The 430,049-nt window shown below is 55.9% G+C and carries 320 protein-coding genes, 3 tRNA genes, 1 pseudogene and 2 riboswitches (1 of these 326 cut by a window edge); of the genes and pseudogenes, 149 read left to right on the top strand and 175 right to left on the bottom strand.

Features of this window, described 5'->3' with window-relative positions; all coding sequences use genetic code 11:
- Together OSO_RS0128135 and OSO_RS0128130 are read left to right on the top strand one after the other, a co-directional pair.
- A partial coding sequence (locus OSO_RS0128135; protein ID WP_157605742.1) for an integrase core domain-containing protein occupies positions 1-400 on the top strand: 400 nt, incomplete at its 5' end.
- A 69-nt stretch (positions 401-469) separates the two neighbouring features.
- Positions 470-1,588: a PDZ domain-containing protein gene (locus tag OSO_RS0128130; RefSeq protein ID WP_157605491.1), complete on the top strand. Its 1,119-nt coding sequence runs from the start codon at positions 470-472 to the stop codon at positions 1,586-1,588.
- Here the strand turns inward: OSO_RS0128130 and OSO_RS45450 are convergent.
- Positions 1,569-2,102 carry a GNAT family N-acetyltransferase gene (locus OSO_RS45450; protein ID WP_157605490.1) on the bottom strand — a complete coding sequence of 178 codons (534 nt, stop codon included), beginning with the start codon at positions 2,100-2,102 and terminating at the stop codon, positions 1,569-1,571. The two genes, OSO_RS0128130 and OSO_RS45450, sit on opposite strands and share 20 nt — an antisense overlap.
- Positions 2,103-2,675: 573 nt before the next feature.
- Between OSO_RS45450 and OSO_RS0128120 the strand changes: the two genes are divergently transcribed.
- The 7 genes from OSO_RS0128120 to OSO_RS0128080 all read left to right on the top strand — a co-directional run bounded on the left by OSO_RS0128120 (position 2,676) and on the right by OSO_RS0128080 (position 11,650).
- Positions 2,676-6,323 (top strand): AsmA family protein, encoded by a 3,648-nt coding sequence (locus OSO_RS0128120; protein WP_010586327.1) that lies wholly within the window; start codon positions 2,676-2,678, stop codon positions 6,321-6,323.
- Between the two features lie 353 nt (positions 6,324-6,676).
- Positions 6,677-7,183, top strand: coding sequence for a hypothetical protein (locus OSO_RS0128115; protein ID WP_029247566.1), 507 nt, complete (start codon positions 6,677-6,679; stop codon positions 7,181-7,183).
- Positions 7,184-7,828: 645 nt separating this feature from the next.
- Positions 7,829-8,185 carry a hypothetical protein gene (locus OSO_RS0128110; RefSeq protein WP_010586325.1) on the top strand — a complete coding sequence of 119 codons (357 nt, stop codon included), beginning with the start codon at positions 7,829-7,831 and terminating at the stop codon, positions 8,183-8,185.
- Between the two features lie 256 nt (positions 8,186-8,441).
- Positions 8,442-8,681: a DUF2934 domain-containing protein gene (locus tag OSO_RS45445; protein WP_010586324.1), complete on the top strand. Its 240-nt coding sequence runs from the start codon at positions 8,442-8,444 to the stop codon at positions 8,679-8,681.
- A gap of 1,126 nt (positions 8,682-9,807) precedes the next feature.
- Positions 9,808-10,374, top strand: a complete 567-nt coding sequence (locus tag OSO_RS0128090; protein WP_010586322.1) for a hypothetical protein — start codon at positions 9,808-9,810, stop codon at positions 10,372-10,374.
- A gap of 266 nt (positions 10,375-10,640) precedes the next feature.
- Positions 10,641-10,952 (top strand): hypothetical protein, encoded by a 312-nt coding sequence (locus tag OSO_RS0128085; protein WP_010586321.1) that lies wholly within the window; start codon positions 10,641-10,643, stop codon positions 10,950-10,952.
- Between the two features lie 11 nt (positions 10,953-10,963).
- Entirely contained in the window at positions 10,964-11,650 is a 687-nt protein-coding gene (locus tag OSO_RS0128080; RefSeq protein WP_010586320.1) for a hypothetical protein, read from the top strand.
- Between the two features lie 9 nt (positions 11,651-11,659).
- Here the strand turns inward: OSO_RS0128080 and OSO_RS0128075 are convergent, their stop codons facing one another.
- Positions 11,660-12,571, bottom strand: a complete 912-nt coding sequence (locus OSO_RS0128075; RefSeq protein WP_010586319.1) for a tyrosine-type recombinase/integrase — start codon at positions 12,569-12,571, stop codon at positions 11,660-11,662.
- A gap of 26 nt (positions 12,572-12,597) precedes the next feature.
- Here OSO_RS0128075 and OSO_RS0128070 point away from each other — a divergent pair, with 26 nt between their 5' ends.
- Complete coding sequence (locus OSO_RS0128070) at positions 12,598-12,864, top strand: hypothetical protein (RefSeq protein ID WP_010586318.1); 267 nt, start codon at positions 12,598-12,600, stop codon at positions 12,862-12,864.
- A 199-nt stretch (positions 12,865-13,063) separates the two neighbouring features.
- Here the strand turns inward: OSO_RS0128070 and OSO_RS0128060 are convergent, their stop codons facing one another.
- From OSO_RS0128060 to OSO_RS0127925, 26 genes are all read right to left on the bottom strand, one after another.
- A complete protein-coding gene (locus tag OSO_RS0128060) occupies positions 13,064-14,077 on the bottom strand; it encodes a hypothetical protein (protein ID WP_010586317.1) in 1,014 nt (337 codons plus the stop codon).
- 2 nt (positions 14,078-14,079) lie between these two features.
- Entirely contained in the window at positions 14,080-14,532 is a 453-nt protein-coding gene (locus OSO_RS0128055) for a hypothetical protein (RefSeq protein WP_010586316.1), read from the bottom strand.
- Positions 14,533-14,534: 2 nt separating this feature from the next.
- Positions 14,535-16,445: a hypothetical protein gene (locus tag OSO_RS0128050; RefSeq protein WP_010586315.1), complete on the bottom strand. Its 1,911-nt coding sequence runs from the start codon at positions 16,443-16,445 to the stop codon at positions 14,535-14,537.
- On the bottom strand, positions 16,446-18,833 hold the full coding sequence (locus OSO_RS0128045; protein ID WP_010586314.1) for a hypothetical protein: 2,388 nt from the start codon (positions 18,831-18,833) through the stop codon (positions 16,446-16,448).
- A gap of 103 nt (positions 18,834-18,936) precedes the next feature.
- Positions 18,937-19,386: a hypothetical protein gene (locus OSO_RS0128040; RefSeq protein WP_010586312.1), complete on the bottom strand. Its 450-nt coding sequence runs from the start codon at positions 19,384-19,386 to the stop codon at positions 18,937-18,939.
- Positions 19,386-19,853, bottom strand: a complete 468-nt coding sequence (locus OSO_RS0128035; RefSeq protein WP_010586311.1) for a phage virion morphogenesis protein — start codon at positions 19,851-19,853, stop codon at positions 19,386-19,388. Before OSO_RS0128035 ends, OSO_RS0128040 begins: the two co-directional genes overlap by 1 nt.
- A gap of 15 nt (positions 19,854-19,868) precedes the next feature.
- Positions 19,869-20,810 (bottom strand): phage tail tube protein, encoded by a 942-nt coding sequence (locus tag OSO_RS0128030; RefSeq protein WP_010586310.1) that lies wholly within the window; start codon positions 20,808-20,810, stop codon positions 19,869-19,871.
- Positions 20,811-20,864: 54 nt separating this feature from the next.
- Positions 20,865-21,815 carry a hypothetical protein gene (locus tag OSO_RS0128025; RefSeq protein WP_010586309.1) on the bottom strand — a complete coding sequence of 317 codons (951 nt, stop codon included), beginning with the start codon at positions 21,813-21,815 and terminating at the stop codon, positions 20,865-20,867.
- A gap of 1 nt (position 21,816) precedes the next feature.
- Positions 21,817-22,155: a hypothetical protein gene (locus OSO_RS0128020; RefSeq protein ID WP_010586308.1), complete on the bottom strand. Its 339-nt coding sequence runs from the start codon at positions 22,153-22,155 to the stop codon at positions 21,817-21,819.
- A 2-nt stretch (positions 22,156-22,157) separates the two neighbouring features.
- Positions 22,158-22,673 carry a hypothetical protein gene (locus tag OSO_RS0128015; protein ID WP_010586307.1) on the bottom strand — a complete coding sequence of 172 codons (516 nt, stop codon included), beginning with the start codon at positions 22,671-22,673 and terminating at the stop codon, positions 22,158-22,160.
- 94 nt (positions 22,674-22,767) lie between these two features.
- On the bottom strand, positions 22,768-23,202 hold the full coding sequence (locus OSO_RS0128005) for a thioredoxin family protein (RefSeq protein WP_010586306.1): 435 nt from the start codon (positions 23,200-23,202) through the stop codon (positions 22,768-22,770).
- 4 nt (positions 23,203-23,206) lie between these two features.
- Positions 23,207-23,398 carry a hypothetical protein gene (locus tag OSO_RS0128000; protein ID WP_040592668.1) on the bottom strand — a complete coding sequence of 64 codons (192 nt, stop codon included), beginning with the start codon at positions 23,396-23,398 and terminating at the stop codon, positions 23,207-23,209.
- A gap of 2 nt (positions 23,399-23,400) precedes the next feature.
- Positions 23,401-24,609, bottom strand: a complete 1,209-nt coding sequence (locus OSO_RS0127995) for a hypothetical protein (RefSeq protein ID WP_010586304.1) — start codon at positions 24,607-24,609, stop codon at positions 23,401-23,403.
- A gap of 42 nt (positions 24,610-24,651) precedes the next feature.
- Complete coding sequence (locus OSO_RS0127990) at positions 24,652-25,365, bottom strand: hypothetical protein (RefSeq protein ID WP_010586303.1); 714 nt, start codon at positions 25,363-25,365, stop codon at positions 24,652-24,654.
- An 11-nt stretch (positions 25,366-25,376) separates the two neighbouring features.
- Positions 25,377-27,599: a hypothetical protein gene (locus OSO_RS0127985; protein WP_010586302.1), complete on the bottom strand. Its 2,223-nt coding sequence runs from the start codon at positions 27,597-27,599 to the stop codon at positions 25,377-25,379.
- Between the two features lie 3 nt (positions 27,600-27,602).
- Positions 27,603-28,151, bottom strand: coding sequence for a hypothetical protein (locus OSO_RS0127980; protein WP_010586301.1), 549 nt, complete (start codon positions 28,149-28,151; stop codon positions 27,603-27,605).
- On the bottom strand, positions 28,148-28,540 hold the full coding sequence (locus OSO_RS0127975) for a hypothetical protein (RefSeq protein WP_010586300.1): 393 nt from the start codon (positions 28,538-28,540) through the stop codon (positions 28,148-28,150). Before OSO_RS0127975 ends, OSO_RS0127980 begins: the two co-directional genes overlap by 4 nt.
- Positions 28,541-28,563: 23 nt before the next feature.
- The gene (locus tag OSO_RS51025; RefSeq protein ID WP_193378350.1) at positions 28,564-28,710 is read right to left on the bottom strand and encodes a hypothetical protein; all 147 of its coding nucleotides are present in this window, start codon (positions 28,708-28,710) and stop codon (positions 28,564-28,566) included.
- A gap of 136 nt (positions 28,711-28,846) precedes the next feature.
- Positions 28,847-29,269, bottom strand: coding sequence for a hypothetical protein (locus OSO_RS0127965; protein ID WP_010586299.1), 423 nt, complete (start codon positions 29,267-29,269; stop codon positions 28,847-28,849).
- A gap of 97 nt (positions 29,270-29,366) precedes the next feature.
- Entirely contained in the window at positions 29,367-30,299 is a 933-nt protein-coding gene (locus OSO_RS0127960) for a major capsid protein (protein WP_010586298.1), read from the bottom strand.
- Positions 30,300-30,441: 142 nt separating this feature from the next.
- Positions 30,442-31,836 (bottom strand): hypothetical protein, encoded by a 1,395-nt coding sequence (locus tag OSO_RS51020; protein ID WP_010586297.1) that lies wholly within the window; start codon positions 31,834-31,836, stop codon positions 30,442-30,444.
- Positions 31,833-33,302, bottom strand: a complete 1,470-nt coding sequence (locus OSO_RS0127950) for a phage portal protein (protein ID WP_010586296.1) — start codon at positions 33,300-33,302, stop codon at positions 31,833-31,835. The genes OSO_RS51020 and OSO_RS0127950 overlap by 4 nt, the downstream gene beginning before the upstream one ends.
- Positions 33,302-33,502, bottom strand: a complete 201-nt coding sequence (locus OSO_RS0127945; protein ID WP_010586295.1) for a hypothetical protein — start codon at positions 33,500-33,502, stop codon at positions 33,302-33,304. Before OSO_RS0127945 ends, OSO_RS0127950 begins: the two co-directional genes overlap by 1 nt.
- 124 nt (positions 33,503-33,626) lie before the next feature.
- Positions 33,627-33,908, bottom strand: a complete 282-nt coding sequence (locus OSO_RS0127935; protein WP_010586294.1) for a hypothetical protein — start codon at positions 33,906-33,908, stop codon at positions 33,627-33,629.
- 14 nt (positions 33,909-33,922) lie between these two features.
- Positions 33,923-36,100, bottom strand: coding sequence for a terminase gpA endonuclease subunit (locus OSO_RS0127930; protein WP_010586293.1), 2,178 nt, complete (start codon positions 36,098-36,100; stop codon positions 33,923-33,925).
- Between the two features lie 31 nt (positions 36,101-36,131).
- Positions 36,132-36,773 (bottom strand): host-nuclease inhibitor Gam family protein, encoded by a 642-nt coding sequence (locus tag OSO_RS0127925; RefSeq protein ID WP_010586292.1) that lies wholly within the window; start codon positions 36,771-36,773, stop codon positions 36,132-36,134.
- Between the two features lie 276 nt (positions 36,774-37,049).
- Between OSO_RS0127925 and OSO_RS0127915 the strand changes: the two genes are divergently transcribed.
- Together OSO_RS0127915 and OSO_RS0127905 are read left to right on the top strand one after the other, a co-directional pair.
- Positions 37,050-37,235, top strand: coding sequence for a ribbon-helix-helix protein, CopG family (locus OSO_RS0127915; protein ID WP_010586291.1), 186 nt, complete (start codon positions 37,050-37,052; stop codon positions 37,233-37,235).
- A gap of 1,248 nt (positions 37,236-38,483) precedes the next feature.
- Positions 38,484-39,233, top strand: a complete 750-nt coding sequence (locus OSO_RS0127905; RefSeq protein WP_157605488.1) for a hypothetical protein — start codon at positions 38,484-38,486, stop codon at positions 39,231-39,233.
- Positions 39,234-39,429: 196 nt separating this feature from the next.
- Here OSO_RS0127905 and OSO_RS45435 read toward each other — a convergent pair whose 3' ends face one another.
- The 10 genes from OSO_RS45435 to OSO_RS0127840 form a co-directional block, all read right to left on the bottom strand.
- The gene (locus OSO_RS45435) at positions 39,430-41,397 is read right to left on the bottom strand and encodes a DNA cytosine methyltransferase (protein ID WP_050986204.1); all 1,968 of its coding nucleotides are present in this window, start codon (positions 41,395-41,397) and stop codon (positions 39,430-39,432) included.
- A gap of 115 nt (positions 41,398-41,512) precedes the next feature.
- On the bottom strand, positions 41,513-41,851 hold the full coding sequence (locus tag OSO_RS0127890; RefSeq protein ID WP_157605487.1) for a hypothetical protein: 339 nt from the start codon (positions 41,849-41,851) through the stop codon (positions 41,513-41,515).
- Positions 41,852-41,919: 68 nt separating this feature from the next.
- Entirely contained in the window at positions 41,920-42,819 is a 900-nt protein-coding gene (locus OSO_RS0127885; protein WP_010586286.1) for a hypothetical protein, read from the bottom strand.
- 65 nt (positions 42,820-42,884) lie between these two features.
- The gene (locus tag OSO_RS0127880; RefSeq protein WP_010586285.1) at positions 42,885-43,232 is read right to left on the bottom strand and encodes a hypothetical protein; all 348 of its coding nucleotides are present in this window, start codon (positions 43,230-43,232) and stop codon (positions 42,885-42,887) included.
- Positions 43,233-43,246: 14 nt separating this feature from the next.
- A complete protein-coding gene (locus tag OSO_RS0127875) occupies positions 43,247-44,296 on the bottom strand; it encodes a hypothetical protein (protein ID WP_010586284.1) in 1,050 nt (349 codons plus the stop codon).
- A gap of 224 nt (positions 44,297-44,520) precedes the next feature.
- Positions 44,521-44,739, bottom strand: a complete 219-nt coding sequence (locus OSO_RS0127865) for a carbon storage regulator (RefSeq protein ID WP_010586282.1) — start codon at positions 44,737-44,739, stop codon at positions 44,521-44,523.
- A 179-nt stretch (positions 44,740-44,918) separates the two neighbouring features.
- Positions 44,919-45,083, bottom strand: coding sequence for a hypothetical protein (locus OSO_RS51015; protein ID WP_157605486.1), 165 nt, complete (start codon positions 45,081-45,083; stop codon positions 44,919-44,921).
- A 162-nt stretch (positions 45,084-45,245) separates the two neighbouring features.
- Complete coding sequence (locus tag OSO_RS0127855) at positions 45,246-46,295, bottom strand: site-specific integrase (protein ID WP_157605485.1); 1,050 nt, start codon at positions 46,293-46,295, stop codon at positions 45,246-45,248.
- 321 nt (positions 46,296-46,616) lie between these two features.
- Positions 46,617-46,868: a helix-turn-helix transcriptional regulator gene (locus OSO_RS0127850; protein WP_010586280.1), complete on the bottom strand. Its 252-nt coding sequence runs from the start codon at positions 46,866-46,868 to the stop codon at positions 46,617-46,619.
- 379 nt (positions 46,869-47,247) lie between these two features.
- Positions 47,248-47,321: transfer RNA gene (locus OSO_RS0127840), tRNA-Asp, on the bottom strand.
- A gap of 299 nt (positions 47,322-47,620) precedes the next feature.
- Between OSO_RS0127840 and OSO_RS0127830 the strand changes: the two genes are divergently transcribed.
- On the top strand, positions 47,621-48,268 hold the full coding sequence (locus tag OSO_RS0127830) for an NAD(P)H-hydrate epimerase (RefSeq protein ID WP_157605484.1): 648 nt from the start codon (positions 47,621-47,623) through the stop codon (positions 48,266-48,268).
- A gap of 67 nt (positions 48,269-48,335) precedes the next feature.
- Here the strand turns inward: OSO_RS0127830 and fmt are convergent, their stop codons facing one another.
- Both fmt and def read right to left on the bottom strand, forming a co-directional pair.
- Positions 48,336-49,298 (bottom strand): methionyl-tRNA formyltransferase, encoded by a 963-nt coding sequence (gene fmt, locus OSO_RS0127825; protein WP_010586276.1) that lies wholly within the window; start codon positions 49,296-49,298, stop codon positions 48,336-48,338.
- An 86-nt stretch (positions 49,299-49,384) separates the two neighbouring features.
- Positions 49,385-49,984 (bottom strand): peptide deformylase, encoded by a 600-nt coding sequence (gene def / locus OSO_RS45430; RefSeq protein WP_010586275.1) that lies wholly within the window; start codon positions 49,982-49,984, stop codon positions 49,385-49,387.
- Positions 49,985-50,266: 282 nt separating this feature from the next.
- On the opposite strand from def, the gene OSO_RS0127815 reads away from it, so the two are divergent.
- Positions 50,267-52,072, top strand: a complete 1,806-nt coding sequence (locus tag OSO_RS0127815; protein ID WP_029247559.1) for an ABC-F family ATP-binding cassette domain-containing protein — start codon at positions 50,267-50,269, stop codon at positions 52,070-52,072.
- A gap of 103 nt (positions 52,073-52,175) precedes the next feature.
- On the opposite strand, the gene OSO_RS0127810 is transcribed toward OSO_RS0127815, so the two are convergent.
- From OSO_RS0127810 to murJ, 6 genes are all read right to left on the bottom strand, one after another.
- Positions 52,176-52,601 carry a YraN family protein gene (locus tag OSO_RS0127810; protein ID WP_010586273.1) on the bottom strand — a complete coding sequence of 142 codons (426 nt, stop codon included), beginning with the start codon at positions 52,599-52,601 and terminating at the stop codon, positions 52,176-52,178.
- Between the two features lie 128 nt (positions 52,602-52,729).
- Positions 52,730-53,146: a 50S ribosomal protein L19 gene (gene rplS, locus OSO_RS0127805; RefSeq protein ID WP_010586272.1), complete on the bottom strand. Its 417-nt coding sequence runs from the start codon at positions 53,144-53,146 to the stop codon at positions 52,730-52,732.
- 116 nt (positions 53,147-53,262) lie between these two features.
- Complete coding sequence (gene trmD / locus OSO_RS0127800; RefSeq protein ID WP_010586271.1) at positions 53,263-53,943, bottom strand: tRNA (guanosine(37)-N1)-methyltransferase TrmD; 681 nt, start codon at positions 53,941-53,943, stop codon at positions 53,263-53,265.
- Between the two features lie 144 nt (positions 53,944-54,087).
- On the bottom strand, positions 54,088-54,450 hold the full coding sequence (gene rpsP / locus OSO_RS0127795; RefSeq protein ID WP_010586270.1) for a 30S ribosomal protein S16: 363 nt from the start codon (positions 54,448-54,450) through the stop codon (positions 54,088-54,090).
- Positions 54,451-54,564: 114 nt separating this feature from the next.
- Positions 54,565-56,043: a signal recognition particle protein gene (ffh, locus tag OSO_RS0127790; protein WP_010586269.1), complete on the bottom strand. Its 1,479-nt coding sequence runs from the start codon at positions 56,041-56,043 to the stop codon at positions 54,565-54,567.
- Positions 56,044-56,228: 185 nt separating this feature from the next.
- Positions 56,229-57,845, bottom strand: a complete 1,617-nt coding sequence (gene murJ / locus OSO_RS0127785; RefSeq protein WP_157605483.1) for a murein biosynthesis integral membrane protein MurJ — start codon at positions 57,843-57,845, stop codon at positions 56,229-56,231.
- A 400-nt stretch (positions 57,846-58,245) separates the two neighbouring features.
- Between murJ and OSO_RS0127775 the strand changes: the two genes are divergently transcribed.
- Positions 58,246-59,856: an MFS transporter gene (locus OSO_RS0127775; protein ID WP_010586267.1), complete on the top strand. Its 1,611-nt coding sequence runs from the start codon at positions 58,246-58,248 to the stop codon at positions 59,854-59,856.
- Positions 59,857-59,931: 75 nt separating this feature from the next.
- Here the strand turns inward: OSO_RS0127775 and OSO_RS0127770 are convergent, their stop codons facing one another.
- On the bottom strand, positions 59,932-61,398 hold the full coding sequence (locus tag OSO_RS0127770) for a hypothetical protein (protein ID WP_010586266.1): 1,467 nt from the start codon (positions 61,396-61,398) through the stop codon (positions 59,932-59,934).
- Positions 61,399-61,676: 278 nt separating this feature from the next.
- Positions 61,677-63,245 (bottom strand): cysteine--tRNA ligase, encoded by a 1,569-nt coding sequence (cysS, locus tag OSO_RS0127765; RefSeq protein WP_010586265.1) that lies wholly within the window; start codon positions 63,243-63,245, stop codon positions 61,677-61,679.
- A gap of 304 nt (positions 63,246-63,549) precedes the next feature.
- Here cysS and OSO_RS0127760 point away from each other — a divergent pair, with 304 nt between their 5' ends.
- Positions 63,550-64,311, top strand: coding sequence for an ABC transporter ATP-binding protein (locus OSO_RS0127760; protein ID WP_010586264.1), 762 nt, complete (start codon positions 63,550-63,552; stop codon positions 64,309-64,311).
- Positions 64,312-64,315: 4 nt separating this feature from the next.
- Complete coding sequence (locus tag OSO_RS45425; protein WP_010586263.1) at positions 64,316-66,466, top strand: ABC transporter permease subunit/CPBP intramembrane protease; 2,151 nt, start codon at positions 64,316-64,318, stop codon at positions 66,464-66,466.
- A 178-nt stretch (positions 66,467-66,644) separates the two neighbouring features.
- Here OSO_RS45425 and OSO_RS0127750 read toward each other — a convergent pair whose 3' ends face one another.
- The 8 genes from OSO_RS0127750 to queC all read right to left on the bottom strand — a co-directional run bounded on the left by OSO_RS0127750 (position 66,645) and on the right by queC (position 76,849).
- Positions 66,645-67,646, bottom strand: coding sequence for an ABC transporter substrate-binding protein (locus OSO_RS0127750; protein WP_010586262.1), 1,002 nt, complete (start codon positions 67,644-67,646; stop codon positions 66,645-66,647).
- 295 nt (positions 67,647-67,941) lie between these two features.
- Positions 67,942-69,102: a prenyltransferase/squalene oxidase repeat-containing protein gene (locus OSO_RS0127740; protein WP_010586261.1), complete on the bottom strand. Its 1,161-nt coding sequence runs from the start codon at positions 69,100-69,102 to the stop codon at positions 67,942-67,944.
- The gene (locus OSO_RS0127735) at positions 69,102-69,494 is read right to left on the bottom strand and encodes a BlaI/MecI/CopY family transcriptional regulator (protein ID WP_010586260.1); all 393 of its coding nucleotides are present in this window, start codon (positions 69,492-69,494) and stop codon (positions 69,102-69,104) included. The genes OSO_RS0127740 and OSO_RS0127735 overlap by 1 nt, the downstream gene beginning before the upstream one ends.
- A gap of 337 nt (positions 69,495-69,831) precedes the next feature.
- A complete protein-coding gene (locus tag OSO_RS0127725; RefSeq protein ID WP_010586258.1) occupies positions 69,832-70,746 on the bottom strand; it encodes a BtuF-related (seleno)protein in 915 nt (304 codons plus the stop codon).
- Positions 70,747-70,808: 62 nt separating this feature from the next.
- Complete coding sequence (gene mtaB / locus OSO_RS45420; protein ID WP_237729344.1) at positions 70,809-72,233, bottom strand: tRNA (N(6)-L-threonylcarbamoyladenosine(37)-C(2))-methylthiotransferase MtaB; 1,425 nt, start codon at positions 72,231-72,233, stop codon at positions 70,809-70,811.
- Positions 72,175-73,725 (bottom strand): hypothetical protein, encoded by a 1,551-nt coding sequence (locus tag OSO_RS0127715; protein ID WP_010586256.1) that lies wholly within the window; start codon positions 73,723-73,725, stop codon positions 72,175-72,177. Before OSO_RS0127715 ends, mtaB begins: the two co-directional genes overlap by 59 nt.
- Positions 73,726-74,020: 295 nt before the next feature.
- On the bottom strand, positions 74,021-75,562 hold the full coding sequence (locus OSO_RS0127705; RefSeq protein ID WP_010586254.1) for a sialate O-acetylesterase: 1,542 nt from the start codon (positions 75,560-75,562) through the stop codon (positions 74,021-74,023).
- Between the two features lie 576 nt (positions 75,563-76,138).
- Entirely contained in the window at positions 76,139-76,849 is a 711-nt protein-coding gene (queC, locus tag OSO_RS0127700) for a 7-cyano-7-deazaguanine synthase QueC (protein WP_010586253.1), read from the bottom strand.
- A gap of 99 nt (positions 76,850-76,948) precedes the next feature.
- Between queC and OSO_RS0127695 the strand changes: the two genes are divergently transcribed.
- On the top strand, positions 76,949-78,199 hold the full coding sequence (locus OSO_RS0127695) for an LptF/LptG family permease (RefSeq protein ID WP_157605482.1): 1,251 nt from the start codon (positions 76,949-76,951) through the stop codon (positions 78,197-78,199).
- A gap of 220 nt (positions 78,200-78,419) precedes the next feature.
- Here the strand turns inward: OSO_RS0127695 and OSO_RS0127690 are convergent, their stop codons facing one another.
- The 3 genes from OSO_RS0127690 to OSO_RS48675 all read right to left on the bottom strand — a co-directional run bounded on the left by OSO_RS0127690 (position 78,420) and on the right by OSO_RS48675 (position 81,511).
- On the bottom strand, positions 78,420-78,908 hold the full coding sequence (locus OSO_RS0127690; RefSeq protein ID WP_010586251.1) for a YciE/YciF ferroxidase family protein: 489 nt from the start codon (positions 78,906-78,908) through the stop codon (positions 78,420-78,422).
- A gap of 565 nt (positions 78,909-79,473) precedes the next feature.
- Positions 79,474-80,637, bottom strand: coding sequence for a GTPase (locus OSO_RS0127680; protein ID WP_010586249.1), 1,164 nt, complete (start codon positions 80,635-80,637; stop codon positions 79,474-79,476).
- A gap of 13 nt (positions 80,638-80,650) precedes the next feature.
- The gene (locus tag OSO_RS48675; protein WP_157605481.1) at positions 80,651-81,511 is read right to left on the bottom strand and encodes a type III pantothenate kinase; all 861 of its coding nucleotides are present in this window, start codon (positions 81,509-81,511) and stop codon (positions 80,651-80,653) included.
- A gap of 371 nt (positions 81,512-81,882) precedes the next feature.
- On the opposite strand from OSO_RS48675, the gene OSO_RS0127665 reads away from it, so the two are divergent.
- Together OSO_RS0127665 and OSO_RS0127660 are read left to right on the top strand one after the other, a co-directional pair.
- The gene (locus tag OSO_RS0127665) at positions 81,883-82,662 is read left to right on the top strand and encodes an ABC transporter ATP-binding protein (protein ID WP_202799985.1); all 780 of its coding nucleotides are present in this window, start codon (positions 81,883-81,885) and stop codon (positions 82,660-82,662) included.
- Complete coding sequence (locus tag OSO_RS0127660) at positions 82,659-83,465, top strand: ABC transporter permease (RefSeq protein ID WP_157605480.1); 807 nt, start codon at positions 82,659-82,661, stop codon at positions 83,463-83,465. Before OSO_RS0127665 ends, OSO_RS0127660 begins: the two co-directional genes overlap by 4 nt.
- A gap of 69 nt (positions 83,466-83,534) precedes the next feature.
- Here the strand turns inward: OSO_RS0127660 and OSO_RS0127655 are convergent, their stop codons facing one another.
- The gene (locus tag OSO_RS0127655) at positions 83,535-85,373 is read right to left on the bottom strand and encodes a PQQ-binding-like beta-propeller repeat protein (protein ID WP_010586244.1); all 1,839 of its coding nucleotides are present in this window, start codon (positions 85,371-85,373) and stop codon (positions 83,535-83,537) included.
- Positions 85,374-85,477: 104 nt separating this feature from the next.
- On the opposite strand from OSO_RS0127655, the gene OSO_RS48670 reads away from it, so the two are divergent.
- Complete coding sequence (locus tag OSO_RS48670; RefSeq protein ID WP_010586243.1) at positions 85,478-85,936, top strand: MarR family winged helix-turn-helix transcriptional regulator; 459 nt, start codon at positions 85,478-85,480, stop codon at positions 85,934-85,936.
- A gap of 197 nt (positions 85,937-86,133) precedes the next feature.
- Positions 86,134-86,844 (top strand): class I SAM-dependent methyltransferase, encoded by a 711-nt coding sequence (locus OSO_RS0127645; RefSeq protein WP_010586242.1) that lies wholly within the window; start codon positions 86,134-86,136, stop codon positions 86,842-86,844.
- Positions 86,845-87,043: 199 nt separating this feature from the next.
- Here OSO_RS0127645 and OSO_RS0127640 read toward each other — a convergent pair whose 3' ends face one another.
- The 7 genes from OSO_RS0127640 to OSO_RS48665 form a co-directional block, all read right to left on the bottom strand.
- A complete protein-coding gene (locus OSO_RS0127640) occupies positions 87,044-88,291 on the bottom strand; it encodes a type II secretion system F family protein (protein ID WP_010586241.1) in 1,248 nt (415 codons plus the stop codon).
- Positions 88,292-88,384: 93 nt separating this feature from the next.
- A complete protein-coding gene (locus tag OSO_RS0127635; protein WP_010586240.1) occupies positions 88,385-89,239 on the bottom strand; it encodes a type II secretion system F family protein in 855 nt (284 codons plus the stop codon).
- A 74-nt stretch (positions 89,240-89,313) separates the two neighbouring features.
- Entirely contained in the window at positions 89,314-90,654 is a 1,341-nt protein-coding gene (locus OSO_RS45405) for a TadA family conjugal transfer-associated ATPase (protein ID WP_010586239.1), read from the bottom strand.
- Between the two features lie 73 nt (positions 90,655-90,727).
- The gene (locus tag OSO_RS0127625) at positions 90,728-92,038 is read right to left on the bottom strand and encodes a pilus assembly protein TadG-related protein (RefSeq protein WP_010586238.1); all 1,311 of its coding nucleotides are present in this window, start codon (positions 92,036-92,038) and stop codon (positions 90,728-90,730) included.
- 116 nt (positions 92,039-92,154) lie between these two features.
- Entirely contained in the window at positions 92,155-93,222 is a 1,068-nt protein-coding gene (cpaB, locus tag OSO_RS0127620; RefSeq protein ID WP_237729343.1) for a Flp pilus assembly protein CpaB, read from the bottom strand.
- 113 nt (positions 93,223-93,335) lie between these two features.
- Positions 93,336-93,755 (bottom strand): TadE/TadG family type IV pilus assembly protein, encoded by a 420-nt coding sequence (locus OSO_RS0127615; protein ID WP_010586236.1) that lies wholly within the window; start codon positions 93,753-93,755, stop codon positions 93,336-93,338.
- Between the two features lie 6 nt (positions 93,756-93,761).
- Entirely contained in the window at positions 93,762-94,418 is a 657-nt protein-coding gene (locus OSO_RS48665) for a prepilin peptidase (RefSeq protein ID WP_010586235.1), read from the bottom strand.
- Between the two features lie 344 nt (positions 94,419-94,762).
- Here OSO_RS48665 and OSO_RS0127600 point away from each other — a divergent pair, with 344 nt between their 5' ends.
- From OSO_RS0127600 to OSO_RS0127570, 6 genes are all read left to right on the top strand, one after another.
- Positions 94,763-95,530: an inositol monophosphatase family protein gene (locus OSO_RS0127600; RefSeq protein ID WP_010586233.1), complete on the top strand. Its 768-nt coding sequence runs from the start codon at positions 94,763-94,765 to the stop codon at positions 95,528-95,530.
- Between the two features lie 354 nt (positions 95,531-95,884).
- A complete protein-coding gene (locus OSO_RS0127590; RefSeq protein WP_157605478.1) occupies positions 95,885-99,340 on the top strand; it encodes a hypothetical protein in 3,456 nt (1,151 codons plus the stop codon).
- The gene (locus tag OSO_RS0127585) at positions 99,337-105,960 is read left to right on the top strand and encodes a hypothetical protein (RefSeq protein ID WP_010586231.1); all 6,624 of its coding nucleotides are present in this window, start codon (positions 99,337-99,339) and stop codon (positions 105,958-105,960) included. The genes OSO_RS0127590 and OSO_RS0127585 overlap by 4 nt, the downstream gene beginning before the upstream one ends.
- A gap of 112 nt (positions 105,961-106,072) precedes the next feature.
- Positions 106,073-107,137, top strand: coding sequence for an EF-P lysine aminoacylase EpmA (epmA, locus tag OSO_RS0127580; RefSeq protein ID WP_029247554.1), 1,065 nt, complete (start codon positions 106,073-106,075; stop codon positions 107,135-107,137).
- A 139-nt stretch (positions 107,138-107,276) separates the two neighbouring features.
- Positions 107,277-108,113 carry a 3-methyl-2-oxobutanoate hydroxymethyltransferase gene (gene panB / locus OSO_RS0127575; protein ID WP_010586229.1) on the top strand — a complete coding sequence of 279 codons (837 nt, stop codon included), beginning with the start codon at positions 107,277-107,279 and terminating at the stop codon, positions 108,111-108,113.
- 30 nt (positions 108,114-108,143) lie between these two features.
- Complete coding sequence (locus OSO_RS0127570; protein ID WP_157605477.1) at positions 108,144-109,382, top strand: aminotransferase class V-fold PLP-dependent enzyme; 1,239 nt, start codon at positions 108,144-108,146, stop codon at positions 109,380-109,382.
- Between the two features lie 116 nt (positions 109,383-109,498).
- Here OSO_RS0127570 and OSO_RS45395 read toward each other — a convergent pair whose 3' ends face one another.
- Together OSO_RS45395 and OSO_RS0127560 are read right to left on the bottom strand one after the other, a co-directional pair.
- The gene (locus OSO_RS45395; RefSeq protein ID WP_157605476.1) at positions 109,499-110,674 is read right to left on the bottom strand and encodes an amidohydrolase family protein; all 1,176 of its coding nucleotides are present in this window, start codon (positions 110,672-110,674) and stop codon (positions 109,499-109,501) included.
- A gap of 495 nt (positions 110,675-111,169) precedes the next feature.
- Positions 111,170-111,916, bottom strand: a complete 747-nt coding sequence (locus tag OSO_RS0127560) for an RraA family protein (protein ID WP_010586226.1) — start codon at positions 111,914-111,916, stop codon at positions 111,170-111,172.
- 541 nt (positions 111,917-112,457) lie between these two features.
- Here OSO_RS0127560 and OSO_RS0127550 point away from each other — a divergent pair.
- Positions 112,458-113,525: an alkene reductase gene (locus OSO_RS0127550; protein ID WP_010586225.1), complete on the top strand. Its 1,068-nt coding sequence runs from the start codon at positions 112,458-112,460 to the stop codon at positions 113,523-113,525.
- A gap of 66 nt (positions 113,526-113,591) precedes the next feature.
- Here OSO_RS0127550 and OSO_RS0127545 read toward each other — a convergent pair whose 3' ends face one another.
- Positions 113,592-114,245: a DNA-3-methyladenine glycosylase family protein gene (locus OSO_RS0127545; protein ID WP_010586224.1), complete on the bottom strand. Its 654-nt coding sequence runs from the start codon at positions 114,243-114,245 to the stop codon at positions 113,592-113,594.
- Positions 114,246-114,531: 286 nt separating this feature from the next.
- Between OSO_RS0127545 and OSO_RS0127540 the strand changes: the two genes are divergently transcribed.
- Together OSO_RS0127540 and OSO_RS0127535 are read left to right on the top strand one after the other, a co-directional pair.
- Positions 114,532-115,392 (top strand): DUF4349 domain-containing protein, encoded by an 861-nt coding sequence (locus OSO_RS0127540; RefSeq protein ID WP_010586223.1) that lies wholly within the window; start codon positions 114,532-114,534, stop codon positions 115,390-115,392.
- 165 nt (positions 115,393-115,557) lie between these two features.
- On the top strand, positions 115,558-118,656 hold the full coding sequence (locus tag OSO_RS0127535) for a PVC-type heme-binding CxxCH protein (protein WP_010586222.1): 3,099 nt from the start codon (positions 115,558-115,560) through the stop codon (positions 118,654-118,656).
- Positions 118,657-118,747: 91 nt separating this feature from the next.
- On the opposite strand, the gene OSO_RS0127530 is transcribed toward OSO_RS0127535, so the two are convergent.
- Positions 118,748-119,395, bottom strand: coding sequence for an NAD(P)H-dependent oxidoreductase (locus tag OSO_RS0127530; protein WP_010586221.1), 648 nt, complete (start codon positions 119,393-119,395; stop codon positions 118,748-118,750).
- 1,011 nt (positions 119,396-120,406) lie between these two features.
- On the opposite strand from OSO_RS0127530, the gene OSO_RS45385 reads away from it, so the two are divergent.
- On the top strand, positions 120,407-121,744 hold the full coding sequence (locus OSO_RS45385; protein WP_086013407.1) for a DEAD/DEAH box helicase: 1,338 nt from the start codon (positions 120,407-120,409) through the stop codon (positions 121,742-121,744).
- Between the two features lie 471 nt (positions 121,745-122,215).
- Positions 122,216-122,689, top strand: coding sequence for a cyanophycin metabolism-associated DUF1854 family protein (locus tag OSO_RS0127515; protein ID WP_010586219.1), 474 nt, complete (start codon positions 122,216-122,218; stop codon positions 122,687-122,689).
- 65 nt (positions 122,690-122,754) lie between these two features.
- Here the strand turns inward: OSO_RS0127515 and OSO_RS0127510 are convergent, their stop codons facing one another.
- Positions 122,755-123,348, bottom strand: coding sequence for a hypothetical protein (locus OSO_RS0127510; protein ID WP_010586218.1), 594 nt, complete (start codon positions 123,346-123,348; stop codon positions 122,755-122,757).
- Positions 123,349-123,488: 140 nt separating this feature from the next.
- Between OSO_RS0127510 and OSO_RS0127505 the strand changes: the two genes are divergently transcribed.
- Positions 123,489-124,151: an ABC transporter ATP-binding protein gene (locus OSO_RS0127505; protein ID WP_010586217.1), complete on the top strand. Its 663-nt coding sequence runs from the start codon at positions 123,489-123,491 to the stop codon at positions 124,149-124,151.
- A gap of 38 nt (positions 124,152-124,189) precedes the next feature.
- On the opposite strand, the gene OSO_RS45380 is transcribed toward OSO_RS0127505, so the two are convergent.
- Complete coding sequence (locus OSO_RS45380; protein WP_010586216.1) at positions 124,190-125,236, bottom strand: vWA domain-containing protein; 1,047 nt, start codon at positions 125,234-125,236, stop codon at positions 124,190-124,192.
- A 289-nt stretch (positions 125,237-125,525) separates the two neighbouring features.
- On the opposite strand from OSO_RS45380, the gene OSO_RS51635 reads away from it, so the two are divergent.
- Positions 125,526-126,479 (top strand): AhpC/TSA family protein, encoded by a 954-nt coding sequence (locus tag OSO_RS51635; RefSeq protein WP_010586215.1) that lies wholly within the window; start codon positions 125,526-125,528, stop codon positions 126,477-126,479.
- Here OSO_RS51635 and polX read toward each other — a convergent pair.
- On the bottom strand, positions 126,454-128,172 hold the full coding sequence (polX, locus tag OSO_RS0127485; protein ID WP_010586214.1) for a DNA polymerase/3'-5' exonuclease PolX: 1,719 nt from the start codon (positions 128,170-128,172) through the stop codon (positions 126,454-126,456). The two genes, OSO_RS51635 and polX, sit on opposite strands and share 26 nt — an antisense overlap.
- 195 nt (positions 128,173-128,367) lie before the next feature.
- On the bottom strand, positions 128,368-129,837 hold the full coding sequence (gene pyk / locus OSO_RS0127480) for a pyruvate kinase (protein WP_010586213.1): 1,470 nt from the start codon (positions 129,835-129,837) through the stop codon (positions 128,368-128,370).
- A gap of 387 nt (positions 129,838-130,224) precedes the next feature.
- On the opposite strand from pyk, the gene OSO_RS0127470 reads away from it, so the two are divergent.
- From OSO_RS0127470 to OSO_RS0127450, 5 genes are all read left to right on the top strand, one after another.
- Positions 130,225-130,962 (top strand): TetR/AcrR family transcriptional regulator, encoded by a 738-nt coding sequence (locus OSO_RS0127470; RefSeq protein WP_083842976.1) that lies wholly within the window; start codon positions 130,225-130,227, stop codon positions 130,960-130,962.
- A gap of 153 nt (positions 130,963-131,115) precedes the next feature.
- Entirely contained in the window at positions 131,116-132,255 is a 1,140-nt protein-coding gene (locus OSO_RS0127465) for an ABC transporter permease (protein ID WP_010586210.1), read from the top strand.
- A 5-nt stretch (positions 132,256-132,260) separates the two neighbouring features.
- Positions 132,261-133,031, top strand: a complete 771-nt coding sequence (locus OSO_RS0127460; RefSeq protein ID WP_010586209.1) for an ABC transporter ATP-binding protein — start codon at positions 132,261-132,263, stop codon at positions 133,029-133,031.
- A 78-nt stretch (positions 133,032-133,109) separates the two neighbouring features.
- The gene (locus OSO_RS45370) at positions 133,110-134,174 is read left to right on the top strand and encodes an HlyD family secretion protein (RefSeq protein WP_010586208.1); all 1,065 of its coding nucleotides are present in this window, start codon (positions 133,110-133,112) and stop codon (positions 134,172-134,174) included.
- A gap of 286 nt (positions 134,175-134,460) precedes the next feature.
- On the top strand, positions 134,461-138,138 hold the full coding sequence (locus OSO_RS0127450) for a tetratricopeptide repeat protein (RefSeq protein ID WP_010586207.1): 3,678 nt from the start codon (positions 134,461-134,463) through the stop codon (positions 138,136-138,138).
- Positions 138,139-138,218: 80 nt separating this feature from the next.
- Here OSO_RS0127450 and OSO_RS0127445 read toward each other — a convergent pair whose 3' ends face one another.
- The 3 genes from OSO_RS0127445 to gnd all read right to left on the bottom strand — a co-directional run bounded on the left by OSO_RS0127445 (position 138,219) and on the right by gnd (position 141,249).
- A complete protein-coding gene (locus OSO_RS0127445; protein WP_010586206.1) occupies positions 138,219-138,683 on the bottom strand; it encodes a hypothetical protein in 465 nt (154 codons plus the stop codon).
- Positions 138,684-138,790: 107 nt separating this feature from the next.
- A complete protein-coding gene (gene zwf / locus OSO_RS0127440; RefSeq protein ID WP_010586205.1) occupies positions 138,791-140,191 on the bottom strand; it encodes a glucose-6-phosphate dehydrogenase in 1,401 nt (466 codons plus the stop codon).
- Complete coding sequence (gnd, locus tag OSO_RS0127435) at positions 140,188-141,249, bottom strand: phosphogluconate dehydrogenase (NAD(+)-dependent, decarboxylating) (protein WP_010586204.1); 1,062 nt, start codon at positions 141,247-141,249, stop codon at positions 140,188-140,190. Before gnd ends, zwf begins: the two co-directional genes overlap by 4 nt.
- Before the next feature lie 431 nt (positions 141,250-141,680).
- On the opposite strand from gnd, the gene OSO_RS0127425 reads away from it, so the two are divergent.
- The 9 genes from OSO_RS0127425 (at position 141,681) to OSO_RS45360 (ending at position 151,638) form a co-directional block, all read left to right on the top strand.
- Positions 141,681-142,541, top strand: a complete 861-nt coding sequence (locus OSO_RS0127425; protein WP_010586202.1) for an ABC transporter ATP-binding protein — start codon at positions 141,681-141,683, stop codon at positions 142,539-142,541.
- 4 nt (positions 142,542-142,545) lie between these two features.
- Positions 142,546-143,340 carry an ABC transporter permease gene (locus tag OSO_RS0127420; RefSeq protein ID WP_010586201.1) on the top strand — a complete coding sequence of 265 codons (795 nt, stop codon included), beginning with the start codon at positions 142,546-142,548 and terminating at the stop codon, positions 143,338-143,340.
- A gap of 438 nt (positions 143,341-143,778) precedes the next feature.
- Complete coding sequence (locus tag OSO_RS48660; RefSeq protein ID WP_010586199.1) at positions 143,779-145,242, top strand: serine/threonine protein kinase; 1,464 nt, start codon at positions 143,779-143,781, stop codon at positions 145,240-145,242.
- 1,451 nt (positions 145,243-146,693) lie between these two features.
- Positions 146,694-147,149: a hypothetical protein gene (locus OSO_RS0127380; RefSeq protein ID WP_029247546.1), complete on the top strand. Its 456-nt coding sequence runs from the start codon at positions 146,694-146,696 to the stop codon at positions 147,147-147,149.
- A 540-nt stretch (positions 147,150-147,689) separates the two neighbouring features.
- Positions 147,690-147,763: transfer RNA gene (locus OSO_RS0127370), tRNA-Arg, on the top strand.
- Positions 147,764-147,958: 195 nt separating this feature from the next.
- A complete protein-coding gene (locus OSO_RS0127365; RefSeq protein WP_010586193.1) occupies positions 147,959-148,357 on the top strand; it encodes a GntR family transcriptional regulator in 399 nt (132 codons plus the stop codon).
- A complete protein-coding gene (locus OSO_RS0127360) occupies positions 148,350-149,228 on the top strand; it encodes an ABC transporter ATP-binding protein (RefSeq protein ID WP_010586192.1) in 879 nt (292 codons plus the stop codon). Before OSO_RS0127365 ends, OSO_RS0127360 begins: the two co-directional genes overlap by 8 nt.
- Before the next feature lie 154 nt (positions 149,229-149,382).
- Positions 149,383-150,657, top strand: coding sequence for a hypothetical protein (locus OSO_RS0127355; protein WP_202799983.1), 1,275 nt, complete (start codon positions 149,383-149,385; stop codon positions 150,655-150,657).
- 39 nt (positions 150,658-150,696) lie between these two features.
- Complete coding sequence (locus tag OSO_RS45360) at positions 150,697-151,638, top strand: tetratricopeptide repeat protein (RefSeq protein WP_010586190.1); 942 nt, start codon at positions 150,697-150,699, stop codon at positions 151,636-151,638.
- A gap of 253 nt (positions 151,639-151,891) precedes the next feature.
- On the opposite strand, the gene OSO_RS0127345 is transcribed toward OSO_RS45360, so the two are convergent.
- Both OSO_RS0127345 and OSO_RS0127340 read right to left on the bottom strand, forming a co-directional pair.
- Positions 151,892-153,187 (bottom strand): hypothetical protein, encoded by a 1,296-nt coding sequence (locus tag OSO_RS0127345; RefSeq protein WP_010586188.1) that lies wholly within the window; start codon positions 153,185-153,187, stop codon positions 151,892-151,894.
- Positions 153,188-153,239: 52 nt separating this feature from the next.
- Complete coding sequence (locus OSO_RS0127340) at positions 153,240-155,099, bottom strand: polymorphic toxin-type HINT domain-containing protein (RefSeq protein ID WP_010586187.1); 1,860 nt, start codon at positions 155,097-155,099, stop codon at positions 153,240-153,242.
- A gap of 390 nt (positions 155,100-155,489) precedes the next feature.
- Here OSO_RS0127340 and OSO_RS0127330 point away from each other — a divergent pair, with 390 nt between their 5' ends.
- Positions 155,490-156,581 (top strand): twin-arginine translocation signal domain-containing protein, encoded by a 1,092-nt coding sequence (locus OSO_RS0127330; protein WP_010586185.1) that lies wholly within the window; start codon positions 155,490-155,492, stop codon positions 156,579-156,581.
- A gap of 89 nt (positions 156,582-156,670) precedes the next feature.
- Here the strand turns inward: OSO_RS0127330 and OSO_RS0127325 are convergent, their stop codons facing one another.
- From OSO_RS0127325 to OSO_RS0127300, 4 genes are all read right to left on the bottom strand, one after another.
- On the bottom strand, positions 156,671-157,306 hold the full coding sequence (locus OSO_RS0127325; protein ID WP_029247543.1) for an HAD family hydrolase: 636 nt from the start codon (positions 157,304-157,306) through the stop codon (positions 156,671-156,673).
- A 205-nt stretch (positions 157,307-157,511) separates the two neighbouring features.
- Positions 157,512-157,844 carry a hypothetical protein gene (locus tag OSO_RS0127320; protein WP_010586183.1) on the bottom strand — a complete coding sequence of 111 codons (333 nt, stop codon included), beginning with the start codon at positions 157,842-157,844 and terminating at the stop codon, positions 157,512-157,514.
- Positions 157,845-158,132: 288 nt separating this feature from the next.
- Positions 158,133-158,678: a hypothetical protein gene (locus OSO_RS0127310; RefSeq protein ID WP_010586182.1), complete on the bottom strand. Its 546-nt coding sequence runs from the start codon at positions 158,676-158,678 to the stop codon at positions 158,133-158,135.
- A gap of 512 nt (positions 158,679-159,190) precedes the next feature.
- Complete coding sequence (locus OSO_RS0127300) at positions 159,191-160,432, bottom strand: DUF1349 domain-containing protein (RefSeq protein ID WP_157605475.1); 1,242 nt, start codon at positions 160,430-160,432, stop codon at positions 159,191-159,193.
- Positions 160,433-160,976: 544 nt separating this feature from the next.
- On the opposite strand from OSO_RS0127300, the gene OSO_RS0127290 reads away from it, so the two are divergent.
- Positions 160,977-162,404 carry a heparan-alpha-glucosaminide N-acetyltransferase domain-containing protein gene (locus OSO_RS0127290; protein WP_029247540.1) on the top strand — a complete coding sequence of 476 codons (1,428 nt, stop codon included), beginning with the start codon at positions 160,977-160,979 and terminating at the stop codon, positions 162,402-162,404.
- Positions 162,405-162,467: 63 nt separating this feature from the next.
- On the opposite strand, the gene OSO_RS0127285 is transcribed toward OSO_RS0127290, so the two are convergent.
- From OSO_RS0127285 to OSO_RS0127270, 4 genes are all read right to left on the bottom strand, one after another.
- Complete coding sequence (locus tag OSO_RS0127285; RefSeq protein WP_157605474.1) at positions 162,468-164,522, bottom strand: prolyl oligopeptidase family serine peptidase; 2,055 nt, start codon at positions 164,520-164,522, stop codon at positions 162,468-162,470.
- Positions 164,523-164,671: 149 nt separating this feature from the next.
- On the bottom strand, positions 164,672-166,129 hold the full coding sequence (locus OSO_RS0127280; RefSeq protein ID WP_010586178.1) for a DUF1501 domain-containing protein: 1,458 nt from the start codon (positions 166,127-166,129) through the stop codon (positions 164,672-164,674).
- Between the two features lie 54 nt (positions 166,130-166,183).
- A complete protein-coding gene (locus OSO_RS0127275) occupies positions 166,184-169,609 on the bottom strand; it encodes a DUF1553 domain-containing protein (protein ID WP_010586177.1) in 3,426 nt (1,141 codons plus the stop codon).
- A gap of 1 nt (position 169,610) precedes the next feature.
- Positions 169,611-170,525 (bottom strand): GntR family transcriptional regulator, encoded by a 915-nt coding sequence (locus tag OSO_RS0127270; RefSeq protein ID WP_010586176.1) that lies wholly within the window; start codon positions 170,523-170,525, stop codon positions 169,611-169,613.
- 487 nt (positions 170,526-171,012) lie between these two features.
- On the opposite strand from OSO_RS0127270, the gene OSO_RS48655 reads away from it, so the two are divergent.
- From OSO_RS48655 to OSO_RS0127245, 4 genes are all read left to right on the top strand, one after another.
- A complete protein-coding gene (locus OSO_RS48655; protein ID WP_157605473.1) occupies positions 171,013-171,414 on the top strand; it encodes a carboxypeptidase regulatory-like domain-containing protein in 402 nt (133 codons plus the stop codon).
- A gap of 78 nt (positions 171,415-171,492) precedes the next feature.
- A complete protein-coding gene (locus OSO_RS0127255) occupies positions 171,493-172,494 on the top strand; it encodes a DUF1559 domain-containing protein (protein WP_010586174.1) in 1,002 nt (333 codons plus the stop codon).
- A gap of 89 nt (positions 172,495-172,583) precedes the next feature.
- The gene (locus tag OSO_RS0127250) at positions 172,584-174,044 is read left to right on the top strand and encodes a sulfatase family protein (RefSeq protein WP_010586173.1); all 1,461 of its coding nucleotides are present in this window, start codon (positions 172,584-172,586) and stop codon (positions 174,042-174,044) included.
- Between the two features lie 236 nt (positions 174,045-174,280).
- The gene (locus OSO_RS0127245; RefSeq protein WP_010586172.1) at positions 174,281-175,693 is read left to right on the top strand and encodes a sulfatase family protein; all 1,413 of its coding nucleotides are present in this window, start codon (positions 174,281-174,283) and stop codon (positions 175,691-175,693) included.
- A 195-nt stretch (positions 175,694-175,888) separates the two neighbouring features.
- Here OSO_RS0127245 and OSO_RS45350 read toward each other — a convergent pair whose 3' ends face one another.
- Positions 175,889-176,404 carry a hypothetical protein gene (locus OSO_RS45350; protein ID WP_010586171.1) on the bottom strand — a complete coding sequence of 172 codons (516 nt, stop codon included), beginning with the start codon at positions 176,402-176,404 and terminating at the stop codon, positions 175,889-175,891.
- 409 nt (positions 176,405-176,813) lie between these two features.
- On the opposite strand from OSO_RS45350, the gene OSO_RS52335 reads away from it, so the two are divergent.
- Positions 176,814-176,939: a hypothetical protein gene (locus OSO_RS52335; protein WP_261340396.1), complete on the top strand. Its 126-nt coding sequence runs from the start codon at positions 176,814-176,816 to the stop codon at positions 176,937-176,939.
- Positions 176,940-177,399: 460 nt separating this feature from the next.
- On the opposite strand, the gene OSO_RS0127230 is transcribed toward OSO_RS52335, so the two are convergent.
- Together OSO_RS0127230 and OSO_RS0127225 are read right to left on the bottom strand one after the other, a co-directional pair.
- Positions 177,400-178,095: a hypothetical protein gene (locus tag OSO_RS0127230; RefSeq protein ID WP_010586169.1), complete on the bottom strand. Its 696-nt coding sequence runs from the start codon at positions 178,093-178,095 to the stop codon at positions 177,400-177,402.
- The gene (locus OSO_RS0127225) at positions 178,092-180,284 is read right to left on the bottom strand and encodes an alkyl/aryl-sulfatase (RefSeq protein WP_010586168.1); all 2,193 of its coding nucleotides are present in this window, start codon (positions 180,282-180,284) and stop codon (positions 178,092-178,094) included. The genes OSO_RS0127230 and OSO_RS0127225 overlap by 4 nt, the downstream gene beginning before the upstream one ends.
- A 495-nt stretch (positions 180,285-180,779) precedes the next feature.
- Here OSO_RS0127225 and OSO_RS0127220 point away from each other — a divergent pair, with 495 nt between their 5' ends.
- The 4 genes and pseudogenes from OSO_RS0127220 to OSO_RS52700 all read left to right on the top strand — a co-directional run.
- Positions 180,780-182,225: a polysaccharide pyruvyl transferase family protein gene (locus OSO_RS0127220; RefSeq protein WP_010586167.1), complete on the top strand. Its 1,446-nt coding sequence runs from the start codon at positions 180,780-180,782 to the stop codon at positions 182,223-182,225.
- Between the two features lie 452 nt (positions 182,226-182,677).
- On the top strand, positions 182,678-185,431 hold the full coding sequence (gene ppc / locus OSO_RS0127205) for a phosphoenolpyruvate carboxylase (RefSeq protein WP_010586166.1): 2,754 nt from the start codon (positions 182,678-182,680) through the stop codon (positions 185,429-185,431).
- A 105-nt stretch (positions 185,432-185,536) separates the two neighbouring features.
- The gene (locus tag OSO_RS0127200) at positions 185,537-185,935 is read left to right on the top strand and encodes a helix-turn-helix domain-containing protein (RefSeq protein WP_010586165.1); all 399 of its coding nucleotides are present in this window, start codon (positions 185,537-185,539) and stop codon (positions 185,933-185,935) included.
- Between the two features lie 93 nt (positions 185,936-186,028).
- Positions 186,029-186,493, top strand: a pseudogene (locus OSO_RS52700) (DUF4262 domain-containing protein); the annotation flags it as partial.
- Between the two features lie 94 nt (positions 186,494-186,587).
- On the opposite strand, the gene OSO_RS52115 reads toward OSO_RS52700, so the two are convergent.
- On the bottom strand, positions 186,588-186,815 hold the full coding sequence (locus OSO_RS52115) for a hypothetical protein (RefSeq protein WP_237729342.1): 228 nt from the start codon (positions 186,813-186,815) through the stop codon (positions 186,588-186,590).
- 385 nt (positions 186,816-187,200) lie between these two features.
- On the opposite strand from OSO_RS52115, the gene OSO_RS48650 reads away from it, so the two are divergent.
- Together OSO_RS48650 and OSO_RS0127180 are read left to right on the top strand one after the other, a co-directional pair.
- Positions 187,201-188,316: a sensor histidine kinase gene (locus OSO_RS48650; protein ID WP_010586163.1), complete on the top strand. Its 1,116-nt coding sequence runs from the start codon at positions 187,201-187,203 to the stop codon at positions 188,314-188,316.
- 43 nt (positions 188,317-188,359) lie between these two features.
- Positions 188,360-190,546, top strand: coding sequence for a response regulator (locus OSO_RS0127180; protein ID WP_010586162.1), 2,187 nt, complete (start codon positions 188,360-188,362; stop codon positions 190,544-190,546).
- A gap of 77 nt (positions 190,547-190,623) precedes the next feature.
- On the opposite strand, the gene OSO_RS0127175 is transcribed toward OSO_RS0127180, so the two are convergent.
- The gene (locus tag OSO_RS0127175) at positions 190,624-191,061 is read right to left on the bottom strand and encodes a hypothetical protein (protein WP_010586161.1); all 438 of its coding nucleotides are present in this window, start codon (positions 191,059-191,061) and stop codon (positions 190,624-190,626) included.
- Between the two features lie 527 nt (positions 191,062-191,588).
- Between OSO_RS0127175 and OSO_RS0127165 the strand changes: the two genes are divergently transcribed.
- On the top strand, positions 191,589-191,831 hold the full coding sequence (locus OSO_RS0127165; RefSeq protein ID WP_157605472.1) for a hypothetical protein: 243 nt from the start codon (positions 191,589-191,591) through the stop codon (positions 191,829-191,831).
- A 163-nt stretch (positions 191,832-191,994) separates the two neighbouring features.
- Here the strand turns inward: OSO_RS0127165 and OSO_RS52330 are convergent, their stop codons facing one another.
- Positions 191,995-192,822, bottom strand: coding sequence for a hypothetical protein (locus tag OSO_RS52330; protein WP_157605471.1), 828 nt, complete (start codon positions 192,820-192,822; stop codon positions 191,995-191,997).
- A 703-nt stretch (positions 192,823-193,525) separates the two neighbouring features.
- On the opposite strand from OSO_RS52330, the gene OSO_RS0127145 reads away from it, so the two are divergent.
- From OSO_RS0127145 to OSO_RS0127130, 4 genes are all read left to right on the top strand, one after another.
- Entirely contained in the window at positions 193,526-195,688 is a 2,163-nt protein-coding gene (locus OSO_RS0127145) for a WD40 repeat domain-containing protein (protein ID WP_010586157.1), read from the top strand.
- Positions 195,689-195,819: 131 nt separating this feature from the next.
- Positions 195,820-197,403, top strand: coding sequence for a DUF1549 and DUF1553 domain-containing protein (locus OSO_RS0127140; RefSeq protein WP_010586156.1), 1,584 nt, complete (start codon positions 195,820-195,822; stop codon positions 197,401-197,403).
- 66 nt (positions 197,404-197,469) lie between these two features.
- A complete protein-coding gene (locus OSO_RS0127135; RefSeq protein WP_010586155.1) occupies positions 197,470-198,840 on the top strand; it encodes a DUF1501 domain-containing protein in 1,371 nt (456 codons plus the stop codon).
- A complete protein-coding gene (locus OSO_RS0127130) occupies positions 198,837-200,603 on the top strand; it encodes a hypothetical protein (RefSeq protein WP_010586154.1) in 1,767 nt (588 codons plus the stop codon). The genes OSO_RS0127135 and OSO_RS0127130 overlap by 4 nt, the downstream gene beginning before the upstream one ends.
- A gap of 132 nt (positions 200,604-200,735) precedes the next feature.
- On the opposite strand, the gene OSO_RS45340 is transcribed toward OSO_RS0127130, so the two are convergent.
- The 4 genes from OSO_RS45340 to OSO_RS0127100 form a co-directional block, all read right to left on the bottom strand.
- A complete protein-coding gene (locus OSO_RS45340) occupies positions 200,736-202,145 on the bottom strand; it encodes a DUF1501 domain-containing protein (protein ID WP_010586153.1) in 1,410 nt (469 codons plus the stop codon).
- 352 nt (positions 202,146-202,497) lie between these two features.
- Complete coding sequence (locus OSO_RS0127115; RefSeq protein WP_157605470.1) at positions 202,498-202,977, bottom strand: hypothetical protein; 480 nt, start codon at positions 202,975-202,977, stop codon at positions 202,498-202,500.
- A 9-nt stretch (positions 202,978-202,986) separates the two neighbouring features.
- Entirely contained in the window at positions 202,987-204,033 is a 1,047-nt protein-coding gene (locus tag OSO_RS48645) for a DUF1559 family PulG-like putative transporter (RefSeq protein ID WP_010586151.1), read from the bottom strand.
- A 957-nt stretch (positions 204,034-204,990) separates the two neighbouring features.
- Entirely contained in the window at positions 204,991-205,926 is a 936-nt protein-coding gene (locus tag OSO_RS0127100; RefSeq protein ID WP_010586150.1) for a LysR family transcriptional regulator, read from the bottom strand.
- Between the two features lie 346 nt (positions 205,927-206,272).
- On the opposite strand from OSO_RS0127100, the gene OSO_RS45330 reads away from it, so the two are divergent.
- The 4 genes from OSO_RS45330 to OSO_RS0127070 are packed head-to-tail and all read left to right on the top strand — an operon-like array spanning position 206,273 to position 211,001.
- Positions 206,273-207,223: a phosphotriesterase family protein gene (locus OSO_RS45330; RefSeq protein ID WP_010586149.1), complete on the top strand. Its 951-nt coding sequence runs from the start codon at positions 206,273-206,275 to the stop codon at positions 207,221-207,223.
- Positions 207,189-208,424 (top strand): aminotransferase class V-fold PLP-dependent enzyme, encoded by a 1,236-nt coding sequence (locus OSO_RS45325; RefSeq protein WP_237729341.1) that lies wholly within the window; start codon positions 207,189-207,191, stop codon positions 208,422-208,424. Before OSO_RS45330 ends, OSO_RS45325 begins: the two co-directional genes overlap by 35 nt.
- Positions 208,421-209,608, top strand: a complete 1,188-nt coding sequence (locus OSO_RS0127075) for an amidohydrolase family protein (protein ID WP_010586147.1) — start codon at positions 208,421-208,423, stop codon at positions 209,606-209,608. Before OSO_RS45325 ends, OSO_RS0127075 begins: the two co-directional genes overlap by 4 nt.
- A complete protein-coding gene (locus OSO_RS0127070; RefSeq protein WP_010586146.1) occupies positions 209,601-211,001 on the top strand; it encodes an MFS transporter in 1,401 nt (466 codons plus the stop codon). The genes OSO_RS0127075 and OSO_RS0127070 overlap by 8 nt, the downstream gene beginning before the upstream one ends.
- A gap of 55 nt (positions 211,002-211,056) precedes the next feature.
- Here the strand turns inward: OSO_RS0127070 and OSO_RS0127065 are convergent, their stop codons facing one another.
- Positions 211,057-211,941 carry an Fpg/Nei family DNA glycosylase gene (locus OSO_RS0127065; protein ID WP_010586145.1) on the bottom strand — a complete coding sequence of 295 codons (885 nt, stop codon included), beginning with the start codon at positions 211,939-211,941 and terminating at the stop codon, positions 211,057-211,059.
- 1,180 nt (positions 211,942-213,121) lie between these two features.
- Between OSO_RS0127065 and OSO_RS0127050 the strand changes: the two genes are divergently transcribed.
- From OSO_RS0127050 to OSO_RS0127010, 8 genes are all read left to right on the top strand, one after another.
- Entirely contained in the window at positions 213,122-214,180 is a 1,059-nt protein-coding gene (locus tag OSO_RS0127050; RefSeq protein ID WP_010586142.1) for a DUF1559 domain-containing protein, read from the top strand.
- A gap of 45 nt (positions 214,181-214,225) precedes the next feature.
- A complete protein-coding gene (locus OSO_RS48640) occupies positions 214,226-214,759 on the top strand; it encodes a hypothetical protein (RefSeq protein ID WP_010586141.1) in 534 nt (177 codons plus the stop codon).
- 226 nt (positions 214,760-214,985) lie between these two features.
- Positions 214,986-215,774: an IclR family transcriptional regulator gene (locus tag OSO_RS0127035; protein ID WP_010586140.1), complete on the top strand. Its 789-nt coding sequence runs from the start codon at positions 214,986-214,988 to the stop codon at positions 215,772-215,774.
- Positions 215,775-215,828: 54 nt separating this feature from the next.
- Complete coding sequence (locus OSO_RS0127030; protein WP_010586139.1) at positions 215,829-219,908, top strand: DUF1553 domain-containing protein; 4,080 nt, start codon at positions 215,829-215,831, stop codon at positions 219,906-219,908.
- A 68-nt stretch (positions 219,909-219,976) separates the two neighbouring features.
- A complete protein-coding gene (locus tag OSO_RS0127025) occupies positions 219,977-221,431 on the top strand; it encodes a DUF1501 domain-containing protein (RefSeq protein ID WP_010586138.1) in 1,455 nt (484 codons plus the stop codon).
- Between the two features lie 442 nt (positions 221,432-221,873).
- Positions 221,874-222,929, top strand: a complete 1,056-nt coding sequence (locus OSO_RS0127020; protein WP_157605469.1) for a GNAT family N-acetyltransferase — start codon at positions 221,874-221,876, stop codon at positions 222,927-222,929.
- Between the two features lie 9 nt (positions 222,930-222,938).
- A complete protein-coding gene (locus tag OSO_RS0127015; protein ID WP_010586136.1) occupies positions 222,939-224,642 on the top strand; it encodes a GH3 auxin-responsive promoter family protein in 1,704 nt (567 codons plus the stop codon).
- A 116-nt stretch (positions 224,643-224,758) separates the two neighbouring features.
- Entirely contained in the window at positions 224,759-225,952 is a 1,194-nt protein-coding gene (locus OSO_RS0127010; RefSeq protein ID WP_010586135.1) for a phosphatidylglycerol lysyltransferase domain-containing protein, read from the top strand.
- 38 nt (positions 225,953-225,990) lie between these two features.
- Here the strand turns inward: OSO_RS0127010 and OSO_RS0127005 are convergent, their stop codons facing one another.
- A complete protein-coding gene (locus tag OSO_RS0127005) occupies positions 225,991-226,371 on the bottom strand; it encodes a response regulator (protein ID WP_010586134.1) in 381 nt (126 codons plus the stop codon).
- A 317-nt stretch (positions 226,372-226,688) separates the two neighbouring features.
- On the opposite strand from OSO_RS0127005, the gene OSO_RS48635 reads away from it, so the two are divergent.
- Complete coding sequence (locus tag OSO_RS48635) at positions 226,689-227,264, top strand: GNAT family N-acetyltransferase (RefSeq protein WP_010586133.1); 576 nt, start codon at positions 226,689-226,691, stop codon at positions 227,262-227,264.
- A 298-nt stretch (positions 227,265-227,562) separates the two neighbouring features.
- Here the strand turns inward: OSO_RS48635 and OSO_RS0126995 are convergent, their stop codons facing one another.
- From OSO_RS0126995 to OSO_RS0126955, 8 genes are all read right to left on the bottom strand, one after another.
- A complete protein-coding gene (locus OSO_RS0126995; RefSeq protein ID WP_029247524.1) occupies positions 227,563-228,624 on the bottom strand; it encodes a DUF1559 domain-containing protein in 1,062 nt (353 codons plus the stop codon).
- 429 nt (positions 228,625-229,053) lie between these two features.
- Positions 229,054-229,515 (bottom strand): hypothetical protein, encoded by a 462-nt coding sequence (locus OSO_RS48630; protein ID WP_010586131.1) that lies wholly within the window; start codon positions 229,513-229,515, stop codon positions 229,054-229,056.
- Between the two features lie 991 nt (positions 229,516-230,506).
- Complete coding sequence (locus OSO_RS0126980) at positions 230,507-231,559, bottom strand: DUF1559 family PulG-like putative transporter (RefSeq protein ID WP_010586129.1); 1,053 nt, start codon at positions 231,557-231,559, stop codon at positions 230,507-230,509.
- A gap of 117 nt (positions 231,560-231,676) precedes the next feature.
- Entirely contained in the window at positions 231,677-232,105 is a 429-nt protein-coding gene (locus tag OSO_RS45305; RefSeq protein WP_010586128.1) for a hypothetical protein, read from the bottom strand.
- A 585-nt stretch (positions 232,106-232,690) separates the two neighbouring features.
- Positions 232,691-233,371, bottom strand: coding sequence for a cytochrome c (locus OSO_RS0126970; protein WP_029247522.1), 681 nt, complete (start codon positions 233,369-233,371; stop codon positions 232,691-232,693).
- 90 nt (positions 233,372-233,461) lie between these two features.
- Positions 233,462-234,841 (bottom strand): magnesium transporter, encoded by a 1,380-nt coding sequence (gene mgtE, locus OSO_RS0126965; RefSeq protein ID WP_010586126.1) that lies wholly within the window; start codon positions 234,839-234,841, stop codon positions 233,462-233,464.
- 39 nt (positions 234,842-234,880) lie between these two features.
- The gene (locus tag OSO_RS45300; RefSeq protein WP_010586125.1) at positions 234,881-236,089 is read right to left on the bottom strand and encodes a molybdopterin molybdotransferase MoeA; all 1,209 of its coding nucleotides are present in this window, start codon (positions 236,087-236,089) and stop codon (positions 234,881-234,883) included.
- Positions 236,090-236,266: 177 nt separating this feature from the next.
- Complete coding sequence (locus OSO_RS0126955) at positions 236,267-238,597, bottom strand: serine/threonine protein kinase (RefSeq protein WP_010586124.1); 2,331 nt, start codon at positions 238,595-238,597, stop codon at positions 236,267-236,269.
- 318 nt (positions 238,598-238,915) lie between these two features.
- On the opposite strand from OSO_RS0126955, the gene OSO_RS0126945 reads away from it, so the two are divergent.
- Entirely contained in the window at positions 238,916-239,134 is a 219-nt protein-coding gene (locus OSO_RS0126945; protein WP_010586122.1) for a hypothetical protein, read from the top strand.
- Between the two features lie 184 nt (positions 239,135-239,318).
- On the opposite strand, the gene poxB is transcribed toward OSO_RS0126945, so the two are convergent.
- On the bottom strand, positions 239,319-241,040 hold the full coding sequence (gene poxB / locus OSO_RS0126935; RefSeq protein ID WP_010586121.1) for a ubiquinone-dependent pyruvate dehydrogenase: 1,722 nt from the start codon (positions 241,038-241,040) through the stop codon (positions 239,319-239,321).
- A gap of 639 nt (positions 241,041-241,679) precedes the next feature.
- On the opposite strand from poxB, the gene OSO_RS0126925 reads away from it, so the two are divergent.
- The 4 genes from OSO_RS0126925 (at position 241,680) to ligD (ending at position 246,340) form a co-directional block, all read left to right on the top strand.
- Positions 241,680-242,132, top strand: a complete 453-nt coding sequence (locus tag OSO_RS0126925; protein WP_010586120.1) for a general stress protein — start codon at positions 241,680-241,682, stop codon at positions 242,130-242,132.
- Positions 242,133-242,181: 49 nt separating this feature from the next.
- Positions 242,182-242,334, top strand: a complete 153-nt coding sequence (locus tag OSO_RS51525; RefSeq protein WP_010586119.1) for a hypothetical protein — start codon at positions 242,182-242,184, stop codon at positions 242,332-242,334.
- A 317-nt stretch (positions 242,335-242,651) separates the two neighbouring features.
- On the top strand, positions 242,652-243,413 hold the full coding sequence (locus tag OSO_RS0126910) for a hypothetical protein (protein ID WP_010586117.1): 762 nt from the start codon (positions 242,652-242,654) through the stop codon (positions 243,411-243,413).
- Positions 243,414-243,595: 182 nt separating this feature from the next.
- Positions 243,596-246,340, top strand: coding sequence for a DNA ligase D (ligD, locus tag OSO_RS0126900; protein ID WP_010586116.1), 2,745 nt, complete (start codon positions 243,596-243,598; stop codon positions 246,338-246,340).
- 170 nt (positions 246,341-246,510) lie between these two features.
- On the opposite strand, the gene OSO_RS0126895 is transcribed toward ligD, so the two are convergent.
- Positions 246,511-246,834 (bottom strand): hypothetical protein, encoded by a 324-nt coding sequence (locus OSO_RS0126895; RefSeq protein WP_010586115.1) that lies wholly within the window; start codon positions 246,832-246,834, stop codon positions 246,511-246,513.
- A 259-nt stretch (positions 246,835-247,093) separates the two neighbouring features.
- On the opposite strand from OSO_RS0126895, the gene OSO_RS51005 reads away from it, so the two are divergent.
- The 4 genes from OSO_RS51005 (at position 247,094) to OSO_RS0126860 (ending at position 250,427) form a co-directional block, all read left to right on the top strand.
- Positions 247,094-247,255, top strand: coding sequence for a hypothetical protein (locus tag OSO_RS51005; RefSeq protein WP_157605468.1), 162 nt, complete (start codon positions 247,094-247,096; stop codon positions 247,253-247,255).
- A 447-nt stretch (positions 247,256-247,702) separates the two neighbouring features.
- Positions 247,703-248,005, top strand: coding sequence for a hypothetical protein (locus tag OSO_RS0126880; RefSeq protein ID WP_010586113.1), 303 nt, complete (start codon positions 247,703-247,705; stop codon positions 248,003-248,005).
- Between the two features lie 579 nt (positions 248,006-248,584).
- Positions 248,585-248,998 (top strand): hypothetical protein, encoded by a 414-nt coding sequence (locus OSO_RS0126865; RefSeq protein ID WP_010586111.1) that lies wholly within the window; start codon positions 248,585-248,587, stop codon positions 248,996-248,998.
- 316 nt (positions 248,999-249,314) lie between these two features.
- Complete coding sequence (locus tag OSO_RS0126860) at positions 249,315-250,427, top strand: type III polyketide synthase (protein ID WP_029247519.1); 1,113 nt, start codon at positions 249,315-249,317, stop codon at positions 250,425-250,427.
- 171 nt (positions 250,428-250,598) lie between these two features.
- On the opposite strand, the gene OSO_RS0126855 is transcribed toward OSO_RS0126860, so the two are convergent.
- On the bottom strand, positions 250,599-252,128 hold the full coding sequence (locus OSO_RS0126855) for an ABC transporter permease (RefSeq protein ID WP_010586109.1): 1,530 nt from the start codon (positions 252,126-252,128) through the stop codon (positions 250,599-250,601).
- A gap of 469 nt (positions 252,129-252,597) precedes the next feature.
- Here OSO_RS0126855 and msrA point away from each other — a divergent pair, with 469 nt between their 5' ends.
- From msrA to OSO_RS0126835, 4 genes are all read left to right on the top strand, one after another.
- The gene (gene msrA / locus OSO_RS0126850) at positions 252,598-253,404 is read left to right on the top strand and encodes a peptide-methionine (S)-S-oxide reductase MsrA (RefSeq protein ID WP_010586108.1); all 807 of its coding nucleotides are present in this window, start codon (positions 252,598-252,600) and stop codon (positions 253,402-253,404) included.
- Positions 253,405-253,534: 130 nt separating this feature from the next.
- Positions 253,535-256,192, top strand: coding sequence for a tetratricopeptide repeat protein (locus tag OSO_RS45290; RefSeq protein WP_162130565.1), 2,658 nt, complete (start codon positions 253,535-253,537; stop codon positions 256,190-256,192).
- Positions 256,193-256,236: 44 nt separating this feature from the next.
- A complete protein-coding gene (locus OSO_RS0126840; RefSeq protein WP_029247518.1) occupies positions 256,237-257,091 on the top strand; it encodes a DUF4159 domain-containing protein in 855 nt (284 codons plus the stop codon).
- A 121-nt stretch (positions 257,092-257,212) separates the two neighbouring features.
- The gene (locus OSO_RS0126835; protein WP_010586105.1) at positions 257,213-258,226 is read left to right on the top strand and encodes an AAA family ATPase; all 1,014 of its coding nucleotides are present in this window, start codon (positions 257,213-257,215) and stop codon (positions 258,224-258,226) included.
- Positions 258,227-258,480: 254 nt separating this feature from the next.
- On the opposite strand, the gene OSO_RS0126830 is transcribed toward OSO_RS0126835, so the two are convergent.
- From OSO_RS0126830 to OSO_RS0126810, 4 genes are all read right to left on the bottom strand, one after another.
- On the bottom strand, positions 258,481-259,164 hold the full coding sequence (locus OSO_RS0126830; protein WP_040592649.1) for a hypothetical protein: 684 nt from the start codon (positions 259,162-259,164) through the stop codon (positions 258,481-258,483).
- 73 nt (positions 259,165-259,237) lie between these two features.
- On the bottom strand, positions 259,238-259,930 hold the full coding sequence (locus OSO_RS0126825) for a hypothetical protein (RefSeq protein ID WP_010586103.1): 693 nt from the start codon (positions 259,928-259,930) through the stop codon (positions 259,238-259,240).
- Positions 259,931-259,961: 31 nt separating this feature from the next.
- Positions 259,962-260,378 (bottom strand): DUF2752 domain-containing protein, encoded by a 417-nt coding sequence (locus OSO_RS45285; protein ID WP_202799982.1) that lies wholly within the window; start codon positions 260,376-260,378, stop codon positions 259,962-259,964.
- Between the two features lie 243 nt (positions 260,379-260,621).
- Positions 260,622-261,407, bottom strand: coding sequence for a DUF695 domain-containing protein (locus OSO_RS0126810; RefSeq protein WP_010586101.1), 786 nt, complete (start codon positions 261,405-261,407; stop codon positions 260,622-260,624).
- Between the two features lie 452 nt (positions 261,408-261,859).
- On the opposite strand from OSO_RS0126810, the gene OSO_RS0126805 reads away from it, so the two are divergent.
- Positions 261,860-264,727, top strand: coding sequence for an MMPL family transporter (locus OSO_RS0126805; protein ID WP_010586100.1), 2,868 nt, complete (start codon positions 261,860-261,862; stop codon positions 264,725-264,727).
- A gap of 8 nt (positions 264,728-264,735) precedes the next feature.
- On the opposite strand, the gene OSO_RS0126800 is transcribed toward OSO_RS0126805, so the two are convergent.
- On the bottom strand, positions 264,736-266,337 hold the full coding sequence (locus OSO_RS0126800) for a Y-family DNA polymerase (protein ID WP_157605467.1): 1,602 nt from the start codon (positions 266,335-266,337) through the stop codon (positions 264,736-264,738).
- Complete coding sequence (locus OSO_RS48625; RefSeq protein WP_010586098.1) at positions 266,264-267,064, bottom strand: ImuA family protein; 801 nt, start codon at positions 267,062-267,064, stop codon at positions 266,264-266,266. Before OSO_RS48625 ends, OSO_RS0126800 begins: the two co-directional genes overlap by 74 nt.
- 681 nt (positions 267,065-267,745) lie before the next feature.
- Here OSO_RS48625 and OSO_RS0126790 point away from each other — a divergent pair.
- The 6 genes from OSO_RS0126790 (at position 267,746) to OSO_RS0126765 (ending at position 274,210) form a co-directional block, all read left to right on the top strand.
- Positions 267,746-269,107, top strand: coding sequence for an aspartate aminotransferase family protein (locus OSO_RS0126790; RefSeq protein WP_010586097.1), 1,362 nt, complete (start codon positions 267,746-267,748; stop codon positions 269,105-269,107).
- A gap of 66 nt (positions 269,108-269,173) precedes the next feature.
- On the top strand, positions 269,174-270,301 hold the full coding sequence (locus OSO_RS0126785) for a hypothetical protein (RefSeq protein ID WP_010586096.1): 1,128 nt from the start codon (positions 269,174-269,176) through the stop codon (positions 270,299-270,301).
- 477 nt (positions 270,302-270,778) lie between these two features.
- Positions 270,779-271,675, top strand: a complete 897-nt coding sequence (locus OSO_RS45275) for a DUF6754 domain-containing protein (protein WP_010586095.1) — start codon at positions 270,779-270,781, stop codon at positions 271,673-271,675.
- A complete protein-coding gene (locus OSO_RS0126775; RefSeq protein WP_237729339.1) occupies positions 271,672-272,385 on the top strand; it encodes a hypothetical protein in 714 nt (237 codons plus the stop codon). Before OSO_RS45275 ends, OSO_RS0126775 begins: the two co-directional genes overlap by 4 nt.
- Complete coding sequence (locus OSO_RS0126770) at positions 272,382-273,266, top strand: hypothetical protein (protein ID WP_010586093.1); 885 nt, start codon at positions 272,382-272,384, stop codon at positions 273,264-273,266. Before OSO_RS0126775 ends, OSO_RS0126770 begins: the two co-directional genes overlap by 4 nt.
- Positions 273,263-274,210, top strand: coding sequence for a hypothetical protein (locus OSO_RS0126765; protein WP_010586092.1), 948 nt, complete (start codon positions 273,263-273,265; stop codon positions 274,208-274,210). Before OSO_RS0126770 ends, OSO_RS0126765 begins: the two co-directional genes overlap by 4 nt.
- 112 nt (positions 274,211-274,322) lie before the next feature.
- On the opposite strand, the gene OSO_RS51000 is transcribed toward OSO_RS0126765, so the two are convergent.
- On the bottom strand, positions 274,323-279,659 hold the full coding sequence (locus tag OSO_RS51000; protein WP_157605466.1) for an ELWxxDGT repeat protein: 5,337 nt from the start codon (positions 279,657-279,659) through the stop codon (positions 274,323-274,325).
- Between the two features lie 461 nt (positions 279,660-280,120).
- On the opposite strand from OSO_RS51000, the gene OSO_RS49515 reads away from it, so the two are divergent.
- Positions 280,121-282,982 carry a TIGR03032 family protein gene (locus OSO_RS49515; protein ID WP_010586090.1) on the top strand — a complete coding sequence of 954 codons (2,862 nt, stop codon included), beginning with the start codon at positions 280,121-280,123 and terminating at the stop codon, positions 282,980-282,982.
- 229 nt (positions 282,983-283,211) lie between these two features.
- Here the strand turns inward: OSO_RS49515 and kdsA are convergent, their stop codons facing one another.
- The 3 genes from kdsA to OSO_RS0126735 all read right to left on the bottom strand — a co-directional run bounded on the left by kdsA (position 283,212) and on the right by OSO_RS0126735 (position 285,577).
- Positions 283,212-284,069, bottom strand: a complete 858-nt coding sequence (kdsA, locus tag OSO_RS0126745) for a 3-deoxy-8-phosphooctulonate synthase (protein ID WP_010586089.1) — start codon at positions 284,067-284,069, stop codon at positions 283,212-283,214.
- A gap of 40 nt (positions 284,070-284,109) precedes the next feature.
- Positions 284,110-284,892 (bottom strand): glutamine amidotransferase, encoded by a 783-nt coding sequence (locus tag OSO_RS0126740; protein WP_010586088.1) that lies wholly within the window; start codon positions 284,890-284,892, stop codon positions 284,110-284,112.
- Between the two features lie 61 nt (positions 284,893-284,953).
- Positions 284,954-285,577, bottom strand: a complete 624-nt coding sequence (locus OSO_RS0126735; RefSeq protein WP_010586087.1) for an HAD family hydrolase — start codon at positions 285,575-285,577, stop codon at positions 284,954-284,956.
- A gap of 192 nt (positions 285,578-285,769) precedes the next feature.
- Between OSO_RS0126735 and OSO_RS0126730 the strand changes: the two genes are divergently transcribed.
- Positions 285,770-286,276 carry an ACT domain-containing protein gene (locus OSO_RS0126730; protein ID WP_010586086.1) on the top strand — a complete coding sequence of 169 codons (507 nt, stop codon included), beginning with the start codon at positions 285,770-285,772 and terminating at the stop codon, positions 286,274-286,276.
- A 44-nt stretch (positions 286,277-286,320) separates the two neighbouring features.
- On the opposite strand, the gene OSO_RS0126725 is transcribed toward OSO_RS0126730, so the two are convergent.
- Positions 286,321-286,554: a hypothetical protein gene (locus OSO_RS0126725; protein WP_010586085.1), complete on the bottom strand. Its 234-nt coding sequence runs from the start codon at positions 286,552-286,554 to the stop codon at positions 286,321-286,323.
- A 410-nt stretch (positions 286,555-286,964) separates the two neighbouring features.
- On the opposite strand from OSO_RS0126725, the gene OSO_RS0126715 reads away from it, so the two are divergent.
- From OSO_RS0126715 to OSO_RS0126680, 6 genes are all read left to right on the top strand, one after another.
- A complete protein-coding gene (locus OSO_RS0126715) occupies positions 286,965-288,626 on the top strand; it encodes a S41 family peptidase (RefSeq protein WP_010586083.1) in 1,662 nt (553 codons plus the stop codon).
- Complete coding sequence (locus tag OSO_RS0126710; protein ID WP_010586082.1) at positions 288,623-289,522, top strand: hypothetical protein; 900 nt, start codon at positions 288,623-288,625, stop codon at positions 289,520-289,522. The genes OSO_RS0126715 and OSO_RS0126710 overlap by 4 nt, the downstream gene beginning before the upstream one ends.
- Positions 289,523-290,177: 655 nt before the next feature.
- Complete coding sequence (gene cphA / locus OSO_RS0126700; RefSeq protein ID WP_010586081.1) at positions 290,178-292,790, top strand: cyanophycin synthetase; 2,613 nt, start codon at positions 290,178-290,180, stop codon at positions 292,788-292,790.
- Positions 292,791-293,207: 417 nt separating this feature from the next.
- Positions 293,208-295,841, top strand: coding sequence for a cyanophycin synthetase (gene cphA / locus OSO_RS0126695; protein ID WP_010586080.1), 2,634 nt, complete (start codon positions 293,208-293,210; stop codon positions 295,839-295,841).
- A 455-nt stretch (positions 295,842-296,296) separates the two neighbouring features.
- Positions 296,297-296,971, top strand: coding sequence for an LpoB-related protein (locus OSO_RS0126685; RefSeq protein ID WP_010586079.1), 675 nt, complete (start codon positions 296,297-296,299; stop codon positions 296,969-296,971).
- A 37-nt stretch (positions 296,972-297,008) separates the two neighbouring features.
- Complete coding sequence (locus OSO_RS0126680) at positions 297,009-298,472, top strand: COG3014 family protein (RefSeq protein ID WP_202799981.1); 1,464 nt, start codon at positions 297,009-297,011, stop codon at positions 298,470-298,472.
- 153 nt (positions 298,473-298,625) lie between these two features.
- On the opposite strand, the gene OSO_RS48615 is transcribed toward OSO_RS0126680, so the two are convergent.
- Together OSO_RS48615 and OSO_RS0126670 are read right to left on the bottom strand one after the other, a co-directional pair.
- Positions 298,626-300,335: an ABC transporter permease gene (locus OSO_RS48615; protein ID WP_010586077.1), complete on the bottom strand. Its 1,710-nt coding sequence runs from the start codon at positions 300,333-300,335 to the stop codon at positions 298,626-298,628.
- Positions 300,336-300,684: 349 nt separating this feature from the next.
- On the bottom strand, positions 300,685-301,917 hold the full coding sequence (locus OSO_RS0126670) for a substrate-binding domain-containing protein (protein ID WP_157605465.1): 1,233 nt from the start codon (positions 301,915-301,917) through the stop codon (positions 300,685-300,687).
- Positions 301,918-302,051: 134 nt separating this feature from the next.
- Here OSO_RS0126670 and OSO_RS0126665 point away from each other — a divergent pair, with 134 nt between their 5' ends.
- The 18 genes from OSO_RS0126665 (at position 302,052) to OSO_RS0126570 (ending at position 331,908) form a co-directional block, all read left to right on the top strand.
- A complete protein-coding gene (locus OSO_RS0126665; RefSeq protein ID WP_063710420.1) occupies positions 302,052-303,215 on the top strand; it encodes an acyltransferase family protein in 1,164 nt (387 codons plus the stop codon).
- Between the two features lie 354 nt (positions 303,216-303,569).
- Positions 303,570-304,055, top strand: a complete 486-nt coding sequence (locus OSO_RS0126660; RefSeq protein WP_010586073.1) for a MarR family winged helix-turn-helix transcriptional regulator — start codon at positions 303,570-303,572, stop codon at positions 304,053-304,055.
- A gap of 112 nt (positions 304,056-304,167) precedes the next feature.
- Entirely contained in the window at positions 304,168-305,418 is a 1,251-nt protein-coding gene (locus OSO_RS0126655) for an NAD(P)/FAD-dependent oxidoreductase (RefSeq protein WP_010586072.1), read from the top strand.
- Positions 305,419-305,636: 218 nt separating this feature from the next.
- On the top strand, positions 305,637-307,049 hold the full coding sequence (pabB, locus tag OSO_RS0126650) for an aminodeoxychorismate synthase component I (protein WP_010586071.1): 1,413 nt from the start codon (positions 305,637-305,639) through the stop codon (positions 307,047-307,049).
- 73 nt (positions 307,050-307,122) lie between these two features.
- On the top strand, positions 307,123-307,776 hold the full coding sequence (locus tag OSO_RS45250) for an anthranilate synthase component II (RefSeq protein ID WP_083843035.1): 654 nt from the start codon (positions 307,123-307,125) through the stop codon (positions 307,774-307,776).
- 213 nt (positions 307,777-307,989) lie between these two features.
- Positions 307,990-308,154 carry a hypothetical protein gene (locus OSO_RS50995; protein ID WP_157605464.1) on the top strand — a complete coding sequence of 55 codons (165 nt, stop codon included), beginning with the start codon at positions 307,990-307,992 and terminating at the stop codon, positions 308,152-308,154.
- Between the two features lie 767 nt (positions 308,155-308,921).
- Positions 308,922-310,622, top strand: coding sequence for a PfaD family polyunsaturated fatty acid/polyketide biosynthesis protein (locus OSO_RS0126625; RefSeq protein ID WP_010586068.1), 1,701 nt, complete (start codon positions 308,922-308,924; stop codon positions 310,620-310,622).
- Position 310,623: 1 nt separating this feature from the next.
- Entirely contained in the window at positions 310,624-318,324 is a 7,701-nt protein-coding gene (locus OSO_RS0126620; RefSeq protein ID WP_010586067.1) for a type I polyketide synthase, read from the top strand.
- Between the two features lie 139 nt (positions 318,325-318,463).
- Positions 318,464-319,564: a 3-keto-disaccharide hydrolase gene (locus tag OSO_RS45240; RefSeq protein ID WP_157605463.1), complete on the top strand. Its 1,101-nt coding sequence runs from the start codon at positions 318,464-318,466 to the stop codon at positions 319,562-319,564.
- 246 nt (positions 319,565-319,810) lie between these two features.
- Positions 319,811-320,050: riboswitch (cobalamin riboswitch) on the top strand.
- Between the two features lie 247 nt (positions 320,051-320,297).
- Entirely contained in the window at positions 320,298-323,120 is a 2,823-nt protein-coding gene (locus OSO_RS0126610; protein ID WP_010586065.1) for a ribonucleoside-diphosphate reductase subunit alpha, read from the top strand.
- Positions 323,121-323,218: 98 nt separating this feature from the next.
- Positions 323,219-324,289, top strand: coding sequence for a ribonucleotide-diphosphate reductase subunit beta (locus OSO_RS0126605; protein WP_010586064.1), 1,071 nt, complete (start codon positions 323,219-323,221; stop codon positions 324,287-324,289).
- A 72-nt stretch (positions 324,290-324,361) separates the two neighbouring features.
- Positions 324,362-324,581, top strand: a riboswitch (cobalamin riboswitch).
- Positions 324,582-324,840: 259 nt separating this feature from the next.
- The gene (locus OSO_RS45235; RefSeq protein ID WP_010586063.1) at positions 324,841-325,938 is read left to right on the top strand and encodes a DUF1559 family PulG-like putative transporter; all 1,098 of its coding nucleotides are present in this window, start codon (positions 324,841-324,843) and stop codon (positions 325,936-325,938) included.
- A gap of 144 nt (positions 325,939-326,082) precedes the next feature.
- Entirely contained in the window at positions 326,083-327,576 is a 1,494-nt protein-coding gene (locus OSO_RS50065; protein WP_162130564.1) for a flagellar biosynthetic protein FliO, read from the top strand.
- A gap of 116 nt (positions 327,577-327,692) precedes the next feature.
- A complete protein-coding gene (locus tag OSO_RS0126590) occupies positions 327,693-327,959 on the top strand; it encodes a flagellar biosynthetic protein FliQ (protein ID WP_010586061.1) in 267 nt (88 codons plus the stop codon).
- Between the two features lie 123 nt (positions 327,960-328,082).
- Positions 328,083-328,955, top strand: a complete 873-nt coding sequence (locus OSO_RS0126585; protein WP_010586060.1) for a flagellar biosynthetic protein FliR — start codon at positions 328,083-328,085, stop codon at positions 328,953-328,955.
- Between the two features lie 233 nt (positions 328,956-329,188).
- The gene (locus OSO_RS0126580; RefSeq protein ID WP_010586059.1) at positions 329,189-330,247 is read left to right on the top strand and encodes a Gfo/Idh/MocA family protein; all 1,059 of its coding nucleotides are present in this window, start codon (positions 329,189-329,191) and stop codon (positions 330,245-330,247) included.
- 10 nt (positions 330,248-330,257) lie between these two features.
- Positions 330,258-330,881, top strand: coding sequence for a DUF7691 family protein (locus tag OSO_RS0126575; protein ID WP_010586058.1), 624 nt, complete (start codon positions 330,258-330,260; stop codon positions 330,879-330,881).
- Between the two features lie 46 nt (positions 330,882-330,927).
- Entirely contained in the window at positions 330,928-331,908 is a 981-nt protein-coding gene (locus tag OSO_RS0126570) for an amidohydrolase family protein (protein ID WP_010586057.1), read from the top strand.
- A gap of 174 nt (positions 331,909-332,082) precedes the next feature.
- On the opposite strand, the gene OSO_RS0126565 is transcribed toward OSO_RS0126570, so the two are convergent.
- Entirely contained in the window at positions 332,083-332,874 is a 792-nt protein-coding gene (locus tag OSO_RS0126565; RefSeq protein WP_010586056.1) for an SDR family oxidoreductase, read from the bottom strand.
- Between the two features lie 15 nt (positions 332,875-332,889).
- Positions 332,890-333,813, bottom strand: a complete 924-nt coding sequence (locus tag OSO_RS0126560) for a DUF6807 domain-containing protein (protein ID WP_010586055.1) — start codon at positions 333,811-333,813, stop codon at positions 332,890-332,892.
- 393 nt (positions 333,814-334,206) lie between these two features.
- Here OSO_RS0126560 and OSO_RS0126550 point away from each other — a divergent pair, with 393 nt between their 5' ends.
- Entirely contained in the window at positions 334,207-335,319 is a 1,113-nt protein-coding gene (locus tag OSO_RS0126550; protein WP_010586053.1) for an FtsW/RodA/SpoVE family cell cycle protein, read from the top strand.
- A gap of 184 nt (positions 335,320-335,503) precedes the next feature.
- On the opposite strand, the gene OSO_RS0126545 is transcribed toward OSO_RS0126550, so the two are convergent.
- Positions 335,504-335,821: an HU family DNA-binding protein gene (locus tag OSO_RS0126545; protein ID WP_010586052.1), complete on the bottom strand. Its 318-nt coding sequence runs from the start codon at positions 335,819-335,821 to the stop codon at positions 335,504-335,506.
- A 421-nt stretch (positions 335,822-336,242) separates the two neighbouring features.
- Between OSO_RS0126545 and OSO_RS0126540 the strand changes: the two genes are divergently transcribed.
- Positions 336,243-336,953 carry a hypothetical protein gene (locus tag OSO_RS0126540; RefSeq protein ID WP_010586051.1) on the top strand — a complete coding sequence of 237 codons (711 nt, stop codon included), beginning with the start codon at positions 336,243-336,245 and terminating at the stop codon, positions 336,951-336,953.
- A gap of 265 nt (positions 336,954-337,218) precedes the next feature.
- On the opposite strand, the gene OSO_RS0126535 is transcribed toward OSO_RS0126540, so the two are convergent.
- From OSO_RS0126535 to OSO_RS0126500, 6 genes are all read right to left on the bottom strand, one after another.
- Positions 337,219-337,815, bottom strand: a complete 597-nt coding sequence (locus OSO_RS0126535) for a thioredoxin family protein (protein ID WP_010586050.1) — start codon at positions 337,813-337,815, stop codon at positions 337,219-337,221.
- 103 nt (positions 337,816-337,918) lie between these two features.
- Positions 337,919-339,253, bottom strand: a complete 1,335-nt coding sequence (locus tag OSO_RS0126530; RefSeq protein ID WP_010586049.1) for a hemolysin family protein — start codon at positions 339,251-339,253, stop codon at positions 337,919-337,921.
- Between the two features lie 7 nt (positions 339,254-339,260).
- Positions 339,261-339,773 carry an rRNA maturation RNase YbeY gene (gene ybeY, locus OSO_RS45225; RefSeq protein ID WP_010586048.1) on the bottom strand — a complete coding sequence of 171 codons (513 nt, stop codon included), beginning with the start codon at positions 339,771-339,773 and terminating at the stop codon, positions 339,261-339,263.
- Positions 339,774-339,890: 117 nt separating this feature from the next.
- Positions 339,891-342,185, bottom strand: coding sequence for a polysaccharide biosynthesis tyrosine autokinase (locus OSO_RS0126520; RefSeq protein WP_010586047.1), 2,295 nt, complete (start codon positions 342,183-342,185; stop codon positions 339,891-339,893).
- A gap of 240 nt (positions 342,186-342,425) precedes the next feature.
- The gene (locus tag OSO_RS0126510; RefSeq protein WP_162130563.1) at positions 342,426-343,544 is read right to left on the bottom strand and encodes a polysaccharide biosynthesis/export family protein; all 1,119 of its coding nucleotides are present in this window, start codon (positions 343,542-343,544) and stop codon (positions 342,426-342,428) included.
- Positions 343,545-343,991: 447 nt separating this feature from the next.
- Positions 343,992-346,070, bottom strand: coding sequence for an alpha/beta hydrolase family protein (locus OSO_RS0126500; RefSeq protein ID WP_237729338.1), 2,079 nt, complete (start codon positions 346,068-346,070; stop codon positions 343,992-343,994).
- 264 nt (positions 346,071-346,334) lie between these two features.
- Here OSO_RS0126500 and OSO_RS0126495 point away from each other — a divergent pair, with 264 nt between their 5' ends.
- Positions 346,335-346,733, top strand: coding sequence for a BlaI/MecI/CopY family transcriptional regulator (locus OSO_RS0126495; RefSeq protein WP_010586044.1), 399 nt, complete (start codon positions 346,335-346,337; stop codon positions 346,731-346,733).
- Between the two features lie 50 nt (positions 346,734-346,783).
- Positions 346,784-349,027 carry a M56 family metallopeptidase gene (locus OSO_RS0126490; protein ID WP_010586043.1) on the top strand — a complete coding sequence of 748 codons (2,244 nt, stop codon included), beginning with the start codon at positions 346,784-346,786 and terminating at the stop codon, positions 349,025-349,027.
- A gap of 294 nt (positions 349,028-349,321) precedes the next feature.
- Here OSO_RS0126490 and OSO_RS0126485 read toward each other — a convergent pair whose 3' ends face one another.
- From OSO_RS0126485 to OSO_RS0126435, 10 genes are all read right to left on the bottom strand, one after another.
- The gene (locus OSO_RS0126485; RefSeq protein ID WP_010586042.1) at positions 349,322-351,229 is read right to left on the bottom strand and encodes a hypothetical protein; all 1,908 of its coding nucleotides are present in this window, start codon (positions 351,227-351,229) and stop codon (positions 349,322-349,324) included.
- Between the two features lie 194 nt (positions 351,230-351,423).
- A complete protein-coding gene (locus OSO_RS0126480) occupies positions 351,424-352,089 on the bottom strand; it encodes an HAD family hydrolase (RefSeq protein ID WP_010586041.1) in 666 nt (221 codons plus the stop codon).
- Positions 352,090-352,206: 117 nt separating this feature from the next.
- Positions 352,207-352,977 carry an HpcH/HpaI aldolase family protein gene (locus OSO_RS0126475; RefSeq protein ID WP_010586040.1) on the bottom strand — a complete coding sequence of 257 codons (771 nt, stop codon included), beginning with the start codon at positions 352,975-352,977 and terminating at the stop codon, positions 352,207-352,209.
- A gap of 107 nt (positions 352,978-353,084) precedes the next feature.
- Positions 353,085-354,974, bottom strand: coding sequence for a nitrate/nitrite transporter (locus OSO_RS48600; protein ID WP_010586039.1), 1,890 nt, complete (start codon positions 354,972-354,974; stop codon positions 353,085-353,087).
- Between the two features lie 125 nt (positions 354,975-355,099).
- Complete coding sequence (locus OSO_RS0126465; RefSeq protein ID WP_010586038.1) at positions 355,100-355,630, bottom strand: hypothetical protein; 531 nt, start codon at positions 355,628-355,630, stop codon at positions 355,100-355,102.
- Positions 355,631-355,750: 120 nt separating this feature from the next.
- Positions 355,751-357,112, bottom strand: coding sequence for an ABC transporter permease (locus tag OSO_RS0126460; RefSeq protein ID WP_010586037.1), 1,362 nt, complete (start codon positions 357,110-357,112; stop codon positions 355,751-355,753).
- Positions 357,113-357,400: 288 nt separating this feature from the next.
- Positions 357,401-358,717, bottom strand: a complete 1,317-nt coding sequence (locus OSO_RS0126455) for a mandelate racemase/muconate lactonizing enzyme family protein (RefSeq protein WP_010586036.1) — start codon at positions 358,715-358,717, stop codon at positions 357,401-357,403.
- 242 nt (positions 358,718-358,959) lie between these two features.
- Positions 358,960-359,463 (bottom strand): Rieske (2Fe-2S) protein, encoded by a 504-nt coding sequence (locus tag OSO_RS0126450; RefSeq protein WP_010586035.1) that lies wholly within the window; start codon positions 359,461-359,463, stop codon positions 358,960-358,962.
- A 6-nt stretch (positions 359,464-359,469) separates the two neighbouring features.
- Positions 359,470-361,008: a ribonuclease Y gene (gene rny, locus OSO_RS0126445; protein WP_010586034.1), complete on the bottom strand. Its 1,539-nt coding sequence runs from the start codon at positions 361,006-361,008 to the stop codon at positions 359,470-359,472.
- A gap of 150 nt (positions 361,009-361,158) precedes the next feature.
- The gene (locus tag OSO_RS0126435; protein WP_010586033.1) at positions 361,159-361,434 is read right to left on the bottom strand and encodes a hypothetical protein; all 276 of its coding nucleotides are present in this window, start codon (positions 361,432-361,434) and stop codon (positions 361,159-361,161) included.
- 160 nt (positions 361,435-361,594) lie between these two features.
- On the opposite strand from OSO_RS0126435, the gene OSO_RS0126425 reads away from it, so the two are divergent.
- Both OSO_RS0126425 and OSO_RS48595 read left to right on the top strand, forming a co-directional pair.
- Positions 361,595-361,801: a hypothetical protein gene (locus OSO_RS0126425; RefSeq protein ID WP_157605461.1), complete on the top strand. Its 207-nt coding sequence runs from the start codon at positions 361,595-361,597 to the stop codon at positions 361,799-361,801.
- 344 nt (positions 361,802-362,145) lie between these two features.
- On the top strand, positions 362,146-363,162 hold the full coding sequence (locus tag OSO_RS48595; RefSeq protein WP_157605460.1) for a hypothetical protein: 1,017 nt from the start codon (positions 362,146-362,148) through the stop codon (positions 363,160-363,162).
- 21 nt (positions 363,163-363,183) lie between these two features.
- On the opposite strand, the gene OSO_RS0126410 is transcribed toward OSO_RS48595, so the two are convergent.
- The 9 genes from OSO_RS0126410 to OSO_RS0126365 all read right to left on the bottom strand — a co-directional run bounded on the left by OSO_RS0126410 (position 363,184) and on the right by OSO_RS0126365 (position 375,423).
- Positions 363,184-366,339, bottom strand: a complete 3,156-nt coding sequence (locus tag OSO_RS0126410) for a PSD1 and planctomycete cytochrome C domain-containing protein (protein ID WP_010586030.1) — start codon at positions 366,337-366,339, stop codon at positions 363,184-363,186.
- A 69-nt stretch (positions 366,340-366,408) separates the two neighbouring features.
- Positions 366,409-368,148: a type II secretion system minor pseudopilin gene (locus OSO_RS48590; RefSeq protein WP_010586029.1), complete on the bottom strand. Its 1,740-nt coding sequence runs from the start codon at positions 368,146-368,148 to the stop codon at positions 366,409-366,411.
- Positions 368,145-369,095, bottom strand: a complete 951-nt coding sequence (locus OSO_RS0126400) for a prepilin-type N-terminal cleavage/methylation domain-containing protein (RefSeq protein ID WP_010586028.1) — start codon at positions 369,093-369,095, stop codon at positions 368,145-368,147. Before OSO_RS0126400 ends, OSO_RS48590 begins: the two co-directional genes overlap by 4 nt.
- Complete coding sequence (locus OSO_RS0126395; protein ID WP_010586027.1) at positions 369,092-369,529, bottom strand: type IV pilus modification PilV family protein; 438 nt, start codon at positions 369,527-369,529, stop codon at positions 369,092-369,094. Before OSO_RS0126395 ends, OSO_RS0126400 begins: the two co-directional genes overlap by 4 nt.
- Positions 369,526-370,146, bottom strand: coding sequence for a prepilin-type N-terminal cleavage/methylation domain-containing protein (locus tag OSO_RS0126390; protein ID WP_010586026.1), 621 nt, complete (start codon positions 370,144-370,146; stop codon positions 369,526-369,528). The genes OSO_RS0126395 and OSO_RS0126390 overlap by 4 nt, the downstream gene beginning before the upstream one ends.
- A gap of 9 nt (positions 370,147-370,155) precedes the next feature.
- Complete coding sequence (sppA, locus tag OSO_RS0126385; protein WP_157605459.1) at positions 370,156-371,955, bottom strand: signal peptide peptidase SppA; 1,800 nt, start codon at positions 371,953-371,955, stop codon at positions 370,156-370,158.
- A gap of 299 nt (positions 371,956-372,254) precedes the next feature.
- Complete coding sequence (locus tag OSO_RS0126375) at positions 372,255-373,544, bottom strand: beta-ketoacyl-[acyl-carrier-protein] synthase family protein (protein ID WP_010586024.1); 1,290 nt, start codon at positions 373,542-373,544, stop codon at positions 372,255-372,257.
- A gap of 165 nt (positions 373,545-373,709) precedes the next feature.
- Positions 373,710-374,945: a beta-ketoacyl-ACP synthase II gene (gene fabF, locus OSO_RS0126370; RefSeq protein WP_010586023.1), complete on the bottom strand. Its 1,236-nt coding sequence runs from the start codon at positions 374,943-374,945 to the stop codon at positions 373,710-373,712.
- Positions 374,946-374,973: 28 nt separating this feature from the next.
- A complete protein-coding gene (locus tag OSO_RS0126365; protein ID WP_029247509.1) occupies positions 374,974-375,423 on the bottom strand; it encodes a MarR family winged helix-turn-helix transcriptional regulator in 450 nt (149 codons plus the stop codon).
- A gap of 358 nt (positions 375,424-375,781) precedes the next feature.
- Between OSO_RS0126365 and OSO_RS48585 the strand changes: the two genes are divergently transcribed.
- Positions 375,782-376,714, top strand: coding sequence for a GGDEF domain-containing protein (locus tag OSO_RS48585; protein ID WP_010586021.1), 933 nt, complete (start codon positions 375,782-375,784; stop codon positions 376,712-376,714).
- Positions 376,715-376,738: 24 nt separating this feature from the next.
- On the opposite strand, the gene OSO_RS0126355 is transcribed toward OSO_RS48585, so the two are convergent.
- Positions 376,739-377,479, bottom strand: a complete 741-nt coding sequence (locus OSO_RS0126355) for a DUF899 domain-containing protein (RefSeq protein WP_010586020.1) — start codon at positions 377,477-377,479, stop codon at positions 376,739-376,741.
- A gap of 42 nt (positions 377,480-377,521) precedes the next feature.
- Positions 377,522-377,749, bottom strand: coding sequence for a hypothetical protein (locus OSO_RS45200; RefSeq protein WP_010586019.1), 228 nt, complete (start codon positions 377,747-377,749; stop codon positions 377,522-377,524).
- A 616-nt stretch (positions 377,750-378,365) separates the two neighbouring features.
- On the opposite strand from OSO_RS45200, the gene OSO_RS0126335 reads away from it, so the two are divergent.
- Complete coding sequence (locus tag OSO_RS0126335) at positions 378,366-381,113, top strand: DUF1553 domain-containing protein (protein ID WP_029247508.1); 2,748 nt, start codon at positions 378,366-378,368, stop codon at positions 381,111-381,113.
- A gap of 31 nt (positions 381,114-381,144) precedes the next feature.
- Positions 381,145-382,635, top strand: a complete 1,491-nt coding sequence (locus tag OSO_RS0126330) for a DUF1501 domain-containing protein (protein ID WP_010586016.1) — start codon at positions 381,145-381,147, stop codon at positions 382,633-382,635.
- Positions 382,636-382,642: 7 nt separating this feature from the next.
- On the opposite strand, the gene OSO_RS0126325 is transcribed toward OSO_RS0126330, so the two are convergent.
- On the bottom strand, positions 382,643-383,920 hold the full coding sequence (locus tag OSO_RS0126325) for an LssY C-terminal domain-containing protein (protein ID WP_010586015.1): 1,278 nt from the start codon (positions 383,918-383,920) through the stop codon (positions 382,643-382,645).
- Positions 383,921-384,122: 202 nt separating this feature from the next.
- On the opposite strand from OSO_RS0126325, the gene OSO_RS0126320 reads away from it, so the two are divergent.
- The gene (locus tag OSO_RS0126320; RefSeq protein WP_010586014.1) at positions 384,123-385,751 is read left to right on the top strand and encodes a tetratricopeptide repeat protein; all 1,629 of its coding nucleotides are present in this window, start codon (positions 384,123-384,125) and stop codon (positions 385,749-385,751) included.
- A gap of 120 nt (positions 385,752-385,871) precedes the next feature.
- On the opposite strand, the gene OSO_RS0126310 is transcribed toward OSO_RS0126320, so the two are convergent.
- From OSO_RS0126310 to OSO_RS0126285, 5 genes are all read right to left on the bottom strand, one after another.
- Positions 385,872-387,326 (bottom strand): DUF1501 domain-containing protein, encoded by a 1,455-nt coding sequence (locus OSO_RS0126310; RefSeq protein WP_010586013.1) that lies wholly within the window; start codon positions 387,324-387,326, stop codon positions 385,872-385,874.
- Positions 387,327-387,458: 132 nt separating this feature from the next.
- The gene (locus tag OSO_RS0126305) at positions 387,459-388,754 is read right to left on the bottom strand and encodes a PP2C family protein-serine/threonine phosphatase (protein WP_010586012.1); all 1,296 of its coding nucleotides are present in this window, start codon (positions 388,752-388,754) and stop codon (positions 387,459-387,461) included.
- A gap of 455 nt (positions 388,755-389,209) precedes the next feature.
- Entirely contained in the window at positions 389,210-390,340 is a 1,131-nt protein-coding gene (locus OSO_RS0126295; RefSeq protein WP_010586011.1) for a hypothetical protein, read from the bottom strand.
- A 69-nt stretch (positions 390,341-390,409) separates the two neighbouring features.
- Positions 390,410-390,856 carry a type II secretion system protein gene (locus tag OSO_RS0126290; RefSeq protein ID WP_010586010.1) on the bottom strand — a complete coding sequence of 149 codons (447 nt, stop codon included), beginning with the start codon at positions 390,854-390,856 and terminating at the stop codon, positions 390,410-390,412.
- A gap of 218 nt (positions 390,857-391,074) precedes the next feature.
- Entirely contained in the window at positions 391,075-392,307 is a 1,233-nt protein-coding gene (locus OSO_RS0126285) for a BamB-related PQQ repeat family beta-propellar protein (protein WP_010586009.1), read from the bottom strand.
- A 358-nt stretch (positions 392,308-392,665) separates the two neighbouring features.
- Here OSO_RS0126285 and accD point away from each other — a divergent pair, with 358 nt between their 5' ends.
- The 3 genes from accD (at position 392,666) to OSO_RS48580 (ending at position 395,824) form a co-directional block, all read left to right on the top strand.
- Positions 392,666-393,535, top strand: a complete 870-nt coding sequence (gene accD, locus OSO_RS0126280) for an acetyl-CoA carboxylase, carboxyltransferase subunit beta (protein WP_157605705.1) — start codon at positions 392,666-392,668, stop codon at positions 393,533-393,535.
- 32 nt (positions 393,536-393,567) lie between these two features.
- The gene (locus OSO_RS0126275; protein ID WP_237729337.1) at positions 393,568-394,485 is read left to right on the top strand and encodes a serine/threonine protein kinase; all 918 of its coding nucleotides are present in this window, start codon (positions 393,568-393,570) and stop codon (positions 394,483-394,485) included.
- Positions 394,486-395,305: 820 nt separating this feature from the next.
- Positions 395,306-395,824 (top strand): DUF2721 domain-containing protein, encoded by a 519-nt coding sequence (locus tag OSO_RS48580; protein ID WP_010586006.1) that lies wholly within the window; start codon positions 395,306-395,308, stop codon positions 395,822-395,824.
- Positions 395,825-395,992: 168 nt separating this feature from the next.
- On the opposite strand, the gene OSO_RS0126255 is transcribed toward OSO_RS48580, so the two are convergent.
- Positions 395,993-396,709, bottom strand: coding sequence for a M48 family metallopeptidase (locus tag OSO_RS0126255; RefSeq protein WP_029247500.1), 717 nt, complete (start codon positions 396,707-396,709; stop codon positions 395,993-395,995).
- Between the two features lie 414 nt (positions 396,710-397,123).
- Between OSO_RS0126255 and OSO_RS0126245 the strand changes: the two genes are divergently transcribed.
- On the top strand, positions 397,124-397,786 hold the full coding sequence (locus OSO_RS0126245) for a hypothetical protein (RefSeq protein WP_029247498.1): 663 nt from the start codon (positions 397,124-397,126) through the stop codon (positions 397,784-397,786).
- A gap of 242 nt (positions 397,787-398,028) precedes the next feature.
- Positions 398,029-398,871 carry a sugar phosphate isomerase/epimerase family protein gene (locus tag OSO_RS0126240; protein ID WP_029247497.1) on the top strand — a complete coding sequence of 281 codons (843 nt, stop codon included), beginning with the start codon at positions 398,029-398,031 and terminating at the stop codon, positions 398,869-398,871.
- A gap of 75 nt (positions 398,872-398,946) precedes the next feature.
- On the opposite strand, the gene OSO_RS0126235 is transcribed toward OSO_RS0126240, so the two are convergent.
- The 8 genes from OSO_RS0126235 to OSO_RS45185 form a co-directional block, all read right to left on the bottom strand.
- Positions 398,947-400,272, bottom strand: coding sequence for an ABC transporter ATP-binding protein (locus OSO_RS0126235; protein WP_010586002.1), 1,326 nt, complete (start codon positions 400,270-400,272; stop codon positions 398,947-398,949).
- Positions 400,273-400,591: 319 nt separating this feature from the next.
- Entirely contained in the window at positions 400,592-401,707 is a 1,116-nt protein-coding gene (locus OSO_RS0126225) for a Gfo/Idh/MocA family protein (RefSeq protein WP_010586001.1), read from the bottom strand.
- A gap of 122 nt (positions 401,708-401,829) precedes the next feature.
- Positions 401,830-403,188 carry a dihydrolipoamide acetyltransferase family protein gene (locus OSO_RS45190; RefSeq protein ID WP_010586000.1) on the bottom strand — a complete coding sequence of 453 codons (1,359 nt, stop codon included), beginning with the start codon at positions 403,186-403,188 and terminating at the stop codon, positions 401,830-401,832.
- 81 nt (positions 403,189-403,269) lie between these two features.
- Entirely contained in the window at positions 403,270-405,267 is a 1,998-nt protein-coding gene (locus OSO_RS0126215) for an alpha-ketoacid dehydrogenase subunit alpha/beta (protein WP_040593243.1), read from the bottom strand.
- Positions 405,268-405,400: 133 nt separating this feature from the next.
- Positions 405,401-406,204: an SDR family NAD(P)-dependent oxidoreductase gene (locus OSO_RS0126210; RefSeq protein ID WP_010585998.1), complete on the bottom strand. Its 804-nt coding sequence runs from the start codon at positions 406,202-406,204 to the stop codon at positions 405,401-405,403.
- Positions 406,205-406,304: 100 nt separating this feature from the next.
- Entirely contained in the window at positions 406,305-407,906 is a 1,602-nt protein-coding gene (locus OSO_RS0126205; protein WP_010585997.1) for an Nramp family divalent metal transporter, read from the bottom strand.
- 38 nt (positions 407,907-407,944) lie between these two features.
- Entirely contained in the window at positions 407,945-409,006 is a 1,062-nt protein-coding gene (locus OSO_RS0126200; protein ID WP_157605458.1) for an Ldh family oxidoreductase, read from the bottom strand.
- Between the two features lie 138 nt (positions 409,007-409,144).
- Positions 409,145-410,122, bottom strand: coding sequence for a C-terminal binding protein (locus tag OSO_RS45185; protein ID WP_010585995.1), 978 nt, complete (start codon positions 410,120-410,122; stop codon positions 409,145-409,147).
- A 171-nt stretch (positions 410,123-410,293) separates the two neighbouring features.
- On the opposite strand from OSO_RS45185, the gene OSO_RS0126180 reads away from it, so the two are divergent.
- Positions 410,294-411,706 carry a hypothetical protein gene (locus tag OSO_RS0126180; RefSeq protein WP_040592638.1) on the top strand — a complete coding sequence of 471 codons (1,413 nt, stop codon included), beginning with the start codon at positions 410,294-410,296 and terminating at the stop codon, positions 411,704-411,706.
- Between the two features lie 20 nt (positions 411,707-411,726).
- Here OSO_RS0126180 and OSO_RS0126175 read toward each other — a convergent pair whose 3' ends face one another.
- Entirely contained in the window at positions 411,727-413,442 is a 1,716-nt protein-coding gene (locus OSO_RS0126175; RefSeq protein ID WP_029247493.1) for a hybrid sensor histidine kinase/response regulator, read from the bottom strand.
- A gap of 585 nt (positions 413,443-414,027) precedes the next feature.
- Here OSO_RS0126175 and gmd point away from each other — a divergent pair.
- Positions 414,028-415,059: a GDP-mannose 4,6-dehydratase gene (gene gmd, locus OSO_RS0126165; protein WP_029247492.1), complete on the top strand. Its 1,032-nt coding sequence runs from the start codon at positions 414,028-414,030 to the stop codon at positions 415,057-415,059.
- A 275-nt stretch (positions 415,060-415,334) separates the two neighbouring features.
- On the opposite strand, the gene OSO_RS0126160 is transcribed toward gmd, so the two are convergent.
- Positions 415,335-417,011, bottom strand: coding sequence for a HEAT repeat domain-containing protein (locus tag OSO_RS0126160; protein WP_010585991.1), 1,677 nt, complete (start codon positions 417,009-417,011; stop codon positions 415,335-415,337).
- 299 nt (positions 417,012-417,310) lie between these two features.
- Between OSO_RS0126160 and OSO_RS0126155 the strand changes: the two genes are divergently transcribed.
- From OSO_RS0126155 to OSO_RS0126130, 5 genes are all read left to right on the top strand, one after another.
- Positions 417,311-417,544, top strand: coding sequence for a hypothetical protein (locus OSO_RS0126155; RefSeq protein WP_010585990.1), 234 nt, complete (start codon positions 417,311-417,313; stop codon positions 417,542-417,544).
- Positions 417,545-417,755: 211 nt separating this feature from the next.
- Complete coding sequence (locus OSO_RS0126150; RefSeq protein WP_010585989.1) at positions 417,756-418,751, top strand: Gfo/Idh/MocA family protein; 996 nt, start codon at positions 417,756-417,758, stop codon at positions 418,749-418,751.
- A gap of 516 nt (positions 418,752-419,267) precedes the next feature.
- Entirely contained in the window at positions 419,268-420,446 is a 1,179-nt protein-coding gene (locus tag OSO_RS0126140) for a TGL-type protein-glutamine gamma-glutamyltransferase (protein WP_010585988.1), read from the top strand.
- Between the two features lie 105 nt (positions 420,447-420,551).
- A tRNA-Val gene (locus OSO_RS0126135) sits at positions 420,552-420,624 on the top strand.
- Positions 420,625-420,714: 90 nt separating this feature from the next.
- Positions 420,715-420,981 (top strand): hypothetical protein, encoded by a 267-nt coding sequence (locus OSO_RS0126130; RefSeq protein ID WP_010585987.1) that lies wholly within the window; start codon positions 420,715-420,717, stop codon positions 420,979-420,981.
- A 35-nt stretch (positions 420,982-421,016) separates the two neighbouring features.
- Here the strand turns inward: OSO_RS0126130 and OSO_RS52695 are convergent, their stop codons facing one another.
- The gene (locus OSO_RS52695) at positions 421,017-421,280 is read right to left on the bottom strand and encodes a winged helix-turn-helix transcriptional regulator (protein WP_157605457.1); all 264 of its coding nucleotides are present in this window, start codon (positions 421,278-421,280) and stop codon (positions 421,017-421,019) included.
- A 225-nt stretch (positions 421,281-421,505) separates the two neighbouring features.
- Between OSO_RS52695 and OSO_RS0126115 the strand changes: the two genes are divergently transcribed.
- Positions 421,506-422,363 carry an endonuclease/exonuclease/phosphatase family protein gene (locus tag OSO_RS0126115; protein ID WP_010585984.1) on the top strand — a complete coding sequence of 286 codons (858 nt, stop codon included), beginning with the start codon at positions 421,506-421,508 and terminating at the stop codon, positions 422,361-422,363.
- A gap of 52 nt (positions 422,364-422,415) precedes the next feature.
- On the opposite strand, the gene OSO_RS0126110 is transcribed toward OSO_RS0126115, so the two are convergent.
- From OSO_RS0126110 to OSO_RS0126100, 3 genes are all read right to left on the bottom strand, one after another.
- A complete protein-coding gene (locus OSO_RS0126110) occupies positions 422,416-423,054 on the bottom strand; it encodes a DsbA family oxidoreductase (RefSeq protein WP_010585983.1) in 639 nt (212 codons plus the stop codon).
- A gap of 512 nt (positions 423,055-423,566) precedes the next feature.
- The gene (locus OSO_RS0126105; protein ID WP_010585982.1) at positions 423,567-424,862 is read right to left on the bottom strand and encodes an ATP-grasp domain-containing protein; all 1,296 of its coding nucleotides are present in this window, start codon (positions 424,860-424,862) and stop codon (positions 423,567-423,569) included.
- A 440-nt stretch (positions 424,863-425,302) separates the two neighbouring features.
- Positions 425,303-430,049 carry the 3' portion of a hypothetical protein gene (locus tag OSO_RS0126100; RefSeq protein ID WP_010585981.1) on the bottom strand. Its footprint extends 1,685 nt past the window's final position, so 4,747 of the gene's 6,432 nt are visible here — the last part of the coding sequence; its start codon lies beyond the right edge, outside the window — the gene reads right to left on this strand; its stop codon occupies positions 425,303-425,305.

The raw sequence follows: 430,049 nt of genomic DNA, 5'->3' as shown, positions 1-430,049 counted from the left end.
CAGCCGGTACGTGCTGGCTTGGCAATTGTCCAACAGCATGGATGTGGAGTTCTGTATGGAAGCTCTCGACGAAGCGTTGAAGTATGGTCGTCCCGAGATCTTCAACACGGACCAAGGATCGCAATTTACGAGTCACGAATTTACCAAGCGACTCGAACAGGAGTCGATCGCCATCAGCATGGATGGGAAAGGGCGAGCGATTGACAACGTGATGATCGAACGACTTTGGCGAACCGTGAAATACGAGAACATCTACCTCAAGGAATACGTGACAGGAGCCGATTGTCATGAAGGATTGAAGGCGTACTTCCAGTACTATCGCCACGAGCGACCTCACCAGGGTTTGGCCAACCGCACTCCCTGGCAAGCCTATCAAATCCCTCGCTCCAGACCCCGGTGAAGACCATCTAAGAATTGGCTCCCGGTGGTCCGAAAAACGGGGTCCACTTCACAGGTCCGGATTCACGAGTTGCAATCGCGACTCAGTGCTCTTGAACAACAAATCGATCGGCGACAACTTCAGCGTCAGCCGATTATTGAACGCCGTATGGGGGTGTTGTTGGAAGACGATGGTACGGACTGGAATTTTGAAGTGTCGAAGGATTCAGGATTGGATCGCGGTCAGGCTCAACGAGGGGTGCAGTCCAGTGACGATGTTGTCATTGAAAAACGCGACAGTACGAACAGGGCAGCACTCGAATCCCTTGATCCTGATCAAGAATCTGAAGCACTCACACAGAGGAACTATCTCGGCAAAGGGTTACGCAAGAGCGATTTCAGCGAACCGACTCGCGAACTTGCTGAGGCGGCGACACCCGACGAGTTGGCGTCCAAGGTGTTACGTGCTCGAGAGGAGTTGATCGAGGCCGAATCCCAGGTCGCTCTCAGCGCCGCGGGGAAACTTCCAAATGCGACATTGGATGTCACCAGAGCCCGCAGGGATCATGCACGACGCCGAGTTGCCATCGTCGAAGGCGCCTTCAATTCACGGGTGCGAGAGTCCCTATTGCAGTTCGACAGTGCGACCGAAAATGTGAAGGGTACTGAGGACAGGGTTATCCTCAACAAACAAATGTTTAGTAACGCGCGCATTCCGTACAAAGATGTCCTGGATGCTGAGGCTCTAGTTCAATCGCAGAAGCTGAGTCTGCTAGGGGCGAAGACCCAGCGGGATCTGTATAAAGAAATCAGCGAGCAACTCTTCCCTCGTGACACACCATCGACGATGAATCGATTGCCGACATCTGACTCTCCGACATGGGGCATGACGTTAAAACCCATTTCGGCGACTCAGGATGAGATGAAAGCGATCGTCAAAAATTCCAAGTATCGGGGTGGCATGCTCATTGTGGATGTTCAGGAAAAGTCGCCTGCCGCGCAGAACGGGATCCGAGCCGGCGACATCCTGGTCGGTCTGGAGAAATGGGAAACGATAAGTGACGCGAGCGTTCAATGGATCGTTAGTAACCTCAAGAGGCAGACCATTTTGCCCGACGCCTCAACTGAGGTCAAAGTATTCTTAATTCGGGGGCATGAGACGGTCGTTACGAACCTTCCCATGTTACCACTCATTCGAGCGTCTCGATGACGAGTAACCTTGAATAGTGCGTTTCGTCGGCGAGTGTTCCGCGAATTGTCGTGGCGTTTCGATAAATGCCTGTTTGCTCGAATCCCAAATTGTGCAGCAAACGGATTGAACGATCGTTTCGTGGATCAACGGTCGCGATGCAGCGTGTGACGGCGTACTGCTCACGGAGCTCTCGAATCATCTCGGTCACGGCTTCTTGTGCATACCCGTGTCCCCAATAGTTGCTGAACAGGATGTAGGCGATCGCTGCTGAACGATCTTTGCGGACGGTCGCTTGTATCACACCGACATAATCGTCGGACTCTGATAATTTCAGCGCCCAGTTCAGCCAGATCTCTTGACCATCTGGCGACAGACGTTGCGCCCATCTCTCATAACGTTTCCGTAGCGATTCAACGGACTCGGGTGGCCCGTCGTCGATGAACTGATAGAGCGCGTGGTCGCGCAGTCCTTCAAATAGGACGGACGCATGGCCCGGTTCGATCGCTTCTAGGGTCAGCCGTGTCGTTCGCAACGAATGGTTTCCTCGTTTTGGGCGTTTCTCCACGTTCCCAACCTGCTCCTCGTGGCCAAGCCCCCCGCTTGGGCGATGCTTCCTACGCATTCGTAATGTGTTCGAGCGTCCCAGGCCACTTTCTTGTGCAACAGAAAACAACGCGAGAGACGTTCCCAAGCGGGAGCTTGGGAACGAGAAACGTAAATAGCGGAAGCTTGGGAACGAGAGGGAAAAACGGAAGGCCGCAGATGCAAGAAACCGCGATGATCACGAATGAACATCGCGGCTTCAAGGTGTTCGGCAAGACATCGGGATTGCGACGGTGGAGTCGCAGGCGAATAGGGCGGGATCCAGTAGTGTCTAGCACTCACTGTTGAATCGATCCGAGCCCTCGCAAAAGGTTTGGCACCTCCGACGGAATCGTATGACGTCCGCCGAACGAGAGGGGTTATAAGTTCGGTTCGAAATGTTCACAAGACCGGCATCACCACGAAATCTGCTGTCGACCGATTTCAGCAGAATGGCATACTATTCGCCCTTCTGCGGCTTCTCTGGAAGCATGGATGATTCCTCTAGTTCGACCGGAAGATCATGGCCGATCCCGTTACGACATCACACACGCAAGAATCGCAATCAAAGCTCGCAAAACCTGGGAAACGTAAAGGTGGTCGCTGGTTGCGGCGAGGGATGTTTCTTGGAGCGGTCCTGGGGGGCCTTGTCTGGTTTGCGCCGGTGATTGTCGCCAAGACTCAATTGCGGCATCAGTTGCCGAAACTCTTGTTCCCGGCCTACCCGGGCGAGATCGAGTTTGGCGAATTGTCACTGCTCTGGACGACGCCGGTTCTCATCAAAGATGTGAAGATCAATGATGACGAAGGCCACCCCCTGCTCTCTGCGGCACAATTCTCGACAAGTGATCCCTTGTGGAAAATCGTAACGCAGTCCGGAAACCTGGGGACGTTCAAGCTGCTCGATCCGGTCGTGTCTTTGGAGATTGGCGACCGTGACTCCAACTTGGAACGTGTCATACGAAAATATGCTGAGAACACGACGGCTGCATCACACTCCCCTGATTTCGCGATCGAAATTGAAAACGGGACGATTCAATTCGTCCACCAAGCCTCAAATCGACACTCAACAATCGAAAATATTTCACTGCAATTGGCGTTGAAACGCGGTGCAATCGAGGAATTGGATCTCGCCATCGGTCAGCCACCTGTCGCGGGCAGCGAAGACGCCGCGCGTGCGAACTGGCTGGCGGCACGATATGGACTTTCGTCGGCGGATGAGGAACCTGCCTCAGGAACTCGAAAGGCCAAGCGGGCCGAATTTCGCGCATCGCGCTGGAAATTGGATCAACTTGCGCTGTTGCTTGCGCGGATCGATCCCAACTCGGACTTGAATGGTGAATTGAACGCGGATGCTACGTTCGCGTTCACGATGACGGATCTGGGGCCCGAGTGGGACTGGAGCGGTACGACGGGTATTGATCGTCTTGTCGTGTCGAGCGAGCAAATGCTGCGACGTGACAAGCTCTCATTGGAGACGGTGCGGGTTGCTGGCCGTGCGGTGGCGACATCAGGGCGTCTGGCCATGCACGAACTGAAGTTGACCACGGATGTGGGAGAGCTCGCGGCAACAGGCGATGTGCCACTCGAAGTCCAATGGCAGAAGTCCCCTACAGAGATTCTGCAATCGCTTTTGAGTGATGAGGACTATCATCTCGACGGTCGCATTGATCTGAAAAAACTTTCCGCATTGTTGCCGCAAACACTGCGGATTCGCCACGATTCCGAGATCACCGCTGGTGAAGTCACGCTGCAACTGGTCGGTGTCAATGCCGAAGGTGTTCGGCGTTGGTCTGGTATTGCGGGGGTGACTGGACTTCGGGCGCTCAATCGCGGCCAGACGATTTCCTGGGACAAGCCACTTCAGGCGCGCGTCAATGCCCATCGCGACGGGAAAGCGATCATCGTCGATCTTGTCGACTGCAAGTCCGATTTCCTGCAGATTTCCGGTAAGGGGACGCTTGATGATGCGCGTTTCGCCGCGACAGGGGATCTCTCGAAACTACTTGAGAATCTGGAACGGTTCGTGGATCTCGGGCTCGAACAGCTCTCCGGTCAGATGCAGGCGAATGGTGAACTGCGGCGGCAATCGGACGATCAAGTCGTCCTGACTTCAAAAGTCGTGCTGAACAATTTTGCTTATGTTGTTTCACAAAATAATGTGTGGCGGGAACAACATTTGGAGCTGACCATTTCGGCAGTGGGGAAAACCGAGTCCGGACCCATGCTGGCGAAGATCGAATCAGGTGAAGTGCATCTTCAGAGTGCCGGGGACAACCTGGCGATTGTGTTGATGCAACCCGTCGATCTGAAGTCGGCAATGTCCACTTATGTGGTGAATGTCGCACTCAAGGGGAATCTGGCGTCCTGGCAAAGCCGATTGCGGCCGGTGTTGGCGAATGATCAGTGGAGACTCGCCGGTGGCGTTGATCTCGCAGCGGGGTTGGCGATCGGATCGGAGTCGGTCGATGTCGGCAATTTCACGCTGGGGCTTCAAAAACTGGAAGCAGCGGGGCCCGCCTGGCTGATCCAGGAACCTGATCTGAAGGTCCTTGCCACAGGCCGCTGGGATCGTCGTTCACAGACATGGACGTCACCCAAGCTGTCGGCTTCGGGAAATGTCCTGAACGTCGATCTGACGGATTTTGAATACGGGGTGGGGGCGAACGGTCCTTCCAGGCTGTCGGGGCAAGCCAAGTATCGAGCAGATCTTGCACAGATTTCCGCCTGGAAGAATCAGGCAATTCCCAATCCTACGACCTATCTGATTGGTTCGTTGAGCGGGACGGCTTCGCTGACACGACAAGACAAGGTGATGCGCGGCAACGTGGATGCTCAAGTTGAGAAATTTATCGTGGCAGGACCGGGAGTCGGCACGAATGGGCAGCCGCAATGGGTGGCGCTGTGGAAAGAACCGGTCGTCCAGTTCAGTGGTCAGGGTGTCTACGACGAGTCGCGGGATCAATTGAGTTTTGAAACCAGTCGTTGTGGTGTCGAAAGTCTTTCACTTTCTGCGAAAGGGAGTTTGGAAGGATGCGCGACGACCCAACGAATCGATCTGGCAGGTGAACTGTCCTACGACTGGGATCAATTGACCAAACGGTTCGGTCCGCAACTGTCGCAACAGGTTCAATTGACTGGAAAGGACCATCGTCCATTCACACTCAATGGTTCGCTGACGCAACTTTTCGCGCGACCTGTCGCGTCGACGTCGTCTGTTCCGGCAGCGACCGTTTCGTTTCAGCCTGGTTCACAATTGGCTGGAGTCACTGCGAATGGTGAGGGAAGTCTCAATGGTCAGTTCGGGTTTGGATGGGCGACGGCCAACGTTTATGGGTTTGCCATGGGGCCAGCCGACGTGTCGGCACAGTGTCAGAATGGTATCTGCCGTTTCTCGCCCCTGGATCTGGTGGTGAATGATGGTAAGTTGCACTTGGCTCCGGTGATCAGCATTGGTCAGGCTCCGATGTTGCTGACACTTCCTCCGGGAAAGATCATTGATCAGATCAATCTGACTCCCGAGTTGTGCCACAATGGATTGAAGTATGCCGCACCCATTTTGGCGGATGCGACTCAAGTGGATGGGAAGCTGTCACTCGATGCACAATCGGTGTCTTTGCCGCTTTCGAGCCCCGCCACCGGATCAGCGAGCGGGGTGTTGACGATCCATCGAGCTCAATCGCGGCCGGGACCTTTGGGATTACAGATCACATCGGGAATTGAACAACTGAAGTCGCTCATTTCGCGCAAAGCATCCGCTGATCCCAATCGCGAGCAGGTGTGGATTGAAATGTCGGAACAACAAATTCCGATCCGGCTTGAACAGGGGCGCGTCTACCACCAGGGAATGACGTTCATGATCAAAGATGTGATGATTCGGACGAGTGGTTCGGTGGGGATTGATAGTTCATTGAATCTTGTTGCCGAAGTTCCCGTTCGGGAAGAATGGCTGGGGAACAACAAGGTCTTGGCTGGGCTAAAAGGAAAGACGATTCAAATTCCCATCGCGGGAACGTCATCTCGACCACAGATCGATCCGGCTTTCTTCGCCAATTTCGCACAGCAAATTGGTGGATCGGCGCTCGAAGGGCTCTTGCAGGACAAAGTGGGCGGAGATCTCAACAATGTCATCAACAATGGACTCGACAAACTGTTGCGTGGCAAAAAATGAAATACAACATTCTTAAGAATGTATAATAGATGCATTTCATGCGGTTCGAGTTACGATTGTGGTAACCGTTCACAGCCCGAAGAGTGGGTCGCAGGCACATTCTTCCCGGTTCGATTGGAATCGATAGTGCTTCGACTCGAGTCATGCATCCCTTTACCGCAAGAAAATGAGCCGGTCCCCGGCCTGTGAACGGTGACACGATTGTGTCCCAGTATACGTTGCTTTGCGAGGACAAACTGGGCTCTCGGACATTGCGGTTGCGTCCTATTTTCTCAGTATTTCAGGGCTATTCAACCAGCTGCTGGTATTCAACTGTCTTCAGGTTCACTGGCCGTCTATCGGTCGAGAGAGTCATGATGTACTTTGCAGATTCCGAACTGATCAACTTGTTTCATCGAACCTGGCAGTCTGGCGAGTCGATGAATTGCTGCTTGTCGCAGTTCGTGGCCGCGTCACAATCACGCGCGGCAGGCTGCTGGCGGCTGAACGAGGGGTTTCTGAAGCTGGTGGGGTTCGGTTGGGCGGATGATATGCCACCTGAGGTGAGTGAGGGGTTTCAAAATGCAACACAGTATGTGTCGATTGCACAGTTGGGGCTAGGAATTGTGAAAGCTGCGGTTTCTCAAAGTCCAGCAATTGGTCGTCTGGATGCCAGCGCGACCGGATTGGCGAGCTCTGCAACGTGGATCGAACGGTTTGGAGCGAGAACTTCGTTGGCTGTTCCCATTTTGGCGTCTACCACACATGACGTTTTGGGTGTGCTTGCCGTTTCAACAGCGGTAGAGATCCAGAAAAATGATGGATATTGGAAGTCCTTGATTCTGCTCGCAAATGAGCTTGGGGCGATAACGGTTCATTGAATAGGCATATTGTATTGACGCAACGTGCGACTGCGCGATTGCGACATCATGCACTTCGCGGCCCCACGCACACGTCGACTTTCGGTGAAGCAACGCAATCTTAAAGCTCTATCAAAAGGCTTTTTTGTGTCGTGTCTCACATTCATCCCCATGACGAGTGGCACGGCGTATTCTGTACTGACCTTGCCGTTCGTACTGCCTGCGGGACTCTCTTGGGCCATTGATTCCTGAGGTGTGGTCATCACAGCAGGTTTTTCCGTGGTGCGGAAGCAGGTTGATCGATTCGAGAGTCTTGGCACAGACAATTGCTTGGTCTCTTCGAGGTAATCAATAGGGTTTTCGGGGCGACGCCGCTTGTTCGAAGTGCGTTGCAGGCCGCGATGGTGGGTGGATTGGCTGCATCAGCCACATTCGCTATTGCCAAATGAATCGGATCGTGACATTTTGCCTGATGTGTTGTGTTCTGCGCTAATTGGCCAGCGGGGATTGCAAGCGTGAATAGAGTGACAAGTCCTAGTATTTATTGTTTTTTTGAAGTTGAGTGTTTTGTCTTACGCTTTCCTTGTAGACGTATTGCTTTCAAGACCAGATACTAGTTCTGTGTCAATAGTCATTCTTGTCAGGTTTTTTTCGAGAGGTAATTGCATGGCCAAAAAGAAAGGTGCCCGAAGTTCAGATCGTACGGACCCGATGCACAACAAGAGTCTGGCGATTCGCACGGTGCTTGAGCAGCTTCCCAGCGGAAAGGCTTCTGACGTTGCCGATGCTGTTAAGACTCAGTTCGGGCACGATGTCAGCAAGAATATGATCTACATGATCAAGACCAAGCTGAACATGGCCGCCGATGGGCGCGTTAAGAAGCTGCCAAAGAAGTCTGGTGCTTCGGGGCTGACTTCAGCGGCATCTTGGGTCGATGCAATCAAGCTGGCTCGACAGTTGTTGAACGCTGCAGGCGATCTGCCAAACGCCACGGCTTTGTTGAAGGCACTTGCGGACAAGTAATTCTTGTTTGCAGTGTGTCGTCGACACAAGCAATTCCGATCGAAGCGTGAGTTCGCGTCACTTTTTCAGGGGCGCGAACTCGCTTCGTTTTGATCGCCGTTGACGGGGTATCGGTGGAATGTTTTTTTAACGCATTTGGCTCGCAATCGGGATTCTTGTTGATATTTCGCTGGGATTTGAGGGACACTTGATCGAGCTTGTGATGTGCACCGTGTGGTGGATGATCGATTTGGGAACTTGTCTGGAGGAATGACAAATGGCCAGCGAATCTATCGAGAATGCGGTGCGTGAGTTGGCTTACGCCAAATGGGAACAGGCTGGGCGACCGGCTGGGGACGGAGTCGACTATTGGCTTGAGGCCGAGTCCGAGATCTGTCAGGCCTCCGTTACTTCCCCGAAGATCTCTTCGACGCGAGGAAGTCGAAGCGAGGCCGCGGCCGCTTCACCGCCGCTGAAACTTGCGAAGCCTGCTGGTGGAGCTCGACGAGCGAGTTGAATCGCTTCCGTCCTGTGCCAAGTTGCGGATGCTGGCGTCAATTCACATGTGTCACGGTGAAGGTGCGCAAATCACGGACTTGGGGCAACTGAGCCTTGGCAGTCCCGGCTTCCATTACTTGCACAGGCCGCTGATTTGCCAATCAGCGGCAGCGTACGAGGTTCGTGTGGTGGTGATGGCTCGAAGTGCCGATTGGTAATTTGTCTGTTATTGACGAGTTTGGCTGTCAGTCCCACCAGCGATAAAGACCTCGTGATTGTGGTACTGACTGATTGTTTGTACCTGTGTTGATTGGATCGCATTGTGGGGAGTGCGGCGAAAGAAGTGTTTCATAGTGTCGCAGACAATATGACTTGATTTTGTGGTCGGGGTATTGAGTATCGTGAAATGCGAGGCGTGAGCGTGGTCATACACATCTTAATGTGCATCGTGATGTCGGTTTCTCGTTGAAACTGCATAGTTTCGTTTGAGGCAACGCGAAGTACGATACGTTGTGTTTCTTGTCGAAGAGCTCCAGGTTGCGAGCTCGGTTTGCTTCGATGTGAAGTGCGGGTTCTGTTTGAGGTTTTTGAGTTGCGTCGTGGTGATTCTGTGATATTCGCATGTGTCGCGGTCCAAAGCATGCTGCTCCACGGCGATTTCGTTTGATGAATCCGAAAGGTGAAGTGATTGGCCGTTCGGTGCTCTGCGGGATTAGTCAGCGTCACACTGTCTATCGCCAGAGATGGGCTTAGTCACATCTTGAAATAACAGGAGTCGGTGGTTCAGGACAGAATTGAAAACGCCGTAAACGGCGACCTGCCTGCCCTGCTTATTCCAGCAGACCGTTAGCAGTCGATTGAACTGATGGGGGCGGGCAGCTTGCCATTCACGATGCCACCGCGTTTCTTCGTCTGGGTGAAGCCAGTTCCCGTTACTTGAATGGGCGGCTGGGTGATTCGAAGCCGGCCTGGTCGGCGGATAATCGTCAAATTGATGAAAAGCAAAAATCCGCAACCAAGTTGTGACTCGGATGCGGACTTTTGAAAGCAAGCTGCGAATGTGAAGCGAGGTCGACGGGGCTCGAACCCGCAACCACCGGATCGACAGTCCGGTGTATCGCCTTTATCTGCAATGAGTTACGGACATGTCAGATATGACGGCAGCAGCTGGCAATCGCGCAAGTCAGATTGTTCCAGATCCCATTGCCCTGGCCGTGGAATCTGGAACTTTGAACGCCAAACTGGCGGCCAGATCGACCGTGGAATCGGCGACCATGGCGCTGACGGTCGGTCGGAAGGTGCTACTCAAGATCCCATGCTTGCGAGGGGGAGCCCCTGAAGCGTCCACGCATTCAGGCCAGTGGGTCGACGTCTGGTCGCGGCCCGCTCGCGCTCGGTTTCGGCGGCTAGACTGCGTAACCCCTACAACCGCGAAAGTCGTGGCTGATCGCCTTTCGACGATGTTCTTGGAAGCGTACCTTCCACTGTTCGAAAACGAATCAGTTTTGTGGATACGTATCTGTCGAACGGTGTGTACAGGCAATCAGGTCGAAAGGTTCGACGGTCTGGTCTGGCGATCGTTGGCGCAACACCTGGGCAACCTCCATGCGGAACAAGTCATTCAGGAAATGATCGCGGAAAACCCGACCCTGATCAGAGTCGCGAACAACGACGTCGTGGCGGATGCGAACGAAATCCCGCCGCCCTTGTGAAGTCGCGAACGTCCGTTTAGCGTGCCCGCCGGCTGGCGAAAGAAAGAAAGGGAGTTGAACACTCTGTCCCCCCTGCATTGGGGCGCCGCAAGCACTTTCTGAAAAAGAACCTACCTACCCCCCGCTCCTCTGAGCATCGTCTTCAAAAGACCATTTCACTCCACTAGTTGACACACTTCGTATTATCTGGGTAATATGACGTTATCCAGGTAACGTCGTGTTGCCGCACAAGTGTTGAAGTGAAAGGTCTCCGAACGAGGTGTTGCATGAACATTCCATCCTTAACCCATCTGCAGTACGCGGTACTTTGTTCGCTGATGGAAGGGACTTGCAGTGGGAAAGAGCTCCGAGAATTACTGGCGAAAGGAGGGGCAAGTCAGTCACGACCCGCCTTCTATCAACTGATGGCCCGGTTGGAGGAAGCTGGATTCGTGGGCGGGAAGCCCGTTCAGAAAATCGTTGAAGGAATCACGGTTACTGAGCGTCAATACAAGATTACGGCGCCAGGAAAGCGGGCCGTGAGCGAGACCAAAGCGTTTTATGTTTCTGATCTAGGATTTAGAGCGGCGTTTGCGTGAGGGAGCCGACCATGAATGTCAATAAGTGTGACTCTGAAGATGTCGACGGAGAAGTGTTTACCGACTTAGGTTCCGAAGTGAAGCAGCAGTTGGAAGAGTTGAAGCGGTTGGAAACGTCGCCTCGAATGCGGACGCGAATCCTAGCAACAATTGCAAGAAAATATATTGGGATATTGGAAGCGATTGGGTACGGCGAAACTTGGACCTCCAAGGCCTACTTGGCATTGATCGTTACGATTTTCTTCGTATCAATGGCAGGTTTGATGTTTCGTATTTCAGTTCCCCACAGGCCGTGGTTTTCAGCCGGACAGATCGTGACGGGGACACTTCTGTTGTCGTGGGGGAGGTGGTGGCAAATACTTGCTAGACTTCGTCTTAGAGTGAAACCATCTGAATACCTCATCTGCGACGGCTTCGAAGAAGGAATGCGATTACTTGGCTACGTTCTCCCAAAGAAAACGAGAACAGAGTGCTTCACCCCGAGCATCGAAGAGATCGTCGAAGAGTGGGCGCATGCTCGCGTGCTGGTTAGAGGCCGGTGGACTTACGTGCTTTGCCATGCGACTTTCATCGCACGGTCAGTGTGGCTGATCCTAATCTGCTATTGCCTGCATTTCAAAAGCCTCCTTGGCCTGATCGTTGGTGCAAATGTCGTTTCCTACTTCTCGACTATCTGCAACTGGATGACGCGAAAATGAACTCTCGTTCTAAAACAGCAAAACGGCAGCACGAAAGTCGACTTCGCTGGCGCGGCCATCATGGATCAGCATCAGTCGATCGCCGATCTGATTCCGCAGCGACTCGAGCCAACCCGGTTCAGGCATGGAACGCCGCCCGGATGTAACAACGTTTTTTACGCTTTGCCCCCAGGCCCTGCCCCGCATCGCATCCAGTGCCGAAGCCGGGTTGATCTGCTGTAGATACGTGTTGGTTGTGGCAACGCTGCCGTGTCCGAGAATCGTCTTGATGTCCAGAACGTTGACGCCTTCAGCCATCAACTCGCTGGCCATTGTGTGCCGCATACCATGAGCGTGAACACGTTTTGCGATCCCGCCTTTCGCGCCACGGCGTGTGAACATCGCCCGTATTTGGCGAGAGTTGATCGGCCCGCCCTGCCTTGTGCAGAACAACGGCGACGCATCAGTGATTGGCCACGTCGATCGTAACGTCATCCATTCGACGACCTGCGCCCATGCGCCCGGATCCATCGCGACGACCCGAGATTTGTCCCCTTTGCCGTGGTGCACCCTGATCGAACCGCGTTCGACGTCAATATCCTTCGGCATCAATGCGAGCATCTCGGCACAACGCAGGCCCGATCGATAGGCCAGCACGATCAGAGCTCGATCGCGAATCGCCGTTTCTGACTTATTGCCAGCGTTCAAGAGTCGATCGACTTCATCACCGACCAAGACGTCGTGGTCGTGCGAGGCCCCCTTGTTCTGTCCACCTCGATTAGAAAGCGGTCGCGTGATCGCGTCCGCAATGTTGGCATCAGGCTTGATCCGTTTGAGCCGACCGAGAAGCGTTTGGACGGGCGTTCCGAGCTCCGCGGCCCACTCGTTTAGGCTTTGCGTTTTTCTGTTCGCGGATACAACGTCTGAAGGTTTGTAGGCCATCCTTGGCCCCTTTCGGAAAAAGCAAAATGGAATTTGTCGAATTTGTGAATCAGTTTTTCCCTGAAGCGGGTTTCAAAGGGATCAGCCCTTTCGATTTCACTTTGCCAGTGAAACCGCTCCAACGCATCCGTTACCCGCGAGGGCGCATCTACTTCGATGTCTGGCTTGCCGTCATCATTGAGGATGTGTGGATGCGGATCTTCCTGGATCTGAATCCGCGTCGCCTGACTCACGATCCTGCCATCGTGAATCGACCTGGCTGCCAAGAGGAATCCCAAGTTGATCGAACGTAGCGACGAGACGTCGCAACTTCTCGTCCGTCAACTTTGCTGGCGTGGTCGGGTTGGCTACGTTCGAAAGCGGGAATTGGCCTGTCAGCTGAGCAAGTCGAAAGAACTCACGTCTTGAGAGCATGTTTGAACCCTTCCTTGGGCTTCAGTACCGCTAATCGCTGTTAGCGGTACTGCTTTTCGCGTTCCGGTACTCGTTTTCTCATCGCGTCGTCGATCCAGCAATCCACAAATACCCGTCATCTGCGATCGCGATCCCATAGATACCCTGAGATCCCGCCGCCCCATAACGCTTTGCCCATATCACACTCCCAGATGGACCCGTCTTAAAGAACGTGACAAATGACGGTGATGACGTTGAGAACGTTGTGCAGCCGAAGTAGTAATTCGAGCTTGAGTCGCTACAGCAAGACAACGGGGTAAAAAACGTTGCTCCCAAGGGGGCTGTCAAGTTCCACGATTTTGTGAGCCCAGTGCCTCCAGTCGCCCACACTGCGGGGACAGGGCTAGCAGACCCGACACCGCAATATCCACCCGGACCGAAGTGCATTGTCAGCGCTGTATATGGTGCGGTTGAAATCGCTGCTCCGGTTGTTCCTGATCGCAACTGAACAGTACCGCCAGAGTTGTTAATCCAGTTGCCAGTCGAATCAATCGCCTCGACGCGAATAATTCCTGCGGCTGTGGTTGTCCAGATGTCTGCTCCCGTTGCCGTATCGATCGAGCGAATTTCGGTTATGGAACTCACTTGACTCATGCAAACAATGCACTGGGAGCCGTACACGCAAACGCTGTCGATTCCGTTTCCGGCGGGGTAAACGGGGAACGAACGGCTCCAAACAGTGCTCCCATCTGCGGGGTCGATACCCCTGAGTTCATAGGCCGGACTACTGACGACTTGCATTGCGGCAACGATGATATGACTGACGTTGTCATAGCCGAACGTGACTGTATCAACGCCTGCGGGCGTGATTACTTGATCGACGTACCACTTGGTGTACCCCGCAAATGGTTCGATCCTGCAAAGGCAGGTGCGCGGAGTGTCCTGGATCAGCGCGAGCATGTCTCCGCTGCCGTCTTCCACGGGAATCAACCTGTACACCGTCTGGTTACCAAGCGATTGGGGAAACGGGTAAAGATACTTGATCCAATCGTAATTGCCCGTCACGGGGTCAACACGAGCAATGTTGTACCAAAGCGCGGAATTCGCTGGCATCGTTATCGACTCACCCAGGTGATGCGGTACTCGGTGTTTCCCTGCGCCGTCACGATTTTGCGGAACTGGACGTAGGTTCCAATCACGACGGCAAGATTTGTGTCGCGATTGGTGATCGTGAAGACATTCCCAGTTGGGGCATAATTTCCGGACACGCCTTCGTCATACTCAGCCACAGTGCAAGTTGAATACGATGTCCATGGAGTACCTGAGCGAATCAGATTCGACGTCGTTTCCCCCTCGTAGATCTTCCCGCCGCCGCCGCCCCCACCGCCGCTTCCATAACCCGGGTAGCCAAGCAGCGGATTCGCAGGATCGTTGCCAAACGTTTCACCGACGGACTGTTGGCTCATCTGCCTCCAAAGTCGCTCAATGTCAGTGCGGCTGACTCGCGTTCGAGTGTCGAGTTCTTTCGCAAACCCGATCAGGCCCGTCGGGCGGAATGGAATCGCCATGGTTAGTGCCCTTCCGATCGTTGCGCGTTTCCGGCGTCGTCGACGTAGACGTACGGGTCGTAAGTAGTGACGGAATCCAATTCGCTGACCGTGTCGCCTTTGTACGTCTGGAACGTCCGGTATCCGTACGTCGTGATCGGTCGACCCGCAAATTGCGAGTACGTGTACTGAGTACACGATTTGATCCGCAGCCGTTCACGCAGTTGCGCGGGATCTTGTCCGTACAAATCGAGCCAGTTTCCATTGAACGTGATGGCCGTTGTCGGCTGATCGCCGAACGTGTATTCCACGTCGGTCACGACCGCAAACATTGCTTCCCAGCCTGTCGTCGAACCTTCCGCGTCGACGATGTTGACCTGTTTTCCGAGACGGCAAAACGAGTAATCGCATCCCGCCAGCACAACATTCCCGACGTACATCACATCCTTGCGCGTCTCAAGCAAGTACTCCGCAAGCTTCGTGAATGCCGCCCGCCGTGCAGTCGATGTCACGGGGACGCCGAGTTCGCGGCCGATCGCCAGCGACTCGTCATACAGTCGATACTCTTTCTCGATCCCCAATTCAGAATAGGCGGTACCGGAATAGCCGGTCGCGGGCGAACGCACTTCGAGTGGCGTGACGTAGGGGGCCCAAATCAGTTTGAACGCGTTCGGGGGAAATCGCGTTTGGGTCGAACCCGGGACGACCGATTGACCTCGCATGTCTGTCGCGGTGGTGAAAGGAACGACGCCCCCTTGGAACGCAACGATGCCATTTAAGTAATCGAACCAGACTCCGCCAGCGGCTTGCCACGTCGCGCCCATGTCCCACGACAGAAGGAACACGGGCACACGCGTCGCATTGCTGTAATCACCGACGGGCAATTGCACCCAATCGGCGAGCATCCTTGCCCCCGATCGATACTGAGGATCGTGGATCTGGAACGCGGTGTAACATTGGGCCGTGTGCATGCCTCCCGAATCTGAATAATTCTCGATGAAGACGGGCATACCGAGCGGCTGAAGATTCCCGGACCCGAGCGAACCAAGCGTCGCATCCCAATAGAAAAAGCCGGTCCCGAGACTTGGCGGCCCATAGATCTTGACGGCCGTGTAACAGTCTTCGTAACTCGGCGTGATTTCCAGTCCGATGACAGGATGTTCGTTCACAACACCGAGTCCGTCGGGCAAGCCAGAATCGTTCAGCTTCAAATTGACAAAAGGTGTCACGCCGGGATTGTTGAGGCGGTGAAATCGCAGCAACTTTTCCCCGGGGTGAAAAAACGCCCGAAATCGTGGTTCGTGCCGATAGACCTGTTCAATCGCCGCGCGAATCGTCACCGATTCCCACACCACTTTTTCTTGCGGGATGAAATCCATCGGGATTAGGTCTGCCGGGGCGTAACCGATCGAACCGTCGGTCGCATCAAGATAGGTGAGCGGTTCGAAACAATAGTCCAGCAAGCCGGCGAGCATTTCGCCGACGGTCGAATTCTGTGCGACCGAGTACGCGTAGTCCTCATCGCCAGAATTTTTGGCGTTGATGACCATGCGCGGCACGGACCCAATCGCGGGATTGTTTGCCCCCGCGTCGTACGGCAGGTTCATGACCGTGACGCTTTTCGCGGCCTCGTATGTGGGATCGAACGCCACATACTCGACTTCATTCGAGTGCGATCCCGGTCCAACCTGCATGACCAATCCAAAGAACAGCGGGTTCGTGTTGGTGAGGCCCGCGCCGGCGTCATCCCACAAACGCACCCACGCGTATTGCGGAATCGGCGCGGATTGCTCGGGAGCATCCATTGACCACGCGAATCGTGATGCGGACTGATACGACATCAGGACCGAATGCAGCTTGACCCCGTTCGTGTCCATGTCGACGTCGTTCCACACACCGAACCGACCGACGCGATACTGAAGAAACACGGTCATTTAGTTCAAACTCCCGACCTGGCTGGCGGTGGATTGGGTCGTTTTCGCGGACTGTGATTTGAGCCCCTTCGAAAACGAAATGATCTGCTGCATGGTCGCGTCGGCGTTGTCGATCGACTGTTGCTGATTGGCCAGCGTTTTCAGCATCTCGACCATCGCTTTCGTTTGGTCGTCAGACAACTTTCCTTGCTTCTGCAGGGTGATCAGGTTTTCCTGAGCCACCTTGTTTTGAGCCCCCGCGACTTCATTCTCTTTGAGATTTCCGGACTCGAAATCATTCATCGCGGATTTGCGAGCGATCTTCGCGGCTCGATCTTGATTGCGGTCGAACTGACGCATGGCGCCCTTGTCGCCCGCTTCGCCCTTCAGGAATAGTTGTTCGTCCTTGATCCCCTGTGCGTTCATGGCCGCTTCGGCCCGCTGGTCTTGGATCGCCTTCAAAACCTTTTTGGGATCGGCCGCTTGCATGACCTTCTGAGCGTCGAACGTCTTTTCGGTCAGCGCCTTGACCTTCGCGATCCGTTCCTCTTCCGCGCGGTACTTTGCGAGCTCGGCGTCCTTGAACTTGTTCGCATCCGCTTCAATCATTTCCCGCTGAAACTTGCCGGTTTCGTCGATACGTTGCTTACGTCGATCGAACAAGACTTTGTCACGATCTGCGAGCAGCTTCGATTCTGCCATCGCTCGTTCATGCGCCGTGCCGCCGGTCTTTTCGTTCTTCTCCCGTTCGCGGTCGATGGCATCGAGTTTGCGCTGAGCTTCGGTGTCGATCTGTTTCAGCTTATCGGTGTGCATCTCTTTGGCGAACGATTTGTCCATCGCCGCTTGCTGCGCTTTGATCTGCGATTCCTTGGAACCGCCCAGCTTCATCCGCGCCGCCACCAGTTCCTTTTCGATCTCGAGCTGTTCCTTTGCTCGGGCGATCTGGTTTTCGTGCTTCTGATCCTGTAGGGCGAATCCGATGGCGCGGCCCATCTCGTTAAAATTCGCGACGCGCTTGCGTTCAACTTCCAAGAGCTTTGTTGATGCGATCGACTGTTCGTCGCTCATCCGCATCTCTTCGGTATAGACCGACTTCTTTTGCTCGTGTGCCTTTCTGGCCGCGTCTGCCACCTGTTTTTCAACGGTGACGCGACGATCGGCCAACCAGTTCAATCGCTGAAGAAACGATTTGGACAACTCTTCGTCGAGCTTCCCGGCTTGAGCCGCGGCGACCATCTTGTCACGGGTCGCCTGAATTTCGTCGTCGATGCCTTTGACAGACTTAATTGAGTTCAGTCGTTCCGATTCAGCGCGGGACTCGGCTTTTTGTTGCAGTTCCTGATTGATCGATCGAATCGCGGCGAACCCGCTGGCCTCTTTCTTTCGTTGCTCCTCGAGCTTCGCATGCGTCTCTTTGAGTTCACGCACGACGGCGATTTCGTCCTTGTACCCCTGATAAGTCGATCCGGTCATCTGCGCGAAGTAGGCCCGCATTTCGATGACGCCATCGTTATAGGCTTGGTTCAGATGACCGATATTCTCGATCATGATGTCCGTGCGCATCGTGAAGTCTTTGTCGAAGGCCTCCTTTAGACCGAACGAGAAATCAAACCAGGGCCCTTCCATGAATGACCCGATTGCTTCTCCCGCTTCGCCGATGTCTCGGGACACCGATTTCGAGAAGTTGCCCATTGCGCCATTCACGCGATCGAGGTTTGTCTCAATCTTCGTCGTACCATCCGCGAGGGTGACCATTCTCGCGCCTGTCCGCGCGAGGATCATTTCATAGCCCTTCCACCCGATCGTCGCGCCAAGAATGAATGGGCCTGCGCCGGTCGCGGCATTGATGGCCGCTTTGCCAGCGATCTCGGCGGACTTGCCCAACAGACCGTAGCCGATTGTCTGGTCTGCGATCGCGGCCGATCCCGCAATCATTGCGGCCCGATTGCGATTCAGTGCGCCGCCAAGTTGCTCGTGACTCGTCGCGGCTTGGCCGACAGATACCGCATTTGCAGCGGCCGAACGCCCGGACGCAATCAGGTATGTCGCCATGCCACCGAGTGCGACCGTACCACCCACCGCCCACCGAATGAGCGACGCGCCTTCCTTCACCAACAACTGTTCCATGTAGGCTTGGGTGTTCACGACCGCCAACGTGATCGACTCGAACGCCTTCACGCCAGCCACCGAGATATCACCAAAGACGCGGACGGACGTTGCCGACAGTTCGGAATAGTCCCGCTTCTGCTGCTGCACGATGATCGTTTGCCGCTGCTGAATTTCGGCGAATCGCTCCGCGCTCTTCGCGGTGACGATGGTTGTTTCGCCGACTTTCTTTAAGGCGGTATCAATCGCGGTCAGGCCATCGGTGATCTGGTCATCGAGGGTCAATGTCAGCGCGGGCATTTTCCGACCTTCTCTTTCATCAGTTCATGCACGGCCAACAACTGATCAAGATGTTGACCGGGGAGCGCTAACAACTGGTCCACCGTGCCGCCGATCGTCTGGCTTAAGTCTGCGACGGTGGCTCGGTAGAGGTATTCGCGGACGACGGGGTGACTTGTGCCGCCGGCTGCGATGCGCCCCACGGCGCGGCGGGCTCCCCCAACGCGGCCTCATCGGTGAAGTAGAGCGGTGCCAGGATGTCCTTGAGTTGTTCCACCACAGACGGATGTTTCGACATCACGCGTTGAAGCATCTCGTGAGAGAACGGAATCGGCTTGCCGTCGGTACCGGTGATTCCAATCCAGTCCACGATACGTCGACAACGTCTCATGAATTGATCGCGGTATGCAGCTGCGTGACGCGCGCCGTTTGCTTTGACCATCTCGTACAGAATGCCTTCATCGGTCAATCGCTCGTCAGCCGAAGGCGGCTCAAGACACACATCAAATGACCCACCAGGCACATTGATCGTACGAATAACGTTTGGAACCACAGCGTCGGAGAATTGAAACATCAGTCTTTTCCATCCTTGATTTGTCGGTAAAAGTATTGAATCACCACGTAGTCCAACGCATTCCGCCAGACACGAGGAAGAACCGTTGGAATCAGTCGCCGCCGGATGTTGAACCAGTGTGCATGCGGAGCGTCGTAAGCGACGCGCACGCTGTCAGCCGCTGTGAAGTAAGTCAGGCTGGCTTGCATGCGGCCTGTCAGAACCCCCTGCACCGTCGGTGGGGCTCGCAGAAGTCCCCGTCGAGCAAGCGCCTCGCGCCGAGCGACGGTCGAGGCCTTCGGGGCTGGCCACTTTCGCCCGCTGAAACCCGTTCGCCCACGCGACAAATTGTCGAAGTAGATGCGGGCCAGTCCGACAAGCTTGCTTCCGCATTGATCGAGAATGACAGGCGTCGCGGCGGACAAATCCGAGCGAATCGAATTAATCCACGCGCGACCACCTGCGTTAGAAAAACGGACCGTAAGCACGGCAACCCCTTGCGATCACGCTTCCGTCCACGTCATCGTCGAACTCGGCGACGCCGTATCTGGTTTGAGCACGTTCCACGTGAGCGGATTCTCGATCACTCCGACGCCGCCGCTTTCATCCGAATCAACAAACGACAGCCGCGGGAACGCGACCGTACACACTGTAAAGTCGGTACCTGGGCCACCCGTGCCGTTGTGCAACCCCTTTAAGACGAGCTCTCCGGGGAGTTCTGTCATCTCCAAATCGTTTCGGAGCACGTCGAACGAATTGTCGCTTTTCAGAGGAGTGATCGAGAACGATTCGACCCAACCGGCTTTCGGACAAGACGTCGGCACTTTCGAGTTTTGATAGACCGGCGCAACACTGCGTTGCACCGACCACTGGAACGAACTGAACGGCATGACCGTGCCGTCGAGTTTGAATGAACAGTCTTCCCACAGGAAATCGACGAGTTGGTGTCGATCGTTCGGGGGAGTGCTGGTTTGACCGGACAGAATGGTTTCCGTCTTGCCGATCAGTTCTAGCGTCAACTTGATGCCGGCCTCAGAACCTGCGAGCGTCGCTTGGTTCACGCGAAGTCCCGCGTGCTGTTTGTCGTCGTCGTGAGACGTGTAGACCCACTGTGCGGACTTTGATCGCGGCGCCTTGCTCTCGTGATCGGTAAACCCCCATTCGAGCATTGCTTGTGCGAGCGAGGTCAACAGGCCCGTCGGCTTCCAGCCGTACAGCGATGTGACCAGATTGCCCGCCGGATGGCCGGACACATTCCGCGAGTACTTCCGCTGCATGAGACCGGCACGCGGTTGCCCCGCCAAGTTCTTCGGCTTGAAGCGGACCGTGTAGTCATCACACGGGGTATCGACCCAAACCGGCGAGCCCGGCAGTGTGGCCCACGATGATTCGACGGCGAGCCGTAAGAATCGTTGAGCGCCAATCAGGATGTTTGGTTCCGTCATTTGAATTGAATCCTTTCAAAATGCCGCTTCGCTCCGCGAAACGTTGTCGAACAACTAAGCGTTGTACGGGGTGGAAATGCCGGTAATGACAAAACCGCAAGTCAGCTTTAGTGCCTTCACTTGGCCGGAACGACCGAGCTCGATCGAGTCGAGATTGATCGGCGAATTTTTTTCGGGAAATCGCCCGCAAGCGCGTCGGACGTATTCGACGTTCTGTCCCTCGGGCTTGCATTGCCAGATCGCACGTACGATCTGAGACGCGCGGTATTCGGCCAAACTGGTCTGATGCGGCGGGAACCAGGCCGTAACGTTGATCATCGCCGGCCAGTCTTGAGCCAGGTTCGTCAAATGCCGCGGTGACGTCGGGCCCCATGTGACAGCGATTGCCGGAAACTCGAATTCAGCGGGATCATGCAACGCTAGTTCGTCGAGGTCCGCATCGTCACGAAATGCACGCGTCCATGTGGTTTCGTCCCACTCGGACCAGTTTTCGAGAGCGTCCCACACGGCGCGGCGAATCTTGGTCAGGATCGTTGTCGGCGTCGTGTCGTCCTGTACGATCGGCGACACACGACGCAGGACGTCGCAATCGAGCACGATCTTCGAAGTGTACAATCCAGGCGAAACGGCAGACGCGATGTCAAAGGGATGCAACGTCACGAGCTGATCGACACGGGCAGTTTCACTGTGATAGTTCGCCAGCGCGTCGAGAAGTACTTCTTCGAGCGCGTGGTTCTCATTGAGTTGCGTTTGGTCTTGTTTCGGCATCCGGCGACGGATCGTCACCGGGATTAGGTACTGATCGAGAATCGTCGCAGTCGTGCGGCCGAGTCGCTGCGAGGACTCAAAGCCAATCACAATTTCGGGGTCAACAGACTTCGCGGGCAAGTCCGACACGTCAACGTCCGCAATGCGCACCGTGTACTGCAACGGGCGATCGTTCGCGGGAATCGCCTCGAGCATCGCCTTCAGTCCGGTCTGCAACGTCGTTACGGCCGCTGTCATGTCATTCCTCGATTGTGTGGATCCGGTACGCGGTCGAGTCCTGCCCGTACCATCGCACGGGCGATTGCTTTGCGTCGGGATATCCGACAGTAAAGACGGATCCGTTTTGCAAAGTGATCACGTCGCCGGCTGCCGGCTTGCCGATGGCTCCCGTCTGTTCGACGGTCATCATGAAATCTGACACCGTGAACTTCGTCATCGTGCCATCTTGGCCGATCACTTGACCGCTGCTGATCCCGCGCAATGCGCGAGTCCGTACAACGGTTGATCCGCGAGTCAGCGTGACGTCAACGCCGCGCTGACCTTGGAGACACAACAAGTGATCGGCGGATGAAAACATAACTAAGCGGCCTTTTTGGGAGTCCACTTGCGAACGGGTTTCGGCTGTTCGGCAACCGGTTCGACGGAAGGTTCTTCCGTCACCAATTCGGCGGTTTCTTCGATCATCTGTTCGTCCGTGACGACATCGACGGACGATTCCGCTTGCTCAGACACAGCGCTGGTCACTTCGACGGTTTGTTCATCAGTCGTCGAAACCGATTTGGTATCGGTCATTTCCGGTACCGGCTCAGGCTCGATCGTCGGTGCGCTTTGTGATACCGACTCGACGTCGCTGGTTGCTTCTCCTGCAGGCTCGCCAGTCTGTTCGACGGCTTGGGTTGCTTCGCCCGGGGCGATCGTTTCCGACTTGTCGAGGCCCTGCTCTGCCCGCATCTGTAGCCAACGTTTGTGCAAGAAATCGCCAGCCTTCTCGATCGTTTCCAGATCGAAGAACGGGGCGAGATATTCAAGCACTTCGAGCGCATGCCCGGCATTCTTCACGGCCGCTGTGATCAGTCGGCAAATGTGCGGAATCATGGGGATCCTTCCACCATCAAAGAAAACACAAGTGCGACCGCGACGACCGCGACCGCCAAGAGAAATCCCGCTTCGGCCAGCGCGGCCAAGCGGTTCACGGTTTCGCCCTTTCCGTGTTGATTGCGGTTGCCAAAGCGTCGGGTGTGATCCGGCCTTGAATGCGTTTCACTTCCTTGCCGTTGCGGCGAATGATTGTGCAAGGGATCGAATGCACGCCCACGGCGGCGAACGTGGCATCATCCTTTTGGATCAGCACGTGAGCCGACTTCGCGTCCGTCGCGTTCGCTCTCTTTACGATCCACCCGTCGGGCGGTAGTTCGCGTTCGACATCGGCAACGTAACCACGACAAGGCCCACACCACTCGGCGCTGTAGATCGTGGCTTGCACCGTTTCGTTTCCGCCGGCACCGATCATGATGTTGACCGATCCGGATGAACTGTTCGAGCGGTTCAGTCCACACAAAGCGATCCCGAAGGCGACGGCGATCCCGATCAGGACTTGAGTACAGGCTTGGCGAACAGAATGCATCGAGTCACCTACGAAACACAAACTTGAAGAACTGCAAGCACAACCACGCGACGATCACGAAGACGAGCACCACGACGAGGCCGAATCCGAGATACACCAGATTCGGAATCATGCCGATGAATCCCCAGATCGAAACTACCGGGGTGAACACCCATCCGAGAAATGACGCGACCGGACGCGGTCGCGTTTCTCGCACTTTCAACCGTTCGGCGTGGGCGCGTTCCCGCTCGAGGCGGGCGCTCTCCAATCTCGCCCGCTGCTCTGCGGTGCGTAGTTCACGCTCTGCGGCGTGGTCATGACTTGGCCCTGCGTCGGGTGCAACAGTTGGGCGGTCATCATCTCGAGGCCTGCGCCGGTCGCGCCTGTGCGTCCGGCCAATAACCTTGGTATGAAGATCCCCGCCATGATCCCCATCAGGACCAGCGCTACCATCAACCCCAAGCGGTCCAGCGACACGGCCGATAGCATGCCGTTCGCTGGATTGGTGGGGTTTACTGGCACGACACATTCCGGGGGCGCACACACGCTCGGCGGGTCGATCGCGGCCGGCGGATGCTCTTTCTGATACATCAGCCACTTCATCCGGACGATATCCATACTCGTTTCGCCCGGTCCGGTGACGATCGGCAGAATGAATTCGGGCGTTGCACCCGGGCACGCCGCTTGAATCTGTTCGATCGTCAACGTCTTCGGTTTGGCGGGTGGCCACTCAAAAGGCAAGTTCGCTTCCGGTTGCACGTTGAATGGCTGTGCATTGAACGGCGGCGCCGGTGCGAACTGCGGTTGTGGTTGGACGGGTTGGACATTGAACGGCGGAGCAACGCCGACGGCATGTTTCACGCCGACCTGATTCACGCTTTCCAGTTTGTCGACATAGTTCAGCACCGCTTCGCGCAGCTTGTCGGCAAGGTCGCGGCCCGTCAGTTGCCCGTGGATGATTTTGACGATCGTCTTCGGCGGGCCAAATTGACCCGACAAAGGCGGCTGCAGCACGATCGCCGGTACGCCAGCTTTGTTTACCGCAGGAATGACTGACTCGAGCCAATCACGTTGAGTTTGATCGGCAATCGATCGGACGTGGTAATGAGTCGTCGACGTCGCCGGGTTTCCAGCGTTGACCCAATGCCGCATATCGGGATCGCGTTCGACCGTTTGTCGCATGATTTCCGACGATCGCTCGCCGGGACGCACGATTAACGTAATGAACCATTTACCAGAGTCGTCGGCGGGCGGAGCAAGAGCGGCGGCTCGCAATCCAGATCGGACGGTTCCTGTTTCTTCAACGTGATTGCCTCGTCGAGCGACTTCGTGCGTCGACACCTCGGGGACGTCTCGCGGTCCCTCTGCGTGGCCGCGAATGCTGACCAGGGCGAATGCCGCCACAAAAAAGAGAATCGTTTTCCACATACCATCATCCTTGAAAAAAGTGTCTTCATTGCCCGGCGGAAATCATTTCCACCAGGGGCGAAACTCCGGCGGGGGCGAACTCGGTTTTTGCAGGATCACGCACCATGGGCCGCTCTCGGCGTGCAACTGGCGAAACTGTCGATCCGGATATCGATCGACCTTGTGAGTCGAATTGTTGTTGCAGACGAACCACTCGCCCGTGTTCGGGTCGCGGCCGTACAACGTTTGAAAATGAGCAGTCCCCGCACCGATCGCGGCGAATCGTCCCGTTTTGGCCGCCCACACCATCCATGGAATTGTCTCGTCGATCGAGTTGCCCGTTACAGACCAGGCTTTGATTCCGCGTTGATCGCAATACTGCTCGACGCGGCTTGGCCACGATCCCCCCCGCACCGCTGGCCCGTAGGGCGAATCCCAAAGTAGAGATGCGGCGTTCGGATCATTGCAATGGATACCTGTCATACCGATGCTGCATTGAACGCAAGACCCGTCCGGGTTCTTGAACCACGCCCTCGTCTCGGGACTCAACTGCATCATCTGAATCGGCTCGGCGCCCCGAGCGTTTGCACACCAAGCCAGACCGATCATCAGGGCAAGCATCGCCGCAACCTGTCCAACGGGCGGACGCGTCGGGGGTGCAACCGACAACACGGCGTCGCCCGGACCTGCAGGACGATAGACGACAGTTAGTCGATCGAGCTTACGACCGAACCGCCACAACATGACCGCAACCAGACACAACATCAGAAAATCCACGGCGACTCCTTTCAACACTCACACAACTTGCTTGGAACAACAATCAGCGTTCCCCGCAGGCCTTCGGGCGTAATCCTTCGCCCGGCAGCCAGGTAGAACGCGATCCAGAATTCACCCTCGGCCGTCGTTTGCAGTCGTGACGTCTGTTCGGATGTCGGCGTGAATTGCACGGTCCGGGTATTGCCCGTCGGAACGGTGGCGGTACCGGTGAACACAACCGTTCGCCGCTTCGGCGCATTCATCACGCACACGAGCGAGGCGACCGCCCCCGTTAGGTCCGGCAAACCTGTGCCATCGAAATCGAATTCGATTGCCCGCCCATCGATCGCCGCATAGTCGTCGCCGACTGTAAGACAAACGTCGATCGAGCCATCGTCGCCGCCAAAGACCGGGCCACGAACGCGGATCACGACCGCCGACAACGTCGATTTCATCGCGGCCAAGGCACCGTCACTAAACCCGCTGACTGTCACTGCACCGGATTCATCGCCGCCGATCGCCGCAATGATTTCATTCTTTGCGTCGTCGATCTCGATCGGGATCGCATCGACGGATGTCTGCACGGTCTGCACTCCGCCCCAAACCTGAGTCAACTTGCTCTGAATCCATGCACCGATCGAACCGACGACGTTCGCCGCAGAGTCTGCAAGCGACCACACTGCATTCGCGTTGTCTACGGCACTCGGGATCGCTGCTACGATCGCCGTACGGTTGGCTGTTGCGTTCGCCTCAGATGCTGGGTCGGCGGGCAGATTGACGACTTTCGCGTAAATGTTGCTCAGGGTCGTGATCGCGTCGTAATCCACAACACTCAGCCCGAAATCAGTGCGACGTGACGAGCCTGCAGCGGTACCCACCGCCAACAAGCCAAGACCTTCCGACGGAGCATTCGAAGCAATTGCAATCGTGAACTTGTAGACCCCAAGACTGTCACGGACTGGAGACGACAGATACGACGATCGACTTGTTCCGGCCGCGTTGATCAGAGACAGCGTCGGCAGAGCATCCATATCGATCAGATGGCCTTCCGCGTCGCGGACCGTTAGCACGAACGGATATACGGCTGAGCCAGATGATGGAATTTCCAGCAGTGGGCTGCCCGACAGGTTCGCCAGGGCGGACAGATTGTTGAGGTTGTTAACCGCTGACAGAATCGACGCCAGCTTCGTCGAGTTCGCGTCGATCTCTGTGCGGATTGCACTCGCAGATGGCAGCGCTGAGACGGCAGTACTCGTCGCGAGTCCGGCCTGAATCTTCGTCACAGCATCCGCCTTCAGCGATGCAGCATTGATCGCATCGGTGGCGATGTCCCCGGCCGCAATCGACGCGGGGAACTTCAGGGCAGACAGTTTGGGCTGGTAATTCGAAAGTACAGTTGGCCCGTATCCGACAAGATCCGGCACGCCCGTCGCGGTTCCATTCGGGGTGTAAACGCTATCGGGACCGGCTCCGCTCGCTGTCGTCCAATATGCCGATCCAAGCGTTCCCGGAACTGCGGAAATCACCCATCGGTCATTCGGCAGGTCATACCAAAGTCGCTGTAGTCCGCTGGCGTTCAAGTAGGACGCGCGATTTAGGTAGGCGCTATAGATCGTCCACGCTCCATTAGTCGCTGGCACCGTCGTCGCCGTCGAGATGAAATTCGATGCTCCAAGCAGCAATCGACCCTCAACATTGAATTGCTGAGCAGACATGACGCCCGTCGCCATTGATGCGGTGTAGGTATCGAGGTAACCGGCATTCGTGGTTGTGACGTTGTTGCCGTTCGCTTGGCGAACGTCAGACCTGACGATGCCACCCGCAAAGTTGAGTTGCCCCGTACCTGTACCTGACGACAGCAGAACGCTGGTGCAAATGTCGCGACCAGACTGGTTCACGCCGCCGATCTGTGTGGCATTGGCAACGACCGGTCCCGTGTCGATCACAGGCGCGACGAGGTTCTTACCGGTCGCATATCCGAAGATCCGGACCCGTCGTCCGGCAACGCTAATCGCCGCCGTGGGAAGGTCGAGCCGGTACACGCCGTTGCCGCGTTCCTTCAGACCGCCCGCTGACCAGGCCGTTGTTTCTGCTGCAAGGTCAGACAGCGAGATGGACGTTTTCGCGTTCGCCCCACCTACCGAGTAATAGACGTTCGGCATCGTCGCCGCGACCAGGCCCGTCACGGGAATTCCGGCATCGTCGTAAATTTCGATGTCGATCGAGGGATTCGTATCGGTGGATTGAACAAGCATGAATCAGGCCTCCAACATCATACGACGACGACGCAGCAACTTTGCAGACGCGGACGCGGTCGAGTAGGTCACAGTCACTTGTGCCGCGTACAGATAGACCAGGCCACCCACCAGGCCGCCGTCTCGCATCGTGAGCATCAGCCGGGCGCCATCCCACGCAGATTTTCCTGTCGCGCCTGTCACATTCGGCGTGAAAGTGAATGTGGTTGTTGTCGTCGTGTCGGTAACCGTTGCGGATGCGGTCAACGCGGTCGCCTCATCCGCCTGAACGAGCTGGCACGCAATCCACGCGCACGAGTTGGATTTGCTGTTGTCGCGGCGAACACGAATCGAGATCGAAACGCTGGTAGCGGCGACGAAGTCCCCAGGCATGTCACCCAACAAAAAGAACAACGGTTTCCCGCCGGAATCAGTGTTCGTGATGTAGTTCGAATCGTTGGGACTGCCCGTACCTTCTGAAACTGTCGCGTAGAGATTGGTCGTGCCGCCCGCCTGATCGCTGAAGCCGGTCTTCGTTCCGTCCCCGTTCGGGTAAACAGTCGCCGCGCTCATGGCTTCACCTCCAAGCCCAGCCATTTGAGGACGACAGAGGTTTGACCGAGCACGACACAAAACAGCCGTTTCACCACTTCGGGATCGCTGTCAATCGAGAATGCTCGATCGCCACCCCAGGACAAATTCTCAAGACGAAAGGCCTCGGCAACCATTTCAACTTGATGTGTGTATGCGTCCCTCGAGCAGAAAATGTGAGTGACTTCGTCAGATCCGATCGGACCCAGGTTGATGTCGAGCATTCGGTTCAACGTGTCGCCGCTGGCCTGTTCGACTGTCGTCATGTGGCGCAATGCAAGCCGCCTTGCTGGCTCCGCATACGCGACTGGGCAAATCGTGTTGATCACGACCGGAAACACCTCGCGCCCCGACGCATCGAATGCACGCATCAATACTGGCCTTTCACGGACTTCTATTTCACCGAGACGTTGAGACCGTGCGACTGACCGAAAGCGATTACGTACTTCGCAGCAAGTTCTTGAACTTCGGCACTGGCCCGTTCGGCAGCCTCTTGAGCGGCGATTGCCCGGGCCTTTGCCGCGTCGAGTTCCTTCAACATTTCTTCCATCGTTCGAGCCTTCAAAATGAAGTGAAATAAACAGACCGGCCGAGCCCGCCGCCTTGTAGACTCGCGTGAATTCTCGGCCGGTCACTGGACCGCGTTGACAGTCCTTGTCAGCACCTGACCGACACGGTCAGAACAGCATTTTCAGAGTCGCATTAACCGATGACGCATCTCCAGCCGCACTCTTTGCACCACGCAAGCCGACGTACCTTTGCACGTCGGTCGGCAGTGCGAACCGCTTCGTCTGGCCCTGTGCACCGGCACCGCCGGCGCCGGTTTGGATCATGATGTTGTCATAAAGAACCGTCGCGCTCTGAATGACTCCGTTCACGTCCACGGTTGCACCGGTCACAACAGACCATTTGAGCGTCGCGGCATCTCCGAGCATGCCCGTCGTGACTGCCGGCGCGGTCGCTAGGAAATCCACCGGGGCAGCGAAATCGCCCGTCGTATTCTGTCCCAGATCAAGACCGGGGGTCGTGACCGTTGCCGCGCTGGCTGGCAACGGAGTCGACACGGAAAGTTGAGCATCTTCCAGCAAACGTCGCTGCATGATGTCGTTCCTTAAAAAATGTACTCACTCTTAAAACGTGCGGCCCACGCCACAGAGGCCGAACGGGTTTCAATCAAGCACGATCGACGAATGACGATCAGACAGCGGTTTCGGTGAAAGTCAGAGACTGGGTCGCGGCGATCGGAATCCCTTCGATATCAGTCGGTCGCGGCGCGGGTGAACCGGTCGCGTTAAACGTGGTTCGGCTGGCTCGGAGTTGGCCGAGCAGCTTCTTCGGCATGAACAAGACGTCCGGCTGAACGTCCATTGCTTCGATCAACGCGTACAGAAGCGCATCGGTGAGCGGCTTTGCGGCCGAGACGTTCTTGATTCGCCCGATCGACCGGACCGAACCGACTTGCACACCTGGGTAGGCGAGCATGTCTTGAACGTAGGCTTTCATTGGTTTTCCGTTTCGGTAGACCGTCTCTACGGTCTTGTCCGGAATGTCCAATGCACCATTCTGTCCCCAAATCCACTGAACATCGCCCGGTCCAAATTTGACCGCCCAAACCGAACCACAGGCGTTACCGGTTCCGGTCGCGTCGATGGTGTAGGTATCGCTCACAGAGTCGATCAGGCCGGGGTGACCCTTCTGATCGCCGCCACTGTTCCGACCATAATAGAACTGATATCCGAGTGTTTGATTGGTGGCTTCATAGATGGCAATCGCTTCATCGGCGATGAAAGCGTCTGGTCCATCTTCTGCACGATCAGCGACCGCTTTGTCGGCTTCCCACCGCGGATTCATAATGAACGTTTCGACGGTGCGGTTTTCATACTTACCGGCGTCAACGTTCGTACCTTCGTTCGCATTTCGGAACCCAACAGTCGGGTTCTTGATGCGGACGAGTGTCTCGTAAGAAATCCCCTTGATGGTGCGGACCTGACCGACTCCGGGGATCGTCGAACCGTCCATGTTCTTGCCCGAAATTTCGGGCATCAGCTTCGACGTTTCCTGAATCAGCGGAACGGCTCGATCGCGGCCGTTGCGCTTTGCCATGTCCAACAGGGTTGGGTAATTCGGCATCGTGAAGGCTCCTTTCAAGAGCCTCCGTCGCGGTTAAAACAACTCAGTGTTTACGATGATTCGCTCGCGGGGATGGCCGGGGGCGGCTTGCAATCCGCTGATCCCGGCTGACTCCCGCGACGGAGTGTCACACAACAAGCACTTACGCAGACTTTGAGGAATTCGCCTTCGCGAACGCCTCGCGGGGGTCGTAGATTTCCCCCTCCTGTTCGCTGCCGGAAGCCGCTCGGAATGGCTTGTCGCTCTTCTGATCGGCGACACGGCTGTTCAACGGCTCAATACCGCTGGCGGCGAATGCGTCGAGCTTTTGCTTCATCGCATCGCGTTCAGCGGTCAACGCCGTGATGTGCAGTCCTTGAGCAGCTTCGAAACTGACAGCGTCGAGGAAGTACTTCGAACCGGCCTCATGGCCGAATGCTTTGCAGAACTTGGCCAGTTCCTTTTTCGTCGGGTCAGACTGCTTGGTTTCTTTCGAGTCCTTGCCGTCCTCGTCGTCCGATTCTTCCATCGGTTCTTCGTCGTCGACGGGTTCGTCATCGGCCTTCGTTTCGTCATCGTCGTCGGGTTCGGCGTCCCCTTCTGGTGGCTTGCCTTCGGGCTTTGCGTCCCCGGGCTTGGATTCATCCGGTTTCTTTTCGTCCTTTGGATCTTCCACCGCCGACAGCTTCTTTCCCTTCCCCTTCACGGATGGCATCGTGCCTTCTCCTTCTGAGTCGGCTTCGCCGACGGTCAACCCGGCGCGTGCCAGGTACTTCGAAACGAAACTCTTGACGCGGTCCGGATGCACATCGGCACCCAGCGCCGAGAGCGCAGGCAACTCGGTCGATCGACCGAGCACGAAATCGAGCAATCGGACACCGTCCTGCAGGAACGCGTGTTCGCGATGGAACAAACCATTCGGATTCGCGGCGGGCTCGTCGACGACGTCCGCGGCGGACAATTGACTGATCCGGGCGTGACGATAGTTCTCAACGTTGAGCGGATCCGGCGACACAAACTGAGAACGAGTTTCGACGACGTTGCCGTCTTCGTCTGTGAGCTCGGTTTCCTGCATGTTCTCGGCGCGGAACAGTTCTTCCGCTTCCCAGTCATGCTGAAACACGATCGAGGTCCCGAAGTTCGCGGGGTCTTCTTCCGCGAGCGTCATCACATAATCGGCGAGGTTGCCATCGGGCGCGGCGTGTGCGGCGCCGTAGAAATGCAGGTCACCGTAGACCTGATCACCGAGCAGCTTCAGATTCTCAATCGTCCCGAGCGCTTTGCCCATTCCATCGTTGCACAAATCGGGATGCATGAAACGAGACTTCAGCAGCCGTGGACCGTCAGTCGGCGACAAATCAACGATTTGTTGCAACATGACGTTGTCGACCCACATGCAGTGCCCGAGCGCTTCCCCTCGCGAGCACAGCGACACGCCATAGATCACGCCGGCGGAATACCGACCGCCTTCACGGTCGATGCGCGACGACGCAGACTTGTCGGTCGACTTCTCGAATCGATCGACCTTCGGAGCGTTCTTGAGCGCGGCCTTTTTCATGCTGGCTGGCCTCCATTCTGCTGTGCGGACGACATATCGACCGGCATGAACTGCATCACTTTCGGATCCAACTGGATGCCGTTCTTCTTCAGGAAGTCTTGTTGTTCCTTCAGCCGCAACATGTCCCGGTACCAGTCGCCGCCCGTGCGCTCGAGGTACACGTCTTCCCACGTCTTCAGACCGGCCTGAATGGCCTGAATGTCCGCATTGATTTCCTGACTTGGATTCCAGTACGGCGTGCCCGCATGCGTCCACCGGAACGGGATCCGCTTGATGTCACCATTTGCTGGCAGCCGCAAACGGCCTTGTGCGATCCACTGCGTGATCTTCCACAAAGTGATCGGTCGTAACACGTTGTGCACGAGGTTTTGCCGCTTCGTCTTGCACGATTCCAAGTACATCGTGAGAGCGGCCTTCTGGCCAAAAAAGTTGGTCAGCGACTCGTCATAGAAGCAAAGCGGAATGTCCAACGCCTTCAATGCAAAACCGATTGCCGATTTGAAGAATTCGAAGGTCTGTGTCGAAGGCGAATCGTCTGTCAGGAATTTGGCGTCTTCCCCGGGCTCAAGTTCCAGCTTGAATGGCCCCTTTCCGAACTCCACGTCATACCGGGGTTCCGACTCACACGATTCACCGGTTTCATCATCGCTATCGTCGCCGAAATCGCTGGGCGCTCCGCGTTCGATCCCGTCGAGCGATTTACTCGAGATGATCATCGCGAACGCCGTACGGAGTTTGGCGGTTGCTTTGGTCAAACCAGCCCACTCGTAGGTATCAATGAAATCATTCATTCCGGCGGCCACCAGGCCGATACCACGGACCTGATCAGCGCGTTCGTTCGGAAAATAGTTGTGAAGGATGACGGACGCCGCGGGAATGATCTGCGGATTTGAATAGCCGCCCCAAGGGTTGCGGTCCCAAATCTTGTAACCCGTCGCCCGGCCATTCTTATTCATCACAACGCCGTGCACTTCGCGGCCGTCGGCGGAGACACCGAGTTCACTGGCCAGACGATCGGATTCAATCTGTTGAATCGTGCCATCTGCGATCGGGCACAAAAGATGATCACCGTCGAGAGCGGCGCGGGCTTCCGTCATTCGCACGATACGAGGAAACGTGTGACGTCCGGTGATGTCGCACAGGTTTTTGTCACACGACCACTCTTCCATCAAGTCTTGCAACTCGTAGTCGAAGGTCGTTTTCGTCTGACAACTGAACGTGTGACGCGCGACGAAGTCCAGATGTTTGCCAATCGCCCATCGAGCGATCGCAAAATTCCGCATCATGTCCCGCGCTTGTGAAACAAGCTGGCGTCGCTGAGACGTGAAGAGTTCGACGTCTTCTGAACGGGTCGTCGGGTTTGCCTGTCGCCGTCGCGTCGTGTCTTCAACGGCGTCATACCCGAATGACGATTGTTGACTGGATTGGTTCCAGCCCACGTTCAAAGATGTCCCCGCGAAATCCATCAAAACAACCTCGAAATGTTGATGGATGTGAGCCGCCGCTTTCGCAGCCGCTGGTTGTCGTCTTCGCGGATCAACTGATTGAGTTCGGAGCGCAACGCGTCGAGGTCATATGTGAACGTCGTGCCGTCAACGGTCGACGAAGTCAGACCAGACTGCAGGACTTTCCGAATCTCTTTGATCCGCTGAGAGTTGTCAGCCATTTACTGGAGACCTGGCAGTGAAGATCGGTCGCGTTCGCCGCAGGACGAATTTTCGATGCGGCGCAACGCGACCAGCGAGAGCGGATACTCGCGATGCCAGTTCAATCCGATCGTTCTCCGAAAATCATTCGGAACGATTCTCGAACGATCGATCGCGGCGCCATTGGTTGCACTTCAAACAACGACAGCCACGCCACACGACATGCGTGTACGGTTTCCCGTCGTGCTCGCCGACGATGGCTTGCTCGTTCTTGTCCACATAAGGCCCGCGTTCGGTCGATCCACAGGACGGGCACTTGCTCGGCGGTGCGTCCGCCTGCAGATACTCGCGATTCGGTGCGCCTTCAGGACGTCCGACTTTCTTCGTTTCGGATGTCGGCATGCTGGACGTGGCTTTCTTGGCCATGATGGAGAATCCCTTCACATACTGAGGTAAGTCGCCTTCTTCGTGCGACGTGGTTTTCGTTTCACAACCGTTTTCAGCCCGGCATCCCGTAGCGACACACCGCCAGCGACGTCGGCAAGCACGCAACACCCGACCGCGCCGTCAAACCATTCGTTATCCGGCCGATTCGGTTTCTCGTCCCAAAAGTCCATCGATCGACCACTCTTCTCATGCTTGAGCCGCGTGAACGATTCCGATGTCTGATGCACGCCGAACGTCGAATGCGTGTGGGCGTCCGTTCCCCACAGATAGAGAGCGCCCGGTTCGTCGGGTCGGTAGTCCTCTCCAAGTTTCGCGTTATAGGGCGATGCCGCCCGCCAGCGATTCATGAGGAACGTTTTCCAACTGTTCGTATCGATCCACGTAATGGATCCGCCCGGCGTCTTGCGGTCGCGCTTTTCGATCCAGTTGAGTCCGCGGCGAAGTTCGGTCTTTGGGTCGACCGGACGTTCGTTCAATGGCACGTCGGCGGGACGTAAGCCGATACCCATCGAACAACGCAAGATCGTCCGCCAGCGACGTGACGAAACGACCCAATTGCGGATTGGGCCAGATGAATCTCCGTCGGCCGCGTCCACAAATGCGTGTGTGATCTTGTAAACCCGCTTGTCAGAGTCCAGCCATTCGCGGCCGAGTACTTCATCACACAAATCCGACAGGCCTGCCCGCCATCGCGGTTCGCGATTGTTGTATTCGGCGTACTTGTCGGCCAGCTTGATTCGTAGGGACTTTTTGCTTGTGTCACGCGTGCCTTGGTCGGGCCATGCGCCGTAGTCGATCACGTATCCCGTGTAACTGGACGTCCATGCCGTGACGACGTACCAGAACGATTCGTCCTGAGTGTCGATGTACGCGGTCAGCGCGCGGACATTAGGCGGCACTTCGCGATGAGCCAGACCCGAGAGCTTGTGAATGACGTCGCCCGCTCTCAGTTGATCGGCCTCATTCCCTTCCGCCAGCGGTTCAGACTGGCATTCGCAGGCGAACACTTCCTGACCGTCGTCGATCAGATAGTTGTACGCATGTTGAATTGCGGAGTGTTCGTTTTCAGGGTCATAGCAACTGGCCCACGATACTTTGCAACCGGCATCCATCGCTTTCCGGTTCGCGAGATAGAACGCATTCGCCGCGGCGTGTGCTCGTTCTTGGTCATCAGGGTCAGACGGATCAAATGTGCGACGCAATCGGGCGTATTCCCCAAGCCACAGCGTTTCGTGAGCGGTTGCCCAATCTTTGACCATCTTGACCGTTTCACCCTGCCACCCGGGATACTGCAGCGGATCCCGTAAACGATCCATCAAGTCATTGCGCTCAATGATCGTGCCGTTGACCACGCAAGCGATGGTGGAAGAATGCCCGGCCAATTTCAAAATCGACTTGCTCAGGATCTTCAGTCGCTTTTTAACCTGATTCGGCGAAGCGGCTGAAGCGTCGGTCTGAAGATCGTCGCAAATCACCAAATCGGGACGCTGTTGTTTCTTTCCGCGTTTGCCGATGCCGCGAATCTGCGACGTGACCCCTCGCGTGACCACTGACGCACCGCTCGCAATGCTCCCCTCAATGGTGGGAAATACGATTCGATCTTTGGTCCAGCGAAGTCCGGTGAGTTTGCCTTGGTACGTCTGCGAAGCGCAACGCTGAACTTTTCCCTCGATCGCCTCAATCGCTTGGCAGACTTCAGGGAAGTCCTCGGCCAGCAATTCATTACCTTCAAGTTCGGCTTTGATCGCGTCCAAAAGTTCTTTACCGGCATCACGCGACGCACCGACGAGCACGATCAGGCGGCGGTACCCGTACAACATGGCCCAGAGACAGGAATTGACCGAAATCGTAGTCTTGGCAAAACCTCGATAGACCAAGTTGAATGACCGTCCACCGGTCCGGATGGCTCGTTCAAGTCGCCGGATGACGCGCTTATGGTCGTCTGAGAACGGTGATAGGCCAGTCGTTTCCGGAAAGTAGACTGCCAAAAACTTGGCCAGCGATTTCTTACAGGCTGCCTTCCGTTTTGGATCCGCGACCGGTTCCAGTTCGCCCAGTTCGGCCTTTTTCTTGAAGTTCTCACGTGAGCGGGCCGCACATTGGTCGCTGTGACGTTGGGCGGCATCACGATCATCGCCACCGGGGGCGGCGGCGGTCTTCTTTTTGGCCATCCGTGGCCCCTGAATTGGAGTTGAGCGGCGACTACTCTGCCGAAACGATCGTTTTCGCGGGCTTAATGACCGCGTCGTCGTACGCATCGCGAATGATCAGGCCGAGTTCTTCGACCGTCGCCCGTTCGATCCGCTTTTCCTCGATCGCCGCGTTGATCGCAGCCAGATCGAGTTTCACTTCGATCGAAATCCAGTCCTTGGCCTGACCACCGAGTTCGCTTTGCTTCCGAGTGAGCAATCCGTTCGCGGCCGTGACAATGCCGGTCTTCTCGTCGATCGCGTCTAAGACCTTGGCCGCACTCGTTTCCTTGCCGACCATGACGACGCGCGGTTGCTGACGTAGTCCGAGCGTGCCGTGCAGTCGATCGACCGACTTTTTCTTGCCCTTGAAGTGAGACGCGATGTGTTTCGTGACCCACTTCGTCAACGGGCCCGTCAGAGTGGCGACGCGGTCCGCAAACGAGACTGTGACCGTCTGTTCGGGATCATCGGCGTACAGCGTGACGACCTTTTTCGCGTCGTACTCGTCTTTCAGTGCGTCGATTTTCTGTTTGGTGATCGCGTCCAATCTGGCTTGCTCATTCTGAAGCCAGGACAGTTCCGCCAATGCCAGATCGGCGTCGTCGATCGATTTGACGGAAATTTCCGATCCAAGATCTGTCGGGCGCGGCATAGGATCAACCCTGAACGAGGTTACGCCGGCGAGCGATCAAACGTCGTTTCTTCTGGGATCGACCGCGAAGCAACTGCCGTTTCTTCCGGACAGATCGTGCGTTCAATTCAGCGAAAAGCGACGAGAGCCAATGCATATCGGGCTTCCATGCCGGACAAGGAAAAGACAGAATCACCGCGTTCCTTCCATGGCTCGCGGTGACTCTCGGGTGGCGTCGACGCGGCATCAGACGTGCCGCGCAAAAGATTTGTCAAGAGCCTACGAAGGGAATCGAGCATGAGCCATTACCGCAAGGCGAGCGGTTTCGTCCATCGTGTGACCGTCGAAATCCCCCTGAAGGAATTCAAGCGACTTGAGCAACGAGCACGCGCCGAAGGGAAATCGATCAGCCAGTGTGCCTACGAACAACTCGGCCCCTGGCTCAAGACTCTACCGACCCAACCGCCGGCGGAAGCCGCCTGACATTTTGCGACGCATCGAGAGCAAGTTGGGCCGACGCTACTTTGGCGGCCTCTGCTGCATGCTCGCCTCCCCCTTCATTCTCGGGGGGGGTGTGGATCGCCAACTACGCGATCGATTTGATCGAGAATCGATCGCGAGGATCGGACATTCGCGCTCGCAGTGATCATTCCCACGCTCGAAGATTGTCAGTTCCGACGTATTCAATGAGCGGTGTCTGAATCAATACAATGGCGTTTGAAAGCGGAGCGCGTTGGCAGATGTAACGCGTTCCGTCAGGGTGCCTTATAGAAGCAGACAAGCAGATAAAACGAAAAAGCGGGGGGGGTGGGAGTTGAACCCCTTCGGGGCAAGCCGCGTCCTCCGGCGATTTTTAAGGCCGCTGTGCCTGCGAAGCACGGAACCCCCCGTCGCCTAGAACTCAGGGTTTATGCCCGGCACCACACACGAAAGCGAAACGGAAGTCCGTCTCGTCGTTTGATCATCTTGCCACTACGCCAATGGCGCACCGTCTGACAACTGATCCATCGCCAGCAACGGTTGACTGGCTTCTTCACCTTGCTATCCATTGTCCGTTCTCCATAGGCCGTGAAAACACGGCATTGAAAGAGCGGAACCGAAGCGTTATCCTCGCCTTTGACAAGTTGAGGGACTTCGGTTCCATCCCGTGACGACTCCGGTCGTCACGGTTGACGGTTATCAGTACCACCTGATTCCCGTCGAATCTGCGATCGCAAATGGTCGCCTTGCCCTGCCGGGGCGTTTGGATGCTATGCCGCGTCCCCGGCAGGACTGCTCTCCTCGCCACCACGCTGACGACCAGTTTCGCAGTGGCTCTCTGCTCTTCTCATGTACCACCTCCAGCTTTCTGTCGCTCACGATAGCGTCGTCGCACACACCACTCAATATCGCAATGCATGTTTTTTGAAATAAACGATAAAATACATGCTTGCGTCCTGGCTGTTGCGTGATAGTATCAATGCGTCGTTGTGTGGCATGTAATACGAATAGGAGATGACCGTGGACAATTCGGGGTCTGCTGATGCAGGTGTAAAAAGCAAGGGTGGAGCGGAAAAGGGCCGTCAGAAGCATCGCAGCCCCAATTATCCGCTATTTGACTTGGGAAAAGCCGTCCAACTTACGAAGGTGCTCTACGATGCGGACAAGACGCACAAAGTGCCAATCTTGGTTGCACACGAACGGTGGGGGTACACACGCGGTGGAACCGCTGGTAATCAGGCCGTAGCGGCAGTGAAGTCGTATGGGCTAATCAGTGTTGAGGGAAACGGGGACAGCCGCCAAATTGCTGTCTCAGATTCTGGACGGCGTATTGTCCTGAACGCTGCCGATCGTCCTGAACTTCTGAAGATAGCGGCGACTTCGCCCCCACTATTTGCGAGCCTGTGGAGCCGATATCACGGTAATGGGCTTCCGAGCACTGATGTTCTTCGCCATCATTTGATATTCGATCGTAATTTCAATGAAGACTTTGTCGATAACGCTGTTGACCGATTCATCTCGACAGTGGCCTTTGCGCAGCTCGAAGCAGGGGATACTATTGAGGGTGGAAATTCCGGCGTTGAGCATGAAATCAAAGTCGGCGATGTCGTGCAGTGGACGTCCAATGGCACAGACCAATTTAATCCACCGAAGAAGGTTGTTGGGTTCGATGAAAGCGGCGAATGGGCTTTTTTCGAAGACGGCAAATCTGGTGTTCCTGTGAGTGAATTGACGCTTTCGAATCCTCCCCAGAGCGGTGAAATTCCGCCATTGTCTTCACCCGGAGGGCGTCCATCTCCCCCAAACAATCCATTTCTTAAGCCATCACTACCAGAAATCAGCGACAAACCAGGATTCGTGACTGCGAATTATCCTCTCGATGAAGGATCTGCCACGCTTCAGTTGCCTGAAACTCTCAGCAAAGACAGTTTTCGTGATCTTGAATATTGGATTACGGGCATTCTGAATCGAGCTAAGCGCAAAGCCGGGATTGACGATTAACTTCCCTGCCGAAGAACTGACACAGAGCAACCCCGGATTAATGTCGGGGTTTGTTCATTTAGTGCGAGTTCACCCCACGGGTACGCATCACGTAGCGTCCGACGGAAGGCCTTCATGTCGCTCAATCCGACGCGGGCAATCACTTCAGCGATGATCGGACTCGCTTCATCCCGCCAAGTGAATCGTTCTGACATAGTTACACCCCCGCAAATTCAAGTTGCCGTGTTTTCTTGACGGAAACACCGGTTTCCACAAGCCATGCACAATTCGCGCTCACCAAAGCGGCGGCAACTTGGGGGCAGACGCTGTTGCCGCACATGCGGACTTGAGCATCCTTCGGCAAAGGTCGCACAGTTCCGCGACGGTTCGCCGCCGGAACGTCGATCTTGTAGGAATCGGGAAACCCTTGAGCTCGAAACAACTCGCGGGCGGTTAGCATTCGCATCCCGATATCAACGATTTCGTACTCGACTTCGTCCACCTTCACCACGCCCAAACGGTCGACGGTCGGAATGGTATGCACTGGTTGGTGACAGGCCTGATGCTGCCCGCCTTCCGAGTAATACTTCAGCAAGAACGCTTTGACGCAAGCATGATGCTGCCCACCAGCGACAACCGTCTTGAGCGGTGTTTCCGGTCGCCCTTCTCCGCCGCGCGTGTTGCTCGTGTAGGAATGACTGAGGAACGCCGCTTCGACGATTTGTTGTTGCGTGCCCCGCCCCGTGATCGTCGACAATGGCGTGTCGGCTCGGTGACCGATGACGCCCGTATTGTGTTGGGCCAAAAACGCCTGAACGACTGAGGTTTTGCCCTGCCCGGCTGGCATGACCGTCGGAACGGGACTTGTCACCGAACAACCGACGGATTTACCGAATTCACGGGAGAGAACCGGGGCGATGACCGCGTTTTGATCTTTTCGGCTGGCCGTGAGCGTATGCAACGGCTCGGACGCGGAGCGGTTCAAGCCGCCTTGCTGCGCATAAGTCATGACGGGAGCGACGAACCCAAATCGGTTTTGCGTGTCGGGTGTTCTGAGCGGTTCGCTCATCTCGATCGAACGGGAAGTACTGCCGTCAACTTTCTGGCCGTGATACGCGGTCAAGTACGGCGCAACCACACATTTGTCGTTTGAACCGGTGACCGTCCTTAAAGGCGTGTCCGCGTTCCACACGTTTGGACCGCGACCGGTCGTCGTGCTGTGTGCTGGTGAAGCGACAAACGGGGCGACCAACGCATCGCCTTTGCTGCCGGTGACAGTCGACATGGGATGGTCGAGGCCACGGCCGCGAAACCAGTCACCGCCATGATTGCAACACACGATGAACGGTCGAGGGTTGTCGATCACATATCGCTTCAAGCCGGCCGCGATGCGTTTCAGCGTGTTTTCTGCAAGGGGGCGTTTCACTCCGATCGCTTTGCCAACCTCGGACGACATGAAAATCGACGGGCACGACAAATCCCAATCAATGATTTCCGCAGCGGTTCGCCACGGCAGCAGTTTTCCAGAGACGACATCGGGCGTGCCGGGTTTACCATGCGTCGGGTTTGGCCAAACGATCTGTTGACCATCACAACGGGCGACGACGAACAGTCGCTTTCGAATGGTTGGTGATCCGAAGTCACAAGCCCGCAGTTCACGCCATTCGACGCGGTATCCAAGCCGCTCGAGCGAACGCACCCATTTCTTAAACGTCTTGCCACGACGCGCCGGGCAAGGAACGTCACCCCGCGGCGTTTTCACCAGCGGGCCCCATTGAGCAAACTCTTCGACGTTTTCCAGCATGATCACGCGCGGTCTGGTGGCTTTTGCCCAGTTGACGACAACCCACGCGAGGCCGCGAGATTTCTTACCCGCTTCGCGGATCGGTTTGCCGCCACGCGCTTTCGAATGGTGTGTGCAATCAGGGGAAAACCAAGCTAATCCGACCGGCTTGCCGCGTACGACAACCTGCGGATCCACTTCGAACACGTCTGTCGCGTAGTGTCTCGTGAATGGATGATTTGCCGCGTGCATGGCCAATGCTTCGGGGTCGTGATTGATCGCGACGTCGGGGGATCGATTGACCGCCATTTCAATGCCGGTCGAGGCCCCGCCGCCCCCAGCAAAGTTGTCAACGATCATCCATCGTTTGGAATGTAGGTGATTGACATGTAGCTTTCGCATCGATGACCCTGTCGAGCTTTCACAAAGGCCAGGGCGTCGCATCCTGCGTTACCCTGGCTATCAAGAACGAGCGCACCCAATACGCTCGGGGATCTTTCTGTGGATTCCATTTGGGTCACACGACGGCGACCATGTCCCCGAATTTGCCGAGTTTCAATGTTGTGCAAGACTTCACGACAAGGTTCGACTCATCACGGAACTCCTCACCATCAAACCGAAGATTGACAGCCCGGTTTTCTGCGACCTCTTCAGGTTCGAACCCAATTGCCTTGTCAGCAAATGCCACAGTGCGACAACCGTAGCCTTCCTCGTTTTGATTTGATCGCTCGAACGTGACTTCTTCCAACTCCACGCGTTTGTATGCCTTCGCATTCTCGGCTGGCTCGTCGGATTTGCGGATCAACCAACGATAAGGACTCGATCGGTCACGGTAGTTCGCAGAAACAACAAACATGATTTCTCCAAATGAGCAGACAATGAACACGCCCGAAACGATTCCGAAGCGATTGATATGGGACGCCGTCACGGAGTTCCGTAGAACACTGGAACGACTTTCGGCAATTCGACAGGCGCAAGCCCTTCGCCGGTTGGATCCGGCAAAGCGATCGTGCGAGAGTTGAGCGACGTTCGCAGCAAATCACCGAGATTCGACATCTCGCGGTCCAGTGCGTCTTCGATCTGGTTCGCCATGGGCAACAGCGCGAGTCGTCCGTTCGTCGGGTCCGTTTCCAGCTTGCAAACGATGGCTTGTCGACCTTGCAAAGCGGGGTCGGTAAAGAGTCGCATTCGCAAGACGACTTCTTCGGGAATCTGGATGTCGTCTAACGACTTCACTTCGGCGATGACGTCGCGTCCCAGCGATTCACGGTTTCTGGCGACCTGCGAAGCGACGCGGGTACCGCTGTCGAACTGCAAGCGTGTCAGAGCTTTCACCAGCGAATCCAGTGTCTTGTCATCAATGCAATCGGAGAGATTGATACGCAGCAACGACACGAATGCTTTATGTGGCAACCACGCCGAATCAGGTGACTCCGCGTACTTTTTCACAATTTTCAACTGCGGCGACTCGGACAAATTCACGAGTGCAGTCCCGCCCAACGTGAATCGCAAATTGTCTTCAACCAATCGCACGATCACGTTTTTCGCGTTGTAGTACACAACCGGATCCGCCTCCCATTTTCCGATCGCATGCTGCACGAACACCGGAATTTGATCGACCGACAGCAACTGGGAACTCCGTGGTGTTCTCCCTGGCTCAAATACTTCATACGTCGAATCCGGCTTCACGATGAACAACCGTTTGTCAGGATCGCCGGGGATATTGACAACATCGATCGAACCTTTTGCCTCTCGTGAGGACTCGACGAGGTCCTTGATTTGCTCGAATGTACGGGAGGGGATGTGTAATTCTGAAGTTTGCAATTCAAAAATCCTTTCGAAACCATTTGGACAATTGGAGGTGAAACAACGTCGTTTAACCTCAGCGACTATTCGTCGTGGTCATCAAGCAGCGATTGCTGGTCGATCGAGTCCGGAAAGTCCTGATTGAACTTGAAGCCGTTCATGTCGGCTTTCATTTGATAAGGCGTCGTCCGGAAAACGGGGATCTTCGCCTTGCACTCGACTTCGATGTTCGCGTGCGTGAATTCGCCGTGAGAATTCACGATGGGAGCCGCCGAGATTTCGAGAATGACTTTCCGCTTCGTCGTGTCATGCGGTCGATTCACGCAGTCCTGTGAGATGCGTTGCAACTGGTTTCGAATCAACACACCAAGTTCGCCATCGCCAAGGGCATGCAAACTTTCGAGATTCAAACCAATCAGTCGTACGGACATGAAAAACACTCCTTTCAACTTGTCGATTCATTGCTTCGAACCGTATGTAAAAACTCCAATACAATGCGGCGAACCTCTGGCGCTCGGTCCGTATGTTTCCATGTCGGATAAGCGCGTAGCCGATCGCGAACGTGGTCTGGAAAGCGATACCGATCGATCATCGCGGCAGTCGTCAACTCGTTGAGTTCTGGACCGAATTCGAGTTCGAGTTGACGTAACCGACGATCGCGCGTCCGCGAATCGTCGGAAGATTTCGACGTCGACGTCGCTGGATGAACCGGACCGTGATCGGGTTGCATCCAGAAACGTCGATCGTCGGGGGATTGCCCTGGCCGCAGATTGATCAGCCGTCGCCGAATCTTTCCAGCCTTCCAGAGCTTGGACTCGCTGGCGTACCGCAGTACGCCCAGCACGAGACCGGGGTCGACTTGGTTGTCCTTGAGACTCCGTAGAGGCTCAGAGGTTTCTCCAATGCCGATTTCCAACATCGCCTCCCCCACCGCCTGCCAGTCATCTTTGGGGGTGGGGGAGGGTTTTGATTTGGGTTCAGGAATGGGAACAGGGATAGGGATAGTAGAGAGCGGCTCTTGAGCGTCGACTGAACGGCTTTCGGGCGGTTCTTCAGCGGCCTTTGAGCGGGATTTGGACGGCTCTTGAGAGGTACTTGAGCGGCTCTTGAGCGGTTTTTCCGTCCAAGTTTGCTTGTGTTCGAACCATGAGGGATACGTTACCCACGCATAGATTGGCGAAAAGTTGTTCTTCTGTTCCCAGTGGAGCCACCCCTTCTCAACACACTTTCTTACGGTGTCTCTCAGGGCATCTTTCTGCAAACCAACACGCTCGATCAGAACCGATTGACGAAACCACGGGGCGCGTCGATATCTGGCCTTGTCTTCCGTCAACACAATGACGGTGAGCAGCCAACACGCGGCCGGTCCGAGTTCGACCGCCAGCGCTTCCCGTTCGATATCCCGCACAAAGTCATTCGCGAAAAACGGATCGCGAGTCGGATAAGACGCACCGAAGTCGAGACTTTGCGCGTGTTGGTCTTTTGATTGAGTCATGGAATCCGTTCCACTTGGAAGTATGTGTCAGAATGGAATCCAGCGGTCGGCGCAGTCTTTCGAACAGAAACTCAGACCGATTTCGATATCGTGCTCGTCGTTCCATTCGCGGTTGACGTTGTCCGTACGGAATCGCCGCAAAAACAAGAAAAGGCGTCCGCACTCAGTGCAGCGGTATCCAAACACCGAACAGATCAAAGTGTGAAGAAAGCCTCGGACCATGATCAAACCCCCGCCAGTGCCGAGAACGCGTCGGGGTCTGTACCGTCGAACGGGATTTCAATTTCCTTTTCCATCGCGGGTAATTCTTCGCGACGAATGTGCCAGTCGGCGGGGGCGGAAATTCCCAATCGCACCGAACCGGGGCCGATACGTACCACGCGAACGACAACGAGTTCGTTCACGATGATCGCTTCGCTAGTCTTCCGTGAGAGAACAAGCATGACATCCTTCCTTGAATGATCAGAGTGAAAACAAACGGATCGGACGCCTCTTCGGTTCGCTGGGAAACCACGTCCGATCCGCCCGGCGACAACAAGTCGTCGGAATGAGGGGAACGAGGCCCGGGTGTCTCACGCCCGAGCCTCGTCTGTCCAATCACGTGACTGGACAAGCTGCACGCTCACTGATCGATCGAATCGCCACGGTTTTCGGGGATCTCACGCAACGAACACGAATGCAAACCGGACATGACGATCACGCTAATAATTAGCATCGCCAAGCCAATCACGATTTCGTTCAGCACTTCGATCCGTACGAGCAACTGCTCCGTCATCCCGTGAAACATCGTGGCATCCTTTATTGCAGACGCGGCCGGGCCGTGCTTAAGAGCCCGGCCGCGTCCCAACGACAACAAGCCGTCGGGAAGTGATTCAAAAGTCCGGTCGGAAGTCCTATAAACCGACCGGACGTCCGCACGACAACGAGTCGAGCGGAAGGGATTCATTGATCACACCATGGCAGCGAGGTTCAACATGCCCTCGCGAAATGCTTGCGGTTGCGGCAGTCCGTAGACCGCTTCGAAAATTCTCTCTGACGGGTTGTCGTAATGGCCGAACACACCCGGTTCCAAATGCCCCGACAACCAATAGCCAGCCTGCCACACGACCGTGTTATGGCGCGTGACGGAGGTTTTTCTCATACTCTCGAACGTGCCGGACACGCCAGCCGCTGCAGTGATCCGCCGCCATGTTGAGTAGAACGCCGCTCCTTTGTTGAACCCGGGGAACAACAGTTCGGACGCGGACGTTCCCCGCACGGGACGTCGCAGGATGTCGTCAAGATGCCGAGCCGCGCATTCGTTGAGCGGGATCCGGTGAAGCTTTCCAGTTTTCTTGGCAACGAATACAAGCGAGCCGTATTGAAAGTTCTCGTCGTCTTCTTTCAGCCGCACGGCCGACTTCGGCAATGCAAACATGTCCCACGTTCGCGGCGCCGAGTTGAGCGCTAACGCGAGCGCCAGCCGCCACAGTCGGGGCTCATTCATGGGCGTGGTTCGAGCGAACTTTGAAGGCTGACGGCACGCGTCGACCTTCAGGTACAACTTACTCAGATCGTGCGGACTAAAAACGAATGGCAGTTTCTTCTGCACAGTCAGGGATTTCGGCCACTGGAAAAACGGCATCGCGCCGAGACCACCGAGATTCATTCGATCGGCGGGCCAGCACGGCGACATGATCACGTGCAAATCACGCATGATTCGATTGACGGTGGAATGTGAACGCTTTCCGGCCTTCTTTTTCTTCCCACGTCTAAACGGCGTGGACATCAACTTGTCGCGAAAATCACGAATCGTTTGCCGTCCAATCGTTCCGACGGGCGGGTTGTCAGTCAGATCGTTCCACAGATTGATCGTCGACCGGTATTCCAGCATCGTGTTTTCCGCTACCGGTTCCATGTCGGGAACGACCCGTGAATTCCAGATCTGTTCAAGAGTCAAATCGCTCAGCATTCTTGTATGCACTCCCGGTATCTGTTTTCCGCGCGAGGGGACTCGCATCGTGTTAGCCTCCGGGCTTTCATCCACTTCGACCACCCTCGGTGATCGCTCGTTCCTTCGTTACTGTTTCGTAATATTCAGTCGTCTCTCGCTCAGCATGAAAAGACGCGATGCCTAGACTTAAGGTCGATTGCGTGACAGACAAAGCGACTGTGTCGGACAAAACGGACATTACGATTCACTGCCGAAATGAGGCCGGGCGCTTTCGATCTAGCGGGCCTGCAGAAACGAAAAACGCCCGGCCTGTCTCACAGGTCGGGCGTCATGGAGCAACCGCCGTCAATGTGTGACGGCAGCAGTGTAAGGTCGACTTTACAGTTGTCAAGTCGACATGACAGCGATTTTTTCTAGTTCGGCTTCGAACTGCTCTTCGCTGAAGAAAATTGCCATTGGGTCTAGGCCCAACGAAACGGCGAGTCGCTCGCACGTTTGGATCTTCGGTTCAGCATCTTTGTTCATGATCGTGTTGATCGAAACACGGCTGATTCCCGCGAGGTTTGCGAGCTCATGCTGCTTGTATCCCATCGCTTCCAACCGCCGAAGATTCTTTCTGACGCGGTCTTCGATGATCATGTTATCCATTCCTTCAATATAGAACCTCGCGTCAATAACTCAACGCGAATCGCGTAGTCTTTTTCTGAGGCTCGAACCCAGCAGGCCAAGTTCGAAAGTTTTCGTCTACCTGCCGCGATGTTTGATGCGGTCTTGTTCTTGGTACCAATCACCACTAGGAGTCGGTCGCATGATCTTCGTCCCAAGCCACAAGAGCGCGAGCACGAACAGACCAGCGATCGTCCACTTGAGTCTGAACTCAATCACCTTCCACGTGAGCTTCGGAGCTTGTTTCGGAATGGGCGGCGGTGTCATGACTCGACGTCCAAAAGGGAAAGGTCCGCTACCGGATTGGGTATCCGGTAGCGGACCCAATAAAAGTCCCTAGGCATATGTGAAGCGAGGTCGACGGGGCTCGAACCCGCAACCACCGGATCGACAGTCCGGTACTCTAACCAATTGAGCTACGACCCCTCACTTATCATTTTCGACACCGGCACTGAGTGCGGCGGTGTGGACGGATTCTAACATGCGACTCCGTGTCGTCAAGTTTGTCGGGCCATGTTTCGTCGAACACTGACGCTGGGAATTTCATTACCGCTGGCAACTTCCAATTGTGCCATTTGTAGCGCAAAAATGGCCGAATTGACGTTTGAAATCATCCTGATGATCGCGCAATTGCGATCTTGGCGAAAGTGGAGCCCGGTCGTCGGGGCGACTTCTACTCTGAAAGAACCTCTGTAATGAAGAATCCCGGTGAGAAAATCGGTTCCATGACACGGAAACAGGTGCGTGCCGTTGATGAGCGCGCTATGAAAGAATTTGGCATGCTCGGGCTCGTCCTGATGGAAAATGCCGGTCGGAATTGTGCCGAACTTCTGATTTCGCTGGGAATTACAGGCCGCGTTGTTGTCTGCTGCGGGAAGGGAAACAACGGAGGTGATGGATTCGTAATTTCCCGGCATTTGGAGAATTCGGGGGTTGATGTGCGCGTACTGATGTGTGTGCCCCCGGAAACGCTCTCGGGCGACGCGGCTACGAATTTCCAGATCATTCAGCGTGCCGGGACACCCATCGTCGTTCCCCCCTTTGGCTGGCAGGCGGAATTAGCATCGGCAGAATGGATTGTCGACTCGTTGCTGGGAACAGGAACGCAAGGAGCCGTGCGCGAACCATTCGTTTCCGCGATCAACGCGATCAACGAAGCCCGTCGCAGGGTGCTGGCAGTCGACTTGCCGTCGGGACTCGACTGTGACACCGGACAGCCGCTCGGCTGTTGTGTTCGGGCGGAGCATACCGCGACATTTGTCGCGCGAAAGCGAGGATTTGATGCCGAACGGGCTTCGGATTGGACCGGATCCATCCACGTGCTCGATATCGGAGTGCCTCGCTTTTTGGTGGAACGAATCTCTTACGAGTGAATTTCTTCGCTGCCATTTGGCCGACGGAGATCGTCGTCAGGGGCAGTGCGAGAGTCTTGCCTCAGTCTTAACCTAAAGTGTCGCCAACTGACACTTTGCGGCCTCGCAGAAAATCTGCGGCCGGCATGGGACGTTTGCCGTCAGGTTGCAATGTCAGGAGTTGAACGGCGTTTTCACCGCAGCGAATAGTCAGTGTCTCTGGCGTGACGGCGATGACAGTTCCTGGTGGTGAATTTGTAGAATATGTCTCGGCGTCGCCTTGTGGGAGAACGGCCAGAATCTGCAGGCGCAGCGGAGGCTTTCCCGGCTGATGCAGGTGGCTGAACGGTCCGGGCCACGGTTGCATGCCGCGAACATGTCGCTCAACCTCGATCGCAGACTTTGTCCAGGGGATCAGTCCGTCTGATTTGGACAGTTTTCGGACATGTGTGGCCAGAGATTCGTCTTGGGAGACTCGTTCGACTGTCCCGGTCTCAATTTCATTGATCACACGTTGCGTCAATGGAATCGCCAGTTCCGCTAGACGTTGTTCAAGTTCGCCGGTTGTTTCATTGGATTTGACCGGGATGATGGCCTTGCCCAGCATGGGACCTGCATCCAGCTTTTGCACGATCTCGATGATCGTCACGCCCGCATCTTGGTCACCATTGAGCACCGCCGCGTGAATGGGTGTTGCCCCGCGATACTTTGGCAGCAACGAAGCATGAATGTTGATTGTGCCCAGGCGAGGAACGGCAAGAACCGCGTTTGAGAGGATTTGTCCGTAGGCCGCAACCACAAACAAGTCAGCCTGAGTTTGCTGAAGTGCTTGGACGCTTTCTGGAGTCTTAATGGAAACGGGCTGCAATACGCTTAATCCACGCGCGTTGGCAAGCTCCTTGAGTGGATTTAGATGTTGATGGTGGCCTCGGCCAGTGCGATCGGGTTGGGTGACCAGTCCCACGACTTCGTGTTCGTGCGAATCGCACAACGCTTGAAACGCAGGCAGCGCCAAGGGGCCCGTTCCCAGAAACAACAGACGCAGCGCCACGATGGACGTCCTTTGCTCATCGAGAGCGGTCAACGAGGGGATTCAATTGCGTGATGAAATCCTGCCTGGCGAAATCGCAATCTGCTTCAGGACTTTGAATTCTCGGAAGGCGGTTTGGGTTCGAGCTTCAGGAGTTCGCGTTTGATCAGTTCGTCGGAAGGGAATCGACCTTCTGACTGCCAGCGGCGAAACTGTGTTTCGAAATCACCGATGACCGGTTCCAGTTCCCGCCGCGCCGTCTCGGTCATCCGGTCAGTGAAGAGGATGCCATCCAGGTGATCGGTCTCATGTTGCACAGCCCGTGCGGCCAGATCATCGAGAGAGTATTCGATGCATTCGCCGTTCAAGTCAAACGCTTCGATGACGACTTTTGCGGCACGTTTTACGGGCCCATACATACCCGGGAAGCTCAGGCAGCCTTCTTCACCTTCCGTCGTTCCCTTGCGCTTCAGGATTTCCGGATTGATGAAGACAATTTCTTCGTCTTTTTCCTCGGGGTCGGCTGTTAGATTCAGGACGAACAGGCGATATGGCAATCCAACCTGGTTTGCGGCCAGTCCGATTCCTTTCGCCGTGTACATCAGACTGAACATTTCAGCCACGATGCGCCTCAAGTCATCGTTGATCTCGAGGATTGGCTTCGATTTCCAGCGCAAAGCCGGATGACAGTAGGGCAGGACTTCCATGGGGTTTCGGGCCAGATATTTCAAGAATAAAGAGTTTGTCGAATGATTATAGGGCGATGGCGAAGCATGGTCGAGCCACCTCGGAGGGTTGCGACGAACCTTGCTTGGGTCTATCGCGAATCCGGTTCGGTGATGCTGGCTAGCGAATCCCGATGTGAATGCCGTGCCGTGAAGCCACTTCTTGGCACGGATTTCGAGGTTCTCTCTTTTGTTTCGCAGGATTTCGCTAAGATTCGCCCTGATTGTGTTTTTCCGTTTCGTCGCCGCGAGGACCTGTTTCTGATGGCCGTGTTGTTGCAAATTAAGAATGCTACGAAAAGCTATGGCGATCAGGTGTTGCTCGACAACGCCGAAGCGACGCTCTCGGAAGATGTGAAAGTGGGATTTGTTGGTCGCAACGGAGCGGGAAAGAGTACCTTGCTTCGCATTTTGCTGGGCGAGGAAGAGCTCGACACGGGCGAAGTCTTCCGGCATCCCAAGTTGCGAATCGGCTATCTGCGACAGCATGACCCTTTCTTGCCGGGCGAAACGGCGCAAGAGTTTCTCATGCGCGACAGCGGGCAGCCCGATTGGAAGTGCGGGGAAGTTGCTGGTCAGTTTGAGCTGAAAGGCGATTACCTGGATGGTCCGATTGCCAAGCTTTCGGGGGGATGGCAGACACGCGTGAAGCTGGCCGCCCTGCTCTTGCACGAACCGAATCTGCTGTTGCTGGACGAACCAACAAACTTCCTCGACTTGCGAACCCAGATTCTGCTGGAGCACTTTCTGCGGAGCTATCGCGAAGGCTGCTTGATTGTGTCACACGATCGGGGCTTTCTGGGCGCAACGTGTACCCACACGTTGGATCTGTCGCGTGGCAAACTGACGATGTTTCCAGGAAAGATCGACGCATTCCTGGAGTATCAGCGTGAACAGCGCGAGATGACCGAACGCGCGAATTCGGCGGTTTTGGCCAAGCGAAAGCACCTGGAAACGTTTATCGCCAAGAACAAAGCCCGCGCCAGTACCGCCACACAAGCGCGTTCCAAGAGCAAGCAACTCGAACGGCTGGAAGTGGCAGAGATCGAGGTTGACGATCCGACGGCTCGTATTCGTGCTCCGCAGGTCGAACCCCGACAGGGGCCTGCTCTGCGAGCGATGAATCTGAGCATCGGGTATCCCGAACGGACCATTGCGAGTGGCATCGATCTCGAAATCGAACACGGTTCACGGGCCGCGATCGTGGGAGACAACGGCCAGGGGAAGACAACCTTCTTGCGGACGATCGTCGATTCATTGAAGCCCGTCACCGGCGAAGTGCGGTGGGGATATGGCTGCCAGTACGGTGTCTATGCCCAGCATGTTTACACCAGTTTGTCGGATAAGCAGACGGTGCTTGAGTATCTCGAGTCGAATGCGGCGAAGGGAACGAAAGCGCAGGAAATCTTGAGTGTCGCGGGGGCGCTATTGTTCCGGGACGACCATGTTCAAAAGAAGATCTCGGTCTTGTCTGGGGGTGAGAGAGCACGGTTGTGTATGGCCGGGTTGCTGCTGAGCCCATACAACATTTTGATCCTCGACGAACCCGGGAACCATCTGGATGTTGATACGGTTGAAGCGTTGGCCGAGTCGCTGGTGGCGTACAAAGGAACGGTGATTTTCACCAGCCACGATCGCCATTTCATGAAACGCGTGGCGACGAACATCATTGAAGTGCGCGACGGTCGTGTGAATAACTACGCCGGCAACTACGATGCGTACTTGTACTACGTCAACAAGGAAATTGATGACGGTGAGCGTGAAGAAGTGGCGCGCCGAGCGAAAGCGCCGCAGGCATCCAAGCCGACCGATACCGCAAAACCGGTGGCCGCAGTGAAGACGGCGCGACGGAATGAGCGGGAAATCCGCAAGGAGATTTCGACGATCGAAAAGACGATCGCTCGCCTGGACGATCAGAAGAAGCAATCGAATGCAAAATTGATGCAGTCGACTGATGCGAAGGAATCATTGCGGCTTCACAACGAAGTCGAATCGCTGGCGACGGAACTGGCCGCGGCCGAAGACCGCTGGTGTCAGTTGCAGGAGGAACTCGGCGAGGACCTGGTTTGACAGGGTTTTGCTGATGAGTTTTGCCACGATCTATGTTCCCACATGAGATCGTGGCAAAACATGAATCGAGACGTTGGCGATTCTCGCTCCGCGGATGCGACGTTCATGAGTACATCTGACCGAACCCGGTCGGTTCGAATGCATTCATGTAGTGTTGAATCTGAGGAGCATCGCCGTCTCTGGGCCAGATGACAGCGATCACATCGAACCGTGCGCGCCGATTCAGCCAGCGTTTTCGTTTTAGAAAGGCGAGCGCAGACCGCGTCATTCGGCCTTGCTTCGCGGTCGTGATGGCCTCGGTGGGATGCCCGAAGCCCGCTGAGGCGCGTGTTTTGACTTCCGCGAAGACGATTGTATCGCGGTCGATGGCGATCAGGTCAATCTCGCCATAACGCTCGCGCCATTGGCGATGCAGGATCTTGTAACCCAGATGCTCAAGAAATCTCGCGGCTTCGATTTCGCCGCGATTGCCCAATTCTTTTTTTGCACCGCGCGCGGCGCTCAGCAGCGTCGTAAACCAACCAAACATGGTGGCGGCGCCTTGGCGGGCTGATTCTTAGCAAACCTGTGGGGCAGTGGTTCGATCGGCAGGCATCAGAAGCTCAGAAAGGAACGGGCACGATGGCCCGTTCCTTGTGATCCACGAGTGCCAGCGAACTATTCTGCTGCGGCCGCACTGGCCTTCTTGGCCGACTTCGCGGCGCGAGCGGCTTCCTTTTCAGCGCGATCAACGCGTTCGACCAGCTTGGTAGCCTTACCGATACGGTCACGCAAGAAGAACAACTTCGCGCGTCGGACCTTACCGTGTCGTTTCACTTCGATCTTGGCGATCTTGGGTGAGTTGTATGGGAAGGTACGTTCTACACCTTCACCGGACACGATTCGGCGAACCGTGAATTTCTCACGTGTGCCACCACCGCGACGGGCAATCACGACACCGTTGAAAATCTGGATACGCTCTTTGTCGCCTTCCAGAATTCGCTGGTGCACTTCGACGGTGTCGCCGATTTCAAACGACAGCGGTTCTTTACGCAGATACTGGTCTTCAACCTGCTTAATTAATTGACGAATCATGATCTATCCCAATTCTTCGAAGCGAGTCGTCTCGCTATGTCAAATCTTGTTCGCCCGAAACAGGATCTCGGACGGGTGGGATTGGCCCCACACTGACTGATTTACTTCAGACTGTTTTATTGCATCAAGTCGCCGCGTTTCCGCTGAGTCCGTTCGAGACTTTGTTGATGCCGCCACTTGGCGATTTCGCCGTGATTGCCGCTCAGCAAAATCTCGGGAACTGACATTCCCCGAAACTCGCGTGGTCGCGTGTATTGTGGATATTCGAGCAGCCCGCTTTCACCGAACGAGTCGTACTTGCTGCTCGTCTCGTCTCCCAATACTCCAGGTACCAATCGAATGACTGTATCGATCACCATCATCGCAGGTACTTCACCACCGTTACAGATGAAATCACCTGCCGATACTTCCAGTGGTTTCAGCCCTAGATTGATCCGCTCATCAAATCCTTCGTAACGTCCGCACAGTAACAACAACCGAGGAAATGTTGCCAGTTCCTGTACCAGCGACTGGTCAAGCTTTCGTCCTTGCGGCGTCAGCATCACCAACTGGCCGGGTGTTTCAACCGCCGCTTGAACTGCTTCCACACAGTCGTAAACCGGGGGGCAGGCGATCAGCATGCCTGGTCCACCGCCATACGGTGTGTCGTCGACGGATTTGTGCTTGTCTGTGGCCCAATCCCGGATATTCCACAACTGCACGTCGACCCGCTGATTGTCGATTGCGAGCTTGAGCAGGCTTTGCTGCAGGTAGCTGTGAAACAGTTCTGGGAACAGGGTTAAGACATCGAAACGCATGATGACGCCAACGAAACCAACTCGCAGGGCGACAGCCTGACGATTTCGAACACGGAACGACTTACAACCGTCCGGCCTGACGAATCAGGACCGGCATCTCACTCCAACATTGCCGCTGGCAACCTTGGTTGAGGTCACCATTGGTCACTCGGCTGCTGCATCTTCAGCGGGGGCCGCTTCTCCGTCGGCAGCGGCTGGAGCCGGAGCTTCCTTGACCTTCGGAGCGAGCATTGGTGCAGGTGCGGCGGCCGTCGTGAAGCTGTTGGTCTTCACCTTCTTGACGAGCGTGGCAACGCGGTCCGACATGCTGGCGCCGACGGACACCCAGTACTCGACGCGTTCGAGGTTGACCTTCACGCGTTTCGACTTGTCTGCGACGGACGTGTCATACCAGCCAATCTCTTCGATGGCTTTACCTTCACGATGAACGCGCGAATCCATCACGCAAATTCGGTAGAACGGTCGATGCTTCCGTCCAATTTTCTTCATACGAATTCGAACTGCCACTCAATGCTCCTTTTTCGGATTAGAAGTCGTCGATTATCGGGATCGCTGACCTGGCCGATCGGATCGTTTCTCGCTGCATTTGCATGGATTGAGAAGCGATCGCGTCGAACAGGGTTAGCGGTTCTTTTTCTTCTGCTTCTTGGCGTCTTTGCGCGCCTTTTTTCGCTTTTCGTCCGCCAAATTCTGGTCCAATGGGCCGCGTTTCGAGCGTTCCTTGGCCATTTTGAATCCACCGGCCGGATTGCCCATTCCGCCCTGGGTGAGTTCGCGGACGGCTCGCATTTTGTCCATGACGCCCATGCCCGACATCTTCTGGGCCATGCCAGCCATGTTTTGAAAGTCTTTGAGAAGACGATTCACTTCAGAGGGCTCAGTGCCCGCTCCGCGTGCAATACGATGACGGCGGCTGCGGTCAATCTTATCGGGATGAGTTCGCTCATAGGGCGTCATCGAGCTGATCACCGCTTCGATCCGTCCCATGTCGGCATCGGCGTCGATGTCGGGGTTGGAAGCCAGAAGGCCGCCCAAGCCGGGGATCATCTTCATCAGATCCTTCAGCGATCCCATCTTGCGGATCATCTTCATCTGGTCGCGGAAATCTTCGAGCGTGAACTTTCCGGCCGCCATCTTCGCCTGTTGGCGAGCGACCTCGTCCTCGTCCATCTGCTCGGCGGCTTTCTCGAACAGGGTGACGATGTCTCCCATGCCGAGGATACGACCGGCCATCCGGTCCGGATGGAATGGTTCCAGCTTGTCGAGTTGTTCACCCATCCCGACAAACTTGATTGGAACTCCGGTGACTTCTTTGACGCTGATTGCCGCACCGCCGCGGGTGTCGCCGTCCAGCTTCGTCAGAATGACTCCGTCGAGTTCCAAAGCGTCATTGAAGGCTTTGGCGCTGTTGACGGCGTCCTGGCCAGTCATTGCGTCGCAAACGAGTAAGATCTGATCTGGTTGGACTTTGCGGTCGATCTGCTCCAGCTCGTTCATGAGCTGTGGATCAACGTGCAGACGTCCTGCCGTGTCGAAAATGATGACGTCGACGCCCGCTTGTTTGGCTGCGGCCAAGGCGTTTCCGCAAACTTTTAGCGGAGTTGTGCCAGCAGGAGGCTCACTGTAGACGGGAACGCCAAGCTGTTCACCGATCACTTTGAGTTGCTCGATCGCTGCGGGGCGCTGAAGGTCCGCTGCAACTAGCATTGGCTTCTTGTTTTGTTCCTTCAGCATCTTGGCAAGCTTGCCGCAGGTGGTGGTTTTACCACTTCCCTGCAGCCCGCACATCATGATCTTGCTGAGGCCATCTTTACGAAGATGAAGCGAATGATCCGTCGGCCCCATGAGGTCGACGAGCTGCTGATGAACGATCCCGACAATCTGCTGATCGGGCCGGAGCGACTTGAGAACCGCATCACCGATGGCCTGCTCTGTACATCGTTTGATGAACGTGGTGGCGACGTCGTAGTGGACATCGGCCTCGAGCAGTGCTTTACGGACCTGTGCCAACCCATCCCGAATATTGGCTTCGGTGAGTTTACCGCCGCGCCCCAATAGGGAAAGCGCAGACTTCAGGCCGCCAGTGATACCTTCAAACATTGTCGCAGTCTCGGGTTACGAAGATCCGGAGCGTGTGCAAGCACACGGCGTCGTGCAAACGACGATCCAGGCAATTCAGCCCAGGAGCCGGAACGGGCCCGGTATGATAATCGCAGTTATTGTTCTTCGCAACTTATGCGAGGAATTCACTTAAAAGTCTGATTGCGTGAGGCAAAAAATTGAATTCAATCCGCCGTAGCGGCCGGATCCGGTATTGATTTGTCGGCGTTTTTGGGGTGTCTTCCCGCGAGGATTTGCCAAGGTTCGTCGAGGCGAATCAGGCGTGCCATGATCAGAAAGCCGACCACACCCACCAGCAACGGAAGGCCAAGGCGAACGAACCGACCTGATCCAAAGTTGGTTCCATCGAGAACCGCAAACATCATCAGGCACAGAATGCTCATCACGCCCGTGGCAAATAGAGTTTTGACCCCAGTTCTGCCAATCTCTTGCCAATGCATTGGGCCGATTTTGAGCTGTAGGAGCCTGACGGTTGCCGCGCATTGCACGGCCGCGATAAGCGCCGTTGAAAATGCGAGCCCTTTGCCGCCGAAGGGCCAGATCAGCGTCAGGTCAAGAATCAAATTTCCCAGCATCGCGGCCATTCCGAGATACATCGGGGTCAATCGATCGCCGATGGCATAGAATCCGCGTTGTAGAATGAGTAGGCCACAATAGGCCCAGACGCCTGAACTGTAGGCGGCGATCATCGTTCCCGTTTGATGTGCCGCCTCGGCATCGAATCGGCCGTATTCAAAAAATGCCGTTGAGAGCGGATGAGCGATCAACATGAGTCCTGCACTTGCAGGCAGGCCGATTGCGAGCACCAGGCGAATTCCCAGCGAGAGGTCCGCGCGGAGCTTGTCGGTTTCACCGCGCTGGGCGTGGGAGGTCAAAAGCGGGAAAAGTACCGTCCCCAACGCCACGCCAAACACACCGAGCGGAAATTGATAGAGGCGTTGGCCGAGATATAAGGCGGTGGCGGTGCCTTCGGGTAAGGGGTAAGACGAGATATCGGAAAACCAGTTTGAGGCAGAGTGCGTTTCTGGGCGGGTGAACCCCCACGCGACAAAACTGTCGAGAACCGCGTTCAGTTGGGTGATCGAAAGTCCCAGGATGACTGGCAGCATCGTCATGGCAATTCTGCGAACGCTGCCCAAGGCCTCGCGCCAATCGCGACGATAGCCGAAACCGCTCGCAAATAGGATTGGGAGTGGAAAGAGAAGCTGCAGTCCTCCTCCGATGACGACGCAGGCCGCCGTCGCATAGATCCGACTGATTTCGTCGGACCACAAAGGCACGACTTTCCACATCGCGATCAACCAGACGAGGTTCAGGATGGAAGGAACGAGGGCGGGCCACAGAAAGCGGCCGAGTGCGTTCAGTACGGCTCCGACTTGCGCGGCGAGGCAAATCATCAGAACATATGGAAGCAGGTACGCCGTCAGGTTGCACAAAAGACGCGATTCAGGGCCTAGGTCGAAGCACTGGGTAATGGTCAGCAAGACTCCCTCTGCAACCAAGATCAAGGTGCAGAGGACCCCTGTCAGGCAGAAAAATACGGCCCAGGTGAGCCTTGCGGCCGAATCACGGCCGCGTTCGTGCAGTTCTTCCATAAACACGGGCAGAAATGCCGTTGTAAGAGCCCCTTCTCCGAGAAGCACGCGTGCGAGATTGGGCAGTCGAAAGGCGACCGTAAAGGCGTCCAGAAGGGGGCCAGCGCCAAAGATGGCACCCATCGCCTGGTCGCGAAGCAACCCAAGAATTCGGCTGACGATCGTGCACAGACTGACTAGTCGCACGTTCCGCGAAACATTCCGCAACGATTCGTTCAACGCGATTCCGTTCTGTTCGATTCCGTTCTGTTGATGTACAGCGATTTCCGATGGACGTCGAAACTTAGGCGAATCCACAAATCAATTCTACTGGAGCTTAAAGCCTGAAAAGTCACGATGATGAACTCGTCGCGAATAGGCCAACGAGACAGCGGACGATGCTCATAAATCTGTCGGAGCCGAATGGTTGTGCCACGATTTTGCATCCCAGTTTCCCTTGATCGCGGAATTGCGGACGGATGTCCAGACGCTTCAGTTCCTTCGTGCGGTGCGTCGGCAATCAGTTGCCTCTGCTGGAAACCGCTCCTCTCTTGTCTTACAGTCCTCCGTTCCGCTGTCCTGCTCGATCTGTGTCTGAGGGAATGCCGTGTCACGTAAGCCGCTGTTGATCATCTTTATCACTGTGTTCGTCGACCTGCTGGGGTTTGGGATTGTTCTACCCCTGTTGCCTCGATATGCCGAGCATTTTTTGCCTGCGGTCGAGCGCGTCCAGGACTCGACAGTGAGTGATGCGGGGGCGGCGACGGAGCCAGCCGCCACCGATACGGCCGTGGCGCATGGGGAATTCTCATTCACGGCGCATCGAAATCGACGTGCGGGGCTGATTCTCGGCTGTTTGATGGCATCGTTCTCGGCGATGCAGTTCTTGTTTGCGCCGCTGTGGGGAATGCTTTCCGATCGGATTGGGCGGCGGCCTGTGCTGCTCGTTGGTTTGGCGGGGTCGACGATCTTTTATGCTTTGTTTGCGCTGGTGACGCAGTGGGGGAATTCAGGGCCGATTCTGGGGCTGAGTCCACTCGTCTGGTTATTTGTGACGCGGATTGGTGCGGGGATCTCGGGGGCCACGATTCCGACGGCTCAAGCTTACATTGCCGATTGCACGGACGAATCGTCGCGTGGCAAGGGGATGGCGATTATCGGGGCGGCATTTGGGATTGGATTCACGTTTGGCCCCCTGCTCGGCTCGCTGTTTGTTCCTAATCAACTGAACGCCGCGCCAAGTCCCGCGCCGGGCTATGTTGCTGCGGTGCTATCTGGCCTCGCGTTCATTTTTGGTTTTACCTCGTTGCCCGAATCACGGAAGCTGGGTGTCACTGGCCATGCGTCGACGCATGGTTGGCTGAAAATTGGGGCGATGCCGCGTGTTCTTTCTCACCGTGTGCTCGGCCCCATTATTCTGGCGGTGTTCTTGACCACGTTCGCCTTCGCACAGTTCGAGACGACGCTGGCGATGCTGACCAAGCGATTAGGGGTCGACGATCGCGGCAATTTCTATGTATTCGCATACATCGGGCTGGTCCTAACGCTGGCGCAGGGGATTTTGGTGCGTCGCTTGATCCCACGATTGGGTGAGTACCGCATGGCGCTCGTTGGTGTTGTGTTGATGACCGTTGGGCTCTTGTTGATCAGTCAAACGGCCTATCGCGCACAGACACTTCGGCAGATTGGGGACCAGGTGGCGAGTTTCGATATCAAAGACGCAGTGGCGGTGTTTCGATCTGAACAGGCGAACTCGTCACGCACGGACCAGGAATTTCTAAGCGAGTTGGCTGCGTCCAAGGGCTGGACCTTGCCTACGTTGCCAGCCGGAACGGAATACAGAATCGATGCGAACAAACCTCAATTGATCGTTGCGGAACGTGGTTCGAACTCGTGGTCGCCGCTCTGGACACTGGTGTTTGTCCTGCCGGTGGTCGTAATTGGATTCTCGGCCACGACACCTGCGCTGCAGGCCATGCTTTCGCTGAGCAGCGGGAATGACGAACAGGGGGAGGTCTTAGGTGTGGGGCAAAGCATTTCGTCACTCGCGAGAATTGCGGGGCCCGTCGTCGGGATGACGTTGCAAGACCGCAATCTGGCGTTTCCCTATTGGGCTGCTGCGGGCCTGATGGCCATCGGGATTCTGATGGTGGCTCGTCTGAAGCAGGTCATACCCGCGCGAACGATACCCGCATCCCCTTCACAATCGACGCATTGATTGAAAGGGTGTGCCCAAGCGGGGCTGCATCAGGGGAACTTGAATGGAGGCCGACTGCGAATGCACATCTGACGCTCATTTGGGATTCAATTTTGTGTCCAGATCCGTCAAGGCATTCTTAATGTTCGTTTCAATGTCGCCCGGCTTGGCTTCGATCTTGTCTTTGGCCAGATCTTGCAGTTTCTTCGCGACGTAGTTGAGCTTTGCCTGATGCGGCTTCTTGTCTGTGATATCTTTCAATTCCGCGGCAACCGTCTTACCTGCTTTCTCAAGCACTTCTTTCACAGGAGCGAATTGATCTGGTTTACTGGCGCCGCTTCTTCGGACGTTGTTCAATTGATCGAACGCCCCTTGCAGGATTTTGAGCCGGTTCTGATCCGCGACGGTGCTTTCGGGAATCATCATCATTGCGAAGTAGATCAGCGCGACCACGCCTGCGATTCCACCAATTCCGATCCCGACTGGAATGAGCTTGGCGACCAGGTCATTGCCTCCTGAACTACCCTTCCCTTTCGCCATCGGTGGACGAAATGGAGTTGCCGGTCGTGCTGCGCTCGAACTGGGGGCGCTAAAACTTCCAGATGGCATTTGCGGCGCCGGGGCGGGCTTGGGCGACGAATCTGCCGGAGTTGGCTGGTCGGCAACTGCAGGTTTGGGAGGGGGCGTGACAGCTTTTGCTTCTGTCGATTTCGGTGTGGGATTTGTTGACTTTGATACAGACGGATCGTCCGCCGTTGGTTTTTGTTCTGCAGGGAAAAGGCCCGCGAGTTCACCGGCAGCCATATAGGGATCGCGACCGAAGCGAACTTCGTCGGTTTTTAGTAAGCGACCAGTTGCTGCCCATTCGACAACTTTCGCGAGTTCGATCGGACCATACTCGCGGTTTTCGATGCGACACCACCACCGATCTTCAATTTCTCGCGAACCTGAGTTAGCTGGGTTTTCTATTCCCCCGGCCGGGGCGACTTCGTTGTCGACGGTATTGATCTGTGCATCGCTGGGACCTGTCCTTAGGCCGCCAAGGACAACGTTTTCCCTGCTTTCAAACGGAAGGTGCGCCATTAGCGGGCCGATCGAACCGACGCGCCGCCAGATCCCCGCTTCCCCGAACCGCACTTCGTCATCGCGCGAGATGACCTGACTTTGGGCCATCTCAATAACTTTGGCCATATCAACGGGCCCGAAGACCTCGTTCTGAATCCGGCACCACCATTGATTGCCATCCGGTTTCGGGTTGACGACCGAGAAGCTTGCATCAGAACTTCGCGTCGGCTTTGAAGGTGTTTCCAGTACGGCGGTCGCGGCGGGGCTGCCTTCGAGACCCCCGCGGGCCTCGTGTTTCATTGTGGATGCGGCTCCAATTTCAAATGGCAGATGGGCCATGAGCGTGCCGATTGATCCGACGCGTCGCCATCCTCCCTTGATCCCAAATCGCACTTCGTCGTCGCGCGAAAGCGATTGTGCCTTGATCAGCTCGACAAGTTTCTCATGCGAAACGGGGCCGAAGTCGATGTCAAAGGTCCGGTAGTACCAGCCATCCATTTCAGCGAATCCCAAATCGACCTGATCAAATGAGGGGCGTCGCAGTCACCGAATGCCCCAGTGACCGCTTCCTCGAATGACAATGAACTCCAGTATCGCGTGACACAGCCCCCAATGAGACTAAATGTTGAGCGATGGGCTCCAGAATACGGGATTATTGGGGATTCGCAACGACATTTTGTACGGGATTCGTGTTGCACCGTGGTTGTGAATGTCGGTGCGATGGTCGCCAACCTGTCAGGACAGGTTGGCTTTACCCCGACCCGTGACGTCACCCCTTAGCCGCGACGCCACAGCGTCTGATCGGTACGGTCTTCAAGGGTAATCTTCAGCTCGTTCAGCTTGTTGCGGATCAGATCGGCAACAGGGAAATTCTTGTTCTTCCGGGCGTCAGCTCGGATTTGAATCACCAGTTGCATCAGGCCTTCGACCAGCCCATCGTCGGCCGAGGCCGCTTTCTGCTTCGGCGTGCGGAAGACACCAAGAATTGCTGCGAGCTCTTTCAGGATGGTGAGTCCATAGACGAGCGCCGAGATCTTTCCCTGATCATCCTTGTTGACGTCAAGCTTATTTTCACTAATGAACGAGTTCAGCGTTTTACGCAGTTCAAACAGGACGCCGACGGCGCCGCCTGTATTGAAGTCGTCGTCCATCGCCTCCAGATATCGCTCTCGGAGTTCACTGACTGCGTCACAGAAGTGCTTCGAGTCACCGCTGGGGGGAGCAACACTTTCGCTACGTCGAGTCGTCGTTTTCAGAGCGTAGAATGACTGACCCGTGATTCGTTCACAGGTTTCGAACAGGCGGTAGAAGCTATCCAGAGATTCACCTCTCTGGGCGATTTGCTCGTCGCTGAAATCGATTGGACTGCGATAGTGCGTCGCCAGCAGAAAGAATCGAATTGTTTCCGGGTCATGCTTGGCAAACAATTCTTTGACCGACGCCGCCCCCTTTGATCCCGCCAGTTTGTTGGCTTCCTGAGCTTCTTTCGCGGCGGTCAGATCGACGGATTTGTCTCCCTGCTTGTCGTGTCCGCCGCCGACCTTTCCTGCAGAGCCGCTGGATTGCATCAAACCGTTATGCATCCAGTAGCGGGCGAATGGCTTGCCCGTACAGCTTTCCGATTGGGCCAGTTCGTTCTCATGGTGTGGAAACATGAGATCCAGGCCGCCGCCATGGATATCAATGGAATCCCCCAGGATTTTCTTGGCCATTGCGGAACATTCGATGTGCCAGCCGGGGCGTCCGGGACCCCAGGGGCTGTCCCAGGCGGGTTCACCCGGTTTCGATCCCTTCCATAGTGCGAAATCGGCGGGATGACGTTTGCCAGAATGAGTCTCGGCGCGTGTTCCGGCGAGCAGTTGTTCCAGACTGCGGCCGCTGAGCTTGCCGTAGTCTTCGTCTTTCGTGCAGTTAAAGTAGACATCGCCTTCCAGGGGATATGCGTATCCCTTTTCGATCAGCGTGGCGATGATCTCTTGCATTTCCTTGATATGTTGTGTGGCGTAGGGAAAGTGGTCGATTCCGTCGACGCCCATCGTTGCAAGGTTGTCGAAGTAATCCTGTGTCATCTGCTTAGCGAGTGCTTCAACCGTGATTCCCTTTTCGTTGGCGCGGTTGATCAGCTTGTCGTCGACGTCGGTGATGTTGACCACCCAGGTCACTTTGTAGCCGCTATACGTCAAATAACGTTTGATGGTGTCGAAGATGACCGGGCCGACCATGTGGCCGATATGGGCGGGCTTGTAAACAGTCGGGCCGCACAGGTACATGCTGACTTTGCCGGGTTCGACCGTCTGGAAATCTTCTTTTTGGCGCGACAACGTGTTGTAGACGCGAAGTGGCATGACATGACATCCGTGTAGTGTGACAGTGATTTTGGGATGCTTCGGACGATTTCGCCTGGGCAAGTCGGGTGAAATCTAGGCTTTGTCGGGAATTGCGTAAAGGGGGCGATTGCCGATCCTGTCCCGGGTTGGTCAAACGCAAGCGATCGAGAACGCGTATAGACCTGTAATTGGCACGAAACTCGCCGTATTCGGCGATCAGACCAACCGACCGTTGGCGCAGGACGTTGCTGGATCGCGGCCTCGCCCGGGTGGCGTTATCATTTCTCGTACGTGACGTGTGCTCGCTTAATACGGACGCCCGATGATCATCGTTGACGAATTGACTCGCCATTTCAGCTCGGGCGGCAAGACTCTGGTGGCCGTGGACCGATTGTCGCTTTCGGTGAAATCGGGCGAGGTCTACGGATTGCTGGGACCGAACGGTGCCGGAAAAACGACGACGTTACGAATGATCTTGGGGTTACTTCAGCCAACCAGCGGCGATGCGGTGGTTGATGGATTTCGAGTCTCGCAGTTTCCCGATGAAGTGAAGCGGCGGATCGGGTTGGTGTCAGCGAGTGCCGGTTTGTATCAGTGGCTGACCCCCCGCGAGATGTTGCTGTTTTTCGCGGATCTGTACGGGATTGAACCGGCGGTCGCCCGAGAACGCCTGGCGTCGCTTGCCGAACTTCTCGATCTCAAGCGTTTCATCGATCAGCGCTGTGCGACGCTGAGCACTGGACAGAAGCAGCGGGTGACCCTGGCGCGAGCATTAATGCACGACCCACCGATCATGCTGTTGGATGAACCAACTCGGGGTCTGGATGTCGTGGGGACGCACGTGATCTTCCAATACATCAGTCATCTGCGATCGCAGGGCAAGTCTGTTGTGGTGTCGACACATCGTCTGGATGAGGCGTCGCAGATTTGTGATCGTATGGGGCTGCTCTATCGCGGTACGCTGCGACATGAAGGAACGTTTCCTGAATTGCAGCAGGAGACGGGATGCCAGACCTTGTTCGAGATGTTTCTGCAACTGATGAATCAACCAGCGACCGCGTCGCCAACCGTGACAAAGGGATAAGTGGATGAGCGGCGAGTCTGGTGTGACGCATCGCGTCGGTCCTTGGGCATCCCTGCGCTGGTGGCGGATGACGTTGAAGGAACTGCGTGAGATCCTGCGCGATCGGCGAACAATCTTGACGCTTGTCGGGATGCCGCTGCTGATCTATCCACTGCTGGGCGTCACCTTCCAAAAGCTGCTGGTGACGCAGGCGACCAGCAAGACCAAAACGGAATATCGAGTCGGCGTCGCGACGGTCCATGATGCAAGAATTCTGCGGCAGTTGTTCGAGCAGTCCAAGCCGCTAATCGCACGGCAAATGGGGTTCGAACACACCGAGGATTATGAGCCCAAGGGGACACCGGAAGACCCGATTTGGGAATTCATGGTGTCAGACAATCCCAATGCCGTTGTCGACGTCGATCAATTTGTGGCGGATCGTTCGAACGATCTGGGGGTTCGTCTCAAAGCGGGGCAAGATGATGGTCCTTATGAATTTGACCTCTCATACAGAGCCGGGTCTCCATTCAGTCTCGATGCACGCCGTGCATTTGAAGACCGACTGCGTTTACTGAGCGACAGGATTCTCTCGCGCAAACTGAGTTCGATTGACCCGTCCCTGGCGGTTCCGATTGCGTTTCAGTCTAAAACCGTGGCGTCGACTGATTCCGGTGTGCCGTTTTCGATGGCGACCTTGATCCCATTGATTCTGATCTTGATGACGGTCACAGGGGCCGTCTATCCAGCGATCGACCTGACGGCCGGTGAACGCGAACGAGGGACGCTTGAAGCGTTGATTTCGGCGCCCGTCCCCCGTCACGAACTTCTGTTTGCAAAGTATCTGGCCGTCTTGTCGGTGGCAATGCTGACCGCGATTGCGAATTTGACGTCAATGGTCGTCACCGCCTATGCCAACCGGATGGAAACACTGCTTTTCGGGCCTGGCGGTATCAACTTTCGGATGCTCGTGCTAATGCTGGGGCTGCTGGTGGTGTTTGCGGGTTTCTTTGCGGCAGTGATTTTGATCCTGACGAGTTTCGCACGCAGTTTCAAAGAAGCGCAGGCGTACCTGATTCCAGTCATGTTGGTTTCGCTGGCTCCCGGCGTGCTTTGCCTGCTACCTGGGATCGAGATGACCGGTTGGATGTCAGTCACTCCCTTGGTCAATATCGTGATCTTGGCTCGTGATATTGTTGACGGACGCGCTCAGGCCGTCTGGGTCGTGTCCGCTCTGCTGTCGACAGTCTTGTATTCGGCGGTGGCGCTCGCTATGGCCGCGAAAATCTTCGGCACCGATGCGGTCCTGTATGGCAGTGAGGGAAGCTGGTCGGATTTAGTGAGACGTCCGACGTCACGTCGATTCGCGGCAACGCTTTCTCAAGCGATGATTTGCCTGGCGGTCTTATTCCCCGCTTTCTTGATCTTGAGTGGGCTTCCAGGTCGATTGTCGGGAGATTCGGTAATTGGCCGGCTGGTTGGAAATGCGCTAATTACGATCGTGCTGTTTGCGTTCTTTCCAGTGGTGGTGTCGTACTGGAATTCTGTCGATCTGTTGAAAGGGTTCAACCTTCGCAAGGCAACTGTCGCGAGTTTTCTGGCGGCCTGCCTGTTCGGATTGTCGCTTTGGCCGTTCGCGATCGAATTGGCTCGCTTCCAGTCCACTTCGATTGAGCACAGCGAGGCCTTCAAAGAGCTGTTCGAGCGGGTGAGCGCGAGCTTGAACGCGGTCTCGTTGCCCATGAAATTGCTCGCACTCGCTTTGATTCCCGCGATCTGCGAAGAACTGTTCTTCCGAGGCTACCTGATGACGGCGCTCCGGACGGGGATGTCGACGGCGCTCGCCATCATTCTTTCGAGTTGTCTGTTTGGACTGTTTCACGTGATGGCAACGTTATCGTTCGAGCGGTTTGCGCCGACCTGTTTTCTGGGAATCGTTCTCGGTTGGGTCTGTTACCGGACCGGAAGTGTGATACCTGGCATGCTGTTGCACACGGTTCACAATTCCTTGATTCTGCTGATGCAGAACTATGTCAAAGAATTGTCCGCATGGGGAATTGGAACCGGAACAGAGCAGCATATTCCCGCGACATGGCTCGCGGGGGCCTCTGTCGCGGTGGGCATCGCGGTCACGATCCTGGTCCTTGGGACGCGAAAACCGGTTGCGATTCGCGTGTGAATTGCGGTAGGGAACCGACATCTCCGCCGCGTTGATAAGCATCGATTTTGATGCACTGAGACCGTTATTGTCGCGCGCTGTTTGCCCCTTTACCAGCTCTTCTGGTTCCGGTTTGGTTCTTCACAACCGTCGGAAAAACATGGACGGTGTTGACAGAGTGTCGGCCATGTCGGATCGATCATTTCGCGGTCAAGAACTTCAGTGAGAATGCGTCGTCCGCTTTCACACTATCGGGTTTGATCGAACCAATTTCGATCATCTGCGCGACCAGCGTCTGCCAGCGTTCGCCTGTCATTTCTCCAAGTCGATTTTCGTCGAAGCCATCGGGCAGGCAGACGGTTCGCAATGCCTGCACTCCGAAGGCGAGGATCTCAAGTCCCATGCCCTCATTTTGTTCGTGGATATACTTATTTGTTTCTTCAGGGGCAGACAGATATTTCTTCCAGCCTTTAATCGAGGCTCGCGTCATTTTGGCGACGAGATCGGGCTGTTGATCGATTAATTCACGCCGAGTCAGCAGGACGCTGGTGTAGGCATTGAATCCAAAATCCGACAGCATCAGGCAATGTGGATCACCCCCCTGCTTTTCCGCGAGGAATGGTTCGCTGAAGTTGTAGGCCTGCTGGCCGTAGTTCGGGTCATCCATGAATTGGGCAATTCCGCCTGGAAATGGCACGACTTGAATGTTGTCGAGATTCAATTTCTTCATCAAATACTGAGCGAACGGCTGGCCCTGATTCATCGCTAACGTGAACGGTTTGGCACTGGCCAATTCTTCGATTTTCGTGAGGCCGCTCTTCTTATGGACCATGATGCAGCGAGGGCTGTTCTGAAGGGGGCTCATCACACTGACGACGTCGGCTTGTTGAGCCCGGACCAGTAACAACTTGTCGGCATTGTCGACGCCGAATTCAATCTTGCCGGATGCGACGTCTGGGATCACGGGAACATTCGGTCCACCGGGGCGGATCGTGACCATCAACCCCTCTTCCGCGAAGTCGCCGTGCACCAGAGCGGCGTAGAAGCCACCATGTTCCGCTTCGGGGTACCAGTTCAGGGCCAGCGTCACAGGAACAAGTGCTTTATCTTTCGTCATGGGAGTTTTAGGCGAGTCACTCTCCGGCTGACATCCGATCGCAATCAGAAGCAACAGGCCCAACCAGTGACGGCAGCAGGTCATCGTGAATCCTTCGTCGGAAACGGGATGTAGGGTTCTCATGGTCGTCGAGCGCCCGACTTGTTGTCTTCCCACTGATCATAGCGGGCGTGGCCATCAAAACGAGAGACTACCGTGAAGTTGTTCGATCTCGATTTTGCGATTTTGACAATCAGATTTGCTTACGTGTCGATTCAGGGGCAGTGTGCCAGAAGCCTGTCGAAATCCGGGACGCATACTCATTGGCATGAGTTGCGACATGGAGACTCAGGAGTTGTGCAGAGCAATTTCCCGTTGATCGAACGGGATACTCTTCCAACTAACACTGGAAGAGTGGAATGGTTTCGCACGGAAATTGAAGGATATTGAGAGCCATCGCAGTCGCGTATTCGTCTCCGATGTTCGTATCGCGCCAACGTCCGTCATTAGACTGCCGTTCGAGCAGTTCTACGCGGGTTGCGGGAAACCAGCGGTTCCATGCTGCCGCCCCTTCCTGCCAAGCCGCATGAACTGCATAGAAGCGGCCATAGTAGTAATATTCGGCCTTGTCAGGCGGAGGCGTTGAAGTCGGGGATGCCAGGTAGGCACGTCCGTTTGCAAGGGCGGGATGATTGTGCAAGCCTGCAGCGCACAAGGCGACGACGGCGGCCGCGGAGCGAGGAAACAGTGACTCTGGTGGATCAATCAATCGATATCGAAACCCTCCATCCGCATTTTGACAGCGAAGCAGGAAATCCACACTTCGTTGGATCACATGACGTGGTACGAAGATTCCGGCCTGTCTTGCCGAAATCAGGGCCATCATCTGGCAGGTTGTAATGGAAACATCCGCATCGTCGGGAGAATCCGTATAGCACCAGGCGCCCTTGTCCGTCTGAACCGAGAGGATGAAGGAAGTGGCTCGTTTCAGTGCGTCGCGGACTTCGCGCCGACGGTCCATCCCGCATACCTGTCCCAAGTACATCGTGGCGAAACCATGGCCGTAAAGGGGGGCATGGGTTTTGATCTCTGCTTCGACGATGAACCCACTGGAATGTGCCATAGCGAGCAGATAGTCCGTACATTGCTTGACGTTGGAGCCGAATTTCCCACGTGTTCCGCCGTGAGCAAGAAACGCCATTCCGCTCAGGGCACAGACTCCGACATTACGTGCATAGGAATGGGGGCCACCGAAGCCGCCGTCTTGCATTTGATTCGCAGCCAGCCACTCGAGGCCGCGAATGATGGCCGACGTTGCGTCGGAGGGAACTTCACTGGCAGAAGCGTACGCGGTTGATTTTCCTTCGGCGAATGGTTTTTGCAGCCACGATTTCAGAAACCAGATCACGCTTGGCAATGTGGTCCGGCACATCAGGCGTCGGGTGAACTTCATCGTCTCGCTTTCGGAAACGGCGAACTCTGAGAGATGGTCGGAATGTGGGGCGACGAGTCCGCTACCGGCTCCATCGCCGACGGTCAAACGGTGCCAAACGGGCGACATTAGTTGTGCTGAACTACGTTTTGTGCCGCGTCAAGGAGATGGCGCAATGTATTCAACTGGTCTCGGTTGAGGTTTGCTTTGACAAGAGGTGACAAAAGGGGGGCGAGTGAACCTTTGCAGAATTTGTCTGCGGTGGCCTGTAGTCGGTGGCCGATCCATTCTTCTCGAGTCAGTTTTGGTTCAAATTCGAAGGGCCACGGTTTTCGATCTCGTTTGACATACTTTTTCATTTGAAGCCGCTCCAGCAGCTTTTGGACTGTGCCATAGTGGGCCACCTTGCCCGCGGGGTAAAGGGTGTCCGTGAGACCTCGAACAGTCATCCGGCCGTGTTGCCACAGTAATTTCATGACGGCGAGTTCGGCGTCAGTGATCTCGGGACGCTTGCGTGCCATTCAAGTCTTCCGCTGAAAATGAGTAAGAAGAAGCGGGGCGTCGTTCGGGGACTCGGCCGGCGCCAGGTCCATCGTCTTGGGGTTCCTGATATAGCGAATGCCGGACCGCCATCCATCATTCTCGCGCGTCATTGCATTCAAATGTTCATCGATCACGAATTGCCGGGATCGAAGTGAAATGCGTGACATTTGACCACACAGTCAGCCCAACCGAGTCGGTGAGATCTTCACCTTGTCTGGAGAAAAGTTAGCCACGGACGCTTGGCCAATGACGCGAGCGGTCCATGTCGCTCGGAGTGGCGGAACAATCTGTGCGTTTGAGCACTGAAGTCTGGTTCTAAGAAATCAGCCGCAGTGCCGGAGGGATTCCGATTGGGGCGGGATGAATATCGGGGTGCAGCGCATGTGCCAGCAGTTCGAGCGATTCAATCAATCGCGGCCCCGGTCTGCTGAAATAGGCATTTCCATCGATCACGTAGACCTGATTTGCTTTGACGGCGGGAATGTCATTCCAACCGGAAAATGTCCGGAGAATGTCGACATCAACCAGCGTTCTCGCGACGTTAAAGCCGCAACAGGCAATGACGATGACGTCTGGATTGGCCTGGATCACTTGGAGCCAATCGAGTGTCTGCGACGGGATCCCGGGCCGCCCCAGCTGCTCGTCGCCGCCTGCCAGACGCACGATTTCCGGCGACCAATGGCCACACGAGAAGGGAGGATCGATCCACTCGAGAATAACAACTTTCGGTCGGTGGGAAACGGTTTGGGATCGTGCTGCGACAGCGTCGATTCGAGACCGAAGTTGATCGACAATTTCGGTGGCTCGTTCGGGAATTCCAGCAACCGTGCCGACTTGAATCAGTGTCGAAAGGACCTCGTGGACGCTCATCGGCTCCAGATTCAACACGCGCGGATGCCCCGGAAGATTGCAGGCGGCGGCAGTCACTTCAGCTTCGGCGACAGCACAGACGTCGCACAGGGCCTGCGTGATGATCAGGTCGGGACGAAGTTGCTCGAGTACCGGGAGATTCAATGAGTAGAGCGCCCGATTGTTCTTTAAACGTTCACGGACGAGTTGATCGATCTCAAGGCTGGATGCGTCAGTTGGAATGAGTGTTTGAGTGACCTTCGGCAGGTCTCGTACATGTGGCGGATAGTCGCATTCGTGCGTGACTCCGACCAGGGATTTTTCGAGGCCGAGCTGGCAGATGATTTCGGTTGCGCTGGGGAGGAGTGAAACAATTCGCACGGATCACCTCGATCAGTTTTCGTTTCACGCCTGGCCTGCAAGAGCATTGCCTTCGGTGATATTCAGAGCAGGCATGTTGCAGGTGACCCGTGAATGCGGGCTTCGATTGCGCTGTTGTCGGCACTCTCGCGGGCGGCGTCCAGGAATTCTCGATCGGTTCGTGTGCCGCGCGCCCAGCAGATTGTACCAATGTCGGCGGCTGAGCCAGGCAATTCAACAGGGATATAGCGGCGATCTGTTCCACAGACCATGCCAGGTCGAGTCGACAAACTTTCGACCATGACTTCCAATCGCTGGCCCACAAACTTCCGGTAGTATTGTTCCGCCAATTCCCGTTCCAGCTGCTCTAGCCGCGTGATGCGTTCCTGACGGACTGTTCCGTGGACTTGGTCGGGGTATGTCGCGGCGGGAGTTCCCGTACGGGGGCTGAACGGGAAGATGTGCATCTTCATGAATTCGGCACGTCGACAGGTTTCAAGAGTTTCTTCAAACTCGGCCTCGGTCTCGCCCGGAAATCCGACAATGACATCGGTGGCAAAAGCGGGGATTTCAAGAAGCTCGCGCATGCGCGCCAGCTTGTCGAGAAAACTCTCGACCGAATAGCGGCGCCGCATCCGCTGTAAAACCGAATTCGAGCCGCTTTGCAACGCCGGATGAAACTGAGGGCATAAATGCTGGCAGTCTGCCGCGGCGGCAATAAAGGCGTCATCGACCTCTGCGGCTTCAATACTGGACAGCCGCATTCGCCAGTCGCCGGGAATTCGATCGAGTTGACGTAAGAGGTCCGGAAGTCGAAAGCGTGCTTGTCCCGAGCGGCCTCGGGATGTATCGACGCCGTAATGGCCGACATGGACACCCGTGATAATGATTTCTTTGTATCCATTGTGGATCAGCCGCCGGACTTCGGCTTCGATATCCTCAGCGGATCTGCTGCGCAGGCCGGGGCGAACTTGAGGGATGATGCAATACGTGCAGCGCAGGATGCAGCCGTCCTGCACTTTGACGTAAGCCCGCCGCCGACCCTCAAATCGACTGATGCCTGTGGGCATGTCGACGATGCCTTGGCGAGCCAGAATATCGGGAAGTTCGCGTTTGTCGGTCACGACTTCGAAGACGGACGGCAATCGCTGAATTGCCGCGGGATCGCGCGTTGCATAACAACCCATGACGAGGGTTCGCGTTCCAGGGTTGTGCTTCGCCAGTTGGCGTATGACTTGCCTTGAGCGCGAATCCGCGTTTGAGGTCACTGTGCAGGTGTTAACCACGCACAGATCGGCCGTTTCATCATCCTGGGCTTCACGAAAGCCATTTCGCTCGAGTGCCTCCAGAACGAGTTGTGTCTCATACTGGTTGACTTTGCAGCCGAGCGTCACGAGCCGGCACAGCTTTTCCCGGGCCATCGATTGATCGTGATCTTCCATCTGGCTTTTACCGCCGTCGTGAATCATCACGGCGATGTCCGTCACCGCGGCCGCGATGGTGGCCACGCGATTCGGTTGGCGGTGTGATGACCAGGTAGGAAATGGCCTCTTCCCAAGTGGGGATGCCTTCGTAGCTCACGGGCACGACCGCTTCTTCGGCTTCGTCCTCGACGTATTCCGATTCGTCGTCGTGGTGAAGTTCGACTTCGTCGTCTTCGTCATCATCGCTTGCATGTTCGTCGATCACCTCGGCGTCGTTGTCGGTGACTGCGGCTGATGCTGGCTCCGGACGGCGGCCGCGACGACGGCGACGACGGCGCGGACGTCGTGGTTCGCGTTCTTCTTCCTGGTCGTCATCCGAATTTTCGACTTCGACGGGCTCATCGTCCGAGTCAAAGGCGGCTTCTTCGTCATCCGATTCGGCGGTTTCTTCAAACTCTGCATCTCGTGCTGAGGTCGGTTCGGATGCGGCACGGCCGCGGCCACGGCGTCGACGACGACGACGGCGACGGGGGCGACCCCCTTCCCCATCGTCGGAACCTTCGCTCGTCGATTCTTCGGCTCCAAACGAGCCCTCTTCATTGGTTTCGTCTTCTCCGTCCTCGCCGAACAAGTCTCCTTCAAAATCGTCTTCGTCGTCGGAGAACTTTGCGGGAGCGGGTTTGCGGGCAGGAGCAGGACGCTCTTCACGCTTGCGCGGGGGTGGAGCTTGCTTGGAACGTGGTGTTTCTGCGAATTCTTCCACGCCTGTTCCGAACTCGTCGTCAAGACTTGCCGACGACTCACGTGTTCTGGGGCGTTCTGGCGACCGTTCTGGCCGTCGTTCCTCGTGCTTACGTTCAGCAGCGGGGCGCTCGACGACTGGAGGGCGATCCTGTTCCTGGCGGCGTGGGCGCGGAGGTTGTTCTGCTCGTGCCGGGCGTTCACGACGCGGTTCGTCCTGTGCAGGACGGGCCGGTCGAACTTCTTCGCTCGCGGCGCTTACTTCACGAGATGGCTCGGCATCTCGACGGCGTGGGCGCTCGGTGCGTTCAGGACGTTTTTCTTCCCGTCGGGGTGTTTCTTCTCGGCGTGCGGTCTCTTCTCGTCGAACGGGTTCTTCCCGTCGCGGTGGCTCGCTACGACGGGGAGGTTCTTCACGTCGGCTTCGTTCACCCGAGGACGATTCGCGACGCGACCGACCGCCGCGTGGTTCTTCTGCTCGTTGCGAAGCGGCGGGTTGCTTCGGGGTTTCGTCCCAGTTCCATGATTCCAGGATATCCCAGAATTCGTCGTGGTCTTCGTTTCCTGGAACCGACGTCTTCGACGGTTCGGCTTCTACTGCGACTTCGTCAGTCACAGAGTCCTGTGAGTCGTCATCGTCCTCTTCGAAACCGGCAGCCAATTCGCTTGGGTGCGATTTGGGTTCCGTCGGGGGGACGGATGATTTGACCGGGGCATCATCATCGGGCAGTTCGAAGTCATCGCCGTCATTGAACTGGATGCCGAACAAATCCGAGGCAATTTTGCCCCAAGAATCGTCGTCTGAACTGGAGCCGCGTTGAGATGGATTCGCCATAAGTACTTACTGACCGAACGAGTATTGAATTTCGGGTCACGTCTACCGACGCTCCGACATGAGTTTCTGACAGAACTATGGCGATTCATGATGTCTTCTGCAACAGTCATCCGCGACGGAATTTATGAGGCGTCATCGGTATCGCAGGTGTTTATCGGCGGGGCGTCATCGAATCGTGGGAAATCGACGGGGCCCTGGACGAAGAAAGGCATTCGCCGGAGTTGCCGCCGCCCGGTTCGCAGCGACGGCAGTGTGATCCGGCTGAACGCCTTTTGCTAAGAAACGCAGCAAAAAATCAGTTGGCGTTGATGGTTGCGCCCGGACGGCTGTCCGTTCGGAACGGGGTCAACGGCAAACCATTGGCTCCAAACATGTTGACGATGGGGTTGTCGGCCCAGCCGTAGCGGACTGCTGCCGGGCTGGTGACTTCGTCGCTCCAGACTTCGATCGTGTTGTCTTTTTGGATTGCAGCCTTGGCCCAGACGAACTTCCCATCTTCCGTGGCGATGGAGAATCCTCGCGGCTCTAGAACGTCAAACGGTCGCCAGCCACCTTCAATATGGTCAAAGGTCAGGACGATTTTGTTGTCTTTCTTTGCCATCGATTTGTACTGCGGGCTGTGGTAAGCGATTTTGACTCCGTAGTCTTTGGCGAGCGCCCAGCGAGCCAGGCGTCGTCCCACGTCGACCTTATTTTTGGGATGGATGTCTCGTCCTTCACCAATGTCGATGATGACCGCTTCACCAGTGTTGGGGAGTCGTGTCATGGTCATTGTCTGAGCTTCGCGCAATTCAGCCCATGAACTTTCGTCTGGCTGTGGTTTTTCAGGATAGAAATCGGCGAGTTGAACCCAATAGAACGGGAAGTCGCCCTGTTTCCATTCGTCACGCCAGCTCTTGATCATCAATGGGAACAAATCGCGGTACTGATAAGCACGCCCGGCATTTGATTCACCTTGGTACCAGATGGCTCCTTTAATTCCATAGCCGAGATGGGACTTGAGCACCCCATTGTAGATGTTTGCAGGACGATGGTTGCCACCCATCTGATTCGTCAAGCCTGTCAAGGCTTTCTTTTCTTCGTCAGTCAGCTGGTCGCCCTTCGCTGTCAGCTCTGCGAATTTCGTTTCCATCTGAACCCAGCGATCCATCATCGGTTTGAATTTGGGATCGGCATTCAGCGTGTCGCGGTTGATCCAAGCTTCGCACGCGGAACCACCCCAAGCGTTATTAATCATGCCAATCGGCACACCCAGGGTTTCGTAGAGCTGTCGCGCGAAGAAGTATCCCACAGCCGAGAAATCATCGACGGTTTCAGGGGTACAGACTTTCCAGCGGCGATCGTCGTGACTCCAGATCGGTGATTGAGTTCCAACCTGCGGGAAGTTAATCATGCGAATCTTGGGATACTTCGCTGCCAACTTTTCCAGATCGGGATCATTCGATTGTTTGACCGACCACTGCATATTCGACTGGCCGGAACAGACCCAGACTTCACCGACCAGGATGTCGGTGAATTTCACTTCGTTCTTGCCCTTTACGGTCAGTTCGTACGGACCCCCGACGGCCAGCGGTTCCAACATGACGTTCCAAGTGCCGTCGGCTGCCGCGGTGGCGCTGTGCGTTTGCTTGTCGACCGAGACGGTTACCGCCTCTCCCGCATCCGCCGTGCCCCAGACTTTGTTTTTCTGGCCCTGTTGCAGAACCATGTGGTCGCCGAAAACATTCGGCAGCTTCACATTCGCATAAACTGACTGACTCGCGAACAGCGTCACGAGTACGGCACCCAGCCACGCTCGCACCGACGTTAATGAACTCGTTGCAAATCCAGCATTCATTCTCTTCGTGCCTCCTTCACTGCATGATCAAAGCTGTTCTTTGCCCGTGATCAAAGCCGTTCTTCGATCCGAGTGACCAAACACGTAACACGCCGTTGATATGAAAACAACCGTGCTGTGAAAATCAGGCTGAATGAGTCGTAAGGAGTTGCCGCGACGGATCAATTGCCGACGAGGGGGCGACCGCTCCGCCGTCAAAATGGGCCGACTTGCAAGTATTGGCTAGAACAGCTTCCCTCGGCCGTACAAATCAGAGGAGTGAAAACGAAAAACCCCGGAGCCGAGTGACGCGGGTTCCGGGGATCGTGTTCACGAACCGCGCAGACAAGTGCCGCACGGGTGACCAGAGTCTTCGCGCTGGAGAGGGCGCTTGCGACTTCGCGACTGATATACCACCAACTAGATCGGTGATTTAATTTCGAGCCGTGAGGAAATTGGGGTGAGATTTCAGATTTCTCGCTCCAGCCATGGCTGGCAGAACGATCGCTCACGTTCGTGGTTCGTGAGGATTGCAATGCCGTAATGTCTTTTCATGAAGAAGAATACGTCAATGTTGTTCCACAGGTTGCCATGCGCCTACTGATCCGCGGCCGGTGCATAGGGGGCCGGATCCGTCAAGCCTGCGTCGGCAAAACCCTTTAGGCGGAGCTGGCAGGAATCGCAGTGTCCGCATCCCCTTCCTTGCCGATCCGGGTCGTAGCAACTATGAGTGAGTCCATAGTCGACACCCAGTTCGGTTCCATAACGCACGATATCCGCCTTGGAAAGGTCCATTAAGGGCGCATGAACTTTCCAATCTGCGGTTTTCTCGACACCTGATTTTGTTGCGAGATTCGCAAGCGATTCGAATGCCGCAATGAATTCGGGGCGACAATCAGGGTATCCACTGTAGTCGACAGCGTTTACGCCAATAAACAGGTCGGTTGCACTAAGGACTTCTGCCCACCCCAGTGCGATTGATAAGAAGATCGTGTTTCGAGCCGGGACATACGTGATTGGGATGCCATCGGTCATTTCGGTTTCGCTGCGATCCTTGGGAACGGCGATGTCGTCAGTCAGTGCAGAACCACCAAACGGGCGCATATCGATTGGAATGGTCACGTGGCGTTCGACCTCCGCGGCGGCACAGACGCGGCGGGCAGCCTCGAGTTCGAAGCGATGGCGCTGCCCGTAATCGAAGCTCAAGGCGAACAGGCGAAAACCTTCCTTTTTTGCGATTGCCAGGATTGTTGCCGAATCCAAGCCGCCACTGACGAGGACCACGGCCTTTTTCGCTTCTGCATTCATTGTCTTTTGCCTAAATTATCAAACGGGAATGACGTGCGGGTTCGTCGGGCAAGATCGGCTGCGGCGGACCTTTCCCCGCACAGGGAATCGTAATCCACCTTGACCCAATTCAGCGAGTTCACGTATACGACCGGGGCTTTTTACGATATTTCCGCGCGGATTGAATCTTACGATATGCGGCAACTCGAACGCTATGTGATGATGGAAGTGCTCCGCGTGTTCGGGGCCATGATTACCATTTCCACATTGTTGTTCGTGTTTGTGGGGGCGTTCAGCGAAGCGCAGAAGCTGGACTTGGGAATCTGGCAGGTTCTGCAGATCATTCCCTATGCCATCCCGAACCTGATGCCATACACGATCCCCGCCACGTTGTTGCTGACGGTCTGCGTGGTTTACGGGCGCATGGCGGGTGACAGCGAAATCATTGCCGCACGCGCGGCGGGGGTGCATATCTTCCACCTGATTTGGCCGTCACTCTTCGTTGCTGCGACGCTCAGCATTGGAACGCTAGTTCTGACGGACCAGGTCATACCATGGGCGTTCAGCAACATCGAGCGCGTGGTAGCCCTAGCGATGGAAGACATCTTCCTCGATAAGCTCCGAGCTCAGAATCACATCAGTGCGAAGGGCTTTGGCGTTACGATCAACGTGACAGGGGTTCGCGGGCGGAATCTGATCAATCCCACAATCCGTGTGGTACGCGGAGGAAAGGCAAGCACGGTTCAGGCGGACGAGGCCCACATTGAGTTTGATCTCAGGAATCAGTTGATTTGGCTGTCACTCCGCAAAATTCGAGGCAAGTTCGCGAAGAATATTCAGCTTAAATCGGAGTATGAACGCATTTCGTACGCATTGCCAAAACACGGAGGCAATTCGGGAAGTCGCGTCAAACGCACACGAGAACTGCTCGTCGCACTCGACGGCCAACACGAACGGCAGCGAATTGCCAAGCAGAAGCAAGCTGTCGAATCAGCCTTTGCACTGGCAAGAGGTGACTTTGAGGCCTTTAGCAGCACGAGCTTCAATGCCCATGAGCAGACCGCCAAATCCGCCGTGCATGAAATTCGAGGCTTGCGAACGGAGTACTACAATCGGTTCGCCATGTCTGTGAACTGTTTTTTCGTCGTATTATTGGGGACGCCATTCTCGATCTTGATGGCGAAGAAGCAGTTTCTGACGACATTTCTCTTTTGCTTCTTACCAATCCTGACGGTCTATTACCCGATTGCGATGATGACGCAGAATCTCTCAAAATCGGGCCAGCTTGATCCCAGTTGGTCGGCCTGGATGGCGAACGGCGCGTTGTTGGTCGCGGCGATCTATTACATGCATCGCGTCGTCAAAAACTAGCGACGCAATTCCTCTCTCCTGACAGGTTGATGCGTTCCCGTGCGAGCTCGTTGACCTGCCGAGAGTGCGTTTATCGACGCGCAAGATACGGGCGAAATTCTACTCGACATTCACTCTGGTGAACTCGAACCATCGCTTGGGATTGGGATTCGGGACGAGTTAAGAAAGAACAGTGCGCGTCCCTGCGCTCTGTTACATACGGTGAGAAGTTTTACCGGAGTCAAACCGCCGCGGCGTTGATGGACGATTCGGCGAGTTCTGTTAATTGACCGTCAGTTTCCTTCTCTTCAGCCAACGTCTGGGATAAGAGAGATGCTGCTTCGGTGTTGTGCATCAGTTGCGCCCAGGTGATGAGTGTTCCATAGGTCGCGATCTCGTAGTGCTCGACTTTCTGCGCCGCGGCGATCAGTGCCGCGTCTTTCACGTCGCACTCGCAGTCCATTTCGAGAATTTCCGAACCTTCTTTCACGAGTCCTTTCATGGCCTCACAGGTCTTGGCTCGGGCCGTTAGCCCAAGAGCTTCGAAGATCTGATGCAGGCGCAGGACGTGCGTCTTTGTTTGTTCGAGGTGGTTTTCAAAGCCCGTTCTGAGTTCTTCTGATGTCGCTCCTTTGGCCATTTTCGGAAGGGCTTTCACCAGTTGGTTTTCGGCACTAAGAATGTCACGCAGTTCATTCACGAACAGTTCATTGAGATTCGAAATGTGCATTGATCAGGTCCTTTAGTCGTGAGGGGATGTGGGATGAATTCACCGAGGGAGGACGCGAACACACTTCGGTGCCAGCAAGTCCTCGCGATGGCCGATTCCACAAGTCTGTACAGAGGGCTTGTTGATTCGAGCGTCTTTATCCGGCGTAACAGGCTGCATATCTTGAGCCAACCGCTCCGTCTCTGAGGCGGACGTTTCGCAAATCGTGATCGAATTCGATCAACGTTGGATTCGCGGAATTGGTCGCCGCAGTAATGTCGGTAGCCATACGCGAGTCCCCATGGTGCGAATCATCGAATACTGTCGCATGCGATCTTGAGCTTTGGCCAGCATGCGCCCTTATCAGCGATTCAAAACCGGGACGAAAAGAGAGCAGGCTGGATTTCGAGCCGCCATCCCAGGTCGGATGCTGATTGCTGACCAAGCATCCTTCAGCACCTTGGTACGAAACGGCGAGTCGTGCGTGAGACATGACGGTCTGTCGCGCATTCGCACCCGTCAGCAACGACCGCTCGCCTTCTCGATCCAAGTGGGTTTTCGTGACGAGCTTGGACGGCTCCAGCGATCATTCCGGTCTCGCACATGCTTTCGATGTGTCTCCAAATAGACGCTTGATCGAATTCAATTGGTCGTCGACCGAATTGCGAGCTCTCGCATCACGCAAATGATCGACTTGGCGAGCGGTGATTGGAATGGGTGTACCGCACGGGGGAGTGTTGGGAACGAGTCGCTGGACGAGTTCGTGCTGGAACTCTGCCAGCCCCTGCCCCGTGACGGAGGAAACTGGAAGGGAGTTCTTTGGCAGTTGATCGCCCCAGCGACTGGGCAAGTCTGCCTTATGGGCGACGATCAACGCAGTGGGCCATGTCGTCAGGATTCGAATATCGTCTGATGTGGGCTTTTGACTGAGATCGATCAGGACGATTTGGAGGTCGGCCTGGGCCAGATGCTGTCTCGCCATTTCGATTCCCGCCGCTTCAATTTCTCCAATCGCGTTCCGCATCCCGGCGGTATCCGCCAGCGTGACGGGCCAACCATCGAAAGCAGTCTCACCAGTCACAATGTCTCGCGTCGTACCTGGTTCGTCATAGACGATGGCGCGCTGGTAGCCCAGTAGGGCGTTGATCAGGCTCGATTTTCCCACATTGGGACGTCCTGTCAGGACCACGTTCCACGGGGTGGTGAGGTGCAATCCCAATGAAGACCAGTCAAGCAGAGCATCCAAATGACGATTCCGTCCTTCACGATCGCTGGCCTCCAGCTGCAATAATTTCGTGTAGGCGTTTCGTAACAGGCCGTTCGTTTGTTCAAGGACGATTTGGGTTGTGCGCCAGGTAGAAGTTCGACTGAGCGCCTCAAGCCCCTCGGCTTCCAGTAAATCCGTATGTTCGGCGAGTTGGTCGCGCCAGTCGACGATGGCGCATCCGACCGTCTTCAAGTCCTGAAGGATTCGTTCGACAGCGGCATCGCCACCGTGGCAGTGAATTTCGGTAATTTCCGTCGCAACACGGCAGACGACAAGCTCTTCGGTATCGCTCAGGCCCCATTGGCCGAACGCAATCTTACCAATCGGCTGGTTCTGCAGGGGCATCCCATTCGCCGCTTGAAAGAAGCGATCAATTGGCGAACAGCTCGTCGCATTCCACCGTGAGTTGTCTTGAAAGCGAATTGTCGCGACGGCACCGCGGCCGGCAGGTGTCAGGCGAGCTGCCGTCGGTTGTGAGGACATGTCTGGCATTCGATCAACCGCCCTTTTTCCACGCGGTAATCACCAACCCGTGCATACCCAGTGAAGGGACAAAGAGCAGACCTGGGAACTGAGGCGACAGAACGGGACCGCCACCGCCCGTGAGAATCATCCACGGAGCGTCGGCACGATCGATGGGTGTCTCGAAGTCTGGTCTCGAAAGGTGTTCATGCCGGCACGTTTGATAGACCAGTTCTCGAATCGCACCGACTTGTCCCCAGAAAAGCCCGTTTCGAATGGCTTCGCGGGTATTGCGTCCCGGGGTCACAGGCGGTTCGCCGCCGAGATCTTGGACCGGCAACTGGGGCAGAACTGCCGTATAATGATGTAAGGCTTTCGCCGACATTTCCAACCCCGGCAGAATCGCGCCACCGCGAAACACGCCATCGCGGCTGATGAAATTCAGCGTCGTCGCCGTGCCTGAATCGATCACAATCGTCGCCCGTGAGGCGGGACGAAGAACGTTCGCGGCGACCGCATTCAGCAGACGATCGATACCGACTTTCTCAGGAAAATCAACATCGACCTCGACGGGGATGGCCGCGCGATCTCGGACAATCAGCGGTGTTGGCAACGCGGATTGTGGCCATTCGCTCAGGACGCGTTCGATGGCTTGCGGATTTGAGCCAGCGATAACGGTTCCTTCTGGCTGCCAACTCGCGAGTGTCTTCCAAGGAATTTCATCACCAGCGGGAATGGCCAGAAAACGCTGACAATTCGGCCAGTCGCGTTTGGTGTCGACAATCCGGACGATGTCTTCGCCGATGCGGCGAAAGAACGAACAGCGCGCCGGCAAGAAGAAGCCAAACTTCAGGCGGCTGTTTCCGGCGTCAATGGCCAGCAGGGGACGGAGCATCAAGCGATTCCAACCGGGAATGAACGAAGGCAATGAGCGCGTGAGATCGTCGCCAGGTGAGCGAGATTTCCAGGGCACGAAACTCAGATTTTCACACGAAGTGGCCGAATGATAGCTTTCCAGCAAGGGACCTCAAAGACACTTTCCCGCGGGATCACATTCCCGGGAACGTTCCGGTCAGCGCGATTCGAAGATTCGAAGGGGAAATTTCCGCGTCCACTGTGGCCGAAAGTGAATGGGCCTTCAACAATGTGCACGCATCAGCGATGATTTTCTCTCCGCGGGGGGATGATTCCGTCGTTGGCTCATGCGGATTGCCATGTTCAGTTCCCGTTTTCGAATCGGGACTACTCTGCAGGAAGAGACTCGAAGTGCCTGACGAACCACCGATGTTCATCGAAGCTCGAGAGACATCGATGGCATTCGGTGCATTACGGCAGGCGCTCGCGGAGATCACCTGCGAAATCCGGCAGGGCGAGTTTGTCTCGCTGCTGGGCCCCTCTGGCTGTGGAAAGTCGACATTCCTGCGCCTCGTTGCGGGATTGATGCCTGCGACATCGGGGAAATTGACTGTCGGCGGCGAGGCACCCGAAGTGGCGCGGCGTAGTGCGTGTCGCGTGTCGTTCGTGTTCCAAGAGCCGAATTTGTTGCCTTGGCGAACCGTCGCGGACAATATTCGGTTGCCCCTCGAACTTCAGGGGCTGTCGCGACAATCGTACGCAGGGCGGATCGAGGAATCGCTACGTTTGATCGGACTGACAGCCGATGATGCGCGGAAACGACCTCGAAACCTGTCGGGCGGGATGCGGATGCGTGTCTCGCTGGCGCGAGCGCTCGTCATTCAGCCCGACCTGTTGTTGCTCGATGAACCGTTTGCCGCGCTGGATGACGTTTTGCGACAGCAATTGAATGAAGAGTTAGTTCGAATCTGGACGCAGCATCGTTGGACCGGGATGTTTGTGACGCACAACGTCACCGAGGCGGTGTTTCTTTCACAACGCGTGCTCGTCATGAGCAAGCGTCCGGGGACAATTGTCGCTGAAGTCCCCGTGCCGTTTGCGTATCCCCGGGAACCAGCGCTGCGGGCCGAACCAGGGTTCGCCCGGCTGTGTGGTGAGCTGAGTCAACGACTTCGTGAGGCTGCGGAATGACGACGTGCTCGAGATGGATGCGGCAACTGGCTCAGGCGGTTGTGCCGCCGCTAGTGGTCTTCGGAGTCGTCATCGCAATCTGGCAGGCCTGCATGGTCGGCTTTGCGATCAAGCCCTATTTGTTGCCGGCTCCATTGTCGGTAGCAAAGGCATTTCTCAATGACGCGCCACTGTTGGCGCGGGCCGTCATGTACACAGGCTCGGCCGCGGCGATCGGTTTCGCGGGGAGTCTGATCGTCGGAACGTTGATTGCGTTCGCCTTTTCGCAGTCGCCGACGCTGCGGGCCTGCGGCTATCCATACTTCATCTTCTTGCAGACCGTTCCGATTGTTGCCATTGCTCCCTTGATTGTTCGGTGGTGCGGCTATGGTTTTCAGAGCGTCGTGTTTGTGTCGTTTATTCTGGGCTTGTTTCCCATTCTGTCGAATGGCACCCAGGGTTTGTTGGATATCGATCCGGACCTGCTCGATCTGTTCCGATTGAACAACGCCTCACGCTGGCAGGTCTTAATGAAGTTGCGATTCCCGAGTGCCGTGCCGGGGATCCTTGCGGGAGCTCGCACCGCCAGCGGTCTGTCAGTCGTTGGATCGATCGTGGGCGAGTTCTTCGTGGGCTATGGATCAAAACAGTTTGGTCTCGGCTATTTGATCTATTCCACGAACGGGCAGTCGCAGCTCGATCGGCTGTTTGCCGCCGTGTTGACATCGACCTTGTTTGGGATTGCGATCTTTGGTTTCGTCAATCTGGTGAGTGTGACCATTCTTCGCGGCTGGTACGACGGCCCGGTCGAACACCGAAGTTAGTGGAGGGTGTGAGGACCGGGGCCGATTGTACGAGTCATTGACGGCGTCGAAGCATCGTGCTGCGACGCCTTATTTGGCTTCCTCGGTCGATGTGGCCGTTTCTTTTTCTGAGCGACCTGATTCACCTGAGAGCGAAGTGTTCAGCAGTGGCAGCTCAAGGCCCGCAATCTCTTCTGCGTTTCGAACAAACAACTTTCCGTGGGCCACTACGGGATGGTTCCACGTTTTTCCCTCGATCGCCTTGATCCGCACGAGTTCCTTGTGTTCTTCGGGGCGCGCTTCGACGAGGGCCACTTCACCCTGCTCGGTGAGAATCAGCAGCAACGCGTCGTCGGCCAACAGCAAGACTTGCCCATTTCCGTAACCGCGAGTTCGCCATTTCATCTTGCCGTCGGCCAGTCCAACGCACATGAAGATATTGTTGTCAAATCCATACAGGTAGTCGTTTCGGACCACAAAGTCGTTGTAGTAGGGCTTGATGACTTTGGATGTCCATTGCTCTTCCAACTTCCATTCCTCACCCTCGCGGTGCACCGACAAACGCCGCGTTCCGCCAGTCATTCCGGTCCCTAAGAGTACATCGGTGTCGTTCAAGATCGCAGGTTGAACGACACGCGCTTGCTCGACAGGCCAACGATGCTCCCACAGCACTTTGCCGCTTTCGGGTTCGTATGAGGCCAGGCCGACATCCGACGTGACCAACACCTGCTCCACCCCGCCCATCGTTGCGGGATGTGTTGAGCAATAGCTGTGGGAGCCATCTCCAGAAGTCCACGCCAATTCTCCAGAATCAAATTTGTAGGCCGCAACGCCTTTCCCTTCAGGACCGCCGGCGAAGACCGTGACCAGACCGTGAGAGACGAGCGGCGAGCCAGAGAATCCCCATTGCGGGGTTTTGGCCTTGGTGTCGGCGACAATATCTGCGGACCACAGTTTTTCGCCTGTCGCCGCATTCAGACAGTTGAGCCGCCCGGTTGCACCGAGCGCGAGGATACGACCTTCATGAAACGTTGGCGTGCCACGTGGACCCGCACCCGCCACAACTTCTTCGAATCGAGCCTTGTCACGATGAGCCCAGATCTCGTTGCCAGACTCGGTGTCGTAACACACGACGAATTCGTCATCACCTCGCTGTTCCTGCGTGAACAGGTGGTGCCCGATGACTGAGAATGAGGACCAGCCGGGGCCAATTCGATGACGCCAGAGCTCTTTCGGTGGCGTCTTGTCCCAGTCTGTGCGGATTCGGACACCCGTCAAACTTCCATCGCGACGGGGGCCGCGAAAACTCGGCCAATCCCCTTCTTTCAAAACAAGGTCAACGACGGCTGATGTCGTGCTTGATCCGGCGGGCTTGCTGGTCGACTTCAATTCCGACAGCAGTTTCGATTCTGGGGTTGGTGTCCAGCGCCAGTTGAATGCTGCGGCAAAACTGCCGTCCATCCCATCGACGCGAAGCATCGAGTAAACCGCTCCGCAACCGAGAAAGACGAGTAGCATCCCTGCGCGGCGCACCGGCCATGAAAGCTTCCACGAGACCAATAACCAAGTGACCCACAACGTTGCGACGACGGGGATGGCATAAAGGATCAATCCCATCACAGGGAAGTTCTTGCCAGCGATCAGGGACGTCCCGACACCTGTCAGAGCGAGGACCGCAATTCCGACAAGTCGGTCCGACCAACGCAATCGGCTGGCCAGTAACCACCAGAGCGCGAGCAAGAGCATTGCGGCGGCGGGGGCAACAATCAGACCAAAAAAGAATTTCGACGGGGCCGGTTCACCAACAGAGGCCCAGATACGGAGCGACCAAAGAGCGACAATTACCAAAACGCCGGGCCAAAGTCGCAATCGTCGGGTGGGAGAATCTCCGCTCGTTTTCGAATCGACTTGAATTGTCGTGTCGCTCATGGAACACTCCGTTAAATAGCTTTTGGAAATCCCCGCCACATACAGTACCGGTACAATATGTTCTGGTACTGTATGTGTCAAGATCGTTGGATTGTGTCGTCGACATGGTGACCCCGCAGGAACTTGCACCGCTGATGGCCGAATTCGGCAAAGCCTTTACCCGAAAAATCTTTTCGGAAATGGGCCGCGCCGGAACGACGCCTGCGCGCGCCAAGCTGTTGATGACGCTGCAATGCCATGGCGGATGCAAGATGACGGATATCAGTTCTCATCTTGAGGTGACGCCGCGCAGTGTGACGAAACTGGTCGATGGATTGGAAAACGAAGGTCTGGTCATACGCGAGCCGCATCCGCACGATCGACGGGCGACCATTATTCGACTCACGCCGGAAGGGGTATTGGTCAGCAAGGAAAGTATGCTGGCGAATAACGCGACTGTGACCGAACTCTTCGAGCAGCTTCCTCCTGTTGATCGTCAGCATATGGCACGGATTCTGCGCAAACTGATCGAGAAATTGGCCGGACCTGCCCAGGATGCGGACTCTGAAACGTGTCGCAAATGACGGCATGATTCCTGGCAATGTCATCGCAGTCACAGCAGGGCAGTGGGAAAACCATGAACCTCATTCCCGAGAGAGCTCTCACCTAAGTACTGGGCACCAGAGGGCCCATTTACGATGAAGACACCGTGGGAGCATGATTGATGCAATCGTATGTCTTCGGATCGGGAAACATCAGGCACAGGTAGTAGGAGTGAATCGTGAAATCTTCGGTCGATGAAATCCGGCAGCGATTCGATGCCGATGTCGAACGGTTTTCCAATTTAGAAACAGGCCAATCGGCCACGGTCGATGCGCCGCTGGCGATGCTGCTGGTCGCGCAGGTGGCGGCGGCGGTGTCACCAGAGGCGCGGCATGTCTTCGACGTGGGGTGCGGTGCTGGAAACTACACATTGCGATTGCTCGAACTGCTGCCGGGGTTGGACTGCACCTTGATCGACTTGAGTCGACCGATGCTGGATCGCGCGGCAGAACGTGTTGGGCAAAAGACTGCTGGTCGGGTGACGACACTTCAGAGTGACATTCGCACACTGGAGTTGGGTGATTCCAGTTGCGATCTGATTCTAGCCTCGGCCGTTCTGCACCACTTGCGAACGGATGAAGAATGGCAATCGGTCTTCGCGAAGTTTTATCGTGCCCTTCGGCCAGGCGGATCGATCTGGATTTTCGATCTGATCGAAAGTTCGATCGCTCCCGTGCAAACGCTGATGTGGAAACGCTATGGCGAATACTTGTCAAACTTCAAGGACGAGGCATATCGAGATCACGTCTTTAACTACATTGAACAAGAAGACACTCCACGGCCATTGATGTATCAACTGGATTTGCTGCGGGAGGTCGGGTTTGAGCACGTCGAGATTCTGCATAAAAACAGTTGCTTTGCGGCTTTTGGTGCGGCAAAGCGTGGTTAAAGCCAGGCGTGCGATGGCCCTGCTGCATCGGGCCATCACGGAACGCGTTTCGATGATGTCCGGAGACCCTGCGGGTCCCAAGTCATACGAGAATTCCGCATGGTTGCGTGAATCAGTAGGACGGTCGACGAGCTTCGCTGCACCCTTTTGGGTTGAAGCGAAGCGGCGTATTGGCCTGCGCTTTCACTTGCGACGAGCACTACTGTCCGGCGCTGGTTCGCTGTCCAGAACCGGGGTTTTGGCCTCGATTCCGTGTCGCGTTCATCCGCTGAACGACTTGCGATCCAGAATTCAGCGAATCCAGGCCGCCGCCATAGAAGAATCGCTGCAGTTCGTTGATCGCAGGGCCAAGAAGGAAGAGGTACACCGCGGGCATGAGGCACAGGACGGTAGGAAACAGCAGGCGGAAGGTTGCCCGATTGCCTTTTTCGTCCGCCTGTTGTCGCTGACTTTCGCGCATCGTGTCGCTGTAGGTTGTCAACGCTTGCGAAATGCTCGTTCCCATGCGTTCGGTCTGAATCAGCAGCGACGTGAGCGAGTGCACTTCGGGTAGATCGATCCGTCGGCTGAAGTTTTCCAAGGCGGTTTGCAGCGTGCTGATTTTCGCCTGGGCGTTGACGATTCCCAATTCCTGCGACAAAGCCGGGTAGACTGCGCGGAAATCGCGGCCGATGCGCTGTAATGAATCGGGCACGGTCAGCCCCTGTCCAACACACATGTTCAGCATGTCGAGCAGATCGGGCATTGCTCGTTCGATTTCGTGTTTTCGTTCTTTCGCCTTGGTGCGAACGTAGAGCGCCGGCAAGGCCCATGCCAGTGCGGGTGCCAGGACAAGGCAAGCCATCAGCCATGGTTCCAGTTGGGGCGGAGCAACCAGGAGCATCGCGAGGATCACGATGACACTCACGACCATTCCGACATATCGTGTTGCCGCCAGATTCTCGATGGCATGTGGATTGTAGAAGCCCGCAGATTGCAGATCTCTCCGCGCTTCTTCTTTTCGTTCAGGAGATTCGGGCAAGAGCGACGCGAAGGCCGGGTTCAGCCAGGTTCCAAAGGCGCGGTCGCTATCGTCCACGCCGGGAACCTCTTCAGGCAGCACGCGCGGCATCGGATTCTCATTACGGGCCAGCATGCCACGCGTTTCGAGCAATCGTCGATCGTTTCCGTAGCTTGATTCTCCGTTTCGTACGGGCGTGCTGACCTTTGATGCTGCAATCGATGCTGTGGACGCGGCATACGTGATTGGAGGAGGCGCGATTGCCGCCGCCATGGGAACGGTCACTGGAACTGCTTTCAGTTCCGCCACGTTCGTTCGCTGCAAGCCGTTTGCCTGGTTCTCGACCGAACTGCCACGTCGGTTTTTTCGCCACATGCGAAACAACATCCACACGACGATCACACCGCAGATCGCGTAAAACACAGCCAACGATTGAGAGGAAAACATAAGAAACTCCTGCCGTGATCCGGCGAGGTGGTTTTGCGAGTCAAAGGCGATACGCTTCGATCGAGATTCAGCGGCGCGCTGGCGTTCGGAAAATCAGGTTTGCTGGCTCGTTTTCAAAATTCTCATTACCCAAAGTGCGCCAATCAGTTCCAGAGTTACGGCGAGAATGGTGGCATTGCGGCCCCATGGCGATGACAAGAGTTCGTGCAAGTATGTTGGTTTGCGTGCAATGAAGAACGCCAGTACCGCGGGCGGAAGGACAATCATCAGGATTGCAGTGGCCCGGCTTGCCGCGGTGGCGGCTCGCAATCGTCCCAAGAATGACATGCGGTCGCGAACGGTTCGTGACAGGCGTTCCAGAACGGTCACCAGGTCGCCCCCTGTCTGCTGTTGGACCGTGAGCGTTGTGCACAACAGGCTGAGCGTCATCAGTCCCGTTCGATGCGGCAAATCGCGCAGGGCCTCTTTGAGTTGAACGCCCATCTTTAAACGACCAGCAGCCAACTTTAATTCATCGCCCAGTGGGGATGGAGTATCTGCTGACACTACTTCCAGGCTTTGTTCAACGCTACGACCCGTTTTGGCCGCTCGGGCGAGTTCTTCCAGCATGCTGGGGATTTGGCGCATCATCGTATCTTGGCGTCGCGTACGGACGATCATGGCCACGATGACCGGTAGGATGAACCCAACAATAGTTCCCAAGGCTGTCGTTAGCAGATTCTCATGGGCAACGAGGACGATTCCGCCCAAGGCGACGCCCGAGCAGAGGCACAGGGCCAGAAGGGCGGACGGGGCAATCGGCATGCCCGATTGCAGCATCAAATCGTCAAACCAACTGTTAATCTGATCGGCGGCGTCGTCGCCTCGTCCTGTGCCGTAGATCTCTTCATCTTTCAGAATGCCGGCGAACGGAAGCGGAGTCTTCAAGGTGTTGGTGTCTCGAGCCATGACGGCCATCCTCGTCAGCAGAAAGAATCGTTCAAATGTGTGACCGGTGACCGCATTGCGGCCTGGGTTTGAACCTAACGGGAGATTGGGCGATAGTCACGAGTCGAATTCAGTTCGCGAGCCGAGAACATCATTGATGGAACATCCTGTCCGCGAGTGGCCAGACGTTTCATCGCTTGTGGTTCGTATCCCGTTGCGTAGAACGCCCCGCGGGCGCGTCCGTTTGCGTCGATGCCCGCCATGCGGTAAACGAAGATATCTTCGATCTGATACGCACCTTCCTGGCATCCGCACAGTTCCGAGATACGCATCACTTTTCGCTCGCCGGTGCTCAGGCGCATGATGTGAATCAGGATCTGCACGGCAGAGGCAATATACTGACGCGCGACAAGTGTGGGCAATTCGACACCTGACAACGCGATCATCAACTCCATTCGATCGAGCGCATCGCGAGTGTCGTTGGCATGCACAGTGCTCATCGAGCCGTCATGGCCGGTGTTCATCGCCTGCAACATGTCGAGAACTTCGCCGCCACGTGCCTCGCCGACCAGGATGCGATCTGGCCGCATTCGCAGGCTATTTTTCAGCAAATCGCGTTGCGAAATTTCGCCCCGTCCTTCGACGTTGGGTGGACGTGTTTCCAAGGCGACGACGTCACGTTGCTGAAGCTGCAGTTCTGCCGTTTGTTCGATCGTCACGACGCGTTCGGTTTCGGGAATGAAACGACTCATGTTGTTCAGCATGGTCGTCTTACCGGCACCTGTACCACCGCTCACGACGATGTTCATTCGTCCGCGCACACAGGCCACCACAAAGTCGGCCATTTCCGGGGTCAATGTCCCCAGGCGGACCATATCTTCGAGTGCAATTCCCTTTTCTTTGAAGCGGCGAATTGAAACCGTGGGGCCCCGTAATGCGAGCGGCGGGATCACGGCGTTCAACCGTGAACCGTCGGGCAGTTTGGCATCAACCATCGGCGAGACTTCGTCGATGCGGCGACCGGCCCGACCCACCAGCCGTTGAATGAAGTGCAGCAAGTGCTCGTCATTCGCGAATCGCACGTCGGTTCGTTCGAGCAAACCGTTGCGTTCGATGAACACACTGTCAGGCCCGTTGATCAGGACGTCGCTGACGTCGGTGTCCTGCATCAATGATTCGATCGGACCGAAACCGTAGATTTCGTCCATGATCTCGCGAACCATGCCTTCGCGATCATCGGCTGTCAGATTGGCCGTTTCTTGCGCGCAAAGATGGCTGGCCAGGGCGCGCAGTTGTGCCCGCAACTCGCGCTCGGGCAACTGACCTGCTTTGGACAGATCGATCGCGTCAACCATCTGCCGATGCAGACGGGTTTTAAGTTGCTGAAAGGCCTGTCTCGGATCGACATCGGCGACTGCGGTCTGTTCGGTGAGCATGGGGCGTTCCGATAAAAAATGTCCGAGAGTCTCTGTCGCATGTGCTGCGAATTTCGAGGCGATGCGCTGGTGGTCAGTGTGTCAGACGAAGCTTGTAAATGTAGGGATTGGGGATCGCTCCCGAGGCCGACGTCGAACAATGATTCGTCAGGGCGTTTGCCGCACTATTGTTCAAGGCATTGGTGATACCCGCTGTCAAATCGTCGGAGGAACTATTGGACGAAGGATCATTGTTCTCGCTGGCAAGTATGGCGTTCCGCGACGTCATGACGGTTGGCTGGACGGTGACGTCGCATGAACCGTCATTGTGTTCCCGAACGGCCATCACACGAATGGCGACCAGTTCGGTACAGGTGGCAGTGACCATCGGCTGCTGACGCAGAGGAGTCGTGACCGTATACAAGAAGCAGATGCGGCATTTTCCGACCAGACTCTCAAAGCAACTGGTATGCGTGCCGTCGAGTTGGGGTGATGCCGTCAAGTCCAGAGTGGCCCCCTGCCCCAGCAGAATCTCACCATTGATCGAATCCAGATCATCTGCCATCAGTCCTTTTTTGAACTGCCGGGCAACATCGACATCATTCAATCCTGTACCCAGATCGACCATCAGGACATTCGCGTCAGTCGGATCGCCACCGAGGTACAATCCTCGTAGTGTGATTTCCTTGATTCCGTCGCCGAACTCCGAAATGGTGTGGGATTCGGAATCGAAGCTGTACTCGTCAACCCCTCGTTGCAAGTCGATCTGATCTTTCCAGGTGTCCGAGCGTTCGCCCGTGGGATCCAATTGCAAAATTGCGATGGGGAGCGCGGGAACGGGCGAACCCTTCAGCGGACGCAGTCCAATGACGTCGTTATTGACGGTCGCCTCGACACGGGCCGCGACGTCGCCGAAGGGAAGCCCCGAGGCACCCGAAACGAACAACGCGACCGGATTGTTGTTGGAACGGGTTCGCAGTGCTGTGACGACAACTGTATTCGGGTTGGCGGTCGACTCTTCAAAGCGAATTCCCGTGGCTTCGGCGACAAGATTGCCAAAGCGAATGTCGCCTTCGGGATCGGTATTCAGTGTCACCGGGGTGCCGCAGACGTAGTTCTGAGACGCGATCCATTCTGCCGACTGTCGCGCATTGTTCAGCCGCAGATCAACAGCGGTATTCGCCAGAAGCGAATCGTCGCTCGCCAGATCGCCCGCGGCGGCCAGTGCGGCAGCTTCCGCGGCAGACGTCAATTCCAGCTTGGCTGTTTCGAGCCAGATGCGATCCAGAATCAGGGCCAGACCCATCATGATCACGAGCAATGCGACTGCAACGGCGGGGGTGGTAAAACCGGCCCGCCGGTGTGATGAATGCATCATGTGATCGGGATGTCGCGTTCGGCGCATGTTTCGATTCATCGGACGTAGTACAAGTTGGAAACTTGCAGCAAGTTCATCGGACTGTCAGCCCGCAAGCATTCGCCGCGGGCTGACGGAAAAAAAAGGTCGGTACCATGCAGATTTCAATTTCGCGGCTGTAGCAATTGAGCTGTCGGTGCCGGGCGACCACTTGGTTGCACACTTGGCGGAGCAAACGTCTGGTGAACGGGTCGGTTTGGGACATCGTTCAAGGCGGGAGCGGGATTGGACGGAGCGGCGTTGTCTTGGGGGACTGCAGTCTGACTCCGAACCGGTGTGGTATTGTTGGGCAACTGATATTGCGGATTCTGGTTGGTGCTGGTTGGTGTTCGTGCCGCGCTGTCGACGTATCGGCCTCGGTCGTCGAAGCGGTTGGAAACCCGTCCACTGCCACGATAGATTTCGGTCGTGAACGGCTCGCGAAGCGGATCTGACTTTTCCAGACCCAGCAATTCAAACAAGGTGACTCGTTCCGAATTGGACAGGGCGAGACCACCGTTGCCTTTGCCGTTGGGATTGTAGGTCAATGTGATTTTGCCACGATCCTTAGCAAGGACGATGATGTTGGTTTGTGCGACGGTTAGCTCAAGCGTCACGTGATTGTTGCCACGATCAACTCGACCCTGGGCAAAGTTGCGATTGATGGCCAGCACCTTGACACCTTCGAACAACCGTAACGTCAGGCCACCTTGGTAGGTATTGTCGTTTCCAACTCCGGTCCCTTGGGCTGTATAGAGCACGTCGACGGTGTCGCCGGGCTTGATGATTCCATCGACAACGGCGACTCCATCACCCACTTCAACCGAGACGGCACGCATGCCAGGGCCGATGTCCAGCGGGGGCAGCTCACCAGGCTGATAAAGTTGTCCGGCCTTGATGGGGCTTGCGGCACGAATCGCTTCTTTCGCCACGCGACCGACGATGACTCGGTTGGCCAGCAGGACATCGGGTGTCAACTTGGTGCGGTCATAGCGGCCCATTCCCAGGTGATCTGTCGTGATGACCGTGCCCGGACTGATGTCGGTTACCGCCATCGGCACCTCGCGCAGGTTATTCACTGCGGGCTTCTCTTTCTGGGCAAACAGGGTTTTGACAAAGTATGTCGCCACCAGCAGCCCAATGATTCCGAACATGACAAATGTCACTAGCGTGGGGGTGATACTACGTTTCACAGGGCAATCTCCTGGCGCTGGTTGATGACGCGACATGGAAGCCGCGGTCGTTTCTTCAGCCGCCTGTTTTCAATCTTCGAATGGACTTCGGGTCAGCGACCTTTGTGGATTTGTTATTCCCGCACCATCCGTGTTTCTGAAAACAGATTCTGTCCGTTGAGGCCGAGTCCAATCGGCCACAAGAGGTCTGGCGAAGCGGCAGCCATGGGGACGGCGACAGAGACAGTGACGACATCACCGCTCCATTCACCGAAGTCCACCTGAACTTGCATTCCTTGCTGCAAGCGAGGAACCAGGACTCGGCGGACTTCCGCTTCGACGTCGGATTCTGTCGTTCCCGGCAGCGTGGCCTTGCGGGCCGCGGCCCGCGACGCTTCGACGATCAGGCTGCGCGAGTAAAACAGCATCATGAACTGAAACAACGCCAGCAGCAGCATGAACAGAATCGGCAACGTCAGCACCAGTTCCATGCTGAGCACGCCGCGTCGTCCACGCTGTCGTGAAGTCTGTCGTTGATATGCAGTTCGGATCATGGATCGTTAGCGCTCCGCCGCAGCATGTTGATTCTGATGTGCGGATTGTTGCGGTTGTCGTTCAGGCCCCAGTTGCCCACCTTTGATGATGCCGGCGGCATTAGTCAGCATGACCAGCCAGACCGCCATCGCGACCGGGATGGCAAACGGCAGCATGCGGCGTTTGCGTTTTTCCGTGATCGATTCTTTGGTGAAGACGGGTTTCCCCTTGGCATCGGTCTTTCCTGTTGCCAAGTGCTGCTTCTTAAAATTTTTCATTCCCATCGTTAGGGATTTGTACAGGGTGACAATGATGCCATCGATGACGACCATCACTAGGCTGGCGATGATCAGCCAGAAGGTCAGTTTGAACCCCAGCCAAGCGCCGAGCGCGCCCATCAACTTGACGTCGCCGCCCCCTCCACCGGCCACAATCCACAGCACAAAGTACAGGCCGAATCCCAGTCCAAACCCGAGCAACCCGTCGAGCAGGCCATGTGTGTCCATCAATCCGTTCCATGAGCCGAAGCCCCAGAACACCGTCTGATACACCAAGCCCATGACGAAGAATGGCAGCGTCAACTTGTTGGGAATCTTCCAGCGAAATGTGTCGGTGTATGCTGTGGCCAGGGTAAAACCCACCAGAGCGACGATGAAGACGATGTGTTGAACTGTCCAGAACATTGGAATCCTCGGCCGGATCGTAAGCGGCTAAGCCCTTTCGGATTTCGAAACATGGTGTATCGAAAACATAGCACGCATTTTCCGGTATTGCGGACGATGCCGTTTTGTTGCTTCTGGGTCAGTTTGCAGGCACTTTGCCAGATTTCTCGTGATCTGATCGCCATTCCGGATTGTGACGATCAGGCGAATCATGTGGGCTCAGGACGGACGTCTGACTCGGAGATCCAGTGGTCGGTTTGGCGTGGACTTGAGCAGTTTCGACGCCGATCCCATTCCCAATCTGGGACTCCGCAATTACAAATCGGATATCGGCAGATTTGACCGGGTAGTTTTTTGGAGGATTAATGCGCGATTACGTTCAAACTGCGGAAGAGGCCGCACGCCGGGCAGGACACGTACTTCGTGCGTGGTCGTCAAAATTCACCGTTCGAGAGAAAAGCCGATCGAATCTGGTCACCGAAGCAGACGAAGCGGCTCAAGCAGCCATTCACGACTTCATTCATGGGCGGTACCCCCACCATGGCTTTTGTGGGGAAGAAGGGTTGTCGGTGGCGGGCAACGACTCGACGTATCGCTGGGTCATTGATCCATTGGACGGAACCACGAATTACGTCCACGGCTTTCCGTATTACTCGGTGTCCATCGGGCTGGAATGTCGCGGAGAAATGATTGTCGGGGCCATCTTTGACCCGATCCACGACGAAATGTTTCTGGCGGTTCGCGGTGAGGGTGCGACGCTGAATCGTCGTCCGCTGAGGTGTTCGGCCATCAATCAGCTCGACCAGGCGTTGGTGATCGCCAGTCTGCCGGTAAACACCGATCGTCACGATGAAGCGGTTCGGCGTTTTTTGTCTGTTCTACCAGTTGCGCAGGCGGTACAACGCACTGGCTCAGCTGCATTGAATTTGGCGAATATTGCCGCGGGCCGTGTTGATGGATTCTGGTCGACAAGTCTGAAGCCCTGGGATATGGCGGCAGGAATTCTGCTTGTCGAAGAAGCTGGTGGTCGAATTTCGAAGATCGACGGATCTGCGTTTCAGCTCGAAGTTCCGAACCTGCTTGCTTCCAATGGTTTGGCGCTGCATGAGCAGCTTGTTGCCGCTCTCGTATGATTTGCCGCGGGCACCGTCGTGCCAGGAGTGTGATCAACCAGGTTCCCTGAGAGGTTCGTTGCCGACCTGCGCCCGATGACACGGACCACGCTGTTCAGATGTGTGCTGCAAAAACGGCGCATTTGCGACTGTGTGCAAAGATTCTGGTCAGCGAAGATTGGCGGGTTTTTGGGAAAAGAGGATGCGAAATCGCCTCATTTGAAGTAGAATTTGGGAGTGCACCTTTCCTCTCGGTCTAGCGTTCATATTCGGAACTTCGCCGAACCGTCGCGTGTCATCTACCGCACGCGCCAGCCGCTTCTTGCCCGGCGTTTTTCGTTTTCGGCAACGATTTCCCGGACAGGTTTTGAACAGATGCGGACACGCTCGACATTATCGTGGAAACAGCTCATCAGCTTGCAGTCAAGTCTGCTGCTCTTCGTTTGCGCAGGAACGGCCGTCTGGTCGCAAGAGAAGTTGGACAAGCCGACTGCGGTTGATTTAAAGTTGCATGAGGGGTCAAGTCCCAAACGTGAGGCCGCGTCGAGTTCTGATGGGGATCTTGAAGAGAGTTCGTTTCCCGCCGCAGTTCGCCACTATCTCCTTCGCAATAAGTTGAATGAACTGCTTGAGGTCAAACCGCAGCTTTACGAAGAGTTCCAGAAGTTCCAAAAAGAGATTCAAAATCGTTTTCAGGGGCCACAGGCGCCGACGATTTCGGAAGTCCAGATTGACGGAGTTGCCGACGAAGACCATGCCACGTTGAATGTCGCATTTACCGTTCGTCTGCATCAGGCGGAGCATTTCGAAAAAGTGCCCCTGTACTTCAATGAAGCGAGCCTGTTGAACTTCAATTATCGCGGTGATGGAGACGACGTTTCCGGTGGCAAGGACCCAAAGCTTGGTTACATGTGGTACTTCCGCGGTCGTGGCCCACATCGATTGGAACTGACGCTCAAGGTTCCTTTACAAAAGCCGCTACCAACGCGCCGGTTGCTTGTTTCGCTTCCCGCCAGTCCAATCTGCCGAATGCAGTTGCGACTCCCTTATTCCGATGTGACTGCGAGGGTTCATTCCGATCAGGCGGTCATGGAGATCAAACACCCCGAGAAGGCGAAGACGCTCATCGAAGCGTTCGGTCTGGGGACGGCACTGGACCTTACATGGCAGCCTGTTGTCGAAGTTCGGCCGACCGATGTGGTGCTTGAATCACAATCGACGATCCGCGCGCATATTGAGGCGGAGCAGGCTCAATTGCGTGTCGAGCAAAAGGTCACGTCACAGCAAGGAACGTTCGATCATGTCTCGATTCGGCTGCCAGCCGGTGCTGACGTCATTAAACTCGACGATTCGGAACGGCAGTCATATAAGGTTGATCCCGACAATCGCCAGCGGGTGACTGTCACGTTCAAAGAGAAAACCAGTTCGGCCACACTGGGATGGACCTTGCAACTGCCCGTTCGTCTGGGACGGGCATTGCCACTGGACGGTTTTTTTGTCGAAGGCGCCAGGAAGCAGGTCGGCAAGATCGGATTGTCGTTCGCCGATGGCATTCGTCCATCGGAAACACGCGATCCCTCTGTGACCAGTTTCAACGCCGGAGAATTCCCGACATCCATGGGGCCGGTATCCCGTGCCTATCAATTTCTCAGTCAGCCATTCAAGCTGTCTCCGACGATTGACGAAGTCAAAGCCTATTTCGAAGTTCGGCCGCAACTGGTGCTGACGGCCGCGGCGCAACACTTGACGCTCGATGCCCATTTTCGATTCCAGGTTGATCGCGACAGTATGAATGAAGCGGTCTTCAGTTGGCCCAACTATCGGTCGGAAGGATGGACCATCGAGGGCGTCGACGAACCGGGGGTTGTTGAAAATCATTCGATTGACGACAAGGGTGAAGACAAAGGCTTGATTACGGTGCGATTGGCCAAGTACCTGCGCGGGCGATTCTCGGTCCATCTTCGAGCGCGGCGTCAGTTCAAGGCGGGAGAAGACCTTGCATTTTCCTTGCCACGCCCCAAATTGGCATCGCATTTCTCGCCAACGACTTTAATTGTCTTAAACGCCGAGAACGTCGAGACGAACCTTAGTCCTCGCGGTGAAACAATCTATCATCCCTTGCCATCGTCCTTTTTTGATTCGCTTCCTGAGTCAGATCGTTTGCCCGAGTTGTATCGCGGAAGCAAACCCATGGCGTACCGAATCGATACCGACGATCAGCAGTTCGGCCTGCAGGTGATTCCTCAAAAGCAACGCATTCGGACCGAATCGTCGACGGAAGCGCGATGGCAAGACAACGAGTTCCGCATTGTTCAGGATATCAAGTACAACGTGTCGTACGAGCGGTTGTCTCAAGCGCGTCTGCTGGTCCCCTCCTCACTGGCCGTTGATCGGATCCATTTTTTCATTGAGGGTACCAAGGACGCGAAAGATGCCGAGGATGTCGGTGAAGATGTCGAATTGATCACGGAAGTGTTGCCCAAGGCGGATGGAACGCGGCAAGCGATTCAATTGAAACTTGGCGAAGCCCGGATTGGGCATTTCACGATCAAAGCACGGTTTGCGATTCCGTTTGTGAAGGATTCGGCAACCGATACGGATGCCATTGTTCGATTGCCGATTTTGGCAAGTGCTGATGCGCCATTCTTGCAGACGCGCGTTTCAATGACGCAATCAGATTGGTTCGATGCCGAGGCCACCAATCATGAAACCTGGCCGCAACAACATAAATATCAGGATGCCTGGCAGTGGATGGCCTACGGGGAACAGGGCGAGTTCGTTACAAAATTAAAACGTTCGACTCACGGCGACAATGAGGCGGGAAGCGTTTCGAAAGCCTTTATTCGTGTCATGCTTGGTGGAACTGGTAGCGCGGCCGTTCGGGCTCAGTACCATCTCACGACCCGTGCATCGTCGCTGACAATCCAATTGCCCGAATCGTCTGAACCCGCGACGTTCTACTGGGATCAGCGCAGACTGTCGGATTCTGCTGTGTCGCCATCAGGATCGGGGCTGTATCATGTGCAAATTCCCGAAGCAACGATGGGATCGACGTCTGGTGCACACCTGCTGGCGATTGAATATCAAGATCTAATTGGCGACAGGATGGGCTGGTCAGAACGGGTGGAAGTCCCTTCCCCGCAACTGCTGAATTGTTCCTGGTATCAAGTGATGTGGCAGGTCATCTTACCGGCCGGTCAGCATCTGTTGACGTATCCCTCTTCGGCGTCGCCCCTGTTTCGCTGGCAGCGAACCGGAATCGTCTGGAGTCGCGTGTCGGACTACGATTCCGAGTGGTTGCAACAATGGGTCGTGGCTGGTACGGGGGGGGCACCTCCTGAAAACGCTTTGATGACCGAAAATGTCGGTAATGCGTATGCCTTCAGTCAATTTGATGCCCCGCGAGCACTTGTCTTTCAGACACTCAGCAGTTCGATGGTGTTTTTCTTCGGAGCGGGGATTTCGCTGGCGGTCGGCTTTATCATGATCAAGCTGGTTGTGCTGCGACATGTTCTGAGTTTGTTGCTTTTAGGGTTAGTCGTCGCTTTGGTGGGATTGTGGTTTGCGGCCCCACTAGAATTGCTGCTTCAACCGATGATTGCGGGGCTGATTTTTCCCGCTGCCGCAATCTTTCTGGATGGTTGGACGCGTCGTCGGTTTGACAACGGTCTGGGGGCATTCGATGGCCAGGCGGATTTCCCACCGCTGCAGGCATTCGGAAGTCAAATCCTTGGTCGCCAATCTGATCCCAATGAATCGACGATGCATCGTCCCCTACCGCGCGACGGCGAATCGGGCGTGGTAGTGGAGTCGAGGAGTGGCATGTCATGAAGGGCCGTGACTGGATGAAGTCGACGGCCGTGATCTGTTGCATTGCCGTGCTCGGAGCTCTATCCGACTGGACTTGGGCGAAGCGCGCAACAGCCGCGGAGGGAGCCGTGCAGGCGGTCGAATTCGATCGCGTCGATTTCCCCGAAGATCACCCACCGCGTGAGATTGATCGGCTTGAGCAGATTCCTCGTCAGGAATTCGTCTCGTTGATTGATCGAATCAATGCGCGTGATCGCGGCCCGCGCCTGGCCTCTTTGAAATCCGCGTACTACGAAGCCACGCTCGTTAATGACACCTTGCGTGGCGGTGTGATGACCGCCTCGGTCCAGCGGTTGGGGGACAAGCCGACGTTACTCGAGTTGGGAATGTTCTCGTTTGCGCTGGCGGATCTGAAATGGCAGGATCGGGCGGCGATCTGGGGTTCATCCGAAGACGGGCGGACATGGGTGTTAACCGATGGGCGCCAGGATGAATTGCTCGGCGAATGGTCGGCGCGAGGACGAGTGATCCCCGGCGGACTCGACTTTGACCTGCAGCTTCCCGAGGCCACAATTTCGTTTCTCGATTTGCGTGTTCCTCGCGGTTACTCGGTCCATGCGCCGAAAGCCGACGTCATGCTGCTGTCGGATGCCGTCGGTGAAGAAACGCGCCTGTGGCGGATTCACTGCGGCAGTGATAGTCGTTGTCGGGTGACGTTCGTGGCGCAAGACGGAATTGAACCGGCGCGACGGGCCGTTATGGTCGAACATGACATGCAGGTCGTGGTTCGGGAAGAAGACTTACAGTTTAAACTCAAACTGCAGCTCGAAGCACTTGACGCACCGATTCAAGAGATCACGTTGCGCGTTCCAGCGGGCGTCGTGATTTACTCTGCGGTCTATGGCGTGGACACGCCCGTTCCATTGCAGCGATCCCCTGAGGCTGAGGACGACGGAAGGCTGAAAATTCGGCTGCCAGGGCCGCTCACCGACTTGAGGCGGACATTGCGAATCGATGGAATCGCGGCGCAAAAGGTGGGGCAGCCGACGACCTTCATGCCGCAGATCGTCGTCGAAGAAAGTACCTTCGACGGAGGGCAATTGCTGGTCAGTGTTCAGTCTCCGCTCCACGTTCGTTCGATTCGCGCACATGGGTACCGACAACGTACGAGTGATGCCGACAATTTGAAGTTTCAGCAACTGACACCGGATGCGCAGTTGATCCTCGAAGTTCACCGCACACCCGTTTCATTGACGGGGCAACTGCAAAGCATCTTAACCGCCGAGGATGATGCTTGGAGTTTGACGACGGACCTAATCTGGAATTCGCTGAATGGCGGCGGCTATCAAACGAGTTGTCTATTCCCCCCCGACTGGGAAGTGACCGATGTCACGTTGAATCGTTCGACATTGACCCCGCGGACGGCGGAGTCGGTTGACGAATCGGATCGGATCAGGACGGTGGCGCCGCTGAACTGGGAAGTGCAACCACACGAGGGCGGTGGTTCGGTTCTGGCGATCGAGTTCCTCGAAGTCATTCAGCCCGGTACGCCGCGATCGGTTCGAGTGGTGGCACGTCGACGGGCACCTGCTCAGGGCGACCGGGTCGCAATCCCCCTGCCCCGAATGCTGAACTGTGATGTTTCAGAAATGACCTTGGCGGTGGAGTATCCCAGTTCCATTACCGCCGATGTTTCGCCAGACAGTCGCTTGGAACGCATCGCGCAGCCGACCTCACTGTTGTTCACAATCCCTGCAGAAAAGCCGAACTACGAACGGCGTTGGTATCGCGGTGATTCGTTGGACGGTGTCGGGACGTTGCGTCTGGTTCCCCGGCTTCAGCCTATTCAGGTTCGCGCCGAGACGCTGATCGAAGCACTTCCGGCCGAATATCGTTTGAAATACTCGATCGCTTCCGAGCATGCCGAGACCCAGGCAGACAGGTTGTTGGTTTATCTGACAGAATCCGGCCCGGATATTCGCTGGATCTGGAAAGGTACGTCACCCGTTGAGTTGTCCGCGGTGCGTCACGCGAAATCGCAGCACGTCGATTGGAATTTGCCGTCGAATGGAGAACTGTGGGAAATCTATCTTCCCCGCGTCATCGGAAAAGGTGTCGCAATCGAAGGTACCGCGACCAGTCGCTGGCTCGAAAACAGTCATCCCGCTCTGCTCTTCATTCCTCAGTCACCCGAAAAGCAGACCGAGCTGAAGTTGACGCATCCCGATGGGTTTGAGCTGGCCTACGAGACCGATGGGTTGAAGCCGACAGGAGAACCTTTGACCTGGTCGTATACGACCCCGTATGTGGAATTTGAATTATCGCCGCGCAATCCCGAGCCATCGCGCGAATTTCCCCTGATGGTTTCGATGCAGCTCAGAACATTGATGTCCGCGGACGCCCATGGTTCAGATCTTTATCGAGCAAAGCTGCAGCTTGAGAACGGATCGGCTCGTGAATCATTAAAAATCAAGCTCGAAGCCGGTGCCGTTCTTCAAGATGTCATTGTCGGTGGCGTTCCGATGGCAACCACATTGCAAGGCGGCGAACTACTGATTCCAGGCTTGAACGCGGCGCGGCGTGAACTTGTGGAAGTGCATTATCGCGTTCCCGCCCGCGCGAACATGTTTCGCGAGCAGCGTCGGATCGTCGTTCCGCAGGTGTCAGCCCAGGTCCTGGGATTCTTCTGGGAGTTTGGGATCCCCCCGTCGACACGCCTGTTTACGGAGCCGACTGGCGTCAGGCTGTCGCGTAGCTTGCCACTTCCAACATGGAACGAACGCCTGTTCGGCCCATTGGGACGTTCCGGTTCCGAATCGATCTTTCAGCCATTTCAAGCGGATGCATGGTTGCAGCTTTGGCAACCCCGTCAGTTGCCTCATCCATTGGTGGGCGATGCGGAAGGAGGAATGACCATCCTGCATCAGGCCACGTCACCAGATGTTCCGACGGATTTGATCATTGAGCTCTGGCATGCCGAGCGAATTCAGCTTTTGGCTTGGATTTCTTTGGGCTTTTTCCTGCTGTTTGGAATCATCATCCGGATTCTCGGCTGGACCTATCGTGATCGCGTGGCGGCGTATGCGCTGGCGTTGTCTTTGGCCGCCGCATTTTCGGTCTCATCTCCGTTCGTCGGCTTCTTCGGTGGTGCGAACGCCGGGCTGTTGATTGCATTGTTAATTCCGTCTCAGATTCTTCGAAGAACTCCTGAAATCGACGACGTCACCGTCGAGTATCGCCACATCGCGGGTGATCCGTTGATTGCAATGATGTTTGGTGCCGTGACACTTTTGAGTATCGCGTCGCTTATCGCACAGCGTGTCGATGCTCAGGAGTTGACGATGGAAGATGAAATTGCGTCCCGGCGGCCTCGTGTTTACGTGCCACTCGATAGCATCGGACAGCCGTCAGAAGTGTCACGTGTTGTCTATGTTCCGCGCGATGCACTCGAGCGGTGGAAGGCTTTGGCTCGTACGAATCTCATTGAACCTCACTATCTGATTTCGTCGGCGCGCTATCAGATTTCTGGAACTTCGGAATCGAATCTCAGCGTGGTGGCCACGTTCCGGGTGCACTTACTCGAATCCAAGGACGAGACGGTGTCCGTCCTTTTGCCATTATCGGATGTGAGTCTTCCCGATGCCGAGTCGTGTCGCGTGAACGGGGTTCCTCATCCGCGAATCGGAATCGCACCAAATGGAAAAGGATATCTTGTCGAACTGACGCGTGAGCCCAAATCGGATTCAACGACGAAGGCGGGCGATCGTCTGGGGAATGATCCTGGGGTATCGACGTTCGAAATTCAGCTGCGCGCACGTAAGCCAAGGCCGTCACTGGATGCCATCGATTTGCGAATTCCTCCCGTGGCAAACAGCCAGCTTTCAATTCAATTTGCGGAAGCCAAAAATTACGTCGACGCAATTGGTGCGCGAGGCGTGCTGGAACGCGAATCCATGAATCGATCATTCGTGTTCGACCTGGGGGCAACCCCCAGCATGCAGGTTCGCTGGGGCGTGATGCCGCCGATCCGTCCCGCAGCGCGTCTGTCCGCGTCACTGTTGCAGTATCTTGAGCTCAATCCGGCTTATTCGGAACTCACGTTTCGAGCCGTGGTGATGGTGCGTGAGGGTTCAATTGATTCACTCGAGTTTGATTTGCCTCAGAATGCGATCGTTCGCAGGGTGCAGCTTCGATCGAATGATTTATTACGACACGATGTGATTGTCACGAAAGAAGGCCAGCGCCGATTGCGACTTGTCTTCGACGCGGCGCATCAGTTTCCGGTGACAGTGGATGGAGTGCTGATCCTGCCGCAGACCGATGCTCTCGCACAGACGCCGCTTCCAACATTCGGACTGGCACGGACGCGTTCTGCGGACTTTCAGTATGACCGCAGTTGGTGGGGCGTTTCGACGTCCGCCAATTTTCGTCTGGATGCCGCGAATCTCGAACCGAACGACGTCACGATGATCGCCCCTGATGCGTATCTCGACGCCTGGTCTGCGTCGGCCGATCCGCGGCATTCGGACTCCATCATTCCTCGACAGCCACAGTTTACGTTTGAACTGCGTGAAGCCTCGCGTCCCGCATTCACGCTCGCTCACTATTTGCCGAAGCGACGTGCCGTCCAGTGGAAGCAGACCGGGTATATCGGACGTCATCGGCTGGACTGGACGTTGGTGGGTGAGATTGAAACGACGCACGCTCCGACATTCCAAACGGTACTGCTTGTCGATCGTCGATTGAAAATCGAGAAAATTACGGTGACAGAAAACGATGCACTGCGTGAAAGTCGGTGGACCGAATCGCGCGGCGAGCCGTCACGCGTGGTTGTCTTTTTGAACGATCGCACGCAAGGAAAACAAACGATTACGCTGCGCGGCAGTGTGCCGCTGATTGCCGGAACCCCGATTACGCTGCCAGCGATTCGCGCCGAGGACTGCGAAAACATCAATTCGCGGCTGGTTCTCAAACGTGACCCAGAAGTGGATGTCAATTTCAAGCCGCCAGCGGAATGGAAAGAAGTGCCTGGCGAAGAATCGAGCGTCGGTACGGTGAAAAGTGATCTGCCTGTGCTGATGGGAAATTATCAAATTACCGATCCGGCGATCCGCGGTACCATTCAGACTTCATCGCGGCACTCGCGGTGTGCCTGTCGTTCGGCTGTGCTCCTGCAGCGAGTCGACGGTACGACCTGGCACCTCAAATATCGACTCGAAATGACTCCCGAGGGCGAGTCGCCTCTACGAATGGGACTCGTATTTCCCGCGAAATTTACGGACATCGATTCCGTCGCCGTTGGAAACGCGGAACCTGCCTGGCACGATGTCAAAGATGGAAATCGACAATTGGATTTGTTGCTCAACCGAACGGATGGCTCCGGTTCGGTTGTCGTCCAGTTTGAGACGACCTTGACAGAGCCAAAGACCCCGGATTGGGAACTGCCGTTGCCGACGCCGCTGTTTGGCAGCAAGCACGAGACGTATTTCGTGGCCGAACCCAGCTCAAGCTGGTTTCCCGCAGGGGGGCGAGAGATTTCCCTCCATCAAGTGCCGGAGTGGTCAACGGCGGTGTTTGGCGAACAACTTGGAGACACGGTGGCGTTCCAAATTGCTGATTCTGCACTCACAATTCAAAGAGAAGTTGTTAAATCGAATTCACGTGACCCGGTGGTGAGATTACTCGACCAACGAATGTGGTGGCACCGAGATGGGCATCGAAGGGGAATTACCCAGGCGTTCCTGTCGTCGTTGCGTGGCGATCTGCAGTTTCAGTTGCCCAGCGAAATGCGCATTACATCTGTGTTTCTTGACGACTATCCACTGGCACTGCCACCTACGCCGGCGGGATCGCTCACAATTCCGCTAACGGATGCCGGGGCGGAATCACTGCTGACGGTGACGTGGGTCGTCGAAGGCAATCCGGTGAGTACCGTCTCGACGTCGACGGAGCCTTTCCTGTGGCCCCTCAATGTTCGGATTGAGAAGAACTTGATTGCCATTGTGCCAGAAAATCCTTCGGTCCTCAGGGATCGTACTGGAGTTGTCGCCGCGAGTTCGCTCGATCAAGCGCTCGATCGGTTGGAAGTTTTGCTTGATCGTCACGATGCGCTCGGAGTTGATTCGCATGGGATGGCGACGAATCGAAGTTTGATCGATCAATTGCAGGCTCGCATCAAGTCACTCTTGACGGCTGAAGTTCGTCAAGCTGGCACGCGGGTCGAACGAAGGTTTGATCGCTGGAAGGACTTGGTTGAGCGAATCAATCTCCTTGAGCGTGTTCCGACCACGACAACAGTGAACTGGTCCGGGCGTCTGATTGATGGCTCGGTCTCAGAAAGTGATCGGTCAATTCGTGGATACGCGGAAGAAAATATTCCGATTGTGGTGTGGCAGTTTGATCGACGGATGGTTCAACGGATCGGGTCGTTCGCACTGGCGTTGTTGTTGATTCCGATCCTTCGACGTACGATTCGCATCGAATGGAGTTACTGGCTGCGTCAGCATACCGCGATCTCGTGGTTGCTACTGGCCGCCGTATGGTGGCTGTTCCTCACACCGAGTGTGCTGGGTTTGTGTTTGCTGCTCTTTTCCGTGGTGCGGGCGGCGACGCAGTATCATCCGACAAAGTCCGCAGCCTGAGCGTTTGCAGTCAGTGTGCAGCGTGCTCTTGGTGAATCGATCGGTCTCGCTCACAATTTCGCACTGCGTTGGATAACGAGCGGCGACAACGATGACAATGATGGATGTGCTCATGGATCAATGGCCGTCGCGAGGTGAGGGTTGGCCGACAGCCTCGATCACTGTTCTCAGGCAGCGGGCGAAATTGCTGGCTGCGATCCGCGAATTCTTCGATACTGCGGGTTACTTCGAAGTCGACACACCTCTCCTTTCCGCAGATATCGTCATTGATGCGTGGCTGGACCCATTTGTTGCTACCTGGATTCCCGATCCGACGAATTGGCGACGTGATGATCATTTGCGATTTCTACAGACATCACCCGAGTTCGCCATGAAACGACTGCTCGCGGCGGGGGCGGATTCGATCTATCAGTTGAGCAAAGTTTTTCGAAATGGCGAAATCGGCCAGCGCCACAACCCCGAATTTACCATGCTCGAATGGTATCGATGCGACGACGATCTGCCTTCATTGATGAAGACCACGGAAGCACTCGTCAAACATGTCTTCACGTGCAGTAAAGACTTAATGGGCGTTGATCACGAACGGCAAATTCCACGACAGATGGCCCGCGTCCTCAGTGTTACCCCTTTTCAACGGCTGACTTATGAAGATGCGTTCGTTCGATTTGCCGATTGCTCGGCCCTTGACGGTTCGATGGCAGAACTTCGTCAGATCGCAAGCAAACGTGGTCTTGTTCCGCCACCGGGGCTTCTTAACGAGGATCGAGACGGTTGGCTGAACTTTCTGCTCGCAGAATTGATCGAACCAAATCTCGGCCGTGACTGTCCCGTTTTCTTGACAAACTATCCTGGCAGTCAGGCCGCCCTGGCGCGGCTATCGGCCGATGGCCGGACGGCGGAGCGATTCGAACTTTATTTGGATGGAATTGAACTATGCAATGGCTATCACGAACTGACAGATCCCGTCGTCTTACGCGAACGAATGACTGAACAGTCAAGGCTTCGATCACAGGCGGGGTTTCGTCCGCTTCCCGAGACGAATCGCCTGCTTGTGGCGATGGAAGCGGGGCTGCCATCTTCCGCAGGAAATGCGCTGGGAGTCGATCGATTGATCATGCTGGCGCTTGGGAAAGAGCGACTGTCGGATGTTATTGCGTTTCCGTTCGAAATCGCCTGATGGCCTTCCGGACGGTGGTCAGAGATTGATCTCCGCAGATAGACTGCGGTTGGATATGACATGTGCAGCAGTTCTGCCCCAATGATCCAATTCACAAGGGCGATCTCAACTGCGTTTTAATCGACAGGATCTTGCCGGAATGACCGAACCGATGACCGCTCCCTCCAGCCCGAAACCTTCGTCCCCTGCCCCTATGTCGGTACCAAAGTTCATGGCCGCAAAAGGCCGTGACAAGAAATTGACGGTGCTGACCGCGTATGACTATCCATTCGCCCGCCTCTTTGATCAGGCCGGTGTGGATGCACTTCTCGTGGGCGATTCACTGGGAATGGTCGTTCAGGGCAAATCCACCACAATGCCAGTGACCTTGGATCAGATGATTTATCACGGTGAAATGGTTGCGCGTGCCGCGACGCGATCTTTGGTCATCGTCGATCTGCCGTTCATGTCGTACCAGGTCAGTCCCAAGCAGGCGATCAAGAATGCCGGTCGTGTGCTGAAAGAAACGGGTGCTGGCGCGATCAAAGTCGAAGGGGGTGTTCATTTGGCGGGCACGATACGGGCTTTGTCTGAAGCAGAATTGCCCGTCATGGCACATATCGGAATGAGACCTCAATCGGTTCGCAAGATGGGGGGAATGTCAAAAGTTCAGCGGGATGAAGCCTCCCTTCTGGCGGATGCGCATGCAGCGGAAGATGCCGGGGCGTTTGGAATCGTGCTGGAATTGATTCCTCGTGGAATCGCCGCGAAAATTACAAAAGAATTGTCGATTCCCACGATCGGTATCGGGGCCGGGCCAGATTGTGACGGACAAGTTCTGGTGAGTTACGACATGCTCGGTTTGACAGCCGATTTCAAACCTCGATTTCTGAAGCATTATGCCGAACTTCATTCCACCGTTGCCGACGCCACCGCGCGTTACATTGAAGAAGTACGCGACGGACAATATCCCGACGCCGCCCATTCGCACGAATAACGTCTGATTCATCACAATATGGTGGTTCGCTTGGACGACTCATTTCCCCCGCGTATGGCGTGGTCGATTCCTGATGACGTGGTATATCTGAATCACGGTTCGTTCGGTGCGACGCCAGTGGTTGTGCAAGAGGCGCGCGAAGACTGGTCGCGACGACTGGCGCGGCAGCCGATGGAATTCTTTCTGAAACAGATGGAGCCAGCTCTGGATGCCGCCGCCGCGGCCTTGGGAAAACTGATTCGCGCCGATCCGCGCGATCTGGTTCTGGTCGATAATGCCACCGTCGCCATGAATATTGTCGCCGAGAATATCGCCCTCGCTGCCGGGGACGAGGTCATTCTCAATGATCACGAGTATGGCGCTGTTGTACGGATCTGGAGGCAAAAGTGTGAAGAAGCTGGTGCGCGGCTGGTGATCGTCCGACTGGGTGACGTTTCCGGGGGCGATCCGGATTCATCCGAACCGGAATCGGTCCGAACGACCCGTCTGACTCAGGTCGAGGATATCGTCGAGCCGATTCTGAATGCGGTGACCGACCGAACCAGGTTGATCGTGGTCAGTCACGTCACATCGCCCTCGGCAATTCTTTTTCCCGTTGCAGAAATCTGTCGTCGCGCAAAGTCGCTTGGTGTTCCTGTGTGTGTTGACGGTCCTCACGCGATCGCCATGCAGGATGTCGATCTGCGTAAGATCGATTGTGATTTCTATTGCGCCAGTCTGCACAAATGGCTGAGTGCTCCCTTCGGATCGGGCTTCTTGTTTGTCCGTCGCGCGCGTCAATCGACGTTACGGGGACACATGACAAGTTGGGGCCGCAGTCTGGGAGGCTTTCCTGCTCGCTGGCAGGATCAATTGAATTGGCTTGGTACACGCGATCCGGCAGCACTCCTGGCGGTTCCCTCCGCGATTCAATTTCTGGAAAAGGTGGGGCTGGCCCAATTCCGAGAACGCACTCATGAACTCGCTCGAACAACTCGAGAGAAACTTGAGACGGTTCTCGGACAGCCAGCATGGATTCCAGACTCCCCAGAGTGGTACGGTTCGATGATTGCCGTGCCACTTTCCGCTCGCATCGCCAAGAAACGCAAACCAAATTCGATGCACCCGTTGCAGCGATCGTTGTGCGAGGAGTTTCAGATCGAAGTTCCCATCACGGAATGCCGTGGGACATCGCTAATGAGAGTCTCGTGTCATTTGTACAACACGCACGGTGAAATCGATCGATTGATGGCGGCGCTCGATGAGTTGATTCCGGCAAGCGATCGTTGAATCCGCTTGTTGAACGGTCTGTTGACACAACGGGGACTCGCTTCGGCCAGACTCAAAAACACCATCAGATCGTGAATAATGAGGTGCCAGTTGCGCCGCGATGTTTCAACAGGCGGCTAAGATCTGAACCGGTCGCGAATGTGTTCGGCCAGCCAAGCCCACTGTCCGGCGATCATCGTTCCACAGGGACGACTGTCCGCCGTGAAGAGTTCTTGGGTGGGATCTTGTATCGAGCCATTGTTCAATTCGATGAATGTCAAATCCGCACAATCCGGCACATTCGCTCCGAGCGCCCGGCGTCCTGCGTTCGAACCTAATTGTAACAAGTCGACGTGCGACTGTTCTGGATGCCGCGCGGCGAGAAATTGCAGTTCAGCGAAGAGGTTGAGATCAGGGTTCGAAGCGCGACTGTCGGTTCCGAGTGCGACTTGCCCACCCAGTTCCAATAGTCGTCGCCACGGATGGGGCGAATGCCCGAATGCGGCGTGCGTTCGGGGACAATAGACCAGCGTCATTTGCGGATGTTCCGCGATGTACTTCAGCTCCTCCTCGTCGAGATAGTTTCCATGTACGATCAGTGATCGAGGTGCTTGTGATAGTCGCCTGAGATAGTCAAGCGGGCGGCGTCCGCCTGGAAAGAACTCGGATTGCCAGAGTCCGAAGTCGGTCAGCATTTCGCGAAATTCGCCCGTGCCCTCGGCAAGTAACTCCAGTTCCGCTTGAGTCTCTGCCAGATGCATTGCGATCGTACAACCTGTCTCTTGCGCGAGTTGAACGGATCCGTCAACGAGATCCAGATGGGTACTGTACGGAGCATGTGGACTCAATCCCACAACTGGCGAACCCAGTCTTCTTCTCGTGTGAGATCGGGCGAGTTCCAGTTGCTGAGCAATTCGTTCGGGGGAGAGACCAAGTAGTTCTTGGAACACAGCGCCATGAAAAGCGTGGTGAGAAAAGTCCTCAACAGACCAACCGACGGTTGCGATCTCGCCCAGTTGCGTGGTGCCGGATTCAACGCTTTCGCGAATGCCTTCACGAATGGCATCGCCGACATCCGTCGGATTCTGCCGGCGATGCATAATCACTGCGCGAATCCAATCGGTGAATCGGCCTCCGGTAGAAATTGGGGTTCTGAGTGAGCTGAACTCCAAATGCGTATGTGCATTGACCAGGCCGCTCATGACGACCACATCTTGCAAGTGGATCGCATCGGCCGAGCGGCCTGCCGAGATGCTCTGCAGTCTTCCGTTCTCGATTCGCAAGGTCACATCGCGTCGTGGTTCACGACTCACAAACCAATCGACGTGATACGACCGATTAACCTTCACCTGGGAACCTCGCATGAGTCTCGAAATACATGTGTTTATGAGCGACGTTGGCGAGCCGAGCGCTAGCGCCTCCCGACTCGCCAAATATTCCCTTCGACTTGAGAGTTCCGACGGTTTGAAGCGTTACGAAGCGGGAGCTTTTGAAGTTGCGCAGTTTGCATGTCTCCCCCTCGTTGCCAAGCTCCCGCTTGGCAACGCCTCCTACACATCAGAAATGCGTATGTCGGTCCGAGGTCACTCTCCTGCACGACAGAAAATCGAATCGCAAGAAGCGTTACCAAGCGGGAGCTTGGTAACGAGGAAACAAGGAACGAGGAAATCGCAAATTGATCCAAACCCCAAACTGCGCAACTTCGAAAGCGGGAGCTTGAGATCGAGAAACATCGAAAACTTGCCGAAGCGTCTCGGGGACTTACACCATTCGATTCACGAAAAGTACTCTGCGCGTAACATCCGCGATCACTTTTGCGACGAATACTTTAGCTGCAATTGTTTGCTCAGATTATTGATGATATCACCGCACTCTTTGCGGGCCGCGTTGTACCCGGGGATGGTCACGTTATCACCCTTGAGATAGTCAAGAACGATCGCTTCGGCGCGAGCCACTTCGCGACAGACTTCGGGGACTTCCGTGGCGATGTCGTGAGGAACGGTCGTGACGCCGTTCAGATCGCCATGAAGTAAGTCCCCTGGATAAATAATCATTCCACCGACCGAGATCGGTGTGTTGATTGCCAGGATGTGACAGTATCCGTGTGCTGCGGCAGCGCCATTCGTGAATGCCGGGAAGCCAAGTGCTTCGACCTGCGCCAGGTCGCGTCCCGTTCCCGATGTAATCAATCCTTGTGCCCCGAACCGTTTGTAGGTCGTACACATCACTTCGCCGAAGGTTGCAGCTGCGGAGGGTTCATCCAGGTCTTGAAAGACGATGACAGGTGGTCCCGGAATTTCGGCGAGCGCGTCCAATTGGCTGCCGATACTGGCATACACATCGCCACCCCGTGGAGGTGCCATACTGCGGAATGTCGATGTCAGCGCATAGCCGACCATGGGCGGAAACGTGGGAAAGCAGGCCTTGATCGACGAATTCATGTATCCCGTGTTTCGGGGACGAATGTTCCACAATTCCACGGCATTGCAAATTGTTGGCGAATCGAACTGTCGCAGTTCATCCAATTGTTTGTTGGTCAGTCCCGAAGCGGTCATCAAGCCCCTTTCGATCATTGATTGTCTTGCCGATGCGTGGACGTTGCTCGTCTTACGCGGCCTCGCGCCGGCAGTCGCACGAAGCGGATAACGGCCGTCGAGTACGTTGCAGCGCATCGACGACGCGATCCGACAGAAGTTCCTCCGCTCGCGATGATAGCGAGACGGGTCCCGAATTCAGAGTTTGGCACCCTGACGATTTCATAAATCGGAATGGGGCGACAACTTCAACTGCTGAATTCGTGAGAAGCAAGCTTGCCTGGTTGTGAGGTGATCCCCTCTTTGCCGTCGTCAATCGAGATCGATCCTGCGTTATCCGCAAGTGCATTGAACGTAAGGCAGAGAAGCTCTTCCTGATCGGATCGAAGCAACGCCCGGGTTTGTCAGGTTTTAGGGACACTGCGACTTGCCCAACGACATGTGGGTCTATAATTCTGCACGGCCGATTCAAAAGGGCTGTCAGCGATTCATGGATCGCTGTTATTCAATCTCGGCGCGCTCATTTCAGCCAACACCGACTGCTGTTTTTTCAGAAAGTATCATGGCAAGCCTTTTTGACCCCATCAATATTGGTGAATTCCAGCTTCCGAATCGCATTGTCATGGCTCCGTTGACTCGAAACCGCTCGAGTGGTCCAGGGCGTGTTCCGAATGCCCTGATGCGCGAATACTATATTCAACGCGCAACCGCCGGATTGATTATCAGTGAAGCGACATCGGTTGCGCCGTCGGGTGTTGGGTACCCTCACACACCCGGTATCTGGTCCGCAGAGCAGGTTGAAGGTTGGCGTTCGGTCGTCGACGGCGTTCACGAGAATGGTGGGCGTATATTGCTTCAACTGTGGCACGTAGGTCGCATCTCGGACCCGAGCTACCACGGCGGCGCAGCACCCGTGGCGCCGAGTGCGATTGCGGCGAAAGGACATGTCAGCCTGTTGCGGCCGATGCGTCCCTATCCTGTACCTCGGGCTTTGTCCCTTGACGAGATTCCTTCCATTGTCGAAGCATTTCGTGTGGGTGCGCAAAACGCCAAGGCGGCGGGGTTCGATGGCGTCGAAATTCATGGAGCCAATGGCTATTTGCTCGACCAGTTCCTGCAAGATAGTACCAATCATCGGGCGGATCGATACGGAGGCTCGATTGAGAACCGGGCGCGGCTAATGCTTGAAGTTGTCGATGCGACAATTTCTGTTTGGGGAGCGGGCCGAGTCGGCCTTCACCTGGCACCGCGTTGTGACGCCCACGATATGGGCGATAGCAATCCAGCCGCGACGTTTGGCTATGTTATTCGCGAACTGAACCAGCGGAAGATCGCCTTTGTCTGTGCTCGCGAGTCTCTCGCTCCGCCTCGGCTTGGACCTGAGCTTCGCGCTGCATTCAACGGAGCTTACATTGCGAACGAGGGGCACAATCAGGAAACCGCCGAGAGAATCTTGGCAGCGGGTGAAGCGGATGCTGTTGCGTTCGGAAAATTGTTTATCGCGAACCCCGATCTTCCACGACGCCTCAAACAGCGCGGGCCGTTCAATACATGGAACAGCGATACGTTCTATGCACAGGGGCCGGAAGGTTATACCGACTATCCATCTCTGTCATCTGTGAATGCTTGAGACGACACGAAAAATCCTCGTCGGCCCTTGCTTGGGCGACGAGGATTTCGAGACGCAACAAGATGCTTAAACCGGATATTGGCTGGCATCCTTGGGTGCTGCGGCTTTGACATCCAAAAGTCGCCAGCAGTACCACGTCGCGACGCTCGAGTAAGGTTTCCATGCCGCGGCGATTTCGTGACTGCGTTGTTTGTTGGGAAGTTCATCCAGTTCGTACAACTCCTTGATCGACGAACGGATGATCAAATCATCGTGAGGGAATACATCCAGTCTTCCGAGCGAAAAGATCAAGAACATCTGAGCGGTCCAGCGTCCGATTCCTTTCACTTGAATCAATTGCTCGATTGCGTCTTCATCTGAGAGTCGACCGATGCGTTCCAGTCGCAATCGTCCCTCCAAGACGCACGTGGAAAGGTCACGCAAGTATGACACTTTCTGACGAGATAGTCCTGCCGAGCGAAGTTGATCCTCGGTCACGTTGATAATCGCTTCCGCCGAAAGGCGACCGGGCTTCAGCAGTTCATCGAGCCGCATGCGAATCGACCGGGCCGCCTTGGTTGAGATTTGCTGCGACAGGATCGACCGTACCAGCATCCCGAATCGATCGCGATTCAGTTTCAAGGTGAATGGCCCTGCCCTGTCGATCAGTGAATTCATGATCGGATCCGCGGACTTCAGATGGCGAATTGCCGCCTCAATTTTTTCGTTTGGAATCGACATTCAATATACCTCGTCAGAAATGACTGTATTGGAAAGAATAGCGAATTGACATGCGATGCTGAACGGTGACCCCGTGCTTCGAAGTTCTGGTTGGACTTCGATGATTGCGTGATCCGCGTCAATTCGGAATTCCTTCTTTTAAGAATCATCCCACGATCTACGACGTCATGTCGTATCCACTTGCGAAAGTGTTGTTTGTCCGATGCATCCACCTCATATTGGCGAGAGTGAGGTGTGGTTGTTTCGTGACACGTCGATTTCCTTCGTAGCGAGGAGGGCGAGCACTATGCGAGAGTTGCTGTTGCTTCTTATCTGGTGCGTGATAGGAGGACTTTGTCTCGGCTGTGCCAGCGGCGTTGAAGGGCCATCCGTCGCGGCACCGCCTCACGCTGCATTGGCGCAGGCTCCTGTTCCCGGTGACGTGGGAATGGCTGCGCCGGTCGTGCAGCGGAAGATCGTCTATACCAGTCGGATTGAGATTGTGGTTGAGAGTTTCACAGCGGCTCAGCAGAAGCTCACCGCATTGGTTGACGCAGTGCAGGTTCAAGGCGGATTTCTCGCGAATCAGGAACTCTCAGGCGTAAGTGCTATCAATCGGAGAGGTCTCTGGACGATTCGAGTGCCTCTCGCCCAATTCGATTCGTTTGTTGCCGAGTTGGAAAAACTGGGTGACGTCCAACGTCACTCGCGGGACGCTCAAGATGTCACGGAAGCATTTGCCGATTTGGAAGCTCGTCTAAGGAACAAGCAGGCGAGCGAACAGCGGTTGTTGAGTCACCTTGAAAAGTCTGCCGCGCTCAACGAGACGTTGGAATTGGAGCGCGAAATCAGCCGGGTGCGCGGCGAGATCGAGCAGATGCAAGGGCAGCTCAATGTGATGAAGAGTAAGACGGACTTGGCAACTGTCTCGGTGACCTTGATCGAGCGCCAAGTCGTCACTCCGCCAATGGCTCAGGGGCCATTCGCCACCAAGATTGTGAGAACGTTTCGCGACTCGTGTAGAATTCTGTACATTTTTTGCCAAGGCGTCTTGCTGGTGGTCGCCGCATTGCTTCCGTGGACACTCGTCGCAAGCTTTCTGGTGGCTCCGGTTTGGTTGATTCGAAAAAGTCGACTGATAGCGGCCCGAGGCAATGCCGCTCGCTGAACACCTTGTCCGCTTGGTATTTCCTCTATTGCGAGAGTTCTGATCGCCCGCAAACGATCATCCACGTTTTGTCCTCGTTTCCTCTTGGACTGAGGTGCAAGCGACGTGCGTCTACTCTACTATGACGAGACTCTACATCCGGGTTTATCGTCGAGGCTCTGAGTTATGCGCGAGTTGTTACGAACGGTTTGTGTCGTCGGTGTGTTGTTGGGGCAAGCCGCAGTTGTGTTTGGACAGGCCCCCAAGGCGCCATTGATTCCACATGCGCAGGACAAGCCGCCGAATGATCCTCGCGATCCCATGACCGCCGCGAAGATGATGACCGTTCCCGACGGTTTTTCCGTGGAGGTCGTTGCTGCCGAACCGGACATCGTCAACCCCGTCGCGATGGCGATCGACGAACGGGGGCGATTTTGGATCACGGAATCGCTGGAGTACCCACGACGTGAGCCCGGACCCGGACAAGATCGCATCAAAATTCTCGAAGACACTAACGGTGACGGAAAAGCGGACAAGTTCACGGTCTTCATGGAAGGGTTGAATATTCCGAGTGGAATCGCCGTGGGTCATGGCGGTGTGTGGGTCGCGAACGCACCCGATCTGTTGTTTGTTCAGGACACCGATGGCGATGGCAAGGCGGACCGGCAAGAGGTCGTGGTCACCGGATTCGGTCGCACAGACACGCACGAGCTGCCCAATTCATTGACTTGGGGGCCGGATGGCTGGCTCTATGGCTTGAACGGCGTCTTCAATCGATCGCATGTTCACTATTCAAAAACGAATCGCAACTATCAGGAAGGTCATGCGGGGTGGCCTTTGACCTGCGCCCTGTTCCGAATCCATCCCCGCACGCGTGAATTTCAAGTGTTTTGCGAAGGGACGAGCAACCCTTGGGGTGTTGCGTTCAACGATGACGGAGAAGCGTTTGTCTCTGCCTGTGTGATTGATCATTTGTGGCATCTGATTGAGTCGGCCTACTACCACCGTCAAGGCGGACCGTATCCTCCTTTCACGTGGAAGATGGAATCCATCGTCAAGCACAAGCATCAAAAGGCGGCTTATTGCGGCATTCACTATTTCGACAGCGACACCTATCCCGACGCTTATCGCGGCAAGCTGTATATGGGAAATATTCATGGCGGTTGTATCAATGTTGATCGCGTCGAGCAGCACGGTGCGACCTACCGCGGGTTTGGAGAACCAGATTTTTTGACGGCCAACGACGCCTGGTTCATGCCGGTCGTACAGAAGACCGGCCCCGATGGCAGCTTGTACGTTCTCGACTGGTACGACCGTTATCACTGTTATCAGGATGCCAATCGAGATCCGGCGGGGATTGATCGTCTGAAAGGGCGCTTGTACCGCGTTCGCTATGCCGAAACACCTCGCGTAGCAGCAGGCTTTGATTTGTCGAAGCAGTCGGATACGTCGCTGATTGATCTGCTCGGCGCCAAGAATGATTTCGTTCGTGATACCGCTCGCCGAGTATTGCAAGAGCGTGATTCGAAGGCGATTGGAAATGAATTGGTACGTCGACTGACGGGGCCAGACGCTCAAAACGTGACAAGGGAACACCGTCGCCGGATGTTTATCACGTTGGTGAGTCTGTCAGTCACACCTTCGTTCAAGCAAATGGGCTGGGCGTTCACCGACGCAGATCCCGCCATTCGAGTTTGGGCCCTTCGTCAGTTCCGCGACGACGAAAGTCCGTCTCGTGACTTGTTCATTTCTCACTTGGAAGAAATGCGTTGGGATCGCAGCAGTACGCGTGAACAAGCGCAGGCGGTGATCACGGCATCCCGGAGCGTGCGGACTGATCCCGAGCGGAAGAACGCATCACGTCATGAGCCGCTCGTGTCACAATTGTTTCGGCTTCAGCTTGGTGCCTTGGCGTCTGCACACGACGATCTGGCTCTCTCGCAAATTGTGTGGCAGAACATGCACCCGTTGCTGGAAGAGCATGGCGGTCAGTTCGTTGAGATCTTGAAAAAAGAGGGATCGAACCGGAACGTGGCCCTCGTGTCGATGATGCCCCGAATTGTCGACCGCTTGTTGGCTCGAAAACAATTTGATGCGCCCGCGATTGCGAGCGTGATTGATCTTCTCGTCGATTGGCAACCAGAGGCTGCCGCACAGTCACTTAGACAACTGGCAACGAAAGTGCAGAATCGCGAGGTCGCGGATGAACATCTGATGACACTGAGGGCTGCCCTCGCCCGTCGTCTCGACGCGATCCTTGATGGTCCAGACAGCTCGCCGATGCATTTTTCTGCGGTGGTCATGGCATCCAGCTGGAATGATCCGCGCGCTGTAACCGTCGCTCGGAAGCTGATCTTGGCCGAGACTTCTCCATTGGATCAACGACAGGCGGCAATGAGCTCGTTGGTCGTCGCGAACGATCCCGGGTTGCTGCAGTTGCTTCTTGCCGCATTTGACTCGCCATCGGCAAATCTGGAGCTCAAGTCCCAAATACTTGCCTCACTGAGCCGACTGAAGGACGAGCAAGTCGGTGATGTGATTCTCGGCCGTTACGAGAAGCTCGAGCCGGAACTTCAAACGCGGGCGATCGAACTGCTCACACAGCGTGCGGGATGGGCTAAGCAATTATTACGACTTGTTGAAGAGAATAAGCTGGCTTCGTCCATCATCAACGTCAACCAGGCGCGACGCCTGAAAGACCTCAATGACGATGAACTCACAACACTTTTGACAAAAAATTGGGGACAAGTGCGTGAAGGGCGTGATCCCGATCGCGAGAAGTACATCTCCAGCATGCGACAACGGATCAAGACGACGCCGGGAGACCCCTTTGCGGGTGAACGAGCATTCAAGAAAGTGTGCGCCCAGTGTCACAAGATCTATGGCGAAGGCGCTGAAGTCGGTCCGGATCTGACTTTGAATGGCCGAAACGATTTCACTCAATTGCTGTCGAACGTGTTCGATCCGAGCCTGGTGATCGGGGCCGGGTACCGGTCCTATACCGTTGTGACGAACGGTGGTCGGGTCTTGAATGGGCTGCTCGCCGAAGACAGTCCTCAACGAATCGTTCTGAAGGTTCAGGGGGGCAAGCAGGAAGTGATCTCGCGGGATGATATCGACGAATTGAAAGTCAGCGAAATTTCGTTGATGCCCGAGCAACTTGAGAAACAATTGACGCCAGAGGAAATCGTCGATCTCTTCACGTTCTTGTCGCTGGACAAGCATCCGTCCGATCCCTCGGGGCGCAAATTGTCTGGCTCTGGCGAAATTAAGCCGCGAAATTAGTGGCCCAGTCACGCTGTTTTGACAGGTTCGCGAGCAGACGTATTGGTCTGCTTGCGACGCACGTCTTCGACGTTTAATCAGATTTGGTGTTTCACGAGATTCGCTGGATGACGTCGTCGGTCCTGAAGCGGACCTTGGGCAGGTTGGCGTATTTGTCCGCATCGGATCGGAATCCAGCCGCCGCGACCACGCACGCGCTGTATCCCTGCGAAGTGAGATCCAGAATCTGATCGTATTTTTCGGGTTCGAAACCCTCGATTGGACAAACGTCGATGCCCATGAGGGCGGCGGTTGCCATGAAGAATCCGATTGCAATGTAGACCTGGCGCGCGGCCCATTCGTTGATGTCGATGGGGGGCTTCGACATGGTCCCGACCAGCATTTTGCGAAAACCTGCCAGTGAATCGACCGTGGTCCCGCGCACTTCCGCGATGCGGGCGATGTACGCGTCGATGTCGGTGACGCTCAAGTTCTTTCGGATGGCAAATACGACCAGGTGCGAGGCATCGACGATTTGGGCCTGATGCCAACTGGCAAGTTTGAGCTTCGCACGGACTTCGTGGTTTGTGATGACGACAAATTTCCAAGGCTGCAGCCCAAACGACGACGGGGTCAGAACAAGTGTCTGTTCCAGTGTCTGCCAATTCTCGTCCGAGATGATCTTTGCCGGGTCGAACATCTTGGTCGCGTATCGCCAGGCGAGTTGACGTTCGACGACGTCATTGGGCACAGGCTTCATATCAGCCGACTCCATTGAGGTCAGCGCGTATTTTCGTCACGCGCTGAAGATCTGAATTGTCTTCTGGTTACGGTCTATTTGGACCTGTTTGACCGGTTGAGTTCCCGGTGCGATGGCTGGAGAAAGCGATCGCACCGGGTTCTGCGGATCAAAATTCGACCGCAGAAGACTCGTTTTGACGCAATTCTCGATCAGATCATAGATTTCGGCGTCTAGACATCAAGCGGAAGGACAATCTTGTCGTAATTGTGCGCCACAGATACAACGGGCTTCCCGTCATCGGAATTCACTTTTCGATTTCCGACGCGGAATATTGATCGGCTTCCTCGTTCTAGATCACTTCCTGCATTTCCGAACGACGACAAATGCAGGTTTCGCGAATAGCTTCGTTTGGAATGTCGCTCCTTCCAAATTCACGTTGCCAAGGACACGCGAGGCGATCGTTTGTTTTTCAATTGATCAATAACCCCCTTCAACTGGTCAAATCGCTCAGTGATCAAACGATTTCTGCCGAAATCAGTCGTTCCCTCTGTACTCATTGCCATGGCTTGTTATACTTCGCTACTAAGAGCTTCAGGCTCTGTCATCCTTTGGACGAATGAATGTGCCATCGGATAAACACCTTTCAGGGTGCGGTGGGTTTCAATCTGGACGCGACTTGCGTCCGACACATCTCGTCCTGAACCCCGCGATCAAAGCGTTGGAAGAGGGTTTTCGCTGCTGGATGCCTGTTTGAGGCACTGGTAGAGAATCTCTGAATCGCGGGTTCCTCATCACGCGGCCTCATGCCGGCCTACGGCACGATGAATGGTCTCGGGACGGGTGTCGGTTCCATCGCGAAGTGAGTTCGTTTGCCTGACCAGGCTGTTTGTGTCTTAGTCGCGGCATGCGTCAGGTGCTGTCGGCAATAGGGCCGGACATCGTGAGCTCCTTCCGCTGGATTCGGTTCCGTTTCATCGACCTGGAAGTCGTGTTCGTTGGTTGCTTCCGACGGCCAGTTTGGAGTCTTTTTTGAGTTTTGCTGATCTCGGGCTTTGTGAGCCTATTGTCAATGCGGTCACGGCGGAAGGATACGAAAATCCAACCCCAATTCAGGCCCAGGCGATCCCCCATGTCATGCAGGGACGCGATTTGTTTGGTTGTGCTCAAACGGGTACAGGAAAGACGGCGGCGTTTTCATTGCCGATCATTCATCGTTTGATGGAAGCTGGCGTCCCATCCGCCAAGGCTCGTCGTCCCATTCGAGCATTAATTCTTGCTCCGACGCGAGAATTGGCGATTCAGATCGCCGATTGTATTCTGGCATACAGTCAAAAGACGCATATTCGTCACACGTTGGTGTTCGGTGGTGTCAGTCAGGTTCCTCAGGTTCGCGCCCTGCAACGCGGAGTCGACATCGTCATCGCCACCCCCGGTCGCCTGTGCGATCTGATGGGACAAGGACACGTCGATCTCAGTCATGTCGAAACGTTCGTGCTCGATGAAGCCGATCGAATGCTTGACATGGGGTTCATTCACGACATTCGACATATCGCCGAACGCGTCCCCAAGCAACGACAAACGTTGTTCTTTTCGGCGACGATGCCGCGAGAGATTCGTGAACTGTCATCGTCGCTGTTGCGCAATCCCGTCGCGGTTGAGATCACTCCGGTTGCGACGGCTGCAGAAACAGTTGAGCAAGCGATTTTCATCGTACCTCAATCGAACAAGCCGCGCCTGCTCCACACATTGCTGGCAGAGTCCGCGGTCACTCGATCGCTGGTTTTCACTCGGACCAAGCATGGGGCGGACAAGGTATTGCGCCACTTGATGCAGGCTGGAATTCGCGCCGATGCGATCCATGGTGGAAAGACCCAATCCAAGCGGCAACGCGCCCTGGCCGACTTCAAGGCGAACCGCTTGCGCGTGCTCGTCGCGACCGATATTGCCGCTCGCGGAATCGATGTCGACGGAATTTCGCATGTCATTAATTACGACATGCCCGTTGAAATTGAATCCTACGTGCATCGTATTGGTCGCACGGGACGAGCGGGTGCGACAGGAATCGCCTGGACATTCTGTGACCCTGCCGAACGCTCAAAGTTGCGCGCGATTGAACGTGCCATTCGGCAGCCGATCGAAATTCGAAAGCTGCCAACATTGATGGCGCCGCCAGCACCGACTGCGGTAAATCATGAATTCGAGACTCGTGAGCCGCATCGCCCTGCTCGTCCAACGAGCGGCAGCGCTGCGCCTCCCCGTCGGTCTCAGAACCAATCGGGTGAATCGATTCCGCAAACTGAGCGTCGTGCGTTCGGGCAGAATCGTCCTGGTGGATCGTCGAGACGTCGCAATTACAGCAGCCGCTAGTGGCATAGGTACTGTAGCGCCGACTGGTTTGCGAGCATCGCCCGCAAACTCGTTGGCCTGCTTGCAACGAATTGATCGTCGGGCATTTCAGGTTTGAAGATTCACTTGTGTGTTGTCGCGGCGGCGGCATGACAATGTACTGTCGATGAATTCGCGACGTTGCCTGAAATGGAAGCACGACCTCAAACTGGGGTCGTGCTTTTTTTGATCTCAATCGCTTTTGGATTTTGCTGCCGCCCTCTTTGTTAGAACTGCTAAGACTTGACGTGTGCCGTTGCCTGTCCGATGCTGGCGAAGCCCGCTTCAGTTGAACGATCGAGCTCGTGTACGTTGAAAAACAGAGGTGCTCGTCATCGATCGAAGGCGCTAATGTGGACATCTCGTCCGGCGGGGTGATCCTGAGTCCTGAATAATCGACGAACGAATTCTGGTCACTGTGGTGTTTTTGCTGTGACCACGTTGGAATTTGATATGACCGAATTGACTTCGCTGACGTTCAGCCACGATGCCTGGGGCCGCTTACTGATGACCTATGGGGATGGTCGCACTTGCTCCGGCGTTGAGCCGATCCGTTGCTTTCCAATCACTGATCCAGAAAGTTCAATCGCACTGGTCGATTCTGACGGACATGAACTTCTCACGTTGCCCACTCTGAATGCTCTCAATCCAACTGCCAGAAAAGTGTTGGAATTGGAACTTTCGGCACGCGATTTCGTTCCCGTTATTCGGCGTGTGATTTCGGCGAGCAATCCGAATCCGCCGTGTCGCTGGGTCGTTGAGACTGATCGCGGTGAAACGAGCTTTCAATTGGAGAGCGAGGACGACATTCGCAAGTTGGGTCCGCATCGCATCATGGTCGCAGACTCGAACGGAATTCGCTATTCGATCCCCGATACAAGGCAACTCGACTCTGCAACGCAACGAATCGTGCAGCGTTTGGTTTGAGACGCCGCAGCAAGTGGCCTTGGCGACGACGGTGCCGACAATTGCCGAGGGCACTGTGGCTCGAGCTAGTTGCTGGCATCCTCCGCAGCATTGGTTTTCGGCGTCTGATTGGCTCGCGAGGGCGGATCGGGTTGAAGAAGCTCTTCCTGATGCGTCAGTTCTCCGAGTTTTCGCAAGACGAGTCGGCGTTCACGCTCATACTTCGCCGCATCGTCCGGTTTTCTGGTTTTCGAATAAACGCTGAGTGCCCGCGCTTCTCGCTGTAGGGCATTCAGGACGCTGATCATCCGGTCGAGATACTCTGCGTCGTCACCGGAAACGTTCGTATCCTGCAAGCGGCGAAGCATTTTTTTCGGCGTGTCGAGACCGTTGATGGTCCCCTTCATCAGATCATCAATCTGCTTCTGATTGTAGATCTCTTTCGAGATCGAATCGGCAATGACGCCGATTAAGCCCAGCGTGCTTTGAATATGCCCGACTCCCAGGGCACCGATGACCTGCAGTTGGAGATTTCCTGCGATCGGGGGAAAACTGTTGTCGAGGGCTGGTTCGTCCAGAGTCGTATTTTCATCGGCACGAATTGCTGTCGTCAGGCAGGTTAAGGACGCTCCGGCCAGCAGAGCCATCAACGAACGGCGATCAAAGGAAGCGTTTGGCATGGTGAGTTTTAAGCGTCTCCAACGGCCTGACTCTGTCTATTTGAGCAAGGGAGGAATCAGACGGCCTCGAAGTCAGTCGACGTGCGTACGCGGCGGGACCATAATCCCACATCTGCTATCGACGTGGTTGGAGTCTGTTCATGATCGAGGTCAAGCATGTTTCCAAGGTTCATAGGCAAGGTCGTCTGGAAGTACCGGCTTTAACCGATATCTCGTGCCAGATTCCCACTGGTTCTTTCACATTCATTCTGGGCCCGTCGGGGAGCGGCAAAAGCACCCTGCTCTATCTGATGGGCGCACTCGATGAACCGACGAGCGGATCGATTGTTGTTGATGGCGTTTCGCTGCAAGGGATGAGCACGCGGGAGCGTGATCAATTTCGCCGTGAACAGGCCGGCTTTATCTTTCAAAGCTTCAATCTGCTCTCGAATTTGACCGCGCTGGAAAACGTGCTTGTACCGTTTTTGCCGAATGGGGTGATTGCGGGACAAAGGCGAAAGGCGGTCGATTTACTCGACCGCCTGGGTCTCGGTGCCCGGAGTGAACACCGCCCGAATCAGCTCTCTGGCGGCGAGCAGCAACGAGTGGCTATCGCGCGAGCCTTGTTGAAGCGACCTAAACTTGTGCTTGCCGACGAACCGACGGGCGAACTCGATTCAGCGAATTCGGTCGCGATCTTGAAAGACTTACGCGACCTGTGTCGCGAACAGCAGTCGACGGTCATTGTGGTGACGCACGAACACGAATACATCCAGCCGGGTGACCATCAAATTCGGATTCGAGACGGCCGAGTCATGGAATGACATCGAGCGGCCGATGACATTTCCGTACGTGCTCGGCGCTACTTCTGCCTTGTCCGATCGAACTTCGTGACGTCAAAGTATCGATACGTACCGCCATTCTGCCGCGAGAGCTTCCGCAAGAAGTTGCTGGGCGAGACCGCTTCCGAGACTTCTTGCCCAACGCCAAATTCGATGCAGTGAATTCGCGTCTTCTGCGCATTCATCTGCCGCAAATGTTCAAGCTCGCCGGGATGAATCGGCGGTTCCTGGGCATCGGTGAGAAAAAAAATCACTTCGGGCCGAAGCCGCAGTGCCATTTCAAGAGCCGGTACGTGTTGAGTCCCTGTTCCCGGTTGAATTCCCGCAATTTTCTGCCGTGCGATGGTCTTGTTGATTTCGGAGGCGTCATAGAGTTGCGGCTTGTGGGCATCACGCAGATTGAGCATGGACGGTTTGTCGTCGTAAAAAATAATCAGAAACTGCTGATTTGATTCGAGCGATTGCAGGCTTGAGATCAAGGCTGATTTCGCGACTTGCATCGAGCTGTGTGCCGTCATACTGCCGGATGCATCAATGACGAAGACAACCTTTGAACCCTGGTCCTTTGATCCCATGAATGCGGCGCCAGGTACACCACCGACGATGCCAGCCGCCGCGGGCCGCTGGCCGCCACCAGACGTGACGGGTTGCCGCGGATCGGTGACGGCCGCGCCCACTGGCAAATTCACACCGGGGCCAACTCGTTGTGGAGATTCCAACTTTGGCAGGGATGTCTCGATCGGTGGTTGTTCGGGTGTCGCGCGAACTGGCGCCAGTGAATCACTTGTTGCGGTGGCGGTGGTCTCGGCACTTTCGCCTTCCCGAAACTCGCCTGTCACAATCGCGTCGGGGTTGTCACCAACCTGCTTGATGACGATCCCCAGTTCACGCGTTTCCTCGTTCGTGAAACCGATTGGTGCGTGTTGACAACTCCGTAGAGTCACCATGAACGTCAGCAACAAGAGTCCATGTGACAAAAGAGAAAACAAACTTGGCAGCAAAATGACGTGCGGCAACCAGTCTGGTATCGTTGTTCGAGATCGCGAAGATGTTTTCGTCGGTGCCATGACGCCAGTTCCATTGGCAAATGAAGTTGAATCGACTCTAAGCCGCCCAGCCCAGCGGGTCAATTCGAGGTTGCACGGCCCAGATGTTCTGGCGTTTTGGATGGAAACGCAAACGGTTGTTTGCGTCATCGCAGCTTCACTTCATGCGGCGTGGTCACGCTGCCTCTGGTAACCCATCCTTGGCATCATCGCGAAAATCGTCACCACAACTACAATACGTTGGTAGACTCTTCTTTTCATTGCTTCCGTGCGTCTCAAAGTGAACGTCATGTCACGATCGTCTGAGTCCATGCCTTCTTGGGTCCCGACCCTGCTTAAACTTGCTGCGGTCTACAATTTGGCCTGGGGAACTTTCGTCGTCTTGTATCCTCGCCTGCCCTTCGATTGGTTGGGGCTGGACGTTCCTAACTATCCCTCGATCGTCCAGTGCCTGGGCATGGTGATCGGTGTGTATGGCATCGGCTATTGGATCGCCGCGCGCGATGCGGCGACGCACTGGCCGATCGTTTTGGTCGGCCTTCTGGGAAAAGTGTTTGGTCCGATCGGCTTTGTCTACACCGCTTTCCACGGGAATTTACCGTGGAGTATGGGGCTGACGATTCTGACAAACGATGTGGCTTGGTGGTTGCCGTTCTGTGCGATTCTGGTCCACGCCGCACGAATTGACGAAGCCCGATTGGCGCGAGAAACAGGTTTGTCGCTCGAACAAGCACTTCGGGCGGCGATTCTGCCGGATGGTCAAAGCGTATACGAACGGTCATTTCAGTCTCCCCTCCTGTTGGTGTGCGTTCGCCATCTTGGCTGCACATTCTGCCGCGAGATGCTGGCGGACCTGGGGCGTCAGCGAGATGACGTTATTCGAGCAGGATTAACCCCCGTTGTCGTCTCGATGGGAACCGTAGCTCAAGCCGCACCGATGTTGCTCGCGTATGGTCTTAACGACGTGGCACATCTCAGTGATCCGGAACGCCGCCTTTACCGCGCTCTGGAATTACCTTTTGGTTCGTTTGCTCAGCTTTTTGGTTGTAAGACGGTGTGGCGGGCGGTCGCAGAAGGTGTCGTGCTGCGGTTTGGATTTGGTCGCATGGTCGGAAATGGATTGCAATTGTCCGGAACGTTCGTTGTCCGGAATGGCATCATTGAACAGGCCCACCGTCACACATCGACGGCGGACCGTGCCGATTTCAAGAATCTGGCATGCGGTGTGACATCGGGGTCTATGAGGACCGGAGTCGTTTCTTGAATTCGGGCCATGACGCAGCATTGGCGACATCGGTTTTCGTCAGGCCAGCTCGGCGCGCCTGATCGACTCCATACTGCAAGACGCTGAAGCCGTTCGTACTATGAGAGTCCGTATCGATGATAATCGGAATTCCATGTGTTTTGGCTGCGGCCGCATGCACATCGTCCAGATCCAGTCGTTCGGGGCTGGCGTTGATCTCCAGCATCACGCCGTGATCCGCTGCGGCTTTGAAAAACGTCGTAAAATCGATGTCCGCGGGCTGTCGATTGGTAAGCATGCGACCGGTCGGATGGCCGATTGCGTGGACGTTTGGGTTACGGATCGCGTTTAGCAGTCGCAGCATGATCTGCTCGCGTGGTTGCTTTAAGCCATAGTGCAGGACGGCAATCACCCAGTCCGCTTCCGACAAGACCTCGTCATCCAGGTCAAGCGTCGCGTCTTCGAGAATGTCACATTCGATTCCGCACAGAATCTCGATCCCAGAAACTTCGTTGCGGACTTTTCGGATTTCGTCCCAATGTTGCCGCAGACGAGTCGCATCAAGCCCGTTGGCCATGCTGACTCGCTTCGAATGATCGGTGATGGCGATGTACTTGAGTCCGCGAGCACGCGCCGCTTCGGCCATCTCGCGGATCGTTCCCTTTCCGTCCGACGCCGTGGTATGCATGTGTAGATCGCCTTGAATGTCGGCAACTTCAATCAACTTCGGCAGTGTACCCGCTTCGGCCGCTTCGATTTCACCACGATTCTCACGGAGTTCCGGTGGGATGACCGGCAGGCCCACGGCGGCGTAGACGTCTTCTTCCGTCTTTCCCGCGACGTATTCGTCACCTCGGAAGACTCCGTATTCGTTGACCTTAAGACCGCGTTCGATGGCCCGCTTGCGGATGACAATGTTGTGCTCTTTGGAACCCGTGAAGTACTGCATCGCGGCCCCGTACGATTCGATGGGGACGACACGCAGATCGAGTTCGATCCCAGTGTGTAGTCGAACCCGTTCTTTGGTTTCGCCCCGTGCCAGCACTTTTTCAACCAGCGGATGCGCGGCCAAACGGTCCATGACCACTGTGGAATCGTCGGCAGTCGCGAGAATATCCAGATCGCCGCAAGTCTCTTTCCGACGGCGACACGAACCTGCCACAGAGACCTGGCTAACCGTCGGCAGTTGTTTTAGGTCTGCGACAATCTCGTCCGCGGATGCTCTGGCGACGCTGATCAGGAATCGCTTGCCTGCTTCCAGGGCGTGGGGCAGTCCTTCGAGAATCGATTTCTCGGTCTTCTTGCCGAACCCCTTCAGCTCTGCGACCTTCCCCGCCTCGCAGGCGATTTTCAATTGTTCGAGGGACGTAATCGTCAGTTCATGAAACAGCGCCGCGACTTTCTTCGGGCCAAGGCCGGGTATCCGCAGCATCTCTACGACACCGGCGGGGACCTGCTGCCTCAATTCTTCCAATTGTGGCAGTTGCCCCGTCTGGAGTACGACGGCGATTTTCGAAGCCAGATCTTTCCCAATTCCATCGAGAGTCTCGAGGCCTCCCCCAGGTGCCGCCACCAGTTCCGCGACTGACTGCGAGAGATTTTCCAGAGTTCTCGCTCCGTTACGATAAGCGCGAACACGAAATGAATTCGCGCCCTGGATCTCCAGCAGGTCCGCGACTTCGTTAAACAGAGCGGCAATGTGTTGGTTCTGCATGATTGTATGGCACGAATTTCGAGGGCTGTGCGTTGTGGAAAAGATACGGACGAATCTTAAATCCGAAAGACGCGCGAGGGAATCTTAAGGATCATTCCCGCCAGCCTGAATCTGACTGAATGCCATTCGGCAGCACGCACACTTCCCTTATTGCCGATCCTTTGGATACGTCTGATCTTAGACGTTGAAAGCAAGCTAAGGAATCACATGCACGAGCAGCATATCGTGCCATTCCAGTGTCCAGTCTGAGCTGCCGACGAGAACCAGTTTGCTGCCGGAATCCAGCATGTTGCGTTCGCGTCCTTTGCGCTCGACATAATCCAGCAATTCGCGTGGTGGCTTGGCAACGGCCAACGTTTCGATGGGTGTCACACCCCAGAACAGACACATGCGGCGTGCCACTTCCGGGCGATCAGTCAGTCCCATAATCGGAACGTGTGGCCGCTGCTTGGAAATTGCCATCGCGGTCTTGCCACCGCGTGTTGCTGCGACAATCAAATCGGCGTTTAAGTGCGCGACGGCCGTTCCCGCGCCGTGTGTCACTGCTTCTGTGATGGCGGTGGCCCGGGTTCGATTGCTGCGAGAATCGCTTTCAGGTTCGCGCGGTTGCAACATGCGTTCGGCTTCACGCGCGATGCGGCTCATCATCGCGACGGCTTCGACAGGATAGTCGCCCGCCGCGGTTTCCCCGGACAACATCACCGCGTCGGTTCCGTCGAGCACCGCATTAAAAACATCACTGGCTTCGGCTCGAGTCGGGATCTCACTCTTTTGCATCGAGTCCAGCATTTGCGTGGCCGTGATGACAGGCGTCCGATGCTCGTTACACATCCGGATAATCTGTTTTTGTAGGGCTGGGACTCGAAAAATATCGGCTTCGACACCCAGATCGCCGCGCGCCACCATCACGGCATCTGTTTCAATCACGATCTGTTCTAGCTGATTGATGGCCTCGGGCTTTTCGATTTTCGCGACAATCCATGGGGGTGTTGTCGTGGGGTGCGCTGCGATCAGCTTTTTCAGCAATCGGATATCTTCCGCACTGCGCACAAAACTCAGGCCGACATAATCCAATCCATGGTCGAGCACCCACTGCAGGTCCTGGCGGTCCTTCTCGGTGACACTAGGAGTACTCAGAATCGCACCTGGCAAATTCACTCCCTGTCGACTTCTCACCAGCCCCGGCTGGACGACCTCACAAACGACTCGGCCAGCTGCTACATCTTGTTCCACGACAAGCAAGGATACGGACCCGTCGGCGAGCAGAACTCGATCTCCAGGACGCAGGTCATCGATCAATTGTTCGTAGGTGCACGTGAATTGATCCTCATGCCCAGGGGCTTGCTTCCGGACGAATTCCACTCTTGATCCGTGTCGACATCTGACGCCCTCTGGTGGCAGCTCGCCCAAACGGATCTTTGGTCCCGCCAGATCCGCCAAGATGGCAATCGGCTGCTTCAATTCTTCCGAAACCTGACGGATCCATCCCACGACTTGGTCAAACCAGTCATACGTCCCATGAGCGAAATTCAGGCGGAAGACATCGACGCCGGCGAGGACCAGTTCAGTCAGTTTCTCATGAGAAGCGGAAGCCGGTCCGACAGTGGCCACAATCTTGGTTTTTACCAGCGGTCCTTCCGCATACTTACGTTGCCAGAGATCCATCTTGGATTGATCCTTTGCGAGATGTGGCCTAATGATCGGGCGCCTTCCGGTGGAAGTGTATCAGACAACCCGCGGTCGACAGAAACGAGGATTTTGCACATGGTAGAACTGTCGGCGAAGTAAGACATTCGCAGCTTGGACACCACCGATCCGCGTGTCGAAATTGACGTAAAATCTGATATGCGAATAGGTTCACCCGAGGCTTGATTTTGCCCTCGACCCACTGGCGTGTGAACTTGCGCCATCGTCACCCTTCTCCCGATGTTCATGCGATCAACGTGCTGCGACTTCGTGTGTCTGAATCTTCAACGACAAAATCTCAGGCGAAATCTGAACCAAAGACATATACTGTTTGACAAAATTCGACGAGTTGTCGATAATTGACGCATGGGTACGATGACGCGCAAACAACGTGAGGTTCGTGAACGGGAGCAGCTTCTGCTGCAGATTGCCCGGAAAATGTTGATTGAACAAGGCTATGCTGGCCTTAGCATGGATCAACTTGCCGAAGCGGCAGAGTATTCCAAAGGGACGATCTATCAACACTTTGAGTCGAAAGAGGATCTCGTTACGGCGCTGGCGATCGAAAGCATGGAGCGGCGGGTTGAGCTCTTCCTGCGCGCTGAGCAATTCGCGGGTCGACCACGTGAGCGGATGCTCGCGATTGGCGTTGCCGACGAGCTTTTCAGTCGGCTCGAGGTTCAACACTATCAGTCTGAGTTCATCATCAAATTAGCGAACTTGCGAGATCGGGCATCAACGCAGCGTCAGCAAGTTCTTGAACAGCTTGAGAATACTTGTTTTGGTTGTGTGGTTCGAATTGTCGAATCAGGAATCGAAAGTGGCGATCTGCCGCGTGTTACCAACGCCCGAGAGCTGGTTTATTCCGTTTTCACCATGGCACTTGGGACACATATGACGTCCCTTCATTTCTGTCCGATGCTGGCGGAGTTTCAGATTTCTGATCCGCAACGGGTGCTGCTGCAAGGAATTCATATCCTGCTCGACGGTTCCGAATGGCAGCCCAAACGATTGGAATGGGATTATGCGAAGACGTATCAGCGAATCCAACAAGAGATTTTCAGTCAGGAAGTGAGCAGTCTGACGACGAATGCCCCTCATTAGCGTCTTTTTTTTGCCTGAATTTGACGGAGCGTCGAAAAACGACGGTTGCCTGATTTGTGGTCAGGTTTGTTTGAATTGACGGCAACTGTGATAGACACCCGGTTTCAGCGTTGTGCATAGAGTGGGTTCAACAGGTTTCACGAGTACTCAGCGATGAACTGGCTTGCCTTGCGAATGCTGACAGGTGATCGCAGCAAATATTTGAGTCTGATACTGAGCATCACGTTTGCCACACTGCTGATGACACAGCAAGTCTCCATTTTCATGGGAATCGTGACGCGTTCGGCAAGTCAGATTGTGGATGTCCGAGATGCCGAAATGTGGGTCATGGACAACAAGGTTCGTTACATCGACGAAGCGCCGTATTTGCCAACCAACGACCTGCAACGTGTTCGTGGTGTGACAGGCGTGGAATGGGCCGTGCGATTTCACAAGAGCAACATGACCGCGCGGCTGGAAGATGGGAATTTTCGCAACATCATCATGATGGGCGTCGACGACGCTACGCTCGTGGGGGCACCCCGTCGCATGGTGACGGGTGATCTGGGCGACCTGCGCCTGCCGAATGCCGTTTTTATCGACAAGTCGGGCTATGAATACATGTGGCCTGGTGAGCCGTTCCGAATTGGTCGCGAGTTTCAAATCAACGACCGGCGTGTGATTCTGGCCGGTGTCTGCAAGGCCTCTGCTCCGTTCACGACTTTGCCGGTCCTGTATACGCGTTTTAGTGAAGTCGAGCGGTTCCTGCCGTCCAACCGCAACCTGATGAACTACATCCTTGTGAAACCCGCCGAGGACCGAGATCCACTTGATGTGTGCCGCGCGATCGATGCACAAACCGGCTTGATGGCATTGACGAATGATGGCTTCTTCTGGAAGACGATCGACTATTTCATGGGCTCGACAGGGATTCCGATCAACTTTGGAATCACAATCGCATTGGGATTTATCGTCGGGGCCGCTGTCGCAGGGCAGACGTTCTATCTGTTCACACTTGAGAATTTAAAACAGTTTGGGGCACTGAAAGCGATGGGGGTCACGAACGTCCGACTCATTGGCATGATCCTGTTGCAGGCCAGTGTCGTTAGCGGAATTGGCTATGGATTAGGCATGGGAATGACGGCGATCTTTTTTACGTTTACCAATCGAATTGCACCGATGGCGGGAATTCACATGACGACGGTCGCGGCGTCTGGGGTTGGTGCGGCGGTCCTGATCATCGTGCTGCTGACCAGCGTGTTTAGTCTGCGAAAAGTTCTGTTCCTCGAACCGGCCGTTGTCTTTAGGGGATAGATCGCATGACGGCATTGCAATCACTGACCGGACCGCCGACGCATCCAACAGAGACGTTGGCAGTCGCGTGCCGCCAGATCATTAAAGAGTTTGGCGTGGGCGACACCAAGACTGTGGCGTTGCGGGGTGTTGATCTCGATGTGCTGGCCGGGCAAATGACGTTGCTGGTGGGACAATCTGGTTGTGGAAAGACCACGCTGATTTCCATTGTCGCCGGGCTACTCAATGCGACCAGTGGCTCGTTAACCGTCCTGGGCAACGACATGATGCATCTGACAGGAACGCAGCTGGTCCAGTTCCGTCAGAAGAACATTGGCTTTGTGTTTCAACAATACAATTTGTTGCCAACGCTTTCCGCGGTGGAGAACGCGGCCGTACCACTGATCATTGCCGGGCAATCGCGGCGTGCGGCATTCGAAGCCGCCAAAGAGATTCTGTCGGCGGTCGGTCTCGGCAGCCGCATGCATTTGTATCCCAATCAACTGTCGGGGGGGCAGCAACAGCGGGTGGCGATCGCTCGAGCACTTGTCCACGAGCCTCGTCTGCTTGTCTGTGATGAACCCACAGCCGCGTTGGATGCGCAGTCCGGCCAGACGGTGATGGAACTTCTGCGACGTGTGGCTCTACAACCAGACCGGGCGGTGATTGTCGTGACACACGACAATCGCGTGTTTCGTTTCGGTGATCGAATTATCCACATGGACGACGGAGTGGTGACGAAAGTCGACATTCCAGATCGTGCTTCGGGTGGTGATCCCGAGTCGACGATGCACTGACATCGAAAGTGAATGGCCTCGTACGCGGTCTCAACGACAAAAAATCAGATCCAGATACTTCGCGACTGAAGGTGCCCGATGTTCAAAGTTTGTCGAAACTTCTTCCTTCCGATGCTGGCGCTGGGAATGTTCTTGTTCTCGCTTTACCACATCATGTTCGCCGCCGAAAAACTGCCCAAAGAAACGCCGATCGTCGAACCGCCACGACACTCGTTTACAGCGGGCATCTCGGGTACGGGGCTCGTGGAAGCACGCACGGAGAATATCGCATTGGGGACGGCTGTTGCCGGCGTGGTTCTGGAAGTGTGTGTGACCAACGATCAACTCGGGCAGCGTGTTTCAGCGGGAACTCCGCTGTTCCGAGTCGACGACCGCCATTTGCGAGCACAACTGCGAACGCAACAGGCCAATTTGCAACTGGCCGAAGCGCAGTTTCAACGGCTGCAGCAAATGCCTCGTCCAGAGGATATCCCGCCTAGCGAAGCGAAGGTCAAGGTGGCGGAAGCGAACCGGACGCGTTTAAAGGATCAACTCGATCGTGGCGAGCAACTGTTCGGCAAAAAGATCATGGCTGATGAAGAGTTCACGGCGCGCCGATTCACGTTCCTGGCGGCGGACCAGCAGTGGCAACAGGCTGTTGCAGAGGATGCCCTGCTGAAAGCCGGGGCATGGCAACAGGACAAAAATGTGTCGCACGCCTCCATTGAAACGGCGCGCGCGAGTGTCGCGAATCTCGAAACCGAAATCGAACGTTGCCTTGTCCGTGCTCCCGTCGACGGACAAATTCTGAAGATTGATGTCCGACCGGGTGAGTTTGTGAATGCCTCGGCAGCCAAGGCGTTAATTTTGCTCGGAGACCTTGACCGCCTTCGCGTTCGTGTTGATTTGGATGAGCGAGATATTTCGCGCTTCAAATCGGCGAGCCGTGCCAGTGCCACGCCCCGTGGCGCTACCGGAAATCGATTAAATTTGAGGTTTATTCGCGTCGAGCCCTATGTGATCCCCAAGAAGGCGTTTACGGGAGAGAACACCGAACGAATCGATACGCGAGTTCTGCAGGTGCTCTACGAGATCGACGACGACATTTCGGGCGTCTTCGTTGGTCAGCAGCTTGACGTCTCGATCGAGTACGAGACCAAATAGAATTGAATCCGAGTCCATTCGAACTTGCCAGGCTGCTGAATTGTGGCCTGCGAGAGTGATTGTCTCCGCAACGCAAGATATGATCCCTCTGGTTCGTCAGACAGCACGCGCTTGGCACCTAGGCTTTGGTCCTCGAAGGCTCCAACGCCTAGGCATGTTCGTTCTCGGGCGGCGGTCGACGATTCATCGCAAGCTGACGACATCGCTGTGGGATGGGTTCAGGATTCGTCAGCAATAGATTCGTCAATCAGTTCGCGAGCTGGGGCGAGTTCCAGGAGAGGGCCAAATGGAGTTCGCGCGGGTTCGACTTTTTCGATGTTGTCTCGCCCTGCTGTGGTCGATCGGGTTCAACCAAATCAGCCTCTTTGCTGATGAGAAAGCCGTAGCCACAGAACCCTCTGCCGCCGCGACTTCGACCGAGCCTGTTAAGGCAACGGACCACCGGATTGCCATCGTTCCATTCGATGCCGCGGGGGCTTCGATTGAAGGTCGTGCGTTGGGGGCCGCAATCAGCGACTTGCTTGCTGCGGATCTCTCGAAGGCGAGTACGGTTCGTTTCGTAAGCCGGGACGACGTCGACAAGTCAATCGTGACGGAAACACCGAATCCAGCCGACACCGCCGATCTGATGCTCACTGGAACAGTCCAAACGGAGGGGACGAAGCTTTCGTTGACCGCGCGGCTCGCCGTGGTAGGCGGCGGTGAGCAGATCGGCGAGTGGACGCTTGAAGGGTCAATCGATGACCTGTTTCGCCTGTGTGGTGAACTCGCACGCACGATTCTGGTCGATCGGGCCGTCGATTTCGCAAAGCAACGGCCACGTACTGAAGGTGAGACCGGATCGTCGCAAACTCTCGCCATCCTGCCGCTAGTGAATCGTTTTCCGCGCAAGCAGCCGGCAGACTTTGGTGCCAGACTGGCGGAGGTCATTCAGGGTGATCTGAGTGCCAGTTCCAGGATTTCACTGGTGGATCGTGATCGAGTAAATGTCTTGATGCCTGAGTTGGATCGGTCCGCGGCGGCGGATGCGGACCTCGAGACATTGATTCCACTTGGACGACAGCTTGGTGCTCAACGACTGCTTGTCGGGGCGTTTTGGCAACTCCAGAGCGAGGTCTGTATTCACATCCGATTGATCGATGCCAGCAACGGATCTGTGGTCGCTTGCCATAACTTCATTCAACCACGCGATCGTTTCGATGCGTTGAGAAGCGAGCTGGTGTCGCGTGTTCTGTCTGACATGGGGACGCAACCCGTCACCTCGACCGAGGACACTCTTGCCCCACAGGCGGTCGCTCGAACGCTGGAAGGAACCATTTGCCTCGCCGCGATTGTCCGTCTGGCGCGCCAGGGGAAGTCGAGCGAGGCGATTGATGTCTGTCAGCAAGCCCTCGCAATCGAACCTGGAAATCTTTGTTTTCATCGCGAACTCATTCCTCTGTTGCGGGCGGTCAACAAGGCCGAAGACGCGCTGCAGGCAGTTAGTGCGGCTGCGGCACGTCCCGAGTTTGCGATGGCATCAGAGTCGGATCGTAAGGCCATCATGGGCGGTGAACTGATTTCGCTATTCCGTCTACAGCGGTTTGCCGAAATGATTCCCGCCGCCGAGACGTACAAACGGTCCTTTCCTGATCCTCGCAGTGGAGACTTTGCGAATGCCTGGATCTGTACGGCACTCAACAGCCTGAAACGCGGTGACGAAATTGCCTCGTTCCTGGAAAAGAACGCGGCTGAAGAAACCGATCGTGCACATGACTGGGACAATTCGGCGTTGAAGAGGCTATATGCCTACTACCGTGATGATGCTCCCTTGCGACTTCGGACCCAATTGTTCACCCGTCGAATGCCATTTGACATCGAAGCGTCCAAAGCCCTCGCAAAAAAAGTGATGGCGATCTACGAGCGTGTGCTGACATCCGCAACGGGACATCAGGATGATGCGGCGAGTGATTGGGCCAAGCTGCTGATTCCTGATATTGCGACGACTTCGTATTTGGACAGCGCTGGGGTTTCGGTTCCGTTCTTGACGGTGGATCAGCAGATTGATGCCCTGCGTCGTGGGCTCCAAACATTCGGCTGGAACCCAGCAGCGGCATCAATCGGTCGATTTCGCTTGGCTCAATTGTTCGAGAGCACAAAAAAATGGGACGACGCGGTCTCGACCTACCGGCAATTGGCTCGAAGTTCGCAAGGTGCGGTCCTTTCGAATCTGCCGTCCACATGGGACTTGTCGACTGACGAACCAACATCATGGATCGATCGAAAAATCGAAGCCTACTATCGAGCTGCCAAGCTTCTTGATGAGTCTCTCGAACGTAAAGACGACGCGCGCGAAGCCTATCGGGAACTGGTTCGCGAAGTCGGCCTGGCGCATTTTGCCGGTCCCGATGCACTCGTTGCCATGAATCGATTGAAACTCACTCCCGAGTTTCCATCGAAGTGTGCGTTGATCTGGGGTGGCGAGACATCGGGCGTCCTTTCGTGGCAAAAGCGATTGGAGCCATTGGGGTTCAGCGTCCACACATTGCGAGATCTACGGGTCAATCCGCCTCAGCTGACTCCTTACTCTCTTGTCGTACTCAATCGTGCCGGAGACCTGCCCTACACGCCCCGGGAACTGTTGGCACTCCGATCATATGTGGCAGCGGGTGGTTCACTGCTTGTGATCGTTTCACCTGGCTGGGCACCATCGGCCTCCGGAATTCACAATCCACTTCTAGCGTTCTTCGGGATGGAATGTCAGGCCGAGTCTGTGATTGAGGCCATTTCTACGCGTCTTGCCGCGCATCCGATTGCGACCGGATTGACGCAAGTTATGGCGCGCAATGCCGTTCACATCCGGGCAAACGACGCCGCGACCGTTGTTCAGGCTCACGATCAGGTCGTATTGGCGGCGACGCCCTATCGATTTGGACGAGTCGTTGTGGCTTCATTTGGCCAATGGTACTTGCCAGACACGTCGATTCTGCCATCCGACTGGAAGAGTCTCGTGACCGCGGGACGAAAAGCAAATGTTCATCTCACCCCAGTCGAATTCGGTGATCGATTGGAGGTTCCTCTGCTTTCGAATGTCATTCGCTGGCTGACCCAAACGCAAAATCGCGATGCGAAGTTTGTCGCATGGCGTCGGTCGTGGGCTGAAGCTCAACTGACCGCTTGGCGTGCGCAGGCGCACGTCGAACCTGCGAGTATGCGGATTGTTCCCTGGGAAGAAATGCGTCCGGCACTTGAACGCGTCATCAAGAATGCCCCTGATTCGATGGCGAAAGAAGAGTCGCTCTGGATGGCAGCCGAAGCATTTCAGCAGATGGGATTTTATCACTTCGGAGAGAGCGGCGCAGAACCACGGCCGCCGTTGTCCTATCCGGCTTATGGTTACAATCCATTGAAGAAGACCCCGTTGCTTCCCGAAGCCAAGTACTACCAATTGTTGATTCAACAGTTTCCGCAAAGTCCCCTTCGACCCTATGCGGAATGGCGCTCTGCAGAGTGTCTTCGGCGCACCCGATTCGTGAGCGGTGCTCCCCAAGTAATCTCGACCGTTTCCGATGTCGAGACGCTCGTCTCGGAATATGAAAAGATTGATGCTCCAGCACGTTCGTATGCGCTAGCCTGGAAAAACTTGAGACTCGGGGCAATTGGGATCTCAACGGAAGACTATCAGGGAGCCATCCCCCGCTTTCAACACCTTGTCGATTCGATGTCGAACGGACCAGAGAAAACGATGGCCGTCCTGAACCTTGCGCTGTGCTATGAGAAACTGAATAATCCCACTGAAAGTCGTAGATTCTACGAATCTGTACTTCAGATGCCAGACATTCATTGGCGGCCGACGGCAGATTGGTTCATGCTCTGGGTTCCACTCACCACATACGCTGGCTATGTCCCGCCTGCATTCGGAGCTCGCGGCAACGCCTGGCAGTTGGCACGCGATGGGATCGCTCGTCTGAGCGACACAAAGTAAGCCTGATAGTTGTCGCTTTGAATTCGCACGTGGTGTTGTACGGACATTGGACACCACGCCAGAGCGATCCGTGACCTGACCTACTGGGGCCCCCTGCCGATTCCAGACATTAACCCGCTCTCGTTAGGGACATCGGCGGCGACAAGTATCGCGCGGTCGAATGAATTCACCGTCACAATCAGTTGGTACTTTTTGAAGAGACTCGGCCAGCGAAACATGAGTTCATGCTGGACTTCGGGAACTTCGTCTTCCAGAAACGTCAACGGCTTGAAATAGCGTATCTTCAGATTGCGGAACGTAATTCCGTCGATATGGTTTTCGATCTCGTCACGCGGAATTCCAATCCGCCTTCCAGAAGGAGATGGAGTTGCAATCGCTTGCTCCAAGCGGCTGAGCGACGATTGAAACAGGCGAAGCGAAGTCCATTCAATTGCGACGATGACCAACAGCACCGAAATTCCGGTCCAGACGATGATGCGCTCTCGCCGAGAACGCTTGCGAACAGGTTTGGCGTCTTCAACAGGTGGTACGTTCGCAGATTCCATCGCACGCTCTCCTGATTTTCTTTCAGTTGCCGTCTTTCACGCTGGGGAGTTCGGGACCACACTCCGCCAGCAGGATTCTTGATGTGACCGATTTCGAAACCTCATTGTCACGTTGCAGATGATGATGAAACTGGTTGGGGATCGGGATCGTGCCATCCGCCATCAGGGATGATCGTCGAAGTGGCTTCCGGTGGTCCCCAGGTATTTGGCTCATACTCGTGAAGCGGTGTCATATTGCCCAGGATTGGCTCGACAATCCGCCAGGATGACTCGACCGAATCCTGTCTGGCGAACAGCGCGGCATCGCCGAATGCGGCATCACCCAGCAGTCGATCGTAGGGGTCCATCTCATCCACGGCTTGATGTGTAGCTACCAGTTCGATCGCTTCCCCCTTCATGAGTTCACCCACCTTTTTCACTTTTGTACCCAAGGCGATGACCACCTGAGGACTGAGGCGAAATCGATAGTAGTTTGCGCGTAGCGACTCGGAGTCGTCCAGCATCGGATGGGGACGCCGCTTGAACCGAACCATCACTTCGGTCGTTGTCACCGGCAGGCACTTTCCAGCTCGCACGAAGAACGGTACGCCGTCCCAGCGTGCATTGTCGATCATGAAACGCACGGCGGCAAAGGTCTCGACTTGTGACGCCGGATTGACCCCTGGTTCATTGCGGTAGCCCTGAAATTGTCCGCGGACGATATCGGCTGGCTTGAGGGTTCGCACGGCTTCCAGAAGCTTTCCGCGGGCGTCACGTCGTGCCTCGTGATCCTGCGATACGGGGCACTCCATAGCCAGACAGGCGATGACTTGAAGCATATGATTCTGCACGACGTCTCGAATCGCCCCTGCTTCTTCGTAGAACTTGCCGCGACCTGCAACGCCGAAATTTTCGGCCATGGTGATCTGAACGCTTTCAATATTTCGCGAGTTCCAGGCTGCGTCGATCAGTGGATTGGCAAATCGGTAGTAGATCAGGTTTTGTACCGGCTCTTTCCCGAGATAATGGTCAATTCGAAAGATCGATTCTTCTGGAAAGTATTCGTGAAGAATCCGATTCAAATCCCTGGCCGATTCCAGATCGCGACCAAACGGTTTTTCGACGATGACTCGTGCCCCGTGAACGCAACCGGATTTGGCCAATCCCTCGGCGACGGTCCCAAACAGGCTGGGGGTGATCGCAAGATAGTTCAATGGTCGCTGTGCCGTTCCAAGTGCCGTGCGGATCTTCTGATATGTTTCCGGTTCACGATAATCGCCGCTGACATACTTCAGTTGCTGGCACATTGTTTCGTAGGTTGCGGAGTCGAACTGAGCGTGCTGCTCCAGGCTGTTGCGAGCGCGTGTTTTGAACTGATCAAGACTCAAGTTGTCGATTGCCACACCAATGATGGGAACGTGCATCCGTCCACGCCGTATCAGCGACTGCAGTGCGGGAAAGATTTTCTTGAAGGCGAGATCGCCTGTGGCACCAAAGAAAACAAAGGCATCCGAAACGAGCGCCGTCATTGAATGCCTCCGTGTTCAGGTTTCGGTTCGTCGGCTTTTTCGTGATGGCCGCCGAATTGGAATCGCAGGGCAGAAAGCAGCTTGTCAGCGAATCCGGCCTCGCCCCGTGAACTGAATCGCTCGAACAGCGCGGCGCTAAGGACCGGGATAGGCACTGCTTCATCGATCGCCGCTTGCACGGTCCACCGCCCTTCGCCTGAATCCGAGACTCGGCCGGCGAATTTTGAGAGGTCGGAATTCTCGAAGAGAGCGATGGCGGTCAAGTCGAGCAACCACGACGAAATCACACTGCCTCGTCGCCAGACTTCCGCGATATCCGCCAGGTTCAGGTCGTATTGGTAGTGTTCGGGATGCCGAAGTGGAGTTGTTTCGGCATCGGCCGTCACGGCTGTTTTACCCGCATTCGCGTGTCGCAAAATGTTCATTCCTTCGGCGTACGCGGCCATTAGTCCATATTCAATTCCGTTGTGAACCATCTTCACAAAGTGCCCGGCCCCATTCGGTCCGCAATGCAGGTATCCGCGCTCGGCTGTGCCCACGTTCGAATTTGGCGTTGCGACATGTTGCCGACTGGGTGTCCGTGGTGCTGCTTCGATTCCCGGCGCCAGTGTCGCAAACACGGGATCGAGATGTTGTATCACCGCCTGTTCGCCCCCAATCATCAGGCAATAGCCGCGATCGGCTCCCCATACCCCACCGCTGGTGCCCACGTCGACGTAGTGAATTCCCTTTGGCTTTAGCTCCGTCGCACGGCGGATATCATCGTGATAATACGAATTTCCTCCGTCGATCACGATATCTCCGGGACTGAGCAGTGGGACCAGGCCTGTGATTGTCGAATCAACGACGGCGGCGGGAACCATAAGCCAAATAGCGCGAGGGGACTTCAACTTTTGCACGAATTCACCGAGTGACGATCCTCCAACCGCGCCCTCTTGAACGAGTGGCTGTGAGGCCGCCGGATGAACGTCGTAGACGACACAGTGATGACCGGCTCGCAGCAGGCGACGCACCATGCTCGCCCCCATTCGTCCCAGTCCGATCATTCCGATTTCCACATTCTGTTCCTTGTTTTGGTCAACACGGAATCACTCGGTTGGTCGTTTCATACGATTCATTAGTACGGATGCGATTGGACAACAGACAGGTGTGATCAGCCCCACGATCAAAAAAGTAAGATCTCGTAAGCAATTCCTTTGCCAAGGTGGAAAGGCTGACAGAAATCAATCGATCGAAGGCATTGCCTTCGCAAGGCGGCGCACCGATTGCACACGGATCAGTGGTGCGGTAAACGCGCACTGACCGTTCATTGTCGGGTGTTTGCATACCGGAGACAACTGTTTGCACGGCGTTCATTGAGCGACGATCTTGGCAAAGTTCCTTCCAGTGTGATGATCGAAACCAGAGCATCAAAAAGAATGACACGGACCAGGATAACTTTTCAGATTAGCCTCATTTGGGGAGTTCTTTCGCTTTGAATCAACCCGAGATGAATCATTTTTCTCAAGGCAATCTTACGCAATTTACGGGCCCCCCGCAGCCTTCGATTGCCTCAACGGTCATTGAAACGCGGTCATTGACGAAGGCGTATGGCACATTGAAGGCGGTTGATGGCTTGTCGCTGTCGATCGAAGCGGGACGGATTTTCGGCTTGCTTGGCCCTAATGGCGCGGGCAAAAGCACGCTCATGAAAATGTTAGTCACCTTGCTGCCACCGACCAGCGGCTCCGCAACGATTGCGGGATGTGACTTGCTGAAACACCCCGCGCAGGTACGTCGCTCGATCGGATATGTTCCTCAGTTGCTCTCAGCCGACGCGATGCTGAGCGGTTATGAAAACCTTCTGATATTTGCGAAGTTGTATGACCTGCCGAAAGCGGACCGCGAGGCACGAATCGCCGATGCTTTGCAATCCGCCGACTTGCAGAACGTCGCGAGTCATCTTGTAAGCTCCTACTCTGGGGGGATGGTTCGACGCCTGGAAATCGTGACGGCGATGTTGCATCGTCCTAAGGTCTTGTTTCTGGATGAACCCTCCGTTGGACTCGATCCCGTCGCACGAAGTAGCGTCTGGCAACAGATTCGCGAACTTGTGGCGAACTATGGGACGACCGTTGTGCTCACCACACACTTCATGGACGAGGCCAATGCATTGTGTGACCGCATCGCGATCATGAGCATCGGAAAAATCAGAGCATTGGGATCCGTTGCGGAACTTAAGGCAGGTATGAATCGGCCTGATGCAACGTTGGATGAGATCTTCGCATATTACTCGCGTTCAACGGTCGAATCAGGAGAACGAATTCGTGACATCGCCAATACTCGTCGCGCCTCCGCTCGGCTCGGCTGATGACATGTCGCTGAGTACGATGACGTCGGTTGGCCAGTTTGTCCGCAAGACTCTGGCGATCGTTGGGATGGATCTAAGAAAGCTGCGCCGCGATCCCAGCGAGTTGCTGACGCGTGCCATCCAGCCAGCCCTGTGGCTGCTCGTGTTCGGCCAAGTCTTCACGCACGCGCGAGCCATCCCCACGGGCGACCTGCCTTATCAGGATTTTATGGCTCCAGGCATCCTCGCTCAAAGCGTGCTCTTCATCGCGATCTTTTTCGGAATTGCCGTAATTTGGGAACGTGACCTGGGGATTGTGCATAAGCTACTGGCGACCCCAACGCCGCGGGCGGCTTTAGTGTTGGGGAAAGGGCTGTCAGCGGGTGTCCGCGCCATTTCGCAGGCCGTGATTGTCTACTTTCTGGCCTGGATGCTGGGAATTCGATTGAACTGGAATCCATTTGCGATTGCGGGTGTGCTTCTGGTTGTTGTGTTGGGCGCGGCGTTGTTCTCGACGTTTTCCCTGACGATCGCCTGCCTCGTAAAAACGCGTGAGCGATTTATGGGGATTGGCCAGGTCTTAACCATGCCAATGTTCTTCGCAAGCAATGCAATCTATCCGATCGTCATGATGCCGCCCTGGTTGAAATTCATCGCGCATGGCAATCCTTTGACCTACGAAGTGGACGCACTTCGCGCATTGATGCTGGCGAACAGTCACAGTGAGTTTGGTCTCGGCCTCGACTTTGGCGTCCTGGTTGGCACGACCGTGCTGTTGACGCTGATCGGCGCGGCTCTCTATCCCCGCCTCGCATATTGACGGTTGCCTGTTCATGTGAATACGTATTTTGGGGTAGAGAAAAGGACCGTCAAGTTCCAAGCAGGCATTCGTTCGATCAGATGACACATGGGGGCAGCCCGTATTTGTTGGAAAACCGACAAGCAGAATCGAACAATGCGCGTCGAGGTCATGTCGATTTCCATGGTCATTGAGTGGATTCTCGTTGTGATAAAGCGATGAATGCAGATGCGTTTGCGCGAGATGTCAAGTCGGGTGATCGTTTCTTTGGACCTGCGGGCTTTTCTCACTCTCGTTTCGAGCCTCTTCGGCCCAGGCTTTGCTTCGTATAATTGTGTGATCAAGTCCAGATTCAGGCGGAGTGGGTTCTCGTATCTGGACATTTGTGAGTTGCAATTTCTCGGATTTCTGGCTCGGGGACCGAACTGAAATCTCATTGGCGGGCTGTGAGGCGGAACGATGGAAAAGCGTTGGGTTTGGCCATTCGAACTGCTCGATAAGATCGGTGAAGGCGGAATGGGCGAGGTTTACCGCGCCCGTTATGTGGGAAATAACCGCCGTGTCGCCGTGAAGCTTCTGCCACTGAATGCGGCGGAAAACAAGACTCTTCTAGCGCGGTTTGAACGCGAAATGGACGTTCTGAAGCAGCTCGATCATCCCAATATCGTGCGTTGCTTTGGTGGAACCTGCGAAAGCAAGCAGCAGTTTTATGCGATGGAACTTGTTGAAGGCGGCACCCTGTCGCAGTTGATTCATCTCAAAGGTCGCCTGTCCTGGGAAACGGCGGTTGACTATGCCATGCAGATGTGTGATGCACTACAGTACGCGCACAATCATGGTGTGATTCACCGCGACATCAAGCCGAGCAACTTCCTCGTATCGAAGACCGGGCATCTGAAACTGAGTGACTTCGGACTTATCACCGTGTCCACGGGACGCCGTCTGACCGCCACTGGTCGCACCTTGGGGACGGTCGAATACATGTCTCCAGAACAGATTCGCGGGAATCCCCTGTCGAATCGTTCAGATTTGTATGCGCTCGGCTGCGTCATCTATGAAATGTTGACCGGACAACCGCCATTTCTGGGTGACAACCAACCCGAAATTATGCACAAGCATTTGAAAGACCCTATTCCGCACGCGTCGCGGAAACATATCGAGATTCCACTGGAACTCGACACGTTGATCTGTGATTTGCTCGCCAAATCGGCTGAAGCGCGTCCTGAATCGGCTGATAGGGTCAAACAACGATTGCAGGACATCTTGCAGCCTGGGCGTCGTGTCGTTGCCGTCGAACCGACGTTGGTACCGACTCGTTCATCAATGCCCACGTCGGTCGTACCCCTGAAAGGCATGAAGGAAAGCAGTGATTCGATTTCCTTCCTGCCAGCGCCCAGCGACTCTCGTGCTCGTGCGGCATGGGAGTGGGGCTTAAGTATCGCCATGATGGTCTTTTGTTTGATTGGCTGGGGAGGCTGGAAAGCGTCCGAGTCGCGAATGCTCATCGCCGAAAACGCACTCGTTGAGCAGATGGCCCAACCTGATCCAACAGCGCAGCTCTTTGCCATCAACACACTCGCCAAGTTCAGCACACTGCACTCAGAAACGATTGCCAAACTGTATGCGGCCACCAAAGACGGTCCGGAAAACGTGAAAGTTGCCGCACTCGGAGCCCTTGCCCGCCATGCCAACGAAAGCCGCGGGATTCGCTGGGAAATCTACAAGCTGCAGCGTAATTCTGATGTCAGCTCGAATGTCCGCAATCAGGCCGAGCAAACATTCAACGTCCTTAACGAAGCCTCAGGCCGTTCTTTGCTCCAGTCGTTGATGAGTTGGGGAATCTATCTGGTGGTATTCTCCGCGATTGCAACCGGAGGCTGGTTCGTCTGGCAGCGCATTCGTGCCCAATTGGAATTTGCCTAATCGCTCCTGCTCTGTCGCGTCGATGGGGGCGAGTACAGTGCTGGCTGACTGACAGGTTGATGTCACCAAGCTATTCATCGACGGATGGATCGGGCGGCCTGCGACTCCTTCAACAACTCTGTTTTTCGTCGTCTCGGTTGTCGACGACAACGGCTGAAAGGCAGTCAGGTTTCGTGCTCGATCCATCGGTCCAGTTCTTCATAGAGGCATCATTTTGGAGCCGGATGTAGAAGTTCTTGAATCTCGTCCGTCAAGAGGATCAGAGGGACGGTCATCAAATGTTCGTTCGTTCCGCTCCAGCAGTGAACCAGGACATCGCAGGACAATGTGAACGATGGGGCGACCTCGATATTGGCGGTCCGCCTTCGCTGGACGAGCTTCCTCTTAACGGGGACTGTGGCAGCGATCTTTCTTGTGGCCAAATCGAGGACAACAAGCTCGATGTGCACGTTGTCAAATCATTTGAGCTTGTCCAAGTCAACTTCAAACTCGCGCCGAACATTCTGTTTGTCGACGGACGGAACCTTGTCGACCTTGATCGGGCGATTCGCGTCCTTGAATTTCTTCTGAGTTGCCCTTTCAGTGCTAAGGTTAGCAGCTAGCGCCACGGCCGCTATCTGCCGAAGCCGATTAATCAAATCACTTGTTGTGTAACAGGCGATTTCCAGTTCAGGGCATTCAATGTTCGTCGTTTCACGGGAACCGCGTTCGTTGCGCCGCGAATCCCTTGCTCATCGCCCTGTCGTTCGCCAGAATCTAGACAAACTGTCACGATTTCTCGTGAAGCAGAGCATGCGGAACAAGTGAAGACTCGATACCGAACGCCGGCATTTTCCACGACTGCTTGGCTCCTACTGGTCGAGCGGTCGTCCCGTTGACGCTGTTCTCCGCGTGGCTTCCTCTTTGCAGGCCAGGATCAGCGAAAGTCGCAGGATTCGATCCAAAATGAACTATTTTCAGCCTCTGCGACGGAAGCTCAGCGTGGCGATGTTACTCGTTGCGTGCGTGTTCTGGGGTGCATGGCTGACGAGTATGAGACAAGACGATTATCTCTACCTGTGTCCCTCAAGATCCAATCATATTGTGGTAAACTGTGGCGGGGTCGTGACTTGGATGGTTTGTTCGTACCCGACGCACGCTCAGGCAATTGCGCGTACCGATATGATCTTCAATCCGCCAAACAAAAAGTTATGGCTCGGGTGGATTGCGACCAAGCGATTCGGGGGGCCAAGGATTGTGTATTGGGACTCTGCGACTCAATCTTCGTGCTATCAGTTTGGCGATTTCGCGATCGTAGTTGCTTCCCTTCGCAAAAACGAACATGTGATCTCCGTGTCGATGCCCCATTGGTCAATTGTCCTCCCGTTGACGTTGATTTCCACCTGGTTCCTGTTCTCGAAGCCCCGCCAAGTTAGCAGGCCACAATCGCCCATTTCGGAGCCGGAATTTCAATGAGCGACTTCAAATCCTGGCGGAGAATGCTCGGCGTCGCGATGCTGGTAACGGCGTGTGTGTTTATGGCCGGCTGGGTGAGGAGCCTCACAGTTGTAGATGGAGTTAATTTTCGTCGCACCAACACGAATATTCATTTCATGGGCTCCAATCAAGGACGTTTGTCCTGGATACGGTTGCAGGAATCACATCCATTCGAGATTAGCGTCCCCAAATTCTATATGACTGGTGACGCGTTCTCGTACCACCCACTCGATAACGTTCAACAAATTGGATGGCACTGGAAGTCTTGCGGGTTTGAAGGCGGGGAAATCACTCTTCGTATCACTGGCTGGCGAAGGTCGTTTCTGCTCGTTCCTTACTGGTCAATCGTCGTTCCATTGATCGCAATCTCCGCGTGGCTGCTTCTCAGCAAGCCACGCGGAGATTGCGATATTCACGAACTCGCTTCGTAGCTGTTCACAGTCCGCCTCGCTTCGGATTCGACATTCTTCTTGCGTTTGGCGCGAAGTCCTTCCAAGTTGACGGCCCGACGCTCTTCATCAGTCCGCCAGTTTTCGAAATGATCGATCCGCTTGTCACGGATTTGCGTGCAATCGATGGAACGTTCGCGGCGGATGTTCCGCCGGAACGAGTTTCAATTCCTGATTCGACAGAAACGCAGGAAAGAGCTTTCGCATCGCCAGGTGTGGAGCATTCACTATTTTGGGGTGCGCCCGGCTTGCAGGGCGTGACCTTCGTGGAGATACTTCCGAAGTGCTGCATCTGGGGCAGTCCAGACGCCGAAATAGTGGACCCGACCGCAAATTTTTCGTTTGCCATTGGCCGTTACTTGCAGTGGTTTGTGGAAAATTCTCGCGGGGGCTCGTTGAGCTTGGTCTACTTTTCGGCCTCAGGCCAGTCCCCCGTGCTTAGCCGCGATACGTCGTCGAATGGTCGTTTTCGCGTTTTCGAAACGGCGTTCGGAGCGTGAAAACACGACAAAACGAGCAGAAGCGCCCGTAGCTCAGCTGGATAGAGCAACGGATTTCTAATCCGTCGGTCAGGGGTTCGAATCCCTTCGGGCGTAATCACTTACGACACTTCTCAGTGATTGCAGATCGATAGGCACATCGCCGGTCGGCGAATCTGTCCAAGTCGGTGAGCCCCATTTGGGGGGCGTTTTCTGAAATCTCAATTGTCTTCGGTTTGGGATCTCCTCGCGTCAATCAAAAAATAATCCCTGGGCTGGACTGCATATGTGTATTATAGTAGTAATGCACATATGCAGTCCAGCACGTCCAACTTCCAGGTAAGCATCTCCTCCGGCGTGCCGATTTATCGGCAGTTGATGGATCAGGTTCGCGCACTCGTCGCCAGTGGGCGGCTGGCGGAAGGGGACTTGCTCCCATCCGTGCGGCAGCTCGGCCAGGACCTGCAAATCAACCAGATGACCGTGTCCAAGGCCTATTCGCTGCTGGAGCGCGACGGGGTCGTCGAACGCGTGCGTGGGCACGGGATGCGCATCAACCAAAGATTGCCCAAGGGAACGGTCAAGGAACGGCAGGATGAGCTGCGGTCGCTGTTGGAGCAGGTGGCCGCGCAGGCGTATCAGTTGGCCCTGACACGGGAGCAAGTGCTGGCGGCCCTCGACCCTCTACTAAAGGAACGCGGCAATGAGTGAAACGATGCTCGACCTGCGCGGAGTTTCGAAAAGCTTCGGTCACAAGCCTGTGCTGAAAGAAGTCGATCTAAGCTTGTCGGCAGGCTCGGTCTTAGGCCTCGTGGGCAAGAATGGCTCCGGCAAGACGACGTTGCTCAAATGCGTGTTGGGCCTGCAACACCCTCAGCACGGCGACGTCCGTATCTTGGGCGAGCCGGCTTTGGAGCTCAGCGCTGCGGGCAAGGAACGGCTGGGCTACGTGCCGCAGAAAATTGACCTCTATCCTTGGATGAAGATCCGACAGATCACCGCCTACACGGGCGCTTTCTATCCCAGGTGGAACAAGGCATTGGTTGAACAGTTGCTGCGCGAATGGGAGCTGAACCCGGAAGACCTTGTCGGGCCGTTGTCGGTCGGCCAAACGCAAAAGCTTGCGATCATCTTAGCCCTCGGTCATGAGCCGGATCTGCTGGTCCTCGACGAGCCTGCTGCCAGCTTGGATCCCGTGGCGCGGCGGCAGTTTTTGGAAACGCTGCTCGGCATGGTCGGCGCGCGCACGGTGATCTTCTCAACGCACATTACCTCGGACTTGGAGCGTGTCGCCGACCGCGTCGCGGTCCTCAAGGACGGCAAGATCGTCTACAGCGGAGAACTGGATGCTCTCAAGGACAGCGTGAAGCGGCTACATGTTCAGTCGGCTGCGCCCTTGCCGGAAGGTACTTTCAGCGTGCCCGGCATGTTGAACGCGAAGGTAACCGGCAACCAGGCAGTGGTGAGCGTGCACGACTTTACGGCGGATTTGCCCGAACGAATCGGCCAACTGTGGTCGGCGTCCGTGGCGGTACAGGATCTCAATCTCGAGGATATTTTCCTGGAGCTGCATCATGAGTGATTACCTGAGGATCGCAAGAACCTACCTGTGCAAAACATCAGCGGCGGTGTGGTGCTTCATGTTCCTCTGCCTCTTAATGGTTTCAGCAATCGAGGGACTGCTCCCGCGCCACCAGTTCGGCATCTTTGGCGGCGTCCTTTCGAGAAAATCCTACATGGCAATGTTTGCGTACTTCAATGCTTGCCTCTTAGGTATCTATCTCAGAGACAACATCGCCCACCCGTGGGCATCCGTGCTGCCGAATTATCGCAAGAAGCATCTCCTGGTCACGACGCTCATCGCATTGTTGTTCCTTGGGATTCCGATGTTTTTGATGGAGCTTGTGGGGGCAAGCGACGTCGCGCCGACGAGCGTTGCTGTGATTTTCCTGACTTGCTTGGCAGCGGGATTGTGGACGCCGATCGTGGGTGTTTTGGCTTTCCCTTTTTTGGGCTTTGTCATGACGCCCTCTTCATCCTTCCCTCAGCTTGCGGATTTCCTCGCCGGGAGAACGCCAGTGACCTCTGCGGCATTGGTGTTCATTAGTCTGCTAGCGCTCTGGGCCTTCGCTTGGCGGCTGTTGGTGTTGAATGAAGAGATGGTTGAGTACGCGTTCTCTCGCTTGTATGGCGACCTTCTCCGCGGGCGAAGCGAAATTTTCCGGGGGAAGACGAAGACGATCGCTGACCATCTCGCTGCTTTGCCGGCTAATAAGCGAGGTGTCCTTCAGAATTTCGAGTCGTTTACCAACCTGAAGCAAATCGACAATCTCTCTGGGTACAGCGAGCGAAGCCTATCGGAACGTTTACAGTTATGGCGGCTTGGAACCGCTCCGACCCGTGTCTTCGCGTCCGTGGGGGGGATCATTTTGATCACGTTCATCTTCGTCGCGCCAATCGTGTTACTCCAGCCATTGGTGGGGGCGGAACTGAAAGCCAGGGACCCTGTGGTGGTCTTCTCAGTGCAGATCATGACGAATCCCTTCAATATCTATCTCTACTGGTACATGCGCCTTCATCGTCTAGGGTATGAATCCTTGCGGCCGCGAACGCGACCGGAATTCGTTCGAGAACTCGGCCTGGCATTCTTGTGGGACGTCATCCAATGCTGGCTCGGGGGCGTTCTGTTTATGGGAATCGCCGCGGCCATCTGGGTGCCGGAATTTCTGCAAGTCAAAAAAATGCTCCTGTTTGTCTTAGACACAGGGGTGGCTCAACTTTGTGCGTACGCCATGTACGCTATGATGGGAACCTGGTTGTTGAAACGAGGAATGATGGCAAGCGTTTCGTGGGCATTCTGCCCGTTCATCGCGATGACGATCTGGATGCTGTTCATCGTCGAGCCGATCGGCGTCGAGTTGAATATCGCGATCGCGTTGGTTCTGGCGACAGCGAGCGTGGCAACAATCGCGCGGGCTTATCGCCACTGGCTGCGGGCAGATTTGGATTAAGACTGTTGGTTGCGGACCAATCGGTCCATAGAGGAAATGATGGCAAAGAAACGCGACAGCAGAGACCTGCAAAAGATTGAAGCCGCTCTTGATGAAGAGATGTTTGCCTTGGCCGGAGAGCTGAGCCAACGGTACGTCGAAAAGTATCCGTCTGACGTTGAGGGACAGTGGCTTCGCGGATTGTCCCTTTATTTTCTGGGCCGCGGGAAAGATGCTGGCGAATGCATCAACGCGGCCCTGTCACAACTGTCTCTCGACTTCCGTGGTGCGGCGCTCACCTACCTTGCGCGAATCAGCCGGGACGCGGGCCATTTTGTGGAAGCCGAAGAGTTGTATTCCCAAGCAATCGAAGCGGCACCACAAGATGCAGGCAATTATGTCGAGCTTGCCTCGATGTTGTTGGCGTTCAATAAGGTTTTGGATGCGGAGGCGATTGCTCGACGAGGAATCGATGCAGAGGCTTCTCCCACCTCGGATTTGTACTTCTTTTTAGGCAGCTGTTTTCGGGCTCACGGAGATCTTGTTGGCTCTTACGATGCCTTTTGCCGAGTCCTCGACGAGTGTGATGACGAAGAGGCTGAGGCCGCGATGACGGACCTCGAGCAGGCCGCGGGGGTTCGAGGAATTGAGCTTCCTCAAATGGAAGAGCCGTCGGAGGCTGGTGAATGCGGTTCCGAGGACAACGCAGAGCATGAGCCTGGGCAGATGGTGGCGAATATTCAACAAGAGTTCTTCGTCAAAATCCTTTCTGGCGAGAAGAAGATTGAGTACCGACGTCATACCGACTACTGGCAAACTCGAATTGAAAATGCCGGAAAGCCTCCATTCCATTTGCGAATCATCAATGGAATGACCAAAGACGCGCCCGAGTTAACCGTCGTCGTGAATAAGGTTGTCATCAACCCGTGGGAGGCAGAATATGAGCTTCATCTGGGGGATGTCATCGATATCAGAAATTGGGAGCCGGACATCCAAGAATGAAGTGACGTGATTGTCTAGTTTTCGGCTCGCATTTGGACAAGACACATGTGACTCTTGGAGATTACGAACGACACAATGCGTCTGCATCGGTATTGGTCGTTGGATTCAACCGGGGCGTCTTTCAGCGGCGGTGCATCGGGAAACGATCTGGTTGTTTCCCGATATTTCATGCACGCTGATCATCCGAATGCCGAACCGGATGCAAATCAGGCGCGACTGTGGCGTTCACGAGCCCAGCCGGGAGATACGTGCGTCATTTGTCGTCAATCGTCACGCCGAATGATTTAAGGACCGAGTCCCGTTCGGCAAAAACGTCGAGGTCGACATAGGCACGTAACGACTTGGTTGTTTCAATTCGCTTTGGAATCGCCGGCGACTTGGATTCCGCATTCTCTTTTTTCAAAAGGTCTGCTTGTTTCAGCGATCGGGCCTTCTGTTCCTTAATCGCCGCCTCGTCTTTGACGAGCTCGCGTGTCGCTTGATTGTACTGGTCGTTAAGCTGACCATTTTGTTGCTGCAACTGTTTGGCATTCGATGATGTTTGCTGAACGAGATTGATGATTCTCATGTACTCGAGTTCGTAATTCATCCTCACATTTTGCATGAGAATCAGCGACTGATCTCTGGCGGCGTTCGAAGCTGGATTTCCCCTGCGTAATTGAAGGACGCTCATTTCTTGATCGAGTGCCATCATGGCAGACATGAGCGTCATCGCACGCCTTTCCAGGAACGAGTAATCCTTTTCTGATCTTTCCATCTGCTTCTTGAATTCGTCCGCTTGCTCGTCCAGTATTTCTTTCAGTTCCGCGGCAGACTTCTTCAATGCTTCTCGTTTTTTGTCCGCCGTTTCCAGGGATTTTTCTAGACGATCAAGCTTTTTCTGGCGTTGAAGTGCTTCTTTTTTCTTACCCCGTTCCTGAGTTTGACGAGCTTCCTGTTCGAGGTTCGCCTGACGGATGCTGACTTCCTCTTTACCCCCACGGTAGACGTCAATCGCATCCTCACTCAGGAGATCGATGAGTTGCTCTTCATATTGAGTCCATTTTTCGCGGCTAAGTGCCGATTCCGATGTCAGCTCGACCGCAGCCATAATCCGGCCGATCCAATAGAGTTCCTCATTCCGCATCAATGTGGTCAGATCGTCTGACTTTTCAACGAGCTTCACGAATTCCAAAAGATGCTCGTGGCCGGTGTCATATTCCTTCGCCAAAAAATGCGTCCAGACTAGTGCTCTCCAAGCAGGAAAATAAGCTGTTCCGGGCCGTTTGATCGCGGCGAGGAAATCGTCTTTCGCCTCTTTGTTCTTCATCTGTCTCAGAGAGATTAATCCGTGAGCATAGTCGACTCGACTGTCGCTGCCTGAGGCGTTACGAAGCGAATCGTACAGTCGCTGGCTCTCTTGAATCTCGCGTGGGCCTCGAACGAACCCAATCTGAAACATCTCTTGAACGCGCTGCGCAATGATCTTGTCGCTTGGCGCCGATGGCTCCGCGGCAACTGTCCGTAACGAACACAAAATCAGCAAAAAGAGGATTCTGTGACTTCTCATCTGTCTGTTCCATGCGACGCAACACGTCTCGTCTTTGGTAATGGCGAATTGTCTACCGGTTCGCCAAGCCTGGTACTTTGACATTGGTCAGGGTCGGAAACAAGACATCATGGCTCAAGACCATCGCTTTGCCAACAAAATACGTATGAAAATCGGCGACAACCAAATTGTAAACTGCTTCGACTCGGCCATGATCCTCGACACTGGAAATTCGTTGCATACCCGAGACTGTATGCATTGGCATCTTGGCTGCCAGATCCCGCATCTTGGTCCATCCTCCACCGCTGACCCAAAAGTGGTGACCGAGGCTCGCCACAATTGTGTCAGCGTCGACAGTGAACTGCTGGACTCGCGTTGGCTCGCGAACGGTTGTGAAGAGCACCGGTTTGTAACTCAGTTCACCTGAAACTACGTCTTTCGACAGAACTCGATCACCGGCGCGGATCTGCTCGATCGCCACAAGTCCTCGCTCGGTCCAGACTGGTGTGCCTGCGACCAGACAACTTAACTGGACCGACACTCGGCTAAACGAAGGAATATTCGGTCGTTCATCAACGATCTCGACATATTTTTCACGTGGGTGGGAGACGTCTGAGTACAGTGCCCACCATTTCCACCACTCCTTTGGATCGGAGGTCATTGACTCGTCCGTACAAGCCGAGAGGACTTTTCCGACTCGCTCATTCAAATCGTTCCGGTCATCGTTGATTTTTTCGGCCGCAAAGTCCAGATGATCTGTTTGCGCGGTCAACTCGGCGGCGACGATCAAATTCGATCTAGGGCTACCAACGCGTTGTCCTGTTCTGGTATCAAATCGACCTTCCAGGTTGGGGGAACCGATGCTGTAAACATCTTCGACATTCGAGGGGACGGAGATCGGAAACAGCCGTCGAATTCCGACACGCATTTTGTCATTGGTTTCTTCAACCCAAACATAGTCCCAATTCACGCTCAGATTGGGACCGGCCATAAACACTTCGTTCACGCTGGAAGGTGATGTTCGCCAACTCGATTCGACCTTTGTTCGGATTGGGAAAGACAACAGCATCAACAGATCGGGCGCGAATTCTGTTAGTTTGCGATCCTTGAGCAACTCGATAGCGGCTGTACGGACCGGCTTCCATGGAGAAAAGACGGCCTGCCCTGCCAGTGCACGTGACGCCTGATACTCGCGGATTTGACCGAGCATTTTCACGCCGTATTCGGCCAAAGTTTGTGTCGACAGGCAGAACGTGCTGACGATGGCCGGAACCGCTGTTGCCTGCGTAATCTCGGCCAATTGTTGTTCTGCCTGAGAACGCTGCTTTGGCGATCCTTCCAATTGTTGTACTAGCGATGCGAACTTCGAATCCCAACGTTTGTGTGACTGTTCGATCTCCGATTTGAGGTCGGCCGCTTCTCGCCGTTCATACTCGGAAACCCACGCTCCATCGATCTTTTTACAACCCAATCGTTCATAGACTGTATCCATGTTGACTGACCGGTCTCCGCCAGTCAGAACTCGCAAAAGATGAACTCGCTCTTGATCGATCAGTCCGTTTTTCCGACACCAGTTTGCCAGTCTCCACTGACCGTGCACCCGATCCGACAACTTGTCTCGTAATTGTCGATACTCTTCCAATTGCGACGCCTCATCGCCCGCGGCCATGCTCTCTTCATAGGGGAGCCATTGTTTTCTCGACTTGACGTATCCCGATTGCCACCATGCATCAATATCCGTCTGTGTGCTCAAGTTCAGTCCACCGCGACGGTCAACCAAGGAGTTCGTCTCCACGATTTCGGACTGCAATAACTCCTGAACTGCGTCCGTCGACGATGACTGTGGTTTGGCTTTGTTCGCTGCATGGACTGAGAATGTCAGAACGAATAGCGCAATGACAAGAAGTTCGCCGAAAATGACTGAATTCTTCATCTTAACTCCTTTCATTGCAATGTGTTTCGTTGATCAAGATGTGTTGTTTGTCGCACTGAATCACCGCTCGATAAAAGCGATACTGTACATGTTCCATCACGGTTTTGTTTCGAATGAGTTGCTCAACTGTGTGATTTCAGGGAAAGCGACTGTTTATGAAACGGTGTTTCGTCGACCGAATCAACAATGATTTTCTAGAGTTTTCACTCTAAGGTTTCTTAGCAGCCTGGTGAAATCACGGGACCTGGGTCCGCTCGGCCCGAAAATGCCATGTCATCGCAACAGTTCTCGACAGATTGCCGTCGTGGAAGTTCGCGGCATATCATCAAGCGATCGCGTTGATCTTGTTGTGTCACTCATTTATCCCGTTGTTCGCGGAAGGAACGTTTCATGTCTGACGCACTTGATCCCCAGCGCCGGGATTTTCTGAAGACTGCCAGTGCGGCCGCAGCGACTGCCATCACTTCGAATTTCTTTGTGCATGCGTCGGACAAGGCGGGGACAAAACCGGTTGTGATCGGTTCGGGGGAATTCACCTACGAATGCCATCACAACTGGGGTAAGGTTCCAGACCAGATCAAGTGGCATGCGACCCACGGCGTGGCGATTGACGCGGACGGACTGGTCTATGTCACGCATCGAGCACCCTTTGACTCGAACATTGATACGGTGGTGGTTTTCGAACCGAGTGGCAAGTTTGTGCGGTCGTTCGGGAAGCAGTGGAACTTTGGAGGGCACGGGATCGATATCCGCCGGGATGGCGGTGAAGAATTTCTGTACCTCGCGATTACCACTACGAAACCTCCTGCCGGGTTCAAACAGCGTCCGGGTTTGGTCACGAAAACGACGCTCAAAGGTGAAAAAGTCTGGGAGCTACCCTATCCCCAGGAATCGAATCGTTATGCGGCCCCAGAGAAATACAGTCCAACGAATATTGCGTTCGCACCGGATGGAGGGTTCTATGTTGCTGATGGATATGGCTCGGACTTCATACATCAATACGACAAAGATGTGAGATATGTTCGTTCATTCGGTGGGACTGGTGAGGAACCTGGCCAGTTTAAGACGCCGCACGGCATCTGGCTCGACGATCGCCCCGGTCGCGATCCACGGCTGCTTGTCGCCGATCGTGCCAATGCACGGCTGCAATATTTTTCGCTCGAAGGAAAACCGCTGAGCATTGTTGGCAACGTCAGCTTCCCCGCTCATTTTGACATTCGGGGAACGACGTTACTGATACCCGATTTGCACGCTCGTATTTCGATCTTCGACCAAGACAACAATGTCGCCGTCCATCTGGGTTACGATCCCCAATGGACCGAACAGGTCCTTGACGGTTTCCAGATGCGTGAACAGCCGGAACGTTGGGGAAATGGCAAGTTCATCCATCCGCACGACGCGTGCTTTGATTCTGCGGGGAACATCTACGTCGTCGAGTGGGTCAATACCGGACGAGTTTCTTTTCTGAAGAAAGTCGCCTGACGCTGTTCATTCGAGGTCGAGAATGTCGTCACGACGTCATGGCATTTTTGAACATTGGCGGAGGCAGTCCCCGTGATTTCAGGAGGCTGTCAAACCGATGCGCTCAGATGCGCATTGAGCTCGGAAAGATGACGAATGACTGTGACGTTGTCAGGAATTCGGTCGTCGACGTCATGGGGCTGAAACGCGATGACTTCCATCCCGGCCGCAATTCCCGCTTCGATTCCCGGAAGACTATCCTCAACAACCATGCACGTAGCAGGATTCACACCCATTGATTCGGCGGCATGCAGGAACAGACGTGGGTCTGGCTTCCATGCACCAACTTCATAACTGCTGAAAATGGCCGAGTGAAAGAAAGGGAGAAGACCCGTCAGTGACAGGCTCAACTCAGTCTTTTCACGCGGGCCGTTCGATGCAACGCAGTATTTGTGGCTCAAAGAGCGGACGAGTTCCAGTGCGCCATCAATGGGTTTGAGTTGCCGTTGGAACGCCGCCGTCATTCTCGAGCGGTATTCTGGGACGAATGTCGGGGGAAGTGTGGCACCGAGTCGTCGCTCAAGTTGCTTCACGCAGATATCCATCTTGGCACCACGGCAGATGGTGAGCGCTTCAGCGAGCGAGATCTTCAGCCCATGTTCCGCGACGTATGTGACCAGGATTTCGGTCGATAGCCGTTCGCTGTCGACCAGGGTTCCATCACAGTCGAAGATGATCGATTTCATGCCGTCGCGTCCGCCGTGCGTCTGTGAATCATTGGCACCATCCGACGATGCGGCTGTGCAAAAGGTTGAGATGAAATCGTAAATTGGCCGACTCATTTTGGGAACGAAACGTCGAATAAGAATGCGTCACACCGCCAAAAGAAGAAACGCGGCGTGCGGGCACGTCGCGTTTAAACTGTCCATGGGTGTCGAGTGACGCGGTTTGTCAGACTTTCGCAAACTCGACATGCTTCTTGAGCGCTTCGACTTTTGTGCAGGTGTGTTTATCGTTGGGTTTGGTGGTGAGTCGAACCTTCTCGCCCGCCTTCAGGTCTTCGGCCTTACATGCCGTGCCGTCACACGTGACTTTGGCATCCGCCGCGACGGTGTAAGAGTGTTCTTTTCCTTCGTGACAAGTCGTCACGAGCTTGTTTCCGTGAATACTGACGACGTTGCCATCGTGTGTATTCGAATAGGCTTCAGGCTTGCAGCCGATCGGAGCGGCGCCTTTTTTTTCGTCCATTTTCGTGATCGGAGGCGTCGGTTTCGAGTTATTCATGGGATTGCCTTTCCAGGCGAAATTGCTCGGACCATCAGACGAACGCAACTTGCGTTCGTCCTCGGTCAGTACTTGCGAGCTGACAAGGCATTGTGTCCGTGCTGCTGGATCGCGTCTGCGACCAAGACTCTTGTGTTCGGCACGCGATCGAACCCGTCAAACGTGAGACTCGGTACGCGCACTGTGCGGTACAGGAACTCTCGCATTATCGTTGCAGCGTCACGTGACGCTGATTGATGGACTGATCGCCACTTCCAAGCGAGGCCTGGCGCCGGCTGATTTGACACATTATCGCGCGGCAGCCTGTGCTTTGGATTCGACTCGCTTTGGTGGTTCGAGTCTAACGATTTTGAACATTCGCAACAGTTTTTTTGTTTCGTATTGAGCCGCCTCAACTTCGTGCCAAATGCGGCTGCAGCAATCGCCAATCACGATTCGGTCGGGGGCGTCCTTCGAACATGCATGTTCACACAAATTGCACTCTTCGTGTGTTTTGGCAAGATGTTTCTCGATCAATACGATCTGCTTCTGGACCTCGGTATCTTGATCATGATGCGTTTTGATTTTGGCGAGTGCAAAGTCGGCCGCCTTCAGATCCTTCCGGATCGCAGTGACCAGTTCTTTCGCATCTGCCGCCGAGATCGGCTCCGTCGCTTGGCTGTGGTAGTAAAGAATCTGAGCTTTTTCTTGTCCATGACGCTGATAGATAACTAGTTCGTGCCCTTGCATTGCCTCACCCAGCACTTTGATACGGCTGGGGCCTTGAGCCAGGGTCATCTGATTTGTCGCGGTGACAAACAATGTGGCGATCGCGATCGACTTGAGCGTGAGCATAAACATGAATTTCTGTTGAACGGATCAGAGAGGAAATCCGCTTACGGTATTGAACGCATTGAGATCATCCCGCACGCAGCATTTCGAATTCGATCCAGGTCTCTGAGTCCGCATGACGCTGCGAAGAGACGTTGAACGTGCAACTTCGGCTCCACAATCTCCTACGTGCCTCGACAAACTGCCGACTGAGCATCGGAATGTGCAAATACTGCCTGATTCAATGCGGCAATACTTTGAGAATCCGAGACGCGTGTGCGGATGCTGGATGACGATTCTGACAGACGCCGCGCTCACTGCCGATCAGAAGCGTTTCATTTTAGTGCCAACCGGTCGTTTGCTGGACAGCGAGGAGGCTCACGAATCAGGCGCGTGGTGATCCGACAGATAAGCGACTTGCCACTCGTTGTTCATCACGATGACATGAATCGGCCTGAGTTGAAGCATTCGCAAATCCCTTTGGAATGATTCAGACTTGAGGCTCGTCAGATTGGGAGTCCGCAGCCTTCGCGTTGCTAGTTCTTCGCGGATTTGTCCGGAGTCAGGTGTGCAGGGGCGATCAGGCGATCGGCGACGAGGGTGAACTGTTCGAAGGTGACAAGGAACAAGTCGTTAGAAGTGTTGAGACCTGCGAGGCCGAGGAAAAGTTCGTTGGGGAGATCGGTTTCGAAGGATTTGACGACGTCCCACTCGGTTCCCTCATGGCTGATTGAAACGGTCATTTCTTTTGATGTTCGAGTGAGCCTGAGCCAAAGGGTTTGACCGCGGATGAAGTCGGCAATCACCTTATCGTCTGCGAGATTGTGACCCTGATAGCGGCGATCTTTCCAATATTCCATGAGCGGGGCGTCACAGCGTAACAGCCCGTCGCCTCGCGACCAGTAGGCGTTTCGCTCGATTCGCAGATAGTGATCGTCGTTTTCCCAGATCAGGATGCCTGCCCCGTTGTACGCAACCGGTTGCTTCTGCGGCAATTTCCCGGGCACGAACTTGCCGACGATTTTTACTTGAGCCGTAAAATCGCCCGAGATTTGATTCAGTACGAATGGGGCGTTCAGCGGTTGTCCGGGAGCGAGATCGTGGCAGCCGGGAGGGACAGCCATCGTCAGCGTTTTGTCTTTGATATCGAACTCGCAGTCTCCATCAAGATCCGACACATTTCCCCATGGCGTGTACTGATCATCTTCTTTCTGACTGGTCACCAGTTCCAGCGATTTCACCGAGTGATTTTCGACCTTGGGGTTTTCCGCCGAATTATTTTCCCGACTGCGGTGCTGGACAATCAGCCGCGAAAGGCTTCCCGGCTTCGTCGCGAACTCGGCGTCGAATGTCGATGTCGGCCATTGATCGCCCTTCCCCACGACTGTGACCACCGAAAACTTTGCCGGCTCGATCGATTGACCTTGCGCGGTTGTCGCTTTCAAACGCACGGACGTCACGTCGAACCCCTCCAATCGAAATGTTATAGAGATGGTCACATGCGTGGTGTTCGCATCGCTGGGCGGAAGTGTCACGACGGACAGAGTGAATGGAAGATGTGACGAGCTGACCGAATAGGATTTCACTTCGCTGAGATAATCAAAGCTGATCCGTTCAGGGATGTTCGGAAACGCTTTGGAATTGTTGATCGCTTTGGTCTGGGGGACATCAGCCGCGAAAGAACCAGAGACAGAAAAGAATACGATCAATGCGGCCAATGCCCAGCACTGGCTGCCAATTCGAATGCGAGTACGGACAGGACTGTTCGGAATATGCATGCGAATCAATTCCTCGATTGCGAATTTGCTGAATTGAGCGTAGGCCTGATATTCACCGTAAATCAACGGGGGTAGTTTACCCGCCGAACAATAACACCACGAGGCGACACGATCGAAAATGAATCTCGAGTAACCGAAGCCAATGGGAATTGACCTTGGCAACGATGAAAACAGATCGATCTCGTTTCGCTCGGCCTTTGTCTCCATTTCAGTCACGGCGTTGCGCAATTGGTCTGGTCATTTCGGCTCACATTTCAACCTGTCTGTATGGAGGCAGAACTGTTCATTCCGGCAATGTTGTGCCGGTTGATTGACGGACGAAAATGGATTCAAGCGGTGGCGGCGGCCTGGAAGAGTTGATTGAATAGTGCAACTCCTCACTGATCTGGCCGGCTCTGGCGATGTTGTCAAACGAATGTTACTGCGCAATGACTTCGAAAATCCGTCCGATGATCGAAGGGCGCGCGTTGATACGCGATCGGACTCTGGTGTCACTCATTCGTGGACTTCGCGGGGCGAAAAGAGCAAAGGACAAACCTTGACTATGAATGTGACTTCGACTGCAGAGCCGCCGCGAACGATTGCCGGTACAGAGCGACTGGTCTCGCTCGATCAATTCCGCGGATATACCGTTGCGGGAATGATTCTCGTCAATTTCATCGGAAGTTTCGCGGTCGTCCATTCCATATTCAAACACAATAATAATTATTTCAGTTATGCGGATTCGATTATGCCCGGCTTTCACTTCGCCGTGGGATATTCGTATCGATTGACATTCCTGCGCAGGTTGTACACGGACGGAACAGGGCCGACCTATTTGCGATTTCTGCGTCGGAGCGTGTCGTTGATCCTGATCGCGATCCTATTTTTCGGCGCGGGTGGCGGATTTCCCGGAGGCTGGCAGCAGTTTTACAAAATGCCGACGACGTGGGACGTCACGTTTGCGTCTTTGGACGCCGCGCGCCGGGAAGCAGAGGAGCGTAAGAAGGCTGAACCTCGCGAGGAGATCGACCTTCAAGCGAATCCGATCGACGACAGCGACACAGCGATTGCTACGGATTTTTCCTCCACTTTCGCTGCGCAATGGCGTGTGTATCTCGCTCGCCTCTTGAAGTCGGAGATGTGGAACACATTTGCCATCATCGGTGCGACACAGCTACTCATCCTGCCAGTCATTGCCGCGGGGGCCAGGACACGTGTGGTCGCGGCCGTTCTATGCGGCCTGGGGCACATGACGTTGACGGCCTGGTTCAATTGGGGGTTCGTCTTGGGTAATCCCGACAATTGGATGGTCAGGCTCTGGAAAACGGGAGATGAATCCAGTTGGGACGGAGGCTTCTTCGGGCCTTTATGCTGGGCGGTCGCAATGCTCGCCGGAACGTTGGTGGCGGACCTGATGATGCAGGGGGAATCCGCTGGGCGGGTCGCTCGACGGATTCTGACTTATGGTTGCGGCTTGATGCTGTTTGCGTACGTCCTTTCGTGCGGAAGCCGTCTGTACGACGTAGAGTTTGATGTCCCCTCTGATCCTGTGTTGCCGAACGTTGCACTCTCGCCAATGTTGCCGAACTGGGACAGCCTCGGCCGCCGCCATATCTCGTCCCTGCTGACCGAGCCGCCGTTCGTTGCGCCACCTCCAGCGACCGAGCGACTCGATAATTACTGGATGATGAGTAAGCGACTTCCGACGCTTTCATTCATCCTGTTTGCGACGGGATTCTCGGCGGCCCTTTACGCCGTTTTCCTTGTTGTCTGTCAGGTCTGGCATTGGGAATGCAGTGTGTTCCGAACATTTGGGATGAACCCATTGGCGGCGTACGTCATTCACGAATTGATCGGTTTCCAGTTGCATCCGTTGGTTCCGAATGATTCGCCGCTTTGGTACTGCCTGATCGGGCTGACGGTCTACGGATTGGCCGTGTACCTTTGTGTTCGCAGTTTGGAAAAATCCAAGATCTATCTTCGAATCTGATCGGAACGGCGCGGTCGTTCCTTCGTCGTCCCGCCGATGATTTTTTAATTGAATCGAGGCGATTCATGGGCGTTCCGAAATGATCCAGTCTTCATCGAAAAAGCCGGAATCAAGCACCAATTCGGAAACCTGTGAGGCGGGAGCATTCGTCGGATTGTCGCCGAGTTTCAAGATGGCCCAGTCACCCAGGCGGGGAAAGACCATATAGCTGAAACGTAATTCGGAATCGTGATAAGTGTGCCCACTATTCAGGACGACGTAGCGGTCGACAGCGCCAGGTAATGGATTCGGGTGGATGAGTTGAACGCCATGGTCGCTTGCAGAATGAATCTGATTGCCAAGCTCGAGCGTGTCATGAGTCCAACGAATCGGCAGGTGCGGTAGAACCTTGCTGATCCAGGGATTGCTGCCTGGATCGCCGAAAAGGATCAGATTAGAACTCCGCACGTCCTCTTCCGTGACCTCGGTATCGGCTTTGATGGGAAGATCTCCGTGATCGTGACGCCGCCATTCGGACGTGAAGCGTTTGAGCTGCGCCTCGGCCCAGGCACTGGCTGCCGGGTTCCAAGGCGTTCCCGTTCCACGAACGCACAAAAACTTCCGTGAGAATGCGTCGTCGAGGGGGCCTTGAAGCTGCGGTCGTTTGCCGATCATCGGTGTCTCGCCGAGCACCCCTTGGTATCGCCATGTTCCCTGATGTTTTGCGATTACCAACGAGCGAATGGTGCCTGCGGGATTCGCGGGGAGACTAATTTTGACGTCACCAACGGTGATCGTCGCGGCCGCCGCCGTGACGGCGGGAGGGTGGATGGCGAACTTTGTAATGTTTTGCGGTTCTGCCACGCTAATGGAGCCGTCGTCATTCATGCGGGCGGTGATTTCGGCTCGTTGGTAGTGTTGCTCAAGGCCCAGCAGTTCAATCCAGTGACAACGGCTGAATTTTAGTGACCATGTGACGAAGCGAAGTTGCTTTGGAAAAGGATCGCGCCCCTTGGCCGCGTACTCTCCGATCAGGCGAAGTTGTTCCTCCATGATCTTCGGAGTCAGCCCGTGTCCCGCGCCGCGATCGACAAGGCCCACGAACGGAATGCCTTCTTTGGCAAACGCCTGTTCAATCAGTGTGTGGGATGAGTAATACGGATCCTGGTCTCCCATCGCCGCCACCACGGGGACCATCCCCGCGTTCGCGGTGTAGTCGATTGCGTCCACGAGATGCAGCGTCGTCTTCTGCCATGGTGTCAGCGGATCGAGACGCACGAAATGCTTCCAGGGGGAATTGGCAAATTCGATGGTGTCCACGGGACCCGCGCTGGGCCCAAGCGCCACATATCGATCAGGACGCTTCAGGCCAAGTTGCCAGGTGCCGACTCCGCCAAGTGACGACCCTCGTAGAACAATCCGCGATCGATCGATCGCATAGTCTCGGCACACCGCTTCGATCGCTTCGTCGACATCGGTTTCACCCTCGTATCGATAGGCGTTTTCGCCGAGCCGTCCCATGGGATGGAGCTCAATAAAGTTCTGCTCAGGAGCTCCCGCAATTCCGGTGTCACCACCGTCAAAGTTGGTGACAAACATCAGTTCGCCGACTCCGGTCGCGTTGGTGCTGCCGTGCAGGACGACGTCCAGCCGCAACGGTTTTGTGCGATCGTAGCCCGCAGGAAGAATCAGGCCATACGGCTGGACCGAGTCGTCAATGGAGGAGACATAACCGCGGACGCTGCGGCCGAGTTTCTCACACCAGGGATGTTGTCCGCCAGCGAGAGCGTCAACGCGTTCCTTCGACCGGCGAAGTCCGTTCTGCACAAGCTGTCGGTGCTTGGCGTCATTGATCGGACCGAAATCAAGGGCCCAGGTGACAGCCTTGACGAACAGTTGCGCATCCGCCCAGCGGTCAAGGCTCATGGCCGGTACGCGGCGCAACTCGGCCAGACGCGCCTGCAGGGGTTCAAGCTCGGCCAGGAACGCCTTCCGCTCGATTTCTGTGAGAGGGCCAGCGACGGTTGGAGCGTTGTCGGCGCCGTTCGCCTTTGGCAAAGGAATCGTCGTGGTGATGATCATGCACAAGACCAGAGCGACCAGTGCTGTGCGGAATGACGTCGAAGTCTGACTTGGCATTGGTTTGTCCAAAATGCGATCGAATGCTGGCGACGCGTGGCACGATTTGCGGCCAGGCTCGGATTGAATCACCAGAGACGAGAACGGCGGTGTCCGGCGCACGCCCCGCTCCGCGAAGGATCGCTGGCGGCCCAATTGGATGAATTCGTTCAGGCAATGATTTCGTTGATCGGATTGCCGTGATCGATGTCGAGCCGCTTCCGACCGGGGATTTCGAGCTCGCGTGAATCGAGACCCATCTGCTTCAGAATCGTGGCATGAATGTCGGTGACATAGTGGCGATGTTCGACAGCATGGAAACCAATTTCATCCGTCGCACCATGAACAATTCCGCCCTTAATTCCTCCGCCTGCCATCCAGACCGAGAAACCATACGGATGGTGATCGCGGCCATCGGCACCCTGCGAGGCGGGGGTTCTGCCGAATTCCGTCGCGAAGATCACGATCGTGGAATCGAGCAACCCGCGCTGTTTTAGATCCTTGAGCAATCCGGCGACGGGCTTATCGACCTGCTTGAACGTTTGGGTATGCATGGCCTTCAAGTTGCCATGAGCGTCCCAGGCGCCTGCTCCTCCCGCCCCATGTTGAACCTGGATGAAGCGCACACCGCGCTCAATCAGCCTTCGTGTTGCCAGCATCTGCGAGCCGAAGTCGCGCGTATCGGGCTCGTTGAGGCCATACAGCTCTTGTGTGGCCTGCGTTTCCGTATCGAACTTGAGAACCTCTGGGATGGAGGTCTGCATTCGAAAGGCGAGTTCATACGCTTTGATCCGCGCAGTGAGTGCGGGATCGTTTGGATACTCGACGCCCTTCAAACGATTGAGTCGTCCGGCGAGCTCGAAGCTCAGTTGCTGTTCATCAACATCCAGTCCGCTTGCCGGCTTGGCATAGTCGAGCGGGTTTCCGGGGTCGACGCGGATCGGAACGGCATCGTGCGCCGGGCCCAGATAATGGCCGTCTTTCGCATTCCAGTACTCGCGGTTTCCCATTGAGATGAATTGAGGAAGGTCGTCGTTGATCGAGCCCAGGCCGTAATGTACCCAAGCTCCCAGCGTGGGGAATTCGCCATCGAGCATATGGCGGCCGGAATGAAACTGCGTTTGGGCGCCATGGTTGTCGTCTGTCGTCCACATCGAGCGAACGACCGCAATGTCGTCGATGCAGCTACCCATGTGCGGCACCCAGTCGCTCAGCTCGATGCCAGACTGTCCGTATTTGCGAAATCCGACTTGCAAGGGATACAGCTTCTGCCGCAGTTCGACATTGAATGCGACTTCACGCCGTTTCAATCGTTCAGGATTTTGCGTGTCGGCGTACGGAGTCTCGCTGATCGACTTGTCGGCATATTTGGTGACTTCGGGCTTGGGGTCAAACGATTCCAGGTGCGACATCCCGCCGTTCATGAACAGCCAGACGACACTTTTGGCTTTCGGCGTGAAGTGCGGTTGACCCGTCGGAGGTTGCCAGAGAGGTGCGTCGTTCGCGCGTACAATTCCGTCTCGCGCAAGCATGGCACCAAGCGCCAGTCCGGTAAATCCCTGACCGAGATCCGCCAGGAACGTACGTCGGGAGCGGCCGAGGGGAAAGTGCGAGTGAGGGGTGATCATAGTGCGATCCAAACGTGAGGTTGGTTGATCAGCGGATGATTGTCGGAAGGCGCTTCATCGAATCGTGATGAAGTCGTTGAGGTTAATCAGAGTCTGCACGACAGTTGTGCGAGCGAGCGACTCGGGATTTGGGCGTTTCTTCGCACGTGCGAGTTCCGTCAAGCGACTGAGGATCTCGGACATTGTTGCCTGTTCCTCAGAAGTGGGTTCGACGGACAGAACGCTTAAGTAGGCCGAACGAATGAAATCGCCGTCAGAAGCATCAGGCTGTGCGTTCGCCAGCCGCTGAGAAATCTTCCCGGCCATCCTCGTGACGAATGAGCTGTTTTCAAGAGCGAGAGCTTGCTGCGGCACGATGCTTTCCGCGCGCCGGTAACAGTCCAGGACGCTGGCGTCGTCAAATGTGGAGAGAAACTTCTGGTGGTCATTGTGCGAATGGACAAAATATAGACTGCGTCGTCGTGAGGTTTCATCGTTGATCGCAATCGACGGACCACCCATCGACAAGTCCAGTTCTCCGGCGAGGAAGAGCAGGCTGTCACGCACGACCTGCGACTCCATCCGTACGGGATTCATGCGCCAATAGAAGCGGTTGTCGGAATCGGCGGCGAGCGTCGCGTCGCTGGCGTTGGCACTGGACGACGAGAGCCGATATGTCTCTGACAACACGATTAACCGATGGAGATGTTTCATGCTCCAGTTCTGCTCAACAAGTTCACTGGCGAGCCAATCAAGCAGTGCGGGATGTGTGGGCGGCGCGCCATTGCGACCAAAATCAAACACGGTGGCAACCAGGGGCTTGCCCATATGTCGTGTCCAGATGTGATTGACTGCAACACGCGCGGGAAGCGGATTGCGCGGGTCGGTCAGCCATTTGGCGAACGCTGCTCGACGTCCACTGCTGGACGCCGGAAAGGGTTTGTCGGCGTTTCGGTTCTGGTAATCTTCTTGAGTCTTCTTTGCGCCTGGTAGCGGCGTGTGCGTCTCTTTTGGCGTTTCCATCGCTTTGACCGCGGCTTCGAGAGTCGATTTGGCGGCCGTGAGCTTCTTCTCGGCTTCCTCCTTCTTGTCGGCGGGGGCCTGCAGTCGTGCCAGCTCCGCGCGACAGAACGCTTCATCCGCCCGTGAAGCCGCGAGGGAAAGCTCGGATTTGCTCGCGGCGAGGACCAGAGTCATTGTGGTATGCGAGTCAGAGATCGAATCGTTGCTCGATGTCACGCCGCTGGGTTGGCGATGACCATAGACGGCCTGGTCTGCAGTGGCACGCGCTTCGATTGATGCGAGTTGCATCTGGGCCGTGACATGTGCTTTCTTCGCAATGGACAAGGCAAGCTGCGCCTGGTCGACCGGCATCAGTACGGTGGTCGCTGTTGATTTTGCGTAGTCGGCATCCTCAATAAGTTTTGTTTCTGGCGGCAGTGGGTAGAGTTCAAATGAAAGGAACTCCGCTGCCGCGTCGAATGCGATCAATTCCATATGACCCGACTGACGGGACAGGTTTGAGGGCAAGCGAAATGCAATTGAATGTTGTCCATCGAAAGACATGTTCAGCAGCGTGCCTCGGACGCGCAACACGACGTCGTGTGGTTGATGGAGTTCCACTTTGCACGACTGGAATGCGTTCGGAGGATAGACGTATTCGCGGCCTTGCTTGAAAGCAATCTGCGATTTCGGTTGCCCCGTCACGGCGCTGACATAGGCGAGTAGTTCGTTTCCGGCATCCGTGACATCGCACGAGATTCCAACCGACTTCCAGGTTCCACCCGCACCCGGGATATACTTCAGCTTTGCTTCAAAATCGGTCGGCGGCAGTTGCTTCAATCGCAATGCGGCACGGGCTGGACCGGTTTGCGTCTGGACAAGCCGACCATTTTCGTAGGCCCAATTGCCCGCGAACTGCTCCCAAAGGTCGGGGCGTGGCGTGGAAAAGTTGTCGTGCAAGAGTGCGGGCGTTGACGCGTTAGAAGGCCTCAGCGCGTCGGCGATGCTCGCGTCCCGTTCCGCACTCGCTGCAAATTCAGACTCGCGAAGGCTCTGCTCGGCCGTTTCGACCGCGGAACGAGCGGTCGCAATCTGCTGATGGGCGGCATTTCGATGTGCCTGAACGACGAAGTCTCGCAGGCCGGGAAAGGGAGCTTCTGCCGGAAGCGAAATGGGTTCAATCGTGAGTTTCAATCGGTCTGACACCAGGATTGCAGGAACGGCGGGGGGGATCACGCGACTTTTATCGGGGTTGAGGTCGTTGCCACGGATGTGTAGATAGGTCGGCTCGTCCAGGTGGGCATCGAACGCACGCGGGATTCCGTCTTTCTCGTAGTCCATCTGGCCCGGAACCATTTCCGTGCGAATCTGGTACGGTTCGAAGATCGCACGCAGACTGTAGTAATCGACGTGTGAGAGCGGGTCGTACTTGTGATCGTGGCATTTCGCACAGTTGAGCGTCAGCCCGAGCATCGATTTCGATGTGTGTTCGACGGTCTCGTCCATCCAGGTGGTGCGATTGAAGATGAAGTACTGCCGTGCGAGATATCCCGTGGCGCGCAGCCGATCGAAGTCGTTCGGATACAGTTCGTCGGCGGCCAGCATTTCACGCAGCATCTGGTCATAAGGTTTATCTGCGTTCAAAGACTCGATGATCCAGTCACGCCAGTGCCAGATATGTTTCTGCGAGTTGCGAACTTCGGCACCCAGTCCCCACCAGTCGCTATAACGCCAGATATCCATCCAGTGTCGTCCCCATCGTTCACCATACTGGGGACTGTCGAGTAGGCGTGTCACGACCTTGTCATAGGCATCTGGAGATTGGTCCGCATTGAACGCGTCCAGTTCCGCGGTGGAGGGCGGTAGCCCGATCAAGTCGAGCGATACGCGCCGCAGCCAGACGCTCCGGCTCGCCTCGACCTGCGGAGCGATCCCGCGCTGGCGGTGTTCGACAGAGATCAACGCATCGATCGGGTTCATCAGCCATCGTGTTTGTTCTTCCGATGGATGCTCAAGCCGCGGAACTGCTGGGCGTACGACGGCCTTAAACGACCAGTGGTCGTGTGGATCGCGTTCCGGTTGTTCATCCGCGGCATGGGGGGCCTGTTGTGAGACCCAATTTCGAATGGCGGCGATTTGTTCCGGCTTTAGTGGCTCACCTTCGGGTGGCATTCGTTCTGATTCGTGTGGTGCCGAGACGCGCGTCAGGAGCAGGCTGGTCGACGGCTCACCGGGAGTGATCGCCGCACCAGAATCGCCACCCTTGATGGCCTGTGCGGCGGTGTCGAGCCTCAAGCCACCTTCTTGCTTCAGGACCCCATGGCACGAAACACAGCGCGCCGACAGGATCGGCTTAATCTTCTTCAAGTAGTCAACGGGTTCGTCCGCTCCGTATGCGATGCACGTCATCACGACAGGCAGGCAGAGCTTCAGAGTCGAGAGTGAAACGGATCGCAATCCGGTCCCCACTGGGCGGCAGGCAGTTGTCGGTTGACGCATTTCAGGCCGTTTCCTGATCGATCTCGGCCGGACGTGTCGCTTTGATTGCGGCAACCCGGCTGAGGATGGGGTGGTTATGGAGGATGTGATAGGACAGTGCTTTGCGGGCCGCCGTCCAGCGCCCCTCGATAAGTGCTGTCAGAATCTCACGGTGTTGGCGGATGGTCTCAACGGCGATGTCATATGCGTGGTCTTCCCACTGGAACATCAGACGAAAGTACCGCCCCTGACGTGCGAAGAAATCTCGGATATAGGTATTGCCAGCCGTGTTGATCAGGTACTGATGGAGTGACTCGTCAATTTGGGGGGCCGCATCGGGTGATGCGGGAAATGGGTTCGCATCCAGCATTCGCTGAAGTTCGTCGTTGACAAGCTTTGGGCGAGCCAGCTCTAAAGCCTTGAGCTCGAGCACCTCACGCACTTCGACGAATGCTTGCAGGTCATTCTGGCGAAACGGTCGCAGCCGCCACCCTCGTCGAGGGATGTGATCGAGCATTCCTTCGCCGGCCAGACGATGCAGGATGTTTCGAATGGCGGATCGGCTGATTTCATACTTTTCAGCCGTCACTTCTTCTCGCAGGTAGACCGCCCTTCCCTGCAGACTCAGCTGTACCAGATCGTTGGCGACGACTTCGAACGGATCTCGAGGTCGCGAGGGCGGTGTTGGCGGGCGAATCGCGTGCAACTCTTCAGGAGAAGAGCCTTGGGGCTGCCGAACGACGAGCCGACGGTTCGGCCCCTTCTCGAGTAGCCCTTCTTCGATCAGTTCTGCCAGGGCGGTTCGCACCGGCGTGAAACTGACGTCGTAGTGGGCGGCCAGCGAATCAATGGTCAGTGGAGCCGGCAATCCATGCCCGGACTTCAGCCGCGCCGCCAAGTCATCTTTGATGTAAGTTGCGATCAACATGAGCGGCATCGTATTTGTTCTCGTTGCCGAAATCAAATATTTTGTCAACAAAAACAAATTAATTGTCGTTGATGAGAATGACGCGTGGATCGCTTCGACGGGGATTGTGATGCGTGGCCAATCCGCTCGCGATTGATGAGCTGACTGAAGTTCCCTGTGCTGCCGGATCGTCTGCTTCTTGTGTAGAGTTGCAAATAAAAACGCGTTTTTATCGTGCTTTATTTGGAAATCAGTACTCCAGAATATTTTGAATATTGACAACCATCATTCGATAAATTAAATCACGACAAAAATGGTGATCTTTGTGGTGTGGCGGCTGCGTCTGGTGTGGCACTCGTCATTTGCCGCGCTTGATTCATTCCAACTCAAAGGCACTTATTCCTGCCACCGCTGAGGTGACGCCTGCGTCTCTCTTCGCCGTTTGGGTTTCAAGATTCCTCAATTTCAATGGGACGACATGTTTGTCAAATGCCGTTTTCGAACAATGACTGCGTCAATGATTGTGTTGTCCGTGCTTCTTTGCGGGTGTGGAGGAAACGCGAATCTCGCCTCGGTTTCCGGCCAGGTGTTGCTTGATGGCAAGCCGCTTCCCAAGGCGTTTCTGATCTTTACGCCGCAGGAGGGCAAGGGAGCGCCTGCATTCGGTAAGACTGACAATGATGGCCGGTATCAGCTGGTTTTCTCTGGCAGCTCCAAGGGGGCATGGATCGGCAAGAACCGGGTCACGATCAGCACTGCCGATGCGATTAGTCCCGAGAAGACGACCCCCGAAGTGGTGCCTGCCGCTTACAACGTGAAGTCCGATCTCTTCCGCACGGTTGAATCGGGCCGCAACACCTTTGATTTCGACTTGAAGGGGGACGGCCCCATCAAGGCCGAGAAGCCGTATACGGGCTGATTTGCGCTCATTCGTCCGTTGGCTTTCGACGATCCCTGATTCTCATTGACAAACGAAACGTTTTAAAAGGTTTTCAGAATGAGCATTTCGAATGGCATCCCGCTTTTCCTTTCGCCAGTACGGTCGTTGCCCCGTCGGCGGGGCTTTACCTTGATCGAGCTGCTGGTCGTGATCGCGATCATCGCGGTGCTCATTGCCCTACTCTTACCTGCAGTGCAACAGGCGCGCGAGGCGGCTCGACGGACGCAATGCAAGAACAATTTGAAGCAGATCGGATTGGCACTACATAACTATCACGACGCCCACAACCAATTTCCCCCCTCAATGATCTTCGAAACCGGACAACTGACGGCACGTGGCAATCGGGCCCAGAGGGCAAACGGATGGGCGTGGACATCGTTCATTCTGCCTTTTATTGATCAGGCTTCCCTTTACGGGCAGCTCGATTTCAATACGTCGCTGGTCACCGCCGCGAATCAGATTCCAATTGCCAGCAAGCTGCAGATTGCTGTTTGTCCCTCGGTTCCTCCGATCAATTACTGCGTCGTCGGTGCAATCAAGACTCCAGGAATCCTCGCGACGAACTATGTGGGCAACAGTGGTTCGTACTCATTGAGCGCCTACTACAACAGTTCGGACGCGCGAAGGAACGGCGTGTTTGTCGAAGATGCCAAGATTGGAATTCGCGACATTACCGATGGGACTTCGAATACGATTGCGGTTGGCGAAACGGTGTTCTGGGGGAATGGCGACACCGCGAATACCTTTTACTGGGATCCCAGTTGGTTCGGACGTGTTCAGGCAGCGATTCCGACGAGTGATTGCCCCGAATGTATTACCCGCAACGGATCGAATCGGATGAACCCACCCAGCATTGCCAGTGCCGTTGTCTTGCGAAATGCATTTTCCAGCAAGCATATCGGTGGGGCTCAATTTCTGCTGGCCGATGGATCAGTCCGGTTTATCAACGAGTCCATCAACACGACCTCGATCGATGACGAAACGCAACCGACCAGTGCATTAGGGGTCTATCAGTTGCTTTGCGGCAGGAACGATGGACAAGTTGTGGGTGAATTTTAATCTGCGGTTGATTGTACGGTCGGGCCGAGAGACGATTTGGCCGATGCTCTACTTGCGATTCAATTCGATTCTTATGGAAAGCTGTTGCGATGCGAATCCGCATACTGATGAGTTTCGTGGTGTTCTCTGCGGCGGAATTGGTGTGTGCGAATGAACCTGTTGTGACGAACGTCAAACCGGATACCGCGGGTGGCAAGCCGAATGTCTTGTTTGTGTTCACCGACGATCAAGCGGTCGACACAATTCGGGCCATGGGAAATTCAGAGATTCAGACGCCGAATTTTGATCGCCTGGTTCACTCCGGCACCACATTTACTCATTGCTACAACATGGGCAGTTGGTCACCGGCAGTTTGCGTCGCGAGTCGCTCAATGCTGCTCAGTGGCCGGTCTGTCTGGCGGGCACAGAAGATTTATGACACAGCAGAGCAGGAACGCGAAGCGGGGCGATGGTGGCCCAGTTATCTCAAGGGGGCGGGCTATCGCACATACCTGACCGGCAAGTGGCATGTGAAGGCGTCACCCGAGAAAAGTTTTGATGTGGTTCGTCATGTTCGCGGCGGCATGCCGAAAGAGCATCCCGATGGGTACAACCGTCCGCTGGCAGATCGAGTTGATCCCTGGTCGCCGTCCGACCCTCGCTTTGGCGGATTCTGGGAGGGTGGGCGGCATTGGAGTGAAATCGTCGCCGACGATGCTGTCGATTTTCTCCGCCAGGCCGCCGACGAGCCGGCACCATTCTTCATGTATGTCGCGTTTAATGCCCCGCATGACCCGCGGCAATCTCCGCGTGAATTTGTCGAGATGTATCCGCCGGAAAAGATCTCGCTGCCAGTCAATTTCCTGCCCGAATATCCGTTTAAGGATCTGATCGGGTGCGAACCAACATTGCGTGATGAAAAGCTCGCACCGTTTCCACGAACGGAACGGGCAATCCGCGTTCATCGTGCCGAATACTATGCCATCGTCTCGCACCTTGATCGTCAGATCGGACGTATCCTGGATGCGCTGAAGGCGTCGGGTAAAGAACAAAACACGTGGATCTTCTTCACGGCTGACCATGGTCTGGCGGTGGGGAGACATGGATTGGTCGGCAAACAAAACTTATACGAACACAGCGTTCGAGTGCCCTTCGTCGCAGTGGGGCCCAAAGCCGCTGCGGGCGAGCGGATTGACGCACCGATCTATTTGCAAGATGTCATGCCGACCGCGTTGGAATTGGCGGGTGTCGAAAAGCCAGCGCATGTCGAATTTCATAGTCTGGTTCCGCTTCTGGAAAAGCGACAGACGTCGTCGTCGTACGAGGCGATTTATGGTGCATACTTGGGGCTGCAGCGAATGATTGAAGCGGATGGCTACAAACTGATTGTCTATCCGAATGCGAAAACGCTCAGGCTTTACCACGTTGCAGACGATCCGTATGAGCTGAAAGATCTGGCTGGCGATCCTCAGTATCGTGTCCAAATCACGCGACTCGCCAAGGCGTTGCGAAAGGCCCAGCAGCAGACGGGCGATGCTCTATCGCTGGCGGGATTGCTGCCCGATGAATGAGTGACGTAAGTTCATGAATCAGACTTCATCGAAGGGCTGTTCTGGTCTGGACGTACCCACCTTGCCTCACTCTCCTCATTTCCAGTAGGTTTTTCTCGTTGCCAAGCTCCCCTCGATTGGCAACGCTTCGTACAAATTAGGAATGCGTACGTCGGTCCGAGACCACTTTCCTGCTCGACCGAAAATCGAATCGCGAGAGGCATTACCTGGCGGGAGCTTGGCAACGAGGAAATCAAATGAAGTTGCCGGTTGGAAACAATTCAATTTCATTGAAAGGTGAATGTTTGATGCGCGTGATCTGGCACCTCTTTCTTGCCCTCTTTTGCTTCACTGCCAGCGGATTGGCGAGTGCTGCCGACCAAGCGACGGGAAAGCCGAATGTCATCGTGATTCTGACCGACGATCAGGGGACGATCGACGCCAATTGTTTTGGTGCGAAAGATCTGGAAACCCCGCACATCGACGGTTTGGCCGCGCGGGGCGTACGGCTGACGCAGTTCTACGCGGCGGCACCGGTTTGTTCGCCATCCCGTGCCGGACTGCTGACGGGTCGCTATCCGGTGCGGGGCGGTGTTCCCGGTAACGTCAGCTCGACAGCGGGTGTTGCGGGAATGCCCACAACACAAGTCACGATGGCGGAAACCTTCAAGGCGGCCGGTTACGCAACGGCACACATTGGCAAATGGCACCTGGGCTATAGTGAAGATACCATGCCCTTGGCTCAAGGGTTTCAGACGTCCTTTGGGCATATGGGAGGTTGCATCGACAACTTCTCACACTTTTTCTACTGGCAGGGGCCGAACCGACACGATCTGCACAAGGATGGGCGCGAGGTGCAGCGACCGGGGCGTTTCTTTCCGGATCTGATGGTGGAGGAAGCGTCGCAATTTATCGGGACGAATCGCGAGCGGCCCTTCTTTGTCTATTTCGCCTTGAATGGTCCGCACTATCCGTATCAAGGTGATCCGCGGTGGCTCGAGCGATACAAAGATCTGCCCTACCCGCGAAACCTGTATGCGGCATTCGTATCGTCGATCGACGAGAGAATCGGCGGCTTGCTGAAGCGGGTTGACGAATTGGGACTGCGAGAAAAAACAATTGTCGTGTTTCAATCGGACCACGGTCATTCGACCGAAGAGCGAGCGCATCTTGGCGGCGGCAGCGCGGGAATCTACCGCGGTGCCAAGTTCAGTCTGTTCGAAGGAGGAATCCGGGTTCCCGCGATCATTTCGTGGCCAGGACGATTGCCGCAAGGCGAAGCCCGTTCGCAATTGGCTCATGGTTGTGATTGGTTGCCGACACTGGCGGCGCTCGCCGCTGTGCCGCTCGTCGAACCTGACATCGATGGCGTTAACCTGGTGCCAATTCTCAATTCCGCCGATGCGGCGACTCCGCATGGCCTTGTCCATTGGCACCTGTCGGACCTGGGTGAACAATGGGCCGTGCGGGACGGCGATTGGAAGTTGATCGGCAATGTGAAGGACAGCTCCGGTGGTGAGTTGAGTGCCGATGACAAGAAATTGTTTCTCGCCAATCTTTCCGAGGACCCCACCGAGCGTCGTAACCTGGCGGAACAGCATCCTGATCTCGTTTGCAAACTTCTTCAGGCGCACGAATCGTGGGCGGCAAGCAGTGTCCCGAAACGCTGAATGCTCGCGTGCAGGATCATGTGGGCCGATCTCGCAGCATAAGGCGATTGCAACTGCCGAATTCACGAATCGCCCGTCATCCTGCGTCCCTTGAACAAGGGGCGCAGGACCGGCAGGTACCCCACCCAGCGGCAAGTCTGGACAGACTTCATCCGCCGGGTGGGCCAGTACCGATTCGCATCGGATTCCGTTGGCCTATTTTGTGGATTTCGGTTCGTGCTTGTGATCGTGGCCTTGATGGGAGAGCTGGATCTTTGCCAGGTACGGTTTGTCATCGATCTTGAGCATCAACCGAGGATCGCTTCCTTTGCGATGAAGGTCGTGGACAAGCTCTTCGTCCTTCCGTGTGTACATCGACGATAGGCCGGGCGGATCCGTCTTTTGTGCCTTGGCTTTGAGTTTGAATGCCTCTGTTTTGCCGTCATGCTTCAGGGTCACCGTGATCTCCCTTGCGGGGATCGGAACGTAATTCTTGGCGGCACCATCCAGCAGGTAGATCGATACGGTGTGCGTTTTTTCGTCGAGCACGAACTCGGCGTGATATTCTTCCTCGCCCAGCTCAATCAGCGTCCCCTTGTGTGGTCCCACTTGGGCGTGACCGAGTTCGCCTCCGTTTGCGGGGGGCGAACCGAACATGTATGCCGCCAAGGCCAGAGTATAAATCGACGCAAGTAACAGGGCATCCAATGTCTGAACGGCTCGAAAATACATCGTTCTTCCTCGGTTTCTTCAGGTCGAGTCGAGGCGCAGTGACGCGGGGTCTCATCACAGGATGAAGACGAACAACGCGACGTCACGACGAGGCGCCAGAACTCCAGATGATCAAGTGCCCTCGCGCCGCGTGTTGCGGGGATTGGGCGTAAAATGGATCTGCACCACGGGCCGATATCGTGATCGGCCTACAGCAGGGCGAGGGACGAAGTGTCTAAATTCGATAGACGCAAATCGCCGATCGTTGTGGACATGACGAGAGCGGCGGACATGCGTCAACGCCGTGGCGACATCCTGTCGACAATTCGATCATCGCATTCCGGATGAGACCTGCGAATGAGTCGAGTGCGAAATCAAAGACCGCGACCGGCTGCGAGACTTCGGCACGCGGTGCCGAAACGAAGAAGACATGCGAGCCAATACAAAAGTGGTGCTGATGCGAATGATCGCAAGGACAGTCCTCTTGCTCTGGGCCGTGGTGTTCGTGGCTCTGGTGTTGAGGCAGTGCGGCGTGCTTGTGACCGCACGAGTGTAAATCGGCCTTGTCGTCACTTGGTATTGCGTCACATACGGGTTCTGTCGCGAAATGTTTCTGATGACATGCGTGCGGCTCGGTTCCGGTGCAGCAGCACATCAAGTGCTGCACAGCGAATACGACGAGCATCACCAATGAAATCAGCCGATTCAAAACAGCACTCCTGTGACGGTCGCGATGGTTTATGCCTGGACCATTTAGGCTGTCAACTCCAACACCTGATGCGCTCGTATTCGCAAGCACACGGTATACCAATCGGACATTGCAGGGTTTGACCTTCAATTCCGTTTCGCAATCAGTAAGTCACTGCCGCTCGTGACGTCAAAATGATCGTATGTGCCGTCGCTTGCGCCACACGGTCGCTGTTGTCTTGGACGTGAACCGGGCTCACGTTTTTGCGCGGAGCAAGACTTGTCACTGTCGAATTGAAGCGAGGCCTGAGCCCTCGTAGATCATGGGATTACAATGCGCCGAGTTTGAGATCGGGCTGATGACGCTTTTCGTTCGGCTCAGCCACTCCCCTTCGCCGTGCGTGATCATCTCGAAACACGAAGTTCGTCGGATTCGGAGTCGTGTGAATCGAGAAGAGGTGGTTGATCGCGATGATGCTGGACGTGTGTTTGAAGTCGACGGCCGCCCACTGCAACTGCTCGCACTTCGCCAGGCCGATTTCCCTGAGTTGGCAGAATCCCACCTTTGTCGTCATTAAGCGGATGTCCGCGGGACCGTTTCGAGGGTCGCTCGGTAGAATTTCTCCGGAACGGATATCGAGCCAGCAGGTGTCGTCGACATCAATGAAAACCAGCTCAAGGGTGCATCGTAGTGCGGGGTGCGGTTGTGCCGGTCGGGATTTGATCCACTGCGCCACCAGGTTTTGCGCCGAAACTTCGGCTAAAGCGACTTCGCGTGTCTGATCCATCCTGATCAATGGATTCAGGTCGAGTTCCCCCTGCTCGCCTGCCGTCTGCGTTGCCATTGCCACCTCGATTGCGGCAGGGTGATCGAACTCAAACGGGACTCGCGGAAGTCGCAGGCAGAAATCGCACGCGATCAAACGCCCGGTGAAGAACACAATGGCGAGGCAAGTGGCGAAGCCCCGATAACCCGATTGGGGCTGACGGCCGGTGGTCTCAATTCTCGCAGATGTGTTCGTCATAATGCTTCCTGCTGGGCCAGTTCGGCCGAGTTGACGACGATGTGAGGTCGCATAACATCAAACCAGGGTTCAAACTGTTCAATGGGTTGGAAGAACTCCATCAGCTTGCGGGGCTTTCCGTTGATCCGGGCCTCGCCGCTGAAGACTTGCCGAGCAAAGCTGCTGCGGCCGTCGAGAATTTCGTCGAACGCGGGACGAGTGACGCGTACCGTGCAATCGGCACTGGGATGCTGTCGACCCGCGAAGTGATTGAGGACACCGTGTTGAAGTGTGAGCAGATACTGTTCGTCAGTATCAGTGAACTTGAAGTTGATCGCCAAATTCGAATCTGCGGCAAGACCGCTATCAAGTCGTACTGCGAGCGAATCAAAGATCGCCTCCAGTGGTAAGGCAGCGATCGATTGCGTCGACGCGGTCGTCGTTGTTTCCGGAACGCGAATTCCTTCGCGTAACTCCTGGGCTCCTGTCAGATAGAAGTTCCGCCACGGGCCGCTTTCTGCCTGATAACCCAGCTGTTCGAGAGCATCTGCAAGGAGTTCGCGTGCCGGAAGATGTTCCGGTTCGGCGGAGACGGCATGGTCGAGGACCTGAGCGACCCAGCGATACTCTCCACGGTTGAACGACTCGCGGGCCTTCGCCACGACCTGATCGATGCCCCCCATGTAATCGAGATAATTGGCGCCGGCTTCTTTCGGTGGAAGGGGATGCAATCGCGCGGGGTGGCCATCAAACCAGCCGAGATAAAAATTCCATACCGCCTTGACGTTGTGATTGAGGCTGCCGTAGTAGCCGCGATTCGCCCAGTGCCGTTCGATCTCGGGGGGCAGTTGGATTTGCTCGGCGCATTCGAGCATATTGTGCCCGCTGTTTGCCAGGCGCAATGTCTGGTCGTGAATGAACTTGTACAAATCACGCTGGCTGCTGAGGTGGTTGACGATTTGCTCCTGGTCCCAGACCGGCCAATGGTGCGGTGCAAACAGGACATCGGTGCGATGGCCGAAAAGGTCGATCGTCTGCTGCAGATAGCTGGCCCAGGCTCGCGCATCACGAATCTTGGCACCCCGAAGTGTGTAGAGGTTGTGCATCGTATGCGTCGCATTCTCCGCTGGGCACAGACCTTTCAGCTCGTGGATATAGAGGTGCATCTCGGCGGGAGCCTCACTACCCGGGGTGAGCTGAAATTCGAACGTCAAACCGTCAATCACCCGCAATTCACCCGTGTGACTAATGCTGTCCGTTGGTTTGATCAAGGTGGTCGTGCCTGCGGACGTTCCCAGTCCCAATCCGTTACCGACGTCACCTTGCGGCCCTTTCGGCAGCAGGCTGCCGTACATGTATCCGGCTCGACGTTGCATGGCATTTCCTGCCAGGACGTTCTCACTGATGACCTCATCCAGGAAAAATTTTGGTGCGATGATGCTTACTTTGCCCGCGGCGAGTTCTTCGTCAGAGACGACGCCCGAGAGTCCGCCAAAATGGTCCGGGTGACAGTGCGTGATGATGACGCTGATCACCGGCAGGTGTGGCCGATGTGCGTAGTACAAATCGAGTGCCGCTTTTGCCGTTTCGCTGCTCAGCAGCGGGTCGATCACGATCAGGCCTGTCTCGCCTTCAATGAATGTGATGTTCGCGAGATCGAGCCCACGCACCTGGAAAATACGTTCGCTGACTTTGAACAGGCCACCGATTCCAAGGAGTTGAGCCTGCCGCCAAAGGCTCGGATTCACAGTATCGGGCGACGATTGTTCGGGCGATGCAATGGATCGCTCGTTCAGGTTCCAGATGATTCGGCCTTGTCCATCGTGTACGATGCCGTCGTTGGGCAGCGGTGCGATGAAACCGCGTCGTGCATCCTCGAAGTCCTGCTTGTCTGAGAAGTCGAGTCGTTCGGCAAGCTTCTGTTGAGCCTGTCGCGTGGCGGCGGTCGCGCCCTTGGGGCCTCGGGCGCGAGCGATCGAGGTTGCTGCAGTAACGGTTTGTAGTACCGTGTGATCCACCTTAGGGCTTTTGAAGAGTTGGTGCGTCGGTGGTTCGCAAGCGGAAATTGGCGATGTCGGGAAGGTGATGGCGGGGGATGTGAGCCTGTCTTCCGCACCTGTGTCGCGATGTTCGGTGGGGCCGAGTGTGACTCGCCCCACTGCAATCCCGATAAGCAGAAACAGCCAGGCGGCGTGACGTTGAACGATCATTTCAGTGCCAATCCGGAGAGTCGCTAGTCTGAGCGACGGCCTATAAATTAAACAACTATAAAATAGGTGATATAAATTCTTATCGTCGCAGCGAAGCGGGTATCGGGTGGAAAACCTGCTTCTTGAATGAAACAAGTTGGGAATTTCGGGCAAGGTCCGCTTTTCACCAGATACAACGTGTTTGCGTCCGGTTTCGCCGCCCCGTCACCCTGCATTTAGGTGGTGTATTGCCGTCTTTTCAGGGAAGTTCGCTACAATCGGCACCACCTTCGATTTAACGACGCCTGACGAAGTTTGTTCCAAGTAGAACTTCCCGCCGACGGTTCGCTGTCATCAAATTATCCTTGACTTAGTCGATCAGTCAAGTAATATTCACGACTCAATGGGTGTTTATTTTGGCGGCACGGTTGCTGAGTTGCCGCTCTACGCCTGCCGCCGTGGATCGCCTTATCCGCTCTCGCTTTCTGTCACTACGATTCAATCAACGGTTCGACCATGGCGATTTCAATCGATGATCTTTTCGCCGCCTGGATGGATCGGACGATTCGCCAGGCGCAGCGGCGGCCGCAACGTGACGAGACGTGTGGTCGGCTGGCTTCGGACAAGCTGCGACTGTTGTTCGCGGGTTATAACGGGACACGGAATACGGGCAGCGACGTCAGAGTCGAGGAAATGATTCGGCAAGTGCGCCATCTCTTCGGGGCAGATCGTGTCGACATCACCGTGTTTAGCTTCATTCGGAAGTACTCGCAGGGCTACTTTGCCGGTGTGCGTCAGGTCTCGCCCGAGACCTTGTTTCCTCGTTTTCTCGCCCGAGAAGTTCCTCGGTATCATGGTGTTCTGGCTTGTGAGGGGTCGACATTCAAAAGTCGATTTACCGACCTGCTGACCGTGATGTTTGTCGGAGCACTCGGGTTGGCGACGGCGCATGGCCGAATGTCCATTGCCTATGGAGCCGAGGCTGGTGTGATGAATGCATGGCCGAAGCGATTGACGGCGGACTACTGCAAAGAGTCGCTGATCCTGACGAGGAACGGAGAATCTCGGTCCGCCCTGGCCGAGTTGGGTGTGCCGAGCGAACTCGGAACGGATACCGCCTGGACGTTCTCACCTGCGCCCGACGCGTATGCCACCGACCAATTGCGAGAGGTTGGCTGGAACGGCGAACCGGTGCTCATGGTCTGTCCGGTGAATCCCTTCTGCTGGCCCGTAAAAGCATCGTTGCAGAAAGGTGTTCAGCGACTGTTTGGAGCGCATCGTGCCAGTCATTATGGCAGCGTTTTCTTTTTCAATTCCAATGAAGAGTCTGAGCGGCGATTTGAGTCGTATCTCACTTCTCTCGCCAATGCGATTGTACGCTTTCGTCAGCGACGATCCGTCTTCGTCGTCGTTGCGGCCAGTGAAGAGATCGATAATCCTGCGATGCGTCGCTTATCGGCGAAGTTGGGTGGCGCCCCGATGTTCAGTTCGTCGCAGTACAACATGTACCAACTGGTGAGCTTGTTTCGCGCTGCGGATTTCATGTTGTCGTCGCGATATCATGCGATTGTCACTTCGATGGCGGGGCATGTCGCATCAGCAGGCATCTCGATGGATGAACGAATCGTGAATCTTATGCGTGACCGTGGCCACGAAAAGTTGCTGCTGATGGTCGACGATCCCAATTTGGAAGACCGTTCTGTCGAGGTGCTCGACGAACTGTTTCAAAACGCAGACGCCATCGTGTCCGAGGCACGCCAGACGGTTGCGCGAAATCTTAAGGTCATGTCGAAGATGGGGCGCCGTCTTGTCGACTATGTTGTTGATCGACATCCCGCGTTCGAGCCCTCGTTGAGGTTTGATTCCTGGGAGAGCTACCTCTCTCCCTTAAGCCTTGAATTGCAGGTGCTGCTCAGCGAATGCGCGATCGAGCCTTGCGAAATGCAGACGATCGCTGAATAACGGTCGTTCGAAACGCGGACTCATTTCAACTTTCTTACTCTCCGATCTTGCCGCTGCGTGGTGAACCTCGCGATCTTCAATGAAGAATCCTTGCCTTAAACGCTAGATGGCGGGGCGTCGACGCGGTTTCGTCGGGCTTCGAGTCAGCGAGGGGACCGAGTCAGCGTGAGGAAATGGTGATTTTCGGAAGATTCACCCTGCCAAAAGTGCCTGTGGATCGTGCTGCAATCCGTTGCGCCAAACTTCGCCTTTCCGATTCTTTTGGAAGGCACGCTTGTTCGCGTGAACTCGCGTCGGTAGAAACGCGAAAAAAGATTCGTGTGTTTTAGTTCGTGAGATTCGTGGCGTTGCTCGTAAGTCCCATGGCCGAAGAGACCTTCGTGTCGAATCGATTGCCAAGATGTCGTGCCGCGATCCCTGCCCTGCTCTCTTCCTGATCAGATTGAACCGCCATGGAAACGCCGACATTGCAACAAGATATTGATTCGCTGATTGAACTTTTGGAGCAGATGCTGGTTGAGCAGTCCGGTCTGGAGCTTGTGAAACTGTTGCGGCAGATTCGTCAGTTGGCGCTTGAGCGTCGTGCTGGCGTTCGTGGTGCGGCCGAGCGGATGGCCGCACGAATTGCTGAGCTTCGCGAGGACCAACTCGCCGTTTGTGTGCGGGCTTTGATCATCCACTTTGACCTCGCCAATCTCTCTGAAGATCTGCATCGTGTTCAGGTCTTGCGTGATCGCGAGCGAACGGCTGGTGACCGACCGAGAGCCGAATCGATCGGTGCCGCAATTCAGGAGCTGAAAGCGAGCGGACTCGCGCCGGATGTGATTCAGCAGAAGTTGGATTGTTTGTCGATCGAACCCGTGTTTACGGCGCATCCAACGGAAGCGAAGCGGCGAACGACGCGACGGGTGTTGCGACATCTGCGTCAGACACTTCAGGCCGAACACCGTCCAGATTTGTTGCCGCGCGAGCGGATTGCGATGCTGGATACGATCCTGAGCGATCTGACATTGCTCTGGCAGGTTGACCCCATTCGACCTCAGCGCCCGACGGTGCTCAATGAAGTCGAACGCGGTCTCTTTTTCTTCGACGGGCTTTGGGAGATTGCGCCGCAGTTGCGCGATCAGATGCGGACGGCTCTCGTTCAGCAGTTTCCGCAACATGAATTCCGTGTTCCGGTGTTTATCAAGTTTGGCTCCTGGATCGGCGGCGATCGCGACGGCAATCCGTTTGTCACCCACGATGTGACGTTGCAAACGTTGAATCTTCTGCAACGAGCGGCGGTGCAACGTCACTTGGGCGTCTGCCGGAAACTGGAACAGTTGCTGGTCATGTCGAACCGGCAAGTTGACATCGAACCCGAATTTAAAGCGGCCATCGACCAGGCGCTCCAGCAATCCGCGTCGGCCAGATCGGCTGTTGAGTCGATCTCCGAACTCGAAATCTATCGGCGGTGGCTGAAGATCATCGAAGTCCGACTCGAAGCGACGCTGCGAACCTCGCTTGGGGACCAATCAGACGGTACGGCCTATCGGAATGGACCAGAACTGTTTCGTGACGTGTCTCTACTGACCGAGAGTGTTGTCGCCAACAAGGGCAAACGGATTGCCGTCTCGCATCTCAGCACCTGGCTCGACCAGATCGAAACGTTCGGGCTACAGTTCGCAGCTCTCGATATTCGCCAGGATTCCCGCGTCCACAACGACGTCTTGGCGGACGTGTTTCGGTTGACGGGCGTCTGCGACGACTATCTGGCGGCCGACGAAGCGGCACGCCAGGCGATGTTGCTCGAAGGCCCACAAGTCGGCGACGAGTTGCTGGCGGCGGCGTTGAGCGATCAGTCTCGAGAGACGTTGTCGCTATTCAAGTGTCTGGCCCAGATTTATCGGGACGAAGGCCACGATCGAATCGGCAGTCACATTATCAGTATGACGCATGAACCGAGTGATCTACTGGCTGTCCTGTGGTTCTGGCAATGGGGCTGGAACGCCACGTCGTCGAAGGGAACTCAACCAGCCCCCTATCTGCCGATCGTTCCGCTGTTCGAAACGATTCGCGATTTGCAGCGCGGCCCCGAGATCTTTGATCAGCTCTTGAACATTCCCGAATATGCCCGCTACATCGCCACCAAACCTGGTTCGACGCCGACACAAGTTGTGATGGTGGGTTACTCCGACAGCACAAAGGATGGAGGCTATCTTGCTGCCAGTTGGGGATTGTTTCGCGTGCAAGAGCAATTGGCCGAAGTGGCCCGGACGCACGGTGTGAGGCTAGTGGTGTTTCACGGTCGCGGGGGCGCCTTGGGACGAGGCGGCGGCCCTGCCGCACGAACGATTCTCTCGTTGCCACCCAAGTCGGTTGATGGAGCGATTCGCATGACCGAACAGGGGGAAGTGATCGCCGAACGGTACGACGATCCACAAATCGCGACGCGGCATCTGGAACAGGTGACATGGGCCACACTGCTGGTGTCAGGCCGCGAAACGGAACCAACCCCTCCGAAGTGGCTGACGCAATTGGATCAACTTGCAGAAAGTTCGTTCCGCAAGTATCGATCGCTGATCGACCATCCCGCGTTCCTGGCCTACTTCGATCAAGCAACGCCTATTACGCAAATCGAACGGTTGCCGCTCGGTTCCCGCCCTTCCCGTCGCCGCGAACGTCGCTCGCTTGCGGATCTTCGGGCGATTCCCTGGACGTTTGCGTGGACGCAAAGCCGACATTTCATTCCCGCATGGTTCGGCCTGGGTTCGGCCCTGGTCGAATATGTACATCAGGTGGGCGAAGATTGGTCGGAACTGCAGGCGATGTACGATCACTGGCCGATGTTTCAGGCAGTGATCGACAACGCCGAACTGGCACTCGCCAAGGCCGATCTCGGCATCGCCCGACGTTATGTGGACCTGGTGAAGGATGAGGAAGTTCAAGCGATCTGGCAGTTGATCGATGAGGAGTTCCAACAGACTCAGGCGGCAGTTCTGCTGATTACGCGTCAGTCGACGTTACTGGCCAGCACTCCCTGGTTGCAGCGGTCGATTCAAGAGCGAAATCCGTATGTGGATCCTCTAAATCTGATTCAGATCGAACTGATTCGAAGAATGCGTCTGGCGAGTGAACGGGGCCAGGACGCAGATGTCGCGCGGCAGGAAGAACTGGCCAGACTGACAATTCAGGGGGTCGCGGCGGGGCTTCGCACGACCGGTTAATGTATCCTGTCCGTTGTGCGTGCATCACTTGTGCGATGTTTGGAGTGGAGACTGTTCGCGCCATCGCGATGGACTGGCCTGCATCTGAATTGATCTGGAGTGCCTGTGAAATCCGCTTCGGCCGAGCAGCAAGGTTTGAAGATGAAAAAGTCTGTGAAATCACCTGTGGGCTCACCCAAGCCTTCGACGGCCTCAAAATCTATCACGGCCCGGAAACCCCTCGTGCTTCCAGACCCGACGAGTTGGACGTTCTTGACGAACCACACGCACGTACTGCTCAGCTTATTTCGGCAATCAGATCAGCGGTTACGTGATGTCGCGACTGCAGTCGGGATTACTGAACGGATGGTGCAGCGAATCGTCGCGGAACTGGTCGATGCAGGCTATCTCCAGATCACCAAAGAAGGGCGCTGCAACCGCTATACGGTGAACGCAAAGCTGCAACTGCGGCACCCTCTTGAAACACAACACACCATCGGCGAACTTCTTGCGATCCTCAATTAGGTGCGATCATTCCGATGCCATGCCGCGTCGATGTGATAAGGTCGGCTGATTTCGTGACAGCGCGTGATCAATCGCCAGCATTCATATTCTCACATGGCACGGCAAGACATATCTGATGTGAATCTGCGAATTTCTGGAGTAGACAAGGTGGTGCGTACCAAGAGTGACGATGCCACTGAGCAACGCGTCATCGACGACGTTCATCGTGTTGGTTGGCACGTTGTTGGGATTGAGGACCATTTCGAGGGCCCTGCCTTTGCCTACTCGATCGGAATGCAGCACACGCTGAATCATCCGGAAGTGATCGTGTTGGGGCTCAGAGACGTGGCAGCGATGATGAACATCATCAATGCGATCGGCGAAGAAGTCCGGAAAGGGAGTCGATTTCAAGACTGGCATGAGAGCGATCAAATCTTGGAAGGCTATTCCTGCATTTTCCGATCAGTTCCGACTGAGGTCTTCCCCGAATACTTTGGTTTTGCAATGTGGTTTTATCGGCCGGATTCATTTCAAGTTCTTCAATGCGTTTGGCCCGACAGTCAGCGTCAGTTTCCGTGGCAAGCAGGTTGTCATTCTGTCGTGCGGCAACGCCAGCCTCTCTTGACGCATCAAAGCGGATGGCCGTTTTCTGAAGGAAAGAATCGAGCCGTCTTCACGACAAATCGAGTTCTTGACGGCTCGCATCCCGTTTTGCATATTTGCCACGATCGCGATGGGGATTGGCAATTCTTGTGTGGTACTTCAACTTCGCCTGCGGATGGAAGAATAGCCACATTAGAAGAGATTCTTCACCGACATCCATCAATCGCAGCGCTGGCAAATCTTCCCGCGGGAAGTCAAGCGACGAGGGATTCGGCTTGTTCACCTTGGCGACGAGCATAAGCCACTTTAATGGTTTGTGGTCTTGTCAGACTGGGTTTAAACCGACGGCCAATCTTCTTGCCGTCCGCAAGGGCGACGATTGGATGTGTGCCCACAACTTAGAGCACACGTTGTCTTTCGACGAATGTTCGACGAGGCGATGAGTTGAGTACGGTTGAAGCCAAATTCGTCCCTCTGATTACAACTTCGTAATGGGCAGATTGCGCGATGGGTGAATTCGTCGTGAAGGAACATCTTCCTCGATCCTTCGGGATTGATTCGCTCCTAGAATGGAGTTTGTTCAACGCGCGTGAATGCGAATGGAATCAATCGCGGGACGCGAATCTGGCAGAATAGCGAGCGATGGTGCGTCGCCCGTTTTGGCCGAGCGTGCTAGGGATTGTATGAACTGGGCATTGGCGACCAGTGATGTGCCACGGCTGGGTACGGAAAATGTTCTGGCCTATGTCGGCGGCGTGCTCGGTGTCTGTGCCGCAGTCATTCTCACAGCCTTATTGTCCCCTTTACGAGCGACCCCGACGGTTCCCTTTACCGCCGCGATTGTTGCGACCGCCTGGCTGGGCGGTCGAGGTCCTGCTCTTGTGGCGACGCTCTTGTCAGCATTGGCCGTCGATTTCTTCTTTCTTCCTCCGGTGGGGTCTGTCTTTTCCAATATCTCGGCCGTGGTCTGCGATCTCAACTTCGTGATCATCGTGAGTCTGATCTGCAGTTTGCAGGAGAGTTACCAGAGGATCGCGCGTGAGTTGCGTGTGGCCAACGACAATCTGGGGATTCGTGTCCAAGAGCGGACGGCCGATCTGACCGCCACAAACGAGCGTCTGGTCTCGGAAATTGAACAGCGACGGCATGCAGAATCAGTCTTGCAGGACGCGCATGCAAAGTTGCGGATCTCGATGGAGGCGACCGAAACGGCATTAAGTGAGAAGGAAACGCTCTATCGAGAGCTGCAACACCGCGTCAAGAACAACCTTCAGGTGATCAGCAGTCTTCTCGGGTTTCAGATGAGTCGAATTCAGGATCAGGCCAGTCGTGAACTGTTTAAGGAATGCCAGCAGCGTGTTCGCGCCATCGCGCAGGTTCACGACAGACAGTTTCGAATGCCAGATCTGTCGTCGTTCCAGTTGGACCTTTACCTCACGGAACTCGTGCAGGCGCTGCTTCGATGCTATTCCCCCACGCTGGGTGACATCACCTCCAAAATCATCGTCGACAAAGTTGTGTTGGAGTCGGACAGCATCATCCCGTGTGCCCTGATCGTCAATGAGCTGGTTTGCAACGCACTGAAGTATGCCTTTCCCGACAGAAGATCGGGTGAGGTTCGTGTCGAACTCCGGAGTCGCGATGACCAGATTGAGCTGGTCGTCGCTGATGACGGCGTGGGAATTTCTGGCAAAGAAACCCTGGAAATGGCATCGGCAAGCAAATCGTGCAGGCTCTGGTTGATCAACTTTCCGGAACTTTGGAATGGGCAAATGGCCGTGGAATGTCCATCACGGTGACATTTCCCGAAGTCTTTCAAGAATGAAGTATGAGGAATGTCAAATGTCAAAAAGTCAAATCCTGGTGGTCGACGATGAACGAATCGTCGCGACGTGCATTCAGAACGAGTTGGAAGGCTTTGGTTATCAGGTTTCGGGAATTGCCTCGTCCGCGAAGGATGCGATTGAAAAGGCGGATCAGTTTCATCCCGATCTGGTGTTAATGGATATTCACCTGAAAGGGGATCGCGACGGAATCGACGCCGCTCGTGAGATCCACGCTCACTATGGCACTCCAATCGTCTACCTGTCGGCATTTGCCGACGCCGAGTCCGTCGCTCGGGCGGCGGACACTGGAGCATTTGGCTATCTCTTGAAGCCTTATGAAGGGCAGGAGTTGAAGACGACCATTGAGATGGCCCTGGCGATGCACCGCGCCGAGCAACGGCTGGCCGAGACCGAACGGTGGTTGGCAGCGACTCTTGAAGGTGTCGACGACGCGATCATCACCGCGGATGCCGATTGTCGAATCCACTTCATGAATCACGCGGCGTGCAATTTAACGGGCTGGGACAAGGACGAAGCGGCAGGAAAGTCGCTGTCGGACGTCTGCCATCTTGCGCGGCCGCATGGTCAATTCATACTCGAGGACGTGGCCAGTCAAGACCCTTGTGACTGGTGTGATGTTGCAATCGCGAAAGGCACTGACCTGATCGATCGAAGTGGGCAGCGCACTCCCGTGGAAGGCCGGATCGCGCCGATTTTCGATCCACACGGCGAATACCTTGGCACTGCACTGACCGTGAGAAGCATTGCGCCCCGACTTGAACTGGAACGGACTCAGCGCGAGGGCGAGGAAAATGTCCGCCAGTCACAAAAGCTAGAGGCGGTGCGACGTCTTGCCGGGGGGATGGCCCATCACCTCAATAATCTCGTGACCGTCATCCTGGGTAATACGTCATTGGCGATGACTCAATCCGCAGTTGAGTCGGAAGGTGCAGAGGCTCTCACGCGCGTCGAAGCCGCCAGTCACCGTGCTGCCGACATGATCCGCCGGCTCTTGCGATTTTCAGGAGAAGGCCATGGCAGGTTTCAGCAGGTTGATCTCAATACGTTGCTGTCAACGTTCCTGGTAGAAAGCAAGCAACTCTTCGATCCTTCGCTACGTGTCACTTGCAAGCCGACAATGGGTTTGTGGCCCGTTTCGGTGGATGAAGTCCAGGTCGGACAGGCTCTTGTGAACCTTTGTCTTGGCATTCAGGACTCGCTGCTTGACGGTGGCAGAATCGTCCTCGACTGCGAGAACCTGGCGCTGAAGGCTGACGATTCTGCCGAGCCTCAACGGATCGGTGAGGGGAACTTTGTCCGCGCGCGAATCGGCATGACGGGGCGTGGTTTGACGCAGGAAGTGTATGAGCGGCTCGCCGCACAACTCACCAGAGGCGGTTCGAGCCGACACGACGCTGGAATCGGCTTGGAATTTGTGACGGAAGTCATGGAACAACATCATGGCTGGGTTGAGTGCAGTCATAGTGTAGAAGCGGGAATCCAATTCGATTTGTATTTTCCGAGTTCGGGGCAGATTCCTGCGATGGAATCCACCACGGCCCTTCCACCGCGATCACGTGGCCTTAAGCCGACTGTCCTGTTGGCCGAGTCTGACGCGATGGTGCGTGCGTTGGGCCAGCAGATTCTGGAACGGCAGGGATATCAGGTTCTCTCCACCGACGACGGCATTCAGGCGGTGGAACTCTTTCGGAAGTCACCGGTGCAGGTCGATCTGGCGATCATCGATTTGAATCTTCCCCGAATCACGGGCGATGCCATTCTCGAACGGCTTGTCGATCTGGACCCGAACATCGAAATCTTTTTTTCATCCGGCTACTTCTCGGAAGACCATTACGAAAGCGGTGGGCACGTGCTAGGTGTCATTCGCAAGCCGTATTCTCGTCACGAACTCGTCTCACTGGTGCAACGCGCCCTGGCACGGCACTCAGCATGCGCGTTAGCGCATGGTCGGATTTCGAAAATCAGTCTGCCTGATGGAGCCGAACACCCCGAGACCGCTTGCGGAACAATTTCGACCTGCGATGGTCGCGAGGTCCATTTCCATGCCAACAGCCTGGTGGACTTGGCGCTGCACCGGTTGGAGCTGGGAAGCGAGGTCCGTTTTGAGGAAGAAATGACTGAACATGGCCCGCAGGCAAAATGCGTGCGACCGCTCGTAAAGAATGGGCATTTCTGCGAATAAGCGTTCTATATCGGAATCCGGGCACCGGTGCCCCTGCGCACTATCGTGGCGCGATGTGCCTGTTGCCGCGGATGCGGTTATTTCGACAGCAGCTGTTCCAGCGCAATCTCGACGTCCAATCGATCGACTTGTGCTCGTTCCAGCGCGCGATGTGACGGTTTGGTATTCGAGTGGAGCGCGGCCTCTTCGCGGCGGCGTGCTTCACTGAGCAAATGTTCGAGGGTCGCAATCCTGTCTCGGTCAGAGGCGCAAAGGTCGAGTTTCGCGTGGTAAAGTTCCATCTGGGCTGCATAAAGATCATCGGCCCCGACTTCTTTTTGGATGCGTAGCTTCTCAAGTTGATTCACGACTCGTTGCAGGATTTCGACTTTCTCCGTTCGCAGTTTCGTGAGTTTCGACTCTTTCGCCTCCGAAGCGCTGGCCTTCAGGGTGTCGATTGCATTCGTGCCGATGATTCCAGCGGTGATCAGCAGGCCTGCGAATAGACCCAAGGTTCCGACTCGTGCGATCGACATGGCGTGACTCCTTGGTAGTGACAATGCAGCGGGTTCGCTGTTTTCCGCGCCCATTGCGACGTGTTCACGAGCCCGATGTCTGACATTCAAAAACCGCGGTTCAATTTCAGTGTATTCTTCCTTGTTTTCGTCGTGTTCAGATTTGTGTTGAGGGAGGCTGGCTTCTTCGTAAGGATTGTGGCGACGTGATAGGGCGACGTGTGGCAATCAGGGCTGCGATTCGTGCGTCCCGTCTTGATCTCGTCGGTGATCACTCGACGCCGCTGCCGAGACCAATACGGGACAAACGCGGCGGATCGCACGGCTGTTCCCATCACCGCGGCACGTATGATCTGTCGGCCGTCCCACAAAATTCAAAAAATAACGATTTTGTAATCTCTTGCCCTTGTGGACAGGCGTAAGATTCCCACGTGGCCGGAGTGACTCCTTGCCGGCCGCGTCACGGTGCGCCGCGGGCTTTGGTTGCGTCTCATCTCCATTGCTCGCGGCGTTTTGCGCTTCGTTTTGAGAGGAATGAATTTATGATCATGGCCAATTCGAGAACGACACCGCACGACCTTCGCCCGGAGCGGGATGTCGATTCGAATCTCGCCTATTTGCCGACCGCCGAGCAGATTGCGGCAGAGTGTCGACGTATTCAGGCCGAGTGGTCGCTTGATGAAAAGCGAAAACGAACAGCGGGCGTCACGGCGGCTGACGACTGGGAAACACAGGGCCAACACGTCTTAATTGCGGAGCAGAATGACCGTATTGATCTCGAAATGCCCTGAAATCCAGATGCGAGAATTTCCGTCCGAACCCAATGGGTGCGAACTTACGGAAACGAAACGCGGCACCGAACCCGGTGGGGATCGGCGCCGCGTTTTCAATTTGGGCTCGAAGATCGGCAATCGCGCGGTTGCCGTCTGTTTTGACTCTGATCAGTCCGCTTGATCAGGTGCCTGGCGTTGGTGGCGCCGCTGGAGTTGGGGCGGTTGGAGCCTGAGGGGCCACTGGTGTTGGTGAGACCGCTGGGGGAGATGTCGTTTCGTTTGGAGGTGCTTGCGGCGTGGCTTGCGGAATCGGCGTGATTCCATCTGACGTCATCACATTCGACGTTGCGCCGCAACAATTCGCACTCGGTGCACAGCACGAAGGTGCGCATCCGTATGACAGGGTTGGAGCACAGCACTGAGTTGTGGCGTAAGCACCGCAGGCAGGACGTCGGGAATAGCAACCAGAGATCCGTGGAGCGCACGAGCCATAGGAGCCCCATCCCGATCCGCCGTAGTAGCCATTCAGATATCGCGACCCGTAGCCGCAACTATCGTAGTTCGTGGCGTACGACGGCAGGCAGGGGCGACGGTAACCCAGCAATCCACAACCCAAGCCGGAATAGCCTGTGTAGTAACTGGAGTTGTACGTGCAGGGATCGCAGCTCGACACACCTCCGCTGAAATTCCAGATCCGGTGTCGCGAAGTTCCATATGTGCCGCTGTAGCCGGAACCGTAGCCTGAATAACCTGAGTAGCCGCAGTTCGAAATCGTCGAGCAACCGGAATAGGTACCAATGACAAGCGGAGTTCGGCAGCCTGCCGAGCCCCCCCATGAGCTTGCACAGCCCAATTGAGCACCACAGGTGGGAGCAGGCTGACAGCATTGTCCAGCCGACTGAATCAGTCCGGTCTGGACTGGGTAGGCCGTTTGTGCCTGGGCGCGGCTGGGAGCGAAGCCGCAGGTCAACACGCCAACAGCAATCAGTGAACACAGCTTACGCAGCATAAGATTTAAACCCTTCAAATGTGACGAACCCCGCCAGTCAAAGATCCCCATCACGACCGCGATTCAGAGTTCTGCGGCCACTTCACCGGGAACAGTGGATGGGAGCATCCAGTCAAATCTAGTTCATGAGTGACGAACGGGATGCTAGCTTGCAGCTACGCAACCTATTTCGCGTATCTCCCCACGGTTCGCCAGTTTACAGGTCGTCTGGATGCGCGGGCAATCACGATTGTGCCGAATTTGCGACTTTTTACGATTCATCCGCCACAGACAGTGATCTCATCGCATGGGCTACGGTGCTTGATTGGATTGAGTGGGAGCAGGTGGAAGGTCCTGCCCTGTCCAATCGATGGCCGGGCAGGTGAACGGGCCGTTCTGGTTAAATCCATTAAACAGTTGAATTTGCCGACAACATTCGCGACACTGTCAGGCGGCATGTCTTTAATGATGTTGGGGATTTCTCAACGGATTCCACCGTCGTACATTCGAGGAACGATCGTGGTGGTGTTTGGCGAGAACGTGATGCCGTTGTCGCTCCCATTTTTTGTAAATCACGCGAGATGGCGTTGATCGTATTCGTCACTAGATCTTCGTGGATCTGTGGTGTGTGGCTCATTTTCAATGAGCATCTGAGTTCGTTAAGTCGTCAACTTCAGCCGAAACCGAATGCGGTGCAATTCTGCATGTGGGAGAGGAACAAGCAATGTCCTGGTCACTTGGAAGACGGGCCTGGTCGAAGGCGCGACGCGTTCTAGTGCCCTTCGCTGCGACGGGGTTTGTTTTTTTAGCGGTCGTGGCGGATGAATCGCTCCGTGCCGAAGAGACGACGGTCGCGTCCGAACGCAGCGCGATTCCTGGAATCGTGTCGGAACCGACTCCCCTGCCCGGTGGCCGACGTTGGCAGATGTACACGAAGAACCCGGGCGGAAGCGCTTCAAATGTGACCTGGAGTCCTGACGGTCGGTGGTTGGCGATCGCCAGCGGACCGATCGTTCGTCTGTATGATTTTCAACAGGACTCACCCGAGTTCAAAATCGTCCTGGCTGGTCATCACGATACGGTGACCGCCATCCGCTTCGATCAAAAAGGAGAGCGACTGGCGACGGCGTCGCTTGATGGAACGGTCCGACTGTGGAACGCCGACGGGCGAGAACAGTTTGTCTATCGTGATCACGAAGATGCTGTACAAGATGTGTCGTGGCACCCCGAAGGGAACCTGTTGGCTTCGGGCAGTTCCGATGGAACGTTGAGGATTTGGGCTACGGATGGAACGACGGTGGCGGTGTTACGCGAACACGAGGCGCCCGTGAACGCAGTGGCTTGGCATCCTGACGGAAAAACTCTCACATCCGGCTGTGAGAATAAGACCATTCGCTTTTGGAGTGATCAAGGTGTTCCCGGTCCAGTGGTCGAGGCACATGTGGGGCCCGTACGGTCTTTGGCTTGGAACGCGAACGGCTCGCAATTGCTCTCGTGTGATTTCGGGATTGAAGCCAGCAGCGACGGAGATTCCGATGTCGCGCACATGAAGGTCTGGGACAGGACCGGTGCACTTATTGACTCGGTACTAATTGATCAGCCGTTGTCGTATGTCTCCTGGAGTCCTGATGGGACACAGGCGGTGGCCGGAAGCTGGCGTTCAATCAAGCTCTGGAAAATTGGTGATCGTCAAGCCGTGTCGAGAGCGCCGACGCCGAACTTGAATGGAATCGTTCCCGTTGCCTGGCGCCCCTCGGGCGACATGATTGCTGCAGGCCCATTGATCGTTGATCCATTGGGGATGCCACTGCCGACGATGCCTTTGCGAGTCAACGGTCTGCACACCGTCAGCGTGAATGCCAACGGAACAGTCTTGGGGACGGGTGGTGCGAATCGTAATTTTGCGTTGTTCAGCAATGATGGTGAGCAACTTTACAGCTCCCCAGCGCTGTCAACGGTCACTTTTGGGATCACGGCTGCGATCTGCTGGAGCCCGGATGGGACAACGATGATCCCCGGATTGCGGTACTACCGAAATTTGCAGCGATACGATTTGAAAGGAACCCCGGTGGGTGACCCCATCGCACTGCCGGGTGACACCCGAGGTCTGGCTTGGTCTCGCGACGGAAAATTGGTGGCCTCGGGCGGTGATCAGAAAGTCGTTGCCCTGGTGAATCTCGAGACGGCGAAAGTCACGCAGATTGGCAGGCAAAATCATGGCATTACGAAGGTGCGGTTTACCCCGGATCAAACACAAATCTGCTCTGCAGGGTTTGATGGCTGTATCCGGTTCTGGTCGCTCGATGGCAAACCTCTGAAAGTTCTCGAAGCGATTTCCGCTCCGATTTGTGGCTTGTCATGGGCAGAAGACGGACAACTGATGGCCACCGGACATCAAGACAATACGATCCGTTTGTGGAATGCTGACGGCGAACTTCTCACTGTCGTGGGCGGACACGGCGGCCATGTCGAATCGGTCGAGTTCAGTCCTGATGGAACGCGACTTGCCTCAGGAAGCCGCGACAATTCGGTCCGGATTTGGAAGAGCGACGGGACGGCTTTTGCTTCCCTTCAAGGCCACCTGGGGGCCGTTTTCTGTGTTCAATGGACACCGGATGGAAAAGGAATCTATTCCTGTTCTGAAGATGGAACGGTTCGCCGGTGGAATGCCGAAACTGGCATCGCCGAGTGGCAGGTCTTGTTTGGCGAAGCATCCGGATATGTCACCGTGGATTCGCACGGTCGGGTGACAAAAGGAGATGAGAAAGTTCTTGAAGAGGACTTTGTGTTCTTCGCCGAAGACGACGAAAAGCGGTTGAAACGAACTGACTGGGCCGAAATTCGGACCGCCCTCCAATCTGATGAGAGTGCTTCAAGCGCTAATTGAAGCTGAGTGTTCCGCGAGCCTCACTTGTTTGTATCGTTTCAGGCCCGCGCACGATGACGAGACCCCCTGCCCTCTTGCGAAACGACAGGGCCGCACTGGCAGATCGCGGACGTTCCCAAGGAGACGATCGAATGACTCGAATCGCATTTCCACAATTCACCAGTGTGGTGTTCGCCTTGATCGGCTTGATGCTCGGCTCTTCCGACGTCGTTGGACAATCGGACCCCTCACTTACGCCAGGCAGCTCTGACGAACTGGCGTCAGTGATCGATCGAAGGATCGGTGATGTCTGGAAGCAGAATCAGGTTGAACCCGCGCCACTTGCCGATGACGCCGAATTCTTGCGGCGGACGTATCTGAACATCGTCGGGCGGATTCCATCCGTCAACGAGGCGCTCGTGTTCCTCGACAATCCATCACCGGGCAAGCGGCTGGCGCTTGTGGAACAATTACTGGATTCACCCGGCTACCTGTCGAATTTCACATCGATCTGGCGCGATATCATCATTCCTGAAGCAGGCAATTCGTCCGATCCATTCAATCAAAATGCGGGAAATGTCCGTCAGTTTGAAACCTGGCTGCGTGAACGCTTCGAACGGAATCATGGGCTTGACCGCATGGCACGCGAGGTGATCTCGGGCAATAACGAAGTTCCGAGTGAAGGAAACACGACCGCCTTCGTCCGTTTGAAAGAGTCCAAACCAGAGAATCTGGCGGCGGGGACGGCTCGAGCCTTTCTGGGCGTCAGGCTCGAGTGTGCCCAGTGCCATAATCATCCGTTCGCCAAATGGAAACGAGAAGACTTCTGGAAACTGGCGGCCTTCTACGGCGGTGTTCAAACGGGAGAGAGCGCTGCGTCGGGCCTGGGATCGCGAAAAATCAAGATCCCCGAACTCGATCAAGAAGTGACGGCGGCCTTTCTGGATGGCAACACGCCTGATTTCAAGGCGAATTCAAATGCCCGAGCGGCACTGGCGAAGTGGGTCACCACGACCGACAACAGTTACTTTGCAAAAACCTGCGTCAATCGGCTGTGGGGGCATTTCTTTGGAATGGGGATTGTCGACCCCATCGATGATTTCGATGAACGAAATCCCGCCAGTCATCCCGAACTGCTTGACGAAATAGCCCACGCGTTCATTGCGCATAAGTACGATCAGAAGTTTCTGATTCGTGCGATCACACGCAGTCAGCCCTACCAGCTCACCAGTCGACGGACACATCCTTCACAAGAAAATCCTCGATTTTTCGCGCGAATGCTGGTGAAAGGACTGACCAGTGATCAACTGTTCGATAGCCTGATTTGGGCGACCGGAAACGTCGAAGCCCAGCAAGATAATCCCAATTTCTTTCGAGTCGACGGTCAGCGACAGAAGTTTCGCGAACTGTTTGGACAACACGTGTCGGCCCCGGGCGAAGTACAGACCTCGATCCTGCAGGCGCTGTTGATGTTGAATGGTGTCTATGTCGACCAGGCCTCTTCGCCTGAACAGGGAAGAACGCTTTCGGCCATCATCGAATCTCCGTTCTTTAGCAACGAACAGCGATTGGAGATTCTGTTTGTCGCGGCCCTCGCACGCCCTCCTCGTCCGGTCGAATCCGCGACGTTGCTGAAGTATGTCGAAGACGAAAGTCAGGGTTACAACTGGAAGCAGGCGCTGGGGGATGTCTACTGGTCACTCCTAAACAGTAGCGAGTTTCTGTTGAACCATTGACGTTGATTTGACGAACAGAACTGACTGCCATTCGACCGATTCCTACTCTGCATCGAGGAACAAATCATGCCGTCATTGCTACGGAATCTGGCGGGACACGCGGTGTCCCGCCGCGATTGTCTCGCTGGCTTGGGCGCATTTCTCTCGGTGGGGGCATCGCGTTCCTGGTTGCCGCTGATGGCGCAGGACGCGGCGGCAAACCCGCAGCGAAAGCGATCGTGCATTCTGCTATGGATGAGTGGCGGTCCCAGCCAGATCGATACTTTTGATATGAAGCCCGAACATCCCAACGGGGGTGAGTTTAAAGAGATAGAGACCGCCGTACCGGGGATTCGTATCAGTGAACACTTGCCAAAGATCGCGGCGTGGACCAAGCGGATGGCGATTATCCGGTCGATGAGTACGCGCGAAGGTGATCATGGGCGAGCGACTCATCTCATTCACACTGGCTATGTGCCTCAAGGGCCGATCAACTATCCGACACTCGGTTCACTTTTGTCGAAAGAACTCGGTCAGGCATCGGCAGAACTTCCCAATTTTGTCAGTATTCTTCCTCAGCGATTTGCCAGCCCCGCGGCGTTTGGTCCAGGCTTTCTCGGTTCGAAATATGCCCCGATGACCGTGGGAAGCAATGCCTTCGTTGGCAACGGTGTTTCCTTGTCAGACTACGATCGCACGTTGCAGGTCGAGAACCTGCAGACGCCACGACATGTTTCCGTCGCGCAGCGTGACCGTCGGCTGCAATTGTTGCAAGGAGTCGAGCAGGCATTTCAAAACGACCGGCCCGAGGTTCCGATCGTCAGCCATGCCGCAGCTTATGAACAGGCCGTTCGATTGATGAAATCATCGGCAGTCGAAGCATTCGGATTTGGCGGTGAAACGGACGCGGTGCGTGAACGTTACGGAAAATCGTCGTTCGGACAAAGTTGCCTGCTGGCACGCCGACTGGTCGAGCGGGGCGTGCCGTTCGTCGATGTGACGCTGAGTGCCGTACAGGCCGACAACATGTTTGCCAATTGGGATTCGCACCAGAACAACTTCCGATCCGTGAAAGCACTGAGCGAGGTTCTCGACACCGGTTGGTCGGCACTGATGGAGGATCTCGAATCACGCGGACTGCTCGATTCCACATTGGTGGTCTGGATGGGCGAGTTTGGGCGGACACCCGTTGTGAATTCGATCGGTGGTCGTGACCATTTTCCGGCGGCATGGTCAACCGTGCTCTGTGGAGGCGGAATTCGCGGTGGGCAGGTTGTTGGCCGGACAACCGGCGACGGAATGAAAGTTCAGGATCGGCCCGTGACGGAAGCCGATCTCTTGGGCACGATTTGTCTGGCGCTCGGTCTTGATTCGGAAAAACAGAATATGTCCAACGTCGGCCGACCGATCCGGCTGGTTGATCCGAAAGCTTCGCCAATCAGGGAGGTCGTACTATGAACTGGACCCGTGCCATGACGTCGGTGCAAGCCGCGATTTTCCGTACGAACGCGAACTTACGGACACGAGAAATCTGTCTGCGAGCGATCGTCGGTTTGAGCGTTTTCTTCAGCTTGTTGATGACTGAAGGACATGGCGACGAACCCGTAGCGGTAGCCGCTGCCAACGTCGATGGGGCGGATGTGCAAGATATTTTGTTTTGCAGCCCACGTCGACCGTTTCTGATCCGCCTGCATCTTTCCGGGAATGGACAAGGATTTCGTCGAGCCCGACGGGATTGGGCAGAGGCTCAATTCGCGGTGTATGATGTGGATAAGAATGGAGTTCTTGAAGGCGACGAACTAAAACGAATTCCTTCGCCCGAAGCATTGCGTTTGGGGCGGGCCGTCGAATCCTCTAAGATCGCTCCTCCCGATTCTGATCCGGCGGACGGAAAAGTCACTCCCGCCGAATGCCGACGTTACTTGTTGGCGGCCAGCGGGACACCATTCTCAATCGCGACACAACCCAGCGGAGTTCAGGCCAATCTCTTCCCCAAGCTTGATAGTGATCAGGACGGAAAGCTGTCGCGCGAAGAAATCCTGGGGGCCGCTGCTAAGCTGCGTCGCTATGATCAGAATGAAGACGATGTCATCAGCGCGAACGAACTGCAGCAAAGTGTCGCCGATGAACAGGCGTTGACGCAGCAGAAACTTTCGGGCGTACTCGGAATGCTCGCGGTCGTCGATGCCTCAGATCATGGACTGGCCGCGTCGCGTCGGTTGCTCGAGTCATACGACAAAGCATCGCGTGATCCTGCCACCAAAACCTTTCGTAAAGACGAACGGTTGACGAAGAATGAGTTATTGATCGAGCCAGATCTGTTTGAACGAGCAGATCTGAATCATGATGGAAAGCTGGATCGAATCGAGCTGGGCCAACTATCCTTTGTCATGCCACCCAGTGTGGAGCTTGCGATTGAAGCGCCGTCGGCAGCGGGTGTGTTTCTGGTTTCGAACATGCGTCCCAGCGACCCGGCGCACGCGACGTCCATCTCTGTGACACAGGAAGTAAGTGGTCCGCTGCTGTTGGTCCTGAACGAAACGGCCTTCTCCCTGACGGCCACCAAACCGGCTGGTGATATCGAACAGGAGCTGCGCAGCACGTACAAGAATCAATTCAAGAATCTGGACCGGGATAAGAATGACTATCTTGATCTGGCCGAGATGAACCGATTTGGTTTTCAAGAGACCTTCTTCTCGCAAGCCGATGTGGACGGCGACGGGAAAGTGTTTGAGAAAGAGTACGAGGCACATATCGAGCGCGAGATCGAACTTTCCAAAACCGCGTTCGTGCTGGAAGTGGGCGGGGACGGACGAAGTCTATTTCGCTTGATCGATGCAGCCCCGGCTGATGGACGACTGACATTGAGAGAATTGGCCGATGCATCGGCGCGACTGAATCAGTGGGACGGCAATGGCGATGGAATGATCACGTTGACCGAACTTTCGATTGCCTTGAACGGAGTGTTTCGATCAGGCACGCCACGTGTCAGCGGACCCTTCGGAGTCGGTAGAACTCGGGTCGTTGAATCGATGGGGGGACCGCGGCGACAATCTACCGCATCCACCTCGCTTCCCGCATGGTTCATCAAAATGGATCGCAACAGCGATGGTGATTTATCACCCAACGAATTTCTCGGCCGCCGGGCGCTGTTCGATACGATCGACAAGGACGACGACGGACTGATCAGTGCCGAAGAGGCCACGGCCGTGCCAAAGTGAGCATCGGTTGGGATCGTAAAAAAAAGGGGGACTGGCTCTGTAATGCGCCTGTCCCCCTTCGTCTTTCAATACGCTGCCACATGAGAAAGTGCCGTGATTGTTCTTGGTGCGATAGCAGGGTGATCGCTCAGCTCAACGCAGTACCGCGGCGATCGGTTGCCCGTCACAGATCGTAAAGGGGCGGCCTTCGAGATCGTGGATTTCCTTGCTCGGATCAAGGCCACAGGCCTTACAAATGGTGGCGAGGTAATCACCCGGAGTAACGGGGTTGTCTTTTACATAAGCCGCCTGTTTGTCGCTTGATCCGTAAACTGTTCCCCCTTGGATGCCGCCGCCAGCCAGAACGCCCGAGTAACAGAACGGCCAGTGATCCCGGCCGTTGACGCCATTGATTTGCGGTGTGCGACCGAACTCGCCAATACAAGCGACCACCGTGTCTTCCAGTAGGCCGCTTTGAGAGAGATCACCGAGCAATGCCGCGAAGGCTTGGTCAAACGAAGGCAGGCAATACGGCGCCTTCAGCATGCCATAACCTGTTTCGCCATGCTCCAGGTCGTTCAGTCCGCCATGGGCGTCCCAGACGTTGTAGACTTTGGCTCGGGGGGTAATGAACATCCAGTTGACTGTGACCAGCCGCACTCCCGCTTCGACCAGGCGACGCGCCGTCAGGAAACTCTCACCGTATTCATTGCGGCCGTATAAATCGCGAATGGCTGGCGATTCGCGTTCGAGATTCAAGGCGTTCTTGACGGCGGTGGAATGCAGCAGCCGGTAGGCATCCTCGCGAACCCCGCTGTACGCATTCATTCCCGAGCTGTCTTGCATGGTGCGATCTTGTGATTCGAGCAGCCCCAGCAAGCTGTGCCGGGCCTGCAGGCGCGCTGCGGACATATCCCCCGGCAATGCGAGCGGCACTGTGGCAAGGTCGGCGTTTTCGCGTGGCCCGACTTCGACGTGATTATAAACCTGACCGAGTTCTACCGAATCGTGATTGGAACCCAGAAATCCGGCGTGCGTCCCGGCATAAAGTACGCCGTCATGCGCGACGGGACGGGGTATGCTGAAGCTGGCGGGGATCGGTGATTTCTGTCCCAGGTACGAAAACATCGATCCGATCGAAGGGAAATCCGTCCTGCGCCGCGCATTCCCTGGAAAGGTTCTGGGGGGAATCATGGCTCGGCCGGTCATCGCGTGATAGACCGAGATGCCGTGGTCTGTCGCGGTGTGATTCAGCGAGCGAATGATCGACAACTTGTCGGTGTGGGCGGCGATCTTCGTCATTTGATCGCTGAGCGTGATTCCAGGCACCGCCGTCTCAATGGTCTGAAACGGGCTGCGAACGCCTTGCGGCGCGTCTGGCTTCATGTCCCACATGTCCTGCTGTGGCTGTCCACCCCACATGAACAGAAAAATGCAGGAACGACCGGGCCGCGAAGAGGATTGAGACCCGGCGGCGCGCTGCTGTTGCAACAGATGGGGCAGTGTCAAAGCGCCCCCGGCCGCGGTTCCGAGTCGAATCATCGCGTCACGCCGGTGTAGCATGCAAAAATCCTTCGTTTCTGGTTGATTCCGTTGGTGCGGCGGAACTGGGCGTCTCAGTCCCGTGGCTTTGGGGCGACTTTTCGTCCGTCAGAATCGCCGCTGGACTGATGCGAAAGTCGTACCTCCACCGGTGTTTCTGGCGCAATCGTGTCCGTCGTTGTCGTCAAATAGTCGGGCTGTGTCCTGGTTGGGCAGGATCTTGTGTCATCGTACTCTCCTCAAAATCGTCATCCCATCAGTCTATCGTTGATTCAGGGATTCGGGAAATCGGCAATTGGAAGAGTTGCTTTCGACCAGTGCGAAAGCTGGGTGCCAAGATCTCGGCTGGAAAACGACTTATGATTCCCGATTGTCATCGTGGCGACGTGTTGGTGAGCTCAAAATTCAGTACGTTGCTGCCAGGATTGACTTGGCGCGACAGCGTGCTGGAATTGTTGAATTGCGGTGGCAAATACTGCTCGACAAGTTCCACAGATTTCAATGTTGGGTCAAACCGTTTCATCGCTTCGGTCGGTTCGGGCGTTTTTTTACCCGTCTTCCGAGTCGCCCGAATTTCGACTCGATTCGGGCCAACGATTGGCCCCTCTGTCGCCGATAGCGAGTATTGGCCGTCGCTGATTTTGGCGGGTACGGGCGGTTGATTCTTGCCGTTAACAGTGGCGGTTGGAATGAACAGCACGATCCCCTCGTCGACGGCTTTACCGTTCCAGGTGACCTCACCCTCGACGCTCGCGCGAGGGATTGGCTTTTCCACATTGCTGCAGCCAACACAGATGCTGAGGAACAGGATCGGTACCAGTCGTCGGCAATTCAATAACCTGAAGATAGACATTGTTTCCCTTTAGAATTCACCAGCAACTTGTCCGTCCGACTTGCCGCCGAGGTAGTTGTAGGTCTTGAAATCGATGTTGTTATTGAAGAATCGCACCGCACCGTCGGCCATCAGGAAGTGTGCTCCTCCGACGTGAAAGCTGCTGGCACCACAGTTTTTCAGATACGACAGACGCGAATCATTGGGAACGATATAGGTGCTGTTGATCTTCAGGCCGGTCGGAACCGCCGTGAAATACCCTGATGTGAAGATCCCCATCGACCGTTCGAGTTCACCGCGGCGCTCCACCAGCATGATCGTGTTACTACTGCCATCAGTGATGTTGGCAAAGCGAGTCACCACGGAACCGTTTTCACCAAAAATGCCCGGAACCTTTGCCGAGTTTCCACCGGGATACTGCGACGAACTGGCGAGCGCACAGAAACCGAAGACTCCAACACCCAGCAGATCCGAGCAGTCCTTGGGGGTTGGGTCACCGGGCGAGAAGGCCTCGATTTGGATCGGTCCGGCACATGGGGCATAGCACATAGGGCTGGTGCTCCAGATCTCGTCCACACCCGTGATGGCACCTGCTGTCACGTTGACGAATTTTCGCCCGTCGCTGCAGGCTTGTCCGCCGCTAAAAGGATTGCTGGGACAGGATTGAAACCCATACGACTTGTTGTTGAGCAGCGTGTAGTTGTTGCCCGCTCCGTTATTCGTTGCGAAATCGATCTGATTGTAGAGCGGTGCCTGGTCGATGAATGGCAGCAGAAATTCATTCCAGGAGTGTTCAACTCCAATCGGTGTCAAAAACGCTTCGCCACTGTAAGGGCCAGACCCGGAGTACGGGAAAGTCAGATAGGCATCGTGATAGTTGTGCAGTGCAAGTCCAAGTTGCTTCAACTTGTTCTTGCATTCGGTACGGCGAGCTGCTTCGCGTGCCTGCTGAACGGCGGGTAACAAAAGTGCGATCAAGACGGCAATGATTGCGATCACGACAAGCAGTTCGATGAGCGTAAAAGCTCGTTGTCGATTTTTGCGTGATTCCAATGTCGAGTGCAAAGTTGGCAGCATGCTGTTCTCCAGGGATAAAACTATTCAATACACAATCGCGCCCAAACAAGATGTGGGCGATGAAACTCGGAGATCACGGGGCACCAGAGAAATCAGTGAGTGCTGGCACGGCCATCTGAGGCTGAAGCCACTGAATTCAAACGGGCCACCAGTCCTAAAATAAGTCCGGGCGTGTCCCGAAAAGAGAGAGCGTTTCCCTCGTCGCATGTGACGGGGGGCACTCTATCAATTGGCTGTCGTGGTGAGAAAACGGCAATTGAGAGACCAGCTTTCGACGAAACCGAAACCTGCGGATTGGCGAAGGTATCGGTGAACGCCACACAATCCAACACGTGGTTCCCCTCGTTCCCCGCATTGATTCTCGTTACCAAGCTCGGCTTGGTAACGTTCCCGTAGTGAAGCTCCGCTTCCAATCTAACGACGACCTGTGATGCAAAACGCGTAGACGAAATATCCGCCTGGGGTTGCGGCGCAATGAGGGACCTTCGCTAATGACTTGAGTGAGTTTCACCCCTAACCGTTCACAGCCCAAAGAGAGGGGGGCAGGCACATTTTCCCGATTCAATTGGAATCCACAGTCCATCGAGGAGGGCACGCCTTCCCTTTACCGCGGGAAAATGAGTCAGTCCCCGGTCTGTGAACGGTTGCGTTTCACCCTGCTCGGTCGGGGCACTCCGACGGACGGATCGCGAAATGTGCTGCTCATTCGCGCACGGGACGTGCCATCGCCCACCCTTTGTTGAGGTTAAGATCATCGGGAGAAATCAGACTTAAACTAACATGCTGTTTTCATCGTCTATGCCAGCAACACCAACGTCGCCAATGGCTCCGGGCGAAGCGAAATGTGCGAACAAATTGCACACGTCGAATGCGTGAACGAAATTGGCAATTCAGAAGAATATGGATCTAGCAGATCGGAGGATGCTGCTTTCATCTCACATGGCAGGAATGCCTGGACTATTCGACGTCGGCAATGTCGAGCGACTTCCGCACGATCTCCTGAAAGTCGACGACACTTTTCGGAAGTTTGCCGTGCTTTCGGACCACCATCGCGATGACGAGCGGGACCTGAGATTCCTGAATCGGACGAAGATGAATGTTGGCCAGAGTCTTCGGCGGCACTTGGATGTGCATTAATCCCACACCAACACCCATTTCGACATATTGCTGGGTCGTGTCGAACATGGGGGCTTCCATGATGACCTGAAGACGACCGGCCAGATTGTGCCGGACCAGTAGACGATCAATCAGCCGACGAGTGATCGCCCCCGCGGCAGGTAAAATCACCGGGTATTCGACCAGGTCCGCCAGTTCGACCGTTTTCTTGCGAGCCAGCGGATGCTTCTGCGAGGTCAGTAGCTGCAGCGGCAGCTCCAGAATCGGTTCATAAAGCAGGACTTCGCTACGAGGTTCCTCTGGTTCGTAGGCACAGATTGCAATGTCGGCGGTCCGCTGTTCAACCGCCGAGACCAGATGCTGGGCGGTTGGCAATTGGATATTCAACTGGACTGTCGGGTATTTCGAAGTGAACTCGCGGATCGGTGCTGGCAGGTGAAAACGGAGCAGGTACTGTGACGATGCGATGACCAGATGCGGTGAGAGTTGTGCTCGGCCATCATCGAAAAGTCGCTTGAGAGAATCGATCGCCTCAATGTGAGGCTGAACGATATCGAGCAAGATCTGACCTTCCGGCGTCAGTTCGATCGATCGGCCCTTCCGATTCAGTAGAGAACACCCCAGCATGCGTTCCAAGGCGCGAAGCTGTTCCCACACGGTCGAGGCCGACAATCCCAGTTGTCGGGCGGCCACGGTGAAATTGCGCTCGCGGGCGGCCAGACAGAACCCGCGAAGCTGTGCCAGTTGCATGTCCTTATAGCGATAAGTTCGAGCCATATTGCGATTCGATCATCCACTGGTGATAGTCAATCGGGGTCGATGCGAAAACATCTTCGCGCGCGAAGGCCGATCATTCTAACCGCGGAAAACAGTCTCCTCCGAATGGAATCGAAACACCAGAGTTCGACCGCGTCGAATTCTCGTCTCTCGAATGTCGACCGCACGGTTTCGAGGTCAGTCAGTATAATCCGCCTCGCGTGGCACGTGTTCCGACGCAACGCCTCGCCCTAATCAGTCGACGATCATGCCCTCAACGATCTTGAGGGTTTGTCATAATCCGCTCACCACGCAAAAACCGAACGATTTCAACAGGCGCATAGACACAAAATCAAAGAGAGTCCAATTGAACAGCGATCCATCAACGCGTGAAGTCATTACTGTTCTGGGAACAATTCGTCCCGAAGAGATGGGAATCACGCAGACACACGAACACCTTTTTCTGGATGCGATGGACCACTACTTCGGCTACGAATACGTGGTCGACGACGAAGACATGATCGCACAAGAAGTCCAGGAATTCCTCAGCCGGGGCGGCAGGACCATTTGCGATGTGACGCTGGATGAGATCGGGCGCAATCCGCAGGCACTGGTCCGCCTGTCCAGACGCACGGGACTGAATGTTCTGATGGGTTGTGGCTGGTATCGCGATTTCGGATATCCCAAGATCGTCGAAGAACTGAACAGCAATCAACTGGCGGATGTGCTCGTCAAAGAGATCGAAGTCGGGGTCGGGGATACCGGCGTTCGAGCGGGATTCATTGGCGAGATTGGCACCGGCCGGCACTACATCAAACCTGCGGAAGAACGCGTGTTCCGGGCGTCGGCATTGGCCCAGGCCAGAACGGGTGTGGCGATTACAACGCATACGACGCGTTGGGGGACACTCGCCATGGAGCAAATTGCGATGCTCGAAGAATTCGGTGCCGATCTGTCACGTGTCATCATTGGTCATCTGGGCGATCGGATTGGCGTAAAGCATTGGCTTCCAATCGCCGAGAAAGGCGTCTATCTCGAAGTCGATAACATCGGATACCTCGACTATCAACCGGAATGGGTGCGGGCCGACAACGTTGCTGGTTTGGTGAAAGCGGGATTCGTTGATCGCGTGTTGCTCTCCGAAGATATCTGCACGCTGAAGCACCTGAAGTATTTGGGCGGAAAGGGTTATGGCTATCTGTTGGAAGTGTTTGTACCGATGCTGCGTGAACGCGGAATTACCGATGAACAGATCCATCAGATGCTCGTGACGAATCCCGCCCGTGTCTTCTCTCGAAAGCGCCCCCATGTCGCCTGAGGTCTATCAACGGTTCGGAATTCAGCCGATCATCAATGCCGTGGGCTACGCCACACGCGTCAGCGGCAGTTGTCCTCATCCCGACGTGATCGCCGCAATGGCGGCTGCGAGTGCTCAGTTTGTCGAGATCGATGATTTGCTGGCGGCGGCGAGCAAGCTGATTCAGCGCTGCACCACAGCCGAAGCGGGCATCGTCACGGCCGGCGCCGGGGCCGCGTTGACATTGGCAGCCGCTGCATGCCTGGTGGGAAATCGCCCTGAGCTCATGGACGAACTTCCGGACGTTTCAAACTGTCCGCGGAACGAGATCATTTTCCCCGAACCGGGGCCGTTCGACTACGATCATGCGCTTCGACTGTCGGGGGCTCGGTTGAGCTTGATCGACTATCGGGCGCCGGCGGCTCTCGCGCAGATTGAACGCGCGATCAATCCACGGACGGCGGCGATTGGTTATGTGTGGTATGGCGTCGAAGAATGTCCCAATCTTCGGTCACTCGTCGAGTTGGCCCATCGCAATGATCTGCCCGTCATCGTGGACGGCGCGTTCTCCATGCCGCCGGTTGAGAACCTGACGGCACTCAGCCGTTCAGGCGCCGACTTGATCGCGTATAGCGGTGGCAAGCATCTGGGGGGGCCTCAGGCATCGGGCATTTTGTGTGGTCGCGCTGACCTGATTCGCAGCGCCTGGGTGCAGATGGTTGATATGGATGTGCGGGCAGGTACGTGGTCGTTGCAGCACTGGATCGACAACGGATGGATTTCGCGCCCGCCGCGACACGGGATCGGCCGATCCATGAAGGTTAGCAAAGAGGCGATGATCGGATTGATGACGGCTTTGGAACGCTATTCCGAACGCGATCATGCTGCAGAACGTGCATCGTGGAATCAATCCATCTCGACGATTTACGAAGGTGTGCAAGGTCTGGGCGGTTTACAAATCACGAAGCTCGCGCAGGCGGCGAATGGGCAGCCATATCCCCTGCTCTGCATTGAATCGGGGCGAGGTCCCGACGGAATCTCGGTTCTCGAATTGATTCTCGCGCTTCGCTTGCGGCCACGAAAAATCTTGCTGGCCGAAGACGAACAATCCGCAGACCGTGCCTATTTGTATGCCCAATGCTTACTGCCCGGGGACGCAGACGAAATCGTCGCGGCCGTTCGTGCCATCGTTTCATCACATCGTAAGCGGTCCACTCCATGAAGAATTCTGGCTATCTGATCAAGAATGGTGAAGTGCACAATGGCCTGGGGGGACCTGCGGAACGAGTGGACATTCGTGTCACCGACGGGGTGATCTCCGAAATCAGTTCAAATCTTGCCCCGGCGGGAGACAAACTGATCGAGGCGGATGGTCTGATTGTCGCGCCGGGACTGATCGATCTGCATACCCATGTCTTCAGCGGAATTGGGCTCTATTCGGTTGATCCCGTTGATGCAGGGTTGCGAACGGGTGTCACGTCGATGCTCGATACGGGAACCGCCGGTTCGTTGACGTATCCGAACTTTGAGAGGTTCATTATTCGGCCAGCCGATGAAGATATCTACGCCTTGCTAAATATCTCAATGATCGGTGCGATCCAGGGGCACCCCGAGTTTCCCCCCTTTATGGGAGATCTCAACGATGGGCGGCATGCCGACGTCCCTTCGGCAGTGCAATGCGCACTAAAGTATCCCGATCGGATCGTCGGGATGAAAGTCCGTTTGACCTCGGGGTTGGCGAACTTCGAAGAGAAGAACGAACTGGCCGGGTTCCACGGCGTGTTTGCAGCTGCCGAGCAGCTCGGGCTGCCATGCATGATTCACCACGCGGCGTCGCGGATTCCGAATACGACGGTCCTGAAAGCACTGCGTGCCGGTGACACGTATACGCATCTCTATCATCCCCATCCCGATCATGCTTTTGATCCAGATGGGGCTCCAATTGAGGCCTTATTAGAGGCGCGTGCGCGCGGTGTGTTGTTCGATGTTGGTCACGGCCTGGGCGCATTCGTGTGGCGCGTCGCCGAACCGGCCTGTCAGAAATTCGGCTTCTGGCCAGATACGATCAGCACCGATATTCATCAATTCAATTTGAAGGCACCGGTGGTCGACTTGCCGACGACGATGAGCAAGTTCTTGTATCTGGGGATGCCGCTGGAACAGATCATTCGCGCATCGACATTTCTTCCAGCATCCGCAATGGGGAAACAGGATCGCCTGGGAAGCTTGCAAGCAGGGAAGCAAGCTGACATTGTGCTCTTGAAGCGACAACGCGGTGAATTTCCCTTGACAGATTCGGAATCACAAACGCGGATCGCGTCGGAACGATTGATCGCGGTGTCGGTTTGTAAACGCGGCAAATGGACGGCCTGTCAACCTGGAGCGAAGTATCCTGCATATGAGTGACGTCGAAGCCGAGGCGAAACGCGGCAGTTCGAAATTGGCCGAGTCCTTCGTTGATGCTCAACCCGCGGCTGCACGGTCGACAAGTGTGCGGATTCAATTGACGGGAATGCTGACCGTCATGGGCTGTCTGCTGTATCTCGACCGATATGCGGTGGGAATCGCGTCGGAACGGATTCGCGAAGATCTGCAGATGACTCAAACGCAGATGAGCTGGTTTCTGAGTCTGTTCTTTTGGTCGTATGCCTTATCGCAAGTTCCGGCGGGATGGTTGAGCGATCGGTTTGGTCCGCGAAAAATGCTGACGGCGTACATCCTGGGCTGGTCGCTCTTCACGGGAATGATTGGTGCCGCGACACAAGTCTGGCAAATCTTGCAGCTTCGATTCCTCTGCGGCGCGGCTCAGGCGGGAGCCTTTCCCGTCAGTAGTGGGCTGGTTCGAGCCTGGTTTCCCGTCGCGCGTCGGGGCGCGGCCAGTTCGATGGTGGCACTTGGTGGCCGCACGGGGGCGTGCCTCGCTCCAATCCTCACAGCCGCCTTGATGACGGCATACGCGGGAGAATGGCGTCCCGTGTTGATTGCGTACGGTACCGCGGGGATTGTGATCGCAATTGCCTTTGCCATCATCTGTCGAGATACGCCGCGACAACATCCCTGGTGTAACGAGGCCGAATGTGAACTGATCGAAGGGAGTGACAAGAATCACAGCCGATCGGCGCCAGCAGATCAACCTCCGTTTCCTTGGAGGGCCGTACTAACGACTGCCAGTTTGTGGGGGAACAGCCTGACACAGTTGTTCACGAACATTGGGTGGCTATTCGTTGTGACTTGGCTCCCGCGGTATCTGGAACGCGTGCACACAGTACCACTGAACGAACAAGCGCTGATGACCGCCGTTCCCACCTTGGCGGGGATTCTCGGGATGTTTTGCGGTGGCTGGTGGACAGATCGAATGGCGCGGCAATTTGGTCTGAAGTGGGGCCGTCGACTGCCGGTGATGATCACGCGGTTTATGGCCGCATGCGGGTATCTGATGTGTCTGTTCGTCGGGCTGGCTTCGACGCCCGATCCTCATTCTCGCTGGTTGCCGTGGGTGATCATTGTCGGTCTGAGCATGGCCACGTTCTGCTGTGATTTGGGGGTTCCCGCGCTCTGGGCGTATGCGCAGGATGTCGGCGGAAAGTTCACCGCATCGATCATGGGCTGGACCAACATGTTCGGCAATCTAGGAGCCGCGATCGCTCCGCTGATTTACAACGCGGTACTTGGCGAGACCCCAGCCCTGCAGGATTGGAACAATCTCTTCGCCGTGTGTGCGGGAATGTTCGTCCTGTCCGGGTGTGCCGCATTGGTGCTCGATTCAACGAAGCCGATCATGGCGGAAGCGTCTGCCTGATCGCGCACGGACCTCAAAGTCCGCGGTTGGCCCATCCCTCCGTTCAGTAGGAGAGCTAGTCCCATTCATCGATTGAACGCGGCCAGTCATTCTTCAGCAAACATGACAGAGATCGGTCGGCCAGGACTTGTCCGTCGGTTTGACAGCGAGCGCAATAGTTTGTTTCGTTGTCGGCATAGCGAATTCGCTGAACCGGCGCGTGGCAATCGGGACAGGGCTGTCCGAAGCAACCATGGACAGCCATCTCGGGATGGAATGCAGTGACTCCTTCGGGAAATTTGTCGCCGGTTTGTTGTCTGAGTCGTGCGATCCAGTCTTTCAACGTTTCACGAACGGCGACATACAAGCGTTGGACTTCGTCCGCCGTCAGCCTTTGTGTCAGTTTGATGGGCGACAATCGCGCGTGATGCAAGATTTCGTCAGAATAGGCGTTTCCGATCCCGCTGAATCGACGTGGGTCGGTCAGGCTTCGTTTAAGGGTGTGGTTGTCCTTGGTAAGAGCTTGTGCAAACTGCTTCGAAGTCATCTTCAGCACATCGATCCCGCCTGCGTCGAGTCTGTTGGCTGCGTCTTCTCCTGCGACGAGATGAATCGACGCCCGACGTTTAGAACCAGCCTCGGTCAGCGTGAGACTTCCATTCGTGAAGTCGAATGCGGCCAGTCCCATCTTACCGGGCAGCTTCGTGCCGACCGGCTTCCAGTGCAATCGCCCGGCAATCATCAAGTGCATGATCAACCAGAGATCTCCTTCGAACCCGATCACGATGCGTTTTCCCAGACGCTTCAGGTGAGTTGCTCGCTTGCCGATCAGTGATTCGATGGGTGGATCAACAGTGCGAAGCAGGAACGGATTGGCGATGCGTACCTGCTCCAGGCGCTGATCGTGCACCCGTGGCTGTAGGGCATCGAGATAGATCATGATATCAGGCAGTTCCGGCATGAGGTGGCTCCACGGCGTTGCATTGTTTATGAAGAAGTCCGCATGTGACTTCAAGCGCCTCGTACTGGTATCGGCCCTGCGAATCCCCGCGAAATCGAACAACAAAGATAAGGATCTCTACCGGTTATCGTTGGCAGGCTCTCCACGAATTCCTGTACAGGCTGCTGAATTCACCGGCACGGGTACCACTCATCGCTCTGTTCACGACTCATCAATGGGAATCGATCCATTTTGATCGGCAAGGGCTGACTCGGCTGCACGAGCCTTACGCGGCGTCACACGTCTGCTGCGATGACAATGTGTCAATCCCCGACTCGTGAACGACCCTGTGCCGCTCCGACTCAAGAACGCGCCTTGCTCGCGAATCTCAAAGTGCCTGTTGTCTAAATTCAACTGGCGACTGGATGAAGGATGTGTGTTCGGGTGTGCATTGCATTGTGTGTTTACGTATATGTTCTTCGATTTGTTATAAGGCATGGTGCCGGCCATTTGTAGGTTTCGACCGGCGATATTATTCTTATTGACTCACTCGATTTGTTTGTAGAATAGTTAACATCAACAATGCAGTCATTTCGATTTAAGTTTGCCTTTCAATTCTGAACAAATCACAACGACTTATCATCGAGGATTGTTCGATACGCCATGTCGTTTTTTGCCTGTTTCAGACGGAATTGTCGCAAAGTTGATCGCGGACTCCGTTTCAATGGAGTCCGCGAGTGTGTGACATTCTTCTGAAGACCAAAGAATTCAATTCTGATTGACGTTACACAATTGTAAGGTGTGTGGTGCTATTAGATCTGTCGTGATTTCATTTGTGCCGACCTGTTCGAGAGTCAACGCGCGATCCCGATGAACGCAATGTTTGATCGGGTTCCACCAGTTTTCACGAGATCATCGTCAATCCTTCAAGAAGTCTGAATACGGTTGTGTTCCCGTTGTCGCAACGAAGGACGGCGATCGAGAGCATGAAAACATGCGCGGTAACGGCCACCGCAGGGGGCAAATTCTTGTTGAAGCGACGGCGGCTGGCGCTGCGAAGATTCAAACTCGCCATGACTTCGTGACGACCAATGGGCCTTTCCCCCCTGTTTGATCCATGATCGTTGCCCCATTGATACATCCAGAATGCGGATTTGATGCTGTTTTTGAATCGTCATTTTAATTTGACTGGAGATTCGTGATGTCGAAAAGGCGTGCATTTACGTTGATTGAGCTTTTAGTGGTGATTGCGATTATTGGGGTGCTGGTCGCCTTGTTATTGCCTGCTGTTCAACAGGCGCGAGAAGCGGCACGACGAACGCAATGTAAGAATAATCTCAAGCAGATCGGACTCGCACTGCACAACTACGAGTCGTCATTCTCGGTATTCCCGATGGGGGACTGTTCCTACAACTTTGGGGCGGGCGAGATTCCACAGGCGTCTGCCCAGTTTTACATTCTGCCGTATCTTGATCAGGGAAATGCCTATAATGCGCATGACATTAATGATCAGATCAACGGAAACCCAGCCGCGTCTGAAGCTCTGGAACGAATGCTGGTTGTTCCAGGTTTTCATTGTCCCTCTGATCCAATGCAGCAGATCAATTTGGTCGCGCAGCTTGTCCAGGCCGAGTCAACAAATTACATGCAGTGTTTGGGCTCACATGCGAACATGGCAGGAACGATGACGACCGTCGGGAATCCGTCCACTACGATCCCGTCAACTCAGTACCACGGCATGTTTTTCCGCAACTCCAGCACTCGCATTCGAGATGTGACTGACGGGACAAGCAGTACCGCCATGTTTGCGGAGATCAAGTTGGGACCGAACAATGGGAATGCGGCTCAGTCGGGTAGCGCCTCGATGGCAATCGTTGCCGCAGGGGACCCGAATGACTTTCGCGTGGCGACCGCGCCGCCGGCTGGGACGACTTGGGCGGGCGCTGATCTCTTGTTTCCGAATGCTTCGCAATGTGAGAACCGCGCGTTGCCTGGGTGGACGTATCGCGGGTTGGAATGGTACCGCGGATTGAATGTCGCGACCTACTACACGCACACGCTGACGCCCAATGCAAAGCTGCGCGACTGTATCACCCGCACGCTCTATCAAGGGCATATGGCGGCTCGCAGCTATCATCCTGGCGGTGTGAACTACGTCTTGGCTGATGGGTCTGTCCGGTTTGCAAGCGAAAACGTGGATGCAACGGTCTGGAATGGCGTTGGAACGAAGTCGAACGGGGAAACTCTAGGCGACTACTAATCCAACGCGACTGACTTCTTAATCGTGACCGTCTTCTGGATGGGTATGCCTGTTGTTTTCAGTTCATCGGTCACGGCGATCTCGGCCGATGAACTGCGTGAAGTTGAAAAGGAGAAGAACATGAGGGGGCTTAAGGTATCGGCGCGACTCCGACTTCTGCTCGTCACAGTCTGGGGTGTTGTTGGGTGTGCGCCGGCACAGCCGACGGGCAAGATTGTCGCAACGGTACCTGCCAAAGGAGTGCTGCTTTACCAGGGGAAGCCCCTTCCCTTTCATTCGGTGCTTCTGGCTCCTGAAAAAGATCGCTCTGCGATTGGAATGACCGACAAAGACGGACAGTTCGTGTTGGGGACGAATCGGCCGAACGATGGAGCGGTCCCAGGTTCACATCGCGTCGCGATCAATTACGTGGGCAACCCGGAGGATGACCCGATGTCGAAGGGACTCGTCAGGATTGGAACGACCCCACCTCCACCGAAAGTCAAGATCGACAAGAAGTATCAGAGTCCCGACACCTCAGGCGTCGTGGTGGAAATTCCCCCGGGTGGCACGGATGCGATTCAGATTGAACTCAAATAGATGAGTTCAACAGTCTGTTCGGCGTGCGCGGCGCAAAAAAAAAGGCCGAATGTGGCCTTCCGTCTTCGATGCGTTCAGCGAAATTTGATTCACGCCGCGTCGTCGCGCGCAGAATGACTCGAGTTTTCGAAGCGCGCCGGGGCTGAGCACACCTTGACAAGTGTCTGGAACAAGATTTCAATAGTGAAATCGGTTCATCCATTGAAATTGTCAGGGCGTGTCGTCTATGAGCGGTGAGAATCTGAAGCCGAAGTCCCGGTCCGAGGTGACCAGCCTGCAACGCGGGCTGGATGTGCTGGAGGTTTTGGCCGGACGGCCTGAAGGGGCGACGCTGCGCGAGATCACTGACGAATTGGCTCTGCCCGGGGCGTCAGTCCTGAGGATCGTGAGAACTCTTGTCGAATTGAGTTATCTCTCACGCGATGACCGAACCAAACGATACTTTATGACGAACCGCCTGCTCTCGCTCGGGCAACCGCGGACACCCTCCCGCGGATTCGCCGAGAGTGCATTTCCCGCGATGCGTCGGGTACGGAACGCGACGGGTGAAACGACGCAGTTATGCTGCCTGAACGGTGTCGAGATGGTGGTGATCGAGCAACTGCTTTCGGTGCACCCGTTCAAATACTCCGCCGACCTGGGGGCCCGCTGTCCGTGCTATAGCTGCGCTCCTGGAAAGGCGATCGTGGCATTTCTGCCCGAGGAGGAACGCGATGTCGTCGTTGAGAAGCTTCAGTTTAAGCGATTTACCGAGACGACGATCAGCTCTCGCAAAGCGTTTCGACAAGAGCTAGTGCAAATTCGCGAAATGGGGTTTGCCGTTGATCGAGCCGAGGGAATGGCCGGTATTCACTGTGTCGCGGCGCCGATTCTTGATCGGCATGGAAATGCGGTGGGCGCGATTACGATTGCCGCACCGATGTCGCGCATTCCTGAGGATGAATTTGAAGTGATTGGTGAAGTGGTCAAGCACGGGGCGCGTCAGGCGTCGGATGAATTCAATCAGCACTCATGACACGGTGACCGGTTGTCAGAACTGCAATGTGAGCAACGAGCCTGGAGTCGGCGGATGTTTCGAGCACGTGGATTTGTGTGTGCCATCGTTTGTGGGATCGTGGTGGTTGGTGCGCGCCTGACGCCGGCCGCCGACCCGATCGATCCGTCGCAAATTGAGTTCTTTGAGACCAAGATCCGTCCGGTTCTCGTGGAACAGTGTTACAAGTGCCACAATTCTGCGATACGAGCCGACAGTGAATTGGCCGTCGATCATCGTGCAGCCCTGTTGAAAGGGGGCGACGGCGGCGCGATCATCGTGCCGAGAAACCCCGCCGAAAGTCGCTTATTGCCGATTCTTCGCCACGAAGTGGTCGGAATGAACATGCCACAAGACGGCGCAAAGTTGGACGATCGGGTGATCGCTGACTTTGAGAAGTGGATCGCGATGGGAGCACCCGACCCACGCGATGTTCCGCCCTCGGCCGAAGAACTGGCCGCGGCAACGGCTTGGGAGCAGGTCCTGCAGAAACGCAAGGCCTGGTGGAGTTTTCAGCCCATTCACGATGTCGCTCCCCCAAAGCTTGCCGAGAATTCGTGGTCGGTGCATCCCATCGACCTGTTCGTCCTCGCCAAGCTACGGGAAAAAGGGTTGAAGACGAGTGAAGCGGCTGAATCGCGCGTGCTCGTTCGACGACTTTACTTTGCCCTTATCGGTCTACCGCCGACGGCGGAGGAGGTCGAATCTTGGACCGCTCGCTTGGAACAGCCGGGTGGCTTTGAATTGCTGGTCAATCATCTTCTCGAAAGTCCTCATTTTGGCGAACGCTGGGCGCGACACTGGATGGACTGGATTCGTTATGCCGAAACGCACGGGTCCGAAGGCGATCCAACGATTGAGAACGCGTGGCGGTATCGCGACTACCTGATCCGGGCGCTGAACTCGGGCGTGTCATACGACCAGCTTGTCCGCGAGCATATTGCGGGCGATTTGCTTGAACAGCCACGGCTGAATCCCGTACTGGGTATCAATGAATCGATGATCGGCCCCGCGCATTGGCGAATGGTTTTTCACGGGTTTGCGCCGACCGATCCGCTCGATGAGAAAGTCCGATTCATCGATGACGAAATCAATACGTTCTCGAAAGCGTTTCTGGGACTGACGGTGGCCTGTGCACGTTGTCACGATCACAAGTTTGATGCGATCAGCCAACGGGACTACTACGCCCTGTTTGGAGTTTTGGGGTCGTGTCGTCCCGGACGAAATGCGATCAACAGTACCGAGGAACTGAATCGAAATCGCGAAGCACTTGCGGCGCTAAAACCGAAAATTCGGTCGAGTATTGCGGACAGTTGGCGGGTCTATGTGCCGCAGCTCCATCAACGCCTTTTGAAGGATTCGAGTCTCTGGCAGAAGTCGGATCAGCCGAAACATCTGCTGCAACACTGGGCTCTGCTTCAACAGGATCTGAGCAGTGGGATAAGTTTCGATGACGCCTGGAAGCGGCGTGAAGCCGCGTGGACGGCGGATCGTGAACGGCGTGCGGCATTGTTAACACATCCCCGTTTCCGTAGTTGGAACTTGGCGCAGCCAGCGGATAGCGCGAGCTGGTTCCGTGCAGGGGTAGGACTGGACGAGCAACCATCGCCAGCAGGCGAGTTTGCCGTGGCGGCCGAAGGAGATCGCGTTCTCAGTGCGATTTATCCAGCGGGGGTTTTTACGAACAAGTTGACCGCGAAGCATGCCGCAAATTTCTCTTCGGCAGACGTTCATCTCGACGACGAGTATGACCTGTGGGTGCGCGTGATTGGCGATGGCGGATCGAGCATCCGCTATGTCGTCCAAGACTACCCGCGGGATGGCACGGTGTTTCCCGTGCGAAAGATCGCACCCGAATGGCAGTGGCAGAAATTTGATCTGACCTATTGGAACGGAGACGATTTCCATCTCGAACTCGCCACGGGACCCGATGCGCCTGTGATCGTCAACAATGAACCGCGATCCTGGTTCGGAATCTCAGAGGCATTTGTCGTGAAAAAGGGTGAACCGGGGCCCGTGACGGATTCGCAAGAGTTTCTCGACCCACTCTTTGAATCGGCCGCTCAGCAGCCACCGCGCTCGCTGGAAGAACTGGCAAACCGGTACGTCGTCGCACTGGTGACGGCCGTGAATGCGTGGCGAAATCAAGACCTGACGGACGCTCAAGCACGGATGCTCGACGCCTGCTTGAAACAGGGGTTATTGCCGAATCAACTGGAACAGCTGACGACAGTCAAACCGCTGCTCTCGGAGTATCGACGCCTGGAAGAAGCGATCGTCGTACCGACACGTGTGCCAGGAGTGCAGGAAACGGTCGCTCGAAACCAACGGCTCTTCGAGCGTGGAAACCACAAGCATCCGTCCGACGAAGTGCCCCGTCGATTCCTGGAGGCGATTGATGCGACGCCGTATCAGACGAGCCAAAGCGGACGTCGGCAGTTGGCGGAAGACTTACTAAGGGACGACAATCCATTGGCGCGTCGGGTGATCGTCAATCGCATCTGGCACCATTTGTTTGGTCGAGGAATCGTCGCAACCCCTGACAACTTTGGCCGCCTCGGCCTGCCGCCGACTCATCCTGAACTGCTGGATCATCTCGCGACCCGATTCAAGAGCGAAGGAGGATCGATCAAAGAAATGATTCGCTTTGCGGTGACGTCGAAGACGTGGCAGTTGTCGTCGCGACCGTCCGAGGCGTCGCAGCAGATTGATCCTGACAATGAATATCTGTCTCACGCTCATCTGCGGCGATTGGAGGCCGAGGCGATTCGTGATTCGTTACTCAGTGCGACTCAAACTTTAAATCAAGATCTGTACGGCCCCCCTGTCGACGGACGGTCGGCGCGTCGCAGTATCTATGTGCGGGTGGCACGGAATTCACTCGATCCATTCCTGCGTGCTTTCGATTTTCCCGAGCCGTTCAGTGCGATGGGACGGCGGGATGTGACGAATGTTCCCGCACAGTCTCTAACAATGTTGAACGATCAGCGTCTCGATGAGCTGGCCTCCGCGTGGGCCGATCGACTGATGGCGGAAGTCTCGACGAGTGACGAGGCGCGATTGAACACCATGTTCCTGACGGCACTTGGCCGCCCGGCTCTGCCTGACGAAATTCGCGAATTCAAATCGTATCTGACAACGATCAAAGCAGAGCGCGCTCAGATTGCCACGCAAGTCGCTATGGTCCGGCGTCAATTGGAGGAACGCAAGAATGCCATTCAATCGCTGGTCGAATCGGTGCGGCAGAGGAAGCTGATTGAAATGAAAGTGAATCCAGACGTCGGCAAGCAGGTTGCTCCGCGCCCCATCGGCCGTTGGCAGTTTGATGGTGATCTGCATGATGTCATTGGGTTGGCGCATGGACAATTGTTTGGCGGGGCGTCGGTCGAGAACGGCTTCTTGTCTCTGAATCAACAAGGTTACGTCATCACTGCTCCCTTAACGCAAAGCCTCAAGGCGAAAACACTCGAGATCTGGGTTCAGTTGGATGGTTTGAATCAGCGTGGCGGCGGAGCGATGACCATTCAGTCGCGCGATGGTGGAACGTTCGATTCGATCGTGTTTGCGGAGCAGAATCCTCAAGAATGGCTGTCTGGCAGCAATAATTTTGCAAGGACTCAGTCGTTCCAGGCTCCACCTGAAACGGACGCTGGAAATCGCCCCGTGCAAGTGGCCATCGTCTATCAAAATGATGGTCAGGTGATTGGTTACCGCGAAGGTCAGCCGTATGGAAAGTCGTATCAAAGCAATGGTCCGCAAGAGTTCAAGGCGGGGGAAGCCATCATTGGATTCGGGATTCGGCACCTGCCAGCGGGTGGCAATCGGATGTTGGCGGGGCGTATCCTGCGGGCTCAGCTTTATGACCGTGCATTGAGCGCCGAAGAAGTATTGGCATCGTCACTGGCGGCGCCGTTTTTCGTATCGGATGCGCAGATCGTGGCCGCCATGTCTGAGGCGGAACGTCAGCAGTGGAATACCGACAAGCGGCAGTTGGCCGTGGCTGAAGAGAAGATCAAATCGTGGGGCACGATGGTTGATGCCACGGGCGAAAAGTCGCTTTGGACCGATTTGGCCCGGGCGATGTTCCTGTTCCAGGAATTCCTGTTCGTCAAATGAATTTGTGGCATGGGAACGAGTGAAACGTTCGTCGTGCGTGTTGGTCGTCAGTCGTAAGGACGTTTGCAATGTCAGGCTTGAACCTTCCGTTTCCAATGCTGTCTCGTCGTCGCATGCTGCAGGCGAGTTCAACCGGATTTGGTGCGATGGCACTGGCGGGAATGATGGATGAATCGCTGGCGGTCTCGCCCGCGTTGACGCTGCCCGAAGGTGCCGCTTTGAAGCAGACGCATCATGCGGCGAAAGCCAAGCATGTGATCTTTTGTTTCATGTCGGGCGGTGTGTCGCATCTCGATTCGTTCGATCCAAAGCCACGTTTGCTGCGCGATCATGGCAAGCCGATGCCGGTGAAGATCGAACGAACGATGTTCAACAGCAACGGCAACATTATGGGCAGCCCGTTTGCGTTCACGCCGAGTGGGCAGAGCGGAATTCCGGTCAGCAGCATGTTTCCCGAGATTGCAAAAGTCGTTGATGAACTGGCCGTCGTTCGGTCAATGACATCGGCGGTCAACGAGCATGCGCAGGCGAATTTTTTCATGCACAGCGGCTTCCCGATCATGGGCTATCCGAGCGCCGGCGCATGGACGGCGTATGGGCTTGGGACCGAAAATCGAGACCTGCCGGGGTTTGTGGTCCTGCAAAGCGGCACCGCCGTTCCGCCGCATGGTGGCGTCAGTCTGTTCAGCAATGGGTTTCTGCCGGCGCAGCACCAAGGGTCCATTCTGAAAGCGGACCAGGCCGAGGCGATTCATAACATTCGCCCGCGCGATCCCATGACGGCGCAGCGACGACGGCTTGATTTTGCCCGTCAATTCAATCAACCCTTTCTGGCCGAGACGGCGGGCGATGCCCAGGTTGAAGCAGCCATCCGGAATTATGAGACGGCCTTTCGTATGCAAAGTGCCGTACCAGAACTCTGCGATATTGCTGGAGAGTCGGAATCCACAACGAAGTTGTATGGCCTGGATTCGCCGATTCCAGAAAAAGCGGCCTATGCGCGTCAGTGCCTGTTGGCGCGGCGACTTGTGGAGCGCGGAGTGCGATTCGTGGAACTCAGTTGTTTGACTCAAAATATCGGAGCAGGCGGAGCTGCCAATCCCTGGGATCAACATGGAGAATTGAAACGCGGTCATGAAGCGATGGCCCTGCAGGTCGATCAACCGATTGCGGCTCTGATCCAGGATCTGCGTGCCCGGGGGCTGCTGGACGAAACGCTGATTGTCTGGGCGGGTGAGTTTGGGCGCACGCCGTTCTCCCAGGGAAGCGATGGACGCGATCACAATCCGTATGGCTTCAGTGTGTGGTTGGCGGGCGGCGGCATCAAAGGTGGTGTCATTCACGGAGCCACTGACGACTTGGGTTACTATGCGATCGAAAACAAATGCACTATCTATGACATGTGGGCTACCGTGTTGCATCTGATGGGGGTGAATCACGAAGGGTTGACTTATCGGTATGGCGGTCGTGACTTCAGGTTGACAGATGTTCACGGAAATGTCATACGCGAGATTCTTTCCTGAGCGATTCCGTCGATCGGTCGTGTTCTGAATGGGAGTGATTCTCGAAGTTGTGGAACGCGCCTTCCCATTTTCGCCTGTTTTTTTGTCGTAATCTCGACGACATCTAGCACGTCAAGATCCGTCGAGCGGCCCTATTTGAGCCGGAATTCTCTTTAATCAGGTCGCTGTGGGGCGGTCGTCAATCGGTCACGGACCGCTGGTGTGGAACAATTCCCGTCGATCCTGATCTGACAACCGCGTCCGGTTTGGTTATGCTGCAGCGGGCCTGTGGCACATCCCCTTTCATACCCGCAGTCAACACCCGGCACCAGATTCGAACTCTCTTGAGCGAATGTGATCGCAAGATTTGATGCGACTCGTTTGCCGAGACTGGCGATCGTTCGATTTTCGTGGCGCCTACGGTGCGGATGCCAATCAAAGATACGAGGAGAGTGCGACCTCGATGTTGCGGATCGCGACCTACAACGGAACGACCGATGAACTTGTGCAGTTTGTGAATCATGTTTGGAGCCATTCGTACGCTGACAAAATGACATTTCCGTGCTGGACGGCGGATTTCTTTGAATGGCAGTTTCGATTGAGCTGCGATTCGGAGCGAAAGAATCTCATCGCGGCTTATGACGAATCCGTATTGGCGGGCGTCCTGCTGGGAACGAGTTACCCCATCCAGTCGCTGGCTGGGCGATTTCTCGGTTCGCACTGGAGCTGGCTGTCGGTTCATCCTGACTATCGAAATCGAGGTATTGCCAAGGCGCTCGATCAAGAACGCATTTTGCGTCAGCACCATTCCGGAACGCGACTGATTGCCAGCTACCGCTACGTCGGGTCGAATCATTCGCAGGCGGAACGACCGCACTCCAGACAACCCAATCGAAAGTTCAACCGCAAAATCGGGTTTTGGGCGCGTGTGCTTGATCCCGACAGATTTGCAAAATGGCATTGGAGCCGGGTTGAGGGAATTCTTGGAAAGCTTGCCGCACCGTTCATGCGAATTCCGCCCGATATCCAACGAGAATGCCCCGTCCGAGAGTTTTCTCTGGCGGATTTGGATGCGTGTGTGCAGCTGGTGCGTGATGCCGTGTCATCGCTGGTTCTGTCGCTGGATTGGGACAGCGAAATGCTTCGGCATCAGCTATGTGGCCATTCCATCAGTCAGACGCTCGTCGTCGAAGAAGCGGGGCGTGTCACCGGATTTGTGAACTATCATTTGATCCCTTTTCGGGCGAAGACGATTGAGAAAGTCGCAGTCATTGATCTGATCGTTCTCGGATCGACATCCTCTCGGAATCGATTACGACTACTCAATAATGCATTGGCGCGGATGTGCGAACAAGGCGCTGTTCTGGCATTGAAGGTGCGGTGCGGAGATGCACCTGTTTGGCCATTGCTGCGGGCCCATTTCATTCCTCAAGCGGCGGATTCGATGCTCGTCCTGCAATCCGTCGGTACGGAGTTGGAGATTCCAAGCTCGGCCCCGATTCATTTGCTGTGGCGATAGTGAGTGATCATGCTGAAGGTCTCAAGACTGGTTCCTCGATCTGTCCTGCGAACGACGCTGTCGACGGCGCGAACGTTCTTGTGCGATCCATTTGTCCGGCGGCTCGAACGGGCCTCACGGATTCAACAGGACTGGTTGCTGAAGCGGATTCGGGCCTGTCAGACGACGACGTTTGGCAGAGACCACCATTTCCAGACAATTCGTACGCTCAGCGATTTTCGGAAGCAGGTTCCCGTTTCGGAGTATGCTCGTCTGGCGCACTACATCAATGCTGTTGCGGCAGGTGATACTCGAGCGCTCATTCCGGATCAGGATCGGTTGATTCAATTCACCATTACGACCGGAAGTACCGGTGTTCCAAAGCTGAATCCGGTGACACGTTCGTGGTTGCGAGAGTATCGCGCGGGTTGGGAGATCTGGGGAACACGACTCTTTACGGATCATCCCGACAAGATTGGTTCGCGTGTCCTGCAGATGTCGGGAACGTGGGACATGGGCAGAACGGTCGGTGGTCACCAAATCAGCATGGTCAGCGCGCTCCTGACACGAACCCAGTCACCCCTGGTGAAACCATTTTACGCGATTCCAGACGTCTTGAATGACATTCGCGATCCGGTTGTGCGTCACTACGCCGCGCTCAGGTTGACGATTCTGGATGATATCGGCTGGATCATGTTGATGAATCCGGGCACGTTAATTCGCCTGGCCGAGATTGGCGATCAGTACAAGGAACGGCTCATTCGCGACGTCTTCGAAGGAACACTTTCGAAGCAATTTGACATCCCTGAACCAATTCGGGCTTCGCTGAAGCGATTTGTGCCCGCTGCCGATCCCCGTGGGGCCATGTCCCTGGAAGCGATCGTGAATCGAACTGGGCGACTGATGCCGAGCGAGTACTGGAAGCAGCCGGTCATTTCTTGTTGGCTGGGGGGAACGGCGGGATTCCCCTCGCGCTATTTGCACGAGTTATTCGGTTCGTCACCATTGCGCGATATGGGGCTGGTTTCCAGTGAGGGACGTCATACCATCCCGCTGCAAGACACCGAACCATACGGTGTCCCCTCGGTCGGAGCCGGTTTTTACGAGTTCATTCCGGTCGACGAGCAGGAATCCGAGACGCCGACTGTTCTCGAAGGGCACGAATTGACGGTTGACCGCGACTATCGAATCGTAATCACGAATTCAGCCGGTTACTATCGGTTTGACATCGGCGATCTCGTCCGTTGTCGAGGTTTCATCGGTCAAGCGCCGCAGCTCGAGTTTATCCAGAAATTTGCACGCGTTGGCGACCTGGAAGGGGAAAAACTCACCGAACATCAGCTTGTCGAAGGGGCTCACAAGGCCGCGGCGGTGGTGGGGGTCAAGCTGGGGCTGCTGACGGGCGTCCCCCGACGAATTCCGGAACAGAAGCCGTATTACGACTTTCTCGTAACGATTTCCGAATTTCCGGATTCGGAGCTTGCGAAAGGCTTCCTGAAAGAGTTGGATCTACAGTTGGCCTCTCTCAATTTCTTGTGGCGTGCTCGGCGGACGGAAGGAGTCCTGGCGGCACCAAGGCTTCTGCGGCTGCCCGCTCAAGGTTGGGACGATTACATTCAAGCGGAACTGCGACGCAAAGGGACAGGTGACTATCAGTACAAGCACCCCGGACTCGTACAGCATCAGGATTGGCTGAAGAATTTTTCGCCGGTAGACACGATTGTCTTGGACTGACGAAATATGTTCAGTACGACATTGCCATATTCTGCCTGAATCGACGCTGTTCCTTGTCCGCGTTTCGATGAACGTTCGTATCGATCAACCTTCCTCTTGGCGAGAACTGCACGCAGATGTCCGATTCGATCGGTCAAGTTGCTAAGGCTGCTGTGCCGGCATTTCCATTGAGCGCACCTTCGCCGGCAGTGGAAGTGCGCCCCGGCACGTCGTACTCGGGGCTCGTCCCGCTCAGCAGCTTGACTGCAGAAGAACGTCGCCGACTCGAAGAATTCGCGTACGCGTTTGGCCATGCTCCCGAATCGTATGATCTGACGGGAACCGCTGCGACGATTCTGCGAACACCAGACGAAGATGTTTATTTCAATGTCTATGCCGATCGAGCATTCTGGCATATTCCCGGTAGCATCATTAGCGACGTCAGTCATAAACCGCGTGCGGTCTTGTGGCTCAAGCAAGAAGCGATGCGGCAGCGGCGGACCATCGCTGTCTATTCGGTGACCTCTGAAGAAGCTTCGCTGTTCCGTGAGGCGGGGTTCGCGGTGAACAAATTCGGTGAAGAACCGGTACTCGATCTTGTGGATTTGAACTGGCAAGGAAAAGTGTTCGAGTGGGTTCGGCGCCAAACGAACTTCTGTCATCGGCAAGGACTGGAAGTGATCGAGGTTGCGTCACAGGAGCAGCAGCGAGCAATTGCAGGTGATTTGAATGAAGTTTTCTTCGACGATCTGAAAGATCGTGTTTATTCCGAACCATTGCGACTGTTGGAAGGACGATTCGAGCCTCATGCTTTGGGGCGTCGGCGGCTATTCATCGCACGGCAGCATGACAGGGGGCGTACCGAAGGGTTCCTCGTTGCCAGCCCCACCGAGAATGGCACGTCATGGGCGTTTGAAACGTACCGCAAACGACGCGATGCCGTTCGCGGCACGATTCCATTCCTGTTTCGTGATGTCATTGACCGTTTGCGAGCCGAGAATGTGAAGCGGATCTCGTTGTGCCTGGTACCGGGTAAGGGAGTCCAGCAGGATCTTTCGTCCGAAGCCGATGCGCGCGTCCGCTGGATGCTCGGGCTTTGGTATGGTCGATTGAATGTCCTGTTCAGCGCTGCGGGGCAGGACTATTTCAAAAGCCGGTTTCGTCCGCGCTATCAAGACCGATACCTATGCGTGTACCCACGCAATTCATGGCGATCGATTCTTTCATTCGTTAGGACATCTGGAGCGTTACGGATGAACGTGCGTAACCTGCTGAAAAAACTGGTGATTCCAGGAAAAACGGCACCCCCTCAATCACCTGACGCGACTTGATCGAGCGGGCCCGGATGTGATCCAGAACGGAGAGGGCGTCACGGCACTTTCTGAGAACTGGTCGCCCGCTTGACGAGTTCAACCGTGCTGAACTTGTCGAGATCCGCCTTCCCAAAACCATGAATGGCGCCCAGCGCCACGGCTTCCTTCTGGGCTTCGGAATAGTTGCTGACCAGCATGACGGGAGTCGATGTTCCAGACTTGATCATATCTCGGATCAAATCCAGTCCCGATGAATTGTCAACGTCCAGAACTCGGTTCACCAGAATCAAGTCATAGCGCGTTCGTGTGATGCGCTCCAACGCGTCGTGTGCGAAGTGGCAGCGATCGACGGTGGCACTCAGCTTGGTCTGCCAAATCCCTGCCATGCGCGCGGCATCCACACCGCATTGTCCGACATCGAGTATTCTGATCGTCATACGATCTCCTTCAATGGATCACCTCGAGTGTCGTCGTTGCCGCTCTGCCGCGAGATCTCTCGAAACGCTTCCTACTTCGTGCAGTTCATGTTCTGTGTTGAGCAGTCTGCTGAAACATCGGAGAATGGCTCCGCTCAGACTCAAGAACGACATCCTATCATGTGACGCCTCGGTGGCTGTCTCTGTTATTTCAACCGGCGGTTAAGATATCGTCTTGCGTGCTGAAGATGCCAGCTTGTTCGCGTCAGCATTCGGCATCACGAACTTAGTGGTATTGCCCCATTGTCTCAGGATGAACCTCGATTCAGGATGTTGGTGTGATCGCTTTCAAGATTCGGCAAGAGCCCATAATTGGCCTGGAAGAGTTGTCTCGAATCCGCATGGCATTTGAGGTGAAAAGTCTTTTTGAGGCGAGGCGAAGTGACACTGGCGAGATTGAGTTGTGCGAACGGTGGTTGGAGGCACCGTACCTCAAAGACTACGACGCGATTCCAGGCAATCGCCCAATCGATCTGCCTCGCCACTTCGATTTATCCAATTGGTGCTTACTGTCGGCGCGGTATGACCAGCGTTGGATTGGCGGGGCGTTGATCGCCTGGAAGACAACGGGTGTCGATTTGCTCGAGAACCGTGATGATCTGGCTGTCCTATGGGATTTGAGAGTCAATCCTGCCGATCGCAGGCGCGGTGTCGCATCGGCGCTGTTCGAGCAAGCCGTAAGTTGGGCTCAGTCACGCGGATGTCGAGCGCTCAAGATCGAGTCGCAGAATAACAACGTACCCGCGTGTCGATTCTATTCCAGTCGCGGATGCCGTCTCAGGGACGTGCTTTCTGGGGTTTACGCCGACTTTCCTGAAGAGATTCAGTTCTTGTGGTACAAGGATTTTGCATGATCGGACACGGCAACCGTTCACAGGCAGTGGACTGCTCAGTTTGCCGCGGTAAAGGGAAGGATGCCGCTCGTCGATGCACTGTGGATTCCAATTGACCCGCGAAAATGTGCCTGTCCTCCGCTCTTCGGGCTGTGAACGGTTACCGAACAAGAGTTGCTTCGAAGTGGCTGGCAAGTGTGTGGATACGGTGAAACAACGAAGTGCTCGGGCGCCGAGGCGGCCGAGCACTTCGAATCAGGACGAACGCAGATGACAGGGTTTGAAAACCGAGATCAGCGATCAAAGGCCGTAATGGAAATCAGAATTCACCAACAATTTGACCGTCGAAGTAGCAAAACAGTCGTGCGAGAGTTGAGGTCACACAGTTTGCCGGATAGGTGGAAGTGACGCCGCCCGTGACACTCTGCTTCGAATAGTCGATGTTTTCGCTGATGAAGCGGACGGCGCCGTCTGCCATCACAAAGTGGACGCCGCCAACATGAGAACTGCTGAAACCACGGCGGTCATGAAGGCCGTTGATCGTCGCATTCAGGCCATCATACCCGATGCCCCACACGTTCATCGAACCGCCTTTTGCTCCTTGTGCCGCAACGCCATCTGCGGTCTCCGAGTATCCCAGCGCGGTCCCGGCACCGTAGAGTCCGCCTTTGTATGCCCAGGCTCGTTCGCCGACGACCAGCGTGTTCGAACTTCCGTCGGTAATATCCCGCAGTCCGTTTTTCGAGTTCTGGTATGTCAGGCCAGTGGGAACGCACCCGGGAAAATAAAAGTCCTTTTGGATTGCGGGGGTCGTACTGTCGGATGTCCCGGAAACGGCGACATAGTTCGAAGTGGCGATATTTGTTGGGGTGCCCGCCACATTGGGGACCTGTGAATCATAACCGTATCCGGCCGGTTGACTGGATGACATTGACTCGGTGAAGGTGTTGAGGGCCGGGCCCGTATCCGAAGCGCATCGGAAGACCGTCAAGGGCGTCTGACAAGCGGCCAGGTTGTTTGTCAGTTGGTACTGCAGCGTGTAATTTCCGGGCTGCAGGACGTTGTACAAGTTCCCCTGATCGATATACGGAAGAATGAAAACGCCCCATGACCATAGGCTGGGTTGGAAATTCGCAGCCGTGCAGCAGTTTTGAGGGCTGCCGGTGATATTCCCAGGAGGAAACTGATTGTAGGCGTCGTGGTAATTGTGGAACGCCAGACCGATCTGCTTCAGATTGTTCTTGCACTGCGTGCGCCGCGCCGCTTCGCGCGCCTGCTGAACAGCCGGTAGCAGAAGTGCAATCAGAACGGCAATGATGGCGATTACCACCAGCAATTCAATTAGGGTAAAACCTCGCCGAACTCTCGAATTGAAACTCATAACATTGCCCCTGGATGAACACAAAAAAAGACGAGTTCCACGACAATCGTAGACTCGGTGTCGCCACGAGATGGCTGATTTGCCCATTGCCGAATAAAGCGAAAGAGGGTCGCGATTCAAGCCGTCTAATGAGTAGCGATGGGGAAACTCCAAACGCTGTCAATGTCACGACATTGACAGCGATGTGGTGCCTGTCCCCTTCTCTCAAAAGACATTCTGCTGACAGCCCAATGAAATAACGGGACTGAATCAGACGATCATCGAGAACGTTATGGAATTCACCGAACTTGGGTGAGTATGCGCAATGGCTCTAGCGGCCTTTCATCGTCTCACGAATGGGCTTCGCCGGGACGTAGAATCGCCAAGAAAGTGATCATCGCAAAAGGACCCTATATGTTGTATTGAGTTCAACAGGCTAGCCGCAGGCGATCAGTCGACAGGCTGGCCTGCACCTTTGGCCTTGTTCCTGAGATCGGCCTTTGGTGTGTCGGCGGTCTCGGATGTCATCTCGATATTGAAAGTCTGTTTGCCCTTCTTGACATCCAGTTTCAGTTCAGATTGATCGCCCACGTACTTCTTGGGGATTGAAATCCCACCGCCTCCACCCAATGGCCATTCGAGGCTGACGGTGGTCGGCCCCAGCTTGGTCCCTTTTTCGCCCTTGGTGTACTCGATCTCGTACTGCCCGCTCTTGTCCGAACGCACCATCGCGGGGCGTCCGTTCTCTGGCTTCATGACCACGATGATGTCTGCGACAGGTTCACCATCCATCGAGACAAGTCCCGACACATACCCAAGCGGGGGACGGTCGGCACCCCCACAGCCGAGCTGCATCGCACAGATGGCGAGCAAAGACACTCCGAACCAGGAATGTAAAGAGCGCATGTTCATCTGCAATCTTTCAAGAATGTACGCAACCGAAAATAACAACTAGGAATGCCAAAATCTTGACGTGTCGTTGTGTGGTGTTCAGTGCTGCGAATCGACAGATTCGTGAAGATTCCAAGAGGGGCCAACGCAATAAGTAAATCTCGTTGGTATCTGCGAGACTATGTACACTTTGCGCAAATCGCAGGAATGCAAGTGGGAGGATGATCAGTCGAAATGTCGCTGGTGAACGTTCAGTGCGAGCGCACAGTAAACGTGCAGCCAAATCATGGTAATAGGATTCCGTGAAGTTTCCATGAAGATTTGAAGTATAAACAAGATGTAATGTTTTGGTGTAACTATTTTGTAAGGTTTGATCGCAAGAAAACCGCAACGTTAAACTCGTTTATGATGATTTGTCTCTGTTGGCAAAGTGCAATTTCGTAGTGAAATCGTGCCCATCAGCGAAAGACACAATGCGCACAATTGAACGGATGACGAGGAATCTCGCGGAGCAAAGAGTTTTCTCGAAGTGAGAGAGCCGACTGTTGAAACAATGGCGTTCGCTCAGTCTCGGAATTGAGGACGCGACGACAGTTGCGAAGGCGAAGGGTGCCTGGGCCTCTTATTTCAAGAGGTTGTCAGAATCGCGTTGGGGCTTGTTGCAAAGAGCGATCCGAGCGAGCAAATACGAATTTCATGCGGCATAAGCGTTGATTTGACTTGAGAGTCACGCTGGCTTTTTATGCCGAAAGTCTTATCTGGCGAATTGGATTCGCGGTCGGCCGCGGCGGAGTTGTGTGTCCGAAGATTCATGGCGCCTGCTGGACCGAACGCTGACTTGCGCAATTGCGAAACAGGTAGGCCGCCGCTCTCAAGTTTTCGATCTTGGAGCGAAGGGCTATAAAAAAAGTGATCGGCCGTCATGACGACCGATCACTTCCGATTCAAAGTGGCACGTGGATTTCAAACTCGCCGGATCGAAATTCACTTGCGTTGACCATCACGCGTGGAATCAGAATTCACCCACGACTTGACCGTCCCAATAGCACAGAAGACGTGCAAAGGTCGAGGTGATTGCGGCGGCCGGGTATGGATTTCCGCCACCGATCACACCGACTTGGTAGTCGATGTTTTCGCTGATGAATCGAACCGACCCGTCTGCCATCACGAAATGGACACCGCCGACGTGGTTGCTGCTAAAGCCACGTCGATCATGATTGGTCGGTGGGACGTTGAAGTGATTGAGGCCATTGTAGCCGATGCCCAAGGCATTCAGCTGACCGATCTTCACGCTGCCGTTCGTGTTTTGAGCATCCACCGTGGCCGAGAATCCCAGAACGGTTGCGGCGCCGACGACGAATGACTTGTACTGCCAGGCACGTTCACCCACCATCAGCGTATTGGACATCCCATCGACGATGTCACGGTCCGAGATCTTCGAGTTTTGAGCCATCATCCCCAACGCTTTACCGTAGATTGTCGGATCAACGAGCGGTGTCGTCGACGTGCCCGATCCCCCGACGCCGACATAATTCGAAGTGGCGATTGTCTGGTTCGTACCATTCGTGTCTGGCACATCCGACCGATAGTTGTAGCCAGCGGTTGTCGAAGTGTCAGCGGTTTGAGAATCCTGGTAGGTGTTCAACGGTGGGCCGGTGTCGGACGCACAGCGGAAGACCGTAAGGGGAGTCTTGCAGGCCTGCGGATTGGCCACGAGTTGTGCTTCGAGCAGTTGAGGGCCCGGTTGCAAGGTGTTGTACAGGTTGCCTTGATCAATGTACGGAAGGATCAACGCACCCCATGACCATAGGCTTTTTTCCCCGTTGTTCTGGTTCTGAGGAACCTTTGAAATGTAGCCTGGCGGGAAGCACAGATTGGCGTCGAGATAATTGTGGAATGCCAAACCGATTTGCTTCAACGCATTCTTGCACTGGGTGCGGCGCGCCGCCTCGCGTGCTTGCTGGACGGCAGGCAACAGCAACGCGATCAGAACGGCGATGATCGCGATGACCACCAGCAGTTCAATCAGCGTAAAGCCTCGCCTGACCTTCGAATGAAAACGCATTACAAAACCCCTTACAACAACGACACGATATAGCCGAACGACGACAATCGATCGTTCGGAAGAAACGTATGATGAGTCATCAGGTCTTTGTCGGCAGAATCGAAAGTCCGTTTTCGTTCAGTCGAGGGTCTGAACCTTTGCAGGTTTGGCAGACGGATCGGATTCGACGGCGATGTCGAATGTTTGCTGTCCTTTCTTGACATCGAGCTTGAGCTCGGATTTTCCTTCCGTGTACTTCGCGGGAATCGCCTTCGGTCCGGCATAGCCAATTGGCCAACTTAATGTGACCGTACTCGGACCGATCTTTGTCCCTTTCTCGCCGACGTTGTAATAAATCTCGTAATGCCCTTTTCCATCGGTTTGCCCCATCGCGGCACGTCCGACGTCCGGCTTGATGTTGACCGAGACTTTCTCGAGCGGTTCCCCGTCCATCGTCACGGTGCCCGAGACGTATCCCATGGGGGGCCGTTCCGGGCCGCCGCAGCCAAGTTGAATCCCACAAACGATCAACAATGTCAGTGCCAAGTGGGGGCGTGGGTAGTGCATGTTCTCCAACAATCTCTCCAGAACGTTCAAGAAGAAATGGATCGCCGGCGCGAGGCGACGAAAACGCGCGAACGCGCATCACGCCAGATAAATGAGCACTCAAATTCACATCGAGTTTTGAGTCGACAAAAGCAAATGCCGAACCACTGACGAAGCGAAAAAAACGGGTTTAAGGTGATTACCAGGAATGGCCAAGTGTACGTGATCGAATGTTCACATTGCGAATGTTTAATGAAGAGTTTGTGAACATTGTGTTAAACGGAGTCCCGTTACACAAGGGAAAAAAGACAAAATATCCTGATATAAGAATTTGTCCTTAAATGGGTTAACGACACGTCGAAATCCTGATATTTCAGGTTGAGATTCGTATGAAGTTCGCAAAAAGCGTCTCGCGTCGACGGAGACCACTCGCGCATCCGCTCTGCGTTTTTGCGAAAGGAGATTTCTCAATCGGACCCGGGTGAAGCGGTCGCCGCATCGGGGGTAGAGCGTGGTGCGATGGCGTTGCATTGCGAAGATTGGGCCATGACGCTCAAAGAATGAGCATGATGGAATCGAGCCGATTCTTCCCACCGATCGTGTCGATCAGGGCTTGAATCGATCGTGACAAGTCGTGCAGATCGACTGGGCAGCTGCAAAGTGTTCCAACGCCATCGGCCGGTCCTGGCGGCGGAGTGCGTCAGCGGTTTGCGTCATCTGACGCTGAAACTCCTGCGACCAGTCACTCCAAACCGTCGCCTCGTCCGCCGTCACGCCGTTCGGCCTGTGTGCCGCAAGGGCCGATCCAATCATGGCCATCGCGGACGCCTGGCGGCTTTCCATCTGTGGATCTTTGGAACGACGAAGCGCTTTCCGCACTTGGTCGGTTCGATCGCGAAGGATCTCCATCAGCAGCCGCGTCCGTGCCAGCTTCGTCCAATCGAACTCGACGGAGCCTGGTCCGCCGCCCTTCCCGTTCATTGCTTCGTTCAGTCGTCGCAGCCCTGCCGGCGCTTCGTCGAACGATGTGATTCGACCGAGTTGCAGTGTTGCATCGCGAATCGAGGGAGCCGACAGTTTCAGCGCGGATTCACCATTGTGTTCCGCCAGCACTTGAGAAAAGATCGCCAACTGTCCCGCCGCAAGGCGGAAACGGCCCTTGGCGGCCTGAAACGAATTGGGCGACGCGAGGATCTGCTCGATCTCGGCCGAGAGTGCCTTGATTTCGGTCTCCAGATCTTCGATGGAGACGATTTCAGCGAACGGCGGTCGGTCTGCCCAACTCACGCAAGTCACTAGTAGTATGATTGTTACGGTACTTCGAAACGCCTGTCCGAAACTCATTGTTGCCTCGGCGTATTTGGAGTGGTCGATCTGTTAAAGCATCGTGCCGCGTAGGACCACCATCGAAACCGTGAAATAGATCACCAGACCGGTGACGTCAACAAATGTGGCGACGAAAGGGGCGGACGAGGTTGCCGGGTCAAGGCCCAAACGCTTCAGACCGAAGGGCAGCATCGATCCAATAATGGATCCCCACAGGACGATCGCCACCAGCGACAGGCTGACCGAAACGCCAACGAGCATCCAATGGGGACCGTAGATATTCGAGAAGGCACTCCAGAGTGCGATGCGCAGAAATCCAATTGTTCCCAGGATCAGCCCCAGGATCGCGCCCGAGATCAGTTCGCGGCGAAAAACGCTCAACCAGTCGCTCAGGCGGATCTCACCGACAGCCAGGGCACGAACAATCAGTGTCGCCGCTTGAGAGCCCGAGTTGCCTCCGCTGGAGATAATCAACGGCACGAACAAGGCGAGGACCACTGCCTTGGCGATCTCATGTTCGAAATAACCCATCGCAGTGGCGGTGAGCAGTTCTCCCAGGAACAGAATCACCAGCCACGTCGCACGTTTGTGAACCATCGTCAGCAGCGGTGTGGTGGAATATGGTTCGCTCAAAGCTTCCAGGCCCCCGAACTTCTGCGCGTCCTCGGTCGCGGCCTGTTCGGCCACGTCCAGGACGTCGTCGATCGTCACGATTCCCACCAGTCGGCCGTGGTCATCGACAACCGGCAACGCGGTGCGGTCGTAGCGTCGGAAGACTTCAATGGCCGATCGTTTCAAGTCCGTCGCCTTGAGGTTGACGAAATTGCTATCCATCAGCCGCTCGATCGTCGTGTGAACAGGCGCCAGCAGGATTTGCCTGATCCGCAAATCATCGATCAAGTGCATGTCGTGATCGACGACATAGACGACGTTCAGGGTTTCGCTGTCTTGCCCGTGTCGTCGCACGTGATCCAGCACATGTTCGACGGTCCAGTTGGACCGAACGGCAACAAAGTCGGGCGACATCAAGCGGCCGACACTGTCCTCGGGAAATTCCAGCAACGATCGCGCGATGGCTTGCTGTTGATCGGATAGCGTTCGAAGGTGCTTTTCGCGATCAGCGTCGTCAAGTTCTTCCAAGAGTGCCGTACGGTCGTCCGCGGCCATGTCATTGAACAAAGCCCCGGCGTCGGCGGGTTCCAGGCTCTCCAGCAATTTATGCTGTGTGGGGCGGTCGAGATACTCAAAGATCAGTGTGCGCTGTGGCCCGTGCAGTAATTGAAAGGCGGCCCGTTCATCGTCGTCATCCAGGTCCGCGAACAGCTCGGCGATGTCCGCGGGTTGCCACATATCCAGGACTTCGCTAAGTGTCTGGCTATCGCGCGTCTCGATCAGTTCCCGAATTTCCGGCAACATCAACTTGCAGAGCATCGTATATCGTCTCGCCGGCCGTAGTGTGATCGTGGGGAGTTACCAGGCGAACGATTCGACCTGATCGCCTGCCCGAAATTGTCGTGGCTCGCCCGGCAGCGCCACCATCCCGTTGGCCGAGACCGTGCCGCATAGATCGGATGAGCCATGCCAGGGAACTAAGGTGACTGACAGACCTTCAGCCGCCCATGTCAGTCGCGCTGGATGATACGTCGGACGGTCGGCCCGGGTCGAGTAATCATGCTCCAACCGTGCGAACAGCGGCTGCGGATTTGACGGTTCGGCTCCCATCAATCGTTTGATTGTGGTTCGTACGAACAATTCAAAGCAAACAAGACTGCCGACGGGATTGCCCGGTAGTCCGAAGACATTGCACGTCGGCGTGGTTGACAACGCCCTTTGTCCGAACCAGATTGGTTTTCCAGGTTTCATTTCCACTTTGTGGAAGATTTGTCTGACTCCGGCTTCGGCAAGTGTGCTCGGCACCAGATCCAGTAATCCAGCTGAGACGCCGCCCGACAGGATCAGTAGGTCATATTTCAGACCCTCCGCGATCTTGGCTGCCAGGTCTTCGCGGTTGTCCCGTGCGATTCCCAAGTTCACGGCAATGGCACCAGCCGCTTCGAGCTGCGCGGTCAGCATGACGCCGTTGGAATTGCGAATCTGGCCCCGCTCGGGCGTGGCCGTGACGGGGACGAGTTCGTCCCCCGTCGAAAGGACGGCGGCCCGCGGGCGACGTCGAACGCGCACCATCGATTGGCCAAGTTCGGCCAGTGTGCCCATTCCATGCGCGTTCAGCGTTATACCTGCGGTTAACACCCGGCTGCCTGTGCGAATGGATGTTCCGCGACGGATCACATTGGTGTTGGCCGTAGGCGGATTCGCGGCAATCGTGACGTGATCACCTTGGCGCTGCGTCTCTTCAACCTTGATGACAATGTCAGCACCGGCAGGTAACGGCGCCCCGGTCATGATTTGGGTCGCTTCCCCCCAATTGACGGTGTGTTGGGGAACCTGCCCCGCAGTGACAAGCTCAATCACCCGCAATGTGGCAGAACCGCTTTCGACATCGGAAATGCGTACTGCGTATCCGTCCATCAGTGATTTGTCGAAGGGTGGCGAGTCGACCGTACTGTGGACGTCTTCACCCAAAGTCAGTCCTAAGGCGGATTCCAACGGATGCTCGCTGACTTCAAACGGAATGACGCTCTCGCGAATTTGTTCCAGTGCCTGAGTGACGGTCAACATGAATTCACTTCCTGATCTTGCATCGAGAATGCGTGGCGCTGTTGCTACGAACGTGTCTGAAAAACAAGACTGGAAGGCCTTCGTCATTGCCGATGGTGATGCGTCTGCAGTCTAACGAGAGGCGCCTTAAGCTGCAGCCCGCTAAGGCGAGCAGATGGGCGACAAAATCCAGGGCACTCATTGCGATGGTCGTACTTGAGTCGATCGTTTGGCGGGGCCGATCTGGCTGGGATCGATGCCAGGCAACTGCGTCGATTCGACGCGAGGTCCCTCGAGTTGAGCGGTTTTCGATTCCCTGGGCCGGCTCAGATCTTTCTTACCCACGAATTGAATGCGGCGGGCCATCAGTCCTTCGAACTGATCGGCTGCGTCGTCGACGGTGCGAATTTGATTGCCTGTGGGATCAAGCGTCGTGAGCAAACGGGTGGATGGTGGCACGACAGATTCGGATCGGCTGGCCTTCCATTGCGCCATCGCGTTCAAATCGGTCCTTGGTTTTGCCGATTCAACCGTGATCAGCCCCGACTTTTCATCCGCCAGGTGAAAGACAGAATCACTGGCGTCGATTTGAATGGCGGCTGCACCTTCCTTTTCAGCAAATTCACCCGACAACTGTAAGAGTGGCCCAGATTCGCGAAGCGTCATGTGGTCCAGATCGAGCGACAGAGATGACGCTCGGCAATGGGCGTGAATCGCGACAAACGCACCCTGCCCCACTTTAAGTGTGTTGACGACAGTGAGTGACTGCGGTGCCTGCATCAGCAGAAGCGCGTTCGCGTCGCCGACGAAGTTTGTGTTCTTGATTGCGATCTGATTCGCGCGGGGCTTTTTATCCAGGGGTTCCCACTTCAGTGATCCAATTTCGTTGGCAGTCGAAAAATCTTCTTGAGAACGACTGGTATTGATGGGCGAAGCGACAAACTCGCAATTCAGAATGTTGAGCTGCTGGCAATGGGACTCGACCAGCACCATGGGATGTGGTGCCGCGTGACGAACGACAAGGTGCTCCAGGCTGATGGAGGTTGCCGTTAACTGGAGTGGTGTATCGCGAACGACAATCTCGGGTTTGACTCCCAGCGTGCCGCGAATGACCAGCTTTCCCTTCATGAATTTGACCACAGGGGCGTCGTAAGGGCCATGCTCATTGAGGAAAATGACCCCTTCGGGGGTCGGGGCGGGCAGAGGCTTCAAGTGGGGAAGGTTGCGGGCGAGATCGGCGTTGGAGTCTGCCGTGATGTTCTGTGAACTGGCCGTCGACTGGGTTGCGGCCTGACGGCTGACCTGGGCTGCCGAATACAGGTGTGAGACGACGTCGAGCAATTCCGTGCGAAGTCCTGCATCATAAAACATCGCCACCGCACCGGTGATCGCGAACAGGAATGATCCAATCCAAAGCGGACGACTGACTCGATCACCAGCTCCCGAACTGGAGAAGTGAGGCACGTCGCCGTCGAACAGGCGACGAAACTGTTTCAGCTTGCCGCGGCTAAATGAACTGGGGCGTCCCCACCGCTGCAGGACGTCGGCAAAACTGCGTGGTCGTTCTTCGGCTTTGGGGGCGGTCAATTGTCGAATGGTCTCGGCGAGGATCGCTGGCGTGTCTGGGGCCAGCGTGCGAACGTCGTCGATCGTACGTGTCTGATGTGACGCGATCTTGGCCAGGGGATCGGCGGTTGTGAATGGCGGTCGGCCCGTGAGCAACTGCCACAACAGGCATCCCAGCGAATACATGTCCGATCGGGCGGTCGCGGTGGCACCGGTTCCAATGAGTTCAGGCGCCAGTCCGTCGTAGGCTTCGAGTGTCAACTGATCGTGGATGGTGAGTTCTGGGTGGATGACCGGTCGAATCCCCCCATCAACGAGAACCGCCAGTCCCGTGTCCGTCAGTCGGACGTTTGACATGCGAATGTCGCCGTGCAGCAGCGACTTGGCCTGTGCTGCGGCCAGGCCGTCAAGCAGTTGACGACCGATCTCGAAGACAATCCCTGCGGGAAATCGCCCGCGGCGAACGAGCAGTTCGTTCAAGGGAAGTCCTGGAACGAATCGACTGACAACCACCAGGCGATCATCGTCCGTCGTCACGAGTTCGTGGGGAAAAATCAGTTGCGGATGGGCAAACCCTTTGGCGCGTTCCAGCACCGTCGACATTTGTCGCTGGGCGTCTCGAAATCGAGTGTGCTCGATCTCCTGCCGCTTCACGACGCACCGATCGCGTCGATTGAGTCGTTGTGCCAGATAGGTGGAACCAAGCTCGTTTCGGCCAATTTCATCAATCGCCACGAACGGGCCAATCTGGAGCTGGCTCGCGCGACCCTGCTCTAACAATTTGGCTTGGTAAGGAGTAAGCAGCCGCAACTGGACGAGCGAGTCAATCCAGACGGAATCGAACGCGGGAAGATCGAAGGACAGTCGCCGAACACGACCCCGCGCGCGCCGTAGGTCACCTGAGTTGCAAAGCTGCAACTCGGACAGTTGGCGTACTAATTCGTGAGACGGCGGCTCATTCACGACGCGAGCATTCCTTTGCTGCCAGATGGCCGGCGTTCACGCACGCAGAAAGTCCTGAAAGAAACCAACTGAGGGTGCCGCGATGGCCTGGACGATTGGGTTGTCGCAGAAGTCGCCGATTCGATCAAGACTCGAACGAAACGTGAAGCCACAAAAGGAGATTCGTTGGAAAGGCTCGCTGGCCCGCAGGCCGTGATCCAATTCCATCGCAAACTTCTGGCTCTGTACGGCATCGAGGTTGCTCCACCACATAAGTGAGGCTCCCGCATAGAACGGGATGCGTTGAAACGAACTTGATTATCGTCAGGAGGCGACATCATGAAGTCACGATCAGAAGATCACAGCGACTGCGACCCCGGCTCTGAACGATTGAAGGACGAGGCCGAACAAGAAAGAAAAACACCGGAAAATGAACCTGCGGTTGAACGGGGGGAACGAATCGCCACGGGTAAAGCCATTGCGAGGGGAGGGAAATCGAAAGGGTTCGTGCCTGGAGCGGTTCCGGATCGAGATGACCGGCGAACGAATGCCAAATGATCGTCATCGGTGAAGACGCAAGTTGCGGCGTTTCTTTCTCGCCGAGACGGGCGACCCGCTTCCGGTATCGACCCGCATGGGCGAACCGTCGTTGACGGTTCGCCAACCTGCTCCGTGCGATTTCGTCGACACGTCAATTTCGCTTTTGCGATCGCCACGCGATCGCAAAAGTATGCGAAGGCGGCTATTTCCAGTTCGCTGCGACGGTGTCCATCACTTCATGGACGTCGCCCGAAAATGCCACTTTGGTCATCGCCAACGCAAACCCCATGGCCTGCTGGACTGTGGCGCGCGGAGGCATCGCCAGCACATTTGGGTCAGTCACAATGTCCACTAACGCCGGGCCGCGATGGACAAATGCCTGCTGGAGAGCAGATCGCAATTCTGAGGGATCTTCGACGCGAACCCCAAACATTCCCATCGCTTGCGCGAGCGCGGCGAAGTTGGGATTTTTAAGATGACAGCCAAACGGCGCCAGGCCGGCGACCTCCATTTCAAGATGAACCATTCCCAGAGAGGAATTGTTGAAGAGCACGATCTTGACGGGAAGATCGTGCTGCGCCAGCGTCAGAATTTCACCCATGAGCATCGCAAATCCGCCATCGCCAGAAAATGTGATCACGGTGCGATCAGGATACGTCGCCTGTGCGCCGATCGCTTGAGGTAGTGCGTTGGCCATTGACCCGTGCGTGAACGAGCCCAACAGTCGGCGGTTCTTTCCGGCGCTCAGGTATCGTGCGGCCCAGACACAGGACATCCCCGTGTCGGCCGCGAAGATCGCATCGGGCCCGGCAAGCTCGTCCACCGTCGCGGCGACAAAGCCGGGATGAATCGGCCGTCGCGTCTGGACGTTGTCCAGATTTTTGCGAATCTTTTCAGCGGCGTAGCGGTGTTTTTCCAGCATCCCGTCGAGAAACGTTCGATCGGATTTCGCCGTCAGAAGTGGTAGCAGAGCCTTGATTGTTTCGCGGATGTCGCCACAAAGACCAAGATCCAGTCGCGAGCGGCGTCCCAGACGCTCCGCCCGCAGGTCAATCTGAATGATCTTAGACTTCGTCGGTATGAAGTTCTCATAGGGAAAATCGGTTCCCAGCAGGAGCAACGCGTCGCAGCCATGCATGGCCTCGTACGCCGCGCCCCACCCCAGCAGCCCGCTCATTCCGACGGCAAAGGGATTGTCAAACTCAATCCATTCCTTGCCGCGAAATGCATAACCCACTGGAGCTTTGAGCATTTCCGCAAGTGCCAGGACTTCATCGTGGGCGTCCGCACAACCGCTTCCACAAAACAACGTGATTTTGGGAGCGGAATTGACGATATTGGCAAGTTGAACCAGTTCGGCATCAATGGGCCGTACAATCGATGGAGCCAGAGCCACGTTGTGGGCGAGCGGAGATGAAACCGCTGCCATTCCAGCCACGTCGCCTGGAAGGACAATCACGGATACCCCGCGCTGGCTGATCGCATGCTGGATTGCCGATTGCAACACACGTGTCAGTTGACGGGGGTTTGTGACCAGCTCGCAGTAGTGGCTGCATTCTCGAAACAACTGGTCCGGGTGTGTTTCTTGAAAGTAGCCTGTACCGATTTCCGTGGTGGGGATATGCGAGGCAATGGCAAGGACCGGGGCCATGCTGCGATGCGCGTCGAACAGGCCGTTGATCAGGTGCAGGTTTCCGGGCCCGCAGCTTCCCGCACAGACGGTCAGGTTTCCTGTGAGTTGCGCCTCAGCCCCTGCGGCGAATGCGGCGGCTTCTTCGTGACGCACATGAATCCAGTCGATTTCCTTCTGACGGCTCAGGGCAGCGGTGACGGGATTCAGGCTGTCGCCCACGATCCCATAAATCCGTTGGACACCCGCCTTGGAAAGTGTTGCGACGATCTCATCAGCCACCGTTTGAGACATGAATCATTCCCTGCGAAGGTTGCGATTGGGGGTGATCGGTTTCAGCGGTCCTTGCGGCGGAAACTTGGAAATTCTCTGCGACAGATTTAGGCACCGCGGCTCGTTCCTACGGTCCGACCTGAGGTTCTCAAGAATGCGTCATCACACGAATCGCGATGACGCATAAGGTGAAGACGAGGTGCGAATTGAGAATCGATATCGTGACCGACGAGGCACTTCACGTGCCGTCAGTTCTGCGGACTCGCAAAGCCTGTCTAAATGCTGAAGAAGCCGTCTTGTTGCGGGTGACCCGCATGCTGATACCGGAACACGGTGCGATTTAACTCAAGAAATCGTAATGAGATATGGCGCAGTTGTGTTCAGGCATCCCTGTGCGTACGGGGTGGCATCCACGCGGCGGCGTTCGGGTGAAAAGACGTCAAAGTGGCGGTTTACCGACCAATATTGCAAAAGATCACGCGCGGTTGATGTGAGGCGGGGAAGTCTCGGTATCCCTCGCTTCTCTCAGGCTAACGTAAACCCCGCATTTTCTCGGTTGTCCGAAGTTGAGCACCGGTCGGTACGGCTGTTGCTGCGTTGCCTGGTGAGTGACAACACCTATGGCGGTCTTAGCGCCTGATTCGATAGCAGGGAACGGTTATGAATGCTTCGGACAGCAGAACATTGATTCAATTTTTCGACAATGACGCCGCCGCTCAGAAGGCGATTTCGGAATTGCGAGCGGTTGGCTTTTCCGGAGCCCAAATCGGACTGATTCGTCGGGATCTCGACCGCAAAGTCGACGGACTGGCAAGCGGTCCGTCACGAACGATCGGGTCCATGAGCGGCCTTCCCGCTCTGGATGGGCTTGCTCCTGGAATTGGCCCGTCGACCGCCGTGGGGATCTTGAGTGTCTTGTTCTGGAGCACGGTCACAATTGGTGCCGCCGGCGCGATGGTCAGTTTGGGGATTCCCCATGAGGATGCCGAACACTGCGAACAGGAGTTCAAATCGGGGCGAACGGTTCTGGTCGTGAAGGCTGGAACGCGCGCCGACATCGCGCATTCCGTATTGTGTCGCTTCGAACGTCCTCATTTGATCGCGGCGATCTGACGACGTTCAAATGCATCGTGGTGATTCGCTCTTCCCACAGGAGGTCACGATGATCCGAAAGTTGAGAACGGGACAGTATCGGCTTTATTCGAAAAAGACAGATCCCAAAACGGGAAAACGTCGAAACCTGGGAACTTTTGCAACGCGGTCAGAAGCAGAACAGCACGAGCGAGCGGTCCAGTACTTCAAGCATCACCACTGATTCATTTTTTCGTCGACGACGGTTTGAGCCTGCCGGAACTGATCTTTTGATCTTTCCTGTCGGGCTTTCTTCGTTTTACGGCGCTTGAGGATCGGCTTCGAAATGAATGCATGCAACTCCTGATCGCAATCCGTCTGTGCGAGAGACGTCTCACTACCAAGCGGACTTCGGTGGATGAGGCGTCGTCCTCGCGAATCTGCCGCGGCAGGACGCACACTGCGTTCCCCCTGTCGGCACATCAGTTGCGGATCACGACTTGTCGCGGCCTCACGCATTGTGGAAGCCCAGAGAGATCAAATCATGGGGAGGATGGGGAAATGAAAACGAATCTGTTTCGCAGCATCCGCAATGTCGGACTTTTCGCCGTGTTGACAGGAGTCGTCGCTCAGATGGCACTCGCACAGCAACTACAGACGAATCCAACTCAAATTGATCAAACGAATCCCGCCGCGGGTGCTGCGATGGACACCTACAGCGGAATCTATCAGACGCCATGGTTCAATGAGCCCAGTATCCGCCAGCAGCTTCAAATGAATGACGCTCAGTATGATCAACTGAACCAGGCCTACGTGACGAATTGGAATCGCTACAACGCTCGAATCAATCAGATTCGCAATGACAAGACATTGGACAGTCAACAACGCGAGGATCGATTGGAGCAGTTGAACAACTCCTTTCATGATTCATTTTCAAATTCCGCCAGATCGGTGTTGGCGGATGAGGCCGCTCGACAGAAATACAATCAAATGTACTATCAGTATCGTGGCTACGGAGCCTTCTATGATCCCGATGTGCAGCAGAAACTGAATCTGAGTGAGACTCAGCGGCAGAGCATTCGCGAAGCAGGACGCCAGTGGAACCGTCAAATGGGGCGGTACAACCGCGACTATGTCAGTGACCCGGATGTGGTCCTCAAACGTTTCAATGAATCACGTTCAGAGTATTCGGAAGGGCTAAAGAAGATTCTCACACCACAACAGGAGGAACAGTGGCGTGAGATCGCGGGGAACCGATTTGAGATTCCTGCCAACGTCTATTTCGATAACGGTGTGACGACGGCGAAACCGGTTCTTAAATAACCGAGATGATCGGTCACCGATCTCATGTGGTGTCGACAATCGTCCAATTCAATTCGTTCCTTGTTGCCAAGCCGGAGCTTGGCAACAAGGAAATCGCAAGCTCCCGGACACTTCTCAAAATCTCTGTGAAATGCGAATTCGTATCGGTTTGAGAATTGGTGGTTCTTGGAGGGAATCGAACGATGAGTCTCATCCCGTATCGACAGAAGCGTGATTTCCGCACGACCGACGAGCCGGCCGGTGAAATCCGAGACAAACCCGGTTGGCTCTATATCGTTCAGATTCATGCCGCCAGCCATCGACACTACGACTTTCGTTTGCAGCTTGGCGGTGTCCTGAAGAGTTGGGCTATACCAAAGGGGCCCAGCCTCAATCCGGCCGTCAAACGATTGGCCGTACAGGTGGAAGACCATCCCGTTGAATATGGAAGTTTTGAAGGCATAATTCCCCAGGGCCAGTATGGGGGCGGAACCGTCATGCTCTGGGATCGCGGTGACTGGGCCTCGCTCGATGGAGATCCGAAAGCGGCATATCATGATGGACGGCTCAAATTCGAACTTCACGGTGAGAAATTGCAGGGCCAATGGAGTCTTGTCCGCCGCGGTGGATCAAAAGATCCTGAGCAGAAGACCTGGTTCCTGATCAAACATCGAGACGAATTCGCGTCGGAAACGGATGCGATTCTTGAGGACGAATCGCGAAGTGTGATCACGAATCGGACCCTTGATGAGATCGCACACAATTCCAAGCCGCGCTTGCCGGCAGGCCAAACAATCTCGGCTGGAAAGGCTGTGTCGAATCGCAAACGGTCGGTGAAGCCCGTGCGGCAGTCGGCCCGGGAAGGCACGGCCAGTGAATCGAAGCATCGCCTGCCAAGGGGGGCGTCCGCACTCACGAGCAAGCATTTGATCGAGACTGGCGGACAGCAAGTGACACGCGTGGCGGCGATCCCTCCTCAGCTCGCCACGTTGGTCGATCGTCCTCCAGAAAGCGATCAATGGTTGAATGAAATCAAATTCGATGGCTATCGCATGTGCTGTCAAATTCGTGCCGGCCGCGCGACGTTCATCAGTCGCAATCAGCAGGACTGGACCAGCAAACTGCCCTCTCTTGCCGACGTCGCAGCAGGGTTCCCGGTTGAAAACGCCGTGTTCGACGGAGAGGTGGTCGCACTTGACGATCAAGGCATCAGTCGTTTCCAGCTCTTGCAAAATGCCTTCCGCAACAGCCGAGAAGCATCTCTGAAGTATTACGTGTTCGATCTCTTATCCTTGAATGGAATTGATCTGACAGGATTGCCGCTCGAAACGCGCAAAGACGTGTTGCAGGCAGTCATGCAACGCGTCCCGAAGGATTCCCCGTTCGTCATGAGCGACCATGTGATCGGGGAGGGGCCCGAATTGTTCGAGCATGCGAAGAAGATGGGCCTGGAAGGGATTATTTCCAAACGTCGTGATCGCCCCTATCTACCTGGTCGCTCACGCGACTGGCTGAAGTCGAAATGTTTCCAACGCGAAGAATTTGTCATCGGGGGTTACACCGATCCAAACGGAGGTCGGATGTCGTTCGGCGCCTTGCTCCTGGGCTATTACAACTCAGACCACAAGCTAATTTATGCGGGCAAAGTCGGAACGGGTTTTGATGACAACGCCTCAGCCATGATTCTGCGACGGCTGGAGCCGATCGTCATGGCGCGATCCGCCTTCACCGATTTTCCCTCGCGGCGTGAATCGGCAGATGGCGTTCATTGGACAAGGCCTCAATTCGTGGCGCAGGTCGAGTTCAGCAATTGGACGGACGATGGCCGTCTGCGGCATCCCGCGTTTGGGGGGCTGCGAGATGACAAACCGGCAGACGATGTCGTGCGCGATCCCGTGACTTCAGTGGAAGAGATGATGGAAGACTTAGCCAAAAACGGCGCACGTTCGCCACGGGGATCAACTCAGGGGGTGGCAATGTCGACGACAAGCGATGATCGAGGGCGCGTGGCCGCAATGGTTGATTCGACTTCCAAACGCAATCGGGCCATCGATGAACTGATTGCTTCAACGGGTGTTCAACTGACTCACCCCGACAAGGTTCTGTTCGCCGACGAAAGCATCACCAAGCAGGAACTGGCTCGCTACTATGTTTCCGCGGCCGCTTGGATGTTGCCGCATGTCGAGCACCGATTGGCAGTGCTGGTGCGATGTCCTGAGGGTCTTCAAGGCGAATGCTTCTATCAGAAACATCCCGGGCCCGGCACGCCGTCATTCCTGCAACGAATACCTGTCAAGGAGCAGGCCTCAACGAGCAACTATTTGGTGATCAACGATCTCGCCGGCCTGGTGTGGCTCGCCCAATCCGGTGCGCTTGAACTTCACGTGTGGGGATCGCGGATTGACGATATCGAGCGGCCCGATCGATTGGTCTTCGATCTTGATCCGGCCGCAGATGTGGACTGGTCTGCAGTTGTTGAGAGTGCCAGAGAGTTCCGTGAGGTTCTTCGTGGCGTGGGACTGGAGAGTTTTGTTCGCACGACTGGAGGACATGGCTTGCATCTGGTTGTGCCGATCCAGCGGCGAAGCAGCTGGGATGAAGCCAAAACCTTTTGTCATGCCGTGGCCACTTCCATCGAGGCGGCAGCACCGGATCGATTTACGTCAAAGATGTCGAAAGCGGCGCGGAAGGGAAAGATTTTTATCGACTACCTGCGGAACCAGCGTGGCGCAACCTCGATTGCCTGCTATTCACCTCGCTCACGTGCAGGAGCACCCGTCGCTACGCCGATTCATTGGGATGAGCTAAGCGATGAGCTCCGCTCTGATCAATTCCACTTGAGAAATATTGCCGACCGATTCGCCGAACTATTGCAGGATCCCTGGAAGGAACTTTTCACCGTTCGCCAATCCATTACGGCGGCGGCCAAGAAGTCGTTCGGTCTTTAAATGATGTGCGGCCGTGTCTTGGGCGAAGCCGCGGCAGATGGGTGAGTTTCTGGAAGCCAACCGACGTCCGTCACGCTGCATTGGTTTTTTCAACGACAACGGTCGACAACGCAGAAGACGATGATGCAGAAAGAAAATCGAGCGTTTAGTCGGCCCGCGATCGAAAATCCTCAACGCGGCTGTTGCGTGGAGAGGAACTGAACTCCGTCGTAGTCGCGGACTTCAAAGTACATCGATGATTGCTTCAGTTCGCGGCCCACTTCAACGATCCGCTGCCGAAGTTCGTCGAGTCTTTCCTTGGCGCAGACCACGGTCACGCGCAACGAAATGTCGGAATGCTCGATCCCTTCATCGACCGAGTGACCATCCACTTTTCCATCGGTTGAACAGCCGCTGAACTGGACTGCCAGGCTTTTCAGGATGGTTTTGATTTTCTCTGTGGGAACGGGATCTCCCTGGTTGTCCATCAGCGGCAGCAGCGTGGTCACTTTCATGGCAGCAGTCTTCCGTTTTGGGTGGACTGGATCTGTCACGGTCGGTCATCACAACCGATCGGATGCGATGTCGTCATCATCGCCATTTTATCCGCGTTACGAATGAGTCCAGATGCACGATCTCTGATTTGGCCTGCAATCTCTTATTCCATCGCGCGAATTATCAAAAAACGGGGGCAAACGGCTCGTCGTTTGGCACGCATCGTGCTTTCGAGTGGGATGCCCCTTTTACGATCCCAAACTTACAAAGGAGAATGCGATGACGGATGCCGCCAAGACTGTCAAGAACACGATCGACAAAGCCGCTGAAGCGGCCAAAAACGCGACGGACAAGGTTGCGAAAGGGGCGAGTCAAGCCGCCCAAAAGACGGGTGAAGCCCTGAAGCAGGCCGGTGAGCGAGTCAAGAAGGCGGGCCAATAGTGTTGGCCGTACAACGCTTAAGCGGATCATTGATCCGCAACGGATTGGTCTCGGTACGATGGCAACCGTTTGCTCGCTCGTCAGTCGACCCGGTGGGTGATCAAACAGCGTTGTGTTTTGTCGTACCGAACTCTTCGGGTGGCCTGGGTTGGAACGCTTTGCCGAACCCAAGGGTTTCCAGCATCGCTCTGGTCCCGCCCCGGCCGCTCGCCTCGTATTTTTCGTCGTGACAAAAGCCGTTGGTGGCCGGGATACGACTCAAGTCGTCGCCCTTCATCAAATCTTGGGGCCGATCTGTGAGAATCGTGCTTATTGTCGCGGGTCAGAATGTTCAATGTGCGCAGAATACAATTTTTTTGATTGACAGGTCGACAGAATCGATTATGACCATTTGTCGGCCACGGGGATCGAATGGTCTATCTGATAGAACCTCAGGGGATATTCAAAATGGCAATGTGGACCGAAAGCAATCGCGTGTGGTATGCCCGTCTCTCAGCAGACGAAGTTGCGGTGCTCCGCTCGATTGAGGATGAAGTGGTGAGCTTCGTTCGCGACATTCTGGGCAGTTGTTGTCGCCCGATCTGGTCTGCAGTGGACGAGCACGGAATTCGAACCGTTCGTCTGGCCGTTGCGGATCTTCCTTCGTTGATCGCGTTCAGTATCAGTTCGACGGATCTGTTGATTCTGGATCGCGGGCTCCTGGTGCAGATGTTGGAGACCAGTATTCACAATGAGATGATCGAAGCGTGAGTGAGCGGCCTCGATCCCATGCTCAGGTTAAAAAACGCAGTCGACTCTCTGGAGTTCTTGAAAGAGTCATCCGCTTGCGCGGGGCGCTTTTGATTTTGACGGTTCTTCGTTCGATGTGCGCCTTGAATCCTTCCAAGACCTCGTGACCGCATCGGACGTTCGGTTGGTCTTGCTTTCACCAGGTTTGATTCGGCGTCGTCACTTGGCGGAATCTGTTCGCCGGTCTCTGGGATTGTCAGTCGCTGGGATGTCGTGATGAGACGCCGATTTCCAAACGGATTTCGTGCTGGCTGCGTCGACTTCGGCCGGATTGAATTCTGCGCCAACGAATTGGGTTGCTCGCATTTGAGGCTTGCGAGACAAATGGCTGTTGGAAGCGGATCGGTGCCCCGAATTGAGTGATTGTGAACATGTGTATACATTTTCGCGAGTGCGTTGGGACGCACGGCATATCATTTGCGGATTTTTTTCGGCGTTCGTTCATTCCAATCACGTCGAATTTATTCGTCCGATTGGATCCTCATGTTCGTCATATCAAGTCTCGGATTAGGGGACGCCAATTTTTGGAGGAGTGTCATCATGGTCGAAGCCAAGGGGAGTCTGAAGAATCGAATTCAGGATTTGGGGAACCAGGCCAGTCAGGCCGCATCATCCGCATATGAAAGCGTGAAATCCGCGACGGAAACGGTGGGGCAACGGGCTCAGGAGTTCATGGCAGATGCTTCGAAACGAGCAGAAGAAGCGGGAAATTACCTGAATCAGCGTGCCGAAGACGCGACCGCGGCGGTCGGCGGACAGTTCAAGGCCGCTGGGGACGCCTCTGCCAGTCTCGCCGAATCGCTTCGTAGTACCGGTGCATATGTTCAAGAGGAAGGATTCGGGGGGCTGGAAGCGGACCTCGCAAATCTGATCAAGAGGAATCCAATCCCAGCCGTACTCGCCGGAATTGGCCTTGGATTCATGTTGGCCCGCACACTTTATCATCGATCGTGAGGGCTGGTATGGAAATTTTGCTGTGAAATCGGCAAGATGTCTGGAACGTCACACTCCCCTCTTGAGTGTTTCCTGCAATAATCGAGGAACCATAGAGGGTGATGCGCTGCACGAGTGTCGCTTCGATTTCGACACAAATCGCAGTGAAGCAAGCTGGCAAGTCCGAGCCGACTTCGGTTTAGGATTGCTGGCTTTCTTTTTCCAATGAAACCGGCATTTTTTATCCGATGATCTTCGGACCGCTGTTTCAAACGATGTGACGAACGGATTGATCGAAGTGAATCGGCCCTGGGGCCGACGACAAAGGCATCTGAACATGACAATGCTGATTACGGGGATGGGAACAGCGGTTCCTGCAGGTACGGTTTCGCAGACGGCAGCGTACGAAGCGACACACCAACTTTGCTGTGATTCTGATGAACAGCGTCGCGTGATGGAGATGATCTACCAGGGTGCGGGCGTCAATCAGCGAAGCACCGTCTTGCTGGAAGAGGCCGTGGCGATTCAAGATGTGGTGGATGGGTTCTATGCACCCCGCAGCCATGACGATGACCGCGGACCCTCCACCCGGGCTCGGATGGAAAAATTTGAAGAATGTTCACTGGCGCTTGCCATGGAGTCCTGCGAGACCGCGCTGGCACATGCCGACCAGGATGTCAGCGAAATTACCCATCTTGTCACAGTGTCTTGCAGCGGGTTCCACGCACCCGGTTTTGATATCGGCTTGATTCAACACCTGGGGCTCTCGCCGGAAACACAACGCACCCACGTCGGATTCATGGGCTGTCACGGATCGTTTAACGGTCTGCGTGTGGCCAAGTCGTATGTCGAAGCGGATCCAAAGGCCGTCGTCTTGATGTGTTCTGTCGAGCTTTGCAGCTTGCACCATCACTACGGCTGGTCGACCGAAAAGGTCATTGCGAACGCCTTGTTCGCGGACGGTTCCGCCGCAGTGGTTTGTCGAGCAGACAAGACCGACACGAATCCCTTGCAGGCGAAGTTTAAGCTGATTCGCAATGGTTCGTACCTGATGCCCGATACGCTGAACGCGATGAGCTGGCGGATCGGAGATCATGGCTTTGAAATGACATTGTCACAAAAAGTTCCAGGTCTGATCGAAAAGCATCTCGAAAGCTGGATGAAGTCGTTCCTCGCAAAGGAGGGACTTACGATTGGCGACGTCAAGCAATGGGCCATTCATCCCGGCGGACCGCGAATTCTCGATTCCTGCCTGGCCGCTCTCGATATCTCCAGCGACGACGTGGCTCCGGCTCGTGAAATTCTCGCGCAGTATGGAAACATGTCTTCGGCCACGATTCTGTTTCTGCTGAACCGTCTGCAGGCCGAAACGCGACGCGGACCCGTTGTGGCCGTGGGTTTCGGACCTGGCCTGACGATCGAAACGATGCTACTTAATTCTGACGTCTAACGTCTGGTACAGCAGGCAACGTCCTGAGAAGAAGTTTACAACCGTCAGCGCGTGTGACAAAACTCGCTGACGGTTCTTTTTTTTCGGTCGTCGATCGTCCGAATCGATGCGCGATCACGCGGCAGCCTGCGCTACCGCCAAGAATTATTTCGCCGCGAATTTGACAGAATGTCAGCGACTAGCCAGTGCATCCGTTCGCAGGTGGATGCCGATGTGGCACATTCCGCAAAGAACCAGGATTCCGCCACATGTCAGGAACACCACGGGAGATTGTTGTGAAATTCCAAACGTTCCAAATGCGCAGACGGTGAGAATCAAGGAACCGATTGTCAGGCCGATTCCAATTGCCAGTGCTCCCCACCGAACGAACATCGCCATCAACGCCGCCAAATGAGGAAGCAGGATCAGGTGTGTGACGATCAGAGTCGGCGGCGCAGGATGTCGAAAGAATTCGTAGACGCAGGCGGTTCCATCCGGAAGAAGGAAGATTCCCAAAATCAGGCACCCGATTCCGGGAAGCCAGCCGATGAGCGTTCCCATGATTTTCGAGTACAGAATCTGGCCACTCGAGATCGGAAGCAACATCAGCGGTGCCAATGTTTGAGATCGCCTTTCATCGGCAAGCGATCGTGAAATCAGCCAGGCAGCATCGATCGGCGTCAGAAACATCAGGAGCGCCAAATAAAGTCCTGTGCTGAATCGCGAATCCCCCTGGCTTTGGATTCCATTTGACGTCGGCGTTGCCAAATCAATCAGTAAATACAACAAGACGTAGCCGGCAACTCGAATCAGAAACGCAGCCCTGCCCCCCGTCACGAAATAGAAATCTTTCCAGGCGATGGGATTGCTCCAAATGGCGCCCGGCGCAAAAAGTTTGCCACGAAACAGCGACCTGGCAACGAGGCCTCGAGATTGAGCTTCGGACGCAGGGTCTCGCGCCGTCAGGCCGAAACAAAGCCAAGACGCCACGAAACCTGTCATGCCGAGCGCCAGATTCGTCACGACTTGAGGAGTCCAAATCGTCTCGTTCGTGGCGGCCGTGATTGATGCCCCAATTTCGAAGAAAATGCAGGTTTGGCCGATCCAGCCCAGGGTTGCGGAAGTGTGAGTACCAAGCGTCGGGACCCTTCGCAGCATTTCGTGGCAAACCACCGGCAGTAGCCAATGCAGCAGCACGACAACCAACAAGCGCGCAGACGCCGTGCGGTTCCTTCGTGAGATCGTCGAACAGAACAATCCCACGCCGGCCAGCAGCACCAAGTAAGCCAGGATCGCAACATAGGTATGGCTGATCTGGGACTTGGTGATGCCGCCGAGAGTGACGGCCAGCAGCATGAACGGATATTGAATGGCCAACAGCAGGAAGGCCTGGAAGAGCCGGCCGCCCGATTTCCCCAGCAGGATTCCCACGGGACTGATTCCCGCCATCAGCATCAATCCCAGTGTGTCTTCTTCCCGCTCTTCCGTAATTGAGGTCGAGAAAAACGTAATGCCGAGCAGGGTGATGAAAAACAGATCCAAATAGACGATGTTGCGAAAGAATCGCAGTCCGGGGGCTCCGAAAAAGATGCTCGTTTGGGATGCGGTGATGACCGCGATATAGATCGCCGCCGCAAGTCCAAAACGCGCGACATGTGGTTCCCAAGCGCGAGCGTCGATCCGCAACGAACGTTCCAGCAGTGCGAGAACTCCAGGAAACATCAATTACTCCTTGGCGCAAGAGGCCAACGACGGCCTTTCGATGACCTGAGCTTTCTTGAGGACCATCGAACAAATGGCTGGTAATCACCATTCACAGGGTGAGGACTGGCGTATGTTTATCGGCACGTCGTGACTTTGTTGCAAAAACGGCGCACGCTGTCACGCCCCTCTGAGGTGAAAATGCGTCTATCCCCCCGCCCCGAGAACTGTGACGGATTGTCATTGTCGAATGAGTGTGGCGATGTCAGACAGAAATGTACAATTCGGCGAGATTTCTTTCTAAGAATCGAGAGGAAATCTGGCGCGGACGGAATATAACTTTCCTGAAAACCAGCGAAACTCATGGTGACAGGAATGGGCGAGCGGATATTCTGGAAGGATTGCGTCGCACGCGCTGCCCGTGACGCGGTTGTCAATTGATTTGTGAGAACCTATTGTCGCCTTCGTCTGTCGAACAGGGAATGGTCTGGTGATCTGCCGAGGTGATGCAATGTCAGAGCACGATCTGATGACATCAACGAAGCGGTCGAGCATGTTTCTTGTGAAAGGGCAATTCATGTATGTCGTCGCGTCAGCCAGCGATTGGGTCGAACGCTTGCGTAGGTCGGTCGGGGCTCGCTCGCTGTTCTTTTCTCTGTTCGCTGTCGGCATCCTGGTTGCGGGAGGGAAATTGAGCATGGCGGATTCATCAAAAGAGAACTCGACGGAACAAAACGAGGTCGACCCGACAGAAAAGGGACTCGAACAAGCGACATTCGGATCTGGTTGCTTCTGGTGCACCGAAGCGGTCTTTCAGCAGTTGAAAGGGGTTAAGTCCGTCGTTTCAGGCTATAGCGGCGGGCGGATCAAAAATCCGACCTACGAACAGGTGTGTACGGGAACGACCGGCCACGCCGAAGTCATTCGCGTTGTTTACGATCCGAAAGTCGTTTCGTATGTCGACCTGCTTGAGGTCTTCTGGAAAACGCACGATCCGACCACGTTGAATCGACAGGGCGCCGACAAGGGAACGCAGTATCGTTCGGTGATTTTTTATCACAATGAGAAACAGCATGAACTGGCGCAGGAGTACAAGCAAAGACTCGACAAGTCCGAGGCGTTTGCTGATCCGATTGTCACCGAGATTTCACCCCTGAAAGAGTTCTATCCTGGTGAGGAGTATCATCAGAACTACTTCCGTGACAATCCTGAAAATCCCTATTGCTCGGCCGTGATCCGGCGGAAAATTGATAAGTTCCGAGCGGTCTTCAAGGACAAGTTGAAGGACAAGCACTGAGAGTCTCCATTTCAGTGAGAACTTATGGATCTTCGTTCGGCCGAAAGTTGTTGCCTCCGATTGCGCTCTCGTCATGTCGCCCGCGTTGTCGGGCAGGTATACTGAGTGTGATCACGTGGGAGGCGAGTGCATGCGTTGGGTTTTAGGTTCTGGCAATTCGGGCCATTCGTTGACCAAGAGAGACCGGTCGGTTTGCTTCCAGGCCCTGTCGTGTCTCGTGCTGACGATGGCATTAATGGTTTGCCTGCCTTTGGCCGACGCAGCGGATGTTGAAGAAATCCGTCAACTCCTGCTCACGGGTAAGTATGCCGAATGCATTCAGACCGCCGATCAGGCCATTCAGCAGCGCGTCTTTGGCGAGGATTGGTATCTGTTCAAGGCCGAGGCCGAGATGCAGACCGGACAGTATCAGGCGGCCTTCGACACGATCTCGAACGGTTTGACCCGGTACGCGTGGAGCATCCGATTGCGACAAGCGGGGATCGACCCCGCCTGCTTTTCGGAGCATGTCGACCAGGGAAAAACCTGGCAGGCGGAAATTAGTGATATTGTCAGCCGTGCCGCCTGGCGCTATGACGGTGATGCCGAGAGCCTCGTGGCGCTCGGAAAGGTCGCTGTGGCCACCGGTGCCGACTCTCGAAAAGTCCTCGAGACCTTCTACGATCGCGCGCTCAAGGTTGCTCGCGAGCATCGCGGCGCGACACTGGCGAGTGGTGAACTGGCGCTTTCGAAAAAAGACTTCGCAGTCGCGGCCGAGATCTTCGAAGAAGGCGTGAAAAGCCATCCCAACGACGCCGATCTGCATTTTGGACTGGCACGCAGCATCGAAACCGCCCAGTCCCGTCTGGCGGCCCATCATTTGTCAGAGTCACTGCGGCTGAATCCGCGGCACACCCCTGCCCTGCTCTATCGGGCCGAGCGGGCCATTGATTCAGAACAGTATGCCGAGGCGGGGAAGTTGCTGGATCAGGTGCTTGAGATTAACCCTTCGCACCCCCAGGCCTGGGCATTGCATGCAGTAATGGCCCATTTGGACAACGACCTTGAGAATGAGCGTGAGTTTCGTGGTCGCGCGCTGAAGCCTTGGTCTGAAAACCCCGCGGTCCATTGGCTGATCGGCAAAAAGCTGTCGCAAAAATACCGATTCGCAGAAGGTGCCGATCTGCAACGTTCCGTGCTGGCCATCTCCCCCGGCTATCAGCCCGCGCGCGTGCAGCTTGCTCAGGACTTGCTGCGTCTCGGTCAGGATGAGGAAGGATGGAGACTGAACGCCGCGGCCCTCAAGGCCGATGCCTATGACGTGCAGCTCTTCAATATGGCTAATTTACACGATCAATTGGCCAAATACACCATGGTCGAAGCAGACGAATTTCGTGTGAGGATGGAAGCCAATGAAGCCACGATTTACGGCGCGGATGTGTTGGATTTGCTGCGTCGTGCCAAACAAACGCTGTGTCTGAAATATGGGCTCGAACTGAACGATGTCATTACAGTCGAGATCTATGCCGACTCGAACGACTTTGCCGTCCGAGCATTCGGCCTGCCAGGAGCCGGTGGCTATCTGGGTGTCTGCTTCGGAAAAGTTGTCATTGCCAACAGTCCCGCGACGCAGAAACAAAATCCTTCGAACTGGCAGTCCGTGTTGTGGCACGAGTTTTGTCATGTGGTGACGCTGGAGAAGACGCGCAATCGGATGCCGCGCTGGTTGAGCGAAGGGATTTCCGTTTACGAGGAACGTCAGGCGGGAGGGACGTGGGGACAACGCATGACCCCCAAAAGTCGTAAGCGAATCCTCGGCGGTGGTCTGGCATCCGTACGAGATTTAAGTGGCACGTTTCTGCATCCCGAGAAACCGGGTGATCTCGAATTTGCGTATTACCAGTCGTCGTTGCTGGTCGAGTATCTGATCGAGAAGTATGGACTGGATTCCATCAAAAACATCTTTGTCGATCTGGCCGCGGGCCTGCATGTCGAAGATGCGATCGTGCGTCACACGGCATCGCTCGATCAGATCGATCATGAATTCCATGACTACGCGATCGAGATGGCGCGGCGTCTGGCTCCCGATCTCGACTGGGAACAGTACGATCTTTCCGCGATCAAAGATGACGATGATCCGGATCGGCTGGAGCACTGGATGGAGGATCACCCTAACAGCATCCAGGGGCTGACGATGCTCTCCGATCAATTGGTCAGCCGGCGTGAATTCGCCAAAGCCAAGAAATTTCTGCACAAGATGATCGAACTTTATCCCGAGCAAACGGGTTTCGAAAGTGCTTATCTGATGCTGGCATCGATTCATCGGGAACTGGATGAAACGGCGGACGAACGACGTGTGCTCGAAGACTATGTCGGACGTACGGATGATGCGAAGGCGGCGCTGCTGCGCCTGATCGATCTGCAGACGGCAGCCAGCGACTGGCCTGGCGCGGCCAGAAGCGTCCGACGATTGCTCGAAGTGAATCCATTGCTGCCGCAAGCTCAAAAAGCCCGGGCGCTGGTGAGTGAAAAGTTGGGAGATAAAGACGATGCCATCCAGGGGTTGGAAGCCTGGCTGCTGATGGATCCGGATGATCCGGCTGACGGACATTTTCGCCTCGCCAAGCTGCTGCACGAAAAAAGCGATCCGCGCGCGAAACAGCACGTGCTGGCCGCACTGGAATTCGCGCCGCGATTTCGTGATGCTCAAAAACTGCTGCTGAAAATCGTTCGCGAACAGCCGGTTCAAGCAGAACAGAATGAGAAGCCCCAGAGTGAGTCGAAGGCAGATGACGCCGAAGCAAAATGAAATCCGTTTCGCCGGCTGGTTCCGATGTAGAGTGGATCGAAGAGATGAAGCGACACGATCGCAGATGGACAGTCGTGGCAGCGATCGCCGTGCTCATGGGGGCGATGGGAATGACATACGCCCAAAGCCTGTTCAAATTGCCTCGTCGGCAACCCGACAACCGGAATGTGGCGCGGACAGCGGACGAACGTAATGGCGTACCGACGTGGGAAGTCGATCCCGCTTTTAAGACCGACGTGTTTACCTTCGTTCGCGTCGAATACGATTCGCCGCGTCGTCCGAGTGCCTGGATGACGGACTATCCGGATTCCGATCTCAATTTCTCATTCCGATTGCAGCAACTGACCTCGCTGAAAGTCGATCCGAACGGACGAATCTTGCGGCTGACCGATCAAGAGTTATTCCAGTACCCGTTCATCTACATGATCGAGCCGGGCGGAATCGTTCTCTCGGATGACGAAGTCGTGGCACTGCGTCGTTATCTTTTGAACGGCGGATTCCTGATGGTCGACGATTTCTGGGGTGAACGAGAATACGCTGTCTTCTACCGCGCCATCAAACAGGTTTTTCCCGAACGCGAACCGATCGAACTGCCGCTGGAGCATCCTATCTTTCACTGTGTCTACGATTTGAAAGAGAAGCCTCAGGTCCCTTCCATCGGGGTCGCGCTCTATGGACGGTCTTCTGGAATCACCTGGGAACGAGAAGACGCAAAAAACCCGCATTACCGCGGGATCTTTGATGACAAAGATCGCTTAATGGTGATGATTTGTCACAACACCGATTTGGGGGATGGATGGGAACGCGAAGGTGAAGACCCCTGGTATTTCACCGAGTTTGCGGAGAAGAAAGCCTATCCGATGGGGATCAACATCATTTTCTACGCGATGACGCACTAAAGACGCGTGCGTTCGCTGTCATTGAGCGTCATATTCGATGTTCCACCGACTTGATCGGGGCGGATAGGACCCTGTGTCGACGAGTCCAACTGATTACGAACAACTTAGACGGAGCCCTTTTGTGAACGTTGCTGGACTGTCCCCCTCCGACGATGAAGAACTGCGAATCCTGGAACTGGTCCGAGGAGGACGACAACGGATTCGTACCGAACTGGCGAAGACCATCGTCGGGCAGGCTGAAGCGGTCGAACAGTTGTTGATCTCGCTGTTTGCCGGGGGGCACTGTCTGATCACCGGGGCACCGGGTCTGGCCAAGACGCTGCTCGTGAAATCCATCGCGCAGGTGTTCCATCTGAAGTTTCAGCGAATTCAGTTTACCCCTGATTTGATGCCCGCGGACATCACCGGAACCGAGATCCTCGAGCAGGAAGACGGGGGCCGGCGTCAGATGGTCTTTGTCAAAGGGCCCATCTTTACCAACGTTTTGCTCGCTGACGAAATCAATCGAACGCCGCCGAAGACACAGGCCGCTCTCTTGGAGGCGATGCAAGAGCATCAGGTTACGGCGGCAGGGACGCGGTATGCCCTGGAAGAACCGTTCTTCGTTCTCGCGACCCAGAATCCGATCGAGATGGAAGGAACCTATCCCCTGCCCGAGGCGCAGTTGGATCGTTTTATGTTCAACGTCGTTGTCGATTACCTGCCTGAAGACGACGAAGTCGCGGTCGTGGCACGAACGACATCCGGCGCACCCGAACAGATCGAAGCTCTGTTCACGGGGCACGATATCGAACAAATCCATGCGCTGGTTCGCAAAGTTCCTGTCGCCGAAGACGTCGTTCGGTACGCCGTACGACTGGCGGCGGCCTCGCGACCTCAGCAACCAGGAACGCCGCAATTCATCAATGACTGGGTCTCGTGGGGGGCGGGAATTCGCGCAGCCCAGTACCTGATTCTGGGGGGGAAGGCCCGCGCACTGCTTTCAGGACGTGCGAACGTCACGTGGGACGACGTCAAAGCGCTGGCGGCGCCGGTGCTCAGACACCGCATTCTCATCAACTATCGTGCAGAAGCGGCTGGCCAGACCGTCGAGAACATTATCGCTCGCTTGCTCGAGACGGTGAAAGACGCATAAGAGCTGACAGAGGGCGTTCCGTTTGAAGCGGCGCTCTTTGAATGCCCGAAGCCTGCGTTGATTCAGGCGAACCGAAAAGCGTGATCGCGTGTTGAAAGAATGGGGGCTGGCTCCCCAAGGTGCCTGTGCCCGTTCGTTCAACCCAACGGAAACTTGGGACCACAGAGAATCCTCATCGTCACCACGCACGCTCGGCAATTCAATCAACACGCCAGTTCGCTCTCGAATCTTCGGGGCTCAGGCTTTGTCGTCGATCAACCGCCGCCCGAGGCGATTTCATCGGCAACATAGTACTCGTAGAAGAAGCGGCCAATTTCGTCACTGAGACGCGTCAGGTACTCGCCCTTGAAGGTGTTGTACGTCTTGTCGCTGGAACTGACCGGCTGATGGAGGGGATATTTCGACGTCTTTTCCGCACTGAAAATCTTCTCACCGTGTTCGTCGTCGTCCATCTTGTAGACACTGACAATGGCCTCGGACTTGCCACGATACAGGTCCGTACTGCCCTCTTCGAAGAGCGAGAACTCGTTCAAGTCGATGTACACGACATAGTTGGTCTTGAAGTAGGCTCCAATTTCCTCAGGCTTGTCCCAGTCCTTGTGTTCTTCCAGCCATGCTTTGGAAAGGTCCGGCGAAATCACCGAGATCTTGTGGCTATGCAACTGAAACGCCACATACTGAGCCAGTTCGTAATCGATGCTCTCAAAGTTGTACTTGATGTCGTCCGGCGCAAAGCAGACGACAACGACTTTGACTCCTTTGTCGGTCATCGACTCTTTTGTCTCTTTGTCAAAAAGCGGCTCGACCGAAGGTGGGCCGCCCAGCAGGTATCCAAAGACCATCAGGTAGTTGCAACCACAGGTGGTGATGCAAATGACCATCGCGGTCAGCAGCGTGGCGACCGTGTTCAGCCGTTTTGATTTCGCGTGAATGTGCATCGAGTCACTTTCCGACGGATTGCAGACTGAATATTGATGGCGATTGAGAAACAGTCCTGACCCCTTTGTTCTGTCAGAACTTGGTACCGGGACGATGGTCATAAAACCGTTCCGCCAACATGTCGCACAGGTTTTTCATGTAGTCTTTCTGGAAGACTTCCAGGCCTCGTCCCTGTTCGGAAATCGGCTGATGTTGTGGGTATGTCAGCGCAAACTCTCTCTCATAGATGCGAAGCGCCAAGCGTTGCCCGTCATGTTCTTCGATCTTGAACACGCGGATAAATCCGGATGTCTGCCCGCGGAGCAGTTTCGGGCTGTTGGGTTCGTGCAGGTTGTAGGTCTGCACGTCGATCCACGCGATGTAGTCGGTATCGAAATCCTTGGCCAGTTCATGTGGATTGGAAACAATTCCGCCATGGTCGTCGATCCAGTCGATAACACGTTCTGGATTGATAACCTTCACACCCTGCAGTCGCATTCGGCGGGTGACACCATCAATCACATCCAGCTTCACGGTCGAAACTTCATCCTCGACTCCTTCGACGGCCGTACAGACGACAAGGATGGTCTTCAGCCCTTTCGTCAGGTCTTCTTTTGTCAACGTGGTGAATTCAGATGGCAGTTTGGGGTCGCCAAACAGAACCTTTCCGGAACTGACCAGCATTTTTGAGCAGCCAAAGGTCGAGGCCATGCACAAACCGATCGAGGCTCCGGCGGCCTGCCAGAGGATGCTGCGTCGATGAAAAACGTGTGGTGCGTCAGGCATGAGGCGATCCTTCGCCAGGTGGCTTCATTAGCTACGTCATGGCGCTCAGCACGCGAGCACCCCAAAACAACACGGCAAGGCCGCTAAGACAGACCGCCAGGGTCCCGCCAACAGTGATCGGATCGGCAACCATCCATAACTGCCCGCAGTAAGCGCTCCACAAACACCAGGGAATGAGCAACGCACAGACGGAGGCCAGGACCAATCCCGCCAGATTGGCACGAGCTGAAGCGGCAAAGTCTCCTCGCACGAAATGGGAAAAACTCGTTGTCATCCCGCAACCGGGACAGGGGTAACCAGACAGCGTTCGAAATGTACAAGGCGGAAGACCAAACTGATGGTGTGTCCCGTACCCCCGCGGGTCGGGTGACACCGACAGCGCCAACAGAAATCCCCCGCACAGAAACATCGCGATGCCGAGCAACGAGGCTCGAACTGCGACGCTCATCGAAGGCTCGCCGTTGGGCTGACTGTGTGACATAGGTTTTTGATATGGAAGTAACGGTTGATAATGTCTGCTCAGAACGCTCACAAGAGCGGATCTCAGGATTCGCCGTGTCTTTCTCTGCGATTCAAGAACGAGTCACCCGAGATCGGCAAGATCTGCGTCGTCGAGTGAATGGCGGGCTGAAAAGGGCCTGAACAAACCGGCACTTGTCTCTGCTCGATGTTTTGAATCGCGAGTTCAAAGTCATGACTTCACGACTTTCGAACCCCAGCCTTCGTACTCTCCCGTATGTTGCCGGGCGAGATCAAATAGCTCGAATGTGATCCGATCAATGGTTTCCGGGTCAACAGGATCGACACGCAGTAGTCCCACGGAAAATGGAAACTCGCCTTCATCATCCGTGCGGTCAGGGCGACTGACGCTTTCGTAGCCTTCTGCTGCGGCGGCGGCGATGAACGCATCGCGATCTTCGGCGGTCCGGAAATTGGCGTAATGGTCGACGGGACGTGGCTCGGTTAGCGAGTCCCCGGCCTGCTGCAATTGTGAAATCACTTGCTGGTTCTGAATCTGTTGGAAATCTTCTGGCGATGGGTACAGAACATTCTGGTAATGGCTCCACTCTGGATCATCTGCCACATCGATTTCGAACTCGTATTCTGACACGGAACTCATCGCCGCCGTGGCCGACTGCCGAAATTGCTCGGGATCATCGGTGTAGAAATAGAATTCGCGGCGACCATCGGTCGTAATGCGTCCGACATATCGCAGCGCCAAATCCCCCATACCCTCTGTGACCAAATCTTCAATTTCATTCAGGCGAAAGTCTTCCTCTTCTGACGGAAAACCATCTTCGTCAGTCGTTTTCAGATGAATCCAGAGCCAGACCAGATTCGGCAGGCTGGTAATGGGGACAGATTCCACAACACCAATGTCTACAAGGATTACCGCTGGATTATCGTCGACGTATGTGACGTAGATTTCCCAGTGGTCATCGTCGGGAGTGGTGGATTGGTCGGGCGATTGATTCATGGGAAATCCTTCCTGCTGATGCAGACAGCCGGTACACAGCAAATCGGTGTGTGGTACCGCCCTTTGCTGTCGATACCTATTTAAGTCGATTCCGAATTGGAGGGGCAATTCTCTTGAGAAACTCGGGAATCATAACGAATCAATGGCAGTGAAGCACCGTAAAGCAGGCCAACTCCGTCAGTTCGATAAATTCTCCGTGGCCTCGATGCCGTTGTGTTGATGGACTGAAATCTCTGAAAGCTTTTTTCACCCAGTGGCATTGAGAACACCGAGAAAGACAGGAAACGCCCGGTGCGCATCGGGCTTTCAGGAAATTTGCGTTCCGAGCGAAAATTTCGGCGCTTATTTTCAGCAATTTACCCAGTGATCGCCGACATCTGACCATGGACGACGCCCACGGATCAGGCATTGATCGTTTTGCCGCGCCTGCGGAGTCGGGCGGAAGGTGACTTATGAAGAACGTATTTGATCGTCGCGACCACTGGGGCAACCGGTTCAGTCTGTGGATTGTCGTGTTGATGGCGTTCGTCGCGCCGCTCTGCTGGTCGTCCGCTCGCCAGTTGCGTCTCGAGAACGATGTCGAGAAGTGGTTGCCCGGGCAGGATGCCGAATTGCAGGCCCTCAACTGGATTCATGAGCGATTCCCCGTGGAAGAACGCGTTCTGGTCACCTGGGAAGGAAGTTCACTTAATGATCCCCGGATCGATCAGGTCATTGAACACCTGACGGGAAGGCCCGACGAACGCGGGATCAGACGGGGTGGCTTACCCTACTTCTCATCGATTCTCGAGCCGCGACACGCGTTAAGCGTCATGCAGGCCGATGGCGTTGAACCACACGAGGCCATTCGGCGACTGGAAGGGACACTCGTCGGTGCGGGTCCGCTGCGCCTGCGATTGTCGGAAACAGGGCGATCGGCGTTAAGAAAGACCCGTCGAGAAGTGGAAATGGCGCTGCTGTCACGTCGAGGTTTGACGGCAAATGTACAGGATGCAACGGCCGATCTGTCGTCGATGATTTCCATTCCAGGGGTGCCGCAGGACGACGCTGCTGCGGGTGAATCGATTGCACCGGCGGTGCTGACGGCTGACGGAAAGGTCAGTGAAAACGCGACGTTGGATCACGACCTTCAAGTGTCGTGGCGCGGAATGCGGATTGGCAGCGAATCAACGATGGCCGTGGCCAAATGGCTGACTGAATATATTCCTGAACGGGGTGATGGGAAGCCGTTGGTCGAATCCGCGTTCTTCGCTCCCGGGTCACCTGTCGGTCTGTCGGTCGGTTTGTCCGAGGCAGGGTTGGCAGACAAAACCGACACGGTGGCGGCGATCCGAACCGCCTGTCAGCGCGCCGGAATTCCCGATCAGGCGGTTCATTTGGCGGGAAGTCTGGTCACCGCGACGGAACTGAATCACGAAGTTCAAAAGGCCGCCTGGGATGTGACGGTCCCTCTCTTTGAAATGCATCGACGCTCGGCGATTCTCATGTCGTTTCTCGCCAGTGCGCTGGTGGCGTTTGCACTGCTGCGGAACATTCGTCTCACGGCGATGGTGGTCATGGTCTCGTTGCTGGCCATGTTTGGGGCGACGGCGCTGATCCCGCTGACGGGCGGAACGATGGACATGATCCTGGTGGTGATGCCCACGCTGATCTTTGTCTTGACGACGGCCGGGGCGATCCATGTTGCGAACTACTGGAAACATGCCGCTTTCCACAACGAATCTGTGGCGATTTCCCAGACGGTCAAGATGTCATGGATGCCTGGCATCCTCACCTCGTCCGCGGTCGCGGTGGGCCTGATTGCGTTGTGCACCAGTCTCCTGACACCCATCAAGAACTTTGGATTCTACGGCGCCGCCGGTGCGATGCTGTCGCTGTCGATGTTGATGTACGGGCTTCCGGCGCTGCTGCAGATATGGTCTCCGTCGAAGCCGCGTGAACAAGAATTGGATCACCTGGGATGGCGTGGATTTGGTCAGTTGATGACCGTTCGTTCCGGTTTGCAATCGGTCGCGTTCGTCGCCATCTGCATCGGGTGCAGCTTGGGCATGAATAAGCTGCAAACAGAGACCAAGGCCGTTCGCTACTTCCCGGAAAGTGCCGAGATCAGCAAGGATTATTGGTTCATCGAAACCAATCTGTCAGGAACGACCCCTGTTGAAGCGGTGATTCGGTTTGATCAGCAGTCGCAGAAAGACACGAGTTTCCTGGATCGAATGGAACTGGTGCGTCAGGTTCAAGAGGTGATTCGGCTCCATCCCGAGGTCAGTGGCACAACGTCACTTGCCGATTTGCAGCCGGTCTCGGAACCGCTTCGTGACGATTCCAGCTACATTCAGAAGTCGAAGTATCAGAAACGGGCGACCGCCGTGCAGCAGCGGGTACGCGAAGGCGAAATTCCAGCCGCTCGCGCGTTCTACACGGTTCTCGAGCAGGGACGCGACCTGCCGATGCGGCGCGATGACAAATTAAGCCAACCTGGTGATGAACTTTGGCGCATTGCCGCACAAGTCAATGTCATGTCGAACAACGATTTCTCCGTCGTGGTGGCCGACTTGCATCGGCTCACGCAAAACGTTTTGAAATTGGAACCTGGTTCACAACATTCCATCGCCGGGGCGGTGCCGCTGTTTGCTCAGACGCAGAAGGCGGTACTGGAAAGTTTGATCGGTAGTACCTGCCTGGCATGTGCCCTCATTCTAGGGCTGTTTCTGTTCCGGTTGCGAAGTATTACCGCCAGCCTGGTGGCCATGATTCCGACTTTGATCCCGGTGACGGTGGTGCTGGGTGTGATCGGCTGGATGGAACAGCGGATTGATGTGGGCACGATGATCACGGCCTCGGTCGGAATGGGCATCGCTGCTCAAGGAACGGTGCAGTATCTCAACTGGGTGCGTCTTGCCATGCAGAGTGGGAAGAGCCGCCGTGAGGCTGTTGTCGAAGCACTGGTACATTGTGGGCCATCGCTGTGGCAGGCGGGCGCCGTGGTCGGGGTTGGATTGCTTGTTCTGGTTCCTGCCGAGTCGCTAGTCATCAGCCGATTTGGCGGTGCGATGGCCGCGATGGTGGGTGTGGCATTGCTCAGCGATCTCGTGCTGTTACCACAGTTGGTGGCGGGGCCATTGGGATGCGTGTTCGAACTGACCAAACGTACGGTTCAAATCGATGCGGTGGTCGAAGAGCCCGCTCCGACCGTGGCAGACGCTGCCATTGCCGCGATTGCCGAAGAACCGTCGGTGCCGACGCCGCATATCAAGTCACATGGTTCCTCGATGAAAAAACGCCGATCGTCGTCACGACGCGATCATGAAGCGGGCTGAGTTCAACCTCAGACAAAAAGTCCGTGCAGAAACCAGTGTCCGGTTCCACGCTCCACAAAGGTCCAAAGCCTGGTACCATTGGCGAGATCCATCCGGTAATAATCCCGTTTCACGTCCGGTGCGCGCCACCAGCCTGTTTCGATCCGCTCCGGGCCGATCATCCGCTGCACCTGAGAATGGTGCACGCGCATGGGCAAGCCTTGAGGTGATTCGATTTGAATGGACAAAGGTCGTGGCGGATGGAATAGCCGTAATGGACGACAGCGCAGCGCGGACGAACTGAATGTGGCCTCGTCCCGGGGTTTGTGACGATCCAGCCAGGGGACGGGTTCATAAGCAAACTCGGGTTGCGGGTCGGGAACCAGTCGCGGACGCAGGACCGCCTGCCGCCCCAGCCGAATGCTGAGCCGATCGACCAACTCGGCAAGGACTCGCGGATTCTCCTCCGTAGAGGCGTCGCCAAACAGAGTCGTCTGCCTGGCCAGAGCCAATCCCATTTCCACAACTTCCATCCGAATGCCTTGAATGGCCGCTGTGAACGTCCGACGTTCACACTGTAACCGCAGCAGCTCAAGCAGATGGCGTCGATCATTCGTCGGACGAAGCAGGCGAAGTGTGGTCGGTTCAGCAGTCGTTCCCAGCCAGTGACAGGCGAGTTCTCGTAATCCGGCTCGACGAGCATCCAACTGAGTCAGTAATCGTTGCAGTAGGAGTTCGCAGACGTGATCAATTGTTTGCCGATCTGTAATCGGTTCTTCGAACTGCCACTCGTCGAAGATCGTCTCGGTGATCCGTTCGGCAGTCAGAAGTTCGGGAGCCTGCCCCAATGCTTGATCGAGGCGACATAGCAACTCTTTACCAAAACGAGCAGGCAGTGCCGTCCGCGATAGCCGCAAAAGCTGTTCGATCGTCAGCACGTCCAGTTTGATCAGCGATCGAATGACCGTCTCGGGGATGCGCAAGGCGGCAATTGATAACGGGGCCAGCCATTCCCGTTGTCGATCGATGGGAACCAGCGCGATGTCGGATGCCCCGTAATGGCTCATTGCCCATGCGGCGCCCCACGAATCGGCAATCGCAATTCGCACCCGCAGCCCCTGCCGAGCAAGCCCGGCCGACAAGGTGTCAGCCAAGGGACGTTCCCCACCGAAGAGCGCCTCGCTGCCCGAAACTTCGAGCCAGATCGCTTCGGGGGCGGGGCTGTCTTCCAGGCCGACGAGCGGACTGTAGGCCAGACACTCCTGCGCGAGAATCTGTAAGCGTTGTCGATCCGCCACCGGATCGGCTGGCAGAAATTGGGGGTTGGTGCCCCGGACCTTCGCTGGCCGTCCGCGTGGGGGTCTTGCGTTCTTTGCGGTCGTACGGGGCAACAGGGAGCGGGCTTCACCCAGGGGCATTCCCGTCTGGATTCCCCACTTCTCGGCCTCAGGCGAACAGACGACAATTTGCAGGCCACGTTTTCCTTCTGAAAACAGGACGAGTGGTCGCGGTGAACGCTTCTGCGCAGGGGGTGATGCCGAAAAATTCGGCGTGTGATTATGCTCCTGCTGCGAGGATTGCAGGCGTTGAATGGGCCACAGTGGAAACCAGACGCACATCACCCGTGGCATCACACACTTCCAGTTCCACCGCATGGCCTACATGACAGGCACCACGACACGAGAGCAACTGAACCTGCACTCGCCAATTCCCAAAATTCGGGCTGTGGCCAAAATTTGATGAGCCCCCCGCGATGGCCCCCGTACTCGACGTCTGTGTCGATCGCGGTTGAATTAACCAACGGAGATCGGCCCACGAGGCATACCGTGCGGCTTTTGCGGGGCGGAACAAGACACCCAATCCACCGCCGGTTTCCACGGCAATTTTCCAGCGCTGTAACACACGGTCGGGAAGCGAATCGGCTTGGAACCAGGTGATTCCAACGGCAGGACACCGCAGGCATTGCTCAACCGTCCAGGCCGCGTCCGCGATCGAGGTCGGACGCAGCCACAGGATTTTTTCGAGCGAAATTCCCCACCCTTGTACTGCGGGCGGATGGAATTCTCCCGTGGGATCGATCACCGCCCAGACGGGCCGCTGCTCAATGGCGGGGGGAACACCTTGTAATGCCAGAATCGCTGCACCACAGCCTTCGATGGGAGTCAGCCATTCGATCAGCCAACCGGCTTCCAGTCCCTGCCCTGGTAGTAATTCATCCAAGGCCGACACCCCCGTCGAAAGCCGCTGCGGCTCCGGCGAATCGCGCCCGGACCAGTTGCTTGCGGAAGACTTGCTCGTACCGCGACAAATCTGCCGCAGGGCGCGCAGTGTTTCCGCACGATGTTGGTGGCTTTCCATTTGACGATCCCGGTCAATTCCCGCCCCAGCGCATTCTCGCTTGGTGAAATCGCGAGAGTGACCGCATCTTCGCAGTGCTTCTTGAAACCATCCCAGATCCGCGAATCCCAGACGTGAGCCCGATCGGATTCCCGTTACGAGACCCTGAGAACATTGGCAGAGAAAACATCGGCTGAGTCGTTCTCCTGAATTAAGGATAACAAAAGTATTATTACAGGAAACAAAATTGTCTGCAAATCAATTTCGACAGACGCAAACGCGGCGTCAACACGGCTGGGAAGATGGCCAACGAATGGCCTCGTCGGGCATTTTTTCGTGGAGTCTTGTGGCGTCTATGGTCTGCGGGCGGGTTGCAAGCACTCTCTTGCGCCCCCCCCAACGGGGTGCCCCAACTACGATTCCAGCACGTCTGGGCTGTAGGGGCTCAGACGTGCTGGAATCGTAGATGTGCTGGGACCGCGGATTGGTTGGGCCTTCAGCCCGCAGGACACACCACGGTTGTCGAATGTCGCCGATTGGGGCGGTGTGAAAACGCCCTGCAAACTCGCTCATTCCCGGTCGGTTGGCATAGAATCCTTTGCACGGCAATGCCGCAGCCGCGAACGAGGAACCTCATGATTGCCGTGGCGCGCTGCCTGGCTGAGACCTCAGACTGTATCAACTGCACCAGGGATGTTTGTGATGTCGCCGATCGCCAATCAAATTGAACTTGCGTATCGCGAAAAATTTGCCAAATCCGCCCCGCTATTTGAACGCGGTCAAGCAGTTTTTCCCAGTGGCGTGACGCACGACGGGCGATATTTGGAACCGTTCCCGATCTACGTGACCGAAGCCCATGGGGCGCGGAAAACGACGGTCGAAGGGCACTCGATTATTGACTACTGGGTCGGCCACGGAGCGATGCTACTTGGACACGGATTTCCGGCGGTCGTACGGGCCGTTCAGCGGCAGATGACACGGGGCACACACTTCTCTGCCTGCCATGAACTGGAACTCGAATGGGCCGAACGAATTCAGCGGCTTGTTCCCTCAGCCGAACGAGTGCGGTTCACGAGTAGCGGAACGGAAGCGACGCTGATGGCCGTTCGGATTGCACGGTTGGTGACCGGACGAAAAAAGATCGCCAAGTTCGTCGGACACTTTCACGGATGGCATGACTTTTTGGTCCCGGCGGCGTATGCCCCCTACACCCCGGAAAACTGGGCAATGCCCGGCGTCACTGCAGGGGTGCTTGACGATCTCATCGTGATGCCTCCGCTCGATCTGCAGACGGTCGAGCAGGTTTTTCGGGAACAGCAACCGGCCTGCTGCATCCTGGAACCGACAGGCGGTCATTGGGGGCTGGTCCCGATCCGGCGAGACTTTTTGCAGGGGTTGCGGGAACTCTGCACCCGTTACGGCGTCGTCCTTGTGTTCGATGAAGTCATCACCGGTTTTCGTGTGCATCCCGGTGGCGCGCAAGCACACTACTCGGTGATACCTGATCTGACGACCCTGGCCAAAGTCCTTGCGGGCGGCCTGCCGGGTGGCGCGGTCTGCGGACGCGCCGATCTGCTCGAAGCACTCGCCTTTGGAAACCGTTATGGACGGAAAATGAAACATCCCGGCACCTACAACGGGAATCCGCTGTCGGCTGCGGCGGGATGTGCGGCACTCGATGCACTCGCCGATGGGGGTGTCACACGGCGGGCGAATGACTCGGCACAACAATTACGGCAGCGACTGAATGAGCTGTTTGTTCGCAAGCAGATTCCGTGGATCGCCTATGGCGAATTTTCCATGATCCATCTTCACCCAAATTACGCGGGACCACGTCCCGCCGATCCGAATTTCATCCCGCATGAGGGTGCCTATCGGCGATTGGATGTCGAACCCCCTGCACCGCCAAAGTTTGCCTTCCGGGTTGCGATGCTGACCCAGGGGGTGGATTGGTTCGGATGGAGCGGCATGACCTCGGCAGCGCACACCGAGGCAGATCTTGACGAGACGGTCGCCGCGTTCGACCGGGCACTTGAACAATTGCGTGCTCAAAGCATGCTGTGATGATTGATGTCGTACCGCGTCTCTGCGAGGATTCGGAGACTCGAGTCTTCGAACGGATGATTGAGCATGGCGCAGGCATACACACCGGGACTGATGGTATCACGCGGCTGCCGTTGGCGCTGCCGTCGGTTGCTGCCGATTGCCGGCGATGTCCCGGTGAAAGTGGGCGATGTGGTCTCGTCCCAGGATGTTGTGGCGCGGACCTTTATGCCCGGCGATGCCGTGCCCGTCAATCTGGCCAAGCGGTTGGGGGTTTCTGCGTCCGAGTTGTCCCGCAGCATGCTCAGGCCCGTCGGTGAAACCGTGGTGCTTGGCGAAACACTTGCCCGCACCAAAGGCTTTTTTGGATTCTTCAAATCGGAGTTTCCGTCACCGATGGCGGGGACGATTGAATCGATTTCCAAAGTCACCGGACAAGTCATCTTGCGCGGTGAACCGATCGCCGTTCAGGTGTTGGCGTACATCAACGGCACAATTGTGGAAGTGATTCCCCATGAAGGTGTCGTGGTGGAATCGGATGTTGCGCTGGTGCAAGGGATTTTTGGCGTCGGTGGTGAAGCATTCGGAAAAATCGCTCCCGTCGTGCCGTCGCCTGACGACGATTTGACGGCACAGGTGATCAATCCCGAACACCGAGGCTGCGTCGTCGTCGGCGGTCGCCGTGTCACTGGCGATGCCGTCCGTCGGGCCATCGAAGTCGGAGTCTCTGCCGTTGTCGCCGGGGGAATTGACGATCACGATCTGCGACAGATTCTGGGCTATGACCTGGGGGTCGCAGTGACGGGCACCGAGAAGCTCGGCACCACGATTATCGTGACCGAAGGCTTTGGCGAGATTGCGATGGCGAAACGAACGTTTGACCTGCTGATCGCCCATCGGGGCCGTGAGGCGAGCGTCAACGGCGCGACACAGATTCGCGCGGGGGTCATGCGACCAGAGATTGTCATCCCTCTGGCCGAACCGTTGCCCCCCGATCGCCGGGACGCAGGACGCGTGGCAGGCGCCCTGGATCTCGGTTCCCCGATTCGTATTATTCGCGAACCGTATTTCGGGGCGCTTGGCTCGGTGACGCGCCTGCCGCACGAACAGGTGTTACTGGCGTCCGAATCGCTCGCTCGTGTCGTGGAAGTCAAACTGGCGGATGGATCGAATGTCACGGTGCCGCGAGCCAACGTCGAATTGATCGAGGGGTAACGAATGGAATTCTGGAGACCCGATCGGAGATCTGATGCTCGACAGCAGGCGAGTTTGAAAAGTCCAGGGTTGATCGCATCCCCGCTCGCCCGTTTGGCGAGTTGGTTACGACGTCGGACGGTTGTTCTCTCGCTCGTTCGCCCGTTCCCAAGTTGCCACTTCCCCTCGGTCCCAAGCTCCCGTTTGGGAACGCCTCCGCTCCGATATTGCGAGGACGCGTACAAGTCGGGGGGGACGATCGCGACCGCGGGAGAGACGAATTTCCCTCATCTCACTCGTTCCCTAACTCCCGCTTGGGAACGTTCTACGGGCCTCGGTGTGTGCGGGACGATCGCGGGTTGCTTCCCCGTTCGACCGAAAATGAGACCGCCACAGGCGTTCCCAAGCGGGAGCTTAGGAACGAGGAGAAACGCGAGAGGATTGCGTTTGAGTTGTTGGCGCTTTTTGTTTGCCTTCACTCTCGTGATGGCTTTGGCTATGCCTTCGGCGATCGCGGCGGATGGGGGGCCCTCTGAATCGTCAGAGAAGCCAATCCCCAAACCGGTCAAGTTATTCGACACGCCGAAGACCTCGTTTGCCATCTTGACCGTCGTGGTTTGCGGAACGGTCATCGTCTTCACCGAATTGGCACGACGGGGACGTCCGTTTTATGTGCGTCCGATTGCCGGCTTGAAGGCGATTGAAGAGGCCGTTGGTCGTGCGACGGAAATGGGGAAACCCATCCTGTTCATTCCCGGCATCCAGGATCTGAACGAAATCGAGACCGTTGCCGGTCTGACATTGCTGGGTCGGGTGGCGCGGGTGGCGGCCGACTATGACACACCGATGGAAGTGCCGACGACGCGCGCCCTGGTCATGACTGCCGCGCGCGAAGCCGTTCAAGCGGCGGCGCTCGCCGCGGGACGGGCCGACTACTACAACGAAGATCTCATCCACTACATCACCGATGAACAATTCGGATATGTGGCATCGGTCTGCGGATGGATGCAGCGCGAACAACCTGCCGCCTGTTTCTATCTCGGAAAGTTCTATGCCGAGTCACTGATTCTGTCAGAGACCGGGAATTCCATTTCCGCGATTCAGATTGCGGGGACGGCGGAAACGACTCAGTTGCCGTTTTTCGTCGCGGCATGCGACTACACCTTGCTGGGTGAAGAGTTGTTCGCTGCGTCGGCCTACTTGTCTGGTGAACCCGCTCAAATGGGGATGCTGAAAGGACAAGACGTTGGCAAGTTTGCCGCGATCGTACTGATCGTGGTTGGTTGTGGGCTTGCGACATGGGATTCGCTGTCGCCGCGAGGTCTTCAGGCGGACGGAACGAAATTGCCCCCTCGCACGTCGTGGGTCACTGACACCGTCTTGAAAGGTGGATGATGTCAAAAACAGCACCCGTTGTGATTGCCTCGTTGGTTGGCTTCTTGATGGCCATCGCGTATTTCGTTCCGCCCCTGTTACCGCTACGGCAATCGGCCGAAGAGTGGTACACGATTGTGGCCACGATCGCGATGCTGCTCGGGGCCGTGAATTTGTGCATCCATCATTTGAAGAAGATCTCGGACCAGCACGCGGGGTGGGGTTTCTCGGTGGTGACGCTGGTGGCTTTCGGAATGACGGTGGCCGTGGGGTTGCTGAAAATCGGCGTGGTTCCTGAATCTCCAAAGAATCTGGGCTTTGCGTGGTCTGGCCAGTTCCAGCAGGAAGGAAGTGTCTTCTGGTGGATTTACCAGTATCTGCTCAGCCCCATCGTGTCGACGATGTTTGCCCTGCTGGCTTTCTACGTTGCTTCGGCGGCGTTCCGTGCCTTCCGCGCGAAAAACGTGGATGCCATCTTGCTGCTGGTGACCGCCCTGATTGTGCTCGTCGGACAGACGAAAGACCGTGAAATCACCTCCTTCTTTCTGGCCGCGGCGCCCGAGGGGTCACCACCGTTTGTTCCGATCGCCGATTTGACCGAGTTCATTCGCAAGACGTTCGTCACGGCGGGACAGCGAGCGATCATGATCGGCGTGGCACTGGGTGTGGTGGCAACGTCACTGCGAATTCTTCTTGGACTCGATCGATCGTATCTGGGAGGAGATGAATGAAGTCTTCTCTGCTCGACGTTTTGAATTCTCTTGATCGCCGCTGGATTTTTCTGACGATGGCAATCGCTGTCGCGGCGCCAATCTTGTTTCAGATCGGTTCCGACGAAACTCCGTCTCCGCCCAGTAAGCGGTTGTTCGATTACGTGGAAACGCTGCCCGCCGGTTCACATGTTCTGCTGGCGATGGATTTCGATCCGAACACTTCGGCGGAATTGATGCCGATGGCGCTCGCATTCACGCGGCATTGTTGTCTGCGGCAGCACAAGTTGTATTTCGTAACGCTCTGGGGAACCGGGCTGCCGATGATCGACCAGACAATCAAAACAGTAATCGAAGAAGAATTCAGCGGCGGTGACAATCCTTATCGCTACGGCAAGAACTATGTGAACCTCGGGTACCTGGCCGGCGAGGCGGTGGCCATCAACCAATTGACGTCCGACATCCGCAAAGCACGCTCGCAAGACGTGCGGGGCATCAGCCTGGATGATCTTCCGATCATGAAAGATGTGAGCAGTCTCAAAGAAATGCAGTTGATCCTGAACGCTTCGGGAGGTGATCCCGGAGCCAAACAATGGGTGCAGTATGCAGGTACGCCTTTGGGCATTCCGCTGGCTGCTGGCTGCACTGGTGTGCAATCAACGCAACTGTTTCCCTACTACCCTGATCAAATGCTGGGGCTCGTCACCGGGATTCGAGGTGCGAATGAATATGAATCGATGCTCGCCGCGAAGTACCCCGATCCGTACGCCCAGATGAGCAAACGTCCGGCCAGTTTGCGAGGCGGACCACAGCGATGGGCGCATCGGCTGATGATCGCCCTGATCGTGCTGGGGAACGGCATTCATCTGGCGAACCGTTTTCGAAGGAGTTCGCACGCATGAATCGCGAAACCCTGATTTGGACAATCCTGTTCGTCGCAGGTGCCGGTTTTCTTGCACTTCAGTCTGCGACGTCGAAAAAAGGTGTGGGGCAGCAGTACGTCGTCCCCGTGGAAGTGGTCGGGCAACTTGATCCTACGACGGGTGTCATTTCGCCGCTTGCGGAAGGGCAAGTGGCCGACCCTCATCTCGTGCGGAAAGCCATTCGCTACGACCGGGCCGCACGCGATGACAAAAATGCGGTTTGGAGCTGGTCGCGAACCATCGGAGTCTGGGCCGCGGCTTTGCTGACCCTCAGTGTCTTTTCCTACCTGTACCGTGACAGTGCGGCTTACAAATTCGCGGAATCGATTATCGTTGGTGTTTCCGCCGGGTATGCGATCGTGCTGAACTTTTGGGAAGTCATTGTCGCCAAGATCTTTGTGAAGCTGTCACCCGATCTGACACGGTATGCCCTGCTGCCGGATACGCCCACGGATGCCGTTCCGGACTACTATGTCATTCTTCCAGTGATCCTCAGTTGCATGGTGTTCTGTCGCCTGATTCCCAAGATTGCCTGGCTGGGACGCTGGCCGTTGGCATTCGTGGTGGGAACAACCGCAGGACTGAAGCTGATCCTGTTCCTCAACGCCGACTTCGTGCAGCAGATCCGCAGTACGATTCTGCCGTTGATTGTCGTCACGTCCAACGAATCCGGCTTCGCGTTCGACTGGAAGCAATCGATTCAGAATATCGTGATCGTGGTGAGCGTGATCTCGAGCCTGACCTATTTCTACTTTTCCGTCGAGCATCGCGGCATCGTGGGACGCGTGTCTCGTCTCGGAATCTGGGTCTTGATGATCAGTTTCGGAGCGTCATTTGCGCTGACCGTCATGGGCCGCATTACGCTCCTCACCATGCGGCTGCAGTTCCTGTTCAACGACTGGCTCGGCCTGGTGGGGATGTAGGCGGCAGCCTAAACCATGCGACACCATCGGTTGGCAGACTGTTGAAGTAACGGGGACTGGCTGCGACCAGATTAAAAAATGCCATGACATCGTGAATGCCAGGGGACAGGAATCACACAATTTGAAGACTTAGCGCGGTCGAAGCGATCGTGTTGAAGTTGGTGTTACCCGAGTAGATCGCCCTGATCGAATGTGATCCGATTGTCATTGCGTTAGAAGTCCAGGTTGCCACGACCCTGCCATTGACGACGCTCAGCGTTCCCGTGCCAAGCACCTTCGTCCCTTCTTGGAATGTGACAGTACCAGTCGGGACGCCTGCGCCTGGAGCGACAACTCCGACGGTCGCAGTCAGCGTGACGGGTTGACCGACCGGGCTGGATGCTTTTGATGACGTGAGCGTCATCGTGATGTTGGCGCGAACGACTGTCTGGGTAAAGACTGTCGTAATACTTGGGGCGGCGTTGCTATTACCGAAGTAGACCGCGGTCAGTTGGTGTGTTCCAACACTCAGTGTGGCAGGCAATGTGAGGGAGGCGATGTATTGGCCGCCCGTCAGTGTGACGGTTCCGTCGCCCAAGTAGGTCGATCCATCAAAAAAGTTGACGCTTCCACTTGGAGTGGTTACGCCCGGTGCCAAAACGCTGACGGTCGCTTTGATCGTGACGACTTGGCCATAGGTTGAGGTTGGAGCGGTTGATGAAAGTGCCGTGACAGTTGTTGCTCGGGCAACAGTTTGTGTCAGCGCGGCCGATGTATTACCACTAAAGACCGACGTTCCATTGTAAACTGCCGTCAATGAATGATTACCAACGGCCAGTGCTGCGACTTTCAAAGTGGCGAACCATTGACCATTCACAAGGCTCAACGTTGCCGTTCCAAGCGTATTTGCTCCGTCCTTAAACGTGACCGTACCGGACGGCGTTCCGGCAGTCGTCGATGGGAATCCGACCCGGGCCGTCAGCGTGATGGGTTGCCCGTAGATCGTCGAAGCGGATGACGAGGTAAGTGAAGTCGTCGTGCTGATTTTCTGAACGGTCTGCGTGAGGATCGGCGATGTGCTGGTCAAGAACTTCGAATCACCAGCATATACCGCCTTCAAGCTATGCGATCCGACGGCAAAATTGGTTGGTAAAGTAAACGTAGCAACGTACAGATTACCCGAGATGCTGACGTTCTGAGTTCCCACAACAATGGCGCCGTCGTACAGAGTCACTGTTCCTGTTGGAGCTCCGGTACCAGGTGCAACAATTCCAAGCGTTGCTTTCACAACAACCGACTGCCCGTAGGCAGCGGACGGTGCGCTGGAACTCAGGTTGATATTCGTTGTTGCTTTGACGGAAATGACGGCGAGCGCCGACGTGACGCCGTTGAAGCTGGCATCACCGGCGTAGCTCGCGGTGATCGACCGTGCACCTTGCGAAAGCGAAGTCGTGGTAAGCGTCGCCTGGGGCTTCCCATCCACCACGCTCAATGTCGCGGTTCCGATGACGGTCGTTCCATCTTTGAATGTGACAATGCCGGTCGGAGTTCCTGTGTATCCCGGTGCGAGTCCGATTTGGACCGTAAATGTCACAGCCTGCCCGGACACACTGTTGTTGGTCGAGTACTTCAAAGCGATGGACGTGTTCGCCTTCGCGATGGTTTGAGTCACAACGGCAGATGCACTTGGAGCAAAGTTCGTACTGCCTGAATAGACCGCTTTCAGGGAATGTGGTCCGACACCTAAATTGGTCGGAAGTGCGTAGGTCGCGACATATTGACCGTTGACCAGGGTCACGGTTCCTGTACCCAACGTGGTCGTACCGTCGAAGAATGTGACCGTACCTGTCGGAACACCCGTGCCGGGCGAGGCCACACCAATGACCGCCTTGATCGTGACACCCAGGCCAAACAATGCGTTGGGCTTCGTGGATGTCAGTGTGACGGTTGTCGCTGCCCGGTTTACAGTCAAATTGACCGTTGCTGAACTTGCACTATTAAAGCTGCTGTTTCCACCGAAGACTGCGAGCAGCGCATGTCCGCCAACAGGCAGCGATGTTAGCGTCACTGTCGCGATCAATTCGCCGTTGACGACACTGAGAGTTCCCGTGCCGATCGTGGCGGAACCTTCTTTAAAGGTGATAGTGCCGCTAGGTGCAATTGTGCCTGGGGCAACAACGCCCACCTTGGCTTTCAATGTGACAGGTTGACCGAATACGCTTGTCGTGCTCGATGCCGTCAGCGTGACTGCCACGCTCGCCTTCTGAATGTTCAGTGAAAGCTCGGAAGTCGAGCTCGTAGCAACTGTCGCGTCGCCCGAATAAATTGCCTTCAGGCGATGAGCACCCACTGCCAGGTTTGCTGGAATGTTGAATGTCGCCACATATCGGCTGCCGTCGAATGTGACCGGTGCTGTACCAAGAAACTGCGTGCCATCAAAAAACGTGACCGTCCCGGAAATTGGACCTGGCGTCGTTGTTGCAACAAACGCCTTTAGTGTCACGACTTGTCCGTATGTGGAGTTCGCGGTCGTCGACTGAAGAGTCGTGGTACTTCCAGTCTTGTTACCGATCGTCCACAGTTCCGAGCCGTACACGCCATCGTTGGCAACGAAATACAACGCCCCGCCCACATTCGTCAGATAGGACGGTTGCGAACCGAATCGCCCTTCCAAAAGATCAAATGCAATTTGAGTTCCAGCTTCGGTACCGTCACTGGTCCAGATTTCATCGCCGTGGATTCCGTCATCCGCGTCGAAGTAAAGCACGCCGTTGAGATTGATCAGGTGATTTGGATTCGACCCCGTTGTTCCGGGAACAATGTCCTCGACCAGCGAGGTGCCCGCACTGGTGCCATCAGACTTCCAGAGTTCGAATCCATGAATGCCATCATTGGCCGTGAAATACAGCGTGCCATTCACATTGGTGAATTGGGATGGTTGCGAACTATTGGCGACGACGGTTCCACCGCTGTTCGTCGAACCGGTGAAGAGATTCTTGACGAGAGCCGTGCCACCGGAAGTCCCGTTCGACTTCCAAAGTTCAATGCCATTTGAACCGTCATTCGCAGCGAAAAAGAGTGTTCCGTTGACGTTCGTTAACGAGACGGGGTACGAGCTTGCCGCACCAGGGCTCACGTCCTTAACGAGCACGGTCCCGGCGGTTGTTCCGTCTGTTTTCCAAAGTTCCCGACCCGCCGTGCCATCGTTTGCGGTGAAGAACAGAGTCCCATTCACGTTCGTGAGGTTTCTCGGATCAGATCCGATGGGCTGAGGTGGATCGAAAACTCCTGAACCTGTCGTAAAGGCTGGGTTGATGTCGTTGACAAGCACGGTTCCCGCAGAGGTCCCGTCCGATTTCCAGAGTTCATTTCCGGTCGCACCGTCATTCGCGGTGAAATACAGGATTCCATTGATGTTCACCAGGTTCGTAGGAAACGAACTCTGGGAAATGGTGATGTATCCCCCACCCTGATCTTCCGGCAACTGGTACTGGGACGTACCGGGCCGAATGTCGCGTACAACGGCAGTGCCCGCGATCGTGCCGTCAGACTTCCATAGTTCGTTGCCATTCGCAGCATCACCGGCAGTGAAGAACAGCGTGCCATCCACGTTTGTGAGCTGGCCGGGATAGGTCACCTGATTGGTCGCGGAATAATCGAATGCCGTAAGCTTGATCGTTCCGGCAGATGTTCCGTCCGATTTCCAAATCTGCCGACGGTTGTTGACGTCATAGGCCGTAAAGTACAGCGTTCCATTGACATTGGTGAGAAAGCTTGGCGTCGACCCTGTACTTCCTTCTGCAAGATCTTTGACCAGCACCGTTCCTCCAGTGCTGCCGTCTGTTTTCCACAGTTCGACTCCGTGATCAACATCATAGGCCGTGAAGAACAATGTCCCATTGACGTTCGTCGGTTGGCTTGGTGACGAACCCTGTGTCTGGGTGTTGATATCCTTGACCAGCGACGTTCCCGCGGCCGTGCCATCCGTTTTCCAGAGCTCATTTCCATATAAGACATCGGTCGCGCTGAATAACAACTTTCCGTTGAGGTTGACAAGATTGGACGGTATCGCGGACGCGCCAACCCCTGGCAAGAGATCCTTAACGAGGGCCGTACCTTGAGGTGTGCCGTCGGATTTCCAGAGTTCGGAGCCATGCACACCATCATTGGCACTGAAGAACAGGGTGCCGTTGATGTTCGTCAGACTCGATGGATACGAACTGTGTGGCCGCGGTGGCGTGCTTGAGTCCGGATAGAAATAGTCGCCGGGAAAAATATCGACGAGCTGAACGGTGCCTCCGGAAGTCCCGTCTGATTTCCACAACTCCTGACCACTTGTCCCATCATCGGCAGCAAAGAACAACGTTCCATTGACGCTCATCAGGCTTTGTGTGTTCAGCCAACCCGATCCTGACGACGATGTGACATCAGAGATACGCGTGGTTCCAGAGGAAGTTCCGTCCGACTTCCAAAGCTGCGTGCCGTTAGTGTCGTCGGTCGCGAAGAAGTAAAGCGTGCCGTTGGAGTTCAGCAGATCATGCGCGTATGATCCCGATGTGGCCGAGATGTTGGAAACACGTACGGTTCCGCCAGGTGTTCCGTCTGATTTCCACAGCTCGTTGCCGAAAACGCCATCGTTTGCCGTAAACAGAAGTGATCCGTTGAAGTTCGTCAGATTGCTCGGCAAGGAACTGAAAGGTGATCCACCACTGTCACTACCCGAAAAGAGATCCTGTACCAAAACGGTTCCGGCGGCCGTTCCGTTGGATTTCCAGAGTTCGAGACCGTGAACGCCATCGTTAGCACTGAAAAACAAGGTCCCGTTGACATTCGTCAGGCCGGTGATCGACGTGCCGGCCGCAGCGTCTTGTGGATTGATGTCCAACACGAGCTGAGTGCCTGCGGCTGTTCCATCGGACTTCCAGAGTTCACGACCGTGAATTCCGTCGTCTGCCGTGAAGAACAGCGTGCCATTGACGTTCGTCATCGAGCTCACGAATGACGAATTGGCCCCAACTTTCAAATCGCGAACCAGCACCGTCCCCGCTGCGGTCCCATCCGATTTCCAGAGCTCTGCCCCATTCACACCGTCGTTTGCGAAGAAGAACAGGGTTCCGTTCACATTCGTGAGCTGACTTGGTGACGAACCATCGATCGACGGATTGATGTCCGCGACCAAAGATGTTCCACCCGACGTGCCGTCGGACTTCCAAAGCTCTTTTCCGTGAGTGGCATCAGTCGCTGCGAAGAATTCGGTATTTCCGACAGTCGTCGCATTGCTCAGGTTGGAACCGAAGCTGACGACATTGATGTCCTTCAAGAGGACTGGTGCCGCTGAAAGCAGCGTACGCGATTCCAGTAATTCGATGTGAGCGGATGTCGAAGCCATACCGCGGCGACGACGAGACCCTTGCACCATCGCAGGCCGGACTCGAAAGGAGTTTAACCACTCTTTGAAGAGATTTAACATGACTTTGATCTCTGGCGAGGGACGGCGACACAACGAAATTAGTGGTATCTTGAACAGAGCGTGTGCGCCAAACAATAACCACCGGTTTTGATCCTGTCGACACTAACAGCATTAGTAAATGAAGAAGAGCAACGGACGCATTTCGATGAGGAACTCGATGCAGCGCGCCGCAGTCTCAAATATTCAAAGAGATTTGCAATTGAATGCGGGGATCGATAACTAGTGTGTTGTCCTGCCGAAACCCTGGGGCGTCCAGCGATTCGCTCGGCCAGCCCCGGCCACCCGACCTGTGTTTTAAGTTCTGACAAATCACTAAACGAGCTTCAGATCGGAGTTCACTCGTGATCAACTGATCACGGGCAGATCACTCAGCCTGCACGTGATGCTCGCGAATTTGTCAGCATTTGATGACAGTGCTCCTCGCCACACGTAACGTTCTGGCGGCACAATGGAAGAATAAGATGGGGGAACTTGTGAGCTCGAATGAGGCCTCATCAATCCGCAATTCATCAACGGAGGTGGGCGAGCGATCCGTCCGCGAAGTTCGTTATGAATTCACATCCGTTCTTCCTGAGATCCTGCACAGGCTGGGGATGACTCTTCTGGTGTCGACTTATCAAGCCGGCAAAGTGCTTGCGCTCGGGACTTCGAATGGAACACTTACCGTTTCGTTCACACACTTCGACCGTGCGATGGGGATGGCCGTTGATCGGACCCGAATCGCACTCGGCAGCCGCAGGCAAATTCATTTTTTGAAAAGTGTCCCGGATCTGGCATCGCAAATTTCTCCCGCTGGGACATTTGACGGTTGCTGGTTGCCACGCAGCAGCTTCTATACGGGCAATATTCATAGTCACGAGTTGGCGTGGGGCGACGACGGGTTATGGGTTGTGAATACGCTGTTTTCGACGCTCTGCACGCTGAACGAACACTACAGTTTCGTTCCGCGATGGCAACCCCGATTTATCAGCGACCTGCAAGGGCAAGATCGGTGCCATTTAAATGGGATGGCCATGGATCAGGGCCGCCCAAAGTATGTCACCGTATTGGCCGAATCCAATGAACCGGCCGGGTGGCGACCCAATAAGGCGACCGCTGGTTGTGTCATCGACGTGGCCTCTCAGGAAACTGTCTTGCGTGGTTTGGCGATGCCGCACTCGCCACGGCTTTATCAGGAACGCCTGTGGGTCCTCAATTCCGGTTGCGGCGATTTCGGGACGGTCGATCTTTCACACGGTCGATTTGAGCCGATTGAGAATCTGCCGGGGTACTGCCGTGGTTTGGCATTTCGGGGACAATATGCATTTGTCGGGCTTTCAAAGATTCGGGAAACGGCGGTGTTCGGCGGAGTTCCCATCGCGGCGAATCGCGAGAACTTGAAATGCGGCATTGCGGTGATTGATCTTCGGATCGGTCGCACGGTCGCGGTGTTTCAATTCCATTCAGGTGTTGAAGAGATCTTTGCGGTCGAAGTCGTTCCCCAACGCAATGCGAATCTGCAGGGGCCGGGTACCGACCGGGATGAAGACGTTGCGGATGTATGGCTGGTGCCCTCGCCTGGAATCATCGTTCGTCCTGAGCCCACACTTGCGATTTATGCGCGTCCCGGCCAAGCAGAAGTTGCGTCTCAAGAAAACGTGCTGTCTGCAAAGGAATCTCCGTCGGAGGAATGGGAGCGACTGGTTGCAGAGGCTCACCGGTTTCGAGCGGCTGGAAGACCCGTTGATGCCCTCGCTCGATTTCAACAGGCCGTGTCAACCGCTCCAGAGCCCGCGAATCTACTTGTCGACATCGGAAATTTGCAGCAGGAACTCGGCGATCAAGAGGCCGCATTACAGTCCTATCGCCGTGCCATCGAGGTTCATCCAGATCATATTCCGGCATGGCAGAACTTGGTGTACCTCCTGTTTAATCGCGGCGAAACGGAACGGGCCGCCGAGGGATACAAGACGCTTCTCGCGCTTAATAATTCGCCTTTAAATCAACTGCTTTCCGCAACACTGCTTCCGGTGATCTACGATTCACTCGATGCCGTCACGGCCTGGCGAACGCGACAAGAAACGGTGCTGGAGCGGATGGCGGCCGAGCAGAGCATTGTCGACACCTCGCACCAGCAAATACCGACGTCATTCTTTATGGCGTATTCCGGTCTGAATAATCGCCCGCTGATGGAACGGTTTGGTCGTATCGTTCGCGGTCCCGATCGTTCACGCAGGAAGAAATCGGGTCGGTCAGGAACGAACGGACGGATTCGTCTTGGCGTGCTTTCGGCCTACTTTCACGATCATACGATTGGTCGATTGAACATCGGGCGCTTTGAACAACTGGACAAGTCGCGCTTCGAATTGCATGTCATTTATGCCGGTCATGCGAGAGATGTACTTCAACAGCGGTTCCGCCAAGCGGCGGAACACTTTCATCCGCTCGCGAAGGACGTCGCCTCCGCGCGGGAACAGATTGCCAGCCTCGACTTGGATCTGTTGCTCTTTGCTGATGTCGGAATGGATGCGTTGACGTCGACATTGGCGTACTCCCGGATGGCGCCCGTTCAATGTGTCACGTGGGGGCATCCCGAAACGACGGGAAGTCCGCACATGGATTACTTCATCTCCAGTCGCCTGCTGGAAGTGGACTGTGCCGACGAACACTACACCGAACGTCTGGTCCAATTGCAGACGCTTGGAACCTACTATGAAAGGCCCGTCAACTCCGGTGTGAAATTGGAACGCACGGCCTTTGGGCTGCCAGCGGGGAAACGTCTTTATTTGTGCCCGCAAACACTTTTCAAATTTCATCCTTTGTTTGATAGGGTACTCAAGGGCATCCTCGAAGCCGATCCTGATGCGGAGCTTGTGGTGTTGGAGGGGCGTGTTTCCGCTTGGACTGACCGCCTGAAACAACGATGGGCGACCGCCTTGCCCGATGCGTCGCGTCGCGTGCGGTTCCTTCCTACGGTACCTCGTGAGCAGTTTTTCCAATTGCTGAATCTCGCAGACGTCGTACTCGATCCCTTTCCATTCGGGGGTGGAAACTCCAGCTATGAAGCACTCTCGATGGGGGTACCGATCGTCACGTTGCCGTCCGAGTACCTTTGCGGTCGGATCACGCATGCGCTCTATCAGAAGATCGGTCACACCTCAGACATCACCCGTTCGCACGAGGACTATGTTCACAAAGCTCTGAAAATTGCGAATCAGAGTGCTGACAAAGCGGCTCAACGACAAGACCTGCAAACCGCCGCTCACAAGCTATTTCAAGACCTGGAAGAGGTTCGCGAACTCGAAGTGGAATTCGAACGAATCGTTCGTGATTCCTCGCTGTAGTCGATCGTTGCTCGTTCGTGTTCCACGTTTTCTTGTAGTCAGAGACGTTTTCCTCGTATTTTTCCTCGTTACCAAGCTCCGCTTGGTAACGAGGAAAAATACGAATTCCCCATCGCAAAGGGACCTGGCGCGGTCCATTCCGTGCATTTCCGATATCGACGGGGCGTTGCCAACCGGGACCTTGGCAACGAGGAAACGAGAGGATCTCGAACTCGGGTCTTCCCAACGCTCAAGGGGATGCGACGGGTGTCTCGAATTCACAAGCCAGGGAACGCAGTTGTGTGAGTTGATCGATCAGACGGGGAAGTTCGGCGAGCGGCACCATGTTCGGGCCATCGCTGAGTGCCTTGTCGGGATTCGGATGCGTTTCAAAGAAGACTCCGTCGCAGCCGCAGGCCACTGCGGCGCGCGCGAGAAACGGGACCATCTCTCGGCGGCCACCCGTCGTTGCACCGCCGGGGAGCTGGACACTATGCGTCGCGTCAAACACGACGGGCGTACCAAATGATTGCATCACGGGGATACAGCGGAAATCGTTGACCAGCCGACCATATCCGAACATCGTGCCACGTTCCGTCAGCAGGACGTTGGCATTCCCGAACGACTCGCATTTCTTGACGACGTGAACCATGTCTTCGGGGGCGACGAACTGAGGCTTTTTCACATTGATGACGGCCCCATGTTTTGCGGTTGCCGAGGCCACGGCTTCGACCAGATCCGTTTGTCGGGCGAGAAAGGCCGGGATCTGCAGGATTTGACAGACCTGCGCCGCGGGTTCCGCCTGGGAAATCTCGTGAACATCTGTTGTCACGGGCAGCCCCGTCGCCGCGCGGACCTTTGCCAGAATCTCGAGACCGCGTTCAAGGCCCGGCCCGCGGAAGCTGTCGACGCTGGTCCGATTGGCTTTGTCGAAGCTGGATTTAAAGACGATCTGAATGTTCTTCTGCGACGACAGCTCGGCTAGCTTGTGCGCGATCTGCATCACGAGCTCTTCGCTCTCGATGACGCAGGGACCCGCGATAAACATCAGCGGCAAGCCTTTGCCACATTTCCACTGAGCGACTTGAACGGGATTGTTAGGCATCATCGTTCCTTCTGTTGGCAATCGATATCCGTATCGTTCGATTCTACGTGTTTGTGGTTCTACTCGCTGCCGTCCAGTGAAGCAGTTGTTTCCAAAGTTGAGCGTAGTCGTGGCCGACTTCGATCGCCGGCCCTCCTGCCGCTTGCCCGGTGACCCGTGGCAATCCCCAATCGACCAGGCCCCCGACCCAATGTGGAGCCACATCGCTCAGGAATGACGCGGTTCGTCCGCTGCCATGTTGTCCCACGACGAGTGCCGGTCGGACGTCCTGCGGAGTCAGCGACAATACGGGCTCACCTTGGTTTTTTGGTTCGGCGGCCTTGATGGAGTAGGTATGGGCTTCAAGGACGACGGTGGCCCCGGCTTTCGCGCGAACCTGATTCATCCCACCGATCGCCGGTGGACACGTTCGCCAAGGCAGGCCGGCGGCAATTTCATGATCGCCGGTGGGCAACAGCCAAGCTGACTGTGGAAAGTTGACGCGGTCGTCTGTCGTTTGAATGTCGACGGGCAAGGCCGAACCAAGTCGTGTGCCATCCCAATCACCGCCCAGGCCGTGATACGATTCCCAGCCGCCGATCATCAGCAGCCCACAACCCTGTTCGATCTTTTTAAGCGCCAGTTCCTGGCAGTCAGGGCTGAACTGCATTGCAGGATAGTCACTGAGAATCAGCAGCGAACGCGGCGTGTCAAGCCGCGCGGTCGTCATCGGCACGTGGCTGGGCACATAGTCGAACGTCCAGCCCCAATGCGTCATCAAACCTGCGAGATACGCGGCCGCCCCGTTCAGCTCGGTGTCGCCGCAATAAAGAATGGATCCCTGCACGTTCTCTAATCCTTGCTTCAAGATCAAAAACTTGAGTCATGTTTGCTTCGCGCGTGCCTGTTTACACGCGTACGCCGCCGTGCAACACAATTCCACGCAGTCCAAGTTGCTGCTTCAGATTGTCGACATCGGTGAAAACTTCGGCATCGATTCCATAGCGGCGGGCGGCTTCCACATAACGCGCGATGTCATCCGTGTAAAAGCACTCCGCGGGATCGCACTGGATCGTCTTGAGCGCCGCTTCATAGATCGCCGACTCTGGTTTCACGGATTTCACTTGATACGACAGCACGAAATCATCGAATCGATCGAGGACTTGGAATTGTTCTCGAATGAACTCGTAGTGAAAGATGCTTGTATTCGACAGCAATACCAGGCGGTACCCGCGCGATTTGAGTTCGTCGAGGACGGGAACGATGGGGGCATTCAGGGTGAAGATGTCTGAGGCGGCGTGTGCGAGTGCCGCGCGATCCACTTTCGTTCTGAATGTCGTCTCGAACCAGTCATGGAACTGATCCGGTGACGTGGTGCCCCGTTCAAAATCGATCTGGCCGCCCGCATCGAAGAGATGCTGTTTCAGTTCAAGTCCTGGAACATTGCACAACGCACCGACCTGCTGACACATTCGATCGTGGCAGAAGTGCAGCAGGACATTTCCCATGTCAAATAAAAAGGTGCGAATCATCGGATGACTCCAGGGAACTGGGCGGTGCGATCAGGGCTGTGGCCATGGAAGAAGTGGCCACTTCACCATTTGACCTCTGATAGCCGTTTGTCGTAGAGTGCATAGCACATTCGGTTTGAGGCGGAAAGAGTGGGGAGTCGTGGTAGCGAACTTCCTCGCCGTCGCGCAGCAAGCCGATTGACGGAGCGATCCATGCCGAAGAATTATGACAGTGGTGACGAGACTGAAACTCAAACGATGCGTGGTCGCGATTGGCCGTGCCTTCGTCAATTCTGTGTTTTTCTCGAAAATCGCGTGGGGCGGCTGAACGACTTGATGCGTCAGCTCGAATCGCTGGATACGCGAGTCATTGCGATGAGTATCTTCGATTCGGTCGACTTTGCGATGGTTCGGCTGATGTTTAATGACGCCGACCGGGCTCGAGAAAAGCTGGAACTGTCCGGTTTTCTGTTCAGCGAGAACGACGTTGTCGGGGTTCAGCTTCCCGAAGGCGAAAAGCCATTCCACGATGTCTGTTCAGCCCTGGTGAAAGCCGAAGTCAACATCCATCACGCCTATCCGCTGCTCTACCGGCGGCAGGGACGTGGGGCGATTGCGATGTTCGTCGACGATGTCGATCAGGCGTTGCAAATTCTGCAAGAGGCGGGACACCGTACGATCACGGAAAACGACCTTCACGACGACGATGAATACCTCTGAAAAACGACCGTTTCGGACTCGTCACGCATTGCGATGGATGGTCCTTATTCGGCCTTAATGGGGCTGAACGTCTGGCGTTGCCCCAGTCCCGTTGCCGCCGAAGGCACTCCCGCATTCGGCACTCCCGCCGCAACGATCAGGTCGACGCGGATGGGGTTTGTTTCGACGCGCCGCTCACTGATCAGCCGGATTTGATTTGTTCGTCGCGGCGTTGAATGCCGTCGGTGCGTCACGGCATTCTTGAGCGGAATCTCGCCGGACTCTTTGTTTTTTCCCAAAGTGTCCCGTTGCGATTTGGTAACGTGACTTGGGACAATGAATGGGTTTTAAGGGTCGCAGCGATCAGGGGCATTCTGAGGGGATGTGGTGCGCGTCAACGTTTGCCAAATCGCTCCAGTGTTCCTCGAGAAATTTCGGTAAACCTCATTTTTACATGGGCTTTCGCAGGAATTGTAAAACTGCGCTGATCATGATCATTCTTCCGTGTGATAACGAAAGGATGCCGTTTGACATCAATTTTTCTCGTCCTATATTCAATTTCGACGACGCGGCTGTCGACAGCTGGCGACCCCAGCCATCGACGTGCCACAGGGATTCGAGGGCCGCATGTCCGCCGTCCACACTTCGAGGGGGAGTGTGTGATACCGGCGTGGAACTGACGTGCCTTTGATACCCAGAGGGGCAACTTATGTTGTGCTTGACGCTCGCGAAACGCACGCTCACACTGTGGGCGGTTGGAATGACGCTCGGTGTAATCTGTGCTCCCGATTTGATCGCGGAAGTTCGCGTCGTCAAGACGCAGCAGGTTGGCGTCGAGGATGAGCAAGCTGCCGAGCAGGAAGGGTTCGAACTTCGACGTTCACGTCGCTGGATTGAAGCGATTGAGTTCTACGAAAAGTCGCTCAAGACCTGGCCCAAGAACGAAAAGCTCTCCAATGGTCTTCGTCAGGCGAAGATTCATTTCGCGATCGAACGACGCTATGCCGACAAGTCGTTCGTCGAAACGATGCTGCCGCTCTCACGCAATGAAGCGATGGTCTATCTGAATGACGTCCTCGAGAAAGTGGGACGTTTCTATGTTGAAAACATCGACGCCAAACACTTCGTCGCTCACGGAACCGAAAGCTTGTACTTCGGTTTGAATAACCAGAAGTTCCTTGATCGCAATCTGCCTTATGGCGAGAGTGCCAAGATCGAAGACTTTCGGAAGAAAGTGCTGTACGGAAAGTACTGGAACAAGATCATCCGCGACGCCGACGAAGGCCGTCGGATCGTGCTCGAGATCTGCAATCTGGCTCAACAGGAGCTGAATCTCGCACCGAGTGCCGTGATCATGGAATTCGTCTTCGGTGGCTGCAATTCGCTCGATGATTACAGCAGCTATCTGACACCCGGAAAATTGGGCGATCTGTACAACAACATCGATGGCGAATTCGTGGGAATCGGCATCGAGATGAAAGCGGAATCCGGCAAGGGACTGCTGCTGGTCAATGTGCTTCCGGAAAGCCCTGCGTCGGAAGGGGGGGCCGTCTCGGGCGACCTGATCGTGGCGATTGATGGACGTGATTGTCGCAAGCTCAGCACCGAAGAAGCGGCCGCCCTGCTGCAAGGACAACCGAACAGCCGGGTCCGTATCACGATTGCCGATCCTGGCACCGGTGATGAACGCACCGCGAACCTGATTCGTCGTGCCGTGAAAGTGAAGAGCATTCAAGATGTTCAAATCATCGATCCGGCCAACAAGATTGGCTATATCCGGATGACCGGTTTTCAAAAGAACACCGTTCAGGAACTCGATGATGCGATGGCGAAACTGAAACGCGATGGAATGCAGGCGTTGATCTGGGATGTGCGAGGAAATCCGGGCGGTTTGCTGCCCGCCGCCGTCGATGTTCTCGATCGATTCTTGAGTCAGGGTGTGCTGGTTTCGACGCGAGGCCGAGTTTCGGATCAGAATACGATTTACTCGGCACATGCCGATGCGAATGACTGGAGCGGTCCGCTGGTTCTTCTGGTCGATGGCGACAGTGCCAGTGCCAGTGAAATCGTGGCGGGTGCCGTACGAGATCATCATCGCGGGACAATCGTCGGCCGCAAGACGTATGGAAAATGGTCTGTGCAAAGTATCCTGCCAGGACATGCCGATTCCGGGTTCCGACTGACGACGGCCAAGTTCTATTCGCCTAACGGTGGCAATTACAGTAAAAAGGGTATCGAACCCGATGTGAAAGTCGCTGATGACAGTGATCCTGCGGTTTCTCATCGCGGTCGACGACGCGGTCGCCTGCAAGACGATCGAGACGTTGAAACGGGGCTGGAAACACTTCGCAAACAACTGGCCAGACGATGAACGGCGGATCTGCCGATTGGTTATGGACGACGGGGCGCGGTGATCGACCGACGCTCCGTTGGTCATTTACCGTGGACGCACCGCTCGCCGACGTCCGGCTGGCACGCGAAACAGGTGAAGTTCTGGCGGCGGATGTCTCGGGCGGTCTGTATCTGCTTGATCGAAATGGTCAGGTTCGTGCTCTGACCCGAACCAAGCACGCGGTCAAACGGCTGGCATGGGCGGATACCGGTTCCGCGGGGGCCGCCGTCCTCAGCGGTGATGTCGTGGGCTGGTTTGATCGCCGCCTGCAGTTCCAATGGACCCGCGAGCTGCCCGACGAAGTTTTGTCCGTGGCGGTCGATTCCTACGGGACGCACCTGGCTCTCAGTCAGGCCGATGGCGTGAATCAGGTCTTTTCCCAGGCGAACAAGAAGGTTTGCCGTTTCGAGTCGGTCAGGCCCGTGCGATATCTGCAATTTCTGACGCAGTCGGCGGAACTGGTCGTCGCATCGGAGTACGGTTTTCTCGGACGCTATCAACTGAGCGGCATGCCGGTTTGGACGTCTAAGCTCTGGTCGACAGTCGGCGATTTCGCGGCGTCGGGCGATGGTCGATCGATCTTCCTGGCGGGGTTTGCCCATGGCATTCAAGCGTTCGACGGCCAAACGGGCAATACGCGGGGAACATTCATCTGCGACGGGACGGCCGGACTGGTCACATGCGGATATGTGAAACGCGGCATCGTCGGCTATACGCTCGAAGGGACGCTCTTCTGCGTCGATGACGAGGGAAATCCACAATGGAATGTCACGACGCCGGAAGAACTTCAGCGAATCGTGCTGTCGCCATTGGGTGACTATATCATCTGCGGCTTCGCCTCCGGCCGGATCATGCGCCTCGACATGCCCGGCTGATGGATCTCCGATCGCTGCACCGCCTGTATCCATTCTCTGTGTCTCCCCTCTACCAATCGACTCTCTGGGGGCATGTTGCGGCGATTGGAACCATCAAAGAGGCGCGATCAGAGCCTGTTTCAGGCGTATCTACTGTGTAGTTAACATCTTATGCGATCTGATTGTCCTTCTCCGCAGCCAACATCCTGAACACCTAAAGTCGGCGTTAACGGATGGGAAGAGTGTCCTCACGATTCCTCGCGAGAGGACGGCTCGATCAAAATTCACGTGAAGCCAGCTGGCCGTGAGCTTCATGATGGAATGACTGGGGTGAAGCTGGCATAATGCGGCGGTTGGTCAAAACGGATTTCCGACCGCTCCCAAATCGACGGCTTGGCAACGACGGGAATCTCCTGCCTCGTCTCTCCCCTCACATTTCGTCACGCTCCATTGGTCTCCGCCGCGGATTGCTGCCCGAGACCGTGTCCGCTTGCTTATCGCGACGTTGGGGTTCACCTAACAGCGATTGCAGTCGATAATGTTGCGCCGATCGATGACTTCGATGTGCTGAATGATCCCCCAACTCTCGGTTGTCTTTGTGATGTCCGGCAGCGCGTGATTCTCAGCGAAGTAGGGATGCGAAACTGGTTTCCGACTTGTTGCAGGTGTTGAGTCCATGATCTTCCGCAAGGTGCTCGCTCTTCGAGGTCCGAATATCTGGTCCCGGCATACGGTGCTGGAAGCGTGGGTCGATTTGGGGGCATTGAAAGATACCTCCTCGGCTCATATTCCGGGATTTAACGATCGCTTGATGAGCTGGCTGCCGACGATGATCGAGCACCGCTGCAGCGTCGGCGAACGTGGCGGCTTCTTCCAGCGGTTGCGGTGGGGTACCTATCTCGCCCATATTCTTGAACACACAACTCTCGAGCTTCAAACGCTTTGCGGAACTCCCGTTGGCTATGGCCGTGCGCGTGAAACGTCGGAAGAAGGTCTGTTCAAGGTGGCGATTCGATACCAGGAAGAATCGCTGGGACGCGCCTGTCTCGAAACGGCACGTGACCTGTTGATGGCGGCCGTCTTCGATTTGCCGTTTGACATCGATGCCAATCTGAAACGACTGCGAGAATTTGCCGATCGCGTCTGTCTGGGCCCCAGCACCAACGCGATCGTTGACGCGGCCCGGGCTCGTAATATTCCCGCCCGCCGCCTGAATGCCGGAAGTCTGGTCCAATTTGGGCAGGGCAAGAAACAGCGGCGGATCTGGACGGCTGAAACGGACCTGACCAGTGCGATTGCCGAATCGATCGCTCAGGACAAGCAACTCACCAAAACCATGCTGGCCGCTGCGGGAATTCCGGTCCCGGAAGGACGCGAAGTCGAAAGTCCTGAAGATGCCTGGAACGCTGCCCAAGCGATTGAAGGTCCCGTCGTCGTAAAGCCTGTCGACGGAAATCACGGACGCGGCGTCTGCATGAACTTGACGGACGAGCAGCAAATCAAGGTGGCATATGGTGAAGCGTTAAAAGAAGGTTCGGGCGTCATCGTCGAGCGATTCGCCAGCGGCGCCGAACACCGGTTGCTTGTCGTCGGTAAAAAGCTGATTGCGGCCGCGGCGGGGGATGCGGTCTCCGTCATCGGTGATGGCCAGCACACGATTCGTGAACTGATCGAATTGCAGGTGAACTCCGATCCTCGACGCGGCGACGACGAGACGAAACCTCTTGATACGCTCAAGATTACGCCGCTCACGATGATCGAACTGGAACATCAGGGTTTCACGCCCGATTCGGTCCCCCCTGCCGACGTGAAGGTGATCGTCCGCCGTATTGATAACTTGTCGCGAGACGTCACCGACATCGTGCACCCCACGGTGGCCGAGCATGTGGTGCTCGCCGCCCAAGTGGTGGGGTTGGACATTGCTGGGATTGATCTGGTGACGCAGGACATCTCCCGCCCCTTGGAAGAACAAGGTGGCGTGATCGTCGAAGTGAACGCCGGTCCTGGGCTGCTCATGCACCTGAAGCCGGAGGTGGGAAGCCCTCGCCCCGTCGGCGAAGCGATCGTCGATCACCTGTTTCCAGATCCTAACGATAATGGAAGGATTCCGGTGGTCTCGGTCACCGGCACGAATGGCAAGACCACCGTCGCACGGCTGGTCACTTCGATTCTGAAGGCCTCAGGACGGACGGTCGGATTGGCCTGTACCGACGGCATCACCATTGATGGACGGACGATTGAACACGGCGATTGCGCAGGTCCGCGAAGTGCCCGGAATGTCCTGCTGAACCCAATTTTGGATGCCGCGGTCTTCGAAGCGGCGCGAGGCGGGATTTTGCGCGAAGGGCTGGGATTCGACAAATGCGACGTGGCGATTGTGACAAACATTGGTGAAGGCGATCATCTTGGACTGCAGTTCATCGATTCGCCAAAAGAAATGTTCAAAGTCAAACGGACGCCGGTCGATGTTGTGATGCCGACTGGAACCGCCGTGCTGAACGCCACCGATCCACTTGTGGTCGAAATGAAGGAGTTATCTGCCGGAAGCGTGACGTTCTTCGCCTTAGATCCGATGCATCCGGTGATTCGCGCTCACCGGGATGCGGGGCATCGGGCGGTAGTTGTCAGGGACGGTCAGGTTGTCCTGAGCGACGGCACGGAAGAAACGTCGCTCGTAGCGCTGGAAGATCTACCATGCACACACGGAGGTCGGGTCGATTTCCAAACGGAGAATGTTCTGGCTGCCACGGCGGCCGGGTGGGCCTTGGGGCTGTCGCTGAACGAGATCCGCAACGGGTTACAGTCCTTTCAAGGCAACTTGCAGGACGACCCTGCTCGTTTCAATGTGTTGGAATCTGCAGAAAAGACAATCGTGGTCATGGATGGACGAAATCGCTCTGCACTCGCCGCCGTCATTGCGGCGATCGACCATTTCCCGCATTCGAAACGGTCGGTGATCTATTCCGCCGAAGAAGATCGGCGTGAGCTGGACATCGTGCAGCAGGGCCAGCAACTGGGAGCCTCGTTTGACCGGGTCTTCCTCTGCGAAATTGAAAACGGAGTCGATCGGCCCGTGGGTGAGGTGACGCGTCTATTGCGGTCAGGTGTCGAAGAAGGATCGCGCGTTCAGGCGATCAATGAGATTCGCGACTGGTCTCAGGCGGTTGACGCGGCATGGCGAGAATTACAATCCGGCGAATTGCTGCTGATTCAATCGTCGACGGTCCCTAAGACCGTGAAGAAGCTGCAAACGCTTTTGGGATTAGAGCCTGCAGAGGCTGCGGCATAGAAGACCAGGGCTGATTCCAAACGATCAACTCGGTCACGATGAAATTGTAACAATCGAAGAAGAAACAAATGTCGGTGGTGAAATTGGTGAAGACAGTGAAAACATCCCTGCGGAATAAAGGGTTACAAACGCGAAATCGCGTTCAATGAACATCACTCGTTCGTATCGGTACGACGATTGCAACCGTTTGCTCTCGTCACCGCGACGAACAAACCTTCGATCGGTTGTCGCAGTGACGGATGACCGAGTCGAAACGATCGAGACAAGTTCCAGGATGCAGGATTCCCCAAAAGTCTGGGTGCTCGCAGGAGCAATGAGGTATGGAGTTCATCACCTCAGGGCAACAGTGACCGCGCGGTTCACTGGAATCAGGACATCGCTGGACAACGAAACAAGCGCTGTAAGGATGTACGAATCATGAATCTCGGGACAACGCGCGCTTTGCGAGGTCCGAATATCTGGTCGCAACTCACCGTTCTGGAAGTTGAGATCGATAACGCCATGCATCTTGATAAAACGACGCAAGAGATTGACGCGATTCGGAATAGAGCAGTCACGATGCTGCCGGAACTGAATCGTCCGGCCAGTCCTGACGACGAGAACGAGACCATCGGGCGGACGTCGTCCATGCTCTTGGCCGAACTCGTCGCGAGAGCGATGATTGCGCTGCAGCAGCATGCGGGTTGCGCCGTCAAGTTCGCCCGAGTTTCCGAGTTTAAACCGGCGGGTGTCTGCAAAATCGCCGTCCAATACTGTGAAGAACCTGTCGGCCGAATGGCGCTTGCCGCTGCTGCCGAACTGGTAAAAGCCGCGATCGATGGTCAAAACTTCGACAGCACCGCGCGCGTCGCCACGATCCGCAGCCTCGATCAACAGATTCGTCTCGGCCCCAGCACCGGCTCAATCGTCCGCGCCGCACTGGCTCGAGGCATCCCGGCGCGCCGTCTAAATGATCGCAGTTTGGTGCAACTTGGATACGGTTGTAAGCAACATCGCATTCTGGCGGCCGAAACCGATCGCACGTCGGCCGTCGCCGAATCGATTGTCCAAGATAAAGAATTGACGAAGCAGTTGCTGGATGCCGTCGGTGTCCCCGTTCCGAAAGGTCGACCTGTCACCAGCGCGGAAGACGCCTGGGCGGCCGCGCAGCAGATCGGTGTCCCGGTGGTGATCAAGCCGCAGGACGGCAATCAGGGACGTGGCGTCGCCTGCAATCTGAATACGCGTGAACAAGTCTTGGCCGCCTACGCCGCCGCGATTGAAGAAGGCGACGAGATCATCTGCGAAAAGTTCGCACACGGAGCAGACTATCGACTGCTGGTGATTGGTTACAAACTGGTGGCCGCGGCTCGTCGCGAACCGCCCCAGGTGACGGGCGATGGACGTCACACTATCAATCAACTGGTCGAAGAGGCGAATAAGGACCCGCGTCGTGGGGAAGATCACGCCACATCGCTCAGCAAACTGCGACTGGATGAGATCGCAAAGGGTGTCCTGCAGGAACAGGGATTGACCGTCGATTCCATTCCCGCCGCCGGCCAAATCGTGCTGATTCGACGCAATGCCAACCTGAGCACGGGTGGATCGGCGACCGACGTGACCGATCTGGTTCATCCTGAAGTCGCGGCCCGTGTCATCGACGGTGTGCAGATGGTCGGTCTGGATATCGCCGGCGTCGACGTCGTGTGCCAAGACATCAGCCGCCCGCTGGAACAACAAGGCGGGATCATTGTTGAGATTAACGCCGCACCCGGGCTGCGAATGCACTTGGAACCGTCGGCCGGAAAGCCACGCGCCGTCGGCGAAGCGATCGTCGGTACGATGTTCAAACCCGAAGATGATGGTCGCATTCCAATCGTGGCCCTGTCAGGCACAAACGGAAAGACGACGACAACCCGTTTGATCTCGCACATCCTGCGTTGCACCGGCAAACGCGTGGGAATGACCTGCACCGACGGGGTGTACCTGAACGACCGCCGCCTGGATACCGGCGACTGCAGTGGCCCAAAGAGCGCACGAACCGTTCTCGCGAATCCAGCCGTCGAGGCGGCCGTGCTGGAAACCGCACGTGGCGGAATCCTGCGGGAAGGTTTGGGCTTCGATCTCTGCAATACCGCAGTCGTGACGAACATTGCCGACGGCGATCATCTGGGGCTGAACGGGATTGAAACGCCCGAACAACTCGCTCGTGTCAAACGCGTGATCGTTGAATCGGTGTCGCCATCGGGCTACGCCGTCCTCAATGCCGATGACCCGCTCACCGCTTCAATGGCCGAGTATTGCCCGGGGAAGACTCTGTTCTTCTCGAAGTCGCCCACGAATCCGCTACTGGTGTCACATCGCGCCAAAGGGGGAAAAGTGGTGTATGTGCGAAACAACTGCATCATGGCGGCCGAAGGATCGTGGGAAGCTCGAATTGCTCTGCTCGATTCCGTCCCATTGACGTTCGGCGGTCTGATCGGATTCCAGGTTGAAAACGCCATGGCGGCGGCTTCGGCGGCATGGACTCTGGGCGTGCCGTTCGAAATGATTCGACATGCGTTGGAAACCTTCGTCAACGATACTCAGAAAGTGCCCGCACGGTTCAACGTGCTGCAGTTCCAGGGATCGACGATTGTCATCGACTACGGACACAACGCGGCGGCGATCACCGCCTTGTGCGAAGCGTTCAACAAGATGCCGCACGAACGACGTGTCATCGTCTACACGGCCGCAGGCGACCGCCGCGACGAAGACATCATCCGTCAGGCGGAATTGATTGCGAACGGCTTCGACTTCATGGTGCTCTATGAAGACGCATGTACACGTGGTCGCGAAGACGGAGAAGTCTGTCGCCTGATGCGCAAAGGGTTTGCCCTGGGTAAACGGTTGCGACCAGAGAACGTCGTTGAAACGCGGGGCGAGATGAAGGCGATTGAAATGACGCTCCGTCAAATGGTTCCCGGCGATCTGGTGCTGATCCAGGCGGACCAGGTTGAAGAGGCGATTGCGTTCGTGCAACAGTTGCTGCCGAAACTGGCCTCTGAACAATTGTCCGTCAGCCGAAAATAGTTCTGGGGACTCGTCTTCCGGCGGAATTTGACCGCGTCTGGGCCTACGAACTGCCCGTCGTCGTGAACCCCAATACGATCTCATCAAGCCGCTCCGATTCGTCGGGCGGCTTGTTTTGCGTCCAGGGCACCGATTCACGGAAGATCGATCGTCGTCGCCACATCTGAACGGAAACTCACTTTGGCAGTGGACATGGCCCGGCAGAACCTGCCGCCCGGCAAAATCCGTCTGTTCGCATTCTCCCCATCTGACTACCATCCTCTTCCACCTTCGCAATGCTTCATGGTCTGGTGTGAAGAATTGCTGCGGTCTGGTCGAAATGGATAGCACGGACCTGTCTGCCATCGTGGTGGAATGTTTCCCGATGGTGGCAACCTGATTGACGAAGTGGTCTCAATGGATTGAGGCTATTTATCAACTCAGGCGTTATACGGATTGTTGTCGGGAGCGGAGCCATGGATCGGCGGCGTTTCATTCAGAATCTTGGCATGTCGGCCTCGGCATTGCTGATGACATTCGGTGTTGGCTGCAAGGGGCATCAATACGCCCACGTGCTGAAAGGCACCGACGAAAACATGGTCGGCAGCCATACCGCCGGGGCTGAAACCTGGGAACCACTGATACAGACGTCGGTCAGCCAGTTGCTCGGTCGTGAGATGAACACCGTTCAGTTGACTTCGCACGATGGCGTTCCGTGCAAGAAACGCGTCTGCTTCCTGCACGTCGACAACCGCAGTGCCGAAGAGATCGGTGATTTTGGAGATCAGATCTACCAGAAGGTCAACACAATCATCAATGATTCCGAGGCCTTCGAACTGGTCAGTGCCCGTCTGGTCAGATCCGGTTTGCAAGAGGCTGGCTTGCGCCCCGATGACTTGTATAAGCCCGCCGCACGGCGCAAATTCGCCGCGATCATGGAGCAAGAGCAAGAACCGATCGACTATGCGCTCTACGCGACCATCACGTCGGGAACGACGAAGAGCAACAATAAGGACTACCAGCGCGACTATCTGTTGACGCTGGAACTGGTCAATCTGGCCACCGGCAAGACCGAAACGGAATCGGCTGAAATCCGCAAGGGTTATCACAAATCGAAACTCGGCAAGCTCAAGCACTACGGAGCGGGCTGAGATTCAAGTTGTGAGCGGACGATTGACCGAGGTCGCCATGAACTATCCGTTGCTGGCCGATTGCCGAGGAACGAATTGCAGGAATGCCCGATCGGCATCGTCGACACCCGCACGCCTTCACTCATTGAGCCGATCATTCGGCGGGACCGCCCTGCACTGTCTCAGTCTGCTCGTCCTCGCGCTCACCGGATGTGCATCGCACTTTGATCGCGTGCAGCCGATTCGCATGGCGTTTTTCGACGGTCGTTTGTCCGAAGCCGAAGAGCATGTCGACAAACTGCTGAAAAAGCGGAAGGGCGAACGCGACGTCCTCTTGCTCGATAAGGCGATCATCGAACTGGCATCGGGGCGGCCGAAAGAAGCAGAGCAGCACCTGCGAAAAGTGCGAGACCGGTTCGATGAACTGGAAGACTTCGATGCAACGAAAGCCGTGGCGTCGATGTTGACCGACGATAACGCCCGGGCCTATGCCGGCGAAGACTACGAAAAAGTTCTCGTCCGCGCGATGCTGTCGATATCGAATCTGATGTCCGAGGGCGGCGACGCCGGGGCTTACGCCAAGCAGATGGTCGACAAGCAACAAGAGATCATCCAAACCGTCGATGAAAAGTACAAAGACGAAGACAAGGACAAGAATCCCGTTCTGGCGTTCAAACAGGTCGCGCTGGGCCCCTACATCCGCGGAATGCTGGCGGAAGAATCCCCGCTGACGCTGACCGAAGCCGTGCGTGCTCGCGTTCAAGTCGCGAATTGGGAACCGAAGTTCCGCGACGGTCAAACGGACCTTCAGCGTTGCCAGTACGAAGTTCCAATGCACCCAGGCAATGGGGCATTGTACATCTTCACCCTGGTGGGCCGCGGTCCGATCAAAGAAGAAGCCATCGAACCGGTGACGCAGATCGAACTGCTCCTGGCCGACCGCATTTTCAATTGCTTTGCGAATCGCAACATTCCGCCAACCTTCGCGCCGGTAAAGATTCCACGCGTCGTCAATTTCGTTCCGGTGGCCGATTGCGTCTCCGTGAACATCGACGGCAAAGCCGTTGGAAAGACGGCCACCATTGTCGATATCGGCGAGATGGCCGTGCGCCAGCAGCAGGCGCTCTATCCTCAAGTGCTCGCGCGGGCCGTCGCCCGTCGCGTCGTGAAAAAGGGGATCATCTACGGCATCGAAGAAGTCGCCGACGTCCAGAAAGATTCGCTGACCAGCCTGGCCGTGATGGCGGCGGGAGTGGCCTGGGAAGCCTCGGAATCGGCTGACACGCGCTGTTGGGGTCTCTTGCCTGATACGATCCAGGTCTTTCGCGTCGAATTGCCCGCAGGCGAACATCAGGTGACGCTGAGACCTTCGCAACGACAAGGTGACTTTGGCACGCCCGCCCATACCAAGATCATGGTGCGAGAAGGTCGGCATACCTACCTTTTGGGAAACCTGCCCACCTCGCAATTCGTCGGCAAGCTGTTGACCGCTCCCCGCGAACTCGATGAGTTCAGCGAGTAGTGCTTTGTCGGGACAGTGCTTCGTCAGGACGAAACAGACGCGTCTGGTGGCAGGGGGGATGGGATTGCCGAAACCCCGGCGAGTTCAGTGATCGTTGGTCCCATCTTGCCACCCGAAGAGTCGGTGTGCCAACACGGTCGTCTCGTTCAATCCCTACGGACGAACTTCGACCTGACCGAGCGTTCGTTTGAGTTTCGTGATGCCGCCACTCGTCACTTTCGCGTCGGTGGCATCGATTCGTTTGAGCGATGGCATGTCCTGAAACGTTTTGCCGACGGCGTCCAGCCCCGCGTCGGTGACGTCCGTCTGTGACAATTGCAGTTCCGAGAGCTTGTTGAAGTAGCGCAGCTTCGGTAACAACCGTTTCAGGGCTACGTCGTCGCAACGCTGACCGGTCAGATCGACCCGAATTCCAGCATCGTCATCTTGGTTCAGGCTTCCGCCCATCTGCTGGACCATCGACATCGCCGAACGACGCTGGACTCCGGGATAGGCCCTGTCGAGACCGATGGCGCTGGCGATGGAAATCACCGCCCAGGCAATCCCGAGAGTTCGCTTCATCTGACGCGACAGGCTTGTCCGCACGATCAGCAGTAGGCACAAGGTCGAGACGGCCGCCGTGAGCGCCAGCCAGGCGGCATCCATCTGAACCCGGCCGCGAACCAGTTTCGCACCCAACAGCGCCATCATGATTCCAGCCAGTAGAGTCAGATTCAGAATCGTCACCCAGCCCAGTGGTCCCGCAAACAGTTTTCGTCGCGAGGATGTCGTGGCATCCGAGGATTTGGTGAACGCCACGGCGAAGACGACTAGGACGCCGACGATCAGGCCTTCATACACATCCGCGCCGGTCTTGATGATCTTGGCCACACCATCAATGACCACTCGCAGGAATAGTGCTCCCAGGATCGTGCCGGGGATGGTTCCGATCCCACCTTGCAGACTGCATCCGCCGACCACTGCGGCGGCGATCGCGTTCAGCTCATACCCGCGTGCCAGCGTTTGTGGGTCGGCGACACTCAACTGACTGACCGACAGCACTCCTGCAACCGACGACAGCAATGCGCTGATGCAATAGGCCAGCCACTTCATCCGATTGGTCTGAATGCCGCTCAAACGAGCGGCTTGTTCGTTGCCGCCCAACGCATACAGATGACGTCCGGTGACCGTTTTGGCCAGCAGCAGCCAGAGAAATGCGGCAATCACGGCGACCAGAATCGACAGATTCCAGACCGTTCCCGACATCGCTCCCGACAGCTCGCGGAAAGATGGATCGGCGATATTGATCTGCGTCCGCGCCCCGCCCAGCATCGTCTGTGTGACGTTCTCAACAATCGCTCGGCTCAGGCTTCGCAGCCCCACCAGCGTTCCCAGCGTCGCCACAAATGGGGGCAGTCCAATTTCTGTGATCAGCCAGGCATGCAGGCTGCCGACCAAGAGTCCCGTGATCAGCGTGCCCGTGATGGCGATCACGATGACACCGATTCCCAGGGGCTGCGACTGGCTGACCGCTTCGGGGGCGAGCAGCGCCATCAGCGTCGCACAGATCGAGGCACTGAATGCCATGACCGAACCGGCAGACAAGTCGATCCCGCCCGCGATAATGACGACGGCCGCTCCGAGTGCAATCAGCGACAACATGGTCGTCTGCCTGAGCAGATCGATCACGCTGACGTCCCATTTCATCACGTAGTTGTGATGTTCATCGAATAGAGTCGTACAGCAGACGACCACAAAAATGGCCGCGATCAGTCCCAACTGATGCCGCGTGGCTTCGCCTTTTGACACGAACTGACGCAGACCAATCACACCGATCGCAATCATCGCCATGACGATCAACGCGACAACAACAGAAGCCGTCATGAACTCTGTACCTTCACTCAAGCAATCAACACATGCGGGAGCCCGGAAATTGATGTTCCTCGTTTCCTCGTTACCAAGCTCCGCTTGGTAACGCCTCATGCGATCTCGTTCTTGTCGAGCAGGAACTTGGCCCCGGTCCTTCACATACACGTCCAACGCATAGGACGCGTTGCCAAGCGGAGCTTGGCAACGAGGAGCAAGAAGCGTTCGTCCCCTCGTCCTCGCTTCCCTTCGTTACCTCTCCCCTCGTTACCAAGCTCTGCTTGGAACGTCTCATGCGATCTCGTTCGTTGCCAAGCAGGAGCTTGGCAACGACGAACATGAACGATGAAACGTATCACAGGCGAGGTCACGAACCGGTCAGACCGTACTTCTTCATCCATTCCTGCAGTTTGTCGAGTGTGATGAACTCCACGCCCTTCTCGAACAAGTCGCCCTTAATAGGTGAATCCGTATTCGGCACGACCACTTTCAGGCCCGTGTCATAGACATCTCCGTCCGGCTGACCGAACTTCGGATACATCTCGGTCAGGACGGCTTTGTTGTCAGTGACCAAAGCGGCCAACGCACGAATGCCCTGGTAGCCCATCTGAAATGGATTTTGCACGACCATGACATCGATGTTTCCGTCCGCCATGGCCGTGATTGCCGTAGGTTCGGCGTCGAACACGACGACCGAAAAATCCTTCCGGCGATTCGTCTCTTTGACGATGTCGACGATCGCGGGGGCGTTGTACGACCAGATCCCCACCAGCACGTTCAAGTTGGGATGATTGCGCATCGCGTTGCGGACGTTGTCGCGCGCTTTGGTTTTGTCCGTGTCATCAGTCATCGTGTCTTTGAAGTGGAACTTCTCTCCGGCCCCTTCACCAAATCCTCCAATGCGATCGATGGCGTTCTGAGCCCCGCTACGTCCGACGAATGCGACGTACTCGCCTCCTTCAGGTCGAAGGGCTTTGGCGCAGATCCCCAGTACGCGCCCCGCCCCCGCATTGTCGGTTCCGACGAAGGCGTGGCGTGCATCACGGAACGATTCACGCTTCACGTCGGAATCGATCGTCAGGATCTTGATTCCCTTCTTCTGGATCGCGCGCAGTTCATCGGCGATCGCTACGTTCTCGGCGTCGAGTGCCGAGATTCCGATTCCCGCGATATCGCTTTGCGTGCCGTACTGCTGAAGCTTGGACAATTGTCCCTGGGCCGTTCCATCGTTGACGTCCAGCACCGCAATCAGTCCGGACTCTTTCAGTTTCAGTTCACTGTTGGTGGCGAGCACCCCTTCCCGACACGCATCCCAGAAGGGTGAATCCGTATTCGAGAGAATGATCAACCGTTTCAAACTCGAATTTCCCGCCGACGTCCCGGCGTCCCCTGCTGGCGCTGACGCGTCAGCACCAGGCTTCGAAGTGCCTTTGGGGATTGACGGTTCGCAACCGAGACAGACGACCAGTGCGAACAGAAAAGAACAGGGAAACAGCCGACCCTTGATCAACATCGTGTTGGCCTTCATGCGGAAACGGACTCTCAAAATCAGGACGGGCCAAGATACCGGTGGTGCGGCGCGGCGGTCAAGCAGCGACATTCGGTTCCGCGAAGCCGTATTTCGCGCGTGACGTTGTGATTTTCGAGTGAATCGGGTGAACTGGTGCCCACGCGCTGTGGCGTGCATGCCGAATCAAATGGGCCCCGTATCCTTTCTTCTTTCGAGTCCCTCCGATGACATCCGCTCCCTCGTCTGCACCGCCTGTGGAGGTCACCAGCGAACCGCGATTGCAATCGATCGACGCCTTGCGCGGATTCGACATGTTCTGGATTATCCGGGGTGATTCCTTTTTCAAAGCCCTGGCGACGTGGCTGGGTGTGCCGATCGTCGTGACGCAGTTGGAACACGTGAAATGGGATGGATTTCACTTCTACGACCTGATTTTTCCGTTGTTTCTGTTTCTGGTCGGTGTCGTCCTGCCCTTCTCCCTGACGAAGTATCAAACGGCCGGTGAACTCGTCCCGAATCGTTCGGGCGTCTATGCTCGCATCATTCGCCGGACGCTGCTTTTGATTGCACTCGGGCTGATCGGAAACGGCATCCTGCAGCTCGATTTCACCAATTTCCGCTGGCCCGGTGTCCTGCAGCGGATCGGGATCTGCTATTTCTTCGCCGCGCTTGCCGTCCTGCATCTGGGCATTCGCAGTCAGGCGCTCCTGGCCATCGGGATCATCGCGGGCTATTGGGCGCTGCTGCGGTTCGTTCCGGCACCGGGGTTTCAGCCGTTCGATTTGACGATGGAAGGCAGTCTGGTCGGCTACGTCGATCGCCTTCTGATTCCCGGAAAACTGCATTACAAACTTGGCGACAATGAAGGTGTGCTTTCGACGATCCCCGCGATTGGAACTGCGCTGCTGGGTGTACTGACCGGCCACTGGCTGCGGTCGTCGTACACTCGATTTCACAAGTTCCTGGGATTGTGTGCGGGAGCCATCGTTTGTTTGGCGGCCGGTTATTTGTGGAGCTTTAGCTTCCCGCTGAACAAGATCCTGTGGACCAGTTCATTTGTGCTTGTCACGGGCGGATGGAGTCTGACGTTGCTCGCCGTCTTTTACTTGCTGATCGATGTCATTGGATGGCGTCGTTGGGCTTTCTTTTTCATCGTCATCGGGATGAACGCCATCACGATTTACGTCATGCAGAATTTCGTCGATTTCAGCAAGATGAGTGAATTCTTTCTCGGCGGCGTGATCCGATACGTCGGCCAGTGGTGTACAGCGGCGGGACATACCGAGGGTGAGAAAGCACAACGAGCCGTCCTAATGTTCGGTGTCCTAACCATCAAGTGGCTGATGCTCTGGTTCCTGTACCGGCATCGCGCGTTCTTGCGCGTGTGACATCGCAGGGATCCCCCTCGGTCCCTCGTTCCCCGTCCCCCCCGACCGTCCCTCGTTGCCAAGCTCCCGCTTGGTAACGCCTCATGCGATCTCGGTTTGTGCCAAGTGAGAAGGCGGTCAAAAATCCACCTGCTTGCGGCTTCTGGGCAGATGAAGCGTCCCCAAGCGGGAGCTTGGGAACGAGGGGGAACCGAGCGGAGCTTGTTCGCGAGAAGCAGACGGCAAACGCGAAGCGAACGAGAAACATGGATGGAATTCAAGTTCCGCTCCCGATCTTGCCGAAAAACGTTTAAACGACAATCGTCTTGACGACTGAAGCCGGGGGCGGTAGCTTCGTGGTGAAAGAAAAACATCATGAAAACTGCCGCGCGTAAATCTCGATTCGATTCGCTTCAGCAAGAGGCGTATCTCAGTCTTTGGCGGACGTATGACCGGCTGAAATCACTCGAAGACGAAATGTTCGCGCAGTTTGATTTGTCGGCGCAACAATATAACTCCTTGCGACTGCTCGAGGCGGTGCATCCCACCACCATGCCGACGTCGGCCCTGGGAAATAAGCTGATCTCCCGTGCACCCGATATGACGCGGCTGTTGGACCGGCTGGAAGAGCGGGGGCTCGTTCATCGCGAACGCCGTTCCGAAAACCGCCGTGTGGTCGAAGTGGGAATCACCGCCGAAGGTTTGCGACTTCTCAAACAGCTTGAAGTCGCTGTCCGCGACTGTCACAACCGGCAGTTGGGGCACCTGTCCGAGAAAGATTTGAAACAACTGGTCGAACTGTTGCACGCCGTCCGTCATCCCCATGAAGACGACGATAGCGTGTGGCGACACGAAAAATAAGCTTCGTACTGGACGTCTTGAAGACGTTGCAAACAATGGAGCTCGTGGGTTTCGTCGTTCCCGCGGCTCTTTTCATGGCACGAGCAAATTCATTCGAAAGGATCGCTCTGAAATGGTTGAACCAACCCAGCCTCGCGTGATCGTGATTGGTGGCGGACCGTCGGGAACAACGGCGGCGACCTTGATCGCACAGCGCGGCTACAAGGTGCGACTGCTCGAACGCGAACATTTTCCACGCTATCACATTGGCGAATCGCTGATCCCGCAGACGTATCACGTGATGCAACGCCTGAACATGCTCGACAAGATGAAGGCGAGCGAATTCGTGCGGAAGTACAGCGTGCAGTTCGTCGGTTCCAGTGGCCGGTTGTCCGAACCGTTTTACTTCCTGGATCATAAGCCGCATGAATCGTCGCAGACCTGGCAGGTGCGACGCAGCGATTTCGACATGCGCATGATGGACAACGCGATCGAGCATGGTGTCGACGTCCAACAGGGTGTCCGCGTGCTGGAAGTGCTGTTTGAAGGTGACCGCGCTGTCGGCGTACGTGTCCAGGACGAAGCAAATGGCGGCGAACGGATCGAACGCGCCGACGTGATCGTCGATGCCAGCGGCCAGAGTTCACTCATTATGGGCAAGCTCGGTCTGCGTGAATGGGATCCCGCCTTGAAAAAGGCCGCCGTCTGGACGTATTGGGAAGGCGCTTGGCGCGATACGGGCCGTGACGAAGGTGCGACCGTGGTATTGCAAATCCAAGGCAAAGCCGGATGGTTCTGGTATATCCCGCTGCACGACAATATCGTCAGTGTTGGAGCGGTCGCCGACTACGGGTATCTGTTCAAGAACCGTGATACGAAGGATTTCGAAGCGATCTACAATGCCGAAGTCGATAAGTGTCCGGCGGTGAAAGAACGAATCAGTATCGGAAAACGCGTCGAACCATTCCGGGCGGCCAAAGAGTATTCGTATCGCTCGCAGAAAGCGGCGGGGAATGGCTGGGTGCTGGTCGGCGATGCCTTTGGATTCCTCGACCCGCTCTATTCCTCGGGCGTGCTGCTGGCGCTGAAGTCGGGTGAACTGGCCGCCGATGCCGTCTGCGAAGGACTCGCCAAGGGAGATACCTCGGGCGCTCAGTTGGGCGCTTGGGAAGCGGACTATGTCCGTGGGATGGAACGCATGCGATCACTGGTCTGTGCGTACTATCAAGGCTTCAGCTTCGGGAAGTTCGTCGCGAAGCATCCGCATCGCAAAGGGGACATCACCGACCTGTTGATCGGAGATCTGTTCCGACCAGAACTCGACGAAACCCTGGGACTGATCAACGAAGCCCTGCAGATTCCGGCCATGGCCGAAGCAGGTTGATACCGGTATCGATTCGAATCCAGGCCGGACGCAGCATACACTGCGCCCGGTCTTCTCATTGAACTCCTTCATATCCTCTCCGTGTCTCTGTGTCTCCGTGTCTCCCTCACTCCCACTGGACCCAAGCGACGGTAACGCTGACATTGGGAACACATTGGGAGTGAGGGAGACACGGAGACACAGAGACCCGGAGGTTAGATTGCACGGCGCCGGGTACGATGACGACGTCCTCACAACAACCTTTCGTTGAACAGCTCGATCCGGCGTTGGATGTCGTGACGGCGGTTCGGGCGCTTGCGCACTGGCCGCGGTTGCTGCTGCTGGATAGTGCCCTTCAGCGGCAGCCGGTCGGACGATATTCGTTTCTCACGGCCGATCCGGTCGCGCACTGGCAACTCGATGCGCCCCGTTACGGACTCGATCCGTTTGCGGACGTCTCAGCGGCGTGGGAACGCTGGCAGGGCGCGGCCGTGCCAGGTCTTCCACCATTCCAGGGTGGGATCGCGGGACTGCTGGGCTACGAACTGGGACAGTGCTGGGAACGAATTCCGTCTGCCGTCCATAACGAATTTCAACTCCCCGTCATGGCCGTGGGACTTTACGACTGGGTGCTCGCCTGGGACCACTTTGCCGGGACGCTATGGCTAATCTCGCAAGGTTGGCCGGAAACGGACGAGGATCGCCGAAGCCGGCGCGCGGCCGATCGTCTGCATCAGGTCAAGACAGAGCTTTCAAAAGCGGTTCCGGCATCGGATTCATCAAGTCCAACGCCGCGAATGGATCTGTCCTTTGCCGCGCAATTCCCGCTGGGTGAGACGGCGAACGTGACAAGTACGTTCACACGCGACGAGTATCTTCGCAACGTCGCACGTGTGATCGAATACATCTATGCCGGAGATGTTTTTCAGGCGAATCTGTCGCAGCGGTTGCTCGCCCCGGCCCCTTGTCCTTCGCTTGAGCTGTTTGCCCGCTTACGCACGGTCAATCCGGCCCCCTTTGCGGCGCTGATGCAATGGGACGACTGGTCGATTGTAAGTGCCTCGCCAGAACGGTTTCTGTGTGTGACGGACGGTGAAGTCGAAACGCGGCCCATTAAGGGAACGCGGCAACGCAAACGAGGTCCCGAAGCCGATCTCTTCACACGCGACGAACTGCGTGAGAGCGACAAGGATCAGGCGGAAAATGTGATGATCGTTGATCTGCTAAGGAACGATTTGTCCCGCGTCTGCCAGCCCAACTCGATTCGTGTTCCTCAGCTTTGTACGGTCGAATCGTACGAAACGGTCCAGCATCTGGTGTCAGAAGTTCGGGGCCAGTTGCGGCAAGAAGCGACGATCTGGGATTTGTTCCGGGCGACGTTCCCCGGTGGTTCGATTACGGGGGCACCCAAAGTTCGAGCGATGGAAATCATTGCGGAACTGGAACCCACGGTTCGCGGACCCTACTGCGGCAGTCTGTTCTATGTCGGACCGGACGGCCGAATCGACAGCAATTTGCTGATTCGAACATTTGTTCAGCGGCATGGCTGGCTACAATGTAATGTTGGTGGTGGAATTGTGGCTCAGTCCAATCCCGCCGCCGAGTATGAAGAAACGCTCACAAAAGCGGCGGGAATGCTAAAAGCGCTTTGAGCCGGTGATGGGAAGTCGCCGAAATGAAACAGGATCATCGGATTCGATCTGGCCGCCAAAGTCCGCTTTACCCATGCTGCTGTTGATCGATAACTACGACAGTTTTGTCTACAACTTGGCCCGCTATTTCGTGGAGCTGGGATGTGAGACGTGTGTTGTCCGAAATGATGCGATTCAGACGGACATGGTTCGGGCGATGGCGCCACAAGCGATCGTCATTTCGCCCGGTCCCTGTACGCCGAACGAAGCGGGGGTTTCGATCGAACTGATCCGCGAGCTCAGCAGCACGATTCCCACGCTGGGTGTCTGTCTGGGCCATCAGGCGATCGCGGCGGCGCTCGGCGGAAACGTCATTCGCGCCCCCGAACCGATCCACGGTCGTACCTCATTGATCGAACACACCGGCACATCCTTATTCGCGAATCTCCCGTCCCCGCTGCGCGTGGCTCGGTATCATTCGCTGATCATTGATGAGGCGACGTTGCCCCCGGATCTGGAAATCACGGCCTGGACCGCCGACGGGATTCCGATGGCTGTTGAGCATCGCACCCGGCCGCTGTTCGGCGTGCAGTTCCACCCGGAATCGGTGCTGACCGAGCATGGCCGAGACATCCTGGCGAACTTCGCGCGCCTCGCCGGAATCGCGACGCAGGAGTGCTCCACATCCGATTGGATCGAGCCTTCTGCCGCACGCGATGAAGGCCCCGTCCCAGTTCTCACCTGGTGACACGCGGCACATTGCTGCTGCGCACTCCTCCTAACGCATCTCCTCCGTGCCCTCTCCGACTTCACGTTGCCCCCGCTCATTCGGAACGAAGAAAGTCGTCACGGCGGGCCGGTCGAGGACTTCGGTCGCAGCCCGCAGTCGTGTCCACGGACCTTCCAAACGTTTGGAAACGACGGCCGTTTTGACCGGGACAGATTCTCAGGAAGTCGTATCATGGGTGCATCGAGTCGACGTGGTCTTGCGGCTGCGACGAACACGGTGGCGACGAACGAGAGTGAACGACGCGTCGCAGGTGAATGCCCCGCTCGCATGGACGAGCGGACTGATGAATCTTGGTTGGGAGATGATCGCGATGGCGATGTCATCAATTCTTTATGAGCCAATCATTCTCCTTTTCACGACATGGAAGGAATCGGTTGTCGCTAAGGTGCCAAAACGAAAATCCGATCAACGCCGTCTCGAAAGGGGCCCTTGGACAAGATGCTCAAGTCGATCAAGATGCTCAATGCCTTCGATATTCGTAACTAATTTGAATTATTGCTCTTATGAATCATCTTGATCGAGTTGATCAAGGTGATCAAAAATTTCTGGGCACCTCGATTGAAGCGTGAGATGGGATGAATGCGTCGTTTTGTGTGACTGGGCGTTTTGGGTTGTTTTTCTGTGGGCGTTCGTCAAAAAGGTTCATGATGACTCATCGTTTCAATTCGTGCGGCTCATGGGCATTGTTTACATGTTTTTGTTCGTAAGTCTTTACAAATAATTGCCTTGTGGTGATTTCTTGTGGGGTGATCGAAGAAGCCTATTCGAGGCATTGGAATGGGATCATGGGTCGTCAACCGGCGGACGACGCGCCCGGATAACCGATTTAATCGCTACCGAATGTGACGACTGGGGGGGCTGTTTGGGCGCGGCGCGGCGTGCAACCTCCGGTCGGGTCTTTTATACTGGCTGGCTGGCCGCTCATCGGAACGCGGGAGACACGTTCAGTCTGGAACTCGAAGACACTCCAGTTTTTCGGTCTCGGACAACGGACACGATTCCTTCTTTCAACGTCGCACCGCTACGCGATGCGACGTGGCCGACGCGACGATGTATCGAATTTCACGGTTTTGACACTCGCATCAAGCGAATTTGACTTAAATATGACGTCTTCCACTCAGACGCTACTCGGTTGGTGGTCATCGACGGGCGGCTCAGTCGCGCTCGATCCAGGCTCGGTCGCAGCCGCCGTTCACGACATCAAAACACCGCTCATGATCGTCAGCACCACGCAAGGGCTTGGTTTGGCGCGCGGCGGTGTGGGGACGATCGGTTCACCGCATCATGCCTCAAGCTCTCATCCGATCGTTGGTGTTGTCCCGCCGGTTGTGCCCGAGCAACTGGGGGACGATTCGTTCCGCCGTGATCATGGCTTGCGATTTGCCTATGTTTCCGGCGCGATGGCGGCCGGGATCGGGTCCGAGCAAATCGTGGAAGAGATGGCCGAGCATGGAATGCTGGGCGTCTTCGGCTCGGCGGGGTTAAGCCTGAGTCGAGTCGAAGCCGCGATCGATCGCTTGTCGAAGTTGACAAGTCCGGTATCGGTTTCGTCGAGTGGCGTGGTCACGGGCGCGCCGGGGACGTTTTCCCCACCGATTCGCGCGCGACGAAAATCCTTCGGCATCAACCTGATTCACAGTCCCAATGAACAGGCACTCGAATGCGCACTGGTCGATCTGTATCTGCGGCGTGAGGTGCGTCTGGTCGAAGCGTCGGCGTATCTCGATCTGACGCCGCACATCGTTCGCTATCGTTTGCATGGGATTCACCGATCGAAGACGGGCGAAATCGTCACACCAAATCGTGTCATCGCCAAGGTCTCACGAATCGAGGTCGGCTCGAAGTTCTTTGCGCCAGCATCGGCCAAAATGCTGTCACATCTCGTGGAACAGAATGCGATCACCGCCGAACAGGCCCACCTGGCCGAAAAGGTTCCGATTGCACAGGATATGACGGCCGAAGCCGATTCGGGGGGGCACACGGACAATCGCCCTGCCCTGACACTGCTTCCCACAATTCTCGCCCTGCGCGACCGCGCGATGGCACAGTACAAGTTCGAACAACCTTTGCGAGTCGGAGCGGCAGGCGGAATCTCGACGCCCGCATCCACGGCCGCGGCGTTTGCCATGGGGGCGGCGTACGTCCTGGTCGGTTCCGTACAACAGGCCTGCGTCGAATCGGGAACCTGCGACTCGGTTCGCCAGATGCTGGCCGATGCCGAGCAAGCCGATGTCACGATGTGTCCCTGTGCGGACATGTTCGAGATGGGCGTGAAGGTACAGGTTCTCAAACGCGGCACAATGTTTCCGATGCGGGCGGCGAAGCTCTACGAGATCTATCGCAACTCCAAAGGCATCGACGAGATCTCGAAAACCGATCGCGAGTGGCTGGAAAAGAATTTGTTCCGCACATCGCTGGAAGAGATCTGGCTGCAGACAGCGGCCTATTTTTCCACCCGCAATCCCGCGGAAGTGGAACGTGGCGAACGCGATCCCAAGCACAAGATGGCACTCGTCTTTCGCTGGTACCTGGGCCAATCATCACGTTGGGCGAACACGGGTGAGCCCACTCGGAAGATGGACTACCAGATCTGGTGCGGTCCGGCGATGGGCGCGTTCAACGAATGGACGCGCGGCACATTTCTGGCCGAAGCGGCGAATCGTCGCGTGGCGACGGTGGCGTTCAATCTGCTGCATGGAGCGGCAGTGATGCACAGACTGAATTTGTTACGAAATCAAGGATTCCCCATTTCCGCCGAACTGGGACGAATTGTTCCGTCGGCTCAACTGGTGGGGAACGTCTGATATGAACGATGCGACGCGATGTCCCGCCGATCCGCGATTTTCCTCTGATCAAAGTCTCGATACCCAATCGACTATGAATCCATCGAATGCATCCGCCCCGACTCCCGTGCCGTTGGCCGTCGTCGGATTGAGCGCCTTGTTCCCCAAGTCGGGAAGTCTCGACGAATTCTGGTCGAATATTCGTCGCGGTGTCGACACGATCACGGAAGTTCCCGCGACGCACTGGAACCCGGATGATTACTTCGATGCGAATCAGAAAACGCCTGACATGACCTACGCCCGGCGGGGCGGTTTCCTGTCGCCGGTTCCTTTTGATCCTCTGGAATTCGGTATCTCGCCGAACAATCTGGAAGCCATCGATACCTCGCAACTGCTGGGACTCGTCGGAGCCAAACGCGCACTCGAACATGCCGGTTACGGTGCGGATCGCAAATTCAATCGATCACGCGTGGGCTGTATTCTGGGTGTGACTGGCACGCTCGAGATGGTGATCCCCCTGGGGGCACGCCTGGGACATCCGCGCTGGCGCAAGGCCCTTCGCGATGCGGGCGTACCTGATGTGGTCGCCGATGATGTCGTGAATCGCATTTCACAAAGTTATGTGCCCTGGCAGGAAAATTCGTTTCCCGGTCTGTTGGGAAATGTCGTCGCCGGTCGTATTGCGAATCGACTCGACCTGCACGGAACGAACTGTGTCGTCGATGCCGCGTGTGCCAGTTCGTTGTCGGCCATCCATTTGGCCGCGCTGGAACTGTCGACCGGACGCAGTGACATGGTTGTCACCGGGGGGATCGATACGTTCAACGACATTTTCATGTTCATGTGCTTCAGCAAGACGCCGGCACTGTCACCGACAGGTGACGCGAAGCCATTTTCCAGCGATGCCGATGGCACGATCCTGGGCGAAGGCGCCGGCATTGTGGTGCTGAAACGATTGGCCGATGCGGAACGTGACGGCGATCGTATTTATGCGGTGCTGAAAGGGATCGGAACATCCAGCGACGGGGCGGGCAGCGCGGTCTATGCGCCAAAGGCGGAAGGACAGATTCGCTGCCTGGAGGACGCCTATCGGATTGCGGGGGTTTCACCAGCGACCGTGGAACTCGTTGAAGCGCATGGCACGGGAACCAAAGTGGGTGATGCCACGGAAGTGTCCGGCCTGATGCATGTTTACAAAGCCACCGGACGACGTGGTGCCTGGTGCGCGGTTGGTTCGGTGAAGTCTCAGATCGGTCACACCAAGGCGGCCGCGGGAGCGGCGGGAATCATCAAGGCGATTCTCGCCCTGCAGCATCGTGTGCTGCCGCCGACAATTAAAGTGAATCAACCTCCAGAGCCGTTCCTGGCCGACGATTCCCCGTTCTACGTGAATACGGTCGCGCGGCCTTGGGTGAAGCCGCGTGGCTATCCGCGACGGGCGGCGGTCAGCGCGTTTGGGTTCGGAGGCAGCAATTTTCATTGCGTGCTGGAAGAGTCACCACAGTCGTTCGGCGAACCGGAATGGGACGGCGACGTTCAAGTGATTGCGCTATCGGCCGATCAGCCAGGACCGTTGGCCGATGCATTGCGGACGTCGGTCGCGCCGTTGGGACGCGCCGAATGGGCCGGCGTCCGATCATTCGCGTCGTCCAGCCGTGCTGCGTTTCAAGTTGAGCACCGACATCGATTGCTGTTGGTGGTTGAGCGTCAGGCGACAGATCTGGAAAAGCTTGCCACTGGCGCAGTGACAATGCTGGAACGCTATCCCGATAAAACGGCGTGGTCGACGCCCGACGGTGCCGTCTATGGTGCCGGAATACGTCGCGGAAAGCTGGGCGTCTTGTTCCCCGGTCAGGGATCACAGTACGTCGGCATGCTGCGCGACCTGGTGTGTCGCTTCCCGATGATGCTGGATGTGCTGGATCAGGCAAACGAGACGTTCGGATTGGCCGCGGACGCCGCCGTGACGCGACAACTGAGCGATTACATCTATCCGCATCCCGCGTTCTCGACCGAAACGCGGAATCAGCACGAAGCGGAATTGCGCGCGACACAGATTGCACAGCCTGCGATCGGTGCGGTCAGCCTCGCCGTGTTGTCGGTGCTCGACCGTTTCGGGATCCGCCCGGAAGCCGTTGCCGGACACAGCTACGGCGAATTGACTGCGCTCTGCGCGTCCAAGCGATTCTCTCCCGAAGTGCTGTATCGTCTGTCGACACTGCGCGGTCAGATGATGGCGGCTTCGCAAGAGAATGAAGGTGGCATGCTGGCGGTGCTCGCGCCGCTCGCTCAGATTGAAGCGGCGATCAATGAGTTGTCGCTCGACCTGGTCGTTGCCAACCACAACAGCCCGACGCAAGTTGTTTTGTCAGGACGGATTCCTGACATTGATCGCGCGTCGTCGTTATTTGCCAGCCGCAACATTCGTGGCAAAAAGCTGACGGTCGCGGCGGCATTTCACAGCCCGCTGGTCGCCAGCGCCGCGGGGACATTTCGACCCGTTCTGGATGATGTCGAATTCAGTCCCTCGTCGATGCCAGTCTATGCGAACAGCACGGCACTGGAATACCCGACGGAACCGGCCGCGGCGCGGGATCTGTTGGCAACTCAGCTTGCCCGACCCGTCCATTTTGTGGACGAAATCGAACAGATGTATGCCGATGGGGTTCGTGACTTTTTAGAAGTCGGACCGGGGGGCGTCCTGACGGGACTGGTCAATTCAATTCTGCAAGGACGGGACTATCGTGCTTTGGCGACGGATGCCTCGAACGGTAAGCGAAACAATCTGACCGATTTGGCGACTGTCCTGGCGACTTTGTCGGCGTCCGGTCACAGCATTCAATGGCAAGTCTGGGACCCGCAGTCTCGTGAAGGGCTCGATCAGAGTGCTTCGCAGCGCATGCGGATTCCCATTTGCGGAGCAAACTACGTGAAACCGCGTGATCCCATTCCCGCTCGTGCGCCCCTGAATCTGGTCGATGGAACCAGCTCCACGGTTCCGGCATCGACAACTCCAACATCGACGGTGACTCCCACCGTGGTCGAAAATCGCGCGGCCGAGAATCCTCATCTGGCAGGAATCGTCGACACGATTCGCGAAACACTGACCACCCTGCAACGAATGCAGCAAGAGACGTCACAGTTGCATCAGCAATTCCTGGATGGACAGGAAGCGGCGCTAAAAACGTTGACGAAGGTTGCCAACCAATACCTCAACGAACGTCATACCGAGGCGAATGGACCGGTTGCCCCGGTTTCCGCACCGGATCTCCGGCTCCACTCCGCCCGTACAGAGGCCCCAGCGGCGATCGCACCTGTGCCGATTCCGTCGACCGTTCCCGTTCGCGCCGTCGTCGCTCCTGCCGTCGCTGCCGAACCAGCGAAGCCCGCGGCGTCGACCGTTTCGGCCGTCATGGGATTCGACTTCCAGACGACAGCCCCGGCTCCGGCCTCGGTTTCCCTTCCAGTTCCCAGTACCGTTTCTCGGACAGAGAGCCCTGTGGCACAGGTGCCGCCGGTTGCGGCCCCTGTTCGACGAGCACCCGAGCCGCCCGTGGAAACGGCACCCGCTGTGACGTCGCCCTTGGCGTTGACTGTGCTAGCTGTGGTTTCGGAAAAGACGGGGTATCCGGTCGAGATGCTGAATCTCGAGATGAGTCTGGACCATGACCTCGGAATCGATTCGATCAAGCGTGTCGAAATTTTGTCCGCACTGCAGGAACGCGTCCCCAATCTTCCCGCGTTCCAACCCGATGAACTCGGGGCTCTGCATACGCTGAAAGACGTTGTTCGAATCGCCGACGCGCGAACGATTGGCGCGTCGACCAGTTCCGTTCCGCCCGCTCCCGCGACGTCGCAACGATTCGTTCAGCCATCTCCAGTCCCGCAACCTGCCGTGTCGGCGGCGGTGCCTCCGGTTCAAGTGGTGGCTGCGGGTCAAGTGGCGCAGGCCGTCTCCATCACACAGCCTGTCGTGGCGAAGGCGCCCTCAGCCGGGTTGAGTCTGGCCGTACTGGAAGTGGTTTCGGAAAAGACGGGCTACCCGATCGAGATGCTGAATCTTGAGATGAGTCTCGATCATGACTTGGGGATCGATTCGATTAAGCGCGTCGAGATCCTGTCCGCATTGCAGGAACGAGTGCCCAATCTTCCCGCGTTCCAACCGGAAGAACTTGGTGCTCTGCATACTTTGAGCGATGTTGTTCGGATCGCCGATTCCCGATCCGCAGGTTTGTCGGTGGCCCCGGCACCGATCGCAGCGCCAATGGCCTCGCCCGTTGTCACGGTTCAGGCCGCGCCGGCTCCTGCCGTTGCATGGCCACAATCGGTCTCACCCGCCGGGAATGGCAATGGAGCAGCAAGCCTGCCGTCGAGTACGTCAACCAACCCACCGGCTGTCCTGGGACCGGTTGTGCTTGAAGTCGTTTCCGAAAAGACCGGCTATCCGGTCGAGATGCTGAATCTGGACATGAGCCTGGATCACGATCTGGGGATCGATTCGATTAAACGCGTCGAAATTCTGTCGGCGCTGCAAGAACGCGTGCCGGGCTTGCCCGCGTTTCAGCCGGAAGAACTGGGGGCGCTGCACACACTTCGAGATGTCGTGACCCTGGCCGACGCCCGTAGCGCTGCAGCCGTGACGGCCGCGCCGTCCCCACCAACTTCTTACGCAGCACCGGCGGCAATCATGCCACCAAGTCCCTCCGTCGCGGCCACCGCTTCAGCGCCAGCGATGATTTCCACGCCCGCGATGGTCAGCAGCCTTGGTCCAATGGTGCTCGAAGTCGTTGCGGAGAAGACGGGCTACCCGGTCGAGATGCTGAATGTCGACATGAGCCTGGATCATGATCTGGGAATCGATTCGATCAAACGCGTCGAGATCCTCTCCGCGTTGCAGGAACGGGTTCCACACTTGCCCGCGTTCCAGCCCGATGAACTGGGCGCGTTGCATACACTCCGCGATGTCGTGTCATTGGCGGATGCACGGATGGCACCCAAGGGGGATTCGACAATCTCTCTCGTTCCCGCTTCGACGTCAGTGCTGGCCCCGGCCCGTGGGGCGGAACCTCCCTTTATCTCTCACCAGGTCAGTCGTCCGGTTCCGACACCCGTGGCTGCCCCCGCCGCATTGCCACCAGCCGCTTCAAGGGTGACATCGCCCTCGCCTGCACCTTCCGCAAATCCAGGTACAGTCGTCAATCGGAGTATTGCGAAGGTCATCCCGCTTACCGCCGCCGCACTGCGGCCCGCAATGAAACTGTTTCCCGGAAGTGAAATCTGGATCACGGAAGATGGTCTCGGATTGTCATTGCTCATCGCGGACCAATTGACCGATCTGGGCTTTCGGCCGCGGATCGTCAATCTGGATGAGCCGCAAACGGCCGTCGTTCCCGACGGGCTGGCAGGGCTACTCATCGTGGCACCGCAGCGCGGCATGAGCGAACGACAGCTTTGGTCGGCCGTGGAGTGGGTGCAGAAGGTTGGACCGAAGTTACGCCAAGTCGGAAAATCGTCGCCAGCGATTCTGGCAACGATCTCGCGACTGAACGGTTCGTTCGGATTTGAAAGTTCACAACTGCATGATCCGATTTCTGGAGGCCTGGCGGGGCTGGCCAAGTGCGCTCATCTTGAATGGCCCGAAGTCACGGCTCGCGCGATTGACCTGAGTCAGGAATGGTCGGCTCCGCATGTTGCCGCGGTCATGCTCGTGACCGAGTTACTGCACGAAGGGCCCGTGGAAGTGGGACTGGCTCCTTCGGGGCCTGTGCAATTGGAGGTCGTGGAAGAACCGTTGAACGACGATGCCGGGACGCCGCCCATTCAACCGGGAGACGTAGTGGTCGTGACCGGCGGGGCGCGCGGGGTGACCGCCGAAACTGCGATTGCAGTGGCAACGGCCTGGCAGCCACGACTCGTGATTCTGGGACGCAGCCCCGAGCCTGCGCCGGAACCAGAATGGCTGGTCTCGTTGTCGACGGAGGCCGAGATCAAGCAGGCGTTGCTGTCGCGGGCACCCACAGGCACGACACCCAAAACAATCGCCGCGCAGTACAGCCAGATTGTGGCCGGTCGTGAAGTCGCACGGCACTTGCAACGATTGAGAGCGACTGGGGCATCCGTCGTTTATCGTGCCGTCGATATCCGTGACGCAACCTCAGTTCGTCCGTTGCTCGCGGGAATTCGTCGTGATCTGGGCGTGATTCGCGGAATCATTCACGGCGCGGGGGTGCTGGCGGATCAGCGCATTGAAGACAAGACGAAAGAGCAATTTGATCGCGTCTACGAGACGAAAGTCACCGGGCTGAGGACACTACTGGATTGCATCGAACTGCGCGATTTGCGGATGCTGGGCGTTTTCTCGTCCTACACCGCGCGCTTCGGCCGCGTGGGCCAATTGGACTACGCCATGGCGAACGAAGTCCTGAATAAGCTTGCTCGTCAGCTTTCAGTCTTCTATCCGAAATGCCGGATTGCGTCCTTCAATTGGGGCCCATGGGACGGCGGAATGGTTCAGGGGGGGCTGAAGAAGTTGTTCGCCTCGGAAGGAATTGGACTCATTCCCACCGAAGCGGGTGCCAAGTTGTTCGTAAACGAATTTTCGCAGTCAGCCAACCGGCCGGTTGAAGTGCTCGTTCTGGCGGCGAATCCGTCACCGTCTGCTTCATCCTCCGCCCCGCCGCGTTCGCTGCCCACGACGGCTGCGCATGCGACGCCTGCCGACGTGCTGAAGTCTCTCGATGCGATGATTCCCAAGAAAGGGGGCAACCACGAGTCGAATAAGTCCTTGGGACAGGCTGTTGCTCCACCGCCCGGCCACGAACCGACCGCGGCAGAATCAACGCGCGCTCTGCAGACCGATATTGATCTGGGATTTAAGGTCTCCTTTGAGCGTGAACTGGATGTGGCCAGCAACCACTATCTGGAATCACATGTTATCGGCGGCAAAGCGGTGCTCCCCGTTGCGATGATTTTTGAATGGCTCGCTCATGGCGCCATTCATCGCAATCCCGGCTTGGAACTGCATGGGTTTGATGACTTCCGCGTCTTTCAAGGTGTGCGTTTAGGGCAGCACGATCGAGTGTCCCTGCGAATTCTCTGCGGCAAACCGGTTCGAGCGGGGGCCGAATTCATCGTCCCCACGCGCCTGGTTTCTCATGCGAACGGACGTGATGTCATTCACGCGGGGGCCAATGTTGTGCTGGCCCCGGGATACCCGTTGGCCCCGACACCGGTACTGCATATTTCCCATCAGCGCCCCTACTCGACGGATCTCGCGACGGCCTATGCGACGCGCTTGTTTCATGGGCCGCAATTGCACGGTTTGACGGCGATCGAAGCGATCTCGGACGATGGAATCATTGTCCAATCGCGAATGTCGCCAGTCGCTTCGACGTGGATGGCCGAGCCGATTCGAGCGAACTGGCTGGCGGACCCGTTGGCAATCGACGTCGCATTGCAGTCGATCATTCTCTGGTCACAAGAACTGCGTGGCCGACCATGCCTGCCCTGTGCTGTGACGAAGTATCGACAGTTCCGCCGCGCGTTGCCGCATCAGGGAGTGCGAATTATCATCCACATCCAGCCGTCTACTGAGCAGATGATCCGTTGTGATATCGAGTTCGTCGATGCGAACGGTCAATTGGTGGCTCGCATGGAAGGCTGTGAAAGCGTGGCAGACAGCTCGCTGACGATGGCTTTTCAGCGAAAGCGAATCGAAGGGTGATGGGAGCAATCCTGTCCAGTCTCACGCGAGACGCTGGCGATTCGTGACACGTGCGGCCCTTGCGTCATCATTGTTCATTCCGAGTGTTGATTCAGATCGATATCAGTTTTCTGTTGCGTTCCTTCATGAAAGCCACACTTTGAAAACGACCGCCCTGCGACTTTCCGTACTCGGTGTCACATTGGTGTTGTTCAATGCGATGGCGTTGACGTCGTTCGGTGACGACGAAGTTCACATTGCAATCACGGACCTTTCTCAAGTCGATGCCGACTATCATGATCAGGGCGAATACGCGGGCCCCGTCATGATGAATGGATACGCTTATCCAATCGGAGTTCAAGTCGTTGCCCTCGGCGGCGGGCAGTTTAATGCCCTCGTCTATCGCGGCGGTCTTCCTGGGAACGGATATGACGGTTCGCCGCGAACTCCGTTGTCGGGTTCACGTCAGGGCGAACAGGTGATTTTGAATGGCGACAATCTGGTTCTGATTCTGCAGACGGGATTTGCCGCGGTTGTGAAGAACAGTGCCGGTGATCGTCTGGGTTTCTTGCAACCCGTCAAACGCGTCAGCGCGACGCAGGGGGCGACACCGCCTTCAGATGCGATCGTGCTGTTCGACGGTCACGGAACCGACCGCCTGAAAGATGCGAAGGTGACGCCCGAGGGATTGCTACAGGTTGGAACCGAGACGAAAGACGTTTTCCAGAATTTCACACTGCATGGTGAATTTCAGATTCCTTACATGCCAACCGCTCGTGGTCAGGGACGCGGCAACAGTGGTTTCTATTTGCAAAAGCGATACGAAGTTCAGGTCCTCGATTCGTTCGGTCTCGAACTGAAATTCAACGATTGCGCATCGCTCTATCGCTTCAAAACCCCCGATCTGAATATGTCATTTCCACCGTTGCGATGGCAGACGTATGACATCAACTTTACTGCAGCACGATTCTCGGCCGATGGCCAGAAATGCTGCAAGGCCCAGATCACCGTACGTCACAACGGCGTCGTCGTGCACAATCAACTCGCACTGGAAAACAAGACCGGCGGCGGCAGCGTCGAAGGGCCGAATCCCTTGCCGATTCTGTTTCAAAACCACAAGAACCCGGTTCTCTACCGGAATATCTGGATCGTTGACCACGACAAAACGGGATGTCCATCGCCAAGCTATGCGATGACGTCCGTACCTGTCTGCCGTGAACACGGATGTCGAGCGCCAACGCGCTGGCGCCACGGCCGTTGATTGGCCCCGGTCGAATGAGTTTTGTACCACAAGTCAGGGACGTTGGTTCAGCGCCCGATAGTGTTCTTGATCGCATCTTGGCGGTCGAGGTTGACCGCTGCGACGTGACCACTTTGGCTTTCAATTGCCCCTCGGTAATGAGCAACTCAATGGCTCTTTTACTCTTACATCAACCCGTGTAAGCGATCGTGGTTGTTATGGTGAAGAAAGTTTTGGGTTCACTAGACAAGATTCACGGCCGTCCGTATGTTGTGCCTCGTTGTTGGTTGTCCACAAGCAGTTGTGGTCACGAAAAGAGGGAACACCGGTGAAAAACCGGGACTGCCCCGCAGCGGTAAGCAGAAACGACCGCCATCATTAAGCACTGGATCGCCCAAGATTCGTCTTGGAAGGCCGGGAAGCGATGGCTAGTAGGAAACGAACAAGGCTTGTGCCTTGTTCGCCAAGTCTGCAAGTCCGAAGACCTGCCAACGACTGGGTAATTCAGGAACTGCAGGATTCTGATGGTTGATGCCATCAGGTTGGATTACTCATCTGCCGGGCCTTCTTGGGAAAGGACGGACGAGGATGCTATTTCTGTCATTCTGCGCGCAACGCGTGCGGCTTTCGCTGGCTTCCATGCCGCGTGAGTTGCAGGGCTTCTTTAGCGCACTCCTCGATTCGCTACCCCGAACTCGATCTCGGCGTGTCCAGAGTTCTGCATCGGAGAGATGCGAATTAGGAGTCCAGTCGCATGCTGCGTGCCCCTCACGAATGGGTTGTCCGTAAACGAGATGGTCGATTCGTCCCGTTTGAACTGTCGCGAATTCAGAACGCGATTTCGAATGCGTTCCGTGCAGAGCTCAACCTCGCGGACGGCCAGCCACTTGAAGCGGATGTGTTGAACGATGTGGCCAGTGTCCTGAAGTCGGTGGCCGATGATGTGGCTCCATTGGCCAGTCAGACGAACGGCGTGGATGTCGAACGCATCCAGGATCTTGTCGAGATGGGCTTGATGTCGCTCGGTCAGTATCGCGTCGCGCGGCGCTACATTATCTATCGTGCGGAGCATGCGAAGATGCGTGCGATTCGCGGTGAAGCGGCGTTGATCGAAACGCGTCCCGCGATCCATGTCGTACTTGATGATGGAACGCGCGTTCCGTTTGATCCGCGCCGCGTCGAGAAGCGATTGGAAGAAGCCGCTCGGGGACTTGAAGAATTCGTCGACGTGAAATCGCTGGCCGACGATGTCCTTCGGTCTGTCTTTGATGGAATTTCGATTGGTGAGATTTATCGGACACAGATCCTGGCGGCGCGTTCGCGGATCGAGCGTGATCCGGCATTTGATGTCGTCGCCGCGCGGCTCATGCTGAATGTGATCTACAAAGAAGTGCTGGGTGCGACACCCGACGCGCGATCACTTCCCAAGCTTCACCATGACCAGTTCGAGCACTATGTGATCGACGGAATTCGCGCGGGACGACTCTCACCCGAACTGCGTCGCTTCGACCTGGAACGGCTCGCCAAGGCGATGGAGCCCAAGCGAGATGCCCAGTTCCACTACCTGGGGCTGCAAGCCATTTACGACCGGTATCTGTTGCATGTCGGTGGCCGCCGCATCGAGACGCCGCAGTATTTCTGGATGCGCGTCGCGATGGGCGTGGCACTCCAAGAAGAGTCGCGCGAAGAACGAGCGATCGAATTCTATGAAATGCTTTCGTCGTTCCGGTTCACATCGGCGACGCCGACCTTGTTCAATTCGGGGACTCCGCATCCGCAACTGAGTTCGTGTTATCTCAGTACCGTCAGTGACGATCTCGGGCATATCTTCAAGGTCATTGCCGACAACGCCGTGCTTTCGAAATGGGCCGGCGGTCTGGGAAACGACTGGACGAATATCCGCGCGACGAACGCGCACATTCATGGAACAAACGGTCGCAGCCAAGGGGTCATTCCGTTCTTGAAAGTCGTGAACGACGCGGCGGTCGCGGTCAATCAAGGAGGAAAACGCAAGGGCGCTGTTTGTAGTTACCTGGAAACGTGGCACCTGGATATCGAGGAGTTTCTAGATCTTCGCAAGAATACAGGTGATGACCGGCGGCGTACGCACGACATGCATACCGCGAACTGGATTCCAGACCTTTTCATGAAACGCGTCCGTCAGAATGGATCGTGGACGCTGTTCAGCCCGGACGAAGTGAGTGACCTGCATGATCTGTATGGTAAGGCCTTCGAAGAGCGCTATGTCGAGTACGAGCGACTGGCCGATGCCGGAGAAATGCTGCTGTTCCGGCGCGTCTCTGCGGCCGAACTGTGGCGGAAGATGCTGACACGACTCTTCGAAACGGGGCATCCCTGGATTACGTTCAAAGACCCTTCGAATCTTCGCTCGCCACAGGATCATGTCGGAGTCGTGCACAGCAGTAACCTCTGCACGGAAATTCTGCTCAACACCTCGGCGGATGAAACGGCTGTTTGCAATCTCGGCTCGATCAACCTTGCCGCACATGTTGTGGATGGCCAACTGGATCTCGAACGATTGCGCGCGACGGTCAAGGTCGCGGTTCGGATGCTCGATAACGTCATCGACATCAACTACTACCCGACGCCCGAAGCGGCGAATTCGAACCGACGGCATCGCCCGATTGGGCTGGGCCTGATGGGCTTTCAAGACGCACTCTGCAAATTACGAATCAGTTTCGCGAGCGAGCAGGCGGTGGAGTTTGCCGATCAGAGTATGGAGGCCATTTCACATGCGGCGATTCTGGCATCGGCGACACTGGCTGCCGAACGCGGTGCGTACGGCAGCTATGCCGGATCGAAATGGCAACGAGGGTTATTACCGATCGATACTCTGGACCTGTTGGAAGCGGAACGCGGCGAACAGGTTCCCGTGCAGCGCGAAGGTACGCTCGATTGGAACGTCGTTCGCAAGGCCGTCGCGGAATCGGGCATGCGCAATAGCAACGTGCTGGCGATTGCGCCGACCGCCACGATTTCCACCATCATCGGTGTCTCGCAATCCATAGAGCCTGCCTACAAGCACCTTTACGCTAAAAGCAATCTATCAGGCGAGTTCACTCAGGTGAATGAAATCCTTGTGGCGGAACTGAAGGAGCTTGGCCTTTGGGACGCTCAGATGCTGGATGAGCTGAAGTATTTTGATGGAACGTTGCAGAACATCGGACGAATTCCGCTGGAACTGCGTCGGCGGTTCCTGACCGCGTTCGAGATCGAACCAAAATGGCTGATTGAATGCGCGGCACGGCGTCAAAAGTGGATCGATCAGGGGCAATCGCTGAATCTGTATATGGCCGAGCCCAACGGACGCAAGATGCAGGACATGTACTTCATGGCCTGGGAAAAAGGTCTGAAGACGACCTACTACCTTCGCAGTCTTGCGGCGACCCAAGTGGAAAAATCGACATTGGACGTCAATCGGTTTGGTGTTCAGCCCAAGTGGATGAAGAACCGCAGTTCGTCCAGCGATATCGAAATCGAACGAAGCGACGAAACCAGTTCGGCCGTTTCGGCTGCGTGCAGGCTCGATGATCCGACCTGTGAATCCTGTCAGTAGCGATCGCGACGTCTCGGGTTTGATGACCTCTCATTCTAAAGACAATCATTTCAAATACGACGCAACCGGTGCGTCTGCTTCCAAGGAATTTGGCCAAGATGAATACTGCTGTGATGTCCGAAGCGACTGATTCGAATGAACCTCGTGTTGTCTCGGGGCGAGTGAGTGCTCGAGAGAAGCGACTGATCAATTGCCATCAGGTCGATGTCAATCAATTGATGCCACTAAAGTACCAGTGGGCCTGGGAACACTATCTCAACGGCTGTGCGAATCAATGGATGCCGACAGAAGTGCCCATGCACAAGGATATTGAAACCTGGAAGTCGAGTAAGCTAAGCGACGATGAACGTCGAGTGATTCTGCGAAATTTGGGCTTCTTCGCGACCGCCGAAAGTCTGGTCGGTAACAACCTGGTCCTTGCCATCTTCCGGCATGTGACCAATGCCGAATGCCGGCAGTATTTACTGCGACAGGCATTCGAAGAGGCCGTTCACTCGCATACATTCCTCTATATCGTCGAGAGCCTGGGGCTCAACGAAGGGGAAGTCTTCAATATGTACCACGAGGTTCCTGCGATCGCCCGCAAGGACGCACTGGAGATGGAACTCACCGCCGAGATTCTTGATGAGGGCTTTTCGACGGACACCTTCGAGGGCGCGCAGACCTTTCTCAAGAATCTGATCGGCTACTTCCTGATCATGGAGGGGATCTTCTTCTACACTGGATTCGTGATGGTCTTGTCGTTTCATCGTCGCAATTTAATGACTGGCATCGGCGAGCAGTTTCAGTACATCCTTCGCGATGAAACAATTCATCTGAACTTTGGGATCGACCTGATCAACGGCATCCGTAGCGAGAATCCCGAGCTTTGGACCGACGAGTTTCAGCAGGCAATGATCGAACGCGTCAAGCATGCCGTCGAGCTGGAGATTGAATACGCCCGCGATGTTTTGCCGCGCGGCATTCTGGGATTGAACGCCGAATTGTTTCGAGATTATGTCCAGTTCATCGCCGATCGTCGTCTCGAACGAATTGGCCTTCCCACACAGTATGGATCGTCGAATCCGTTTCCCTGGATGAGCGAGACGATTGATCTTTCGAAAGAGAAGAATTTCTTCGAAACTCGCGTGACTGAGTATCAAAGCGCGTCGACTTTGAATTGGGAATAGTTCGAGGCCCCGTTTCATCGTATTTGATTGGTGTGTTGTCCAAGCGGGTGGATTTTCCGCAAGAGCTTCGCTTTAATCCCCCGCGTTGCTGGTTGCTTCCAAGAGATTGGAGCACGAAGAGGGAACCCGGTGTGAGTCCGGGACTGCCCCGCAGCGGTAAGCGGAAACGACCGCCATCATCAAGCACTGACTCCACGGAGTTGGGAAGCGATGGCCAGTAGAAAGCAGGATGTCCGATTGGACGTGCTGGATGTCCGCGAGTCCGAAGACCTGCCAGCGGCTGAGTGATTCGGTTTTCTTTGTCAGGGCGACTACGTGTCGTCACGCCGAATCCTCAATTGCCGGACCTTCTAGGGAAAGGTCGGTCGAGGAATGCGCATCAACTTTGATGAGATGTGTGCCCAGGGGAGCGCTGGCAAGTCGTTTGTCCGCGCGCGTGCCTCTACACATCTCTGCTCGTTGCCCCCGAATCTCTCGATCTTCCCTTCTCTCTCGAAGGTCCCGCATGGTCGTCAATTCGTACCGGAGGGTACGAACAGGAGATGCGCGAGATGTGTTCGATTGAATTCCACCAAAGTCATGCCAACGAAAAAAGGACAGAGGTTCGAGAAGCTTTAGATCGTCGAGGCGTTCAACGTGATACACGGCCGCGATATGTTGCAGGTACGTCCAACGGTTTTACGCTGGTGGAACTGCTGGTCGTGATTGCCATCATTTCTGTGCTGGTGGCGATGCTGTTGCCAGCTGTGCAGCAGGCCCGTGAAGCGGCAAGGCGGACGCAGTGCAAAAACAATTTGAAGCAGATGGGGATTGCATTTCATTCGTATCATGAAATCTTCAACTGCTTCCCCAAGGGAGGTTACGGGGGAAGTCTCGCGTCATCGGCGCTTTATGAAACCGCCAATGCCAAGGCGTGTCGCGTCGTCAGTTGGGGCATCGCACTCCTTCCGCATCTCGATCAGTCAAACCTGTATCAGCAGTGGGACTTCAATCAGTGGTATTTACAGCCCAACAATCAGAAGCTAGCCCAAACGATGCTGTCCGTGTTTCTGTGCCCGTCGGTAAACCTTCCCCTTCTCAGGGCGAATGGCGACGCCGTCAACTCGCAACCGCAGTACGCTCGCTCAGACTACTCCGGCAACTGGGGCGAACGCGGTGTACGCTGTTACCCAGCCACGAACTGTCAGAACAACTACTCGACTCTCGGTGATCTTTCAGGAAACCCGCGCGGCACCATGATGCTTCAACCGAATGCGTCGTTCCTGTCGTTGACGCTGGGGTTGCGGGATATGGTCGATGGCACGGGCTACACGACGTTGGTCGGCGAAGCGCCCAACGCGATTTTCGGCACGTGGGCCAGCCATAAGAATGTTATGGATCAGAGCGCGGGACTGAATCTCAGTTTTGCACGCACGTCGACATGGAGCTCGTGCGTGGTGACCGCGACTCAAATGACATCAGCAAACGGGACGCTCGGGCTTTTAGGATGTGACGTCGGACACCAGGACTTCCACAGCTATCACACGGGGGGAGCACATTTTCTGTTCTGCGATGGTTCTGTGCGATTTCTGTCGCAGTCGATGAACAATGTGACCTTCTCTGCAATTTTCTCTTACAAGGGAAGTGAGATGATCAGCGATGGTTTTTGACCTCGACGACCTTCTGATGCTCGTGAAAGCGATCTCCGGCGATGGGTTTGCAACCTGATCTTGTCGTAAATGCCGATCGCAGGTATTTCACTCGCTGAATGTTCGGCAGATTTTGCCGGACGTTCGGGAGTGAATGGAATTGTGATGACTGAGTTCCCACGTGAGCAGTTCGCACCAGGGAAGCGGCGACTGTTCATGCTGATGTTTCCCCTCGCAGTCGGATTGATCGGGATCGCGTCCGTTTCGGCGCAAGACGACTCCCGATTCCGATCGCGTGAGACGCCGCGCGCGCTGCCACTTCCCGCGCGAGTCAACGGGCCGTCAGAGACATCAGGAAAAAGCAAATCGATCTCCGCCTCAAACAGTCTGATCAGCACGGCCGTTTCATTAAGTCTGATCGTCGGAGCCCTGTTTGTTGCGGGGCGCTGGATGAAACGCAATGGATTTCGCGGCCCACAACAACTGCCCGACGAGGCCCTTGAAGTCTTGGGCCGCCGAACTCTCGAACCGCGTGCGTCTGTTCATCTGGTCAGACTAGGATCGCGCGTCCTGCTGCTTGGCGTCGGCGGCGATGGCGTCAGGACACTCAGTGAAATCGACGACCCGGTCGAAGTCGAGCGGCTGATCCGTGCATGCGATCAGGAATCTAAATCGGAGACGCTGGCAAGCGTCGCCACCAAAACCGTGTCACGCGCGATGTCGTCCCGATCGATTCCGAGCGCGCCGCGCGTGTTGACGATCCTGTTGGGTCTGGGACTGATCTTCCTATCGACGCAGGTGTCTCATGCCCAGCCCGCTCGTCCCGGCAGTGTCACGACGCGGCTACGCGAGCAACCGAAAGCGATTCCAGAGAGCCGTGTTCCTAAAATTCAGCCGGCATCGCTGGAAATGCAGACTGGCGAGTCCAGTGATTCAACCTCGGGGATCTCGCCCCAACAATTGGGCGCGTCTCTGAAGCTTGTTGCGCTAATGTCGGTTTTCAGTCTGGCTCCTTCGATCCTGATGATGACGACGTGCTTTGTGCGTTTCATCGTTGTGCTGGGGCTCTTGCGTCAAGCCTTGGGAACGCAGCATGGGCTGCCGAGTCACGTGCTGTCGGCGATCTGCTTGTTTCTGACGTTTCTCGTGATGTCGCCCATCTGGCAACGCAGCTACCAGGAAGGAATCCGACCTTATACGAATCCCGCGCCGGGCGAGGTCGTGATCGATGAGACGACAGCGATTCATCGTGCATTGAAACCTGTTCGAGGTTTCATGAGCGAACAGATTGACATGGCTGGCAATGCCGATGCGGTCTGGATGCTGTTGGACTATCAACAATCACCCGACCCCGTCGACAGCGAATCGCGATCGAATCGCGATTCCAGTCCGCCCGAAAGCTACGACGATGTTCCGTTTACGGTCCTGGCTCCGGCGTATCTGTTGAGCGAATTAAAGGTGGGGTTTCTGATCGGCTTTCAATTGTTTCTGCCGTTTCTGGTGATTGATCTGGTGGTGGCCACAATCTTGACCAGTCTGGGACTGACAATGATGCCCCCTTCCACAATTTCGATGCCGTTTAAATTGTTGCTGTTTGTCCTGATCGATGGTTGGTTTCTGACGGTGGGAATGTTGCTTGAAAGTGTGCGGGTCGCGTGATCGACCGCGGATTTCACAGTGCAGAGCGAGCCGAACGAATTGCGTGTTCCCATACCCAGATCGCCGATTCTGGCTTCTGTTTTAGGATGAGTTTTCAAACGAGATTGGTTTAAAAGATGACCGCCGAACTTGCCGCGGAGTTATGCCAAACGGCCCTGACGCTGGCGTTGATTGTCGGTGGCCCCATATTGCTAGCGGCCTTGTCGACAAGCCTGATCGTGGGAATGTTGCAGGCCGCCACTCAGATGCACGATCAAACGCTGGCATTCATTCCCAAATTCGTCGTCATGTCACTCGTCATCCTGTTTCTGTTGCCGTGGGGAATCAGTCGGCTGACGGAATACGCGACGGACTTGATTCGTGGGATTCCCGGTTCGATCTAGCGTCCGGTCGTCCAACGGTTCGAGTTGCAATTCGTGAGATTGCGTTCGACGTTTGCAACGAACCTTGTTTTGCAACACGAGTCACCGGATCTCTTTTGATCCCTCTTTCGGCTGTCGAATGCGATGAACGAACTGATCACCCAACTGCTCGCTGATCCCTGGGGGCGGTTGCTCTTGCAGTATGCGGCTCTTGGCGGTGCAGAGCAGGCGTTGATGTTTGTGCTGGTGGCGAGTCGGCTGGCGGGTGCATTCATTGTGGCGCCGCAACTGATGCCAAGCTCAATTCCCTGGACGGTGCGCCTGGGGATCGTCGTGATTCTCGCGCTGTTGATCGCCCCGTTATTGGTGACGTCGTGGACTGTCATTGCCGAGGTCGAATTGACGGCGTTCTCGGCTTCCATGGAAGGAAGTCTGGCGACGGCGACGGGGATGCTTTGTTTGATCGCCAGCGAAGTGGGACTTGGCACGCTGTTTGGGATCGGCATCCTGACGATCATGGCCGGACTTCGGCTGGCGGGGGAACTGCTGGATCGGCATAGCGGATTGGGAATGGGGGCGATCTACAATCCAGAATGGTCATCGGGAGAATCGGCTGGAGGAACACTGATTCAGTTGCTGGGGATCGCGACTTTTCTCTTGATTGAGCCGATCGGCGGCGGTGAACAGATTCTGGGGTGTCTGATTCAATCGTTTCGAACAATCCCGGCGGGATGCAGTTGGGGGTCGCTATCAGCGATCGAACTGCTCGGGGGGGTGGTTCAGTTCTCGCTGCAATTTGCGATTCGGGTGGCATTGCCGGTGATCGCGACCATGATTCTAGTGGATCTGACGTTGGCTTTTGCCAATCGCGGCGTTTCATCGCCGGCGAACTCATCGCAACTTGCCATTCGTGCCTGTGCCGGGCTGGCGGTGTTGACTGTCTCGACGCGAGCGATCCCCGACCTCGTTTCCGATGCGACTCTGGTAACCGTTCGATTAGTGAGCGGAATTCATTGAATTCGCGTGATTATGAATCATTTGGACGCTTAGGATGGCATATCCGTCAGTTCCTGGGTACTCAGAAGATCGAAGTCGATCGGTAGGTGTGTCTCAGATCTTGCGGCGTGCGCAAGTCTCCGCTTATGGCGGAGGAAATGGTTCGCCGTTAGAATAATCGCCTTTCCCTCGTTCGATTTTGTTCGCAAGGGGCATTCTCACTCAGACTCGCATTATGTGGGGCAATAGAGCGCATGGCGGCCAGTAGTTCTTCTTCCATTCGGGTTGGCGTGGTTGGCGCGGGTGACAACACGCGACGTCATCATATTCCCGGTTTGCGAGCCGTTCCTGGTGTGAGCGTGGCGGGAGTCGTCAATCGGACTCCTGAGTCCACCGCACGCGCTGCAACGGAACTCGGAATTCCCAAACAATTCGCCACATGGCAGGCATTGGTCACCGATCCAGGTATCGACGCGGTGGTGATCGGCACCTGGCCGAACATGCACTGCGCGATCACCTGTGCTGCCCTGGAAGCAGGTAAGCATGTGCTGTGCGAAGCGCGCATGGCCCGCAATGTGGCTGAAGCTCGTCAGATGCAGGCTGTTGCCGACGCTCATCCAGACCGGATTGCGATGGTCGTTCCCAGCCCGTTTGGTCTGCCATGCGATGCCGAGATGCTGCAACTGATGCGCGATCGCTTCATTGGCGAGCTGCGCGAACTGGTCGTCATCGGTGCCGATGACCAGTTCCATGATTACTCGCGTTTTCTGCATTGGCGTCAAGATGCGGAAATCAGCGGCTTCAATGTGCTGAGCCTGGGAATCATGCACGAGACGCTTTTGCGATGGGTTCCCGCACCGATACGCGTGTTTGCCCAAACACAAACGTTCGAGCCCGTGCGGCCCAATCCGAATGGACCCGGAAATCGCCAGGTGACCGTCCCCGACAGCGTTCAGGTGCTGACTCAGTTGCCGGGGGGAGCGCGAGGGGTCTATCACTTCAGTGGAATCGATCTGCATGGTCCCGGCAAGCAGATTCATCTCTACGGCAGTTCAGGCACCGTGAAGGTGTTGTTTGGTGCACAGGAACGAATCCTGATCGGACGCGTGGGTGATGCGCAGTTGCGTGAGCTGGTTGCCCCCGCGAATAAGATTGGCGGCTGGCGCGTCGAAGCAGAATTTATCGGTGCCATTCGTGGGGAAGAGCCTGTGACCAGGACCACGTTCCCGAGCGGTGTGCAATATATGGAGTTCACCGAAGCGGTGGCACGTAGTGCCGCCAGCGGGTTGCCGGTCGATCTTCCATTGCTGTGAAAGGTTCGACATGAGTCACGGCGTGACGCCATTTGCGGTGAGCTTGCCCCAGATTCAGAAGGTTGTTGGCTCACGAAGCAAATCGTTATTGCTTGAGCTTCGTGAAGAGTTCGAAGATGAACTTCTGGAAGATCGCGAAGAAGTCGAAGAAGCGAACGAGGACGACGAATTCGATCCTGAGCTGGCGCTGGATGCGGCGCTGCGCCACCTGATTATGGACGAAGAACGTTGGGACTATGAAGGAGCCAAGTACGGCTACGCTTTGGAAATGCTTTGTTCCTTCTATGGCAATTTCTTGCCCAATGATTGCTGGGCGAGCGTGCCGATGACTTGGGCAGAGACGGTGAATGACGCACTGCTGGAAGTCGGGGTACCGATTGAAACCTTCTCGATCTTCGGACACCTGATCTATCGCGGTTCGCCCGTCGACATTCCAGACATCGACGATTTTCCTTATATCGGCTATGTCAATCGGGCCGAAATCCCCGCGGCGCTCGAGGCGTTGACCGACGAGCGACTGGCGGCGATCACGCATTCCGAGGTGGAAGAGATTCGAAGTGCCGCCGAGCAGGTCCGGGAGTGGCTCGAAACCTGCCTGCGGGAAAAGTCGGATCTCGTCTGTTTCTTTTACTGATCGAACGAGACTTCAAGCGGGTTTACCACACTTCAGGAATCGCTTCATGAACGAATTCGTTTCGCGTCGAAATTTTCTGACAACGGTAGCCACACAAGCGACGGCCGCGACCTTGGCCTCGGGACTCGTATCGGCTGTCACTGCTCAGGATCAACCTATGCCAGATCAACTCCCCATCATTGATACGCATCAGCACCTGTGGGATCTGACGAAGTTCACGCTGCCGTGGCACAAAGGTCCAGAGACGAAGCCGTTGCAACGCAGCTTTGTCATGTCGGACTACCTGGAAGCGACAAAAGGATTGAACGTCGTCAAAACCATCTACATGGAAGTCGACGTCATACCGGAACAGCAGGTCGCTGAAGCGGCCTATGTCACGGAGCTTTGCGAGCGCGGCGACAATCCGATGCGTGCCGCGGTCATTTCCGGACGACCGGGAACGCCCGGGTTTGATGCCTATATTCGCAAATTTGCGAATGATAAGTACATTCGAGGCATTCGTCAGGTGCTGCATGGTGATTCGACGCCGCCCGGTTACTGCCTGCAACCCAAGTTTGTTGAAAGCATCCAGACACTGGGTGAACTCGGCAAGAGTTTCGACCTGTGTGTGCGGCCCGGGGAAGTGGTTGATGCGGTGAAACTTGTGGATCAGTGTCCGAAGACCCGATTCGTCCTGGATCATTGCGGCAACATGAGCGTCACCTCAACAGATGATGCACTTCGGTCGAAGTGGAAGCTGGGTATGAAAGAATTGGCAGCCCGCCCGAATGTCGTTTGCAAGGTGTCTGGAATCGTCGTGACGGCAAACAAGGACTGGAAGGCCGAAGATCTTGCGCCGAACATCAACGACACGTTGGATGCGTTCGGTGAAGATCGAGTGATGTTCGCGGGGGACTGGCCGGTCTGTACCCTGCGTGCTTCGTTCGCTCAATGGGTCAACGCACTGAAACTGATCGTGAAAGATCGGTCACTTGTGTTCCAGAAGAAGTTGTTTCATGACAACGCCGCCAAGTTCTATGGCGTGTGATCGGCGGCGGATTGCTGCGAATGAGTTGTCGCGCCGTCGAATGGCGATTGTCTGAGGGGCCAAGTCCTGTCTTGGCTGGCTCTGACAGTTGAAAAACGAGCCCTTTGACGATGACGAAAAGGAGCATGGCGTCTTTGCGATCGGGCAACGCCTTTGGCGCGCACCTTGGCGGCGTCATAGGCCGCCCGTGGTTTCCCCTAGAAAACGTCCGCCATCGACGCGGAAGATTTCGCCTGTCACGAAGTCGGTGCCTTCAAGCAGGTAGAGCACGGCGCGATTCACGTCGTCGGCACAGCCAAGTCGATTCAAGAGGGACGAGGCTCGAATCTGTTCAAGCTGAGCGGCCGTACTTCCAGGTGGCGGTTCGACAGCGCCTGGCGCGATCGCATTGACGGTGATGGTCGGGGCCAGTTCGACGGCGAGGGCTTTGGTCAGCGTGACCAGTCCACCTTTTGCTACGAGATACGGTAGATAGTCTCGATAAGGCCGATCGACGGCCCAGTCAGTGAAATGGATAATCTTGCCTTGCAGGCCGTTTTCAATCGGTTGCTGCTGCATCATGCGTGCGGCGGCGATCGCGGTGAAGTAGGGAGCGGTCAGATTTGACGCCAGCATTTCAGTGTAGTCATTCGGTCGCAATTGTTCGAATGGCGTTGGATGATAGATGCTCGTCAAATTAATCAGGACATCGAGCGATCCGAACGTTCGTTTCGTTTCGTCAACCAGCGATTCCGCGTCATCGGGGTGCCGTAAATCGGCCGGAAACGCTTGAGAGTTGACACCAATTCGTTCGCACTCGTTGACGACCTTCAGGGTCGCGTCGCGACTGGTGTGATAGCTGAACGCGATGTTTGCACCGCGTTCAGCCAGTTGCAACGCCAGCTTTGCGCCCAATCGACGCCCGCCGGTGATCAGAACCGTCTTGCCGTCGAGGATCATGATTCGATCTTCCGTCTGTTGAATCACAGTCTGGATCGACGTTCATTTTGTCGATTGCAGGAACTGGTTATAAGCCTCGGGAACTTTCGCGTCGGCGACCGGTCCTGAGTGAATATAGAGTCCATACCGAAAACGCAGCGAGGCGGTCACGTCATCGAGAATGACAGGCTTGGCTTTGCCTTTGTCGTTCTGGTAGGCCCCTTCACCAAACGGGCTGACAGAAAATAGGCCGTAGTCACGGACGTGATATCGAGAGGGGCGGAAGTTGGCTGGGTGATCCATGATGGCCACACCATACGTTTTTCCATTGACGTTCCCTGTGTAGTCGACCCATCGTGCGGGTCGGCCCCAACATTCTGCCGTGGTCTTCTGGCCTTCTGAATTGATGACCGTTCCCCCTTCTTTTTCGCGCATCGACTGGGCGATTCGAAAGCCGAGGAAGCCTTCTTTCGTGTCATCGAAGCGAACAAGCTGGTTGGTCGGCCGTGTGAGTGTGGTCTCGTACGTGATCAGGCGATTGGGGTAGATCGAGATCGTGGTCTGTTCCAGCAGAGTCGGTACACCTTCGGATTTGAGCCATTCATTCCGCAGGTGGATCTTTGCGGGATTGCCTGACGAGGACTTCACTTCCCGATTCACAATTTTGCCGCGTTCCGCCCAGAACCTGATGTCGTTCACTTCATCAACAGACAGCCACATCCCGCGGTGATGCGGATGATCTTTCTCGTTGGGATCTATGGGACGAGTCAGGATTGTTCCATCTGCTGCTTTGACGGGCCAGAAGTAGGGCTTCGCCTGACTAGGGTCGTTGTGGAATACGGTGAACTCTTCGCCTTGTATTTTGACGACCAGCCCATCGGGATTCGATTCGATGGTCACAGGTTCCTCGGCGCGAGCCGCCGCACACGAGAAGGCGCCGATCATGATGAGGCAGCTGAAGGCGCGACAAAACCAGACGTGAATCATGAAGCACGCTCCCTGTTGTGAATAATGTTGGACGGGGGAATCCCTGAACATTCTCGGTGACTCAATGATAGCGGCGAGCGTTTCCTCGCGTCGACCCTGACGATGCGTGGACATTCCCCCGCGGCGGTATGGATTACGAATTGTGGTCGTGTGACAAGTCCGTGTGACGTTCTCGAGAGAGCAGGAATCGTCTGCCGTCGTGACCTGACTGCCAGTGCGCCTGCCACGGTTTGAAGAACCTGATTTTTTCGATAACCGGCTTCATCGGAGTGTTCATTTTCGATGATTGGGGAAATCTCTTGATTGAAGATTTCCCCTGAAGTTCGGGCGGCCGATGGCCGATGGCTCGCACGAGAGGCCGTTTTCTGGATGCCAGAATGAAGGCGGGCGAGTGTGGAACTGTGTCGTCATCTATTCGTCGCGTTTGCGGCACTGCTGCTGGGGTTTGGACTGCTGATGGTTCACAGCGCCAGCGTGACGTCCTGGCCGACGGAATTTGAACGCATCTACCTTTCGCGTCATCTTGCCTTTTTGGCTCTAGGATTGGTTTTGGCCGGGTTCGCCGCGACGCGTCGCCCCGATTTTTGGCGACGATTCGCTCCCCTCTTGTTCCTGGTGACAGTGAGTCTGCTGGTCCTGGTACTGATCCCGGGGATTGGCGTTCGCGTCAAAGGTGCCCAGCGCTGGATTCGCCTGCCAGGTGTGTCACTACAACCTTCAGAGCTGGCCAAGATTGCTCTGCCGCTGATGATGTGTTGGCTGGTCGATCGCCATCGACACCGACTGCAGGGATGGATGACGGGGACGATTCCGTTTGTCTTTCCCGTGGCTATATCGGTCCCGCTGGTCTTGATTGAGCCCGATTTGGGGACCGCCGTCTTTTTGCTCGGCGGCGCGGCTCTGGTACTCTTTGCAGGGGGCTGGCCGCTGCGTAATTTTCTGATTGGTTTGGGGCTGGCGGTTCCTGCGGCTCTGGGGGCGCTGGCGATGAAGCCGTATCAGCGTCAGCGGATTGTCGGATTCGTGCAATCGTGGACGAACTTTGAAGAGGCTCCGTATCAATTGAAGCAATCACTGGTAACCGTCGGGGCGGGCGGACTGTCGGGAGTTGGCCTGGGGCGTGGCTGGCAAAAGTTGAGCTTTCTACCAGAAGCGAATACCGACTTTGTGTTTGCCGTGATCGCAGAAGAACTGGGGCTGATCGGAACACTCAGCCTGATCGCCCTCTGGTGCGGCCTGTATCTGACGGGGCTACGGATGCTGAACCACCTCGATCATCGCCGATTTGCGTTTCTGGCGGGGTTTACGCTGCTGACGCAGCTCACGGCTCAAGCGATGCTGAACGTGGCTGTCGTGACCGCCATGGTTCCTCCCAAGGGGATCTCGCATCCTTTGATCAGTGCCGGGGGGACGAGTCTGGTGGTGAGTCTGATGGCCATTGGAATCGTCTTGAGCCTATCGCGTGATTCGCGTGAGGACGATCTACCACTGTCTGAGGTCGCATGATCACGGGCCCGAGGTGTGGGCCGTTCGATCGACGGCAGCGTTCAAGCACGATTCGTGCGTTCGAATGCCGTTCGACGGTGTTCTCAAGTACCAGCGTTCTCAAGTAGCCGCGTTTCAAAATAAAAGACGGGCAGCGGGGATAAAACCTCTGCCCGTCTTGACGATCAATTATTGACGTGAGGGATCACGCCATATCTTTGAGAGCCTTCAGCGCACGGATCTTGACGACCTTGCGAGCCGGCTTGGCCTTAACAGTCATCATTTCGCCTGGCTTGAACGGATTTGGGCGTTGAGTGGCCTTCGTCGCGGGCTTGGTGATGACGTTGATCTTCATCAGGCCAGGAACGTTGAACACTTGCGGTCCCTTCTTGCCGATTTCTTTGCCGATCAGCTCGGTCAGGCTGGCGATCACGTTTGACACGTCCTTGCGTGTGAGTCCAGTGGACTCGGCCAAAGCGTTGATCACGTCGGTCTTGGTCAAAGGCTTTTTGGTCTCGGACATCATTTCTCTCCTCGGTTGCGACAATCCTGTCTGCGAAATCCATTTCGGAAGCGACTTCAATGTCTTTGAGGAAACGTGTTCCTCATTGGTTTGTTAGTTAAATCAGCGGCTTTTTCAATGTCAATGAAGACTCAGGTGTTTTTTACCCATGTTTTTTAGAGTTTTTCGTAATATTGGTCTGCGAAAATCTACATTTTCAGGGAATTTTCGCTCAACTCGACCAGAAAGCCCCTGTTTTTAGGGGTGAAAGTCATCATTTCGAGCGGCCCGTGATCCGGGCTGACGTCCGACTCGTTCAGCGTGTCTGCTGGAATGATCGAGAACCGGCGGTTAGAGTTCGCAGACCAAGTCGCTTCGTGCCGAGAGGACGATCTTCCGTGGCTGTCCTGCAAACCGTGTGACGCTTTTCGAGGAGTTTTCCGTGTCCCAAAAGCCTGCTGTTACGTCGTCGAGCCCTCAAGTCAAGCCGATTATTCTCGTGTCGTACCCGAAGATTATTCTGCTTTATCCGACGTTCTTTGCGTCGATCATCGCGGCGATCGTGGCCTGCTTTTTGAGCGCCGACAGCGTTCATCATCAGACAACGGCCGTCACATTTCTGCTCGTCATGACCATTAATATGGTGGTGCTGGCGTTCGATTTTCCCCGGACGACATCGCTGATCGTGTTCTTCGTTGCCGTGACGTTGATCCTGGGTGGGTTGCTGATGTCGATCTATTTCCCCACGCTGTTGCCGGCCGTCACGGATATGCTCAATAAGATTGAACCCAAGGCCAACGCGACGTTCTACACCTGTTTCGCCGCCATGCTGGGACTGATCTATCTGGCCGTGTTCATTTACATCCGATTTGACTATTGGGAAGTGCGTCCGAATGAACTGCTGCATCACCACGGATTTCTGAGCAGCCTGGAACGTTATTCGGCCCCCAATCTTCGAATCAGCAAAGAGATCGACGATGTCTTTGAGTACATGCTGCTGCGGTCAGGGCGATTGATTCTTCATCCCAGCAACGAGCCCCGAGCATTCGTGCTCGACAACGTGCTGGGAATCGACACGAAAGAAACATCCATCACGAAGATGTTGGGTGCGCTGCAAGTCCAGATTCGAGACGAGCGAACGTCGGATACGTAATTCTGCTGGCGAAACGACGTCAACACGTTGCTTGCGAGATCGTTGGTGCTCGAATGACGTCGTACGATCTTCACGCCAGAACTGGTGAAAAAACCAAGCCCAGGATTGCGATTGAACCGATCGCAATCCTGGGCTCTTGTCCCTTGGGACTTATGGCCCCGAGGAGTGAAAACTAAAATCAGGCACTGATTGCCGTGCGGCTTTACGCGCCAGCAACCGCCTGGATCTTGGCCTCGAGACTCCCCTCGAGGAGATTCGTCCGTCGTTACTCGACTGCCGCCATACCAGTGAAGTATTCAGGCTCGTGACCGGCAATCCATTTGATGTTGCAGCCGATACTGGGCCGCTGTTCTTCCAGTGGGCCCTTCCCTGCTAGCATCTGATCGACGGCCTGGCGAAGATCGCTGCCTGTCACCGGCTTTCCGTTGCTGGGGCGACTGGCGTCGAACTGGCCACGATAGACAAGCGCCTGATGGCTGTCGAAGACGAAGAAGTCTGGTGTGCAGGCGGCTTTGTAAGCAATCGCGACTTTCTGGCTGGCATCGTAAAGATACGGGAATGTATATCCCGCGGACTTGTGCTCTTCGACCATCTTCGCGGGGCCGTCGTCAGGATACGCCGACGCGTCGTTCGAGCTGATTCCTACAACGGCGACGCCCTTGGCCAGATAGTCTTTGCCGAACTGGGCCAATCCCGTTCGCAAGTGTTTGACGAATGGACAGTGGTTGCACATGAAGATGACAACCAGCCCCTTGGCCGATTTGAAGTCGTCGAGTGAAACGGTTTTGCCATCAATATTGGGCAGCGAGAATGAGGGAGCCTTCGTTCCCAGTGGCAGCATCGTTGAAGCGGTTTTGACCATATCCAGGTCGTCCTCTCAAAAGTCGAAGTTTCGATTCGCGCATGACATTTTGCTGACGAATCGCCGGTGGATGATTTCTCGGTAAAGGCACTTCACCGAAACGTCACCCATCCGATTTCAGTTTACCATTGTGTCCCAGGGCCAGGCCATGGGCGGTCGTCGGTGCAAAGTCGATCCGCAGCCGTTTCACGACACGTGCGTCGGCGTTTAGGACGGTCAGCTTCAGTCGATTCCATTCGAACGATTCGCCGGGAGAGGGCATGCTTCCCTTTTGAGCGAAGACAAAGCCGCCAATCGTGTCGAATTCGCCATCTTCCGGCAGTCCAAAGTTGAAGCGGCGATTGAGTTCGTCCAGGCGGACTCTTGCAGAGACTTCAACAGCGGATTCACCGAGTTCTTCGACGTCATCAGCGAGTTGCTCGTCGTCGTATTCGTCCGAGATTTCTCCGACGATCTCTTCCAGGATATCTTCCATCGTGACCAGCCCGGCGACGCCGCCGTATTCATCGTGAACGATGGCAATGTGAACCTTCTGACGTTTCATTAATTCCAATAGTGAGGGGATCGCGGTCGTAATCGGCACGAAAACGGGCTCGCGAATGATGTCGCGTAGCACAGGAATCGTCTGGCCGTTCTTGGTCGGTTCGAGGGCGCGAAGCAGATCCTTGGCGTACAGCACGCCCAGGACATCGTCGGTCGAATCACCGATCACGGGGATCCGGCTGTGTCCCGATTCAATTAATTGTTGCCGGGCTTCTTCAAGCGTCAGGTCGGCACTGACGCAATCCATCTCGGTGCGTGGCGTCATGATGGCGCCGACATCTTCGTCTTGAAGTTGCATGACGCGCTGGATCATGGCGCTCGAGCCGGAATCGAGTGCACCTTCACGTTCACCTTCTTCCGCGACCGAACGAATTTCTTCTTCGAACTTGTGGGTGTCATCCTGATCCAGCTCGATTCGCCCGGACATTCGATGTGCATAACGGTCGAGGACGCTGGCGAACCATAGCAGGGGTGACAGCACCGTCTGCAATCCTTCGATCACGGGCCAGAAGGTGCAGAGAAACGCTTCTGAAGCTACGCGGGCGATGGTCCAGGGTAAGAGGTCGGCCGCGATGAACGTCAACGCTGCAAAGAATGCATACCGCAAAATGAATTGGAGCGTTCCCCCACTCAGGGACTGATCCGCGCCGACTTCTGGCCAACCAATCCAACTGCACAGGACAATCGCAAGACCCAATGTGGAAAGCGTCAACAGGAACTCAAGCGCCAAGAGTGCCGGTCCCTGCATTTTCAGGATCCGGCCAAAGCGGTCGCTCGCGCCGCGTCGAGTGCAAAGGTCCTCCAGCCGGCGATACGAGAAGTCGCGCAGTGCGTCGCAGCCCAAGGCGCTCCAGCACGCCACAAGCATCAGCACGAAGAGCAATGCGGGCAACATGATCACGTCACGATTCCAATCCAGTCGGGCGAAAACCCCAAAGGGCGAGTAATTCTCGCTCTCGGGTTCGCATCACGGGCCGTGCATCATCCGTCAGATCGTCATAACCGCAAAGATGAAGCAATCCGTGTACCACGTAGAGTAGCAATTCTGCCGTGGGACTCCATCCCTGGGCGGTCGCTTCGCGGACTGCGGTCTCGGTACTGACAATCAGTTCTCCTTCGAATGGAGGCGCATTTTCGATCGCATCCATCTCGGTTGGGAGCAGTGCCGAGGCGGCGGAGTCGTGTGATTCCGTCTGTTCATCCAGCCGGAAGCTGATCACGTCCGTGGGATAGTCGTGTCCCAGAAATTGCCGGTTAACGCGGTGAATCTCGGCATCGTCGACGAGCGCGAGGCTGATTTTCGCGGAAGCGACGCCTTCTTCGGCGAGTACGCGTGCCACGGCCAATTCCAGGAAGGCGCGCTCGACGATCAGTGAGGATTGTTGGTCAGCGATTTCAATCAAATAGTCAGGCATCGGCTCAGAACAATGGACTCGCGGCACGCCATTCGAACATCAAGTTGTGATTATAGCATAACTTAATGAGTTATTACGTTTTCGCATATCGTCACAATCTGCCTGATCGAAGGCGGCTCAAGCGGCCAGGCTAAGTTCGTCTTCGTTTTGATCTTCAATTTCATCGTCCAACGCGTCGCCGTTCACCTCTGGCTTTTCGCCGTGTCCATAACCGTAGCCATAACCGTAGCCATAACCATAACCGTACTCGGAATTCCCATCGTTCGCGATATGGTTGGCGACGATGCCCACGACCTGAACGCCCGTCGCGCGGAATGATTCGATGGCGCGCAGTACCATTTTGCGTCGATTCTTGTCGGGACGAATCACAACGATCGCTCCATCGACGACTCGTCCGATAATCGCAGGATCGGTCACAGCCAGGACCGGTGGGGCATCGATCAGAATCTGGTCGTAGATGGTCTCGGCCCAGGCGATGATGTCATTGAAACGATCGCTTGCCAGAAGCTCCGAGGGATTGCCGGGACGAGGCCCCGAAGGCATCACATCGAGATTCTCTACGCCCAGGTTGAAGATGTTTTCGAGGCAGCTTTCTGCGATGGGAGACGATCCTCGCAAGATCTGCGAGAGACCCCGTGGCCCCTTCAGTTCCAGCAACTGCGTCATCCCGGGGCGTCGCAAGTCGGCGTCGATCAGCAGAGTCTTCTTTTTCGATTGCGCGAAGGCGACGGCCAGGTTGGCCAATGTCGTCGTCTTTCCATCACCGGGCTCTGTACTGGTCACGACCAGTCGCCGCGTGTCGGCTGCCGTAAACGTAATCGAGCTGCGTAATGTGCGGAATGATTCGGATTCCAGGCTATCGGCCTTACTGAACGTCACGATCGTATCCAGACCCGATCCAGGCAGCGGATCCATTTCTCGAATCATGGCGAGCATGGGCAGACCCAATTGCCACTGTAATTCATCAGGAGAACGGAAGCGGTCGTCGAGTGCATCCACGACGTAGATCAGTGCGAGCCCCGTGCAGGCACCAAGAAACGCGCAGAGCAAAATTGTCGTCGTAATCTTGGGAGCAACTGGCCCCAGGCTAACACGCGCGGTGGAGGTCGGCGTAATCTTCAGGCCCGAATTCGAACCGATATCAACCTCGGCGATTTTTTCTACAATTTTGTCGTAATACAATCGCATGCGACGTTCGGTGGCATCGAGGACTTCGATCTGTGCCATCTGGCCGTTCAGATCGAGTGCCTGGTTCCGGACGGTCTCAAACTCTTGTCGAATACCGGCTTCATGTGCCATCGCTTGATAGAGTCGCTGATTGACCATTTCCTGCAGACGCGGGGCAATTTCTTTCTCTCGAACGTCTTTCATCGCCCGTGACATGACTTCGGAACGTTCGGAGAGCCACCGTCTTGTCTGGGTGATCTGTTCATTGAGACGTCGGATTTCCGGATGGTTCGGACCGTACGTTTTGAGTTTGTCTTTGAGTTCGGTCTCGTCGGTCAGCAGATCATCTTCGCGTTTCGCAATGGTGAATGCGTCACTCGATCCCATTCCGACTTCGCGCATGATGATTTCGCGCGAGATGTCTCCGGCCGCCTGTTGGAGGAATGATTGAATATCGGTCCCATTCGCCAGGGCCTCTTGAACGGACATCGCGAGCGCACGCGCTTCGAGGGTCTTTTCTTGCGCGTCCATCAAGGCATCGTTCAGCTTGAGTGCCTGCTGGATGACAATGTGCGTACTTTTGTCGTCACCATGCAGCAGCATTCCCGAGTCGCGTTTCAATCGCGACAATTCTCGGCCGATTTCCTGAATACTGGCGTCAAGACGTTCCTGTTCGTTGCTCAGCAGGTCCAGGCTTTCTTTGGAATCACCCGTGTGGATGCCGCGCATCATTTCGAGGTAAGACTCGACAATCGCATCGACCACGAAGGCGGCTGTCTTGGCATTCTTGGAGACATAACGCACGTTTAGCAGTGTCGTTTGCCGCGCGGACGAGACCGAAAGGTTCTTTCTCAGTTCGCTGGTCCAGCGCGCTTTCGGAATCCCCTTGAGGTCGACGAGGTGTTCTTTGCGCAACCGCTTGATGGCACCTTCGAGAACTCGGTCACCGGTCAGGACGCGTTGATACGTCGGCATGACGTCTTGAATCGTGCGCTGATTCGACGAATTGTGCCCGTCGAGCACGTTTCCTTCGGTCTTCAAGACCATGATTTCGCAGGACGATTCATACTTCCGCGTGGCCGTTACGTACCAGATGGTTCCGGCGACGGTTCCAAATGCCATGCATAAGATCAGCGTCGACATCTTGCGACGGACGAGCCGCAGGAAACGGATCGCTTCGTTCAGAAGATTGGGGCTCGCCGTGGTTGAGCCTGGTGCAACGTCATGATGTTCTTCAGTGTTCATTCGGCAAAGCCAGCGTGAAAGTTGTGCGATCGGACAGGACGATGCAGATCAGGTTGACTTGTTTTCTCCGAATCGTGACGGAACAACCGTTCCTGACATCGATGCCTGCGCGTTTGGCTGATCGTGATCGCTGATGCAGGTGTTATTAAATCTGGTTATTGATGTCACACGACAATCGCTTGGCCCGGCGATTCATTGATTGAGTTCGTGCGTCACTTGAGGTCAAGGAACGCGATGAAATTAGAAGATTGGCGATCCGAGGAGCGGAATCGATCCGCCAAAGTTCATGCTGGTTCGTTTGAACAGTTCCAGGATCACGGTCACAGGGGTCTGTTCGACGCTGACAACATCACCCGGCGCCAGGCGAATGTTTGAGTTCGCCTTTTGCTTGGCATTCGCCAAACTCACCTGGATCAGGATCGTCTCGACATTGTCTGGATTTTCGGGGTCGACCGTCTTGTTGATGAGCACCGATGGCTTGCGTCGAATTACGAAGATCTTGTCCGCTGCCATCGAACTCACGCCGCCTGCCAATGCGATGGCGTCGGTGACTCGCAGTTCTTCGGCGATCGGGAACTCGAACCGTCCGGGACGCGTGACCAGCCCGATCACGTGCAGCGGTTCTGGATCACGTTTTTCGACGTAGACGACAGCCCCATCTTCGAGTTGGTATCCACCGGTTCCATTCTTGGTGGCAGAGACCAGATCGACCTTGATCGTGTCGCTCGTTTCATGCATTTTGCTGGTCATTTCGACGCTGTGTCCTATCGTATCGATTCCATTCTTGAGGCCACTTGCAATGGCATCGGGCCGGACTCCTGAGCGATGGCCCATGTTGCGGATAATGACTTGCGTTCCAGCGGTGGGGTCGAGCCCTTCAGCCTTGCTCAGCGCCGACAGCAGATCGGATTGACCACGTGGCAACTCGTAGACGGACGGTTTCTTGACCGCACCGGCGACCATGATCCGGTTCGTACGCTGCTGTTTCATCAGCATTGTCACGCTCGGGCTGCGATACAGGCCTCGCGAGATACACTCCTGAACGATGGTGGCTTCTGCCGCGGTGACTTTCATTCCAGCCACATGCACTCGACCGATTTCCGGTAATTCGACATCCCCTTCGTCGTTGATACGGACAGGGATTCGAATCGTGTCTTTCTCGTTCAATCCCGCGGCGATCGACACTTCGACCACGTCGCCATGATCGAGCACATCCGAGTCGGTCGTCGCACTTGCCAGTTTCGACAGTTCGATGGTTTGAGGGTTTTCGCGGACACCGGCAATGAGATGTTTCGGCAGATTATTATAGGTGTATTTCTCGCCGCGGACGGTGGCGCAGCCCACACTCGCTAATGACACAAGCAGGCCACAGATCACCATCGAAACGAATGACCAATTTGGTTTTACCCAGGGCCATCGACATCGAGTTGACAGGTGCTTCAATGCTCCATCCGCCCATGACGGGGGGTGAGCCCGAAGGTGAGAACGAGAACAAATTGACTCAGGCGGAAATGCCATGGGAGTCGCTCAGTGGAGTTCTTCGAAACATCAATTGAAGGGAGCAGTTCCGCCAAGGAAGGGATTTCGGCGGATTCTGCGGTCGGAATCTAAAAGAACCCCCAGAAAGCGTCAATACGAGTCATTTGTAACGAAAAAGTTAAAGTTCGGGCCGAATTGCCGTGCGAAATCGCACTGTGGCCTGAGAATGCGCGGCTTCCAATCCAAAGTTTTAATCGCAATTCAGGATGAAACTCGGATTGATCGCGTGGTGATTTGGGCGGAACGCGGAAGCCTGATAAACGTTGCCTACTTCGCAGGCAGCGACGAATCAGCCGTGACCAGGTTCAGACTGTTTCTCGCTTCAAGCAGTCGATAGCAATCAGGCAAGTCGAAGTGCTTCAGGACATTTGGAATGAATGACGACGCGGGCCATTGGTCGTGGTCACGTTCCGCGAGATCGCTGAAGGATGTCAGTGCGCCCTTGAGTGTGATTTTGTGAACGGAATCCGAGACGATGGCCGCCAGCGTGGCAGGAATGGTGCCCCAGCCCAGCGCGGCCAAATGAATCTCGGTCCGACCACACGACTTCAACCAATCGATCACTCTCAGGAGGTCAAACGCACGTAATGCCGGATAGGACTGACCGAACATGATGGCATGTGCTGCGTAGAAGTAGTCGCTGCCATACGGCAAAAGAAATTGCTTTTCACCACAGGTGTCAGGTTGTGAATCTCCGATCCCGCGCAGATCAACCGCGTAGAATTCGGATTCCCGTTCGTCAGCCAGCAACGTGTTCACCAATGGTTCGTTTCGCAATTCGGCGTCACTGGACTGATGCGCGACGAACAGGATGGCCCGTCCTGGACGCTGGGGCGGGCGCGACTGGTGTCCGGCTTCATCCATTCGGTAGGCGATCGCCCGAATTTGAGGTTCGGTTTCGATCGCGTAGCACGTCGCATGTGGTTTGGTATATCCCCGCTTCGAAACGGATCGTAAGATGTTGTATTGAGGTGGTTGATCGGGGCGAGCCGGGATGAGTGCGTCGAGAACGCGGCGGAGGGGTTCTGCGTCGGGTTGCCCTCGTTGTTCGCGCAGTTGCTGCGAGGCGGCGGCTGTGAACGAAAATACGGATCGGGAATTGAGCTGCGCCACCTGTCCGTTCGGCGTGCATTGAAGCGTGGAATCGTCTTCGATGGCGAGTGAAGGTTCCCGTCCACCCTGGGAGACCCCGGTCTGGATGTTAAAAAACTCATACATGGCTTCGCGGTTGGCCGGTGTGTACCCATGCGGATTTGGGCCGATGGCCAGTCGAATATTGTTCTCGGCACCGAGCCATCGATAAATCGGCTTCAAGCGTTCGTAGGCGTCGATCGAGCCGCGGACATCAAAGTAATCTTTTTCACCCGCTAGAATGATCACAGGTTTCGGAGCCATTGCGACCAGGAAGTCGGCGTGGTCAAGTCCGTGCATCAGAACTTTGGGCGGACATTGTTCGGTATCGGTCGGAAGTTCATTGGCGAAATTCCGTTCGAAGCTGGTCACGGCACAACTCGGAGCCGCCATCGTCCAGCGGGAATCTAAACCGCACAACCACATGGTCAGAGTTCCGCCGCCCGAGTTTCCCGTCACTCCCACATGCTTCGGGTCAACTTCGGGGCGGGTTAACAGGTAGTCGAGCGCGCGAATGCCGTCCCACGCGTGCCAGGTTCCGTGAAATTCCCCGACGAGTGATTGTTGGTTGCCAGACAGAAGATGCTCATGCACACCAGCGCCGACTTTCGATTTACCCTGATCATTCGGGTACTGCAGCCGTTCCCCCTGCCCGATTGGATCGTAGATCAGGACGACATAGCCTTGGCGAGCGAGCCCCTGCGCGAATGACTGATACGCTTCCGCCGCTTTGCCGTTGATCGAATGGCCGCAGGTTCCGACGACACCGGGAAGTGGCAGCGATCGCCCTTTGGGAACATACAGATTGGCGGTCACGAGAAAGTCAGGTCGACTCTCGAAGATCACATTCTCGATCCGATACAGATCACGCTCGACGATCCCCATGATGCGAGGCTTGAGCGGCGTCGGTTCGGGCAAGGGACCAAAGCAATCACGAATGCGGTCGCGAACGGTTGCGACATACGCTTCAGCATCCGCCCTCGAAGTAATCGCGGCACGTCGATCGTTGCCGAGTTTTTGTGAGGCCGTCAGCCGCGCTGCAAAATAATCCTGCATCATCCGCGGAAAGCGATTCAGGGGTGCCATTGTAGAGGCGGCTGATGGTGCGGATTGTCCAAATGCGCGCCGACTGGTCGCCGCCCCGACAAGCGATGCCGTTCCCCACTGCAACACAGACCGTCGGGTCAAATACGATGAAAGCAAGTCTGATGGCACCACAGATGCGATCCTTACACGGAATTCTGTCTTGAGGCCGAATGAGCCCATCATTTCTTCTCGATCCAATGAGAATGTTCTGCTTTGCAGAGAATCGCAATTGACTACGTCGATTGAGGAAGTCTCCATGGACGTGGCAGGTCAACGAGATGTCGGTTTGCGACATTGACAAAATCGCGTGTGCGGATAATGTACTAAATACTTAGTACTTAGTTTTAATGGCAAGCACAGGCAGTGCCGATGAATTGAGTGGGAAGGCGACCGATGGCAAGTGTCCCTGCAAAGAAGCCGACCGAGCTTGAACTCGAGATTTTGAAAGTGCTATGGCGCATTGGACCAGCGACGGTGCGCCAGGTTCGGGATGAATTGGCAACGATTCGAGATCTCGCTTACACGACCGTGATGACCATGATGTCGATCATGTTTGGCAAGGGGTATCTTGCGCGAACCAAAGACGGGCGGACATACGTCTATCGATCGATCTATCGCGAGGAAAAAGCGTCAGGAAGCCTGCTAAGGGACATTGTTGACCGCGTGTTCGGCGGATCGACGACGGCGGTGATGCAGCATTTGATTGAAACCTCGGACCTGGACGACAACGAGCTGAAGCAGATTCGACTGTTGATCAATCGCAAGGCGCGCGAGAACACAGAGCGCCGTTAGGCCGGATCTCGCGATACCAAATGCACGTACGACAGACATGAGGGTATGCCATGACATTCTTCGTCGACCAGAGTCTGGCCATTTCGATCGTTTTGTCTCTCATGCATTTTTGCTGGCAGGCGGTGCTGATCGCGAGCGTCGTTGGGGCGCTGGCCTGGACAATGCATGACCCACGATGGCGGTATCGTACGTTACTGGCCGGGATGTTCGGCATGGTGAATTGCCCCGTGCTGAACTATGTGATGGTTTGTCGTCAGGAGACGGACTCGACCACCGTTCCGAGATCGGTGGTCGTTCAACCCAGGCCATCGACGATGACGTTGAATGCGACAGGGCAGCAAGGAGCAGACCGCGTGCCAGCCACTAAGGCGGACGCCATGACGCTTAACGCCGTGGTTTCACCCGTTGCCCGTCCTTTTAACTTGAACCATTACGCGCCGTTTGTGGTTGACGTCTATCTTGTGGGCGTCGCAGGGATGATGGCGCGAGTATTGATTGGATTATGGGGCGGACGACAATTGCGACGACAATCAACATCCGTGCTGGATGAAGGACTGCAAGAAATTCTGATGCGGCAAGTTGAAAGGATTGGGGTCAAGTTCGTGCCGGTCCTGGCCTATTGCGACTGTGTCGATGTGCCGGCTGTCGTGGGGCTGCTGAAACCTGCAATCTTACTACCGTTCTCAATGACGGCCGGACTCTCTCTGGATCAACTCGAGGCGGTGATCGCTCATGAATTGGCACACTTACGACGTTACGATCATCTGGTCAACGTGTTGCAGCGAATCGTCGAATCAATCTTCTTTTTCCATCCCGCCGTCTGGTGGTTGTCGAATCGTATTCGCCTGGAACGCGAGCACTGTGCCGATGATTTGGCGATCGGAAGCAGTCTGAGTCCGCTGGACTATGCAGGTTCACTGCTGCGTGTGGCGGAGTTGAGTCATTCGGCCCGGTTCAGAGGAGCGACCTTCGCAGCGAGTCTTTTGATCACTGGTCGACCATCGACTCTTCGCCGGCGCGTCGCACGATTGCTGGGCAGCCAGTCGGAAACGATGGTGCGGTTACAGCACCCGTGGATGGTTGTGGTGACGTTGTTGGTTGGTCTTGTTCTGTTCTTGGGGCCGCGAGAAATTCCGTGCAACCGGTCCGAGCAGGCCATGGCCGACGAAGTGGTGTCGACACGAATGTCTCCTGCGATTGACGATGTTTCGTCGACAGTGGATGAAACTTCGTTTGAAGTGCGACGACCAATCGCGGCAGAGAAACCTCAGGAAGAAACGGCGAAGGTTCGCGTCAAGCCTCGTGATAAGATTGACGAGGCGATCGACGAGGCTCTGGGCATCATGACGCGGCTTCAACTGTCGATGGGAAATGGTGAAAAATCTCACTCACCGTGGCAACTGATGCATTGGATCCAGGGATTCGGCAGCAGTTGTTTGATAAAGACTGGGAACGTTGATCGACCGACGATGACAGGCGAAGAGTGGATCGCGAGTGGCCCCGAATTCCTTGGAGAGCCTGTCTGGCAACTGACTGAGGCTGGAGCGTGCGCTCATCCGTTTACTCGGCCGTTCATGTTCCAAGGCCATCCAGGTCAATTCTTGGCTTGGATCGGTGCCGGCGGCGTGCCAATTGAGTTTCCACTGAAGGCCAAAGACCGCGCTGGAAAATATCACGAGGTGACAGTCCGCGATGTTGTGAATGATACCAAGCGTCGAGTCAACCGCAGGGAAGAAATGACTTGGACATTGTGGGCACTCGCAAACTATGAATCGTTCGACACGGAATGGAAGAGCAACGAGAATGAGACCTGGAGTATCGAGCGGCTCGCAGAATACGAAGCGGGTCAGAGGATTGTTGGTGCTCCCGAATGGGGGTGCCCACGTTTGTTCGCCCTGGCAACGGCACTTAACAAATATCGACAATTCGTTCAGACAATCGACGTTGCATTGCCAGCGTCATGGCAAAAAGTTCACGATCTGTTGGTTCAGGAAACGGAACGTGCGAGGCTGTCACAAGTTTGGAATGGGGTGCTGTGTGTCGAAAAGCACTCAAAAGATTTGAATCATCGGATGCATCTCGCGGCTTCCCATCTCACCTGGCTCTCGATTTCGGTCGACGACAAGACCCTTGATCAGCCATGGATGCGACAATCGATCCAGCAACTCTGTGAGGATTACGTTGAGCATCAGAACGACTGTCGCGACGTCGCTGTCGTGTGCCATGCGGCCTACGCGCTGCGGCAACTGCGTGAACGACGAGAACGTCTGATTGCTGTAATAGAAGCCCAATAAACAGCGACGCTCGATTCGGTGATGCTTACGTTGAGTTCGAGACTCAGGTTCGTGTAGGGGGGGATAGGATAGTCCTTGGGGACATTCTTCACAAAACGATACCGTCGCGGCCGATTCACGAATCCCGCTTGTGCGTTCATCCGGCTATTTGAAACGAGTTTTTCTCCGTTTCTTTCGGGTTTGAAGCATTGCCCGTTGTACCGAACCACGCGCTTCTATGAGCCGCGGCAAAATGACCATGCCGAACTGGGGGGGCGTACCATATATGCACGTCATGGAGTCTTGATCAAGTGGTTACTCGACCATCAAGATTGGGTGGACGTCGCCGTTTTCGTCGAAGCGGGCGATGACCGTTTCGTTGCGAGTGTGGTGGCCCAGGCAGGTTCTGGAGTTGCCGGTCTTCTTGAGGCTGCGGGAGACCAAAAGCTGGAATGCACCGAGCTTCAACCGGTAGCCGACAGCGACGTCAGGGCCGACGCGCTTGCCTTCTTCGGCGACCGTCAGCATCCGCCATGTTGCGTCGACGCGAGTTCGGTCGGGGTGCCAGACGAATGCCAGCGGGGCAAACAGGCCCTCGCCTTCTGCGACTTGTTTGAGAACGAGTTCCTGGCCTTCAATTGTCAATTGATGCGGAGTGCTTTGAACGCGGTCGTGGGGGATAGCCAAGGGGAAGACGCGTGCTTTCAGTCGCTTGCCGGTAATCCGACCCTCGCGCGAGGTTCCGTCACAACTGCCGACCAGACCGTCGCACAGTGACAGACGTGATTCGTATTCAATCCGCTGACCGGTCTGCCCACTCGATTTTTTTGTACCGTCCATCGACGGCACGCCACTGATGGAGTCGGCGACAAAAAGAAATCGCTCTTTGCGTGAGAGCATGACCAGACGTTCGACTCGCAGTTTTCCAGGACCAGCCATCTGCAGTTCGATATAGTCTGCGTCAGGATCGGATTGCCAGCAAACGCACGACCATTCTTCGGCGAGTTCGACGACCGCATCACCCAGTTTCAGCTTGAGTTGCCAGTCGCCATGGATCAAGGCTCGTCCCAATGCGGTGACATCCAACTGAGGCAACGGCAGATGATGCGTCATCGCGACGCTATCGGCATCGACCGACCAGTCGCTGCGCAGCAGTGCGAACTTCGCCCAGTCGGACTGGTTCGACGGCATGGTGGCAATCGTGGGACGTGCCCGCCGCGGCGGTTTGCCGGCGACGGCGCGCTGGACGGCCTGCAGGTATTCTGTGGTGGAGCCAACGAGTCCCAGATCCAAAAGTTCGACGGCGGCGGAGAGGACCGGCAACGAATCGAGATTCAGGCCGTTCGTCAAGGCCGCGCGGCCGTCCGGTCGGCACAACAGAACCGCTCGATCGATCACATTGGCGAGCAATTGACGTTGATCCGGAGTCCACTGTCCTTCCTGGAACCGCTCCATCATCAGCGTCGCGCGGACAAGTGGTGCGAGCCACAGCGGAAGGCGGGGAAGGATTTCCGCGTGTGGCGTTCCATCCGTATCCGTTTGATCGACGAGTTCTGTCGCGAGGACCTTTCGGCCTGCTTTGATCAGGTTCGTCGCATGCGAGATTTCGTGAAACAGCAGTCCGCCGATCAGAGGAATCTCGCCGTGTTCAATGAGTTGAACGTCGATCGGAGTCGTCGGATCGTCATAGATGACGGTGGGCCACATCAGAATTTCTGACAGCGTCTGTCGCCAGAGCGGAAAGAATTGACTCGATGTCAGACGGTGCCCTGCATTCGCCAGTAATTCGAGCGATGCAAGGACCGCAAACGGACGAGGTTCTTCGGAACCCACGGCCGTTGTGAGTTCTGCGACGAGATTTCCGACTCGTTGGCTCCACGAAACGGCCGGCTTGTTGACCGGTCGGCGGGTGGCGGACGGGCGTTTGACGGTCGTGTCTCCGGCTTGTTCGATGATCCGCGTGAGGCCGGCTTCTTCGGCGAATGCCTGCTGCGACCAGAGCGCGCGTTCGGCCGTACTGCTGGTCGGTCCTGATAATTTGTCGAGGGCTCGTCGGCTGGCCTGCCACGCCTTGCAGAATGCGGAAACATTCCCCGCCGCCGCCGCAGTTCGAATTGCAGGATCGGCCGAACGATCCCAACTGAGGGCCTGCAGAAATTCCGCATTGCTGAGACCAGGCAGATCGGTGATCTGCGCCGCGAATGAAAGTGACGGAGTCGACATAGTGAACCGTATGAAGTGGGCGGACCGCCAGTCGGCGATGAAATCAGATATTCGGGCATCCTGCGAGTCATGCGCAAGATGCTGAAGCAGAGTAACCAAACCAATCACAATTGCAATCAGAGGACGACAACAACCTGTTGCGACGGTTCAGAAGTAGCGATTTTCCATCAGGCGCTCGATGCGTCGTCTGATGTTCAGCGCGCGAGCAATTTCAGAATATAAGGATCGGTCAGCCCGCTCGCGACGAACTTCGACTGGCTGAAGTCGTGGCCGGCCGTGTGCTCGTGCGGGATGGAGACAATGTGCGCTCCCGCCGCGGCGGCTGCGCGTGTGCCGGTTTGTGAATCTTCCAGCACGAGCATATTTTCGGGACGCACGCCCAGTTGCTCGGCGGCTTTGAGGTAGATTTCCGGGTTTGGCTTCCCGTGCGTGACGCTTTCGGCGGTCAGTCTGATTCCGAAGCGGGGAATCAGATCGAATCGATTGAAGATCGTTTCGAGATAGTCGCGGGTGGACGACGTCGCCACGGCTTTAGGTAACGGTGTCGACTCGATCAGATTCAGCAGATCGAACAGTCCCGGCATCGGCTTGAGATGATCGTCGAGCATCTCGTAAAAGACCACTCGCGATTCGGCCAACAGTTCGGCGGGGTCTTCATCCAGTTTCAGGTAGTCGCAGAAGGCGCGGAACGATTCCAGCGGACGCAGTCCAAGCATCGCATCCATGGCTCCACGCGACATTTCTCGGCCGCGGCGTTGAAGGAGAACTTCTGCCGAGACGTAGAACACGTGCTCGGTATTAAACATCAGGCCATCGAGGTCGAAGCAAACGGCTTGAATCGTCGGGAGTGTGTCAGCCATGTCGGAAGAAAAGCTCAGTCTGAAGAAACGGGGACGTAGCCCGTCGCACGACCGGCCTTACTCTTGGAATTGTAGGTTCTCGAAGTCCTAGCGTCCACGTTTGACCATTGATCGGAATCAACGGTTCCGCAAGGCGGCCAAACCCTGTTTGAGGGCGGTTTGATAGATCCAGACGTCACCGCCGAAGGCCACCAGCCGGAAGCCGCGTTTCAGTTGCGCCTGTCCTTCTTCGACGCTGGTGACGAGCACCGCGGGAACTTTGTTGAACTTTTGGCAGGCGGCAAGAACGCGGTCAATCGCGGCGTGCAGGTCGGGGTGGTCCATTTGTCCGGCGAGTCCCATTGAGCTCGCCATGTCGTACAGGCCAATCCAGAGGACGTCCACTTCCGGAACGGCCGCGATTTCTTCCAGATTCTTCAGCCCCTTCGCGGTTTCGACCTGCACAATAAGTAGGACCTCGGCATTGGCCGAACGTACGATTTCGGGAATCGTGCCGATGCCGTAGTCGTCATGCGGGATTCCAAATGCGGCTCCACGCCGTCCGAGGGGAGGATACTTGGCCGACTGGACCAGCAGTCGTGCTTCCTCGGCCGATTCCACCATGGGAGCCATGATTCCCATGGCCCCCATGTCCAGCACACGCGAGACAAAATGATATTGTGTGGTGGGGATGCGGACGATGGGGACCAGAGTTGGCTTTGGCGTCGTGGCGATGAGCATTCGAATCGATTCGATGTCCCATCCCGTATGTTCCATGTCGTAAACCGCGAATTCCGCCCCGGCATTCGCGGCGATCCGACCGATGCCGGTCGTGTTGAACTCGAACATCATCGTACCGATGGAGACACCGCCATTGGCGGTTTTTTGCTTGACCGGATTGATCTGCACAGAGCGCCTCGCAGTTAAGTCAATCAATAGAAATACGGGATGACATGTCGGACCGTGAGACGACTCACGAGCGATTCCGCAGTTTGCTTGTCAGCACGAATTTGTCATCAGGCTGCAGATCGTTTCACACCCAGTGGTTTGGTTGCGTCGACCAGCAGGCCAAACAGGCCTGACAACACAAAGATGCCGCAACAGGCTGCAAAGACCAGGTTCCAGTTCGCAACCCCAGGATGTTCGCCCAGACAAAGATTGTAAATCAGCGGGGCGACGGCTGCACCCAGGTTCCCCCACATATTCCCCCAGCCGAGAATAGATGCCGTATAGCGGCCGCCGACGTCTTGTGCGTAGGCCCAAACGGCGGGCATGCCGAAGTCGGTGGACGCGGCAACAAAGGATAGTGCGATGACATACAGCCAAGGCAGCCATTCCTTGTGGGGGTCGGGCGGGATCAGAACGCTGATCAGCAGACACGCCGCATAACTGGCGGCCGCCGTGAATCGCGACACCGAGAGCGGCAGGCGGCGGCCCCATTTCAAACCAAACCGTTTGGCCGCCCAGTCGGTCCAGCGTCCGCCACAAATCATTCCGAGGATTCCCATCCCACTCGGAAAGGCCGTCATGATTCCCTTCGTCACCAGCGGCACGTCATGAATCTCGCCGAGATACGTCGGCAGCGAGACGACGATGAACAACCAGCCGATATTCGTCGTGAACTGGGACAGGCTATTGCCCCAGAGACTGAGGTCTGTCATGAACGCACGCCAGGGGAAGACCGTTTTTTGAGGTTCGGTTGCCGCGACTGTCTGGGATGTTTCGCCGAGGATCAGGTTTCGTTCGGATTCATTCGTCCACGAATGTTGCAGAGGTGAGTTGCGTGCAATCAGGCCAAAGGCAAGCGCGATGACGATTCCAATCGCCCCGTACAGCATCATTGTCGGTCGCCAGCCCTGCCCTTGGGCTTTACGAATCTCCGTTGGAAACAGGCTTTCGAGAGCGAAACGATTCAGGCGGATCGTCTCCTCGTCTGTGAGTGACTTGCCGCTGGCGTGTTGATCAAGCAGCGCTGTGCCCCGCTGAGAGAGTTTCAAGGGGGGCGTGATGTGATTCGTGAAATGGTCGCTCGGCATCCGAGCGGCGATGACGTCGATCAACGTTGCCATTTCTGTGCTTTGACCGAACGTGGCGGTCGCATCTTTGTCTGACGGGATCGGAAACCAATCTCGAAGATCAAATGTTTGGGGCTTCGTGGAATTGGCGGCAGCGACGATCGTTTGCAGCTCAATGTCGGCTTGATGGGCTGCTTTCGAGAGAGTCTCGTTTTGACTTGCGTCTAATTTTCCCAGGATTGATGTGGCAAACTGATGTCGTTGATGATCCAGGTCCTTCGTCGAATCGAAGCTGCGTCCGGGATCAAACTGTGCCAGGAACGACCGTTCATTGAGAATGTCGCTCACTTCCAATTTTGGTTCGGGCCGACCTGATACGAACCAGACAATCATCCAGGCGGTCAGCACTGGAGCCAATACTGCACCAATTCGGCCGCCGAGCGCCACGATGGAGCTCGCCGTACCGCGAAACGACATGGGAAACCATTGACGGATCAGACCCGCTGCGGTCGGGTAGGCACCGGCCTGAGTGGCTCCACAGAGCAAACGCAGCCACAGCATCATCCAGACGGCATGTGCGGCACCGATCCAGGCCGTAACGGCCGACCAGGCAAGGATGTAGACGGTGAGCATGGTCCGCGAGCCGAAACGGTCGCTCAGCCATCCCGCGGGGACCTGACACAACGCATACGACCAAAAGAAGGCACTGATAAACCAGGCCATTTGTGTTTTCGTCATCCGCAGGTCGGCACGGATGTACTCCGCCGCGATATTGACCGCGAAGCGGTCCAGATACAGCAGGACCGACATGAGCGTGGCGACGGTCAGTACGAGATAACGTACATTCGTAGGCCGGGCGGAATTGGGAGTTTGAGAAAGATCGCTCGACATCGGCATCTCCCATAGCGGCAGAGAAATTCGCAAAGGCTCGTCACGGTACGGAGCCCATCAGTGAACGTCAACCACTACGAGTTGCGCGGTTCTGATCACGACGGAAACCCGATGCCGCTTGGCGGTTACTTTGACGCCGGAGTACCGTTGCCCTTCGAGGTGGGGTTTTTCGCCCAATGCCCCTCACCCCGTGACCCGTCTTTGCGCAGACGACCTTTGACCCAGTGATAGTCTGGTCCGGGAGCTTCGGGACGAGTTTCCCGATCATTCATCGACGGGGAATCGTCCTCGTCCGGTGTCGGCTCGGTCTTGGGCGCCGTTCGGTTTTCGCGCACTGGCGCTGCGGAGTGCGTTGCGAAAGAACGGGATTTGGACGAGGCACCGACAGACGAGCCGACGAGATATCCTATTATCAAGCCGGCAACGAGTGCGACGACCACGATCGCCAGCTTGGTGGTGTCGGACAGGCTCTGCCACATTCCGAGCGGAGCCGTGACGACGTCAGTCAGGCCCGGTGTTGCCGATGAACTGCCTCCACGCAGTTTGGGCAGGCAGGCGTCGCAGGCGATTGGATCGAGTTGTGTCACCGACAGCTCAACATCACGACCACATTCGGGGCACTTCCAGATTCGTTTGCCGGGAGAAGCCGAGGCCATGACGTGTCTCCAACCGAAGGGGAATTGCCAAAACGTGGCCGGACAGGATCTCTGTTCGTATCGACACCCTGACGCGACGTCAATTCGAATTGTCCCTGTCAGGCCGACGTCGCTGTGCCGCTAGCTGCTCAACGATTCGGCAACGTCGGTGCGGTATGCCGTCATCCCCGGCAAGAAACCGACCAGAATTCCCAGAACCAGCAAGACGGGGAACAGGATGAATTCATACGGCGAGAACTCGAATGGATTGATGATCAGCCCTGTTCTGACTTCGACAATCGGTCTCGCGATGAAGACGATGGCATGACCCAGCAACAGACCGAGGACTCCACCGCCCAGGCACAGGATTGTGGACTCCAACAAGACGATTGACAACACGGTCTGCCGTTGAGCACCCAACGCACGCATGATGGCGATTTCGCGTCGACGAGCAGACATCGAGTTGTAGATGCTGACGAAAATACCAATTCCGGAAACGAGTACGATCAGGGAGGTCATCACGAGCAGCAGTGACCGCACCGGCCCCAAAACTTCGTTCATCAATTGCTGCATCGGCACGACAGGATTCACGGCTTCCGCTTGATAGCCACGCCGCATATCGGCGGAAAGCAAACTGGCAACAATCGGCGACTGGCACTGAAGCAGAATCGAAGTCACTTCCTTTTGTACGGCAGGCAATGCGTGAATGTGGTTGTGGTCTTCATGACCTGCGTGTGCAGAGTGGTCGTGTTTCGGAAACTTCTTTTCGATTCGGGCGATTTCCGCGGCCAATTCTTCGGGGGATCGCTTTGGTCGGCGATAGAATTCGTCCTCGCGCGTGATCGCTTCGTCCAGTGGCTTATCGTGGCCCTGGATTTGATAGAAGCCGTCCATGTTCACATAGACTGTCTTGTCATGTGGAGTGCCGGTTGGAGCCAGGATGCCGACGACTTCGAACTCTTCGTTATGCACATGGCCCGTTTCCGCGCCGCCGTGAACGAGCTTCAGCTTTGAGCCGATCGTCCAGTTATTCTCTCTGGCCACTCTTGAGCCAATATAGGCATCGAACGGAAGGCGAAATCCGTGCCCCTTGGGGTCCAGCACCATAAACGGGCGTTTGGGGGCGTACTCGACTTCGAAGAATTCGGGAACAGTCCCGACAATCGGAAACCCGCCCTGCTCGGTCGTGTCACCCATCGCGATGGGAATTGCGACCTTGATGCGCTTGTTCTCTTTCAAGTCCAGATAGAACTGGTAGGGCAAATTGGCGATGGGGGGGCTGACGTGGTAGACCGTGCTGAGTACCAACTGCAGTGGCGATCCCTTGGGCCCCACGATCAAGTCGTAATTAATGGAACGCTGGCTGAACGTATTTTGCAGAATGCCATGGATGATGAGAACCGCAACCATCAGCATCACACCGAGCGCGACACTGAGCCCAGTCAGCAACGACGCCAATCCTCGTTCGCGGATACTCTTCCAGGCGATCAATGCTAAATTCACAGGTTGGATTCCCAAAAGTCCGTGGACAACCGAAGACTACGTCGTTTTTCCCAGGAGTGTGGGAGGACCCGCGTGCGAAGTTTACACGACAGCACGACTGAGCGTCTAAGCCACAGACCGCCGAATTCGAGCAATTGTCGCGGAGTCGCTTTAACGAGTTATTGTTTCGTACGTTGCACTATTCCGAATGGACCGAATACGTACTGTCATTCCCCCAAGTCGTACAGAGGATTTGAGGGTAAATCCCCATTCTTCACTGTGTAGCGACAGATCGTTCCGTTTCGATTTTCAGAGCCGCGTGATTCGGTAGCCGGGGTGGTCGGGGGTGAACAGTTCGTCCAACAGTCGGACACCCAAGCCGGGACGCGTTGGCAGGGCGATGTGCCCGGCCTCCACTTTCGGTGGTTGGTCGATCAGCAGTGGGTAAAGTGTGCGAATGTGGGCTCGCACGGTTTCCTGATACGTGACCGCTGCACAGGCGGCCGTCACGTGCAGGCCGGCGAACAGGGTCAGGGGGCCCGTACAGTCGTGCATCAACGACGGGATGTTGAATGCCTGCGCCAATTCAGCGGCGCGGCGTGTTTCGCTGATTCCACCAACCCACGTGGGGTCGATCATGGCATAGTCTGCAGCGCGTCGCTGCAAGACCAGCCGGTACTCTTCACGGCTGACGAGCATTTCACTGACCGCGATAGGGACGCCGGCTCGATCACGAAAATCGGCAATGGTATCCACGCAGTCAGGGCGAATGACGTCTTCCAGCCAAAGTGGTTTCAGCTCGCGCATGGCTTCGGCGATTCGCAGGGCGGCGGGCAACGAGAAGAAGCCGTGGCCGTCGAGCATGACTTCCATCTTCAAGCCGACGCGCTCGCGTATTTCTCGAAATGGACGAAGTCCCTCTTCGAGATCGCCCCAACTGATACGATGACCTCCATGCTGCTTGTAGACCTGGTCGAGCGACCACAGCTTCATGGCGGTGTAGCCTTCGCTCAGCAGTTCCTCGGCCAGATCGCCGGGGTGATGCGCGCTATTGTAGTTGTCTTCAAGCGGTCCGGGTTTTCCCAGGTCGCCATGCCCGGGCCAACCGGATGTCGCAGGTTCTTTGGCCCCTTCGGCGAAATGGGGGCGACGGCCATACGTCGGGCCGCCGCAACTGTTGTAGACCGGGATTCTGTCACGGACCGGACCGCCAAGCAGTTTCCAGACAGGCTGTTGAGTGAGTTGGCCCAGAATATCCCACAACGCCAGATCGATCGCGCTCAAGGCCCGAAGTTCACAGCCACGAACGCCGAAGGCGGTGCCGCGTTCGTACAGAAAACGCCAATGGCTTTCGATTGCCGTGGCGTCGGCGCCCAGCAATCGCCGTGACATCCAGTCGTGCAGTGTCGAGGCCACAGCGTGTGGAATGTAATACGTTTCGCCGTGTCCGATGACCGTTTCGCCGCCGACTGTTCCCGCGTCGGTGTGGATTCGCAGGAGCAACAGGCCGCTCATGATGTCCGTTGGGATTAACGTTTCAATTGCGGTGATGCGGGGACCATTGCGAAAGGCGTGTTCTTGGGTGGGGCTGGAGGCACGCTGGACAGATTCAGACGAGTCGGACATGGCGGTGGGTACTCGTGTTGGGGGCCGTTGAGGTGGGTTCCGGATCGCAATTTCTCGAGGTGCAATGGACCAGATGCGCTTTTCTCTCGTTCCCAAGCTCCCGCTTGGGAACGCTTCGCAAGATTGCTCAGGTCATTTTCTTGATCGGCAGAATCCGTGATTACAAGAGGCGATCCCAAGCGGGGGCTCGGGATCGAGGAAGACGAGAGAGGCTTTCGTCTTGGCGAAGACGAGAAAAATTGTCACGGTGGGTTTGCTGGTTGTTTGGGCTGAGGGATCTGGACTTGCACTTCATCACCGACCACGCGGACGGCGTAGGTTTCGGATTTGATCTTCGACCGAGGATTGTCCATCCACAGGCCGTCTTTGATGCAGAATTTCCAGGCGTGCCAAGGGCAGAGCACGTCATGACCCTCAAGGTATCCCGAGGCGAGCGACGCCCCCATGTGCGGGCAGGAGTCGTTGATGGCGAAGTAATTGCCATCCCGCAGAAAAACCGCGACGAGCGTTCCGTTTAACGGAAACGCCCGCCCTTCCCCTTCTGGAATGTCGCCCTGTTTGCATACGGTTTGAAACTCGATCGCTTCGTCGACCATCTTCATCGATTCCTGGCGGGTGTCTGCGGGGCTGACCGCTACGTGCATCCTGGCGGATGACGAGCGATCCCGCACCGGTTGGGCAGCCCCGTTTCGTCGAGCATCCGCGATGGGATGCTCGACGATGGTTTGCTTGCGCCGGTTGATCATCCCTCACTATTTTGCGTACTCAATGACTTTCGTTTCGCGCAGCACAGTGACTTTGACTTCGCCGGGGTAGGTCAACTGCTGCTCAATCGACGTTGCCAGATCGCGACATAGCTTGGCCGCTTCGCGATCGTTGACGTCGGCGGGATTCACGATGACACGAATTTCGCGACCGGCCTGGACGGCGAAGGCCTGTTCTACCCCTGGGAATCCACAGGCCAGTGTTTCGAGCTCTTCCAGCCGTCGGACGTATTTTTCAAGCGTTTCGCGGCGAGCTCCGGGACGCGAAGCGGAGCAGGCGTCGGCGGCAGCGACCAGAACGGTGTAGATGTATTCCGGACGAATATCGTCGTGGTGCCCCTTGGCGGCGTGGACCACTTCCCCTTTTTCACCGTAGCGTTTGAGAAGTTCGGCACCCACGGCAGGATGTCCTCCTTCCATTTCGTGGTCGGCGGCCTTGCCGATGTCATGCAGGAAGCCACATCGGCGTGCGAGATTTCCGTTGAGTCCGAGCTGGACCGCCATCAGGCCGGTCAAATGAGCGACTTCGATTGAGTGTCGCAAGACGTTCTGGCTGTAGCTGGTGCGGAAGTGCAGCCGGCCCATCAGATCGATGAGTTTTTCGTGCAGGTTGGGGACGTCGGCTTCCTGCGCGGCTTCGGCACCTTGGCGCCGAATGAATTCTTCCATCTCTTTTTGTGTTTCGAGCACAATCTCGTCGATGCGTGTGGGATGGATGCGGCCGTCTTGAATCAGCTTGACCATCGCTTGTTTGGCCGTTTCGCGGCGAACGCTGTCGAAAGCCGACACAACGACGACGCCGGGTGTGTCATCGACAATCACATCGACGCCCGTTGCTTTTTCGAAGGCGCGGATATTGCGACCTTCGCGGCCGATGATGCGGCCTTTCATTTCGTCATTCGGGATATCGATGGTCGAGACGGTCGTTTCGGACGTGTGTGCCGACGCGTACTTCTGGATCGACATGCCGATGATTTCGCGGGCCAGCTTTTCTGACTGCTGCTTGAGTTCGGCTTCGTGTTTCAGGATCAGCGTACCGGTCTCGTTTTTCAGTTCGCGTTCGAGTTGATCCATCAACATGGCGGTCGCGGTCTTTTGGTCGAGTCCGCTGATTTTATAGAGCTGCTCCTGCTCTTGCTTGATGATCTTTTCGAGTTCTTTTTCGCGGGCGTCAACGACCTTTCCGCGCTCCGAGAGTTTCAACTGGGTGGCTTCCAGCATTCGCTCTTTTTTCGCGATGTCGTCCTGTTGTTCTTTCAGTCCGGATTCGCGTTTGTCGAGTTTTCGTTCTTGATTGCGGATTTCATCGCGGAACGAATTCAGTTCCTTTTCGGCCTCTTCACGTCGCCGGAGCGATTCTTCTTTGGCGGTCAACTCGGCCGTTTTGCGTAGGGCCTCGCCATCCCGCTTCGCCGATTCAAGAATTTCGTCACGCGACTTATACGCCGTGCCGCGAACCAATCGCTCGGCGAAAAAACCAACCGCGCCACCCCCGGCGAGGCTCGCCAGAATCCAGACAATTTCCATTACGTGAGCGCCCTTCATGATCCTGGAAACAGAGCGTCCGGACCTCGCGCGAAACGCAGGATTCGTTCGGCGAAGGGCGCGCCGACGACGGGTGATCGCAATCGGAATTGCGTCACTATTCAGAGAGTTTGGCCCGGCATCACGAAAAAATTAGCGGATTGAGCGGCGTGCGGGAACACGAACCCGTGCCAGAGGTGTCGGCCGCAACCACGATCGCACCAATGTCAGCCAGTCCCCTGGGGGGCCGACCGACGATTGCGTTGGCGCCATCGTCTGCTGAGGCGAGTTTTGTGAGTCATCCAGCCACACCCGGAGAAACTCACGGCAGCCGTTCAGCGTCCGGTTGAGTTCTTCCACGAGAAGCCGGGGGAGTCCCAAGAGACATCCCAGCATCAGGCTGAACAATTCACGAAGAAATGAATTCATCCTGGCACTTCCACGTAAAGAATCGCTTAGCTTCAGACAACTGTGGGACAGTCATCATCAAACCATTCTACCCCGAACCCATCGCCGGCCCGGTCGCTTCTGGTAACTCGTCGCCTGCCGACGACAAAAAAACCAAAAATTCTTGCATGAATCTTATCAAATGGATTTTTTCGTTCAACCGAGCGTCCGAGATCGACGACAAGACTGGCCTTCTCCTGCAGACCCTAAGTCCGTTTGGGTTGGTCCGGGACAGCGTGCCGTCTTTACGGGCTGGGACGAAAACACGGGATGGGATGCCGCCCGCAGTCGATGGTCGCCCGTCGATCTGGAGGCCGCTCAAACGAGAACGCCGCAACGCGTTTGCTGACATTCACACGGCATCCGTCGCGTTTATCCATCAGGCAACAGGTTGTGGGCCAGATTGAAATTGCCTGCAGTTTCTGCCGGTCGCGCACTGCCCGCCAGCGCAGTTCACGGAATTTCAGGTGAATTCGCCTTCAGATTTGACATGCATTCGGCCAGCTCGAATTAAATTCTCGGTGTCATGTTCATTGCATGACGCGCCCGTGAGAGACTCGTTGTATGAATTCGTTGTCGTTCATTTCCTTTGCCTTGGTCATGTCGCGGTTCGCTGACCCAATACCGCGTCGTTTGGCAAGGGACTGGATCCGTCCTGTCGCTCGCATCCGCGCAAGCTTAAACGTTGCCGCGATGTGTGGTTGCTTGATCGTCGCATGCGGGTGTGCCACAGACGGTCCGTACCAATACGGTCGATTTCATCCCGATCGTTCCGAAGGGATTGACCCAGAGCCGGTTGTTGTTGAATACGGCAAGCCGCATAAGACCTTGGATCGAATGGCAAATATCCTGGGGACGCCTGCGAAAATCCTGCGGCTCAATTCAAAGGTGGATAATCATCACATCTCGGACGAAACGCTTGAGAAGCTGATTACGTATCTAGAGAAGAACGATATCACTGATGTTTGTGTCGATGTGAATCACTACGCTCCGCGCGAGCAATGGCGACGACTGCGTGAGAACAAACGAATCGCCCCCGGTTGGAAGTATACCGCAGGCACGCTCAGTTGGGTTCGTTACACCGTCCTGCCTGGCCGAGTTTTCGGAGGGACTGGCTACAATGCGTTTACCAACAGTCTGTATGTCAACTCGGACGTTCCCGCGATGCTTCTGTTTGAGGCCGCATATGCGAAGGACATCCACAGCCAGAAGCATCCAGGATTCTATGCCGTCATCGTGAACGATTTTCCTGGCGTCAAGGTGTGGCGGCAGACGCGGGCGGTGAAGGATGTTGTTGGTTATGCCAAGCAGGAAAACGACTGGGAGATCGAAAAAGAGACCTATAAGGTGATGTATGCGCACCTCGGCTCGGAAGCCGTCGGTGGGTTCGGAATTCTCTTAACCGGCCCTACCAGCTCTGGGTCCAACCTCCTCGTTGGTCCTCTTCTGGGGCTTGGAGGAGCGATCGCCGGGCATGCCGTCGGGCACTCGGTCGCCCGCGAACGCGAGGCGGAACTTGAAAAGCTCAAGCCAGATCAGGAGCGTGAAGACGGCTCTGTCGTGCAGGCTCAATATGGATCACAGGTCGAGTCCGAAAGTGACGAAGGCCAGCCACTCAAGCGTGCCAGTTATCACACAAAGTCTGATGACGATGATCGCCCTACAAACGATGTCGAGGACGAAGACGTTGGCCGCAGCAATCCCGATTGACGCTGTGTGAGTGACGTTCTTTCAGTCGACGTAGAGTGCAGCGTTCTCGACGAGCAGCATTTGGCACAAGTCGGTCCATGCACGAGTCCGCGCGTCGGGCTCAGCACCGTACTCTTCGACCTGGTCATGCAGGAACCGCGTGGTGCTGGCAATATCGTCCGCTGTGGGAGGGCGGCCCGTCGTCTGCAGGAAGGCGCGGTGCAGGCGATCGGAGTCGCTGTTTTCTATTTCCTCGAGAGACTTCACGAGATGTTGAGCTCGCCGAACAACGAAGTCGGAGTTGAGCAGGCTCAGTGATTGCAGCGGCATGGTTGAGCGGGCCCGGCGTGTGCTGTTGAAGACGATGCTGGGGGCATCGAAGACTTGAAGCAGGCTGTGAACCTGCGTTCGCTTCTGTTGAAGGTAGATTGAACGGCGACGGACGGCTGGGTTTTCTTCGGGGACAATCGTCTCGCCATTGGCCGTGCGTGCTGTGGGAATATAAGGCCCAAACATCCGGTCATCGAAATCATGGCTCGCGACGAGCAGGCTATCCCGGATCGCTTCGGCGTCGAGTCGTCTGATGGGGAAACGCGAGAGTCGTCGCGCGTCGGGATCACGCTGCAGTCGTGCATCGATTGTGACCGCGGAGTTGGCCGCCTCTGCAGATCTGTGGGACTTCTGACGATAGGCCGCGGAATGTGTGATCAGACGGATCAGCTGCTTGGTGCTCCATCCCGATCGGACGTACTCTGCGGCTAGCCAGTCGACGAGCTCGCGATTGGATGGGACCGGGCCGCTCAATCCAAAGTTGTCCGTGGTTGCGACCAGTCCCAGGCCGAAGTGATGCTGCCACAGTCGATTGACCTGGACGCGTGCCATCAGCGCCTCGGGTTTGGAATCCGGGGCTGTTAACCAGTTGGCCAGGGCGAGTCGGCGACCGGACGTCGCGCGTTCTGGTGTTGCGGCGGAGGCGTTCGCGACGTGCGGTGCGGCGATTGTGAAATCCCCCAGCACTTTGAAGCCGGCGGGTTCCACGACTTCGCCCGGGGTGGACAAGCTGCCGCGTTCGAAAAGGTGTGCGACCGGTGGCTGATCGACGACGTCGCTGGTCCACGAGATCTTTCCCGGACGCGCTCCCTGCAGAGTTGTCTTGGTTTTTGTTGCTTCGTCGAGAGGCTGGCGTCGCGAGGCGAGTTCCTTCAAGAAGATCGCCAGTGGATCGTTGCCATCATGGGGTGCGAACGTTTCGATCACGACATTATCAACGACGAAGCTGCGGCCACAGCAGAATTCAAAACCGAATCCCCCGTTGGGCAAATCGGCTTCATTGAGCTTCAGAACAGGCTCGTCGACCTGCCAGTCAACCAATTGCTGTAACTGGTACTTGCCGTCGCCCAGGTTGGTGATTCGGATGCCGTAGTTGCGGCCCGGTACGTATCCTGTTTTCCCGAGCGTTCCCAGCGGCTTTGCCTGGCTACCGGGGTAATCCAGCGTCACCGATGTGCCCGCCGAGGGATGTCCGTCAATCAGGATGTTGCCACCGGCCACCGGACTATTGTTGTTGAAGTCGTGCAGCGCGAAGAAATAGCCGATACGTTCGGCTGGCGGCGAATTTTCGACATGATGATCGATCAGATCGAATGTCACCTGGATCGAGCCGCCGATAACATCCGGTGTCCAGTCGAACGCCTGTTTTGTCGACAACCATTTATCTCCACCGGGGCCACCTTCAATGAGTTGCAGATGGCCTTCTGCGATTGTCGCGGCGGGGGCCTCACGCGAATTCAGATTGACGGCCGCGGTTCCGCCTGGCTGATCGTCGCCAGGAGCGGTGTTGCTCCAGTGATTGGCCAGTGCTTCCGGGGGATCGTCGAAGCCGTCGGCAAACAGGATCGCACCACGGGGGCGGTTTGCTTTCACCCAATTCGCGAGTTCGTCGTGCAATTCTGTTGAACGTTGCTCGGCATCGCGCAAGGCAATTTCCCAACGCTCATGCTCACCAGGCAACGGCGCATAGACGAAGCGTTCGTTCGGTTTCTTCCAGTCTTCGGGCGGAAAAGCCGGAATCAAGATGGCTTGAAAGCTGTAGTAGTCGCGCTGGGTAATCGGTTCAAATTTGTGATCATGGCATTTGGCGCATTGGACAGTCAGTCCCAGAACGGCGGTCGAGATGTTCTGCATCGTCGTTTCAAGCACGGTGTACCGGTCGACTCGCACCTCATCGGGATTGCCGTCGCTTTCACCCGTGCCGTCCTGGCCATTGCGCAGGAAATGCGTGGCTTCCAGGAGTTCGATGACGCGCTGTGGATCGGGGCGTCCAGAAAGAACCACGGATTCGCCCATGCGTGTGGCGACATGGGCAATTTCGTCACCTGCCAGTTGCTCGCGCAGGAATTCATGAAACGGTTTGTCGGCATTGAACGAGCGAATGACATAGTCACGATAGCGATAAGCCAGGGGGCGATCGGTGTCGGCATTGAAGTATCCGTTTGAATCCGCATAGCCCGCGGCGTCCAGCCAGAGCTTGCCATACCGCTCACCAAAATGCGGTGAGGCCAGAAAGCGATCGACCATCCGCGAATAAGCGTCTGGCTGCGGATCGTTCAGAAAATCCTGAATCGCGTCTGGTGTGGGTGGCAATCCGGTGAGATCGAGGCTGATGCGACGGATGAGTGTGTGGCGATCGGCCTCGGCCAGAAACGACAGCCCGTCGCGGGCGAGATCTGTCAGTAGGAACTGGTCGATCGGGTTCACGGCTGTGCCGTTTGCAGAGTTCGTTTCGGGAACCTTAGGAACCGATGCGGCCAGTGGCCGGAACGACCAGTGTTCGACATCGTCGGTGGCTCCCGCTTTCAGTCCCGGTGTGCCCGCGGCGATCCATTTTCGGAGGAGCTCTTTGTCGGCTGCCGACAACGGAGATTCCGGGGGCATCTCGTCAGATGTGATCCGTTGCCAGATCAAGCTGGCGTCGACATCGTGCGGAACGACTGCCGCTCCCGTGTCACCGCCGCGAATCAAACCTGCAGTGGTTGACAGATTCAGCTGGCCTTCGTGTTTCAAAGGACCATGGCATTTGACGCAATGGCGTTTGAGCAGCGGCGCGATGTCGTGGTCAAATTGCAGCGGTTCGTCGCAGTGCGCGGAACGAGTGATCAGTGCCGCGACGATCATTCCCAACAAGACAGAAATTCGCACGAAACGACCCCTCATCAACCGCCATGGACATCAAATCGACCTTCATCGATACGAGTTTTGTGACGAAAGTCAACGGATCGGCAGCAATTGGCCACGAGAATACCCGCGTCCCAGCTCGTTCAAATCTCGTTGCGAGATTATCCGAGGCGGTAACTTCGTGGCATCGATGACCGCCTCGACTCGTGTGACGGGCCCCCCTACGTCAAAGAACCCCAGGGCCTGAACCCGATAGACATGCCCTGATGATGTGATGTAGGGATCGAGCGAGATCATTCCCGACAGATCGACCAGCCCTTCGCTGTAGAGCCAATGGCTGGTGGTGTGCTGGCTGATCTTGTCGAGTGACGGCTGTCCGTTCGAATCGAGTTGCTGTGCGGCGATGATGGCATTGACGATCTCTTCCGTCATCGTCGGCAGGCCCAGCAGGATTTCACGAGGTGCCTGATTGATGTTGATCCGCCCCTCAAGGTAGTCATCGGTGGCGTTGGCAGTTGTCGCCGTGACCGTCGTCAGTTTCTCTTGCAGGAGTTGCATGGATGTTGCGACAGTCGACGCATCCGACAACCAGGGGCTTGGGAGTGTTGTGATTTTTCCCTTGATCGTTGCGGTGGTGTCGGTGCCAATCAGTTGCCACAACGATTCGATCGGAACCGCACCACCTTTCGAAAGATCAATATCGCCGCGTGTCACCGTGCCTCCGGCCGGCTTGACAACGTTGGTCAGAAACTCTTGCAGCCCGTCGGCGACCTGCTGTTCTTGAAGGGATTTCGGAGCAGTGGCCTTGGCGGCACCGGGGGCGGCCGCTTTGGGGGGATTGGTCTTCGATGCCGGAGGCGGGGTCTTGGGGCCGTTGATGCGAAACCCGATCACGTACTTTGCAGCGACTTCGTCGAACTCCTTCTCGAGTGCGTCGTACAGATCGGTGAGCATCCCATCGTTGATGTTAATCTTGGGCTTTCCGTCGGCGCGGCGGTTTGATTCGCGTCCCTGAACGGTGAAGAAGGCGATGAATCCGCGATCGAGCACTCCGTCGGCGTTGTCCATGGGCGGGCTTAGGTCACCATCGTTCTCGTTCGGGTCCAGCAGTCCATTTCGGTTCAAATCTTCTCCGTAAAGCAGCGTGGGCGTGATCCCGCGAATCATCAGAAGTTCATCGATCGTTTCCAGCGGCCCATTTTTGGCCTTATATGGCGGCTGCAATTGCTGGTACGTCTCGGACTCGGCTCCGTAGGTGCTGACGGTATCGTCCGAGTCGATCCAGTCGAGGATCGCATCGGTGATTTCCAAAGTCATATTGGGAATGTTCAACATCAGGGTATGAATGTCGTCGTTGCTGATGCCCATGTTGGGCAACGCATTCAGATTCAGTTTGGCGGACTCGTCCATCAACCCGTAACGAACCCCGCTGGATCTGGGATCTCGCTCGACGGGAGCAATGATCGAGAAGCGACAGATGCCACGTTGTGAGGTCGATGGTGCCACGATCTGCCCCATGAACAACGTTGGATTGTGGATCAAATTTTCGGCGGACAAGCTCGCTCTGTTACCGAGCAACGTGGCCGCGAACTCAACACCCGAATCGGCAGCGGCACGCGCTTGCACGTCTTTCGTATACATCATGGCCGCTTCCAGCTCGGTCGACATCGACTGGGAAAAGTTGTAAGCGGCTAGTGTCAACATCGCGACGACGACGACGATCAGCAGCATCACACTGCCCCAACGTGGCAGGCGACCGGCTCCAATAGGACGAACACCGAAATACGAGCGTATCGAGGCGGGTGCTGTTTTCGTTTCGAGGTGACGTTTCATGGCAGAAACTCCGGCGGAAACGGATCAGAGATCGGGATCATGATCACGGTTCGAAATGAGTCCAGCGAGCGACTGACGACGACGTTGAACAGCGACGGTTTCTTCTTGGGGGGCGCGAATGCGATCATGACTTCGACCGCACGAGGGATCCGGCCGTTGGTTTCACTGTCCCAAATGTCGAGCCACGTTCGACCGTCGAAATAGCGGAAGTTGACCTGTGCGACTTCAGGAGCCAGCGTTTGTGAAAGGGAAACGGTGGTGCTGGCCCCACCGGTCGCTTCCACCGCTTCGACAGCCATGCGATCCCCTTCCGACCTGACGAATCCTCCCGAATTCACCGTCGTGGGGTTGGGGGATGTCGTACTCGTCACGACCGCGGGGGCGCTACCCGACACCATGAAGCTATAGGTTACAGATCGCAGATCACTGGTTCCGGACAAACCCGTCACTTGCGATGAACCCGGTAACAAATCTCGGCGGGGTCTGGTGACGCTCATCTCCATTCGCTGGTTGGTACCACGAACACCATAACTTCGCGAATTCGGTTCGGTTTCCGTATCCGCAGCCATCGTCGTCGTGGGATTGGTCGCTGGGGCCGCCGCTGCACCCGCACCACCCCCCCCCCCACCACCACCACCACCACCCTGCTGTTGCGGTGCGGGCGTCGGTGCCGGTGCGGCTGCGGCGGTCGTTGTTGCGTCTGCGTCTTCGACAGGTGGGATCGTAAACGTTACGGATCGCAGATCGATTTCGATTCGATGAATCAATGCGCGTGCCAGTTGTGCCCGTTCCATTTCTTCCCGTCCGCTGGCGGTCATACGAATCGATTGGTCGACGGCCGCGTACACGCCCATTAAAAGGAACGCCGACAATGTCAGCGCCAGCATCGTTTCTACAAGTGTGAATCCGGTACGAGCGTCAATCACGTTTCGAGCGGGCGAGATCATTGGGAGTTCGCCTTTTGTGCGGCTTCCGTCTTTTCCTGTGTGACACCTTGTACGAAGACCGATTGCTGCCGAGCCCACCGGCGGATTGTGACATCAATGTTCGTCAGGCTACTGCTCCCGCGATGGGCTACGGTCAGGTCGATCTGCATCAATTCAGGATGGCTTCCGGACGTGACAACCTGACTCCAGGTCCAATTCGGATCATCGGGAAACGACATTCCGGACGCGGTTTGCATCGCTTCCGCACCGGCCAGGACTTCATTCAATTTCGCTTCGCAGCGAATGGTTGCCTGCGTTCTCAGCCGTGCCTGGACCGCGGCGCGGCTGCCCGTCCAGGCGAGCTGCGCCAGTGTCACCACCGCGGAAAAGAAAATCGCCAGCGAGAGAACGATTTCCAGCAGGGTCAATCCGGATCGATCCGCGAAGCGATTCATCGGCGTTTCCCCGCGACCAGTCGTTCCATGCTGACCGAGCCCGTGAACGCCCGCACGCGGAGCGTGACTGATTGTGAATGCTGATCACGAATGATGATTTCGGTGTCCATATTGGCCGAACCATCAGGGTGGAACAGAATCGGGGCGGACCAATTGCAACCGGCCAGTTCGCTGGCGTTCGGCAGACCGTCCAGCGATGACGCGGCCAGCTTCATTGAGGTCGTGGCCGCAACGAGTACGCCAGCCGGGGTCGGTGGCGTACTAAAGACCACACCTTGGTGCATATGGCCCGAGGCACGGCTGGAGAGCATCACGGGTGCGGCGGCGTTGCTTGTGCCGGTTGAACTGCCGGCATGATCCAGTTCGAACGGCACAACGACAAAGCGTGTGCCGCCTGTTTCGTAGCAAAACTGGTAGATCAGGCCCGATTCGATCGCGCGAATTCGGGCACTCGCGGCCAACATCCGGACCGCCTCGGCCGATTCCGTCAGTTTCTGCTGATTGAACATCCGCATGACAGAGGGAATGGCCATACTTGCAAATACGGCCAGTACCCCGAGCACCAGCAAGACCTCCACCAATGTGAAGCCGCGTCGGTGTGAAAGGTGTGGTCGCATCGGCCGGTCTCATTTCACTTGGAGCTGGAACGGCATGATCGTCAGGACTTTTTCGCGGGCCAGAATTTCATAACTGGCCAGATTGCGAAGTTGTTCCGCCAGATCATTTGGCAATCCTTCCAGCCACGTCGCGGCCATGCCATGGGCCAATTTGACAGAAGGATCGATGGGACCAAAGAGCGCCTCGAATGGGCTGGTGGGCTTGGGAAGGTTCAATCGTTCGAGTTTGGAATCGGGATCAAGTTTGGCCGCTTTCTTCGCGTAGGCGATCGCATCGTCCAGGGTCCCCAGTTCATCGACCAGTCCCAGATTGAGCGCCTGCGTTCCCGTGTAAACACGACCACGGGCCAGCTTTTCCAGCTTGTCGTAGTCCATCTTTCGGCCTGCAGCCGCCTTTTGAGTAAACTGAGCGTAGATGTCGTTCATCATTTTCTGCATCGCGTCACGTTCGGCATCCGTCCAGGGTTTGGTCGTGCTGAGGACGCCCGCATTCTTCCCGCGTTGCACGACGCTGGTCGTAATTCCGATCTTGGCGAAGAATTTTTCGAGAGCGACCTTTCCGCCGACGACGCCGATCGAACCGGTGAGCGTGCCCGGTTCGGCAAAGATCCGGTCGGCACCCATGGCAATGTAATAACCACCGCTCGCAGCGACATCGCCCATGCTGACGATCAGCGGCTTCTTGCCGTCGAGTGTCTCCAATTCATGCCACATCAGGTCACTGGCGAGCGCACTTCCGCCGGGGCTGTCGACGCGCAGAATCACGGCCTTGACCGAATCATCGTCACGCGCCTGGCGAATTGCTTTGATCATCGTGGTCGAGCCCATCGACTCGTCACCGAAGAAACCGCTTTGGCTGACCCCAGACACGATGGGACCGACGGCGCTGACGACGGCAATTTTGGGATTCTTGGATTTGAACGATGACGGCTCGACGCCCATCAGAAGATTCATCATTTTGGCCATGCCGGTGAATCCGCTGAAATCGGTGTCGATTTTCTTCTTACCGTATCCCTTAAGCTGTTTGATTTCGGTATTCGGACGCCCTGCCTTGATCAGCGTGCTGAGATGATCTTCATAGGCAACGTGATCAATCAGGCCTTGTTTCTTCGCCTCTTCGGCGCTGAACAACCCGGTATCGATAATGGTTTTGACCTGATCCTGAGTCAGCTTGCGTGACTCGGCGACCATCTCGACGATTTGGCGGTAATAGTCATCGAGAATCGCTTCCATTTCTTCCCGGAACGCGGGGCTCATTTCAGAACGGCTGTAGGGCTCGGCAGCCGATTTGAATTCACCGACACGCAGCATTTCCGGCTGAATCGCCAGCATGTCGAACAGGTTCTTATAGAACGAGATTTCCGCCCGCAAACCAGGCAGCATTAGCATGCCGGATTCCGGCAGAATGATTTGATCGCACGCAGATGCCAGGAGGTAGTCTTTGGTATCGGCGCTTTCCATCCAGGCGAAGACCTTGCGGCCTTTTTGTCGAATCTTGGCGATCCCGCCGCGAAGTTCATTGAGCTTGGCCCATCCGATGTGCGGGCTGCTGATATGCAGGACAACTGCGTCCAGCCGATCATCCGCAGCGGCTTTCTTCAGTCGTGCGAGGGCATCTCCCAGGGTTTCGACCGCTTCACTGAAAAGGCCCCCTGCACCGTTTCCTTCAGAATACTGACCCTTGATTTCAATATGCGCGACGGTCAACTCGACCGGCGTAACCTTAGCGGCATCCGCGGGCACCTGCTGCGCGCAGAGAGTGGAAGCCGTTCCAAACAAAACAAGAAATGCCGTGAAACGGTACATCATGGACTCTCCATAGAATAACGAGCGAACTCTGGATGTGGCGTCGTAGGGAACGAGCCTGCCTGGGCCGTACCTGACTTGAGACAAATTCGTCCAAACAGGCAGCCTCTGTTCTAGCCGTCAACCGAAGTCTCGTCCAGCGGGATCGAAGCTAACCGGATCGCGAGATTGTATCGAGGTTCATGACCTGAATTGCGAATGAACTCAAGCAATGTCGAATTATCGGTGATCGGTTGGGGCGTTGGCGACTGTGCATCAGGGCCACTTTTTCGACCGAACTGAAGTAACAATCTGCGCCGAAGTCACAGCCGTGAGAGAATCAACGACACGTTCTGTCCGCCGAATCCCGAGTTGTTGGACATGACGGTATCGAGTTTCAGATCGCGGGCCGCGTTGGGGACATAATCCAGATCACATTCGGGATCGGGATACTCGTAGTTCATGGTCGGAGGGGCGGTACCATCGCGGAGGGCAAGCAGCGACAGGACGGCTTCGAGCGCACCGCAGGCGGCGACCAGATGTCCCGTCATACTTTTGGTGCTCGAGATCGGGACCGATTCAGCGTGCGTTCCGAGTGCGTGCTTTAGGGCCTGGGTTTCCGCCTTGTCGTTGGCGCCGGTACTTGTCCCGTGCGCGTTGACATAACTGATGTTGTCGGGATTCAGACCGGCATCGCGCAACGAGTGTTGCATGGCGCGGGTCAGTCCGTTGCCGTCAGAGGGAATGTCGGTGATTCGATATGCGTCCGAGGCGACGCCGTAGCCTCGCACTTCGCCATAAATCTGCGCGCCGCGTCGACGCGCCGATTCGTACTCTTCCAAGACCAGCATTGCGGCGCCTTCACCGAGCACGAAACCATCCCTCTCGCGATCGAACGGGCGCGAGGCGGCGGTGGGGTCGTCATTACGCGTCGAAAGTGTTCCCAGCAGACAGAATCCGGTGAGCCCGAAGGGATGGATCATGCTATGCGAACCGCCGACGATCATAATGTCGGCTTTATCGTTACGGATCAGGTCGGTGCCTTCGCCGATCGCCTGGGCCGAAGCTGCGCAGGCGGTCAATGTATTCAGATTGGGGCCTTCCGCTCCAAACAGGCCGGCAATTTTGGCGGCAAGAACATTTGGTTCCTGGTTGTATTCTTGTTCGGCGTTCAGGGCATTCAGGCTCAGCCTGGTGAACTCTGCAAGATCGAACTGATTGTTGTCGCCTGTCGCCTGCGCGATCATGGACATCAGCAAGTCGAAGTCTTGCATTCCTTCGCCGGCACCCAGGTAGACACCAAATCGCGTGGGATCAGCCAGACCGCGGACATCAATTCCCGAGTCGCGAACCGCCTGTACGGCGGCTGCGATGCCAAACTTGACGTTCGGTCCTGTTCTGTCGAAGGCATGAACCTGATCAGCGTCGAGCCAGGTCGCGAGATCGAATCCCCGCACTTCTGCAGCGATTTGCGAGGGAAATCCCGTCCTGACAAAGCGCGAAATCGGCGAAACACCGGAGACACCTTCGCGTGCCGCCGCCCAGACTTGATCAATGCTGTTTCCCAGCGGCGAGATACATCCAATCCCTGTCACGACAACTCGTCGTCGCATGATAATTCCTTTGGTCGTTCTGCGGACCCACCTGTGATGTCAATCTGTGGTCAAATTGGCGACGAGGGTGTAGTCGAGTATCTACTTTTAGCCGTTAAATGATAGGCTGCGCCGATTTAATTCAAATAGCAAAGCGAATCTTCGGACGCTTTCGGGATGGCGGAATCAAATTGCGCCGAATGCCAGACAACTATTGTGACCTCCAAATCCGAAACTTGTCGCGAGTGCATAGCGGACACGAAGGTCGCGTGCCCTGTTCGGCACACAGTCGAGATCACACGCGGGATCGGGATTTTCATAGTTGATGGTGGGGTGAACGACGCCGTCGCGAATCGTGAGCGCACAGACAATCGCGGCGACCCCTCCACTCGCACCACACAAGTGGCCAATCATACTTTTCGTGCTGCTGACTACGCAGCGTCCGCTGTGGTGTCCGAAGACGCGTTTGATCGCTTTGGTTTCGGCTTCGTCACCCAGGGGCGTACCTGTGGCATGCGTGTTCACGTATTGAATGTCTTCGGCATTCAATCGTGCATCGCTCAGTGCTTGCTGGATGGCCTGCGAAGCGCCGCGTCCTTCAGGGTGCGGAGCGGTGATGTGATGTGCATCGGCGCTTTGCCCGGCACCCAGGACTTCGCAGTAGATCGTCGCACCGCGGCGGCGCGCATGTTCCAACTCTTCCATGACAACGATGCCAGCGCCTTCGCCCAACACAAACCCATCACGATCGCGATCAAACGGGCGACAGGCACCTTGTGGATTATCGTTGCGTTCCGAAAGCGCTTTGGCCGAACAGAATCCTGCCATCCCCAGCGGGGTTAGCGCCGCTTCAGAGCCTCCGGCGAGCATCACGTCCGTACGCCCGAGTCGGATCGAATCGAGCGCCGTCGCGATCGCATCCGCGGCCGAGGCACACGCCGTTGCGACGCATAAGGCCGGACCCTGTAATCCAAGAAAGATGGAAATGGCGGCCGGGGCCGCGTTCGACATCAATTTGGGAATCAAGAACGGACTGACGCGCGAAGGCCCCGCCTGCTGATAGCGGACACACTCGTCTTCGAAGACGGTCATTCCGCCGGTTCCACTACCAATGATGACCCCGCAGCGCTGCGGATCTTCCGCGTCCCAGTTCAGACCGCTGTCGGTCACCGCGTCCAATGCCGAGATCAGCGCGAATTGCGAGAATCGGTCGAGGCGTTTTGCGAGTTTCGCGTCGATGCGAGTCTCGGGACGGAATTCACGGACTTCGCCCGCAAAGCGGACTTTAAATGCCGAGGCATCGAATTGTGTGATTGCGCCGATGCCGCTCACCCCTTCCCGGAGGCGCGACCAAAGTTCGACCGGATTCTGAGCCAAAGGGTTTACGGTTCCCAGGCCGGTGATGACGACTCGACGATTCATCGACGTAACTCCATGAGATGTGACTCCATTAAGGAGCGAGCTTGGCTGCTGCCTGAGCGACATCTGGCAGCACGTTCACTAGATTCTGCCACTGATCCTCAGGGAGCACGGACTTCATTCGGCTCTGGGCACGCGTCCAGGCCGGTTGCGCTTCCAGAAGCTTGCTGCGACCGGCTGCGGTAATTGCCACGAGCTTTTCACGGCGGTCGGTCCCGGCGCGGATCGTGACCCAGCCACTGTTCAGCAGGGGGCGGATGTTGCGGGTGACGGTGGTGTCTTCAAGCAACATCAGCTCACCGAGATCGCCCTGTCGGACTTCTCCAATGCGACTGAGGTACACGAGCAATGAAAATTGGGTCGTACGCAAGCCGACCGAGCGCATTTCGTCATCGTAAACCCGGCTGACCGCGCGCGAGGCTTTACGCAGTGCGTGGCACAGGCAAGGAGTGCGAACGGAAGGTGGCGTCGGCTCGCTCATGAATGATGTATATGCATGTAATTGGGTTTCGTCAAGGCGCGGGATGTGAACGGAATGAGTCGTTCCGCGAAGAAATGGGCCGATGACCTGTTTGTAAAGTCTTTTCAGATAATTGCTTGTGCGAATGTTCAGTGGTGCGGATGTTCCTGTGAACGAACTGCTGTGGCAAATTTGCCAACCTCAAAATCGGAGGTAGAGTTTCGTTGAGGTTTGGCGACATGGTTCGAGTCCTTTTTACCTCGTTCTGACTCGAATCTCACTCGGGCGGTCGTCAATCCATATTGTCGGTTCGTATCGCTCATTCCGCAATCAGGGCCTGCAACCCGTTTCTTAGCTTAAACTTCGGTGAGAACTCACGGTGTTAATTTTTTCGATCTTGTGGTTCTGCTTTATCAGCGGTTGCGTTGGGTGTGTGATCGGATTGGCATTGGCAATTCGGTTTCAGCACTTGGCGTATCCACACACATCTCATTCGACGCCTGAGCCCGAAGCGGGGCCCAATCGTGATGAAATCAAGGCATTGTTGAGGTCACTGGTGGAGATCAATTCGCAAGTGGACGCTCAGGTTGGGCGTCACACGGACCGGATCAGTGAGATTACCGAGTCAATGGACCAGAGCGAGCAATCGGAGCCACTGGCCCAGACGGCGAAGCTCTTGGTGGCCGCGAATCAGCAACTGCAGATCGATCTGGTGCAGACGCGATTCGAGCTTGCGCATCAGCGCGAGTTGGTGGACTCATTCAAGCAGGAATCCAACACCGACGCACTGACGAAACTGATGAATCGCCGGGCATTTGACAGCGAACTGCGCGAGCAATTGGAGAAGGTCGCGACAACGGAAGCAAAAGTCTCGCTCCTGTTTGTCGACATCGATTATTTCAAGAATATCAACGACATTCACGGGCATTTGAACGGCGATCAGGTCCTTTCGACGGTTGCTGAGTGTCTGAAATCGAGTTTGTATACGGGCGCTTCCGCGTTCCGCTATGGCGGTGAAGAGTTTGCTGTCATCCTGCCGGGTAGCGATGCGGCCCGAGCCGTGCAGGCGGCCGAACATGTCCGTCGCACGATTGAACGCCACCGCCATATGGTCGATGGGCAGGAACTGACGGTCACCGTCAGCATTGGGATTGCCGAGGCCTTGCCGACCGATACCTGCGCGGCATTGATTCAGCGTTCCGATCAGGCACTGTTTACGGCAAAGAACTCGGGGCGGAATCGTTGCGGCGTGCTGGAATCGGTTCCGGTGAACGCGTCTGCCATTATCGGGTCGGCCGTCGTGTCGTGCTAGCCCGACAACGGTCTGTTCGTCAATTCACGCAGAACCATAAGTTGGGCGTTGCGGCCATCCCTCTGGGGAATTCTCAAAATCCTCTTGGCGTCCGTAGGGTGTTTGATCGAGCAGCCGATAACTGTCCGTCAGGCTCTCACAGCCGCGGGCATACGTCGAATTCGTATGGAACACTTCGTCGTTCAGACGGAAAAAGACGCTGAGTCCGTGTGTTTCTCCCTGATAGAACCAGGGTTCGCCATTTCGTCGCTGCTCGATTTCGGTCTGGGTTCGGTAGTTGTGTTGGAGCGGCTTGACGGACTTGTCCAGGGTGACATGAAAGTCATAGTTGAAATCGGAATCGAACGATGAGTACCACGGATGGCTCCAGCCCTGCTGTTGCTTGAACTTCTCAAGCTTTGCCAGTGGAGCACGAGAAATCAGGACCAGCGATGTCTCGCGTTGGGACAGCATGCTCAGATCCCCCCACGCGTTAACCAGGCCGGTGCATCCCGAGCAGCCTTTTTCCCAATTGGGATCGAACATGAAGTGATAAACCATGAGTTGTCGACGTCCTGCAAACAGATCTGCAAGCGACGCTTCGCCTGTGGGGCCTTCGAAGACGTACGTCTTTTCAAGTTGGACCATGGGAAGCCGTCGGCGGGCCGCGTTGACCTCGTCGTACACTTTCGTCAACCGCTTTTCCTGTTCCAGTAGTTGCTTGCGGGCGGAAAGCCACTTGTCGTGCGACACAATCGGTGGATGAGCAATATTCGCAGTCATCATTCCTCATTTCTTCAGGTATGAATGTTGTTGTGTGTTCTTCGTTCAGTTCCATCTGCGATGAAAATGAACGCGCCAATTCGCGAGATTGCGAGCGACGATCAGTAAGAGCAACGTGATGCTGGTGATGGCGAGACCCGTGTGCCAAGCGGACGCGGTGCTCAGTGACAGTCCAATTCCCGTCCAGAATGTGAAATAGACGGCAAGACAAACAGGACACTTGGGAAGCGTCAGCAGGATCGTTCCAGGAATCAACAACCAGATGGAATTCATCCCGGTTTTCCTGTGTCTTTCGACGGTGACTTGTTGGCAACATCGCGTCATTTCGTGTTTTTCCCGTTCTGAATGACCGTCGTTGATTTTGCTGAACGAACCAGCAGAGTCATGCCGATTTGCATTCTATTTTCATCGCAGCCGTGTCTGGGCGCGACGATTCGTTCTGGAGCTGGTCGGGCTTCTCGCGAAATCGAGAGCGGCATCAATCACCAGGCTGCCCCTCATCGAGGGCGTGCGACGCCGGACATTGAGTTATCGAACGAGACTCCGAGAAATCGACAGGAGAGGGAACAATCTTCAAAATCTTGATTCGAATCGGAGGTTTGGGCCTTCGGTCTCATCGTGCTGCAAACGGGAACTGATCTTCAGGCCGACTCCGATGTCGTGTCGTCATGGTGGAGCAACGGTTTGCGGAAAACCACAGGCGATGCCGGAGCTCATCGGATCTTGCATGTCACGATCACACCGTTTCGACATATTGCGGAGTTGTTCGTGGCTCTGCCGATGGGCTATAAACAATTGTTTATGTGGCGTGGCCACGACATCCCTTTCATCGATGCTTCAGTCAGCCTGGAATCGGTGATGCAGAATTTTTGTGATTGCGGGGCGTGCGATGCGAGTACGCATCTGTTTGCTGTTCATTTTTCTGACCGGGGCCGATCTGATTGGCGCTGATCAGATTGACTATGTGCGTGACATCAAGCCCATCCTGTCGCGCCGATGTCATTCATGTCATGGTGCTTTGAAGCAGGAGAATGAACTGCGGCTGGATACCGCGGCATTGACCATCAAGGGCGGTGGTAGTGGTGCGGCCATTCTGCCGGGGAAGCCGACCGAGAGCCTTCTCATTCAGGCGGTCAAGGGGCTGAACGGCGTGTCGAAGATGCCTCCAGAAGGGGAGCCGTTGACGGCACACGAAATCACGCTGCTTGAGCGCTGGATCGAGACGGGTGCGATTGCTCCGCCAGACGAAGTTCCTTCAGACCCGGCGAAACACTGGTCGTATCAGACACCGCGGCGCCCTGAGGTTCCTGTGGTGAATGATTCTGTGTGGTCGGCCAACCCGATTGATGCATTTGTCGTTGAACAACAATCGCAGCGAGGTTTGCATCACAGTCTGCCGGCTGTGCGGAACGTCCTGTTGCGACGGGTCTATCTGGATCTGATCGGTCTGCCGCCTTCGGCTGCGGAACTGCAGGCGTTTCTGGCTGACAGTTCACCACTCGCCTACGAGAACGTGGTCGACCGACTTCTCGAGAGCCCTCAGTATGGCGAACGGTGGGGCCGTCACTGGATGGATGTCTGGCGGTATAGCGATTGGGATGGTTACGGTCAGGAGATTCGCGAAAGCAAGCCGCATATCTGGCGATGGCGCGATTGGATTGTGGAATCGCTGAATGCCGACAAAGGCTATGACCAGATGATCGTCGAGATGCTGGCCGGTGATGAGGTGGCACCCGACGATCCGGCGACGCTGCGCGCGACGGGATACCTGGTTCGCAATTGGTACTCGTTCAATCGTCATGTTTGGCTGGATGCAAGCATTGAACACACCGCCAAAGCGTTTCTCGGGACGACGCTGAATTGTGCGCGGTGCCATGACCATATGTATGATCCGATCTTGCAGACCGACTACTATCAGTTTCGTGCGATTTTCGAGGCGCATGATGTCCGGACCGACCGTGTTCCCGGTCAATCCGATCTTACGAAAGACGGGCTGGTTCGTGTGTACGACGCGAATGCCGAGGCCAAAACGTTTCTCTTTCGTCGCGGCGACGACAAGCAGCCGAATACCGAGCATCCGCTTGTCGCCGGTCTGCCAGGGGTGTTCCGGACTCAGGAGTTTCGTCCGCAGCCCGTCACGTTGAATCCGACAGCGTTCTATCCCGGTTTGCGTTCCTACGAACAAGAGGAATCGCTTCAGCAGGCTCAGGCCCTATTGGACACCGCGCTCAAGCGACGTGCGGACGAGGATGCGAAGCTGCAGACGGCGAAAAAGTTACTGAGCGAACAACTCGCAGCGAAATCGAATGGCGAAGCGGTCAAGGTAGAAGACGAGGCGTCGCTTCAATCCAGCGTGGCGGCCAGCGAGCAGACGCTGCAGCGGGCCGAGTTGTCGCTGGAGACGGCGATCGCCAATGAAGTGTGGGTCCAGACCCGAATCCAGGCGGATCGGGCGGCGTACGCGGCCGTCCCCCCTGCGAATTTGGCCGCACTGGTAAGAACGGCTTCGCTGGCTGAACGCACATACCAGTTGCGGCAGAGCGAGCAGAAGGTGCATGAGGCGGAACAGCAGCTTTTGGTTGCCAAACGGACGCCGGACAAGCCAGACCCGATCGCGAAGGCTGAACAAGCCTTGGACGCCGCCAACAAAGCGCGCGTGGCCATCATGGAGACCGTTCAGAAGCCGGCCGATTCGTATACGAAGTTCGGTACGGTGTACCCGGCCACCAGCACCGGACGGCGGTTGGCCCTGGCCCGGTGGATCACTGATCCGGCGAATCCATTAACGCCGCGGGTCGCGATCAATCATATTTGGCTGCGTCATTTTGGTGCCCCGCTTGTGCCGACCGTCTTTGATTTCGGACTCAATGGGAAACCACCGACACATCCAGAATTGCTGGACTGGCTCTCGACAGAATTGGTTCGTCAGGGTTGGAAGACGAAGGCGATTCATCGGTTGATTGTGACCAGCCAGACGTATCGTCAGCAGTCACAAGTCGGTGCGGACGATGCATCGAACCTAGCGCTCGATGCCGACAATCTGTATCTCTGGCGTGCGAACTCGCACAGGATGGAGGCCGAAGCCATTCGTGACGCGACGCTATGTGCATCCGGGCGACTGGATCTGACCCGCGGCGGCCCCGAACTGGATGAGAACGCGGGGATGGATGTTCCGCGGCGCAGTTTGTATTTCCGGAACAGCAAAGAGAAAAAGATGACATTCCTGGACACGTTCGATCGACCGAATGTGGTGGACTGCTATCGTCGCACAGAAAGCATCATTCCCCAGCAGGCTCTCGCGCTGGCCAACAGCAGCCTTCTGTACGCGGAATCGCGTCGGTTGGCAGGTGTGTTGTCGCAACGGGTTGGCTCAGACGATCAGCCAGGGACTACGAAACAATTCATCCTTGCGGCGTATCAACAGATTCTGAGTCGCGATCCAAGTGAGAGTGAACTGCAGGAATGCGATGCATTCCTGACGGCGCAAACAGAACGATATCGCCATCCGGACGGGCTGCAGAAATTTCCAACGGGCACGGCGAACTCCGTGGCCCCGTCAGAGATCCCGCATCAGCGTGCACGCGAGAACCTGGTCCATGTGCTGTTTAATCACAACGATTTTATTCACGTTCGTTAGGCTCATGCTGAAGTGAGTGGAGTGTGTGTTGATGTCGAAGCCAATTGCAAATCACAGCGGATCGACGGGCATTCATCGCCGTACGTTTCTGGCGGATGTCGGCATGGGATTCACGGGGCTGGCGCTGGGGGCGATGCTCGGAAAAGAGGACGCTGCCCTTGCGAGTAGTGCTCGTGAGCAGGCCGTGAACGATGGGGTGGCGCACCATCGCCCCAAAGCGAAAAACGTGATCTGGATCTTCCTGATTGGCGGGATGAGCCAGATGGAGTCGTTCGATCCCAAGCCGGAATTGAATCGCTGGGCGGGAAAGACCTATGACGAATCACCATTCAAAAACGTGCTCGATTCTCCCTATTTGAAGAAGAATCTCCGCGAACTGGTCGAGGGATTGCATAAAGTGCATCCCAAAATTTACGAAATGCAAGTGGGCTATCGCCGGTTTGGCGAAAGCGGCCTGGAAATCAGTGACTGGTGGCCACATGTCGGTCAACATGCCGATGACCTGGCAATCGTGCGATCGATGTGGACGACAGACAACAACCACGGCGCGCAATTGCAGTTTCATACTGGACGTCATGTCCTTGAGGGGCAATTTCCGACAATCGGTTCATGGGTGCACTATGGACTGGGGTCGCTCAACGAAAACCTACCGCAGTTCGCTGTGATTGGAACTCCGATTGCCGACTGTTGCGGCGGTGTTGGGGCACACGGAGCCAACTATCTGGGACCTGAGCACAACGGTGTTCAGCTTGCGATCGATCCCAAGAACCCCCTGCCCTTTGCCTCGCCGGGCCCCGATGTCTATCGGGAGGAACAGATCGAATCGTTCGGACTGCTGAATCGATTGAATCGGTTGTCGGCCGTTGAGTATCCCGAAGATCGAGCACTGGCCGCGCGAATTCGATCGTACGAACTGGCATTTCGGATGCAGACCGCGATTCCCGGAATTGTCGATTTTGGGCAAGAAACACAAGTCACGCACGAACGTTATGGATTCAACAATCCCGCGACGAAAACATTTGGCGAACAATGTCTGGCCGCCAGACGATTGGTGGAACAAGGTGTTCGATTCGTTCAGATATTTCACGGCTCCAACGGAGGGGCCGGGGCCTGGGACGCGCATGGCAGTTTAAAAGCCGGGCATAGCCGTCTGTGCGGGGAAGTCGACCAGCCGATTGCGGCCTTGATCGCTGATTTGAAGCAACGTGGGTTGCTCGATGAAACATTGATCGTGATTGGAACGGAGTTTGGTCGAACACCGGGGGCCCAGGGGTCAGACGGACGCGACCATCATCCGTATGGCTTCTCTGTCGTGCTGGCCGGCGGCGGTGTTCGAGGTGGGATCGCACACGGCAAGACCGATGAACTGGGCTTCCACGCCGTGGAAGATCGCCACTATGTCACTGACTTGCATGCAACCGTCTTGCATCAATTGGGGCTCGATCCACGCCGTATGGAGATCCCGGGGCGCAAGCGCCTGGATCTGGATTTCGGCAAGCCGATTGATGCCATTCTCGCGTGACGCCTCACTAATCCCAGTTCATCACTTCGGGGACTTGTTTGGTGCTGGTGACGACCATCACGGCGCGGCGGCCATCCGTAAAGTAGGGATCGCCGGTCAGGTTTCGTCGAGGAGCCTCGGGCGTGCACGGAACTGTGCTCTGCAAATAACCCGCGCTGGCAAGGCGTTGGGCTTCAAAAAGATCCTCCAGCAAGTAGTCTCGCGCTTCGTCGACATCGGGATCGATCAGGTGAGTCGTCAAGTTCCAGGTCATGGTGGTGAAACGCACTCCGATATCGCGACTCACTTGCCCGACCCAGACGGCCTGTCCACCACAACGGAAATGCGTTCTCCAAAGCCGCAGATGGAGTCGCTCGTTGATCGAGCCGCGGACACGCTGCAATGCAAAGTCTTGAGCACGGCGATACAGATACAGTGCGCTCACCGGGCTGTACCGATACTCGGAGCCGAAGAGAAAAGCCTTGGCAGTCCGGTAGCAAGAACCAAGAGTGATTAGCTCGGTTTGATCCCAGCGTGCCGCCAGGACGGCAATGATCAGATCGAAGTCTCCGATCACGACCAGATTCAATGGGTCGCCGTGTCGCGTACCCGATGCATTTGTGGTCGTTGGCGGCAAATCGGCCAGCTTCTCCTTGAGCGTCGCAAGATCGCAGTCAATGATGTCGCCAGCCAACTGCTGCTGTGATTCGTTGAGCAGCCGGTGATCGACTGTCGGGCTTGGGATCGAAACGGTGAAGAGATACTCCCGCATGGATTTGCCAATCAGAAGTCCGACATCGATGACTTTTGTCCCAAACTCTGCAGGAATAAACACCAGTCCTTCTGCGGTCTTTCCCGGCGAAATCATCTTCAAAGGGAAGCCGAGTCTCTGAAAGCATTCTTTCATTTGACGATTCGCGCGACGCACCGCCCAGATCTTGAATGGCATGATCAATGCGAATAGCGGCAGAAACAGCAGAAACAACCAGATCAAAAATCCGTACGCCAGGATTCGCTTGATAATGGAAAAATGGCAATTTCCGGCCGCTTCACGCGCGGTGTAATAGTTGGCCGCAATTTTGGAGGCCAGCAGTCGGGCGGGCGAGTCGGAGTGATTGACGACGCGAATCCAGACCGCCTGAATCCCCCGATTGGAGAGCGGGACTCCCAGCATCTGCAAACATTCCGTCGGCGTCAGGACGGACACCGTGACGTCCACGAGTTCGTCCCGCTGTGTTTGTGCTCGTTCTGGATCGGGCCGCACTTCGGGGTGCGGGGTGTAGTTGAGTCCAAACAGCGAAAACATTCGCATTCCTATTTCAAAGTTGAAGGCGTCGCGTCGCAGAATCGAGCGATCGATCGTCGAGTATCGGCAGTTTGTGCTGCCAAGGACAAACCTCAAAGTTTGTCGAAGCAGAACAATCCCTACAACCGATATCTCTTAACACGGAACTCATTGCGAGGAAAATCCGAACCGGTTCAAACTGTTTGTACGAAGGATGGGCCTGATGAGCTCTCTACATCGAGCTGCATTGAGCGTTGCCTTGACGGCTGCCCCCGTGTTGGCAATGGGGTGTGCACAGATGCCTCGACAAACCGTCTGCCATCCGGCGGCATCGGCATCTCCGCCGTCTATTGTTGCGGCACCTCCGATCAACGCGGGAAATTTGAACCTTGCACGACAGGAAGAAGGCCGGGGTAACTTAGTTCAGGCGAAACAGCTTTATGAAGATGTCTATCGGCAAGATCCCGGTAATGTCGAATGTTGTCATCGATTGGGTGTTGTCTGCACGCGATTGAATCTTCATCAGGACGCAGATCACTACCTGCGCCAGGCACTTGCGAAGACGCCGAACGATGCGGAATTGCTGGCCGACATGGGGTATGCGGCGTTCATGAAGAAAGACTATTCACGGGCGGAATCGCTGCTGGAACAGTCGGTCAAATTGAATGGCAGCAACCCGCGATCGATCAACAATCTGGCGATCGCAAAAGCCTGGTGCGGAAAAGACGATGGCAGCCTGGCAATGTTTCGAATCGTGAGCAACGAGACCGAAGCGCTGCGCCGGCTGGAAACGATTCAAATTGCGCGAGGCGATCGCGCACGCAGCAAGCAGGTTGCCACGCAGGTGATTGATGTGCCCCCTGCCCCTGCAGCACCCGAGTTTCTGGCGAAGTACAAAACCCCCAGTCTGAGTGTGCAGACCAGTGAATTCACCCTGCCCGTTTCCACCGCCAAAACGCGGTTGCCAAACGAGGCCGCCATCGTACCGAATGCATCAATTGAGCTGACGAACCACACGGTATTGAGTCCTGAAGTACTAAGCCCTGAAACTGTGAGCCCTGACGTCGACGTTCAGATCGAACTGCCTCCACCCGAACCAGAGACGACGGTTGCTGATGTTCCGACCGTCGATCGCCGCTCGTCGTTTGAGGTGACCGACGAACTGGAAAATGTGTTTGATCAAGAGGTTGAAGTCAAAACTCAACCCGATGAGCCAATCGCCGCACACGCGAATACCGCCGAGCCTGTGTTGCCGGTGACGGAGACTCAACTGGTAACGGAGACTCAAGAGGAACCCGCTTGGGAGGCCATTGCGGCCGAACTTCAGTCAAAGAGTGAGTCCGACTTCGTGACCACAACGGAGTCGGTTGTTGAGCCGCCGGTAACAGAATCGCATCCCCCCGTTCTGACGGCATGGCGGAAGACGCCGCATGCCCATCGCGACCAGCGGGACAGCCGATCACCCGAATGGCACAGTCAGGGTGTCCGTCGTTCCGTTATGACCGACACGGCCATGTTTGATGACAAAGGAGTTTGTCGGACCTGCCTGGTCACACTCTTCGAAGAAAGCCGAATTGTTTCCGGGACGTCGACGTATACGTTCGAGTATCAATCGCGCCGCTATCGATTCTCGTCTGCCGAAGCGCTGCGAAAATTTCAGGCGACACCGCAACGCTATGCCCCTGCGGCTGGCGGATTGGACGTGGTCGCGGTTCGAAACGATCGCCGGGCGATTCAGGGGACTCTTCAATTCGGTTTGTGGCACCGCCAGCAACTGTATCTCTTCAGTTGCCGTGAAAATGCCGAGGCGTTCTTCCGTGCCCCCAGCAGATTTGTCGCCATTGATGATTGAAGTCGATGGGTGCCTCGGAGCGGGACATCGCTTGGATTCGCGCAATGCGATTGCCAAGATGACCATGGCCATCTTTGTGTGAACGGCGTCGAGTCGATCGTCGACGCTGGTGATGGGCGGTCAGATGATTTCCTGGATCGGGTCGACATGTTCGACGCCGACCAACTTCTGGTCGAGCCCGCCGTGGAAATAGCTGAATCCATTTGGATTCAGTCCCATTTGGTTCAGGACCGTCGCATGCAGGCGTTTGACATGGAATGGTGATTCAACCGCTGCGGAGCCGATTTCATCCGTTGTGCCCACACTCGTCCCGCCTTTGATACCCCCGCCGGCCATCCACATGGTGAATCCGTAGGCATTGTGATCACGGCCTGTGCCCGCTGCGTATTCCGCAGTCGGCTGCCGTCCAAACTCACCACCCCACACGACGAGTGTGTCTTTGAGCAGTCCGCGCTGCTTGAGATCTTTCAACAGGGCCGCGATCGGTTGGTCCGTATTCCCTGCATGGAAGTTGTGGTTCTTTTCGAGATCACCATGCGCGTCCCAGTTCGCGTCGTTATGACTTCCGCCAGAATACAGTTGGATGAAACGTACGCCGCGTTCGACCAATCGTCGCGCAAGCAGGCAGCGCTTACCGAAGTCTTGCGTCCGCGGCTGATCGAGCCCGTACATTTTTTGCGTCTCGGCAGTCTCTTGTGAGAAATCAACCGCTTCGGGGGCGTGTTTTTGCATCTTGAATGCGAGTTCGTAACTGTGAATGCGTGCGGCCAGTTCCGAATTGTCGGCGCGCGTGGCGGCGTGCGTCGAGTTGATCGCGTTTAATGAATCGAGCAGTTCCCGCTGGACAGCCCGCGTGGTTCCCTCGGGCGTATTCAGATCGATGATCGGGGCACCTTTGGAACGCAAGATGGTTCCCTGGTACGTTGCCGGCATGTAGCCGCTGGACCAGTTCTTCGCTCCGCTGATCGGTCCGCCCGACGGATCGAGCATCACGACGAAACCCGGCAGGTTTTCATTGTTGCTGCCCAAGCCATAGTTCACCCACGAACCCAGGCAGGGACTTCCGGACAGAATCTTGCCCGAATTCATCATGAGCATCGCCGAGCCATGAATGGGCGAGTCGGCCGTCATCGAATGCAGAAACGCGATATCGTCGACGCATGTGGCCAGGTGCGGAAACAAGTCACTGACCCACTTGCCGCATTCGCCGTACTGCTTGAAGTTCCAGCGCGGCTCGACAATTCGCCCCTGATTCTTGTGGCCGCCGCGTCCGAATGTCTTGACTTCGATTGTCTGGTTGTCGCGCCCCTTCATCGCGGGCTTGTAATCAAATGTGTCGATATGGCTTGGGCCGCCGTACATGAACAGGAAAATCACGTTTTTCGCTTTGGGGGCGAACTGAGGTTCCTTGGGCGCCAATGGGTTGTGGTGGCCTTCGGCCTCTTTCGCCAGCAAACACGAGGAAAGGAAGCCGTCACGCTGCAGCATTCCCGCCAATGCCGTCCCACCGAAACCCGCCCCTGTCTGCCAGAGGAATTCGCGTCGTGTTCGGCCGCAGAAATTGGGGGTCGTCATCTACTGTTCCTCGACGTGTCAACTCAGGACTGAAGCTCTACCAGACACAGCCGATTGTAACCAAGTCAGGATTCGTGGCGAAGCCTTTCAGCCGTCTCGACGTCGGTTTTGTCCGTCGACAGATGTCAACCTTCAGCCGATTCGACCGACGACAATGGTTCGATCGTCGGTGGGCGCGCCTCCGGAAGTAAAGCGTTTTACGGCATGCAAGACGGTCTCGATAATCTCTTGCGGCTCGGATGTGCAGTTCGACAATTCCGCGTCAAGTCGATCTGTGCCGAACAGTTCTCGATTCGGGTCACCGGCTTCGACGATTCCGTCGGTGTAGAGAACCAGTTGATCACCCGCGTGCATTTCGACAGTCGCCTCGATGGCGTCAAATTTCGAGTCAACCCCCAGCGGAAGATTCTGAGCATGTTCCAGTGATTGGATGGGGCCGGCAACGCCGGGGCGTAAACGCGGCGGATTGTGCCCTGCTGAGGAATATGTCAGTCGAAGCGAGACGGGGTCGTAAACGGCGTAGAAGGCCGTCACAAACGTGCCGGTATTTCCAACATAGTAGCTGCAGAGTTTCTCGTTGAGATACGTCAGCATTTGTCCGGGTGACAGGGGCGGGCCAGGATAGGTGTGCGCGATATTGTGAACGACCGCCATGACGACGGCGGCGGGGGTTCCATGGCCGCTGACGTCGGCGATTAGCAATCCCCACTGACCGTCTGTCAAAGGGAAGAAGTCGTAGTAGTCGCCGCCCGCGCGCCGTGCTGTCTGATAATGTGCGGCCAGCTTGAGGCGTGAGATTTTCGGGAGCCGAGAAGGCAGTAGTGATCGCTGAATACGTGCAACGGCCTTCAGCTCACGATCGATTTCTTCATAGGCGGCTTTGAGTTGTCCGGCCAGAACCTGGCTGCTTGTGGCTCGTCCAAAAAGATTGGCCAGCCAGACCGCTTCGGGAAGATGTTCGTAGGAAAATCCATTCGCGATGCTGCGAGTGTGCAGCGACATGTTTAACGATTTCCCCTGCTCCATCAGTGGAATTGCCTGCAGCGAACGCTGACCTGTCAAGTACTCGGCTGCAGGATCGTCTGCGGCAAATACCAGATCATTGATGATCCGGGGCTCATCGGCATAAATCAGTTCTGCAAGAATTCCGCCCGACAGCAGCGGCAATCGATCTGGCTCTTTCCACGGATTGACGTCATCGTTCCACTCGCTGTACCGCGTGATTCGAAATTGAGGATAGACCAGTCCCCGACGACTCATTGCCAGTCGTCGATCAATTTGCGGATTGACCTGCCGCATGCGGGTGTAATACTGACGAACCATTGCCTGCGGATCGGTTTGAACGCTGAGTTCTCGCATGGTTTCCATGATTTGAGCCAAGCGGTGTTGCCAGCTTTGCTCACCCAGGGAAACCAGGTCTTGATGCATTCGAGCGATTCCTGATCAGTTCGACGAGATAGAGACGTTCGATCGATTCGCCAGCGTACAGATGCCGAAGCTGGTTTCTCGCAGAAATTGCCTGAATATTCGCTCGGCGGATCGAAAGATGGCACATCTTCCTGCATGCGTCGAGCGATTGACTCCAGTTTATTCCGTTAGAAACCTCAAATTGTCCTTCGTTCACCTGTTCTAAGAATCGGTTGACTCACCCCGCGAGGTTGTTCCAAAAATGTCAGACACTTCGGTTTGACGCAGGTTCGGTCTACGTTTTGTCAAACCGTCATCCATCAAACGCGATGGATGACCTGTTCGCTCGTGCAACGGAGAACGCCTTCGGAACAGGCAAGAAGTCGTTCCGCGTGGATCAACGCAGGGTGATCGCGATTGGATCAAACACGAAATTGGTGTCGGCGATATCGGGACGACGGACTCATGGCGACGGGCTACTGCGGCCAGAGCGTGATGGGCCAATCGCTGACGTTGGCAACCGACCGCGCGGCGGCGGTGTGAGGAACAAACAGAATGACGTCGTCGGCGGTCAATTCCGACAAATCAAGATCCCCGACATGTCTCCATTCGTTCTCAACCGACCAGTCGATCCCCGTGATGCCGGTCGCGAGTTGAAAGAAGGGACGATCCTGTTCGGCAAGTGCTTGCCAGTGTTCTTCATCGCCGTACGCGACGGGGCGTGCGCCGCGGCGGCACAACCAGTCTTTTCTGAGGCAAAGGCCGAATGGTTCGAAGTCCCAACGGACGCGATGAGGTCGAAATTGATGGAGTCTGGGAAGGTCTTGTAACGGACAAGCGGTAAGGCTCACGACGGAATAGCCACCCCGAATTGCACGTCGGGACGCGATCAGACGACGCTGTTGGAGAATTCGAAGCAGCGATCCCAGTGGAGAATGGTCGGCTGACGGTTGCGATGCAAGAAGTTGATTGACGTAGGTCTCGAACCCATCACCTGGCCAAGGACCAGGGCAGGCGCGCGTGGTGTGCGTCAGAAACTTCCAGTGTTCCGCATCGGGGAACGGAACGATTTCAAGGATCTCGGGTTGGCGCGAGTTCGAGCGTTGTTTGTCGAGGTCAGTGGTTTCGGCAACGGTATCGAAAGGACGGCATTGTTCTGTGGTCGGTGCCCAGGTTGTTGCGCCGAGTTCGCAAAGTTCCGTGCGTGCAGGCTCGGATTGCAGATGCGGGAGATCGACCAGAACGACAGGTCCACTCTGTTCGAGCAGTCGCTGGCGGAGAAGCTGATGCAGATTGCCGCCCGTTCGAAGCGTCAGGACAAACACCGTCTGTGCCGACTGGACGACGATTCGGTCTCGTTCGGGTGGCCCACCTTCGTCGGGCGATTGCGGGTGTGCAAGAGTGAGGCTCTCAACGGGGATCTGCAAACGAGAAGCGGCATGCCGCACGAAGTCAGAGCCAGCCGTTTGCTGTCCGATGATGAGCCTGACGGGCTCGGTTGCCAGTCGGCGTAGTGTGCCGCGGAGAGCGACAAGCCACGCGTCATCAACCGCCACCAGTCTCGCGAGTCGAGACATCACAACGGTGGCGGTGTTCGCGGTAGGCATGCCTGGTCAATTCAACAGGCTCAGGGTGCGGTCGACAGACGCGAAGACGAAACGAACTCTCGCACGAACTTATTTGGTGCTCCAGTTATTGATGTCGTCCCCACCGCCGTCTTCGTTTTGTTTATTCTTGCCTGACGACCAGATCGCGGGTTTGTCGCTGTTCGAGGACTTACTGTTGGGATATTCGTAGTACAAGGGCTGATTCCAGCCGTCTTTGGGCACGACATCCATGTACGGTGCCCGATTCTTTCCGTCCGAGTCCTGACCGGGGTTCATCATCGAATTGATGTCGCGAGGCCACTCGCCTTCGTGGTCGACCGCATAGTTTTGCGCGATTCGCTCAAAACTGGTGATATTGACCTTAGTCTGTCGATTCAGCGCTTCCTGTTGTCGTGACATCAGATTTGGCACCACCATCGCTGCGATGACGCCCAGGATTGCGAGCACCAACAAGACTTCCGTCAAGGTGAAGCCGCGACGTTGCCGCGATGGAGATTGGGGAGCAATGCGCTTCATGATGACTTTCATCCCGATCGAAGAACCAAATGATATGTCAGTCCGTTATGGCGGATTTTACTCGTAAATGACGAGCGAGGGAACGGCGGAACTCAAGGGAACCGCACGCTACTGTCGAGTTTGCGATAGTCCTACTCGACGTACAATACAGACATCCTGTCGTTCAGTTTGAATTCAGGTTTTTTGATATGATGGCGGCCCCGCCCCGCCAATTTCGATCAAGGCGAACCGATGCAGAATAGATGCTTTTCGCCGCGAATCAGAATCTGGCCATTGTGAATTGCGGGTGAGGAATAGCTGGCTTCACCCAGGGGATTCTTCGCGACCACTTCGAATTCGTCGGAGGCTTTCGTGACGTGCATGTTTCCGTCGTCATCCAGGAAATAGACATGCTCAGTAGTGGCAACGAGCGAGGAACTGTGATGGCGCCCGAGTCGCTCCTGCCATTTGATATCACCCGTTTTCGCGTCGAAGCAACTGCCGATTCCACCATCGGAAATACAGAAGAAGTAACGACCCGCCGCAACGGGTGACGGGACGTACGAGACTCCCTTATTCAAGTGGTGCCATTTGACATGACTGGCATTGTCGATCTTGCCCGAACCGCGAGGATCGATCGCCAGGATGTGTTTATCGGGAAACCCGCCTGTGATAAATACCAGTCCCTGATTGACGACCGGTGACGCGACAAACTGCTCGGTGGGGCCGTCAAGAATCCAATGCCGTTGACCGGTCCGTGGATCGTAACTCGCCACGCATTTGCTTCCCGATAGGATCAACTGTGTACGGCCATCGATCTCGCGAATGATCGGCGTGCAGTAACTGCGCGTTTTGTTTTCGCGCGAAGTCTTCCACAGAGTCTCTCCTGACGCGCGGTCGAGCGAAACAAGATACGCTTCCCCATCGTGGTCGCCATTGAGGATCACCGATCCTTCAAACACGACAGGGCAACTGCAGAAGCCGTGGACGCTGGCGAAGACTCCAGGTTTGACGAACCACCGTCGCTCGCCCGAGAAATCGTACGCTGCGACGACCATCTCACGCTGGTCAAGAAACGTTACATAGACATACTGACCGTCCGTCGCAGGGGTTCCCGACGCCCAACTGTTCAACTTGTGTTTGTGTTCCAACGGTGATTCACTGACGACCTCTTCCCAGAGAAGTTCTCCCGTTGTTCGATGGAAGGCCATCAGCATTCGACGCAATTGATTTTCATCGGCGCCCGTCACGAACACGTGATCGTCCCAGACAATGGGTGACGAATGTCCCGTGTAGGGAATTTCTGTCTTCCATGTCAGGTTCTGATTGGTTTCGACGTTCCATTCGGTCGGAACGTTGGTGTCGAGACTGCTGCCATCGCCGCGTGGACCTCGCCAGCCTGGCCAATTCTCGGCGAAGGCCAGTGGTACGCACGTGGTGGCAAAAAAAGCGACGATGAACCAGCGAATCATGATAAAACCTGTCCGATTTCGTGGAGCGGAGGAATTTCCTTATAGCGAACATGCATAGTGACCAGCTACGGTTGGCAGTTGAGTGAACGGTTGGTGCCGGGGATTTTAAAGCCTCTTACGACCTGGATGCGCAATTTGCGAAAGCGGAATTGGCCAATTAAATCGAGACTCTGTAGAATCGAAGGGGCCTCGCGACGAAGGGAACGCATCCTGTCCCGCATCCGATGCCTGCGTCTCAAATCACAAGCCGCATTTTTCCCTGACAGATTTTTTCCTGACAAGTCGCGAAACGGAAATAATGACTTCGTCCTCAGACACAATCACGCATGAAACCCTGGCGAAGATGGAACAAAAGCGGATGAATTCGGATATTCCTCCTCAGCAGCGAGACGTTCATAAGACCGAACTGAACGGTGAAGCGCCGCGAAAAAAACGCGGCGTTCCCGAAGGTCTGTGGATCCAGTGTCCTTCGTGTAAGAACACCGTTTATCGGAAGCAGGTCGAGCAAAATCTGTATCTGTGTCCTGACTGTCGGCACCACTTTCTGGTTCCGGGTCGAGTGCGGATTCAGCAACTCTTGGACGAAGACAGTTTTGAAGAATGGTTTGGCAACCTGACTTCAAAGGATCCGCTCGGTTTTGCGGACTCCAAGCCGTACAAAGAACGTCTGGTCCTCGAACAGCAGAAGACGGGAATGCGCGATGCGTGCATTGCCGGGCGCGGATACATGCGCGGTCGCCCACTTGTGTTCGCGTTGACCGATTCGTCGTTCATTATGGGAAGTATGGGATCGGTCGTCGGCGAGATGCTGACCCGGTCCGTCGAAGAAGCAACACGCCTGAAACTGCCGCTGGTGATTCTGAGCGGATCAGGCGGTGGCGCGCGAATGCACGAAGGAATTCTGTCGCTGATGCAAATGGGTAAGGTCAGCGCGGCGCTGGGGCGATTCCAAGCGGCGGGCGGATTGTATATCTCGGTGCTGACGAACCCGACCATGGGGGGCGTGGCGGCCAGCTTTGCATCGTTGGGCGATATCACATTGGCCGAGCCCAAAGCGCTCGTCGGCTTCGCGGGGCCGCGTGTCGTGCGTGCGACATGCAAGATTGACTTGCCGGCGGGTTTTCAGACCAGTGAGTTTCTGCTGGAGCATGGATTCATTGATCGAATTGTGCCAAGACCCGAATTGAGAACGGAAATCTCGCGTTTGATTGACTATTGCGGAATGTAATCACTGTTGAACGTCGAACGATTTCCCTCGTGGTGGCGAAGCGAGTTCGTTTCGTATTCAATCCCATGTTGAACTTCCTCAAAAAGTTGCTTAGTCCCCGGCGCCGCGTTGCCAAAGTCGATATCGGTGCGCGGTTTCAATTGGTGTGCCGAGTGGGACAAGGCAGCATGTCGAAGGTCTGGCGTGCCGTTGATCAGCGCACGGGCAAGACGGTGGCGGTCAAAGTTCTTGATCGCGAAAAGACGAAGCGATTGGAATCTCGCTTCTTGAAGATGAAAGAACCGAAGCCGATCGAGGGCGATATCGCAGTCACTCTGAAGCATCCCCATATCGTGCAGACCTTCGAGCACGGGGTGACGAAAGACAACGAGCAGTTCCTGGTGATGGAGTTCATCGAAGGAATGTCGCTGAGTTATCTGGTCGATGTACAGAACGAAGTGATGAAGAAGAATCGCCTGCGCTTTATCGTGGAGCTGGGAGAGGCGATCGAATACTTCCACCGACAGAACTGGATTCATCGCGATATCTGTCCGCGGAATATCGTGATCAGTCAGGATCTGTCACTGAAGTTGATCGATTTCGGTCTGGTGGTACCGAACACGCCTGAGTATCAGGCTCCGGGGAATCGAACGGGGACCGCCGTCTACATGGCGCCGGAGTTGATCAAGCGTCAACGTACAGATCAGAGAATTGATATTTTTGCCTATGCTGTGACCTGTTTTGAAATGTACACACGTGAGCTTCCCTGGCCCGGTGGTGAGACATTGGAAGCCGTTGTCCAGCACATCAATATTCCTCCCAAAGAATTGCAGAAGCTTGTTCCCGACATCGATCCCGTCGTTGCGAACACAATCATGCGCGGTTTAGCGCGTGATCCGCGCGACCGTTGGCCGACGATGGGACAGATGCTCGTTCCCCTGCGTGAAGCCCTCGCCCGATCGCGCGGTTAGAAGCGGCGTGACGTTGGTTGAATGTCATTTCCAATTGTCAAGTTACTCAACCTGCGTAGCGCGAATCTGGGGGAAATAAAACTTCCGGGGTCGTTTGACAACGAGTATCTCCCTGATATTCTGCACACGACGTAGACGGGAAAGTCGGAGAATACTCTCTAGACTGACAACTTTTTCACCTGCGACATCAACCGTTGAGAGTCTCAGGCGAGGAATGAATTGAGGAAGCCGATGGTCGGTCTTTCTCGTGTTGGTCTCCCGTGATTTGTGAAGGAGTGAGATATGAGTCGCGCATTTTGTATGTTGGCCGCTGCTGCGGTCCTGTTCTCGGTCGCATCCTCGGCTGAAGCTCGTTGCTGCAAGCAACCACGCGTTCGCTGCCATCGCACCCGTTGCTGTGCCGCTCCGGCACCATCATGCGGTTGCGCCGCTCCAGCTCCAGTTTGCAACACCTGCAACACTGGATGCAACACCTGCGGTACGACGGCTGTCGCAACCGGTTGCACCAGCGGCTGCAGCGCTGCTCCAGCAGTAGCAGCTCCAGCGACGATTTCGTCGCCAACGCCAGCTCCAACCAACGCTCCGGCTCCTCCGCCAGCCGAAGCTCCGAAGCCAGCCAGCAACTGATTTCGGTTTCACGAAGCGATCGTGAATTCAAAGGGTTCGTACTGATCCAGTGCGGACCCTTTTTTCTTTTTCCAGGTTACGAAGTACACTGCGTTCGCCATGATCGTCAGTCCGCGAGGCACTGCTGGTCGGCCCTGCATGCTTCATGCAGCGTTCTGTGTTTCATCTTGTCTTGCAGGTATCGAACCGCACGATGGAATCGAATCCGTTCGCAGTCCTTTCGCTGATCGTGGCTCCTGCCATTCTCACGAACGCATCGTCGTTGCTGATCATGAGCACCAGCAATCGTCTGGCGCGCAGCGTCGATCGTGCACGAGAGATTTCGAAGCAGCTTGAAGAGACGAAAGACTTTTCTGGAACGGAGCCACAGCGGCGCTTGCGTGAACTCGCAGCGGCCGAGCAACGGGCATTGCTCTTGTTGCGGTCACTTCGCAGCTTCTATGTGGCCCTAGGTGCGTTTGCGTCCGCCGCGTTCATTTCGCTGCTCGGTGCGGTTCTGGCACCTGTGGATGGGGTGAGGCTTGTGATCGTTCTGGAAGTTGCCGGGGTCGCCACGGGGCTTGTCGCCGTGAGCGCGATTATTTACGGATCAATCCTGCTTATGCATGAAACGCGTATCGCCGTTCGTGTCGTCAGCCAGCGGGTCGCGAATGTTCGCGAGCGTGTTGATAGTTTGCTAAGTGGCGCCCGGATTGGCGATCACCATCTGTAGTGAAGGTCACATGGCAGACGGCGTTCATCGCGACCAAAAGGCAGATGATGCTTCACTCGTGCGATGAAAACAGGCTCTTCGTGATTTATTGAAATGGCAGGGACTGGCTCCACCTGGATTCTGGCGCCGTGAAGGTTCAGGTACCTGTCCCCATGTTTCAACAGGCTGTTAGCCCGCCCAGACTGGCATCTGAAACCAGGCTTCTTTCAAGCGACGTCGCGCCATCCGATAGTCGGGGTAGAACTGACCGACTAGATTCCAGTATCGCTGCGAATGATTCATCTCGCGCATGTGGCACAGTTCGTGGATCAGCACGTAACGCACCAGGTCGGGATCAACGAAAAGCAGTTTCTGGTTAAGACTGATTGTTCCACTGGATGAGCAACTTCCCCAACGGCTTTTCTGACAGCGAATCGCCGTCTGAACGAACGCGATTCCCGTTTCGACGCTCAGGCTGCGAATCCACGGTACCAGTGCGGTAAATGCCTGTCGTCGCAGCCATCGCTGCAGGACCGAGTGGCAGGCCGGGATGCTGTCGATTGGCCCGGAAATCTGTAGCCGACCGTCTCCATGATCGACCAGAGAAACCTGCTGACCGGCCTGCGGTAGATAGTCGACAAACCAGGTGCGGCCGATCGAAGGCAGCGTGATCTGTGTTGGCAAGACTTCGGCGGGAGTCGCCGTGCGACGCTCTCGTGCCTGTTCGACCTTGGCCATTGCCGAATGAACCCAGTCCAGTTTCTCGTTCAGAAACGAGGGGATCAGTTTGCGATTGAAGCCCCGCGGTACCACGACTTCCAGTCCGCGATCAACACTGACGCGAAGGCTCATATACTTCGCGCGAGCACTCTCACGAACACGATAGTCAAAATGTGGACCTGCCATACAAACGCTTTCGGACGAGTTGTGTTTACCAAGGCGAAGGACCGCGAGATTCCTGAGTTTCAGGCGACCCGATCGCTCGGCAAATTGCGGTGGCATGTTCTAGAGAAAAGTTGGATTTGAAGGAAGAGGCATTGGCCAACTCCGACGAGGATGTTGAAGGGATTTGATGCGTTGAAACGATCTGAGCGATTGCTATTGCGACTCAGGTCGCCGACAAGCGGTGATTCAACGTTCGTAACTCAGCTGGCTGACAAGTGGGGGCGATCTAACAGCCAGCTGAAGTTACGGGGACTGGCTCCGGCCAAAGTAAAAAAGGCCATGACATCGTAAACGCCAAGGTGCCTGTCCCCCTTACTTCAACGGGCTGCTAAACTGATGTCGTCCGGTATGCTGCCGTCATTCTGCAGAGAAACGATGAACTACTTCGCGCATGCGCTGAATCATTTTGACCGCCCGTACTACATGGCCGGAACGGCGATTCCCGACTGGCTGTCCGTGGCGGATCGAAAAGTCCGCTTGCGACCACGGCTCCTGGAACCGTGGCTGACGGCCGAGTCGACGGTTCAGGCGGATGTCGCGGCGGGGGCTTTGCAGCATCTGAACGACGACGACTGGTTCCACGCGACTCGCGGATTCGTGGAAGTGACAGGCGAGCTGACTCACTGGTTTCGCGAACACTTGGGACGCGACGAACAATATCATTGCGGCTTCCTGGGCCACGTGGGGATGGAATTACTGCTCGATGGCGTTCTGGCGGAAAAATATCCGACTCAATTCGAAGAATACTGGCGGATTCTCGACGGAGTGGATCCCATCACGATTCAGACGGCCGTCAACTGCATGGCGAAGTCGCCGACGATTCGCCTGGCCTGGTTCATCGACATCTACCGCCGCGAACAATTTTTGCGATCTTATGAGAATGACCAGGCGTTGCTACGGCGTTTGAATCAGGTTTTGCAACGCGTCAAATTATCTCCCATTCCCGATCATGCCGTTGCGGTCGTGTCGAGTGGACGAATGCTTGTCCGGCAGCGGCTGCGAGACCTTTTGCCTGCCGAGCATTACCGAATGCTGTGACGTCGAATGCCGCGATCGAATGCGGTATCCCGAGTCACGATCGCCTGGTTCCAGCAATGGAACTCGTTTTGCTTCAACTGATCGATCAGCTGCCCTCGTCAAGCGAGGCATTGCGTCGTCGCTTGAATCGAGTCCTTGAGCGAGTCAAACTGTCGCCGGTTGTCTGTGCCGTCAGTGAGTGCGGCTTGTCAACGACGTGTCGGTCGAATCCTGATTTTGATGTTCTTGAGGAAAGTTTTGCTATGAAGTACGGACTCAATATGTTGCTTTGGACGTCCGACGTGACCGAAGCGCATTATGGCATTCTCGAGAACATCAAGAAGTGGGGATACGATGGCGTTGAGCTTCCTGTGTTCGATCTCGATCCCGCGAAGTTCGCGAAACTGGGGAAGAAACTCGATGAACTTGGATTGGCTCGCACGGCTGTCACGGTCTGTGCCGACGCCGAGAATCCAATTTCGCCCGATCCCGCGATTCGCGCGGCCGCGTTGACTCGTTTGAAAAAAGTGATCGACTCGGTTGCCGCCGCGGGAGGGACCCTGCTCTGTGGTCCGATTCATTCGGCACTGGGAACGTTCTCGGGAACGGGGGCGACCGGGGATGAATGGAAGTGGGCTCTAGAAACACTGCATCAGGTGGCTGACCATGCCCAGCAAAACAAGGTGATGCTGGCCTGTGAATACCTCAATCGATTCGAATGCTACTTCCTGACCAGTGCCGCCGACGACGCACGATTTTGTCGCGAGGCGAACCATCCCTATCTGAAGATGATGTACGACACCTTCCATGCCAATATCGAGGAAAAAGATCTAACAGCAGCGATGCGCGGCTGTTGGGATCAGGTGACCCACGTGCATATTTCCGAGAATGATCGCTCGACACCGGGCGAAGGCCATGTTGACTGGAAGACCACATTCCAAACCTTGAAAGAGCTCAAGTATGACGGGTGGCTGACTGTCGAAGCGTTCGGCCTGGCCTTACCCGAACTGGCCGCCGCGACGAAAATCTGGCGTCGCATGTTCCCCACGGAAGAATATCTGGCTCAGAATGCGCTGGCCTTCATGAAGAAGAACATGGAAGGCTGAAACGCGCAAAGCGACAGGTCATGTCTCTGTTGAAACTGCTGCTGCATCACGTGAAACGAGGGCAAACTTCGGCAATCAGGTCGACAGGTCTTGAATGGTGTTCCACGGAAGTCGTGGACGAATCACGGGGCCCGACCAGTTGCCGAAGAAGTCCTCGTGGATCGCGCCGGTATCGTGGACGTCGAATCTCACTACGTCGTCTTCTTCGATGATTGTTCGCCCTGGAACCTGGCCCACGATGATAGAGACTTGGTACTGGCCGTGGTTCAGAAAGTTTCCGGGGATCGTACAGGTGGCATGATAAAGTCCAATCGGCTGCGACCGGCCATACCATTCGTCTTCCGTCGAACTGACGGATCGGGCGTTTGAGGACCTGAGGACGAACGTGCCGTTCGCGTCCTTGAGAGACATCGCCGCGTAAAGTTGCTGATCGGGTATCAGGTTCCAGTAGCTGATCTGGACTTCGATCTCTTTCGAGATATCCACATCGGCCGCCGACCCATCGATTCCCTCTTGGAGAATTCGAACGGCGTGTAGCCGGATTTTCTCGTTACCGGGAGCCTGTTCCTGGGTTTGCCAGACGGCCTCACCGGCCGTCGTTCGCATGCTTGCCATATACTGACGGACGACATCGATCACGTCACCGTTGGCGGTCACGCGTCCTCCTTCGAGGAGAATTGCGCGATCGCAAAGGGCTGTCACGGCGGCGAGACTGTGCGATACGATCAGAATTGTCTTCCCCTGGCGGCTGGCCGCGCCCATCTTTCCCATGCATTTCTGCTGGAATGCCGCGTCGCCCACGGCGAGCACTTCGTCAATGATCAGAATTTCCGGCTCCAAATGAGCCGCCACAGAGAACGCCAATCGCACATACATCCCGCTGGAATAATATTTCACAGGGGTGTCGAGGAATTTTTCGACTTCCGCGAACGCCACGATTTCGTCGAACTTGCGACGGATTTCACCGCGCGACATTCCCATGACGGCACCGTTCAGAAAGATGTTCTCACGACCCGTCAGGTCCTGATGAAATCCCGTTCCGACTTCGAGCAGACTGCGGACACGACCGCGAATTTCGATCCGACCGTGCGTTGGATAGGTGATCCGGGATAGCAACTTGAGCAGTGTGCTTTTCCCCGCGCCGTTTCGTCCGACAAACCCGACGACTTCTCCCTGCCGAACTTCGAACGACACATCTTGCAGTGCCCAAAACGTCGACGGATCAGATGATTTCGTGGCTGGCGTGCCCGAGGGCAAATTGGAATGAACTAGTTTGCCAGGCAGCCTTGCCGCGGCTTTCGCCACGTTTTCAATGAATTCGGTGAAGCGGTGAGAGGACAGATGATGTCCCAATCGAAATGATTTGGACAAGCCTTCCACACGAATCGCAAGATCACTCATGAATCATTCCTGCGATCGAACGATCGCATCAAAATACCAGAATCGGATGGGTGAGCCATGTGGCAACCTGATGACATCATGGGGACGTGCACCTGTAGCGTATCGAAGTGCACGAGGATTTCGACGCCTGGGGAACCGACTCCCATGACTTCAATTGAAGGATAGCTTCGACGAGGCCGTGTCGGTTGGCAAGTCTACTCGGATCTGCCGTCCCAATCGGGCGACTGCTCGCAAAGTTCGCCGAACGGTCAACATGAAGCGGCGCGTGAGAGAATGGGATGTTCTGTTCGTCGCGGACGCATTGAAGATTGACTTGGCGTCACGTCGGCGCCGTTTGCAGGATTTCCTGCAGCTCAACCGCTCGATGCTCGCGTGCCGATTGATAGCAGGCTTCGACGAGAGCCATCGTTTTCAAATTGTCTTCACCGCTGATTTCCGGTTCCGTTGAGTCTTCAATTGCGCACAGCAATTGAGCCATGGGACCCACAAACGCATCGGGAAACCACACTTCATTCCAGCGCGGCGTGTTCCACTCGGCGGCGGCGGTTGTGGAGTAGTCGAGCGTGCTGGGGGTGCGTTGCGGGTAACTTGGCCACCCGATTGTGCCTCGCGCGAGACCGCGTGTTCCTTCGATGCGCCAGTTGATGCCGATATCCGATGCCGAACCCTCTTTCGCGGGGCCACTCCACACATCATCGCAACTCATCGCCCGCAGTCCGTTGGCGTACTCGAGAATATACAGGCAGATACCATCGTCATGCGGAAACGAGGTACGTGGATCCGGTCGCACGCTGGCGAAGACGCGAACCGGGTCTCCAAACCAGAAGCGAAACGTGTCGAGGTGGTGAATGCTCATGATTCGAAGCGTGACCCACCCCTGTCGCGACTGCCAGGGCATCCAATGAGGAATCGCACGCATGTCGATCGTGGCCAGCACCGGTTCGCCAAGGGCGTCTTGCGCCATCAGCGATCGAGCCGCGCGGACCGACTGGTCGTAACGCATGTTCTGATTGACGGCGAGCGTGATACCGGCATTACGGCATAGCCGTGCGATCTCGCAGGCTTGGCGGAAGTCGACACCTAGTGGCTTTTGAGCCAGCACGCCGCGAATGTGGTCTGCATGCCGCACGACTTCACGAATGACTTCAATTTGATGATCGGGCGGAACTGCAATATCGACGACCTGAACTTCCGGTCGGCGTAGCAGTTCACGATAGTCGGTCTCTACCGCGGGAATTTGATGCCGCCGGGCAACCTCTTCCGCCTGTTCGCGACGACGCGCAGCGATCGCGACCGGGTTGAAGCCCGCCTGCCGGTAGGCGACCAAGTGGCAATCGGCCATGATAAAACCGGCACCAATGCAACCGATTCCGATCGACTTGTCACGTGGTAATCGTGGTAGGTAGTCGAGTTGATATGTGGCTTGAGGTGGCATACTTGGCTCCAAATCATGGTCACGTATTGGACCGACAGGTGATTCGCCTGAGTTTTCCCTCGGATGGAAATCTGTTCTACGAAAATGCAGTCAGGCGTTCACGGCAGGCAGAACTTCCTCTGTCAGATGTCCCCGCGCAGTAGCCATGCGGAGGGATTTTCGATCGCCTGACTGACGGTTTGCAAGAAGCGCGCCGCAGGGGCGCCGTCGACGATGCGGTGATCAAACGTCAAGCTGAGCGACATCTGATCACGGGCGACGATCTGGTCATCGATCACAACGGGTTCGCGTCGGATGCGTCCGAGACCCAGTACGGCGGTTTCCGGCAGATTGATAATCGGCGTAAAGGCGTCGATTCCGAACGAACCGAGATTCGTGATCGTAAAGACGCCACCCTGCATGTCGGCCGCCGAGATCTTGCCCGTACGTGCTTTCTCGATCAGCGACAATGTCTGTTTGGCGAGATCAAACAGGCCGAGCGTTGCCGCACGGGAAACCACCGGAACGACCAGGCCGTCTTCGGTATCGACCGCCATGCCGATGTAAATGTCATCCGCGGACGCAGGAACGATCCATTGCCCCCCTTCGTCGCGTGTGGCCAGCGTGGGATGTTTTCTCAGGGCGAGTGCGACAAGTTTGATGATGAGATCGGTGTACGACGGAATCGGCGAACCCTCTCCCGCTTGTTTGAACTGCAGCCTAAGTCCGACGAGATTTGTGGCATCAATCCGCGTTGTCAGCGTGACCGGCGCGGTCCTCTCGCGGCTGGCGATCATCCGATTGGCGATGGTTCGTCGTCGCGACGAGATCGTCGTCGGCGTCGATGTCGACGCGGGACGTGGCTGTGACTGGGACGTGCGGACGTCCCGCTCTCGGACACGACCGTCTCGCCCTGTACCCTTCACGCCCTTCCAGTCGATGCCAAGTTCTTTCGCGACACGGCGTGCGCGTGGACTGGCGATGGACGACAACACATGGTTCGCAGCGACTGTAGACGGACGCGAGCCGGTCGTTCGCACGTCGTTGGCGGTGATGCGACCTGCGGGGCCACTGCCTTCCAAGGACGCCAGTTTCACACCCATCTCGCGTGCGAGTCTCCGCACTGAGGGAGCCGCGGCGGGTTCTTCGAGAGTGCTGGTGTCGGCCGCGGGCGATGGATTCGCGGGGGCGCTTGTCTTGGGTATTGAACTCGTCACCGAAGCGGATGCACCTGTGACGACTGCGGGGGCGGCTTCCCCTTCGGCAACGAGATGACCGATGACGGCCCCCACGGCGACAATCGTTCCCGGTTGCGGCGCATTCGAAGGAATGACGAGCAATCCACTATCGACGGCTTCGATATCTTGAGCCGCCTTTTCGCCTTCCAGTTCGAACAAGGCATCACCCGCATTGACGAGCTCGCCATGCTTTTTCAGCCAACGGACGAACGTGCCTTCTTCCATCGACCAACCGAGTCGGGGAACTGTGATTTCAAATGGCATGAAACGGCCTCGGCAGCATTTTCAAATGGGAAGATCGAGACATCGTAGGAGATGGCATTCGCTTGTTTTAAACGAGCTCGGTTATTCGTTGACCAGGTCGCGGATTGCCTGTGCAATCTGTTCCGGTTGTGGAACGACCGCTTTTTCCAGCGGGGGACTATAGGGCGTCGGGGTGAACGCACCGTTGATCCGCTTGATGGGGGCGTCGAGATCGTTGAATCCCCGATCGGCAACTTGTGCGGCGACGTCGACTGCGAAGCCACATGGGGCGAAACCTTCGTCGACGACGAGCAGTCGTCCGGTTTTTTTGACGGATTGCAGGATGGTGTCGATATCGAGAGGAAGGACCGTGCGGGGATCGACCAGCTCCACCGAGATTCCGTCCTTCTGCAATTGATCACACAGTGAAAGCGTCAGAGGGACCATTCGCGCCAACGCCACGACGGTCACATCGCTTCCTTCGCGAACGATATTGGCTTTCCCAAACTCGATCTCATATTCCGTTTCGGGAACGGGCCCCTTCAGCGACAGAATCTCGCGATGCTCGAGGAACAAGACAGGATCGTTGCTGTTGAGCGCGTACTTGAACAGGCCTTTGGCATCGTAAGGCGACGAGGGAACAACAACCTTCAAGCCGGGGATCTGGGCGTACATGGCGTAGTAGTTGCCGGAATGGTGCGTCGCGGCCGAATGCCCGATCCCGATGCATCCGCGAAGCAGGACAGGCATCTTCAGGCGCCCGCTGCTCATGTACTGCATCTTGGCGATCTGATTCACAATTTCGCCGACCGAATCGAGAACGAAGTCGGCGAACATAAAGTCGATCACCGGTCGCGTACCGGTCATCCCGGCTCCGCAGGCGAGACCAACGAAGCCGCGTTCGCAGATCGGCGTGTCGCAGAGACGCGTGGGGCCATAAATATCATAAAGGCCGGCGGTGGTTTTGAAGTTACCACCTCGTTTGCCGATCCCTTCGCCCATCACGAAAATATTCGGGTTCTTGGCCATCTCTTCCGACAACGCTTCGTGAGTCGCCTGCGTCATTGTGATTTCTCGCGGTGACGTGTTGGGACGCACGTTCTGGATCGGCGATTTGGACGCGTGAGGCAACTCTGAGTACGCATGTTGCATCGCCGTTGCGCCCTCTGGATAGGGGCTTGATTCTGCGAACTTGCGGGCTTCGTCGACGGTGCGTTTGACGTCCTGATCGACCGCGTCCAGATCCGTCGCGGTCAAGTGCTTTTCGGCGATGCTTTTCGTACGGAAGCGTTGAATGGGACAACGTTGCTTCCACTCTTCAACTTCTTCACGCGTACGATATCCAAAATCCCCCATCCCTTCGGCGTGGGCACGCGTCCGGTAGGTGACGCATTCGATCAGCGTCGGGCCGCCGCCGGAACGGGCTCGTTGAACGGCTTCACCGGCGACACGATCGATCTCGAGTGCATCATTGCCATCGACGGTCAGTCCGGGCATGCCATAGGCGACGCCACGGCTGCCGACGCTGGGATTGCCCGCGGAATAGGCGAAGGGGACTTCAGTCGCGAATTGATTGTTCTCACAAATGAACAGAACCGGCAGCTTCCAGATGCTGGCCATGTTCAGGCCTTCATGGAACGCACCGTTGTTAACGGCGCCATCGCCGAAGAAGGCGACGGCCACATTGTCCGTCTTCATCAACTTGAAACTATAGCCACCCCCGCAGGCCTGCAGGACACAAGGGCCAACGATGCCGCTGGTGCCCATCATGCCAATTTCGGGTGAAAAGATATGCATGCTGCCGCCGCGACCACGCGAGCAACCGGTCTGACGTCCGAAGAGTTCGGCCATCAATTCTGCTGGAGGAAGGCCCTTCGCCAGCGCATGACCATGGCCACGATGTGTGCTGAAGACGACGTCGTCTTTTCTCAAATGGGCACAGACGGAGCTCGCAATTGCTTCTTCGCCGACATAGGTGTGACAGGCACCATGAATCAAGCCCCGCTGGTGACAGCGAGCCAGTTCTTCTTCCGTTTGACGAATCGTCTGCATCGCGCGGTAGATGTTCAGCAGGTGAGACGTGGTCGAGGCGTTGCTCATGGGGCTTCCGAAATCGGGTATGAGTGCGTTTGTTGTCTGCGGTGATCGAGAACGATTCGGAACGATGTTCGAATCATGGTGTGCGGGGAATGGGCTGCATTGCCGCGCGGGTGTCAACGGCATGGCTCGAGATTTACTGGGGCTCGACGTAGCGACGCGTGCCGCCGCCGTTCATGGCAAGATTGCCTCCATCCATCGGGATCAGTGCTCCCGTAATCCAGCTCGACGCATCCGAGGCCAGCAGCACGGCCAACCCTTGAATATCGTTGGGTTGACCCATCCGACCGGCGGGGATGCCCTTCAGGAATTGATCTTTCAAGGCGGGGTCGGCGGCGATCCGTTTTTCGAGACTGGGATTCAAGACTTGTGCGGGCAGGATGGCGTTGACGCGAACGCCGTGCGCGGCCCACTCCGTACTGAGTTCCCGAGTCATTTGTGCGACCGCGCCCATCGCCATGCTATAGGCAATATGGTTGCGTCCCAGGGCTGTGATGCTGGCGAGCGATCCGATGTTCACAATGCTTCCGCGCCCGGCCTTGATCATGCGGCGTCCGGCTTCCTGACACATGCAGAAGCGTCCGAATACCAGATTTCTCCACGTTTGTTCGACATCGGCCAGAGGAATCTCTTCGGGCCGACCGAGGATCCCTTCTCCAGCGACGTTTGCCAGAAAATCGATCCGACCAAAGTCACGATCGAGCTTGGCGAACATCGCGCGAATGGCATCGGGCTGTGCGATGTCGCACAGCACAGGTTCCGCACGGCGGCCGAAGGATCTCACGGCCGCTGCGACATCCTGCAAGCCGGCGTCATTGAGATCTGCGAGCATGAGGTCCGCCCCATGTTCCGCAAGAGCTAGAGACATCGCGCGTCCCATTCCGCTTGCGGCACCCGAGACGAGCGCGACGCGGCCAGTAAGATCGAAGAGTGCCGTCACTGGAAATTCCTTATCGAGAGCTTGGCCTGATATTCCAACAGGTATCGATGGCGTGATTCACGTTTTGCCGTTGATGCAGGCGTCCTATTCAGGGCCGCATTCAAGAGCGGAAAAGCAATTGCTGGAAGGCCGGCCATTGCCGGGTGACAAAGACTAACGTTGAAAGTCCGAGATAAAACAGACCACAGGCGACCATACCCGCCTGATGGTACCAGCGAGGTCGTAGTTCTTGCGGAAGCAGCGTCAGGTTGACCCAAAGCAACTGAAATGCGGTGACTCCAATCGCCAGGTTGTTCAGGTTCGCGACGATATCCGTCATCAGTTTGGGGGTTCCGTAAGTACTGAACAGGTACGCGGCGACCATTGTCCAGAGCACGTAGGAAAATAACAGCGTGTAGTAAATGTATTTGACCTGATCATCGCGTAGCTTCTCTCGTGCATGAGGGCTGGCGGACCAGATGACATCGGTCCAGCGCCGACTGAAATCTTCGACGATCGACATCTGGCTCGGCAACAGAACCATCAAGCCGACGAACAGGGTAACCAGCCACAAGATCGCACCGGTGGCCGGGCTGAAATTCACGGCATGGCGAATCCCGTCCGCCGTAATCATCGCCCGCGACCAATCGAGTTTGTCCGTCTGGTTGTAGAGCTCCGAATAATGCGCGAACTCGAGTGACAGCAGTGCGGGAAGCGCCATTCCCATGAAGCAACCCGGCGCCCAGACGATCAGTTGATCGGTCAGGATGTACTTCCACCAATTTTTCCAGCGCCGCAGATTGTCCGGAGTAATCAGAAAGACCTTACCAAGATGGCTTAGCGTGATATCGCGGCCACCGACGGCACTGGCGATGGCGCCGACCTGCTGACCCATGCCCCAGCCTTTGTCGCGGACATAGTTACTGTATGTGGAATTGGCGAGCCCTCCTCCGCCTGCGTAGCCGGCGAATGCGCCCAGGACGGCAATGTTGCCGAGTTCAATCAGCGGCCATGATCCCTCGCGCCATAGATGGAGAAAGACATTGCTGAGACCGTCCTTGTCTCCGTTCTTGATCGGAACATTGCCGAACTGCACAAAGCCGCTGAAGACGTTCCACCAATGGGTCGGACTGACGAACAGAGCCCCAATCGTGAGACAAAAGCCCAGCACGATCGCCACTTTCACCGTCATGATCGTTTGCAGCATGTTGTAGACTTTGCCTCCGATCAGCACAGGCAACGCCACGAGTAACAGGCAAATGTAGGCCAGCATTGTGACCAGCCATTTGTCTTCGACCCCAGGTGGGCGGTCGAGGTAGATCGCCGCCATGACAGCGGCCCCGTTGGTGGAAAGCGCCGGGATCAAGGCCGACAGATTCAGGATCATGACGACGGCAATCCAGGCCATGGGGCCGGGACGTTTTCGCATGAAACCGGTCATGACCGGTTCGCCACAGTAAAGGGCGTAGCGGGCGCATTCCAAGTTGTAAAAGACTTGCAACACGATGGCGACGGTGGCGATCCACATCAAGCCGCCGCCGTAGCGAGCGGTGACTTCAGGGCCCAGCAGCCATTCGCCGCCGCCAATTTGGATTCCCATCATGACGATGCCGGGGCCAATAAAGCTGGCCCAGTTCCTTAACCCCAGTGGTTTGGGTTCTGGTAGCTCGGCCACGGACCATGTCGGCAAACACGTTTCAGGCAGTTCAGTCGTTTTCGTCATCGGTGGTGAGTCGCTTAAAATTCGGCCGCAGGGAACGGTCAGGAATTCAGCCAATCCGCCTGAAGGCCCAGGTCGGTTGCCAGCCCGGCGAGTTTTCCGACAACGTCGGAAGGAAGATCAATTCCTTCAGCGAGTGCTTTGCGACGCAGATTCCACTCGCGTTCACCCGGAAGCAGAACGCGTTCGACACCATCGGCCGTCGGCGCTTCATGAATTTCGTTCGCCAGGTGGGTGACACGCGCCTCGAATTCGGCGGGCGGCATGATCGAAGCGATGTCGATGGCAATGAACGCGGCACCATGATTGGTGGGTTTGGTCGCATCACCCCAGATCCAGCTTCCCACTTGCCAGGTCACCGACGCACCGGTGAGCAATCCACTGAGCGATTCAATCAGCAATGCGATTCCATAACCCTTATGGTTCGCCATCGGTGCGAGTGCCGCTGATGCGGGATAAAGGCTGCTGTCTGTGCTGGGACACCCCTCGGAATCGATGATCCAGTTGTCAGGAATCGGTTCGCCTCGCTGATAGGCGGCATACACCTTTCCCCCGGCGACGGTACTGATCGCAATGTCGAGCAGAATCGGATCACCCGATCCGACGGGAACTGCGTACGCGATCGGATTGCTGCCGGTGACACATCGGCGTGAGCCCGCGGCGGCGACGCTGGGAATATCGTTGGCCATCGAGATGCCGATCAAACCGGCTTTGGCCGCGAGCCACGCATAATAGCCTGCGGCTCCGAAGTGACACGAGTTTCTGACACCCACGTAGGCGATACCCGATTTCTTGGCACGTTCGATCGCGTCCAGCATCGCAAACGTCGACGTCACATGTCCCAGACATGACTCACCATCCACGATCGACCACGCCGGGCCGCTAGCGACAACATGAGGCTCGGCGTCAACTCGCAGTCCGCCCGCGCGCACGCGTTTGATGTAGTCACGAAGCAGTTTCGTTCCATGTGTAAAGACACCCCAGGTATCCGTCGTCACGAGCACGTCTGCCACGATCTTGGCGTGTGAGGCAGACACCCCGGCTTGTTCCAGGGCTTGAAGGCAGAACGCTTCCAGCTTTTCAGCAGACACTCGAGTCGACACGTGCAGTTCTCCGGTAGGGGCGTCCATCAGTTCGTCGCGGTGAACGCGGGAACGATCACGCCCATCATCTCAATCATCTGACAATCTGACAATCCGATCGGCAACAACCCGGCTTCGCCGTGAATCGATTTCAACTGATTAACCAGGCGTCGCGACAAGCGACACACCGTTCACCGTGTTGGGAAGTCGCTCGCCGCGTAGAGCCATCGCCGCGATGTTGGCGGCGGTTTCGCGCAGTGTTCGAACGGCTTTCGCGCTGACGGATGCGACATGCGATGCCACGATGACGTTTTCCATCTGTCGCAAGGGGCTGTCGGCGGGAATCGGTTCGGGATCGCAGACGTCGATCGCGGCGGACGACAAGTGTCCCGATTGCAGTGCCTCGATCAGTGCGGCCGTTTCCACGAGATCGCCACGTGCAAGGTTAATCACGATCGATCCGGGTTTCATGCGACTGATCGACGACACATTGAGCAGCCGTCGTGTTTGAGCCGTCGAGGGACAATGCAGCGTGAGAATATCCGATTGTTCGATGATCTGATTCAGCTCGCACGGCTCACCGCCCGAGGCGCGAATCAAATCGTGCCGCACGACCGGATCGTGAACCAGCCGATGGCATTTGAATGGGGCGAGCCGATTGAAGACCTCGCGACCGATTCTGCCAAATCCCACCACACCTACGGTCAAATCACGCAGGGTACGCATCTGGTCGAGCGGGACAGGTAGCCCCCACTGCCCTTTGCGGACAAAAAGCGTGTTGGGGACAACTTGTCGTGTCAGGCCAAGAATGAAAGCCAACGTGTGATCGGCCACTTCGTCGATGCAATAGTCCGGCACGTTGCAAACGGGAATCCCGCGTTCGCGTGCCGCGACCAGATCAATGTTATCGACGCCAATTCCATACCGGACAATCACGCGTGCTTTTTTCATCGCCGCAATGACGTCTGCTTTGATCGGAGCGAACTGTACGATGACCGCATCGGCATCCTGGACAATGGGAATCAGCGTCTCGCGTGTTTTACATTGCCCACTGACAATCTCGTGACCGAGCGGGCGTAGAATCGCCTCTTCGATCTCAAGTGACGGAAACGAAAAATCCGTGACGGCGACCTGCATGGCAGCGCCTTTCCTGGGGAGAGAAAATTGTCGTCGCGAAGGAGTGAATGACGACACGGTATCCCAGTTGTGCGAAGGAATCAAACGCGATGGATATGATCCGCCGTGACGGACAACGCGTGGGTGATAGAATGATGGGGAGTGGAATTCTTGTTGAAACGAGTCAAATCGATGTCGATTGCGATTCTCTCTCGTGTGGCTGACCGCGTCACAGGGACGCCCGCCCCTTCGTTTCCGACGGGCCGCACCCGTGCGGGAATCTGGCGAAATGGATCTTTCCGATCTCTTTCCACAGCGGCAAGCGTTTGGCTTTTAACGCTTTTGCTTCCGCTGCCTTTGATGGCGGACGATGCACCGCTGTCACGTTCGGTTGTCGAGGAATTGATTCGCGCGCTCGACGCGCGAACCTTGTCGGAACGGTCGAAGGCCGAGCGTGAACTGCTGGATCGCGGTCCCGAGGTGTTGCGCTGGTTGCCGGCGCCGGATCTGGTGGAAAGTGTGTCGGCACGCGAAGCGATTCGTCGTATCCGTCCGCGACTCGAACGAGAGGCCGCCAAAGAGACGTCGGCGGCGGCAGTTGTCACTCTTCGCGGCGAACGAACGCTGGACGAGATCATTGGTGAGATTCAGCGACAGACCCACAATCGCGTGCGATTGTCTTCAGCTTTGGACGATGCCAGCGCATCGCGAATACCGACAGAGTGGGATCGGGCCACATTCTGGGCGTGTCTTGATGAACTTTGCAGCCGGGCGAAGCTCCGTTGGCAAATGACGACCGACGAACCTGGGATCGAGATTGTGGCGAGGGATGTTTCGAGCCCGCCACAACGGGCCGTTCAGCATGCCGGGCCGTTTCGCATTGCCGTCGAGAGACTGGAAATTCGGCCGCTCGTGGGGGATGAGCAGCAGAAAATTGTACGGCTCGTCGGGCACCTCTCGGTCGAACCCCGCTTGCGTCCCCTGTTTGTCTCGCTGGTGGCACGTGATCTGTTGGCGGATGCCAATCAGGAACAACCGCTTTCGCCGTGGAATCCTGAGGCGAAATATGAATACCCCGTCGGCGACGGTGGTCGCGACATCCCGATTCAGTGGGATTTTCGCCTGCCCGCCACTGTGCAACTGAAGACGATCTCTGTTCGGGGGACCTTCCATTGTCAGATTGCCGCCGCCACCGAGCGAATTGTGTTTGATCAGAAGGCGCAAAGCCGCGGAACCATGCGTCGCCGCGGTGGAGTCACGGTTCGGATTCGACAGATCCAGTTTGAAGCCGGTGAACAGGGACGCTTGAACGGGGATGTGGGACTGACGGTCAGCTATGACGTGGGCGGACCGGCATTCGAATCGCATCGATCGTGGATTTTTCACAACGCGGCGTATCTGGAAACAGCCGACCATGCGCGGACCAATTTCACGGACTTCAATATGGATCAGCAGGCCGATGGCGCCGTGGCGATCGACTATCATTGGTCGGGGCTCAATGACCCAGTGACTCAGTATTGGCTGGTTTACGAAGCTCCGACTCTGATTTTGGATGTCCCGATTCAGGTCGACTTGCGCGAAATCCCGGTTGCCAACGGCGGCTGAGGCCGCTTCGTTGCGGTCATCTATCCGCGGGGCATTTCTTCACCGGGCGGCGTCAGGGCCTTGTCCAGTTCCGAGATCAACAGGTCCAGGCGGAACGGCTTGTAAAGGGCCAGCTTGAAGCCCATCTGACGCGCCTTCACCATCCGATGCGCACCGTCGTAGCCGTACCCCTTCATCAGGATCACGGGAACATAGGCGTGAATCGCACGAATCTTTTCCAGGGCTTCGATCAGGTGGATGTCGGTCATTTCCGCGTCGTACAGAACGACGTCATAGTGAAAGCTGCGGATCATCAGCAGCGCTTCTTCGCCGTTGTGCGCCGTTTCGACTTCGCAGCCAAATCGCGCCAGCAACTCGTGACCGGCGGCACGGACCGACTCGTCCCCGTCCGCGATCAGCACGCGTTTTCCACGCAGTTTCGGTTTGGAAACGAGCAGCGTTGAGGTCGGGATTGCGACTTGAGGAGCAACCTTCTCGCCAATTCCGTGAATCAACTGCCGAATCGTGCGCGTCTGCTTCAGCATTCGCTGCAGTCGTTCGGTCGCCTGCGGATCGAATCCGACGAACTTGTTCTGCAGCCAGGCAATATCATTCAGGATTTCATCGACCGGACGAGCCGCTTCGCGCAGAAGCACCGTTGAGCTTTCCGACGCGACGGTCGCTCGTTCGAACACAAGAAGTTCGAGGGTATTCAAGGCGACGGCCAGATCACGACAGAACAGTTCCAGAAACTGCTGGTCCTGTTCCGAGAAGGCATTGGCGTGCGTACTCTCGACATTGAACGTTCCGAGCACTCGTTCGTGTCGTTTGATGGGAACCGTCAACGAGCTACTGGCACCCGCGACCCCCATCAGATACAGCGGATCATTCGACGTGTCGCGGCACAAGTAACTGTTGCCGGTGGCCGCGACATACCCTGTTACTCCATTTCCCGTCGGGGCCGCAAAGAGCTCGCGTTCCGCCGCTTCGGGCATCATGCCGACATTCAGCAGCGGTTCCAGACGATTGGTTCGCTCGTTCAGCAAGCGGACTTCAATGGTTCCGAACTTCAGCACGTCTTTGGTGTAAAGAATGATCTTTTCACGAAGCAAGATTTTTCGAGCGTCGACGGTCATCGTCAACAGGTCTTCAGGGGCAATATCCCCCAGATCTTGTCCCGCTTCATGGATCGCGGTCAGCTTCTCACCCTGCTGGTGTTCGGCAGTGACATCGCGCACGGTCACGACGACCATCGACGGGAACTCGTTTCCCGCGACGAAGGCTGGAGCCGCCACCACGTCGAAATAGGTTGACTCGCCCGTGCGGTACTTGGTTCTCGCGGTCATTCCCGACCCGAGTGCCGTGTTGAAGGGCGCGAAATCGGGGCCGACAATCTGGGGCAAGGCAAACGCATCGTCAAATGTCAGGCCCTCGGGAGAAGGAAGACCAAACGTGGCGCGACCTGTCAATTCGACAAAACGGTCATTGCACCATTTGATCTTGAGGTCGGTGTCGAGAACCGCGACCCCTTCTGGAAGATGCTTGACGACGCTTTCGAAGGCCAGCAGTGTCGGCAGGCGTCGCAAGGGTTCGCCCAAGACCAATGCGGCATTGAACGCGTCCTGGTTTTGCTTGGTGAACCAGTTTGAGTCGTCCGTCAAGGCGACGATGGAATCGGGCGTCTGCGCAGATGCCCAAAGCAAGCGACCGGCCTCTTCATCTGCCCCGAGCAATAAAATCCGAGGAGCCGTAGACACGACTTGAAGCTCTCCCTGACGACGCATCAATTACGGCCACGGATTATATGGGCGAAGTGCGGTATGAGCAACACGTTTCGCGGTAATGACGACAGACTTCGTGGTGACAATCATTGCCATCAGATTGTTCATGATGCGTGTTTAAATTTGCGGCGTGGGTATTCTAATGGAACGACGATCGTAACGGCTTAAGCGTGAATTCTGGAGTCTGCAGACGACCAATGTCAAACAAATCTCATCGTCCGGGCGGCGTCGAAAGACTCCGAAAATCTCTGGTGACACACGGCAGATTTTTCAAGAAAACGAAATACTGACGTACGAGTCTGCGTCGATGAACTGACTGGGCTTGAGAATATCGGGTTGGTTCGGGGACAGATTCCGCAGCAGCGGCCCCATTGTCATGGTAAACTATGTCCACTGCCGAAGTCGATTTTGTGACGGCATTTCGATGGTTTTGTCAAAACTTTGACGAGAATCCTTGGTAAATGGCCACCATCGCCGAATTTCGAGGCTGCCAGAGACGTTGATCGTCTCAATGCCTCATTGTCGTAAGAGATGGATGGCCAACCCCGTGTGGAGTGAATTTTGACTGAACCGCGACGAGCACTCATTACTGGAATAGCGGGGCAAGACGGATCATACTTGGCGGAACTTCTCCTTTCGAAAGGATACGAGGTTCACGGGATTATCCGTCGATCCAGCAGTTTCACGACCGGGCGGATCGACCACCTTTATCAAGAGCCACACCAAGAACATTCAAAGCTGTTCGTGCACTTTGGCGATTTGGCCGATGGTCAGTGCCTGACCAATCTGGTTCAAGAGATTCAGCCGGACGAGATTTACAATCTGGCGGCCCAAAGCCATGTGCGGATCTCGTTCGATATGCCGCTTTACACGCACGACATCACGGGCGCCGGCGCACTGCGAATTCTTGAGGCCGCCCGTCAGCTCAATAAGACGAAGCCGGTGCGGGTCTATCAGGCCTCATCCAGTGAGATGTTCGGCGATGTGCTCGAAACACCGCAGACGGAGGCGACACCCTTCCGACCGTGCAGCCCGTATGCCTGCGCCAAAGTCTTTGCCTTCCATCAAACCGTCAATTATCGCGAAGCGTACGGCTTGTTCGCGTGCAATGGAATTCTGTTCAATCATGAATCTCCGCGACGTGGAGAGCAGTTTGTCACGCGAAAGATCACACGCGCGGCCGGCCGGATTCGAGAAGGACTTCAAGAGAAGCTTTATCTGGGCAATCTGGAAGCGAAACGGGATTGGGGATATGCCAAAGAATATGTCGAGGCGATGTGGCTGATGCTGCAGCACGACGACCCGAACGATTTTGTGATCGCGACGGGCGAAACGCACAGCATTCGCGAGTTCCTGGATATCGCGTTCGAAAGCGTTGGCTTGAACTGGCATGACTACGTCGAAATCGATCCGCAATACTATCGGCCCACAGAAGTGAATCTGTTGCTCGGAGATGCGTCCAAGGCCAAGGACATCCTCGGCTGGGAACCCCAGATGACCTTCCGAAGTCTTGCCCAACTGATGGCAGAGTCTGACCTGCAGCTTGCAGTGAATGAGCGTCTTGTCCGTGAAAACTCGAACACCCTGACCTGACGTGGCCGACGCGTAGCAAGAACGGGGACTGGCTCCCCCAGGTGCCTGTCCCCGTTCTTGCCGCGCATCTCTTCGAACCAAACATGCTTGGGAACGGGAAAAATCGTCGTCAGCACTACTTACTCTCGGCGATGAAATCAACGCGCCGTAACGGCGACGAAGTGACTGTGATTTCCATGGTGCCAATCGTCGCGAAAAAAGGGGGACGGGCTCCGTCTGGTGCCTGTCCCCCTTTTTTCCTTCTACAATCGCGGGATCTGCGGATGGACCGTTGTCTATTGATCACGATCAACGCGATCGAGGCACGCTCGCGCGATCACTCGGGTTTCTGAATCAACGCTTTGAAGTGTCGCCTCGATTTCGGGACGCGCGGCGGCCGCTGAGGGGCCGAATTCCGCCAGTGTCAGAAGCACCATTCGCTGAACCTTTGGGTCGTCGGTTACCAGCAGAGTCCGAAGATGGTCCACCACCATCGTTCGGTAAGGCGATGATGCATTTCTTAAGGCAAAGGTGGCCACCCAGCGGACATTCGTGTCCGTCGAACTGAGGCATCCAACCAGTTGTTCGATCGCAGCCTGATTCTCGTGATCGATTTTCAGAATCGCTTCCGCGACGATTATCTCGAAGAAGACGTCGTGATTGCGTTGGAGTTCTTGCTGCATGGCGGGGACGGCGTCGCGGGCCTCAGGACCGATCGATCCCAGCAAGAAAACCGCTCGGGACCGCATTTCGGCACTGGTAAAATCGTTCGTCACGAGCCCAACGAGTTGCCCCTGGAGTTTTTCGCGGTGTGCCCTGAGCTTCGCGATCAGTTGCACATGGAACGGCCCAAAAAAGGGCTTGAGTTCCAGGTTGGCGATTTCACCGGCCGCCATCAGCGGTTCGAAGAACGGTGTTGAATCGGGACTCGCGTCATGGATTAGGGGGGCCGTCTGTGTTGCTGTCGAAATCCAGCCATGATTGCGCGGCAATACGGCGTCGACGGGCAGTGTGGCGGGTGAAGCCGCGATGCGTGGAAGCACGAATTCCAGATTCTCTTCGTTCGCGGGATGGCGGTCGTGGGCCGGTTCAGCAGCAGGCTCTGAACTCATTTGCTTCGAACTCGCTTCGTGATGCGACGCGTCAATGACCTTGGGCGCCTCGGGCGCGGCCAGCGGAAGGACGGGGATCCCGGTCTCGATCGCCGGTATCGGCGACGATGCGATCGCTGGCGGTGATGTCGCTGGCGGTGATACCGGTGGCTCGATGCGTGCAATTGCGGTGTCGAGAGGGGGAATCGCGATCGGTTCGAGATCGGCCGGCGGCTCAAGAATGACTTGCGGCGCAGGAGCGTCTAATGCCGCCGTTGGCGATGGGGGAATATCTTGCGGATCGTGTTCAACGCGAACGGCTACTTGCACCATCGAAGGAGTGGTGGATAGCTCAGGAACGGAGGACGGAACGGGTTCCGGACTTGGGGGCTCTGGTGCTGTCGCCGTGGCCAGTTTGGAGTTGGCGTCCTGCCGCGCTAGTTCCTGCAATTGCGCCGCTCCCGAGGTCATGGGAGCCGGGGCCGGTAGAACTGGAGGAAGTGGCGCGAGTTCCGGTTCGACGAGGACTGGCCTTGTGGGGATTGACGACAAAAGCAACCCGGTGTCGGCGAGCAATTCTCGGGGAGGAGCGGAAACCTGTTCCGCGGCACTCTGATGCGATGGATTCTGTCTTGCCATCAAGGCATCAAGCGACTGCTGTGCGTGATTGTTTCCAGGCTGTACGGCCAGGACTCGCTGGTAGATCTCTTGTGCCTGTGCCAACTGGCCCTGTCGTTCGTACGCCTGGGCGATAGATATCAGACGCTCGGGCGCATGTCGGCGATGAGCGCTCGAAAAGGGACGGGGCGCGACCGAACATCCGGCGGATATTAAAAGGATGGGGGCGGAAACCACTCCGATCCAATTGCGTACCTTCGCCATTCGAGCCTCCATGCGCATTCGCTTTTCTGACGCCTCGTGAGAGACGCCAAAACGGCACGTCCGTTCAAATCGTCAAAAAGCGATCAAGCGGCACAATCGCTACCGTTTGAATGGTCGGCTCGTGGCCTGGAATTCAGAAATGGTTTTAGAAGAGTTTTCCGAATGAACGCCGCGCCAGGTTCGCGGGAAAGGAAAAGTCACGCGCAGAGCGCCTCATTCATCGTTAAGCGTGTGACCCGTTACCTCGCAAATCGGGCCGAACCCCCTGTCCTTCTACGGATTGATCACGCACGGACGTAATGGCGAAATCCGGTGGAATCCTGATCTCTCCGAACGGATCAACGCGGCGCGACAAGGGGATGCCGATTGTCGTGACCTTTCGGCACCGGCAGAATCTGCCGATGCCGCCAATCGACCTCGATGTTTTCGTTCCGATGTCGGAATTCGTGTGGGCGGATGTGTGCGCCGACGTGACGGATGAGCGGCAACACCGGATTGATCCCGGCGGCCCGGCAGAGTCGCGCCGGAAATGAGTCGGGCTGGAAATTCGCATTCTGCGGTCACATCATAATTCACTTCTCACGGCCGGTCTCGAAGGTGGCGCTGAATGAAGTGTCGCCCAGAGGTGCGGGATTCCAACCAGGAATGCGCATCGGCTCACTCCCACCGTGGTGGGGTGATTGTCCGTTCGTGACGGAACGGGTCCGTGTGCAGGCTGGCGACAATTTTTCAGTGAGTTAACGTATGCCCAAGATCAAGATTGGTCAGATTGGAACGGCGCATGGCCACGCGGCAGGCAAGCTTGAAACCTATCGGGCCTCACCGGAATACGAAGTCGTCGGAATTGCGGAACCAGATCCCCGGCTTAAGAAACTGGCGGAAACACAGGCGGCCTATCGTGACCTTCCGTGGCTGACTGTTGAACAACTTCTAGCTGTCGAAGGGTTGCAGGCCGTCGCCATTGAAACCGAACCGCGTGATCTGCTGAAGTACGCGGAAGCTGGGATTGAAGCGGGGCTTCATGTTCATCTGGACAAGCCGGCGGGCGAATCGTTGATTCAGTTTCGACGCATTCTGGATCAGGCCGCCCGGAAGCACTTGTGCGTCCAGATGGGATACATGTTCCGCTACAACCCGGCGGTCGTCCTGATGAAAAATCTCGTCCGCAAGGGTTATCTCGGTGAACCGTTCGAGATGCACTGCGTGATGAGCAAAGTGGTTGACGACGCATCACGGGTCAAGAATGCCGCCTATCCCGGTGGCATGATGTTCGAACTGGGATGCCACATGATCGACATCGTCGTTGACCTTCTGGGCACTCCGACCGGCGTGAGTGCGTTTCATCAGCACTCCGGGAATCAGGCTGATGGTCTACAGGACAATATGCTGGCGGTCATGACCTACCCGCGGGCGATTGCCAGCGTCAAGTCGTCTGCGCTCGAGGTGGATGGCTCCGCCCGGCGACATCTCGTCGTGTGCGGGACCGAAGGAACGATCCACATTGAGCCGATCGATTCCCCCAAATTCGTACGTCTCACACTGGCGAAAGAACGCGGCCCTTACAAGAAGGGGACGCAGGAAGTACCGGTCGAACCTTACAAACGCTATGTCGCCGACGCCGCCGACTTTGCCAAGGTCATTCGCGCGGAGAAAATGCTGGATTGGTCGATGATGCACGATCTGGCTGTTCAAGAAACCGTGCTTCGGGGCAGCGCGTCTCCCCTCGACGTCGCTCCTTGATGGGTAAGCACCCGCAGACGTCTGACCGCGCCGGATCTCCGGCCGATGTTGACTAATGTGCATGCTTAGCATGGGGTTTTGGCCAGAGGGTGGATTTCTCGCGTTTCCGCCACCCGAACTTTCGTAATTGCGCCGTGGATTCGGCGTAAACGTAACTGCTTCAGCGTTCTGCGTCACGGGGGCCAGCCACAAGCAGAAATCCGATTGGCAAAGTTTGACTCAAAGCATAAACTTTCTTTGTTGCGTTTAGCAACCTGTTGAAATAACGGGGACTGGCTCCGATGAGCTTAAAAAACGCCATGACGTCCTCAACGCCAAGGTGCCTGTCCCCCTTACTTCAACAGGTTGTTCGTGTTCGGACGCATGCCACAAAAGAAAGAAAATGCCGAGACCATCGATGAAGCATCGCGAGTCCTTGTTATGGCCGTTGGATCAATCGGGACACAAACGTTTCAGGTATGACGTTGATCAGATTGAGCGACACGCGTTCTGCTGGACAGTGAAAGGAAGCTGCCCATGCTGAACGCCTTTCAGAGCGAACGCCCAGCCTCTCGCGGCCTGCGCATTCATCGACCAACGATCTCGGAACGCGACATTGCTCAAGCGAATTTGTCGAAAGTCCTGACTGACCTGAATCTTTCACAGTACGTGAAAATCGGGTCCGATGACCCCGATTTCGTATCCGTCGAATTGAAATCCGAATGCGTGGCGGAATGGATGCCCGACGGAGACACCGCGGGTGTCACTTCCAAGCTGAATTTGGATACTGTGCGGAATCCCCAGGATCTTGAGCGTGAGATCCTGCTCACGATGCTCGCCTGCCCGATCGTGTTCGAATTCCCCAGCTTTGAAGAATTCATTTCATCGGTGCGAATTCGTCAGAAGATTGTCGAGGCGGCTCGGAAAACCTCTTTGTCGTTTGCCACACATGAGGCAGAACGTCCAGCCGACTATTGGAGCTACGACGAAGACCAGGGATTCATTGTTCGGCCGCAAAAATCGCTCATCGATGCCTTGCGATATGCCACGCAGCCCGAACTCTCGGGGCAGCGGTATACGTTCTCGTGCCGTCGTGCGGGCGAATATATCGTGCTGCTTGCCGTGGCGCGGGAAGCGGCCGAATTCCATCAGGAGCTGTTCTACGATCTGCAGAAACAGGCCGAAACGCGTGCCGTGAAGGGCCGAGAATTTGAATCGATCTTCCAGCGGCAAATCGGCTCCTGGGACAACCCCCTGCCCGTGAAATTCTTCATTCCAGGCGACCGAACCTGGTTCCGAAACCCGGACGATGCCTCTGGCGAAATCACGGGATACGAAGGAAGTTGGACCTTCTATCTGGGAAATGGCGTCTTCGCCGATTTCTGGCGTCCGAACCAGTTCTACAGCCTGACCACCAAATGCCTCTCGATCTATCACTGGCGCAATTCGACGTTCTTCGATGCGAATGGCGAACTGCAGATCGATGAAAGCCGGGTCGAGGCGCAAGTCGAAAAGTCGTTGAAAGATCCGCTGGAAATGACGCAGATCCTGAACGAAATGCTCCGTCTGCAAGTGCCCTCGGGCGGCCAGGGCGGTGGCTGTGTGGAACCACATCGCGAATATGTCCGTCAGGTCTGCCGAGGCACCGCCGACCTGAATCTTCCGGATATCGCCCGCCCCCTGCAGCTAAAGACACCCCTGCAACTGAAGACATGAGTCACAATTGATCGGTTCCGCGCGAACCAACTCACCCGAGCGTGCATCCTTGCTGACACCCTTCATTCAGGATACAAATATGTCCACGCGGCCCCGGCCGCCCACGGGCGATTAACTCAGCGGCTAGAGTGCCATCTTCACACGGTGGAAGTCACTGGTTCGAATCCAGTATCGCCCATCTTTAAAGCCTTGTCCTGACGGTAGTTGGGACAAGGCTTTTTTTGGGTAGATCTTCGAACAAATCAGGAAGTTCAAAAGGGAGTTTTGAATGACAGTCCATGTTGACGGTGTGCCGGGGAACTTCCCCAAGATCATGTGCTCAAAAACGGATGTTGGTTTAATAAAGCAGGCACTCGAGAAGACCGGTTTCATCTGCGGCGCCGAATTTGGGTTCGACGGCGTGCCCCGCATGGCAAAATTCAGCATTTGGAGAGACCCGAAAGCCATCGCAACAATTGATGAAATCAGACCATCACTACTAGCGGCAGGGTTCGATGTCGATCCACAAGAGAAGCCAACTGATTCCGCAAACTGAAAAAGGCCAGTCCCGAAAAATGGATTGGCCTTTTTTTAGTTTTTAGACTTAGGTCTGTCATTTCGCGAGTGAAAACCGGTCAGGTTTTGTGGGGTGAATTGCAGTTGAATTCGTCTGATTGTGCTGCGGATGGTTTGGCTCGACCCTGTGAGCGGGTTTGGCCGGTTTTGAACTTCCGCAGCTTTCAGTCGCTGCACGGCCCGATTCACCGCACCGCGATCCACGCCCAGAAGACGAGAAATCTCCCGGTTCGAACGACCTGATCGGTGCAGTGTCTCGATAGAATTGATCGTTGCCATTGATCATCGATTCGACATGCAGGTTCCTCCTGCACTCAGCGTGCAAGATGAACTCAGACATGACGCCTCTCAATGGCCGGTTTTCACCCGCAAATTGCTGGCCGGTTTTGACTGCGAAATGACAGTCTGCAATCGATTCGTTTGGTTGACGACTGTTGCGTGGAAGTGCAAAGTGAATCGGGGGGAATCGTCGGCATACACCTTTGGGCTACGAGGCAGAACGCGATGAAGCAGGCTTTGTTGGTTTTCTTGGCTACGGCGTTGATTGGCTCGAATGCCTTTGCCCAATCGCTGAATGTGATGACCTGGAATATTCGGTATGACAATCCGCAAGATGGCGTCAATGGCTGGCCGAATCGCAAGGATTGGGTGGCTGAGATCATTCTCAAGAGCAAGGCGGATGTTGCGGGGTTTCAAGAGGTGCTGGCTGGGCAGTTTGACGACTTGAAACTGCGACTGCCGGAGATGAAGGCTTACGGGGTCGGACGGGACGATGGTAAGAGTGCGGGTGAGTTCTGTCCGATCTTCTATCGTCATGATCGGTTTGACCTGCTGGCGCAAGCAACATTCTGGCTTTCGCCGACACCCGAGGAAACCGCCAGTAAAGGTTGGGATGCCGCCCTGCCCCGGATTGCGAGTTGGGTGAAGCTCAAAGATCGTACGACGGGCGTCGAGCTGTATGTGATCAATACCCACTTTGATCATCGCGGCAAACAGGCTCGTACCGAGAGCGCCAACCTGCTGCTCCAACGCCTGCGTGAGACGTTTGCAGATCATCCCGTCATCCTGCTCGGCGATTTCAACACGACGGCCAACTCGCCGCCGTACAACACGCTGGTCGGACGAGGCACGCAGGGGCAAGAGGTGTTTCTCGATACCTACGTGCATTCCGCACGGAAACCAGAAGGTCCGGATTCGACGTGGAACGGCTTCAAGGCCATCGTGCCTGAACATCGAATCGATTTCATCTTCACGACGAAGGCGGTCAAAGTCCTGCGGCTTCAAATCCTGGATGATCAAAGAGAAAAACGCTTCCCCTCGGATCATCTGCCCGTTGTGACAGAACTGACGATGAAAGAGTGATCCATTCGCGAGCAGGTTCGCGCGATCGGTCGCGCTTACAGCGATACGAACGTCATGCGGACGCAATCGCATGTTGGAATGCGGCGAGGAACGTCTCGGGCGGTTGCGCGCCGGACAGCCGGATTTCGCGATTGATGATAAAGAATGGCACGCCGCTGATGCCGATCTGGCGAGCTTTTATTCCGGCATCTTGAAGAAAGTCCAAGCCCTCATCGCCATTCAGCAAGTCCTCGGTCCGCGTGCGATCGAGTCCCGCTTCCACGACGACGTCGATCAGAATGTCTCTCGCGCTGATGTCCAGCGCCTCGGTGAAGTACGCTCGGAACAGCCCTTCCACCACCGCGTCTTGGATCGCCTGCTGTTCGGCCAACCAGATCAGTCGATGGGCATCCCGCGTATTCGGGGTTCGTTCGATCCGATCGAATGCGAATTGCAGTCTTTCGGCAGCGGTCGCAGAGAGAAAAGTGGCCTCCAATGCCTGCGAACGTTCCAAGCTGCCAAACTTTCTGGTGCGATATTCGATTCTCCCCATTCCCTCCTGCGGCATTTCGGGATTCAACTGGAACGGCAGCCACCGCACTTGGACGGGGTGCGCCGGCCCCAACGTCGCGATGGCTTTCTCCAGGCGGCGCTTGCCGACATAGCACCAGGGACAGATCACATCGGAAAAAATATCAACCGTCAGCATCATGTGAAAATCGCCTTAACAGCTTGTTGAAGTCACGGGGATGGGTTCCCTCCTGATCAAAATCCGCCAAGAAATCCTGACGACCAAGGTGCCTGTCGCCCTCACTTCAACAGGCTGCTCACACCGGAAGCTTGTATCCCTCCAGCATACCGTCAGTCACTCTCGGAAGTCATTCCCTCTCTGTCACGCCCGCATTCTCACTGGTGCCCAGTTACGGACGGGCACAGGCCAGTGGCGGATCATATCGACGCCACGTCGCGAGCGGTCACTGATTCGTGACGCTCGTTGGAGCTTCTAGGGCGGCTGATGACGTCGGCTCAGGACCGATACATCAAGACACTCGCGAGTGATCCCTTGATGTGCACAGAAGGGACGCAACGGCGGAGGAGTTGACCCGTCGTTGACTGCGTTCAGTATACAGCAAACGACGGGTTCTCTTATGGAAGAGACCTGGCGCGTGTTGTGAGGCCGCCGCCGCCGCCGTCACGATCTCACGCATTCGAAGGACCGAATCGTTACGCCGCCACGCGGTCGCGATTCGTGTCTTGCCGTTGCTGACGGTATTGCTCTGCGACGTGTGAATCATAGTTCGCATGTTCGAGCATCAATTCACCGGCCTGACGACCTGTCACCAGCGATTGGATGCCGGTCACAAGGCTCTCAAGCCCCAGGATGACGCTCGAGGCCACTTCGCCGGTTGCGACAAGGTCGCCGCGCGAATGCACGGGCCAAGGAGGCGTGATGAATTCGCGAAGACGTTGCGGGAACCGTCGAATGCCGCCTGTTCGAGGGTGAAGTCCTTCGAGCAGCCATACGACGTCCATCAAGACCGTGTGGACGCTGACGCCTGTTCGTGCGGTCTGGACGGCTGGTGTCTTGTCTTTCGCAATGTCAAAAATGAGCTGGGTCCAATCCAATCCCGAGCAGAATCCTAAATGGATTGCAGGATTAGCCCGGACGTTCGCGTCGATCACGTAGGGAATTCCCGTTTCCCGTTCGAGCAAGAAATCGAGACCCAAAAAGCCTGACCATCCACTGGCGGCGATCAATCGTTTCGAAATACGCGAGATCTCGGGGTGTTCGATCGATTGCCGATGTGCAGATGTTCCGCCCGCTTCGGGAAACATTCTGAGGGTGCGATAAACAACTTCACCCAACTTGTGACCTTGCGAACAGAAGCTCAGCGTGCAGATAAGATCACCCTCGATCTTTTTCTGTACGAAGGGTTGCCCGGACCCATCTTTGGCGTGCAAGGCCGCCTGCTGTTCGAAGGTGCGTTTCAATTCATCAGAATTGTTGCAGAACGATCGTCCGACGGAGTTGTTTCCACCAGGCAGCTTGACCACAACTGGAAAGCCGAGTTGATCCGAGATCATCGGCAATTGATCTGAATTTTTTGGAACCAGGGTCGGCGGTGTGGGCAGGTCCAATGACTGGCAAAGCTTGTGTAAGCTTGGTTTATGGTGCAGGCTGTACATCGACGAGAAGTCAGGTAGTAACAGCCGGGTATACGGCCGCAACTCAGACTCGTATTCCGACAGCAACAGCGACTCTTCGAACGTGGGCAGCAGTAAGTCGTACGGCTGCGACCGCAGTTCTTTAACCAATGTTTCCAGGTAGCGACCGGGGTCCTGGTTGACGCGTGGCAGTTTCAGGCGACGCTTCGTATACCGGGAAAACTTGCCTGCCGAAAATGTCAGGCTGTCGGCGGCCGTCACCGATGCTCCTCGCCGACCCAGGTCGTGGATCAACCGTGCGGAGAAGAACAGGCTCGAACCGGTGACGAGGATTCGGGGGGAGCGCGATGACATTGCAATGCCAATGATGAGATGAGGTCAGCCCATGCAAGCACTTCGACGAAGCGTTTGCGTTTTCCTCATCGGAACCACTGGCGCTAGTTCATTAATTGATCCATCTAGTTCAAGAAAAAGTACTTCAATGCCCTATTGTGAAATAGTGAAGTGGGAAACCCACGTGACCGTGCGGTCCTACTGGACTGCTGCTCCTTGATAAGAGATTCAGATCCAGTCTTGTTCGGCATAACCGTTCACAGGCCGGGGACTGGTTCATTTTCCCGCGGTAAAGGGAAGACTTGCCCTTCGTAGATGCACTGTGGATTCCAATTGAACCGGGAAAATGTGCCTGTACCCCTCTCTTCGGGCTATGAACGGCAACCGGTTCGGCAGGAGTCGCCGATTAACAGCATGGCACTGCCTGATTCCAAGCAGTGCCATGCTGGATCGGGATCAATCTATTGTTTCGGAGGATGGGCTTCGCGAACCAGAGCCCCTTGCTGATCGCTGAGGATCATAATGGAGAACTTCACGGCGACGTCCAGGTCGTTGGTGTTGAGCGAGGCGAAGTCGAAACGGCCCCGGAGATCGGTGTACCCGTCTTTGTAGAACTTCACCTGACCGTTGGCCATTTGAGCATAGACTTTGACGTAGGCTTTGGGGATTGGTTTTCCCGTGCCCTGATCGGTGACTTTCACCTGGCCGTAGGTCTCGATGACCTGCACCGCCAGCGAATGGGAATAGTGCGGATGTGTCTTCGTTGTACCGGCGCCGACGATTTCGACCAGGATATTCTTGTTCTGCAGTGCGGCCGGTAGGTCGATCGACTTTACGGTCGATTTGCTCTTGGAATCGGTGGCGGGCTTGTCGTCGTCACTCAGCGTCACGTCGAGTGACAGGTTGGGTTTGATGGAACTGAACTGCCCCTGAAACTGCTGCGCGAACGGATTGCGGCTGAACAACAGCTCGACATCCATCTCATAGAAATTCACGCGAACCGATTTCAAATGCTGGTAATCCAGTTTGATCTGTCGTCCTTCGACCGTGAACTCAAAGCTCGGTTCCGTAGACGCCAGTTGATCCTGCTGGCGATTGCGATCCTCATCTGTGGCGGGGGCGACACCCTTCCCTTCGGCTTCGTCCAGTTGGGTCCGAATTGTCGCGAACGTTTGTCGCCATCGATCAACGGGGTGACTGGCGTATTTGTCGGCAATCGAGCGGGCTCGTTGATGATCATCGGTGAAGAAATCGAGGTACGCGGCGCAGTAGTCGTACTGAATCTTCGTGGCGACCTTGTCCGGATTGACCCGACCGAACGTCTTGATCGCTTCTTCAATGCGATCCTGTAGCAGCAGGTAATACGTCACCGTCAGCAGGTCGTCATCAGCCAGCGTTCGTTCATACGCGAGTTGCTTCAGCGTCTGGTGGTACTGAAGATGCAGTCGATCGTTGACGATCTGTCGGCGGCGGCCCAAGGCATGGCTGCGCGCGTTGACGAGGGGTTTGTATTCCAGGTGCTCAAACGTTCGCCGTGCGACCGGATCGATCGTGAGCAGCGAGCTCTTGAGTCGTCCGCCACAATCATTGACGAATTGTTCCGAGTGCAACAGGTATTCGCGAACGGCTTCGGCCACATTGTGTTTCAAGGCGTACGACCAAAGCGTGTTGTTGTAAACATGACGCTGTGTCAGTTTCGTCACCACGGCCGCAAACACTTTTGCATCCTGCATTCGCCAGGCGATTCGCGACAGGTTCAGAGCATCCACATTCTGCTTGTCGAGGAAATTAAGCAATTCATCGGTCGACGCGTATTGCGAGACATAGTCCCACGATCCGGTGTCCATCTTGCTCGGCTTGTCGACAACGTTAAAAGTCAACGGCGCGGCGAATGCGATCAGTTCTTCAGTCTTGGCGACATGAACGGGGAAATGGGGATACATTCCTGCCGCGGGGAAGTAGAAGTGGTATTCGACAGTCTCCGTATCGAACGCATCGAGCTGCAGATGAACGGTCTTCGTCGACTGGCTGTTCAGAACCGGAATCGCACCGCGTGGGATTTGCAGCAGCAAATTCAACTTCTGCCGAGTCGACGAGGGATTTGTGACGACGATTTCGCAGCCGTAAACCACGTGAACGAGAAATTCGTCTGAAACAAACTTATCAACTTCTTCGCCGTCTTCGATCCGAGTACGGTCACCCTCACGGAAAAAGTTCTGGCTGACCAGAATCTTGGCTGTGGCGTCCTTTTCTATGGACACGGTCTTGACCTCTTCGTGATAGACCACCAGAGGACCACCGGCGGTGATTGTCAGCTTCGCTCCGTCAAGTTTGGATTCGTGCTTAGGTGATTCGAATGGCAGATCGAGCACCGCCAGCGCGAACATCATTTCCGGGAAGTTCCTCGACGCGTCCGCCAGATTTTTGGACAGGAACGGTTTCGCGGGATCGTGCTGGGCGAAATCTCTCCAGAAGGCATTGGTGGTGATCAGATCTGGGGTCTGTTGATCGATCGTGATGTGATGATAGTTGTTCTCGGCCCACTCCATTGTCTTGTCGAGTTTGCGGTAAAGAGCGCGAACGGCTTCAGGCAGGGGGCTTTGCGAATAGAATAGGTGGTGCGTGGGTGGTTCGTTCACTCCCGCAATGCCATTCCCTGAGTTCGTTTCTACTGCTTTTTTCAAACTGCGGCTCAGCGGTGTTTTCGAGGGCACTGCTTTGGCCGCATCCTGTTCCGTGGATTTCTCGTCCTGCTTCATCGCTCGATCTCGGACGGAATGGCTCTTCAGTCCAGACATTCCTCCACCCATCCCTCCGCCCATCATTCCGGGGACGGGGTGAGCTTCTTGGCGGCCCGATTGGCGGCGTTCGAATTCAACCTCTCTCGCCGAGTCTGCTCCAAATTCATCGTCTGTTTCGAGCGAGCTTCGTTTCACGGCGGTGTCGAACAGGCGAATGAAATTGTCGATGTCGGGCGGCAGTTTGGCATACAGATCGGCGACGTGTCGCGCGGTATGCGATCGTTCGTCTTGCAGGCGTCGGGCCAGCAGAATGCGTTCAGGAATATTGAGCTGTCCATAACGCCACGGCGATAAGAATTCGGAAAGGTCGTCTTCGAGCAGGAAGCGGTCGACGAACGTCTTGTCCTTCTTATTGGCCAGATAGGGTTTGATCACCGCCTGGAAGAATTCGGGATCTTTCTTCGACAGGAAGAGCGACAGTTCGTGGCTGGCGTGCTTGGAGTACAACGTACGTTTCTCGTCGTCTTTCAGTTTGGGCCAGTTCAAGAGGAACGAGAACTCGGCCAGTTTTGCGTCTTTCGACAGCGTCGCATACAGACTATAGACCCGTGTGAGACTGTCGTAGACTTCAAATTTCGAGGTCGTGATGTCGTTGAATGTCAGCGATTGACCCATGGGTACGACGCTGATCTGCTTCTGCTTTGAGAAGTGTTCCTTCGGATCGAGTCCGGCGATCAGCCGCAGATCGACAAGGTCGACCTTTCGTTCGGCGAGCGCGACGCTGCGAGCGGTCGTGTTGATCGGGTCAACGGCGACGACATGGATTTCCTGATGCTGGCCCAGGGCGGCGAATGGAATCTGGATGATGCCATCCTCGTTGGGCATCAGATTGACCAGGACCGCCGATGTGTGTTCCAGAAAATCCAGATTGGCGAATCGTAGTTGGTTTCTGCCGATTCCCGCTTCCATCGCCGCCATGGTTCGCTCAGAGGCGCTAGGAGCCGATTGAGGCGTCGCCCCGTATTGGTCGCCCCCTGCCGCTTGTTGTTCTCCCGTGTCGGTCGCGCGAACCGACCACGGATTCAGCAACAATGACGGGCGGTCGAGCGTGTTGCCCGGGAACTTCGTGGCGTATTTGCGATCGATGATATACCGATACTCATCGCCAATATTACGACCTGTCAAATACACAGATTCGGGAGGAGTTTGCTGGAAGAGATACGGTTCTGCGCCCCGAACGTTTCCGAGTTCGACCGCCGAATTGTAGGCGGGACTATATCGTGTGGCGAACACATGGACGCGACTGAATTTCGTCGCGTTCTGCAGCTTGACCGTCAGGACGTCGTTCGCAGCTTTGATCGATTCGATCTGCAGCGGTGCGAGTGGCGGCGTTTCGAGCTGTCGAGACTGGCCGAGCACAAAGTGGTCCAGCACGGGGCCGTCTGTGACGCGAATGCGAAGGCGCTGGTTCGTGGCCTTCAACCAAAGTTCGAAGTCTCCTGCGGGAAGCTTTGCGATTACGATCATTCCGTTTTTGACCGACACCAGATCGGTTCGATCGATGACAAACACATCGTTGCGAACTTCGAGCAGCGACAGTTCATTGCGAATGGTGAGGGCTTCCTCACGGCTGGCCGATAGTCCATTGCGTCCCAGGAATGGCAGTGTGATGGGCTCACCGACTTTGCCATGGACCGTCTGCCGATACGTGTGTGTATCAATGGAGAGTTTCCAGACCTCCGGGATGTCGGAGGAACTGCCTTCACCACCGGATGCAATACCGTGAGCCGTGATCGTCGCAATCTCGGCGAGGGGACCAAGATTGATGCGCCCTGCGGCATCGGTTTTCAGCGTGAACGACAACGATTCGCGGAAATCACGATGTTTGAACTCCAATTCGACCGGACGCGACGCGCGAGGTTCCCCCGTTTTCCCTCGTAATTCCACCACGTAACCATCTGGTGTACGGACGAGATGCAGGTCTTCGATTTTTTCGGTGCGATCGATGCCGTTCAAGGTCACCAAGCTGACCGCGGACAGATCGACTTTGGTTCCGCCCGCACTTAGCTTTTTAACTTTCGCCGTGAGCTCGAAGTTAAGCGATGCGAGACGTTGTGGCACCTGGAACTCATGAATCGATTCGCGATCTTCGAACAGCTTGAAGTCCGGCAGTTCTTGTGACGAAGCGATGCCGTCCAGGTCGGTCGAGATGATTTTCAACTTCACCTCGTCCAACAGCGACAGTGACAAGGGTGTGCCACCGCTTGCCAGGCCCGCACGGACCAGCAATTGAGCCGTCTTTCGAGTCAGCAAAGACTCGCGATCGACGTAAAACCCGGCCGACAGCACGTAGGCCTCGACTTCGTGTTGGAAAAAGTCCAGCGAAGCCTGAGTGCCGCGTGAGATGACAATCGGTTCACGCTGCGCCTGATTCGTAAAGGGCACGACGATGGTTCCATCGGCACTG

It is taken from the genome of Schlesneria paludicola DSM 18645 (assembly GCF_000255655.1).
GTDB classification, from domain to species: domain Bacteria; phylum Planctomycetota; class Planctomycetia; order Planctomycetales; family Planctomycetaceae; genus Schlesneria; species Schlesneria paludicola.
This window is presented reverse-complemented; position numbering and strand designations above follow the sequence as displayed.

What these genes read in the sequence shown, in the direction of transcription:
- OSO_RS0127535 (WP_010586222.1), top strand. Translation starts at nt 115,558, where the DNA reads ATGCGCGAGTTGTTACGAACGGTTTGTGTCGTCGGTGTGTTGTTGGGG.
- rplS (WP_010586272.1), bottom strand. Translation starts at nt 53,146, where the DNA reads ATGATTCGTCAATTAATTAAGCAGGTTGAAGACCAGTATCTGCGTAAA.
- OSO_RS0126255 (WP_029247500.1), bottom strand. Translation starts at nt 396,709, where the DNA reads ATGGCAGGTCCACATTTTGACTATCGTGTTCGTGAGAGTGCTCGCGCG.
- OSO_RS51525 (WP_010586119.1), top strand. Translation starts at nt 242,182, where the DNA reads ATGATCCGAAAGTTGAGAACGGGACAGTATCGGCTTTATTCGAAAAAG.
- OSO_RS0128080 (WP_010586320.1), top strand. Translation starts at nt 10,964, where the DNA reads ATGAATGTCAATAAGTGTGACTCTGAAGATGTCGACGGAGAAGTGTTT.
- OSO_RS48645 (WP_010586151.1), bottom strand. Translation starts at nt 204,033, where the DNA reads ATGCTGCCAACTTTGCACTCGACATTGGAATCACGCAAAAATCGACAA.
- OSO_RS51005 (WP_157605468.1), top strand. Translation starts at nt 247,094, where the DNA reads ATGACGGATGCCGCCAAGACTGTCAAGAACACGATCGACAAAGCCGCT.
- OSO_RS0127425 (WP_010586202.1), top strand. Translation starts at nt 141,681, where the DNA reads ATGAATCATTTTTCTCAAGGCAATCTTACGCAATTTACGGGCCCCCCG.
- OSO_RS0126670 (WP_157605465.1), bottom strand. Translation starts at nt 301,917, where the DNA reads ATGTCGCTGCTTGACCGCCGCGCCGCACCACCGGTATCTTGGCCCGTC.
- OSO_RS0127310 (WP_010586182.1), bottom strand. Translation starts at nt 158,678, where the DNA reads ATGCTCACGCTCAAGTCGATCGCGATCGCCACATTGTTTGTCACCGCG.
- OSO_RS0126485 (WP_010586042.1), bottom strand. Translation starts at nt 351,229, where the DNA reads ATGTCGACTCCGTCACTTTCATTCGCGGCGCAGATCACCGATCTGCCT.
- OSO_RS0127365 (WP_010586193.1), top strand. Translation starts at nt 147,959, where the DNA reads ATGCAGTCCAGCACGTCCAACTTCCAGGTAAGCATCTCCTCCGGCGTG.
- OSO_RS0127065 (WP_010586145.1), bottom strand. Translation starts at nt 211,941, where the DNA reads ATGCCGGAACTGCCTGATATCATGATCTATCTCGATGCCCTACAGCCA.
- OSO_RS48660 (WP_010586199.1), top strand. Translation starts at nt 143,779, where the DNA reads ATGGAAAAGCGTTGGGTTTGGCCATTCGAACTGCTCGATAAGATCGGT.
- OSO_RS45445 (WP_010586324.1), top strand. Translation starts at nt 8,442, where the DNA reads ATGGCCAGCGAATCTATCGAGAATGCGGTGCGTGAGTTGGCTTACGCC.
- OSO_RS0127510 (WP_010586218.1), bottom strand. Translation starts at nt 123,348, where the DNA reads ATGCCAAACGCTTCCTTTGATCGCCGTTCGTTGATGGCTCTGCTGGCC.
- OSO_RS0126365 (WP_029247509.1), bottom strand. Translation starts at nt 375,423, where the DNA reads ATGAGCGAGCCGACGCCACCTTCCGTTCGCACTCCTTGCCTGTGCCAC.
- OSO_RS0126335 (WP_029247508.1), top strand. Translation starts at nt 378,366, where the DNA reads ATGCGAGTACGCATCTGTTTGCTGTTCATTTTTCTGACCGGGGCCGAT.
- OSO_RS0126225 (WP_010586001.1), bottom strand. Translation starts at nt 401,707, where the DNA reads ATGCCACCTCAAGCCACATATCAACTCGACTACCTACCACGATTACCA.
- OSO_RS0127945 (WP_010586295.1), bottom strand. Translation starts at nt 33,502, where the DNA reads ATGGCTGACAACTCTCAGCGGATCAAAGAGATTCGGAAAGTCCTGCAG.
- OSO_RS45285 (WP_202799982.1), bottom strand. Translation starts at nt 260,378, where the DNA reads ATGAGCGTCGCAGTTCGAGCCTCGTTGCTCGGCATCGCGATGTTTCTG.
- poxB (WP_010586121.1), bottom strand. Translation starts at nt 241,040, where the DNA reads ATGTCTCAAACGGTGGCTGATGAGATCGTCGCAACACTTTCCAAGGCG.
- OSO_RS0127255 (WP_010586174.1), top strand. Translation starts at nt 171,493, where the DNA reads ATGAGCATTTCGAATGGCATCCCGCTTTTCCTTTCGCCAGTACGGTCG.
- OSO_RS0126805 (WP_010586100.1), top strand. Translation starts at nt 261,860, where the DNA reads ATGAAGAACGTATTTGATCGTCGCGACCACTGGGGCAACCGGTTCAGT.
- OSO_RS48650 (WP_010586163.1), top strand. Translation starts at nt 187,201, where the DNA reads ATGAACTGGGCATTGGCGACCAGTGATGTGCCACGGCTGGGTACGGAA.
- OSO_RS0127810 (WP_010586273.1), bottom strand. Translation starts at nt 52,601, where the DNA reads ATGTTTGGTTGGTTTACGACGCTGCTGAGCGCCGCGCGCGGTGCAAAA.
- epmA (WP_029247554.1), top strand. Translation starts at nt 106,073, where the DNA reads ATGGATCAATGGCCGTCGCGAGGTGAGGGTTGGCCGACAGCCTCGATC.
- OSO_RS0127070 (WP_010586146.1), top strand. Translation starts at nt 209,601, where the DNA reads ATGAGTGACGTCGAAGCCGAGGCGAAACGCGGCAGTTCGAAATTGGCC.
- pyk (WP_010586213.1), bottom strand. Translation starts at nt 129,837, where the DNA reads ATGGATCTCTGGCAACGTAAGTATGCGGAAGGACCGCTGGTAAAAACC.
- OSO_RS0128115 (WP_029247566.1), top strand. Translation starts at nt 6,677, where the DNA reads ATGATGTACTTTGCAGATTCCGAACTGATCAACTTGTTTCATCGAACC.
- OSO_RS0126830 (WP_040592649.1), bottom strand. Translation starts at nt 259,164, where the DNA reads ATGCACATTCACGCGAAATCAAAACGGCTGAACACGGTCGCCACGCTG.
- OSO_RS0126455 (WP_010586036.1), bottom strand. Translation starts at nt 358,717, where the DNA reads ATGTCCGACTCGTCTGAATCTGTCCAGCGTGCCTCCAGCCCCACCCAA.
- OSO_RS0126400 (WP_010586028.1), bottom strand. Translation starts at nt 369,095, where the DNA reads ATGATCTCGCCCGCTCGAAACGTGATTGACGCTCGTACCGGATTCACA.
- polX (WP_010586214.1), bottom strand. Translation starts at nt 128,172, where the DNA reads ATGCAGAACCAACACATTGCCGCTCTGTTTAACGAAGTCGCGGACCTG.
- OSO_RS0128030 (WP_010586310.1), bottom strand. Translation starts at nt 20,810, where the DNA reads ATGACGGAACCAAACATCCTGATTGGCGCTCAACGATTCTTACGGCTC.
- OSO_RS0128025 (WP_010586309.1), bottom strand. Translation starts at nt 21,815, where the DNA reads ATGACAGCGGCCGTAACGACGTTGCAGACCGGACTGAAGGCGATGCTC.
- OSO_RS0126180 (WP_040592638.1), top strand. Translation starts at nt 410,294, where the DNA reads ATGTCGATTGCGATTCTCTCTCGTGTGGCTGACCGCGTCACAGGGACG.
- OSO_RS48675 (WP_157605481.1), bottom strand. Translation starts at nt 81,511, where the DNA reads ATGCTCCGTCCCCTGCTGGCCATTGACGCCGGAAACAGCCGCCTGAAG.
- OSO_RS0126570 (WP_010586057.1), top strand. Translation starts at nt 330,928, where the DNA reads ATGAACGAATTCGTTTCGCGTCGAAATTTTCTGACAACGGTAGCCACA.
- OSO_RS0127515 (WP_010586219.1), top strand. Translation starts at nt 122,216, where the DNA reads ATGACCGAATTGACTTCGCTGACGTTCAGCCACGATGCCTGGGGCCGC.
- OSO_RS0126855 (WP_010586109.1), bottom strand. Translation starts at nt 252,128, where the DNA reads ATGTTTCCTGGAGTTCTCGCACTGCTGGAACGTTCGTTGCGGATCGAC.
- ligD (WP_010586116.1), top strand. Translation starts at nt 243,596, where the DNA reads ATGAGTCTCATCCCGTATCGACAGAAGCGTGATTTCCGCACGACCGAC.
- OSO_RS48595 (WP_157605460.1), top strand. Translation starts at nt 362,146, where the DNA reads ATGTGTGGTTGCTTGATCGTCGCATGCGGGTGTGCCACAGACGGTCCG.
- OSO_RS0126925 (WP_010586120.1), top strand. Translation starts at nt 241,680, where the DNA reads ATGAATGCTTCGGACAGCAGAACATTGATTCAATTTTTCGACAATGAC.
- OSO_RS0127025 (WP_010586138.1), top strand. Translation starts at nt 219,977, where the DNA reads ATGTCAGGCTTGAACCTTCCGTTTCCAATGCTGTCTCGTCGTCGCATG.
- OSO_RS0126295 (WP_010586011.1), bottom strand. Translation starts at nt 390,340, where the DNA reads ATGCCTACCGCGAACACCGCCACCGTTGTGATGTCTCGACTCGCGAGA.
- OSO_RS0127225 (WP_010586168.1), bottom strand. Translation starts at nt 180,284, where the DNA reads ATGATCGTTCAACGTCACGCCGCCTGGCTGTTTCTGCTTATCGGGATT.
- OSO_RS0127735 (WP_010586260.1), bottom strand. Translation starts at nt 69,494, where the DNA reads ATGGCACGCAAGCGTCCCGAGATCACTGACGCCGAACTCGCCGTCATG.
- pabB (WP_010586071.1), top strand. Translation starts at nt 305,637, where the DNA reads ATGACGACGTCCTCACAACAACCTTTCGTTGAACAGCTCGATCCGGCG.
- OSO_RS0126290 (WP_010586010.1), bottom strand. Translation starts at nt 390,856, where the DNA reads ATGAAGCGCATTGCTCCCCAATCTCCATCGCGGCAACGTCGCGGCTTC.
- OSO_RS0127750 (WP_010586262.1), bottom strand. Translation starts at nt 67,646, where the DNA reads ATGACCTGCTGCCGTCACTGGTTGGGCCTGTTGCTTCTGATTGCGATC.
- OSO_RS0127470 (WP_083842976.1), top strand. Translation starts at nt 130,225, where the DNA reads ATGGGTACGATGACGCGCAAACAACGTGAGGTTCGTGAACGGGAGCAG.
- OSO_RS0127015 (WP_010586136.1), top strand. Translation starts at nt 222,939, where the DNA reads ATGCTGAAGGTCTCAAGACTGGTTCCTCGATCTGTCCTGCGAACGACG.
- OSO_RS0126895 (WP_010586115.1), bottom strand. Translation starts at nt 246,834, where the DNA reads ATGAAAGTGACCACGCTGCTGCCGCTGATGGACAACCAGGGAGATCCC.
- OSO_RS0127460 (WP_010586209.1), top strand. Translation starts at nt 132,261, where the DNA reads ATGACGGCATTGCAATCACTGACCGGACCGCCGACGCATCCAACAGAG.
- OSO_RS0126310 (WP_010586013.1), bottom strand. Translation starts at nt 387,326, where the DNA reads ATGACGACCCCCAATTTCTGCGGCCGAACACGACGCGAATTCCTCTGG.
- OSO_RS0127530 (WP_010586221.1), bottom strand. Translation starts at nt 119,395, where the DNA reads ATGAAGCCTGTGCCCAATGACGTCGTCGAACGTCAACTCGCCTGGCGA.
- OSO_RS48670 (WP_010586243.1), top strand. Translation starts at nt 85,478, where the DNA reads ATGGTGACCCCGCAGGAACTTGCACCGCTGATGGCCGAATTCGGCAAA.
- OSO_RS0128005 (WP_010586306.1), bottom strand. Translation starts at nt 23,202, where the DNA reads ATGCATTCTGTTCGCCAAGCCTGTACTCAAGTCCTGATCGGGATCGCC.
- OSO_RS0126215 (WP_040593243.1), bottom strand. Translation starts at nt 405,267, where the DNA reads ATGAGCAACGCCTCGACCACGTCTCACCTGCTGAACATCTACCGCGCG.
- OSO_RS0126765 (WP_010586092.1), top strand. Translation starts at nt 273,263, where the DNA reads ATGAATCGCGAAACCCTGATTTGGACAATCCTGTTCGTCGCAGGTGCC.
- OSO_RS0127615 (WP_010586236.1), bottom strand. Translation starts at nt 93,755, where the DNA reads ATGATCCGAACTGCATATCAACGACAGACTTCACGACAGCGTGGACGA.
- OSO_RS51015 (WP_157605486.1), bottom strand. Translation starts at nt 45,083, where the DNA reads ATGTTTCACGGGATGACGGAGCAGTTGCTCGTACGGATCGAAGTGCTG.
- OSO_RS0127340 (WP_010586187.1), bottom strand. Translation starts at nt 155,099, where the DNA reads ATGAAGAATTCAGTCATTTTCGGCGAACTTCTTGTCATTGCGCTATTC.
- OSO_RS0126325 (WP_010586015.1), bottom strand. Translation starts at nt 383,920, where the DNA reads ATGTTTTCGCTGTTTGGACTCAACTACACCCCGCACCCCGAAGTGCGG.
- OSO_RS50995 (WP_157605464.1), top strand. Translation starts at nt 307,990, where the DNA reads ATGGGTGCATCGAGTCGACGTGGTCTTGCGGCTGCGACGAACACGGTG.
- OSO_RS0127010 (WP_010586135.1), top strand. Translation starts at nt 224,759, where the DNA reads ATGTCCGATTCGATCGGTCAAGTTGCTAAGGCTGCTGTGCCGGCATTT.
- OSO_RS0128015 (WP_010586307.1), bottom strand. Translation starts at nt 22,673, where the DNA reads ATGATTCCGCACATTTGCCGACTGATCACAGCGGCCGTGAAGAATGCC.
- OSO_RS0126425 (WP_157605461.1), top strand. Translation starts at nt 361,595, where the DNA reads ATGGATTTTTTCGTTCAACCGAGCGTCCGAGATCGACGACAAGACTGG.
- OSO_RS0126235 (WP_010586002.1), bottom strand. Translation starts at nt 400,272, where the DNA reads ATGAGTGATCTTGCGATTCGTGTGGAAGGCTTGTCCAAATCATTTCGA.
- queC (WP_010586253.1), bottom strand. Translation starts at nt 76,849, where the DNA reads ATGAATGCAGAAGCGAAAAAGGCCGTGGTCCTCGTCAGTGGCGGCTTG.
- OSO_RS0126665 (WP_063710420.1), top strand. Translation starts at nt 302,052, where the DNA reads ATGACATCCGCTCCCTCGTCTGCACCGCCTGTGGAGGTCACCAGCGAA.
- OSO_RS0126240 (WP_029247497.1), top strand. Translation starts at nt 398,029, where the DNA reads ATGAAGTACGGACTCAATATGTTGCTTTGGACGTCCGACGTGACCGAA.
- OSO_RS0127590 (WP_157605478.1), top strand. Translation starts at nt 95,885, where the DNA reads ATGCGGACACGCTCGACATTATCGTGGAAACAGCTCATCAGCTTGCAG.
- OSO_RS0126390 (WP_010586026.1), bottom strand. Translation starts at nt 370,146, where the DNA reads ATGCGACCACACCTTTCACACCGACGCGGCTTCACATTGGTGGAGGTC.
- OSO_RS0127985 (WP_010586302.1), bottom strand. Translation starts at nt 27,599, where the DNA reads ATGCTTGTTCAATCCACCGATACGAATCCCTCGATCGACATCGAAATT.
- OSO_RS0126800 (WP_157605467.1), bottom strand. Translation starts at nt 266,337, where the DNA reads ATGCCACGGGTGATGTGCGTCTGGTTTCCACTGTGGCCCATTCAACGC.
- OSO_RS48600 (WP_010586039.1), bottom strand. Translation starts at nt 354,974, where the DNA reads ATGTCGAGCGATCTTTCTCAAACTCCCAATTCCGCCCGGCCTACGAAT.
- OSO_RS0127250 (WP_010586173.1), top strand. Translation starts at nt 172,584, where the DNA reads ATGCGAATCCGCATACTGATGAGTTTCGTGGTGTTCTCTGCGGCGGAA.
- OSO_RS45380 (WP_010586216.1), bottom strand. Translation starts at nt 125,236, where the DNA reads ATGGCACCGACGAAAACATCTTCGCGATCTCGAACAACGATACCAGAC.
- OSO_RS0126775 (WP_237729339.1), top strand. Translation starts at nt 271,672, where the DNA reads ATGATGTCAAAAACAGCACCCGTTGTGATTGCCTCGTTGGTTGGCTTC.
- OSO_RS52335 (WP_261340396.1), top strand. Translation starts at nt 176,814, where the DNA reads ATGCGAGCCAATACAAAAGTGGTGCTGATGCGAATGATCGCAAGGACA.
- OSO_RS0126945 (WP_010586122.1), top strand. Translation starts at nt 238,916, where the DNA reads ATGAAGTCACGATCAGAAGATCACAGCGACTGCGACCCCGGCTCTGAA.
- OSO_RS0127380 (WP_029247546.1), top strand. Translation starts at nt 146,694, where the DNA reads ATGAGCGACTTCAAATCCTGGCGGAGAATGCTCGGCGTCGCGATGCTG.
- OSO_RS0127285 (WP_157605474.1), bottom strand. Translation starts at nt 164,522, where the DNA reads ATGCCAAGTCAGACTTCGACGTCATTCCGCACAGCACTGGTCGCTCTG.
- OSO_RS0127330 (WP_010586185.1), top strand. Translation starts at nt 155,490, where the DNA reads ATGTCTGACGCACTTGATCCCCAGCGCCGGGATTTTCTGAAGACTGCC.
- OSO_RS52330 (WP_157605471.1), bottom strand. Translation starts at nt 192,822, where the DNA reads ATGCTGCGTAAGCTGTGTTCACTGATTGCTGTTGGCGTGTTGACCTGC.
- OSO_RS0127950 (WP_010586296.1), bottom strand. Translation starts at nt 33,302, where the DNA reads ATGGATTTCGCGGGGACATCTTTGAACGTGGGCTGGAACCAATCCAGT.
- OSO_RS0127880 (WP_010586285.1), bottom strand. Translation starts at nt 43,232, where the DNA reads ATGTCCGTACGACTGATTGGTTTGAATCTCGAAAGTTTGCATGCCCTT.
- kdsA (WP_010586089.1), bottom strand. Translation starts at nt 284,069, where the DNA reads ATGATGCCTAACAATCCCGTTCAAGTCGCTCAGTGGAAATGTGGCAAA.
- fabF (WP_010586023.1), bottom strand. Translation starts at nt 374,945, where the DNA reads ATGAATCGTCGAGTCGTCATCACCGGCCTGGGAACCGTAAACCCTTTG.
- OSO_RS0126770 (WP_010586093.1), top strand. Translation starts at nt 272,382, where the DNA reads ATGAAGTCTTCTCTGCTCGACGTTTTGAATTCTCTTGATCGCCGCTGG.
- OSO_RS0126520 (WP_010586047.1), bottom strand. Translation starts at nt 342,185, where the DNA reads ATGAACACTGAAGAACATCATGACGTTGCACCAGGCTCAACCACGGCG.
- OSO_RS0126825 (WP_010586103.1), bottom strand. Translation starts at nt 259,930, where the DNA reads ATGCCTGACGCACCACACGTTTTTCATCGACGCAGCATCCTCTGGCAG.
- OSO_RS0127165 (WP_157605472.1), top strand. Translation starts at nt 191,589, where the DNA reads ATGGCCAATTCGAGAACGACACCGCACGACCTTCGCCCGGAGCGGGAT.
- OSO_RS0126655 (WP_010586072.1), top strand. Translation starts at nt 304,168, where the DNA reads ATGGTTGAACCAACCCAGCCTCGCGTGATCGTGATTGGTGGCGGACCG.
- OSO_RS0127465 (WP_010586210.1), top strand. Translation starts at nt 131,116, where the DNA reads ATGAACTGGCTTGCCTTGCGAATGCTGACAGGTGATCGCAGCAAATAT.
- OSO_RS0127915 (WP_010586291.1), top strand. Translation starts at nt 37,050, where the DNA reads ATGAGCCATTACCGCAAGGCGAGCGGTTTCGTCCATCGTGTGACCGTC.
- OSO_RS0127655 (WP_010586244.1), bottom strand. Translation starts at nt 85,373, where the DNA reads ATGAGCGACACGACAATTCAAGTCGATTCGAAAACGAGCGGAGATTCT.
- OSO_RS0127325 (WP_029247543.1), bottom strand. Translation starts at nt 157,306, where the DNA reads ATGAAATCGATCATCTTCGACTGTGATGGAACCCTGGTCGACAGCGAA.
- OSO_RS0127145 (WP_010586157.1), top strand. Translation starts at nt 193,526, where the DNA reads ATGTCCTGGTCACTTGGAAGACGGGCCTGGTCGAAGGCGCGACGCGTT.
- OSO_RS0126435 (WP_010586033.1), bottom strand. Translation starts at nt 361,434, where the DNA reads ATGAATTCATTTCTTCGTGAATTGTTCAGCCTGATGCTGGGATGTCTC.
- OSO_RS0127100 (WP_010586150.1), bottom strand. Translation starts at nt 205,926, where the DNA reads ATGGCTCGAACTTATCGCTATAAGGACATGCAACTGGCACAGCTTCGC.
- OSO_RS0126785 (WP_010586096.1), top strand. Translation starts at nt 269,174, where the DNA reads ATGGCGCAGGCATACACACCGGGACTGATGGTATCACGCGGCTGCCGT.
- OSO_RS0126790 (WP_010586097.1), top strand. Translation starts at nt 267,746, where the DNA reads ATGTCGCCGATCGCCAATCAAATTGAACTTGCGTATCGCGAAAAATTT.
- OSO_RS45190 (WP_010586000.1), bottom strand. Translation starts at nt 403,188, where the DNA reads ATGCCATTTGAAATCACAGTTCCCCGACTCGGTTGGTCGATGGAAGAA.
- OSO_RS0126735 (WP_010586087.1), bottom strand. Translation starts at nt 285,577, where the DNA reads ATGATTCGCACCTTTTTATTTGACATGGGAAATGTCCTGCTGCACTTC.
- OSO_RS0127290 (WP_029247540.1), top strand. Translation starts at nt 160,977, where the DNA reads ATGAATGTGACTTCGACTGCAGAGCCGCCGCGAACGATTGCCGGTACA.
- OSO_RS0127540 (WP_010586223.1), top strand. Translation starts at nt 114,532, where the DNA reads ATGCGAGAGTTGCTGTTGCTTCTTATCTGGTGCGTGATAGGAGGACTT.
- OSO_RS0127445 (WP_010586206.1), bottom strand. Translation starts at nt 138,683, where the DNA reads ATGGAATCTGCGAACGTACCACCTGTTGAAGACGCCAAACCTGTTCGC.
- OSO_RS45435 (WP_050986204.1), bottom strand. Translation starts at nt 41,397, where the DNA reads ATGCGAAAGCTACATGTCAATCACCTACATTCCAAACGATGGATGATC.
- OSO_RS0127220 (WP_010586167.1), top strand. Translation starts at nt 180,780, where the DNA reads ATGGCGATTTCAATCGATGATCTTTTCGCCGCCTGGATGGATCGGACG.
- OSO_RS0127300 (WP_157605475.1), bottom strand. Translation starts at nt 160,432, where the DNA reads ATGCATATTCCGAACAGTCCTGTCCGTACTCGCATTCGAATTGGCAGC.
- OSO_RS0127355 (WP_202799983.1), top strand. Translation starts at nt 149,383, where the DNA reads ATGGCAATGTTTGCGTACTTCAATGCTTGCCTCTTAGGTATCTATCTC.
- OSO_RS0126245 (WP_029247498.1), top strand. Translation starts at nt 397,124, where the DNA reads ATGAACTACTTCGCGCATGCGCTGAATCATTTTGACCGCCCGTACTAC.
- OSO_RS0126730 (WP_010586086.1), top strand. Translation starts at nt 285,770, where the DNA reads ATGCCGAAGAATTATGACAGTGGTGACGAGACTGAAACTCAAACGATG.
- OSO_RS0127560 (WP_010586226.1), bottom strand. Translation starts at nt 111,916, where the DNA reads ATGACCGCTTCGGGACTGACCAACAAACAATTGGATGAACTGCGACAG.
- OSO_RS0127270 (WP_010586176.1), bottom strand. Translation starts at nt 170,525, where the DNA reads ATGCCGCTCATGTTGATCGCAACTTACATCAAAGATGACTTGGCGGCG.
- OSO_RS45405 (WP_010586239.1), bottom strand. Translation starts at nt 90,654, where the DNA reads ATGCTCACCGAACAGACCGCAGTCGCCGATGTCGATCCGAGACAGGCC.
- OSO_RS0127360 (WP_010586192.1), top strand. Translation starts at nt 148,350, where the DNA reads ATGAGTGAAACGATGCTCGACCTGCGCGGAGTTTCGAAAAGCTTCGGT.
- OSO_RS51000 (WP_157605466.1), bottom strand. Translation starts at nt 279,659, where the DNA reads ATGTTAAATCTCTTCAAAGAGTGGTTAAACTCCTTTCGAGTCCGGCCT.
- OSO_RS0127890 (WP_157605487.1), bottom strand. Translation starts at nt 41,851, where the DNA reads ATGTTTGTTGTTTCTGCGAACTACCGTGACCGATCGAGTCCTTATCGT.
- OSO_RS0126560 (WP_010586055.1), bottom strand. Translation starts at nt 333,813, where the DNA reads ATGATTCACGTCTGGTTTTGTCGCGCCTTCAGCTGCCTCATCATGATC.
- OSO_RS0127280 (WP_010586178.1), bottom strand. Translation starts at nt 166,129, where the DNA reads ATGATCACCCCTCACTCGCACTTTCCCCTCGGCCGCTCCCGACGTACG.
- OSO_RS45235 (WP_010586063.1), top strand. Translation starts at nt 324,841, where the DNA reads ATGTGTTCGATTGAATTCCACCAAAGTCATGCCAACGAAAAAAGGACA.
- cphA (WP_010586080.1), top strand. Translation starts at nt 293,208, where the DNA reads ATGAATCTCGGGACAACGCGCGCTTTGCGAGGTCCGAATATCTGGTCG.
- OSO_RS0127585 (WP_010586231.1), top strand. Translation starts at nt 99,337, where the DNA reads ATGAAGGGCCGTGACTGGATGAAGTCGACGGCCGTGATCTGTTGCATT.
- trmD (WP_010586271.1), bottom strand. Translation starts at nt 53,943, where the DNA reads ATGCGTTTCGATGTCTTAACCCTGTTCCCAGAACTGTTTCACAGCTAC.
- OSO_RS0127115 (WP_157605470.1), bottom strand. Translation starts at nt 202,977, where the DNA reads ATGTCTATCTTCAGGTTATTGAATTGCCGACGACTGGTACCGATCCTG.
- OSO_RS0127705 (WP_010586254.1), bottom strand. Translation starts at nt 75,562, where the DNA reads ATGAATGCTGGATTTGCAACGAGTTCATTAACGTCGGTGCGAGCGTGG.
- OSO_RS0126305 (WP_010586012.1), bottom strand. Translation starts at nt 388,754, where the DNA reads ATGCATCAAGACCTGGTTTCCCTGGGTGAGCAAAGCTGGCAACACCGC.
- sppA (WP_157605459.1), bottom strand. Translation starts at nt 371,955, where the DNA reads ATGATGTACCGTTTCACGGCATTTCTTGTTTTGTTTGGAACGGCTTCC.
- OSO_RS48625 (WP_010586098.1), bottom strand. Translation starts at nt 267,064, where the DNA reads ATGGAAAGCCACCAACATCGTGCGGAAACACTGCGCGCCCTGCGGCAG.
- OSO_RS45350 (WP_010586171.1), bottom strand. Translation starts at nt 176,404, where the DNA reads ATGTATTTTCGAGCCGTTCAGACATTGGATGCCCTGTTACTTGCGTCG.
- OSO_RS0126465 (WP_010586038.1), bottom strand. Translation starts at nt 355,630, where the DNA reads ATGGCCTCGGCTTCTCCCGGCAAACGAATCTGGAAGTGCCCCGAATGT.
- OSO_RS0127935 (WP_010586294.1), bottom strand. Translation starts at nt 33,908, where the DNA reads ATGGCCAAGAAAGCCACGTCCAGCATGCCGACATCCGAAACGAAGAAA.
- OSO_RS0127640 (WP_010586241.1), bottom strand. Translation starts at nt 88,291, where the DNA reads ATGTTTTCCTCTCAATCGTTGGCTGTGTTTTACGCGATCTGCGGTGTG.
- OSO_RS0126625 (WP_010586068.1), top strand. Translation starts at nt 308,922, where the DNA reads ATGACGTCTTCCACTCAGACGCTACTCGGTTGGTGGTCATCGACGGGC.
- OSO_RS51635 (WP_010586215.1), top strand. Translation starts at nt 125,526, where the DNA reads ATGCCTTCTTGGGTCCCGACCCTGCTTAAACTTGCTGCGGTCTACAAT.
- OSO_RS48655 (WP_157605473.1), top strand. Translation starts at nt 171,013, where the DNA reads ATGATTGTGTTGTCCGTGCTTCTTTGCGGGTGTGGAGGAAACGCGAAT.
- OSO_RS0127930 (WP_010586293.1), bottom strand. Translation starts at nt 36,100, where the DNA reads ATGGCCAAAAAGAAGACCGCCGCCGCCCCCGGTGGCGATGATCGTGAT.
- OSO_RS0126590 (WP_010586061.1), top strand. Translation starts at nt 327,693, where the DNA reads ATGACCGCCGAACTTGCCGCGGAGTTATGCCAAACGGCCCTGACGCTG.
- OSO_RS0127690 (WP_010586251.1), bottom strand. Translation starts at nt 78,908, where the DNA reads ATGCACATTTCGAATCTCAATGAACTGTTCGTGAATGAACTGCGTGAC.
- OSO_RS0127545 (WP_010586224.1), bottom strand. Translation starts at nt 114,245, where the DNA reads ATGTCGATTCCAAACGAAAAAATTGAGGCGGCAATTCGCCATCTGAAG.
- OSO_RS45250 (WP_083843035.1), top strand. Translation starts at nt 307,123, where the DNA reads ATGCTGCTGTTGATCGATAACTACGACAGTTTTGTCTACAACTTGGCC.
- OSO_RS0126480 (WP_010586041.1), bottom strand. Translation starts at nt 352,089, where the DNA reads ATGGCTGACACACTCCCGACGATTCAAGCCGTTTGCTTCGACCTCGAT.
- OSO_RS0127140 (WP_010586156.1), top strand. Translation starts at nt 195,820, where the DNA reads ATGACTCGAATCGCATTTCCACAATTCACCAGTGTGGTGTTCGCCTTG.
- OSO_RS0127175 (WP_010586161.1), bottom strand. Translation starts at nt 191,061, where the DNA reads ATGTCGATCGCACGAGTCGGAACCTTGGGTCTATTCGCAGGCCTGCTG.
- mgtE (WP_010586126.1), bottom strand. Translation starts at nt 234,841, where the DNA reads ATGCTCTGCAAGTTGATGTTGCCGGAAATTCGGGAACTGATCGAGACG.
- OSO_RS0127420 (WP_010586201.1), top strand. Translation starts at nt 142,546, where the DNA reads ATGTCGCTGAGTACGATGACGTCGGTTGGCCAGTTTGTCCGCAAGACT.
- OSO_RS0126660 (WP_010586073.1), top strand. Translation starts at nt 303,570, where the DNA reads ATGAAAACTGCCGCGCGTAAATCTCGATTCGATTCGCTTCAGCAAGAG.
- OSO_RS45290 (WP_162130565.1), top strand. Translation starts at nt 253,535, where the DNA reads ATGCGTTGGGTTTTAGGTTCTGGCAATTCGGGCCATTCGTTGACCAAG.
- OSO_RS45300 (WP_010586125.1), bottom strand. Translation starts at nt 236,089, where the DNA reads ATGTTGACCGTCACTCAGGCACTGGAACAAATTCGCGAGAGCGTCATT.
- OSO_RS0126685 (WP_010586079.1), top strand. Translation starts at nt 296,297, where the DNA reads ATGGATCGGCGGCGTTTCATTCAGAATCTTGGCATGTCGGCCTCGGCA.
- OSO_RS0126680 (WP_202799981.1), top strand. Translation starts at nt 297,009, where the DNA reads ATGAACTATCCGTTGCTGGCCGATTGCCGAGGAACGAATTGCAGGAAT.
- OSO_RS0127660 (WP_157605480.1), top strand. Translation starts at nt 82,659, where the DNA reads ATGACGACGTGCTCGAGATGGATGCGGCAACTGGCTCAGGCGGTTGTG.
- OSO_RS0127005 (WP_010586134.1), bottom strand. Translation starts at nt 226,371, where the DNA reads ATGACGATCAGAATACTCGATGTCGGACAATGCGGTGTGGATGCCGCG.
- OSO_RS51020 (WP_010586297.1), bottom strand. Translation starts at nt 31,836, where the DNA reads ATGAAAAAGGCCGCGCTCAAGAACGCTCCGAAGGTCGATCGATTCGAG.
- OSO_RS0127995 (WP_010586304.1), bottom strand. Translation starts at nt 24,609, where the DNA reads ATGTGGAAAACGATTCTCTTTTTTGTGGCGGCATTCGCCCTGGTCAGC.
- OSO_RS0128070 (WP_010586318.1), top strand. Translation starts at nt 12,598, where the DNA reads ATGGAATTTGTCGAATTTGTGAATCAGTTTTTCCCTGAAGCGGGTTTC.
- OSO_RS0126620 (WP_010586067.1), top strand. Translation starts at nt 310,624, where the DNA reads ATGAACGATGCGACGCGATGTCCCGCCGATCCGCGATTTTCCTCTGAT.
- OSO_RS0126530 (WP_010586049.1), bottom strand. Translation starts at nt 339,253, where the DNA reads ATGTTGCCCGCATTGCTCTTCGTGCTGATGCTTGTGGCGTGCTGGAGC.
- OSO_RS0126910 (WP_010586117.1), top strand. Translation starts at nt 242,652, where the DNA reads ATGAAAACGAATCTGTTTCGCAGCATCCGCAATGTCGGACTTTTCGCC.
- OSO_RS0126130 (WP_010585987.1), top strand. Translation starts at nt 420,715, where the DNA reads ATGACAGTCCATGTTGACGGTGTGCCGGGGAACTTCCCCAAGATCATG.
- OSO_RS0126330 (WP_010586016.1), top strand. Translation starts at nt 381,145, where the DNA reads ATGTCGAAGCCAATTGCAAATCACAGCGGATCGACGGGCATTCATCGC.
- OSO_RS45340 (WP_010586153.1), bottom strand. Translation starts at nt 202,145, where the DNA reads ATGCTACACCGGCGTGACGCGATGATTCGACTCGGAACCGCGGCCGGG.
- ppc (WP_010586166.1), top strand. Translation starts at nt 182,678, where the DNA reads ATGGAAACGCCGACATTGCAACAAGATATTGATTCGCTGATTGAACTT.
- OSO_RS0126580 (WP_010586059.1), top strand. Translation starts at nt 329,189, where the DNA reads ATGGCGGCCAGTAGTTCTTCTTCCATTCGGGTTGGCGTGGTTGGCGCG.
- OSO_RS0127600 (WP_010586233.1), top strand. Translation starts at nt 94,763, where the DNA reads ATGCGCGATTACGTTCAAACTGCGGAAGAGGCCGCACGCCGGGCAGGA.
- OSO_RS0126490 (WP_010586043.1), top strand. Translation starts at nt 346,784, where the DNA reads ATGACATTCTTCGTCGACCAGAGTCTGGCCATTTCGATCGTTTTGTCT.
- OSO_RS0126495 (WP_010586044.1), top strand. Translation starts at nt 346,335, where the DNA reads ATGGCAAGTGTCCCTGCAAAGAAGCCGACCGAGCTTGAACTCGAGATT.
- OSO_RS52115 (WP_237729342.1), bottom strand. Translation starts at nt 186,815, where the DNA reads ATGCTCGTCGCCAAGGTGAACAAGCCGAATCCCTCGTCGCTTGACTTC.
- OSO_RS0127680 (WP_010586249.1), bottom strand. Translation starts at nt 80,637, where the DNA reads ATGTCCTCACAACCGACGGCAGCTCGCCTGACACCTGCCGGCCGCGGT.
- OSO_RS50065 (WP_162130564.1), top strand. Translation starts at nt 326,083, where the DNA reads ATGACTGAGTTCCCACGTGAGCAGTTCGCACCAGGGAAGCGGCGACTG.
- panB (WP_010586229.1), top strand. Translation starts at nt 107,277, where the DNA reads ATGACCGAACCGATGACCGCTCCCTCCAGCCCGAAACCTTCGTCCCCT.
- OSO_RS0127245 (WP_010586172.1), top strand. Translation starts at nt 174,281, where the DNA reads ATGAAGTTGCCGGTTGGAAACAATTCAATTTCATTGAAAGGTGAATGT.
- OSO_RS45305 (WP_010586128.1), bottom strand. Translation starts at nt 232,105, where the DNA reads ATGCACTACCCACGCCCCCACTTGGCACTGACATTGTTGATCGTTTGT.
- OSO_RS0128090 (WP_010586322.1), top strand. Translation starts at nt 9,808, where the DNA reads ATGTCAGATATGACGGCAGCAGCTGGCAATCGCGCAAGTCAGATTGTT.
- OSO_RS48630 (WP_010586131.1), bottom strand. Translation starts at nt 229,515, where the DNA reads ATGAACATGCGCTCTTTACATTCCTGGTTCGGAGTGTCTTTGCTCGCC.
- OSO_RS0126450 (WP_010586035.1), bottom strand. Translation starts at nt 359,463, where the DNA reads ATGATCAACCGGCGCAAGCAAACCATCGTCGAGCATCCCATCGCGGAT.
- OSO_RS0126545 (WP_010586052.1), bottom strand. Translation starts at nt 335,821, where the DNA reads ATGTCCGAGACCAAAAAGCCTTTGACCAAGACCGACGTGATCAACGCT.
- OSO_RS0128110 (WP_010586325.1), top strand. Translation starts at nt 7,829, where the DNA reads ATGGCCAAAAAGAAAGGTGCCCGAAGTTCAGATCGTACGGACCCGATG.
- OSO_RS0128045 (WP_010586314.1), bottom strand. Translation starts at nt 18,833, where the DNA reads ATGCCCGCGCTGACATTGACCCTCGATGACCAGATCACCGATGGCCTG.
- OSO_RS0127050 (WP_010586142.1), top strand. Translation starts at nt 213,122, where the DNA reads ATGTCGAAAAGGCGTGCATTTACGTTGATTGAGCTTTTAGTGGTGATT.
- OSO_RS0127230 (WP_010586169.1), bottom strand. Translation starts at nt 178,095, where the DNA reads ATGACGAACACATCTGCGAGAATTGAGACCACCGGCCGTCAGCCCCAA.
- OSO_RS0127965 (WP_010586299.1), bottom strand. Translation starts at nt 29,269, where the DNA reads ATGCAGCGACGTTTGCTGGAAGATGCTCAACTTTCCGTGTCGACTCCG.
- OSO_RS0127625 (WP_010586238.1), bottom strand. Translation starts at nt 92,038, where the DNA reads ATGCGCCGAACGCGACATCCCGATCACATGATGCATTCATCACACCGG.
- OSO_RS0127345 (WP_010586188.1), bottom strand. Translation starts at nt 153,187, where the DNA reads ATGAGAAGTCACAGAATCCTCTTTTTGCTGATTTTGTGTTCGTTACGG.
- OSO_RS0126610 (WP_010586065.1), top strand. Translation starts at nt 320,298, where the DNA reads ATGCTGCGTGCCCCTCACGAATGGGTTGTCCGTAAACGAGATGGTCGA.
- OSO_RS0127925 (WP_010586292.1), bottom strand. Translation starts at nt 36,773, where the DNA reads ATGCCGCGCCCGACAGATCTTGGATCGGAAATTTCCGTCAAATCGATC.
- OSO_RS48580 (WP_010586006.1), top strand. Translation starts at nt 395,306, where the DNA reads ATGGAATCGAATCCGTTCGCAGTCCTTTCGCTGATCGTGGCTCCTGCC.
- OSO_RS0128060 (WP_010586317.1), bottom strand. Translation starts at nt 14,077, where the DNA reads ATGCCAGCGAATTCCGCGCTTTGGTACAACATTGCTCGTGTTGACCCC.
- OSO_RS0127715 (WP_010586256.1), bottom strand. Translation starts at nt 73,725, where the DNA reads ATGGCGAATCCATCTCAACGCGGCTCCAGTTCAGACGACGATTCTTGG.
- OSO_RS0126605 (WP_010586064.1), top strand. Translation starts at nt 323,219, where the DNA reads ATGAATACTGCTGTGATGTCCGAAGCGACTGATTCGAATGAACCTCGT.
- OSO_RS0127760 (WP_010586264.1), top strand. Translation starts at nt 63,550, where the DNA reads ATGATCATCGTTGACGAATTGACTCGCCATTTCAGCTCGGGCGGCAAG.
- ybeY (WP_010586048.1), bottom strand. Translation starts at nt 339,773, where the DNA reads ATGCCTGACTATTTGATTGAAATCGCTGACCAACAATCCTCACTGATC.
- OSO_RS45200 (WP_010586019.1), bottom strand. Translation starts at nt 377,749, where the DNA reads ATGAATTCCATCTGGTTGTTGATTCCTGGAACGATCCTGCTGACGCTT.
- OSO_RS48615 (WP_010586077.1), bottom strand. Translation starts at nt 300,335, where the DNA reads ATGACGGCTTCTGTTGTTGTCGCGTTGATCGTCATGGCGATGATTGCG.
- OSO_RS0127865 (WP_010586282.1), bottom strand. Translation starts at nt 44,739, where the DNA reads ATGCTTGTTCTCTCACGGAAGACTAGCGAAGCGATCATCGTGAACGAA.
- OSO_RS0126980 (WP_010586129.1), bottom strand. Translation starts at nt 231,559, where the DNA reads ATGCGTTTTCATTCGAAGGTCAGGCGAGGCTTTACGCTGATTGAACTG.
- OSO_RS0128050 (WP_010586315.1), bottom strand. Translation starts at nt 16,445, where the DNA reads ATGACCGTGTTTCTTCAGTATCGCGTCGGTCGGTTCGGTGTGTGGAAC.
- OSO_RS48640 (WP_010586141.1), top strand. Translation starts at nt 214,226, where the DNA reads ATGCCTGTTGTTTTCAGTTCATCGGTCACGGCGATCTCGGCCGATGAA.
- OSO_RS0126285 (WP_010586009.1), bottom strand. Translation starts at nt 392,307, where the DNA reads ATGATTCGCTGGTTCATCGTCGCTTTTTTTGCCACCACGTGCGTACCA.
- OSO_RS0126150 (WP_010585989.1), top strand. Translation starts at nt 417,756, where the DNA reads ATGCCCAAGATCAAGATTGGTCAGATTGGAACGGCGCATGGCCACGCG.
- OSO_RS49515 (WP_010586090.1), top strand. Translation starts at nt 280,121, where the DNA reads ATGGGGGAACTTGTGAGCTCGAATGAGGCCTCATCAATCCGCAATTCA.
- OSO_RS0127855 (WP_157605485.1), bottom strand. Translation starts at nt 46,295, where the DNA reads ATGCGAGTCCCCTCGCGCGGAAAACAGATACCGGGAGTGCATACAAGA.
- OSO_RS0127830 (WP_157605484.1), top strand. Translation starts at nt 47,621, where the DNA reads ATGACACGGAAACAGGTGCGTGCCGTTGATGAGCGCGCTATGAAAGAA.
- rny (WP_010586034.1), bottom strand. Translation starts at nt 361,008, where the DNA reads ATGGAAATTGTCTGGATTCTGGCGAGCCTCGCCGGGGGTGGCGCGGTT.
- OSO_RS0127550 (WP_010586225.1), top strand. Translation starts at nt 112,458, where the DNA reads ATGGCAAGCCTTTTTGACCCCATCAATATTGGTGAATTCCAGCTTCCG.
- OSO_RS0127275 (WP_010586177.1), bottom strand. Translation starts at nt 169,609, where the DNA reads ATGCGTCAACCGACAACTGCCTGCCGCCCAGTGGGGACCGGATTGCGA.
- OSO_RS45275 (WP_010586095.1), top strand. Translation starts at nt 270,779, where the DNA reads ATGCCTTCGGCGATCGCGGCGGATGGGGGGCCCTCTGAATCGTCAGAG.
- OSO_RS0126105 (WP_010585982.1), bottom strand. Translation starts at nt 424,862, where the DNA reads ATGTCATCGCGCTCCCCCCGAATCCTCGTCACCGGTTCGAGCCTGTTC.
- accD (WP_157605705.1), top strand. Translation starts at nt 392,666, where the DNA reads ATGAATTCGGATATTCCTCCTCAGCAGCGAGACGTTCATAAGACCGAA.
- OSO_RS0127815 (WP_029247559.1), top strand. Translation starts at nt 50,267, where the DNA reads ATGGCCGTGTTGTTGCAAATTAAGAATGCTACGAAAAGCTATGGCGAT.
- zwf (WP_010586205.1), bottom strand. Translation starts at nt 140,191, where the DNA reads ATGACGGCGCTCGTTTCGGATGCCTTTGTTTTCTTTGGTGCCACAGGC.
- OSO_RS0126810 (WP_010586101.1), bottom strand. Translation starts at nt 261,407, where the DNA reads ATGAATCAATCGCCCGACCAATCCACCACTCCCGACGATGACCACTGG.
- OSO_RS48665 (WP_010586235.1), bottom strand. Translation starts at nt 94,418, where the DNA reads ATGTTCTGGACAGTTCAACACATCGTCTTCATCGTCGCTCTGGTGGGT.
- OSO_RS0128020 (WP_010586308.1), bottom strand. Translation starts at nt 22,155, where the DNA reads ATGTTTTCATCCGCCGATCACTTGTTGTGTCTCCAAGGTCAGCGCGGC.
- OSO_RS45425 (WP_010586263.1), top strand. Translation starts at nt 64,316, where the DNA reads ATGAGCGGCGAGTCTGGTGTGACGCATCGCGTCGGTCCTTGGGCATCC.
- OSO_RS0126710 (WP_010586082.1), top strand. Translation starts at nt 288,623, where the DNA reads ATGAACGGCGGATCTGCCGATTGGTTATGGACGACGGGGCGCGGTGAT.
- OSO_RS45370 (WP_010586208.1), top strand. Translation starts at nt 133,110, where the DNA reads ATGTTCAAAGTTTGTCGAAACTTCTTCCTTCCGATGCTGGCGCTGGGA.
- OSO_RS0126995 (WP_029247524.1), bottom strand. Translation starts at nt 228,624, where the DNA reads ATGAGTTTCAATTCGAGAGTTCGGCGAGGTTTTACCCTAATTGAATTG.
- OSO_RS0127875 (WP_010586284.1), bottom strand. Translation starts at nt 44,296, where the DNA reads ATGACTCAATCAAAAGACCAACACGCGCAAAGTCTCGACTTCGGTGCG.
- OSO_RS0126865 (WP_010586111.1), top strand. Translation starts at nt 248,585, where the DNA reads ATGGTCGAAGCCAAGGGGAGTCTGAAGAATCGAATTCAGGATTTGGGG.
- OSO_RS0127740 (WP_010586261.1), bottom strand. Translation starts at nt 69,102, where the DNA reads ATGTCGCCCGTTTGGCACCGTTTGACCGTCGGCGATGGAGCCGGTAGC.
- OSO_RS0126575 (WP_010586058.1), top strand. Translation starts at nt 330,258, where the DNA reads ATGAGTCACGGCGTGACGCCATTTGCGGTGAGCTTGCCCCAGATTCAG.
- OSO_RS48590 (WP_010586029.1), bottom strand. Translation starts at nt 368,148, where the DNA reads ATGAAACGTCACCTCGAAACGAAAACAGCACCCGCCTCGATACGCTCG.
- OSO_RS0126355 (WP_010586020.1), bottom strand. Translation starts at nt 377,479, where the DNA reads ATGATGACTGCGAATATTGCTCATCCACCGATTGTGTCGCACGACAAG.
- OSO_RS45360 (WP_010586190.1), top strand. Translation starts at nt 150,697, where the DNA reads ATGGCAAAGAAACGCGACAGCAGAGACCTGCAAAAGATTGAAGCCGCT.
- OSO_RS0126535 (WP_010586050.1), bottom strand. Translation starts at nt 337,815, where the DNA reads ATGGTCAAAACCGCTTCAACGATGCTGCCACTGGGAACGAAGGCTCCC.
- def (WP_010586275.1), bottom strand. Translation starts at nt 49,984, where the DNA reads ATGGAAGTCCTGCCCTACTGTCATCCGGCTTTGCGCTGGAAATCGAAG.
- ffh (WP_010586269.1), bottom strand. Translation starts at nt 56,043, where the DNA reads ATGTTTGAAGGTATCACTGGCGGCCTGAAGTCTGCGCTTTCCCTATTG.
- OSO_RS0127030 (WP_010586139.1), top strand. Translation starts at nt 215,829, where the DNA reads ATGTTTCGAGCACGTGGATTTGTGTGTGCCATCGTTTGTGGGATCGTG.
- cysS (WP_010586265.1), bottom strand. Translation starts at nt 63,245, where the DNA reads ATGCCACTTCGCGTCTACAACACGTTGTCGCGCCAAAAAGAAGATTTC.
- OSO_RS0126320 (WP_010586014.1), top strand. Translation starts at nt 384,123, where the DNA reads ATGAGCTCTCTACATCGAGCTGCATTGAGCGTTGCCTTGACGGCTGCC.
- OSO_RS0127960 (WP_010586298.1), bottom strand. Translation starts at nt 30,299, where the DNA reads ATGCCGAATTACCCAACCCTGTTGGACATGGCAAAGCGCAACGGCCGC.
- OSO_RS0126205 (WP_010585997.1), bottom strand. Translation starts at nt 407,906, where the DNA reads ATGACGAAAACGACTGAACTGCCTGAAACGTGTTTGCCGACATGGTCC.
- OSO_RS0128120 (WP_010586327.1), top strand. Translation starts at nt 2,676, where the DNA reads ATGGCCGATCCCGTTACGACATCACACACGCAAGAATCGCAATCAAAG.
- OSO_RS0127850 (WP_010586280.1), bottom strand. Translation starts at nt 46,868, where the DNA reads ATGATCATCGAAGACCGCGTCAGAAAGAATCTTCGGCGGTTGGAAGCG.
- OSO_RS0126375 (WP_010586024.1), bottom strand. Translation starts at nt 373,544, where the DNA reads ATGCGACGACGAGTTGTCGTGACAGGGATTGGATGTATCTCGCCGCTG.
- OSO_RS0127130 (WP_010586154.1), top strand. Translation starts at nt 198,837, where the DNA reads ATGAACTGGACCCGTGCCATGACGTCGGTGCAAGCCGCGATTTTCCGT.
- OSO_RS0127135 (WP_010586155.1), top strand. Translation starts at nt 197,470, where the DNA reads ATGCCGTCATTGCTACGGAATCTGGCGGGACACGCGGTGTCCCGCCGC.
- OSO_RS0127975 (WP_010586300.1), bottom strand. Translation starts at nt 28,540, where the DNA reads ATGCGTGCATTCGATGCGTCGGGGCGCGAGGTGTTTCCGGTCGTGATC.
- OSO_RS0127075 (WP_010586147.1), top strand. Translation starts at nt 208,421, where the DNA reads ATGAAGAATTCTGGCTATCTGATCAAGAATGGTGAAGTGCACAATGGC.
- OSO_RS0127635 (WP_010586240.1), bottom strand. Translation starts at nt 89,239, where the DNA reads ATGGCTCGAGACACCAACACCTTGAAGACTCCGCTTCCGTTCGCCGGC.
- OSO_RS0127770 (WP_010586266.1), bottom strand. Translation starts at nt 61,398, where the DNA reads ATGGATGGCTGGTACTACCGGACCTTTGACATCGACTTCGGCCCCGTT.
- OSO_RS0127020 (WP_157605469.1), top strand. Translation starts at nt 221,874, where the DNA reads ATGTTGCGGATCGCGACCTACAACGGAACGACCGATGAACTTGTGCAG.
- OSO_RS0126585 (WP_010586060.1), top strand. Translation starts at nt 328,083, where the DNA reads ATGAACGAACTGATCACCCAACTGCTCGCTGATCCCTGGGGGCGGTTG.
- OSO_RS0128040 (WP_010586312.1), bottom strand. Translation starts at nt 19,386, where the DNA reads ATGTTTCAATTCTCCGACGCTGTGGTTCCAAACGTTATTCGTACGATC.
- OSO_RS0126860 (WP_029247519.1), top strand. Translation starts at nt 249,315, where the DNA reads ATGACAATGCTGATTACGGGGATGGGAACAGCGGTTCCTGCAGGTACG.
- OSO_RS0128075 (WP_010586319.1), bottom strand. Translation starts at nt 12,571, where the DNA reads ATGGCCTACAAACCTTCAGACGTTGTATCCGCGAACAGAAAAACGCAA.
- OSO_RS0127320 (WP_010586183.1), bottom strand. Translation starts at nt 157,844, where the DNA reads ATGAATAACTCGAAACCGACGCCTCCGATCACGAAAATGGACGAAAAA.
- OSO_RS0126140 (WP_010585988.1), top strand. Translation starts at nt 419,268, where the DNA reads ATGCTGAACGCCTTTCAGAGCGAACGCCCAGCCTCTCGCGGCCTGCGC.
- OSO_RS0126160 (WP_010585991.1), bottom strand. Translation starts at nt 417,011, where the DNA reads ATGGCGAAGGTACGCAATTGGATCGGAGTGGTTTCCGCCCCCATCCTT.
- OSO_RS0128085 (WP_010586321.1), top strand. Translation starts at nt 10,641, where the DNA reads ATGAACATTCCATCCTTAACCCATCTGCAGTACGCGGTACTTTGTTCG.
- OSO_RS0126110 (WP_010585983.1), bottom strand. Translation starts at nt 423,054, where the DNA reads ATGATGCTGACGGTTGATATTTTTTCCGATGTGATCTGTCCCTGGTGC.
- OSO_RS52695 (WP_157605457.1), bottom strand. Translation starts at nt 421,280, where the DNA reads ATGGCAACGATCAATTCTATCGAGACACTGCACCGATCAGGTCGTTCG.
- OSO_RS0126395 (WP_010586027.1), bottom strand. Translation starts at nt 369,529, where the DNA reads ATGAATCGCTTCGCGGATCGATCCGGATTGACCCTGCTGGAAATCGTT.
- OSO_RS0127980 (WP_010586301.1), bottom strand. Translation starts at nt 28,151, where the DNA reads ATGAGCGCGGCGACTGTTTACCCGAACGGGGACGGAACGAAGACCGGC.
- OSO_RS0126880 (WP_010586113.1), top strand. Translation starts at nt 247,703, where the DNA reads ATGGCAATGTGGACCGAAAGCAATCGCGTGTGGTATGCCCGTCTCTCA.
- OSO_RS0126115 (WP_010585984.1), top strand. Translation starts at nt 421,506, where the DNA reads ATGAAGCAGGCTTTGTTGGTTTTCTTGGCTACGGCGTTGATTGGCTCG.
- OSO_RS0127180 (WP_010586162.1), top strand. Translation starts at nt 188,360, where the DNA reads ATGTCAAAAAGTCAAATCCTGGTGGTCGACGATGAACGAATCGTCGCG.
- OSO_RS0128055 (WP_010586316.1), bottom strand. Translation starts at nt 14,532, where the DNA reads ATGGCGATTCCATTCCGCCCGACGGGCCTGATCGGGTTTGCGAAAGAA.
- OSO_RS0127450 (WP_010586207.1), top strand. Translation starts at nt 134,461, where the DNA reads ATGGAGTTCGCGCGGGTTCGACTTTTTCGATGTTGTCTCGCCCTGCTG.
- OSO_RS45185 (WP_010585995.1), bottom strand. Translation starts at nt 410,122, where the DNA reads ATGCAGGTCGCCGTCACGGATTTTTCGTTTCCGTCACTTGAGATCGAA.
- cphA (WP_010586081.1), top strand. Translation starts at nt 290,178, where the DNA reads ATGATCTTCCGCAAGGTGCTCGCTCTTCGAGGTCCGAATATCTGGTCC.
- OSO_RS51025 (WP_193378350.1), bottom strand. Translation starts at nt 28,710, where the DNA reads ATGTTGAAGGAACTCGACGCGGCAAAGGCCCGGGCAATCGCCGCTCAA.
- OSO_RS0127505 (WP_010586217.1), top strand. Translation starts at nt 123,489, where the DNA reads ATGATCGAGGTCAAGCATGTTTCCAAGGTTCATAGGCAAGGTCGTCTG.
- OSO_RS0126840 (WP_029247518.1), top strand. Translation starts at nt 256,237, where the DNA reads ATGAAGCGACACGATCGCAGATGGACAGTCGTGGCAGCGATCGCCGTG.
- OSO_RS0126155 (WP_010585990.1), top strand. Translation starts at nt 417,311, where the DNA reads ATGGCGAAATCCGGTGGAATCCTGATCTCTCCGAACGGATCAACGCGG.
- OSO_RS0126715 (WP_010586083.1), top strand. Translation starts at nt 286,965, where the DNA reads ATGTTGTGCTTGACGCTCGCGAAACGCACGCTCACACTGTGGGCGGTT.
- OSO_RS0127035 (WP_010586140.1), top strand. Translation starts at nt 214,986, where the DNA reads ATGAGCGGTGAGAATCTGAAGCCGAAGTCCCGGTCCGAGGTGACCAGC.